Below are 451,925 nucleotides of genomic sequence, written 5' to 3'. Positions count from 1 at the left end.
ATCCTCGAGCTCGACCCGGAAGCGCGCCTCGCGCGGGTGGAACCGGGCGTCGTGCTCTCTCAGCTGCAACGGGCGGCGCTGCCGCACGGTCTCCGCTTCGGGCCCGATCCGTCGACCGCGACCCGCTGCACGATCGGGGGCATGATCGGCAACAACGCCTGCGGACCGCGGGCGCTCCACTACGGGAAGACCGCCGACAACGTGCACTCGCTCTCGTTCGTCGACGGCCGGGGGCGCGTCTTCGAGACGGGGCGGATGGAGGGGCTCCCCTCGACTCTCGAGGATCTCGTGCAGTCCGAGCTCGCGACCATCCGCACCGAGTTCGGGCGGTTCGCCCGGCAGGTCTCGGGGTACTCCCTCGAGCACCTGCTCCCCGAGAACCGTCGCGATCTCACGAAGGCGATGGTCGGTACCGAGGGCACCTGCGGTCTCTACACGGAGGCCACGGTGAAGCTCGTGGAGGCGCCCCGCGATCCGGTGCTCATCGTGCTCGGATACCCGAGCATGGTGGCCGCCGCGCGCTCGGTCGTGCACATGATCCCGCACCGCCCCATCGCGATCGAGAGCATGGATCGGCGCCTGCTCGAGTCGGTGCTGAGCCACCGCGCCGGCGTGCGCGTGCCCGAGCTGCCGCCCGGCGACGGCTGGCTGTTCGTGGAGATCGACCGTTCGACGGTCGCCGACGTCGACGCCGCGATCGCTTCGTTCCTCGACGCCTCCGGCACGTCGCACTTCAGGGTCGTCCCGTCGCGCGATGAGGCGCAGGCCATGTGGCGCATCCGAGCCGACGGCGTCGGCCTCGCCGGGCGCACGCCCGACGGCGTCCCCGCCTGGCCGGGCCTCGAGGACGCCGCGGTGCCGCCCGAGCACCTCGGGGACTATTTGACGGAGTTCGACGAGCTCTGCGCGCGCTACGGCATCGAGGGGATGCCGTTCGGCCATTTCGGCGACGGCTGCATCCACGTGCGCCTGAGCTTCCCGCTCGAGCAGAGCGGGGACGTGCTGCACGACTTCATGCACGACGCCGCCAAGCTGATCACGCGCTTCGGCGGGTCGCTGTCGGGAGAGCACGGCGACGGTCGCGCGCGCGGCGAACTGCTGCAGTACATGTACTCGCCCCGAGCGCTCACGCTGATGTCGCGCTTCAAGGACGAGTTCGACCCGCAGAACCTGCTGAACCCCGGCGTCATCATCGATCCGCTGCCGCTCACCTCCGATCTGCGCAGGCCTCAGGCGGCGCCGATCTTCGCCCAGGGCCTCGCGCTGCTCGAGGACGGGGGCGACCTCAGCCGCGCCGCGCACCGCTGCGTGGGCGTCGGCAAGTGCCGCGCCGACAACGGCGAGAACGGCGGGTTCATGTGCCCGTCGTATCAGGCCTCCCGTGACGAGAAGGACTCCACGAGGGGGCGGGCGAGGATCCTGCAGGAGGCCGCGAACGGCACGTTCGTGGGCGGGCTGACCTCACCCGAGGTCGCCGACTCCCTCGACCTCTGCCTCTCGTGCAAGGCGTGCTCGCTCGACTGCCCGGCCGGGGTCGACATGGCCGCACTGAAGTCGGAGGTGCAGCACCAGAAGTACCGGGGCCGTATCAGGCCCGTGAGCCACTACACCCTGGGATGGCTGCCCCGGTGGGCGAAGCTTTCCTCCCCGGCGGCTCCGCTCGCGAACGCCGCGCTCCGCGTGCCGGGCCTCGAGAAGCTGGTGCTCAAGCTCGGCGGCATGGACACCCGGCGCAGCATCCCGAGATTCAAGCGATCGTTCACGAGTGCGCGGAGAGCCGCCCGCGATCGGGCGGGATCGCCGAGCGGCGACGCGGTGGTGCTCTGGGCCGACTCCTTCTCGAACAACTTCTCCCCCGAGATCATGGCCGAGACTCGGAACCTGCTCGAACGGGCCGGCTACCGGGTGATCATCCCCGCTCCGGTCTGCTGCGGGCTCACCTGGATCAGCACCGGTCAGCTCGACGGCGCCAAGAAGCGGCTGACCGGCCTGCTCGACGAGCTCGCGCCCTACGCCGAGCAGGGCATCCCGATCCTCGGCCTCGAGCCCTCGTGCACCGCGGTGCTGCGGTCCGATCTGCTGGAGTTGCTGCCGGACGACCCGCGGAGCGCGGCCGTCGCCGAGCGCACGAGGACCCTCGCCGAGCTGCTGCGCCACCGCTCGGGGACGCACGTACGCATCGACCTGACGGGCACCCGGGTGCTCGTGCAGCCGCACTGCCACCAGTACTCGGTGATGGGCTTCGACACCGACGTCGAGCTCATGCGGCTGCTCGGGGCGGAGGTCGAGACGCTCCCCGGGTGCTGCGGGCTCGCGGGCAACTTCGGCATGGAGGCCGGCCACTACGAGATGTCGGTCGCGGTCGCCGAGAACGCCCTCCTGCCCGCCCTGCGCACGAAGGCCGAGACGACCGTCTTCCTCGCCGACGGCCTCTCCTGCCGCACGCAGGCCGACCAGCTCGGCGCGACAGAGGGACTGCATCTCGGACAGCTGCTCAACCGCGCGATGCGCTAGCCGCGGATCCCGCCGCGCTCGGGGCGCCGCCGCATGCCCGGGTCGGATCCTCTCGCCGCGGCCCGGAGACGACCGCGCGGCCGCGGCGGATCACCTCCGCCGCGGCCGCGCCTCGCTCGGTCCCGGGGGCTCAGACGCCGGAGCCGCCCTCGTGCACGCTGACCTGCGGCTCGACGCCCTCGGCGCCGACGACCTCCCGCCACGCCTCGACGCCCGCCTGGAAGGCGACGATGCCCGCTTCCGGAAGTGCGATCTCGATCGCTTCGAGGATCTCCTGCGCCGACAGCCCGAGGTCGAGCGCCACGCGGATGTGGGACTGGATGTGCCCCTTCGACGCCCGCATCACCGTGAGGCTCACGATGAAGATGAGCTCCTTGGTCTTGCGGTCGAGCAGCCGCTCGTCCAGGTACGCCGCCGACACCACGTGGTTCGCCGCCTGCAGCACGGGGAAGTCGTTCTTGGCCATCACCTTGTGGTAGTCGAGCACGTACCCGCGCTTCTCCGCGATGTCGTTGATGTATGCCTGCGGATCGTCCGTCATTTCCTGTTCCTTCGTCTCTGATGATGCTGCGGTCTCTGGTGGTACTGCGGTTCGGCCGGCGGAGCGCCCCGCCGGCGTGTCGGCCCGGTCACGCCGGGTCCGAGTTCTTCACCTCGACGTACCGCGCGAGCTCGGTGTGATCGAGGGGGCCTCCGGAGACGCTCTCATCGCCGAAGAGCTCGAAGGCGGCCTCGGCGCTCCGCTTGGCCTCGAGCAGGTTCGGGGCGCTGAGCCCGTACCGCTCGATGAGGGTGCTCGCGATGCCGATGTCCTTGAGCATGAGCGAGAAGTAGAAGCCGCTGTCGTAGGCGCCCGTCTCGATGTGCCGGGGGAACTTCACCTCGCTGGCCTGGCTGCGGGCCGTCGAGTGGTTGATCACGTCGAGCATCGTCGCTCGGGCGATGCCGAAGCGCTCGGCCGTGAGCAGCGCCTCGGCGGCCGACACGAGGTTGCTCGCCGAGAGGATGTTGTTGATCGCCTTCGCGGCGTGCCCGGATCCCGGGCCGCCGACGTGCACGATCGCGCTTCCCATGCGCTCGAGCAGCGGCCTCACCGCGGCGAAGGCGTCGTCTTCGGCGCCGACCATGATCGAGAGTTCGCCGGTCTCGGCCCGGGCGACGCCGCCCGACACGGGCGCGTCCACGTAGTCGATGCCGGCTGCCTTCGCGAGCGCGTGCAGCCGCTGCGTGCTCTCGGGCTCCGACGAGCTCATGTCGATGATGCGGGTGCCCGGCCGGAGCGCGCCGAGCAGGCCGGATCCGCCCTCCGAGGGCGCGCCGAGCAGCACCGACTCGACGATCGCGCTGTTCGGCAGCATGAGGATCACCGCGCCGAGGCCCTGCGGCGGGCGTCTGAGGTCGGCGACGGCCTCGGCCCCGGGCAGCTGCGCCACGCGGGCGACGGCCTCGGGGTCGGCGTCGTGCACGAGCACGGGGTGGGCGGCGGTGAGCTGCCGCACCATGGGCGCGCCCATGCGGCCGAGGCCGATGAAGAGCACCGGGCCGGTGAGAGCCGTTCCGCCAGGGGGCGTGTCGTTCATTGTCATTGCACCTTTCGTCCGCGGGTCGTCGGGCCCCGTCGCCGGAGATCACCGGGGCGGGGCGGTCGAAACCCGCCCCGCCCCGAGCCGTGTTATTCGATGGGGAGGGTGGTCAGCACCGGAGCGAGCTTCGGAGCGGGATCACCACCCTCGAACAGATCGTCGTAGTAACTGTCCGGCACCGACTCGCCACCCACCGGCTGCGCCGAGCACACACTGTTCAACGTCATCGCCGGATCGTAGTACTCATCGAAATTGTCAGCCGTGATCACCTGCGGCGGATACAGCAGCGTGTTCACCACCGGCTTCTGACCCGACAGCATCCGCAGCGCGACCTTCATCGCCTCCACGACACCCTGCCCCGCACCAGCCGACAACGAGATCGACTCCGCACCCGTCGACTCCCACTGAGCCATCGCATTGCACGGACCCTCGAACCCGGTCACCGGAACCGCGTCACGACCAGCCTGCGAGAGCGCCTCGTTCACCGGAACGTTGCACACCCCGCCATCCCACACACCCGCGATCTCACCCGGATGCGTGCTCAGATAATTCACCATCTGCGACTTGATCACCGCGGAATCCCACTCACCCGTGATCTCATCCACATTCAGACCGGCGTCCTCGAACGCCAACCGAGCCGCCAACTGCCGCGCCTCCGCCGTCGCCACACCCGGAATACCGTTGCACATCACCACGTTCCCGGAACCGCCCGACGACTCGATCTGATCCACCAGCCAATCCGCAGTCACCTTCGCAGCCGCGAACGCACCGAAATCAGAATGGATCACACTCGTGCACTCCGTACCCGACTGCATCACCACCGTCAGCACCCCGGCCGCCAACGCCTGATCGAACGCCTGGCACACCCCGATCGACGGCGGCTGCATCGCAAGAATCAGATCGCACCCCTGCTGCACCAGACTATTGACCTGATTCGCCATCAGCGTCGCATCATTATCAGCATTCGTGACCGTCATCTCACCCTCGGCAAGACCCTGCGACGCGAGATCCTCCACGAGACCCTGCGCCACCTCCAGACCCTCGATACGCCACGTGTTCCCCTGGAACGAATCCGCGTAGCAGATCTTCCACGGACCCTCCGGAGCCTCATAATCCGCATACGGATTCGGCCCCAACCGAGTACTGTTCCAGAACCCCTCGTAATACTCCTGCACCGACGCCGGAAGCGCCTCGAGCACCTCCGTATCCTGCTCCGTCGGCTCAGCATCACCCGGACGCATCTGCGTATACGCCCCGGCCCCATCACCCCCCCCCGGAGCTCCCGCGATCTCCCCACCGCCCGACGAACACGCCGCCGTGAACAGCAGCATCCCAGAGACCAGAACCGCAGCGACCCTTCCCGCCACGCTCCTGCCTCGAAGCCGATCACCCATCACAGACTCCTAATCCTCATTGATTGGTCGCTCCACACAACGCGAACGCCCTCGTTCTCAAAACCGGGGTGCCCCCAAGAGCACCGTAACACGAATACAGTCGTACCGTAATACCGTATTCCTGCCTGCTGGGATCGTCGCCTTCACTCCGACCCCTCGACTCCGGTGCATCTCGCGGCGCTTCGACACTTCCGAAGACCCTCGACACCCTTGTCGCATTCACAGGAACACCCCCCGAGGGCCGTGCGCGAGAACCGCCACGGGTCACGACCGCCAGACAACTCATCCTGGACGATCATGCCCCTCGGAGCGCCCGCGCTCGAACCCTCGACGGACACGCTAGCAGACATTGCATGCCACATGCTATCTGCAATCTGTTCGTAACCCGATCGAAACCAGTCGCCCGGACAGACGCGGATTCCGGCGGTGCGACCTCTCGTGTCCACCCTCCCGCCGCAGCGCCGCGCCCCCGCATCGGACGAGAGCGACGACCGACGAGCGGAGCACACGCTCGCGATTCCCCGCACCCCCGCCCTCAGCCCTGCGCTCGAGAGAAGAACGCGATCATGTCCTCGTCGAAGGCGACTCCGATGCCGGGCCGGCCGCTGAGGAGCACGGCGCCGTCCGCGTACCGCAGACGCGTCTCCTCCGTCACGATCCGCTCGAAGTTGTAGATATCCTTCTCCAGGATGAAATGCTCGACGGTGACGGTGTTCGGCAGCGCCGCGGCGAGCTGCGCGTGAACGTTCGCGTGCCAGTGGGGCGCCGTGGGCAGATCGAATGCGTCCGCGGCCGCGGCAACGCGCAGATACTCGGTGATGCCGCCGAGCACGCCGACGTCCAGTTGCAGGATGTCGGCGGCCCGGTTCTCGATGAGCTGCCGGAAGTCCCAGCGCGTCTGGTGGATCTCGCCGGTGGCGATCGGAGTCTTCACGCGCCGCACCAGGTCTGCGTGGCCGGCGATCTTGTCCGGTGACAGCGGTTCCTCGTACCACCAGATCTGATGGTCGCTCGCTACGCGCTCGAACTCCCGGATCGCGGCGAGCGCCTCCGGCACATCGGCGTAGGCGTTGTTGGCGTCGATCGCCAGACGGCCGCTGCCGCCGATCACCTCGAGCGCCGCGGCGATGCGCTCGGCGTCGCCCGCGACCGGCAGGGCGCCGACCTTGATCTTGTGGTCGGTGAAGCCCCGCTCGCGATTGAGCTCCATCTCCTCGCGCACGGCTCGAGCCGGTTCGGCCTCACCCGCCAGGTAGTACCCGCCCGATGCGTAGGCGGGGACCGGCGCCGTGACATCGCCGCCGAGATAGGCGGCGAGCGGCAGGCCCGCGCTCTTCGCCTTGGCGTCCCACAGCGCGATGTCGACCGCCGAGAGTGCGCGGATCAGCAGACCGCGCCGGCCGGCGAGCAGCCCCTCCTGATACACGCGGGCCCAGATGCCGGTCACGTCGTGAGCGTCGGCCCCGATGATCAGCGGCGCGATGAGATCCTCGACGACCTTGACGAAGGCCTCTCCCCCGAAGGTTCCCGAGTAGGCGTACCCGATCCCCTCGACTCCCTCGTCGGTCTCGACGTTGATCAACAGGTAGTGACGGGCCAGGATCTCCCGCGTCGAGATTCGCGTCGGCGTCTTGAGGGGCACCCCCACGTCGCGCGCTGAAACGGAAACGATCTTCACGAGAACTCCTTCGGTCGTGCTTCTCTGGGAGCGCGGGCGGGCCGAGAGCCCTGCCACGCGTCTAGATCGACACTAAAGAGCCCCAGAATATTGCACAACGCGATATTCTTGATCCTGACTATCAGTGTTATTGATAGCGAAGGGAAGCGGTGCAGTACGGCGAAAGGTCACGATGAGAGCAGACGTCGACCTCGATCTGCGATGGCTCCGATCCTTCGTCGCAGTGGCGGATCACGGGGGCTTCCAGCAGGCCGCCCTCGAGCTGCGCCTCTCGCAGCCCACCGTGAGCGGGCACCTCAAAGCCCTCGAGCGATCCGTCGGCAGGCCGCTCATCGATCGGCGCACCCGTCCGGTCGCTCTGACGCCCGCCGGAAAGGTCTTCATCAGGCACGCGCGACTCGTGCTCGGCGAGGTCGCAGCCGGCGTACGTCGGCTGCGGAACCAGAACGGAGGCCCCCACCGCGGAACAGTGGTCATCGGCACCTATCCCAGTGCCTCTGCCGGGTACCTCCCGCATCTGACGCGCTTGGCGCGCGGCCTCCACCCCGGGGTCGAGATCCGCCTCGAAGAGATGTCGGGGGGTGAGATGGAGGCCGCCGCCGAGGCCGGTCGTCTCGACGTCTTCCTGCGCCAGGCCGAACCGCCCCTGTCGCGCCGGCGCTACGGCGGCGAACTGCTGTGGCGAGAGCGGTTCCTGATCGCGATCCCCCCGGGGCACCCGTGGGCCGCAGACGTCGACCGGCCGATCGACCCCGAAGAGCTCGTGCACGAGCGCCTCATCATGACCGGGCAGTTCCAGGCCGAGAGTCTGCTCGGGCACCCGTTCTGGCGCGACCTCGGCCGATACCCGGAGGTGCCGCACCGCGTGAGGCACCCGCAGTCGCTGCTCGCACTCGTCGAGCTCGGTTCCGATCCGGGGCTCACGACCGAGCTGCCGGTCGCGCTCTTCGCGGGGGCGGGGGTCGTGTTCCGACCGATCGCCCATCCAGCGGCCGTGCGAGACGTCTACGCCAACTGGCCGCTGTCACGCTCGCTGAGCGGCCCGGCCAAATCGATCGTCGATCTCATGCTGACGCATCCGACGCCGCCGGCGCTGTCCGGCCGCGCGGTCTTCGACGGTCCGATCTCCCCCGAGTAGACGAGTTCGGCGGGCAGCCGGCGTCGCGAGACGCGCCAGCGGCTCGCAGCCGGGTGAAAACGCCGCACACGGCGGCGCATCAACGCAGCCCCGCCGCCTCCGGCAACTCGATCTCCCCCGAGTAGACGAGTTCGGCGGGTCCATTGAGCGAGACGTGCTCCCCCTCCTCGGTCGGGAACATGCGCACTGCGAGGCGACCGCCGGGAACGTCGACGCGCCAGTGGTTGGGCATGCCCTCGCCGCCCCAGTGGCGGAACGCCAGCGCGGCCGCGGCGGTGCCGGTGCCGCAGGAGAGCGTCTCGCCGACGCCGCGCTCGTGCACGCGCATCCGGATCCGGGCGACGCCGTCGACGACGAGCGGATCCTCGGGCACGACGAACTCGACGTTGGCGCCCTCCGCGGGTGCGGGATCGAGCGAGGGGGCGCGATGCAGGTCGAGGCCCTCGAGTTCGCCCGCGTGGGCGAGCGCCGTCACCACGTGGGGGTTGCCGAGGTCGAGGCCGAGGCCGGGGCGGGCGACGTCGAGGCCGTAGGCCGAGACGAGGCGCTCCTCGGCGAGGCGCCAGCGGCCGAGGTCGACGGTGTAGCCGGCGACACCGGCGAGCACGTCCTTCACACCGGCCCGGGTGCCGATGGGCAGGGTGTCGCGGCGCTCGGGGGCGACGAGACCCTCGCTGATGAGGTAATGCGCGTAGACGCGGATGCCGTTGCCGCACATCTCGGCCGGCGTGCCGTCGGCGTTCCAGTAGTCCATGAACCACTCGGCCTCGGGTTCCTCGGCGAGGGAGGCCGCGCCCTCGGGCAGGGCTCGCGAGCGCACGGCGCGGATCACGCCGTCGGCGCCGATGCCGAAGCGCCGATCGCAGAGGAAGCGGATCTGCTCGGGAGTGAGCGGGCGCTCGCCGTCGGGGTCTGTGAACAGCACGAAGTCGTTGCCCGTGCCGTGGCCCTTGGTGAACGCGAGGGTGGTCATCCGCCCAGTTTACGGGGCGGCGGCTCGTGGCGGGATCCCGGATCCGCACCGACGTTTGACGTACTACGACACACGTACTATGTTGAGCAGAGCACACCGAGCAGAGGAGACGAGATGATCAGCGGAGACGCCATCCGCGGCTACATCGACCTGATGATCCTGTCGCTGCTGCGTCGAGCCCCCTCGTACGCCTACGAGCTCGCCCGGCAGATCAGCGCCGTCACGGGCGCCGACTACACGATCAAGCAGACCACCCTCTACTCCGCCGTCAAGCGGCTCGAGAACGCGCGGCTCGTGACGTCGTACCCGGGCACGTCGCAGTCGGGCAAGCCCCGCACCTACTACCGGATCACCGAGGCGGGCGCCGGGCACCTGAGCCTCAAGGTCGCCGAGTGGCACAGCACCAAGTCGGTCGTCGACCGCTTCGTCGCGGGCCTCGACGCCCCCCTCCCCAGCATTCCCCTCGAAGGAGCCGCATCATGAACGTCATCATCGCCTACCTGGACACCATGTTCAGCGCCTATCCGCAAACGCCCCGCATGCTCGAGGCGAAGACGGAGCTGCAGACCATGATGGAGGACGCCTACGCGAGCCTCATCGCCGAGGGCCGCACCGAGAACGAGGCGGTCGGCCAGGTGATCCGCGACTTCGGCAATCTCGAGGAGGTCGCCCCGGTGCTCGGCATCGCGGCCGAGATCGCTCCGGCCGCCTCGACCGCTCCGCACACGGGCGCGGGATCGGCGGCCCCGGTCGCGGCCGCTGCTGCCTCCGCACCCGCCGCGCAGTCGCAGCACCCGCCGGTCACGATGGAGGAGGCCCGCGGTTTCGCCGAAGCCCAGCACCGCATCCGTTTCCGGGTGAGCACGGCGGTCGTGCTGTTCGTGCTCTCCCCCGCCGCGCTGATCTCGCTGCCGACCGCCGCCGATTCGGGGGCGCTGCCGATCGATCCCGGGGCGGCGACCGCCATCGGCCTGCTGGCCCTGCTCCTGCTCGTCACCGTCGGCGTGCTGCTCATCGTCAGCACCGCCCGCGATCTCGCACCCTACAAGCGGGTGAGCGACGGTCGGTTCACCCCCGACGCGGGGGTGTCGCACTGGGCCGACGAGCTCGCCCAGCAGCACGAACGGGCCCGCATCCGCGCGCTGCAGGTGGCCGTCGCCCTCTGGATCCTCTCCCCCGCCCCGCTGCTCGCCTTCGTGCTGCTCATGCAGGAGTCGCCGAACAGCGGCCTCTGGAGCGTCGGCGGCGTGGTGCTCGTGCTGGCCTTCGTGGCGGCCGGCCTCGCGATCCTGCTGCCGGCGGCCTGGGCTCACACCGTCGCCGAGCGTCTCACGGGAGGCGCCGCGGCTGCCGCCGACGACGACGGGGAGCACAACGTGATCGGCGTGATCGCCGCCTTCTACTGGCCCCTGCTCACCGCGATCTATCTGGCCTGGAGCTTCATCGGCGACGCGTGGGGCACCTCGTGGGTCGTGTGGCCGATCGGCGCGGTGCTCTTCGGCGCCATCGCGGCCGGCGGGGCCGCGCTCGAGAGCTACCGCCGCTCGCGCCGCTGAGTCGGCGAGAAGCGGCCCGCGTCGCTCCGTCTCCCGGACTCAGTACATGATGCTGAGGAAGGGCTCGCCCTCGATCCGCAGCGCCGCGTCGAGTCGCCGGGTCGCCGACGTGTCGCCCCGCAGCCGCCCGGCCTCCGCGAGGGAGCGAGCCGAGACGCCGCCGAGATAGAGCGACGACAGCTCGGCCACCCCGATCTCGATGTCGACCCCCGAGCCGTCGGCCTCGGAGGCGTGCGGCGCACCCGCCCCGCCGAGCGGGGTCGCCCGGCCCGAGCCGTCGGCCCGGGCCTCCACACGCCAGACCCCGTCGGCGAAGCCGAGCGGATCCGCGACGCGCAGCACGACGTCGAGCGGCGCTGCGAACCGGCGAGCCGCGAACACGGCGGGCAGATCGAGGATGCGCAGCCACCCGTGGTCCTCGATCGTGCGGGTCGCGGCCCGGGCGTCGTCGAGCAGCCACGGCAGCGGCTCGTCGACCGGACGGAACCCGGCCGTGACGGTGCCGACCAGGTCGTGCTGCAGCGCGAACCGCCACAGCGCTGCGCGCGCCTCGGGGGTCTCGCCGATCAGGTGCCGGATCTCGAGCCGCGATCGCGCCCAGTCGTCGTCGGACTCGGCGATGCGGTAGACCATCGCTCCGCGCAGCTCGCCCGCGGCATCGAGGTAGCGCACGCCGCGCACGCTCTCGCCGTGGGGCTCCCCCGGTTTCGCGCCCGACAGCTGCCGCCAGCGCACCGGCCAGCCCTCGATGTCGCCGATGCGGGTGCGACGGGTGCGCTCGTGGAGTCGGCCGAGCGCCTCGGCCGCCGCCTCCTGGCCGAGATAGTGCAGCGCCCCCTCGGGCTCGGCGCCCGCCCACCCCGCTCTGCGGGTGTCGACGGTCCAGCGCGACTGCCAGGTGGCGGGGCCGAAGCCGTAGCGTCCGTAGATGGTCGCCTCGGACGCGGTGAGCCCCGCGATCGGCACGCCGGCCGAGGCGGCGGCCCGCAGCTCCCCCTCGAGCATGGCGCGCGCGATCCCCCGGCGGCGGTGGGTCGGCGCGACCGTGACCTCGCTGACGGCCCACATCGGCAGCTCGCCGCCCGGCACCGTCACGGGCGCGACCCAGGATCCGACCGTCGCCACCGGCCGCTCGGCCTGCGGGCTCGCCTCGTCGTAGACGCCGATCAGACGGCGCCCCACCTGCCCGGGTCTCGACCCGGCGACCATCTGCTCGGTGGGCTCGCCCTCGATGAAGCCCCGCGCGATCGACCGGATGAAGCCGTCGAGCGCCGCCTCGTCGGACGGGTCGACCCGGCGGTAGTCGAGGCCTCCGGCCCGCAGCCGCTCGCGAGAGTTCCGGTCCAGTTCCACGGTTCGCACGTCTGGCTGAATCATGCTTCCACCCTAGGGGCTGCGGTTCCGGGTTCGATAAGTTCGACGCCGACGACGGTCAGGCGAGGCGCAGCCCGCGCAGATCCGGCCCGTCGATCCAGGTGATGCCCGGGTAGCGCTTGAACCAGCTCACCTGGCGGCGCGCGTAGCGCCGCGTGAGCGCCTGCGTCTCGGCGATCGCCTCGGCGCGGGTCACCTCGCCGCGCAGCTCGGCGAGCGCATGCGCATACCCGATGGCGCGGCTCGCGGTCCTCCCGCGTTCGAGGCCGTTCGGGATCAACCCGCGCACCTCGTCGAGCAGCCCCTCGGCCCACATCTGCTCGACACGCCGGTCGAGGCGCTCCACGAGGGCGGAGCGTTCGCAGTGCACCCCGACGATGCTGGTCTCGGCCCGCCACAGGGCGGGCTTCTCGGGCAGCGTGACGCGCGCGTCGCCGCCGAGCATGGCGACCTCGAGCGCGCGCACCACGCGGCGCGGGTTGCGGGCGTCGACCGCGGCAGCCGCGTCGGGGGCGAGCGCCCGGAGACGTGAGAGCAGCGGGCCGGTTCCGCCCTCGGCGAGTTCGGCCTCGAGCCGAGCGCGCAGCTCATCGTCCCGCGGCGGGAACGCGAAGTCGAAGACCGCGCTCGACACGTACAGCCCCGATCCTCCCACGAGGATCGCGTCGGCGCCGCGAGCGTGGATCTGCTCGATGAGGGCGCGGGCCACGGGCTGGTACCACGCGACGGCGGCCTCCTCGCTCGGCCGGAGCGCGTCGAAGAGGTGGTGCGGGATCGCCCGCCGCTCGGCGACGGGGAGCTTGGCCGTGCCGATGTCCATGCCGCGGTAGAGCTGCATCGCGTCGGCGTTGACGATCTCGGCGGGGCGACCGGTCGCGGCGAGGTGCTGGGCGAGGTCGAGCGAGAGCGCCGACTTGCCGGTGCCGGTCGCGCCGACGATCGCCCAGAGGCGGGGCCGAGCCCCGGTCTCAGCCACGGGTGCGGATCGTGGGGAGGCCGAGGCTGACCGCCCGGGGGGCTGCCCCCTCGACGGGTGCGGGCACGCCGCAGCTGTCGGACTGGCGTCGGTCCCAGGCGTCGCCGGCCCGGGTGCGACGCACGGCGTAGGTGCCGGTGAGGTCCGCGATGAGGAAGTGGGGCGCCGCGGCGGTGACCTGCACGGTGACGGTATCTCCGGGCCGGGGTTCCTCGGCCCCCTCCGGCACGGCGAAGTGGACGAGGCGGTTGTCTTCGGCGCGGCCTGAGAGGCGGCGCGTCGCCGCGTCCTTCTTGCCCTCGCCGACCGAGACGAGCACCTCGACGGTGCGTCCGATCTGCGCCTGGTTCTCTTCGAGCGAGATGCGCTCCTGCAGGGCGAGCAGTCGCTCGTAGCGCTGCTGCACGACCTCTTTCGGCACCTGCCCGTCCATGGTCGCCGCGGGAGTGCCTGGGCGGATCGAGTACTGGAAGGTGAAGGCGCTCGAGAACCGCGATTGCTCGACGACGCGCAGCGTGTCCTCGAAGTCGTCGTCGGTCTCGCCGGGGAATCCGACGATGATGTCGGTGGTGATCGCCGCGTTCGGGATGCGCTCGCGCACCGCGTCGAGGATGCCGAGGAACTTCTTGGAGCGGTACGAGCGGCGCATCGCCTTGAGTACCGTGTCGGAGCCAGACTGCAGCGGCATGTGGAGAGAGGGCATGACGTTGGGGGTCTCGGCCATCGCGGCGATCACGTCGTCGGTGAACGCGGCGGGGTGCGGGCTCGTGAAGCGCACCCGCTCGAGCCCCTCGATGTCGCCCATCGCGCGCAGCAGCTTGCTGAAGGCCTGCCGGTCGCCGAACTCGACGCCGTAGGTGTTCACGTTCTGGCCCAGCAGGGTGACCTCGATCGCGCCGTCGTCGACGAGCGCCTGCACCTCTGAGAGGATGTCGCCGGGGCGGCGGTCTTTCTCTTTGCCGCGCAGGGCGGGCACGATGCAGAAGGTGCAGGTGTTGTTGCAGCCGACCGAGATCGACACCCAGCCGCTCGACGCCGAGTCGCGCTTCGTCGGCAGCGTGGAGGGGAAGATCTCGAGCGATTCGAGGATCTCGACCTGCGCCTCGTGATTGTGCCTGGCCCGCTCGAGCAGCGTCGGCAGCGAGCCCATGTTGTGGGTGCCGAACACCACGTCGACCCAGGGAGCCTTCTCGACGATGGTGCCCTGGTCTTTCTGGGCGAGGCAGCCGCCGACGGCGATCTGCATGCCTTCGCGCTCGCGCTTCACGCCGGCGAGGTGGCCGAGGTTGCCGTAGAGGCGGTTGGCCGCGTTCTCCCGCACGGCGCAGGTGTTGATGACGACCACGTCGGCGTCTTCGGCGTCTTCGGCCGCGATGTACCCGGCCGCCTCGAGCGATCCGGAGAGTCGCTCGGAGTCGTGCACGTTCATCTGGCACCCGAGGGTGCGCACCGTGTAGCTGCGGGGGCTGCCGTCGGGGCGGAGGGCGGCGGGCGACGGGGCGATCTCGGTCGGTTCGGCGGTGGCGAGAGTCATGGGGGAATTCTACCGCCGCCGATCCGCTGCGCCGTCAGCGCGGCCGATGCCGCACGCTCGGTGGCGGGCGGGCGGCATCGGCCGCGCCCTCAGCGGAACCGCACGCCGGAGCCACCGCCTGCTCCGCCGTCGAGCGCTTCCCGGGCTGCGCGCATCGCGGGCTCTCCGGACCAGCCGCGGCGGGCGAGGAAGCCGAGCAGCCGGCGCTCGGCGGTCTGCCGGTCGAGGCCTCCGAGCTTGCGCGCCCGGTTCTGAGCGGTCTCCCGCAGCAGGGCGAACTCCTCGTCGGTGTCCAGCTGCCCGAGGGCCTCCTCGATGGCTGAGTCGGGGAGCCGCCGCTCTCGCAGCTTGATGCGGATCTGCGCCCGGCTGGCCCGCTTCGTCTCGCGCAGTTTCTCGGTGACCGCGCGGGCGAGGCCCTCGTCGTCGAGATAGTGGCTCTGCTCGAACTCGGCGATGACCGTCTCGACCTCGTGAGCGGGATGCTCGAGCCGCTGCAATTCTTCGCGCAGCTCGCCGCTCGATCGGGCTCGGCGCGCGAGCAGTCGCACCCCGTCGTCGTAGGCCGAACTGCGGTCGTCTTCATCGTCGGCAGCGGCGGTCGCCTCGGCGCCCGGCTCGGCGTCTGCCACGCACGCTGCGTCGGCCCCGGGGGCAGAAGCGGTGCCGCCATCGCGGAACGCGTCCATGCTCACGATCGACTGCAGACGCGCACGGATCTCGGCGACCGCCGACGGCTCGGCCTCGGTCGTTCGAGGATCGCCGTCGCTCGACACCCGCGAGGGGCCGGAGACGCCGGGCACCTCAGACTGCTCGGGACCGGATTCCGGACGCTCGGGCTCGCGGTACTCATGCCCGCGTTCGCGCGGCGACTCCGACTGCGGTTCGGACGGCGTCTCACCCCAGCCGGGGCCCCCGAGCCGCGAACGCAGTTCGATGGCCTCAGCCAGGTCGGCTCGGCTCGGAGACCCGCCCGCGGGCCGCTGCTCGGGCGGAGGCAGGAAACGAACGGCCACGGGCTCAGGCGCTGGCGCGCTGCTCGGGCTCGGCGAGCGGCGTCACCGCCGGGGCCTCGGGCTCAGCAGGTTCTTCGCTGCGCCCGTTGACGCCGAGCTTCGTGAGGATCTTCTCTTCGATCTCAGCCGCGACGTCGGGGTTCTGAATGAGGAAGCGGCGAGCATTCTCCATGCCCTGACCGAGCTGATCGCCGTCGTAGGTGAACCAGGCGCCGCTCTTCTTGATGAAGCCCTGCTCGACGCCGTAGTCGATGAGCGAGCCCTCGCGCGAGATGCCCACACCGTAGAGGATGTCGAACTCGGCCTGCTTGAAGGGAGGCGCCATCTTGTTCTTCACGACCTTGACGCGAGTGCGGTTGCCCACCGCGTCGGTGCCGTCTTTGAGCGTCTGAATGCGACGGATGTCGAGACGCACCGAGGCGTAGAACTTGAGCGCCTTACCGCCGGAGGTGGTCTCGGGGCTGCCGAAGAACACGCCCACCTTCTCGCGCAGCTGGTTGATGAAGATGGCGGTGGTCTTGGTGGCGTTCAGGCTGCCGGTGATCTTGCGCAGCGCCTGCGACATGAGTCGAGCCTGCAGACCGACGTGGCTGTCGCCCATCTCGCCGTCGATCTCGGCCTTCGGCACGAGCGCCGCGACGGAGTCGATGACGACGAGGTCGACCGAGCCCGAGCGGATGAGCATGTCGGCGATCTCGAGCGCCTGCTCGCCGGTGTCGGGCTGGGCCACGAGCAGCGCATCGATGTCGACGCCCAGCTTCTTCGCGTATTCGGGATCGAGCGCGTGCTCGGCGTCGATGAACGCGGCGATGCCACCCGCGCGCTGCGCATTGGCGATCGCGTGCAGGGTGAGTGTGGTCTTGCCCGACGACTCGGGGCCGTAGATCTCGATGATGCGACCCCTCGGCAGCCCGCCGATGCCGAGCGCGACGTCGAGGGCGACCGAACCGGTGGGGATCACCTCGACGGGCGCGCGCTCGACGCTTCCCATGCGCATGATCGCGCCCTTGCCGAAGTTCTTGTCGATCTGCGCGAGGGCCGCTTCGAGCGCCTTCTCACGATCCTTGGGTGCCCCCACGGGGGACTTGGGTGCTGCCATGATCTTGCTCCTTCGATGTGCGCGGCGGCGCCGCTCGACTGCTGCCTACCGACTGTCTCGACCCCGATGATGGGGCAGACAAGGCATCGATATCCGGTTGCTTCACACCCTAGGACGGACCACTGACATTCTTGGATCGAGCGGCGAGTCTGAGGATAAGTCGGCGAATCGGCTACCTGTGCACGAAGTTACCACGATTCGAACACATATTCGAAGCGCAAGGAGTCGCGTGTCGCGACCAGTTGTGATTCGCCGCCGTGTGCGGCGCTTTCGCGCCATGCGCAAACGCTGCCGCGTTTGCACGACGGACGCGCGTGTCGCGACCAGTTGCGATTCGCCGCCGCACGGCGCCCCTGCGCAGCACGACGCCGGGATCGGGATCGCGCTTCCGACCCCGGCGAACGCCCCTCAGTCGCGGGGCTCGAGCAGACCGCGGCCGTGGCGCCGCTCGAGCGGAACATCGAGGTCGACGCACAGCGCCGCCCAGACCTCGCGCGCCGGAACCCCGCGCTCGAGCGCCTCGGCCGGTGTGCCGGCGAGCGCGGCGAGCCAGTGATCCCGGATCAGCACTCCGGAGTAATCGTCGCCGAACTCGTCGGCGCAAGCGCGCCGGAACTCACTCAGCTTCACGAAGGGTTACGACACCAGCTCGGGCGCGTAGCCCGACATCAACTCGGCCGGCACCGTATCCGGAACCCGGCCGGCGAGAGGCATCGACAGCCCCTCGACCACGGCGAGCCGCTCGCTCACCTCGCCCATGATCACGGACAGCGGCGTATCCAGCGCATCGGCGACCGCGGCGAGAATCTCGCTCGAGGCCTCCTTCTGGCCGCGCTCCACCTCGCTCAGGTAGCCGAGCGCCACGCTCGCATCACCGGCGACCTGTCGCAGCGTGCGCCCCTTCTGCAGCCGGAAGTCACGCAGCACGTCGCCGATCTCTTGACGCATCAGCACCATGTGAACCCTCCTTCACTGCATGACACGGGGTCATGCTCCACAATACCCGCTCATCGACAAGCCGCCACAGCGGGGACGCCCCTCCAGTGTGGAGGGAGTCACTGGGAATAACCCCGACACTACCGCGCCTATTCCTGAAACTTTGCTGAACTTGAGTCAGTCCGACTCAAGTTCCGATGCGCCGAGCTCGCCGACGAGCAGTTCGAGAGCCGCCGCGACAGAGCCATTGCGGATCTCGCCGCGGTCCCCCGAGAGCGAGTACTCCACCGAGCGGGCCCGGTCGCCGAGGCACAGCCCCACCCACACGGTGCCGACCGGCTGGCCCGTCTGCGGGTCGGGTTCGGGACCCGCGACGCCGGTGGTCGCCAGGCCGATATCGGCGGGCTCCGGTTCCGCCCCGTCCGCGCGGGGCACTGCGCAGAGCTCACGCACGCCCCTGGCCATCTGACGCGCCACCTCGCCGTCGACGGGGCCCTTCTCTCGCAGCAGTTCGTCGTCGACTCCGAGCACGGAGTGCTTCAGTGCGGTGTCGTAGGCCACGACCCCGCCCGAGAAGACCCGCGAAGAGCCGGGCACTGACACGAGCGCGTCGGCGAGCAGCCCGCCCGTGAGCGACTCGGCGACGGCGATGCGCAGCCCCCGCGCCGCCGCGATCTCGACCACGGCCCGGGCGAGCTCGCCGCCGGCGCCGGGCGAGCCCTGGCCGATGGGCTTCACGAGCGGACCCGCTTCGCGCGCATGAAGGCGACCACGTAGTCGACGCCGCTGATGATCGTGAGCGCGACCGCCGCGGTCATGGTGATCACGTTCGCCCAGTAGGCCACGGGGGCGGCCGGTCCCAGCACCCCGGCGAGGGGCAGCAGGGCGAGTGTGATCGCGACGGCCTGCACGACCGTCTTGAGCTTGCCCATCCAGGCGGCAGCGACCACCACGTCGTGCGCGATCATGAGGCGGTGCACGGTGATGCCGATCTCGCGCACCAGCACCACGATGGTCACCCACCACGGCAGCTCGCCGAGGATCGAGAGCCCCACGAGCGCGGCACCCGTGAGCGCCTTGTCGGCGATCGGGTCGAGCAGCTTGCCGAGGTCGGTGATGAGACCGCGGGATCTCGCGAGGTGCCCGTCCCACGCGTCGGTCGCGATCGCGAGCACGAAGAACACCGCCGACGCCCAGCGCAGCGGGCCGCCCTGACCGCCGTCGGCCAGCAGCATCCAGAGGAAGAACGGCGTCGCGATGATGCGCGCCACCGTGATGATGTTCGGGGCGTTCCAATTGCTCGGCCTCGCCGGTGAATCCTGTGCGGTCATCTCTTCCTCGCGTTCGCTCGCGACCAGCGGTCCCGGCTCATTCTCGGCCCGTCAGCTGCCAGGCGTCCTCGTCGTCGTCGCCGTCGACCTCTTCGAGCGTGGCCTGGTACTTCGCCACCGGGTCGTCGTAGCGATCGTCGCCGAAACCGTCGGACTCCGTGAGCGGTTCGATCACATCGGTCGCGGCGTCGTGCTCCCCGGCATTCGCCTCGGGGCTGGCCGCGGCGGCGGGGGCCGCCTGGGGGCGCTCCGGTGCGGCTGCGGGCTGCTGGAAGGGGGCCGGAGCTGCGGGGCCTCCCTTGATGCGGGCGATCACCTCGGGCAGCTGCTCGGGCGAGACGAGCACGTCTCGCGCCTTCGAACCCTCGGAGGGACCCACGATGTCGCGCGACTCCATGAGGTCCATGAGCCGGCCGGCCTTCGCGAAGCCGACGCGCAGCTTGCGCTGCAGCATCGAGGTCGAGCCGAACTGCGAAGTGACCACGAGCTCGATAGCCGCGAGCAGCACCTCGAGGTCGTCTCCGATGTCTTCGTCGATCTCCTTCTTCTCGGCGACCTGCGCCACGTCGGGCCGGTACTCGGGCTGAGCCTGGGCCTTGACGTGGGCGACCACCTTCGCGATCTCGGGCTCCCCCACCCAGGCGCCCTGCACGCGCATCGGCGTCGACTCGCCGTTGAGCAGCAGCAGGCCGTCGCCCTGGCCGATGAGGCGCTCGGCGCCCACCTCGTCGAGGATGACGCGGGAGTCGGTGCCCGACGCCACCGCGAACGCGTAGCGGCTCGGAACATTCGACTTGATCACGCCCGTCACCACGTTCACCGACGGGCGCTGCGTCGCGAGCACCAGGTGGATGCCCGCGGCACGGGCGAGCTGGGTGATGCGCTGGATCGAATCCTCGACGTCGCGGGGCGCCACCAGCATGAGGTCTGCGAGCTCGTCGACCACCACCAGCAGGTACGGGTACGGCTTGAGCACGCGCTGGCTGCCCTCGGGCAGCACGATAGACCCGGAGCGCACGGCCTCGTTGAAGTCGTCGATGTGGCGGAAGCCGAAGCTCGCCAGATCGTCGTAGCGCATGTCCATCTCTTTCACGACCCACTGCAGCGCCTCGGCCGCCTTCTTGGGGTTCGTGATGATGGGGGTGATGAGGTGGGGCACGCCCTGGTAGACGGTGAGCTCGACGCGCTTCGGATCGACGAGCACCATGCGCACCTCGGCGGGGGTCGCCCGCATGAGGATGCTCGTGATCATCGAGTTGATGAAGCTCGACTTGCCCGAGCCGGTGGCGCCGGCCACGAGCAGGTGGGGCATCTTAGCGAGGTTCGCGACGACGAAGCCGCCCTTCACGTCTTTGCCGACGCCGATGGTCATGGGGTGCGCGCTGCGCTGAGCACGGCTCGAGCGCAGCACGTCGCCGAGGGCGACGTTCTCACGATCCTTGTTGGGGATCTCGATGCCGATCGCGCTCTTGCCCGGGATCGGAGAGAGGATGCGCACCTCGTTCGACGCCACCGCGTACGACAGGTTCTTCGACAGCGCCGTGACCTTCTCGACCTTGACACCCGGCCCGAGCTCGACCTCGTACTGGGTGACGGTCGGGCCCCGGGAGAACCCACTCACACGCGCGTCGACCTTGAACTCCTCGAACACCCGCGCGATCGCGGCCATGATCTGGTCGTTCGCCTCGGTGTGGGTCTTGGGGGCGTCGCCCGTCGCCAGCGTGCCCTGGTCGGGCAGCAGGTACTCGCGCTGCGCCGGATCGTGGGGAGGCGCGACCGCGAACGGCGCCGCGTCTGCGACCTCGGGCAGCTGTGAGGTCGGTGCGGGCTCGGCGGCCGCCGAGAAGTCGTCCCACGAATCGTCGCCCAGCCCCGACGCCCGCGTCGCGCCCGCGGCCTCCACGGCCGCCTCGGCCTGCTCGAGCTCGTCGAAGAGGCCCGCCGGGAACGGGTCGGCGGCGTCGGGGGCGAGCGCGGACTCGAAGGCGCCCTCGCTCTGCGCGTCGGGGGCGCTCGGCTCGAGCGCGGAGTCGAGCGCAGACTTGTCGTCGGCGTACTCGGGGTCTTCTTCTCGACCGGAGGCGTTGCGCCGCCACCACGGCAGCGAGCCGTCGCCCGTCTCGTTCTCGCTCTCGAGATCGAAGAGCGCCTGCTGCGACTCCTTGTCTCGGCGGCGCGACTTCGCCGGGCGCTCGTCGGTCTGGGCGTCGGCGCCCTCGGTCACACCGAACAGGAACTCGTACGCCTCGTGCAGCCGCCGCACGATGCGCCCCGGAGGCGTCTTCGTGACGATGAGCACCGAGAAGAGCAGCATCAGCGACAGCACCGGGGTCGCCACCCACACCGTCAGCGCGAGCAGAGGCGCGCCCACCATCCAGCCGAGCAGCCCGCCCGCCTCGGCGAGCGCCGGCATGCCCTGGCTCGGGATCGGCCGCCCGCCGTAGATGTGGGACAGACCGGCGACGCTCATGATCGCGATGAAGAGGCCGATCGCGATGCGGCGGTTGTCGTTGACGCTCGAGGGGTGGTTGAACAGCCACAGCGCGAAGCCGACCATGATGATCGGAAGCCCGAACGCCACCCGGCCGAAGAGGCCGCCGAACGACCATGCGTCGAGCTGCACGGCCACCGGCTGGCCGATCATGAACCACTCGACCACGGCGCCCGCGACGGCGAGCAGCATCAGCAGCAGCGGGATGCCGTCGCGTCGATCCTCGGGGGCGAGAGGCTCGAGACGGAAGGCGCGCGCCGCGCCGCCGATCGCGTGGGCGAGGCCGTTCCAGGCGCGCACGATCCCGTTCTCGCGGGGCTCGGGCTCGGCGAGCACCCGCGTCTTCGCGGTGGCACGGGACGACCCGGCGCGGGATCCCCGTGCCGTGGTCTTGCCCGATTTTTCGCGCGACGAAGTTTTGCTGGCCATGCTAAAAGGGTACGTTCGACCGCCGACATTCGCGACGTGACGCTCCGAGGTGCCCCGTTTCGCCGCCGTGGGCGGCACTGCGGGCTACGCCGACGCTCCGCGTCGTCGCAACGCCCGCTACCCCTCGCTCCGCTCCGTAGGCTGCCGCCGTGGGCGGCACTGCGGTCTACGCCGACGCTCCGCGTCGTCGCAACGCCCGCACCGCCTTCTTCACGAGCGGCAGGCCCTCGGCCCAGACCCGGTAGCCCGGCCCCGGCCGGTCCCACGACCCTGCGAGCAGGTTCTCGTGCGAGGCCCAGCCCTTCTTGAACGTGGTCACGCCGTCGTTGATGAGGCCGCCGAAGTCGTAGCGCTCGATCCCGAGCCGCTTCATCTCGCGGATCACGTGCCACTTGAGCGCGTAGTTCGCGCGCAGCCGCTGCCCGGTCTCGTCCATGCCGCCGTAGAGCTCGAAGGCGGTGCGCGCCGACTTCGCCATGAACAGGAACGCGACCGGCCGCTCCTCGACGTACGCGGCCCACACGGGCGAATCGTCGCCGAGCATCGTGAACGCGTCGTGGTAGTAGGAATCCTCGTGCAGGCCGAAGTCGGCGCGCTCGCTCGTCTGGCGGTAGACCTCGAGGCACTCGTCGAGCTGCGCGATTGTCTCGACGGGCCGGATCGACAGCGACTCCTCGCGGCCCGCCTTGCGCACGTACTGGCGGTGCTTCTTCGACATGTCGGCGAGTAGTTCGTCCTCGGAGCGCCGCAGGTCGAGGATCAGGGTTCTCGCGGGCAGCACCGGGGTCTTCGCCTCGCGCCAGCCGCCCGAGAGCGGGAAGACTTCCGCGTCCTCGTCGGGCTCGATCGACACCGCGACGGCCCGCCGGGAGCCGTGCACGTGCGCGGCGACGGCGTCGGCCACCTCGGCGGGCGCGGGCTGCGCGGCCGGGAGATCGGGATCCCCCGCCGCCGACTCGCCCCAGGCGTGCGCGAGGACGGGGCCGCGGGGGGCGTAGACGAAGCCGCCGAGCGGCCCCGGCAGGGTGCGGGTCAGCAGCTGGCAGGCGCCCACCACGTCGGCGGAGGCGCCGGATCCCGAGCGCACGAGCACGCGCTCGGCGCTCCAGCGGTGCGCCGACTTGAGTTCGCCCCAGCCCCACAGCTGCAGCGGATGCCCGCCGAGGCGCTTGACGGTCGAGTCCCAGAGCTCCCGGTCGGTGCAGGGGGTCACGGTGAGGGAGGTCACGAACGGTTCCTTCCGAGTTTGCGTGAGACGAAGCCGGTGAGTTCGGCGAGTTCGGGCGAGCGCAGCAGACGAAGCGCGACCACGTAGACGGCGGCGACGATCCCCGCCACCGCGGCGGCGAACGGGATCGCGAGCACCGCGTCGTACGCGGGCACGGCGAGCCGCAGCAGCCACGTCGCGAGCAGGCCGAGCGCCACGGCCGGAACCGCGGCGAGCACGAACTTCACGAGACTCTGCGCGATCCGGCGGCCGTCGATCGAGCCGATCTTGCGTCGCAGCAGCCACGTGGCCAGCAGCGCCTGCACGATCGTGGCGAACGACCACACCCCGGCGAACAGCATGCCGACCTTCGCGGGCGGGGCGAGCAGCAGCAGCAGCGACAGCGCGATGACGAGTCCCATCTGCACCGAGGTGAAGAGGAACGGGGTGCGCGTATCGGAGAGCGCGTAGAAGGCGCGCTGCACGATGAACAGGAAGCTGTAGGCGGCGAGGCTCACCACGTACGCCTGCAGCGCCTCCGAGAACTGATCGACCTGCAGCGGCGTCGCGCCGAAGTTGATGATGCGCGCCACGAACGGCGCCGCCGCGAACACGGCCGAAGCGGCGAGCACCATGACGAGCGCGATCTGCCGGGCCGAGGCCGAGAAGTCCGCGACGAACTCGGCCATGCGACCGGTCTGTCCCCACTCCGAGAGCCGCGTGAAGTAGGCCGTGGCGAGCGAGACCGCGATCACCGAGTGCGGCATCATGAAGATGAGCCAGACGTTCGCCATCGCGCTCGTCGAGGGGCCGGCCCCGGTGCCCGTCGCGACGATGTTGTTGGTGACGAAGCCGCCGAGCTGCATCACGGTGATGGTCGCGAGGCTCCAGCCCGCGATGCGGGCGGTGTGGCCGAGGCCCATGCCCTTCCACTTGAAGTCGGGGCGGTAGCGGATGCCGGCCTTGCGCCACGAGACGAACAGGATCAGCGCCTGCGCCGCGACGCCGAGCGTGGCGCTGCCCGCGAGCACGCCGATCGAGAGCGCGTCCCAGTCGACGACCGAGCGCAGCCCGCCGGTCGGGTCGGCCCCGAACATCAGCATGAACACGACGATGCCGGCGATCGCGATGACGTTGTTCAGCGCGGGCGCCCAGGTGAACGGCCCGAACACGCTGCGGGCGTTCAGCACCTCGCCCAGCACGGTGTAGAGGCCGTAGAACACGATCTGCGGCAGGCACCAGTAGGCGAAGGCGGTCGCGAGGGCGAGCTGCTCGGGGGGCCAGGCCATCGCGGTGAGCCGCACGATCCAGGGCGCCGCGAGCATCGCGAGCACCGTGATGCCGAACATGCCCACCGAGATGAGCGTGAGGATCTTGTTGATGTAGCCGGCGCCGCCGTCGGGGTTCTTCGCGGCCTTCACGATCTGCGGCACGAGCACGGCGTTGAGCATGCCGCCGAGCAGGATCATGTAGAGCGTGTTGGGCAGCAGGTTGCCGTTCTGGAACGCGTCGGCCGAGACCGAGCCGACCGATCCGATCGCGTAGGCGAGCAGCATCGCCTTCGCGAGCCCGAGGATGCGCGACACCATGGTGCCGGATGCCATCACCGCGCTCGCGCGCATGAGTCCCGCAGCGGCCATCAGTAGTACGGGTCCTTCCGGATCGCGAGCGAGGCGCGGCGGGCGAGACGGTCGCCGAGCGTCGCCCACAAGCGGTACGCCGCGGGCTTCAGCGGCAGGTCGAACGCCCCCGCGTAGTCGGTGATGTCCGGCGAGAAGGAGCGTTTGAACTGTCCCACGCCGTGGAGGGGGTGCTCTCGGTCGTCGGCGCGAGCCGCGGGCGGCGCACCGCAGAGGTCGTGGGCGACCGCGCCGCGCTCGTGAGCCCAGCGGATCACCTCCCACTGCAGGGCGTGCGAGGCCCCGTAGGCCGTCTTCGCGCGCACCGAGGCGCCGTCCTTGTAGGTGGTCTTCGCGCCGAGCGCCATCGCGTAGGCGCCGGCGATGAGCTGGGGGCGGCCGTCGGCGTCGTCGCGGTGGGCGAGGAACATCTGGCCGGATCCGGCGCGCTCGAACGACTGCCAGAACTCGCGGTAGTAGCGCTCGGAGCGCAGCACGAAGCGGCCCTCGGCGGTCTCCTGCAGCAGGCGGTAGAGCGCTGCGCAGTGCTCGTCGGTGGCGGACACCCGCGTCGCGACGATGCCGTCGCGCTTCGCGCGGTTGATCGAGTTGCGGGCCTTCTTGCCGAGCCCGGCGAGGAGCTGCTCCTCGGAGCGGGCGGGGTCGCCGAGGTCGACGATCACGGTCGAGGGGTTCGGCACGATGCGCACGGTGTCGCGGTAGCCGGCGGCGTGGATCGCGTCGCGGGCCGAGGGATCCAGCCGGGGCTCGATCTTCAGCAGGAACGCGCCGCGGGATCGCGCGAGCGCCGCGACGGCCGCCGCGGCCTCGAGCACGGCCTCGGTGCTCTCACCGGCGGGGCCGGCGGGCAGGTGCCACCACTCCCCCAGCAGGGGCACCCGCTTCGCGAGCACACCCACGGCGATCGGGGCCCGTCCGGGGCGCTCCACGATCACGCGGTGATCGCGGTAGCGGCCCTCTCGGCGCTTCACGTCGAGATAGGCGTCGCCCATCCAGACCTCGCCGCCCCCCGGGTTCGCAGCGATCAGCGCGTCCCAGTCGGCGCGCTCGGCGTCGCCCGCGAAGCGCGCGACCGCTCCCCCGGGGGCGGTCGCCCCCGGTGAGCCGGCCGCTCCCGAGAGGGATCCCGACACTCGCTACACCACCACCACGACGGGCACGATCATCGCCTTGCGGCGCAGCTTCGTGCCGACCCAGCGGCCGATGGTGCGGCGCGTGATCTGCTGCAGCTGGTGGTGGTCGGTCACGCCGTCCTGCATGGCCGCCTCCAGCGCGTCGGCGATCTGCGGCTTGATCTTCTCGAAGACCCGCGCCTCCTCGGCGACGCCCTTCGCGTGGATGTCGGGGCCCGACACGATGTGCGCGGTCGTGGGCTCGACCACGGTGATCACCGAGATGAAGCCCTCCTCGGCGAGCGTGCGGCGGTCCCGCAGATCGTCGTCGGTGACCCGGCCGACGCTCTTGCCGTCGACGTAGATGAACTCGGTGTCGAGCTGGCCCACCGCGCGGGCGACGCCGTCGGCGAGGTCGACGACGGTACCGTTCTCGGCGATGACGGTGCGGTTCTGCGGCACGCCCGTCTCGATCGCGAGCGCGGCGTTGGCCACCAGCATGCGGTACTCGCCGTGGATCGGCATGACGTTCTTGGGGCGCACGATGTTGTAGCAGTAGAGCAGCTCGCCCGCGGCGGCGTGACCCGACACGTGCACCTTCGCGTTGCCCTTGTGCACCACGTTGGCGCCGAGCTTGATGAGCCCGTCGATCACGCGGTAGACGGAGGTCTCGTTGCCCGGGATCAGACTGGACGCCATGATGACGGTGTCGCCGTCGCCTACCTCGACCTGGTGCTCGCGGTTGACCATGCGGCTGAGCACCGCCATCGGCTCGCCCTGCGAACCGGTCGACATGTAGACGATGCGGTGATCCGGGATGTCGCCGCTCTTCTTGAGGTCCACGAGCACGCCCTCGGGCACGTCGAGGTAGCCGAGGTCGGCCGCGATCTTCATGTTGCGCACCATCGAGCGGCCGAGCAGCACGACGCGGCGGCCGTTCGCGTGGGCGGCGTCGAGCACCTGCTGCACGCGGTGCACGTGGCTCGAGAAGCTCGCGACGACGACCTTGCCCGGCGTCTTCGCGATGACCTGCTCGATGACGGGGCCGATGTTCTTCTCGAGCGGCGTGAAGCCGGGCACGTCGGCGTTCGTCGAGTCGGTCATGAAGAGGTCGACGCCCTCCTCGCCCAGCTTCGCGAAGGCGCGGAGGTCGGTGATGCGGCCGTCGAGCGGCAGCTGATCCATCTTGAAGTCGCCCGTGCCGATCACAAGACCGGCGTCGGTGCGGATCGCGACGGCCAGGGCGTCGGGGATCGAGTGGTTGACCGCGACGAACTCGAGGTCGAAGGGGCCGTACTCGACGCGGTCGCCCTCGGCGACGACGCGGGTCTTCGGCCGGATGCGGTGCTCCTTGAGCTTCGCCTCGACGAAGGCGAGCGTGAGGCGCGAGCCCACGAGGGGGATGTCCTCGCGCAGCTTGAGCAGGTAGGGCACGCCGCCGATGTGATCCTCGTGGCCGTGCGTGAGCACGACGGCGACGATGTCGCCCAGGCGGTCCTCGATCTTGCTGATGTCGGGCAGGATCAGGTCGACGCCCGGGTGCTGCACCTCGGGGAAGAGCACGCCGCAGTCGACGATCAGCAGCTTGCCGTCGATCTCGTAGACGGTCATGTTGCGACCGACCTCGCCGAGACCGCCGAGCGGCGTGATGCGAAGGGTGCCCTTCTCGAGCTTGGGCGGGGCGTAGGGGGGGTTCGTCATGTGTTCCTTGCCTGCTCCCCGAGCCTGTCGAGGGGAGCAGCTATTGGGTTCCCCCTGCGACAGGCTCAGGGGGCCGCTTCGTTAGCGGGTGGTGCCTGCGATCTGGGGCAGGGCACCGCCGGCAGCCGCATTGCGGTCCGGCCTGAAGTTCGAGAGGTCGACGCCGGGCACGTCGGCCACGAGCGCGAGTTCGTCCTCGATGAGGGCGGCCTCCCACTCCTCCGGCCCCACGAGGGGCAGGCGCACGCGCGGGCTGCCGATGCGGCCGAGGCCGTGCAGGATGTACTTCGCCGCGACCGTGCCGGGCACGTGCGTCATCACCGCGCGCACGAGCGGCTCGAGGCGCTGGTGGGCGTCGCGGGCCGTGTGCAGGTCGCCGGCGTTGACGGCGTCGATGATGGCGCGGTAGGGCGCCGAGGCGATGTTGGCGGTCACGCCGATGAGGCCGGTCGCGCCGATCGAGAGGTGCGGCAGCACGTTGGCGTCGTCGCCCGAGAAGTACATGAGGTCGGTCTGGTTGAGCACTCGGCTCTCCTCGCTGAAGTCGCCCTTGGCGTCCTTCACGGCGAGGATGTTGGGGTGCTTCGCGAGACGCAGGATCGTCTCGTACTTGATGGGCACGCCGGTGCGGCCGGGGATGTCGTACAGGATCACCGGCAGGTCGGTCGCGTCGGCGACCATGCGGAAGTGCGTGAGCAGGCCCGCCTGGGTGGGCTTGTTGTAGTAGGGGGTGACGATCATGACGCCGTCGGCGCCGGCCTTCTCGCTGGCCTGGTAGAGCTCGATGGCGTGCGCGGTCTCGTTGGACCCGCCGCCCGTGATGATCTTCGCGCGGCCGGCGGCCACCGACTTGGCGACCTCGACGAGCTTGATCTTCTCGGGGTCGGTCAGCGTGGAGGTCTCGCCGGTGGTGCCGGTGACCACGATGCCGTCGGCACCGCTCTGAATGCAGTCGTCGATGTGCTTCTCGACGGCCGGCCAATCGACCTCGCCGTCAGCCTGGAAGGGCGTGACGAGCGCGACGAGCACCTGACCGAAGGGGTTTTGCTGGATTGCCACCGTACTAGGCTACCGGACTCTGCTGACCCGGGCCCCGCAGTCTGCGCCCCGCCCCGCCGAACCCGGCGGTTTCAGCGAGGCCGCCGGTTCCGGGGGCGCCGCCGCAGTCGGGTTCGGCGCCGCCGCTTCCGCCCGCGATCGTCGCTCTCAGCGGCGCAGCCAGCGCTCGAACCGGTAGCCGAGCCCCGTCGTCGAGACGAGGGGGCCGCCCTGCTCGGCGAGCCGCCACTCGGGCCCGATCTGAGGCGCGAACGTGTCGGCGTCGGGCACGTCGAGCTCGATCCTCGTCACCACCAGCTCGTCGGCGAACGGCATCGCGGCGCGATACAGCCGCCCGCCGCCCATGATCCATGCCGCCCTGGGCGGCCAGGCGCCCGGATCCTGGCAGCTCGTGCCGGGATCCTCGGCCAGCCGACGCAGGTGCGTCTCGTACTCGTCGCGCACGCTGCCGCGCGTGCGCTCGAGCGCCTTCTCGATCGACGGCACCGCCGCCGCGCCGCGCGCTTCGAAGCCCGCCGAGCGCGTGACGACCACGTTCTCGCGGCCGGGCAGCGGCCGGAAGCGCTCGGGCAGCGACTCCCAGGTGCGGCGACCCATGATGACGGGCGCCCCCCACGTGGTGGTCTTGAAGTGCGCGAGATCCTCGGGCAGGTGCCAGGGCATCGTGCCACCGCGGCCGATGGCGCCGCCCCGCGCCTCGGCCCAGATCATGCCGATCCCCTCGCCGACGCCCGCGGTCAGCTCGGGCCGCAGCTCATCCGCGCGCGTCACGGCTCAGACCGCCACCGGGGCCTTGATGCCGGGATGGTGCTCGTAGCCGACCACCTCGAAGTCGTCGAGAGTGTAGTCGAGGATCGAGTCGGCCTTGCGGATCTCGATGGTCGGGTACGGGAACGGATCGCGCGCCAGCTGGCGCTCGACCTGCTCGACGTGGTTGTCGTAGATGTGGCAGTCGCCGCCGGTCCACACGAACTCGCCCGGCTCGAGCCCCGTCTGCTGCGCCACCATGAGGGTGAGCAGGGCGTAACTCGCGATGTTGAAGGGCACGCCGAGGAACATGTCGGCCGAGCGCTGGTAGAGCTGGCACGAGAGCCTGCCGTCGGCCACATAGAACTGGAAGAACGCGTGGCAGGGGGCGAGCGCCATCTCGTCGATGTCGGCGACGTTCCAGGCCGACACGATGAGGCGTCGCGAGTCGGGGTTGTCGCGCAGCTGCTCGATCACCCGCGAGATCTGGTCGATGTGCTCGCCGCCCGGAGCGGGCCACGAGCGCCACTGCACGCCGTAGACGGGGCCGAGGTCGCCGTTCTCGTCGGCCCACTCGTCCCAGATGGTCACCCCGTGCTGCTTGAGGAAGTCGATGTTGCCCTCGCCGCGCAGGAACCACAGCAGTTCGACCGCCACCGACTTGAAGTGCACGCGCTTCGTGGTGATCAGCGGGAACGAATCGGCGAGGTCGAAGCGGATCTGCCGCCCGAAGAGGCTGCGGGTGCCCGTGCCGGTGCGGTCGCTCTTGGGAGTGCCGTGCTCATGCACCTCGCGCAGCAGGTCTTCGTAGGGGGTGGGGATCGCGTTCGCACTCACGGTACAGAGTCTACCGCGGCCTTCTTGCGGCGCTGCTTGTCATCGAACATGCGCAGGTCGGCTCGCGATATGAAATCCCTCGGCTTCTCGCCCGGCTGCCACTCGGAGATGCCGAACGACCAGGCGGGATCCGGGATCTCGCGACGCAGTCGCTCAGCGGTCTCGAGCGCCTGCTCCGCGTCGCTGTCGATGAGCAGCAGCGCGAACTCGTCACCCCCGAACCGCGCGAACACGTCTTCGGTGCGGATCTGCAGATCGACCTCGCGCGCGAAATCCCGAAGCGTCTGGTCGCCGACGATGTGGCCGCGGCCGTCGTTGATCGCTTTGAAATCGTCGAGATCCAGATAGACGAGTGCGAGCGGACGCTCATTGCGCTCGGCCGTCGCGACGGCCTTCGACAGCAGGGACTCGAAGCCGCGGCGGTTCCAGACGCGGCACAGCGGATCGGTGACTGCCTCGCGCTCGATCCGCTGCTTGAAGCGGCCCACCAGCTCGCCGAGGACGGCGCCGCTCACGACGAGCATCAGCAGTCCCGAGAGCGGATCCGTGCCGTACCTGAGCACCACGATCATGCAGAACAGCGCGAGCCAGCTGTAGCCGAGCAGGCGCGCGAACCAGGTCGGCAGGAACCACACCAGGAAGATGAAGTACGGGAAGAAGAAGAACCCCGACGAGAAGACGCGCAGCTCGTGCGAAGAGAGCAGCACGTTCGGCACCACCGTGATGAGCGGCAGGCACATCACCGCGCCCGCGGCCGCCTTCGAAAAGCGCTCGCCCGCGAGGAGGATGCCGAACGAGCAGCCGAAGCAGAGCGTCGCGATCAGCAGCAGATCGTAGCGCGGCCCGTCCACGAGCTTGAACACTGTGGCGTTGAGCAGCGGGAATAGGCCCCCGGCGATGTAGAACGCTGCCGCGGCCAGCGAGCGGTCCGTCTGTTTCCTCATCCCGGCCCCACCCCCTCCCCTGCGGCTCCAGTGAGCATCCTAACGAGTGGGAGTCTGCGAAACCGCCGGGTACCCCTCCGATGACGAGCGGGCGGACCGGCGCTCAGCCGATCCGCCCGCTCGTCGTCCGAGGCCCGGTGCTGACCGCGGCGCTAGCCGTCGAGACCGTCGTCGAAGAGCTGCAGCGCCGACGTGTCGTTGCTCGCATCGGCCTTCGCGAGCACGCGACCCTTGAAGAACTCGGGCGAGACGCGCGCCTGCAGCAGCATGAGCACGACGCCGAGGCCGAGCACCACCACGCCGATGATGCCGACGAGACCGATGCCGCCGATGTTGCTGCCCGATCCGAAGCCCGGGTCCATGCTGTCGATCGTGGTCTGCACGAACACGATCAGCAGCAGCACGCCGCCGATGCCCGGCAGCACGATCTTCGAGATCACGGAGCCCGCGCCCTCCTTGACCGCGGTCTTGCGGAAGTACCAGGGGCTCGCGAGCGCGGTGATGCCGTAGTAGAAGCAGACCATCATGCCGAGCGCCGTGATGGTGTCCCACAGCACGTCCTCGCTGATGAAGCGCATCACGGCGTAGAACGCGGAGGCCACGATCGACGACCAGAGCAGAGCCACGTAGGGCGACTTGTACTTGGGGTGGATGCGCTTGATCGAGGCGGGCAGGGCGCGGTAGTGCGACATGGCGAGCAGCGTGCGCGCGGGCGAGATGGCGGTCGAGTTGATCGACGCCATGGCGCTGACGAGGATCGCGAGCGAGAGCAGGATCGCGACGGGCCCCATCACCGGGTGGGCGAGCGCCGCGAACACGTTCTCGGCGATGTCGGGATTGCCGAGACCGGTGGGGCCGTCGCCGAGACCGGCGTAGGCCACGGTCGCGGCGGCGGTGCCGACGTAGAGCACCACGAGGATCACGACGAGGATCATCGCGGCCTTGCTCTCGGTCGAGAGACGACCCTTCGAGGGCTTGGTCTCCTCGCCCATGGTGAGCACCGTGTCCCAGCCCCAGTACACGAAGATCGAGACCGCGATGCCCGCGGCGAAGGCGCTGAAGCCGTCGACCTCGAGCGGGTTGAACCACGACAGCTCGGGCAGGCTGCCCTCGGTGTTGGACGGATCGGCGGCGCCGACGAACATCGCGATGATGAACCAGACGAGCACGATCATCTGGAACGCGACCGTGATGTACTGGAACACCTTGGTCGAGGTCATGCCCCGGTAGGAGATGAAGGTCGCGATGGCCATGAAGCCGAGGCAGACGAGGATGTTGATGAAGCGGTTGCCCGCGATCTCGGCGATCGAGGGGTCGCCGACGAGGATGCTGATCGATTGGAAGAGGAACTCGACCGCGATGCCCGTGAGGTTCGAGAGCACGAGCACGGTCGCGGCGATGAGGCCCCAGCCCGCCATCCAGCCGATCCACGGGCCGAAGGCGCGGGTCGCCCAGGTGAACGACGTTCCCGAGTCGGGCATCGCCGAGTTGAGGGCGCGGTAGCCGAGCGCGACGAGCAGCATCGGGATGAAGCCCATGAGGAAGATGGCGGGGGTCTGGTAGCCGACCTCGCTCGCCGCCGGGCCGACCGCCGAGGTCAGCGTGTAGGCCGGGGCGCAGGTCGAGAGTCCGATGACGAGGGCGCCGAGCACCCCCACGGTCCCCGAAGGAAGCCCCTTCTTGCTGATCCCCGTCACCGAGTCCAGGGTTCGCGTCGCCGGGTCGGCGGCCGTGAGGTCGTACTTGGCCATATCTTCTTCACCGTTGCTTTCCCACGCACCGGAGCGTGTTCGCGCATTCGGCGGCAGGATGATCGCGGGGTCATCCGGGCCCCGTCCTGCTGCCGTCCGCCGACGATTGTAGGCCCGAACTTCGGATTTCCCTAACTCTGGGCCGATGCCCCACGAATTTCGTCGCGTTCGAGCGAGATCGCTTGTCGGATCGCCCCTCTTGCGCGCCGTCGGTCACCGCAGGCGTCGTACACGATGCCGAGCCGCATCCAGGCCTGCCACGACTCGGGATCGGCCTCGGCCTCGGCGCGGTAGCGCGGGAACGCGGCGTCGGCGTCCTCCCGCACGGGCCGACCGGAGGGGTGCGTGGCGACGGGCTCCTCGGGCATGCGGCCCTCGGCCGCGAGCCGATCGGCGAGCCGGGTCGCACTGCGGCCGAACTGCAGCTCGCGCACCAGCGCCCAGACGCCGAGCAGGGGCAGGATCAGCATCGCCGCCCCCATGATCACCGGGATCGGCTCGCGCGAGGCGAGCAGCGCGACCGCGCGGATGCCGGCGAACACGAAGTAGAGCACGAGCAGCGCGCTCATGATCGCGACGCCGAGGACCGACCTCGCGCGCGCGCTCACGCGCCGTCTCCGGGCACGGCGATCCCGAGCACCCGGTCGAGCCCCACCGTGAGCCCGCGAGCGGCGTCCGCGGCCTCGAGCGCGGCGCGGATGCCGGCCCGGTAGGCCTCGTTCGAGTGGGTGTCGTGCGTGACGGTGAGCACCTCGCCGGGGCCGCCGAAGCGCACCTCCTGCTTCGCCACCACACCCGCGAGCCGCAGACTGTGCACCGGGATGCCGGCGACGAGCTGGCCCCGCGCGGGCTGCTCGGCGAACGGCGCCTCGACCTCGCGGCCGTCCCGGGCCTCAGCCATCAGCTCCGCCGTGCGCACCGCCGTGCCCGAGGGCGAATCGACCTTCTTCGGGTGGTGCGCCTCGACCACCTCGATCGCGTCGAAGTAGGGGGCCGCGATGCGCGCAAGCGTCGTGCCGAGCACCGAGCCGAGCGAGAAGTTGGGCACCACGATCGCCCCCGAACCGGGCAGGCCGGCGAGGCGATCCTCGAGCTCGGCGAGGCGATCCGCCGACCAGCCGCTCGTGCCCACGATCACGCGCTGGCCGCGCTCGAGCGCGCGAGCCACGATGGCCGGTGAGGCGTCGGGGTGGCTGACGTCGACGAGGATCCGCGCCTCAGCGCCCTCCTCGGGGCCGGAGCCGCTGTCGAGCCGTGCGACCAGCTCGAAATCGGGGTGCTCCTCGACCACCTGGCAGACGAGAGACCCCAGACGACCGGTGGCCCCCGCCACCGCAACGCTCACAGACATGGTTCTAGGCTACTCGCTCGCGGCGAGCGTCGACCGGGCGGTGTCGCCCACCGCCACGATGGTGAGCGGGCGCGCCGCGAGCTCCGCCGCGATAGCCCGGATCTCGTCGCCCGTGACCGCGGTGAAGCGCTCCAGCGAAGCGTCGAGGTCGTAGAGCTCGCCGCTGCCGAGCTCCGCGCGGGCGAGACGTCCCATCCGGGTGTCGCTGTCCTCGAGCGCGAGCGCCGACGACCCCGCGATCTGCCCGAGCGCCCGATCGCGCTCCTCCTCGGTGATGCCGCTCTCGGCCATGCGCTGCAGCTCGAGCCGGCTGAGCTCGACCACCTCGGCCGCCTTCTCGGGCGCGCACCCGGCGTACATGCCGAAGAGCCCCGCGTCGCTGTAGCTGGCGCCGAACGAGTAGGCCGTGTACGCGAGGCCGCGCTTCTCGCGGATCTCCTGGAAGAGCCGGCTCGACATGCCGCCGCCGAGCACCGAGTTCATCACCCCGAACGCGAAGCGGCGCGGGTCGTTCGCGCGCAGCCCCTCGGTGCCGATCAGCAGGTTGATCTGCTCGCTCGGGCGGGCCGTGATGCGCACGCTGGGCTCCCCGCCGCCCGCGACGCCCGCGCCTGCGAGGTCCGCGCCCGGGCCCGCCGAAGGCGACGGGGTCGCCGGCTCCACCGGTGCCCGGCGCACGGGCACCGCCGAGCGGTCGGTGTGCCAGCGCTCCTCGGGAGAAAGGTTCAGCGCCTCGAGCACGCGCTCGACCAGCCGATCGTGGTCCACGGCGCCCGCGGCGGTGATCACGAGTGTGCTCGGGTCGTACCGGTGCCGGTAGTGCAGGTCGACGTCGTCGCGCCGCGCCGCGCGGATCGTCTCCGGGAGGCCGCCGATGGGCCGGCCCAGGGGGTGCTCCCCCATCACGGCCTCGAAGAAGCGTTCATTGGCGACGTCCGCGAGGTCATCGGCGGCCATGGCGAGCTCCTCGAGGATCACTCCCCGCTCCATCTCGAACTCGTCGGCGTCGAGCACCGAGTTGGTCACCATGTCGGCCAGCACCGTCACCGCCCCGTCGAGGTCGGCGTCGCGCACCTTCGCGTAGTAGCAGGTGTACTCCTTGGCGGTGAGCGCGTTGTGCTCGGCGCCGATGCGGTCGAAGCTCGTGGCGATCGAGTAGGCGTCGCGCGTGGGCGTGCCCTTGAACAGCAGGTGCTCGAGGAAGTGCGTGGATCCGAGACTTCCCGGTGCGTCGTCGCGCTCGGCCTGCTCGTCGCGCGATCCGACCCCCACCCAGAACCCGATCGAGGCGCTGCGGGTGCTCGGCATGCGCTCGGTGAGCACGCGCAGACCGCTCGGGTGCACGGTGCGGCGCACGACGCCCCCGGCGAGATCTGTCTCGAGCTCTGGCTGATCGAGCGGCAGCAGGATGGGTTCGCGCATCCCACAACCCTATCGCCGCGCAGATGCGGAAGCGCCCGCCGCCCCCCCTGGGAGGGGTGCGACGGGCGCTTCTCGATGCGGATCGGCCGGAGTTACTCGGCTGCGGCCTCGGCCGCGGGGGCCTCCTCGGCCTGCTCCTCGAGCACGGGCTCGAGCGACAGCTTGCCGCGGTCGTCGACCTTCGTGATCTTCACGAGGATCTTCTGCCCGATCGAGAGCACGTCGTCCACGCTCTCGACGCGCTTGCCGCCGGCGAGCTTGCGCACCTCGCTGATGTGCAGCAGGCCGTCCTTGCCGGGCAGCAGCGAGACGAACGCGCCGAACGCGGCGTTCTTCACGACGGTGCCCAGGTACTGCTCGCCCACCTCGGGGTTCTGCGGGTTGGCGATCGCGTTGACCTGCGCGCGGGCGGCCTCGGCCGAGGGGCCGTCGACCGCGCCGATGTACACGGTGCCGTCGTCGTCGATCGAGATGTCGGCGCCGGTCTGATCCTGGATGCCGTTGATCGTCTTGCCCTTGGGGCCGATGAGCTCGCCGATCTTGTCGACGGGGATCTGCACCGAGATGACGCGAGGCGCGGTGGGCGCCATCTCGTCGGGGGTGTCGATCGCCTGCGAGATCACGTCGAGGATCGTGGTGCGCGCCTCCTTCGCCTGCGACAGCGCACCGGCGAGCACGTCGCTCGGGATGCCGTCGAGCTTGGTGTCGAGCTGCAGCGCGGTCACGAACTCCGAGGTGCCGGCCACCTTGAAGTCCATGTCGCCCAGCGCGTCCTCGGCGCCCAGGATGTCGGTGAGGGTCGCGTAGCGGGTCTCGCCGTCGACTTCGTCGGAGACGAGGCCCATCGCGATGCCCGCGACGGGGGCGCGCAGCGGCACGCCCGCGTTGAGCAGCGACAGCGTCGAGGCGCAGACGGAGCCCATCGAGGTCGAGCCGTTCGAGCCGAGCGCCTCGCTGACCTGGCGGATCGCGTAGGGGAACTCCTCGCGGCTCGGCAGCACCGGCACGAGCGCGCGCTCGGCCAGGAAGCCGTGGCCGATCTCGCGGCGCTTCGGGCTGCCCACGCGACCGGTCTCGCCGGTCGAGTAGGGCGGGAAGTTGTAGTGGTGCATGTAGCGCTTGCTGGTGGTGGGCGACAGCGAGTCGATCTGCTGCTCCATCTTCAGCATGTTCAGCGTGGAGACGCCCAGGATCTGGGTCTCGCCGCGCTGGAAGATCGCCGAGCCGTGCACGCGCGGGATCACCTGCACCTCGGCGTCGAGCGCGCGGATGTCGCGCAGGCCGCGGCCGTCGATGCGGGCGCCCTCGGAGAGGATGCGGCCGCGCACGATCTTCTTGGTGACCGCCTTGTAGGCGGCCGAGACCTGGCCCTCGACCTCGGCGGGCAGCTCGCCGGCCTCGATCTTGGCCGCGACGGCCTCCTTGACGCGGCTCTTCAGCGCGTCGTCGGCGTCCTGGCGCTCCTGTTTGTCGGCGACCTGGTAGATGCCGGCCAGCTCGCTCTCGGCGAGCGCCTCGACGGCGGCGTAGAGCTCATCGGTGTAGGGCAGGAACACGGGGTACTCCTGCACCTCCTTCGCCGACTGGGCGGCGAGCTGCTCCTGCGCCTTCACCAGCTGGGTGAGGAAGGGCTTGGCGGCCTCGAGACCCTGGGCGACGACGGCCTCGTCGGGCTTCGTGGCGCCGGCCTGGATCAGGTTCCAGGATCCCTCGGTGGCCTCGGCCTCGACCATCATGATGGCGACGTCCTCGCTGCCATCGGCCTTCGTGACGACGCGGCCGGCGACCATGAGGTCGAACACGGCCTCCTTCAGCTGCTCCTCGTTGGGGAACGCGACCCACTGGTCGCCGATGAGCGCGAGGCGCACACCCGCGATCGGGCCCGAGAAGGGCAGGCCCGAGATCTGGGTCGACGCCGAGGCGGCGTTGATCGCGAGCGCGTCGTAGAACTCGCCCGGCGCGATCGACAGCACGGTGACGACGATCTGCACCTCGTTGCGGAGGCCGTCGACGAACGACGGGCGCAGCGGGCGGTCGATGAGGCGGCAGACGAGGATCGCCTCGGTCGAGGGGCGGCCCTCGCGACGGAAGAACGAGCCGGGGATCTTGCCCGCGGCGTACGAGCGCTCTTCGACGTCGACGGTCAGCGGGAAGAAGTCGAAGTGATCCTTCGGGTGCTTCGACGCGCTGGTGGCCGAGAGGAGCATGGTCTCCTCGTCGAGGTATGCGGCGACGGCGCCCTGCGCCTGCTGCGCGAGGCGGCCGGCCTCGAAACGGATGGTGCGCTTGCCGAACTTGCCGTTGTCGAGCACGGCCTCGGCGAACTTGATCTCAGGACCTTCCACGGGTTCTCCATTCACTTGCGAGAGCACGCGGCGGCAGCTCGAGACGCTGCGAGCGACAGCTGCACAGGCCCGGGTGCTGATGTTCAGTAGAAGATCACCCTCGTCGCGCGGAGAGGGATCCACCACCGAAGACCAGCCCGCCGACCGACGTGCTCGGTTCTTCATTGATGGTGGGCGTGTGCCCACCCCACCAGAGTATCACCGGGGCTTCGAAAAGGCTCGGGATCGCCCGTGCGCTCTCCGAACGCGCGCGTTTCGGGGAGACCGGCGGCTTCGGCTCGGCCGGCGGCTTCGGCTCGGTCGGCGGCTTCGGCTCGCCCAGTGGCTTCAGCTCGGTCGGCGGCTTCGGCGCCGACGGAGCCGCCGCAGTCGCTGCGACAGCCGGCTCCGAGGCGTCACGCGCGCACGGATGCCGATCGCCGCCTACCGGTAGAAGCCGTCGCGCAGGTTGATCCCGTGCTCGAGCCAGGCCTTCATCGCGGCGAGCATGCCCGTCCAGCCCATGCAGTTGCCGAAGGCCCCCACCGCGCCGCCCGGTGTCGGGTGCCACGCCCGCTCCGCGATCCGCACCTCCGTGCGCGCTCCCCCGTCGACCGCGCGGAACACGAACTCCACCTCGGTGCCGCGCGGGTCGAGCGTGGCAGACGCGTCGCCGGCCCACCGCAGCAGGATGCGCGCGGGCGGTGCGGCGTCGAGGATCTCGACCGGGAACGCGCCGGGGAAGTCGGCGAAGTCCCACTGCACCGTCGCGCCGGGCTCGATGCGGCCGGCCGCGCCCCCGGTGGTGAAGTAGCGGCTCAGGATCGCGGGATCCGCCACCGCCTCGTACACCTCGGCGGGCGGTCGGGAGATGAAGCCGAACACCGTGAAATCGAGTTCGGCGAGGCCGTCGTCCGTGCTCATGCCCCGACTCTACGCCGATCCCCGGGGCGCGTCACCCGGTTTCTCGAGGCGATCCTTCGCCGGCCCAGCCCGGCTCACCTCAGCCAGCCCGCCCCGCCGTCCAAGCGCACCGATCGACGCCCAGACACCCCGACAGCCCGAACCAAGGTGCTTGAACGTCGATCGGTGCGGTTACGGCGGGCAGAGCAGATGCGGATCGGCCGAGGCCTCGAACCACGCAGAAACGCCGAGCATCGCAGAAACGCCGAGCGATATATGGCCCCCACAACGCGGAGGCCCCTGTACCTGTTCCATGGGAGTAGACACAGGGGCCTCCGCGTCGCGGGCGCCTGCTGCCGGACCGGCGCCGACCTCGGATCGCCGGCTACTGCGCGTCGACGCTGATCGTGCTGAGCGTCTCGGCGCCGATCGCGCCGCGCAGCGCGCCGATGAGCGATTCGTCGACGGGGGCGTCGACCGAGAGCACCGACAGCGCGGTGCCCTTCTTCTCGTCGCGCGCGATCTGCAGGCCGGCGATGTTCACTCCCGCCTCGCCGAGGATGCCGCCGTAGGTCGCCACGATGCCGGGACGGTCGACGTAGCTGAACACGATGAGGTGGTCGGAGAGCGGCAGCTCGAGGTCGTAGCCGTTGATGCCGACGATCTTCTCGATCTGCTTCGGGCCGGTGAGCGTGCCCGAGACCGACATCTGCGTGCCGTCGGTCAGGGAGCCGCGGATCGTGATCACGTTGCGGTAGCTCTCCGAGTCGGAGTCGACCGTGAAGCGCACCTCGACGTCGCGCTGCTCGGCGAGCAGCGGCGCGTTGACGTACGAGACGGGCTCGCTCACGATCTTCGAGAAGATGCCCTTGAGGGCCGCGAGGCGCAGGGCGTCGACCTTGTGCTCGGAGAGCTCGCCGTGCACCTCGATGTCGAGCGACGCGATCGCGCTGCCCGCGAGACCGGCGAAGACCTGGCCGAGCTTCTCGGTGAGGGGCAGGCCGGGGCGCACGTACTCGTCGATGACGCCGCCGGCGACGTTGACCGCGTCGGGCACGAGGTCGCCCGCGAGGGCGAGGCGCACCGACTTCGCGACCGAGACGCCGGCCTTCTCCTGGGCCTCCTCGGTCGAGGCGCCGAGGTGCGGCGTGACGTTCACGTTCGGCAGGCCGGTGAGCGAGGTGTCGGCCGGGGGCTCCTGCATGAAGACGTCGAGCGCCGCGCCGGCGATCTCGCCGCCTGCGAGCGCCTCGACGAGGGCGGCCTCGTCGATGAGGCCGCCGCGGGCGACGTTCACCACGTAGGCGGTCTTCTTCATGGCGCGCAGTTGCTCGGCGCCGATCATGCCGAGCGTCTCGGGCGTGCGCGGCATGTGGATGGTCAGGAAGTCGACCCGCTCGACCAGTTCGTCGAGTGTGACGAGCTGCACGCCGAGCTGCTGGGCGCGGGCCGCCGTCACGTAGGGGTCGTAGGCGACGAGCTCGACGCCGAAGCCGCGCAGGCGCTCGGCGACGAGGGCGCCGATGCGGCCGAGGCCGACGATGCCGATGGTCTTCTCGTAGAGCTCGGTGCCGGTGAACGACGACCGCTTCCACTCGCCCGCCGAGAGCGAACCGTGCGCGCGAGGCAGGTGGCGTGCGAGGCCGAGGATGTGGGCGACCGTGAGCTCCGCCGCGCTGATGATGTTGGAGGTGGGGGCGTTGACCACCATGACGCCGGCCTGCGTGGCCGCCTTGATGTCGACGTTGTCGAGGCCGACGCCCGCGCGGGCGATGACCTTGAGCTTGGGGGCCCAGCCGAGGGCCTCCGCATCGATCTGCGTGGCCGAGCGCACGAGCACCGCGTCGGCGGTGGCGAGGGCGGATCGCAGCGCGTCGCGGTCGGTGCCGTCGACGTGCACCACCTCGAAGTCGGGGCCGAGCGCGGCGATGGTGGCGGGAGACAGTTGTTCGGCGATCAGCACGACCGGCGCAGACATCAAGCGGATCCTTCGGGTCAGCGGCAGGAGATTTCCGGCCCGACACGCGGAACCGGGTCTCCATCCTATCCTGCTGCGCAAGGAGCGCCCGCGGACGTTCCTCCTCCGGCGTCATCTCGCGTCATCCTGCACTCGGCGAGGGCACTCGGCGCGGCCACTCGGCGAGGGCGCCGGGCCCTGCCGCGCGCGGATCCCGCTCACCGCCGCGCCGAAGCCACCGCGAGCACCGCAGTCGGCGCCCCGCATCCGCCCCGTGGGCGTGGCCCGCTCTACCCGAAGAAGCTCGACTGCGGCACGAGGTGCAGCACCTCGAGCTGCACGGCCGCCACGAGGCACAGCCCCGCCGCGACCACGAGCAGCCGCGGCCCCGCCGTGCGGCCACGTCCGATCAGCAGGGCGAGCGCGAGTACGAGCACCGGCAGGGCGACGCCGAAGGCGAGCCAGAACCAGCCCGCACCCGTGATGCCGAGGCCCATCGACGACGCCATCTGCGGCAGCAGCACGACGTTGCCGATCGCCGCGATGACCGTGTAGGCGTAGAGAGCGAGGAGCAGCGCACCCGCCGTCCACGCGATGATGCGCCGGGCCATCAGGCTCCTCCTCCGCTGAAGATGGGCAGGGGCAGCAGCACGACGGCGCCGATCACGATCCAGAGAGCGAGCCGCCGCATCCCCGCTCGGCGGCACAGCACGAGGGCCGAGAAGAACCACAGGATCGGCGCGAGCGGCGCTGCCCAGAAGACGACCTGCTGCAGCACGGCGCCGAGCGAGCCGCTCGATTCGGCCACTGACGCGTTCTGCCCGGCGTAGAACTGCGCCCAGCTGAGCCAGATCCACGCGTAGAGCAGGTAGAGGCCTCCGAATACGCCGAGCAGCACGAGCGCGGCGTTCGACAGCTGCTCGGTCGGGGCGGGGAGCCCGCGCTGGCCCGCCGAGTCCCCGGCGGGGTCGGTCAGATCAACCGGATCGGCCGGTCCGTCCGCGATCTCCGCGGGCCGGTCGGCGGGGTCGGGATCGGACGCCGTCTCGACGGGGTCGGCGTGCACCGTCCACCCGCTCGCGATGGAGCTCTCGCGCTCCTCGCCCTCTGCTTTCGCCATGGGTTCCACCCTAGCGACGCGAGTCTCGGAGCATGCCGAAAGCCGTTCGCCGAATCGGGGGCCGGGGTTTCTCAGCGGCGCGGGAAGCGCGAGGCGATCACGGCGACGCCGACCACCGCGGCGCCCGCGCACCAGGCCAGGGCGAACCACGGCTGCGATCCCGGATCCCCGCCCAGCAGCAGCTCCCGGCCGGTACTGGGGCCACCGCGCCCCGTCAGGCCTGGGCCGGCTCGTCGCCCTCCACGAGTTGCACGGCCAGGCCGGCGACCTCGGAATCGGGGAGTTCGATGCCTGCCCGATCGAGGCGGCACCGGATCATCTGCTCGACTTGCTCGCGCGATGCCGCGGCGCCCGCGGTGTCCCTGACCTCGACCATGATGGTGGCCACGGTCTCGACGGTCTCGGAGCCCTGGGACTCGACCCGCTCCGTCTGCTCGCCCTGCGGGGTGTCGGTGCTCATAGAGACCTCCTCGTGCTGCTCGTTACTGGCGATCGATCGAACTGGGGCCGACGCTACCATCGGGCGACCGGGTTTCGCGCGCCCTTGACACGCCGGCGCCGACTGTCGCACGGCGCCCCGGCGGGCGCCGGTCGAGTTCTCCCTTAACCCGTCTGAACCCCGCCGCAACAGCGCGAGTGGTCGAAAGGTGCGCGGGTTCTCGCGACACGGCGCGCTTTTCGACCACTCGCGAGCGCTCTGGGCCCCGCCGCCGGCCAACACCCCTCCCCGCGCGCCCGGACAGGCCCGACCCGAGCCCACGCGTCCACCGCCTCTAGGCTGGACGCATGCACCGCTTCGACCTCGACCGCATCGGCGCAGGGCTGCCCGTCGCCGCGGCGCGCGACGAGATCGAGCGGGCCGCGCTCAGCGGGGCGTGCGTCATCACAGCCCCGCCAGGCACCGGCAAGACCACCTTCGTGCCGCCGCTCGTCGCGAATCTCGCAGCGCAGCGGGGCGGGGGCAGGGTGCTGCTCACGCAGCCGCGTCGCGTCGCGGTGCGCGCGGCGGCGAGGCGCATCGCCGAACTCGACGGTGCCGACGGCGGCGAACCGCGCGATGCGAACGGCGTGAACGACACGCGCGCCACGAACGGCACCCGCGCCGAGGTCGGCGGACCGGTCGGTTTCACCGTGCGCGGCGAGCGCCGGGTGGGCCCGGATACGAGGCTGGAGGTGCTGACGCCCGGGGTGCTGCTGCGGCGCCTCGTCGCCGACCCCGAGCTGCACGGCGTCGACGCCGTGATCCTCGACGAGGTGCACGAGCGCTCCGTCGACGGCGACCTGCTGCTGGGTCTGCTCGCCGAGGTGCGCGCGCTGAGAGGCGACCTCGTGCTGATCGCCATGTCGGCGACGCTCGACGCGGCCGGTATCGCGGCGCTGCTCGGCGACGGCGCGCAAGACCCCGCACCGATCGTCGAGGTGCCCTCTCCGCTCCATCCTCTGCGCGTCGGCTACGCGCCCTTCGACGGGGCTCGGCTCGACGAGCGCGGGGTCACGCGGGCGTATCTCGCCCACCTCGCGGATGTCGCCGCGACCGCCCAGGCCGACGAGGGCTGCGACGCGCTCGTGTTCGTGCCGGGCGCACGCGAGGTCGACGAGGTGGTGCGCCTGCTGCGCGACGGCGCGGGATCCTGGGCAAGAACCAGAGCAGGCGCGGCCGGCTCGTTCGGTCGAGCGGGCGACGGACCGGGATCGCGGGGACCCGGTGCGGATCGGGGCGCGCCGCGGGATCGGCAGTCGCCTCCGCGAATCGACGTGCTGCCGCTGCACGGCAGGATCCCCGCCCGCGAGCAGGATCGCGCGGTGCGCGGCCGAGGGAGCGGCGATCCGCCCCGCATCGTGGTGAGCACCTCGCTCGCCGAGAGCTCGCTGACGGTGCCCGGGGTGCGGCTGGTCATCGATTCCGGGCTGTCGCGGGAGGTGCGCCGCGATCGCGGGCGCGACATGACGGGGCTCGTGACGGTGAGCGCTTCGCGCGCGAGCGCGGAGCAACGGGCGGGGCGCGCAGCCAGGCAGGGCCCGGGCCGCGCCGTGCGCGTCTACTCGCCGACCGACTTCGCGCGCATGCCCGCGGCCGCAGCGCCCGAGATCGCCTCCGCCGACCTCACCGATGCGGCGCTGCTGCTCGCGGCCTGGGGCACGCCCGGCGGGGCGGGTCTCGCGCTGCCCACGCCGCCGCCGACGGTCTCGATGGAGGTCGCGGTCGAGGTGCTGCGTTCGCTCGAGCTGGTGGACGGGTCGGGGCGCATCACGTCGCTCGGCGAGCGGGTCGTACGGCTCCCCGTCGGGGCTCGCGAGGCGCGGGCGCTGCTGGCAGGTGCGCAGCAGCTCGGCGACGTCGAGCTGGTGGGCGGGATCGTGGCCGCGATCTCCGACGATCATCGGGAGTCCGGCGCCGATCTCGCGAGCCTGCTGCGCGAGCTGCGTTCGGGGCGCGCCCCGGGCGCGGACCGCTGGCGCCGCGAGGCTCGCAGGCTCGCGGGGATCGCCCGCACCGAGATGGCCGGGGCGACTACCGGAGCGGCGACCCACCGCGCCGCCGCCGCTCCGGGTGCCGTCGTGGCCCTCTCGAGGCCCGAGTGGATCGCCCGCCGCACCGGCGAGCACTCCCGCAGCTACCTGTTCGCGAGCGGCACGCGCGCGGCCCTGCCCGAGGGCAGCGGCCTCATCGGCAGCGAGTGGATCGCGGTGCGCGAGGTGCAGCGCGCCTCCGGCCGCTCAGCAGACGGCACCGGCGCGGTGATCCGCCTCGCCGCCCACCTCGACGTCGACGACGCGCTCCTGCTCGGGGGTCCGCTCCTCACGAGCGACCGGGCGGCGCGCGTCGAGGCCGGCCGGGTGCGAATGCGGGAGGAGCGCAGGATCGGCGCGATCCTGCTCTCCTCGGCGCCCGTCGCGGCGACGCCCGAGGACGTCGGCCCCGCCCTCGCCGCGCATCTGCGCGAGCGCGGGCTCTCGGCGCTCGACTGGTCGGAGACGGCGAACTCCCTGCGATCCCGCCTCGCGCTGCTGCACCGGGAGTTCGGCGAACCGTGGCCCGCGATGGACGACGAGTCGCTGACGGAGCGCCTCGATGTGTGGCTCGGGCCCGATCTCGCCCGGCTGCGGCCGGATGGGTCGCTGCGCGGCATCGATACGGCCGCAGCGCTGCGGCGCCTGCTGCCGTGGCCGGAGGCGGCGCGGTTCGACGAGCTCGCGCCGGAGCGGCTGACGGTGCCGTCGGGATCGAGCGCGCGCATCGACTACCCCGATGCGACGGCGGATCCGACGGCTGCGCCCGTCGTCGCGGTGAAGCTGCAGGAGGTGTTCGGCCTCGCCGAGACTCCGAGGATCGCCCGGGGGCGCGTGCCGATCCTCTTCCACCTGCTCTCCCCCGCCCGCAGGCCGCTCGCCGTCACCGACGACCTGTCGTCGTTCTGGAACGGGCCGTACCAGCAGGTGCGCCGCGAGATGCGCGGCCGATACCCGAAGCATCCCTGGCCCGAGGACCCCTGGGCGGCCGAGGCCACGGCCCGCACCACGCGCGCGGCGAAGCGCTAGGCGGCGCGCCGTCTCGCCGGCTCGACCGGCGCGCACCCCGGCGGCCCGCTTGCCGTCTCCCCTACCGGGTACGACAGAGGGGTGCCGGGGATGTGCATCCCCGGCACCCCTCTGCTCCCCTCAGCGGGTTCGGGGAGCCTCGACGGTCAGCGCGCGGCCGAACCGTCGGTGTAGTCGTCGTCGGTCTGCTGCCATGCGAAGAGCTTGCGCAGCTCGGCGCCGGTCTTCTCGATGGGGTGCGACTCGGCCTTGGCGCGCAGCTCCTTGAACTCGGCGCCGCCGTTGTCCTGGTCCTCGATGAAGCGCTTCGCGAACGCGCCCGACTGGATGTCGGCGAGCACGGCCTGCATGTTCTCCTTGACCGAGGGGTCGATCACGCGGGGGCCCGAGACGTAGTCGCCGTACTCGGCGGTGTCGCTGACCGACCAGCGCTGCTTGGCGATGCCGCCCTCCCACATGAGGTCGACGATGAGCTTGAGCTCGTGCAGCACCTCGAAGTAGGCGATCTCGGGCTGGTAGCCGGCCTCGGTGAGCACCTCGAAGCCGTACTGCACGAGCTGCGAGGTACCGCCGCAGAGCACCGCCTGCTCGCCGAAGAGGTCCGACTCGGTCTCCTCGGTGAAGGTGGTCTTGATGACGCCGGCGCGGGTGCCGCCGATGGCCTTGGCGTACGACTTCGCGGTCTCCCACGCGGTGCCCGAGGCGTCGACCTCGACGGCGATGATGTCGGGGATGCCGCGGCCGGCCTCGAACTCGCGGCGCACGGTGTGGCCGGGAGCCTTGGGGGCGACGAGGATCACGTCGACGCCCTCGGGCGCCTCGATGTAGCCGAATCGGATGTTGAAGCCGTGCGCGAAGGCGAGCGTCTTGCCCTCGGTCAGCTTGTCCTTGATCTGCTCGTTGTAGATCGCACGCTGGTGCTGATCGGGGGCGAGGATCATGATGAGGTCGGCCCACTCGGCCGCGTCGGCGACGGTCTTGACCTCGAAGCCCGCCTCTTCGGCCTTCTGGATCGACTTCGAGCCCTCCTTGAGGGCGATGACGACCTCGACGCCCGAATCGCGCAGGTTCATCGCGTGGGCATGGCCCTGGGAGCCGTAGCCGACGACGGCCACCTTCTTGCCCTGGATGATCGACAGATCGGCGTCGGCATCGTAATACATCTCAGCCACTTGGGACTCTCCTTTGTTGTGTGGGTGTGTCAGTTCTTTCGACGGGGTCGCGCGCGAGCCCGCTAGTTCTTGAAGACGCGCTCCGTGATCGACTTCGATCCGCGCCCCATCGCGATGAGGCCGGACTGCGCGATCTCCTTGATCCCGTAGGGCTCGAGCACCTTCAGGAAGGCATCGATCTTGCCGGTGTCGCCGGTCACCTCGATGGTGAGCGCGTCGGGCACGACGTCGACGACGCGGGCGCGGAACAGGTTGACGGCCTCGAGCACGTGGGAGCGGCTCTGGTTGTCGGCTCGCACCTTGATGAGCACGTGCTCGCGCTGCACCGAGGTGGATTCGTCGAGCTCGACGATCTTGATGACGTTGACCAGCTTGTTGAGCTGCTTCGTGACCTGCTCGAGCAGGGTCTCGTCTTCATCGACCACGACCGTGATGCGCGAGAGGCCGCGCATCTCGGTGGGGCCCACCGCGAGCGATTCGATGTTGAAGCCGCGGCGGGCGAAGAGCCCGGCGACCCGGGTCAGCAGGCCCGGCTTGTCCTCCACGAGGAGGCTGAGTACGTGGCGGCTCATGGTTACTCCTCCTCCCACTCGGGGCTGTGTTCGAGGGCGTACTGGATGTCGCTGTTGGAGGTGCCCTGGCGCACCATCGGCCACACCATCGCGTCGGCGCTCACCACGAAGTCGATGACGACGGGGCGATCGTTGGTCTCGAGCGCGAGCTTGATGGCGTCGTCGATCTGGTCTTCGCGCTCCACGCGGATCGCGAGGCAGCCGTATGCGTCGCCGAGCTTCACGAAGTCGGGGATGCGCGGCGAGCCGTGCCCGGTGTTGAGCTCGGTGTTCGAGTAGCGGCCCTCGTAGATGAGGGTCTGCCACTGCCGCACCATGCCCAGCGACGAGTTGTTGATGATGGCGACCTTGATGGGGATGTCGTTCACCACGCAGGTGGCGAGCTCCTGGTTGGTCATCTGGAAGCAGCCGTCGCCGTCGATCGCCCACACGACACGATCCGGCTCGGCGACCTTGGCACCCATGGCCGCGGGGACCGCGTAGCCCATGGTGCCGGCGCCGCCCGAATTGAGCCAGGCGTTCGGGCGCTCGTACTTGATGAACTGCGCGGCCCACATCTGGTGCTGGCCCACGCCCGCGGCGTAGATGCCCTCGGGGCCGGTGAGCTCGCCGATGCGCTGGATCACCAGCTGCGGCGAGAGCAGCCCGTCGCTGGTCTCCTGGTAGCCGAGCGGGAACCGCTCCTGCAGCAGGCGCAGGCGATCCCACCAGGTCGAGATGTCGGCGAACTCGCGGCTGAGCTTGGCGGTCGAGACCGCTGCGATGAGATCGGAGATGACGTCGGCGGCGTCGCCCACGATGGGCACGTCGGCGGCGCGGATCTTACCGATCTCGGCGGGATCGATGTCGGCGTGGATCACCTTCGCCTCGGGCGCGAAGAGCGCGGCCTTGCCGGTCACGCGGTCGTCGAAGCGCGCGCCGAGGGTGATGAGCAGGTCGGCCTCCTGCAGCGCGAGCACTGCGGGGACGGTGCCGTGCATGCCGGGCATGCCGAGGTGCTGCGGGTGCGAGTCGGGGAAGACGCCGCGCGCCATGAGCGTGGTCACGACGGGGGCGCCCACCAGCTCGGCGAGCTGCAGCAGCTCCTCGGAGGCCCCTGCGCGGCCGACGCCGCCGCCCACGTAGAAGACGGGGCGCTGCGACGCCGCGATGAGCTCGGCGGCGGCCTGGATCTGCTTGCTGTTGGCCTTGGTGATGGGCCGGTAGCCGGCGAGGTCGACGCGGGGATCCCACTCGAAGTCGAGCTCGCCCTCCTGGGCGTCCTTCGTGATGTCGACGAGCACGGGGCCGGGCCGGCCGGTCGAGGCGAGGTGGTAGGCCGCCGCGATCGCTCCGGGCACGTCCTCGGCTCGCTTCACGAGGAAGGAGTGCTTGGTGATGGGCATGGTGATGCCGACGATGTCGGCCTCCTGGAACGCGTCCGAGCCCATGAGGTGCGAGAACACCTGTCCGGTGATCGCGAGCAGCGGCACGGAGTCCATGTAGGCGTCGGCGATCGCGGTGACGAGGTTGGTCGCGCCGGGCCCGGAGGTGGCGATGCAGACGCCGACCTTGCCGGTCGCGGCCGCGAAGCCCTCGGCGGCGTGGCCGCCGCCCTGCTCGTGGCGCACGAGCACGTGACGCAGGTCGCCGGCGTCCATGAGCGTGTCGTAGAGGGGCAGCACGGCGCCGCCGGGCAGGCCGAAGACGTCGGTGACGCCGAGGGCCTCAAGGCTGCGGACGACAGCCCTCGCGCCGGTCATCCGCTCGCCGCGGGGCGCCGCGGGTTTCGATGGGGGAACTGCACTCGATTCCGAGGTCATCTCTTGCTTTCCTGGTGTGAGGTGTGGGTGCGATTGGCGCGGAGGAGGAGCCGATGCTCGCGGGTGATGCTCATCGACGGGCCCGGACGCGGGATCGCCCACCTGTGTGGGCGTCCGAGTTCGAACCCGTCGACGGCATGTTCGGCGAACCGGGTCAGCCGGTGACGGCGCCCTCGGATGCCGAACGGACGAGCTTGGCGTACTTTGCCAGAACACCGCGCGTGTATCGCGGGGGAAGCGGGGCCCAGGTTGCTCGGCGGGCCTCAAGCTCGGCGGGATCTACCAGCAGATCGAGCGTTTGTGCGACGACATCGACCCGAATCAGGTCGCCGTCGCGGACCAGGGCTACCGGACCTCCGTCCGTCGCCTCCGGTGCGATGTGGCCGATGCACAGGCCGGTTGTGCCGCCCGAGAATCGTCCGTCGGTCAATAGTAGTACATCCTTGCCGAGCCCCGCGCCCTTGATGGCCGCGGTGATGGCGAGCATCTCGCGCATGCCGGGGCCGCCCTTGGGGCCCTCGTAGCGGATCACGACGACGTCGCCCTTGTCGATGCGCCCCTCGGTGAGCGCGTCCATGGCGGCGCGCTCACGGTCGAAGACGCGGGCGGGGCCCTCGAAGACCTCGGCGTCGAAGCCCGCGGTCTTCACGACGGCGCCCTCGGGTGCGAGGCTGCCCGTGAGGATCGTGAGGCCGCCGTTCTCGTGCAGCGGGTCGTCGAGCTTGCGGATCACCTTGCCGTCGAGCTCGGTGGTCACGTCGGCCAGATTCTCGGCGACCGTCTTGCCGGTCACGGTGAGCGCGTCGCCGTGCAGCAGGCCCGCGTCGAGCAGGGCCTTCATGATGACGGGCATGCCGCCGACGCGGTCGAAGTCTTCTGCGACGTACTGACCGAAGGGCTTCATGTCGGCGAGGTGCGGGGTCTTCGCCCCGATGCGGGTGAAGTCTTCGAGGGTCAGCTCGACCTCGGCCTCGCGGGCGATGGCGAGCAGGTGCAGCACCGCGTTGGTCGACCCGCCGAGCACCATGGCCACGGTGATGGCGTTCTCGAAGGCCTTGCGGGTGAGGATGTCGCGGGCGGTGATGCCCTGGCGCAGCATGTTGACGACCGCCTCGCCCGAGCGGTGGGCGAAGTAGTCGCGTCGACGGTCGGCGCTGGGCGGCGCGGCCGAACCCGGCAGGCTCATGCCGAGGGCCTCGGCGACGCAGGCCATGGTGTTGGCGGTGTACATGCCGCCGCAGGCGCCCTCGCCCGGGGCGATCGCGCACTCGACGCGCTTCAGGTCTTCTTCGCTGAGGGTGCCCGCCTTGCAGGCGCCGACGGCCTCGAAGGCGTCGATGATGGTGACCTGCTTCTCGGTGCCGTCGCTGAGCTTGACCCAGCCCGGGGCGATGGATCCGGCGTACAGGAACACCGACGCGAGATCGAGCCGGGCGGCGGCCATGAGCATGCCAGGCAGGGACTTGTCGCAGCCCGCGAGCAGCACCGAGCCGTCCATGCGCTCGGCCATGATCACGGTCTCGACCGAGTCGGTGATGACCTCGCGCGAGACGAGCGAGAAGTGCATGCCCTCGTGCCCCATCGAGATGCCGTCAGAGACCGAGATCGTGCCGAACTGCAGCGGGTAGCCGCCGCCCGCGTGCACGCCTTCTTTGGCGCCCTGAGCCAGGCGGTCGAGGCTCAGGTTGCAGGGGGTGACGTCGTTCCAGGAGCTCGCGATCGCGATCTGGGGCTTGTCCCAGTCTTCGTCGCCCATGCCGACCGCCCGGAGCATGCCTCGGGCGGCGGCCTTCTCGATCCCGTCGGTGACGTCGCGGCTTCGCGGCTTCATGTCAATCTCTGCCATGGCGACAGTCTAGCCGCCGCGGGAGGTACCGAAGCCGCATACGCGAGAGCGCCGGGAGATCTCTCGGATCTCCCGGCGCTCGATTCCTGCTGCGCGGCGCGCTCAGTTCTGCGGCCGGCGCGCTACTTGCCGATCGCGGGCAGCAGCGTGAAGGGCAGCATGAAGCCGATGAACGTCGCCGCCAGACCTCCCGCGAAGGTCCACAGCTCGACCACCTGGCCCAATTCGACGTTGAAGCCGAAGCTCATGAGCACCATTCCGCCGACCACCAGCACGATCGAGAGGATGAAGGCGATCGCGGTCACCGCGCTCACCGCTCCCTGCGAGCTCTCCTCGAACAGCGTCTCCTGCTTCGCCATGCCGGCCTCTCCTTCGCTATCGCTTCGGTCGGCCTCGCCGAGGCCGCGTGGTGCGCCCGCAGTGCGGGCTCCTGACTGCAAGATTACCCCACCCGGGGGCGCCGCGTCCGACCGCGCGGCCCCGGGCGCCTCTTCCGGTCACGCCCTTGATCCCCCTTTCTGAAACGGGCGAGGAGATCCGGGGAGTCGCTGCCCATGGCGGGCCGGCGCATGCGACTCCCGTCTACCAGAAACAGGCGGTCAGGAAAAGGGCGCGCGGCGCCGCGGAGGCCACGGAGTAGGCTGACGGCAGGTCGGGATCCCGCTCGCGGATCTCCACCCGCAACCCAAGGGAGGAATCGTGTCGATCGGCAAGTACGTCACCAATCCCGGTGTGATCGGGGCGGCCGCGGGCGCGCTCAGCACCGCTCGTCGCACCCAGTCCATGCGCAAGGACTGGCGCCGGCTGCTCGTCTGGGGCGTCTGGCTCGCGGGGTTCGCGCTCGCCGTCGCGACGGTCGCCATGCAGGAGCAGGACGAGGAGTACGACATCGAGCACGAGGCTGAGAAGCGCGAGCGGAAGCGCCGCAAGAAGCAGCGGTAGCCCCGCGCCTGCGGTACGCTGATCGCGGCGCGTCGGGAAGTCTGGTCGACACTTCTGCAAAGGTCCCCTCCGAAAGGCGCCAGATGAGCGAGCCGCTGCACTCCCCCGAAGCCCCGAGCCAGCGGGCCCGGCCCCGTCGCCTGCTGCGCCTGGTCAATCAGCGCGAGGCGGCGCGCGTCAGCAGGCTGCTGCGGGCAGAGGTGGTGGGCGGCGTCATCGTGATGGTCGCCGCGGTGGTCGGATTCGCGGCTGCGAACAGCCCGATCGCCGACGGCTACTTCGCGCTGCGGGACACCCGGATCGGCCCCGAGCCGCTGCACCTCGATCTCTCCGTCGGGCAGTGGGCGTCGGACGGGCTGCTCGCCATCTTTTTCTTCATGGTGGGGCTGGAGCTCAAACGGGAGTTCGTGGCGGGCGAGCTCAGCCGCTTCTCGACGGCGATCGTGCCGGTCGCGGCGGCGTTCGGCGGGGTCGCCGTGCCGGCCCTCATCTACGTGGCGTTCACCGCCGGCAGCCCGGCGGCCCACGGCTGGGCGATCCCGACCGCCACCGACATCGCCTTCGCGGTCGCCGTGCTCGGTCTGATCGCGCCCCGCATTCCGCCGGCTCTGCGCATGTTCCTGCTCACCCTGGCGGTGGTCGACGACCTCATCGCCATCAGCATCATCGCCGTCTTCTACACCGCGGGGGTGCAGTTGCTCCCACTGCTCGCGAGCCTCGTGCCGATCACGGTCTACGCCTTCATCGTGCGACGCTTCCCGCAGTGGTTCGCGCGATCGGGATGGGGGCCGTGGCTGATCCTGCTACCCATCGGGATCGTCGCGTGGGCTCTCTTCCACGCCTCGGGCATCCACGCCACGATCGTCGGGGTGCTGCTCGCCTTCCTCGTACCGGTCTCCGGCGCGGGCGGCACGCAGCTCGCCGAGGTCTTCGAGCGCCGCTTCCGCCCCCTCTCCACCGGGATCGCGGTGCCGGTCTTCGCATTCTTCGCGGCGGGCGTGGCGAGCGGGGGCGAGTCACGCTTCCCCTTCGACCCGATCGCGCTCGGCATCATGGTCGGTCTCGTTGCGGGCAAGCCGATCGGCATCACCCTCTCGACGTGGCTGCTCACCCGCTTCACCCGGGCCGAGCTCGACGAATCGGTGCGGTGGCGCGAACTCGTCGGCGTGGGTGCGCTCGCGGGTGTGGGCTTCACGGTGGCGCTGCTGGTGGCGGACCTGAGCTTCGCCGACGCCGCAGACGCAGACACCGCACGGCTCGCAGTGATGGCGGGCTCGGTCGTCGCGGTCGCGGTGGCGGCCGCGCTGCTCGTGCGGAGGCCCCGCTCGCGCACTCGCTGAGCAACTCGGGGTCCATCAGGCGACACGCCCGCGATCCGCGGTTCCCGGCACCCGATTTGAGCGCATAGAAAGGTCCGTGTTAGTATTTTCTCTGTTGCTCAGCGAGCAGCACGCGCCTTTAGCTCAGTTGGTAGAGCAGCTGACTCTTAATCAGCGGGTCCACGGTTCGAGCCCGTGAGGGCGCACTCGAACAGAAAAGCTCCACCTCAGGGTGGGGCTTTTCTCGTATCCGATCCCGGTTCACCGCTTGTTCACGGAAGGCGCTCGATGTCCGCTCCGCTCCCCACGCCCTCTGCCGATCTCGCCTTCGCGCTCGAACTCGCCGACCTCGCCGATTCGATCTCGCTGGCCCGGTTCCGGTCGGCCGATCTGCGCATCGACACGAAGCCGGATCGCACTCACGTCACCGACGCCGACCTGGCGGTCGAACGCGCGCTGCGCCAGCGCATCGAGGCCGACCGCCCGGGCGACGGCTTCTTCGGCGAGGAGTCCGGCCGCGAGGAGAAGGGCTCCCGCCTCTGGATCATCGACCCCATCGACGGCACCGCGAACTTCCTGCGCGGCGTGCCCAACTGGGCGACGCTCATCGCGCTCGAGGTCGACGGCGTCGTGACCACCGGCGTGGTGAGCATGCCCGCGTTCGGCTCGCGCTGGTTCGCCGAGGTCTCGGGCGGCGCGTGGCGCGAGGATCGGGGCGAGGCTCCGCGCCGCATCCGCGTGAGCGGGGTGCGCGATCTCTCCGACGCCTCCCTCAGCTTCCAGAGCATCGATCAGTGGCGCCGCGCGGGTCATCTCGACTCGCTGCTCGGCCTGCAGGAGCGCGTATGGCGGGATCGTGCCTATGGCGACTCGTGGTCGTACATGCTGCTCGCCGAGGGCCTCGTCGACATCGTCGCCGAGTTCGACGTCCAGGCGTACGACCTCGCCGCGCACGTGCCGATCGTGCGCGAGGCCGGCGGGCGCTTCACCGACATCGAGGGGTCGGAGAGCGCGTGGAACGGCAGTTCGTTGGCCACGAACGGCGCCCTGCACGATGCGGTGATCGAGACGATCGATCGCGAGCACGGAGCCGCCGGATCCCCGTCCCCCGGGGCCGCCCGATGACCGACCGCTCCCCCGATTCGACCGTCCGGCCCGCGGTCGGCCTCGCGGCGCTCGCCCTCGCGGCCGACGCGGCGCTCGTGCTGCTGTTCGCGGGTCTCGGCCGCAGCAACCACGCCCGCGAGGCGACCTTGCTCGGCCTGCTCGAGACCGCGTGGCCGTTCCTCGTCGGGCTGCTGCTGGTCTGGGGGTGGGGCCTCGTCTGGAAGCGGCCGGCGAGCCTGCTGCGCTCGGGGGTGCCGGTATGGATCGGCACGCTGGTGCTCGGCATGGGGCTGCGGCTGCTCTCGGGGCAGGGCACGGCTCCCGCGTTCGTGCTGGTCGCGGCCATCACCCTGGGCGTCTTCCTGCTCGGGTGGCGCGGGATCACCGCGCTCGTACTGCGCATCCGGCGCCGGTAGCGCCCCCGGGCGTCGCACGACTCGTCTTCCGCGCCCCGGCCGGTTGCCGATTCACGTCCCCGGGTTCCCGGTGTATCGCTTCGTGGATCGCGTGCGACGCAGAGAAGAACGAACCCCGGCGCGGGCACACGCCGGGGTTCGTTGGTTCTTGGGGGCGGGTCAGTCGGCCAGCTTGGCCAGCATCTCGGCCGCTCGGTTCGAGAAGCCCCACTCGTTGTCGTACCAGCTGGTGACCTTGACGTGCTTGCCCTGCACCTCGGTGAGCTCGGAGTCGAAGATCGATGAGTGGGCGTTGCCCACGATGTCCGATGAGACGAGGGGCTCGTCGGAGTACTCGAAGACGTGCTGAAGCGGGCCGTCGGCCGCGGCCCTGCGGTAGGCCTCGAGCACCTCTTCGCGCGTCACCTCGCGCGAGACGGCGGCGTTCAGCTCGACGATCGAGCCGACGGGCACCGGCACGCGCATCGACGTGCCCGAGAGCTTGCCGTCGAGCTGGGGCAGCACGAGGCCGATCGCCTTCGCCGCTCCGGTCGAGGTGGGCACGATGTTGAGGGCGGCGGCGCGGGCGCGGCGACGGTCCTTGTGCGGGCCGTCGATGAGGTTCTGGTCCTGCGTGTAGGCGTGGACCGTGGTCATGAAGCCCTGGGTGATGCCGGCGAGGTCGTCGAGCACCTGCGCGAGCGGCGCGAAGGCATTGGTCGTGCACGACGCGTTCGAGATGATCTGGTGCTTCTCGGGGTCGTAGAGGTCGTCGTTCACGCCGACCACGACGGTGAGATCCGCACCGGTGGCGGGGGCGCTCACGAGCACGCGCTTGGCCCCGGCCTCGATGTGCTTGCGGGCGTCTTCAGCCTTGGTGAAGCGGCCGGTCGACTCGAGCACGACGTCGACGCCGAGATCACCCCAGGGCAGCTTGGCGGGGTCGGACTCGGCGAACACCTTGATGCGGCGGTCGTCGACGATCAGTTCGCCGTCCTCGAACGAGATGTCGCGCTTCAGGCGGCCGTAGACGCTGTCCCACTCGAGCAGGTGCGCCAGCATCTCACCGTCGGTGAGGTCGTTGACCGCGACGACTTCGATGTCGCTCTGCTGTTTGAGGATTGCGCGCAGCACTCCTCGTCCGATACGTCCGAAGCCGTTGATAGCCACACGAGCGGTCATGGTTTCACTTTCTCCTTCAGCAGCGTTTCTCTCGAGCGTTTCTCTCGGATTGCCTCTCACCAGAGTGCCGCGATTTTCGCACCGCGTCCAGTGGCCTGAATGCCAGCCTTCGAACGGATCTCGCCAAGTTGGTCGGGTGTTCGCTTTCGCGCGCTCCGCGCGCGATCAGGAGGTGCGGAAGAAGGTGCGGCGGTAGTCGCTCGGCGTCGTGCCGAGCACGGCGCGGAAGTGCCGGCGAAGATTGGTCGCCGTGCCGAGGCCCACGGTCGACGAGATCTCTTCGACGGCGAGGTCGGTCTCCTCGAGCAGCTCGCGCGCGCGATCGATACGGGCGCGCATGATCCACTGCATGGGCGTGTACCCGGTCTCGTCGCGGAAGCGCCGCGAGAGGGTACGCTCCGAGACGCGCGCGTGGGCCGCGAGGCGTGGGATATCGAGGGGCTCGTGCAGGCGCCGCAGCGCCCACTCGCGGGTCTGGGTGAATCGCTCCCCGTGCGTCTCGGGCACGCTCTGCGGCACGTACTGCGCCTGCCCCCCGCTGCGATAGGGGGCCGCCACGAGCCGCCGCGCGGCGTGGTTCGCCACCGCCATGCCGGCCTCCTTGCGCAGGATGTGCAGGCAGAGATCGATTCCCGACGCGGCGCCCGCCGAGGTGAGCACCGAGCCCTCGTCCACGAAGAGCACGCGCTCGTCGACCCGCACCTCGGGGAAACGCTCGGCGAGGATCCGCGAGTAGTGCCAGTGAGTCGTGGCACGCTTGCCGTCGAGCAGCCCGGTGGCGGCGAGCGCGAACGCCCCGGTTGAGATGGCCGCGAGCCTCGCGCCCCGCGCGTGGGCGGCCCGCAGCGCCTCGGTGAGCGCGGCGGGCGGGGGTTCGCGGTCGGGGTGCCGGTAGCCGGGCACGAAGATGAGATCGGCGGTGTCGAGCGCTTCGATCCCGTGCTCGACGTGGTACGAGAGACCGTCGCCGCCCGCGATCAGGCCGGGCTGCACCCCGCAGACGTCGACCGAGTAGGGCATGCTCGCCCGTGTCGTGAACACCTGGGCGGGGATGCCGACGTCGAGGGGCTTCGCCCCCTCGAGCACCACGACCACGACCCGCTTCATGACCACTCAGCCTACTCGCGTCCCCTTCGCCGAGAGGTGGGTTTCGCATCTCCGCACCGGCGTCCTCAGGCGAAACTCGCCTTTCGCCGGGAGGGGTGCGGGCGGGTGCAGGTGCAGGTGCAGGTGCAGGTGCAGGTGCAGGTGCAGGTGCAGGTGCAGGCGGGTGCCGGCCTAGCGGGTGGCGGACTCGCCCTCCAGCCGGATGAGCTGGTCGATCGCCTCGCGCCCGATGCTCCGGCCCGGAACGGGCGTCACCGCGGCGGCGGCGCGCAGCCCGTCGATGGTGATGGCCAGCTGCCGGGCGACGAGCGCGCTGCGCTCGGGTTCGGGGTGGTGCGCGAACTCTCCCAGACGGAAGGCTGCGATGGCGATGTCGTTGCCGTCGACGTCGGCGCGGAGCGACCCCTCGCCCTGGGCGACCGCCACCACGGCGGCGAGCGGCTCATCCCACTGCGCGCCCAGGCTGAACTCCGGGTCGAGCTGCGCGAGGCGCCGGTAGACGTGCGGCATGGCCGGGTGCTCGATGAGCGTGCGCGCGATCCCGGAGATCGCGGTGATGACCGCGTCCCACCCGCTCGGCTGTTTCGCGATCTCGAGCGCGATCGTGTCGAACTGGGTCATGAGCTGCTCGTGGAGCGCGGTGAGCAGCGCGCGGAGGTCCGGGAATCGGCGGTAGAGCGTGGCGTTCCCGACCCCTGCCTCGCGGGCCACAGCGCTCATCGTCAGCTCTGCGGTGCCGCGCTCGCAGAGGCGCTCGACGGCGGCGAGGATGCGCTCTCGGCTGCGCCTCACTTCCACGCGCTCGGCGCGGCGGCGCGCGCTTCCGTCAACCATGATCCGAGTATATGGACCGCGATTGCAAAAGCGGGCAGCGAAGACTACTATCTGGACATTGTTCCCCACTTAATCTCACCCGCACCGCCGAGGAGCCCCGTTCATGTCGCTTTCCGCCCTGCTCCGCCGCTCCGCGGTCAGCGCCATCGCGCTGCTGCTCGTCGCACCCGCCGCACCCGCCCTCGCCGCTCCCGGAGACGACGCGGCCGACCTGCGCGAATGCCTCCTGACCTGCGGCTCCCCGGCGCTGATCGCGCTCGGCGACGATCTGAGCACCGGCCCCGACGCGCTCGAGGTGATGGTGCCGAGCGTGACGCTCGACCTCGCCGGCCACCGGCTCGAGGCCGCCGGGATCCGTCTCGCCCCGGGCACGGAGCTGACCATCACCGACAGCGGAACGGGCGGCACTCTGGAGAGCCGGGCCGGGGCGGCGGGCGGGCCGGGCATCCAGACGACGGGCGCCGTGCTGAGGGTCGACGGGGGTCGGGTGGTCGCGGTGGCGAGGGCGAGCGGAGACCCCTATACGGGGCCGACCGGAGCCGGCATCGGAGGGGCGTACCGCGAAGCCGGTGGAACGCTCGTCGTGACGGGCGGACAGGTGCACGCCGAAGGGGCCTATCAGAGCGCCGGCATCGGCAACGGCAGCAACCAGACCTCCGCGTCCGGGCCGATCACCGTCTCCGGCGGTGAGGTCACCGCGATTGGAGGGTACAGCGGAGCCGGGATCGGCGGCGGCAACTGGAGCTCGCCGGGTCCGGTCACCATCGCCGGAGGCCGGGTGACCGCGCAGGGCGGCGACTTCGGCGCCGCGATCGGAGGCGGCTACGACGGCGGAGCCGGAGGGCCCGTCGTCGTCTCCGGGGGCGAGCTCGTCGCCACGGGCGGGTATCAGGCCGCGGGGATCGGCAGTACGAGGTACTCGACCGAGCGCCCGGGGGCCGACGTGACCATCGGCCCCGGGGCCACGGTCACCGCGATCGGAACCGGCCGCACCGCCATCGGCGCAGACGCGAGGGACGATCTGTCGGCGGAATTCGGCAGGGTGAGGATCGACGGAGACCTCTTCCTGCCGTCCGGCTTCGTGCAGATCGCCGACAGCGACGCCCCGAACGCCGAGATGACCGTCTCGCCGACCGGGCGCATCCTCGGCGGGGCGGGCGACCCCGCAGAGGGGGCGAGGATTCAGGGCGCCGGTCAGATCGAGAACCGGGGAGCGATCGCCCTCGCGGCGGAACACGTCGACGTCGACGTGCTGGGGCGCTCCTACCGCGTCGACTTCGACGGTCAGGGCCGAGGCGGCGACGCTTCGCACCGCCTCTTCGCGGCCGACTTCGCGAGCGGCCACCGGGCCGTTCCCCCTCCCCCTGCCGGCTCGCTGTGGAATACCCGGGGCGACGGCACCGGGGCGTGGTTCGATGCGACCACCCCGGTCAGCGAGCACACGACGATCTTCGCCGCGGCCCCGGCGAGCGTCGACACGTCGGCGATCCCGACGATCGGCCGCGTCGGCGTCCCGCTGCCGCTGGCCGGGGTACGTGTGCTCGATCCCGCCGGGTCGGATCTGGGGAGCCCCGTCGCGTGGACGAGCGATGCTGCGGGAGACCTGATCGACGCGGGATCGCTCGTTCCCGCAGGGGTCGGCCCCCGCCGACTCACCGCCGCGGCGACGGTCATGGGCGTCGCGGTCGTGTCATCGGTGACCGTCGACATCGCCGCCGCCGCTCCGACCGCCCCGACGGGGCTTCGCGCCCTTCCCGGGGACGGCGAGGCGACGCTGACCTGGAGCGCACCTCCGAGCGGAGGCGAGGCCATCGTCGGCTACGTCGTCGAGCAGCGTATCGACGGGGGACCGTGGGAAGCGGAGCGCTCGATCGGCGTCGGCACCCGCACGACCCTGACCGGCCTCCGCAACGGCGGCGTCTACGAGTACCGAGTCGCGGCCGTCGACCCCGCGGGCCCCGGCGCCTTCTCGGAGACCACGGCGGCGACCCCCTATGCGTTCGAGCCGTCGTTCACGTCGGAGCGGGCCAAACTGGCCGACGGCAGCGTACTCGAGCCCGGGGCGAACATCACCGTGAGCGCCGCGAAGCTGCCGGCCGGATCACGGGTGCACGTCGCACTGCGGTCGCTGCAGGCCGGGATCGCCGACGCGACCGTGGCGCACGACGGCACGGTCGTCCTCACGGGCACGATCCCGGCCGATTCGGCCGAAGGCGTCGACTCGATCACCGCGACGCTCACCCTCCCCGACGGATCGCACGGCGGGGCCTCGACCCTCGCCCTCGCGATCCGGTCCACGAGCGGCGGCGGCGATCCGGTCGACGCCGGCGCGACCCGTGATCGGTCGCCCGGGTACGGCGCCCTCGCGGCCACCGGCGTTCCTCCGGCTCAGTACCCGTCGGCCCTCGCAGCGACACTGCTGCTGGTCGGGCTGGGAACCGCTCTGATCGTCGCGCGTCGCGGGTTCGAGAGCTGACGGCGCAGCCGACGGGCGTCTCCGGCGGCCATACCCCGCCCGACGACGCCTCTGCAAGGGGTTCCGCCCCGCACCCCTGTGCCATACGCTGCCGCCCATGAGAGAGGTCACGATCTTCGCACCGTCCCCGACCGTCACCGTCACGATCGAGGAGCACGGCGACGAGCCGGAGATCCATCTCCACGCGGGCGGTCAGGGGGTGTGGCAGGCGCGGATGCTGCGGAGGCTGGGGGTGCGCGTGAGGATGTGCTGCACGCTGACCGGAGAACTCGGGCCGGTGCTGCGGCATCTGCTCGAGGATGAGGGGTTCTCGGTCTCGAGCATCGACCGCCCGGGCAAGGCCTCGGCCTACGTGCACGATCGCCGCGGGGGCGAACGCCGCGTGATCGCCGAGACGGAGGGCGAGCCCCTCGCGCGCCACGATCTCGACGAACTCTACGGGGCGACCCTGCGCGAGGGGCTCGGCGCCGGTCTCGCGATCCTCAGCGGCCCTGCCGGTGAAGCGGCCGTACCCGTCGACACCTATCGGCGCCTGGCCTCCGATCTGCGCGCGGGAGGAGCCCGCGTCATCGTCGATCTGGCCGGCGCGCGCCTCGACGCTGCGCTCGCGGGCGGGGTCGACGTGCTGAAGGTGAGCCACGAGGAGCTGCTCGACGATGGACGCGTCGACGACGCATCCGCCGAGAGCATCCAGTCGGCCATGCTCGAACTGCGCGAGCGCGGTGCGGCCGTCGTGGTGGTGACCCGTTCGAGCGATCCCCTGCTGCTGCTCGACGACGATGGGTTCGTCGAGGTCGAGAGCCCGCGCATGGAGGCGGCCGAGACCCGGGGCGCCGGCGATTCCCTCACCGCCGGGATCGCAGCGGGGATCGCCGACGGCGAGACCGCCCGGGAGGCCGTCGTCACCGGGGCTGCGGCGGGCGCGCTCAACGTCACCCGCCATGGACTGGGCACCGGGGACGCCGCGACGATCGCGCGGCTCAGGGAGGCGGTGATCGTGCGCGCGCTCGACGTCGCGCAGGAGAGGGGCGGCGGACCGGCGCAGCGCGGGAGCGTCAGTCCGGATGAGCTCGCCGCGCTCGCAGGCCCCGGGGAGGCCGGCGAGTCCGGCACCGGCGACGGGCGGGAGGGCTCCGCATGACTCGAACACTGATCACCAACGACGACGGCATCGACGCCCCCGGCCTCGCCGCCCTCGCCCGCGCCGCGCGCGGAGCCGGCCTCGACATCGTGGTGGCGGCGCCGATACGGCAGTCGAGCGGGGCGAGCGCCTCGATCATGGCGGCGGAGGAGGATGGTCGCATCGCGATCGAGCGGCGCGAGCTTCCCGAGCTGGAGGGGACTCCCGCGTATGCCGTGAGGGGCGGGCCGGGGTTGGTCGCGCTCATCGCCGCGCGCGGGGCGTTCGGAGAACCCGCAGACCTCGTGCTCTCGGGGATCAATCACGGTGCGAACGTCGGCCGGGCCGTTCTCCACTCCGGCACGGTGGGCGCGGCGCTCACCGGCGGCCTGAACGGGGCATGGGGGGGCGGCGGTGTCGCTCGACGTCGGTCTGCACCCGACGAGGTACCACTGGGACGCCGCGGCCGACGTGGCGATGGGCGTGCTGCCCTTCTTGCTCGGCCGCCCCCGGGGCACCGTCGTCAACCTCAACGTTCCGAACGCCGTCGAGAACCGGGGCGTCGTCGAAGCGTCCCTCGCCCCGTTCGGGATCGTGCATACCACGCTGACCGAGCAGGACGACGACTACGTGCGCCTCGCCGTGGAGGATCTGCCGAACCGCCCCGAGCCGGGAAGCGACGCTGCGCTTCTCGCCGACGGCTGGGCGACCTTGAGCGGCCTCGACCCCGTCTCCCATATGCCGCTCGGATACCGACCGACCGAGCGCTGATGCATCGTTCGCGGCGCACCGTGTGCGGCTCCGGCAGCTGCGCGGGGCCACGATCAGCGCTCAGCGGCCGCCCTGCCCGGGTGCCGATTTGAACCACTCGTCGCGCCGCTCCTGCTGGTACACGTCGGGGATCCCGTCGCCGTCGAGGTCGATCCGCTCCCGCTCGAGGATCTTGCCGTATCCGCGGTTGCGGACGCCGAGCAGCACGGCGGCGAGCAGCGCTGCGCCCACGGACGCGACGAGGATCGCGACCTTGGCGTAGTCATGCTCGGGCGACCCGGCCTCGAAGCTGAGCTCTGCGACGAGCAGCGACACCGTGAACCCGATGCCCGCGAGCAGGCCGACCCCCACGATGTCGATCCACCGCAGCTCCGGATCGAGCCTGATGCGCGCGACCTTCGAGAGCGTCCAGGTCGTGAGCACGATCCCGAGCGGTTTGCCGAGCACGAGGGCGACGATGATCGCCAGAGTCACGGGGTGTGCGAACGCGCGCTGCACGCCTTCCCATCCGCCGACCGACACTCCCGCGGCGAAGAACGCGAAGATCGGCACGGCGATCCCTGCGGAGAGCGGCCGGAAGCGGTGCTCGAACTCCTCGGCGAGACCGTGCTTCTCTTGGAGCGCGTCGCCCGCGTCCGGCTTGTGGCGAACCGGAATCGTGAACCCGAGCAGTACGCCCGCGATGGTGGCGTGGATGCCCGAGGCGTGCATGAAACCCCAGGCGACGACCCCGATGGGGAGGAGGATCGCCCAGGCGGCGAATGGACGCATGCCGAAGAAGCCTCGGTACCGCTGGGCGATGAACCCGTAGACCAGGATCACCGCGAGGGCGACTCCGAGCGGGATGAGCTCGATGTGATCGGTGTAGAAGATCGCGATGATGCTGATGGCGATGAGGTCGTCGACCACGGCGAGCGTCAGCAGGAAGATGCGCAGCGCACTCGGGAGATTCGAGCCGATGATCGCGAGCACCGCCACCGCGAATGCGATGTCGGTCGCCGTAGGGATCGCCCATCCCTGGCTCAGGCCGGCCTCGCCGCGTACGAAGAGAGCGTAGAGGATGGCGGGCACCGCCACTCCTCCGGCCGCGGCCGCGATCGGAACCACGGCTGTGCCGAACCGGCGCAGGTCGCCCGCGACGAACTCGCGTTTGAGTTCGAGCCCGACGAGGAAGAAGAAGATCGCGAGCAGTCCGTCGGCGGCCCAGGCGCCAAGGCTGAGCCTCAGATGCCAGGGCTCGTAGCCGATCTCGAAGTCGCGGATCGCGAAGTAGGCGTCGGCGGCGGGCGTGTTCGCCCAGATGATCGCCGCGGCCGCGGCCGCCACGAGCAGGATGCCGCCGACGGTCTCCCGGCGCAGGAGGCCGGCGATGCGGCCGGCTTCCGCGAAGGAGCCGTAGCGGGGGAACGAGCGCGTGGCGCGCTCACTGGACTCTGTCATGGGTTCTCCGTGCGGGATGAGGTACGGAAGGCGGAGGGCCTTCCACGTGGGTCGGAGCGGTCGAGGAGCGAGGGCGGAGCTGTCGGAGCGCTCAGAGCGCGGCGAGGGTCCAGGCCTCGTGGACGTTGCTCTCCGCGACCTGCTCCCAGGTCAGGGTGAGGTCGCTCCATGCGGCCTTCGTGCAGAGCGCCTCCCAGAGGCGTTCGCGCAGGAGCGCGGGATCATCGCACCCCGTGACGTCGAGCACGAGCGTGTTGAGATATCGACCCCGATCGCGTTCGAGGTCGTTGTGCAGTTTGAGGGCGAGCCCCTCGGGGAGCCCGACGAGCATCGAGTGCGGGAAGTGTCGGGGTCGTGCGCAAGCGATGCAGACGCGGCGGATCTCCGGGTGCGCATCGAGCTCTGACTTGAGCGAGAGCACCGCCTCATGCCACGCTCGACGCGCCTGTCTGCGGGTGGTGCACTCGGTGAGGTCGCCCCCCCCAGAACAGGCCTCGGGGGCATTCGACGCCTCGGGGCGCCGGGGGCGCGTCGGCGCCGGGAAGCGGGTCGCCTCGGGTGAGATACGCAGCACTCATTCGATGCAGCCTTCCGATTTCTGGTTCGTTCGTCGATATTCGCCGACCAGACTTCCCGGCACACCTTCGCCGCTCCGCAGGGGCGGGGCGACGGCTACCCATCATACGGATCCTGCGCGTTCCGCGCAGCCCCTCGGGGAGGATCCGGGCCCGCTGTGCGCGAAAGGGTGGGGCCGAGTTCGCGATCGTGTGCGTCTTATCCCGAGAGCCCGGTGCACATCAGCGTCGGCGGCGGAGGGGGCGCGGACGAGTACCTGGTCGCACAGCGGGATCGTCCCGCACGCCGACCGGGGATCTGGCATTCCGGAACCCTTCGACCGCGAGCAGGCCGAGTGCGACCGCGAGCAGACCGTAGGTGAGCAGGTCGCTTCCGTGCAGCCGCTCGCCGAGCAGCAGCGCAACCACCACGAGAAGCACCGGCTCCAGATACCCGAGCACTCCGAATACCGGGAGCGGTAGGCGCTGCGCGGCAGCGAGGTACGCGAACATGGCCGTCGCCCCGGCGATCCCGACCCCGATCAGCGCGAACCGCTCGGTGGCACCGTCCGGAAACGGCCCGCCGAACCGCATCAGCAGGATCGCGACCGGAGCGATGACGGCGACCTCGACGCCGAACGCGGCCGGATTGTCGAGACCGTATCTGCGGCGCAACACGAAATAGGCCGGGTAGCCGAGACAGATCGCGGCCGTCACCCATGACACCTCCGGTGTCAATGCGAGTTTCAGCCCGACCGCTACGGCAGCCGCGCCGACCGCGGCCCACTGGATCCGCGTGACCTCGGCCCGCAGGAGGAGCTTGCTGCCGAGCACGATGCCGAGTGGCAGCAGCAGAAACCCGAGCGACGCGTCGAGGGCATGGCCGTGCAGCGGTGCCCAGGAGAACAGCCACAGCTGGGCTCCGACCAGCGCGCACAGCACCGGCAGCAGCAGCATCCCCCAGCGCAGGCTCCGCAGCGCTGTCCAGTAGTCGCGGAGGAGACGTCGCGCGGCCGGGTGCGCGAGCGCGAGCGCATAGCAGGCGCAGGTAATCAGGATCCTGGTGCCGAACATCACGTCGGCACCCACGTCGACAGCGCCCGAAAGGTAGAAGATCGCCGCGAATAAGACGGCCGCCGCGCCCGCAGCGGCGACGCCGCGCACGAACCCACCACTTGCTTCCGCGAAACCCAGCTGTGCTCACCCCATCGTGTTGATGATGAGGCCGATGTGCGTGAAGAAGTTGAGCGCCCCGAAGAGGAAGAACCCGAGGCCGGCGAGACCGAGGCAGATGCCGACGGTGCCAGGAGAACCCGGAGCGGCCGGCGAAGGCCGCGACCCGGCGCCGCAGCACCCGTCCGCCCCACACAAAGGCCACATCTATATGGCAGTCAATCACGGTATCGAGCCGCTGTCCAGACTGTGCTCGCGGGGCCGGCATCGGGGTCGGGGTCGGAGCCGGCATCGGATCGGCTTAAAATTGCGATATGATAAATCCATCATATTGTGGTGCGAAACGGCAGCACCGGGAGGGTGACGAATGCTGAGCGACCCGAACCGACCGCTCTACGAGGTGAAGGCCGGCCTGTTCAAGGGCCTCGCGCACCCGATCCGCATCCGCATCCTCGAGGTGCTGTCTGCAGCCCCCGAGGTCTCGGTGTCCGAACTGCTCGCCGCGACCGAGCTGGAGGCCTCGCACGTCTCGCAGCATCTGGCGGTGCTGCGCAGAAACCGTCTCGTCGTATCCGAGCGCCGCGGCAGCCTCGTCTACTACCGCCTCGCCTACCCTCAGGTCGCCGATCTACTGCGGGTGGCGCGCACGCTACTCGGCGAGATCCTCGAGACCACCCAGCGCCAGCTCGTCGAGCAGAACGGGCTCCCGGCAATACCGGAGGCGGATCCGGCCCCCGTCGGCGCCACGCGATGAGCGCGCCGATCGGGCACCTCCGCTCGGCCGCGCTCTCCCTGCTGCCGTCGCCGGACGACTACCGCGAAGCCCGCCGGTCCTGGCGCACCGACCTGCTCGCGGGCATCACCGTCGGCATCGTCGCGCTGCCGCTCGCCCTCGCGTTCGGCGTGAGCTCCGGCGCGGGCGCCGAGAGCGGGCTGGTCACCGCGATCATCGCTGGGATCGTCGCCGCGGTGTTCGGCGGCTCGAACGTGCAGGTCTCCGGGCCCACGGGGGCCATGGTCGTCGTGCTGGCGCCGATCATCGCCGCCCACGGCGCCGGGGCGCTCGCCCTCGTCTGCCTCATGGCCGGGCTCATCGTGCTCGCCGCGGGCGCACTGCGCCTCGGGCGCACGGTCTCGTACATCCCCTGGCCGGTCATCGAGGGGTTCACCCTCGGCATCGCGGTCATCATCTTCCTGCAGCAGGTGCCGACCGCCACGGGCGCCGGCGCCCCCGAGAGCACGAACGCCGCGGTCGCCGCCGCGCAGAGCCTGATGGCCGCGAGCTGGCCCGAGGTCGGCTCGTCGCTGCTGCTCGTCGCGATCGTCGTCGGTGTGATGCTCGTGTCGATGCGAGTCCACCCCCGCTTCCCGGGATCCCTGCTCGCGATCGCGATCGCCGCGATGGTCGCGGCGCTGTTCGGGCTGCCGGTCGAGACGATCGGCGCGCTGCCCGCGGGCCTGCCGGCACCGAGCCTGCCGGCGTTCGATCCCGCGACGGTCTCCGCGCTCGTCGGGCCCGCGTTCGCCGTGGCCGCGCTGGCCGCGATCGAGTCGCTGCTCTCCGCCCGCGTCGCGGCGACGATGGCCGACACCGGCCCGTACGACGCCGACCGCGAACTCGTCGGCCAGGGGCTCGCGTCGATCGCGGCCGGCCTCTTCGGCGGCATGCCCGCGACCGGCGCCATCGCCCGCACCGCCGTCGGGGTACGGGCAGGCGCGCGCACGCGCGTCGCCGCGATCACGCACGGTCTGCTGCTGCTCGTCGTCGTGCTCGTGGGGTCGGCCGTCGTATCCCGCATCCCGCTGGCGGCGCTGGCGGGTGTGCTCATGGTCACGGCGTGCCGCATGATCGCTCCGCGAACCGTGCGCACGATCCTGCGGGCGTCGCGGGCTGACGCGGTGGTGTTCTGCCTGACCGCGGTGGTGACGGTCAGCGTCGACCTCATCTACGCGGTACTCATCGGCCTGCTCGTCGCCGGGTTCTTCGCGCTGCGGCAGCTGGCCCGCACGAGCGGCGTGCACCGGGAGGAGCTGCCGGGTGCGGCGCAGCCGGGTGACGAGCGGATCGCGGTGCTGCGGCTGGAGGGGGCGCTCTTCTTCGGGGCCGCCGAGCGCACCCTGGAGCGGGTCTCGCGCCTGCAGGAGGTGGAGGTCGTCGTGCTGCGCATGTCGCAGCTGCAGCTGCTCGACGCCACCGGCGCCCAGGTCATCTCGGAGCTGATCGCCTCGCTCGAGCGCCGCGGGATCACGGTGCTGATCAAGGGCATCCGCCCCGATCAGCACGGCATCGCCGAACGGGTCGGGGTGATCTCGTCGCTGCGTCACCAGAATCACCTCTTCGAGGATCTGGAGTCGGCCGCCGCCCACGCGCGCAGCCACGTCAGCCGGGCCCGGCGCGACCGAGCCCGGTAGCGGGCGGCCGCGCCGACATTCTCACGGCGCGTGATGCGAACGCTCTGGTGGAGCCGCGGGGAATCGAACCCCGGTCCACTTCGACGATTCCGTGCCTTCTACGAGCGTAGTTCGTGAAAACGTTCTACTCGGCCCCGTTCTTTATCACGAACACCTAGAACGACAGGCCCAGCCTCAGTGAAAGTCCCGATGCGCCCTGAGACACGACGCACCAGCAAGCCCCCTAGATGACGCCAGGAAACCGGGGCGGAGGCCCACCCGACCTGACGGGCTCGGTCTCGTGCTTAGGCAGCGAGAGCGAAGTCGGTGCGCTTAGCGTTGGCACCTATGGTTTGCGAAGGGCGTTAACGAGATAACTCCGCGTCCTCGGCTCGCTTCTCACAGTCTCAAATCGACGTGTCGAAACCGATCGGCCCCGTGCGTGCGCCTGCTCGGCGCGTGCACCCGAGGGTGCGGCTTGGGGACGTTCGCATCACGCGCTGTGGAAATGTCAATCCGGGATCATCCCGGCCTTACAGAATACCACCGATGGGTCGTCAGGCCAATAGCGGCTGGAGCTCAGGAGCCCAGCACGCGCTCCCGCAGCCGCCCCGGTTCGATCCCGAGCGCCCACTCGCAGACATCGGCGACGAAGTGCACGTACGACTCGGGCTCGAAGTCGCCAACGTTGTTCGCGTAGGCGCCGAGGCCGTCGACGGCCATGAAGATGCGCACGCAGGCCTCGAGCGGATCCTCGACCCTGAACGCACCGGCATCCCGCCCCTCCTCGATGAGCGACATCAGCCGGTCGCGGTCGAGGGCCTCCTGCTCCTCGATGGCGTCGGCGAGGGCGGGCGTGAACCGGGCGAGGTGCCGGGCGTTGAGCCAGAGCCGCGAGAGGTCGACCGATTCGAACTGCACGCGGCGCACGAAGACGGCCATGCGCTCGAACGGGTCGCCCTCCCCCGACTGGAGGCGCTCGCGCTCCCCCGTCACCGCGACGAGGAACGCGGCGATCACGAGATCCTCGGCGGCGGGGAAGTAGTGGCTGATCAGGCCGGGTCGCACCCCGAGGGCGTCGGCGACCGCGCGCAGCGTGATGCGCTCCAGCCCGTCCTCGAGGGCGATCCGCGCCGCCTCGGCGATGATCTCGGCGCGCCGCTCCTCGGGCTGCTTGCGCACCCGCGACGGACCCTCGCTTGACACCATGGCCCTCATCCTATTGGATTAATGACCAATAGAGCCCATTGGCCTCATGACCAATAGCAACGCTGCTTCGTGTGTCACCTCAGCGACGATGCTCAGGGCTCCGCCGAGAGGAACCAACCACCGTGACCGCACACACCCCCTCCGATTCCCAGCAGGAATTCGTCGACGTCGCCACGCACCCCGAGACGCGCGGCATCGAGCTCGTCGGCGAGACCGAGCGCCACGGCAGGCCCCGCGACCTCTTCTCGGTCTGGGCCGCCACCATGGTGAGCGTCCTCAACTTCACCATCGGCGCGTCGTTCACGGCGGTGCTCGGCCTCGAGATCTGGCAGGCGATCCTCGTGATCCTCGTCGTCTCCCTGCTCTGGGTGTTCCCCGGCATCGTCGCGATCAGCGGCCCCGCGGCCGGCACATCGGGATCCGTGATCCAGCGCGCCATCTACGGCTTCCGCGGCAACAAGATCGTCATCGCCTTCTACGGCTGGTTCATCTCGGGCGTCTTCCTCGCCCTCAACTGGGTCGCCTCCTCGTTCATGGGCGCCGAGCTGCTCACCCGCATGGGCGTCGAGGACAAGACCGTCGGCCTCGTGATCGTCACCGTCGTCGTCTCGATCGTCACCGTGCTCGTCGCCGTCTACGGGCACGCGCTGATCCTCAAGGCCTACACGGCCCTGACCGCCGTGCTGCTGCTCATCTTCCTCGTCGTCACCGGCTTCATCCTGCCCACCGTCGACTGGAACTTCACGCAGCCCGAACCGCTCCAGGGCGTCGCCCTCTGGTCGAGCCTCACCATCGCCTTCGCGATCCCCGCCTCGAGCCCGCTCTCCTTCTCCAACAGCGCCGACATGGCCCGCTACCTCCCCCGCGACGCGAAGCCCTCGCACATCATCGCCGCCACCGCCCTCGGCGGCGCGATCCCCTGCGCATTCTTCACCATCGTGGGCGCCCTGCTCGGCAGCGTCGTCTCGGCCGACGCCCTCGAGTTCGGCATCGAGTACGCCCTGCTCGACATGCTGCCCGCATGGCTCGGCCCCGTCTTCGTGATCGGCGTCATCGTCAACACCGTCGCCCTCAACGGCATGACGACCTACACCGCCAGCATGGCGTTCCAGTCGATCGGCGTGCCGATCCGCCGCATCCCCTCGGCGATCCTCATCGGCGTGCTCGGCACGGCGTTCACGCTCTTCCTCGTGATGTCGACCAACCTGATCGACGCGATCAACCTCATGCTGCAGTTCCTGCTCATCATCTCGGCGCCCACGATGGCCGTCTACGTCGCCGACATCGTGCTGCGCGGGACTGTCTGAATAATGGTGTGTGAGGGTCCGGCCTGATCCGAAAGGAGATGGCCGTGGCTGACACGACCACTGTCGTTGTTGACGACGAGATGATTGATCCCGTGACCGGGGAGATCATCGATCAGAAAGAACTCGCAGAACGCTTGCTCGCGCAGGCGAAGGAGCAGGGCGTGAGCCTGACGGGGCCGGGCGGCCTGCTCAGCCAGCTCACGAAGAACGTCCTCGAGACCGCGCTGAATGCCGAGTTGACCGAGCACCTCGGCCACGAGCACGGCGGGACCCCAATCGGCGAGAACATGCGTAACGGGACGCGGGTCAAGACGGTGCTGACAGAGATCGGCCCCGTCGAGATCGAAGTCCCGCGAGATCGAGACGGGTCGTTCGAGCCGGTGATCGTCCCCAAGCGGAAACGCCGACTGGACGGCATCGATCAGATCGTTCTGTCCCTTTCCGCTCGGGGGTTGACGACCGGTGAGATCGCTGCGCATTTCGACGAGGTCTATGGGGCGAAGGTCTCCAAGGACACGATCAGCCGGATCACCGAGAAGGTCGCCGGGGAACTCGCCGAATGGTCGAGCAGGCCGTTGGATGCGCTCTACCCGGTGATCTTCGTCGACGCGATCGTGGTGAAGGTCCGTGACGGGCAGGTGAGGAACACCCCGTTCTATGTCGTGATGGGCGTCACCGTGAACGGGGAACGCGACATCCTCGGCATCTGGGCCGGTGACGGTCAGGAGGGTGCGAGGTTCTGGCTGCAGGTGTTCACCGAGCTGAAGAACCGGGGTGTCGAGGACGTGCTCATCGCGGTCTGCGACGGGCTGAAGGGTCTCCCGGAGGCGATCAACACCACTTGGGAGCAAACGGTCGTCCAGCAGTGCATCGTCCATCTGATCCGCAACAGCTTCCGCTACGCCGGGCGGCAACACCGCGACGCGATCGTCCGTTCCCTCAAACCCGTCTACACGGCCCCGTCGGAGCAGGCGGCGAAGGATCGGTTCGAGGAGTTCGCCGCCGAGTGGGGCGGACGGTATCCGGCGATCGTGCAGCTCTGGAAGAACAGCTGGGCGGAGTTCGTGCCGTTCCTCGAGTATGACGTCGAGATCCGGCGGGTGATCTGCACGACCAACGCGATCGAGTCAATCAACGCTCGCTATCGGCGCGCCGTGAGAGCTCGGGGGCACTTTCCCAACGAGGCCGCCGCGCTGAAATGTCTCTACCTCGTGACGCGGTCGCTTGACCCGACTGGCGGCGGAAGGGCACGCTGGGTGATGAGGTGGAAGCCCGCGCTGAACGCGTTCGCGATCACCTTCGCCGGACGGTTCGAGAAAACCACTCACGAATGAAAACCGCCGGATCCCACACACCGTTTATCGGACAGACCCTGCTGCGCCGCAATCGCTACGACGGCATCGACCTGTTCGACGAGCGTCCCGGTGCGAAGTTCTGGTACCACGGCGGTTTCAGCATCTCGGGTCTCGTCTCGGTGGTGGCGGGCGGCGTCGCGACCGCGCTCTTCCTCTCGACCGACGTGTGGACCGGGCCGCTGGGGGTGGCGATCGGCTACATCGACCTGTCGGTGCCGGTCGGCATGCTGGTCTCGATCGTGATCTACACGGTGCTCGCGAAGCGCCGCATCCGCGCCCAGGTCGAGGCGTGAGCGCGCGGCGGGCGACCGTGCAGGGATCGCCGACCGGGCCCCACCCGGGGCGCTACCCCGGGGCCGCGCCGGGTCAACCGGATCTCGACGGCTGGCAGGAGGCCCCGCAGAACCGCTGGGCCTTCTCCCACCTGGGCGAGATCCTGCCGTCCGCCACGATCCCGCGCCGCTCGCCCGCCGCCCCCGTCGAGGCCGTCGCGCGCCTCGATGCGCTCGCCTCGCAGCTCCCCGACCTGCAGCAGCGGCTCGAGCAGAGCTTCACCGACGCCTTCCTCGTGCTGCGAGGCGACCGGGTGCTGGCCGAGTACTACCGACCCGGCTTCGCCGCCGACGACCTCCACCTGCTGATGAGCGTCTCGAAGTCGCTGTGCGGCATCGTGGTCGGAGCGCTCGTCGACGGCGGCCGCCTCGACCCCTCCCGTCCGGTGACCGCCTACGTGCCCGAGCTCGCCGGGTCGGTCTACGACGGCCCCGTCGACGCCGCGGCCCCGCGGGTCACGGTGCAGCAGGTGCTCGACATGGAGGTCTCGATCGACTACAGCGAGAACTACGTCGATCCCGGCTCCGAGGTGCAGACTCACGACCGCGCGGCGGGCTGGCGGTCGCGCCGGGAGGGCGACCCCGCCGACACCTACGAGTTCCTCACGACCCTGCGCGGCGACGGCGCGGTCGGCGAGTTCCAGTACTGCTCGGCCGACACCGACGTGCTCGCGTGGATCGTCGAGCGCGTCACCGGTCTGCGCTACAGCGAGGCACTCTCGGTGCACCTGTGGTCGAAGCTCGACGCCGATCGCGACGCGACGATCACCGTCGACACCACCGGCTTCGGTTTCGCGAACGGCGGCATCTCGTGCACGGCTCGGGATCTCGCGCGCGTGGGGCGCATGATGCTCGACGGCGGCGCCGCGCCGGGCGGGCGCGTCGTATCCGAGGCCTGGGTGCGCAGCTTCATGGCGGGCGGATCGCGCGAGGCGATGACGTACGAGGGCTTCACCGGCGCGTTCCCGAACGGCAGCTACACGCGCCAGTGGTGGTGCACCGGCAACGAGCGCGGCAACGTGAGCGGCATCGGCATCCACGGGCAGAACCTGTGGCTCGACCCGCCGAGCGACTCGGTGATCGTCAAGCTGTCGTCGTGGCCGGAGCCCGACACCGACGACTGGCACGACGTGCAGAACAGCATCCTGCTCGACGTGAGCCGCGCCCTCGACGGGGCCTGACCGGCTACTCCCCGAGGCGGTTGCGGCTGCGCATGGCCCGCTCGGCCTCGCGCGTGTCCTGCCGCTCGCGCAGCGTCTGCCGCTTGTCGTACTCCTTCTTGCCCTTCGCGAGGGCGATCTCGACCTTGGCGCGGCCGTCGAGGAAGTAGAGGCGCAGCGGCACGATCGTCATGCCGCCCTCGCGGGTCTTCTGGTAGAGCTTGTCGATCTGCTGGCGGTGCAGCAGCAGCTTGCGCTTGCGGCGCGGTGCGTGGTTGGTCCACGAGCCGTTCAGGTACTCGGGGATGTACGCGGCGTCGAGCCAGGCCTCGCCGCGTTCGATGAACACGTAACCGTCGACGAGCGACGCGCGCCCCATGCGCAGCGACTTCACCTCGCTGCCGGTGAGCACCATGCCCGCCTCGTAGGTGTCGAGGATGTGGTACTCGTGCCGAGCCTTCTTGTTCGACGCGATCAGCTTCTCGCCGGTCTCCTTGGGGCTCATGTCACATCCTCTCTGCGGTTCGGGCGGGTCGGGGTCCGCGCGGCGGCGCGAGGATCCAGCTTAGCGCAGTCGCGGGTCGCGCGCTGCGCCGTCGAGCGCGAACGATGCCGCGGTGCGCGGGTCGCGCCACCGGCGCGGTCAGGGTCGCCCCGGTGGCGGGTGGCGACGCCGCCGGGGCCGCTACACCCGCAGGTACCGGGTGATCGCGATCTTCGCGGCGATCGCAGACAGCACCACACCCACGAGCACGAGCACGGGTGGCACGAGGAGCGACTGCTCGACCGTGATGTAACTCGTGAACGGCACCTCTCTCGCGAGGAAACCCTGCACGAAGAATCGCACGATCCCGACCGAGGCCGCCCCGGCCAGCACCGCGCCCACGAGCGCGGCGATGATGCCCTCCAATATGAAGGGGGTCTGGATGAAGCGGTTGGAGGCTCCGACGAGGCGCATGATCCCGATCTCCCGCCTGCGGGAGTAGGCGGAGAGCCTGATCGTGGTCGAGATGAGCAGCATCGCCGCGACGAGCATCAGGCCCGCGATCGCGATCGCGGTGTAGCTCGCCACCCCGAGGAACAGGAAGATGCGGTCGAGCAGGCTGCGCTGATCGGAGACGCTCTGCACGCCCGGGATGCCCGAGAAAGTCTCGGTGATGATATCGGACCGGGAGGGGTCCTCGAGCTTCACCCAGAAGGTCTGGTTGAGCTGCTCGGGGCGCGTGATGTCGAGGATCGGGTTGCCCTCGAACTGCTTCGTGAACTCGGCGTAGGCCTGATCGTGGTCGACGAAGAAGAAGTCGTCGATGTAGGGGCGCAGCGTGTCGGACTGCAGGGCGTTCTCGACGGCGGAGATCTCCTCCTCGCCGGCGTCGGCGCCCGAGCATGTGGCGCTCTGGTCGTAGTCCGTGCACAGGTAGATCGCCACCTGGGCGCGGTCGTACCAGAAGGTCTTCATCTGCTGGATCTGCAGCTGCATGATGATCGCGGCGCCCACGAAGGTGAGCGACACGAACGTCACGAGGATCACCGAGATGACCACCGACATGTTGCGGCGCAGGCCGTTCCAGACCTCGCCGAGCACGAGTCCCGCTCTCATCGCACCGGCCCCACATCCGTCTCGTCGTCGTCTTTCCGGCTGAGCCCGAGATGCTCGGCGAGGCTGCCGGTCTCGGACATCTGCACGGGGTCCATCGGCCGCCCCGGGTCGAGGAAGCTGGGGATGCGGCGCGCCTGCGGCCCGCCGGCGCGCACGGTGTCGTCGTCGATGTCGGAGTCGGAGTCGCCGAACGGGCGGGGCTCCTCGAACACGGAGGCCTCGCGCTGCGGCTGAGGCGCCGGGGGCGTCACCTGTCGGGGCGGGATCGGCTGCGGTGCGTCGCCGGTCGGCGCCTGCGCGGGGGGCTGCGGCGCCTGGGCAGGCGCCGCCGGAGCTTGCGCGGGGGCCGCCGGAGCCTGCGGAGCTGCGGATGACGCGCGAGCCGCGGGCGCGACGGGGCTCGAGCCCGGGAGATCGCCCGCGGAGACGTCGGGGGCGGCCTGCGCAGGAGCGGCGGGGTCGCCGCCCTCCTCGGGGGCGAGCGCCGCGCGCACGACGGCCTCGGTGGTGCGCAGCACCTGCACGCCCTCCTCCGAGAGGTCGGCGACGGGGATCGACGCGGTCTCGCCGTAGCCGCCGCCCACCTCATCGCGCACGACGACGCCCTGCGAGAGCTCGACCACGCGCTGCTGCATGATGTCGACGAAGGTGGCCTCGTGCGTCGCCATCACCACGGTGGTGCCGGAGGCGTTGATCGCGCGCAGCAGCTGCATGATGCCGAGGCTGGTCGCGGGATCCAGGTTGCCGGTGGGCTCGTCCGCGAGCAGGATCGACGGCTTGTTCACGATCGCGCGCGCGATCGCGACGCGCTGCTGCTCGCCGCCCGACAGCTCGTGCGGGAAGCGCTTGGCCTTGTTCGCGAGGCCCACCATCTCGAGCGTGTCGGGCACGGCCTCCTGGATGAAGCCGCGCGATTTGCCGATGACCTGCAGCGAGAAGGCGACGTTATCGTAGACGGTCTTGTTGGTGAGCAGGCGGAAATCTTGGAACACCGTGCCGAGATTGCGGCGGAAATAGGGCACCTTGCGCGACGAGATCTTGCTGAGATCCTGTCCGAGCACGTGGATCTTGCCCGCGCTCGGTTGGTCCTCGCGCAGGATGAGGCGCAGGCAGCTCGACTTGCCCGAACCGGACGCGCCCACGATGAAGACGAACTCGCCGCGATCGACCCGCAGGTCGATACCGTCGAGCGCGGGCTTCGCGGTGCCCCGGTACTTCTTGGTGACGTTCTCGAAGAGGATCATGACGAGACGACCCTACGCCACATGTCCTGGAACGGGGCACAGGCGCGCGGCGCTGGCGCGTTGCCTCACACTCGTCGCGTCCCGAGGGGCGGTGGCGGCCCCGGCTGAACCCATCGAAGCCGCGGATCCGTTCCCTCCGACAGGCTCGGAGAACGAGACGCCTAGTCGTTCTTCGAGAGCGACCGCCAGCGGATGCCCGCGGCGATGAACCCGTCGAGGTCACCGTCGAACACGGCGTCGGGCTGCGACGACTCGTGACCGGTGCGCAGATCCTTCACGAGTTGCTGACCGTACAGGAAGTAGGAGCGGATCTGGTCGCCCCAGCTCGCCGTGACCGATCCCGCGAGTTCCTTCTTCTTCGCGGCCTCCTGCTCCTTCTGCAGCAGCAGGAGCCGGGTCTGCAGCAGGCGCATGGCGGCCGCGCGGTTCTGGATCTGGGACTTCTCGTTCTGCATCGAGATCACGATGCCCGTCGGGATGTGCGTGATGCGCACGGCCGAGTCGGTGGTGTTCACCGACTGGCCGCCGGGGCCCGACGAGCGGAAGACGTCGACGCGGATGTCGTTCTCGGGAATGTCGACCTCGGTCGCCTCTTCGAGCAGCGGGATCACCTCGACTCCCGCGAAGCTCGTCTGGCGCTTGTCGGCTGAGCCGAACGGGCTGATGCGGGCCAGACGGTGGGTGCCGGCCTCCACCGAGAGCGTGCCGAAGGCGTAGGGCGCCTCGACCTCGAAGGTGGCCGACTTGATCCCGGCGCCCTCGGCGTACGAGGTGTCGAGCACCTTCGTCGAGTAGCCGTGCTGCTCGGCCCAGCGCAGGTACATGCGCAGCAGGATCTCGGCGAAGTCGGTGGCGTCGTCGCCGCCGGCGCCCGAGCGGATCGTGACGACCGCTGCGCGGTCGTCGTACTCCCCCGACAGCATCGTCTGCACTTCGAGGTCCTGCACGAGCTTCTCGAGGGCGGCGAGCTCGTCGGCGGCCTCCTGCGCCGAATCGGCGTCGTCGGCCTCCTGCGCGAGTTCGATCAGCACCTCGAGGTCGTCGAGCCGGTTCTCCACGCCGCGCAGCTTGCGCACCTGCGCCTGCCGGTGCGACAGCCCGCTGGTGACCTTCTGCGCGGCCGCGGGGTCGTCCCACAGGTCGGGGGCGGCGGCCTGCTGCTCCAGTTCGACGATCTCCTGCTCGAGCCGCGGCAGGTCGGTGACCGCCGCGATGTCGGCGTAGGTGGCGCGGAGTGCGCGGATGCGGGCGCTGAAGTCTAGGTCGAGCATGATCCCCTAGCTTACCCACCCGCGGGCCCGCCGAGGGGCGGTCATGGGGCGCCTCTCAGACCAGTTCGGCGCGCAGGGGCGCCGGAATCGCGGCGCCGTCGCCGTCCCGGGCTCGCCGCAGCACCTCGACGGCGCGTTCGAAGTCGACGCCGGGGGCCGCGAACGGCAGCCGGAGGAAGCGCTCGAACACGCCGGGGCTGCCGAACTGGGGGCCGGGCGGGATGCGCAGTCCGAGGCGGGCGGCCTCGCGGCTCAGCCGCGTGCTGCGCGCCTCCCCCAGGTCGGCCCAGACGCTGACGCCGCCGGTGGCCGGTGAGACCCGCCACTCCGGCAGGTGCCGGCGCAGTGCGCCGATGAGGGCCCGGTGCCCGGCGGTGATCTCGCGGGAGCGATCGGCGAGCACCTCGTCGTAGCGCTCGAGGGCCAGAGCGCCCAGCACCTGCGACCAGGTGCCGGTGCCGAGATCGCCGACCACGCGGGCGGCCTCGAGTCGTCCGATGAGGTCGGGGGCGGCGCGGATCCACCCCACGCGCAGCCCGCCCCAGACGGTCTTGCCCAGCGAGCCGACCGTGAGGATCGCGTCGCGGTGATGCGGGTGCGCGGCCGAGGCCGCGAACGGCAGCACGGGTCTCGGAGCTCCGAGCACGAGCTCCGCGGTCGTCTCGTCGACGACGAGGTGGGTGCCGTGGCCTGCGAGCTCCTCGATGAGGCGCTCGCGCAGTTCGGGCGGCATGCTGAGGCCGGTCGGGTTGTGGTGGTCCGGGATCAGGTAGGCGAGGCGGGCCGCGGTGCGGCGCGCGATCTCGACGATGCTCTCGGCGTCGTGGCCGCGGGGGCCCACGGGGATCTCGGCGACGAGACCGCCCGCAGCGGCGAGCGCCTCACGGGCGTGCGGGTAGCTGGGCGACTCGACGACGGCGCGGTCGCCGCGTCGTAGGAGAGTGCGCGCGATGAGGAAGATCGCGTGCTGGGCGCCGAGCGTCACCATGATCTGGTCGGGGTCGGTGGGCAGGCCGCGCAGCGTGTAGCGTTCGGCGATCGCGGCGCGCAGCGCAGGGTGCCCGATGGTGTCGAAGCCGTCGAGCAGGAAGGCGTCGGGGTGCTCGTCGAGCGCCTGCCTGCCGAGCTCGGGCAGCCGCGTCCAGGGGCCCGGCGAGGCGCGGGTGAGGGCGATCTCCTCGGTGGCGCCGGACTCCCAGGGCGCGCGGTCCCCGCGGCGGGTGCGCACCACGGTGCCCGATCCGCGCCGCGATTCGACGACGCCGCGCTCGCGCAGGTCTTCGTAGGCGGAGGCGACGGTGGTGCGGCTCACCCCGAGCTGCTCGGCGAGCGGGCGCTCGGCGGGCAGCACCGACGCGGGGGGGCAGGCGCCCGTCGCGCACGAGGATCCCGATGCTCTCGCTCAGTTCGCGGTAGCTGTGGCCGTCACCGCGCCATGCGCCGAGCAGCTCTTGGAGGCGGCGCGCTGTCAGGCGCTGCGTGATCATGAGGCCACTGTAGGCGAATTGGCATCTTGAACACCAGTCCAATCTGAGGTGGACTGATCCGTATGCTCCCGAGACTCCTCCGCCTCGTCCCCGGCCTCCTGCTCTACGGCGTCGCCGACGCGTTCATGATCCGCGCCGCCGTGGGCGTCGATCCCTGGACCGTCTTCGCGCAGGGCGTCTCGGTGCGCACCGGCCTGGGCATCGGCCTGCTCACCAACCTCATCGGGCTCGCGGTGCTGCTGCTCTGGATCCCGCTGCGGCAGCGGCCCGGGATCGGCACGGTGCTCAACATCCTGCTCGTCGGCCCCGGCATCGAACTCGGCCTCTGGCTGCTGCCCGCCCCGGAGTCTCTCTGGACCCGAGTCGGCTTCTTCGCCACCGGCCTCGTGCTGCTCGCGGTCGCGAGCGGCGTCTACATCGGCGCGCACCTCGGCCCCGGGCCGAGGGACGGGCTGATGACCGGGATCCATCTGCGCTTCGGCACGCCGATCTGGGTCGGCCGCACCGGCGTCGAGGTGACGGTGCTGGTCGTCGGGTGGATCCTCGGCGGCGATGCGGGCCTCGGCACACTCGCCTTCGCGCTGCTCATCGGACCGCTGTGCGGGATCACCCTGCCCCTGTTCGACCCGGTCGCGCGACGAAACCGCCGTGAGCGCGCCGCGAACCGCAGCGCTCCGTCGTCCGAGAGCCGACCCGGCCCCTCCCCGCGAGAAGCGGCCGCCTGAGGGAGGGCGTCGGGCCGGCTCCGGCCGCACGGCGCTCGCTACTCGGCGCCCTCGTTCTCGAGCACCTTGTTGTACCCGGTGACCGGCTGGTTCTCGTCGAAGGAGGCGACCGGCCGGCGGAAGCCCTTCGTGAGGAACAGCAGGTAGATGAAGCCGAGCGCGGTCCAGGTGAGCCCGCCCGCGAGCGAGTACCCCGAGAGGAAGGCCCACAGGATGCCGGTCATGATCGTGCCGATCGCCGGCATCACGATGTAGTTGAAGATGTCCTTCGGCGTCTTGCGCAGGCCTTTGCGGATCGCGAACCAGGCGATCACCGAGAGATTGACGAACGTGAACGCGATCAGGGCGCCGAAGTTGATGAAGTCGGCGATCTGCTCGAGGGTGAACGCCGCGGCGAGCAGCGAGACCGCGCCCGTCAGCACGATGTTGAACGTCGGGGTGTGCGTCTTCGGGTTGATGTACCCGAAGAAGCGCTTCGGCAGCCGTTGTTGCGGCCCATCACGAGCAGCATGCGCGACACCGAGGCGTGCGAGGCGAGGCCCGACGCGAGCGTCGCGCAGAAGCCCGCGGCGGTGAGCACGGCCATCAGCAGGCCGCCGCCCACGCCGCTGCCGATGAGCGGCAGCGTCGAGTCGTCGAGGAACTGGCGAGGGTTGTCGCCCTCGATCAGGAAGACTTCCCAGTCGGGGAATCGCAGCTGGGTGAAGTACGCGGTGACGAGGAAGATGCCGCCGCCGATGAGCACCGTGAGCAGGATGGCGCGCGGCATGATCTTCGGGTTCTTCGCCTCCTCGGCGTACATCGTCACCGCGTCGAAGCCGATGAACGAGAAGCACACCACGGTCGCCGCCGACAGCACGGCGGTCGCCTGCACATCGGAGTGGAAGAACGGGTTCATCGACGCGATGGTGCCCATCCCCTCGCCGCGGTTGAGCTGGAAGATCACCAGGAAGACGAACACCACCATCACCGCGATCGAGAACACCAGCAGCAGCATGTTGAGGTTCGAGGTGCCGCGCATCGTGAGGTAGATGAGTCCTGTCACCCCGACCACGTAGATGACCACCCACACGACGCCCGGAACGCCGGGGAACAGCGCCTCGAGGTAGCTGCGGATGATGAGGCAGTTCACGAGCGGCAGCAGCATGTAGTCGATGAGTGCGACCCAGCCGACCATGAAGCCGGCGTTCGGGTGCATCGACTCGCGCACGTAGGTGTAGGCGGAGCCGGCGCTCGGGATCGCCCCAGAGATCTTGCCGTAGCTGATGGCCGTGAACGTCATCACGACGAGGGCGACGAGGTAGCCGAGCGGCACCACGTTGTTCGACTCCTCGGCGACCATGCCGAAGGTGTCGAAGATCACCGTGGGGGTCATGTATCCGAGCCCGAGGCCGACGATGGCCCAGAGGCCGAGGCTTCGCTTGAGGGAACCGCCGCGCTGGGCCGCCGGCATCAACGTCTTCGTCATGTGCTCTCCGAGGGTTCGGGGGTCGCGCGGGCGTCGTCGTCCCGCTGCGACACGGTCTGCGGCGGGATCGCGTCCCGCCAGCCAATCATCCTGCACCCGATGCGCGCCCCGGCGCAAAAGGGCCCGGCCCCCGCCGCAGAATCTGCGGCGGGGGCCGGACCCGTCGTGGGAGACGCGGAGGTTACCGCCGCGCCAGCCGCTTCTGCTTGTTGATGTTCACCATCTGCACGATGATCACCAGCAGCAGCGCACCGACGAACACGATCGCCGCGAGCACATTCGCCTGCGCCGGCACCCCCTTGAGGGCCGACACGTAGATGAACTTCGGGAAGGTGGTCGCCGTGCCCGAGTTGAAGTTCGTGATGATGAAGTCGTCGAACGACAGCGCGAACGACAGCAGGGCCGCGCCGATGATGCCGGGCATCAGCATGGGCAGCGTGATCCGCCAGAACACCTGCGCCGGCGAGGCGTAGAGATCGCGCCCCGCCTCCTCGATCGCGGGGTTGAGGCTCGCCACACGGGCCTTCACCGCCACCACCACGTACGAGATGCAGAACATCGTGTGCGCGAGGATGATCGTGCCGATGCCCTTCTCGACCCCCACGAGCAGGAACTGCGCCGCGAGGCCCGCGCCCAGCACGACCTCGGGCGTCGCCATCGGGGTGAACAGCAGCAGGCTCACGGTCGAGCGGCCCTTGAACTTGAAGCGCACGAGTGCGATCGCGATCATGGTGCCGAGCGTGGTCGCGATGACGGTGGCCACGACGCCCACGAGGATGCTGTTGCCGAACGCCTGGCACACCTGCGGGGCGCCGCAGGGGTTCTGCCAGTTGTCGAGGGTGAAGCCGCGCCACAGGATGTTGTTGCGGCCCGCATCGTTGAACGAGAACAGGATCACGTGAGCGATCGGCAGCAGCAGGTAGATCAGCGTGATCGCAGCGACCACCGGCACGAACGCCTTGCCGAGACTGAAGTTCTTCACAGCAGGTCCTCCGCCCCGCTCTTGCGCACATAGGTGGCGACGAGCACGAGGATGATGAGCATGAGCATGATCGAGAGCGCGGCCGCCATCGGGTAGTTCTGCGTCTGCAGGAAGTTCGACTCGATCACGTTGCCGATCATGGTGGTGCCGGTGCCGCCGAGGAACTCTCGCGAGGCGTTGACGTAGTCGCCCGACATCGGGATGAAGCTGAGCAGCGTGCCCGAGACGACGCCCGGCATCGACAGCGGCAGGGTGATCTTGCGGAACGTCGTCACCGGCGAGGCGTAGAGATCGGATCCCGCCTCGAGCAGGCGCAGGTCGAGCGCCTGCAGCGACGCGAACATCGGCAGCACCATGAACGGGATGAAGTTGTAGATGAGACCGAAGATCACCGAGAAGTGCGTGCCGATGAGATCGCTCGGCAGGATCGACTTCCACGCGAGGGTGCGCAGCAGGAAGCTGATGAAGAAGGGCGCGACCACGAGGATCAGCAGCACCCCCTGCAGCATGGGCTTCGACCGCACCTTCACGCCGATCAGGTAGGCCAGCGGGTAGCTGATCAACAGACCGACGATCGTGGCGGTGAGGGCGTACGCGAAGGAGCGCAGCAGCTGGGGCCAGTACTCCTGCATCGCGGTCCAGTAGTTCGAGAACTGGGCTGCGGCGACGTACTGCCCGATGCCGCCGCTCTCGGCGGGAGCCTGGATCGACGTGAGCGCGAGCTGCACGAACGGGGCGACGAAGAAGAGCAGCATGTAGGCGATGCCCGGTGCGAGCAGCACCAGCGCCACGATGCCCTTCCGGCTCGGATTCTGCTCTACGGCTTTCGCACTGCCGGAGAACGCGGTGAATGCCATGTGCGCCCCCTACTCGGTGAGGCTCGCCTGCGTGGCGATCGCCTGCGTCGAGAAGTCGGCGGTGAGGGCGCCGGTCTCGAGGCTGTCATCGGCGAGCCCGAAGGTGTGCTCGATGTGCCAGCTGAGCCAGACCTCGTCGCCGAGGCCCGCGACGGGACCCGCCTCGACGTTCTGCGAGAACACCTCGACCGTGCCCGCGCCCGGCACCTCGACGGTGTACTCCGTGCTCACGCCGATGAACGAGACGTCGGTGATGCGGCCCGCGCCGAGCGTGTTGCGGCCGGCGAGATCCGTGGGGGCCTCGCGGTGCAGTCGCAGCTTCTCGGGTCGCACGCCGATCGTGATCGAGCCGCTGTCGCGCTCGGTGCGCGCGCGGGGCAGTGTGATGCGCGTGCCGAACAGGTCGGTGTGGATCGCGGTCTCGTTGCCGTCGACGACGTCGACCGCGAACAGGTTCGACTTGCCGAGGAAGTTCGCGACGAACACGGTGCGCGGCAGCTCGTACAGCTCTTCGGGGGCGCCCATCTGCTCGATGCGGCCCTTGTTCATCACCGCGACGGTGTCGGCCATGGTCATGGCCTCCTCCTGGTCGTGGGTGACGTGCAGGAACGTCAGGCCGACCTCCTGCTGGATCTGCTTGAGCTCCTGCTGCATCTGACGGCGCAGCTTGAGGTCGAGCGCACCGAGCGGTTCGTCGAGCAGCAGCAGCGCGGGCCGGTTCACGATGGCGCGGGCGAGCGCGACGCGCTGCTGCTGACCGCCCGAGAGCTGGGCCGGCTTGCGGTCGGCGACGTGGTCGAGCTCGACCAGCTTGAGCGCCTCGTGCGCCTTCGCCACGGGGTCGCCGACCTTGCGGCGGCGCAGCCCGAAGGCGACGTTCTCGAGGATCGTCATGTGCGGGAAGAGCGCGTACGACTGGAACACCGTGTTGACCTGCCGCTTGTGCGGCTTCAGCGACGTCATGTCCTTGCCGCCGATCAGGATCTTGCCCTGGCTCGGATCCTCGAGGCCGGCGACCATGCGCAGCGTCGTCGTCTTGCCGCAGCCCGAGGGGCCGAGCAGGGCGAAGAACGATCCGGCCGGAATCTTCAGGTCGAGGTTGTCGACCGCCGTGAAGCCGGGGTAGCGCTTCTGGATGCCGACGAGCTCGAGGTCGGCGCCCGAGGTCGCGAGTGAGTTGTCCGCCATGTCTACAGCCCCAGCGCGTTCTGGAAGGCCGTCGAGTAGCGGTTGTCTTCTTCGGCGGTGAGGCTGCGGAACGAGTGCAGGTGCTCCCAGTCGGAGTCACTCGGGAAGATGAGCGGGTTCTCGGCGTTCTCGGGGTTGATCTCCTGCATGGCCTCCTGGGTGCCCTTCACGGGCGGGATGAAGGTCACGTAGTCGGCGACCTCGGCCATGACCACCGGATCGTAGTAGTAGTCGATCATCTGCTCGACCTTCTCCTTCGCCTCGGCCGAGGTGCCGTTCGGCACGGTGAAGGAATCCGCTGCGATCATGCCGCCCGACTCGGGGATCTCGAGGGTCCACTGGTTGTCGTTCTCGGCGTTCAGCATGACGACGTCACCGGTCCAGGCCATCGCGGCGAGGGCGTCGCCCGTGATGAGGTCCTGCGTGTAGCTGTTGCCCTTGACGTTGCCGATCTGACCGCTCTGCAGCGCGTCGTCGAGCCAGGCGAGCGCCTCGTCGAACTCCTTGTCGCCCCAATCGCCGGAGGGGTCGTAGCCGAGGCCCGCGAGCACCATGCCCATGGTGTCGCGCATCTCGCTCAGCACCACGACCTTGCCCTTGAGCTCGGGCCTGAGGAAGTCGTCGAGGGTCTTGATGCCGTCGGGCACCGCCTCGGTGTTCCACACCCACCCCGAGGCCGGGAGCTGCCACGGAATCGAGAACTTGCGACCGGGATCGACGTCGAGCGCGTCCCACTGGGCGTCGACGAGGTTCGCCTTCACGTTGGGCAGATTGGCGTAGTCGAACTCCTGCACCTGCTCGGCCTGGATGAGGCGGGCGTTCATCCAGTCGGTGAAGGTGATGACGTCGTAGCCCGTGTGCTGGCCGAGCTGCAGCTGATCCTTGATCTTGCCGAAGAAGGTGTTGTTGTCGTCGATGTCCTCGATGTAGTCGACGTTGAAGCCGGCCTCGTCGACGAAGGCGTCGAGCGAGGGATACGAGCCGGTCGACTCGTCGAAGTCGAGGTAGTAGGTCCAGTTGCCCCAGACGATGCCGTCTCCGCCACCGCCTCCCCCGCCGCCGGAGCAGGCCGAGAGCCCGAGCGCACCCGCACCCGCCGCTCCGACGGCCGCGCCGCGGAGCAGCTGACGGCGGTTGAACTGGGCGCCTCGGAGCATCTGGACGATATTGCGGACGATCGGATCTTCGGGCTGACGGGCCATGAGTATCTCCCTTGGTTCTCACGGGTCGGACCGGCATCGCCGAACGGCTGCGCTGCCGGGTGTGAACATGAGAATGGCATAGAGAAGGGATCGATGCAAAGCCCACACCCCGCGATCAACCATTTCGTCACGAAACGGTTACATCGCATTGTCGTCACCGTGGTTTTCGCCACGGATCCGCGGGCCGTTCCACGCATTCCGAAGCGCCGCCCGTCACCCGGCTACCGCTCGCGGGCCGCTCGTTGATACAGTGCTGTCACTCGCACCGCGCCGGACACCGGGGTGCTCTTTTCACCCCAAGAGGTGGAGATAAGCAGAATTCATCGCCCATTTCTTCGGATTCCTTTGCTATTTCAGCTTTTCACTGCAAGAATCAGTGGCGTGAGCAGCAAACGCACTTCGCCAGCGCTCGACGCGACGTCGAAGGCGATCATCGAACAGCTTCAGCGCGATGGTCGCCGCTCGTACGCGGAGATCGGCAAGGCGGTCGGCCTCAGCGAGGCCGCCGTGCGACAGCGCGTGCAGAAGCTCACGGATGCCGGCGTCATGCAGATCGTTGCAGTGACCGACCCGATGCGACTCGGCTTCAGCCGACAAGCAATGCTCGGCATCCGCGTTTCCGGTGACACCAGGGTCGTCGCCGATCGTCTCGCCGAGATGCCGGAGATCGCTTACGTGGTACTCAGCGCGGGCTCCTTCGACATCCTCGCCGAGGTTGTCTGCGAGGACGACGACGGTCTCATCGAGCTGCTCAACGAGAAGATCCGAGAGATCGACGGAGTGGCATCGACCGAGAGCTTCGTCTACCTCCAACTCACCAAACAGAAATACGACTGGGGAACACGATAACCATGTCCTACGATCCCACTGCAGCCGTGGACGCCGCCGCGCTCCAGGCTTCGGCCCGCAATCACATGTGGCCGCACTTCACCAACCGCAAGGTGCTCAACGACGGCATTCCCGTCATCACCCGCGCCGAGGGCCACCACATCTACGACGCCGCGGGCAAGCAGTACATCGACGGTCTCGCCGGCCTGTTCGTCGTGAACGCCGGCCACGGCCGCGACCGCATCGTCGAGGCCGCCGCCAAGCAGATGAAGCAGCTCGACTTCATGCCGCTGTGGTCGTACGCGCACCCCGCCGCCGTCGAGCTGTCGGAGCGCCTCGCCTCCTACGCGCCCGGCGAGATGAACAAGGTCTTCTTCACCACCGGTGGCGGCGAGGCCGTGGAGTCGGCGTTCAAGCTCGCCAAGCACTTCTGGAAGATCCAGGGCCAGCCGATGAAGCACAAGGTCATCTCGCGCTCGGTCGCCTACCACGGCACCCCGCAGGGCGCGCTGGCCATCACCGGCATCCCCGACATGAAGAAGTTCTACGAGCCGCTGACCCCCGGTGGTCACCGCGTGCCGAACACCAACTTCTACCGCGCCGAGGAGATGGGCGCCCCGTCGAACGACCTCGAGGCGTTCGGTCAGTGGGCGGCGAACCGCATCGAGGAGGCCATCCTCTTCGAGGGCCCCGAGACCGTTGCCGCCGTGTTCCTCGAGCCGGTGCAGAACTCGGGCGGCTGCTTCCCGCCTCCCCCCGGCTACTTCAAGCGCGTGCGCGAGATCTGCGACCAGTACGACGTGCTGCTCGTCTCGGATGAGGTCATCTGCGCCTACGGCCGCATCGGCGACTTCTTCGCGTCGAAGGCGCTCGGCTACGAGCCCGACATCATCACCTCGGCCAAGGGCATCACCTCGGGCTACGTGCCCCTGGGCGCCATGATCGTCTCGGACAAGGTCTCCGAGCCCTTCAACTCGACCGAGAACACCTTCTACCACGGCTTCACCTTCGCCGGTCACCCGGCGGCGGCGGCCGCGGCGCTCGCCAACTTCGACATCTTCGAAGAAGAGGACCTCAACGGTCGCGTGCGCGAGAACAGCCCGCTGTTCCGCGCCGAGCTCGAGAAGCTGCTCGACATCGACATCGTCGGCGACGTGCGCGGCGAGGGCTACTTCTTCGGCATCGAGCTGGTGAAGGACAAGGCCACCAAGGAGACCTTCAACGAGGAGGAGTCGGATCGACTCCTGCGCGACTACCTGTCGCCCGCACTGTGGGAGGCCGGCCTCTACTGCCGCGCCGACGACCGTGGAGACCCCGTCATCCAGCTCGCTCCCCCGCTGACCATCGGTCCGGCGGAGTTCGCCGAGATCGGTGGCATCCTCCGCAGCGTGCTGAAGGACGCCTCCTCGAAGATCTGATCTCGAGCGAGCCATAGTCCGCGATCCGTCGCGGCTCCGAGCCCCCTCGCGCACCGGCAGAGCCGGCGCGCGAGGGGGCTTTCGCGTGCCGGGCGCCGACGCGAGGCAGGCGACGAACCGCGAGACATGGCCTAGGCTTCGAGCATGAGCTCCTCCGACCCGACGCCCCAGCAGCAGCAGCAGGCCCACTCGCACGGCCAGCCGCAGCAGCCACAGCCACAGCAGCAGTACGCACCGCCGACACAGGGCGTTCCGCCCCAGGGGTCACAGGCATACGCGCAGCAGCAGCCCTACGCGCAGCAGCAGCCCGACGCGCAGCAGCCGGGCTTCGCGCAGCAGCCGCCCTACGCGCAGCAGCAGTGGGCTCCGCACCCCGCGCGCCCGGCCGCGACCGGGCGGCTCAACGTGCTCGGCGTCGTCGCTCTCGCGATCCTCGCGCTCTTCGCGCTGCTGAGTTTCGTCTTGCCGCTGCTCTACCGCGAGGCCGCCCTGTCGGGGTCGTACACGTTCATCTCGGTCGGGCTGCCCCTCACCCAGGGCGTGCTCGTACTGGCCGCGATCGGGCTCGCGATCGGCGGGGTGCTGCAGCGCAGCGCGCCGCGCATGCGCTGGACCGCGGTGGGCGCTCTCGTCTCGGGCGCGCTGTCGCTGGTCTCGATGACGGGCTCCATGGTGGGCGGCTGGATCGCCTCGGCGCTGCCCTACGGCTACTGAGGCCCGGATCCGGGCCCTTCCGGCCCGACCCGTAAACGCAGAAGCGCCCCGTTCCTCCGAGGAGGGGCGGGGCGCTTCGCAGTAAGCCTGTGCAGGCGATCGCTCAGCGGCGAAGGCCCAGACGCTCGATGAGCGAACGGTAGCGCGCGATGTCGACGTTCTGCAGGTATCCCAGCAGACGACGGCGCTGGCCGACGAGCAGCAGCAGCCCACGGCGCGAGTGGTGGTCGTGCTTGTGGGTCTTGAGGTGCTCGGTCAGATCCTTGATCCGCTGCGAGAGCATGGCAACCTGCACCTCGGGGGAACCGGTGTCACCGGGCTTGGTCGCGTACTCTTCGATGATCGCCTTCTTGACTTCTGCTTCCAGTGCCATAGGGATCCCCTCTCTGTTGCTGCGCGGCGCCGTCAGCGGGATGCTGGGGCTCTCTTTATCCGCGGCCGTTCTAACGGCAACCTGTACATCTTAGCACCTTTGCTCCCCGGCCTCTTCGAAGTCGTGTTCCGGCTGACCCGCACCTGTTCGTCGCTGCTCCAGAGGCGGACATATGAACCGGCCGTTCGTATGAGATCTGCCGTCCATATGACGCGGGAGACGGGTATCGCCATATTTTCGGCAGATTCCATATCGAAAGCCGAGGCCCCGAGGGGTCGGAGGAATGTGACCGCGCCGAAACACACCCGTGATCCGGTGGTCACGCCCCGGAGATGGTCATGAAACAGCGGCGGCGCACACTGGTCACACGCACGGCTCCCGACCCGCCGGGGCCGGTACAGAGAAAGGCGGCAGCCATGGAACTCACTCCGCAAGACGTGTGGACACTCGCGAGTACCGCGCTCGTGCTCATCATGACCCCGGGCCTCGCCCTCTTCTACGGCGGCCTCGTGCGCGTGCGCTCGGTCGTCAACATGATGCTCTTCAGCGTGAGCGCGATGGGCGTCGTCGGGGTGCTGTGGATCCTCTTCGGCTACAGCATGAACTACTTCGCCGAGGGCGAGAGCGGCTTCGCCGGAAGTCCCTTCAAGGATTTCGGACTGATCGCCACCGCTCCGGCAGACTTCATCGGCGTGGGCTTCGGCGCCGTGTTCGCGATGATCACCACCGCGCTCATCTCGGGCGCGATCGCGGATCGGGTGGGGCTCGGCTCGTGGGTGCTGTTCTCGGGCGTGTGGGCGACGCTCGTCTACTTCCCGGTCGCGGCCTGGGTCTGGGGCGGGGGTTGGATCCAGAACCTCGGCGGCACGCTCGGCACTCCCGACGTGATCGATCTGGCCGGCGGCACGGTGATCCACATCAACGCGGGCGCCGCAGCGCTGGCACTGGCGCTCGTCGCGGGCAAGCGCCTCGGCTTCGGACCCGGTTCCCACAAGCCGCACAGCATCCCGCTCGTGACGATCGGCGCCGCGCTGCTGTGGTTCGGCTGGATCGGGTTCAACTCGGGCCTCGCGACCGAGACGGGCGAGGCCGGCCTGATCCTCGTCAACACCCTGGGCGCACCGGCGGCCGGCATCGTGGGCTGGATCATCGTCGACGTGCTGCGCGGCAAGAAGCCGGGTGTGATCGGCGCAGCCTCCGGCGCGGTCGGCGGCCTCGTGGCGATCACCCCTTCGGCGGCGAACCTGGCGCCGGTCTGGGCGCTGCTGCTCGGCCTCGTCGCCGGCTTCGCCTGCGCCTTCGCCATCGAGTGGAAGTACCGCCTCGGCTACGACGACTCGCTCGACGTGGTGGGCCTGCACCTGGTGGCGGGTGTGATCGGCTCGCTGTACCTCGGCTTCTTCGCCTTCGACGACGGCCTGTTCATGGGCGGCGACGCCGGGCTGCTGCTGGTGCAGACGATCTCGGTGGTCGCGGTGATGGCCTACTCGTTCGTCGTGTCGCTCATCATCGCGCTCGCGGTGAAGATGCTGACCGGGCTGCGCGTCCCCGTGGAGGTCGAGGAGGGCGGCATCGACGCCGTCGCCCATGGCGAGGAGGCGTACGCGTACGAGTCGCCCGCGGTGCGCTGACACGCCCGTCGCAGTCGGCGGTCGCGCCGCGTCGTCTCGTGCCACACGAGACGACGCGGCTGTCGTGTGTACGATCCGAGCCTCGCGGTGCAGGCACTTCCTCTCCCCTCCTGGGAGCTCCTCGGCATCGCGGCTAGGCTCGGAGCATGAGTATCGCGCAGCCCCATGATGCCCAGCAGCTCGCCAGTATCGCCTCGGAGGTCGCCTTCACGGCAGGCGAGCGCATCCTCGAGCTGCGGCGGCGCGGTGTGGCGGTGGCCGCGAGCAAGTCGAGCGAGGTCGACATCGTCACCGAGGCTGACCGCGAGTCGGAGCAGTTGGTGGTCGACGCGCTGCGGGCGGAGCGCCCCGACGACGGCGTGCTCGGCGAGGAGGGTGCGGGCATCGAGGGCACGAGCGGCGTGACGTGGGTGATCGACCCGATCGACGGCACGGTGAACTACCTCTACGATCTGCCCGTGTACACGGTGAGCATCGCGGCCACGGTGCCCGATGCGGCGGCGAGCGCCGACGGGCGCCGGGCGATCGCGGGGGCGGTCTTCAATCCGCGCACGGGTGAGCTCTTCGAGGCGTGGGAGGGCGGCGGATCGCGCCTGAACGGCTCCCCCGTCACGATCTCGGGCAAGCGGGAGCTCTCGACGGCGCTCGTGGGCACGGGCTTCGGGTACACCGCGGAGCGGCGGGCGGGGCAGGCCGCCATTCTCGCGCGCCTGCTGCCGCGGGTGCGCGACATCCGGCGCACGGGATCTGCCGCGTACGAGATCTGCAGCTTCGCCGCGGGCCGCCTCGACGCCTTCTACGAGCACGGCCTGCAGCCGTGGGACTACGCGGCGGCGCTGCTCATCGCCCGCGAGGCGGGCGCGTCGGTGATCGGCATCGATGACGCCATGCCTCCCGGCGAGCCCGGGTTCTTCGCGGCCGATCCGGAGCTGGTGCACGAGCTGCGCCGCACGCTGCTCGTGCCCTGAGGGGCGGACGCGCCGACACGCCCGGGCCTTCTCGAGAATCAGGGCCGCTCTCGCCGAGCAATGTCAACGAAGGTGACACCGACGTGGATCGGGTGTTTCCGGATGTGTGAAGATGGGGGCTGAGAGGCGTCGCGCCCGCGACGCAGTTTCCAAAGGAGGGAACATGCTCCGTCAGTCTCCGGACCCCGTCGTCCGTGATCTGGTGAACCGCGTCAGAACCGCCCAGATGAATCGTCGACAGCTGCTGCGGGGCACGTCCCTCGGCGCCGCGCTGCTCGGCGTGGGTTCCCTCGCCGCCTGCGCAGGCCCGAGCGGTCCGGGCGACGGCTCCGGCGGTACGCTGCGCTGGGCCAACTGGACCTACTACCTCGACTACGACGACGAGACGGGCGGCTGGCCCTCGCTCGACGCGTTCATGGAGCAGAGCGACATTCGCGTCGAGTACTTCGAGGACATCGACGACAACAAGACCTTCATCGCGAAGATCAAGGACCAGCTGAAGCTCGAGCAGGACACCGGCTACGACGTGATCGTGCCGTCCGACACCACCCTCGTGCGACTGCTCGAGCAGGATCAGCTCACCGAGTTCGACCGCTCGCTCATACCGAACGTCGACGCGCAGATGATCGACATGGTGCAGCACGCCTCGTTCGATCCCGAGCGCAGCTGGTCGATCCCCTACCAGGCCGGCATGACCGGTCTCGTCTACAACACGCAGCTCTACCCGAAGGGCGTGCGCGAGGTCTCGGACCTGTGGGCGCCCGAGCTCAAGGGCAAGGTGAACCTGCTGACCGAGCAGGACGACACCCTCGCGCTCATCATGCTCGAGCAGGGCGTCGACATCGAGGCCGACTGGGGCGACGACGAGTTCGATGCTGCGCTCGAGGTCGCGGCGAAGCACATCTCGAGCGGCCAGGTCGCCACCGTGAAAGGCAACTCGTACACGCAGGATCTCGAGCAGGAGACGGTCTGGGCCGGTATGGCCTGGTCGGGCGACATCGCGATCCTCAATGAGGACGCGGGCGAGGAGATCTGGAAGTTCGTGGTGCCCGACTCGGGCGCGTCGGTCTTCGTCGACTCGTTCTGCATGCCCAAGGCCACCGAAGCGTTCGACCAGGTGCACGAGCTCATCGACTACTACTACGAGCCCGAGGTGGCCGCCCGGGTCGCAGAGTACGTGCAGTACGTGACCCCGGTCGCGGGCGCGCGCGAGGCGATGGAGCAGCTGAACCCCGAGCTGGCCGAGAACCCGCTCGTCTTCCCCGACGAGGAGATGTCGAAGCGCATCTTCGATATGCGCTCGCTCACCGCCGAGGAGGACAACCGCTACTCGCAGGCCTACCAGCGCATCCTCGGCAACTGAGCCGGCACCGACGAAGCCCCCGGGACCGCGATGGCGGATCCGGGGGCTTCGTCGTGCGGGGGTCAGACGCCAAGGAACGCCTCGATCGGCCCGCGCGCGAAGAAGATCACGAAGCCGGCGGCCACCACCCACAGCAGCCAGTGGATGCTGCGGGCCCGGCCGCTGAGCGCGTGCACGAGCACCCACGCCACGAAGCCCGCACCGATGCCGTTGGCGATCGAGTAGGTCATGGGCATGACGGCGACCGTCAGGAACACGGGCAGCAGCACACGGAAGTCGGTGAGGTCGATGTTCTTGATCTGCGCCATCATCAGCGCGCCCACGATCACGAGGGCCGCGGCGGCGACCTCTGTCGGCACGATCTGGGTGAGCGGAGTGAAGAACATCGCCAGCAGGAACATGAGGCCGGTGATGACGTTCGCGAAACCGGTGCGCGCGCCCTCGCCGATACCGGCGCCCGACTCGATGAACACCGTGTTCGACGACGACGAGGTGACGCCGCCCGCGATCGCACCCACGCCCTCGACCACGAGGGCCGACTTCAGGCGGGGAAGTTGCCGTTCCGGTCGGCGAGACCGGCCTCGCGCGACAGGCCGGTCATAGTGCCCATGGCATCGAAGAAGTTGGTGAAGAGCAGGGTGAATACGAGCATCACGACCGTGACGGCGCCCACGCGCCCGAGGTCGAAGCTGACCGCGCCGATGAGGCTCAGGTCAGGCACGCCGAACGGCGCCCCGCCGAGCTCTGGCACCGTGAGGCCCCATCCGCCGGGGTTCGCGATCTCGCCGTCGGCGCCGGTGCGCGGCCCGAGCTTCGCGATGGCCTCGACGATCACCGAGATCACGGTGCCGCTGACGAGGCCGATCAGCAGGCCGCCCTTCACCTTGGCCGCCACCAGCACCCCCGTGAGCACGAGGGTGACGGCGAAGATCAGGGTGGGCACGGTGAACACCGAGCCGTCGACGCCGAGACCGACGGGCGGGGATCCCTGGCCGGTCGCGGTGACGAAGCCCGAGTTGACGAAGCCGATGAACGCGATGAAGAGGCCGATGCCGACGGTGATCGCGAGCTTCAGCTCGACCGGCACCGCGTCGAAGATCATGCGACGCAGGCCGGTGGCGGCGAGCAGCACGATGAGCGCGCCGTTGATGACCACGAGGGCCATGGCCTCGGGCCACGTGACCTGACCGACCACCGAGAAGGCGAGGAAGGCGTTGATGCCGAGGCCCGCCGCGAAGCCGAAGGGCAGGCGTGAGACGACGCCGAAGAGGATCGTCATGACGCCCGCGGTGAGCGCGGTCACGGCGCTGACGGCGGGGAACGAGAGGGTGTTGCCCTCGACGTCGACGCCGCTCGTCAGGATGATCGGGTTGAGGATGACGATGTACGCCATCGTCACGAAGGTGACGAGCCCGCCGCGGATCTCAGTGCCGAAGGTTGACCCGCGCTCGGTGATCTGGAAGAAGCGGTCGAGCGCTCCCCTCGGCCGGGCCGATGCCGCGGCCTGCTGGTTCGTCGTCTCCTGGCTCGCTTCTGCCACCGTCGCCCCGTTTCTCAAGCTGAACGTCTGCTGAACACAGCAACGCTACCATCCGGGCCGCCGGACCGCAGAGGGCTGCCGAGCCACCGAGCCGCCCGGACCGCCCGGACCGCCCGGACCGCCGAGCCACCGAGCCCGCGCGGCACCGATCGACGTTCACGCACCCCGTTTCGGGTGTTCCCGGTGCGTGAACGTCGATCGGTGCGCGGCCTGAGCCGGCCTTCCCCCCTGAGCCTGTGGAAAGTGGGCGGGAGGGCCGGCTCACGCTGAGGCGGCGGGGGTGGTCTGCTTACGGCGTCCGAAGATCGCGAAGAGCACGCCGCCGGCGATGAGGATCGCGCCCGCGACCCCGATCGCGGTCATGCCCGCACCGCCGAGCACGGGCAGCGCCCCGGCCTCGCGCATCTGGTTGGGCACGTTCGCGACCGACCCGCTGCCGGTGAGACCGGTGCCCGGATACACCGTGATCTCGGTGGGCGCAGCCGCGGCGACATACCCCGCCGGAGCCTTCGTCTCGACGACCCAGTACTTCGTGCCCGCAGCCGACGCCTTCAGCCCGTTGATCACCACGAAGCCGTGATCGGCGCCGTGATCGGCGGTGGTGAACGTCTTGCGATCGGCCCCCGCGGTCGAACCCGCACCGAACTCGAGCCCACCCGTCACCGGATCCCCCGCAGCGACCTGAGCCGCCGCAGCGTTCGCCGCGGCCTCGGTGGCGAACACCTGGAACTCCGCACCCGCAAGACGAGCATCCTCATCACCCTGCGCATGCTTGTTCACACGAGCCGTACCCCACAAAGACTCGGCACCGACGAACTTATTGATGCCGTCCATTGCCACCTCGGCCTGGTTGTCAATCTCTCCGTTCGCGGGGATCGCCTGCACTCGCGTCTCGTACACGAACTCGATGATCGAGCCCGGCCCGGCAGCATTCACCTTCGCGAGCCCGCTGTCCGAGAGTTCGGTGACCGGCGCCGGGTTGGAAGCGGACGCCAGGTCTTCGGGATACAGCACGACCGGCGTGCCACCCTTCGGTGTCACGGTCGCGCGATCCGGGAACTGCGTACCGTCGTTCGCGCTCCACACCTTGGTGTCGTCCCAGCGGGCGAGCGCTTCGACATTCGGCATCTCGTACACGCCGAAGGTGGCGACGGCATAGCCGGAGCTGTCGGGTACCCGGGTCGAAATCGTCCAGGTCACCTTGTCGCCCACCGCGTACGCGGTCGAGTCGTCGACGGTCTTCACCATGTACGGCTCGTCGCCGAGCACGTTCTTCGGGTACGCGTGCACATCGTACCGGAACACGCCCGGCTCGGTCGTGGGCATCGGCAGCGTCACGAGGAAGGGCTGCGCCGGAGCAGCGATCGAGTTCGACCCAGCACTGGTCTCGGTCACATAGAACAGGCCCACCGGCGGGGTGTCGAACACCGCGATGCCGCCGTTCGCGGTGGTGCGCACCACCCCCGCTCCCAGCGTCGCCCCCGAGGGCACGAACGGGGTCGTCCCGTCGAGGTAGGGCTGGATCAGCGCCCACCCGGCATCGGTCTCGAGGTCGACGGCGACCCCGCCGATTTCGGTCACCTCACGCACCGTGAAGGCCACCCCGTTGATCGGCAGCGACCCCGCAGGCAGACTGCCCGAAGGCACCTCGGACCCGTCACCGGCGGCCCCCGGAGTCTCCGGCATCGACAGCTTATGGATCGTGAGACTGCGCGCCTCGTCCGGATCGATATTCGCGGGCGCCGCACTCGCGGCGCTGACCGCGACCCCCATCAGCGCGGTCGCGCTGAGCGCGATGACCGCCACAGCGGCGCTCAACCGCCGCCTCGTACTCGACATGCTCTCGCGTTGTGCAACGCCGTCAACTCGCATCACAGCACTCCCGGATCGAAACGGAACAACATCAGCACCGATGCCGCGTCGCTCCCCTCAACGCACCGATCGACCTCGGGTATCACCCAAGACCTTAATGACGGATCAGACACCCAGTGCGCGAACGCATCAGAACTTCACCCCGCGCCGCCCGCTTTTCACCCGTTCCCCGTGTGGCATTCACCCGTTCCCGCCCGTCGTTCGCCTTTCACGCCTGGCATCCGCACCCCGGCCGCGCGGCATCCGCAGCCGGGCGTCGCGGCTGCCCGCACCCAACAGCACCGATCGACGCTCAAGCACCCCATCCGCGCCGATCCGGGTGCATAACCGTCGATCGGTGCGCGGGGAACGGGGAGGGAGAGGGAGAGAGGGAGAGAGGGAAGGCGCCAGCGGAGAGAGGCGAGAGCGGCGAAACCGACGGCGGCAGGCGGCAGGCGGCGAGACGAGCGGCGTCGAGACGAGCGGCATAAACGGAAGAGCCCGCCCGGACGGATCCGGGCGGGCTCGAAGACGGGTGGGTGGTCGATCAGCTGACGCCGAGCAGGTCGATGACGAAGATGAGGGTCTTACCCGAGAGCGGGTGACCGCCCGAGACGCCGTACGCCTGCGCCGGAGGCACGATGAGCTTGCGGCGGCCGCCGACCTTCATGCCGGGGATGCCGACCTGCCAGCCCTGGATGAGGGCGCGCAGCGGGAAGTTGATCGACTCGCCGCGGCTCCACGAGGAGTCGAACTCCTCGCCCGAGTCGTACTCGACGCCGAGGTAGTGCACGTCGACGGTCGAGCTCGCCTGAGCCTCGGCCCCCGAGCCCTCGACGAGATCCACGATCTGCAGCTCGGCGGGGGCGGGGCCCTCGGGGAACTCGATCTCCGGCTTGGTCATGGGTGATTCACTCATTCCTCCATTCTCGCCGATCCCACGGGCCCGCGGCGACGCGTTCGCTCTCGGGGAACCCGATCGCGACCGTGGGCGCCCCGGTCCGAGACACCACGACGGCGCCCGCAGGGCACCGCGAAGCACGCCGCGGCACGGTCGCAGCAGTGCGCTCCCCACAAAGATCGGGGCTCGACACGTGAGAGAACCGCTCGAAACACGGCACCCGAGAGGGTGTCGGCTACGCTGGAGGCGTGAGATTCGCGCACCTGGTCCTCTCCCCCGCCGGCACACCCGAGCTCGTCGTCGTCAGCGACGAACGCTTCGTCCCCGTTCAGCGCCTCGGCGCGACGCACGCGACGCTGCAGCAGCTCATCGAGGCCGGGCCGGACGAGGTGGAGCGCGTACGCGCCGCCGCCGCGGCCCTCGCCGACGACGACTGGGCGCCGCTCTCCGACGCCGTGTTCGCGCCCGCCATCATCGACGCGCCGATCGTGCTGGCCGTCGGCCTCAACTACGACGAGCACGCCAGCGAGCTGAGCCTCGACAACGATTCGGGCCCCGTGCTCTTCTCGCTATTCCCGAACTCGCTCGGAGCGCACGAGGGCGAGGTGCCGCTGCCCGCGCACATCAGCGAGGAGGTCGACTACGAGGGCGAACTCGGCGTGGTCATCGGCCGTGCCGCCAAGAACGTCTCCCCCGAAGAAGCCCTCGACTACGTCTTCGGCTACACGGTCATCAACGACATCACCGCGCGCAACGTGCAGTTCCAGGAGCCGCAGTGGTCGCGCTGCAAGTCGTTCGACGGCTTCACGCCGATCGGTCCGGTGGTCGTGACCGCCGACCAGATCCCCGACCCGCAGGCGCTGCACATCGCCACCGACGTCGACGAGCTGCGAGTGCAGGATTCGACGACGGAGTACATGATCCGCACCGTCGCGCAGCTCATCTCGTCGATCTCGCAGTCGCTGACGCTGCTGCCCGGCACGGTCATCTCGACGGGCTCCCCCGGTGGGGCGGGCCGCTCGCGCAAGCCCCCGCTCTACCTGCGCCCGGGTACCGACGTCACGGTGACGATCGAGGGCATCGGCTCCCTCACGTCGCACTGCGTGCCCGCGTAGAGCAACGCGCCAGCGTTGCTCGCGGGCACGGTGCCGCACACGGCCACATATACGAGAGGCGGGCGGCGGATCCGAGGATCCACCGCCCGCCTCTCGTCTTGTGCGGGGCGCCCCGAGATTACTCGGCCTCGGGCTCCTCGACCTCGTCGGCGGTGTCGCCGTCCTCGACCTTCTCGGGGGCTGCGGAGCGCACCGTCTGAATGACGCCGGTCTCGGGGGCGAGGCCCGCGAGCTCCTGCGGCTGCAGGATGTCGGCGAGCTGCGCCTCGTCGAGCAGGCCGCGGGAGACGACCAGTTCGGAGACCTTCTCGTTGGTCGCGAGCGCCTCCTTCGCGAGCTTCGCGGCCTCGGCGTAACCGATGACGGGGGCGAGCGCGGTGATGACGGTCACCGAGCGCGACACGGTGTCGGCGAGGCGCTCCTCGTTCGCGGTGATGCCGTCGACGCAGTTGACGCGGAGCGTCTGGCAGGCGCGCTCGAGCCAGGTGATCGACTGGAACAGGGAGTGGGCGATGATCGGCTCGAAGGCGTTGAGCTGCAGCTGGCCGGCCTCGACCGCCATCGACACGGTGACGTCGGCGCCCGCGACCGAGTAGGCGACCTGGGAGACCGCCTCGGGGATCACGGGGTTGACCTTGCCGGGCATGATCGACGAGCCGGCCTGGCGGGCCGGCAGGTTGATCTCGCCGAGACCCGCCTGGGGGCCCGAGGAGAGCAGGCGCAGGTCGTTCGAGATCTTCGAGAGTTTGAGCGCGCTGCGCTTGAGCGCGCCCGAGAAGGTGATGAACACGCCGGTGTCGCTGGTCGACTCGACGAGGTCGCCCGCGGTCTCGAGTTCGAGGTCCGTGATCTCGCGCAGGTGCTTGATCACGGTCTCCTTGTACCCCTTGGCAGCGTTGATGCCCGTGCCGATCGCGGTCGCGCCCATGTTGACCTCGCGCAGCAGCGTGACGGCCTCGGTGAGGCGCTCGATGTCCTCGCGCAGGGTGACGGCGAACGCGTTGAACTCCTGGCCGAGGGTCATCGGCACCGCGTCCTGCAGCTGGGTGCGGCCGACCTTGATGATGTGCGAGAACTCGCGGCCCTTCGCGGCGAACGAGTCGGCGAGCAGTGCGAGCTCGTCGAGCAGGCTGGTCAGCGAGAACGCGAGCGCGATCTTGATCGCGGTCGGGTAGGTGTCGTTGGTCGACTGGCTGCGGTTGGTGTGGTCGTTGGGGTTGATGAAGGCGTAGTCGCCCTTCTGGTGCCCGGCCAGTTCGAGCGCGCGGTTGGTGATGACCTCGTTCGCGTTCATGTTGGTCGAGGTGCCGGCACCGCCCTGCACGACGCCGACCACGAACTGGTCGTGCAGCATGCCGGTCTTGATCTCTTCGCAGGCGCGGTCGATGAGGGTGGCGCGCTGCTCGTCGAGGGCGCCGATCTCGAGGTTGGCCCGTGCTGCGGCCTGCTTCACGCACGCGAAGGCGCGGATGAAGTCGGGATACACCGAGATGGGGCGTCGCGCGATGGGGAAGTTCTCGTGAGCGCGAGCCGTGTGCACCCCCCAGTACGCGGAAGCCGGAATCTCGACACTGCCGAGCGAATCCGTTTCGGTGCGGGTTTGTGCTGACAAGAAGTCACTCACCGGTATCAAATCTCCATCGTCAGAGAACATGCGGCCGCGGCCGCGGGGACGACTCATAGCCTACCCGCGAATCGGCGGATTTCCGCGGCCGATCGCATTCGAGCCGCAGGATCTTCGCCCCACGACGCCCCGTCGCGGGCGCGGGCCTCATCGCGGCGGCCGCGGGGGCCGATCGGCGTCGGGTTCGGCGCCCGGATCGAGACTCGGGCCGGGGCCGCGATCCGGAGCCGGATCGGGCCGCGGGCCCGGGGCGCTATCGTCATCGGGAGCCGGATCGATCATCGGCACGATGCCCGTCGCCGGGCCCGCGGCCGAGGCGTCCTGAGGCGCCGAGTCTCCGGCCCCGATCAGCGGGTCGCCGCGGCGCAGCACCGAGATCGGTGCGGTGAGCGTCTCGGTCTGGCGGCCCGGATCGTCGTCGACGCCGGGCCGGCCCGCGTGCGTCACCCGCAGGTGCAGGCCGCGATCGCGGTGGAAGCGCAGGTCGCGCTCGGTGAACAGCCAGGCGAGGCCGATCCCGAACGCCGCGAAACCGGCGATCGCGCTGATGAACAGCGTGGATCGCGGGCCGAGGGCGTCGGCCGCGGCGCCCACGAGCGGCGCGCCGACCGGCGTTCCGCCCATGAGGATCGCCATGTAGAGCGCGAGCACGCGGCCCCGCACCGCGGGATCCGAGGTGGTCTGCACGAAGCCGTTCGCCGTGGTGAGCATCGTCGAGATCGCGAAGCCAAAGAACACGAGGGTGGCCGCGAAGGTCCAGAAGGTCGGCATGATCGCCGCGACGAGGCTCATCATGCCGATGCCGCCGACGGCGAGGATCACGACCCGCATCCGCGCCGCCGGTCGCCGGGCCGCGAGCAGCGCCCCAGAGAGCGAGCCGATCGCGAGGATCGACGACAACAGGCCGTAGTCGCCCGCGCCGCGGCCGAACTCGACCGCCATTGTCGACGAGATCACCGGGAAGTTCATGCTGAACGCGCCCACGAGGAACACCATCACGAAGATGATGAGCAGATCGTGCCGGGCCCGCACGTAGCGGAACCCCGCCGAGAGCTGCCGCCACTGGGACTCGCGCGGGCCCCGCCCCTCGCGCTCCGGCCGGGAGTCGATGAGCAGCAGCGCGCCCAGCACTGTCACGAACGATGCCGAGTTGATGAGGAAGACCCACCCCGACCCCACGGCGGCGATCAGCACGCCGGCCACCGCGGGCCCCACGAGGCGGGCCGAGTTGAACGACGCCGAGTTGAGGGCGACCGCGTTCGACAGCTGCGCCGACCCGACGAGGTCGGACACGAAGGCCTGCCGCGAGGTCGTGTCGAACGCGTTGACGATGCCGAGCGCGAGCGCGAAGCCGTAGAGGTGCCAGAGCTGCGCGGCTCCCGTGATGAGCAGCAGCCCGAGCCCCGCGGCGAGCAGCATGAGCAGCGACTGCGTGACGAGCAGCACCCGCCGTCGGTCGAAGCGATCCGCGACCGCGCCGCTGAACGGCACGAGCAGCAGCTGCGGCCCGAACTGCAGCGCCATCGTCGCGCCCACCGCCGCCGCGTTGTTGTCGGTGAGCTCGGTCAGCACCACCCAGTTCTGGGTGGTCGCCTGCATCCAGGCGCCGATGTTCGACACGAGCGCCCCCATGAACCAGATGCGGTAATTGCGCACCGACAGGGAGCGGAACATGTTCGACACGGTTGGGGGGACCTCCTCGGCTCGGTTCACTACCCTACGCCCCTCGCCGCATGCCGCGGCAAGGGCTTGACTCGGCACCGCCGACGCCCACCGCCGCGTCCGCGGCACAGCCGACCGAGGTCACGCATGCGATAGCCTCACCTGCTCGCGAACGACCTCACGCGTGACCTCGGCGACGACCGCTCCGCTAGAACTTGCCGCCCATGTCGAGGAGTCGCCGGATGCGATCCGGGATCGGCGGGTGAGTGGCGAAGAGGCGGTTCATGATGCCGGGTTTCAGCGGATCCGCGATCCAGAGGTGCGCCATGCTCGACTGCTGCCGCTGCATCGGTCGACCGTACTCGGAGAGCTTGTGCAGGGCGCTCGCGAGGGCCTCGGGGTGCCGGGTGGTGAGGGCGCCGGTGGCGTCGGCGAGGTATTCACGCTGGCGGGAGACGGCGAGCTGCACGACCGACGCGATGAGCGGCGCCACGAGCATCGCGACGAGCCCGAAGACGAGCATGACGGGGTTGCCGTTGTTGTTGTTGCCGCGCGAGAAGAACGCCATGCGCATGAACATGTCGGCGAGCATACCGATCGCCACGACGAGCCCGTAGACGATCATCGAGACGCGGATGTCGTAGTTGCGCACGTGGCCGAGCTCGTGCGCCATGACGCCCTCGAGCTCGGAGTCGGTCATGATGTCGAGCAGACCGGTGGTGGCGGCGACCATCGCGTTCTCGGGGTTGCGCCCGGTGGCGAAGGCGTTGGGGGCGGGGTCGTTCACGATGTAGACCTCGGGCATCGGGGTGCCCGTGGTGATCGAGAGGTTCTCGACGATCCGGTAGAGCCGGGGGTTATCGGTCTCGGTGATGCGCTGCGCGCCACTCATCATGATGGCCTGCCGGCCGGCCGCGAAGTATTGGAAGAGCGCGTAGCCGGCTGCGAACACGACGACGGCGATCACGATGCCCGGCGAGTTGTAGATGTAGGCCGCCAACCAGCCGAGCGCGCCGATGATGACGATGAACAGCAGGATGATGAGGACGCTGTTAATCTTGTTGCGGCGAATCGCGCTGTACACGGACCGCCCCGGTCAGAACTGGATGCGCGGCGGCTCGGAGATCGAGGCGACGTCGTCGACCTCGAAGAACTCGCGCTCGGTGAAGCCCATGCCGCGCGCGAAGAGCGTGTTGGGGAACACCTGGATCTTGGTGTTGTACTCGCGCACGCCGCCGTTGTAGAAGCGGCGGGAGGCCTGGATCTTGTTCTCGGTGTCGACGAGCTCGCCCTGCAGCTGCAGGAAGTTCTGGCTGGCCTGCAGCTGCGGGTACGCCTCGGCGACCGCGAAGATGCTCTTCAGCGCCTGCTGCATGTGGTTCTCGGCGACGGACGCCTCGGCCGGGCCCTGGGCCGAGATGGTCTCGGCGCGGGCCTTGGTGACGTCTTCGAAGACCCCCTTCTCGTGGGCGGCATACCCCTTCACCGTCTCGACGAGCGAGGGGATCAGGTCGGCGCGGCGCTTCAGCTGCACCGTGATGTCGCTCCATGCTTCGTCGACGCGCACGCGTAGCGTGACGAGGGAGTTGTACGTGATCCAGACGTAGCCGATCAGCAGTACGAGCACGCCGGCCGCGATGAGCAGGGCAATCAATCCACCAGACATGTGTGCATCCTATCCAAGAAGGCCATGAAAGCGCTGAGGATACGGGCCGGCTCGAGGCCGCGGCGGCCATCTCGTGAGACGAGGCGCTACGCGGTTCGGCGGCGGCTCAGCACGAGGGCGCCCGCTCCGGTGAGCAGCAGCGCCGCTCCCCCGACGAGCGCCGCGGCGCCGCCGGATCCGGTGCGCGCCAGCACCTCCGCCGCGCGTGCGGCGGGGGTCGTCGCCGTCGCCGGGGTGACGTCGACGGTCAGGGTCCCCCTGGTGCGCAGGCCCCGATCGTCGGCGATCGAGAACGGCGCCTCGACGGGGCCGATGAAGCCGTCGACCGCGGTGAAGGTGACGAGCCCGGTCGCGGGGTCGACCGCGAAAGTGCCCTTGCCCGGGACTGCGAGGGTGTCGACGAGCGCGCCGCCCGCGCCGACGAGCTTCACCGAGCGCCGGTCGACGGCGCCGCCGTCTCGCGCGACGACCGAGCCGGCCGGATCGAGGATGATCGACCGCGTGGCCTGCGTCGTGCCCGTCGCATTCGACGAGGTCTCATCGAAGACGGGGGCGCGCGCCACGGTGACCCCGATCGTTCCCTCGGCGACCTCACCGCGAAGGTCTGCGACCGAGTACTTCACCGCGGGAGCGGGGCCGCCGGGGAAACCCGCCGCAGAACGGAACATCACAGTACCGGGTCGCGCAGGGTCGAGCGTGTAGGTGCCGGCCGGCGTGACGAGCTCCGTCACGAGCAGCCCCTGCGCGTCGATGAGGCGCAGGGTCGTCCAATCGGGGCCGACGCCCCCGCTCCGCACGAAGTCGCCGGTGAGATCGATCGGCACGAGCTGGCCGGGCACCACCGTTTCGTCGACCGGCGTGGTGCTGGGCGTGCCCGAGACGTTCGCGGTGAGAGTCCCCTGCCCGCGCAGACCGCGGCTGTCGGCGATCGTGTAGGCGATGCTCGAGTCGCCGACGAAGCCGGCCTCGGGCACGAAGGCCACCTGCCCGGTGGCGGGATCGAGCGTGTAGGTGCCCTCGCCCGCGATGGTCACGACACCGCTCGGGCTCGGGGTGCCGCTGGCGGGGTCGATGAGCTGCACCGAGGCCGCATCGACCGCGACTCCCGCATCGGGCGAGATCGTGCCGGCGGCCGGGTCGAATGTCGCCGGGGCGCCGGGGCTCGCGGGGCGCACGAGGGCGGGCGGCACCGGTAGGCTAGCCGCCGTCAACTCGATCTCGGCGCGGCTCCTCACCGAGACCCCGCGCGCGTCCTTCACCGTGTAGGCGACGCTCGATTTCTGGCCCTGCTCGAAGCCGGCCGCCGCGGTGAAGCGCACCACGCCGTCGGCGTCGGCGGTGTAGACGCCCTCGCCCAGGATCGTCACGGTGCCGGTGGGGCTCGGCTCGCCGGTCTCGGGGGCGATGAGCTGCAGCGTGGTCCAGTCGGGTGTGCTGCCGTCGGTGCTCACGGAGTCGGTCAGGCTGATGTCGGCAAGCACGCCGGGCAGCACGATCTGCGTCACGTCCTCGGCCGTCGGGGCGCAGTTGAGGTCGTAGACGAGCGAGAAGTCGTGCGTTCTCCACCCCTTCGATCCGTTGTGGTTCAGCTCGATCGCGACCGCGAGGTCGATCTTGCCCGCCTGCACATCCGCAACGGGCACGGTGCCGGTGAGCGCGAGCGGCACCGTGCCTCCCACCGGGTAGTTGGTACCGCTCGCACCGAAGCCCTGCTCGGCGAGCGCGGTCTCCTCCGGAGTGCCGCGGCCGCTCACGAGCGCGGAGGCGCCGATGGTCCACACCCCGGGAGTGGGGCCGAGGTTCGTGAGCCGCGCCGACGCATCGATCGTCACCGTCTCGGCGCCGCAGAGGTCGCCCTGAATGGGGTTGACCGTGCCGAGGATCTGTGGGGCGAAGTCGGTCGCGTGGGCGACCCCGGACCAGCCCCACACGTTGCCCACCGGGGTGTTCCAGTCGTCGCCGTCCCAGAAGCTCTGCGGGGCGCCCAGGTCGATGGGGGCGCCGGAGCCGTCTTGCATCGTGTCGTACATGGGCGGGCCCTGGCCGAAGCCGTCGCGAGCCGCGGAGGAGTTGCCGCGGATCTTCTTCCAGCCCTCGTTCTGCCGGTGCGTGACCGTGAGCTCGCCCGTGCCGACGTTGTCGTTCGTCGCCGCCCGCGCCGCCGCGCCCACGGCGACGACGCTGCCGCCTGCAAGGAGCGCCCCGGCGAGTGCGCACGCGCCCGCCCGGCGCAGCCTCTCGCCGAGGGCTGATGTCTTCTGCTGCATATGGAGTCGCTCGCCTTTCAGGAATACCTCGATGGGGAGACCGCGTCAGTCTGAAACGACGCATGCCGATTCGAAACTGTCGCAGCGCTCGCGCCGCGCACCCCTCCCCTCGCATACCCCGTCCACGCTATTTCGGCGGCCGACGGCCTCACAGCCGGCAGGCAGGATTCACCCGTTAAATCACCCTCCTCGAGTGGGCGTAGGGGGGGTGGGCCCTTCGGCGCTGCGGGAGAGGGCGACGCTACTCCCCCAGCACACGCGTGAGGTAGGGGTTCCCGAAGAGGCGATCCGGATCGAGACGATCCCGCACCGCCGCGAACTCGTCGAACGCCGGGTAGCGGTCGCGCAGGGTGCCCGCCGTCTGGGTGTGCATCTTGCCCCAGTGGGGCCGACCTCCGTGCGAGGCCAGGATCGCCTCGGCATCGCGGAAGTAGCCGCGGTCCCGATCCCGCCAGTAGCGGTGCACGGCGATATACCCCGTCTGCCGGCCGCTCGCCGTCGAGAGCAGCAGCCCGTCGGCGGCGGCCGAGCGCACCTCGACCGGGAACGACACCCGGTACCGGCGGCGCTCGATCATCGCCCGCAGCTCGCGCATCGCCTCGGGCACGGCATCGAGCGGCAGGCCGTACTCCATCTCGTGGAAGCGCACCCGCCGGTGCGTGATGTAGACGCGGTGCGACTCGTCGGTGTAACTGCGCCGGCTCGAGAGCGTCTCGATGAGCCGGTTGACGCGCGGGATCGCCGCGGGAGCCACGCTGCCGAACGCGGTGCAGGCGCCGAACGCGAGGTTGTTCGCGAACTCCTCGTCGGCGAAGCGGGCGGCCGGCGTCAGCGGGTCTCGCTCGGCGTCGAGCGGAAGTCTCGTGTTCGTCTTGGTGCGGGCGCTGCGGGTGTGAGGAAACCAGAAGAACTCGAAGTGATCCGCCTCGCGCGTGCGCTCCACGAAGCCGTCGAGCACCTCGTCGAGCCCGGCCGGAGCCTCCTCGGCCCGCAGCAGATAGCGCGGCACGCACTGCAGCGTCACCGTCACCAGCACCCCGAGGGCCCCGAGGCCGAGCGCCACGGCGGGCAGCAGCTCGGGGTGGTGATCCTCGTCGATCACGAGGGTGTCGCCCGCGCCCGTCACGAGGGTCGCCCCGATCACGCCCGTCGCGAGACCGCCGAGTCGCACGCCCGTGCCGTGGGTGCCGGTCTGCGTGGCGCCCGTGATGGTCTGCCGATCGATGTCGCCCATATTGGCGAGGGCGAGGCCGAGCGGTGCCAGGATGGCGGGCAGCTCCCAGAGGTGCGTGCCGCCCCAGAGCGTGACCCGGCCGCGCGCCGGGTCGGCCGAGACGAGACCGCGCATGCGGCTCATGTCGATGCGGATGCCGTCGGTCGCGGCGACACCGGTGAAGCTGTGCGACGCGCCGACCGGCTTGACCGTGCGGGCCGTGTCGCGGGCGCGCTGCACCGCGAGCTCGATCTGCTCGGTGCGTCGAGGCACGATCTCGAGCTCGGGCCGCGAGTGCTCGGTGCGCGCCCAGTTGCTCCACCGCGTGTTCCAGCGGGCGTGCGGGCCCGCCGCCCGCCGATCCCGCGCGCTGCTCACAGGAAGCACCGCCCCTCTCCTCGATAGCTCGGGATCGGCGCGAGCGCCGTGCCGTCTGCGCGCACCGGCACCACCTCGGCCGTGTGCTCGAGCGGCTCGCCGGCCTTCGCGTGGCGCAGCCACACGCGGTCCCCCGCTCCCAGCCCGCGTGCCGCCGACCCGCGCACGGGCGTCTGCACCTCGCCCGCGCCCTCGCGCGGTTCGAACGCGAGGCCGGGCGGCCAGACCGGTACCGGCAGTCGGTCGGGCGCAGCGGGGCCCGATGCGATCCACCCGCCGCCCAGCAGCACCGCCCGGTCGGGAGTCGGCTTGCGCACCACGTCGAGGGCGAAGGCCATCGCGGGCGCAGGCGAGAACGAGGTGTAGTGGTCGAAGAGGTGAGGGCCGTACAGCCCGCTGCCCGCCGCCACCTCGGTGACCGCGGGCTCCGAGACGGTGCGCTCGATCGAGCCGGTGCCGCCGCCGTTCACGAACTCGAGCCGGGCCGTCTCGCTCACCGCGGCCACCGCCGCAGCACGGCGCTCGGCCAGCTCGGCGGCGCTCGCCCGCTGCACCGCCCGCAGCAGCGCGCCCTCGGCCCGGCCCGCAGCACGATCGGCGACGCCCGCGATCTGCGCCTCGTACGCCATCAGGCCCACGAGCTCGAAGCCGTCGCGCCGAACGACGGTCTCGGCGAGCGCGCGCAGTTGTTCGGGGGTGCGGATCGGCGAGCGGCGCACGCCGAGGTGCCCGAGCGCCCGCGTGCGCCACGAGGCGTCGAGGTCGAGGCACACGCGGATCCTCACGCGCTCCCCCGGCCGGATCGCCGCGTCGATCAGGTCGAGCTGATCCTCGCTGTCGATCATCACCGCGATGCGGTCCGCAGCCCGCTCGCTGCGGCCGAGGGCCGCCAGCGCGGTACGATCCGCCGTCGGATACCCCACCACCACGTCGTCGATCCGCTCGGCGAGCCACAGGGCCTCCGCCAGCGTGAATGCGAGCACGCCCCGGTACCCCGGCAGCGCGAGCACGGCGTCGAGCACGGCGCGGCATCGCACCGACTTGCTGGCGACGCGGATCGGCAACCCGCCGGCCCGCCGCAGCAGATCGTGCGCGTTGCGACTGAGCACCTCGACGCTCAGCGCCACGACGGGGGCCGGGTGATCCCGCGTCGCCTCGTCGAACGAAGCCCAGAAGCGATCCGGCCGATCCCAGGGACGCTCGACCGCGGTCGCCAGCACTTCCGCGGCAGCGAGATCGAGTGTCATATTCGCAGTGTACGACGTCTCGGGCGGGGGCGGGAAGGATGTAGAGAGCGCGTTCTCGGCGGGTCTCACGACCGGGGCGACGAGAGACGCGGTCTCAGCCCCGGGATGCGGGAGGGCGCGGTCGCAGCCGCGGGTGGGCGGGCGGTCTCAGCCACCGGCCGCAGCCTGCGGGCCGGCGCGGGGGCTCATCCGTCGCGCAGATCCCGCTCCAGCTCGGTCTGCCAGGCGGCCCGCTCGCGCGCCCGACGCCGCGCCCAGACGCGCAACTGCAGGGAGAGCGCCAGCACGACGGCGACGACGATCACGCTCACGAGCAGCACCTTGGCGAAGACCATCACCCCAGCCTACGCGCCGCGACGGCGTCCGCCCTCCGCTCCCCTCCCCGCGGGAACAGGAAACGCGGGGTGTCGAATCGCTGCCTCCGCTGAGGTGAAGCAGCGACCCGACACTCCGCGTCTCGGCGGCGGGCGTCCTGGGACTCGAAGGGGAGGCGGTCACTCCAGGTTGGCGACGGGGACGTCGCCGCTGGTGTCGCGGTCGTCTCCGTAGCCGTCATCGGTGCCGGAGCCGGTGCCCGACTCATCGGCCTCATCGTGATTCTCCGCGCGCTTGCGCTGCGCCTCTTCGCGCTGGCGAGCCTGCTTCACGGCGTCCTTCGTCTCGTCCGCCGCGTCATCGATCATCGACATGGTGCATCTCCTTCGTCTGCTCGTGGTCGTTCCGCCCCCACCGCCGCCGATCGGCGCGCGTGGGAAGATGGTGAGGTTGCCCCCATAGCCCAACCGGCAGAGGCAGCCGACTTAAAATCGGCACAGTCTGGGTTCGAATCCCAGTGGGGGCACCGACTCTTCGCCGTCTCCCTTTCCCTGCTTGGGAAGGGCTCTTCCCACCGTAGGCGACCCGGCGAGCGAGATCGCGGGCTTGACAGCACCGCAACAGCGCGGCACACTCCGCGTGGTCGTGGGCTGAGGCGCGCCCACGCGGCGCTGAACGCGGAAGCGAGTTGCCTGCCGAGGAGTCGCACCCGAGGTGCGCGAACTGCTCGCCACCCCAGCGCGGCCGGCCTCGGATCCGGCAGAGTAGAACGTATCGATGACCGCGTGCGCGCGGAGGAAGGACACGCACATGCAGCTGCAGGGAATGCTCGCGCTCATCACGGGAGGAGGCCACGGCATCGGCCGAGGCATCCTCGATCGCTTCCTCGAGGAAGGAGCGACGGTCGTCGTCGCCCAACGGCGCCCGCTCCCGGCCGACCTCGAACGGCACCCGGCCGTGCAGTCGCTGCAGGCCGATCTCACCGATGCGGCGGCGATCCCCCGCATCGTCGACGAGGCGGCGGAGCGGCTCGGCGGGCTCGACGTGCTCGTCAACAACGCGGGCATGATGTTCGAGCGATCGCCGCACGAGCTCACGGTCGCCGAGTGGGACCGGATGATGGCGTTGAACCTCCGCGCTCCGATGTTCCTCGCACAGGCCGCGATCCCCCACCTCGCACGACGAGGGGGCGGATCGATCGTCAGCATCGGCTCGGTCGAAGGCATCGGAACGAACCCGGGGCACGCGGCGTACAGCGCGTCCAAGGCGGGCCTCCACGGCCTCACCCGCGCGCTCGCGGTAGACCTCGGCGCGGAGGGCATCCGGGTGAACGCGATCGCGCCCGGCTGGATCCGCACCGACCTCGCGCAGGACTACCTCGCCGGGTTCGCCGATCCCGCCGCCGCGGTCGGCGAGATCGAGGCCCTGCACCCGCTCGGGCGGCTCGGGGCGCCGGAGGACATCGGCGACGCCGCGGTCTTCCTCGCGGGCCCGCAGTCGCGGTTCGTCACGGGCCAGACGATGGTCGTCGACGGCGGTCGCACCACGCGCCTGCCGATGCCGCAGCGATGAACTCGGCTCGCAGGCGCCGTCAGGATTCCTCTTCGATCTTGAGACCCACCCCGAGAGCGAAGAACGTGGGCGCCCACTCGCCGATGAACAGACCCCAGCGATCCGACTGCGACTTCTCGTCGCCCTTCCCCCGCGAGAACAGCCAGGTCAGGAACGAGATCCCCACCGAGATCAATCCCAGGCTGTAGGCGTGCGAACTGCGCACGCCCCACTGGCTGAGCGTCTTCATCGGGTTCCACGCGGTCGCCTCCGCGGCCTTCTTGATCTGCTTCCGTGTGCTCATTGCAGCCACCTCTCCGTTCGATGCGATGGCCCCCAGCCTGCTCGACGCGACCGACGAGCGGAACACCCTTGCAGGCGCGCCCGTCGGGTGGTACGGCAACTTTTGAGTCTATAGTCGGGGCATGAACACCAAAGAGGTCGACGGCGTCACCTACACGCTCACCCGTCGCGACGCACCCGGCCCGGACCTCGCGGCATGGTACTGGCTCGGAACCGACGGAGAGGTCCTCGAGCTCGAGGAGCCGGAGCTGCGCGCCCTGCGCGCGAGCGACGTCATCCTCGACGAGTAGCCGGCCCTTCTCCCGCCCGCATCGGCTCTGGCACCCGGGCGCACCCCTAGCCGCGCCCGCCGAGGCTTGCTAGCGTGGCAGACCACGCACGCGAGGAGGTGCCCGCATGAGCGACGGAACGGATGTCAGCCCGCCGGTGGGGCGGCAGATCGCGGTGGGCGTCGCGATGCTCGCCGCGGTCGCGCTGATCGCGTGGGGCGGATCGCAGGCCACCGCGCCGAATACCGACGGCTGGTACGCGAGCGCGCAGAAGGCGCCGTGGGATCCGCCGAACTCGGTCTTCGGGCCCGTCTGGTCGGCGCTGTACCTGCTGATCGCGCTCGCGGGCTGGCTGATCTGGCGCTCCGGCTACCGCGACGGCGGCCCGAACGCCGCGAGCGGTGTGCTGCGGCTCTTCGTCGTGCAGCTCGCGCTGAACGCGATCTGGACACCCGTGTTCTTCGCCGGCTACCCGCTGATCGGCGAGGCCGCCTGGTGGCTGGCGCTCGCGACCATCGTCGCGCTCATGGCGTCCGTGATCTGGCTCGGGATCGCGGCCGCCCCGTGGTCGAGGATCGCGTCGTGGATCATGATCCCGTACCTGCTGTGGCTGATCTTCGCCACCTCGCTCAACGTGGGGATCATCGCGCTCAACTAGCGGGCGATCCGGGACCGCGGAGATAGTAAGCCCCGCCGTTGGGCAGAACGGCGGGGCTTACGGTCTGTGGGGCTCGCGGGCGCGAGCGGGCTACGCGCTGAGGCGCTGGCGCAGCTGCGTCAGCTGGTCGCGCAGGGCGACAGGCACGCGGTCGCCGAACCGGGCGAAGAACTCCTCGGTGAGGTCGGCCTCGGCGAGCCACGAGGCGGGATCGATCGAGAAGAGCTCATCGAGGTCTTCGGCCGGCACCTCGATGCCCTCGAGGTTGAGCTCGCCGTCGGCCGGCACGGTGCCGATCGCGGTCTCGCGGCCCCGGGCTTCGCCCTCGACGCGGCGGATGATCCAGTCGATCACGCGCGAGTTGTCGCCGAAGCCGGGCCACAGGAAGCGGCCGTCGGCCCCCTTGCGGAACCAGTTGACCTGGAACACCTTCGGGGCCTTGTCGCCGAGGGTCTCGCCCATCTCGAGCCAGTGGCCCCAGTAGTCGGCCATGTTGTAGCCGCAGAAGGGCAGCATCGCGAAGGGGTCGCGGCGCAGCTCGCCCACGGTGCCCTCCTGCGCGGCCGTCTTCTCGGACGACACGGTCGCGCCGACGAAGACGCCGTGCTCCCACGACAGCGACTGCGCGACGAGCGGCACGTTGGTGGCGCGGCGCCCGCCGAAGAGGATCGCGTCGAGGGGCACGCCGTCCTGCTCGTACCAGTCGGCGGCGAGCGAGGGCGTCTGCTGGATCGGCACGGTGAAGCGCGAGTTGGGGTGCGCGGCGGGACGGTCGGCGTCGGGCGTCCAGTCGTTGCCCTGCCAGTCGGTGAGGTGAGCGGGCACCTCGTCGGTCTTGCCCTCCCACCACACATCGCCGTCGTCGGTCAGCGCGACGTTGGTGAAGATGGTGTTGCCCCAGAGGGTCTCCATCGCGACGGGGTTCGTCGACTCGCCGGTGCCGGGCGCGACGCCGAAGAAACCGGCCTCGGGGTTGATCGCGTAGAGACGGCCGTCCTTGCCAGGACGCAGCCAGGCGATGTCGTCGCCGATCGTCTCGACCTTCCAGCCCGGGATCGTGGGCTGCAGCATCGCGAGGTTCGTCTTGCCGCAGGCCGACGGGAAGGCCGCGGAGAGGTGGTAGGCCTTGCCGGTGTCGACGTTCGTGAGCTTGAGCAGCAGCATGTGCTCGGCGAGCCAGCCCTCGTTGCGACCCATCACCGAGGCGATGCGCAGCGCGAAGCACTTCTTCGAGAGCAGGGCGTTGCCGCCGTAGCCCGAGCCGTACGACCACACCTCGAGCGTCTCGGGGAAGTGGGTGATGTACTTGGTGTCGTTGCAGGGCCACGCCTCATCGGCCTGACCCTCCTCGAGGGGGGCGCCGACCGAGTGCACGGTGCGCACCCACTCGCTGCCGGGCGTGATGCCGTCGAGCGCGGCCTGCCCCATGCGGGTCATGATGCGCATGTTGAGCACGGCGTAGGGCGAGTCGGTGATCTCGATGCCGAGCTGGGTGATGGCGCCGCCGACCGGGCCCATCGAGAAGGGCACCACGTACATGGTGCGGCCGCGCATGGCGCCGTCGAAGAGCGGCATGAGCTCGGCCTTCATCTCGGCGGGGGCGACCCAGTTGTTCGTGGGGCCGGCATCCTCCTCCTTCTCGGAACAGATGAAGGTGCGGTCCTCGACCCGGGCGACGTCGGCGGGGTGCGAGCGCGCGAGGAAGCTGCCCGGACGCAGATCCTTGTTGAGCGGGATGAGGGATCCGGCCTCGACCATCTCGGAGGTGATGCGGTTCCACTCGTCCTGCGAGCCGTCGCACCAGACCACCTCGACGGGCTTCGTCAACTCGGCGACCTCGGTCACCCACTGGAGCACTTCTTCGTTCGCGGTGGTCGCATTCGCACGCACGAGGTCGGTGACGGTGCTCTCGGCCTCGATGGTCTGGGTGGCGCTCATACGTTCGTTCTCCTCGGGTTCACACACGTCGTCGGTGAAGAATCGGTGACATCTCCATTCTCAGCAGCCGATTCACCGGGCATTCACCAAATCCGGTGTAAATTTTCATGATTATTGACATATAGTCAAAGAATGGCACCGGATACGACCCCCACCCAGGGTGAATCTGAACTCGACCGTCTGCTGCTCGGCAAGCGCCTCAAGTTCTTCCGCACGCGCGCGGGCCTCACGCTCGAGCAGCTCGGCGAGCGCGTGGGCGTGGTCGCGAGCCAGCTCTCGCACATCGAGACCGGGCGCCGCGAGCCGCGGCTCGGCCTGCTGCAGAGCATTGCGCGCGAGCTCGGCATCGACCCCTCGGAGCTGCTGCGCCGCGAGCCCCCGGACCACCGCAGCGCCCTCGAGATCGAGCTCGAGCGGGCGCAGAGCACCCCCGGCTACCTGCGCCTCGGGCTCCCCCACGTGCGCACCCCGCGCACCCTCAGCGACGACGCGCTCGAGTCGCTCGTCGGCATGCACCGCGAACTCGCCCGGCGATCCCGAGCGGCCGCCGCGACCTCCGAGGAGGCCCGCCGCGCCAACACCGCCATCCGCATGCAGATGCGCGAGCGCGACAACTACATCCACGAGATCGAGCTGGTCGCCTCCGACCTCATGCGCCGCATCGGCCACACCACGGGCGCCGTCACGCACCGCACGGTCGCGATGCTGGCCGAGATGCTGGGCTTCACCCTCATCTTCGTCGACGACCTGCCCTCGAACACGCGCAGCATCACCGACCTCGAGAACGGGCGCATCTACCTGCCGCCCGCCTCCATCCCGGGCGGGCACGGCCTGCGCTCGCTCGCGCTGCAGGCCATGGCGCACCGCGTGCTCGGCCACGCCGAGCCCGCGAGCTACGCCGAGTTCCTCGAACAGCGGCTGCAGATCAACTACTTCGCCGCGGCCTGTCTGATGCCCGAGGCCCGAGCCGTCGATTTCCTGCAGCAGGCCAAGCGCAACCGCAACCTCGCGATCGAGGATCTGCGCGACGCCTTCGGCGTCACGCACGAGGCCGCCGCGCACCGCTTCACGAACCTCGCCACGCAGCACCTCGACCTGCGGGTGCACCACTACCGCGCCGACGGCGAGGGCGCCCTCGTGCGCGGCTACGAGAACGACGACCTGCCGTTCCCGAGCGACGCCTCGGGATCGATCGAGGGCGAGATGCTGTGCCACAAGTGGGGCGGCCGCACCGCGTTCCACCGCACGAACCGCACCAGCGAGTTCTACCAGTACACCGACACCCCGGCCGGCACCTACTGGTCGAGCGTGCAGACGGGCGACGCCGAGCAGGGGCCGTTCGCGATCGCCTGCGGGGTGGCCTTCGACGACGCGAAGTGGTTCCGCGGCCGGGAGACACCGGTGCGGCGGGTCTCGACGTGCCCGGACGAGGCCTGTTGCCGCACCCCCTCCCCCGACCTGCTCACCCGCTGGCAGGGCAAGGCGTGGCCGAGCGCGCGCATGCACCAGCACGTGCTCTCGCCGCTGCCGACCGGCACCTTCCCAGGCGTCGACGACACGGCGATGTACGAGTTCCTCTCGAAGCACGCGCCGGAGGCTTAGGCAGGAGACGGAGCTCTCCGCGTCTCCGGCTCCCGCGCCGGGGCCGCGCGCGTCACCCGAAGCAGGGCGCCCAGCACCGCACTCGGTCGCGGTAGGCCGTGAACTCCTCGCCGAAGCGCTGCTCGAGCTCCGCCTCCTCCGACGGTCGCACCGGCTCGTTCCAGTAGACGCCGCCGCAGACCGCGTAGCCCAGCACGAGCCACGAACTCGAGAGCAGTCCGACGCCCGCCGCCTGAGCGATCCCCGACAGGGCCATCGGGTTGCGCACCCAGCGGTACGGCCCGGCGATGACGAGCCGCACCGCCGTCGCCGACGGCAGCGGTGTGCCGTCGCCGTGCAGCGACATCGCCGCGGCTGCCGTGACGCCGAGAGCGCTCGCGAGCAGCAGCACGACCCATCCGAGCCCCTGCAACCAGGCGGGGAAGCCGACGTGCAGCCCACAGCGGACCTCGAGCAGTCGGATCCCCAGCGGCAGCACCCCGAGGAACAGCACCCAGAACCCCAGCATCTGCAGCAGGGTCGTCGCGAGCTGCCGCGCCCGCGAACCGACCCGCGCCGTGCGGGAGGCGAGCGGGCCCCGCAGCACGGTCTCGGCCGGAATGCGCCCGAACACCGCCAGCGACCACGCGACGAGGCTCCCGCAGCTCGCCGCCGCCATGAGGAGCGTACCCCAGCCGGCGAGCCCGGTCGCGGTCGCGTACCCCGCGAGCCCCGCGGTGACGAGGAGCGTCCAGGGCACCGCGATCCGCACCGCCCACCGCCGCCCGGCGGCCGCGATCCCCGACGCGATCACGAACAGCGGCACGTCCCACAGCGCCACCGCGACGGGATCGAGCTCGCCGAGGGTCGCGCGGCGCAGCCACGGCAGCGTGAAGACGCCCACCCACCAGAGCGCACCGGCGATGGCCTGCGCCGCGAAGTAGGCGCGGGCGATCCTCGGCGCCGCGGCCGAGCACGTCACCCAGAAGCCCCTGTGAGCCGAGCCCGCCGCCCGCGGCGCGCTCGCGACCGAGGTTCGGGCGGCTGCTGCTTCGGCCATGCCCCCAGTGTACGGCGAGAGCCCCGCGGCGAAACGCTGCGGGGCTCTCGGAGTGAGACGCGGGACCGGTCAGTCGGTCTTCGGCTTGGGGCGCGAGGCGAACTCCTCGAAGATCGCTCGGGGCTCCTGCACGGCCTCGATGTTGACGATGTCGCGACCCAGGAAGAAGTGCCCGACCCAGCCGCCGAACACGCGCCACTTGCGCTCCCACGTGGGGATCGCGAGGCCGTGGTAGAAGCGGTGCGCGAGCCACGCGAAGTAGCCCTTCATCGCGAAGCTGCCGCCCGAGCGGAACACGCCCGTGTTCACGCCGAGGCCGGCGACGGCGCCCATGTTCTTGTGGTTGTACTGGCGTACGCCCTCGCCGCGCAGGTCGGCGACGATGTTCTTGGCGAGCAGACGCCCCTGGCGCACGGCGTGCTGCGCGTTGGGCACGCAGAAGCCGCCGGGGCCCGGGGTCGACGAGATGTCGGGGGTCTGCGAGGTGTCGCCTGCGGTCCAGGCCCCCTCGAGGGCCTGGCCCTCTTCGGTGGTGATGCGCAGCTCGGGGCTGCCGATCACGTGGCCGCGGGGGCCGATCGGCAGGTCGGTGCCGCGCAGGAACGGGCGGGGCATGACGCCCGCGGTCCAGACGATCAGGTCGGACTCGAACTTCTCGCCGGTCGACAGCTCGATGTTGCCGTCGACCGCCGACGAGAGCTGCGTGTCGAGGTGGATGTCGACGCCGCGGCGGGTCTGATCCTTGACCACCCAGTCGGCGAGCGCCTCGGTGACCTCGGGCATGATGCGGCCCATGGCCTCGACGAGGTGGAACCTGGTCTCCTCGAAGGTGATCTCGGGGTAGCGGCGCAGCAGCGAGGTCGCGAAGGAGCGCAGCTCGGCGATCGTCTCGATGCCGGCGAAGCCGCCACCGACCACCGTGACGGTGAGCAGGCGGGCGCGCTCCGGCGAACCGGCGGGCAGCGACGCGGCGCGCTCGAAGTTGCCGACGAGGCGGTCGCGCACGGCGACGGCCTCTTCGATGGTCTTCATGCCGATGGCGTTCTCGGCGATGCCCGCGATCGGGAAGGTGCGCGAGACGGAGCCGGTGGTGACGACGATGTGGTCGTACTCGAAGTCGAAGGCCTCGCCCTCGTTCGGGGTGACCGTGGCGGTCTTGGTGGCGTGCGAGATGCCGGTCACCTTGCCCGCGATGTTGTGCGTGCGCTGCAGGTGACGGCGGCGGGCCACGACCGCGTGACGCGGCTCGATCGAGCCCGCGGCGACCTCGGGGAGGAACGGCAGGTAAGCCATGTAGGGCAGCGGATCGACGATCGTGACCTCGGCCTCGCCCGCACGGAGCAGCTTCTCCAGCTTCCATGCGGTGTAGAAGCCGGCGTAGCCACCACCAACGATCAGAATCTTCTTCGCCACGAAGCGGTCTCCTTGATGCAGTGAGCGTGTAATGCCCGAATCGCGGGCACAGAAAAACCGGGCACGTCGTGCCCGAGCTCCAATACTACAGCTTCGCCGCGGGCGCCCCGGACGCTTCGGCGGAAATCCCGCAGAAAACATCGGTATTCGTCGGACGGAGGCCGGATCGGCTGCAGTTTCTCCGGACGCTACGCGTCCATGGTGTGCCCGCCACCCCGCGCTTCGCTCCGTGGGCACGGAATGCTCAGGCGAGAACGCGCCAGCGTTATCGCGCACTCCGTGCGGGCGCCACCGCGCCCGGCTGGAGCGGCGCCGCGGGCGCAGTCGGACGCTACGCGTCCTTGGTGTGCCCGCGCCATCCACTGCGGGCGAGGGCGAGGTCCCCGATCGGGTTGACACCCGGGCCCGCCGCGAGCGCGTGACCGATGAGCGCGTGCAGGCACTTGACGCGCGTGGGCATGCCGCCCGCGCTCACACCCGACAGTTCGGGCACCTCGCCAACGCTGTCGCGATCGGCGATGTACTGCTCGTGCGCGCGGGCGTACTGCGCACGCACCTCCTCGTCTTCGGCGAGCAGTTCGTTGAACTCGTTCATCACGCCGGCGGCCTCGAGCCGCGAGGCCGCGGCGACTGCCTCCGGGTGGCACAGGTAGTAGAAGGTGGGGAACGGCGAGCCGTCGGGCAAGCGCGGCGCGGTGGCGACCACCGTGGGGCTGCCGTCGAGCGCGCGCGCCGCGATGCCCACGACGCCGCGCGCCTCGCGCCCCAGCTGCTCGCTCACCGCGGCGATGTCGGCGGAGGTGGGCTCGGTGTACGGTGGGCGGCTCATGGCTGGGGCTCCTCGGCGGTGGGTTCGGTTTCGGTGGCGGCGGGGTCGAGCGGCACGGGCTCGCTTCCCTCGAGCTCGGCGAGCGGGGCGTCGGTGGTGCCCGCCGTCAGGAAGGACGCCGCGATGCCGCGCACCCAGTCGCTCTCGATGCGCGAGAGCTCGGGGCTCGTCTCCTCGTCCGACTCGACCGGCAGCACGACGTCGTCGACCACGCCGAGCTGGGTCTCCCCCGGCATCACGTAGAAGAGCCGGTCGCGCGCCTGGGATCGCACGTAGACGGGATCCTTCCACTTCGCGCGCTCGGCGTCGATCTCGTTGACCGCCTCCTGGTGCAGTCGCACGCTCTCGCGCAGCTCGGAGATCTCGCGCCGCTGCTGCACGTACGTGGAGAGACTGGGGCTCACGATCACGGCGCCTGCGGCGACCAGCACGACGACGAGCACGGTGAAACCGCTGAAGCGGAGACTCGAGGCCCACGCCCCGAGATCCTCGACCCAGCGTTTCACCGTGCTGCCGTTCGCGTGCGCGTGATGCCGCGGTTACGCCGCGAAGCGGGGGAAGGCGCCGCGGCCAGCGTAGACCCCAGCACCGCCGAGCTCCTCCTCGATGCGCAGCAGCTGGTTGTACTTCGCGACGCGATCGGAGCGGGCGGGGGCGCCCGTCTTGATCTGGCCGCAGTTCGTGGCCACGGCGAGGTCGGCGATCGTGACGTCCTCGGTCTCGCCCGAGCGGTGCGACATCACCGCGGTGAAACCGGCGCGCTGCGCGAGCTGCACGGCGTCGAAGGTCTCGGTGAGCGTGCCGATCTGGTTCACCTTGACGAGCAGCGAGTTCGCGGCGCCCTGTTCGATGCCCTGGGCGATGCGCTCGGGGTTGGTGACGAAGAGGTCGTCGCCCACCAGCTGCACGCGGTCGCCGATCTCGGCGGTGATGTGCGCCCAGCCGTCCCAGTCGCTCTCGTCGAGCGGATCCTCGATCGAGACGAGCGGGTAGCGGTCGAGCAGATCGGCGTAGTAGGCGGTCATCTCGGCGGCGGTGCGCTGCTGCCCCTCGAAGGTGTAGACGCCGTTCTCGTAGAACTCCGACGAGGCGACGTCGAGCGCCACGGCCACGTCGCGGCCCGGCTCGAGGCCGGCGCGCTTGATGGCCTCGACGATCAGGTCGAGCGCCGCAGAGTTGTGGGGCAGGTCGGGGGCGAAGCCGCCCTCGTCGCCGAGCGCGGTGGTGAGGCCCTGCTCCTTGAGCAGCGCCTTGAGCGCGTGGTAGACCTCGACGCCCCAGCGCAGGCCCTCTGAGAAGGTCTCGGCGCCGAGCGGCACCGCCATGAACTCCTGGATGTCGACGCCGGTGTCGGCGTGCGCGCCGCCGTTGATGATGTTCATGAGCGGCACGGGCAGAGTGTTGGCCGTGGGGCCGCCCAGGTAGCGGTAGAGCGGCAGCTCGGCCGAAGCGGCGGCGGCGTGGGCGACCGCGAGGCTGATGCCGAGGATGGAGTTCGCGCCGACGCGCGACTTGTTCTCGGTGCCGTCGACCTCCTTGAGCACGGCGTCGATGATGCGCTGATCGTCGGCGGCGAAGCCCTCGATGGCGGGGGCGAGCTCGTCGAACACGGCGTCGACGGCCTTCGTCACGCCCTTGCCGAGGTAGCGATCCTTGTCGCTGTCGCGCAGCTCGTACGCCTCGAAGGCGCCGGTGGAGGCGCCCGAGGGCACCGCCGCGCGGCCCACAGAATCGTCGGTCAGGCCGACCTCGACCTCAACGGTCGGGTTGCCACGCGAATCGAGAATCTCGCGGGCGATCACCGCGTCGATAAATGCCACCATGCGCTCCTTCGGAGTTCAGTTGCCGGTATGCGGCGCGATTGTCCGCGCCGCCCCCAAGTGTAGCGGCAGGCCCGGGCCCGCTCCCCGCGAACTCGCCCCGCACGGACCCCTCAGGCGTCGACCGGGGTGTAGGCGTCGGGGCCCTGCTCGGCGGCGGCCGGGTCCATGTACAGGAACTCGAGGATGTTGCCGTCGGGGTCTTCGAGCACCCGCGAGTACATGAACCCGAGATCCTGCGCCGCCTTCGGCTCCGTGCCGCCCGCGTCGAGCCCGGCGTCGACCGTGGAGTCGACCGCCTGGCGGGAGTCGCGCGACAGCGCGATGAGCACCTGGGCGACGCTCCTCGCGTCGGCGACGGGCTTGTCGGTGAACGTCGCGAAGTAGTCGCGCGTGAGCACCAATGAAGAACACCTGCTCGTCCCAGACGACGCAGGCCGCGTTCTCGTCGGTGAAGAGCGGGTTGATCTCGCATCCGAGCGCGGTGTAGAACGCTGTGGAGCGTTCGAGGTCGTCGGAGGCGATGTTGACGAAGATCTGCGTGGTCATGACGGTTCTCGCTTTCGTCCGCACGAGCGGCGGTTCACGATCAGCGTCGCACCGCGGCCGCTCCCCGTCAACGGTCGGCGCTCGGCAGCCCCGGCGGCGGGCGCTCAGTCCGAGAGCGGTCGCAGCTCGAGCGCGTCGACGCCCGCGCCCGCGCGCACGTTCGCGAAGCTCGTGAAGCCCTCGGCCGCGATCCTCGCCAGCAGCGCCTTCATGTTCTTCTGCCGCTTCTCGAGCCGCACCCGGTGCCCGCGCGCCACGAGCTCGCGCTTGAGGGCGACGAGCTCGGCGAAGGGCACGTCGGCGTCGTAGACGAGCGCGACCGCCTCGGGCCCGCTCGACTCGGGCAAGGAGATGAGATCCACCACCCGCTCGAAGCCGATCGAGAAGCCGACCGCGGGCACGTCCTGGCCGAGGAAGCGCCCCACCATGCCGTCGTACCGGCCCCCGCCGCCGACCGAGCTGCCCGAGCCGGGGTGGGCGACCTCGAAGATCGTGCCCGTGTAGTAGCCCATGCCTCGCACGAGCGTGGGGTCGAAGCGCACGGTCACCCCGCTGGGCAGGGCGCCGTCGAGGGCCTCGCCGAGCTGGGCGAGGTTCTCGATGCCCGCTGCGGCTCCGGGGTTCTGCGCGGCGCCGGGAAGGGCGGCCTCGATCGCGGATCGCGTGAGCGCGATGCCCTCCCCCGCGAGCGCCGGCTCGACCGAGGCGAGCACGGCCCCGATCCGCTCGGCGGCGGCGGCGTCGATCTCGCGCAGCTCCTCGACGACCCCTTCGGCGCCGATCTTGTCGAGCTTGTCGACCGTGATGAGCGCGCGGTCGTGGGTGTCCGCGGGGAAGCCGCAGTGCTCGAGCAGGCCGAAGAGGACTCGCCGGTCGTTGACGCGGATCACGCAGCAGTCGAGCCCGAGCGCCGCGAGCGCCTGCGAGGTGGCGGTGACGAGTTCGATCTCGGCGAGCAGCCCCGCCTCGCCGATGATGTCGATGTCGGCCTGCACGAACTGGCGGTAGCGGCCCTTCTGCGGGCGCTCGGCGCGCCAGACCGGGGCGATCTGAATGGCGCGGAAGACGGGCGGCAGCTCTGCGCGGTGGCTCGCGTAGAAGCGGGTGAGCGGCACGGTGAGGTCGAAGCGCAGGCCGAGGTCGGCGAGCTGCTCGGCGTTGCCGGCCTCGCTCGCGGCGGCGAGCGCCTCGGGCCGGATGCCGCGCTTCAGGATCGAGAAGCTGAGCTTCTCGTTGTCGCCGCCGAGCCCGGCGTGCAGCCGCGCGTAGTCCTCGACCACCGGTGTCTCGATCTCGTCGAAGCCGTGCGAGCGGTAGACGCTCTTGATGACGCCGAGCGCGTGCTCGCGGCGCGCCTTGTCTGCGGGGAGGAAGTCGCGCATGCCGCGCGGCGGGTTCACGGGTGCTGCCATGGTCACCCATTCTTCCACGCCGGCGCATCCCGCCCGCACCGCGGGCGAACTTGTATCGGGAACGCAGCACAATTTGTGCTAGATTTGCAGCACAAAGACCGGCACTCGCGGCCGCCCGACCGCCCGACGACGGGAGCGACATGGACATCACCACCTGGTTCTTCACGGGCCTGCGCACCTTCTTCGACCTGTTCCCGGTCGAGATGGCGCTCACCCTCGGCGCCGTCCTCTTCGGCCTCTCGTGGATCCGCCCCCGCCGTATCGTCTCCCTGCCCGAGAGCGGGCGCCGCGCCGACGCGCTCGCCCGGATCGGGATCGCCGGCCCCCTCTCGGTGGTCGCCGTCGCGTCGGCGACGAGCTGGCTCGCCACCCTCGACCCCATCGGGAGGCACGGGGGCTGGTGGCAGCGCGCCGCACCGCTGCTCGCAGCCGCCGCCGTCGTGGTGGTCGCCTGGCTCGTACTGCGGCGCGAGCCGCTGCCCGCACCCGGCGAGCGCACCATATCGCCCCGGCGGCGCTGGTGGGCCTTCGCACCGCGAACGCCCCTGTGGCTGCTCGCCGGAGCCGCGGCCCTGCTGCTCGTGACGGTCGCCTGGCAGATGCTCATCGGCGTGCCGCTGCCCGACGGGGGCAACCGCTACGGCGTCGGCCCGGCCGACTCGGGCCTGCCCGAGTTCATGGTCATGCAGAACGACATGGGGTACGTCTGGGGCGCGGGCTGGCCGAACCACCTCGCCACCCTGGTCGCCCTGCTGGCGGCGGGGGCCGCGCTCGCGGCGCTGCTCAGCTCCGACGCCAACCGGCCGCTCGTCGCCCGCGCGTCGGCGCCCGAGGTGCGCGAGGAGCGCACGGCGACGGCGCGCATCCTCACCCTGCTCGCGCTCGGCGGCCTGCTGCTGACCCTGGGCGCCGTGTGGGCCCACGTGGGGTTCATCGGCCAGATCATCGTGGGGGTCTTCGAGGACAACGGGGGCGAGCCGGGCGCGCAGCGATTCTTCGTGGGCACGGGCTACCAGAGCGTCGCTCCGCTCCTGCACCTCGGCGGCTACGTCGTGCAGGGCATCGGCGCCGCGCTGCTGCTGCGTCTCGCGGTCGACACCTGGCGTGCGGCGGCGGCCCGCCGTCCCGGGGCGGGCAGTGCCGACCCGCACCCCGCGCCGGGCACCGCGGCGGCTCGGCCGGGCGCCGAGGCCGTACGATGACCTCTATGGATCCGGCACCTCCGGCGCCGCGCACGGCCGACGACATCGCCGGACTGTTCCGCGGTGCGATCCGCTCCGGTCAGCTGGGCGACGGCGAGCGTCTGCCGACCGTTCGGCAGACCGCGCGCGACTTCGAGGTGGCGCAGGCCACCGCCGCGAAGGCCTACCGCGCGCTCGAGCAGGAGGGCCTCGTCGTCACCCGCACCGCCGCCGGCACCCGGGTGGCGCCCGGCGCGTCACGCGCGGCGGGGCCGGTCGTCGAGCACGCCCGCGCACTCGCCGAGGCGGCGCAGCGCGAGGGAACCGGCTTCGACGACGCGGTCGCCGTGCTGCGGGCGGTGTGGGGCGGCAGCTGAGCCTGACCACGGGCGGGATCCCGGCCCGATCGCCGCGCGCGGACGCTCCGGATGCGGAGCACAGCCGCGTGCGCAGGGCCCGCTACTCGCCGTGGGTGACGCGCGCGGTGAAGCGGTCGACCGCGAGCCGCAGGGCACGATCCGGATCGACGCCCGCGGCGTTCGCGCGCACGACGAGGGCGAGCATGGCGTCGCCGATGCCGTTCTCGGCCATGCGCCGCTCATCCGGTCCGATCGCGGTGGCGAGCGGGTCGTCGGGGTGGCTCTCCCCCGCGCTCGGGTCGACGAGCCGGGCTCGCTTCAGGCGCTCGACCACCTTCGCCGCACGCGCGAGCGTGGGCATGCCAGCCGGGATGCCGTCGAGAGGGCCCCGCGATCCGCGCTCCTCCCCCGCCGCGTCCTCCTTCAGGCGCTCCCACTCGGCGTGCAGCTCGTCGACCGTCATCTCGCCGCGGTCGCCGAACACGTGCGGGTGCCGGGCGATCAGCTTCTCGTTGAGCGCCTCGGCCACGCCGGCCAGATCGTAGCCCTCGCCGTCGCGCTCGGCGATCGCCGCGTGGAAGAGCACCTGATAGAGCACGTCGCCCAGCTCGGAGCGCACCTCGTCGGCCGGCAGCCCGCGCTCGACGGCGTCGATGAACTCCGCGGTCTCCTCGACGAGGAAGGGGGTGAGGGTCTCGTGGGTCTGCACGCCGTGCCAGGCGCAGCCGCCCGGTCGCACCATCGTGCGCACGGTCTGCATCGCCGCGGCGAGGGCCTCGGCGTCGCGGGCGGATGCCGCTGCCGCGGCGCCGGGAGTGCTCGGCGTCGCGGCGGGTCGGTCGGCGTCTTCGTCCTGATCCATGGCTTCCACCCTACTGACGCCGACTGGCAGGCTCGTGAGGAGGCCCGGCCGGCCGCCACCCGCGGTCGTGGATCGGCCGGCTCGCCCGCACCCGCCGGATGCAGCGGCTCGGGCGCCGCTCACTGCGCGGGCGCGGCCTCCTCTTCGAGCAGCGTCGCGAGCACGCGCCCCGCCCAGGCGACGATGTCTCCCTCGTCGCCGGTGGCGCGCTGCCCCACTCCCGCCAGCGGACTGCGGGCGAGCGCCGTGCCGCCGGGCAGCGGGATCTGCAGCGTGCCCGTCGCCTCGGTGTAGCGCGAACCCGGGTACATGCGGTTCATGCGCATGCGGCGGGAGTCGAGCAGCTTGACGGGCTCGATGCGCAGCGCGGGGCCCGCCGCGACGACCTTCGAGAGACCGAGCTTCGCGGCGCGCCGGCGCAGCGCCGAGACCGCGGCGAGGCGCTGCACCTCGGCGGGCGGCTCGCCGTAGCGGTCGGTGAGTTCTTCCAGCACGAGGGCGACGTGGTCCTCGGGTGCCTGCGGATGAGACGCGGCCGAGAACTTCTGGTACGCCTCGAGGCGCAGGCGCTCGCTCTCGACGTACTCCTCGGGGATGTGCGCGTCGACGGGCAGCTCGAGCACCAGCTCGACGGGGCCCGTCGACTCCTCGCCCTTGAACGTGTTGACGGCCTCGCCGATCATGCGCAGGTAGAGGTCGAAGCCGACGCCGGCGATATGCCCCGACTGCTCGCCGCCGAGCAGGTTGCCCGCGCCGCGCAGCTCGAGGTCTTTCAGGGCGACCTGCATGCCAGAGCCCAGCTCGTTGTTGGTGGCGAGCGTCTCGAGGCGCTCGTGCGCGGTCTCGGTGAGCGGCTTGTCGGGGTCGTAGAGGAAGTAGGCGTAGGCGCGCTCGCGGCTGCGGCCCACACGTCCGCGCAGCTGGTGCAGCTGGCTGAGCCCGTACTTGTCGGCGCTGTCGATGATGATCGTGTTGGCGTTCGCGATGTCGAGCCCGGTCTCGATGATGGTGGTCGAGACGAGCACGTCGAACTTGCGCTCCCAGAAGTCTTGCACGACCTGCTCGAGCCGGTGCTCGCCGAGCTTGCCGTGCGCGACCGCGACCCGCGCCTCGGGCACGAGCTCGGAGATCTGCGCCGCGACGCGGTTGATCGACGAGACACGGTTGTGCACGAAGAACACCTGCCCCTCGCGCAACAGCTCGCGGCGGATCGCGGCCGTGATCTGCTTGTCGCTGCGGGGGCCCACGAAGGTGAGGATCGGGTGGCGGTCCTCGGGCGGGGTGGCGAGGGTCGACATCTCGCGGATGCCGGTCACGGCCATCTCGAGCGTGCGCGGGATCGGGGTGGCGCTCATCGCGAGGATGTCGACGTTGGTCTTGAGCTTCTTCAGCGCGTCCTTGTGCTCGACGCCGAAGCGCTGCTCCTCGTCGATGATGAGCAGCCCCAGGTCTTTGTAGAGCACGTTGTCGGAGAGCAGCCGGTGCGTGCCGATGACCACGTCGACGGTGCCCGCGGCGAGCCCGTCGATCGTGTCCTTCGCCTCTGCGTCGCTCTGGAAGCGGCTGAGGGCGCGCAGGCGCACCGGGAACCCGGCGAAGCGGTTCTGGAAGGTCTCGAGGTGCTGCTCGGCGAGCAGCGTCGTCGGCACGAGCATGGCGACCTGCTTGCCGTCTTGCACGGCTTTGAACGCGGCCCGCACCGCCACCTCGGTCTTGCCGAAGCCCACGTCGCCCGCGATGAGGCGATCCATCGGGATCGCGCGCTCCATGTCTCGTTTGACCTCATCGATGGTGGTGAGCTGGTCGAGCGTCTCGGCGTACGGGAACGCCTCTTCGAGCTCGTGCTGCCACGGGGTGTCGGGCGAGAACGCGTGGCCCTTCGACGCGACGCGCGCCGAGTAGAGCTTCACCAGTTCGACGGCGATGTCGCGCACCGCCTTGCGCGCCTTCTTCTTCGCGTTCGCCCAGTCGCTGCCGCCCATCTTCGAGAGCGGCGGGGCCTCGCCGCCGACGTAGCGGGAGAGCTGGTCGAGCTGATCGGTGGGCACGTACAGCTTGTCCTTGGGCATGCCGCGCTTGGTCGACGCGTACTCGAGCACCAGGTACTCGCGCAGCGCCTTCGCCGCGTCGCGCCCGATGCCGGTGGGCACGAGTCGCTGCGTCAGCTCGACGAAGCGGCCGATGCCGTGGGTCTCGTGCACCACGTAGTCGCCCGCGACGAGCTTCAGCGGGTCGACGACGTTCTTGCCGCGGCGGCGCGCCAGCTTCTGACCGCTCGCCGCCTGAGAGCCGACGGAGCGGCCGAAGAACTCGGCCTCGCTCGCGAGCAGCAGCGCGGCCTCGTCGCTCGCGAAGCCCGACCAGGCCGTGCCCGCCACGAGGTAGACCACACCGGGTTCGAGGCGCTCGGGCAGCTCGTCGACCATGCGGGCGGCCGCCCCTGCCTCGACCAGCACGTCGCGGGCGCGCTCGACGAGGCCGACGCCCTGCGCGGTGACGACCACCCGCCAGCCCTCGCGCAGTCGCTCGGAGAACAGGCGGATCGCGGCGCTCGTCGCGTCGGCTCCCGCCGCCGGTCGCGGGAAGGGGCCGCCGGCCACGTTGATGTGATCGGCCTCCGGGTGAGGACCGGCGCCGCCCTCGACCGGCTCGGTGGGCGAGGCGGGTTCATCCGTCGGATCGCCGTCGCCCGCGACGAAGGTCGAGACCGTCCACCACGGTCGGCCCCGGGAGGCGGCGCGCAGCTCGGAGACCGAGAGCATGCCGCTGTCTTCGGTGGGCACGGGCGCGTCGGCCCCCGCGGTGGCGGCGCTCCACGCGGCCTCGAGGAACTCGCGGTTGGTCTCGGCGAGGCTCACCGCGCGGCCCGCGACGCGCTCGGGCGACGCCACGACCACGGCGCCGCCCTGCGGCAGCAGCGCGGTGAGCGGCGCGACCCCGGGCACGAGCTGCGGCAGCAGGCTCTCCATGCCCTCGACGGGGATGCCCTGGCTCATCTTCTCGAGCAGCGAGGAGAGCGCGGGGAAGCGCGGCAGCAGCTGGGCCGCGCGCTCGCGCACGTCGTCGGTGAGCAGCAGCTCGCGCGCCGGCCACAGCTCGAGCTCGGGAACGGGGTCGCCCGCGCTGCGCTGGTCGGAGACCGCGAAGCGGCGGATCTGGTCGACCTCGTCGCCGAAGAAGTCGACTCGCAGCGCCTGCTCGGCGGTGGGCGGGAACACGTCGAGGATGCCGCCGCGCACCGCGAACTCGCCGCGGCGGGTGACCATGTCGACGCGGGTGTAGGCGCGCAGCACCAGCTCGCGCGCGACGAGGTCGAGCCCACGACCTGGGGACCCCGAGGCCGCCGGCTGCTCGCCGGGGCGGAGGACCAGCGGCTCTGCCTGCGCGGCGTGCGGCGACACGGGCTGCAGCGCCGCCCGCACGGAGGCCACCAGGACGAGCGGCTGCGACGCGGTGTGCTCACGCAGCAGCCGCAGGGCCGCGGCACGGCGACCGACGGTCTCGGCGCTGGGGCTCAGCCGCTCGTGCGGCAGCGTCTCCCACGCCGGGAACTCGGCGGTCACGGCCTCGGGCACGAGCGAGGCGAGGGCCGAGCGCAGCGCGTCGGCCTCGCGGCTGGTCGCCGCGATCACGAGCAGTGCGCCGTGGTCGCCCGCTTCGCGACGCCGCCGCAGCAGCCCGGCGATGAGCGGGGCTCGCAACCCCTCGGCGACCGAGAAGTCGGCGTCGGTCGCGACCGAGCCGTCGGCGGCGTCGAGCGCCCGCGCGAACGACGGCGACGCCTCGAGCAGCCGGTCGATGCCCCGCAGCGTCACTTGACGGCCCTGCCGTGGAAGCGCTGCTGCGCGGTGAGGAGGCCCTCGTCGACGAGCGCCTCGGCGGCGTCGGCAGCGTCTTCGAGCAGCACCGGGAGCGCCTGGCGCTCGTTCGAGCCGAACGGACGCAGCACGAAGTCTGCCGCGTCCTGCTGACCCGGCGGGCGACCGACGCCCACCCGCACCCGCAGGAACTCGGGGGTGCCGAGCGCCTTCGCGATGTCTCGCAGGCCGTTGTGGCCGCCGTGGCCGCCGCCCTGCTTCAGCTTGATCGAGTCGAAGGGCACGTCGAGCTCGTCGTGGATCACGATGATGCGATCGGCGGGCACGCCGTAGTACTTGGCGAGGCCCGAGACCGGGCCTCCCGATGTGTTCATGTACCCGTTCGACTTCGCGAGAACGAGTTTCGGCCCGCCCGGCCGCACCCGCCCCTCGGCGACGCGCGAACCGGTGCGGTGCGGTGAGAACCGGCCGCCGATGCGATCTGCCAGCACGTCGAGCGCCATCTGCCCGACGTTGTGCCTGGTCGCCTCGTACTTCGCCCCGGGGTTGCCGAGGCCGACGATCAGCCAGCTGTCATCGGACACGCGATCCTCTTTCCTTCGCTTCTGCCAGAACATCCGTCTCCCCTCGCTCACGATGATCGCAGAGACCACCGACATCCGCCCCGAGAGACGAAGAGCCCGCCGGGCGGCGACGCAGCGCCGACCCGACGGGCCAAGAGCCGGAGACCTACTCCGCGGCCTCCTCGGCGGCCTCGTCCTCGTCGCCCGCGGCGCCGCGCGGCACGACCACGTGCACGACCAGCTGGTCCTCGGGATCGAGCAGCGTCGCACCGGCGGGCAGGGCCACGGCGCCGGCGAGGATCTGGGCGCCCTCCTCGAGACCCTCGACGTTCACCTCGACGTTCTCGGGGATCGAGGTCGCGGGAACGCTGAGGCGCAGGGTGTTGAGCTCCTGCAGGGCGTTGGTGCCGGAGAACGACTCGCCGGTGACGTGCACGGGCACCTCGACCTCGACGGTCTCGCCCTTCTTCACGACGAGCAGGTCGATGTGCTCGATGATCTGGCGCACCGGATCCCTCTGCACGTCCTTGACGAGCACGAGCTCCTGGCGGCCGTCGATGTCGAGCTCGATGATGGCGTTGGCGTGACGCACGATGAGGCTCAGCGGGTGGGTCTCGACCGAGACGTGCACCGGGTCGGTGCCGTGGCCGTAGACGACGGCGGGGGTCTGACCCGCGGCGCGCAGCTTGCGCGCGGCGCCCTTGCCGAAGTTGTCGCGCGTGTTCGCGACGAGCTGGTTGGTCTCGCTCATGGTGTTCTCTCCTTGCGGGCTCGCGCCCAACTGAGGCGGATGGCCCGCCTGGTCGATGATGTCTCGCCGTGTGGCGCGTCAGAAGGGCCCGCAAAGAGGCTCTACCGCGTCGATCACGGGCGTCTGCGCGCCCCTCGCCGAAGTACAGCCATCGATTCTACACGATCTCCGAGCACCCGACGCCCCTACGTCACCGCGCGTTCGAGGCCGGTGTGCACCGCGAGCGACACGGCGGCGCGGTCGATCCTCGCGAGCAGCCCGCGGTCAGCGATCGCTCCGTCGGCGAAGTCGTCGGAGGTGGCGAAGACGCCCACCGGCGACACGGCGGCGTTGAGGTAGGTGAACAGGGGCCTCAGCTCGTAGTCGACCACGAGCGAGTGGCGCACGCTCCCGCCCGACGCGCCGAGGATCACCGGCCGGTTCGTGAGCGCGTAGGGGTCGACGAGATCGAAGAAGTGCTTGAAGAGCCCCGAGTACCCGCCTTTGAACACGGGCGAGACCGCCACGAGCACGTCGGCGTTCTCGACCTCCGCGATCGCAGCCCGCAGCGGCTCCGTGGGAGCGCCGAGGATCAGCGATCGGCCGATCTCCTCGGCGAGCTGCGCGATCTCGATGACGCTGATCTCGCCGTCGCGGTACTCCCGCACGGCCTCGGCGATCGCACGGCCCAGCACGGTGGTCTTCGACAGCCTGCTGAGGGTGCCGGAGACCACGACGATGCGCTCGCTCATGCCTCACCGCCCGCGACCCGCGTCCGGGCGCCGCCCGGACTTGCGCGCCGCACCCGGCGCTCGCCCGCCCTGATCGCCACCGGCAGCCGGTTCTCGGGGGTCGGCAGCGGGCAGACGAACTGGTCGCTGAACGCGCAGGGCGGCAGGAAAGCCCGGTTGAAGTCGATCTCCGTGCGACCGTCGGCATCGGGAAGCGGCACCGCGAGGAACCGGAAGCCGTAGGTCTCGTCGCCGTTGGTGGTGTCTCCGAACACGACCGACACCGCGTCGGGCCGCAGGGTGGCGGTGAGCCGGAGCGGCTGCCCGTTCAGGGAGAACGCGAGGCTTCCGGAGGTCTCGGCCGTCTTGAGGTATCCGTCGGCGAGCTCGATCTGCCGCTGCTCGGCCCCCGGCTCGAAGCGCGCGTCGACGCGCCACGACTCGTCGGGGTCGAAGGCGTCGATGCCCCGGAGCTCTCGGCGCCCCTCTCCCTCGGGGTCGAAGACCCTGATGGCGAGCGATCCGTCGCGCTCGAACCGGCGGACCACCCGCGATCCCGCCGCGAGCTCCGGGTGCCCGTCGGCCGCGAGCACCGCGTGGCTCTCGAGCGGGGTGCCGTCGGGCAGGGCGTAGTCGCCGGGCTCGAAGTCGGAGCCGACGAGGTCTCCGCCTTGCGCGCGCCACAGGCCGGGCAGCCCGGGCACGGCGCGCGGTTCGCCGTCCAGCCAGCGCGTGAGCGCGAGCGCCGCCGTGCCGTGCGGGGCGGCGGCCGCGGCGAGGCGACGGCGCTGCCACTCGCGCCACTCCCCCGCGAAGGCGGCCCGGGAGGGGCGCGGATCCTCCGCCGAACCGGGATCCGCCGCCCCGGCAGCTTCGGCCGCGCGCGCCGTCACGGCAGCACCTCGGCCCGCTCGGCGCCGACCTGCTCGGCACCGACCGGCTCGGCGCCGGCCCGCTCGCCCGCGAGCAGCTCCGCCCGCCCGCGGGCCCAGCCCTCGCGCAGCAGCGGGACGACCTCTTCGATAAGGATCCGAGCCTTCTCGGCCGTCTCCTCGACGGTGTGCAGGGTCGGGTGGATGCCGAGCACCAGCTCGTCCGAGAGCAGCACCGTGGGGTCGTCGAGCAGATCCGCGGCGAGGGTCTCGGGATCGCCCCACACGAAGTTGTCCGAGAGCAGCTGATCGGCGGGCGAGTGCTCCGGGTTGACGCGGCCGAGGAGGCCCGCGTACTCGTTCCAGTGGGCTGCGCGCACCGAGGCCTCCTCGAGGGCGCGCTGCGTGGTCTCGGCGGGGTAGGCGGTGCGCGACGTCACCACGTAGGGGGTGCGGGTCTCGCCCCACGTCTCGCGGAAGACACGACGGTACTCGAGCACCGACTCGGCCTGGCGCTGCTGGAACGCGCGCCGCTGATCCGGGTGCCGTTCGGGGCCGTTGCCGAAGCGCTCGAGGATGAATCCGTCGCCGCGGCGCGCGGCGAAGCGGATCGTGTCGAGGTTCGAGCTGCCGTGGAAGAGGCGGCCCTGCAGCGCGGTGTTGGCGGGGTAGATCGAGGCGCTGCCGCCCTCGATGCGGTTGCCCTCGAGGCCCCAGTGCAGAGTGTCGATCTTGTGCTCGAAGCTGCGGTCGCGGTCGGGCTCGTACGCCTCGAACACGTGGTAGGAGTCGCTCGGCACGCCCTTGCCGAGGCCGGCGAGCAGGCGGTGCCCCGAGAGGTGGTCAATCACCGAGAGCTCTTCGGCGACGCGCACCGCGTCGTCGAAGATGACGGGCAGCACCGCCGTGCCGATTCCGATCCGCTCGGTGTTCGTCGCGAGGGCGCCGAGGAAGGCGTAGGGGGTGGGCAGCGTGGCCCAGCCGCTGCCGAAGTGGCGCGTGGCGATCCAGGCGCTGTCGTAGCCCTGCTGCTCGAGCTGCTGCACGAGCCCGATGTTCTCGCGGTAGACCGTCGAGACGTCCTCGCTCTGGTCGAGGTGCGTGATGAAGCCGATGCGCAGGCGCTCGCCGATGTCGGTGGTGCCCGCCGGGCTCCGGGTGCCGAGGGGCGGGTGCAGCGGTTGCGTGGTCATGGTCGTGTTCTCCTGATTCGTCGTGGTCCGGCCGCTACACGCGCGCCAGTCTGCTGGTCACGTCGGGTTCGCCGATCCCGCTCGTGAAGGGTGAGAGGTCCCGTGGCACGGGGCGGTCGGGGATGCCGCGGTCGACCCAGGGCGCACTCGTGCGCGGGGAGTCCGCCTGCAGGCCCGGCAGTTCGGCGGCGAAGAGCTCGATCGACTCGAGCACGTGCTGGTGCTGCACGTGCGGCCCGTGGAACTGGATGGCCGTCTCCTCGGTACCGGAGAACTGCTCGGTCCAGGGCCAGATCTTGTCGGCGACCTCGCTCGCGGTGCCCACGGCGAACGAGAGCCGCTCGGCGATCTCGTCGAAGTCGGCGCTGTCGGGGCCGCCGCGCCAGTCGGTTCTGAGATAGATCGCGGCGTACTCGCGCAGGAACTCGACCGCTCGCTCGCGCGCGATCTCGGCGGTCGGCCCGACGAGGCCCGACCGCAGGTGCACCACCTCGCCGCCGGGCACCGCTCGACGGTACTCCTCGTTGATGCGCAGCCGCTCGGCGAGCGGGAGGGGGCGCGGGATCATCAGCCGGAAGCCGTGCTGCGAGGCGAGGGGGATCGCGTTGCTGCCGGCGGCCGTCCAGATCACGTCGCTCGCCGGGCGGCCGGGCGGGGGCGAGATCTCGACGTTCGAGAACGAGTAGTGCTCGCCCTCGAAGTCGACCACGCCGTCGTCGAAGGCCTGGCGCAGGATCTCGTGGATCTCGCGGGCGCGCTGAGCCGCGTCGCCCGGTTCGAACCCCCAGACCCTCGACAGCTCCTCGGTCGTCATGCCGGTGCCGACACCGAGGTCGAGACGCCCGCCGGAGAGCGCGTCGATGAGCGCGGCCTGTTCGGCGAGACGGATCGGGTGGTAGTACGGGGCGCACGCGATCGCCGTGCCGAAGCGGATGCGCTCGGTGACGCCGCTCAGCCGTGCGATGAGGCTGAGCGGGTCGGGGATCTCGCCGCGCGAACCGAAGTGGTGCTCGGTGAACCAGGCGCCGTGGTACCCCAGGGCGTCGCCGAGCACCACCTGCTGCTCGATCTCGCGGTAGAGCCGCGCCGGCGACTGTCCCGGCGACGTGTCGCCGTAGTAGAAGAGGTCGATGCGGGGCATGTGACCGTTCCTTTCGTTGGTGTGACGGGCCGGCGGGGCGAGGGCTCCGCCGGCCCGGATCGGGTGCGGCTACTGCTGCAGCCAGACGTCGTAGAAGGTGTCGGTGTAGCCCACGGCGTCGAACTTCCAGCCGCCGACCTCATCGGTCGTGCCGACGATCTTCTTGGGCACGTAGAGCGGCACGGCGTAGCCCTCGTCGAGGATGCGGTGCTGCACGACCTTCGCGGCGTCGATGCGCTCCTGCGGCTCGAGCGAGGAGTTGATGATGCCGTAGGCGGCGTCGATCTCGGGGTCGCTGAGCAGGCCGTAGTTGATGCCCGAGCCGCCGTTCGAGCTCGGGATCGCGATCGTCGTGAAGGGGAACACCGAGGTGCCCACGTCGGCGAAGCCGCGCGACGAGTCGGAGAGGTGGTGCTCGCCCTTCGCGAGCTCGGCGGTGTAGGCCGCGGAGTCGAACGGGGTGCGCACGACCTCGAAGCCCGCCTCCTTCAGCGACGACGCCACGGCCTCGCCGAGCTGCTGCCGCTGGTCGGTCTGCTGGTACAGGCTGTCGACGTACCACTGCAGGGTGAGCCGCTCGCCGTCCTTCACGCGGTAGCCCTCGTCGTCGACCTCGGTGTAGCCGGCCTCCTCGAGCAGCTCGATCGCGTGGTCGGGCTCGTAGCCCCAGCTGTCGACGAGGGTCTCGTCGAACGAGCCGGCGGGCGGGGTGTCGGGCAGGGTCGTGCTCCACGCTTTCTCGTAGACCCCCGCGTAGACGCCCTCGAGCAGCCCGTCGACGTCGATGGCCTCGCGGAAGGCGAGACGCACGTTCTTGTCGTCGAACGGTGCGAGGTTGGGGTTGAGCGCGATGTAGTAGGGCGTGCCGGTGTTGTCCTTCTCGAGCACGGTGAGGCCCGCGCCCTCGACCTCGGGGATGTTGAGCGGCGGCACCTGGTCGATCGCGTCGGCCTGCCCCGAGGTGAGAGCCCCGATGCGGGCCTGCGTCTCGGGCACGAACTGGACCACCACCTCGTCGAGGTAGGCGGGCCCCTCGTGCTCCCACGTCTCGGGGGCCCAGTCGTACTCGTCGTTGCGTTCGAGCACGAGCTGCGAGCCCTTCGTGTACTCCTTCACCTTGAAGGCGCCCGTGCCGATCGACAGCTCCGGCGACGCGGCGAGCTCGGCCGCGCTGTGGTTCGCGAGCACCTCGCCCGAGTAGATGGGCCAGTGCGGGGTCGAGAACGCGTGGATCAGCGCGGCGTTGGGGCGGCTGAGCCGCACCTGGAGGGTGTGCTCGTCGACCACGGTGTTCTCGGCGATCCCCGTCGAGACGGTCGCGAGGTCGGGCTCGTTCAGCGGGCGGTCGAGGTTCTGCTTCAGCACCTCCGCGTTGAAGGGCGAGCCGTCGTGGAAGGTGACGCCCTCCCTGAGCGTGAAGGTGTAGGTGAGCCCGTCGTCGCTGATCTCCCACTCGGTGGCGAGCCCCGGGCGGTAGGTGCCGTCGTCGGCCTGCGCGACGAGGGTGTCGAAGATGGAGCTGTTGATCGAGTTGGCGTTCAGGCTCGGGATGCGCTGGCCGTCCCAGACCGGTGGCTCGGTGTTGGCGAAGTAGGTGAGGGTGCCGCCCGCGACGGGGGTGCCGCGGTCGCCGCCAGGCTCGGCGGCCTGGCCGCTCGCTGAGCAGGCCGACAGCCCGAGGGCCGCGGCGAGGGCGAGGGCGGGGAGGATGAGGTGTTTCCGTTTCATGATGGGGAGATGCTTTCGTGAGGGGTGGGAGTGGTGGTGTGGGTCGGGGTCGGCGGCGAGAAGCGGAGCTTCGGGATCGCGTCGACGAGTCGTCGGGTGTAGTCGTGCTGCGGGTGCTCGAACACGGCCTGGGTGCGCCCCGCTTCGACCACCCGGCCGCGGCGCATCACGAGCACCTCGTCGGCGACGTGGCGGATCACGCCGAGGTCGTGCGAGATGAACAGCAGCGAGATGCCCGTGCTGCGCTGCAACTCGGCGAGCAGGTCGAGCACCTGCGCCTGGATCGAGACGTCGAGCGCGGAGACCGCCTCGTCGCAGACCAGCACCTCGGGATCGGTCGCGAGCGCCCGGGAGATCGCGACCCGCTGGCGCTGGCCCCCCCCCGACAGTTCGAGGGGGTTGCGCGCGAGATGCTCGGCGCCGAGATCGACGCGCTCGAGCAGCTCGACGGCGCGGTCGCGCCGCTCGCAGCGGGGCACGCCGATCGCTTCGAGCGCCTCCGAGAGGATCGAGCGCACGTCGGCGCGCGGGTCGAAGGATCCGAGGGGGTCCTGCGAGATCGACTGGATGCGGTTGCGGCGCGCCCGGCGCTCGCGCTCGGGCGCCGTCGACCAGGCGAGGCCGTCGAGCAGCACCTCCCCCGCGTCCGGCTCGGTGAACCCGAGCACGACGTCGGCGGCGGTCGACTTGCCCGATCCCGATTCTCCGACGATGCCGAGCGTGCTGCCACGGCGCAGCGCGAACGAGACGCCGTCGAGGGCCGCGGTGCGCCCCCCGCCCGGTCGCCGGTAGCGCTTGACGAGGTCGAGGGCCTGCAGCACCGGCTCGTCGTCGACCGGTGCGGATGCCTGCGCCGATGACGCCGACGACGCCGGCGACGCGCCGGGCCCGCCCGCGGCGGGGCCCGGCGCAGGGGGCGCCGAGAGCCGCCTGCCCCGGGAGCGCTGCGAGGGGATCGCTGCGAGCAGCTGCTTCGTGTACTCGGATTCGGGAGCTCCGAGCACGCGCTCGGTGCGACCCTGCTCGACCACCCTGCCGCGGTTGAGCACGAGGATCTCGTCGGCGATCTGTGAGACGACGGCGAGGTCGTGGCTCACGAGGATGAGGCCGGTGCCCTGGGCCCGCAACCCCGCGAGGAGCTCGAGCACCTGGGCCTGCACGGTCACGTCGAGCGCCGTGGTCGGCTCGTCGGCGATCAGCACTCCGGGGCCGGCCGCCACCGCGCTCGCGATGAGCGCCCGCTGGCGCAGGCCGCCCGAGAGCTCGTGCGGGTACTGCCTCGCCCGCACGGGCGCCTCCGGCACCCCCGCGCGTTCGAGCAGCTCGATCGCGCGGGAGACGCGGCCCGAGCGGCCGAGCCTGCGGTGGGCTCGCAGCGGTTCGGCGACCTGCGCCCCGACGCGGGCGAGCGGGTCGAGCGAAACGAGCGCGTCCTGCAGCACGAGGCCGACCTCGGCTCCACGCACCTCCCGCCACTCCCGCGGAGTGAGCGCGAGCAGGTCGCGGTCGCGGAGGCGGAGCGCTGCGGCCTCGACGGTGGAGCCCCGGCCGACGAGACCGAGCAGGCTGCGCACCGTCACCGACTTCCCCGATCCCGACTCGCCCACCAGCGCGACGCACTGGCCCGGATAGAGACGGAAGCCGACCCCGCTGACGGCGGTGAGCGCGCCGAAGCGCACCGAGAGGTCTTCGACATGAACGAGCGGCGTCGTCATAGTGAACTCCGTTTCGCGATGAACCGCTGCTGCGACCAGCGGCCGACGACGGTGATCGAGACCACCGTCACGGTGATGAACAGGCCCGGCCAGATCGCCGTCCAGGGGGCGATGCTGAGGTACTGCCTGGCCTCCGAGAGCATGAGCCCCCACTCGGGCGTGGGCGGCACCGCGCCGAGGCCGAGGAAGCTGAGGGACGCGCCGAAGATGATGCTGACTCCCACGCCGAGCACCGCGTGCACCAGCACGGGGCCGAGACTGTTGGGCACGACGTGGCGCAGGATCAGGCGAGCCGGGCTGAGACCCAGACCGACCCCGGCGCGCACGAAGCCCGACTCCCGGATGCGCAGCACCTCGCCGCGCACGAGTCGCGCCGATCCCGGGATGCGGCCCAGGCCGACCGCCCAGATCAGGCTCCACTCCCCCGGGCCCAGCACCGTGATGGTGACGAGCGCCACGAGCACGTCGGGGAACGCGAGCAGCACGTCGAGGAAGCGGGTGATGGCGCGATCCCACACCCCTCTCGCGTAACCCGCGAGCACCCCGAGCACGACGCCCCCGACGAGGCCGATGAGCGTCGCACCGAGGCCGAGCAGGATCGAGTACCTCGCGCCGTGCACCAGCCGCGAGAACTGGTCGCGGCCCAGCTGGTCGGTGCCGAGCCAGTGCTCGGCGCTCGGGCCGGCGAACGAGTCGCGGGGGTCGCTCGCGATGGGATCCTGACCGGTGAACAGGCCGGGCGCCAGCGCGGCCACCACCAGCAGGGCGAAGACGGCGAGCGCGAGCAGCACCCCCGGGGGCGGGAGCTCGCGGCGGCGAGCGCGGGATCCGGTCGGAGTCGGACGCAGGGCTTCGAGCGTCATCGCTCCTCCTTCAGGCGCGGATCGATCAGCGGGAGCAGCAGATCGACCACGGTGTTGATGACGATGAAGACGAGCGCGGCGAAGATCACGAACCCGAGCACGACCGGCACGTCGCGATTCTGCAGCGCCATCACGATCACCCGGCCGATGCCGGGCCTCGCGAAGAGCGTCTCGATGATCACGGTGCCGGTGAGCAGCGAGCCGAAGATGATGCTGCTCAGGGTGAGGGCCGGTACGCTCGCGTGCCGCAGCAGGTGCCTCGAGCGCAGCCCGGCCTCGCCCACCCCGCGGGCGCGGATCGTGGTGACGAACGGCTCGTGCAGCTGATGCTCCACGCGTTCGCGCAGGATCTGGGTGATGACGCCCACGAGCGGCACCGCGAGCGTGATGACGGGCAGCACGAGCGCCACCGGCGACTCGTTGCCGAAGGCCGGCACCCAGCGCAGTCCGAAGGAGAAGATCGTCATCAGCACGATCCCCAGCCAGAAGGACGGCACCGACACCGCCACGATCTCGAGCGCCTGCGCCACGAAGCGCACGGCGGGGCGCTGCCCGCTGGTCAGCAGCGCGATGGCCGCCGAGAGCACCACGGCGAGCAGCATGGCGGCCACCGTGAGCTCGACCGTCGCTCCCAGCTCGCCGAACAGCACCTCTGAGACGGGGCCCCGCGGTGGTAGCTGGTGCCGAGGTCGCCCTGCACCACGCCCAGCAGGTAGGCGAAGTACTGCACGATCACCGGCTGATCGAGCCCGTAGTGGGCGGCGATCGCCGCTCGCATCTCGGGCGTCGCGTCCTGCACGCCCGAGAGCAGCACGTCGAGCGGGTCGCCCGGGATGAGGCGCAGCGCGAGGAACGCGACGGTCGCCGCCAGCCACACGACGAGCACGAGATCGAGCACGCTGCGCAGCAGCACGCGCAACCATCTCGGGGCGGCGATGCGCGGCACCCGGGCGGTGCGCGCGGCGACGGCCGAGGCGGTCACCGCTCCCACCGCCTGCGTCCGCCGCGCTGCTCGAACTCGGCGAGCGCGGCCTCGCGCAGCTCGGCGTCGACGAGGTAGTCGGCTGCGAGCCCCGCGAGGGCGGAGGCGCCGTCGACGAGCGCGTCGAAGGCGGCCGGTTCGACCGTGCTCGCCGCGAAAGCGGCGTTGTGCGGCAGCACGTCGGGCGCGCCGCCGAGGCCGAGAGCCGGGTGGATCGCCGGGATCAGCCAGCTCACGTTGCCCATGTCGGTCGATGGGCCGCCCTGGGTGGCCCGGGCGGGTGTGAGCGGCACCGTGCGCCCCCGCTGCTCGAGGTGGCGCGCCCAGTGCTTGACGAGTGCGACGTTCTGCTTGAGCGGCAGGTAGGGCGGTTCGAAGTCGGCGTCGATCTCGACGGTCGTGCCGGTGGCGAGAGCCGCGGCCTCGAGGATGTCGATCACGCGTTCGGTGAGCACCTTGAGCGTCTCGATCTCGGTCGAGCGGATGAGGAACTCGGCCTCCGTGAGCTCGGGCACCACGTTGGCGGCCGCACCGCCGTTCGTGATGATCCCGTGGATGCGGTCGATCGGGAGGATGTGCTGCCGCAGCTGCGCGATCGACTGGTAGGCGGTGACCACGGCGTCGAGCGCGTTGAGGCCGAGATACGGGCTGAGCGCCGCGTGGCCGGCGCGGCCGCGATAGCGCACCCGGATGCGCCGCACCCCGCTCGTGCCCGAGCCGTAGACGGGAGAGACCTGGTCTCCCACGGAGGGGTGCACCATGCCGGCCGCGTCCACGTCGTCGAAGCCGCCGGCGCGGATCACGTGCTCCTTGCCGCCGCCGCCCTCCTCGGCCGGCGTGCCGATGATGCTGAGGCGGCCGCCGATGCGGGCGATCTCGGGGGCGAGACCGATGAACGCGCCCGCCGCGATGCCCGCGATGATGTTGTGCCCGCAGGCGTGCCCGATGCCGGGCAGCGCGTCGTACTCGGCCACGATGGCGAAGTGCGGCCCGTCGGTGCCGACCGTGGCCCGGAAGGCGGTGTCGAGCCCGAACGCGCCCACCTCGGCCTCGTAGCCGTGGCGCGCCAGCAGCTCGGCGATGCGGGCCACGCTGCGGTGCTCCTCGAAGCCGATCTCGGGATCGTCGTGCAGCTCGATCGCGAGTCGTTCGAGGTCGCCCCGCACGGACTCGATGCGCTGCGTCGCGCGTGCCGCGGTGTCGCGGTCCGCGCCGGCGAACGGGGTGCCTGCGACGATCTCGTCGGAGCCCGCCCGCTGCGCCGATGCTCCGTATGCCGTGTAGACCTCGAGGGGGTCGGTGCCGGTGCGGCTCATCGCTCCTCCTCCGGGAATCGGGGGTCGAAGGGCACTCCGCCCAGCACCCGCTCCACCGCCTGCGATATCTCAGCCACCAGGCAGCCGTCGAGCTCGACTCCGGCCGCGACGAGGTTCTGCACCAGGTGCCCGATCGACCTCGAGCCGGCGACGGCGAGCGAGTGGGGCTGCGTGGTGAAGATCCAGGCCAGGCTGAGTTGGTGCGGGGTGAGGTCGATGCGCTCGCCGATCGACCTGAACTCGGCGAAGAGCCGCTCCTTGTCCTCGGCGCGCAGGCCGCGGCCCACGAGCGGCCAGTAGGCGACGAACGGGATCCCGAGCTCGCGAGCCCGCGACGCCACCGCCGTGTTGCGGCGGGCGACGGGGTTGTAGAGGCTCTGCACGGCCGCGAGACCGGGCTCGACGGCGATCACCTGTTCGAGCTGCGCGGCGGTGGGCTCGCTGACGCCGATGGCGCCGACGTCGCCCCGGTCCCGCGCCTCCTGCAGGGCGCCGAGCTGATCGGCGAGCGGGTAGTCGGGGTCGATCCGGTGCAGGTAGAGCAGATCGATCCGGTCTCGCTGCAGGCGCTGCAGGCTGAGGCGGATCTGCTGCCGCAGGTAGTCGGGCAGGCCGAGCACGCCCCACGCGTCGGGGGCGGGGCGCAGCATGCCGACCTTGGTGGCGACGAGCACGTCGTCGCGGTTGCCGAGCGCCTCGCCGATCAGCTGCTCGCTGATTCCGGGGCCGAGCGCGTCGGCGGTGTCGATGTAGTCGTAGCCCGCGTCGACCGCGGCGAGGAGGAGGTTGCGGGCCGAGGCCGGATCCTGCGGGGCTCCCCAGCCGTCTCCCGCCGTGAGCCTGGCCGCACCGAACCCCACCCGGGTGACCGATGCTCCGGCGAGCCGGGTCTCCCCGGCGGCCGTCAGTGTTCGTGCCGTCATGTTCATCCTTACGCTGTGCTCGCGGCGATCCCGATTCCGATCCGGGATCCCCATCTAGAAGCTCAGCGCATGGGTCACATAAGCGGATGCACAGTAATGTTACGACGCCCCTTCATACCGCGTAGCACGGCGTCATCGAACGCAGCACGGCGTAACACTCGCCGCGGACGCACGGAAAAGCGCTATGGCGGCGCCGACCACCCGAGAGCGGACCGCCCCGCGAACGGGCGCGCCGCCGCGCCGGCCGACCGCCCCTGCGCCTCGAGGCCGGGGCGGAGCCCGTCACCCGGCCTCGGCGAGCCGCCAGTCGACGGGGTCGGCGCCCTGGCCGACCAGCGCGTCGTTCGCACGGCTGAACGGGCGCGACCCGAAGAAGCCGCGCGAGGCCGAGAGCGGCGACGGGTGCGGGCTCTCGATGCGCGGCACCGCCCCCAGCATCGGCGCGAGCGACCGGGCGTCATTGCCCCAGAGGATCGCGACGAGGGGCCCGCCGCGGGCCGCGAGCGCGCGGATCGCGTGCTCGGTGAAGGTCTCCCAGCCCTTGCCACGGTGCGACGCGGGCGCCCCCGTGCGCACCGTCAGCACTCGGTTGAGCAGCATGACGCCGTGATCAGCCCAGGACGTGAGATCGCCGTGCGCCGCCGGCGGCACGCCCAGGTCGTCGTGCAGTTCGCGGTAGATGTTCTGCAGACTGCGCGGGATCGGGCGCACATCGGGAGCGGTGGCGAAGGAGAGGCCGATGGGATGACCCGGCGTCGGATAGGGATCCTGCCCCACGATCAGCACCCGCACGTCGGCGAGCGGCCGCTGGAAGGCCGCGAGGATGCGATCGCCCGCGGGAAGCACCCGCTGCCCGGCAGCCCGCTCGGCGTTCAGGAACCTGCCGAGCTCGGCGAGACGGTCGCCCATCGGCTGGAGCGCGGCGGCCCAGTCGGCCGCGATGTGCCCGTTCTCCGCGAGCTCGTCGAGTGTCATCGCCATCGCGCTCACTCCGCCCTCGGCACCAGCGGGCCGCGGTGGGTGTGGAACACGCTCGACTGCGCGACGGGGCGCACCACGATCAGGTCCTGGTTGACGTGCGGGGGCTGCTCGAACGCGCCCACGAGCACGCGCGCGACGTCGTCGGCCTGCAGAGGGATCACGTCGGCGTAGGGTCTCGCCGCCTCCGCGGCGTCGCCGCGCAGCCGGTTGAGCGTGAACTCCTCGGTGTGCACGAGGCCCGGCGCGAGCTCCATCACCCGGATCGGCTCGCCCGCCAGTTCGAGCCGCAGCACGCCCGTGACGGCGTGCGCCGCGTACTTGGCGGCGTTGTATCCGCCGCCGCCCGGATAGGCGTCGTGCCCCGCGGTCGAGGTGAGGTTGAGGATCGAGGCCCACCCCGTCCGTCGCGCGCCCACGCGCAGCACGGGCAGCAGTGCCGCCGTGACCGAGCGCAGGCCGATCACGTTCACCTCGAACATGCGGCGCCAGTCGTCGTTCGACGCGTGCTCCACCGATTCGACGCCCAGGGCGCCTCCCGCGTTGTTCACGAGACCCGTCGCGCCGCCCGTCGCGGTCACCTCCGCCGCGAGCCGCGTCACCTGCTCCTCGTCGGTCACGTCGCAGACGACGGCGTGCGCACCGGTCTCCTCTGCGAGCGCGCGCAGCCGATCCTCGCGGCGGGCCACGGCGACGGTCTGCCAGCCGAGCTCGGCGAACCGCCGCACGGTCGCCGCACCGATCCCGGAACTCGCGCCCGTCACCACCACTCGTCTCAGCATCGCCGCTCCCTCCGCGCTCCGCCCCCATCCTATGTTCCTCCCGGATCCCGTGCCGGGACCCGCCGGAGCGGCGGCCCGAGGGCGCGCAACGTTACGCATCGTGTCTCGTTCCGTTGCCGTTCACAGGCTCGCTTCGTAGTCTCGACACCGTCGCCGTTCCGAGCGATCCCCGTCACCGCCGTACAGACCACCGCCGTACACACTCACCGAGGAGTATCCATGACCGACCAGACCTGGGGTTTCGAGACCAAGCAGATCCATGCGGGCCAGCAGCTCGACGAGACCGGCGCCCGCGCGCTGCCGATCCACCAGACCACGTCCTTCGTGTTCGAGAACACCGACCAGGCGGCGAACCGCTTCGCGCTCGCCGAGCTCGGCCCGATCTACACCCGCATCACGAACCCCACGCAGGCCGTCGCCGAGGAGCGCATCGCCGCGCTCGAGGGCGGCACCGCCGCCCTGCTGCTCGCGAGCGGTCAGGCCGCCTCGACCTTCGCGGTGCTGAACATCGCGAACGCCGGCGACCACATCGTCTCGTCGAGCTCCATCTACGGCGGCACCTACAACCTGTTCAAGTACTCGCTCGCGAAGCTCGGCATCGAAGTCACCTTCGTCGAGGACCAGGACGATCCGGCGGCGTGGCAGCGGGCCGTGCGCCCCAACACCAAGCTGTTCTTCGCCGAGTCGATCGCGAACCCCCGCTCGGCGATCCTCGACATCCGCGCCGTCTCCGACGTGGCGCACGAGAACGGTCTGCCGCTCATCATCGACAACACCGTCGCGAGCCCCTACCTCGTGCGGCCCTTCGAGCACGGCGCCGACATCGTGCTGCACTCGGCCACGAAGTTCCTGGGCGGCCACGGCACCACCCTCGGCGGCGTGATCGTCGACGGCGGCACCTTCCCCTGGTCGCAGCACACCGACCGCTTCCCGGGCCTCACCGAGCCCGACCCCTCCTACAACGGCGTCAGCTACACGGGCGCCGTGGGCGACGCGATCGCCTACATCATCAAGGCGCGCGTGCAGCTGCTGCGCGACCTCGGCTCGGCCATCGCGCCGCACAGCGCCTGGCTGCTGCTGCAGGGCATCGAGACGCTGTCGCTGCGCATCGAGCGCCACGTGCAGAACGCGCAGGAGGTCGCCGAGTGGCTCGACGGCCACGACGACGTCGCCACCGTCTACTACTCGGGGCTGCCCTCGAGCCCCTGGTACGCGCTCGCCAACGAGTACGCCCCGAAGGGCGTCGGCGCCGTGCTCTCGTTCGAGCTGAAGGGCGGCGTCGAGGCCGGCAAGGCGTTCGTGAACAGCCTCGAGCTGTTCAGCCACGTCGCCAACATCGGCGATGTGCGCAGCCTCGTGATCCACCCGGCCTCGACCACGCACTCGCAGCTCACCCCCGAGCAGCAGCTCACGGCCGGCGTCACCCCCGGCCTCGTGCGCCTGTCGGTGGGCCTCGAGAACATCGTCGACATCAAGGCCGACCTCGAGCAGGGCTTCGCCGCGGCGCGCCGCATCGTCGCCGAGGCGAACGCGCAGGCGTAGCGCGCGCGTCGCGAGCGGGGCCCGGGCTTCGGCCCGGGCCCCGCTCCGTCGTTCAGGCCGTACGGCGAGAGGTCGCCACGACCCCCGCGCTCGCGCACACGACGAGCAGGATCGCGAGCAGCTGCCGCGCGTCGAGCTGCTGGTGCAGCACAGCGAAGCCCGCGAGCGCCGCGACCGCGGGGCCGAGGCTCGACAGCACCCCGAACACGCGAGCCGTCATGCGCTTCAGCGCCAGGAACTCCAAGCCGTAGGCGATGACGCTCGTCATGAGGGCGAGGATCGCGAAGGCCCCGAGCAGGGCCGGGTCCTGCCGCACGGCCACGGCTGCATCCACGGCACCGAAGGGCACGACCACGAGCGCCGCCACCGCCACCGCCGCAACGAGGCCGTCGATGCCGCGCACGCGCGAGCTCAGGCGCGCGGAAGCCAGGATGTAGAGCGCCCAGAACGCCGCCGCGACCGCGGCGAAGAGCGCGCCGCGCAGGGTCACCGCGCCGGTGTCGTCGAGACCGAGCAGCAGGATGCCGCCCACGGCCAGCCCCACCCAGGCGGCGTCCACCGGCCGGCGGATGCCCGCCGCGGCGACCGCGAGCGGTCCCATGAGTTCGATGGTGACGGCGAGGCCGAGCGGGATCTCGTCGATCGACAGGTAGATGAACACGTTCATGCCGGCCATGCCGATCCCGAGCAGCGCCACGCCCAGCCACGTGCGCGCGCCCCACGCCCGCACCCGGGGCCGTACGATCACGACGAGGATCAGCGCGGCGAAGCCCAGCCGCAGCGCGGCGGCGCCGAGCGGGCCCACCTGGGCGAACAGCGACCCGACGAAGGCGTTGCCGAACTGCACGCTGAAGATCGCGGCGATCGCGAGCAGGCTCGACGGCATGCGGCGGGACGGGGCGGCGGTCGCCTCAGCACCCTATCGCCGGTCCCATGCTTCTTCTCTCGCTGCCATCGGTATGGGATCTGCCGAAGGTATGGCGCCAGCGCCGGAATCGGGCATGTCTTCGGCAGATCCCATATCGACGGCAGGTCACCCGCAGCCCTTCCACCCGTAACATTCGCCCGCGCTGCGCCGGGCCGGGGCAGAATGGACAGTTATGGACTGGCAGACGCCCGAGGACTCGTTCCCCACCGACTTCATCACGGACGCCCAGCTGCGGGCGCTGATGGGGCGTCCGCCGATCTCGGGGGGCTGGCGCGACGGCGATCCGGTGGGCGACCGCCGGTTCGCGAGTATCGGGGCGCTCGCCACCGAGGCGGGCGCCGAGATCCCGAACGTGCGCATCGCCTACGAGACCTTCGGCGAGCTGAACGAGCAGCGCGACAACGCGATCCTGGTGTTCCACGCGCTCACGGGCGACAGCCACCTCGTCGGGCCCGCGGGGCCCGGCCACCCGACCGACGGCTGGTGGAGCGAGATCGTCGGCCCCGGCCGCCCGCTCGACACGAGCCGCTACTGCGTCATCGCGCCCAACGTGCTGGGCGGGTGCCAGGGCTCGACCGGGCCCGGTTCGCTCGACCCGTCGGGGGGGGCGAGTGGGGCGGGCGCTTCCCCTACCTCACGATCCGGGATCAGGTGGCCGCCGCCGCCCGCTTCGCCGACGAGATCGGCATCGACCGCTTCGCCGCCGTGATCGGTGGCTCGATGGGCGGCATGCACGCGCTCGAGTGGGGCATCTCGCACCAGGAGCGCACCGAGCGGCTCGCGGTGATCGCCGCACCCCCGGTCACGACCGCGGACCAGATCGGCCTGAACCTCGTGCAGCTCGAGGCGATCCGCTCCGACCCCTTCTGCCGCGGGGGCAACTACTACGACGCCCCCGACGGGGTGGGGCCGCACCACGGGCTCGCGACGGCCCGCCGCCTCGCCCTGCTGAACTACCGCAGTCACACCGAGCTCGACGACCGCTTCGGCCGCTCCTGGCAGTCGGCGGTCAGCCCGCTCGGCGGCGGCGGACGATTCGCCGTCGAGAGCTACCTCGACTTCCACGGCAACAAGTTCACGCGCCACTTCGACGCGGGCAGCTACGTCACGCTCGTGCAGGCCATGAACTCGCACGACGTGGGCCGCGGGCGCGGCGGGGTGCGGGCGGCGCTCTCGACGCTGCAGCTGCCCACGCTCGTGCTCGGTATCCCGAGCGACCGGCTCTTCACGCTCGAGGGGCAGGACGAGATCGCCCGCCACACCCCCGGCAGCCTCGACGGGGATCGCGCCACGCGCATCGACTCTCCGTTCGGTCACGATGCGTTCCTCATCGAGTTCGAGCGGGTGGGCGAGCACCTGCGGCGTCTGCTCGAGGTGTGATCGCCCCCACCGCCCCTCGAGCCCGTCACGGACGGCGGACCCCCCTCCGCGACTTCATCAACACTTGTGCGATACGCTGGCGGCAACCACTCCGAACTTGTACTACACAATCGGCACAAGTTCGGTGAGCCTGAGAGCGGGACGCCCGTCCCTCGAACCCAGAATGAGGTGCCGATGTCGTCACGTACCGTCTCCGCCAGAGCCGCGCTCCCCGCGATCCTCGCCGCCTCGCTGCTGACGCTCGTCGCCTGCAGCGGGAGCGGCGGCGGGAAGAACGCCTCCGACGATGAAGGCCCGCTCTCCGAGTACCTCTCGTCGCTCTCCAGCGCCGAGACCGAGTCCGAGGAGTTCTACGAGCGCATCAACGCGAAGCGCGAGGAGCTCGTCGCCGAGTGCATGGCCGGCGAGGGCTTCGACTACCAGCCGAACTCCCAAAACGGCGGCATGTCGACACTGGGCGACGACGGGATCGAGTGGGGCAGCCTCGAGTTCGCCGAGCAGTACGGCTACGGCATCGTCGACTGGCCCGGCCTCGCCGAGATGGAGCAGCAGTCCGAGGAGTACGTCGACCCCAACCAGGGATACGTCGAGTCGCTCAGCGAGTCCGAGCAGCAGGCCTACTACGAGGCGCTCTCCGGCCCGCAGCCCAGCGAAGAGGACATGGCCGCTATGGAGGACGGCACCTACGAGTGGGACTGGACCCAGAGCGGCTGCTACGGTGCGGCCGACCACGAGGTGCAGGACGAGTACGGCTCGGCGATGGCCGCCTACGAGGACCCGGAGTTCGCGGAGCTCTTCGAGAGCATGAACGCGGTGTGGAGCGAACTCTACAACTACGACGACCCGGGTGCGCCGAGCCCCAACGACGACGTGGCGAAACTCGACCGCGAGTGGTCGGAGTGCATGGCCGACGCCGGCTACACCGACCTCGTGAGCCCGCAGACCGCGATGGACGGCCTCAACGAGGAGTGGAACACCCTCCAGACCCCGCCCGAGGGCACGGGCGACGACCTCGCGGGCTGGAGCGGGCCGAGCGACCGGCAGAAGTCGGAGTTCCAGCAGCGCGAGATCGAGATGGCGGTCACCGACTGGAAGTGCAAGGACGGCATCGACTACGAGCAGCAGGTGCGCACAGTGCAGTTCGACCTCGAGCAGCGCTTCGTCGACGAGCACCGGGCCGAGCTCGACGCGCTGATCGCCAAGCACGGCGCCGACCAGAAGAAGTCGTAGGCATGGCGCTGCCTGGGCGCCGGAGGCGCGCGGGCTCGGAAGGCGGGCCCGCTGACGGGGTTCGGGATCCCGAGCCCGATACCGAGGCCCCGGCGACCGCCGAGGAGCGGCGACCGGGCTGGTCGGGCACGCGGCTCGTGGCCCTGATCGCCGCGGTCGCCGTCGTGTCGCTGCTGATCGGCGTCGCGGTCATGCAGTTCATCGTGTCGCCCGCCGAGCTCGCGGCTCGCACCGCCGCCCCCGAACCCGGGCCCGTCACCGCGCCGATCGAGCAGCGGACGATCGAGAACACGATCGTCTCCCGGGGCGAGATCACCTACGCCGACGCGGTCGAGGCCTCCGTCGACACCGCCGGGGCCAGCGACCGGCCCGTGGTGACCGGCCACGTGCCGGAGGTCGGCGCCGTTCTGCAACCCGGCGGCATCGCCCTCGAACTCGCCGGCCGCCCGGTCGTGGTGCTCTCCGGCGATCTGCCGGCGTACCGCTCGCTGGCGGTGGGCATGCGCGGCCCCGACGTCGTGCAGCTGAAGGTCGCACTCGCGGGCATGGGGTACTGGGTCGGCGACACCGCCTCCGACGTCTTCGACTACGACACCGCGGTCGCGCTCGGCGTGCTCTACGAGCAGATCGGCTACGCGCCCGCCGCCGGCGGGCCCGAGGCCCAGCAGATGCTGCGCGACGCCGAGCGCGGCGTGCGCGACGCCGGCACGGGGCTCGCGCAGGCCAGAGCCGCGCTGAGCCAGGCCGTCGACGCGGGGGCGACCAACGTGATCGGCGAGCAGGCCGCGGTGAACGCCGCCTCCGATCAGCTCTCGGACGCGCAGCAGCTGCTCGCCGAGGCCCAGGAGGGCGTACTCCCCACGCTTCCGTCGAGCGAGGCGCTCTTCCTCGCCGACCTGCCCCGCCGCGTCGACGCGGTCTCGGTCAAACGGGGCGACATCCTCTCCGGGTCGCCCATGAGCGTCTCGGGCGCCACCCTCACGATCGTGGGCTCGGTGTCGCAGCAGGACGCCGAACTCATCACCGAGGGCCTCACCGCGTTCTTCCCCGCACCCGACGGCACCGAGCTGACCGCCACCGTGCAGCGCGTCACCGCACCCCAGACGCGCTCGACCGAGGGCGCGGCGGAGAACAGCGCGGATCAGAGCTCGGGCGGCGCGGCCCGCTACACCGTCGAGCTGAGCCCGGGCGAGCTCTCCCCCGAGCAGATCGAGGCGCTGCGGGGCACGAACGTGCGCCTGCGCATCCCCATCGCCTCGACCGACGGCGAGGTGCTCGCCGTGCCGATCGCCGCGCTCTCGGCCGGATCGGCGGGCGAGGAACGCGTCGAACTGCTCATCGATCCGAAGAGCGGACCCGACGCCGAGACCGAGAACATCGCCGTGCGGGCGGGGCTCGCAGCCGACGGCTACGTCGAGATCGCCTCCGACGATCCGCGCATCGAGGCGGGGGTCAAGGTCGTGGTGGGGCGATGAGCGACCTCGACGCCCTCATCGCGGGCGCACTGCCCGCCGCCCGCCCGCAACCCGCGAGCGACCGAGAGGTCGTGCGCCGCGCGCGGGCCCGCGCGCAGGCCCACCGCCGGGCCGAGCGCGCCGCGCTCTCGGACTCCGCCGCCGGCGTCGGCCCCGTCGCGGCGGTCGGCGATCCCGAGCACCCCGGCCCCATCATCGAACTCGCCGACGTCACCCGGTTCTTCCCCGGCCCGCCGCCCGTCAACGCGCTGCGCGGAATCGACCTCACCGTCGCGCGCGGCGACTATCTCGCGATCGTCGGGCCCTCGGGATCGGGCAAGTCGACCATGCTCAACACGCTCGGCCTGCTCGACCGCCCGAGCACCGGCCGGTTCCTCTTCGAGGGCGTCGACGTCTCGGAGCTCGACGACGACGAGCGGGCCGCGCTGCGCGCCCGCGCCATCGGCTTCGTGTTCCAGTCGTTCCACCTGCTGCCCACCCGCAGCGTGCTCGAGAACGTCATGCTCGCGGGCGCGTATGCGGGCCTGCCGCGCGAGCAGCGCGAGCCCCTCGCGCGCAGCGCCCTCGAACGGGTGGGGCTCTCCCACCGCGTCGACTTCTCCCCCGGCACGCTGTCCGGCGGCGAGCGCCAGCGGGTCGCCATCGCCCGCGCGGTGTGCACGTCGCCCCGGCTGCTGCTCGCCGACGAGCCCACCGGCAACCTCGATCGCGCCAACTCGCGCGCCGTCATGCGCCTCTTCGACGAGCTCGGCGCCGAGGGCCTCACGATCGTCATGATCACGCACGACGAGGCGGTCGCGGCGTCGGCGCGGCGCCGGGTGCGGATGCACGACGGCGAGCTCTCGGAGATCGCGTGAGGATCCGGCGCGAGCGCCGGCCGCGGCGCGCGATCCCGGGCATCTCCCCGCGGGATCTGATCCGCGAGTCCCTCGAGGGCGCGGGAGCGCGCCCCTCGCGGCTGCTCATCACGCTCGTGGGCACCGTGCTCGGGATCGCCTCGCTCGTCGCCACGATCGGCTTCGCGCAGACCGCGGCCGGTCAGATCGCGCAGCAGTTCGACGCGCTGGCCGCGACGCGCGTGACCATCGAGCCGGGCACGAGCAGCGGGCCCGGCGGCAAGGAGCGCGCCACCGCTCGGCTGCCCTGGGACTCGGTGGAGCGGGTGCGCGACCTCGTCGGGGTCGAGCACGCGGCGCTCTACGCGAAGGCGACGGGCTCCCCGAGCGTCGACGCCGTCGAGGTGCAGGATCCTTCCGCCGCCGCGAAGGCGCCGCCACCCGTCGTCGGCGCCTCGCCGGAGCTGCTCGACGTCGTCGAGGGCGGAATCGGCACGGGCCGCTTCTTCGACTCCGGCCACGAGCAGCGTCGCGACCGGGTGGTCGTGCTCGGGTCGGGGGCGGCCGAGCAGCTCGGCGTGAACCGGGTCACCGGGCAGCCGGCGATCTTCGTCGACGGCCGCGCCTACACGGTCATCGGCATCCTGAGCGAGGTCGGCACGCGCAGCGCGCTGCTCGACTCGGTGATCATGCCGATCGGCACGGCGCGGGCAGAGCTCGGGCTGGCCGCGGCCGAGAGCCTCGACATCCGCATCGCCGTGGGCGCGGGGTCGGTCGTCGCGCACCAGGCGCCGATCGCGCTGAACCCGAACGACCCGCAGGTCTTCAAGGTGTCGGCGCCGCCCGACGGCAGCGCGCTGCGATCGGGGGTCGAGGCCGACGTCAACGTGCTGTTCCTCGCGATCGGCGTCGTGGCGCTGCTCGGCGGCGGCATCGGGATCGCGAGCGTCACCCTGCTGTCGGTGTCGGAGCGGCGGGGCGAGATCGGCCTGCGCCGGGCGCTCGGCGCGCGCACCCGCGACATCGCCGCGCAGTTCATGCTCGAGTCGTTCACCATCGGCGTGCTGGGAGGCCTCATCGGCGTGGTCGTGGGCTCTTCGGGGTGATCGGGGTGTGCCTCGTGCAGCAGTGGACGCCCGTGCTCGCCGTGTGGGCGGCCCCGGTCGGAGTGCTGGTCGGCGCGCTCGTGGGGCTGCTCGCGGGCACCTATCCGGCGCTCAAGGCGGCGCGCATCGAGCCCGTCGACGCGCTGCGCGACGCCTAGGATCGAGCCGACCGTCGGCCAGCCGCGGCGCGCCGCCCCGGCCCCCGAGCCCCCTCCCATCGGCCTCCCACTTTCGACGCGTAGTCTCACCGGGTGTCGAACGAACGCGAGAGGAGCCAGGCCACCGTGACCACCGTGCCGTCGCGCCGATCCGCGCGCACCGTTCGTGTGGTGGCGACCGTCTCGGCGGCGCTGCCGCTCTGCCTCACCGCCTGCGCCCCGGTCTCGTCGGCTGCGCACCAGGCGATCGAGCTGCGCACCACCGCGGAGTCCGACCTGCTCGAGGTGTCGACCGAGCGCGTCTACGAGGTGACCGAGACCCGGCTGCTCACCGAGACCGGGGGCGACACCCTCTCCGCGCTGATCGGCAGCACATTGTCGACGAGCGGCTACATCGTGCTGCTCGACGGGGTGATCACCGAGGCGAGGCTCGACGTGAGCGCGGTGGGGCTGCCCGACGCGGCCTTCGAGCTCACCGAGCCGACGGCGCTGCGGGGCGACCTGAGCGAGAGCGCCACGGTCAGCGTGGTCGGCACCCTCTCGGCGCAGGGCATCGTGCGCCCCGACACGACCCTGCGCGTGACGCCCACCGAGCTCACCGACGACGCCGCCGAGTTCGACGTGCGTCTCAGCGTGCCCGACAATCCACTGCTGGCCGGCGACTGGTTCCTCGCCGACGAGCTCGCCGCGCACCTCGTCTTCGCCGCGCACTGAGCGACGCAGCTCTCGCACCCCGGAGCCCCGGGATGCCTCAGAGCCCCGGGAGCCCCGGGATGCCTCGGGCTCGCGACACCGGGCGCCCGTCGACGGGCCTCCGGGGCGAGCCCGGCCCCGAGGCCCGTGGGACGACGCCCTAGTCGAAGCGTCGGCGGCGGGTCGCGTCGTGCACCTCGCCCACGAGCTCTTCGATCACGTCCTCGAGGAAGACGACGCCGAGGTCGGCGCCGTCGCCGTCGTAGATGCGGGCGAGGTGGATGCCGCGGGCCTGCATGCGCGCGAGCACGTCCTCCAGCTCGGTGCCGGCGTGGATCGAGATCATCGCGCGGATCCGCTTGCCCGGAATCGGCTCGGCGATCCGCTCCTCCCCGAGGCGCACCAGATCCTTGATGTGCACGTAGCCCGCGAGCCCCCCGTCGGCGTCGGCGATCGGGTAGCGCGAGAAGCCGTGGCGCGCGACCGCGGCGTCGACGTCGAGCGGCGTGGCCCCGGCGGGCAGCACGACCAGCCGTTCGAGCGGCACGAGCAGATCGTCGGCCCGCTTCTCGGTGAACTCGAACGCCGCGGTGAGGGTGCCGCTGCGATCCTCGAGCAGCCCCTCGCGCGTCGACTGGCTCACGATGCTCGCGACCTCCTCGAGCGTGTAGGTGCTGTTGGTCTCGGACTTCGGCTCGACGCCGAACATGCGCAGCACGCCGTTGGCGATGGCGTTGAGGGCGGCGATGACGTGCTTCAGCACCCGCGACACCGCGACGAGCGGGGGCGCGAGCAGCAGCACAGCCTGATCGGGCAGCGAGAACGCCGCGTTCTTCGGCACCATCTCGCCGAGCACGACGTGCAGGTACGAGACGAGCAGCAGCGTGATGACGAACGCCGCGATCGAGACGGCCTCGACGGGCAGGCCCGTCCACGCGAGCGGCCCCTCGAGGAGGTGGTGGATCGCGGGTTCGGAGACGTTCAGGATCAGCAGCGAGCACACGGTGATGCCCAGCTGGCTCGTGGCGAGCATGAGCGTCGCGTGCTCCATGGCGTAGAGCGCGGTCTTCGCGCGCTTCGAGCCGGCTTCAGCTCTCGGCTCGATCTGCGAGCGGCGCGCCGAGATCACGGCGAACTCGGCGCCCACGAAGAAGGCATTGGCGGCGAGCAGCACGACCAGCCAGACGATTCCCATCCAGTCGCTCATGCGCGGTCCTCCGCTCGGTCGTCGGCGTCGGTGGCGGGCACCGGCGGGCTCGTGTAGCGCACGCGCGCGATGCGGCGACCGTCCATCCGCTCGACCCGCAACGTGCCGCCGTCGGGCAGCGACACCTCGTCGCCCGGGTCGGGGATGCGCCCGAGCTCGCGCAGCACGTAACCGGCCACGGTGTCGTAGGCGTCGTCGTCGGGGATGTCGACGCCGGTCTGGTCGCGCACCTCGTCCGGGCGCAGGTCGGCCGGGAAGGTCATCTGCTCGGCTGTGCCCACCACGCCGGCGGCGGCGCGGTCGTGCTCGTCGGCGACCTCGCCGACGATCTCCTCGACCAGATCTTCGAGGGTCACGATGCCGGCGGTGCCGCCGTACTCGTCGACGACGATGCCGAGCTGGAAGCCCGAGGAGCGCAGCTCCTCGAGCAGGTGATCGAGGTGCATGGTCTCGGGCACGCGCACCACGTCTTCCGCGAGCGCGGCCACCGGCACCTCGCCCCGCTTGCCGCGGGGCACCGCGACCGCCTGCTTGACGTGCACGACGCCGACGACGTCGTCGCGATCCTCGTCGATGACGGGGAAGCGCGAGTAGCCGCTGCGCCCGGAGAGCTCGAGCACGGCCTGGGCCGGCTCGAGCCGCTGCACGCTCTCGACCCTGAGTCTCGGCGTCATCACGTCGGCCGCGGTGAGCTCGGAGAAGCGCAGCGTGCGGTCGAGCAGCGTGGCGGTGTCGGCCTCGAGCAGTCCCGCGCTCGCGGAGTGGCGCACGAGCGATGAGAGCTCCTCGGCCGATCGCGCGCCCGACAGCTCCTCCTTGGGCTCGATGCCGATCGAGCGCAGGATGCCGTTCGCGCTGCCGTTCAGCGCCATGACCGCGGGCTTGAAGGTGGTGGTGAACGCCGCCTGGGCCGGCATCACGACCTTCGCCGTCGCGAGCGGTTTCGCGAGCGCGAAGTTCTTCGGCACGAGCTCACCGACGATCATCGAGAACACCGTCGCGAGGGCGACCGCGACGGGCGCGCTGATGGCGCGCCGCAGCCCCTCCGGCACGCCGAGCGCGCCCAGGGGGGCGTCGAGGAAGCCGCTGATCGCCGGCTCGAGCGTGTAGCCGGCGAGCAGCGTGGTGAGCGTGATGCCCAGCTGCGCGCTCGACAGGTGCGTCGAGGTGCGGGTGAGACCGCGGATCACGCGGTCGAGGCCGCGCTGCCCGCCGGCCCGGCGCCGCTCGAGGTCGTGGCGGTCGAGGGCGACGAGGGAGAACTCGGCGGCGACGAAGATGCCCGTGCCGACGGTGAGGAGAATACCGATGAGCAGCAGGAGCCAGTCGTTCACCGGCCGCTCCTCGGAGGTGCGGGGTGCCGCGCTTCAGCGCGGCCGATACTCGGGGGGGGGTCTGACGGTCTTCGAGAGTCTGCGTCCATAGCCCTACCGATCCTAGCAGTCGGGGGTGGGGGTTCTTCCTGAGAGTCATCCCCCATCGTGCTTTCGAAAGGCGTAGGCTTGTTTACCGGACACCGGCTACGGAGCCGGTCCCGGCTACGAGTTGCCACATACGACATCAACGAAGGGAAGTCGCTTTGGCGGAGCGCACGGAGACCACCGGACAGGCTGGTCCCGCAGGAGATTTCGGTGCAAACGAGTGGCTCGTCGATGAGCTGTGGAAGCAGTATCAGGTCGACAAGAACTCGGTCGACCGGTCGTGGTGGCCGGTGCTCGAGAAGTACGGCGCCGAAGCCGCACCGCCCGCAGCCGCAGCTCCTCGGCCGAAGGCCACCGCACAGCCCGCTGTGGTCTCCCCCGCATCCCCCGCCGCGCCGTCGACGGCCCCCACCTCGACGCAGCCCGCGCGCACCACCAACACGGCTCCCCGCGAGGCCCCGATCCCCGCCGACGCCCCCCGCGCCTCCGCCCGCGCCGAGGCCGCCGAGCAGCAGGAGGACACGGTCACCCCGCTGCGCGGCATGGCGCGCACGCTCTCCAAGAACATGGATCAGAGCCTCACGGTGCCGACCGCCACGAGCGTGCGCACGATCCCGGCCAAGCTGCTGATCGACAACCGCATCGTCATCAACAACCACCTGCGCCGCAGCCGAGGCGGCAAAGTCTCCTTCACGCACCTCATCGGGTGGGCGCTGATCCAGTCGCTCAAGGAGTTCCCCAGCCAGAACGTCGCCTACGCCGAGATCGACGGCAAGCCGTCGCTCGTCGCGCCCTCCCACATCGGGCTCGGCATCGCGATCGACGTGCCGAAGCCCGACGGCACCCGCTCGCTGCTCGTCCCCAGCATCAAGCGCGCCGAGACCCTCGACTTCAACGAGTACCTCGCCGCCTACGAAGACCTCGTGAAGCGCGCCCGTGACAACAAGCTCGGCGCAGCCGACTTCCAGGGCACCACGATCTCGCTCACCAACCCCGGCGGCATCGGCACCGTGCACTCGGTGCCGCGCCTCATGAGCGGTCAGGGCTCCATCATCGGCGCCGGCGCGCTCGAGTACCCGGCCGAGTTCCAGGGCGCCTCCGAAGACGTGCTCGTGCGCCTCGGCATCTCGAAGACCATCACGCTCACGAGCACGTACGACCACCGCGTCATCCAGGGCGCCGGCTCGGGCGAGTTCCTCAAGCTCGTGCACGAGCGCCTCACCGGTGGCCACGGCTTCTACGAGGAGATCTTCGCGGCCCTGCGCATCCCCTACAAGCCCGTGCAGTGGGCGACCGACATTCACGTCGACGTCTCGGGCGCGGTCGACAAGACCGCCCGCGTGCAGGAGCTCATCAACTCGTTCCGCGTGCGCGGCCACCTGATGGCCGACATCGATCCCCTCGAGTACGTGCAGCGCACCCACCCCGATCTCGAGATCGAGAACCACGGCCTCACCTTCTGGGACCTCGACCGCGAGTTCGTGACGGGCGGCATCGGCGGCAAGCGCGCCATGAAGCTGCGCGACATCCTCGGCGTGCTGCGCGACTCGTACTGCCGCAAGATCGGCATCGAGTACATGCACATCCAGGATCCGGGCCAGCGCCTGTGGCTGCGCGAGCAGCTCGAGGTGCCCTACGCGAAGCCCAGCCGCGACGAGCAGATGCGCATCCTCGAGAAGCTCAACGAGGCCGAGGCCTTCGAGACCTTCCTGCAGACCAAGTACGTCGGCCAGAAGCGCTTCAGCCTCGAGGGCGGCGAGTCGGTGATCCCGCTGCTCGACGCGATGCTCATCGACGCGGCCGAAGACGGCGTCGACAGCGTCGACATCGGCATGGCCCACCGCGGCCGCCTCAACGTGCTGTCGAACATCGCGGGCAAGACCTACGGCCAGATCTTCCGCGAGTTCGAGGGGGCCCAGTCCCAGAAGGCCGGCTCGGGCGACGTCAAGTACCACCTGGGCACGTCGGGCGTCTTCACCGCTCCGAACGGCACCCAGGTGCCGGTGCACCTCGCCGCGAACCCGTCGCACCTCGAGACCGTCGACGGCGTGCTCGAGGGCATCGTGCGCGCGAAGCAGGATCTCAAGCCGATCGGCTCGTTCACCACGCTGCCCGTGCTCGTGCACGGCGACGCGGCGATGGCCGGCCAGGGCGTCGTCTACGAGACGCTGCAGATGTCGCAGCTGCGGGCCTACCGCACGGGCGGCACGATCCACATCATCATCAACAACCAGGTGGGCTTCACCACGCTGCCCCTCGACTCCCGCTCGGGCGTCTACTCGTCCGAGATCGGCAAGGTCGTGCAGGCGCCGATCTTCCACGTGAACGGCGACGACCCCGAGTCGGTCGTGCGCGTGGCGAAGCTCGCGTACGAGTTCCGCCAGCGCTTCCACATCGACGTCATCATCGACCTCGTCTGCTACCGCCGCCGGGGCCACAACGAGGGCGACGACCCGTCGATGACCCAGCCGCTCATGACCGACCTCATCGAGGCCAAGCGCTCCACGCGCCGCCTCTACACGAGCGCGCTCGTCGGCCGCGGCGACATCACCGAGGAAGAGTACGAGAAGGCGAAGCAAGACTTCCAGGACCGGCTCGAAGTCGCGTTCCAGGAGACCCACGCGGCGCAGACGGGCTCGATCCCGATCGTCGGCGCCGGCGGCATCGGCGAGGTCGCCGAGGCCGGCGGCCCCGGGCCCGCGCCGCTCGAGACCGCGGTGGAGCGGGCCGTGGTCGAGCGCATCGGCGACGCCTTCGCGAACAAGCCCGAGGGCTTCACCGTGCACCAGAAGCTGCAGCAGCTGCTCAACAAGCGCTTCGAGATGAGCCGCGAGGGCGGCATCGACTGGGGCTTCGGCGAGCTGCTCGCGCTCGGCTCGCTGCTCATGGAGGGCACCGCGGTGCGCTTCGTGGGCCAGGACGCGCGCCGCGGCACCTTCGCGCAGCGCCACGCGGTGTTCCACGACCGCGCCAACGGCCAGGAGTGGATCCCGCTGCTCAACCTCTCCGACGAGCAGGCCCGCTTCTGGATCTACGACTCGCTGCTCTCCGAGTACGCGGCGCTCGCGTTCGAGTACGGCTACTCCCTGCAACGCGAGGACGCGCTCGTGCTGTGGGAGGCCCAGTTCGGCGACTTCGCGAACACCGCGCAGGCCGTGATCGACGAGTACATCGCGGCGGCCGAGCAGAAGTGGGGCCAGCGCTCCTCAGTGGTCATGCTGCTCCCCCACGGCTACGAGGGCCAGGGCCCCGACCACTCGTCGGCCCGCATCGAGCGCTACCTGCAGCTGTGCGCCGAGGACAACATGATCGTCGCGCGCCCCTCGACGCCGGCGAACTACTTCCACCTGCTGCGCCGCCAGGCCTACGCCCGCCCCCGCAAGCCGCTCATCGTCTTCACCCCGAAGCAGATGCTGCGCCTGCGCGGCGCGGCCTCCGCGGTCGAGGATTTCACGACGGGCACGTTCCAGCCCGTGCTCGACGATCCCGCGATCGAGAACCACCAGGCGGTGCAGCGCGTGCTGCTCGTGTCGGGCAAGGTCTACTACGACCTGCGCGTCGCGCTCGAGAAGCGGCCCGACCCGCGCATCGCCCTCGTGCGGGTGGAGCAGTTCTACCCCGTGCCGAGCGTGCAGCTGGGCCGCGTGCTCACCCAGTATCCCGGCGCCGAGCTGGTGTGGGTGCAGGACGAGCCCGAGAACCAGGGGGCGTGGCCGTTCATCTCGCTCGAGCTGTCGAAGCACCTGGCGAACGATCGCATCCGCGCCGTCACCCGCCCCGCCTCCGCGGCCCCCTCGACGGGGTCGGCGAAGGTGCACGCCGTCGAGCAGGAGCGCCTCATCGCGCGTGCGCTCCGCTTCGACGACGAGTCCTGAGCGGGGGCGCGCTTGCAGAAACCCCCGCTGGGGCAGTCCCCGCAGCACGGAGAGAGCGAGCCCGGCGGCCCGAGCGTCGGCGGGATCGCCCAGCGGATCGCCGCGGCGATCTCGATGGGCGTGCTGACCGTCGGCGAGCGCCTGCCGGTCGAGGCCGAGCTCGCCAACCAGTTCGGGGTGGCCGTGGCGACGCTGCGCAAGGCGCTCGCCGAGCTGCGCGCGCAGGGCATCGTGGAGACGAGGCGGGGCCGCAACGGCGGCACCTTCGTGGTGCAGGCGCCGTTCCCCTCGCCGCAGGAGCTGCGCTCCTCGCTGGCGCGCACGAGTCTCGTCGCCCTGCGCGACTTCTTCGACGAGCACGCCGCGATCTCGGGCATGGCCGCGCGCCTCGCCGCGGAGCGCACGCAGCCGGGGCTGCGCACGAGGCTCGCGGAGTTCGCATTCGAGGCCCGAGAGGGCCGCGGCGGCCGCGAGCGCTCGCTCGCCGATAGCCGGTTCCACTTCGAGATCGCGGTGCTCAGCCACTCCCGACGACTGCTGACGGGCGAGCAGCGGCTCCACTCCGAGCTGTCCCCGTTCCTCTGGTGCGACGCGATCTGCCGCGCCTCGGTGCAGCAGGCCTTCACCGAGCACCTCGCGATCGTGATGGCGATCGAGCAGCAGCAGGCCGACGAGGCGCAGCGTCTCGCCGTCGACCACGTCAGGGGGAACATGCAGCTGATCGTCGAGGGCAAGCTCGCGCTCGAGGGCGCGGCGGAGGATGAGCGGTGAGCGCGGCCGAGGTCGCCTCGGCGATCGAGAGCGTCGACGAGTGGCTGAACGACCGCTTCGACCACCTCCAGAAGCTGTCCGAAGATCTGATCGCGCTGCTGACCCTCGACGACTCGGGACGTCTCGATCTGGGCGAGGGGGTGCGGCGCCGGCTTCGAGCGCTCGCGGTGCGCTATCTCGCCGACAACGCCGTGGTCGACGGCTGCGGGCTCATCTTCGCGCACTCGGCGCTGAGCTTCGAGCGCGGCCACCTGGAGTGGTGGGTGCGCGAGGACGAGTCGCGATTCGCCCGCTACTCCTTCGGCGTCGTGCCGGGCGCCGACCGCTACTACGACTACGAGCACCACGAGTGGTTCATCCGCGCATTCCACGAGGGCACTCCCGCGCTCGTGGGCCCCTACATCGACTACCTCGGGGTCGAGGCGTACGTGCTCACCCTCACCGTGCCGGCGAACGTGGCGGGCGTGCGTGTGGGGGCGATCGGCAACGACATCCAGGTGGCAGACCTCGAGGCCGAGCTGCTGCCGGTGCTGCAGCGCAGCGGCATCGAGATGGCGCTGGTGGGCCGCCACGGCAATGTGCTCGTGGGCAACTCGTCGCAGCTGCTGCCCGGCGTGTTGGTGCCGGACACCCTCGAGGGCTTCGCGCGGAAGCGGCTCGGCCCGGAGGGCGCCGACGTGCAGCTGATCTACCGCACCGACGGCTAGGGCCTCATCGAGACAGCCCGTTCGTATCGAGCCGGCCTGCGATTCGCGTGAATCGCAGGCCGGCTCGATACGAATAGGCCGACTGAGCGGTCGCGCGCGCGGTGCGACGTGCTGCGGATCAGGCGGCCTCGGCCGCCGTGAGCTTCGCGATCTCCGAGAATCGATCGGCGATCGGCAGCCACACGGCGCCCAGCCGTGGCTCGGCCGCCCGCACATCGCCCACGACCGCGGCCTCCTCGAGGCCGAGCTCGTCGAGGCTCTCGCGATCCTCGTCGACCCAGTCCTGCGCCGTAGCGCCGAGCGCCTCGGGGTGGAACTGCACGCCCCACGCGGCTGCGCCGACGCGGAACGCCTGATTGCGGCACGCGGGGCTCGAGGCGAGCACCTGCGCGCCGTCGGGCAGCCGGTCGGCCTCGAGCCAGTGCCACTGCACCGCGGGCACCGAGGTCTCGGCGAGACCGCCGAAGAGCGGGTCGCCCGCCGCGGTCGAGGTGAAGTCGACGTCGTACAGGCCCACCTCGGGCCCCTGCGGCATCGTGCGCACGTGACCGCCCGTCGCGGTGGCGAGCAGCTGGGCTCCGAGGCAGATGCCCAGGGTGGGCACCCCGAGCTCGACGCCGTCGACGAGCAGCTTGCGGGTGGCGGGCAACCAGGGCGCCTTGTCGTCCTCGGTGGGCCCCATGGCGCCGCCGAGCACGATCAGTGCGTCGTAGCCGTCGAGCGACTCCGGCACGGGCGCTCCCGCGTCGGGCCCGACGGTCTCGAGCGTCAAGCCGTTCTCGGTCAGCCGATCCGACAGCTGACCCAGCCCGGCGTTCTTCTGGTGCTCGATCACCAGCACTCGTGCGCTGCTCATTCCACTTCCCCTCTGTTCTGATCTGTGTGCGCCGCCCGCGGCTCGCGGGCGGCTGTGTCAGGCGTCTCGGCCCATTCTCGCCCGCGCCCGGTCGATGAGCCAGGCGAAGAGCGCGTGCTGCCGCGCGTCCTCGCCGGCGTTGTCCTCGGGATGCCACTGGATCGCGAGGAGCGGGGCGGTCTCGTGCTCGAGCGCCTCCACCACCCCGTCGGGCGCGCGCCCCGTGACGCGCAGCCCCTCCCCCACCCGGTCGACCGCCTGGTGGTGGTACGACGACACCGGCAGGCTCGCCGCCCCGATCGCGGCGGCGAGCGCCGATCCGGGATCGATCTCGACGTCGTGCACCGAGTTGCGGTGAGGACTGTCGGCGTCCACGTCCTGCACGAGCGTGCCGCCGTGCTCGACGTTCAGGAGTTGGAAGCCGCGGCAGATCGCGAGGGTGGGCACCCCGAGCCGGATCGCCGCCGCCATCATCTCGGCTTCGAAGTCGTCTTGGGCTGCGAAGTCGGCGGGCGAGGTGGCCGCCACAGGCTCCTGGCCGTAGCGGCGCGGATCGATGTCCGATCCGCCCGGCACCAGCAGTGCGTCGAGGCCGTGCAGCCGCTCCTCGGGCGGCAGCGCGCTCTCGGCGAACAGGGTGAGCGGCTCGCCGCCGGCCCGGATCACCGATCGCAGCACGGCCGCGGCGACCGCGCTGCCGTCGAAGCGCAGGCCGTGGATCTGATTCGACCACATGCCCGTCACACCGATGCGCGGCACGCGATCGCCGCGGGGCGCCGCCATCTACGCCTCGCTCGTGAGCGGGAAGGCGAGCAGCGGCATCCACCTGCGCCACACCGCTTCGAGCGAGCCGTCGGCGACGACCTCGTCGATGGCGCGGTCGATCTCCTCGCGCAGCGCGTCGTTGCCGGGCGCGACGCCGATGCCCCAGCGGTTGCCGGTCTGCACGGTGAAGGCCTCGACGAAGTCGGGATCCTCCTGCCCGAGCGGGATCATCACGACGTCGTCGTCGACGAAGCCGTCGATCTCCCCCGAGCGGGTCGCCTCGATCATGTCGCCGAACACGTCGTCGCTGGCGCCGAAACTGACGAGCTCGACGCCGGGGAACGTCTCGGCGAGCTTCATGTTGGTCGAGCCGGCGATGGCGCCGATCTTGTAGCCGTCGAGCTGGTCGGGCGAGCGGGCGGGATCGTCGGCGCGCACGACGAGGGTCTCGTTGAACACCGCGTAGGGCCGGGTGAAGTCGACCTGCGCGGAGCGCTCGGGCGTGATGCCCTGGCCGCACCACACGGCATCGGCGTCGCCGCGGCGCACGGAAGGGATCATCTCCTCCCACGGCACCATCACCCACTCGACATCGGCGGCGCCTCCGGGGAGCCGTGACATGACGAGGGCCGCGGCCTCGGGCTCGTAGCCGCCGCGCGTGCGGCCGTCGGTGCTCTTCGAGAAGAGCGGCAGCGCCTCGGAGTCGATGCACGCGAGACGGATGGTGCGCCCTTCGGTGCTCGCCGCCGATGCGGTGCTGTCGGTGCCTGCGGTGTCTGTGCTGATGCCGGTCACGGAATCGCCTCCCAGTACTGATCGAATTCCCACTGCGTGATGATCCCGCAGTAGCGCGCCCACTCGTCGCGCTTGAGCTGCAGGAAGATGCGGGTGAGCTCCTCGGGCATCGCGCCCATGAGGTACTCGTCGGCCTCGAACGATTCGATGGCCATGCCGAGGGTGTTCGGCACTGCGCCGCCCTGCGCCGCCTCGCTCAGCCGCCCGGGGTCGCCCGGGTCGATCTGCGCCTCCAGGCCGTGCTCGATCGCGGCGAGCAGGTAGAGGTGCGAGAGGTAGGGGTTGACGCTCGCGTCGGGCAGGCGGTACTCCATGCGGCCGTTCGCGGAGATGCGGATCGCGACGCCTCGGGTGTCGAGGCCCCAGTCGGCGCCCGAGGGTGCGAACTGGCCGGCGTCCCAGTAACGCTTGTAGGAGTTGACGGTCGAGGCCATGACGAGCATCGAGCCTGGCGTGTGCAGCAGCATGCCGCCGATCGCGTGGCGGGCGGTCTGGGTCGCGTGCAGCTCCACCCGGCCGTCTTCGATCACGTTCTCGGCCGGGCCGTCGCCCGAGACGCGCCACAGGCTGAGGTTGTGGTGGCAGCCGTTGCCCATCTTGCCGTTGTAGGGCTTCGCCATGAAGCTGGCCTCGAGGCCGAGCTCGCGCGCCACCTGCTTGCAGATCTGGCGGTACGTGGTCATGCGCTCGGCCGTGAGGTCGGCTCGATCGTAGTCCCAGTTGAGCTCGATCTGACCGTCGTCCTCGTAGTCGCCCTGGATCATCGTGAAGTCGAGCGCCTGACCGTAGCTGATCACCTTCTTGTAGACGGGGCGCATCTTCTCGAGGTTCTCGACCTGGTAGGCGGGGGTCTGATCCTGCTTGCTGATGGGTTCGATGCCGGGGCCGATCCACGTCATCTCGGGTTCGAGCCCGCTGCGCAGCTCGAGGCCCGTGCGCTCCGTGAACCCGCGATGCGCGGCCTTGAAGAGCGCTCGGGTGTCGAGCGCGACGAGCCGGCCGCCGCCCTCGCCGAGGTGGGGCGGGTCGTAGGCGGTGCAGAAGATGCGGCCGACCTCGGAATCCCAGGGCAGCACCTGGAAGGTCTCGGGTTCGGGCAGCCCCCAGAACTCGTGGGCGTCGACGCCGCCGCCGATCAGCTCGCCCTCGCGACTGGTCTGCAGATCGGTGAGCGCGGTGCGGTGGAAGGCGATGCCCTTCTTCAGCATGCGCTCGTAGAGCTCTGCGGGCACCACCTTCGCCACGGTGCGGCTGCCGAGGGTGGGCAGCATGTAGTAGATGTACTTGACGCCGGTCTCGCGGATGCGGTCGCCGAGCGCCTGCACGATCTCGGGCCGCAGGTTCGCCTCCTGGTGCCGCGAGAATGCGGTGTCGTCGGCGAGGATCTCCCGCAGGACGGCGCCGAAGCGCCCTCCCGTCTTGAGGTCGGACATGTGGTTCCTTTCGTCTTTGGAAGGTCTGTCGGATGCGCTGCGGCTGCTCAGCGCACCGCGAACTCGATCGGCAGGCGAACGGGCCCGTGGTTGCCCGAGTCGGGCAGCCACTCGTCGCCGCCGGGGCAGGAGATGTCGGTGAAAGCCTGGGCGAGCAGCGGCAGTGCGACGCTCATGTCGGCGCGGGCGATGTAGTGGCCGAGGCAGTGGTGCACTCCGCCGCCGAAGGTGTGGTGCTGCTTGCGGCTCTCGGCGTTCAGGTCGATCTCGGGGTCGGGGAAGGCCTCGGGATCGGTGCCGCTCGACATCGTGAAGAGGTGCACCGTGGTGCCCTGCTCGATCTCGAGGCCGTGGAACTCGAAGTCCTCGTTCGCCTCGCGGGTCACCCAGCGGGTCGTCGGGTTGACGCGCAGCCCCTCCTCGAGGGCGGGCTTCGCGTACTTCTCGGGATCCTGCGCGAGCAGCTCCCACTGATCGGGGTTGCGCATGAAGGTCTGCAGCAGCAGGCCGATCTGGTTGCGCGTCGTGTCCATGCCGCCGAACAGCATGAGCACGAGGGCGTTGCGCAGCTCGGCGTCGCTGAGCTTGTCGCCGGCCTGGGAGAACTGCACGAGGCGCGAGACCACGTCCTCTCCCGGGTTCTCGCGGCGCTCGTCGATGAGGCGGTCCACGAAGTCGTACAGCTCCTGCACGGCCTCGTCGATGCGATCGATGTCCTCCTTGATGGTGACGCTGAGCGCGTAGCCCACGGTGTTCGCCCGCGAGGCGATGAAGGGCCAGTGCTCATGGTCGAGGCCCATCATCGCGCAGAGCGCGCGCGTGGCGAACGGCTCCGAGAAGTCTGCGACGAACTCGACCTGCTCGCCGCGGGCGTGCTTCTGCTTCATGCCGTCGATGAGCTCGTTCGCGATGGCCGCGAACTCGGGCTCGAGCTTGCGCGCGACGCCCGGCGAGAAGGCGGGGTTGAGCAGGCGGCGGATGCGGTGGTGCTCCTCGCCCTCGAGCACGAGCAGGTTCTTCGCCCACCACTCGTGGAAGATGCCCGAGTGCACGCCGTGGTGATCCGGCCACTTCGCGCTGCCCTGGTTGAGGCTCGGGTGCTTCAGCAGCTCGGTGACCTCTTTGTAGCGCAGCACGCCGTACCCGTAGTTGGTCTTCGCGTACCAGTTGCGCTCGCGCGCGTCGCGCACGGCTTCCGAGTTCATGGCGAACTCGGGCGAGGCGATGTCGAGATACGGCACGTCCCCCTGGGTGGCCTGTCCGGTCATTCGTACTCCTTCGTCGAACTCAGTCCCGCTCGATCACGCGAGCGGCCGGTGGTAAATAAGTTATCGATGAATGATTTATGGCGCAAGTCTCTCCGTGTTACGGGGATATAAATATGGGAATACCGGCAAAAAACATTCATAGTGCGCATCTTTAGCGCTACACTGGTGCCCACCGAACCGGATTGCAACGGAGCGCCGGATCGTGGCACAGTGCCACACGCCCCACTGCCGCACCGCAACGCGAAGGAGCTGCGATGTCGTCACCCACGACCCCGAAGATCGCCGTCATCGGCAGCGGCCCCTCGGGCTGCTACCTCGCGCAGTCGCTGCTGCGCGCCGTGCCGAGCTGCGAGATCACCGTCCTCGACCGCCTCGCGTCGCCGTTCGGGCTCGTGCGCTACGGCGTCGCCACCGACCACCAGCACACCAAGGCCATCACGAGGCAGTTCGACCGCCTCTTCCAGCACGAGGCCGTGCGCTTCGCCGGCGGCATCGAGGTGGGGCGCGACGTCTCCCTCGCGCAACTGCGCGAGCTGTTCGACGCCGTGGTGATCGCCACCGGCCTCACCGCCGACCGCGAACTCGGCATTCCCGGGGCCGAGCTGCCGGGCGTCATCGGCGCCGGCGCCATCACCCGCGCCCTCAACGCCCACCCCGACGAGGGAGCCCGCCTCCCCCAGCTCGGCTCCGACGTGGTGGTCATCGGCGGCGGCAACGTCGCCCTCGACGTGCTCCGGTTCCTCGTGAAGGATCGCGACGCCTACGAGGGCAGCGACATCGCCGACGAACTGCTCGACTCCTACCTCGAGGCGCCCGCGGCGCGCGTCACGCTCGTCAGCCGCTCGGCGGCCGCCGACTTCAAGGGCGACCCGCAGATGCTCAAGGAGCTCGCCGCCCTCCCCCGCGCCGCCTACGCCTCGCCCGACCCCGTCGATCCCGGGCCCGACGCCCAGCTCGACCGGGCAGCCGCCGGCCGTGTCGCCGCGATCTCCGAGATGATCGCCGCGAGCCGCCCCCGCTTCGACGGCCCCGAGGTGACGCTGCGCTTCGGGCTCACCCCGCTGCGCGTGCTCGGCGAGCACCGGGTCGAGGGCGTCGAGTTCACCGCGGGCGATCAGGTGGTGGTCGTCCCCGCCACCGCCGTCGTCACCGCCATCGGCTTCGCGGCCCGCAAGGACCACGCCCTCGCTGCGCTGACCGCGAGCGGCGCCGAGACCGGCCGCATCGAGCCCGGCCTCTACCGCACGGGCTGGGCCAAACGCGGCCCGCGCGGCGCCATCCCCGAGAACCGGGCCTGCGCGAAAGAGGTCGCCGACGAGATCGCGGCCGACCTGGCCGACGGCTCGCTCCCGGCATCGCCGTCTACACTCGGCTTCGAAGGACTCCCCGCGGAGGTGCGCGACCGTGCCATCGGCTACGAGCAGTGGCTCAGGCTCGACGAGCACGAGCGATCCGTCGCCCCCTCCGGCCGAGTCAGGCACAAGCTTCCCGATCACGACCGCATGATCGCCATCGCCCGCGGGGCGTAGGCGGCCGAGGTCACCGAACACCGAGCGCAACGCTCCATCAGAGAGGAAACCAGCTGTGAAGTTCACGGTTCTCTACGGCACCGAATCCGGCAACTCCGAGCTCATCGCCGAGGATCTCGGCGCGAAGCTGCGGGAAACCCACGACGACGTCGAGGTCTTCGACCTGCAGAACTTCGATCCCGCCGATCTCACCCCCGAGCGCTTCTACCTGGTGGTGTGCTCCACGCACGGCGAGGGCGACCTGCCGAACACGGCGATCCCGTTCGCCGAGGCGTTCGACGCCGCACTGCCCGACCTCACGGGCGTGCGCTACGCCATGTTCGGGCTCGGCGACACCTTCTACGAAGAGACGTACAGCCAGGGCAGCGAGCACATCGACCGCCGCTTCGCGCAGCAGGGCGCCGAGCGGGTCGGCGAGTACGGCCGCCACGACGCCTCGTCGTGGGACATGGGCAGCGACGTGGCGCTCGAGTGGCTGCCCGGCGTGCTCGAGGCGGCCTCCGCGACGGTGTAGCGGGCGGCGGGTCCCATCGGAGATCCGGCCTCGGTGAGAACGAACCAGGAGCGTTCGTCTCGCCGAGACCGGATCTCCGACGTGATCGCGGTCAGCCCTTCCGCGCCCGGCGCACGAGCTCGCCGAACAGCCGCGCCCGATCCTCGGCGTCGGCCTCCGGCTCCTCCGGGTGCCATTGCACGCCGAGCACCCAGCTCGCCTCCCGGTGCTGGGTCGCCTCGACGATGCCGTCGTGGGCGCGCCCCGTCGCGCGCAGCGCCGGCCCCACCTCGGCCACGGCCTGATGGTGGCCGTTGCGCACGACCGCGCGGGTGCGCCCGAGGATGCGCGCGATCTCGGAATCGGGCTCGAGGATCACCTCCTCGTCGATGAAGAGCGGCTCCCCCGGACCGCCCTTGTGCATCGGCCAGTTCTCGATGTCGGGGATGAGCGTGCCCCCGAAGGCGACGTTGAGCAGCTGCGACCCGCGGCAGATCGCGAGTGTCGGCAGATCGCGGCTCGCGGCCTCGCGGATCAGTCCGATGCAGTAGTCGTCGGCGCGGCGATCGACGCCGTACAGGTTCGCGGGAGGCGGGCCGCCGTGCCCGTAGCAGTCGAGGTCGACGTCGCCGCCCCCGAGGAACACCACCGCGTCGGCGCCGCCCAACACCTCCTCGTGCGAGGCGAGGCGCTCTCCGGCCGAGTCCACGAGCCGGGGTCTGCCTCCCGCCGCGCGCACGGCGTCGAAGGCGATCCTCGTGAACTCGTCCTGCAGCTGATGCGAGAGGGCGTCCATCCCGGGGAAGGTGAGCGACACCACCATCGGGATGAGCGGGCCATCCGGATCCTCGTCGCCCACGGCGAGGAATGGGGTCGGGTCGACTGCGAGGTCGGTCATCGGTGTCCTTTCGGGTGAGAGACGGGAGCCCCGCCGCGCCGCGACCGCCGGAGGCGGAGCAGCGCGACGGGACTCCCGTTCGCTGGTGAGGTGCGGGATCAGACCGCGGTCTTGATCGGCCCGCTCGCGTCGCCGGCGGGCGCGTCGCCCTTGGCGTAGGCCTTCGAGGCCAGCATGTAGATCCAGCCGACGGCGATCACGCCGACCGTCGTCATGATCAGCAGGTAGTCCTCGGCCCAGCCGCCGCCGGTCGGGCGCGGCCACAGGATGTTGAGCACTGCCGCGACTCCCCAGACCAGCGCGAGCACGTTGACGGGGTAGGCCCAGGCGCCGAGCCGGAACTTGCCGGCGGGGCGCCATCCCATCAGGCGGGCGCGCAGGGCGGCGAGCACGACCATCTGGAATCCGATGTAGATGCCCACGGTGCCGAAGCCGACCATCGCGGTCAGCGCGTCCTCGAGCAGCAGCGAGAGCACCACCACTGCGGCCGGGAAGAACGCCGCGGTGAGCAGCGCGTTGTTCGGCACGTGGCGCTTCTCGTTGAAGCGGGCGAGGAAGTGCGAGGCGGGCAGGAACCCGTCGCGCGCCATCGAGTAGACGAGGCGGCTCGCGGCGGCCTGCAGGCTCGTGATGCACGAGATGAAGGCGACGACTACCACGAACATGACGAGCGGGAAGACGGGGCCGAAGGCGTTGTGCAGCGCCTCGCCGATCGGGTCGGCCACATCGCCGCTCGCGACGGCTGCGAAGTCGGGCACTGCGAACACGAGCGAGAACACCAGCACATTGGCCGCGAAGCCGCCGATGTAGAGCGTCATACGCATGGCCTTCGGCACGCGGGCGCTCGGATCCTTGATCTCCTCGGCCACGTCGCCGTTGGCCTCGAAGCCGTAGTACGCGAACATGCCGATGAGCGCCGCGGCGGCGAAGGCGCCGAGGTAGCCGCCGGGCGCGTCATTGCCGATGCCCTGGTTGTCGAAGACCACCGACCAGTCCTGCTGGCGGTGGAACAGCAGCAGGTAGAGGCTGATGCCGACGGCGCCGATCATCTCGGCGATGAGGCCGACCGTGGCGGCGAGGCTCAGCACGCGCGTGCCCGAGAAGTTGAGGATGGTGGCGATCACGAGCGTGCCGAGCGCGACGAGCACGGTGCCGCCGGCGTCGAGGCTGCCGCCGAAGATCGAGGCGACGAACGGCGCGGCGCCGTACGCCACCGCCGCGAGGGTGCCGACGAGGGCGACCACGTAGATCCAGCCGTTCATCCAGGCCCACTTGCGACCCCAGAGCCGACGCGACCACGGATAGACGCCACCGGCGACGGGATAGTTCGAGACGACCTCGCCAAAGACGAGCGCCACGAGGAACTGGCCCACGAGCGCGATGACGAGCGCCCACGCCATGGGCGGCCCGGCTTGGCCGAGCGAGATCGCGAACATCGAGTAGACGCCCGCGATCGGCGACAGGTAGGTGAAGCCGAGCGAGACGTTGCCCCAGAAGCTCATCTCGCGCTTGAACGTGGTGTCGCAGGAATAGCCGAGAGACGCGAGGTGGGCCGCGTCCTCGTCGTGTTCCACGACGGGTGTGTTTTCTGACATGGTCGCAAGTACTCCCTTGTACGTCTGCCAACGATGACGTGCCCCGCCGTCCTGGCGGGTCATCACATACAAACTACATGTAGATGATTTTCAAAGGCAAGCGGAGAAGGGTAACGGAATCGATAACGAAACATCTAGGAAACAAATTCATGCACCTGTGCATGAATTTTACGAGCACATACCCCGGACGCGCCGGAGGCCGGCGCCTCTCGGCGCCGGCCTCCGGTCGAGCGATGCGGATCAGAGCATCACGTAGAACTTCTCGAGCGTCTCGGTGATCTCCCACGTCCCCTTCCAGCCGATGGGGAACGAGGCCACGTCGCCCGGGCCGAGCGCGACCGGCTCCCCGCCCTGCTCCGTGACGGTCATGCGCCCGCGCAGCACGTGGATCACCTCGCCGATCTCGGCGAAGTCCCACTCGGAAACGCCCGGATCGCAGCGCCAGAACCCGGTGTGCACGCCCTTCTCGGAGTCGGAGGTGAACTCCTCGAGCCAGGTCTGCGTGGGGCCCGTCGTCGAGGTGCCCAGCGGCGCCTGCAGTGGGCCGGCGTCGGCGATGCGCTCGAATACGTCGGTCACGGCCACGTGTTGCGTCATTGCAATCTCCATCGTTGGATGTTCGGGGAATCGGGGCGAATGCACCCGCCGGTTAAACATTACCCTCATATATGTTTTATGCGGAAGAGCGCGGGGATCGGTCTCCGGAGATCCGACGTCCCTCGCGCCAGAGCCCCCGAGTCGACGCCCCCTCTCCCCCTCCAACGCGCTTACTCCTCCCTCCGACGTCCCCTCTCTCACACGCCAAGCGCACCGATCGCGCTTCACGCACCCTGATCGGGCGAGATCCGGTGCGTGAAGCTCGATCGGTGCGCCTGCGTACCCCTGAAGGGCCGAGGCGAACCGCCCCGAGGCTCAGGCGCGGCGTCGGAGCCGGCGCGCGAGCACCAGGCCCGAGCCGAGCACGATCGCGGCGCCCGCAGCTGCGAGACCCCAGGCGGGATCCGCCGCGCCCGTGCGGCTCAGACCCTTGGCCCCCGGGTCCACGGCTGCGGCCTCCGAGCCCGCGGGCGGCGTCTGGTTCGGCACGGGTGCGGGCGACGGAGTCGGAGTCGGCGTCGGGGTCGGGGTCGGCACCGGCTCGGGGCCGGGGCCGGGGTTCGGGCCCGGAGCCGGGGCGGGCGCCGGGGCGTTCATGGTGATCACGCGCACCGCGGGTGCGGTGCCGGGGCTGAAGAGGGCCGTCGCACCGGCGGCGAAGCGCACCTGGCTGCCGGCAGGGTCGGCGGTGAGGTCGGCGAAGGATCGGGCGAGGTGCTGCCCGGCCTCCGCGCCGAGGATGAGGTTCGCACCGGCGACCTCGGCCCCGACGAGGCTCGACACCTCGAAGACGCCCGTCGGCGACACGGGCGTCTGCCCGCCGACGAGGTAGCGCGAGTCGAGCGCGAGCACGTAGCCCGCCCCGGGCTGCGCGGGGTCGACCGAGCCGTCCATGCCGCCCGCGAGCAGCATCGACCAGCCGCTCATGCGCACGGCGCCGACGGCGTGCCCGAAGTGGTCCTCCGCGGCGATGCCGTTGAGCCACCAGCCTCGCTGCGCGGTCGGGTCTCCCGCCGTGTGCACGGCGAAACCGGTCGTGGCGAGCGGGTCGGTGGCGACGTTCGCGCCGTTCGCGCCGCCGAGCACGACGACGGCGCTGCCCGAGCGCGGCGAGTCCGATTCCCCGCCGATCATGAGGTCGTCGAAGCCGTCGATGTCGCCGAGGCCGACGACCGAGGTGCCGAGCAGGTCGTAGCCGCGGGTGGGGCCGTCGATGCGGAAGCCCGGAACGGGATCCGTGCCGAGGGCGACGTCGGCGCTGAGATCGGTGAGCACCCAGACCGCACCCGTGTAGGGGCTCGTGGCGGCGGGGCCGGTGTACGAGGCGCTGCCGACGGCGAGGTCGTCACGGCCGTCGCCGTTCACATCGCCGACGCCCGCCATGGAGACGATGTCGATGCCGGTGCCCGAGATGCGCGTACCAGGCATCGTCGCGACCGCGGTGTCGGGCGCGGTGAGCACCTCGGCGTCGACGATCACGACGGGCGCCCCGATCTGGTTCACCGCGATCTCGTCGCGGCCGTCGCCGTCGATGTCGCCGACGCCGTTCGCGCGGGTGATCGCACCCGAGAGCTTGTGCACGCGCGTGCCGAGATCGGTCACGAGATCGATGTCGCCGAGCGTCGCGAAGTCTGCGTCTCCGTAGACGACGTAGGCGGCCGATCCCTGCGCGACGAGCACGAGGTCGTCGCGACCGTCACCGTTCACGTCGCCCGCGCAGCGCACGTCGACGCCGCCGTTGTACCAGCCGAGGTCGGAGGGATCCATGATCTTCACCGGGTTCAGGCTCGCGAGATCCCCGCTCGACACCCCGTCGCCCGCGCCCATCAGCACGTAGGCGCCCTCCTCGTTCGTGGCGCCGCCGCTCATCATCGTCATGTACATGCCGACGGCGAGGTCGAGCCTGCCGTCGCCGTCGACGTCGCACTTGGTCTGCGAGGCGGTGGCGCCGAGCGAGGATCCGGGCACGCCGGCGAGCGAGGCATCATCGGTGATGGTGGCGGCGAGCGCCGGCGAGGCGGTGAGGAGCACGGTCGCGGCGGCGAGCGCGACGGCGGCTCCGAGGGCCGCCGGGCGAGGAGGAAGGGGTGACAAGACGGGCCTTTCGACGAGGTGCGATGACGGGCATCGCCGGATATTACCTCGGTTAGGTTAACCTAACTTAAGCATCATCCGATGTTTCGCCCCAGTGCCCGGCGTTCGTCCCGCGCACTGTCGTCGGTTTCCCCCGCGCGCACCTCGTCGCCTCAGCCGCGCGCCCTCCGCCGCGCGACCCACGAACTCCTAGTCACCTCGCCTGCGCGCACTCCGCCTCCCGACCCACGAACTCCTCGTCACCTCGCCTGCGCGCACTCCGCCGCCTCTCCCCGCGCGCTCCCTCATCCCACCCTCACGCGCTTCGTCGCTTCCCCTCGCGCTCCCGCACCCCCCTCACCCCGCCCGACTCCTCACCCCGCTCCCAACGGCACCGATCGATCCCAGCGCACCCGAAACCCCGAGAACGCGGTGCTCGAACGTCGATCGGTGCGTGGGGCGGCAGCGGGGGCGGCTCGGGTCCGGGTCACGCTCCGTGCGGGGCCGGATCCCGATCCGTGCGGGTCCGGATCCCGATCGGTGCGGAGCCGGATCCCGATCCCAACCCGACCCCAGCCCGACCCCGACCCCGATAGACCCCCGATCCCCGACCCCGATAGACCCCGCTCCCGCTCCCGACCCCGCGCGTGCTTATTGGTCAGGCTGCCAGTAGACTGTGGTGTCGGCGGCCTGCTTGCCTGCTTTGAGGTGGCGCCGCGAGATTCAAGGAGCAGTTGAATGACGACTTGGCGCATGCCCATCGAGGGACACGAGCAGGAGCGGCTCTGGCTCGCCTGGCCCACCAGCGGCTACACCCTCGGCGACACCGAGGCCGAGGTCGAGGAGGCGCGCACCACCTGGGCCGCCGTCGCCAACGCCGCCAGCGACTTCGAGCCGGTCACCGTCGTGGTGAACCCGGGCGACGAGAAGATCGCCGCGAAGTATCTCTCGGCGCAGATCGACCGCATCACCGCCCCCCTCAACGACGCGTGGATGCGCGACATCGGGCCGAGCTTCGTGATCGGCGACGATGGCCGCCTCGGCGCCGTGAACTTCGTGTTCAACGGCTGGGGCGGGCAGCACTGGGCCCAGTGGGACAAGGATCAGCACATCGGCCGCATCGTCGCCGAGGCCGCGAACGCGGAGCTCGTGGACTCGGAGATGACCAACGAGGGCGGCGGCATCCAGGTCGACGGCACCGGCCGCGTGATCCTCACCGAGACCGTGCAGCTCGATCCGGGTCGCAACCCGGGCTGGACCAAGGAGCAGGTCGAGGCCGAGCTCGCCCGCACCATCGGCACGACGAGTGCCATGTGGCTGCCCCGTGGCCTCACCCGCGATCACGACACGTTCGGTACCCGCGGCCACTCCGACATCCTCGCCGCGTTCGCGACATCCGAGATGCTGCTCATGCACCGGCAGGACGCCGAGTCGCACCCCGACCACACCATCGCGAAGACCAACCGCGCCGTGGCCGAGCGGTACCTCGCCGAGCACTCGGCCGGCTTCGAGATCATCGACATGCCCGCCCCCGAGGCGCTGCGCGACGACGAGGGATTCGTCGACTACAGCTACATCAACCACCTCGTGCTCAACGGCGCCGTGCTCGCCTGCTCGTTCGACGACCCGGCCGACGACCGGGCGCTCGCAACGCTGCGCGAGGCCTACGCGGGTCGCGAGGTGATCGGCATCGACGCCCGCCCGCTCTTCGCGCGCGGTGGCGGCATCCACTGCATCACGCAGCAGCAGCCCAAGGTCGCGTAAGCGCTCCTCCCCGCACAGTGCAACGCCTCGGCGGCCGGAATGTTCCGGCCGCCGAGGCGTTGCACTGTGCGTACCACTCTCACCCGGAGGTCGAACCCCGCTTGTCCACGATCCTGCGCATCCTGCGGTTCACGCGCTCGCTCACGCCCTACTACCTCTCCATCATGGCGGCGGCCGCGGTCGTCACGGCCGCGGGCATCGCCGTCCCGTTCATCACGGGCGCGGCGACCGACACCGTGGTCGACGCGGTGGGCTCGGTGACGAACGGCTCCGGGATCCCGGACGGCGCGATCCGCTCCGTCGTGCTGCTGGCGCTCGCGCTGCTGGCCGCGAGCCTCGTCGAGACCGTGGCGAGCAACCTCGGCGGCTACTGGGGCGACGTGATGAGCGAGCGCATGCGCACGATCCTGTCGACCCGCTACTTCGAGCAGCTGCTCGCGCTGCCGCAGCGGTACTACGACAGCGAGCTAACGGGCACGATCGTGGCCCGGCTCAACCGCTCGATCGCCGAGATCACGGGCTTCATGAAGTCGTTCTCGAACATGTTCGTGACGATGCTCATGACCACGGTCGCGGTGCTCGCGATCAGCGCCTGGCACTACTGGCCGCTGGCGGTGCTGCTGCTGCTCGCCTACCCCGCCTATCTGTGGCTGACCGCGCTGACGAGCCGCAAGTGGCAGCGCATCGAGCGCGAGAAGAACGAGCACGTCGACGAGGCCTCGGGCCGCTTCGCCGAGGTCGTGGGGCAGATCCGCGTGGTGAAGTCGTTCGCGCGCGAGCGCAGCGAGCTCGACCGCTTCTCGGATCACTTCGGCGAGACCGTCCGCCTCACCTCCGAGCAGTCGCGCCACTGGCACTCGATGGATGCGCTGCGCCGGGGCGTGCTCAACCTGATCTTCTTCGCGCTCTACGTGATCATCTTCGTGCGCACGGTCACCGGCCATTTCACGCCGGGCGAGATGGTGATGCTGATCCAGCTCATGGCCATGGCCCGCCAGCCCGTGCAGAATCTCAGCTGGGTCGTCGACACGGCGCAGCGCGCAGCCGCGGGCTCCCGCTCCTACTTCGAGGTGATGGATCTCGATCCCGCGGCCGTGGGCGGTGCGGGATCGCTGCCCCGGAAAGCGGAGGCGGAGCGAGGGGGCGGCAGGCGAGGAGACGAGACGGATCCCGGATCTCCGCACCGTGGCGGGGCCGACGCCTCAGGCGCCTCCGGCTCTCCCGGTGCTCCGGGATCGGCTCCCGTCGTGGCGTTCCGCGACGTGAGCTTCGGCTACGACGAGCACGGCGACGTGCTCAGCGGGGTCTCCTTCGAGGTGTGGCAGGGCGAGCGGATCGCCTTCGTCGGCGAGTCCGGAGGCGGGAAGACCACGCTGATCAACCTGCTGCTGGGGCTGTACGCCGTGCGCTCGGGCACGATCGAGGTGGCGGGCGCGGGGCCGGATCTCGCGTCGCTGCGCCGAAGCATCGGCGTGGTGTTCCAGGATCCCTCGCTCTTCTCGGGCACGGTCGCCGAGAACATCGCCTACGGCAGGCCCGAAGCCACGCGCGACGAGATCGAGGCCGTGGCGCGCCGCGCCGCGGTTGACGTCTTCGCCTCGAAGCTGCCGAGCGGGTACGACACCGTGATCGGCGAGCGCGGCATGAAACTCTCGGGAGGCCAGAAGCAGCGCATCGCGGTGGCGCGGGCGATGCTGAAGGACGCACCGATCCTCGTGCTCGACGAGGCCACGTCGGCGCTCGACACGAAGTCGGAGCGGCTCGTACAGGCGGGACTCGACGACCTGATGCGGCACCGCACGAGCCTCATCATCGCGCACCGGCTCTCGACCATCGCCGAGGTGGACCGCATCATCACGCTGCGCGACGGCCGTATCGACGAGGTCGGCCCGCCCGACGAGCTGTCGCGGTCGGGCGGCATCTACGCCGAGCTGCTCGCGCTGCAGAGCTCGTCGTCGAAGGCCGATCGCAAGCGCCTCAAGCGTTTCGAGGTGATCGGTTAGGGGCGCTGTCGCGAGACGGGCCCGGGGGTCGGCCTCGATCCTCGCCCGCCCGCTCCCCTTCCCAGATGGGACTCGCGCACGGCTGTCGACCCCGATACTGTGCAGACCCGCCGACCCGCGCATCGCGCGCGCGTGGCACAATCTCCCCATGACCAGTGAAGTGCTCTCCCCCGATCTCGAAGCCGCCGTGTCCGCAGCCGCCGCGGCCGCGCCCGCGTTCGCCGCAACCGCACCCGTCGACCGCGCCCGCGCCATCGTCGCGGTCGCCGACGCCCTCGAGAGCGCGAAGACACGCCTCGTCGAGATCGCGATGCGCGAGACCGGCCTCACCGAGGCCCGCCTTAGCGGCGAGGTCGTGCGCACGGCCGTGCAGCTGCGCCTGTTCGCCGACACCCTCGTCGACGGCGGCTACCTCGACGCCCGCATCGACCCCGCAGACCCCGACTTCGCACTCGGCGTACGACCCGACGTGCGCCGCACCCACATCCCCCTCGGCCCCGTCATCAACTTCTCCGCCTCGAACTTCCCCTTCGCGTTCTCCGTGCTCGGCGGCGACTCCGCCTCGATCCTCGCGGCCGGCTGCCCCCTCATCGTGAAGGCCCACTCAGGCCACCCCGACCTCTCCGACGCGACCGCCGAGGTCGCCCGCGAAGCACTCGAGGCCGCCGGCATGCCGCAGGGCGTGTTCCACCTCATCCACGGCCGCGAAGCCGGCGTCGCAGTCCTCAAAGACTCCCGCGTCAAGGCCGGCGCCTTCACCGGCTCCATCGGGGTGGGCCGCCTGCTCGCCGACATCGCCGCCTCACGCCCCGCGCCCATCCCCTTCTACGGCGAGCTCGGCAGCGTCAACCCCGTGTTCATCACCGTCGACGCCGTCGCCGAGCGCGCCGAAGAGATCGCCCAGGGCTTCCTCACCAGCGTCTCGGGATCGGCAGGGCAGCTCTGCACCAAGCCCGGCTTCGTGTTCGTGCCCGCAGCATCCGCCCTCCCCGCCGCCATCGAGGCCGCCGCGGGCGACTTCCTCGCCGAGCACCGCCTGCTCGACCCGCGCATCGCCCGCAGCTTCGAAGAGCGCCGCAACGCGATCCTCGGCTCCCCCGGCGTGCACCCCATCGTGCCAGGCGGCATCCGCTTCGACGACGCCGGACAGGGCTGGGCCACCCCCACCGTCGTGGCCGTCGCGCTCGACGACTTCCGCCGCGCCAAGGAAGCCCTCGTCGACGAAGCCTTCGGCCCGCTCTCGATCCTGGTCGAGACCCCCGAAGGCACCGACCTCGCAGCCCTCATGCCCGAGTTCTACGAGGGCAACCTCACCGGCACCCTCCACCTCAGCACGACCGAAGCGACCGGGGAAACCGCGAACGCCGCCGAACTGCGCGCCCTCGTCGACGCGCTCAGCCGGCAAGTCGGCCGCGTACTCTTCAACGGCTGGTCCACCGGCGTCGCCGTCACACCCGCCCAGCAGCACGGCGGCCCCTGGCCCGCCACCTCCAACGACTCGAGCACCTCGGTCGGCACCGCCGCGATCACCCGCTTCCTGCGCCCAGTCGCCTACCAGAACGCACCCGCCGCGTTCCTGCCCGCCGCGCTCCGCGACGACAACCCGCTCGGCGTCCCCCAGGCCATCGCGCCCGCAGGCGAATCCCACGCCTGGGGCAACCGCTGGCGCTGACACCGCCCCAGAACGGTTGAGAGAGGAGAGTGTATGCCGCGCCATCGCGGGGCATACGCTCTCCTCTGTTCGTGCTGCGGCGCAGGGGCGGAGCGCCGAGCGGTGCGTCCGGGCGGAACACTCCGGAGGGGACGCCCGGGATCCCGACGCCGGAGCGCTCGCTGAGGATCGGCGGCGAGCAGCAGCGGCCGCCGCGCCGAAAGCGCGCTTCTGCCGTATGGTGAGAGCATGAACCGTTCGCTTCGCGTTCTCGCGCTCTCAGCCGCCGCGCTCACCGGTCTGCTCGCGTTCAGCGCCTGCTCCTCGGGCGACGCCTCCGTGGTCGGCGCCTGGGGCGCCCCCGACACCCGCGGCGAGCCGTCGCTCGTCTTCGAGCAGGACGGCAGCTACTCGGGCAACGACGGCTGCAACAACGTCGGCGGGCGATGGAGCGAAGACGGAGACTCGATCGACCTCGGCAACATGCACTCGACGCTCATGTACTGCGAGGGCGTCGACACGTGGCTCGGTCTCGCCCGATCGGCGGAGCTCTCGGGTGACACGCTCACCCTGCTCGACGAGGACGGCGGCGAGATCGGCACGCTGCAGCGCGCAGACGGCTGAGCCTCGGAGCGTCGGATCCGCACGCGGTCCTGGAGACGCCCTGTACGGTGCGCGGCGCATCCCCCCCCCCCCCCCCCCCCCCCCCCCCCCCCACGGTTTTGCGTTCCGCACGGTGCCGCGTCCGCAGCACCGCGCCGCCACCGCCCGACCACCGCCCTCTATCGAGCATCGGCCCGACTTCGTTTCACGAACGCCCCGGATAACGGGCTTCTCGGTGGGACGGAGTCGGGCCGATGCTCGGAGGTGCGGCGCTCAGTGCCAGAGCACCGCCAGCGCGACGTTCAGCAGCGACAGCCCGGCGATCGCGCCGAGCACACCGCCCGACACGCTCTCCTTCTTGCGGTTCAGCAGGATGACCACGATCATCGCGATGAGCACGAGCGTCTTCACGCCGATCTTCGCGTTGTTCGGCTGGCCCCCGAGCATGTAGATCGACGCGACCAGCAGCAGTCCGGTCGCGAAGAGCAGCGAGGCTCCGTGCAGGATGCCCGGGGTGATGCGGGCGCGGGCCTGCTTCACGGCCGGCAGCTGGGCGAGGGTGCTGCCGAACACCGCGCCGAAGCCGACGAGGTGCAGCACGACCAGGATGCCTTTGACGATTTCCATGTTCTCTCTTTCTGGGTGAGGCGGCGGGTGATCCGGAGCCCGGCCGTGGACCGGCGGTGATCGGGATCATCGCTGGTCGCGGCCCGGCTCCGGCGCCGGATCAGTGGAAGAAGTGACGTTCTCCGGTGAAGTACATGGTCACGCCCGCGGCCTGCGCCGCCTCGATGACCTCGGGATCGCGCACCGACCCGCCGGGCTGCACGACCGCGCGCGCACCGGCGTCGATGAGCACCTGCAGCCCGTCGGCGAAGGGGAAGAACGCGTCCGAGGCGGCGACCGCCCCGCGCGCCCGCTCTCCCGCCCGCTCGACCGCGAGGCGGCAGGAGTCGACTCGGTTGACCTGGCCCATGCCCACGCCGACCGAGGCTCCGCCCCGCGCGAGCAGGATCGCGTTCGACTTCACGGCGCGGCAGGCGCGCCAGGCGAACTCGAGTTCGGCGAGGGTGTCGGCGTCGGCCGGCTCGCCCGTGGCGAGCCGCCACTCGGCGGCCGGCGTGAAGCTGCGGTCGGCGTCCTGCAGCAGGAAGCCGCCCGAGACCTGGCGCAGCTCGACCGGGTTGGGGGTGAAATCGGCGGGCAGCACGAGCAGCCGCACGTTCTTCTTCTGAGTGAGGATCGCGAGGGCGTCCGGCTCGAAGGACGGTGCGACGATCACCTCGGTGAAGATGCCAGAGACGGTCTCGGCCATCTTCGCGGTGACGGGACGGTTGGCCGCGATCACACCGCCGAAGGCCGAGACGGGGTCGCACGCGTGCGCGAGCTCGTGCGCGGCGGCGATCGGGTCGGCGGCGCCCTCGGGGGCGACGGCGACGCCGCACGGGTTCGCGTGCTTGATGATCGCGACGGCGGGGCGTTCGTGGTCGAAGGCGGCCCGCAGGGCGGCGTCGGCGTCGACGTAGTTGTTGTACGACATCTCCTTGCCGTGCAGCTGCGTGGCCTGGGCGATGCCGGCGCCCTCGTTCTCCGTGAAGAGCGCGGCGCGCTGGTGGCTGTTCTCGCCGTAGCGCAGCACGGCCTCGCGCAGGCCGAACACCTCGTAGCCGACGTAGCCCTCGGTGGTCTCGAAGATGCTGTCGATCGAGCCCTCCTCGGCGGGGGCGTCGTCTGCGGGGGCGTCTCCCCACTCGCCGTCCTCCTGGTCGAGGAACCAGTTGGCCACCGCCGCGTCGTACTGCGCGGTGTGCACGAAGGCCTCGGTCGCGAGCGAGCGGCGCTGCGCGAGGGTGGTGCCGCCGGCCCGCACCGCGTCGATGACCTCGTCGTACCGGCCGGGCGAGACGACGATCGCCGCGTTGGCGTGGTTCTTCGCGGTGGCCCGCACCATGGCGGGGCCGCCGATGTCGACGTTCTCGATCACGTCGGCGGCGGGCTCGCCCGAGGCGACGGTCTGCTCGAAGGGGTAGAGGTTGACCACGACGAGTTCGAAGGGGGCGAAGCCGAGCCGCTCGAGCTGCTCGCGGTGGTCGGCGAGGCGCAGGTCGGCGAGCAGGCCCGAGTGCACGGCGGGGTGCAGGGTCTTCACGCGGCCGTCGAGCGCCTCGGCGAAGCCGGTCACCTCGGACACGTCGGTGACGGGGTGGCCCGCCTCGCGGATCGTCGCCGCGGTGGAGCCGGTCGAGACGATCTCGACGCCGGCCTCGGCGAGCGCCGCGGCGAGGTCGAGCAGTCGGGTCTTGTCGCTCACGGAGATGAGCGCGCGCGTGACCGGTACGACGTCGCGGTGCTCGTAGAGGCTGGGATCGTGGCTCTGGACTGCCATGTGGTTCCTTCGGGTCGGGGCGTGCCGCCCCCGATGCTGTCGAGGGCGGGCGTTCGGTCGAGCGGGCTCTCGGCTTCGACGGGCTCAGCCGACGAGCCCTGCGGTCTAGGGGGCGGCTCGGGCGGCCTCGGCGAGGTCGAGCTCCCCGAGAGCGATGTCGCGCACGGTCTGCACGAGCAGGGGGCGCTCGAGCTGCTTGATGCGCTCGTGCAGCTCTTCCTCGGTCTCTCCGGCGCGGATCTCGACGCGGGCCTGTCTCAGCACGGGACCGGTATCGACGCCCTCGTCGATGACGTGCACGGTGACGCCGGTCTCGGTCGCTCCGGCGGCGAGCGCGTCGCGCACGGCGTGGGCTCCGGGGTGGAGCGGCAGGAGGGCGGGATGGGTGTTGATGAGGTGCGGCGAGAACTCGCGCACGAAGCCGGCGGGGAGGATGCGCATGAGGCCAGCGCTGACGACGAGGCCCGGCTCGGGCCCCGTGCCCACGCCGTGCTCCTGGATCGCGGCGGAGAGCATCTGCCCCCACTCCTCGCGGTCGTCGTAGTCGCGCGGCCGCACGACGAAGGTGGGCACGCCGGCGGCCTCGGCGTGGGCGAGGCCGGGGGCGTCGGTGTCGGATCCGACGCAGACGATGCGGGCGGGGAACTCGGGATCCGCCGCCGCGTCGAGCAGCGCCTGCAGGTTGCTGCCGCCGCCGGAGATCAGAACCGCAAGTTTCAGCACGCCCCCAGTCTACCCGGCGCGGCAGGCGCTGCTGAGCGGAGCGGGCGGGCTCGGAGGCTGCGCGACCGCCGCCCTCGCCGGGCGCCCGTACCGAGTTTCGGATCTCTCCCCTGTTTCGGATGAGACTCCCCGGTCTCCTCCGAAACAGGGGAGAGATCCGAGGCGACGAACCGCGCGGAGGGGCGAGCTGCACGGGAGGGGCGAGGCGGAACGGGCTTCGTCAGACCCGCAGCACCTCGTCGGCGAGGCGCCACGGCTCGTGCGCGGCGTAGAGCGCGTCCTCCTGAGCGGCCCAGCGGTCCCAGTGGGGCGCGTAGCTCTCGCCGTCGCGGGCCAGGGCTCGGGATCGCCGGAGCTCATCCGGGCAGTCGAGCCAGAGGCTGCGCACGAGCGCCCCCTCCCCCGCGGCCCGCGACGCCCAGCGCCGCGCGGCAGCGAGGTTGTCGATCGTGATCGCGCCGCAGCCCTCGATCACGAGCGGCGCGCGGGGCTCGATCCGATGTGCTTCCGCGAAGGCGTCGGCGTACCAGTCGTAGCGCCGGTAGCGCCCGCGATCGAGCACGTCGGCGACGGCCAGGGATCCCTCGGCGAGGCCGTCCCACCCCGGGTAGAGATCCTCGACCCGCAGCAGCTGCGGGTCGACCCCGGTCGCGCGGAACTCGCGAACGATGCGCGCGGCGAGCGACGTCTTGCCGGATCCCGAGCGCCCGTCGATGAGCAGCACGTCGAAGCACCCGCGGAGGCTCTGCCCGGCCCCCATCAGAACAGCTCCCCCTGCCGCTGGGCGCCGCGGCCGCCCCAGCGGCCGTCGACGCGCAGTCGCTCCGCCACGAGCATGATGACGGCGGTGAGCGTGCCGAGCACCACGGCGGCCGCGAGCCCCGCCCCGTAGCTGCCGGGCGCCTGGTGCCCGATGAGCTCGCCCACCGCGACCGGCAGCGTCTGCGCGCCCGGGCGCACGAGGAACGAGGTCGCACCGAACTCGCCGAGCGAAGCGGCGAACGAGAAGCCGAGCGCGAGCCCCGCGCTGCGGCCGAGCAGCGGCAGATCGATCGTGGCGAGCACCGTGACGGGGGTCGCGCCGAGCGTCGCCGCCGCGAAGCGGATCCGCTCGTCGATGCCGCGCAGCACCGGCAGCAGGATGCGCACCACGAGCGGCAGCGCGACGAGGGCCTGCGCGACCGGGATCAGCACGGCCGAGGTGCGCAGGTCGAAGCCGAGGCCGAGGGGGCGGTGCATCGTGATGAGCAGGCCGAAGCCGAGGGTCACTGCCGATACCCCGAGGGGCAGCATCACCAGCCCGTCGAACAGGCCCTGGGCGCGCCGCAGACCGGGCGCGCGCGGCTTGCGCGAGAGCACGAGCGCGATCAGCATGCCGAGCAGCAGCGCGATCGCGGCGGCGACGGCCGCGATGCGGATCGAGAGCCCGATCGCGTGCGCGACCGGGGCGTCGAGCGGCAGCTCGGCGGGGGGCCGCACGAGTACGGCGTAGTGGGCGATGGTCCAGCCGCCGCCTCCGTCGCGCAGCGATCGGAGCACGAGGGTGAGCAGCGGCACGGCGTGCAGCAGCAGCGCGGTGAGCGAGAAGACGAAGATCGCGGGCAGATCGGCGAGGCCCGGCCGCTTCTCGCGCGGGGCGTCCTCGCGCAGCTCCACGGCCCGCTCGCCCGCCCGCCGCAGCCGCGCCGACACCACGAGCGTCGCGCCCACGATGACGAACTGCGCGAGCGAGAGCACTGCCGCCCCCCGCAGGTCGAGGAACTGCACCGTGAGGCGGTAGATCTCGGTCTCGACGTTCGAGAACTCGCGCCCGCCGAGGATCAGCACGATGCCGAACGAGGTCGAGCAGAAGAGGAAGACGAGGGCCGCCGCCGAGGCGAGGGCGGGGGCGAGGGCCGGCAGGGTGACGGTGAGCCAGGCGCGGATGCGCCCCGCTCCCATCACCCGGGCGGCCATCGCGGAGCTGTCGTCGAGCCGGGCCCAGAAGCTGCCGACGGTGCGGGCGACGACGGCGACGTTCGGGAACACGAGGGCGAGCACCAGCACCGTGAGCGTGCGGTCGAGGCCCATCCATTCGAGCGGCCCGGCCGGTCCGAAGAGTGCGCTGAAGGCGACGCCCACCACCACGGTGGGCAGCACGAACGGCACGGTCATGAGCCCGTGCAGCAGCGTGCGGCCGGGGAACTCGAGCTTGTAGAGCACGTAGGCCGCGGGCACCCCGAGCACGACGGCGAGCGCCGCGGCGAGCCCCGCCTGCAGCAGGGTCTGGCCGATGACCCGCCAGGTGCGGGGGGCGCCGAACACCTCGGGCACGGCACCGAAGTCGGGCCGGCCGTCGTCCGTGAAGCCGGTGGCGACGAGCGAGAGCACGGGCCACAGGAAGAAGACGAAGAGGAAGGCGAGCGGCAGCGCCGTCGCGAGCGTCCACCCCGCGACGGCCCACGCGCCCGTGCCGGATGCGGGGCGCCGGACCCGCTTCGCCCCGCGCGGCCCGCTCTCCGTCGTCCCGCCCGACGGAGGAGTCGCGGGCTCCCGCGACTCGCTCCGCTCGCGCGGGATGACGGGGGGCATGTCAGAGGCCGATCGTATCGCCCAGGGTCTTCAGCCAGCCCTCGCGCCCGCGCTCGATCTCGTCGGGGGCGAGGTCGTGGGTCTGATCCGCTGCGGGCTCGGGGGCGAACTTCGCCCACGCCTCGGGCATCTCGACCGAGGCGTCGACGGGGCTCATGTACATGGCGTCGGGGATCGTCTGCTGGAACTCGTGCGACACGAGGTAGTCGACGACGGCCTTCGCGCCCGCCTCGTTGGCGGCGCCCTTCAGCACACCGGCGTACTCGACCTGGCGGGTGCAGGTGTCGAGCAGCGCGCGGGTACTGCTCTCGGTGGCATCTTCGTTCACGGTGAACGCCGGCGACGACGCGTAGGAGACGACGATCGGCTTGGTGCCACCCTCGCAGCCCTGCGTGAACTGGCCGTAGTAGGCATCGCTCCAACCCTGCTCGATGCGCGCGCCGTTGTCGGTGAGGCTCTTCCAGTAGTCGGCGAAGCCGTCCTCGCCGAACGCCGCGACGGTGCCCACGAGGAAGGAGGCGCCCGTCGACGAGGCGGTCGGGTCGAGCAGCGCGGTGAGGCCCTGGTACTCGGGCTTCGCGAGATCCTCGTACGTGGCGGGCTCCGCGAGCCCCTGCTCGGCGAACCAGGCCGGATCGATGTTGATGCAGGTGGCGCCGTGGTCGACGGGCGTGAGCGCGAACCCGGCATCCGCCTGCTCGCCCTCGAGGATCGCGTACGGGATCCCGCTCTCGGGGAACTCGGCGGGGCGGTAGGCCAGGGCCACGTCGTTCTCGACGAGTCGCGAGGCGAAGATGTTGTCGACGCCGAAGAACGCGTCGGCGATGGGGGCGCCCGCGGTGAGCACGAGCTTGTTGGTGAGCTCGCCGCCGTCGCCGGCCGAGATCACCTCGACGTCGTACCCGGTCGCGGTGCTCGCGGCCTCGGCGAACTCCTCGTTCGGGAACGAGTCGTGCACGACGAGCGTGACCGTATCGGTCTCGACCGGGGCGTCGCCGGGGGCCGACCCCGAGCAGCCGGTCAGCGCGAGACCGCAGACCGCGGTGAGCGCGACGAGGGGGGCCGCTGCGCGACGGGCGCGGGCGGCGAATGTGGACGTGGCTGCAGGCGTCATTGAAGGCTTCCTTCCTCCGCTGGAATGAACCAGATCAGGTTGAACGGTCGGAGCTCGCGTGCTCCCTCTCAGCCCCGCGCGTCGGGACTCCCGTGGATTGCATCTCCAGCTTAGAGCATGCGCGCACGCTCCGAGACCACGCCTAGCGCTTGCGACGGCCCCAGCGGCGGGTCGGGCGCGGAGGCTCGGGATCGCCCGCCCCCGTCTGTCGTTCGTCCCAGGAGTAGGCGCGCAGCAGCGCCTCGGTGTCATGGGGGTCGCCGTTATCAGCGTCGTGGGCGTCGGCATCTCCGGTCTCGGCGGGGCCCGCGTCGGCGCCGTCCCCCTCGGCGGCCGGGCCGTCGACGGCGGCGCCTCCGGACGCGTCGGAGTCGTACCCCTCGGTGCCGTACGCCTCGGTGTCGAAGGCGTCGGCGTCGTACGCCTCCGTGTCGAAGGCGTCGGAGCCCGCGGCGTCGGCGAGCGCGGCGGAGCCCGCCGATCGCGTCGCGCCCTCGGGTCCGCGGGGCGCCCCCGGGTGAGGCGCGCGACCCGCCGAATCCACGAGCGCCGCGTCGGAGAGGTCGACGGTCTCGTCGTCGGAGCTCTCGCCCCCCGCCGCCCGCCCCGCGGATCGCCGGATGCCGCCGTCGAACCGGTCGAGCCCGTCGAGCACCGGCAGCCCCTCGGCAGCCCCGCGCGACCCCTCGCCGGCTCGAGGTGGCCGCACTCGCTCGTTCACGGCCTTCACGGCCTCGGGCAGCGCCGCCCTGATGCGCTGCAGGTCGATGCGGGCCGCGGAAACGCCGAGCAGCAGCCCACCGCCCAGCTCGGCGGCGGCAAGGCCGCCCGCGAGCCACGGATCGGCCCCGACCGTCTCGAGGCGCCCCGGGCCGAGCGAGCCGCTCGCGAGCCCGCACAGCGCCGCCACAGCGAGGCCCACGAGTGCTGCGGCCAGGACGGGCGTGACGAGGGCGGCGGTCCAGCTCGCGCGCCGCTGCTGCGGTCTGCGGGCGAAGAGCACCCCGACGGCGACGCCGACGAGCACCAGCGCGGCGGGGGCGAGCGCACCGAGGCCGCCCCAGCCCTGCGGGATCGCGCCGAAGAGCGGCAGGGCGGGCAGCGGCCCGAGCAGAGCTTCGAACGGGGTCGCCGAACTGCCGGCGCCCACCGAGAACCCGGCCCCTGTCACCCACGCGGCGCCCCAGATCAGCGCCACGGGCAGCAGCGCCAGCTGCACGAGGAACACGAGCGTCGAACCGAGCGGGTCGAGGTGCAGGCCCTGCGTCAGCGCGATCACGTGCGGGTAGCCCACCACGATCGCGGCCGACAGTGCGAGAGCGGCGATCCCGACGAGGGCCGCGAGCGAGGCGGCCGCGAGCCGCACGGTCTCGGCCGCGCGAGCGGGCAGCACCGCAGCCGCGCCGGAGGCGCCGATCCGCTCCACCCCGCGCTGCGCCGCACGCGTGCACGCACGCCACCAGCCGTGCTCGTCGCGCACCGCGCGCGCCGCGAACGCCGCCGTCGAGACGGCGCCGTAGCAGAGCGCCGGCACGAGCGCCGCGAGCCACAGCGGCCACACCGCGAGCGGGGCCGCCAGTGTGGCAGCCGCGAACGAGACGGCGCCGAAGCCCAGCGCACCGCCCAGCGCACCGGCGGCGCCGGAGCCGCCGCGCCCCCCGAAGCGCCAGCCGGCGCGGGCCGCGAGCGCCGCCGTGAGCACGGTGACCCCGAGCGGGGCGAGCGAGAGCACGACCGCGATCGGTTCGGGGGCGAGGCCGAGGCCCAGCGCCGTCTGCGCGTCGATCTCGAACTGCGTCGGCACCCAGTGGGCCAGCAGCCAGACGCCAGCGATCCCGGCCATCACCGCTGCCGGCTCCGCTGCGAGCCCGAACACGACCATCCACAGCAGCAGCGCGGGTACCGCGACCACCGCGAACCCGGCGAAGGCGACGGCCGCCGCCTCGATCGCGGCGACCACGGCGGTGACTATGGCTCTCATCGCCAGCAGCTTACTCCGCTTCCCGGAGGCGCCGCCGCTTCACCCGGCGTGAGGCGCGTCGCGGATGAGCCCGAGAATGCCGTCGCTCAGCCCCTGGAACTCGGGGGTGCGCTCCGAGGCGAGCGTGCGCGGGCGCGGGATCGGCACGTCGACGATGCGCCGCACCCGACCCGGGCGCGGGCTCATCACGACCACGCGGTCGCTCGTCACCACGGCCTCGTCGATGTCGTGGGTGACGAGCAGCACCGTCAGCCGATGCTGCTCCCACACCTCGAGCAGCAGTTCCTGCATGGTGCGCCGGGTCAGCGCGTCGAGCGCGCCGAACGGTTCGTCCATGAGCAGCATGTCGGGCCCGTAGCTGAGCGAGCGGGCCAGCGCCACGCGCTGCTGCATGCCACCGGACAACTGCGCCGGATAGGAGCGCTCGAACCCCTCGAGTCCAACGAGCCCCAGGAACTCACGAGCCCGATCCGCCCGGTCGCCGCGCGTCAACCCCGGTTCCCCGCGCAGCGCGAACTCCACGTTCTGCTGCACCGTCAGCCACGGCATGAGCGTCGCCTGCTGGAACACGACCCCGCGATCCCGACCCGGCCCCGCGACCTCGCGGCCGCTCACCTCGATCGTGCCCGCGCTCGGCTCTTCGAGACCCGCGACCAGCGAGAGCAGCGTCGACTTGCCGCAGCCCGACGCCCCCACGATCGAGACGAACTCGTTCTCGCCCACCTCGAGATCGACGCCCTCGAGCGCCGTCACCGCCCGGTCGCCGCTGCCGAAGCGCTTCACCAGGCCGCTGATGCGCAGCTTGGGGGCCGCTTCCCGATCCTGCCCGCTCATGCCCGGCCCTCCTGATACGCGAACATGCGGCGTCCGGCGGCGCGCATCACCTGGTCGAGCACGAGGCCGAGCAGCCCCAGCACGAACACGTAGCCGATGATGAGATCCGTCTGGAAGAAGCGCTGCGCCACCGTGATGCGGAAGCCCATGCCGCTCGACGCGGCCACCAGCTCGGCCACCACCAGCCACGTCCACGCCCAGCCGAGCGTGATCCGCAGCGCGTCCCAGATGCGCGGCATCGCCGACGGCACCACGATGCGGATCAGCAGCTGCGCCCAGCTCAGCCCGAGCGTCTCCCCCAGGCTCACGAGGTTGCGGGGCGTGCGCCGCACCGCGTCGGCCACCATCAGCACCTGCTGGAAGAAGGTGCCCATCCAGATGATGAGGAACTTCTGGCTCTCCTCGATGCCCACCCACACGATCGTGAGCGGCACGAAGGCGACCACCGGCATGTAGCGGATGAAGTCCATGAGCGGCTCGAGCGCCGCTTCGGCGCGCGCGTTCACACCCATCAGCGTGCCGATCGGCACCGCCATCAGCGTGGCGATGACGAAGCCCATCAGGATGCGGAACGAGCTGATGCCGATGTCGGCCCACAGCTCGCCGTTCGCCGCCTGCTCGGCGAGGGCCCCGAGCACCGCCCCCGGCCCGGGCAGGAACATGGGGTCGGCGAGTCCCGTCGCGCTCGCGAGCGTCCACACGACGATGAGCGCCACGAACGTGCCGACGGCGGTCGCCAGATAGGCGGGCCTGCCGAGCGTGCGGCCGATGCGGGCTCGGCGACGGGGGCGCCGCGCGGCGGAGGCTGAGTCGTTGCGGGACATGCCTGGCCGGGTTACTCTCCGAGGAAGTCGGTGCGGATCGTGCTGCCCGCGTCGACGTCGCCCGAGATGAGGCCGATGCGCTGCGCGACCTCGACGAGGGCGGGCAGCGTCTGCGCGACGTAGTCGCCGTTCAGCAGCTCGCGGTTCTCGGCGAGCGTGTAGAAGTGCACGCCGTCGAACGCGGTCTCGAGGTCGGCGGCATCCGAGCCGACGCCCGCCGCGATGACGGCGCGGGCCTCGTCGGTGTGCTCGCCGTAGAAGGCGACGGCGTCGTCCCATGCCGCGAGCACCTCGGTCACCTCGTCGGGGCGCTCCTCGAGCACGTCGTTGCGCACCACGAGCACGTCGGTGATGAGGCCGGGGTACTCGCCCGCGGTCGCGACGGTGCCGACGCCCTGCCCGGCTCCGAGGGCCTCGCTGATGTAGGGCTCGTAGGTGACGCCGGCATCCACTCGCCCGGCGAGCAGGATCGGGGCGACCTGGTCGGCCGATGACTCGACCACCTCGATGTCGTCGAAGCTCATGCCGGCCTCGTCGAGTGCCTCGGCGAGCAGGATCTCGCTCGTCGCGCCCCGCTCGAACGCGACCTTCTTGCCCGCGAGGTCGGCGACGTCGCCGATGCCCTCGCCCGCGAGGATCGCGTCGGCCTCGGTGGCCGAGTCGAGCAGCAGCACGATCGACACGTCGACGCCCTGCTCGATGAACTGCAGCGCGGCCTGCGCACCCACGTTGGCCATGTCGAGGCGGCCGGCGGCGAGCGCGGCGTTCACGTCGGCGTCGGCGTTGAAGCTCGACAGCTCCACGTCGACGCCGCGGTCGTCGAAGAAGCCTTGATCGTCGGCGACGTACCACTGGCCGTAGCTGAGCCACGGCTGGGTGCCCATGCGGATCGTCTCGCCGGCGGCGCCCTGCTGCCCGGACTCGGTCGACGCCCCGCCGGCGCATCCGGTGAGGCCGAGGGCGAGGACGGCGGTGGCTGCGGCGGTGACTGAGAACGAGCGGAGCAGACGGCTGGTCACGGGGGTCCTTTCAGGGGATGCCGTGCGACCGGGGGCCGCGGATCGGCTGACGAGACGCCGGGATCGGCGCGAGCGCGCGGCTCTGCCCGCGCAACCCCACTATTCTACGTCAGCGTTCGCGCACGGATCCGCCGCCGCTCGCGCGGCGCTCGGGGCGAGGGTCGTCGGTGGCCCCGACCCCGGCATCGAGCTGCGCGTCTCGCGCGAGCGCCGCCGCGTGCGCGCGGTTCTCGGCGCCGAGCTTGACCAGGATGCTCGAGACGTGGGTCTTGACGGTCGGCACCGAGATGCCGAGTCGGGCCGCGATGCCCGCGTTCGAGCGGCCCGCGCGCATCGCGTCGAGCACCTGCCGCTCTCGAGCCGTGAGCTGTTCGAGGCCCGGCAGCGGCGCCGGCGCGGTCGACTGCGGCGCCTGCGCGAGTGCGGCGAGCGCGCGGCGGGTCACGCGGGGGTCGAGCACGCCCTCCCCGGCGGCAACTCGTCGCACCGCGTCGACGAGCGGGGCCGCCTCGGTGGTCTTCAGCAGGAAACCCGCGGCACCCGCTCGGATGGCCGCGAGCACCAGTTCGTCCTCGTCGAAGCTCGTGAGCACCAGCACCTCGGCGCTGCCGTCGGCGACAATGCGGCGGGTGGCCTCGACGCCGTCGACGCCCGGCATGCGCAGGTCCATGAGCACGACGTCGGGGCGCAGCGCGGCCGCGTTGCGGATCGCGGCCGCTCCGTCACCGGCCTCGCCCACCACGGTCACGCCGTGGGTCTCGAGGATCATGCGGAGGCCCTCGCGGATCATGCCGTGGTCGTCGGCGAGCAGCACACTCGGAGGCGCCTGCCCGGCTCCGCCGAGCCCCGCCGCCGCAGCCCGCTCACCGCCCGCCGCGTTCACGCCGCCCCCTCCTCGGGCAGTCGCGCGCACGCCCCCTCCTGCTCGGGCAGTCGCGCGCGCACCGCCCACACGCCGGCGCCCTCCGGCCCGGCGAACAGCTCGCCGCCGAGCGCGCGCACGCGCTCCCGCAGCAGTTCGAGCCCCATGCCGCTGCCCGCGAGCGCGGGGCTGGCGAGGGCGGAGCCGCCGCGCGAGACCACGTTGACGCGCACCTCGCCCTCGCCCCTCGACAGCCGCACGTCGACATCGGCGCCCGACGAGTGGCGCACGCTGTTCGCGAGCGCCTCGCGCACCACGCTGCCCACGGCCTGATCGAGCTGCGCGGGCAGCCCGCCGCCTCCCTCGTCGTTGAGCGTCGCGGCGACCCCCGAACCGTTCGCGGCCTCGACCAGCCCGGGCAGGCCGGCCCGGCCGGGCGGCAGCTGGAAGTCGCTCTCGCCCGACCGCAGCACCTGAATCATGGTGCGCAGCGCTCCGTGGGCCTCGAGGCTCGCGTCGCGCATCGCCCGCAGGGCCCGCCGCTCCTGCGTCTCCTCGGCGTCGCCCGTCTGCAGACCGAGCGCGGCCTCGCTGCGGATCGCGATCGCGGAGATGTGCCCCGCGACCACGTCGTGCAGCTCGCGGGCCATGCGATCCCGCTCCCCCTGCACCGCGGCGGTGCGGTCGAGCGCTGCGAGCCGGGCCGTGTCGTCGGCGCGCTGCCGGTAGAGCGCGACCAGCTCCCGCGACTGCGCCACCGAGTTCGCGTACCAGTACGTCAGCCCGGCGAGCCCCACGAACTGGATGCCCACCATCACCGCTTCGCGCGGGTCGTCGGCGAGCGCGAGGGCGCTCACCACGAGCGCGAGCGTGCTCACGATCATCATCCAGAGCATGCGCCTGCGCCGGGCCGGGGCGAGCCGCACCGTGCGCGCGTGGAAGAGCTCGAGCAGCACGAGCAGCGGCACGAGCCCACCGACGGTGAGCAGGTCGGCGACGAAGACGATCGCGGCGGCGACGAGCCCCGCCAGCGGCGCGCGGCGCCTCAGCAGCACGAGCGCGCAGGCGGGCGCAGCCGTCGCCAGCCCCCACCACGGCGATACCCGGTCCGGCAGCAGCGAGAACATGCTCCACAGCCCCGACCACCCGAGTGCCGCGAGCACGATCGCGAGCAGCAGGTAGCTGCCCGCGAGCGCCGCCGGCCGATCGGCGAGCGCTCGGAACACACCGCGGGGCCGCCCCGTCTCAGTGATCATGCTCCCATCCAAGCAGCAGCCTCGGACATTCGTCTCCGACCAAAGGATGAGACCGCATCCTGCTTTCCGCCGATGCGCGCGCGGGGCGCAGCCGCGAGAGTGGCGGCATGCTCGTCACCGCCCAGCTCCCGATCCTCGCCGATGTCCCGCTGCCGCTCGCCCTCGCGCTGCTCGCCCTGCTCGACGGGCTCAGCGTCGGCACCCTGCTGATCCCGCTGTTCCTGCTCATCGCGCCGGGGCGGCCCCGGATCGCCCGCGTGCTGCTGTACCTCGGCACGATCACACTGTTCTACCTCGCGATCGGCGTGCTCTTCACGCTGGGGCTCGTCAACGTCATCGACGCGGGCCGCGATTTCCTCGGCTCGACGCTCGGCCGGGTCGTGCTGCTGGTGGGCGGGCTCGCGTTGTTCGCGAGCGGCGTCGCGATCGGGGTGTCGGACGCGCGCAAGCGGAAAGCCGCGGCGCTCTCGGACGGCAGTCCGGCGGCGCAGACGAGCGGGCGGATCCTGCGGTGGCGCGACCGTCTGCTCGCCGACGGCACGAGTCGCGCCGCGGTCGTGGGCGTCGCCCTCGCCGCGGGCCTCGCCGAGGTGGCGGGCATGCTCCCCTACCTCATCGGCATGACGATGCTGGCCGACGCCCCCATCGGCATGCCCGCCCGCTTCGCGATGCTCGCGGGCTACTGCATCGTGATGATCCTGCCCGCCCTGATCCTGCTGGCGGCGCGCGTGCTCGCCGCCCGCGCCGTCGAACGGCCGCTGCACCGCTTCACCGGGTGGATGCAGCGCACGGGCGCCGAGAACACGGCATGGATCCTCGGCATCATCGGCTTCCTGCTCGCCCGATCCGGCGCGACGCAGCTCGGGATCGACCTGCCGATCATCGGCTGAGCGTCGGGCTCGGCGCGGCCTACCAGGCGGTCGCGACCGCCCGGTGCGTCTCGAACAGCGGGATCGTGGTTCCCTCCGGGGCGCGGCCGAAACCGCACTCGGTGGCGACGCCGAAGGGTCGCGCCACGTGCTGCTGCGCGGCCGCGATGCGACGCTCGGCGCCTTCGGCGCCGTCCTCGCGGTGCACGAGGCCGAGGTAGAGCTCGGTCTGCTGCGGGATCGCGAGCCCCGCGAGCGCCGCGAAGTAGTCGGCGTCGTCGCGCTCGATCGGCACCGGCAGGTGCAGCCAGGTGAGGGGGCGTTCGGCGGCCGCGACCACGAGATTCGCGAAGCGCACGAGGTTCGCGGTGTCGCGCGGCTCGACGAAGTGCTTCTCGGCGACGTCGCCGTAGCAGAGGTGCACGCCCACCTCGACATCGCCGGGCACCCGGTCGATCTGGCGGGCGAGCCGCTCGCTCGTGCCGGCCCAGACGTCGTCGAACCACTCGTAGGGCTGCCCGGTGAAGCTCGTCTGCTGCTCGAGCATCGCGAATTCGAGGGCCGCGTCCCACTGGATCGCGAGCTCGTCGTGCGGGATCTCCACGAGGATGCGGTCGAGTTCGGCGGCGAGCGCGCGCTCGTAGACGGGCTCGAACTCGGCGCGGTCCGCCGCCCACACGAAGCTGCCGACCACCCCGAGCGGCGTGGGCAGCGACACCTGGAAGCGGGTGCCGGCCGGGATCGCGGCCTCGCTCTTCAGCCGCGAGAAGACGGCGAACGACTCGAGCGCGGCGTCGGCGTAGCCGAGCGGCGGCAGGTGGAGATCGGCGGCGCGCACACCTTCGGCGAGGCGCACCGGCCGCATATCGAGCATGCGCAGCGGGATCGGCTCGTCGCCGACGCGCTCGATGCCGTCGGTCGCGCCCAGACGGTCGGCCTGGAACACGATCCAGTGGAAGCGCTCCCCCACCTCGCCGTCCGGGATGCGCTTCAACCGGTCGCCGAGGTGCTCGGCGGCGGTGCGCATCGTGGTCTCGGCGTCGTCGAAGTTGATGCTGCCGACGAGGTGTGCTCCCTGGGGTTCGCTCATGCGGTCCAGTGTAGTGAGCGCGGGGCGCGCTTCTCACCGCGACGCCCGAGCCGGAGCACGATTCCGGCGCGCGGGCCGCGCGCCGCGTCGCCGCCTCGTAGGCTGGCCGCATGACCGCGCACGCGAACGCCCCCGGACCCGACTCCGACCGCGATCCCGAACCCGACCGCGGCCGCGTCGTCATCGGCGGCGCCGGGGGCTTCATGGGACGGTACCTCGCCGACCGCTCCCGCGGCGAGGGCCGCGAGGTCGTGACGATCGGGCGCTCCGGATCTGATCTGCACTGGGGAGACGAGCGAGGAATCGCCGCCGCCGTCGACGGCGCAGCCCTCGTGGTGGGGCTCGCGGGGAAGAGCGTGAACTGCCGATACACCCCCGCCAACCGGGCCGAGATCTTCCGCTCCCGCCTCGAGACCACCGCGGAGCTGTCGCGCGCCGTCGCCCGCGCGGCGGCGCCCCCGCCGCTGTGGGTCAACGCCGCGACCGCGACCGTCTACCGCCATGCCGAGGACCGGCCGATGACCGAACGGGACGGCGAGATCGGCGCGGGCTTCTCCGTGGACGTCGCGAAGACGTGGGAGCGCGCGCTCTTCCGCGACGAGCTGCCCGGCACGCGCAGAGTGGCGCTGCGCAGCGCCATCGTGCTCGGGCACGGCGGTGTGCTGGGTCCGCTGCGGCGCCTCGCCCGGCTCGGTCTGGGCGGCCCGCAGCACGACGGACCGTGGCCGGTGAGCCGCGCCCGCCGAGCCGCCGGCACCGCTCACGCGCGCGGCGCGGGCCGCGTCCGGCAGAGGTTCAGCTGGGTGCACATCGAGGACGTGGCGCGGGTCATCGACTTTCTCGAACGGCACCCCGAACTCGACGGCCCGATCAATGCGAGCTCCCCGCACCCCGTCGACAATCGGGAGTTCATGGCGACGGTACGACGCGTGCTCGGCGTGCGATTCGGGCCCCCGACGCCCCGCTGGGCGCTGGAGATCGGCGCGATCGGGATCCGCACGGAGACCGAGCTCGTGCTCAAGAGCCGGTGGGTGCTGCCGCAGCGACTCGCGGAGGCCGGCTTCGCGTTCGCCTACCCCGAGCTCGAGCCCGCGCTTCGCGAGGCGTTCGACCGCCCGCGGGGCTGAGGATCCGCCGGCTGCGTCTCCCGCGGGCGGATCAGTGCACCTCCATCCGCTTCCTCTTCGAAAGGCGGCTTTCGCATGCGGATCCGCGAATGCACCTGCGAAATTCGCCTCTCGGTGCCGAGCCGCGGCGACCGGCACCGACTCGCTTCGCAGTCGCCCGCAACGCACGAGGCTCCCATCCCCGACCGGATCGGGGATGGGAGCCTCGCAGATCGACGCGGTTACAGCGCGTTGAACACCTGCCGCAGCAGCTCGGCGGTCTCGGTGGGGGTCTTGCCCACCTTCACGCCGGCGGCCTCGAGAGCCTCCTTCTTCGCCTGGGCGGTACCGGCCGAGCCGGACACGATGGCGCCGGCGTGGCCCATGGTCTTGCCCTCCGGCGCGGTGAAGCCCGCGACGTAGCCGACGACCGGCTTCGTCACGTTGGCCTTGATGAACTCGGCCGCGCGCTCCTCGGCGTCGCCGCCGATCTCGCCGATCATCACGATCGCCTTCGTCTCCGGATCGGCCTCGAACGCCTCGAGAGCGTCGATGTGCGTCGTGCCGATGACGGGGTCTCCGCCGATGCCGATGGCGGTCGAGAAGCCCAGATCGCGCAGCTCGTACATCATCTGGTAGGTCAGGGTGCCCGACTTCGAGACGAGGCCGATGGGGCCCTTGCCCGTGATCGTCGCGGGCGTGATGCCGGCGAGCGCCTCGTCGGGCGTGATGATGCCGGGGCAGTTCGGGCCGATGATCCGGGTCTTGTTCCCGGTGGCCTTGGCGTGAGCCCACAGCTCGGCCGAGTCCTTGACGGGCACACCCTCGGTGATGATCACCAGCAGGCCGATGCCCGCGTCGATGGCCTCGACGGCGGCGTCCTTGGTGAAGGCCGGGGGCACGAAGGCGACCGACACGTCGGCCCCCGTCTTCTCCATGGCCTCCGCGACGGTGGCGAATACGGGCAGTTCGACGGTGGCGCCGTGCTGGTCGGTGTGCGTCACCGTGGTGCCGGCCTTGCGCGCGTTCACCCCGCCGACGATGTCGGTGCCCGACGCGAGCATGCGCGCGGTGTGCTTGGTGCCCTCGCCGCCCGTGATGCCCTGGACGATGACCTTGGAATCCTTGTTCAGGAAGATCGACATGGTGTTACTTCTTTCCTAGCGTCAGTGCAGTCTCGGAGCGGATCAGCGGGCGTTCGCCAGCTCGGCGGCCTTGTCGGCGCCCTCGTCCATGGTGGCGGCCAGCGTGACCAGCGGGTGCGCGGCGTCTTCGAGGATGCGGCGCCCCTCCTCGACGTTGTTGCCGTCGAGCCGCACGACGAGCGGCTTGTTGGCCGAGTCGCCCAGCTTCTGCAGCGCGCCCACGATGCCGTTGGCCACCGCGTCGCACGCGGTGATGCCGCCGAAGACGTTGACGAAGACCGACTTCACCTGCGGATCGCCGAGGATCACGTCGAGGCCGGCCGCCATCACCTCGGCCGAGGCGCCGCCGCCGATGTCCAGGAAGTTGGCGGGCTTCACACCGCCGTGGTTCTCACCCGCGTAGGCGACCACGTCGAGCGTCGACATCACGAGGCCCGCGCCGTTGCCGATCACGCCGACCTCGCCGTCGAGCTTCACGTAGTTGAGATCCTGGGCCTTGGCCTTCGCCTCCAGCGGATCCTCGGCCGCCTTGTCCTCGAGCGCCTCGTGCTCGGGGTGGCGGAAATCGGCGTTCGCGTCGAGCGACACCTTGCCGTCGAGCGCGATGATCTCGCCCCCACCGGTGAGCACCAGCGGGTTCACCTCGACCAGGGTGGCGTCCTCACCCGAGTACACCTCGTACAGCTTCTGGAAGACGGGAACGACCTTGCCGACGAGCTCCTCGGGGAACTTCGCGGCGCGGGCGATCTCCTCGGCCTTCGCGGCGTCGATACCGACGATCGGGTCGACCTCGATGCGCGCGAGCGCCTCCGGCTTCTCGACCGCCAGCTGCTCGATCTCCATGCCGCCCTCGACCGAGCACAGCGAGAGGTACGAGCGGTTGGCGCGATCCAGCAGCACGGAGAAGTAGAACTCCTGCTTGATATCGGCTCCGGCGGCGACCATCACGCGCTTCACCACGTGCCCCTTGATGTCGAGACCGAGGATGGACTGCGCCGCCTCGAACGCCTCGTCGGGGTTCTTGGCGACCTTCACGCCGCCGGCCTTGCCGCGACCGCCGGTCTTCACCTGAGCCTTGACCACGACCACGCCGCCGAGCTTCTCGGCCGCGGCGCGCGCCTCCTCCGGCGTATCCGCGATGACGCCGGCAAGCACCGGCACCCCGTATCGCTCGAAAAGGTCTCGTGCCTGGTACTCGTACAGATCCACGTACTGTCCTTTGCTTGGAGTCTTAGGTGTCCGAGGCAGAAAAATGTCTCGACGTCGAGATAAGTCGACCAGTCGCAGAGTCTATCACCGCGACATGGACGCATCCCGGCCCGCGGGCTCAGCGCGAGAGCCCGGCGCCGCGGCCGCGGTAGAGCTCGCCGTCGGCTCGCGCGATCGCATCGTCCAGTTCCTCGCCGGTCTGCACCGCCACCACTCCCCACGACCAGGAGAACGACGACTCCTCGTGCGCACGGTGCAGCCTCTCCTCGAGCTCCGCCGCGCCGGTTCGCGCCACGAGCGCGAACTCATCGCCCCCGAGCCGCACCACGAACCCGCCGCCACGGCCCGCGCTGCCGCGCATACCGACCATCGCCGACCACCCGCGCGCCGACTCGCGCAGGGCGGCGTCGCCGGCGGCGTGGCCCCCGGCGTCGTTCACCCGCTTGAAGTTGTCGAAGTCGACCACCGCGACCGCCAGCGGCTCCTCGGTGCGCCGGGCCCGCCGCACCGCGCGCGGGCCCGCCTCGGCGAGCCCGCGGCGGTTCAGCGCCCCCGTCAACGGATCGGTGTTCGCCTGCGCGAAGAGCTGACGCCGCACCGCGCGGGCCCCCTCGAAGCAGAACAGCATGATGATCACCGCATAGCCGATCATGATGACCGGTGACCCGATCCCGCTGCCCATCTCCGGATGCCAGATCAGCGTGCTCCACACCCTCGCCATGCTCAGCACGATGAACGTCCACGCGATGACGGTCGGATAGAACCACGCCACGTACAGCGCCACGAGCGGCAACTCGAGCAGCGCGTTGATCTCGGTATGGCTGTGGCGGGAGAACAGCATGAAGTAGCTCGACCAGGCCTCCATCCCCGCGACCACGACGAGACCGGCCCACAGCGGGTAGCGTCTGCCGAGCACGAGGGGGATCACCGTCAGCACGAGGTACACGATCAGCCAGACCACCACCATGCGCCGCTCGATGTGCGGATGCCCGATCAGCAGATCGGAGGCGAACACGACCACGAGCATCAGCGGGATCAGCGCGCTCACCGTCGAGAACGGCGTCTGCCATCGCACGAAGCGACGCAGCAGCGCCCGCGCGCGTTCCAGGTCCCCCGCCACCGCATCGGTCAGCAGCCTATCCATCGCTTCGCACCCGCCGCCCCGGCCGCGCCAGCTTCTCGCGGTACAGCCCCCGGTCCGCGCGTGCGAGCATCGAATCGGGGGTGTCTCCGATCCCCGACTGCGAGATCCCCGCCGACCACGGGTAGGGCGAAGCCCTCTTCAAGCGCTCCACGATGGCGCGGGCTCCCTCGACCTTCACGTGCGGCAGCAGCAGCGCGAACTCGTCGCCGCCGATCCGGCCGATCACGTCGCCCGTCCGCAACTCATCGCGCCACACGGCGGTCGTGTCGAACAGCGCCGCATCGCCGGCGGCATGACCCCTGCTGTCGTTGAGATGCTTGAAGTCGTCGAAGTCGATGAGCACGAGGCAGAACGGATCCCGTCGCGTCGACCTGCGCTGCAGCCGCTGCGCCACCCGGTCCACCAGCGCCTGCCGGTGGTAGGCCCCCGTCAGCGGATCGATCGTCGCGGCGTGGGCCTGCCGGCGCCACAGGTACATGCCCGCCCCGAAGCAGAAGAGCAGCGCCAGCAGGGCGTGCACGCCGACCAGGGCGCCGATGATGCCGTCGGCCCAGAGCAGCGGGTTCGTCCACATCGTCGCACCGAAGACCAGGAGGCAGACGACGATCAACGCTACCGCGAGCCGCGGCCGCACGAACCACCCCAGGTAGAACGCGACCACCGGCAGCTGCTGCACCGACGAGATGACCGACTGCGGATCATCGGGGAGGCTGAGGTAGTAGGTCTCGGCGACGATGAAGATCAGCACGCTCAGGATGCCGATCCAGCGGGGCACCTGCCTGCCGAAGGCGATCACCACGCACCCGCCCACCACGCAGAACATCAGCAGCGCCCAGGTGAGGGGCGGGTTGATCATGTCTTTGTGGAACACCACGTCGACCAGCAGCGTGAGGCCGAGCAGAAACGCCGCTGAGGCGAGGTACAGGGAGTGGGCGTCCTGCCGCCGAATGAGCGCAGCCAACCGCCCCATGGCTCCCCCTTCCCCGCGTTTCCCCTCACCGTTCGCCGCCCTGACGGTTTCTGACAGGGTACACACGCATCCTTGTGGAGCCCCCCTGACTTCACCCTGCGCTTCACCCTCTCGGCCACGGGGCTCCCAGCCTCGGCCGGTATGCTGAGGGAGCTGCAGCCAGCGGGGGTCTCTGCGCCGCAAGGCGCCAGACCTCTCCGGCGGCGGGTGATAACGGAGGTGGACGTGGAACAGGCCGAGACCCCGAGACGCGAGGGGCTGCGAGCGCGAAAGCGCCGGGCGACCGAGAACGCCATCGAGACATCGGCCGTGAAACTGGCTCTCGAGCACGGCGTCGAGCACGTGACGGTCGAGGCGATCTGCGAGATGGCCGATATCTCGCGCAGCACGTTCTTCAACTACTTCGCCGGCCGCGACTACGCGATCGTGGGGCGCGCGATCAGCATCCCCGAGGGCGACGATGCGTTCGTGGTACTCGACAGCTGCCCCGAGAACCTCACTCTCGGCATTCTGCGCCTCGTCTTCGCGGCGATCGGCCACAACAACGTCAACACCGAGGTGGCCCGCCTGCGCGCGCAGCTCATCGCCGAGCAACCCGAGGCCGGCCGCATGGCGCTCGTCACGCTGATGGAGTCCGCGCACCAGCTCACGGGCACCGCCGCGGCCTGGCTCTTCGCCCATCCCGAGCATGCCAAGCTCGACTCCCCCGTGCGGGAGGCCACACTCGCGGCCTCGCTCGCGCACGGCGTGATCAGCGCGCAGCTCGGGGAATGGATGCAGGGCGAGGGCGACATCGCCGCGGACGAGCAGGATCTCGAGCGCATGATGCAGGAGTACCGCATCCTCATCGGGTGAGGCGCGCAGTCGCCGTCACCGCTCGACGGCGCCGGCACTGGTCGACGGCGCCGACCCTCGACCCGGTTGGCCCTCGGCCCGCTGCGGGACACGGAGTCGCTGCGGGACACGGTCCCGACACGGAGCCGCCACGGGATGCACCGTATCTCGGATGACGCGTCGCCCCCCGGGCCGCCGACCGGCTCCCGGAGAACCGCGATCAGTCGACTTTGCTGATGGGCGCGAGCTTGACCAGCAGCTTGCGCTCCCCCACCGCGTCGAACACGACGTGGGCAATGCGCTTCGAACCGACGCCCGTGACGCTCGTCACGCGGCCCTCGCCGTACTCGTCGTGGCGGATGCGATCGCCCGAAGCGAGTTCGAGGTCGCCGTTGTCGCGGGCCGCGCCGCCGATCATGTTGGGGAAGCCGCCGCCCGCGGCCTGCGCCGCTTTGGCCTGCCGCTTGCGCTCGCGCCACTTCTCGAGCGCCGACTGCATGTTGCCGCTGGCGGGCTCGCTGACCGCCGCCGCTCCCGAACCGCCGCGCGATCCCGAGCTGCCGAACGACACCGACGAGTCGATGCGCCCGCGCGATCGCGGGCCGCCCGCTCCGTAGCCCGACGACGAGCCCCGGGGCGCGTTGAGCGCGCGCGACTCGGTGCCGCCGCGGCCGGTGACCTCGCCGGGAGACTGCCGCCAGTCGATGAGCCCCTCGGGGATCTCCTGCAGGAAGCGGGAGGGCATCGCGACGGAGATGTCGCCGAAGGTGGCGCGGGTCGACGCGAGCGTGAGGTACAGCTGCTCTCGGGCGCGCGTGATGCCGACGTACATGAGCCGCCGCTCCTCGCTGATGCCGCCGACCTCGTCGACCGACATCTGGTGCGGCAGCAGCCCCTCTTCGACGCCGGTGATGAACACGGCCTTGAACTCGAGGCCCTTGGCGGTGTGCATGGTCATGAGCGAGACGGTGCCGCTGGTGTCGTCGAGATCGTCGGCTGCGGCGACGAGGCTCACCTCGGTGAGGAAGGCGAGCAGGCCGGCGCCCGGCTGCTTGGCGTCGAACTCGCGGGCGACCGCGATGAGCTCTTCAAGGTTCTCGGCGCGCGCGTCGTCTTGCGGGTCGCGCTTGGCCCGGAGCTTCTCGATCATCTCGGTCTCGTCGAGGATCAGCTTGAGCACGTCGCCGACCGGCGCCGGTTGCGCCTCTTCGGCGGAGTCGTCGGTCGCGCCCCCGCCGACCGCCATGCGCGCGGCCCGGGTGAGCAGCTCGGCGAGCTGCCGCGCAGTGCCGCGCAGCTTGGGGCCGAGCGCCCCGACCTCGTCGGCGCGCAGCATCGCCTCGTGGAAGGAGATGCCCTGCGCCTCCTGGAAGTTGGCGAGGTGCGCCTCGGCCATGGGCCCGACGCCGCGCTTCGGGGCGCCCAGCAGGCGCGACCACGCGATGGGGTCGTAGGGGTTCGCGATGCTGGTCAGGTAGGCCATCGCGTCTTTGATCTCAGCGCGCTCGTAGAACTTGGTGCCGCCGAGCACGCGGTACGGAATGGCGGATCGGATCAGCAGTTCTTCAAGGGCGCGGGTCTGCGAGTTGGTGCGGTAGAACACCGCGATGTCGCCGTAGGCGGTGCCTGCACGGTGCAGATCCTCGATCTCCTCTGCAACGAAGCGGGCCTCGTCGTGCTGCGAGTAGCCGGTGAACCCGACGATCTTCGCGCCGTCGCCCTCGGCGGTCCAGAGGTTCTTCTCCTGCCGGTCGAAGTTGTTGCCGATCACGGCGTTGGCGGCCGAGAGGATGTTCTGCGTGGAGCGGTAGTTCTGCTCGAGCTTCACCACCTCGGCGCCGCGGAAGTCGCGCTCGAACTCGACGATGTTGCGGATGTCGGCCCCGCGGAAGGCGTAGATCGACTGATCGCTGTCGCCGACGACGGTGAGGCTGGCGGGCGGGATGCCGCCGCTCGCGTCGAGTTCGCGCTCTCGGGCGGGCGGCATGAGCCGGTCGACCTCCTCGGGCGCGACGGCCCGCGTGAGCTCGCGGATCAGGGAGTACTGCGCGTGGTTCGTGTCCTGGTACTCGTCGACGAGGATGTGGCGGAAGCGCCGCTGGTAGACGGCCGCCACGTCGGGGTGGGCGCGGAAGAGCTGCACCGTCTGCCCGATGAGGTCGTCGAAGTCGAAGGCGTTGGCGCGTCGCAGCTCCTGCTCGTACATCTTGAATATCTCGACGAAGAGGCGGTCGCGCGGGTCGTTCTCGTTCATGGTCGCCGCGTAGTCGTCGGCGTCGCTCAGCTCGTTCTTGAGCTTCGATATCTTCGATCCGGCGTTCGCGGGCGTGAATCCGTACGTATCGGCGTCGAGTTCTTTGATGATGCGCTTGAGCAGCGCGCGCGAGTCGGCCGAGTCGTAGATGGTGAAGCCCGACACGTAGCCGAAGCGCTCGGCCTCGCGCCGCAGGATGCGCACGCACGCGGAGTGGAACGTCGAGATCCACATGCCCTGCGCGCCGTCGCCCAGCAGCCCCTCGATGCGCTCGCGCATCTCGGCGGCCGCCTTGTTGGTGAAGGTGATGGCGAGGATCTGGCTCGGCCACGCCTCTTTGTTGCGGATGAGGTGGGCGATGCGGTGGGTGAGCACGCGGGTCTTGCCCGATCCGGCGCCCGCCACGATCAGCAGTGCCGGCCCGCGCGACACCACGGCGCGCTCCTGCGCGGGATTCAGCCCGTCGAGCAGGGGGTCGCCGCCGCCCTCGCCGGGCGCGCCGCCCGCAGAAGGACCACCGAACGGAGCACCGGGCTCCAGAAGTTCAAACTCGCTCATCGTGGGATCCAGTCTAGGCGCGACCACTGACATTCCTCTCTGCGCCCGCACCCCTCCTGCCCCTGCCCCTCACCCCGCCCTTCCCCGCTTCCACGTCGCCCTTCCCTCCTCCTGGCCAGTCCCCCCCCCCTTCTCCTTCCCTCCTTCCATCCTTCCCTCCTTCCCTCCTTCCCGCCTTCCCTCCCTTCCCCTGTCGAGATGACGCATGTGGTCAGCGGTGGGACGTGCGAGCGACCGCACGCGTCATCTCAGCGGGGGCGGACGACAGGGTGGGGATGGGGTGGACGACGTGGACGGCGATAGACCATGGGGATGGGCGGTGGGGGCGCACGGCGGTGCGGCCGACAGGCCAGAATAGAGGAATGGCAACTCCCAGCGTGCTCGTCTTCGCGACGGGCGGCACCATCGGCATGCACGAGACCGACGCGGGGCTCGCCCCCGACCCCGACTTCCCCGAGGTGCTCGAGCGGCTCGTGGCCGGCATCTGCCGCCCGCTCGGCCTCGAGGCACGCATCAACCATCTGCTCCCCGCCATCGACAGCGCGAACGCCGACGCCGAGACGGCGCCCCGCATCGCCCGCGCGATCAGCGCACGCGTGCGCACCCAGCGCCCGCGCGGCGTCGTGATCCTGCACGGCACCGACACGCTCGCCTACACCGCGTCGCGCCTCGCGTTCGAGCTGGCCGGCATCGGCAGCCCCGTAGTGGTGACGGGCAGCCAGCTCGCCCACGGCGCCCCGCACACCGATGCCCTCGACAACCTCGCGCTCGCGATTCGCGCCTCCGTGAAGGCTGCGCCGGGCGCGCCGGTCTCGGTGGCCTTCGGCGGCGCGATCCTGCCCGCCGTGCGCACGGTCAAGCACGACAGCGTCTCGCTCGCCGCCTTCCGCGCCGAGCGCTCGCTCGCCCCCGATCCCGCGGGCATCCCCTCGGCGCCTTCGGGCCTCGACTCCCCCGCCGCGCCCGCCCGTGTGCTCTCCTTCCGCTTCACGCCGGCCGTGACCGCGGCCGACCTGCGCGCGGCGCTCGGCGGCGGCCCCGACGGGCTGGTGCTGGAGTGCTACGGATCGGGCAACGCGCCGATGGCCCGGCCCGGCATGCTCGGCACGCTGCGCGAGATCTGCGGATCGCTGCCCGTCGTCGCGGTGACGCAGTGCGCGACCGGAGGGGTGGATCTCGCCCGCTACGCGGTGGGGCGCGAGCTGGCCGCCGCGGGTGCGATCGACGGGTCGGATCTCACGGTCGAGGCGGCGACGGCGAAACTCGGATTTCTGCTCGACCGCGGACACCGAGGCGCCGAGCTGCGCGGCCTCATGGAGCAGAATCTCGTCGGAGAGCTCACCCGCTGAGCCCGCAGCGCCATTGCGTGTCGGGCCGCCCGCGCCCGACCGCCCCCGCGCCCCGATCCGCCGCCGACCCGCGCCCGCGGCCCGACATCCCGCGGCCCGACATCCCGCGCACCGATCGACCCTCAGACACCCCGACCGCGCGAATCGGGGCGCTGCTGCGTCGATCGGTGCGGGTGGGTGCTCGCACCAGCGCCCGTGCTCGCGCCGCGGCTACGCCTGAGCTTCGCGGATCGCAACCCCCAGGTCGGGGTGATCGACGAAGATCCCGTCGACCCCCGAGCGCAGCAGCAGCCCGAACTCGCTCTGCCAGTCGCCCCACTCGGCGCCGCGCAGCGAGCTCTGGAAGCGCACGTTGAGGTAGCGGTTCTCGGGCCTGAGCGTCCACGTGTAGACGCGCAGCCCCCGCGCGTGCGCCCGCGCCACGAGGTCGGTCGGGCCGGTCGCGCGACCCAGCGCGTTCACCCGGATGAGGTTGCCCTTGGCCACGCTCACCCCGTCGACCCGCTCGGCGAGCAGGTCGAGCCCGGCGTCGCTGCGGTACCACGCGAAGCTGCGCGACGGCGCGCCGCCGACCGGCTCGTCGGCGGGCGACCCGAAGCGGTCGGTGAGGAACACGAGCTCGGCGCGCGCACCGGCCGCGCGCAGTCGATCCAGCACCCCCAGTTCGAACGACTCGATCACGAGCCGCTCCCCGCGCGCGTCCCATCCAGCCTCGGCGAGTTCGGCGAGCAGCAGCGGCCCCAGGTCGTAACCGATGCCCGCGAAGTAGGCGGCGTGCTTGATCTCGACCACCACGCGCAGCGGTTCGCCGCACCGCGAGCTCTCGTCGTCGACGATCGCGAGCACGTCGCGCAAGCGCAGGATCGGCTCGGAACCGTCGAACTCGCGGTTGTCGGGGCGCACGCGCTTCAGGCGCTCGGTGCAGCGCAGCGCCGACAGCTCCTGCCAGGTGAAATCCTCGGTGAACCAACCAGTGAGGCGCTTGCCGTCGATCGTCTTCGTCGTGCGACGCGAGGCGAATTCGGGGTGCCTCGCGACGTCGGTCGTGCCCGAGATCTCGTTCTCGTGGCGCACCACCAGCACGCCGTCGCGCGTGGCGACGATGTCGGGTTCGACCGCGTCGGCGCCGAGCTCGAAGGCGAGCCGGTACGACGAGGCGCTGTGCTCGGGCCGGTATCCCGGCGCCCCGCGGTGACCGATGACGAGGGGCGCGCGATGCGGGCTGTCCATGGGTTCCAGCCTATCCGCGGTGCGCGAACAGGGGCTCCGCATCGGGCAGAGTCACAGCCACCGCGAGGCGCCCTGTGGATAAGCTTGAAGCGTCCCATACGCCAGGAAAGGATTCCGACGCATGAGCAACCCGGCTCTCAGCAACAACCCGGCACTCAACGGCAAGACCCTCACCGCTGACGAGCTGCGCCGCATCTACGATCAGCCCGCCGCGCAGACGCAGCGGCCCGGCATCGACGAGCCCGTCGCAGAGGCGGGCTTCGGCGGCGAGCAGCCGCCCGTCGTCACGCCCTCCGACCGCCCGATGACGTATGAGAACACCATCTCCAAGACGGTGATGCTGTTCCTCATCGTGCTCCTCTTCGGCGCCATCGGCTGGTTCATGCCGATCCTCGCGCTGCCCGCGTCCATCGTCGGCCTCGTGCTCGGCCTCGTCAACTCGTTCAAGAAGGAGCCGAGCGTTCCCCTCATCGTGCTGTACGCGGTGTTCCAGGGCGTCTTCCTCGGCGGTATCTCCGGCATCTTCGAGGCCCAGTGGGCGGGCATCGTCTCGCAGGCCGTCATCGGCACGCTCTCGGTGTTCGGCGTGACCCTGCTGCTGTTCCGCAGCGGCAAGGTGCGCACCAGCCCGAAGATGACCAAGATCGTGCTCATCGCGATGGTCGGCTACCTCGTCTTCTCGCTCATCAACTTCGGCATGATCATGTTCGGCGCGACCGACGATCCCTGGGGCATGCGCGGTGTGACGGTGTTCGGCATCCCCCTCGGCGTGGTCATCGGCCTGCTCGCCGTCTTCCTCGCCGCCTACTCGCTGGTCATGGACTTCGAGTTGATCCAGAACGGCGTGAAGAACCGCGTGCCCGAGAAGTGGGCCTGGTCGGCGGCCTTCGGCCTCATGGTCACGCTGATCTGGCTGTACGTCGAGATCCTGCGCATCCTCGCGATCCTGCGCGGCAGCGACTGATCCTCAGCGGATCGACGAAGCCCGGGCCTCACGGCCCGGGCTTCTTCCGTCTCCGCCCCTGACGCTGCGGCGACGTCATCGCCGCGCTCAGAACCGTGGCAACAGAAAAGCCGGCTCGCGCCGGCTTTTCTCACTCCCACTCGATGGTCCCCGGAGGCTTCGAGGTGACGTCGAGTACGACGCGGTTGACCTCGGGCACCTGGTTGGTGATGCGGTTCGAGATGCGGGCGAGCACCTCGTAGGGCACGCGCGTCCAGTCGGCCGTCATGGCGTCCTCCGACGAGACGGGGCGCAGCACGATCGGGTGGCCGTAGGTGCGACCGTCGCCCTGCACCCCCACGGAGCGCACGTCGGCGAGCAGCACGACCGGGCACTGCCAGATCTCGGAGTCGAGGCCGGCGGCGGTCAGCTCCTCGCGCGCGATCGCGTCGGCGGCGCGCAGCGTCTCGAGGCGATCCCGGGTGACCTCTCCGACGATGCGGATGCCGAGGCCGGGGCCGGGGAACGGCTGACGGCCCACGATCGCCTCGGGGATGCCGAGCTCGCGGCCGATCTCGCGCACCTCGTCCTTGAACAGGGTGCGCAGCGGCTCGATCAGCTCGAAGTCGAGGTCTTCGGGCAGGCCGCCCACGTTGTGGTGCGACTTGATGTTCGCGGTGCCGGATCCGCCGCCCGACTCGACCACGTCGGGGTACAGCGTGCCCTGCACGAGGAACTTCACCTTCTCGCCCTCGGCCTTCGCCTCGGCGACGAGGTCGAGCTGCACCTGCTCGAACGCGCGGATGAACTCGCGGCCGATGATCTTGCGCTTCTCCTCGGGATCGGTGACGCCCTCGAGGTGGCCGAGGAAGACGTCGGCCGCGTCGATCGTGATGAGGTTCACGCCGGTGGAGGCGACGTAGTCGCGCTCGACCTGCTCGCGCTCGCCCTGTCGCAGCAGGCCGTGGTCGACGAAGACCGCGGTGAGCTGGTCGCCGATGGCCTTGTGCACGAGCGCGGTCGAGACGGCCGAGTCGACGCCGCCCGACAGCGCGGAGATGACGCGCGCGTCGCCCACCTGGGCGCGGATACGCTCCACCTGCTCGGCGATCACGTTGCCCGCGTTCCAGTCGGCGGGGATGCCGGCGACGTGGTGCAGGAAGTTCTCGAGGATGCGCTGGCCGTGGTCGGAGTGCTTGACCTCGGGATGCCACTGCACCCCGTACAGCTTCTTCTCGGGCGAGCCGAACGCGGCGACGGGGGTGACCGAGGTGCGCGCCAGCACGTCGAAGCCCTCGGGCGCCCGCTGCACGGCGTCGCCGTGGCTCATCCAGACGTTCTGCGTCTCGGGCTGGCCGCCGAGGATCGCGCCGCCGTCGCCGACGATACGGGCCTCGGTGGCGCCGTACTCGCGGTCGCCGGTGTTGCCGACCTCGCCGCCGAGGGCGCGGGCCATCACCTGGAAGCCGTAGCAGATGCCGAGCACGGGCACGCCGAGCTCGAAGATCGCGGGGTCGAACTGCGGGGCGCCCTCCTCGTACACGGACGACGGACCGCCCGAGAGCACGATGCCGAGCGGCTGCTTCGCCTCGACCTCGGCCGCGGTGATGCTGTGCGGCACGAGCTCGGAGTACACGCCGGCCTCGCGCACGCGGCGCGCGATCAGCTGCGCGTACTGCGCACCGAAGTCGACCACGAGAACCGGGCGGTGGTCCGTGTCAGTCTGTTCTGCCATTGCAGGCCTTTCGAGGTTGTGGAGGCCGGCTCTGCGAGGGCCACCTCCGGGGGTCAGAAGACGATTCTACTGAAGCGGGGCCGCTGCGGCCTCGGCCTCGCGAGCGTTCAGGAAGCCGGTGACCTCGCGCACGATGCGGGCCTCCAGGAAGAACGACATGAAGGGCACCACGCCGCCGAGGGCGATGAGGATGAAGCGCCAGAAGCTCCAGCGCATGGGGCTCCACAGCAGGAAGTCGGAGACCAGGTAGATCACGTAGAACCAGCCGTGGGCGATGAGGATCGCCTTGAACAGGTCGAAGCCCTGGGGGGCGAAGTCGGCCTCGACCCCCTCGGGGGCGAGCGGGTAGAAGTTGGCGAAGCCGTCGGGCGTGAAGAGGAAGAGCTGCACGTTGAAGACGTACTTCATGACCATCACGGCGCAGAGCAGCAGGAGCATCACGCCGGTGATCACCGAGGTGACCTTGTAGAAGCTCAATGCCTTGCGAATGCGCGGGTAATCGGACGGCTTGGGCTGCAGTTGCATGGGTTCCATTCTATTCTTGCGCCGCTTGGAGCAGCTTGAGTTCGTGCTCCTTCTCCCAGGCGTCGCGGGTGAGGCGGTACCAGAGAAAGAGGGCGAAGCCGGCGAACACGATCCACTCGACCCCGTAGAAGATGTTGAGCCAGTTGACGGTCTCGGGCGGCAGCGGGGCGACCGAGTCGACGGGGTCGAGGTCGGCCTCCGCGAGCAGCGGAGCGGCGGCCCCGGTGTCGTGCAGCACGAGGTAGCCCGAGTAGACGGGGCTGTCGACGCCGGTCCACACGTTCGCGAGGAAGGCCGGGATCATGGTGCGCATGACCTGCGGTTCCTCGCCCGCACCGGGCACCTGCGGCCCCTCGGGGGGCATGAAGCGCCCCTCGAGGGCGCGGCCTTCGGCGAACGCGGGATCCGCCTCGAGCGTCTCGATCGCGCGTTCGGCGTCGGCCTCGCTCGCCGCCCAGCCGATCGCGACGGCGAGGTGCGCGCCCGGTTCGGCGTCGGGGCCCTCGGTGACGAGGTGGCCGACGACCCAGGCGCCGTTCTCGCCGTCGTTGAGGCGGGGGGCGACGATGCGCGAGTCGCCGGGTACGAATGCGCCCTCGAGGCGTACGACCACTCCGGCGCCCTCGTCGGTGACGCCCATGAGCGTGTCGGAGGCCTCCGCGAGCGGGCGCGGGGTCTCGGTGTCGACCTCCTCGACCGCGGCGTTGCGCACGGCGCTGTCCATCTGCCACTGCCCGAGCCACGCGAAGACCGCGGCCACGAGCATGGCGAACACGAGGGCGAGGATCCAGCGGGGCCTGCGCATCACCTGCGCGAGGGTGGGGTCGCCCAGGTACTCGGGTCGCTTCGACCGCCCCTGCGGGGTCGGCTGCGGCGCGTCGGGCTCGGGCTGCGGCTGATCCGCAGAGCCCGACGGGTGGGGCTGGGTCGAGGACAACGGCTTCGCGGCCCCCTAGCGCTCGGCGTGCACGACACCGACGCGCTGGAACTCCTTGAGTTCCGAGTAGCCGGTCGTCGCCATCGCGCGGCGCAGCGCGCCGATCAGGTTGGCGCTGCCGTCGGCGACGTGCGCCGGGCCGTTCACGATCTCCGAGAGCGGGGCCACGGGTGCGACCCGCATGCGCCTGCCGCGCGGCAGATCCTCGTGGTGGGCCTCCTGGCCCCAGTGCCAGCCGCTGCCGGGGGCGTCGGAGGCCTTGGCGAGCGCCGAGCCGAGCATGACGGCGTCGGCGCCGCACGCCATCGCCTTGATGAGGTCGCCTGAGGTGCCGAGGCCGCCGTCGGCGATCACGTGCACGTAGCGCCCGCCCGACTCGTCGAGGTAGTCGGTGCGCGCCCCGGCGACGTCGGCGATCGCGGTCGCCATGGGTGCGCGGATGCCGAGCGTGGCGCGGGTGGTCGAGGACGCTCCCCCGCCGAAGCCGACGAGCACGCCGGCCGCGCCCGTCCGCATGAGGTGGAGGGCCGACTGGTAGGTGGCGGCGCCGCCCACGATCACGGGCACGTCGAGCTCGTAGATGAACTGCTTGAGGTTGAGGGGCTCGCGCCCCTCTTTCGCGACGTGCTCGGCCGAGACGGTGTTGCCGCGGATCACGAACAGGTCGACGCCCGCCTGCACCACGGTCTCGGTGAACTCGGCGGTGCGGTGCGGCGACAGCGCGCCGGCGACGGTCACGCCGGCCTCGCGGATCTCGCCGAGCCGGGCCGTGATGAGCTCGGGTCGGATCGGCGCCGAGTAGAGCTCGCGCATGCGGTGCACGGCGGCGACCTCGTCGTCGATGCCGGCGAGCTCGGCGAGCAGCGGCTCGGGATCCTCGTGGCGGGTCCAGAGGCCCTCGAGGTTGAGCACGCCGAGACCGCCGAGGCGGCCGAGCTCGATCGCGGTGGCGGGCGACATGACGGAGTCCATGGGCGCGCCGAGCACGGGGATGTCGAACTGGAACGCGTCGATCGACCACGCGGTCGAGACGAGCTCGGGGTCGCGGGTGCGCCGGGTCGGCACGATGCCGATCTCGTCGAAGGTGTACACGCGGCGGGCGCGCTTGCCCCGCCCGATCTCGATCTCGTTACTCACGATCAGGTCCGTTTCTCATGCGCGATCAGCGCTTGTAGTTGGGGGCTTCGACGACCATCTGCACGTCGTGCGGGTGGCTCTCCTTGAGCCCCGCCGAGGTGATGCGCACGAACTCGCCGCGCTGCTTCAGCTCCTCGATCGAGCGGGCCCCCACGTAGAACATCGACTGGCGCAGGCCGCCGATCATCTGGTGGGTCACCGCGCCCACCGGGCCGCGATAGGGCACCTGGCCCTCGATCCCCTCGGGGATCAGCTTCTCGTCGCTCGGCACGTCGGCCTGGAAGTAGCGGTCCTTCGAGTAGGAGGTGCGCTCGCCGCGCGTCTGCAGCGCGCCCAGCGACCCCATGCCGCGGTAGTTCTTGTACTGCTTGCCGCCCACGAAGACCAGGTCGCCGGGGCTCTCGTCGGTTCCGGCCAGCAGCGACCCCATCATCACCGAGGACGCGCCCGCGACGAGCGCCTTCGCGATGTCGCCCGAGTACTGCAGGCCGCCGTCGGCGATGACGGGGATGCCGGCGGGGGTCGCCGCCTTCGCCGCCTCGTACACGGCGGTCACCTGCGGCACGCCTACGCCCGCGATGACGCGCGTCGTGCAGATCGAGCCCGGCCCGACGCCCACCTTGACGGCGTCGGCGCCCGCGTCCGCGATCGCCTTCGCGCCGGCGTACGTCGCCACGTTGCCGCCGATCACGTCGACGCCCGCGAAGGCGGGGTCGCTCTTGATCTTCGCGATGATGTCGAGCACGCCCTTGCTGTCGCCGTTGGCGGTGTCGACCACCAGCACGTCGACGCCGGCGTCGATCAGTTCGCCCGCGCGCTTCCAGGCGTCGCCGAAGAAGCCCACCGCCGCGCCCACGCGCAGACGGCCGGCGTCGTCTTTCGTGGCGAGCGGATACTGCCCTTCCTTGTCGAAGTCCTTCACCGTGATGAGGCCGGTGAGGCGGCCCTCGTCGTCGACGAGCGGCAGCTTCTCGATCTTGTGCCGGCGGAAGATCGCCGCGGCGTCGTCGCGGGAGATGCCCACGGGGCCCGTGATGAGCGGCATCTTCGTCATGGCCTCGGAGACGCGCACCTGCGAGCGGTCCTTCGGATCGATGAAGCGCATGTCGCGGTTCGTGATGATGCCGAGCAGCACCCCGTTCGAGTCGACGACGGGCAGGCCCGAGACGCGGTACTCGCCGCAGAGCGCGTCGACCTCGGCCACGGTCGCGTCGACCGACGTGGTGACCGGGTTGGTGATCATGCCCGCCTCGCTGCGCTTGACCCGATCCACCATCTCGGCCTGATCCTGGATCGACAGGTTGCGGTGCAGGATGCCGAGGCCGCCGTTGCGCGCCATCGAGACCGCCATGCGGGTCTCGGTCACCGTGTCCATGGCCGCCGAGATCAGCGGGATGTTGAGGCGGATGCGACGCGTGAGCTGGGTCGAGGTGTCCGCGTCGCTCGGGATGACGTCGGTGTGCGCCGGAAGCAGCAGCACATCGTCGTAGGTCAGACCGGTGAACGCGAAGGGGTCGCGCTGTTCCATGGAACCTCTTTTGCTGTGTGTGGGGCCGGTGGGTTCAGGCGGCCGGATCGCGGCGCCTACCCCGTTCAGTCTAAGGGAATCGGCCCGGTGTTCGTCTGTGCGGTGGGCGAACGCCGGATCTGCGCGACCATGTCGGCGATGAGAATGATGAGCGCGATCCACACCGCGATGAATCCGACCCACCGGCTGACGGGCATCTCCTCGTGCATCACGAAGTAGCCGTAGAGGAAGCCGAGGATCGGGGTGAGGAACTGCAGGAACCCCATATAGGAGAGCGGCAGCCTGCGCGTGGCCTCTCCGAAGAGGATGAGGGGCACCGCCGTCATGATGCCGCTGAACATCACGAGCGCGGTGATGCCGGGGCCGAAGGAGAAGACGCCGATCCCCGAGACGCCCGCGACGATCAGCAGCTGCACGGCCGCGACGGGCAGCGATGCGAAGGTCTCGACGGTGAGGCCGGTGATGCCGTCGACCTGCTCCCCCGCGTGCTTGTGCACGGCGCCGTAGAGGCCGAACGACGTCGCGATGCCGAGCGCGATCCACGGGAAGGCGCCGTAGGCGACCGCGGCGGCCGCGACGCCCGCGGCCGCGATCCCGACCGCGATCCACTGGGGACGCGTGAGCTGCTCCTTGCGCACGATGACGCCGATGAGGATCGTGAAGAGCGGGTTGATGAAGTAGCCGAGCGAGGTCTCGAGCACGTGCCCCGTCATCACGCCGATCACGAAGAGCTGCCAGTTCGCGTAGAGCAGCAGCGCTGAGAGGGTGAACCAGCCGAGCAGTCGCGGCGAGCGCAGGATCGCCCCCACCTGGCCCCAGCGACGGGTCGCGGAGACGAGGATCACGCAGAACGTGAGGGTCGCGCCGACCCGCCAGGGCACCACCTCGAACGGCCCGACCACCGCGATGAGGCCGAAGAAGAAGGGGAAGACACCCCAGATGAGGTAGGCGCCCAGCCCGTATCCCAGTCCTGAACGAGTCATGCGCACCGGATCAGGCTACTCCCGATCCGGTGCGCGGTCTCGTCGGGGCGGGGTCCGCGCGTGGCGCCGCCCGGGTGCCGGCCCGGGGAGGAGGGAGCTCGCCGGTCTCGGACGGCGCGCCGCCCGCGGGCGCCGGCTACTCCCGCGCGAAGACCTCGCGGAACTGCTCCCCGCGGTCGAGGCGGTCGACGTCGGGCACGAGCCCGAGGCCCGGAAGGGTGGGCGCCGCTGCGAAGCCGTCGCGCACCACGACGGGCGCGAAGCCGAACTCGAACGGCTGCGGCGGGATCGGCCACTCGAAGTAGCGCGAAGTCGGGCAGGGCAGCATGGCGTGCAGATTCGCGAACTGGTTGACCGCGAACCCCCACGAGTGGAACTCGCACCGCAGGCCGAAGGCCTCCGCCAGCGCGCTGAGCTTCCGGCCCTGCGTGATGCCGCCCCAGTTCGCGACGTCTCCCCGCACGATGCTCCATCCTCTGCCGGCGATCGCGTTCGCGTTCGCGAAGAGGGTCGCATTGGTGACCTCGCCCGTGGTGATCGGGATCTCGAGCGTCGAGCTCAGCTTGCGGTACCCCTCTTCGAGGTAGTCCTCCATCGGCATCTCGAACCACTCGAAGCCGGCCGACTCGAGTGCTCGTCCGACCCGCAGCGCGTCGGTGTAGTCGTAGTGCCCGACCGCGTCGGCGAGCAGCACGGTCTCGTCGCCGACGCGCTCCCGCAACTCCTCGACGAGGCGCAGGTCGTCCCGCACCCGACCGGAGAGGTGGATCTTGAAGGCGGTCAGCCCGCGCTCGCTGCGGTAGGCGTCGATGAGCTCGACGTGCTCCTCGACGGTCGGCAGATGCGGGAGCGAACCGTACACGGGGATGCGTTCGCGGCCGCCGCCGAGCAGGCGGTAGACGGGCTGCTGGGCGAGCGTGCCGATCAGGTCCCACAGCGCGAGGTCGAGGGCGGCCGCGGCCTGAGGCGCGGCGTAGAGCTTGATCACCCCGAGGGCGCGCTTCCAGAACCCCTCCGTGTCGAAGGGGTCGCGCCCGAGCAGCATCGGGGCGTAGGTGCTGAGGATGGACTCCACCAGTTCGCGCCCGTTGCCGTAGGTCGACGTGCCGCCGGTTCCCCTCGCACCGGAGTCGGTGACGACCTCCACGAGCAGCAGTTCCTGCCCGAGGCGAAACCCCTCTCCGAGGGAGAACGACAGCCCGTCGGCGTCGATGATCCGAACGACGATCTCGCGAATCTTCATGGTGCACGTTCCGTTCCCGACCCGTTGCGGGTCATAGCTTGCGAAGGATTTCGAGTTGCGAGCGCGCGACGTCCGCGACGTTCTCGCGGGTGACCGGCTCGAGGGCGGCGCCCGTGATGCTCTGATAGAGGTCGCGAGCGGAGGGCGAGAACTCGACGGCGCCCCGGGGGGTCGATCCCGCCGATGCCGTCCAGCCGGGCGGCTCGCCGCTGCTCGGCTGCGAGCTCGCCCTCGTCCCAGTCCTCGGGCAGGGCGAGCCGCACCGAGCCCTCGGCGAGCTCGACGGGATACCCGCCGACCATCCCCAGCGGACCGGCCATGAGGCTGCGCCGCGCGGGCCCCTGCCCGAGGAGTGCTTCGAGATCCTCGACGATCGAGGTCGCCGTCCAGGTGTGGGAAGCGGCTCCGCGCGGCACGGCGGCCCCGGCTCGCCTCAGCAGTGCGCGCTGCTCGTCCGCGCCCGGCCCCTCCGGCGCTCCCCGCCAGGTGATGCTCAGCCGCCACCCCTGCGGCAGCTCGGGCTCCCGCATGAGCAGGTTCCTCACGTGCACGTAGTGCGCGCTCAGAGCGATCTCGAGGTCATCGCCGGCTGAACCGGCGCGCTCTGACAGCGCCGTGCGGAGTCCGGGCTCGAGGAGCCTGATGTTCCCCGCCCCCGCGGGGGCGAAGCCGTGCCAGCGGGCGAGCAGCGCGTTGATGGCGTCGGGGTAGGCGGCGTTCATGAACAGCGGTCGGGGTTCGCTCGCGCCGACCGCTGAGGCGACGGCCGAGGCGATCACCAGGTGCAGCGCCAGCCAGGGCCCGAAGCCGAGTTCGTTGAAACCGCGGCCCACGTCCTGCCTCCCGGCGATGGCCCACCACCGTTCGACCGGCAGCAGCGTCGCGACGTTCACGACGGCGTCCGCTCGGGAGGCCTCGATGAGCGATCGCAGGCCCTGCTCGTCGAGCGCGTCGAGAGCGATGCCCTCGACGTGGGGCGAGGGCGCGACGGCCAGCGCTCGGAGGCCCGCGACCGCCTCGTCGACGCGTTCCCGGTCGCGATCCACGAGCGTGATGCGCCAGCGGCATCCGCGGATTCTCGCCGCCGCCGCGATCTGCTGGCCGAGTCCGCCGGCCCCGATGATGATGACTGATCTGTGCATGGGCTTCTCCTAGGCGTCGACGTTGCTCGTGCTCGGCGAGTACGAGAACCGTGCGGGGGCGAACGGCATCAGGATCGGATCGGGCTCCCCCGTCATCACCTGGCGTGCGATGAGGTCGCCGACGTACGGCCCGAGCAGGAAGCCGTGCCCGGACCACCCCGCCGCGACCAGCAGGCGGTCGGCCCCATCGATCGACCCGATGATCGGCAGGCGGTCGCGGGACTCGTCGATGATCCCCGCCCAGGAGTCGACCACCCGCGGCTCGCCGAGACCCGGGAGCGAATGCCGGAAGGCTTCGAGCACGAGAGCCGCCTCCCGGTCGGATACGCCGTCGTCGACGCGGATGAGGTCCTGTCCGAGGCAGCCGAACTGCAGCTCTCCGCGCACGTTCTGCCGCAGGAAGAGCTGGGCGTCCCAGTCCTGGAAGAACTGCGCGAAGCGCGGCTCGACGGGCGCCGAGCGCAGCGTCACGACCTTGGCGCTCATGACGGGGAGCGTGAGCCCCGCCGACTCGAGGATCCGCGGTGCGGCGGCTCCCGCCGCGAGGATCAGCCAGTCCGACTCGATCGGTTCTCCACCCGCGAGCGCGAGTCTCCAGCGGCCGGCGCGCTGCTCGATGCCCGTCACCGCGGCGCCGGACCGGATCTCGACGCGGCCGTGGGAGCGCACGAGCTTCGCGACCTGCTGGGTGGCGAGCGCCGGGTCCACCTGGCCGTCCTCGGGGCTGAGCAGACCGAGTTCGACGTCGTGCCGGATCCACGGCATGAGACCGCGGATCTCCTCGCGCTCCAGGAGTCGCGTCGCGCCTCCCCCTCGACCGGCGCGGGCGTGCTTCTCCCTCAGGTCGGCGACGTGCTCGGCCGAGGATCCGACGAGCAGCACGCCCCCCTGCCGGATGCCGACGTCGACGGAGAACCGCTTCTCGAGCGCGCGCCAGTGCGCGAACGCCCGTTCCGCGAGCTCTGCCTCCGCGTCGGCGCGGCCGGCGCGCCGCAGGGCGCCCGCCGCTCGGCGGGAGCCGCGCTGCCCGAGTTCCGTCTCGCTCTCGATGAGCACCACGCGCCCCGCGAACCCGTGATCCATCAGCCCGAGGGCCGCTCCGAGCCCGGCGACGCCTCCGCCCACGATCGCCACGGTCTGCTGCTTCGTCATTCCTGCCTCATCTCTCGGATCACCGTGCGCACGCACTCCGTCATCAGCGCCACTCCGCTCTCGAGCGCGGCGGGCGAGCAGTCGAAGCGGGCGCTGTGCGCGTCCGCGAGACCACCGGTCGCCAGGAGCCCGTAGGAGCCGATCCCGCCGCCGCGCTGCGTCGCCGCCATCAGGTCGGCCGCGTCGTCGCTCGCACCGAAATCGCGTACGTCGACGACCGGGAGGCCGGCCCGCTCCGCCGACTCGCGCATGAGGGAGGTCCCGGGGCCGTCGGAGCCGCCCCCGATGCTGCGCCCGACGGTGTCGACGCGCGCGATCACGCCGCGCCTCGCGGACTCCTCCTCGACGATCCGCGTGAAGCGCTCGCGCGCGCGGACGACGGCCGCCCACTCCACCGCCCTGATCTCGCACTTCAGCTCGGCGTGCGCCGCGATGACGTTGCGCGCCTCGCCGCCGGCGAGCGCGTTGCACGAGACCGTCGCGCCGTCCCAATCGCAGCCCCGCAGCGCCGCGTAGACGTCCACCGCCGCCGCGAGGGCGTCACGCCCGAGTTCCGGGCTCTCCGCGGCGTGCGAGGCCCTGCCGGTGAGCACGACGTCGAGCTTCTCGGTCGCGAGGATGCGCCGCGTTCCGGGGACGACCGTTCCCGCGGGCAGGCCCTCGAGCGCGTCGAGGTGCAGACCGAAGAACCACCCGGCGCCTCGGAGCCAGCCCGCATCCACCAGGGCCGCAGCCCCGCGAGTGCCTTCCTCTGCGGGCTGGAAGACGATGCGGACGCCGAGTCCGAGGGGCAGCTGTCCGACCAGCCGGTCGACGCGACGCGCCACCCCGAGACCGATGGCCGCGTGCCCGTCGTGCCCGCAGGCGTGGGAGTAGCCGTCGATGCCGGAGGCGAACCCCTGCGCGACTGGCGCGTGAACCGGGTCGTCCGATTCCCGCACCGCCAACGCGTCGATGTCGAATCGGAGCACCAGCCACCCGCCCCGACTGCCGTCGCCGAACTCGCACACGACGCCGGTTCCGGCGTCGGCGAGCTCGGCGATCAGATCCGTCGGGCACCCGGCCTCGACGGCGCGACGGGCGAACTCCCGTTGCTGTTGCGGCTCCACGCCGAGACGCCGCTCGCCCAGGCCGAGCGCGCCGCCGTACACGACCCGCGCGTGCTGCAGCAGGGCGAGTTCCTCGATCAGGCGCGCGGTGGTGCGGAACTCCGCCCATCCCGGCTCGGGGTGAGCGTGCAGCTCCCGCCGGAAGCGATCAACCGATGTCGTGGCCAGCGCCCTCACCCGCCATCCTCAGCAGCCGCCGCGGGACCACTGCGGCGATCAGTCGGCTCTCGTGATCCCTCAGGAGGAACTCGGCGTCCGCGCCGGGCGCGCAGACGAGGTCGTCGCGGGCGTCGTCGTCGGACACCGGATCCTCCGAGAGGAAGCGCGCGGGGTTGCGGCAGAAGACCCGCTCCGCCAGTCGTCTCCCGAGGCGCGAGGCGGCTCGCTGGTAGCAGTCGGCCAGCATTCCGATGGGGTGGTGCTCCACCTGCAGGAGCCCGGTCTCGAGCCGATGCGACGTCGCGCCGTTCGAGTCGGACGAGACCGACACCCGATCCTCGGAGCGGAGCACGGGGAGCAGCGCTTCGAGGGCCTCCTCGGCGGCGTACGACCCCGCGAAAGTGTCGGGGCGGATCGCCGCCGTCATGTCGACGTGGCAGCCGAGTTCGTGCAGCTCTCGCGCCCCTCCGATGTGCGCTCGGCTCCAGTTGAGGTGGGTCACGACGACGAGCCGGCGCAGCTGTCGAGGCAGCAGCGTCAGCAGCTCGATCGCCGCATCGGCGTGCCGCATGTCGGTGCCGAGGTGCACCATGAACCGCGGCACCCGCCCGAAGTCCCTCGCGAGCGCCACCTCCCGCACGATCTCCTCGCGGAGCTCGGCAGGGGTCGCCGTCGGCGAATCGTCGTCCAGGGCGATCTTCCTGCCGATCACCCCCGCCACCAGGGCGACGTCCAGCGAGTGGTCGCCGAGCACCGAGGCGGGCAGCGGCCCGAGACCGCCGGTGAACATCGCGGCGGCCACGCCCCCCTGCTCGATCGCGGCGACGCTCCGCAGCATCTGCTGGCCGGCGCCCTCCCAGGCCTCGCGGCCGATGCATCCGAGAGCGCGCGTCACCCCGGCGCGCAGCAGGTCGTCCGCGCTCAGCGGCTGCGGCCGGGAGACCGGTCCGAACGCTCCCCCGCCGCCGCTGAGGTGGCAGTGCAGGTCGATGAGCCCGGGCGACACCCGGGCTCCCGAGGCGTCGAAGAGGAGATCGGAGGGGGCTCTGGGGCTCGCCTCTGCCACCTCGACGATCCGGCCTCTGCGGATCACGATGTCGACGAGGCCTTCGTCGTCGCGTCGCCTCACGCCGGCGACGGTGCCCGAGATCGTGGGCGCGGTCGGTGTTCGCATCGCTGTGCGCCCTCCCTCAGACGTGACTGCTCAAGAGCTCGGGCCCGTTCGCGGTGACGGCCACCGGCACGCCGTACCCCATGTGCCGGGCGCCGTCCAGGGTGGGCGCCCCGGCGAAGAGGAAGAACGTCATGCCCGGCTGCAGCTCGTACTCCTGGCTGCGCTTGATCCTGAGCCCCTCGAGCCAGGTGGGCGCGAAGCCGATCCCGGTGCCGTACCCCACGTGGCGCCCGACGCGGCCGCTGCCGGCGCGCACCAGCCGGTCGTGGATCGATCCCGCGACCTCTGCGGCGTTCCTGCCGGGGACCAGCTCTTCGACGCCGGCGAGCACGGTGTCCCGAATCGCGCGATACTGGTCGAGGTACGCCCGAGGCGCACCCTCCATGAAGTAGGTCTGGAACGCGACCGCGTGATACCGCTCCTTCGCGGCTCCGAGCTCGACCGTGACGATGTCCGCCTCCGGCACGGGCAGCGGCTTCGCCGAGAGGTGGGTCTGAGCCAGGGTGCGGCTCCCCGCCGAGATGCACGGGGGCACGGAGGCGGGATCGCACCCCTCGGCCAGCAGCGCGGCGAGCACGGCGCTGCTCAGCTCGGTCTCCAGCACCCCCGGGGCGATCCTCTCCTCCACCGCGAGGTAGGCGCGGTCCAGGGCGCGACCCGCCGCGCGCATGAGATCGAGCTCTCCGTCGTCCTTGACCTCCCTGAGGGCGAGCACCACTTCGTCGCCGCTCTCCAGCGAGATGCCGCACGACTCCGCATGCAGGTAGAGCTCGCGCACGTAGTCGCCGCGCAGCGCGTGCGAGGCGAGTTCGACGTCGATCCGGTCCGCGCCGGACTCCCGCGCCCAGCGCATGAGGGTCGCCGTCGGCGATTCCCGATCGTCGTCGAGCCAGACGCGCACCTCGTCGATGCCCACTCCTCGCGCCATGAGCTCTCGGTCGGGCGCCCTGCAGATGCCCTGCACCGGCTCGGACTCGGACGTCGGCACCCACACCGCTTGGAAGACCCAGTACCCGAGCTGGTCGTATCCGAAGAGGTAGAACATCGAGGCCTGATCGAAGATCAGGAGCCCGCCGCTTCCGCGTCGGCGGAGCGACTCGCGCACTCTCGCGAGTCGCGCGCGGTAGGTCGCCTCGTCGAACGGGTACGGGAGGCCGAGATCCTGCCGGGCGTGCGCATTGATCGTGCGCCTCGTCGCAGTCCCGGGCTGCGTGCCGTCGTGTCCGTTCATGGTTCAGACCCCCCGATCCCGCGGCCCGCGTACTGCCGCTGGTCGTCGACGAGAGCTGTCTGCGCTGGCGGGCGTCCCACGAGAGGAGCCGCTCTGCGATGCCGATGGTGGCGAACAGCAGCCCGGCGAGCACCACCAGGATGATGAGCACGGCGAAGAGGGCCGTGGTGTCGAGCGTCGCGTTGTAGTAGACCAGCAGGTAGCCGAGACCGCGGTCGGACGCCATCCACTCGCCCACGATCGCACCGATCACCGAGTTCGTCATCGCGAGCTTCAGACCGGCGAACAGGTACGGGATCGACGACGGGATCTTGACCGTGCGGTAGATCTGGCCCTGAGAGGCGTTCACGGATCTCCCCAGCGTCACCAGGCCGCGATCGGCGGATTCGAGGCCCGCCACGACATTGATCAGCACGGGGAACAGCGCGAGGAGCGCCACGATGATCACCTTGGGCGTCAGTCCGATGCCGAACCAGACGATCAGCAGCGGCGCGATCGCGATCTTCGGAGTCGTCTGCAGCGCGAGGATGATGGGGTACAGCGTGTTCCGCAGCACCTGCGAGACGTCGAGCAGCACCGCGAGCGCCACGCCGATCAGCGATCCGATGAAGAACCCGACGAGGATCGGGATCAGGGTGTCGAGGATGTGCGGCAGGTAGATGCCGAAGCGCTCCCCGAGGTTCTGCGTGATCTCGATCGGCGAGGGAAGGATGAACTTCGGGATCGAGAACCACTGGGTCGACAGCTCCCAGAAGACGAGCAGCAGCAGGATGAGCAGGACGGGAGAGAGCACCCCCTGCAGGAAGGTCTTCGATTTAAGCATCGGTGCGCTCCTCGGTCTCTGCTCGCATCAGTTCGCCGTGCAGCACGGATTGGAAGTCGGAGGTCTCGTGGGTCTGGCGGCCGAACGGCTCTCTCGGCCTCACGAGGGGGTTGACGTAGTCGGCCTGGATCCGCCCCGGCCTCGCCGACATCACCACGATGCGGTCGGAGAGATAGGCGGCCTCGTCGATCGCGTGCGTGACGAAGACGATGGTCTTCTTCGTCTCCTCCCAGATCCGGAGCAGTTCGACCTGCATCTTCTCCCGCGTGATGGCGTCGAGCGCCCCGAAGGGCTCGTCCATCAGCAGCACCATCGGGTCGAGGATCATCGCCCGGCAGAGGGAGACCCGCTGCCGCATACCGCCCGAGAGCTCGTGCGGATACGAGTTGAGAAACGCCCCGATCCCCACGAAGTCGGCGATCTCCTGGATCTCCGACTGGCGGGGCCGCTGCCCCGCCAGCTCGGAGAGATAGGCGATGTTCGCGCCGACCGTTCGCCACGGCAGCAGTCGGGCCTCCTGGAACACGTTGCCGATCTTGCGCTGCTTCCGCACCTCCTGCACGGTCTGCCCCGCGATCGTGACCGACCCCGACGTGGGCTCCAGCAGAGCCCCGATCGTGGAGAGGAGGGTGCTCTTCCCGCACCCCGATGGGCCGATGAGGCTCACGAACTCTCCCTCCTCGATGTCCAGGTCGATGTGCGAGAGCGCGTGCACGGACTTCGTCTTCGTTTGATACGTCAGACTCAGATCCTTGATCGCGATGTAGGTCATGAGGGGGTCACCACAGCTTTCCGTGTCGTTTCGAGGTCTCTCGGTCGCGCAGCCCGCTCAGTCGAGCGGCTGCGGCTTCCAGGCGTCCTCGGGCAGGTAGTCGTTCGTGTAGATCTCGCTCACCGAGACCTCGGATCCGAGCACCTCGCCCGCGAGCAGACTGTCCGCGAGGGCCTGCCAGGCGGTGTCGTCCATCCATCCCCAGCCGTGCTCGTCGGTGCGGTCGCTGTACATCAGCTCGTGCGACGCCTCCAGGGTCTTCAGCAGGAACGCCGCGTCCGTCTCCGGGCGCTGCTTCACGTAGATGTCGACGACGGCGTCGAGGTCCTCTGCGGCGGTCTCGTACCCGCGCATCGTGGCCTCGAGGAAGCGCGAGACGGCGTCGGCGTGATCGGCCAGGTACGCGTCGTTCGCGAAGATCGAGTGGCCGAGGATCGGCTGCTCCTCCGTGCTGAAGGAGAGGAATAGGGGGTCGACGCCCTCGTCGGCGAACTGGATCACGTGGTGGTTGTTCTGACCGGTGCAGGCGTCGGCCGCCCCGGAGAGCACCACCGTGCACTTGGCCTGCGGGTCCACGAACGAGAGCGCGAGATCGCTCTCCGAGTCGAGGCCCGCCTCGGCGAGCTTCGATCGGAGCATCGCCTGCTCGGGGCTCGCCGCGGCCGTCGAGACGGTCTTGCCCTCGAGGTCCTCGAACGACTCGATGCCGCTGGCGGCCGGCGCGATGACACCGGAGGAGGTGCGCTGCAGGTGGTTGGCGACCACCGTGAACTCGAGGCCCGAGTCCACTCCGCTCAGGATCGTGTCCGGGCCGGCGAGGCCGAGGTCGCTCTCGCCCGCCGCGACGGCCTGCACGGTAGCCGTGGAGCCCGAGAGGAACTGGAGCTCGACGTCGAGGCCCGCCTCCTCGTAGTATCCGAGCTCATCGGCCACGACGATCCCGTCCCATTCCGCCACGGGGTAGGTCCAGTGGAGCGCGAGCCGCAGCTTCGTCGGCTGCTCGCTCTCGGAGTCCGGGGCGGGCGAGCCGCCGCCGGAACAGGCGACGGTGGCTGCGATCAGGACGCCGGCGAACACGGCCCCCACTGCGCGGATGGTTTTCATGGTTTCTCCTCATCATCGAGTTTTGGCTACCAAATCCGTATTGTGTATACAGTAAAGCATAAATGGATCGCAAATGTTACACTTTTATTAAGAAGCCCGAACGGGCTGGAGCGATAGGAGAACAGTGAGCAGGACACGCAGCGGGACCACCGACGAAGACGCACTCGAAGCGGTCCGCGATCTCCTGACCACCGGTCAGCTGCGCCCCGGACAGGCCATCCGGCAGGTCGAGCTGGCGGAGCGCCTCGGCGTGAGTCGCGTGCCCGTCAGAGAGGCGCTCAAGACCCTCGAAGCCGTCGGGCTGCTGCAGCACACCGCGAACCGCAGCTACATCGTGTCCAAGCTGAGCTTTCGCGAGATCGAGGAGATCTACCGGCTCCGGGAGATCCTCGAATCCGACGCCATCCGCCAGACCCTCGCGCAGGGCGCCTCCCGGCAGCTCATCTGGAAGATGGAGCAGGCGCACGAGCGAGAGCTCGCCGCTCCCGGCGGCGACATCATCCTGAGCACCAAGCTGAACCGCGAGTTCCACTTCCCCCTCTTCGACGGCGCGACCGCCGCGCAAGTGCGACTGATCAGACAGCTCTGGGACTGCACCGACCCCTACCGCATCCTCTACTACGAGAACCACGGGCACCTCGAGAGCGCGCTGGCCGAGCACACCGAGATCCTGGAGGCGGTGAAGACCGGCGACGCCGAGCTCGTCATCGCGCTCTCCGACAGCCACCGCCAGCGCGGCATCAATCAGCTCGCCCCGATCGTCGAGTAGCGGCCGGCGGGCCGGGCCGCTCCTCGGCGCACGCGAGAAGCGCCGCCTCTGCGAGCCGCTTCCGATCCACCTTGTTCGCCGCGGCGAGCGGGAACGCGTCGAGCGGCCAGATGCGACGCGGGTGCGCGAACGGCTCGAGCCTGCCCAGCACGTGCTGCTGCAGGGCGCGCTCGTCGAATTCGAAACCCGGGCTGACCAGCACGAACGCGACCGGCTTCCGCCCCTTCAACGCGTCCGGCACGGGCAGCACGACCGCGGAGAGGACCGCGGGATGCGCCTCCAGCGCCTCCTCGACCGCCTGCGGGTAGACGGTCTCGCCGCCGCACTTGAAGACGTCGTCCTCGCGCCCCGCGAACCAGAAGAACCCCTGGTCGTCCACCTCGAACAGATCGCCCGTGTGATGGAACCCGTCGGACGTGACGGGAGGCACGAGATCCGGGCGATTCCGATAGCGCATCATCATCGACGGACTGCGCACCTCCAGGACCCCTCTGCCGCTCGTCGGCTCGCCGTCGGAGTCGACCAGGCGGATCCGGGGCACCCGCCGCGCGGCGCCGACCGACCCGAGGGGCGTCGGAAGGCCGTCCGGGTGGGGGCCGAACACCCCGGGCCCCGACTCCGTGGTGCCGTAGGAGGTCGTCACCGACGCTCCGGGGAACCAGCTCTCGATCTCGGCGAGCATCTCGTGGGAGGAGGGCGCAGAGCCCATCGTCACGCGCGCGACGCTCGACAGATCCAGCTCCCCGAGGAGATCGTGCTCCCTGCCCAGCATCGCGAACATCGGCGGCACACCCGTGAGATCGGTGACGCGGTGGCGCTCCACGGCGCCGAGGAAGGCTCGCGACTCGAATCTCGGCATGACGACCAGGGTTCCCCGCTGCGAGACGCAGGACAGGGCGAACATGAGCGCCGCGATGTGATTGAGCGGAGCCGCCACGAGCATCCGCGTCTCGGGCCGGGCGACGGCGGGCGCGACGGTCTCGACGATCCACCTCAGCGTGCGATTGCCGAGTTCGACACCCTTGGGCTGCCCCGTCGAGCCCGACGTGTAGAGGATGAGGCCCAGCTCGTCGTCCGGGCGCCGCACCGCCTCGCCCCCCGCACCGCCGCTCCCCCGCTCTTCGGCGTCGCCTGGCTCCAGCAGCGGCAGCGCCGAGACGCCCCACTCCGAGAGCGATGCGATGCGCGGTCGGTCGGCGAGCACCGTGTGCAGGTCGGCGTCGGCGACGATGAACTCCACGCCGGGCCGAGGCAGCTTCACGCTGATCGGCACGGGCACCGCCCCCGCGTGCACGACCGCGGCGAAGGCGGCGATCCAGGCGATGCCGTTATCGGCGAAGATGCCGATCGCGCGGCCCGGCCTCAACTCCGCCGAGTACTCCGAGAGCATCCGGTCCCGCAGCAGAGCCAGTCGGCGCAGCGTGCAGCGGTGCTCGCCGGTCTCCGACATCTCGATGACCTCCGCCTCCGCCGAGTCGGGGATGAGCAGCCGCTCCCACGCAGTCGATTCGTTCCCGGTTCCCATCTCTCGCCTCTCCTCGTCCCGCTTCACCGCGCGATCGCGAAGGTCGCGAACGCGCCGCTCGCCATCGCGACGAGCACTCCGTCCTCTCGGAGCACTCGCGCCTCCGCCACCGTCAGCGTCCTGCCCTTCCGCACGAGCGAACCCGTCGCCGTCAGCGGTTCCTCCCGAGTCGGCGCGAGGAACCGCACGTTCAGGTCGACGGTCGGGGCGGCCGCGCCGAACGCCGCCATCACGGCGCACTCCGCGGCGAGGTCGAGCAGCGCGGCGATGACGCCTCCGTGCGTGTGACCGCCGTCTCCGCCGTTGCCCCAGCTCGGCACCCACTCCGCTCTGAGACGCACCGATCCGTCCGGGTCGATCCCCGTGAGCCGGGCCGGGAGCCACGCCTGGAACGGAGCATCGTCGATCACGTCCGAGATCCGTTCGAGGATCTCCGCCTCGTTCTCGGCCCCGCTCATCGGTCTTCGTCGCCCCAGGGATCGATCAGGATCTTCCCGATCACCTCGCGATCGCGGATCCGCCGGAGTCCCTCGACCGTCTGGCTCAGCGGCAGCACGTCGCTGATGCAGGGCTCGAGGCGCCCCTCCGACACGTCGGCCAGCAGCGCGACGATGTCCTCCGGACCGTATCCGTTCGAACCGATCACCTGAAGCTCGTAGGTCCAGATGTACCGCAGGTCCTCCTCGGGGGCGTATCCGGCGGTGGCTCCGCACGTCAGGATCCTGCCTCCGAGCGCGGTCGACTTCAGCGTCGGGCGCCACGTGTCTCCGCCGGTGAAGTTGATGACGACGTTCATGCCGGTGCGGTCGTCGAAGCGGCTCGGCTTGCCGTGGTGCTCCACCACCCACGCGAAGATGTCCTCTTCGCGGTAGTTCAGCACTTCGTCGGCCCCGAGCTCCAAGAGCGCCCGGCCCTTCTCCTCGCTTCCGACGGCGGCGACCACGTGCGCGCCGAGGCGCTTCGCGAGCTGCACGCAAGCGACGCCCACCCCGCCGGATGCGCCGAGCACCAGCACGCGGTCCCCGCGCGGATCGCCCCTTTGCCGATCACCATGCGGTGCGCGGTGCCGTAGGCGACGGGCAGCGCCGCCGCGAGGTGCTCGCTCACGTCGTCGGGAAGCCTGATCAGCAGGCGGGCGTCGACCTCCACGTACTGCTGGAGGCCGCCATCGTACACCTCTCCGATCAGGCCCAGCTCCGGCAGAGAGGCGAGCCAGGGCATCACGACGACGCGGTCTCCGACCGCCCACTCGGCGGCGACGCCCTCGCCGACCTCGACGATGCGGCCCGCCACGTCGATACCGGGCACGACGGGCATCGGTATGGTGATGCCCGGCATCCCGCGGACGGTGAAGATGTCGTGGTAGTTCAGCGACGACGCGCCGACGCGCAGCACCACCCTCCCGGGCCCGGCTGCGGGTCTCGCTCGGTCATCACGGATCTGCAGAACATCGATATCCCCGTGCTCGGGCAGGACGACAGCGCGCATTCAAGACTCTCCTTCGAGTGGCAACACCCGAAGAATACATCACTTTGAGAAAAATAAATACTGATACTTAAAACTGAATACTCTTTACCTCGACCGCGGGAGACCCTCCGGCTCGGGCGAGGCTCCTCGCATACGCATACAACGAGGCCGGGCCCCGATCCATGAAGGATCGGGGCCCGGCCTCGTGCGGGAGGGAGCGCTCAGCGCTCGACCACCGCGAGGATGTCGCGCGCCGAGAGCACGAGGTAGTCGTCGCCGCCGACCTTCACCTCGGTGCCGCCGAACTTCGAGTAGATCACCACGTCGCCGACGCTCACGTCGAGCGGAATGCGGGTGCCGCTGTCGGCGACGCGACCGGGACCCACGGCCACGACCTCGCCCTCCTGCGGCTTCTCCTTGGCGCTATCCGGAATCACCAGACCGGACGCGGTGGTCTGCTCTGCCTCGACCTGCTTGATGACGATACGATCCTCGAGCGGCTTGATGGCTACCGACACGGTTGACCTCTTTCCAATGTCTGAAGGTTCTCTCGCGCCCGCCCCATGCGAGCGCGCCTAAGCAGAGTTTAGAACCCCCGTTGGCACTCTCGCAAGGGGAGTGCCAACGCGGCGCCGTCGGATCGCCCAAAGCGAACGGGATCCGTCACCCGACGACACGCACTCGCCCACGCCAGCCTATCGCCGCCTAGAATCGAAGTGACAGCCGATGCGCATCACGGCGGATCGGCGCCCCAACCGCTCGAGGAGCAGTCATGACCACCCCACACCCTCCCCAGCAGCCCGGAACGCCCCACGCCGCATATCCGCAGAACCCACAGGGAGCGCCCGCGGCCCCTCAGTTCCAGCAGCCGGTCCAGCAGCCCGCCGCATATCGGCCCCAGGCCTCCACGGCCACCACGCTCGGCGCCACCAACACCTACGCCGTGCTCGCGATCATCTTCGGCTTCCTCGTGCCCATCGCCGGCATCGTGTTCGGCCACATGGGCCTCAACCAGATCAAGCGCAACGGCGATCCCGGTCGCGGTCTCGCCCTCACCGGCCTGATCGTGGGCTACGCCTACTTCGCGTTCATCGCGATCTTCATCGTCGTCTACATCGGGTTCATCGCCATGATGATCGCGGCCACGGGCAGCGCCTTCTCGGGATCCGACTACTACTACTGAGCCGCCGCCTCGGCCGCGGTACACCGCCCAACGAAAGGAACACGCAGTGTCCCAGAACCAGCCGCCCGCGGGCGACGCCTCCCAGCCCCAGCAGAACGCCTCAGCCGCCCCCGGCGACCCGGGCCAGCAGCCGCAGTACGCCGCCCCGCAGCAGCCCCAGTACGCGCCGCCGCCGCAGCCGGGCTACCCGCAGGCTCAGCAGCCCTACGCCGCTCAGCAGGCCTACGCGCAGCAGGCCCCCCTACCAGCAGGCGTACGCCGCCGCGCCGCCCACCAACACCCTGGCGATCATCGCACTCATCAGCTCGTTCTTCATCTCGCTGGCGGGCGTCATCTGCGGCCACATCGCGCTGAAGCAGATCGAGCGCACCGGCGAGAGCGGCCGCGGCCTCGCGCTCGCCGGCCTCATCATCGGATACGTGGGTCTCGCGATCGGCGCGATCGTCGTGCTCTTCTACGTGATCCTCATCATCGGTCTGGCCTCCTCCTCGAGCTACTGACGATGGCGGCAGCCGCGCCGACCCCGAGCATCGCAGCCCCCGGCTGGCAGGAGCTCGTCACCCCGGCGGGTGGCGAGCTCCTCGCTCGTATCACCGGCGAACTGCAGCACGGCCGCGCACTCGACCGGATCGCGCGCGACCTGCGCTCCGAGGGCGCCGATCCCGCGCTGCTCGCCGCCGCGCTCACCCAGACCGATCTGCGCTCGCGCGCGGCGGCCAAGTTCGGCGAGAGCGCCTCGCACATGCTCTTCACGCGGGCGGCCCTCGAGCAGGCCACCCGATCGCGTGCGGCGGAGCTGCACGCAGCGCGGTTCCGAGCGGCCGGCTGCCGCTCGGTCGCCGACCTCGGATGCGGCATCGGCGCGGAATCCCTGGCCTTTCTCGAGGCGGGTCTCGACGTGCATCCGGTCGAGCTCGATCCCCTCACCGCCGCCTTCGCGCAGCACAACCTCGCCCTCGCGGCGAAGCGGCTGGGAGCGGCGGCTCCCGCGGTGCGCCTCGGCGACGCCGAGTCGATCGGTCCGGGCGACGCCGAAGCCGTGTTCCTCGATCCCGCCCGCCGCACCGCCGGCCACACCGGCACGCGCAGGCTCGCCTCGCCCGACGACTACTCCCCCTCGCTGAGCTTCGCGTTCGGCCTCGCGCGCGAGCGGCCCACCGGAGTGAAGCTCGGCCCCGGCCTCGACCGCGAACTGATCCCCGACGACGCCGAAGCCCAGTGGGTGTCGCTCGACGGGCAGCTCGTCGAGACCGGGCTCTGGTTCGGTGCGCTCGCCCGGCCCGGCGTGCGCCGGGCCGCGCTCGTGCTGCGAGGCGCCCAGGAGGCCGCAGAGCTCACCGGCGCGCACGACTCCGCCGATGCCGACGTGCGCCCGCTCGGCGAGTACCTCTACGAACCCGACGGCGCCGTGATCCGCGCCCGCCTCATCGGCTCGCTCGCCGATCGGCTCCACGCCGGCATGATGTCGGCCGGGATCGCCTATCTCACGGCCGACCGGCTCGTGGAGACGCCGTTCGCGAGCGCGTTCCGCGTCGTCGAGACCCTGAGCTCGCGCGAGAAGGATCTGCGCCGGGCCCTCGCCGCTCGCGACATCGGCGCGCTCGAGATCAAGAAGCGGGGTGCGGACGTCGACCCCGCGGCGCTGCGGCGCCGACTGAAGCTGCGCGGGTCGCGCAGCGCCACGCTGTTTCTCACACGCGACGCGCAGGGCCGGCACGTGGCGCTGCTCGCCGAGCGCTGCTGAGCCCGGCCCTGCCCGGCCGAGCGCCTGTGCGCGGCCCCAGTGCGAGCAGCGCGCCGCCGCCACACACGCCGAGCGGGGCGGGTCCGGAATGATCCCGGACCCGCCCCGCTCGTGCGGCGCGCGAGCCGCTCAGTAGTTCACGTCGGAGCAGGAGACGGTCTGCCCGGCGATCTCGACGAACTCGGCGCCGTTCATGCACTGCTGCACGGCATCCACCCCCGCGCCCAACGCCCAGACGACGGTGATCGTGACGATGATGCCGATGACGAGGCCGATCGCGCCGGTGACGAGACCGGTGATGGAGAACGCCTTCGGCTGCTTCTTCATCAGCGCGACGATGCTCAGCACCAGGCCGACGAGCGCGAGGATCGCGCCGAGGAACGGCACGAAGCTCAGCACGAGGCCGGCGATGCCGAGCGCCATGCCGGTGATGGCCAGGGCCTTCTTGGGCTGAGCCGGAGCGGCGCCGTACGCCGGCGCTGCGGGCTGCTCCGACGGAACCGCCGGCGGAACCGGCGGGACGGGGTTCGAGGCGGGCTGGCCGCCGGGCTGCGTGTCAGACATGTTGCTCCTTCGATCAAGCTCGACGGGGCGCTCCCCCGATCGCTCTTCCACCATAATGTCGAGCGGGCGGCGACCGCGACCCCGAATCGGTGCGTCACCGAATTCATCGGATGATCAGCGGACCTGGATCTCCGTCACGGGCAGGGTCGAATCTGCTCCGAACCCGAGCCCCGAGGGCTCGTGCCCGGCCGCCACCAGCTGCGCTCCGATGGAGGCGATCATGGCGCCGTTGTCGGTGCAGAGCGAGAGCGGGGGCACGCGCAGCTCGACCCCGGCCGCCTCGCAGCGCTCGCGCGCGAGTTCCCGCACTCGCGCGTTCGCGACCACTCCCCCGCCAAGCAGCAGGCGCGGCACCGCGAGGTCTCGGCATGCGGCGAGCGCCTTCGTGATCAGCACGTCGGCGACGGCCTCGCGGAAGCTGGCCGCGACGTCGGCGACCGGCAGCGGTTCGCCGCTCTGCTCGTGCTTCTCGACCCATCGTGCCACCGAGGTCTTGAGGCCAGAGAACGAGAAGTCGTAGCGGTGCCGCTCGAGATCCTTCGGCAGGGTGAGCCCGCGCGGGAAGCGGATCGCGTTCGGGTCGCCGTCGGCGGCCACGCGGTCGATCTGCGGCCCCCCGGGATAGGGCAGGCCGAGCAGGCGCGCCACCTTGTCGAAGGCCTCGCCCGCCGCGTCGTCGATCGTCTCGCCCAGCATCTCGACGTCGCTCACGAGGTCGCGCACGAGCAGCAGCGAGGTGTGGCCGCCCGAGACGAGCAGCGCCACCGTGGGCAGTTCGAGCTCGCCCACGGCGCCCACGGCCTCCCGCAGGCCTTCGCCCTGCAACAGGTCGGCGCCGACGTGCCCGACGAGATGGTTCACGGCGTAGAGCGGCTTGCCCAGACCGACGGCCAGCGCCTTGGCCGCCGCGACCCCCACCATGAGCGCGCCCGCGAGCCCGGGGCCGCAGGTGACGGCCACCGCGTCGAGCTCGTCGAGCGTCACCCCGGCCTCGTCGAGCGCCCGCTCGATCGTGGGGGTCATCGCCTCGAGGTGGGCGCGCGCCGCGACCTCGGGAACGACCCCGCCGAAGCGGGAGTGCTCGTCCATGGAGGAGGCGATGGCGTTGGCGAGCAGCCTGCGGCCGCGCACGATGCCCACGCCCGTCTCGTCGCAGCTCGTCTCGATGCCGAGCACGAGCGGCCCGCCGCGCGTCTCGTCGGCGGCGCCGAGCGGCTCGGTGGCGTTCATGGACGACTCCTCATCTCGAGCTTCATGATCACGGCGTCCACCCCGTCGGGCTGGTAGTAGCGGGGGCGCACGCCGAGCTGCTCGAACGCGAGCGAGCGGTAGAGCCCCTGGGCGACGGGGTTGTCGGCCCGCACCTCGAGGAAGACCTCGCGCACTCCCGCCCGTTCGGCCTCGTCGAGCAGCGCCTCCATGAGCCGGCGACCGTGTCCGCCGCCTCGGGCCTCGGGGGCGACCGCGATCGTCTGCACATCGCCCTCGGCGCCCACCATCAGCAGACCCGCGTATCCGCGCACAGCGTCGTCGCCGTCGACCAGCACGACGTAGTGCCGGTGGTCTGCGGCGAGTTCTTCCCGCATCATCTCGCGGCTCCAGGCGTCGGATCCGAACACCGCGCTCTCGATGGCCCAGATCGCGTCGAGGTCGGCCGCGGTCGCCCCGCGCAGACTCAGTTCGACCGCGGGCGGCGGTGGCGTAGGGGGCGACGAAGCGGGAACCGCGGCGCAGGGCGTCTCGGCTCCGCTCTGCGGGCCGCTGGGGCGGTTCACGCCGACACCCGCTTCGGAGCCCCCGGCTGCTTCACGTCGGGCGCGCGCAGATACACGGCGCGATCCGACTCGAAGTCGCGGCCCGCGGCGAGCCGCCTCGCAGCCAGGCGCACGAGCGTCGCGGTGGGGATGCGCTCGGGCCACACCTCGTTCGGCACCGCCTCGTAGTCGGCGCGGGCGACGAGCCCGGGGCCCGCCGAGCGCACGGGGATGCCCGCCCAGTCGAGATCCGAGAACTCGGTCACGAAGAGTTCGCGCCGCCGGGCGTCCTGCACGACCCTGACGCCGCTCGCCGCGCCCTCGAACGCGTCGAGGGCCACCGCCTCGTGCCCCTGCAGGGGCAGCAGCGGGGCACGGCGCGCGACCGCGAAGGCGTGCGCGGCCGCGATGCCCACCCGCAGGCCGGTGAACGGCCCCGGCCCGATGCCGGCCACCACGCCGGTCATCGCCGCGGGCGAGATGCCGCTCAGGCGGAACGCCTCGGCCAGCAGACCGCCGATCGCCTCGGCGTGGCCCCGGGGGTCATCGCTCGAGATCTCGACCACGCGCCCGCTCGCGCCGAGGGCCACACTCGTGCCGATCGCCGTGTCGATCGCCAGCAGCACCCGGTCGCCCAGCTCGGGCGCCTCCACCTCGCGGCTGCGCAGGCCGGTTGCCGCCGTCATCGCTGCTTCGCCCGTCATCGCGCCCCCTCGGCCGCTTCGCCCGGCGCCTCCGCTGCAGCGTCGCTCGGCGCGGCCGCAGCGACCCAGAGGGCCCCGAGCGGATCGCCGGCATCGACCGACCAGCGCGGGCCGTACCCCGTGACGGTGACGGTTCGCGCCTCGACGGGGGTCTGCGACCAGTCGGGCTCGGCGATCCACGCGGCCGGTTCGTCGAGATCGGCGGCGTGAGCATCGGGGCCGCCGCCGGGAGCCCCACCATCTGGGACGCCGGCGCCACCGCCGAGTGGCCGCTCGATCACCGCCTCGATCCAGGAGTCGCGTGCGGCGACCACACCGGCGCCCCACTCGGCCACCACGACCGAGCCTTCGAAGTCGAGGTCGAGGTCGTCGAGCTCCTCGGCGCCGCCGCCGTGCTCGCTGAGCGCGCCGAGGCGGTAGGCGTCGACGTGCACGAGCGGCGCGCCCCCCACGAGGGAGGGGTGCGTGCGCGCCAGCACGAAGGTGGGGCTCTGCACCGGCCCGCGCACGCCGAGCCCCTCGCCGATTCCGCGGGTGAGGGTGGTCTTGCCGGCTCCCAGCGGGCCGGTGAGCAGCACCAGGTCGCCGGCGCGCAGCACCCGTCCGAGCTGCACGCCGAGCCGGTGCATCGCGTCGGGATCCTCGATCCGAGCCCGCACGACCCGCTCCTCGCCGCTCACGCCTCGCTCCCGTCGGCGGCCACCCGCAGCACGCGCGGCCCGATGCCGGATACGATCTCGTAGTTGATGGTGCGCATGAGGCCCGCCCAGATCTCGACGGGCGGATGCCCCAGCTCGGGATCGCCGAACAGCACCACCGGCTCGCCCAGACCGACGCGCCCGGCGAGCGGCCCCACGTCGACGATGAACTGGTCCATGCCGATGCGCCCCACGATGGGCCGGGGCTCTCCTGCCACCGTGACCCACGCACCGGCGCCGTTGAGGGCGCGCGGCATGCCGTCGGCGTAGCCCATCGGCACGAGGGCGAGTGTGGTGGCGGTCTCGCAGACGTGGTTGAAGCCGTACGAGACTCCTGTGCCCGCGGGCACGCCGCGCAGCGCGACGATCTCCGAGCGCAGCGTCATCGCAGGCACCAGACCGAGCTGTGCTGAGGTCTTGTCGGCGAAGGGGCTCAGCCCGTAGGCCGCGATGCCCACGCGCACGGCGTTGTAGCGCAGGTGGGGCGACGAGAGCGTCGCAGCGCTGGCCGCCAGGTGCTGCAGCTCGGGGTCGATTCCGGCCTCGCGCAGCATCGCGATCGCCTCGTCGAAGCGGGCCGCCTGCGCCCGGTCGTTCTCGTCGCCGGCGTTGGCGAGGTGGCTGAAGATGCCCCGCACCCTCACCAGCCCCTCTCGCGAGAGTTCGGCGGCGCGGGTGAAGAGCGTGCGCCACTCGTCGGGGGCCGCGCCGTTGCGACTGAGCCCGGTGTCGATCTTCAGCTGAGCCGTCGCGCCGCGGCCCACGCGCCGCGCGGCGTCGGCGAGGGCTTCGAGCTGCTGCACGTGGCTGACGCCGATCTCGATACCGGCGGCCACCGCGTCGGCGAAGTCGACCCGCACGCCGTGCAGCCAGCAGAGGATCGGCGCCTCGATGCCGGCCTCGCGCAGCGCGAGCGCCTCCTCGAGGTCGGCGGTCGCGATCATCGCCGCTCCGCCGGCCAGCGCGGCCTCGGCGACGATGCTCGCACCGTGGCCGTAGCCGTCGGCCTTCACCACCACGATCACCGCGCCGCCGGTGAGGTCGCGCACGTGGGCGACGTTCTGCCGGATCGCGGGCAGCGAGATCTCCGCGACGCGCATCGACCCTGTTCTCATGACGTCTCCGATCCCTGTTCCGCCGCCGGAAGGCCCGGCTGCGGCGATGATGCGAGCGTACTCCGAGCCTCCGGCATCGCGGCGCCCCGGGCGCTCGCGGGGCCCTCCGATGCCGCTGCCGCCCCTGCCGACTCGACGATCACGAAGGCCGTCGCGACGCCGGCGTCGTGCGTCATCGACAGGTGCGCGCGATCCGCCCCCCGCTCCGCGAGCGCGGCCGCCAGCGCGGGCGTCGGCGCGAACGACGGCGCTCGATCCTCGTCGCGCACCACCTCGAGATCGTGCCAGCCGAGCCGCCCCGACCCGCCGAGGGCCTTGATGAGCGCCTCCTTCGCCGCGAAGCGGGCGGCGAGCGAGGCGAGGGGCAGATCCCGCTCACCGGGCGCGAACAGCCGCGCTCGCAGCGTCGGGGTGCGTTCGAGCTGACGCCCGAACCGCGAGATGTCGACGGTGTCGACGCCGATCCCCCGAATCATGCAGCCCCTGGTCTCCGACGGTTCCGACTTGCTTCGTGCGGTCGAGCGACGGGTCTACTCGACCGTCACCGACTTCGCGAGGTTGCGAGGCTGGTCGACGTCCAGGCCCTTCACCGTCGAGAGCTCCAGCGCGAACCACTGCAGCGGCACGACCTGCAGCAGCGGTTCGAAGAACGCGTCTGCGAGCGGCAGGCGGATCACGTCGTCGGCGAACGGCAGCACCGCGGTGTCGCCCTTCTCGACCACCGCGATCACCCGCGCGCCGCGCGCCCGGATCTCCTGGATGTTCGACACGACCTTCGAGTGCATGAGCGGCGAGGTGCGCGGGCTCGGCACGAGCACGAACACCGGCTGCCCGTGGTCGATGAGCGCGATCGGGCCGTGCTTCAGCTCGCCCGCGGCGAAGCCCTCGGCGTGGATGTATGCGATCTCCTTGAGCTTCAGCGCGCCCTCGAGCGCGACCGGGAAGCCCACGTGGCGGCCGAGGAACAGCACGGAGCGCGTGTCGGCCATCCAGTGCGCCAGCTGCGCGATCTGCTCGTGAGTGTCGACCGCCTCGCGCACCTTGGCGGGCAGCTCTTCGAACTGCGCCACGGCCTGCGCCGAGACCTCGTCCGAGAGGGTGCCGCGCACGCGGCCCAGGTGCAGGCCGATGAGATACAGCGCCGTGATCTGGGCGATGAAGGCCTTGGTCGAGGCGACGGCGACCTCGGGGCCGGCGTGCGTGTACACGGCCGCGTCGGACTCGCGCGGGATGGTGGCGCTCTGCGTGTTGCACACCGAGACGGTGGTCACGCCGCGCTCGATCGCATACTTCACGGCCATGAGGGTGTCCATCGTCTCGCCCGACTGGCTCACCGAGATGACCATCGTGCGATCCGAGAGCACGGGATCGCGGTAGCGGAACTCGTGGCTCAGCTGCACCTCGACGGGGATGCGGGCCCACTGCTCGATCGCGTAGGCCGCGACCTGGCCGGCGTACGAGGCCGTGCCGCATGCGATGATGATGATGCGCTCGATGCCGCGCAGGCGCTCGTCGCCCAGCTCGGTGAGCTCGGGGATCTCGACGCCGGTCTCGGAGATGCGGCCGCGCACGGTGTTCTCGACCGCGTCGGGCTGCTCGTTGATCTCCTTCGCCATGAACGACGACCAGCCGCCCTTGTCGGCGGCCTCGGCGTCCCACTGCACCTCGTACTCCGAGAACTCGACCGGGTTGCCGGCGAAGTCGGTGATGCGCACCTCTTCGGGGGTGATGATCGCGATGTTGTCCTCGTCGACCGCGACGGCGCGCCGGGTCGAGGAGACGAAGGCCGCGACATCGGAGCCGAGGAAGTTCTCGCCCTCGCCGATGCCGACCACGAGCGGCGAGTGGTGACGCGCGGCGACCACCTTGCCGGGCTCGTCGCGGTGCATGGCGAGCAGGGTGAAGGTGCCGCTGAGTCGCGCGACCACTGTGCGGAAGGCGGTCTCGAGGTCGCCATGGCGCGCCACCTCGCGGCCGACGAGCGCGGCGACGACCTCGGTGTCGGTCTCGCTGATCAGCTCGAGGCCGTCGGCCTCGAGCTCGGAGCGCAGCTCAGCGAAGTTCTCGACGATGCCGTTGTGGATGAGCGCGAGCTTGCCGCCGTCGCCCAGGTGGGGGTGGGCGTTCGCGTCGGTCGGGCCGCCGTGGGTCGCCCAGCGGGTGTGTCCGATGCCCGTGCCGGCCGCCTGCACGGGATTGACCTCGAGCAGCTCTTCGAGGCGCGCCAGCTTGCCGGAGCGCTTGCGGACGGCGATCTCGCCGCCCTCATCGATCACCGCGATGCCCGCGGAGTCGTAGCCGCGGTACTCGAGACGCCGCAGACCAGTGATGAGCGCCTCAACCGTATCGTTGGGGCCGACATATCCGACGATTCCACACATGAGCCCAAGTTTAGTGGCACGATGGATGAACAATGGCCGAGTACAGCACCCCCGACCCTGCGCGTGTCGAAGAAGCCCCGCGGGAACCCGCAGATGTGAGCACCGACACCCAGGCGCTCATGCGCCCCGAGTTCACGTCGCCGTTCACCGAGATCGACCGCGCCGAGTGGGCACGGCTGGCCGGCGAGACGCCGATGCCGCTCACGGAGGAGGAGGTCGACTCCTTCCGCGGTCTCGGCGAGCCGCTCGACCTCGCCGAGGTGTCCGAGGTGTATCGGCCGCTGAGCCGGCTCATCAACCAGTACGCGATCGCGACCCGCGAGATGCACCAGCGCACCCGCGGTTTCCTGCAGCGCAACGGCGAGCGCCAGAGCCCCTTCGTGATCGGCATCGCGGGCTCCGTGGCGGTCGGCAAGTCGACGGTGGCCCGCATCCTGCGGGATCTGCTGGCGCGCTGGCCCGAGACCCCGAGCGTGCAGCTCGTCACCACCGACGGCTTCCTCTACCCCACCCGCGAGCTCGAGCGCCGCGGCATCGTGCACCGCAAGGGCTTTCCCGAGTCGTACGACCGGCGCGCGCTGCTGCGCTTCGTCTCGCAGGTGAAGGCCGGCGTCGAAGAGGTGCGCGCGCCCGTCTACAGCCACCTCGTGTACGATATCGTGCCCGACGAGTTCACGATCGTGCGGCAGCCCGACATCCTCATCGTCGAGGGCCTCAACGTGCTGCAGCCCGCTTCGATGCAGCACCCGCTCGCGGTGAGCGACCTCTTCGACTTCTCGGTCTACGTCGATGCCCGGGTCTCCGACATCCAGCGCTGGTACCGCAATCGCTTCCTGCACCTGCGCGAGAGCGCCTTCTCGAACCCCCGCTCGCACTTCCGCCGCTTCGCCACCCTGAACGACGAGGCCGCGAGCGCGATCGCCGACGAGTTCTGGAACAACATCAACGAGCCGAACCTGGTCGAGAACATCCGGCCGACGCGGGCGCGCGCCACGCTGGTGCTGCGCAAGGAGTCGGATCACCGCGTGCAGAAGGTGCTGCTGCGCAAGCTGTAGGGATCCGGCCTTCCGTCCTCCGCCCTTCACCTCCCCGCGTCCTCCCCAGCACTTCCCGGCCCTCACATCCTCATTTCCCTTCGATATGGGATCTGCCGTCGACATGCCGCTATCGGCCGGATTCTCCATATCCACGGCAGATCCCATATCCACAGCAGCCCGCCCTTAGGCCATGCTCTGCGCCCCGTCGATCGACTCTCGGATGATGTCGGCGTGCCCGGCGTGCTGCGCGGTCTCCGCGACGATGTGCAGCAGCGCACGGCGGATCGACCACGCCACGTCGGTGTTCCAGGGCGCCTTCGGCAGCTCGTATGCCGTGTCGAGGGACGGCTCGGATCGCACGAGCCCGTCGACCTCGCTGGCGACCTCCTCGTAGGCGGCGAGCACGCCCTCCAGCGTCTCGCCTGGCTGCAACTGGAACTCCCTCTCGCGCTCGGCGAAGTCCTCAACGGTCCACTCGGAGAACGGCTTCTGGCCCTGCGTCATCGCTTCCGCTCCGCCGTGGATGAACCGGGCCCAGCCCTGCTCGACCGCCGACACGTGCTTGATGAGGCCCCCGATCGAGAGCGTGCTCGCCGTGGGCTGCAGGGCGGCCTGCTCGGTGGTGAGGCCGCGGGAGGTGTGCCGCAGGAAGAAGCGCGCGTGGGCGAGGCTCGCGAGCAGGTCGGCGCGCTCGCCGTGGAGCGGCGCGGGAGACGTGTCGGTGCTGTGCATAGTCTGGTCCTTTCGACGGGGTGTATCACCTACGCTAGAAGCAATAGCGGTCAGTTTCTGTCCCTGATAGGAGTGCACATGGCAGGCACCGGATCTCGGGCGCTGAGTCTGCTCGCACTGCTGCAGGAGCGGGGCTTCTGGGCCGGTGCGGATCTCGCCTCCCGCCTCGGAGTCTCGCTGCGCACCCTGCGTCGGGACGTCGACCGCCTCAGAGAGCTGGGCTATCCGGTGCGCGCCGACCCCGGCGTGGGCGGCGGCTACCGGCTCGATCCCGGCGCTTCGCTGCCGCCGCTGATGCTCGACGACGCCGAAGCCGTGGCCGTGGTCGTCGGTCTCCTGCTCTCTTCGCAGTCTCCGATCGCCGACACCGCCGAGACCTCGGCCCGGGCGCTCGCGAAGGTGGTGCCCGTGCTGCCGGCCCGCCTGCACGGCCGTGTCGAGGCGCTGCGCGCGGCGACGGTCAGCGCCGAGTCGCCGTGGTCGAGCACCATCGACCCGGGCACGCTGGTCGCGGTGGCGCGCGCGTGCCGAGACGACGAGCGCATCGTCTTCGGCTACACTTCCGCCGAGGGCGCAGAGACGTCTCGCCGGGTCGAGCCGCACCGCCTCGTCATGCTCGCCCGGCGCTGGTACCTCGTGGGCTACGACCTGGGCCGCGGCGACTGGCGCAGCTTCCGTCTCGACCGCATGAGCGAGGTGGCCGGCACGGGTGAGCGCTTCAGGCAGCGCCGACTGCCGGGGGATGCGGATCCCGCGGCCTTCGTGCGAGCCGGCGTGCACGGGCGATCCGAGGTGACCGTCGTCGCGGAACTGGATCGGCCGGCCGTCGAAGTGCGCCCACACGTCGGCCGGTGGGCGACGGTGATGGCCCTCGGGGATCGCTGCCGGATCGAGGTGGAGGCCTCGTCGTTCGACTGGGCGGTCTTCGTGGTGGGCCTCTCCGGGGCGCGGGTGATCTCGACCGAGCCGCCGGAGTTCGCCGCCCTGCTGCGCGACTGGGCGGGTCGCCTCGCCGGGTGATCCGCCCCTCGACCGACGGTACGGCACCTGCCGTCGATCTGGGATCCGCCGAAGATATGCCGCCCCCGCCCGGATTCTCCATATTCACGGCAGATCCCATATCGCCGGTCGCAGTCCGATCCGGTCACGCCAGGTGCAGGCCCTGGGCGACGGCTTCCATGACGAGCGTCTGCACCTCGGGCCAGCGGAACATCACCTGTTCGTATCCGACGCGGAGCACCGAGTAGCCGCGCAGCCGCAGCACGGCATCGTGGCTGATGTCGCTCGTGCGCTGCCGGCCCGCGTGATGGGAGCCGTCGATCTGCAGCACCAGCCGTTCGCCGATGAGGAAGTCGACGCGGTGCCCGTACAACCAGGGCTGCCAGACGATCCTCAGCCGGAGCCAGCGCAGCCGCAGCCGTACGTACGATTCGAGCCCGGAGTCCGCGAAGGGGGTGGTCTGCGCGAGCACCGTCCGCGCGGTGCCGTCGAGCGGCAGCCGTTCCAGCGCGGCGCGGTCCACGAGGTTGCGGTTCAATGCCGAGTCCCAGGCCGCTACGGCGTCCTCGCGCGGCTGGCAGTGCGCGATGATGCCGAGCACGTTCTCGACGCGATCCACGAGAGTGAAGGGGTCACGCGGGATCAGCGGCTTCCCGTAGTGCAACCTGGCTCCATCGGGCCTGACCTCGGCCCCCGGTCGCGGCACGGCGAAGTGCCCCGGATCCGCCTCTCGCACCCAGATCCCGAGCCGGCGGGCCTGGGTGAGGCAGCTGAGCATCAGCCCGGAGCGAGCGGCGAAGACCAGAGCGGGATCGGCTTGGGGCGAGGCCACCCAGCCGCGCCTGATCCTCAGCAGGCGACCGGCCGACACGGCGCAGGCCACACGATGCTTGCTCACCCCGCTCTCGAGGAGGGTGCGGGTGCGCATGACGCCATCGTGGGAGGCGAGGATCTCTCGAAGCATGGCCTCAGCCTGGACGATGCTCACCCACCGAAGGTCCGGAACCACGAATCTGTGGAGAACCGGCCTCACCGGGGGTGAAACTGCCGCCTGTGAGCGAGGTGCGCAGATATGGAAACTGCCGTGGATATGGAGTTTCCGAAGGAAACCACCATATCCACGGCAGATCTCATACCGCAGACCAGCCGGCAAGGCCAGCCGCTCAGACCGCCAGGCGATCCTTCACGATGGCCGCCAGGTCGTCGGCCAGGCGCTGCGCCTGATCCTCGTGCTCGGCCTCGACCATCACACGCACCACGGGCTCGGTGCCGGAGGGGCGCAGCAGCACCCGCCCCTTGCCGCCCAGCGCGATCTCGGCCTGGTGCACGGCCTGCTGCAGCAGTTCGTCGCCGGCGACGCCCGAGCGGTCGACGCCGCGCACGTTCACGAGCACCTGGGGGTACACCGTCATGCACCGCGCGAGCTCGGCGAGTGGCTTGCCGCTGCGCACCACCTCGGCTGCGAGGTGCAGGCCGGTGAGGATGCCGTCTCCGGTGGTCGCGTAGTCGCTCATGATGACGTGGCCCGACTGCTCGCCTCCCAGCGAGTAGCCGTGCTCGTTGATGGCCTCGAGCACGTAGCGGTCGCCCACGCCGGTCTCGACCACGTCGATGCCGTTGTCGGCCATCGCGAGCTTCAGGCCGAGGTTCGACATCACGGTGGCGACCAGCGTGTTGCGCTCGAGTCTGCCGCGGCCCGACATGGAGAGCGCGAGGATCGCCATGATCTTGTCGCCGTCGACGACCTCTCCCGAGCCGTCCACGGCGAGGCAGCGGTCGGCGTCGCCGTCGTGGGCGATGCCGAGGTCGGCCCCGTGCTCGCGCACGGCCGCGATGAGCGGTTCGAGGTGCGTGGATCCCACGCCGTCGTTGATGTTGAAGCCGTCGGGATCGTTGCCGATCACCGTGACCTTCGCGCCGGCGTCGGTGAAGACGTCGGGCGAGATGCCGGCGGCCGCGCCGTGCGCGCAGTCGAGCACGACGTGCAGGCCCTTCAGTCGCACGCCCTCCAGCGTGCCGAGCAGGTGCACGAGGTAGCGGTCCTCGGCGTCGGCGAAGCGGCGGATGCGTCCCACCTCACGGCCGGTGACCGCGATCGCGGGCCCGCCCATGGCGGCCTGGATCTCGTCTTCGATGTCGTCGGCGAGCTTGCGGCCCCCCTCGGCGAAGAACTTGATGCCGTTGTCGGGGGCCGGGTTGTGCGAGGCCGAGACCATCACCCCGAAGTCGGCGCCCGTGTCGGCCACGAGGTAGGCGGCGGCGGGGGTCGGGATCACGCCGGCGTCGAGCACGTCGACGCCGGCCGCGGCGAGGCCGGCGGAGACGGCGGCGGCGATGAACTCACCGGAGACGCGCGGATCGCGCGCGACGACGGCGACAGCGCGACGGCTCTCGCCCCGGGCTGAACGCCCGAGAACGAGAGCCGCTGCGTGAGCGAGGTTCATGGCCAGCTCGGCGGTCACATCGACCCCGGCCAGACCACGAACCCCGTCGGTGCCAAAGAGGCGTCCCATGCGAGGGTGCTCCCGGCTTAGCGCTTCGAGTACTGAGGCGCCTTGCGGGCCTTCTTGAGGCCGGCCTTCTTGCGCTCCTTGATGCGGGCGTCGCGGCTCAGGAAGCCGGCCTTCTTGAGCGTCGGGCGGTTGTGCTCGGCGTCGATCTCGTTCAGCGCGCGGGCGATCGCGAGACGCAGGGCGCCGGCCTGGCCGGAGGGCCCGCCGCCGACGATGCGGGCGATCACGTCGTACGAGCCACCGAGCTCGAGCACGGTGAAGGGGTCGGTGATGAGCTGCTGGTGCAGCTTGTTCGGGAAGTACTCGTCGAGCTCACGGCCGTTGACGGTCATCTTGCCCGAGCCGGGCACGAGGCGCACGCGGGCGATGGCCTGCTTGCGGCGGCCCACGGCGGCACCGGGAACGGTGAGCGCGGGGCGGGGGGTCGAGGCGGTGGCCTGCGAGGCGGGCGTCTCGGTGGTGTAGCTCTCGGGGGCCACGGTCTGCTCTTCAGTCACTGTGCAGTCTCTCTCTGAATGTCTCGTCGGCGCCGCGGTTACTGCGCGACCTGGCCGAAGGTGTAGGGGGTGGGCTGCTGCGCCGCGTGCGGGTGCTCTGCGCCCGCGTAGACCTTCAGCTTGCGGAACTGGTCGGCGCCGAGGGAGTTCTTCGGCAGCATGCCGCGGATGGCCTTCTCGACGGCGCGCTCGGGGTTCTTCTCGAGCAGCTCGGTGTAGCTGATCGAACGCAGACCGCCCGGGTAGCCCGAGTGGCGGTAGGCCTTCTTCTTGGCCGCCTTGTTGGCGGTCAGGACGACCTTGTCGGCGTTGATGATGACGACGTAGTCGCCCATGTCCATGTGGGGGGCGAACGTCGGCTTGTGCTTGCCGCGGAGCAGGGCTGCGGCGTGCGAGGCGAGGCGGCCGAGCACCACATCGGTGGCGTCGATGACGAGCCAGTCGTGCTTCTGCTCAGCGGCCTTCGGCGAATACGTGCGAGTCACTATCGTGCTGCTTTCTGTCGAATTGGAGGTGTTCGTGGATCCCGCTCCGTTGCCCGGTCCCCTGCGGGTGCGCGAGCGTTGGAGGGCTCAACAAATCGGGTGCTTGCGCACCAAAGATCTACTTTAGCACAGCTTGGCCGATGGGCCGAGGGGCCGCGGTTCGGGATCCGGGACTGCGGGATCCGAGGGCGCTCGGCCCGAGCACTCCGGCGAGCACCGGCCGCGGCTCAGCGCCGCCGCCGATCCGGACCGCACGCCGCCGCCGGCGCCGATCCCGCGTTCCGGTCCGGTACCGCCTCAGCCCGCGTCGAGCGGATCCCGACGCGCCCGCGTCTGCTCGGCGCGCAGCGCGAGTTCGTCGTCGGCGGGATAGGCGATCTCCTCGAGCGAGAGCCCGTGTGCGGGCATCACGGTGAAGCGGCTCGACCGCTCGCGGGCGTCGCGCAGCGCCAGGAGCTCGTCCTCGCCGATCCGCCCGCTGCCCACGGCGACGATCGCGCCTACGAGCGCGCGCACCATCGAGTGGCAGAAGGCGTCGGCCTCGATGCGGGCGGCGTAGGCGGCGTCCTCGGTCTCGCGCCACTCGAAGCAGAGCAGGTCGCGCACGGCGGTGGCTCCCTCGCGGGCCTTGCAGAAGGTGGTGAAGTCGTTGAGACCGAGCAGCTCATCGCTGGCGCGCTGCATCGCGGCGAGGTCGAGGGGCTTCGGCACCTCGGCGGTGAACCGCGCGGTCAGGGGATCTCGGCGCATTCCCTCACCCCGCAACCGGTATTCGTAGCGTCGGCGCAGCGCCGAGAAGCGGGCGTCGAACGCGGCGGGCACGATCCTGGCCGAGTGGATCGCGATGTCGGGGGCGCCGCGCTGCAGCACGCCGTTCAGCTTGCGCGCGCGGGTGGCCGACTCGGCGGCGGCGTCGCGCCGCGCATCGGGTCCGCGGCGCGCGCTCCACTTGGCGAGCTGCTCGTGCGTGACGTCGAGGTGCGCGACCTGACCGCGGGCGTGCACGCCGGCGTCGGTGCGACCGCCGACCGTGAGCCGCACTCGAGCACCGGCGCCGGTGCGCAGCAGCACGGCGATCGCCTCCTCGAGCTCGCCCTGCACGGTGCGCAGCCCCGGCTGCGCCGCCCACCCCGAGAACTCGGTGCCGTCGTAGGCGAGGTCGAGGCGCACCCTGGTGAGGGCCGCACGGGGTTCGGGATCGATGGTCACGCCTCGATCCTGCCAGACGCCCATCCGGGCCCCGTTCAGGCCGGGCCGACGGCCGACGGCTGATCCGCCCGCCCCGACCCGCCCGCTCGGCCCTGAGCCGCCCCGGTCCGGGCCGGTCCGCTCGGCCGAAGCCACGGGTTCGCTCCCGGGCCCGCCGCGTAGAATGGTCGGATGCGCGCGCACCCGCGCCGCCGAAGGACCCCCATGCCCCAGCCTCAGACCAGACCCGCCCCGCGAACCGTCCGATTCGGCGGTCTCGACGGGCTGCGTGCCATCGCTGTCGGCCTGGTGCTCTGCTACCACCTCTTCCCGCCCCTGCTGCCGGGCGGTTTCCTCGGCGTCGACGTGTTCTTCGTGATGAGCGGCTTTCTCATCACCTCGCTGCTGCTGCGCGAGTACGAGCTCGGCGGGCGCATCCGTCTCGGCGCGTTCTGGCGCCGACGCGCCCGCAGGCTGCTGCCGGCCCTCGGTCTCGTGCTGCTCGTGAGCACCGCGCTCGCGCTGCCGGTCGGCGGCGATCTGCTGGTCGGGATCGGGCAGCAGATCGCGGGCGCCGCGTTCTTCGTGAGCAACTGGGTCTTCATCGCGAACGGAGCGGACTACTTCGCGCGGGACACCCCGGAGCTCTTCCGCAACATGTGGTCGCTCGCCATCGAGGAGCAGTTCTACATCGTGCTGCCGCTCGTCGTACTGCTGCTCGTCAGGCTGCGCTCGCGCCCGTCCCGCGCGATCCCGCTCGCCGCCCTCGGTCTCGCATCCGCGGCGCTGATGTTCGAGCTGTCGCGGGCCGGCGTCGATCCGACCCGCATCTACTTCGGCTCCGATAGTCACACCTTCGGCCTGCTGCTGGGAGCCGCGATGGCCGCCGTGCTGCACCGGCCCGAGGCCTCAGAGGTGCTGAATCCGGGCCCGCTGCGCCAGCTCGCCGCGGCCGCGGCGGCGCTCGCCGGGCTGGCCGTGCTCGGTTGGCTGGCCGCGACGCTCTCCGAGGGCAGCCCCGCCAGCTTCCAGTGGGGCTTCCAGCTCGCGACGGCGGCTGCGCTGCTCGTCGTGTGGGCGGTGACCCGGCCGGGGGCGTGGATCGGCCGTGCGCTCGATGCGCCCCCGCTGCGGTGGGTGGGCGAGCGCTCCTACGGCATCTACCTGTGGCACTGGCCGCTGCTGCTCATCTGCGCGGGCGCCCTGGGGCCCGACCTCGAGTGGCTCGTGGCTCCGCTCGCCCTGGCCGCGACCGTCCTCGCGGCCGCACTCTCCTACCGCTTCGTGGAGCAGCCCGTGCGCCGCTTCGGGCTGCGCCGATCGCTGCGCATGCTCGTGCGCGTGGGCGATCACACGCCTCGACGGCGGTTCGTCGCGATCGGTTTGGCGGCCGTGGTGGCCGTGGCCGCACCCGCGGCGGTCGTCGCGATCGTGACGGCGCCGCAGCAGAGCTCCGCAGCCGAGGCGATCGCGCGCGGCCAGGAGGCTCTCGAGCACAGCCGCGCCGCGCAGCAGGCCGACGAGGGGCGCAGCGGCCGAGGCGAGCGCTCGGAGGGCGCCTCGGAAACCGGGAAGACCGAGAACCCGGCTCCGGGGAAGGGCTCGGGCGGCGGGGCGAAGGAGCAGTCCGCGGAGCCGGCGCCCCTCTCGCCCGACGGCCGCGACCTCGTCGCCGTGGGAGACTCGGTGATGCTCGCGAGCCTGCCCGAGCTCGAGGCCGCCTACCCGGGCATCTCGATCGACGCGGCCGTGTCGCGGGGCATGGGAACGGGTGCCGAGATCGTCACCGGCCTCTCGTCGCAGGGCTCGCTGCGCGGCGTGCTCGTCGTCGGGCTCGGCACGAACGGCCCCGTGCAGGCCGAAGACCTCGACACGATCCGCGCGAGCGCCGGCACGAGGCCCGTCGTGCTGGTCAACGCGCACGCCGATCGCGACTGGATCCCCGGCGTCAACCAGCTGCTCACCGACTACGCCGCGGCGCATCGCGGAGTCGTGGTCGCCGACTGGACGGGTTCCGTCACCGGCGTGCCCGACGCGCTCGCGGGCGACGACATCCACCCGAACCCGAGCGGCGGCGAGATCTACGCGGGCTCCGTGCAGCGCGCGCTCGAAGAGCTGCAGAGCCCCGGCGAGGGCATCGGCTTCGGGCTCCCCCGCCGCTGAGGGCTCTTCCCGTCCCGCAGACAGCGAAGCGCCCCGCGATCCTCAGCGGATCGCGGGGCGCTTCAGCAGTGCGAGCGCGAGTGCCTTACTCGGCCTTCTCCTCGGCGGGAGCCTCGGTCTCGGCGGTCTCCTCGGCGGGGGCCTCCTCGACGACCTCGGTCTCCTCGGCGGGGGTCTCGACGACCTCCTCGGCCTTCGGCTGCTCGGCCGCGGCCTTCTTCGCCTTGGGCTTCGGGCTGACGGGCTCGAGCACGAGCTCGATCACCGCGAGGGGAGCGTTGTCGCCCTTGCGGAAACCGGTCTTGACGATGCGGGTGTAGCCGCCCTCGCGGTTCTCGACGAGCGGAGCGATCTCGGTGAAGAGCTCGTGCACGACGCTCTTGTCGAGGATCTGACGCATCACGCGACGGCGGGCGTGCAGGTCACCGCGCTTGGCGAAGGTCACGAGGCGCTCGGCCACGGGCTGCAGGCGCTTGGCCTTGGTCTCCGTGGTCTGGATGCGCTTGTGCTCGAAGAGCTGCGCAGCCATCTGGTTCAGCATGAGGCGCTCGTGTGCGGGGCCGCCTCCGAGGCGGGGGCCCTTGTTGGGCTTGGGCATTGTTTACTCCAGTAAGTATGCGATCAGGCGAGCAGTGCCGGATCGTTAGTTGTTGTCGTCTTCGTAGCTGTAGAACTGCGCACCGTCGAAGCCGGGCACGCCGTCCTTCAGCGAGAGGCCCATCTCGGTGAGCTTGTCGCGCACCTCGAAAACGGACTTCTGGCCGAAGTTGCGGATGTTCATCAGCTGCGCCTCGGAGAGCGCAACGAGCTCGCTCACCGTGTTGATGCCCTCGCGCTTCAGGCAGTTGTAGCTGCGCACCGAGAAGTCCAGATCCTCGATCGGGATCGAGAGCTCGCCCTCGGCGACGACCTCGACCGGCGCGGGGCCGATCTCGACGCCCTCGGCCGCGGTGTTGAGCTCGCGGGCCAGACCGAAGAGCTCGACCAGCGTGGAGCCGGCCGACGCGATCGCGTCGCGGGGGCTGATGGCGGGCTTGGTCTCGACGTCGACGACGAGGCGATCGAAGTCGGTGCGCTCACCGGCGCGCGTGGCCTCCACGCGGTAGGTGACCTTGAGCACCGGCGAGTAGATCGAGTCGACCGGGATCCGGCCGACCTCGGCGTCCTCGTTGCGGTTCTGAGCGGCCGACACGTAGCCGCGGCCGCGCTCGATGGTGAGCTCGAGCTCGAACTGCGCGGTGTCGCTGAGGGTCGCGATCACGAGCTCGGGGTTGTGCACCTCGACGCCCGCGGGAGCGGAGATGTCGGCGGCGGTCACCTCGCCCGCACCCGTCTTGCGCAGGTAGGCGGTGATCGGCTCGTCGTGCTCACTCGAGACGACGAGATCCTTGATGTTGAGGATGATCTCGGTGACGTCCTCGGTCACGCCGGGGATCGTCGTGAACTCGTGGGCGACGCCCTCGAAGCGCACGCTGGTGACCGCGGCGCCCGGGATCGAGGAGAGCAGGGTGCGGCGCAGCGAGTTGCCGAGCGTGTAGCCGAAGCCGGGCTCGAGCGGCTCGATGGCGAAGCGCGAACGGTACTCGGAGATCGATTCTTCAGTCAGAGTGGGTCGCTGTGCAATGAGCACGGTGTGTGGTCCTTTCGCTGGAGTCCGCTATATGACTCATGCGTGATGTTGAAAGGAGCCCAGGTCAACGGGGGTGCGTCCTGGGCCGTCGCCCCGAAGGGCGACAGTCGCGCCGCGCGAACGCGGCGCGACTATAGGCTCAGACGCGACGACGCTTCGGCGGCCGGCAGCCGTTGTGCGTCTGCGGCGTGACGTCGGTGATCGACCCGACCTCGAGGCCGGCGGCCTGAAGCGAGCGGATCGCGGTCTCGCGGCCCGAGCCCGGACCCTTCACGAAGACGTCGACCCTCTTCATGCCGTGCTCCTGCGCCTTGCGCGCGGCCGACTCCGCGGCGAGCTGCGCGGCGAACGGGGTCGACTTGCGCGAGCCCTTGAAGCCCACGCCGCCCGAGGAGGCCCAGCTGATCACGGCACCGGTGGTGTCGGTGATCGAGACGATCGTGTTGTTGAACGTCGACTTGATGTGGGCCTGGCCCACGACGACGTTCTTCTTGTCCTTGCGACGCGGCTTACGAGCCGCGGTCTTGGGTGCAGCCATTGAGTGTTCTCCTGAAAAGCTCTGTGTGTTCGGTCAGTGAACCGGCGGTTACTTCTTCTTGCCGGCGACGGTGCGCTTCGGGCCCTTGCGGGTGCGAGCGTTCGTCTTGGTGCGCTGACCGTGCACGGGCAGGCCCTTGCGATGACGGAGACCCTGGTAGCTGCCGATCTCGACCTTGCGGCGGATGTCGGCGGCGACCTCGCGGCGGAGGTCGCCCTCGACCTTGAAGTTGCCTTCGATGTAGTCGCGGAGCGCGACGAGCTGGTCGTCGGTGAGGTCCTTGACGCGGATGTTGCCGTCGATGCCGGTGTCGGCGAGGGTCTTCAGCGCGCTGGTGCGGCCGACGCCGTAGATGTAGGTGAGTGCGATCTCGACGCGCTTATCGCGCGGGATGTCGACTCCTGCGAGACGTGCCATGTTGGCTCTCCTTGCGGATCGTGGAGGTTTGGTGCGCATCGGGGGTTCGGGCCTCCGCCCCGAGGTGTCCCCCGCGCCTCTCCCGGCTCGGTGCCGGGTCGGTGCGGGTTCTTCGATGCGCTGGATCAGTTGTTGAGTTGTGTTGCTGTCGTTCCGCGACCCTGGAGCGGCTGCCGAATCCGGATCGGATCCCGCGGCTCGCCCCGCTCGCGCGGAATGACGATCTGCTTAGCCCTGACGCTGCTTGTGGCGCGGGTTGCTCTTGCAGATCACCATGACGCGGCCGTGACGACGAATGACCTTGCAGTGATCGCAGATCGGCTTGACGCTGGGCTTGACCTTCATGATGTTTCCTTAATGGTTCGCTGTCCTCGTACTCGCGGGGCGCCGCGAGCCGTTACTTTCCAGCGACCTACTTGTAGCGGTAGACGATGCGGCCGCGGGTCAGATCGTAGGGCGTCAGCTCCACGATCACGCGATCCTCGGGGAGAATGCGGATGTAGTGCTGGCGCATCTTTCCCGAGATGTGGGCGAGTACCTTGTGTCCATTGGTCAGCTCGACGCGGAACATCGCGTTCGGCAGAGCCTCGACAACCTGTCCCTCGATCTCGATGACGCCGTCTTTCTTCGCCATAGCCTCACTATCGCTTGCGTAGGTGTGTGCTGGTCTTGCGAATGCCCCTCGTCCGTCTCGCGGGCCCGAGCCGTGACGGCAACCGGGAACGCAAAAACAGGCGCAAAGCACCAAAGATCAAGCGTACCCGGGCGTGGCGCATTTGTAAACCCGGGGTTTACGACACGCCGGGCGGGTTACGGGATGGGGACGGGCGTGATCCCGAGGGGTACGAGGCCGCTGGCACCGCCGTCCTCGGCGGTCAGCACCCAGATGCCCCGGTCGTGCACGGCCACGGTGTGCTCCCACTGGGCGCTCATCGATCCGTCGGCCATGGTCACGGTCCAGTCGTCGTCCTCGACGACGGTGTCGATGCCGCCCGCCGAGATGATGGGCTCGATCGCCACGACGAGCCCCGGCTTCACCTCGGGGCCGCGCCGTTTCACGGGAACGTTGAAGACCGGTGGATCCTCGTGCATGCTGCGGCCGATGCCGTGGCCGATATAGTCCTCGAGCACGCCGAAGTCGCTGTGCGAGCGCACGTAGCCGGAGACCGCCTCGCCCACCTCGTTGAGGTGGGCGGCCGACGCGAGCCGGGCGATGCCGCGCCACATGGCGGCCTCGGTGACCTCGCTGAGCTTCTCGAGAGCGGCGGTGTGCTCGGGGCGGGCGGGATCCGGGATCACCGCGGTGATCGCGGCGTCGCCGTTCCAGCCCTGCACGACCGCGCCGGCGTCGAGCGCGACGATATCGCCGGGCTCGAGGGGGCGGTCGGTGGGGATGCCGTGCACGACGTGCTCGTTGACGTTGGCGCAGATGGTGTGGCGGTAGCCGGGCTCGAGCATGAAGTTGGGGGCTCCCCCGCGCGAGCGGATCGCGTCCTCCGCGATCGCGTCGAGCTCGAGCGGGGTGATCCCCGCGCGCACCGCGTCGCGCATGGCCGCGAGGGCGGCGCCGGTCGCGAGGCCCGGCACGACCATCAAGCGCAGCTGGGCCGGCGACTTGTAGATGGAGCGGCGCAGGATCCCCCGACGGGCCACGGTTTAGCTCTCCACCGGTGCGGCGAGCTTCGACTCGAGGCCCTCGGCGATGCGGGCCGCGACCTCCTCGACGGTGCCGAGCCCGTCGACGGTGACGAGGATGCCTCGCTCGGAGAACAGTTCGATGAGCGGGGCCGTCTGCTGCGCGTAGACCTGCTGACGGTGACGGATCACGTCTTCGGTGTCATCGGCGCGGCCCTCGATCTCGGCGCGCTTGAGCAGGCGGGCGACCACGGCGTCGACGTCGGCCTCGAGCAGCACGACCGCGTCGAGCGACGAGCCCTCGAGCATGCCGTCGAGAGCGTGCACCTGGTCGACGGTGCGGGGGTAGCCGTCGAGCAGGAAGCCCGCCGCCGCATCGGGCTGCGCGAGGCGATCCTGCACGATCTCGTTGGTGAGCGAGTCGGGCACGAGCTCGCCCTTCTCGATGATCGCCTGCACGCGCTTGCCGAGCTCGGTGCCGCCCTTGATGTTGGCTCGGAAGATGTCGCCCGTCGAGATGGCGGGCACGCCGTAGCGCTCCGCGATCGCGGCGGCCTGGGTGCCCTTGCCGGCTCCGGGGGGGCCGATGATGAGCAGGCGGGTGGTCTGGGTGTCGGTCACTTGAGGAGCCCTTCGTAGTGGCGCTGCTGCAGCTGGGCGTCGATCTGCTTGACGGTCTCGAGGCCGACACCCACGATGATGAGGATCGAAGCGCCGCCGAACGGGAAGTTCTGGTTGGCTCCGAAGAATGCGAGCGCGATGAGCGGGATCAGCGCGATGACGCCCAGGTAGAGCGAGCCGGCGCTGGTGATGCGGGTGAGCACGTAGTTGAGGTACTCGGCGGTGGGTCGGCCGGCGCGGATGCCGGGGATGAACCCGCCGTACTGCTTCATGTTGTCGGCGACCTCTTCGGGGTTGAACGTGATCTGCACGTAGAAGAAGGTGAAGCCGATGGTGAGCAGGAAGAAGACGAGCATGTAGATCGGCTGGTCGCCGTAGACCAGGTTGTTCTGGATCCACACGACCCAGGCCTTCGGCTCCTCGCCGATCTGGGGCTGGTTGAACTGGGTGAGCAGCATCGGCAGGTACAGGATCGCGGAGGCGAAGATGACCGGGATCACGCCCGCCATGTTGACCTTGATCGGGATGTAGGTGCTGCTGCCCCCGTGGGTGCGGCGGCCCACGACCCGCTTGGCGTACTGTACCGGGATGCGGCGCTGCGACTGTTCGACGAACACCACGGCCGCCACGACGACGAGGCCGACGGCGAGCACCAGGAAGAACACTTCCCAACCCTTCGACTCCTTGATCATCCACATGGCGCTCGGGAAGGTCGCGGCGATCGAGGTGAAGATGAGCAGCGACATGCCGTTGCCGATGCCGCGCTCGGTGATGAGCTCGCCGAACCACATGATGAGGCCGGTGCCGGCGGTCATCGTGATGATCATGATGAGGATCGCCCACCACTCCTGCGAGACGAGGTTCTGGCAGGCCTGGTTGGAGACGGCGCCGAAGAGCTGGCCGGAGCGCGCGACCGTGATGAGGGTCGTCGACTGCAGCACGGCGAGCGCGATGGTGAGGTAGCGCATGTACTGGGTGAGCTTGGCCTGGCCGGCCTGGCCCTCCTTATGCAGCGCCTCGAAGTGCGGGATCACCACGCGCAGCAGCTGCGTGATGATGGAGGCCGTGATGTAGGGCATGATGCCCAGCGCGAAGATCGACAGCTGCAGCAGCGCGCCGCCGCTGAACAGGTTGATCATGTCGTAGAGGCCGGAGGTGCTGTTCGCGTTCGCCGCCAGGCAGGCCTGGACGTTGTTGAAGTCGACGAACGGTGCCGGGATGAATGAACCGAGTCGGAACAGCGACACGATCGCGAGCGTGAAGACGATCTTCCGTCGCAGATCGGGAGTCCGAAAGATCCGTCCGATGGCGCTGAACAAAATCTGCCTCCTGGGAACGTCGTGAGGGCCTTCGCCTGACGACGAGAACCGATTGCACCAGCCTACATGTCGGTTGGGGCGTGAAAAACGGGGACCCGCCGAGCGGGATCCCTCAAAAGATAAAGCGGGGGTGGGCGGAGCAGCACGTGTGCCGACTCCGCCGCGCCCCCGCTACCCGAGTCATACCCGAGTGTTCGAGTCCTGACGGACCCTTACTTGATCTCTCCGCCGGCGGCGACGATCTTCTGCTCTGCCGAGCCGGAGACCTTGTCGACCGAGACGGTGAGCTTCACCTGCAGGTCGCCGTCGCCCAGCACCTTGACGGGCTGGTTCTTGCGCACGGCGCCCTTGGCGACGAGATCGTCGACGGTCACGTCGCCACCCTGCGGGTAGAGCTCTGCGAGCTTGGCGACGTTGACCACCTGGTACTCGGTGCGGAACGGGTTCTTGAACCCGCGCAGCTTCGGGGTGCGCATGTGCAGCGGCATCTGCCCGCCCTCGAAGCCGGCCTTCACCTGGTAGCGAGCCTTGGTGCCCTTGGTACCGCGGCCTGCCGTCTTGCCCTTCGACCCCTCGCCGCGACCCACGCGGGTCTTGGCCTTCTTGGAGCCGGGAGCCGGACGGAGGTGGTGCGCCTTGAGCACCTGCTCGCGCTCCTCGTTGTTCTCGCTCATGCGTCGATCTCCTCAACCTCTACAAGGTGAGCGACAGCGCGCACGTAGCCGCGGTTCGCCTGGGTGTCCTCACGAACGACCGACTGGCCGATCTTCTTGAGGCCGAGGCTGCGCAGGGTGTTGCGCTGGTTCTGCTTCTCACTGATAACGGACTTCGTCTGCGTAATCTTCAGGCTCTTCGCCATTACGCACCTGCCTTTGCCTTCGCGGCAGCGTCGGCCGCGGCCTTCGCCTCGGCGCGCACGATGCGGGCCGGGGCGACGCGGTCGAAGTCGAGACCGCGGCGGGCTGCGACGGAGCGGGGCTCCTCGAGCTGCTGCAGCGCCTCGACGGTCGCGTGCACGATGTTCAGGGTGTTCGACGAGCCGAGCGACTTGCTCAGCACATCGTGGATGCCGGCGCACTCGAGCACGGCGCGAACCGGGCCACCGGCGATGACACCGGTACCGGCAGCGGCCGGGCGCAGCAGCACGACACCGGCAGCGGCCTCGCCCTGCACGGGGTGCGGGATGGTGCTGCCGACGCGGGGCACGCGGAAGAAGTTCTTCTTGGCCTCCTCGACACCCTTGGAGATGGCGAGGGGCACCTCCTTCGCCTTGCCGTAGCCGACGCCGACGGTGCCGTTGCCATCGCCCACCACGACGAGCGCGGTGAAGCTGAAGCGACGGCCGCCCTTGACGACCTTCGAGACGCGGTTGATGGTGACGACGCGCTCGAGGAACTGGCTCTCGTTGCGGTCGCGTCCGCCGCGCTCGCCACGGGTCCCGCGATCACGGCTGCCGCGACGCTGCTCGCGGGGCTCGTTGCGGTGATCCTGAGCCGGGGCCTCGGCGGCCTGAGTCTCAGCAGACACTTCCTGCTCCTTCGTTTCGTTGCTCACAGCGCCAGCCCCCCTTCGCGAGCGCCATCGGCGATCGCGGCGACACGGCCTGCGTACTTGCTGCCGCCGCGGTCGAAGACGACAGCCTCGACACCGGCGTTCTTGGCGCGTTCGGCGACGAGTTCGCCGACCTTGCGCGCCTTGGCGGTCTTGTCACCGTCGAACGAGCGCAGATCGGCCTCCATCGTCGAAGCCGAAGCGACGGTGACGCCCTTCGAGTCGTCGACGATCTGGACGAAGATATGGCGCGCCGAACGGTTCACGACGAGGCGGGGACGCGCCTCGGTGCCGACGATCTTCTTGCGCAGGCGGGTGTGGCGGCGGATACGAGCAGCCGTACGACCCTTAGCCCGAGATACTGAAGCGGCCATGGGTTACTTACCAGCCTTTCCTGCCTTGCGGCGGACGTTCTCGCCCGCGTAGCGAATGCCCTTGCCCTTGTAGGGCTCCGGCTTCTTCAGCTTGCGGATGTTGGCGGCGGCCTCGCCGACCGCCTGCTTCGAGATGCCGCTCACGGTGATCTTCGTGTTGCCCTCGACTGCGAGCGAGATGCCCTCGGGAGCATCGACGTTGACCGGGTGCGAGAAGCCGAGGGCGAGCTCGAGGCCCGTGCCCTTCTGCTGCACGCGGTAGCCCGTGCCCACGACCTCGAGCTGCTTGGAGTAGCCCTCGGTGACACCGATGATGTTGTTGTTGATGAGCGTGCGGGTGAGACCGTGCAGCGCTCGGGAGTCGCGCTCGTCGTCGGGACGGGTGACCAGAACCTGGCCGTCCTCGAGAGCGACGCGGATCGGCTCGGCGACGACGAGCGACAGCTCGCCCTTCGAACCCTTGACCGTGACCTTCTGGCCCTCGATCTTGACGTCTACACCACCGGGAACGGTGATGGGAAGCTTACCAATACGTGACATGACGGCTTACCACACGTAAGCGAGGACTTCCCCGCCGACGCCCTTCTGCTCGGCCTCGCGGTCGGTGAGGAGCCCCGAGGAGGTGGACAGGATCGCGATGCCGAGGCCGCCGAGCACGCTCGGGATCTCGGCGGAGCGCGCGTATACCCGGAGGCCGGGCTTGGAGACGCGCTTGATGCCCTCGATGGAGCGCTCGCGGTTCGGGCCGTACTTCAGCGACATGGTGAGGGTGGTGCCGACGCGAGCCGCCTCCACCTTCCAGTCCTTGATGTAGCCCTCGCGCTTGAGGATCTCAGCGATCCGCTCCTTCAGCTTCGAGCCGGGGAGCGAAACGTCGTCATGATGCGCAGAGTTGGCGTTGCGCAGCCGGGTCAGCATGTCTGCTACCGGATCAGTCATCGTCATGAGTGACTCTTCTTTCTCGCCTGGTATCACACACCGTTACACGGGGTGCGACCTGGGTGACACACGGATCGGGTGCCCGGGAAACTCCCGGACACCCTCTCCGCTTGGACTATTCAGTTATTCCGACTTGAAGGGGAAGCCGAGCGCCTTGAGCAGCGCGCGACCCTCGTCGTCGGACTTCGCGGTGGTGACGACGGTGATGTCGAAACCACGCACCCGATCAATCTTATCCTGATCGATCTCGTGGAACACACTCTGCTCGGTCAATCCGAAGGTGTAGTTGCCGTTTCCGTCGAACTGCTTGGGCGAAAGGCCGCGGAAATCGCGGATTCGCGGCAGTGCGAGGCTGATCAGGCGATCGAGGAACTCCCACGCGCGATCACCGCGGAGGGTGACGTGCGCGCCGATGGCCTGGCCCTCGCGCAGCTTGAACTGCGCGATCGACTTGCGGGCCTTGGTCACCATGGGCTTCTGGCCGGTGATCTTGGTGAGGTCGGCGATGGCGCCCTCGATCACCTTGCTGTCGCGAGCCGCGTCGCCGACACCGGTGTTCACGACCACCTTGACGATGCCCGGAACCTGCATGATGTTGGCGTAGTCGAACTCCTCGCGCAGCTGCGGAACGATGTCGCTCCGGTACTTCTGCTTGAGACGGGGCTGAACCTTGGTCTCAGTCATTTAGAGGTCCTTCCCAGACTGCTTGGCGTAGCGCACGCGAACGGTCTTCTTCTTGCCGTCCTTCTCGACCTCCTCGACGCGGAACCCGACGCGAGTCGGCTTCTTCGTCTCGGGATCGACGATGGCGACGTTGGAGACGTGGATCGGGGCCTCGACGGTCTCGATGCCGCCCTCGCGGGTGCCTCGATCCGACTGGCCGACGCGCACGTGCTTCGTGACGTAGTTCACGCCCTCGACGACCACGCGGTCGCTTTCGGCGAGCACCTCGATGACGCGCCCCTGCTTGCCCTTGTAGCCGCCGCGATCCTGCGACGGGCCCGAGATGACCTCGACGAGGTCACCCTTCTTGATCTTTGCGCCCATAGGACTAGATCACCTCCGGTGCGAGCGAGACGATCTTCATGAACCGCTTGTCGCGCAGCTCACGGCCGACCGGCCCGAAGATACGGGTGCCGCGGGGCTCCCCGTCGGCCTTGAGGATGACGGCTGCGTTCTCGTCGAAGCTGATGTACGAGCCATCGGCACGACGGGTCGACTTGCGAGCGCGGACGACGACGGCCTTGACCACGTCGCCCTTCTTCACGTTGCCGCCGGGGATCGCGTCCTTGACGGTCGCGACGATCGTGTCGCCGAGACCGGCGTAACGACGCTTCGAGCCCCCGAGCACACGGATGGTGAGCAACTCCTTGGCGCCGGTGTTATCGGCGACCTTGAGTCGGGATTCCTGCTGAATCACTTGTTACTCCTTCAGTCAGTAAGCGCGAGGCTTACTTCGCCTTCTCGAGGATCTCGACCAGACGCCAGCGCTTGGTGGCGCTCAGCGGACGGGTCTCGTGGATGAGCACGAGATCGCCGATGCCGGCGGTGTTCTGCTCGTCGTGGGCCTTGACCTTCGACGAACGGCGCATGACCTTGCCGTACAGCGGGTGCTTCACGCGGTCCTCGACCTCGACGACGATGGTCTTGTCCATCTTGTCGCTGACGACGTAGCCGCGGCGAGCCTTACGGTAGCCGCGCTGTTCCTTCTCGACCTCAGCCATTCTTAGGCCTCCTTCGTCTCAGCGGCGGCGTCCGCCTGCTCGGTCTTCTTGCTGCTCTTCTTCGCCTTCGCGGGAGCAGGGGCGGCCGCCGGGGTGACCCGGAGGCCGAGCTCGCGCTCGCGCAGCACGGTGTAGATGCGAGCGATGTCGCGCTTCACCTGGCGTACGCGGCCGTGGCTCTCCAGCTGGCCGGTGGCCGACTGGAAACGAAGGTTGAAGAGCTCGGCCTTGGCCTTCTTGAGCTCCTCGGCCAGACGCTCGTCCTCGAAGCTATCGAGTTCGGTGATGGCCAGTTCTTTGGTACCGATCGCCATTACGCGTCGCCCTCCTCGCGCTTGATAATACGGGCCTTGAGCGGCAGCTTGTGGATCGCGCGGGTCAGCGCCTCACGAGCGAGCTGCTCGTCGACGCCGGCGACCTCGAAGAGCACGCGGCCCGGCTTGACGTTGGCCACCCACCACTCCGGCGAGCCCTTACCGGAGCCCATGCGGGTTTCCGCGGGCTTCTTGGTGAGGGGACGGTCGGGGTAGATGTTGATCCACACCTTGCCGCCGCGCTTGATGTGACGGGTCATCGCGATACGAGCGGACTCGATCTGACGGTTGGTCACGTACGCGGGGGTGAGGGCCTGGATACCGAACTCGCCGAAGGCGACCGTGTTGCCGCCCTTCGACTGACCGCTGCGGCTGGGGTGGTGCTGCTTGCGGTACTTGACTCGACGGGGAATCAGCATGCTTACTTCTCCGCTCCTGCTGCAGCGGGTGCAGCCTCGGCCTGAGCGCCACGGGGCGCACGGCGACGATCGCCGCGGTCGCGCGACGGCTTCTGGGCCGCCTGCTCGCGAGCGAGTTCCTTGTTGGTGAGATCGCCCTTGTAGATCCAGACCTTCACGCCGATGCGGCCGAAGGTGGTCTTCGCCTCGTAGAAGCCGTAGTCGATGTTCGCGCGCAGCGTGTGCAGCGGCACACGACCCTCGCGGTAGAACTCCGAACGGCTCATCTCGGCGCCGCCGAGGCGGCCGGAGACCTGGATGCGGATGCCCTTGGCGCCCGCGCGCTGAGCGCCCTGCAGGCCCTTGCGCATCGCGCGGCGGAAGGCCACGCGTGCGGCGAGCTGCTCGGCGATGCCCTGCGCGACGAGCTGGGCGTCGGCCTCGGGGTTCTTGACCTCGAGGATGTTGAGCTGGATCTGCTTGCCGGTGAGCTTCTCGAGGGCGGCGCGGATGCGCTCGGCCTCGGCGCCGCGGCGGCCGATGACGATGCCGGGACGCGCCGAGTGGATGTCCACGCGGACGCGGTCGCGGGTGCGCTCGATCTCGACGCGCGAGACGCCGGCGCGATCGAGCTGCTTCGTCAGGTGCTGGCGGATCTTGATGTCCTCGGCCAGGTAGTCGGCGTAGCGCTGACCCTTCTTGGTCGAGTCCGAGAACCAGCGCGACACGTGGTCGGTGGTGACCCCGAGGCGGAAGCCGTAGGGATGAATCTTCTGGCCCATACCGTTAGGCTCCCTTCTTCGCGGCCGCGAGCTCGTCGGCGGTCTGCAGAATGACCGTGATGTGGCTCGTGCGCTTGTTGATGCGGAATGCGCGACCCTGTGCGCGGGGGCGGAAGCGCTTGAGCGTCGCGCCCTCGTCGACGAAGGCGCGAGCCACGACGAGCTCGTCCTCGTTGAAACGCAGGTTCTCGTTATCGGCCTTGACGCGCGCGTTCGCGATCGCCGAGGCGACGAGCTTGAACACGGGCTCTGCGGCGGCCTGCGGGGCGAACTTCAGGATGGCCAGGGCCTCCTGGGCGTTCTTACCGCGGATCAGGTCAACAACGCGACGGGCCTTCTGGGGGGTGATGCGGATATGACGCACGCGTGCGATCGACTCCACCATTTCTCTTCCTCCTTCACGTCACCGCTTAGCGGCGACGGCCCTTCTTGTCGTCCTTCACGTGACCACGGAAGGTGCGGGTGGGCGCGAACTCGCCCAGCTTGTGACCCACCATGGTTTCGGTGACGAACACCGGGATGTGCTTGCGACCGTCGTGCACCGCGATCGTGTGGCCGAGCATGGCCGGGATGATCATCGAGCGGCGCGACCAGGTCTTGATCACGTTCTTGGTGCCGGCTTCGTTCTGGGCAACCACCTTGTGCAGCAGGTGGTTGTCGACGAAGGGGCCCTTCTTGAGACTACGAGGCATCTTCTACTCTCTCCTACCTGCCGTTTAGCGCTTCTTGCCGGTCGGACGGCGACGCACGATGAGCTTGTCGCTTTCCTTGTTCGGGTGGCGCGTGCGGCCTTCCTTCTGACCCCAGGGGCTGACCGGGTGGCGACCGCCCGAGGTGCGGCCTTCGCCACCACCGTGCGGGTGATCCACCGGGTTCATGACGACACCGCGCACGGTCGGGCGGACGCCCTTCCAGCGCATGCGGCCGGCCTTGCCCCAGTTGATGTTCGACTGCTCGGCGTTGCCCACCTCGCCGACGGTTGCGCGGCAGCGCACGTCGACGTTGCGGATCTCGCCCGAGGGCAGACGCAGCTGGGCGTAGGGGCCGTCCTTGGCGACGAGGCGAACCGACGCGCCGGCGGAACGAGCGAGCTTCGCTCCCCCGCCCGGCTTCAGCTCGATCGCGTGGATGACCGTACCGGTGGGGATGTTCTTCAGCGGCAGGTTGTTGCCGGGCTTGATATCGGCACCGGCGCCCGACTCGATGATGTCGCCCTGCTTCAGCTTGTTCGGGGCGATGATGTAACGCTTCGTGCCGTCCTCGAAGTGCAGCAGCGCGATGCGCGCCGTGCGGTTCGGGTCGTACTCGATGTGCGCGACCTTGGCGTTCACGCCGTCCTTGTCATTGCGACGGAAGTCGATGACGCGGTACTGGCGCTTGTGGCCACCGCCGATGTGGCGGGTGGTGATGCGGCCCTGGTTGTTGCGGCCGCCCGTCTTGGGGAGCGGGCGGAGCAGCGACTTCTCAGGGGTCGAGCGCGTGATCTCGGCGAAATCAGCGACGCTCGAGCCACGACGACCCGGGGTCGTCGGCTTGTACTTGCGAATAGCCATGTTGTGTTCCTCTTCGCCCCTTCTACAGCGCAGCCGTGAAGATGTCGATGGAGCCCGACTTCAGCGTGACGATGGCGCGCTTGGTGTCCTTGCGCTTGCCCATGCCAAACTTCGTGCGGCGGGTCTTGCCCTTGCGGTTGAGGGTGCGGATCTTCTCGACCTTCACGCCGAAGACCTGCTCGATGGCGAGCTTGATCTCAGTCTTGTTCGCGGTCGGCTGCACCTCGAAGGTGTACTGGCCGTTCGCGTCGATGAGGTTGTAGCTCTTCTCCGAGACGATCGGGCGGATGATGACGTCGTGTGCGGACTTGTTCAGGCTCACTTCGTGTCCTCCTTGGCGGCTCGGCCGGCGACGAACGCGTCGAAGGCAGCCTTGGTGAAGACGAGATCGTCGCTGACGACCACGTCGTAGGCGTTGAGCTGATCCTGGTACAGCACGTGGACGTGCTGCAGGTTGCGAACGCTGAGCACGGTGTTCTCGTCCTCGCGGACGACGACCACGAGCACGCGCTTGCCCGGCGCGACCGACGCGAGGAACTCGCGAGCCGACTTGGTGCTGGGCTTGTCGCCGATGCCGAACGACTCGACGATGTGCAGACGGCTCGCGCGGGCGCGATCCGAGAGCAGACCGGTGAGCGCGGCAGCGATCATCTTCTTGGGGGTGCGCTGCGAGTAGTCGCGCGGCACGGGGCCGTGCACGATGCCGCCGCCGCGGTGCTGCGGCATGCGGACCGAACCCTGGCGGGCGCGGCCGGTGCCCTTCTGCTTGAACGGCTTGACACCCGAACCGGAGCGCTCGCCGCGGTTCTTGGTCTTGTGCGTACCCTGACGCGCAGCTGCGAGCTGAGCGGTGACCACCTGGTGGATCAGCGGGACGTTGGTCTCGGCGCCGAAGATGGCCTCGGGAAGGTCGACCGAGCCGGCCTTCTTACCCTTGGCGTCGAGCACCTCGAGCTTGGTAGCGGTAGCCATGAACTACGCCCCCTTCACTGCGTTGCGAACGAAAACGAGACGACCGCGAGCGCCGGGAACCGCACCCTTGACCAGGATGAGACCCTTCTCGGCGTCGATCGCCTGCACGGTGAGGTTCTGCACGGTGACGCGCTCGCCACCCATGCGACCGGCCATGCGCTGGCCCTTGAAGACGCGACCGGGGGTCGCGGCGCCGCCGATGGAGCCGGGCTTGCGGTGGTTGCGGTGAGCACCGTGCGAAGCCGAGACGCCCTTGAAGTTGTGGCGCTTCATGGTGCCGGCGAAGCCCTTGCCCTTCGAGGTGCCCACGACGTCGATCTGCTGACCGGCCTCGAAGGTGGCGTCGACGGTGAGCTCCTGGCCGAGGGCGTACTCGGCCGCGTCGGCCGTGCGCACCTCGGTGAGGTGACGGCGGGGCGTGACGCCCGCCTTCTCGAAGTGACCGGCCGAAGGCTTGTTCACCTTGCGGGGATCGATCTGACCCGCGGCGATCTGCACGGCGCTGTAGCCGTCGACCTCGGGGGTGCGGATCTGGGTGACCACGTTGGGGGCCACCTCGATGACGGTCACGGGAACGACGTTGCCGTTCTCATCCCAGACCTGCGTCATACCGAGCTTGGTGCCCAGAAGACCCTTCACGTTGCGTGCTACTGACATGTTCGGATCCCCCCTTAGAGCTTGATCTCGATGTTGACGTCGGCAGGCAGATCGAGACGCATGAGCGAATCGACGGCCTTCGGGGTGGGATCGACGATGTCGATCAGGCGCTTGTGCGTGCGCTTCTCGAAGTGCTCGCGGCTGTCCTTGTACTTGTGAGGCGAACGGATCACGGCGATCACGTTCTTCTCCGTGGGGAGCGGCACGGGGCCGATCACGGTCGCACCCGCGCGGGTCACCGTGTCGACGATCTTACGTGCGGAGCTGTCGATGACCTCGTGGTCATACGACTTCAGTCGAATGCGGATCTTCTGTCCCGCCATGTGACTCTCTACTTTCTACTTGCGTCGTACCGCATGCCCCTGAGCGTGTCGAAGGGCCGGCGGCATTGGACGTCTTGCGTACCAGCGCCCTGGCACACGCACTCCGATGAGCGCGCCGTGCTGGGTCTCTGTTCACCTGTCAAGAACCGCGCCTGCGACGTGCGCAGGGACGGCCCCGCACACATGAAGCGACCGGGCTTTCGCCGAGCCGCTTCGATGCACGGGTGGTGTTCGCTACCCGCGGCCTAACCCGAACCGTCTCGCTCCCCGATCATGTCGGAGTGCCGAAGCGGCGGTTATGCACTGCCTGGCAGTGATCCGCACCGAGGCGCGGAGTACTGAACCTGTCTATTCTCGCACGGGGAAGTTGGTTGATGCAACCCGGGCGTGTCGCGGTTCGGGATCGCGCGCTCGCTAGGCGGGGACCCCCGGCGCGTCCTCGCTTCGCTCAGCCGCGCCAACCCCGATGCGCTCGCTCTCCGCGATCCCTCACCGCCTGAGAACGGCTCCCCGATACGCGCAGAACTCCAGTCTCCTCACCGCCCTTCAGGGAGAGGCCGATGGACCGCGGCTACGGCTGTGTGCGCGCGGGCAGCACTCGCGGCAGCAGCGAGTAGCAGACCACCACGGCGAGCCCCGCGACGAGCAGCGCGAGCGTGCCCCAGAGCCCGGTGAAGAGCGAACCGATGCCGAGCAGCGAGGCGACCGCCGTGCACCCGGCGGTGATCGCCGAGGCCTGCACGTGCGTGTAGCCGAGCTGCTGGATGCGCTGGTAGACGTGCTCCTTGTGGGGTTCGTCCCACCGCTTGCCGGCGCGCACCCGCTTCACCAGCGTCGCGCCGACGTCACCGAAGTAGATCACCATCGGCCCGATGGTGGCCAGGAACGGTATCCCTGCGACGAGGGCGGCGAAGCTCGTCACCGCGACCGAACCGCCGAGCAGGTAACTGCCGACGTCGCCCAGGAAGGCGCCCGGCTTCGTGAGGTTCCAGGGCAGGAACCCGCCGAAACCCGCTGCGAGCACGAGACCGACGACCAGCAGCCACCCGTGACCGGTGAGGTATCCGACAACCGCGAACGTGAGACCCGCGATGACCCCGTGGAAGCCGCTGATGCCGTTGAGCCCGTCCATGAAGTTCGCGACGTTGATGTAGCTCGAGATGAACAGCACCGCGTAGACGGCGAGCAGCAGCAGCCCCCACAGCGGCAGGTCGGTCTCCAGCCATCCGCTCACCCACTGCAGGAAGACGGGGCTCACGAGCCCCGACGAGCCGCCGAAGAGCTGGGGCTGCCAGAGCAGCGATGCGGCCACGCCCGAAGCGATGAGCAGCAGGCAGAGGCTGCGCACCCTGACGCTCAACCCGCGCAGGTCCTCGGCCAGGCCGAGCAGACCGGCCGCGATCGAGCCGGCGACCACGGTGATCGTGTTGGTCGAGACGTACGGGTAACCGAGCAGCGGGTAGACGAGCGCCGCGAGGATCCCGCCGGCCGCCATCGCGATGAGCACGGCGAGCCCGAGCCCGCGCAGCACGGGGCGCTCGTGCGAGGATCGCTCGTTGGGCACGTCCATGATGCCGAGCTTCATGAGCAGCGGCTTTACCGCGAACGGCAGCAGCAGGCTGAGCGCGAGCGTCAGCGCCCCGATCCCGAGCACCGTACCGAGGCCCGTCACTGCACCCGCTCCTCGGCGGCTTCGGTGAGGTCGAGGCGGGCGATCCAGCCTTCGTGATCGAGCACGTCGGGCGAGATCGTGTCGACGTGGGCGTGGGCGATCTTGGGGTGGAACGGGCGCTCGTCGCCCTCGCCGCGGCCCACGAGCTCTTCGTGCAGCTTCTCGCCGTGGCGCAGACCGGTGTAGACGATCTCGATGTCTTTGCCGGACTGCGCGATCATGCGACGTGCGACGTCGACGATGCGCACGGGGTCGCCCATGTCGAGGATCAGCACCTCGCCGGGTCGCCCGATGCCGCCGGCCTGCACGACGAGCTGGCAGGCCTCGGGGATCGTCATGAAGAAGCGGGTGACGTCGGGGTGGGTGACGGTGAGCGGGCCTCCGGCCTCGATGAGCTTGCGGAAGGTGGGCAGCATGGACCCGCGGCTGCCGATCACGTTGCCGAAGCGCACGGAGAGGTAGCGCTGCCCCGTCTGCTCGGCCATCCAGGCGGTCAGCTTCTCGGCGACCCGCTTCGAGTGGCCGAGCACGCTCGTGGGGTTCGCGGCCTTGTCGGTGGAGATGTTGACGAACGTGCCGACGCCGGCGCTGCGGGCGGCGCGCAGCACGTTGAGCGTGCCGATCACGTTGGTCTTCCAGGCCTCATCGGGGTACTGCTCGAGCATCGGCAGGTGCTTGAGCGCCGCCGCGTGGAACACGACCTCGGGGCGCTGCTCCGAGAAGATGCGCTGCAGCGTGGCCTCGTCGCGGATGTCGGCGAGCACCACGTCGTTGGTGTCGAGCAGCCCGTGCCCGCTGATCGAGAGCTGCGTCTCCTGCAGGGCGGTCTCGTCGCGGTCGAGCATGATGAGCTCGCTCGGCGCGAATCTCGCGAGCTGGCGGCAGAGCTCGGAGCCGATGGATCCGCCCGCGCCCGTCACGAGCACGCGCCGGTCCTGCAGGTACTCGGCGATCGACTCGGTCTCGAGCCGCACGGGGTGGCGCCCGATGAGGTCCTCGATCGAGAGTTCGCGCACATCCGAGATCGCCGAGGCGTTCTGCAGGATCTGCTCGAGCGGAGGCAGCACCATGGCGGTGACGCCGGCGCGGTCGGCCGCCTGATCGACGCGCCGCATCATCGTCGCATCGGCGTCGCCGATGCAGACGATGAGTCGGGTGGCGCGGGTCTGGCGCACGATGTCGGCGAGGTCGCTGAAACCGCCGAGCACGCGCACGCCGCGCACCTCCTGGTGCCGCTTGGCGGGGTCGTCGTCGATGAACCCGACCGGCAGCACCGCACCCTTGGCGTCGGTGAGCAGACGCTTGGCGGTCTGCACGCCCAGGTACCCCGCGCCGTAGAGCAGGGTCCGCTCGGCCTCGGCGCCGGGCTTCAACTGCCGCTCGTTGTAGAGCCGCAGCACGTATCTGGCGACGCCCATGAGGCTGAACGTGATGGGGGCGGCGATGATCATGGTGCTGCGCGGGATGCCGTTGCCGTAGCCGACGAGGAACGCGAAGACCCAGGCCACGACCATGACGGCGATCACGTCGAGCACGATCGCCCGAACCTCGTCGAAGCTGCCGACCTCGTAGCGGCTGCGGTACAGCCAGAACGCCCAGCCGCCCAATAGCTGCAACAGCACGGTGACGCCGATCACCGCGAGCGTCCAGCCCCAGTGAATGCGGTTCAGGTTGAAGTCGAAGCGCAGCACGAGCGCCGCGAGAATGCCCACCGCCCAGGAGGCGGCGTCGAGCAGGAACAGGAGCCCGTACTGCCTGGTGAAGTGGGCGACGCGCTCACCGAGGGTCTGCGGCACTCGTACTCCATTCGCTCTGCTGAAACGACCCGAGAAAGAACCTCAGGAACACCTTCGAGGATACCGCGCGCCGCGCGCTCCCCAGCCGACCCGGCCGGGTGCGCCGCGGATCCTGCGCGGCTCCGACGCACGAGAGCCCGCGCCTCGCACCGCTCCATTTCGGTGCGGTGCGAGGCGCGGGCTCTGCTCGGGTGCCGGGAGGCGGTGGGGTCTCAGCACCCGAGCCGGGGCTGCAGGGGGTGAAGACTAGCCCCGGGCCTGGGTCCGGTCAGACCGGGATCGGCGGCGGGGCCGCGAAGCTCCTGCCGCCCGGCGGCCCGAGCGACGCGACGCCGCTCGCGTCACCGCCGTATTCCCACTCGTCCGACCAGAAGACGAACTTGAACTTCTTCTCGTTGATGGTGTGGTCCCACTCCTTGGTGAAGAGTTTGAGCTTGACCTTCACCGCGTAGCCGAGTTCGGCGAACACCTCGGCCGAGAGCACCCACTTGTTCTTCGCCACGCTGTATTTGATCTCTCCGGCTATGCCGGCGCGTATCGAGATGTCGAGCTGGGGGCCGGCCACACCGTAGAGCGCGGTGTTGGGGGCGAACACCGGGCCGACGGCCAGCTCGCCCTCGAACTCCGCGTTGATGTCGGCGATCGGGCTGAACCCGAGCGGCAGGCTCGACGACTTGGTCGGCTTGTTGAGCGATTCCCACCCCTTCTCGGGTGTGTACTGCGTTCCGACCGTGTCGGTGCGGGAGAATCCGATCTTCGCGGTGGCGGTCGCCTTCAGCTCGAGGGTGGCCTTCATGACGAGCTCGATCGTGTTCTGCAGCACGATCGGCACGGGACCCGCCATGATCGTGGTGATCGGCAGGTTGATCGACATCACCCGCTGCGACAGCGTCAGCGCTCCCTCGAATTTGATGAAGAGCGATATCGCGGCCTGCGCCTTGAGCGTGTTCGACACCTCGATGGCGAACTTGGTGACGGTGATGCCGGTGGGGATCACCCGCCACTTCCAGGTGATCTCGGTCTCGAGGGTGAATTTGAGCGACGGCAGAGCCTGCGCGGCGAGCGAGATGCCGACACCGCCCTTGACGCTGCCCTCCTTCGCCCATTGCTTCACCTCGTTCGCCACCTCGGCCTCGGGGTCGGCCGAGGACGCACCGACATCGGTGATGCCCCAGCTCTTGTCCCTCTTCACCAGCTTGGTGTTGACCTTGATGCCGAACGCGGTCGAGAGCTCTGCGCTGACCGCCGGTCGAATGCCGCCGGGCGCACCGTTCTTCAGCACGGCCGACCTGATGTCGGGCTGGCCCGCGGTCGCTCCGACCATCTCGATCGGCGTCGGGGGGCACGGGATCGCCGAGGTGTCGGTGCCGGTCGGGTCGCACTCGTCGGGGAAGGGATCGAGGTCGACGTCGTCGCCGGTCACGATCTCGGCGGTCTCGTAGCCGACATCACCCGGCAGCCGCTCCGCTTCGACCTCGACGGGGGCTCCGTTCTCTTCGAGACTCGCCTGGAAGTTGGACTCGTCGAGTTCGCTCTCGCCGAGGTTGTCGTAGTCTTCGTCCTCGTCGATGTCGACCTGCAGGAAAACGTCTTCGATCTTCGCCATGACGGTGCGCACGCGCCACTCGTCGCCGACGCGGTCGAACGACTCGACCTCTGCGAAGAGGCCGCTCGGCGTGGCCTCGGTGGCTCCGGAGATCAGCGTGTCTCCCGGCTTGACGGTGCGGCTCGCCGAGACGTAGACCGTGTCGGGCTCCTCTGCGACAACGCGGCCGTCGAAGACGCCCGGAGTCTCGTTCAGCACGTGGATCTCGGGGTCGATGACCGTGTCGTCCTCGGTGAAGCGGTGCACATCCAGGCTGACGTCGGCGCGCTTCGAGTTGTCGCCGCGGTCGAAGGCCTCGACCGAGTAGGCGAAGGTGCCGCTCTGCGGCGCCGAGAGGTCGGCCTCCCAGCGCAGCACGCCCGCTTCCTCCCACACGTCGGCGTAGCCGAGGATCCCGTCGACGGCGTCGACGGAGATCTCCACGCGGTCGAGGCTCGGGGCGACGCCCTCGCTCGTGATCGTGCCGCCGAGGGTGAAGTAGCCGTCCTCGGAGAGATCGACGCCCTCACCCTGCTGATGCGTGTCGATCGAGATCTCGAAGTTCTTCGTGGCCTGTCGCTGCTCCTCGCCGAGAATGTCGCCGACCGGCAGCCACGACAGCTGCGCCTCGCCTCGCCGCAGCGTGTAGCCGTCGCCGTCGTCGTCGCTGCCGGTCGAGGCCGGCACGATCACGAGCTGCGGCGCGGCGCCGCGCGCGGGATCGACCACGGCGCCGCGCGCCCGGCCGCTGTAGGCGGGCCCGAACTCGAAGAAGCTGCGCTCCGTGGATGTCGTGGGCGCGAGGGCCACCAGACCGATCGAGTAGGCCGCGTCGGAGTTCCGGGTGAGGGTCGCGAAGTCGTCGCGCCGTTCGGTGACCTTGTCGGTGAAGGTCTCGTCGAGGCTCGAGGTGGGCACGAAGCTGCCCGGCAGGCTCAGCTGGGTGCCCTGGTCGGGTGCGTCGGCCATCCAACCGATCACGTGCAGGCTGAGGTGCCCGGTCGCCCCAGCGAGGCTCGCGGGCACTCCCCCGTCGGCGTCCGGCGAGAGCACGGTGGTGAAGGTGCTGACGCCGGCGGGCAGCGACACACGCTGGGTGCCGATGTCGAGCGTTCCCGCCCCGTCGAGCTCCGCGGTGATCGTGACGTAGGCGCCGCGCACGCGCTCAGTCGGCACGCCTCCCTGGCCGGTCAGGCCGACGTGGATCGGCTCCGATCCGATTCCCGTTCCGGCGAGGCCGCTGCGGGTGTCGGCGCGGAGCACCGGCTCGGGGAGGGCGATCGTCGATCCCGGCTGCGCCTGCGAACCGTTGAACGCCGCGAGCGCCTCGACGCGCACCTGCACCGGCGCGTTCGCCCAGAGCTGGGCGCGGCCCTCGGCGTCGATCGGCACGAGCACGGTGGTCGACGCCGACACGCCAGCCGGCGTGCGCAGCGATGCGACACCGCCCGCCTGGAACACGACCGTGTCCTGCGCGGGAGAGAACACCGAGACCCGCAGCAGCGCCGAACCGTAGCCCAGCGCCGACTCGCCGAGCGCGACGAGAGACCCCGGCTCGGTGCCGAGCACCGCACCGATCCCGACCTCGGAGTCGACTTCGGGCAGACGATCACGGTCGTTCACCCGGTACCCGATCTCGCCGGAGACCGGTGTCGGATCGAAGTCCTCGGGCGCGATCGGTTCGGCGTTCGCCGCCGTCGCCGACCCGAGCACCAGCAGGAACGCGGTCGCCGAGGCGATCGCGAGACGCATCATGTTCCTCATCGTGCCGCCCCCTCTCGCGAGGCGCGGGTGCGGCGAAGCACGTAGACGGTGCCGCCGGCGATCACGAGCAGCGCGCCCGCGACGATGAGCCACGTCGGCTCGTCACCGCCCGTGCGCGCCATGTTCTTCTTCGCTCCGCGGTTCTGATCGCCGTCGGGATCTTCGGCATCGGGCCCGGCGGGCTGCGGCTGTTCGCCGTCGCTCTCGGGCCCCTTCGGGATCGCGATGCGCATGTTCACGCCCTGCAGCACGAGCCCGTTCGCGTCGAGCACGGTGAGCGCCAGGTCGGGCCTGGCCGCCGGCGCCCCGACCCCGGGAAGGATGGTCAGCGTCACCTGGCCCTGAGTCGCGGCGAACTCGCCGTGCAGGCCGAATGTGGTCGCCGTCATCGGCACGTCGAGCGTCGATCCGCCGATCTGGGCGCGCACGGACACCGCGTTCGCCGCCAGACCGCTCTGCTCCAGTTCGACCCAGACCCGCGCCGTGCCGGCGGGCAGCGTGAACTGGCCGAGCCCCTCCGGCTCGGCGGCGTGCGCCGCAGCACCGCTGCCGAGCAGCAACGCCACGAGCAGGCTTCCTATCGCCCCAAGGCGCAATCGTCCTCGCATCCCCATCTGCTTCCCCTTTTCCGGGCCCCGCGAGCGCAGGCTTCGTCCACTCGACAATATGGAACACCGCGGAAGAGGAGAAACGGAGTAGGCGGAAATGCCTACGGCGCTGCGACTCGGCCGGGATCGTGTGCTGCCGGGGCAACCGCAACGGGGGCATCCGAGGCCGCAGAACCGGAACCGCGCAGAGCCCCCCCGCAAACGAGAAGAACCCCCGGGATCTCTCCCGGGGGTTCTTCGTCAGCTCGCTGGCGAGACTTACTCGACGACCTTGGTCACCGTGCCGGCGCCGACGGTGCGGCCACCCTCACGGATCGCGAAGCCGAGGCCCTCCTCCATGGCGATCGGCTGGATCAGCTCGACCGACATGTCGGTGGTGTCGCCGGGCATGACCATCGGCTTGTCCTCGGGCAGGGTGATGACGCCGGTCACGTCAGTCGTACGGAAGTAGAACTGCGGACGGTAGTTCGTCTCGAACGGGTTGTGGCGGCCGCCCTCTTCCTTCTTGAGGATGTAGGCGGTGCCCTCGAACTTGGTGTGCGGGGTGATCGAACCGGGTGCGACCACGACCTGGCCGCGCTCCACGTCCTCGCGCTTGGTGCCGCGGAGGAGGAGGCCACAGTTCTCGCCGGCCCACGCCTCGTCGAGCTGCTTGTGGAACATCTCGATGCCGGTGACGGTGGTCTTCTGCGTCGGGCGCAGACCCACGATCTCGACCTCGGAGTTGATCTTCAGCGTACCGCGCTCGGCGCGGCCGGTGACGACGGTGCCGCGGCCGGTGATGGTGAAGACGTCCTCGACGGGCATGAGGAACGGCTTGTCCTTGTCACGCACCGGATCGGGGATGCTGCTGTCGACGGCCTCCATGAGCTCGAGGATCGAGTTGACCCACTTCTCCTCGCCCTGGAGCGCCTGGTAGCCCGAGACGCGCACGACGGGAGCGTTGTCGCCGTCGAAGCCGTTCTTGGTGAGCTCCTCGCGGACCTCCATCTCGACGAGCTCGAGGATCTCCTCGTCGTCGACCTGGTCGCACTTGTTGAGGGCGACGAGCAGGTAGGGGACGCCGACCTGCTTGGCGAGAAGGATGTGCTCCTTCGACTGAGCCATCAGGCCGTCGGTCGCCGCGACCACGAGGATCGCGCCGTCCATCTGAGCGGCGCCGGTGATCATGTTCTTGATGTAGTCGGCGTGACCCGGGGCATCAACGTGAGCGTAGTGGCGCTTCTCGGTCTCGTACTCGACGTGCGAGATGTTGATGGTGATGCCGCGCTGGCGCTCCTCGGGAGCCGAGTCGATCGTGTCGAAGTCGCGCTGCACGTTGACGTCAGACGGGAACTTGTCAGCGAGGGTCTTCGAGATCGCCGCGGTAAGGGTGGTCTTACCGTGGTCGACGTGACCGATCGTTCCGATGTTTACGTGCGGCTTGGTCCGCTCGAACTTGGCCTTCGCCACTATGGTCCTCCTCAGGACATCGTTGCACCCGCTTCCCCCCCGACGGTTTCGAGGGCGCGCGGGCGCGGGGTGTGTGTACCTATGTTACAAGCTCTGGCCTGCGATCGCGACCTGAGCAGTGATTTGGGCTACTGCCCCGTAGGCGGGTTCCCGGCCGGAGCCGGAGCGGGAGAAGCCCCGTCTCCGACGCCGAGCGGGAACCGCCCGATCAGCGGAGCAGTTACTCGCCCTTAGCCTTCTGAACGATCTCATCGGCCACGGCCTTCGGCACCTCAGCGTAGGAGTCGAAGGTCATCGAGAACACCGCGCGACCGCTGGTCTTCGACCGCAGGTCGCCGATGTACCCGAACATCTCGGAGAGCGGGACGAGGGCGCGCACGACCTTGACGCCGCTCGCGTCCTCCATGGACTGGATCTGCCCACGACGGGAGTTCAGGTCGCCGATCACGTCGCCCATGTACTCCTCGGGAGTGCGCACCTCGACCGCCATGAGCGGCTCGAGGATGACGGGCTGAGCGAGACGCGCGGCCTCCTTGAAGGCCATCGAGCCGGCGATCTTGAACGCCATCTCCGAGGAGTCGACGTCGTGGTACTGGCCGTCGAGCAGGGTCGCCTTGACGTTGACGACGGGGAAGCCGGCGAGGATGCCGTACTGCATGGCGTCCTGGATACCGGCGTCCACCGACGGGATGTACTCGCGGGGAACGCGACCGCCGGTCACCTTGTCCTCGAACTCGTAGGTCTTCTCGCTGCCCTCTTCGACCTCGAGCGGCGCGAGCGCGATCTGCACCTTCGCGAACTGACCGGAACCACCGGTCTGCTTCTTGTGGGTGTAGTCGTACTTGTCGACCGCGCGGCGGATCGTCTCGCGGTAGGCGACCTGGGGCTTGCCCACGTTGGCCTCGACCTTGAACTCGCGCTTCATGCGATCGACGAGGATGTCGAGGTGCAGCTCGCCCATGCCGGCGATGACGGTCTGACCGGTCTCGGCGTTGAGGCTCACGCGGAACGTGGGATCCTCTTCGGCGAGCTTCTGGATCGCGACGCCGAGCTTCTCCTGGTCGCCCTTCGTCTTCGGCTCGATGGCCACCTCGATCACGGGCTCGGGGAAGGTCATCGACTCGAGCACGACCTGGTTGTTCGGGTCGCTCAGGGTGTCACCGGTGGTGGTGTCCTTGAGGCCGATCACGGCGTAGATGTTGCCCGCAGTCAGCTCGTCGACCGGGTTCTCCTTGTTGGCGTGCATCTGGAAGATCTTGCCGATGCGCTCCTTCTTGCCCTTGGTCGAGTTGACGACCTGGGCGCCCGACTCGGCCTTGCCCGAGTACACGCGCACGTAGGTGAGGCGACCGAAGAACGGGTGCACGGCGATCTTGAACGCGAGCGCCGAGAACGGCTGGTCGGCCGACGGCTTGCGCTCGATGACGACCGACTCGTCGCGGGGGTCGTGCGCCTCGATGGCGCCGACGTCGAGCGGGTTCGGCAGGAAGTCGACGACCGCGTCGAGCATCGGCTGGATGCCGCGGTTCTTGAACGCCGAGCCGCAGTAGACGGGGTAGATCTCGTTGTTCACGACGAGCTTGCGGATGCCGGCCTTGAGCTCGTCGATGGTGAGCTCCTCGCCGCCGAAGAACTTCTCGAGCAGCGCGTCATCGGTCTCGGCGACGGTCTCGACGAGCTGCGCGCGGTACTCCTCGGCCTTGGCCTGGAGGTCGGCGGGGATCTCGCGGGTTTCGTAGTTCGCTCCCATGGTGACGTCGCCCTTGGCGTCGCCCTCCCACACGAACGCCTGCATCGAGAGCAGGTCGACGACGCCGGTGAAGTCCGACTCGGAACCGATGGGCAGCTGCATCACGAGCGGCTTGGCGCCGAGGCGGCTGACGATGGTGTCGACCGTGAAGTAGAAGTCGGCGCCCATCTTGTCCATCTTGTTGACGAAGCAGATGCGGGGCACGCCGTACTTGTCGGCCTGGCGCCACACGGTCTCGGACTGGGGCTCGACGCCCTCCTTGCCGTCGAACACCGCGACGGCGCCGTCGAGCACGCGGAGTGAGCGCTCCACCTCGACGGTGAAGTCGACGTGGCCCGGGGTGTCGATGATGTTGATCTGGTTCTTGTTCCAGAAGCAGGTCACCGCGGCACTGGTGATGGTGATGCCGCGCTCCTTCTCCTGCTCCATCCAGTCGGTCGTCGCGCCGCCGTCGTGGGTCTCGCCCAGCTTGTGGTTGACACCCGTGTAGAACAGGATGCGCTCGGTCGTAGTGGTCTTGCCGGCATCGATGTGGGCCATGATGCCGATGTTGCGGACCTTGCTCAGGTCGGTGAGCACGTCTTGTGCCACAGGGGTCTCCTCCGAATAGGGGGTGAAAAATGTGTGCGGATCGGTGGTGCCGATCGTTCATCGAGCTTGTCGAGATGACGGGTCCGCCATCTCGACAAGCTCGATGCGCGGATGACTACCAGCGGTAGTGAGCGAACGCGCGGTTCGACTCGGCCATCTTGTGAGTGTCCTCGCGGCGCTTCACCGCGGCGCCGAGGCCGTTGGACGCGTCGAGGATCTCGTTGGTGAGGCGATCGGTCATCGAGTTCTCACGACGAGCCTTCGCGTAGCTGGTGAGCCAGCGCAGCGCGAGCGTGTTCGCGCGGTGCGGCTTCACCTCGACGGGCACCTGGTAGGTGCTGCCGCCGACGCGGCGCGAGCGGACCTCGAGCGTGGGACGCACGTTGTCGAGCGCCTTCTTGAGCACGGTCACGGCGTCCTGGCCGGACTTCTCCGCGACGTTCTCGAGAGCACCGTAGACGATGCGCTCGGCGAGACCCTTCTTGCCGTCCAGCAGGATCTTGTTGACGAGCTGGCTGACGACGGGCGAGCCGTAGACGGGATCGGCGACGACGGGGCGCTTGGGAGCGGGACCTTTACGGGGCATTACTTCACCTTCTTCGCACCGTAGCGGCTGCGGGCCTGCTGACGGTCCTTGACCGCCTGCGTGTCGAGCGCGCCGCGCACGATCTTGTAACGGACACCGGGGAGGTCCTTGACACGACCACCGCGCACGAGCACCAGCGAGTGCTCCTGCAGGTTGTGGCCCTCGCCCGGAATGTAGGCGGTGACCTCGGTGCCGTTGCGGAGCTTCACACGAGCGACCTTGCGCATCGCCGAGTTCGGCTTCTTGGGCGTGGTGGTGTAGACACGGGTGCAGACCCCGGCCTGCTGCGGGTTCGCCTTCAGGGCGGGCGCCTTGGTCTTGGAGACCTTCGGCGTACGGCCCTTGCGAACCAGCTGCTGAATAGTAGGCACTGATTCTCCTCATTCGTCCTGCACGGTGACAGGAATGCTTCTATGGCCAAGCATGTACGGCTGCTTGCGCGGCCGCTGAGCTGCTGTCGTCGGCGACGCGCGAACGCGCCTCGACGACCGAGTGCAGCTATGCCGTGGGGGTGTCAGCTCTGTTGAGCGAGGGACCCTGCTCGGTGATACTCCCCCGCTCGCATCGCCGTGTGCACGACGAAACCACCGGTGGAGGGCACCAACATGCAACTGTACGCCCTGCATCCGCGCAGCGCAAGGGCGCGGCGCTACTGCGGAGGCTCGAGGTGCTGGGAGAGCTCGTCGAGCATGGCCTGGATCTGCGGTTCGACGAAGCGGTGGATCGCGGCCTCGATGCGAGTGCGATGCGCCACGAGCGCGAAGCAGACCTCGCGCCCCGTCGCCTCGGCCTGCGCGTCGGCGAGTTCGATCTCGCGGCGCAGGCGCTGCTTCTCCTCCTGGCTCAGCGGCGGCCGCGGGAGCGGCGGTGCGGGGCGGCTCTCCTCGGCGAGGCCGGCGAGGGTGAAGAGGAACGGCTGCTCGGTGTCATCGGGATCGGGATCGGGATCCAGCCCCTCGTACTCGGGGGCGAGACCCTCGGTGGGGTCGTAGCCGCCCGCGCTCCACAGCTCCTCCCCCGCCAGCTCGCCGTGCAGCGCGGGGAGCTGCTCGGCGGTGAACTCGTCGACGCGCCGGTCGATGATGCGCTGCATGCGCGAGACGAGCGCGTGGGTCACCTGGTGGGGAACATCGCTCGTGAGGCCGGCCGCCGCGAGCAGCGGCGATCCCGTGCACCTGCGGCACAGCCGCGCCCGAGCCCGATGCGTGCCCGGCGACCAGCTCGGCACCCAGCGCAGCCACGCGTCGACCGCCGCGTTCACCCGTTCGTCGATCGCGCCCGCCACGATCACTCGTCCTCTCCGGCACGCTCCCAAGGCCACTTCGGAACGGGTCGATCCGTGTAGACGCGACGCGCGAGCACCGCCCAGAACAGCAGTGACGCCACGGCCCAGATGAGCGGCAGCGCAGCCGCGAACGGGCTCACCCAGGTCTCGTCGACCGAGAGCCCCGCGAGCACACCCCCGAGGCACCACAGCAGGTACACGCCGCCCGCGACGGCGACGATGACGCCCCACGCCGGGCCGCGGCGGCCCCGCAGCAGCACGAGGGCCTGCTGCCACAGCGCAGCGGCGAGCATCGCGAGCCCCAGGAACAGCAGCAGCGGCGAGGCCCAGCGGGGCACGCCGTCGCTCGACACGGGCTCCCGCTGCATGGCGAGCGAGAGCAGCCCCCAGATCGCGATGAGCAGCGCTGCCGCGACGATCACGGCGGCCAGTGCCAGGCCCGCGACGTAGCCGCGCGTCACCCCGCGACGGGAGCCGTCGGTCACGACTGCTTCGCCCGCTTCCGCGGCTTCTCGGGCTTCGAGACGGCGATCGGCTGCTCGGGCTTCGAGTGCTTCTCCTGCACCTCGGCGAGGGCCGCCTCGTACTCGGCGAGGGCCACCGCGTTCCGCTGCTTCATGCGGCGGCCGCGACCGCCGATCCACGCGCCGAACCAGATCGCGGCCTCGCGCGCCGCGAGGCCCGCGACGATGGCGGGGATGGTGAGGCCGAAGCGCTCGGCGATGGCGACCGGGGCGATGTTCAGCAGCGCGCGGAAGCCCGCCTCGTCGACGAGCAGGCCCGCGGTCGCCGCCATCCAGACGACGAGGCCCACGAGGAAGCTGCCGAGTACGTACGCCCACCAGCCGGCGCGCCCCACGATCAGCACCAGCACCGCGAGGCCCACGAAGAACGCGCCCGCGGCTGCCGCGGTGCTCCACGAGACGAGCTCGGCGGTGAGGCCGTCGACAAACTGCGACGGGGCGAGGGTCGGCGCGAGCCAGAGGGCGATCACGCCCGCGTAGAGCACCACGAAGCCGACGGTCGCGAGCAGCGCGATGAGCACGCCGGCGCCGCGGTTGCCTCGGATCTCGGGGGGCATCGGCGTCTGCATGTAGAGTGCTGCCATCGGGTGGTCGGGGCTGATGCGGATCTCGCCGTCGCGCTCGGGCGACAGCTGCGCGTCCGCGGCGGCCGACGGAAGATCGTCGAGCGCCGGGAGCACCGCGAAATCGGTGGCCTCGGCCGCGGGCCGCGAACCGGACTGCAGGTCGAGGTCGAGCTGCGTGTCGACCTCGGACGCCTCCTGCCGGCGCGCCTGCTCGGCGGCCGTCGCATCGTCGGCGAGAGCATCATCCGCTGCGGGATCCGCCACCACCGTCTCCTCGACCACGACGAGCTCGCGCTTCGCCTCGCCCTCGTCGGCGTCGGAGGTCGCGCCCTTCGAACGCTCGACGGCCGCCAGCACCTCGGTCTGGCTCGCCTCGGTCTCCTCCACGGGCGCCCCCGGATTCGCCGACGTCTCGGGAGCCTCTGCTGCTCTCGATGCGGGGGTCTCGCGGTCGTCGCTCATCGCTGCACCTCTCGTCGTGGGCGCTCGTTGCCGAGCACATACTCTGGCCGCCACAATACAAGCCGCCGGCGACAATGCCGGGATCACGCGCGCAGGAAACACGAAAAAGGGCGCCCGCACCGAAGTGCGCGCGCCCTTCGCCAGGCCCTCGGATCCCGCGCATCGCGCGCGGGATCCGAGGCCCGAGCCCTAGCTGTAGTTGCCCGGGTTGAACTCGTCAGCGGTGAAGCTGTCGAAGTCCACGAACGACAGGTCGTTCTCATCGAAGGTGCCCTCGGTGGCGAACAGGCGGTTCGGGTACCGCTCCGCCTTCGCCTCCTCGGTGGCCTCGACCTCGACGTCGCGGTAGGTGCTCAGGCCGGTGCCGGCCGGGATGAGCTTACCGATGATGACGTTCTCCTTGAGGCCGATCAGCGGATCCTTCGATCCCTCCATCGCCGCCTGCGTGAGCACCCGGGTGGTCTCCTGGAAGGAGGCCGCCGACAGCCACGACTCGGTCGCGAGCGAGGCCTTGGTGATGCCCATGACCTCGGGGCGGGCGGTCGCGGCGCGCTTGCCCTCGAGCAGCGCCTCGCGGTTGATGCGCTGGTAGCGCGAGCGGTCCACGAGCTCACCGGGCAGCAGCTCGGTCTCACCGTGATCCACCACGGTCACCTTGCGCAGCATCTGGCGCACGATCACCTCGATGTGCTTGTCGTGGATCGGCACGCCCTGCGAGCGGTAGACGCCCTGCACGCCCTCAACGAGGTACTTCTGCACCGCGCGCTCGCCCGGGATGTGCTTGCCCTCCTCGGTCGAGCCGACCTGCAGGATGTCCTTCGGGTCGAGCGTGCCCGCGAGGAACGGCTGGCCGAGCTCGACGTGGTCGCCGTCCTCGACGAGCAGCGTGGCGCGCTTCAGCACCGGGTACTGCTTCTCCTCGGTGCCGTCGTCCGGCGTGAGGAGGATCGAGCGGCCCTTCGGGGTGTCCTCGATCGTGATGCGGCCCGCGGCCTCGGCGATCGGCGAGGCGCCCTTGGGGGTGCGCGCCTCGAAGAGCTCCTGCACGCGGGGCAGACCCTGGGTGATGTCGTCGGCCGAGGCCGACCCACCCGTGTGGAAGGTGCGCATCGTCAGCTGCGTGCCGGGCTCGCCGATCGACTGGGCGGCGATGATGCCGACCGCCTCGCCGATGTCGACGCGCTGGCCGGTCGCGAGCGAACGGCCGTAGCAGGTGGCGCAGACGCCCACGGCCGAGGCGCAGGTGAGCACGGAGCGCACCTTGATCTCGGTCACGCCGGCGGCGACCAGCTGGTCGATGAGCACATCGCCCACGTCGTCGCCCGCGCTCGCGACGACGGCGCCCTCGGGCGAAACGGCGTCGGTGGCGAGGGTGCGCGCGTAGACCGAGTTCTCGACGTTCTCGTCGCGCACGAGCACGCCGTTCGCGTCGGCCGCGGCGATCGGCAGGTCGAGGCCGCGACGGGTGCCGCAGTCCTCTTCACGGATGATCACGTCCTGCGACACATCCACCAGACGACGGGTCAGGTAGCCCGAGTCGGCGGTGCGCAGAGCGGTATCGGCGAGGCCCTTGCGGGCACCGTGGGTGGCGATGAAGTACTCCGCCACCGATAGGCCCTCGCGGTACGAGTTGATGATCGGACGGGGGATGATCTCGCCCTTCGGGTTCGACACCAGACCGCGCATACCCGCGATGTTGCGGATCTGCAGCCAGTTACCGCGGGCGCCAGACGACACCATGCGGAAGATGGTGTTGTCCTCGGGGAACGACTCGCGCATCGAGGCCGCGACCTCGTCGGTCGCCTCGGTCCAGATGTCGGTCAGCGCCTTGCGACGATCGCCGTCGCTGATCATGCCGCGATCGTAGTCGCGCTGCACCTTGGCGGCGCGCTTCTCGTGCTCGGCGATGATCTCGCCCTTGTTCGCGGGAGTCACGATGTCCGAGAGCGACACGGTCACGCCCGAGCGCGAGGCCCAGTAGAAACCGGCGTCCTTGACCCGGTCGAGGGTCGCGGCGACCTCCACCTTCGGGTAGCGCTCGGCGAGGTCGTTGACCAGGCCCGACAGGCTGCCCTTGTCGGCGACGCGCTCGAAGTAGGGGTAGTCGGACGGCAGCGCCTCGTTGAAGATCGCGCGGCCGAGAGAGGTCTCGACCAGCACAGGCTTCTCGTTGGTGACGCCGTTCGCATCGGTGTAGCCGGTGAGACGGATCTTCACCTGCGCGCCGAGGTCGAGGGTGCCCTCGTCCATCGCCAGGATCGCCTCGGCGATCGAGCCGAACGCGCGGCCGGTGCCGACCGCGTCCTGCTTGACCGTGGTGAGGTGGTGCAGGCCGATGATCATGTCCTGCGAGGGCAGGGTCACCGGGCGGCCGTCCGACGGCTTCAGGATGTTGTTCGAGGCGAGCATGAGCACGCGGGCCTCGGCCTGGGCCTCGACCGACAGCGGCAGGTGCACGGCCATCTGGTCGCCGTCGAAGTCGGCGTTGAAGGCGGCGCAGACGAGCGGGTGCAGCTGGATCGCCTTGCCCTCGACGAGCTGCGGCTCGAACGCCTGGATGCCGAGGCGGTGCAGGGTCGGTGCGCGGTTGAGCAGCACGGGGCGCTCGCGGATGATCTCCTCGAGCACGTCCCACACCTCGGAGCGGGAGCGCTCGACCATGCGCTTCGCGGCCTTCACGTTCTGCGCGTGCGACAGATCCATGAGGCGCTTGATCACGAACGGCTTGAACAGCTCGAGCGCCATCTGCTTGGGCAGACCGCACTGGTGCAGCTTGAGCTGCGGGCCGACCACGATGACCGAACGGCCCGAGTAGTCGACGCGCTTGCCGAGCAGGTTCTGACGGAAGCGGCCCTGCTTGCCCTTGAGCATGTCGCTGAGCGACTTCAGGGCTCGGTTGCCGGTGCCCGTGACGGGGCGGCCGCGGCGGCCGTTGTCGAACAGCGCGTCGACGGCCTCCTGCAGCATGCGCTTCTCGTTGTTCACGATGATCTCGGGGGCGCCGAGATCGAGCAGGCGGCGCAGACGGTTGTTGCGGTTGATCACACGACGGTAGAGGTCGTTGAGGTCCGAGGTCGCGAAGCGACCGCCGTCGAGCTGCACCATCGGGCGCAGCTCCGGCGGGATCACCGGCACGACGTCGAGCACCATCGCAGCCGGGCTCGCACCCGTCTGCAGGAAGGCGCTGACGACCTTCAGGCGCTTGATGGCGCGGATCTTCTTCTGGCCCTTGCCCTCGGCGATCTGCAGGTGCAGCGTCTCGGCCTCGGCCTCGAGATCGAAGCCCTCGAGGCGCTTCTTGATCGCCTCGGCGCCCATGTACGCCTCGAAGTAGTCGCCGTAGCGGTCCATGAGATCGGCGAACACCGCATCCTCGGGCTTCAGGTCGCCCACCTTGAGGTTGCGGAAGTCCTCCCACACGCGCTGCAGCCGAGCGATGTCGTCGTCGAAGCCCTTGCGGATGGCCGACATCTCCTTCTCGGCCGAGGCCTCGGCGCGGCGGCGCTGATCGGCCTTCGCACCCTCGGCCTCGAGCGCGGCGAGATCCGACTCGGCCTGCTGCTGGCGCTGCGCGATCGCGATGTCGCGCTGATCCTCGAGCGCCTTCAGCTCGAGACGCAGCTCGGCCTCGAGCTCGGCGAGATCCTCGTGGCGGCCCTCCTCATCGATGTCGATGATCATGTACGCGGCGAAGTAGATGACCTTCTCGAGGTCCTTCGGCGCCATGTCGAGCAGGTAGCCCAGGCGCGACGGGACGCCCTTGAAGTACCAGATGTGCGTGACGGGCGCGGCCAGCTCGATGTGGCCCATGCGCTCGCGGCGCACGCTCGACTTCGTCACCTCGACGCCGCAGCGCTCGCAGACGATGCCCTTGTAGCGCACGCGCTTGTACTTGCCGCACGCGCACTCCCAGTCGCGGCTGGGACCGAAGATCTGCTCGCCGAAGAGACCGTCCTTCTCGGGCTTCAGCGTGCGGTAGTTGATGGTCTCCGGCTTCTTGACCTCGCCGAACGACCAGCTGCGGATGTCGTCGGCGGTGGCCAGACGGATCTGCAGCTCATTGAAACTCGTACCCTCGAGCAAAATGTTCTCCTTGGGATGGAAACTGTAAGTCTGTGGCCCCCGTCATCCCGAGCAGTCGCGGCTTACGCGGCGGCTGCTCGGGATCCCGCGACTGCGAGCGGGAGGACGGGGTGGGGTCGGCTCAGATCTCGTCGACCGACGAGGTCTCGAAGCGGCTGGACAGGTTGATGCCGAGCTCCTCCGCGGTGCGGTGGGCCTCATCGTCGTTGTCGCGCAGGTTGACGGCGTTGCCGTCGGCGCCCAGCACCTCGACGTTCAGGCAGAGCGACTGCATCTCCTTCATGAGCACTCGGAACGACTCGGGCACGCCCGGCTCCGGGATGTTCTCGCCGCGAACGATCGCCTCGTACACCTTGACGCGGCCGAGGATGTCGTCGGACTTGACCGTGAGCAGCTCCTGCAGCGCGTAGGCCGCGCCGTACGCCTCGAGGGCCCAGACCTCCATCTCACCGAAGCGCTGGCCGCCGAACTGGGCCTTACCGCCGAGCGGCTGCTGGGTGATCATCGAGTAGGGGCCGGTCGAGCGCGCGTGGATCTTGTCGTCGACCAGGTGGTGCAGCTTGAGGATGTACATGTAGCCGACCGAGATCGGGTACGGGTAGGGCTCGCCCGAGCGGCCGTCGAAGAGACGGGTCTTGCCGCTGGAGTCGATGAGCCGCTCGCCGTCGCGCGTGGGCAGCGTCGAGTCGAGCAGCCCCGCGATCTCGGCCTCGGACGCGCCGTCGAACACGGGGGTGGCGACCTTCGTGTTCGGGGCGGCCTCGAGTGCCTCCTTCGAGAGCTTCGCAGCCCACTCGGGGTTGCCGTCGACCTTCCAGCCCTGCTTGGCGATCCACCCGAGGTGGATCTCGAGCACCTGGCCGAAGTTCATGCGGCCGGGGATGCCGAGCGGGTTCAGGATCACGTCGACCGGCGTGCCGTCGGCGAGGAACGGCATGTCCTCGACCGGCAGGATCTTCGAGATGACGCCCTTGTTGCCGTGGCGGCCGGCGAGCTTGTCGCCCTCGGTGATCTTGCGCTTCTGGGCGATGTACACGACCACGCGCTGGTTGACGCCCGAGCCCAGCTCGTCGTCGTTGTCGTTCTCGGCGTCGAACACCTTGACGGCGGTGACCGTGCCCGAGACGCCGTGCGGCACCTTGAGCGACGTGTCGCGCACCTCGCGGCTCTTCTCGTTGAAGATCGCGCGGAGCAGGCGCTCCTCGGCGCTCAGCTCGGTCTCGCCCTTCGGCGTGACCTTGCCGACGAGGATGTCGCCCTGCTTGACCTCGGCGCCGATGCGGATGATGCCGCGCTCGTCGAGATCCTTCAGCGCCTCCATGCTGGCGTTGGGGAGGTCGCGGGTGATCTCCTCCTTGCCGAGCTTGGTGTCGCGGGCGTCGATGTCGTACTCCTCGATGTGGATCGAGGAGAGGGTGTCGTCCTTCACCAGGTTCTGGCTGAGGATGATCGCGTCCTCGAAGTTGTGGCCCTCCCACGACATGAACGCGACGAGCAGGTTGCGGCCGAGCGCGAGCTCGCCGTTCTCGGTGGCGGGGCCGTCGGCGATGACCTCGCCGGCCTCGATGCGCTCGCCGGCCTTCACGATGACGCGGTGGTTGTAGTTCGTGCCCTGGTTCGAGCGATCGAACTTGCGCATGAAGTAGCTGCGGGTGCCGCCCTCGTCCTCCTGGATGGTGACGAAGTCGGCCGAGACCTCGGCGATCACGCCGGACTTCTGCGCGGTGATCACGTCACCGGCGTCGATCGCGGCGTAACCCTCCATACCGGTGCCGACGACGGGCGACTCGCTGCGCACGAGCGGCACGGCCTGGCGCTGCATGTTGGCGCCCATGAGCGCGCGGTTCGCGTCGTCGTGCTCGAGGAACGGGATGAGCGAGGTCGCCACCGACACCATCTGGCGCGGCGAGACGTCCATGTACTGCACGCGGTCGGAATCGACCAGCACCACCTCGGAGCCGCGGGGGCGCGCGAGCACCTGCTTCTCGGCGAACTTGCCGTCCTTGGTGAGCGGGGCGCCGGCCTGCGCGATGAGGTACTCGTCCTCTTCGTGGGCGGTGAGGTAGTCGACCTGATCGGTGACCTTGCCGTCGACGATGCGGCGGTAGGGGGTCTCGATGAAGCCGAAGGCGTTGATGCGCGCGAAGGTCGCGAGCGCGCCGATCAGGCCGATGTTCGGGCCCTCAGGGGTTTCGATGGGGCACATGCGGCCGTAGTGCGACGGGTGCACGTCTCGCACCTCGACGCCCGCGCGATCGCGCGACAGGCCGCCGGGGCCGAGCGCCGAGAGGCGGCGCTTGTTGGTCAGGCCCGCGAGCGGGTTGTTCTGATCCATGAACTGCGACAGCTGCGAGGTGCCGAAGAACTCCTTGATCGCCGCGAGCACGGGGCGCGTGTTGATCAGGGTGTTCGGGGTGATCGCCTCGATGTCCTGCGTGGTCATGCGCTCGCGCACGACGCGCTCCATGCGGCTGAGGCCGGTGCGCACCTGGTTCTGGATGAGCTCGCCCACGGCGCGGATGCGACGGTTGCCGAAGTGGTCGATGTCGTCGGTGTCGAGACGCAGGTCGATCGGCTGGCCGTCGCGAACGCCGGGGAGCGTCTCGGTGCCCGCGTGCAGGCCGACGAGGTACTTGATGGTCGCGACGATGTCCTCGAGCGACAGCACCGAGTCGGTGATGGGCGCGTCGAGGCCGAGCTTGCGGTTGATCTTGTAGCGGCCGACCTTGGCGAGGTCGTAGCGCTTCGGGTTGAAGTAGCTGTTGTCGAGCAGGGCCTTGGCCGCCTCGATCGCCACCTGCTCGCCCGGACGCTGCTTGCGGTAGATGTCCTTGAGGGCCTCCTCCTGGGTGAGGATGCCGTCCTTCTCGAGGGTGAGCGCGATCGACTCGTAGCCGGCGAACTCCTCGAGGATCTCCTCGCTGGTCATGCCGAGCGCCTTGAGGAACACGGTGACCGACTGCTTGCGCTTGCGGTCGATGCGCACGCCGACCTGGTCGCGCTTGTCGACCTCGAACTCGAGCCACGCGCCGCGGCTCGGGATCACGCGGGCGGTGAAGACGTCCTTATCGCTGGTCTTCTCCTGCGCCCGCTCGAAGTACACGCCGGGGCTGCGCACGAGCTGCGAGACGATGACGCGCTCGGTGCCGTTGATGATGAATGTGCCCTTGTCGGTCATGATGGGGAAATCGCCCATGTAGACCGTCTGGCTCTTCAGCACCTGGGTCTCGGTGTTGTAGAAGGCCGCCTCGACGTACAGCGGGGCGGCGTAGGTCTTGCCGCGCTCCTTGCACTCCTCGATGGTGAACTTCTGCTCGTCGAGGATCGGGTTCTCGAACGACAGCTGCATGGTGCCGGCGTTGTCCTCGATCGGAGAGATCTCGTCGAAGATCTCCTCGAGACCGCTCTTCAGCGCGATGTCGTCGCGCCCCTCGGCCTGAGCCTCGGTGACGCGCTCCTTCCACGCGTCGTTGCCGACGAGCCAGTCGAAGCTCTCGAGCTGCAGTGCCAGCAGGTTGGGCACCGACAGCGTGTCGGAAATCTTGGCGAAGGAGAGCCGCGAGTGGTTGCGACCGTTCTTCAGTTGGGTGGTTGACGATGCGTTGCGCGCAGCAGCCAAGGAAACTACCTCCGTGGGCCCCGTCGGGCCGGTTGACCTGGTCTTGCGAGAGATGCATCGGATCACGCGGGCGAGGCTCATCTGCGCTTTCGCGCCAGCTCCCGGGGCCTACCGCTATATGAAGGCATACTGGTGTCCGTAGTGCAACTATCGACTGTAACACCATTGTTACCGACTGTCTACTGCGCCGGACGTCGTTCGCAAGGATCGCGGGGCGCTCCCAGCATATTCCCCGGCGGCCCGATCCGCCCAATCGACTGCGGGCCGATCCGTCGCGTCCCGCACCGCTGTTCAGCGAAGCACCGATCGACGCTCACGCACCTCGCCGACCCGTCATCGGGTGCGTGAACGTCGATCGGTGCTGAGCGAGCGCGGGGAGTAACCCCGCGAGGTCGTTCGCAGGAGGCCTCGCGGGGTCGTTCGCAGGAGGCCGGGCTACCGTAGAGCGCATGTCGATCCCTCCGCGCACCGCCTCGCTCGCGCGCACCGCGACCCCGTGGGCGGTCGCGGGCCTCGTGCTGATCGCGGCGCTGGGCGCCTACCTGCGGCTCGTGCATTCGGGACCGTTCGGCGTCGACGAGTGGTGGCACGGCGTCGCCGGTGCGACCCGGGGATCCGCGCCGCACGCGGTCGCGGTGTTCATGGCCGAGGCGGGCAGCGGGATCGGCGCCGCGGCGTGCACGGCGATCGCCGCGGCGCTGCTGCTCGCGCTGCGACGGCCCCGCGACGCGGCCTCCGTCGCGACCGCGATGGTAATCGGCATCGCCGCCTCGGAGACCCTGAAGGCGCTCGTCATGCGACCCCGGCCCTGGGACCCGCTCTTCCACGCCGCCGGCAGCTCGTACCCGTCCGGGCACTCGATGGGCGCCGCCGCCCTCGCCGTCTCGCTCGCGCTCGTCGCGGCGGAGTCGGACCGGCTCTCGCGCTCCGCGAGCGGGTGGGCGTGGGCGCTCGCAGCGGGCTGGGTCGTCGTGATGATGTGGAGCCGCACCGCCCTGCACGTGCACTGGCTCAGCGACACCCTCGCCGGGGCGCTGCTCGGCGTCTGCGCCGCGGTGCTCTCGCGCCGGCTCTGGGAGCGCTCGGCGAAACCGGGATCGGCCCCGCCGCCTAGGCTGGACGCATGAGCGAGACCATCATCTTCGGAGCCGACTGGTGCGGCGACTGCCGGCGCGCCAAGCTGATCTTCGAGCGCGCGGGAGCCCCCTACCGCTACGTCGATCTCGTGCAGGATCCCGCAGCCGTCGACGTGGCCCGCGACATCAGCGGCCGCACCAACATCCCCGTGATCGTCTACCCCGACCGCAGCCACCAGGTCGGGCCGTCGAACGCCGACATGCTGCGCAAGATCTCCGAGCTCGGGCTCGGCGCGACGCAGGCGGAGGGCGCGGCGCGGCTCGACCCGCCGCACGATTCGGCGGAGACCGCCCCGTGATCCTGCCCGAACCGATCGTGCTGAGCTCGGGCCTCACGGCCGAGTTCGAGGAGGACCGCTGGGTGCCGGGCGCGATCCAGCTGCTCGTCGACGGCACTCCGCAGTCCCATGTCGACCTGCGCGACCCCTCCCAGCTCTTCTTCGAGTACGTGCGCCGCATCGGCCACGTGATCGACCTGTTCCGGCCCGAGGGCGCCCCGATCTCAGCGCTGCACCTGGGCGGCGGCGCCTTCACCCTGCCCCGGTACGTCGAGGCGACACGGCCCGGCAGCCGCCAGCAGATCATCGAGCTCGAGGGCGCCCTCGTCGATCTCGTGCGGGAGGCCGCTCCCCTACCCCGTCGCGCCAGCATCCGCGTGCGACGCGGCGACGCCCGAGAGGTGCTCGGCAAGCTGCCCGAGGGCATGCGCGGAGCCATGGATCTGGTGGTCGTCGACATCTTCGCGGGAGACCGCACGCCCGCGCACGTGTCGAGCACCGAGTTCTACGAGCTCATCCGCCCGCTCCTCGCGCCCGCGGGCGTGGTGGTGGTGAACGTGACCGACGGCTCCGGGCAGGCGTTCACACGCGGCCAGACCGCCACGCTCGCATCCCTCTTCCCCACGGTGGCCGCGATCGCCGAACCGCAGGTGCTGAAGGGCCGGCGCTTCGGCAACGTCGTGCTGCTGGCCTCCGGCGAGACCGACGGCTCCCCCTCGCCCGACGCCCGCGCCGACGACCTCGACTGGCTGCCCCGCCTGCTCGCGAGCGGCCCACACCCCGCCCGCATGCTCGCCGGGCGCGAACTCGACGAGTGGCTGCGCGGCGCGAGGCCCGTGTTCGACGCCGACGCCGCCCCCAGCCCCGAGCCGCCGCCCGAGGTGTTCGGTCGTGGCTGAGCTGGGACGCGTGCGGGTGTGGGCCGACGCCCTGATCCGCATGCATCTCGAACCGCGCTTCGGCGCGGGCTCGTGGAGCTTCGACTTCGACCGCGCGAAGCGGCGTGCGGGCCTCTGCAACTACACCGAGCGCCGTATCACCGTGTCGCGCTACCTCGCGGAGAAGTTCGACGACGACGAGATCCACCAGGTGCTGCTGCACGAGGTCGCCCACGCGATGGCGGGGTCCGAGGCGGGTCACGGCGCCGCGTGGAAGCGCGTCGCGGCCGAGATCGGCTACGTCGGCGGGCGCACCCACGACGGCGAGATCGCGCACGAGCGCGCACCGTGGGTGGGTTCGTGCCCGGCCGGGCACGAGCACTACCGCTTCCGCAGACCGACCCGCGTCACCTCGTGCGGCAGGTGCGCCCGCGGGTTCTCCCGCGCGCACGTGATCGCGTGGAGGCAGCGCGCCTGACCCGGCGGATCGGCGGATCGCTTCCCGTGTGCCTCCCCGTCAGCAGCCGGCGGCGGCGAGCGCGTCGCGCAGCAGCCGCCCGCGTCCGTCCGGCAGTTCGTCGAGCGTGTCCGGCGAGAGGGCCTCGTCGGGAGACATCCAGCTCACCTCGAGCGCGTCCTGGCGGGGGTTGCAGGTGCCCGTGACCGGCACCACGTAGACCAGCGAGACCGCGTGCTGGCGCTCGTCGACGTAGGGCGAGATGCCGGGCATCGGGAAGTACTCGGCGACCTGCACCGGCACCAGGGCGGTGGGCATCTGGGGGAAGGCCATCGGGCCGAGGTCGTTCTCGAGGTGACGGAAGAGGGCCTCGCGCAGCGTCTCGCCGAAGCGCACGCGGCCCGACACCAGCGATCGCGTGATGCCCCCCTCGGGGGTGCTGCGCAGCAGCAGCCCCACCTCGATGATCTTGCCGAGCCCGTCGAGCCGCACCGGCACCGCCTCGACGTACACCACCGGCAGGCGACCCCGCACGAAGCGCAGCTCGTCGTCGCTCAGCCAGCCGGGGTTGCCGGCCGGGGCGGGGCGATCCTCGGGGCCCTCGGGCTCGGGAAGCTCTGCCGTGTCGATGCTCATGCTGCCATTCTTGCACCGCCGCGCCGGCCGCGTCTGCCCCTTCCCGTCGGCTCGCCGGTCTCCCGCGTCGCCCTCCCGGGCGGGCGCCGGCGACCCCGAGTCGAAACGGCCGGGCGAAAGCGCGGCACTCGTTAGGGTGGGGGTATGAACGCGACGACTGCGCCGACGACAGCTCAGACGGAGACGCCCTCTGCGATCCGCCGCATCGCCCTCGTGCAGGTGGCGAGCCCCGACGCCGAGAGCCCGGCCGAACGCATCGAGCGCGTCGAGCAGCTGCTGCGCCAGCACGAGGGAGTCGACCTGTTCGTGCTGCCCGAGCTGTGGAGCGCCGGCTACTTCGCCTTCGACCGCTACGACGAACGCGCCGAGACCCTCGACGGGCCGACCGTCGAGATGGGCCGGCGCGTCGCCCGCGACCTCGGTGCCGCCGTGCACCTGGGCAGCATCGTCGAGCGCGGCGCCGACGGCGCGCTGCACAACACGGCCGTGCTCATCGACGCCCGCGGCCGCATCGCCCAGACCTACCGCAAGATCCACGTGTTCGGCTACCAGTCGCTCGAGTCGCAGCTGCTGCGGCCCGGCGGCTCGCTGAGCGTGGTGCCCGGCCCGCTCGGCGAGACCGCGAGCACCACCTGCTACGACTTGCGCTTCCCGGGCCTCTGGCAGGAGCTCAGCGCTCGCGGCGCCGAGACCGTCGTGGTGCCCGCCGCGTGGCCCGCCGCCCGCCGCGAGCACTGGCGACTGCTGACGCAGGCGCGAGCGGTCGAGCATCAGGTGTGGGTGCTGGCCTGCAACGCCTGCGGCACTCAGGGCGAGGGCGCGGGCGCGGTGGCGCTCGGCGGCTTCAGCCGCGTCGTCGACCCCTCCGGTCGCGTCGTGGCCGAGTGCGGCGACGGCGAGGAGGTGCTCGTCGTCGAGGTCGACGCCTCACGGGTCGCCGAGGTGCGCGCCGAGTTCCCGGTCATCGCCGACCGGTTGAGCGGCGAGGCGTACACCACGCTCTCGGCCGATCCCGGAGCCGAGGCGCGGGGCTGATCCCCCGCCGACCCTCGGCTGCGGCGCCCGCTCGACCGGGTCGGCGAGCGCCGCTACTCGGGCAGGATCGTCACCTCAGCCCCGAGGATCGCGGCCGAGTCGGCCGCCTGCTGCTCGGCGGTCACCCCGAAGCGCGCGGCCTGCAGCAGCTCGCCCGACGCGGCGAGCGGCGTGATCGACAGCCCGTGCCGCGCCATGAGGTCGCCCGCCGCCTCCTGCTCGGGCGTCCACTCGTAGTGCATGTAGGTGAGGATCGCCGTCGGGTTCTCCACCCGCACCGCGCCCGCTTCGTCGCGCACGAGGTCGAAGCCGGCGATCACCCCCGTGCGCTGCGCGAGTTCGAGCTGCGTGCTGAGCATGTTGCCGATCGAGTACCAGACGAGCGTGCGCCCGCCGTCGGCGCGCGGAAGCCAGGTCACCGGCTGCAGCACGTGCGGCCCGGTGCCGACGATCACGTCGGCCCCGAGGTCTGCGACCCGCTGCGCGAACGCCGTCTGGGCGCCGTTCACCTCGTGGGAGTCCTCGGTGCCCCAGTGCGCCGACACGATCACCACGTCGGCCTGATCCCGAGCCTGCGCCATGAGGTCGGCGACGAGCGCGTCGTCGCCCATCAGGTTGAGCGAGACGCCGTCGATCGGCGCGTTGGAGTACTCGGCGAACGAGACGAGCGCGATCCGCACCCCGTCCTGCTCGAAGACCTGCACGGCTCGCTGCTCCTCGGGGCTGCGGTTGGCGCCGCTAAGTGCGGCGGGGGCGAGCCCGTCCCACGCCGCGCGGGTGGCGGCGATGCCCGCCGCACCCTTGTCGGCGGCGTGGTTGTTGGCGAGGTTCACGAGGTCGCAGCCGACCGCGCCGTGCAGGTCCCGGGCGAACTCGGTCGGCGCGTTGAAGACCGGATAGCCGCTGATGCCGAACTCGGCCCCCGCACTCGGCACCTCCTGATTGCAGAAGGTCGCGTCGGCGGCGTCGAGCTGCGGCCGGATGCCCGCGAAGAACTGCCCGTAGTCCCAGCCCCCGTCGGGCAGCTGGGCGTTGGCGTTGACGGAGTCGTGCGGCAGCATGTCGCCCATCGCGATGACGTGCAGGGGCCGGGCCGGCTGCTCGGGTTCGGCGGGCGGCTCCTCGGCGGGGGCGGGCTCGGGGGCCGGGGTCTCGGCGGTGGGCTCGGGATCCTCCCCGCCGCCCAGCCACAGCGCCGCAGCGGTGCCGCCGCCGAGCAGCACGAGCGCGGCGACGACGATCGTGATGGTGAGCCTGGCCCTGCGCGACAGCCCGGTCCGCGCCCGCTTCTCCTGCGTCATGCCCTCCACCCTATGCGGTGCGGCAGGCCCTCCCTCCCCACCCACGCGAGAGGCGGATCTTGCAGCCCAGCACCCCAAGAAGCATGCGAAATCCGCCTCTCGCCGAGTATGCGGGCGGCACGGGCCACGGACGTCGAGGCTCGCGACCGCGGCACCGCATAGGCTGGTCGCATGTCGGTCAGGATCCCGCGCCCCGCACTCGCCGCGCTGCTGGTAGGCGCCCTCGCGCTGCCCCTCGTGGCCTGCGCGCCCGAACCCGAATCCGCCGCCGAGGCCTCGGCGGCCCCCTCCCCCGAGCCCGCCCCTGCCCCCGCCCCCGCCGAGGAGCCGCCCGCCGAAGCCGAGTTCGACCGGGCCGCCCACTCCGTCGACGATCCCATGTCGATCTGGGTGGTCAGCAACAAGCTGCGCCCCCTCTCGCCCGCCGACTTCGCACCCGCCGACCTCGTGATGCCCGAGGGGGTCGAGAACGAGTTCTCGCAGCCGCTGCGCGAGCCCGCCGCGCGAGCCGTCGAGGCGCTCGTCGCCGCGGCCGCGGCCGACGGGCACGCGGTGCGCATCATCAGCGCCTACCGCGACTACGCCACGCAGGTGGCCCTGTACGACGGCTACACGGCGCGCGACGGGCAGGCCGCCGCCGACACGTACTCGGCCCGCCCCGGCCACTCCGAGCACCAGACGGGCCTCGCGGTCGACTTCGACGACCACGGCGCCTGCTACCTGGCCGCCTGCTTCGGCGAGACGCCCGCGGGGCTGTGGCTCGCCGAGCACGCCGCCGACCACGGCTTCGTGGTGCGCTACCCCGAGGGCAAGCAGGAGGTGACGGGCTTCATGCCCGAGCCCTGGCACTTCCGCTACGTGGGCCCCGAGCTGGCGCAGCAGATGCGCGCCACCGGCACGACGACGCTCGAGGAGTTCTTCGGGCTGCCCGCCGCGCCCGGCTACGCGCAGTAGGCCCACCGGCGTTAGGCTCGACGGGTGACCGCTGCAGCAGAGACCCTCCTCATCCGCGTGAGCGCCGTCGTGATGCGCGACGAGTCCGGCCGCGTGCTCAACGTGCGCAAGCGGGGCACCGGCTCGCTCATGCTGCCGGGCGGCAAGCACGAGGCGGGCGAGGATCCTCGCGACACCGCCGTGCGGGAGTTCGAGGAGGAGCTCGGGATCGCGCTCGACCGGGATCGGCTGCGCGAGCTGGGCGTGTTCCGGGCCGTGGCGGCGAACGAGCCCGGCCACACCGTCGAAGCCTCGGTGTTCGAGCACCCGCTCGTCACGGCGGCCGCCACGGCGGAGCCCCGGGCCGAGATCGAGCACCTCGAGTGGGTGCATCCGTCGGCCGAGCGCGCCGATATGGCGCCCCTCAACACCGACTTCGTGTTTCCGGCGCTGCTCGCGGGCTGAGCGCCCGCGCTCCCTGAGCACGTCGCAGGCAACCGCCGCCCCCTTCGGCAGGCTCGGGGAACGGGGCGCGCCCTGCCCCTTCGACGGGCTCGGGGAGCGGATACGGCCGCCCCGTCGAGGAGAACCGCGCTCCTCGACGACCTCGGGGCGGGTCCGTCAGAGCGCGTCGCCCCTCGGCACGTCGAGGCCGAGCAGCGCGTTCTCGACGACCTCCATGAGGGCCGGGTGGATCCAGTACTGGCCGCGCGCCGCCGTGTGCGCGTCGACACCGAAGCTCATGGCCATCACGACGACCTGGATCAGGTTGGAGGCCTGATACCCCATCGCGTGCGCCCCGAGGATGCGCCCGTCGCGGCGGTCGGCGACCACCTTGAACACGCCCGTGCCGTCTTCCATCGCCCAGCCGTAGGCGGTGTCGCCGTAGCGCTGCACCTTCGCGGTGACGTGCTCGGCCCCGATCGACTCGGCCGCCTCGGCTTCGGTGAGTCCGACCTGGGCGAGCTCGGGGTCGCTGAACACGGCCGCGGGCACGGCCTCGTGCCGGGATCGCCGCAGCTCGTTCGGGTGCTCGAGGTTGTGCGCGACCACCCGCGCCTCGTGGTTCGCGACGTGCTTGAGCTGGAACGGCGAGCACACGTCGCCGAGCGCGTAGACGCCCTCGACGGGCTCGCCGCCCGAGAGCACCCGCTGGTACTCGTCGACCGCGATCCGCCCGTCGTCGTGCAGGTCGAGGCCCGCCTGGGCGGCGCCCACCAGGTCGGAGTTGGGCCGGCGCCCGGTCGCCACGAGCACGATGTCGGCGCGGATCGCCTCGGTGCCCGTCTCACCCGAGCGCCCGACCTCGGCGACGAGCCCGCTCGCGCCGCCCGCGAGCGCGGCGTCGACGCGGATGGCGCGCACGGAGCACTCGAGCCGCACGTCCCAGCGACGGCCCGCCTCGGCGGTGAAGCACCCCGCGATCTCGTCGTCGAGGCGGCGCAGCAGACGGTCTCCGCGCACGACCTGCACGACCTGCGAGCCGAGGCCCGAGAAGATGGCGGCGAACTCGCACGCGATGTAGCCGCCGCCGATCACGACCACGCGCGCGGGCAGCTCGTCGACGCGCATCACCGTGTCGGAGGTGTGCACGCCCGGCAGGTCGATGCCGGGGATGTCGGGCATCACGGGCCGCGAGCCGGCGGCGATCACCAGCTGCCCGGCCTCGACGCGCGCGACCGCGTCGCGGGCGTCCGCATCGGAGCCCGTCTCGCCCGCGCCCCGCTCGGACGCGTCCCGCTCGGACGCGGCTCGGGCGTCCGGGCCACCCGGCCCGTCGACGACGAGCGCCCGCGGCCCGTCGAGGCGCACCCGCCGGGAGATCAGTTCGACGTGGTCGAGCTCCTCGGCGCGATACCGCTCTCCGGCCTCGGAGATCGCGTCGATGCGCGAGAAGATGCGGTCGCGGATCGCGCGCCAGTCGACCGACTCGGTGCGCATCTCGACGCCGAGCCGTGCGGCCTCCTCGGGGGTGCGCGCGAGCGCGGCGGGCCGCACGTACATCTTGGTGGGGATGCAGCCCACGTTGAGGCAGGTGCCGCCGAAGACGCCCTGCTCGGCGATCGCGACCCGCTTGTCGTCCCAGAAGGGGGTGACGAGCGAGTTGCCCGATCCCGAGCCGATGATCGCGAGGTCGACGCTGATGGTGCTCATGGAACGTATCCTCTCAGAACCCGCGGGCGGATCGAGCGGCGCCCCCACCGGACCAAGCGGAATCGGCCCGACTTCGTCCCATGAACGACACTGAATTCTCCGGTTCTCATGGGACGAAGTCGGGCGGATTCGCGGACCCGCCGCGCCGCCCGTCTCAGACGAGGCCCTTCTCGGCGAGCCAGTCGCCTGCGATACGGTCGGCGGCCAGCTCGTCGTTCACGCTGCGACCGTTCATCGCCACGAGGTCGTCGGCGGTGAGCGCGGCGCTGACCTCGTCGATGATCTGCTCGGCGCCCTCGTCGACGCGGTCGCTCGCGAGCGGCACGACGTGGGAGGCGAGGAAGAGGCCCTTCGTGTCCTCGAGGGCGACGAGGTCGTTCTCGGCGACGGTCGGGTCGGCGGTGTAGATGATGGCGAGCTGGATCGAGCCGTCGCGCAGCGCCTTCACCGTGAGGGGGCCTCCGCCGTCCTCGATGGGCGTGAACCCGACACCCTCGACGCCGTAGACCTCGGCGAGGCCGTCCGGGCCGTAGGGGCGGCTCTCGGCTTCGGAGTTGGCTCCGAGTGTGAGCGGCTCGTCCACGCCGGCCAGGTCGTCGACCTGGGCGAGGTCCCACTGCTCGGCGAACTCGCGGGTGACGGTGTACGAGTCCTGGTCGGTGGCGGGCGACTGCTCGAGCACGCGCAGCCCGTCGAGGGCGGCCTGCTCGAGCGCGGCGTAGACGTCGTCGCTCAGGCGCGCCTCGGTGTCGGGCTCCCAGTACTGCAGCAGGTTGCCCGTGTACTCGGGGAACAGGTCGATGGTGCCGGCCTCGAGTTCGGGCAGGTAGACCTCGCGCTGCCCGATGCGGTACTGGCGGTCGACCTCGTACCCGCCGGCCTCGAGCGCCTGCGCGTAGAGCTCGGCGATGATCTCGTTGGAGTAGTAGTCCTGCGAGCCGATCACGATGGCGTCGCCGGCGGTGGGTTCGGCGCCGGGCTCGGCGAGCGGGTCGCCGCCTCCTCCGCAGGCGGTGAGCAGCGCCGCCGAGAGCGCGAGCGCGCCGGCGGCGATCGCGGTGCGGCGCCAGGTGCGGCGGCCGAGCGGCCGGGCGGGGGTGTGGGGCTGAGGGCGAGCGGTCATGATCGGGCTTCCTCTCGGTGAATGGTTGAGGTGGCTGGGGTCGGAGCGGCGGGTTCGCCGTCGGCGGTTCGGGATCGCTGGGCGCGGGATCGCGGGGCGCGGGATCCGGGGCGCCCGAAGCGGGCCGTCGCGACCCGCTGGCAGGCGGCGAGCAGCAGTTCGAGCAGCAGCGTGATCACGACGACGAGCAGCGCGCCGGCGAGCATCTGGGCGTAGTCCCTCGATTTGAGGCCGGCGAAGAGGTAGCGGCCGAGGCCGATGTCGGCGGTGTACGCGGCGAGCGTGGCGGTGGACACGACCTGCAGCGTGGCGGCCCGGATGCCGCCGACCATGACGGGCAGCGAGAGCGGCAGCTCGACGCGCAGGATCACCTGCGCCGGGCTGAAGCCGACGGCCTTCGCGGCGGCGGGCACGGCGGCGTCGATCGCCTGCACGCCCGCGTAGGCGCCGGCGAGCAGCGAGGGGACGGCGAGCACGACGAGCGCGAGCAGCGGGGCCGTGAGGCCGATGCCGAACGCGAGCCCGAAGAGGGTGAGCAGACCGAGGGTGGGGAGGGCGCGCGCGGCTCCCGTGAGGCCGCCGACGAGGCCGGATCCGCGCCGCGTGTGCCCGATGAGCACCCCCGCGGGCAGGGCGACCGCCGCGGCGATGACGAGGGCGAGAGCGGTCACGCCGAGGTGCTGCAGGGCGCGGTTCGGGATGCCGCCCGCCCCGCTCCAGTGCGCGGGGTCGACGAGCCAGGCGAGCGCCTCGCCGAACAGCCCGAGCGCCGCGGGCGTCACGATCGCACCCTTCGCGTCCACGGCGCGAGCGCGCGCCCGATCCCGAGCACTGCCGCGTCGAGCAGCAGCGCGAGCACCGCGGTCGTGATGACACCGGTCCACACCTCGGCGGCGATGCCGCGCTGGAAGCCGTCGGTGAGCAGCGTGCCGAGGCCCGGCACACCGATCAGCGCCCCGAGGGTGACGAGGCTGATCGTCGACACCGTGACCACGCGCACGCCCGAGACGAGCACGGGCACCGCGAGCGGCAGGTCGACACGCCAGAAGAGACCGCGCGGCGAGTAGCCGGTGGCCACGGCGGCGTCGCGCAGCTGCGGGTCGACCGCGGTGAAGGCGTCGCAGGCGGTGCGCACGAGCAGCGCGACGCCGTAGACCGTGAGCGCGGCGACCATCGTCTGCCACGAGCGCAGGGGCGTGCCGGTGACGGCCGGGATGATGATGAGCAGCGGCAGCGCCGGGATCGCGTACGCGAGCGTCGCGACCGAGAGCAGGGGCCCGCCGATGCGGGGCCGCCGGAACGCGAGGCGCCCGATGGGCACGGCCACGAGCACGCTGACGAGGATCGCGGGCAGGCTCAGCAGCAGATGGTCGAGCGCGAGCCCGGCCACCGGCTGCCAGTTGGCGAGCAGCCAGCTCACCCGCCCAGCACCCCCACCGGCCTGCCGTCCTCGTCGACGGCGACGCTCCTGCCGCCGACCTCGACCGGGCGCAGGCGGCGCTCGGCGCGGTCGGCGCCGACGAAGTCGCGCACGAAGTCGCTCGCGGGATCGGCGAGGATCTCGGCGGGCGCACCCCGCTGGGCGATGCGCCCGCCGCTCTCGAGCACCACGACCTCGTCGCCGAGCAGGAACGCCTCGTCGACGTCGTGGGTGACGAACACGATCGTCTTGCCGAGCTCGGCCTGCAGCTCCAGCAGCTCGCGCTGCAGCTCGCGGCGCACGATCGGGTCGACCGCGCCGAAGGGCTCGTCCATGAGCAGGATGTTCGGGTCGGCCGCGAGCGCCCGCGCCACCCCGACGCGCTGCTGCTGGCCTCCGGAGAGCTGCGCCGGGTAGCGGTCGCCGAGCGCGGGATCGAGGCCGACGCGCTCCAGCAGCCCGGCCGCCGAGGTGCGCGCCTCGCGCCGCGAGACGCCGGAGAGGATCGGCACGGTCGCGACGTTGTCGCGCACGGTGCGGTGCGGCAGCAGGCCGCCGTGCTGCATCACGTAGCCGATGGAGCGGCGCAGCTCGACCGGGTCGCGCTCGCGCACGTCGTCGCCGTCGATGAGCACGCGCCCCGCCGTCGGATCGACCATGCGGTTGACCATGCGCAGCAGGGTGGTCTTGCCCGAGCCCGACGAGCCCACCAGCACGACGGTGCGGTGGGAGGGCACGACGCACGAGAAGTCGTGCACCGCCGTGGCGCCGCCCGGGTAGACCTTGGACACGTGCTCGAACTCGATCACGTCGACACCTCCCTGAGGTCGGGTGCACGGTGGCTGCGTTCACCCCACCCTAACGGTCGCCCCCGCGCGACGCGCGGGGGCTTGCCAGCCGCGGCTGCCCCGGTGTATGCGGCGGGCACGGCGCTCACCCGAGCGCGAAGACGCCGTTCGCCCAGGCGATCCCGAGCCACACGAGACCGGTGATCACCGCGGGCAGCAGCGTGACCAGCCACCGGCCGGTCTTCAGCCTCGCACCCGATCGGTCGACGAAGGCGGCGTCGTCGCTGCGGTCGTCGCGGTAGCGGGCCGACTGCCGCGCCGTCGTGCCGCCGAGCGTCGCGGCGAGCCGCTGCGCGAAGTCGAGCACGCGTGCGTCGGCCATGTCGAACGGCTCGCGCGCGACGACGAACATCCAGTCGTCGATGATCTCGATGTCGAAGCCGGGCGCCTCGTCGATCATCAGTGCCATGACGTCGGGCGTGATGACGTAGAGGGCGTCCGTCTCGTACTCGCGGGGGCAGTACAGGCGGAACCAGCGGTCGAAGTCGCCCTCAAGCGACAGGCGCTGGTCTGCCGAGAACTGCGGCACGTACGCCCTCGGCCGGCCGCGCTGGGCGGCTTCGAGGTACATGTGCGGCAGTCTGCGATCGAGCCCGATGCCCACGAATCCGACTTCGCGGCGGCCGGATGCCCGCTCGGCGGTCTCGAAGGAGTAGTTGCCGACCTCGATGTAGCGCGGCTCGTGCAGGTGCGCGGCGTTCTCGACCCACGCGCGGGATCCCGTGCGGAAGAGCGTGGCCGGGTAGGCCCGCGGATCCCACTCGACGTTGTAGTGCCAGCCGCGGGAGATCGCGAGCTCGGCTGCCGCGCGACGGCGGCGCCACTTGCGGGCCAGAACCCAGACGCTGTACCCGATGGAGGCGAAGAAGAACACGGCGCCGACGATCGCGAGCAGGCTCACCCAGAACTGCTCGCGCCGCTCCGCGGCGGTCTCGGCCTGGTCGAGGGTGGTGAGCATGAACACGGCGATCGCCGCGAACACCCCGCCGAGCGTGCCGAGCACGAGCGAGAGCGGCAGGATGCGCTCGCGCTCGCTGATGCGCGGTACACTCGCCCGAGCGCGGCGCCGGAAGGCCTTCGTCGATTCGATCCCGGTCATGCGTCGAGCCTAGGGGATGTCTCGCGCACCCTCGCCGGATAGGGTCGAGGGGTGAGTTCGTCGATCGTCGCGGCCGCGCGGCCCGGCCCAGTGTTCTTCATCGGTCGCGCCGTGCTGCGACCGCTGCTGCGCCTGCGCTTCCGACCCCGCGTCTCGGGTCGCGCGCACGTGCCCGCGGCTGGCCCCGTGCTGCTCGCCAGCAACCACCTCTCGGGGCTCGACACGATCCTCATCCCGTCGTTCTCGCCGCGCAAGGTGCAGTTCCTCGCGAAGGCGTCGCTCTTCGAGTCGCGCATCGGGGGCTGGTTCTTCCGGCAGATCGGCGCGATCCCCGTGCACCGCGAGGCCTCGTCGGCCGCGCAGAGCGCGCTCGACGCGGGCCGCGAGGTGCTCGCAGCGGGCAACGTGTTCGCGGTGTTCCCCGAGGGCAGCCGCTCCCGCGACGGCCGGCTCTACCGCGGCCGGGCGGGCGCGGCGTGGCTCGCGCTCGAGACGGGGGCGGCCGTGGTGCCCGTGGGGCTTGTCGGCACGAACCGCGCGCTGCGCAACCCCGAGACCGGCAGGCCCGACCGCGTCGAGGTGCGCTTCGGGGCCCCGGTCCCGCTCGACGACCTCGCGGGGCTGCCCGCCGGGCGGGCGAGGCGGGAGGCGACCGAGCGCATCATGGCGGCGATCCACGCGCTCACCGGCCAGCAGCTCGCCGACGACCACGCGTCGGGCGGACGCGGCGCCTGACGTCGGCGCAGTCCTCCCCTGGTCGTGAAGCGGCGGGTCAGCCGGGGTCCGCGGCCTCGAGCTCAGACGGGGCGGGGCGCGCCCTGCGGTTTCGGTCGAGGCGGTCGAGGCTCCACTCGTAGCGCTCCAGCCAGACGAACGCGTGCACCCAGGTCTCGACGAGGCGCACCCCGGGGTGGGCGCGGATCATGCGCACGATGTCGGTGTAATCGGCGAGCGAGCGCGCCGCGATCGTCGCGATGAGGCCGTAGCGGCCGAGGGTGCGCGCCGCGAACTCGATGGTCGGGATGCCGAGCAGCAGCTCTTCGGCCGAGGCCGCAGCATTCGGATCGCCCCCGAGCACGATGCCCACTCCCGAGAGCACCGAGCTCGTCGCGCTGCGGCGGCTGCGCACCGCGCCGATCCGCATGACGCCCGATCCGAGCAGTCGCAGCACGCGCGCGGCACGCCGAGGCGGACCGGCCGGTGCGGCGCGCGAGCTCCCCGAACGTGAGCCTGCCGTCGAGCTGGAGCTCGGCGATGAGCGCGATGTCGAAGTCGTCGAAGGCGAGGTCGGTCATCTCGGGGTCCTCGCCGAGCCGCAGCCGGCGCAGCACGCGGTCGTAGAGCGAGAACTGCATGTCGAGCACGCCGTCGATCGCCTGAATCTCGCGCAGGGAGCGGGCGACGTCGTCGCGGTCGGCCGCCCAGACCTCGACGACCGCCTGCGTCTGACCGCTGATCTCGGACAGGAAGACGACGTTGGTGAGCTCGCGGATGCGCTCGAATACGGGCGGGGTCGGCCCGCTGATGCGCAGCTGCAGGTTCGCCTGGACGGGAAGCCCGACGACCCGCGGATGCACCGCCGCGAGGATGCGGATCTCGCCCGACGCCAGCAGGTCGTGCACGCGCTGCGCGACGACGGTGCGGTGCACCCCGAGCTGCTCGGCGAGCGCGGAGAACTGCGCTCGCCCGTCGAGCTGCAGGGCTCGGATCAGGTCTTCATCGAACTCGTCCACGCTCCGATCCTGCCAGATCACCGCGGCTGATTCCAGCAGATCATCACCGACATCGGGCTCATCTGAGCTTCTCCACGAGAAAATGGCGACCTTGATCGACATATCATCCGCTCTTGCGATTTCAACGATTTTTCTGCTGTCGCGGCCGTTCGAAAGTGCGTACTCTCGTAGCGATTCGAGACGAAGGAGTTCACCGTGCGCAAGCTCGCGTTCACCCAGGCCCCGACCCCCGCCGCACCGAAGATCGTCACGGCCGAGCGCATCGACGCGCTCGACGAGGCCGGCAGCACCCCCGAGGCGTTCCTCGTGATCGGCGACCGCTTCGCGCACGTCGGCTCCGTCGACGAGTGCCGCGCTGCCGCCGCCGAGGTGAGCGCGCTCGCACCCGAACTCGTCGACCTCGGCGACACGACGGTCGTGCCCGGCTTCATCGACGCCCACGCGCACCCCCTCATGCTCGGCCAGATGATGAGCTGGGTCGACTGCGGGCCCGACCAGGCCGGATCGATCCCCGAGATCGTCGCACTGCTGCGCGACGCAGCGCAGACGCTGCCCCCCGGCCGCCCGATCCGCGGCTACGGCTACGAGCAGCGCAACCTCGCCGAGCGCCGCCACCCCACCCGCTTCGAGCTCGACGAGGTCGCCACCGACCGCGAGGTCTACCTGATGAACGCGTCGGGCCACGGCGGCGTCGTCAACAGCTACACCTTCGAGCTGCACGGCGTGACGCGCGACACCCCCAACCCGAAGGGCGGCGAGTTCTTCCGCGACGCCGACGGCGAGCTCACGGGCGAGCTCTCCGACGCCGCCTGCAACGTGCTCACCGGCCTCGAGGGCGTGAAGATCGGCCACCACGGCCCCAACTTCCATCTCGCCGACGAGCCCGAGGAGCACAAGCGCCAGCTCGCCGCGGCCCAGCAGAACTTCCTCGAAGGCGGTGTCACGACGATCGGCGACGCCCAGGTCAGCCGACGCGAGTTCGACATGTACCTGCGGCTCGCCGAGTCCGGCGACCTCAAGGTGCGCGTGAGCATGTACCTGCTCTCGCACCTGCTCGACGAGGCCATCGAGATGGGCCTGCACGGCCAGTTCGGCAACGAGCACCTCAGCTTCGCCGGCATCAAGTTCTACTCCGACGGCACGCTCGGCGGCTGGACCGCCTACTTCCCCGACGGCTACGTGGGCGACCCGTGCCGCACCGGCCAGCTGTACCACGAGCCCGCCGACTACGCCGAGCTCATCAGGAAGGCGCACCGGGTCGGCCTGCAGACCGCCACGCACTCCCAGTCGCCGACCGCGCTCGAAATGGTGATCGGGGCGATCGAGGCGGCGCTCGAGGATCGCCCCGATCCCGACGCCCGCCACCGCATCGAGCACTGCGGCCTGCCCACCCCCGAGCAGATCGCCCGCATGGCGAAGGCCGGAATCCACCCGGTCAACCAGCCGCAGCACCACTACAACTGGGGCGAGGGCGTCGAGCAGGCCGTCGGCACCCCCGGCGAGCGCTTCAACCCCCTCGGCGAGTTCGAGCGCGCTGGGGTGCCGGTCACCATCTCGTCCGACGCCCCCGTCGCCGACCCCCGCCCGATGGAGGCCGTGCAGGCCGCCGTCTCCCGCATCACCCGACGCGGCACGCAGCTCGGCCCCGACGACCTCGCCGTCTCGCTCGACACGGCGCTGCGCGCCCACACCATCTCGGCGGCCCGCGCCCTGGGCCGCGAGGAGGAGCTCGGCAGCATCGAGGCCGGCAAGCGCGCCGACTTCGCCGTGCTCGACCGCGATCCGCACGCGACCCCCGTCTCGGAGCTCGCCCGGGTCGGCGTGACCGAGACCTGGGTCGGCGGCGAGCGCGTCTTCGCCCGCTGATCCTCCCCGGGGCGGGTGCGACCGCATCCGCCCCTCCCTTCCCCGCCAACCCCGCATCCACCCCCTGTCGGCATCCAGCAAAGGAGCTCACATGTCCACATCGACGGCCGCCGCGCCGAACTCCCACAGGCGCGCGCTGAGAGGCGGCATGGCCGCCCTCGTCGGCACCTCGATCGAGTGGTACGACTTCTACGTCTACGCGACCGCGGCGGCGATCATCTTCCCGCACGTGTTCTTCCCCGAAGCCGACCCGGCGCTCGCGACACTCGCCTCCTTCGGCACCTACGCCGTGGCCTTCTTCATGCGGCCGATCGGCGGCATCATCTTCGGTCACGTCGGCGACAAGCTCGGCCGCAAGCCCGCCCTCACCATCACCCTGATCCTCATGGGCGTCGCCACGACCCTCGTCGGCGTGCTGCCCGGCTACGCGACCATCGGCATCTGGGGCCCGATCCTGCTCATCCTGTGCCGCATGGCCCAGGGCCTCGCCGTCGGCGGCGAGTGGGGCGGCGCGAGCCTCATGGCCGTCGAGAGCGCACCCGCCAAGTGGAAGACGTTCTACGGCGGCTTCACGCAGGTGGGCAACCCCCTCGGCGCCATGATGGCCACCGGCGCGTTCTGGGCCCTCTCTGCGCTGGGCGAGGACGCCCTGCTGAGCTGGGGGTGGCGCGTGCCGTTCCTCTTCAGCATCGTGCTCATCGGCGTCGGCTTCTGGGTGCGCTACCGCGTCGAGGAGACCCCCGTGTTCGAGGCGAAGATCGAGGGGCAGGAGCAGTCGACGCCGCTGCTGTTCGCGCTCAAGAACAACTGGCTGCCGATCCTGCTCGGCTTCTGCATCATCGCGATGTCGTCGGGCGGCTACGTGATCGCCACGACCTTCGTGCAGAACTACGCCGACACCCCCGAGATCGGCCTCGACCCGTCCATCATCCTCGGCGCCATGACGATCGCCTCGCTCGTCGAGCTCATCGTGACGCTGCCGATCGCCGCGCTCGGCGACAAGATCGGGCCGAAGGCCGTCATGTACCTCGGCATTATCCCGTCGTGCCTCGTCATCATCCCGCTGGTGATGTCGATCCAGGCGAAGAACGTGGCGCTGATCTGGCTGTTCGTCATCCTGATCCGCGTCACGCTGAGCGGCGCCTGGGCGCCCCTCTCGACCCTCATGGCGCAGATGTTCCGCCCCCAGTCGCGCTACACCTCGATGTCGCTCTCCTACGGCATCGGCGCCGCGGTCTGGGGCGGCCTCTCACCCGCGATCGCCTCCACCCTGCTCATCGTGACCGACGGCAACTTCTGGTCGGTCGTCGGGTTCTTCGGCGTGCTCGCGCTCGCGGCGTTCATCGGCGTGCGCTTCGCACCGCAGCACTCCGACGCGGCCCCGGTCACCGGCTCCTTCACGCCGCGTCTCGACACCACCGCGATCGACACGCGGGACCCCGAGACCCGCTGACCGCGGCTCCCCCCGGGGCTCCCCCACCCGCACCACCCGCCTCACCCCGGCCGAGAGGTGGATTTCGCCGCAGCATCTGACGATCCCGCGGCAGAATCCGCCTCTCGGCGCACACCACGAACTCGAGGAGCAGCATGGAAACCACACCCAAGCGCACGACCGGCTGGGTCGTCATGGAAACCCTCCGCGGCTACGGCGTCGACACCGTCTTCGGCATCCCCGGCACCCACAACCTCGAGCTCTACCGACCCCTCGGCGCGCTCGGGATCCGCCCCGTCACGACCCGCCACGAGCAGGGCGCGGGCTACGGTTCCGACGGCTGGTCGCTGCAGACGGGTCTGCCGGGCGTCGTGATCACGACGAGCGGGCCGGGCCTGCTCAACGCGCTCTCGGCGGCGGGCACCGCCTACTGCGAGTCGCGCCCCATGATCATCGTCTCACCCGGCCCGGCTCTCGGCGCCGAGTTCGCCGATGTCGGCACCCTGCACGAGACCAAGGACCAGCTCGGCGCCGCCTCGGCGATCGTCGAGTGGGGCCGGCGCGTGACCTCCGCCGAGCAGGCCGTCGCGGCCGTCCACGACGCGTTCGAGCTGTTCGCCACGACGAGGCCGCGCCCCGTCTACCTCGAGATCCCCCTCGACGTGCTCGAGCGCGAGACCGAGCTGCCGGCGACGGCGACGGCGCCGCGGCCGCTCCCAGACCCGGCCCGGCCCGCCGCCGGGGACGTCGCCTCGGCCGCCGCACTGCTCGCCCGGGCCGAGCGCCCGGCGATCCTCGCGGGCGGCGGATCGCGCGGGGCAGCTGCGCAGCTGCGCGCTCTCGCCGAGCGGATCGCCGCCCCCGTGGTCACGACCCTCAACGCGAAGGGCGTGCTCGACGAGCACCACCCGCTCGCGGCCGGCTCGAACCTGCGGCTCGCCGCGGGGAGGCGGATCGCGCAGGAGGCCGACGTGCTGCTCGTCGTCGGTTCGAAGCTCGGCGAGGCCGAGCTGTGGGTGCCCCGACTCGAGGCCGGGGGCACCGTGATCCGCGTCGATCTGCTCGAATCGCAGATCGACAAGAACCAGCGCGCCGACCTGGGGATCGTGGGCGACGCCGCGACCGCGCTCACCGCGATCCTCGAGGCGCTGCCCGAGACCGAGGCCGACGCCGGTCGCGGCGACCGGGCCGCCGACCGGGTGCGCGAGAGCCTCGAGGCCGCCCGGGCCGAGTCGAGCGAGCTGTCGGCGCCCAACGCCGCGCTCGCCGAACGCATCGCCGCGGCCCTGCCGCAGCACGCGATCGTGGCGACCGACTCGTCGCAGATCGCCTACTGGGGGCTGCTCAACGCCCTGCGGGTGTCGCAGCCGAACTCGACGCCCTACATGGCCACCTACGCCACGCTCGGCTACGGCCTGCCCGCCGCCCTCGGCTCGCGCATCGCGGCCCCGCACCGCCCGGCGTTCGTGGTGACCGGCGACGGCGCGCTGATGTTCTCGATGAACGAGTTCATCACCGTGGTCGAGCAGGGCGAAGACGTCACCGTGATCGTGGTCGACAACGGCGGCTACGCCGAGATCAAGCAGAACGAGGCCGACGCGGGCATCGCGCCGGTGGGCGTCGACCTCGCCCAGCCCGACTGGGTCGCCGTCGCCGACGCGTTCGGCGGCCGCGGCCGCCGCGCCGGCGGCCCGCGAGAGCTGGCGCAGGCCGTCGAGGCGGCCGTTCGCGAGGGCGGCCTGCAGCTGATCCACATCGATCAGGCCGCGTTCGATCTCTCCGAGGAGGCCGCCTCGTGAGCGCCGACGGCGGGCGGCCGATCGCCGTCTACACCGACGTCGACGACACCGACCCCTCGGCCGGCATCCGCCTGCTCGAAGAGCACGGCTTCGAGGTGCGGGTGCTCGGCACCCGCGATCCCGCCGAGATCATCGCGGGCACGCAGGGCGCGGTCGCGCTGCTGCCGGGCTACGCCGCCGTCACCCGCGAGATCGTCGAGGCGCTGCCGTCGCTCAGGATCGTGTCGCTCATGTCGATGGGATTCGACTACGTCGATGTCGAGGCCGCGAGCGAGCGAGGCGTGTGGGTGACGAACGTGCCCGGCGCCGCGACCAAGGAGGTCGCGACCCACGCCCTCGCGATCCTGCTCAGCAGCGTGCGCCAGCTCCCGTTCTACACGGCCTCCGCGAACCCGGCCGACTGGAACGACCGGGCCCCCGCCGCGCCTCCCCGCCTCAGCGAGACCACGCTCGGCGTCATCGGCCTCGGCAAGATCGGACGCGAGCTCGTGCGGCTCGCGGCGCCCCTCTTCGGCTCGGTCGTCGGCTACGACCCGATGCTGCCGGACACCCCAGAGGTGCGCGCAGAGTTCGACGCGCTCGGAGTGCGGCGCGCGGGCCTCGAGGAGGTGCGCGCATCGTCGGACGTGCTCTCCCTCCACCTGCCGCTCACCCCGCAGACGGAGCGCATGGTCGACGCCGACTTCCTCGCGGCGATGCCGCGAGGATCCGTGCTCGTGAACGTGTCGCGGGGCGGGCTCATCGATCCCGACGCGGTCGCCGCGGCGCTCGACTCGGGGCGGCTCTCGGGGGCGGCGCTCGACGTGCTCGATCAGGAGCCGCCCGAGCCGGGTCATCCGCTGCTCGGCCGCGACGACGTGGTGCTCACCCCGCACATCGCCTACTTCTCGGCGCGCACCGAGATCGAGTACGTGAGAATCCAGGCGCAGAACGCCGTCTCGCTGCTCGAGGCGGGTGCGCCCGACTCGCCGGTCAACCGCCCGGCCTAGGCTGCGTCCCGCCTCGCTCCTCGACGGAGCGTCTGGCGACGGCCGGCGGCCATGGTCGCCGCCGACCGTCGCCGCCGGGGGTGCCGGTCTCCTCGGGCGCTCCCGGAGCCGCGCTGGCTCAGCCCGCGACGGATCAGCCCGCCGCGGCCCAGCCCGTCGCAGCTCAGCCAGTCGCAGCTCAGCCCGTCTCGGCTCCGGCGAGCGGCGACTCGTACGCCGGCTGACCCGGGCAGCTCGTCAGCACGCGCCGCATCGCATCGCTCTCGGCAGCCGTCACCCACAGCCCGTACGAGGCTTTCACCGAGATCTGCCGGGCGACGTATTCGCAGCGGATGCCCCGCTCGGGCGGCAGCCAGGTCGCCGCATCGCCGTCGCCCTTGCTCGAGTTCGCCGCGCCGTCGACCGCCAGCAGGTTGAGCGGATCGTTGGCGAACACGACCCGCTGCTCTCGCGTGAGCGCCTGCGCGCCTTCTGCCAGGCGTCGGAGAGCGCGACGACGTGGTCGATCTGCACGGCCTGGGAGGTGCGCTCGCCGCGCACGAAGTCGATGCGCGCCCCGGTGTACGGGTCGAGCAGCACCCCCGACAGCACTGTGCACGGGCCGTCGAGTCGGGCATCGGCGAGGTCGCGCTGCAGCGTGTCGTTGCGGGCGTCGCAGCCGTTGCGGTCGGGATCCTGCCACCCGCTCCCGAATCCCGTCCTGCGGTCGTAGCCGGTCTTCGGCGCGCGCCCCTTGACGGGGAGCGCGTCGAGCGTCTCGGCGGCGGTGCGCTCCGCGGCGGGCGCGGGCGCGGGAACGGGCGCACCGGCCGATCCGGGATCCGCGGCCGACGGCCCGGGATCGCCCGCGGGCGGATCAACCGCCGCCTCGCCCGCGGCAGGATCGCCGCTCGCCCCCTCGTCGGCCTGCCGCGACGAGCCCGTGCCCGGAGCCGCGCCGCTCCCCTCGGGGGCGTCCACGCCCTGCATCGCGAGCGCGCCCGCGAGGGCGAGCGCGCACACCGCCAGCGCCGCCAGCGCGAGCGATCGCCCGCCCCTCCGGGATCCCGCCCCGCCTGCGCGGCGACCCGCGCCGCTCAGCCCTCGCCCCCGAGAGTGCCCGTGAGGCGCGCGTGGAAGTCGCTCGTGCGCGCGTTCATGCCGACCAGCTCGACCCGCTTGCCCAGTCGCTCGTACTTCGTCACGACCGCGTCGAGCGCGGCCACCGTCGAGGCGTCCCAGACGTGGGCGCCCGACATGTCGATCACCACGCGCTCGGGATCGCGCCGGTACTCGAACTGCGTGGTGAGGTCGTTGCTCGACGCGAAGAACAGCTCGCCCGAGACGCGGTAGCCGGCCACCTCGGCGTCGCCCTCCCCCGTCACCTCGCGGTCGACCCGCGCGAAGTGCGCGACCCGCCGCACGAACAGCACCGACGCGACGAGCACGCCCCCGATCACGCCGATCGCGAGGTTGTGGGTGGCCACCACGAGCGCGACGGTGGACAGCATCACGAAGGTCTCGCTCTTCGGCATGCGCCGCAGGGTCGAGGGCGCCACGCTGTGCCAGTCGAAGGCCTCGATGGAGACCATGATCATCACGGCGACGAGAGCGGCCATCGGGATCATCGCGACGAGATCGCCGAGCACGACCACGAGGATCAGCAGAAAGACGCCGGCGAGAAAGGTCGAGATGCGGGTGCGCGCGCCCGACGCTTTCACGTTGATCATCGTCTGACCGATCACCGCGCAGCCGCCCATGCCGCCGAAGAGGCCGGAGAGCAGGTTGGCGACGCCCTGCGCCCAGCCCTCGCGCGTCTTGTCGGAGTGGGTGTCGGTGATCTCGTCGACGAGCTTCGCGGTCATGAGCGATTCCATGAGGCCGACGAGCGCCATCGCGAAGGCGTAGGGCGCGATGGCGGCGAGCGTGCCCCACTCGATCGGAACGCTCGGGATCACCAGCTCGGGCAGGCTGCGGGGCAGCTCGCCCTGGTCGCCGACCGTGGGCACGTTGATGGCGCAGACCACCACCACGATCGTCACGATGATCACGGAGACGAGCGGCGCCGGCACGGCCTGCGTGATCCGGGGCATGAGCAGCAGGATCAGGATGCCGCCCGCCACCAGGGGGTACACAGCCCAGGGCACGCCGATCAGCTGGGGCAGCTGCGCGATGAACACGAGGATCGCGAGCGAGTTCACGAAGCCGACCATCACGCTGCGCGGGATGAACCGCATGAGCTTCGCCACGCCGAGCACGGCGAGCAGGATCTGGATCAGCCCTGCGAGCAGCACCGTCGCGATGAGGTATTCGGGCCCGTGCTCGCGCACCACGGGCGCAACGACGAGCGCCACGGCGCCGGTGGCGGCCGTGATCATCGCGGGCCGGCCGCCGAGGAAGGCGATGCTCGTCGCCATGATGAACGAGGAGAGCAGCCCCATGCGCGGATCCACGCCCGCGATCACCGAGAACGCGATGGCTTCGGGGATCAGGGCGAGCGCGACGACGATCCCGGCGAGCACCTCCCGCGTGAGCAGTCGAGGGCTGCGCAGCGCCGTGAGCACCGAGGGGTCGGGACGGTATCGGGCGCGCTCGGCGGCGTCCGTCTGGGGTGCGGTCAATTCGATTCCTTCGGGCGGATCGGGTGCGGGCGGCGCGGGCCGGCGACAAGGGCGGGTCTCGCAAGTCCTTGCGGTTGCGAGACACGCCCTAGCAGCCTAGCGACCTCGCCGGAGCGCGGGAGGATCAGCCGGTCGACGAGTAGACTGATCTACCTAGTTAGTCTCGAGAGGACCGCATGAGCTCCGCACCCGAACCCCCCGTCGGCCCGCGCCGGCCGGCACGCGCCCGCCTGCTCGAGGCCGCCGCGCGACTCTTCTACGCCGACGGCATCACCGCGACCGGCATCGACACGATCACCGCCGAGGCGGGCGTCGCGAAGCAGAGCCTCTACAACAACTTCTCGTCGAAGCAGGATCTGACCCGGGCCTACCTCGGCGCGAGGCACGACGAGTGGCTCGGCCTCTACCGCGCGCGCCTCGCGCACGCGCGGACGCCGGGCGAGCGGGTGCTCGCCGTCTTCGACGCCTACCTCGACCACGCCCGAGCCGCGTACCATCGCGGCTTCCGCGGCTGCGGACTGCTGAACGCCGCCGCCGAGCTGCCCGTCGGCAACCCCGCCCGCGACGAGGTGCGGCGCCACAAGGAGGAGGTCGAGTCGATCCTCGCCCAGCATCTGCACGCCGCCGGCGCGCCCGACCCGGCCGGCACCGCGGAGCACCTCTCGTTCCTGCTCGAGGGGGCGATGAGCCGGGCAGGACTCGAGGGCGGCCCGGAGCGACTGCTGCGCGCCCGCGGCATCGCGACATCGCTGTTGGGCGCCCGGTGACCCCCGCCGGCGCCCGGAGCACCGCCCGCGGGCGCAGACTCGCTGGCATCGCCGCGATCACCGCGACCTCGCTGCTCTGGGGCACCACGGGTACGGCCGCGACCTTCGCGCCCCAGGCCGGACCGCTCGCCATCGGCGCGGCCGCGCTCGGCGTCGGCGGCCTGCTGCAGGCGGCCGTCGCGGTCCCCGCGCTGCGCGCCGCACGCGGCCGACTCCGCGACCGGCGCGGGCTCGTGGCCACGGGGGCGATCGCGGTCGCCGTCTACCCGCTGGCCTTCTACAGCTCGATGCACCTCGCGGGGGTGGCGATCGGGTCGGTCGTGTCGCTCGCCTCGGCGCCCCTCGCCTCGGGCCTGCTCGAACGGGTGGTGGAGCGCCGGCCCCTGAGCGGCTGGTGGGCGCTCGCCGCCGCGCTCGGGATCTCGGGCGCGGCGCTGCTGTGCCTGTCGAAGCTCGGGCAGCCGGCGTCGACCGCCTCATCGACCGTCACGGGCGTGCTGCTGGGCCTCATCGCGGGGGCGGCCTACGCCGCCTACTCATGGGTCGCGCACCGCCTCATCGCGAGCGGTGTGAGCAGGGCCGCCTCGATGGGGGCCGTGTTCGGGTGCGGCGGGGCGCTGCTGCTGCCCGTGCTGGCGTTCACCGGGGCGCCGCTGCTCGCCTCTCCCCAGGCCGCGCTCGTGGCGGCCTACATGGCGCTCGTGCCGATGTTCCTCGGCTATCTGCTGTTCGGCTACGGCCTCGCCCGAGTGCCGCCGAGCACGGCGACGACGGTGACGCTGACCGAGCCGGCCGTCGCCGCGATCCTGGCGGTCGCGATCGTGGGCGAGCGACTCACCGCGCTCGGCTGGATCGGCCTCGCGGTCATCGGCGCCGTGCTGATCCTGCTCGCCCTCGCGCCCGCGAACGAGGTGATCGCGCCGCAGCCGCGCCGCTGACCCGTGCCGCTCAGCGCTGCGGGTGCCGTGACTCGGGGCCCGTGCGCTGGCTCAGCAGGTGCTCGAGCACTCCCCCGAGCACGTCGAGCCCGTCCGCCACGCCGCCGGGCGAACCCGGCAGCGTGATGACGAAGGTGCCGCCCGCGAACCCGGCCACGCCGCGCGTGATGAGCGCCAGCGGCGAGGAGGCGAGGCCCCGTCGGCGGATTTCCTCGATCAGCCCGGGCACCCGCGTATCGAGCAGCGGGTCGACCGCCTCGGGCGTGCGGTCCGTGCGCGAGACCCCGGTGCCGCCGGTGACGATGACGACCGCGCACCCGGCGGCGACGGCGTCTCGCACGGCCGTCGCGACGGGCCGGCCGTCGGGCACGACGGCCGGCGCCTCGGTCTCGAAGCCGCGCGACCGCAACCACTCGGCGATCACCGGGCCGGTGCGGTCGACCGAGCGACCGGCCGCAGAGCTCGTCGACGCGACCACCACGACGGCACGGCCCGGCGGCCGCACGCTCACGAGGCCTCCCAGTCGCCGCTCTTGCCGCCGGATTTGGCGAGCACCCGGGTGCCGGTGATCTCGGCGCGCTTGTGCACCGCCTTGATCATGTCGTACAGGGTGAGGGCGGCCACGCTCGCCGCCGTCAGCGCCTCCATCTCGACGCCCGTGACGCCGCGCGTGCTCACCTCGGCCAGCACGCGCACCCGGTCTCCCTCGGCCTCGAAGTCGACGGAGACGCGGCTGATGGGCAGCGGGTGGCAGAGCGGGATCAACTCCCACGTGCGCTTCGCCGCCATGATGCCGGCCACGCGGGCGGTGCCGAGCGCCTCGCCCTTCGGCAACCGCCCCTCCATGAGCTGCTGCACGACCCCGGGGAGGGTCACGAGCACCGCCTCGGCGCGCGCGGTGCGCTTGGTGACGGCCTTGTCGCTCACGTCGACCATGTGGGCGCTGCCGTCCTCGCGCAGGTGGGTGAGCCGCGGGTCGGCGGGGTCGGGAGCGGGGCGGGCTTCAGTCATGGATCCTCCAGACGACGACGGGGGCGTTCTCGGCGAGGAAGCCGATTCCGAGCGGGATCTCCGCGATCACCTCGGCGGTGGCGAGGCCCCGCAGCAGGTGGGAGCTGGGGCCGCTGAGCACGACCCTGCCATCGGGCGCGATCGTGCCGCGGCGCAGCTGCAGCTTGCCCTCCGGCGACTCCGCGTCGTGGGCGAGCGGGCGCTGTTCGCGCGGGCGCTCCGCCGGGAGCCCGGCGTGCTCCCGCAGCGTGGGCAGCAGGAAGAGCTCGGCCGAGAGCATCGCGCTCACCGGGTTGCCGGGGAAGCAGAGCGCGGGCAGCCGCGGGCCGGCGGAAGCCGCATCGGCCCCGCCCGAGGCGTCGAGGGCGAGCATCCCGAGCCCCTGCGGCCCTCCCGGCTGCATGGCGACCTTCACGAACCGGGCCCCGAGCGGTGCGAGGGCTTCGCGCACCACTTCGAACGCGCCCGCGCTGATGCCGCCCGACGTCACGAGCAGATCGGCCCACCGCTCGTGCGCTCGCAGTGCGGCCCGCAGCGCGCCGGGGCTGTCGTCGCAGCGCACCACCCGCACCTCGGCGGCGGCGGATCGCAGCGCGGCGGCGAGCATGGGCGTGTTCGCGTCGTGGATCCGGCCGGGGGCGAGGCCTCCGGGCCCTGCCTGCGGTGTGATCTCGTCACCGGTCGAGCAGAGCAGCACCCTCGGGCGGGGCGCGACCGGCACCTCGGCGATCCCGGCGGCCGCGAGCGCGCCGATGCGGGCGGGGGCGAGCCGCACGCCGGCGGGCAGGATCTCGGCGCCCGCGCCGAGATCGGAGCCGGCGCGGCGCACGAACTCCCCCGTCGCCACCGGCGCCGCGAACGCCACCGCCCCCTGCGGCGCCCCCCGGCCGGCCCGTGCGAGCGGCGGGAACTGCGGCGGCAGCGCGCGCTCGACGGGCACGACCGCGTCGGCGCCGGCCGGGATCGGCGCCCCGGTCATCACCGGAGAGGCGGTCCCCGGGGCATGCGCGACGGGGGCGTCGCCCGCGGCGGTCGCGATCCCGATCTGCAGCTCGACCGGCGCGCCCGGGGCGGCTCCGGCGAGGTCGACGGCGCACACCGCGTACCCGTCCATCTGCGAGTTGTCGAACGGCGGCAGGGGCATGTCCGAGACGAGCGCTCCCCCCGTCATCCGCCCGAGCAGCTCGGGATCGTCGAGCGCGACCGTCTCGGGCGCTCGGGCGCCCGCGCGCTGCAGCGCCTGCCGCAGCACGATGCGACAGGCGGCCGCGTGCTCGTCGGCGGTGCGCGCAGCCGCGCCCTCGACCCCCATCCCGTCGGAGCCGTGCCCCGGCTGCGATTCGGTCATCGTGCCGCCCGTCATCCGCCGGCGAACGGCGGCAGCACGTCGACCACGGATCCGCCGATCTCGCCGCCGTCGCGCCGCACCGTGCCGTCGACGAGGAAGGAGCCGCTGCGCAGCACCCGCCGCATCGGCGCGCCGTGGCGCTGCTCGAGCTCGGCTCGAAGCGCGTCGATCGTCGCCGCGCCGATCGGCTGCCATTCCTCCTGGTCGGCGCCCGCGGCCTCGGCCGCCGCGGCGAAGTACCGAACCGTGATGCCCGTCATGCTCTCCATCGTAGCCCGCGCCCGCCCCGCCCCCCAGATCTACAATGGCCCCATGACCCCCGCCGACCACGACCGCCCGGCTCCGCTCGTCGAACCGGGCGGTCCGCTCCCCGAGGAGCGGCTGCGCCGCGCACAGCGCCAGCTCCCGCTGCCCGGCTTCGGCGCGCCCGCTCAGGCCCGTCTGCACGCCGCCCGCGTGCTGGTCATCGGGGCGGGCGGTCTCGGCAGCGCGAGCGTGCCCTACCTCGCCGGGGCGGGGGTGGGCGTCATCGGGGTCGTCGACGACGACGAGGTCGAGCTCTCGAACCTGCACCGGCAGATCGCGCACGGCACCGCCGACCTCGGCCGCCCGAAGACCGAGTCCCTCGCCGACGCGGTCGGCAGACTCGACCCCGGCGTGCGGGTCGAGCAGCACCGCATCCGACTCGACTCCTCGAACGCGATCGAGCTGTTCGAGCGCTACGACCTGATCATCGACGGCAGCGACAACTTCGCCACCCGGTATCTCGCGAACGACGCCGCCGAGCTCACGGGCCGGCCGCTGGTCTGGGGGGCGATCCTGCAGTACCACGGGCAGGTCGGTGTGGCCTGGCACCGCCACGGGCCCGGCTACCGCGACCTCTTCCCCGCTCCCCCGCCACCCGAGGAGGTGCTGAGCTGCGGCACCGGCGGCGTGCTCCCCGGCCTCTGCGGCACGATCGGCTCCCTGCTCGCGACGGAGGCGTTGAAGCTCATCACCGGGCTGGGGGAGCCGCTCATCGGGCGGGTGCTGCTCTACGACGCGCTCGCGTCCCGGTTCCGCGAACTGCCCTACGGGCGGGATCCGCAGGCCGCCCCCGTCTCGGCGCTCGTCGACTACGAGCTCTTCTGCGCCGGGTCGGAGCCGCTGCCCGCCTCGGTCTCGGCCGAGGCCCTCGCCGCGGAGCTGAGCGGGGGCTCCCCGCCGCGGCTGGTCGACGTGCGCACGCCCGGCGAGCACGCCGCGCGCCGCATCGCGGGGTCGGCCGGGCTGCCTCTGGACGCGCTCGAGGGCTCGGAGGCGGCGCTCCCGTGGCATCCGGCGGAGGAGCCCGTCACGGTCTACTGCGAGCGGGATCCGCGCTCGATCCGCGCCGCCCGGGTACTCGCGAGCCGGGGCGTCGAGGCCCGCTACCTGCGCGGCGGGGTGGTCGCGCTCGCGGCGGTCGCACCCCAACTGCTGGAGGGCGGCGATGTCTGACCCGCTCGCCGGCATCACCGACCGACCCATCGACGAGGCGGCGGTGCGCGCGGCCGTCGAGGCGGCCGAGTGCGGCGCGGTGGTCGTCTTCCACGGCGTGGTGCGGGATCACGACGCCGGCGAGCGAGTGCGCTCGCTCGACTACAGCTCCCATCCCGACGCCCCGCGCATTCTCGCGGCGATCCTCGCCGAGGAGCAGCACGGTTCGGGTGTGCGGCTCGCCGCCGTGCACCGCGTGGGCGCGCTCGGCATCGGCGACGCGGCCCTCGTCGCCGCCGCGGCCTCGCCCCACCGGCGGGAATCGTTCGAAGCGATCGAGCGGCTCGTCGAGCGCATCAAGCGCGAGGTGCCCATCTGGAAGCGTCAGCACTACGCCGACGGCGTCTCCGACTGGGTCGGCCTCTAGGGTCTGTCTCGCCCGACGGGGAAGTTGCCGGCCGACCGGCGATCTCGCGGGCCGGTCCCCCGACGCCTCCGAGGCGCGGTCAGTCGCCCCTCCGCGGCCGCGATCAGGGTCGCCGCGACGGCGTCGACGTCGCTCTCGGTGGTCGCGCGGCCCAGCGAGAGGCGCAGCGCGCCGAGCGCGAGATCGGGGTCGAGCCCCATCTCGAGGAGGGTTTGCGCCGGGGTGTGCACCCCCGAGTGGCACGCGCTGCCCGTGGAGGCGCCGACCCCCGACGCGCGCTCCAGCACCTCGCCGCCGACGCGGCCCGGCATGGCGACCATGAGCGTGTTCGGCAGGCAGCCGTCGACGGGGCTGATCCGCACCAGCTGCGGCAGCCCCGCGACGAGCCGGTCCCACAGCAGCTCGCGCAGGCGGAGTTGGCGCGCCGACTCGTCGGCGAGCAGCTCTCCCGCGAGCTCGGCCGCCGCGCCGAGAGCCACGATCCCTGCCACGTTCTCGGTGCCCGGGCGGAGTCCTCGCTCCTGCCCCGCGCCGACCAGCACGGGCGCGATCTTCGTGCCGCGCCGCACGTAGAGGGCGCCGACACCCCTTTGGCGCGTAGAGCTTGTGGCCGGCGATGCTCAGCAGGTCGACTCCGAGCGCGTCGACCGAGACCGGTATCTTGCCCACGGCCTGCGCGGCGTCGGCGTGCACGACGCCGCCCGCCGCGCGCACCCGTTCGGCGACCTCGGCCACGGGTTGGATCGTGCCGACCTCGTTCTGCGCGAGGATCAGGGTGCCGAGCCCGAGCGGCGCCCCGGGCACGGCGCGCGGATCGACCCGGCCGTCGGCGTCGACGGAGAGCCGGTGCACCGCCCATCCCTCGCGCTCCAGCACGGCGATCGGCTGCGCCGTGGCCGGGTGCTCGACCACCGAGGTCAGCGCCGCACGCTGCTCGGCGAGCTGCGCCGCGCCCCTGATCGCGAGGTTGTTCGCCTCGGTGCCGCCCGACGTGAAGGTGATCTCGTCGGGGTGCGCGTCGATCAGCGCGGCGAGCTGCTCGCGGGCCGTGTCGACGGCGCCGCGCGCAGCGAGGCCCTGCGGGTTGGAGCTCGAGGGATTGCCGAAGCGCTCGGTGAGGTACGGGAGCATCGCGTCGACCGCCCGCGCCGCGATCGGGGTGGTGCCGTTGTGATCGAGATAGACCTGCTGCGACATACCCGCAGTGTAGCGGGGCGAAGCGAACTCGCAACGCAGCGGTCTGAGGCGTATTCATCGGCGGTCTCCCTATCCGCAGGGCAGCGGAGAACCACCGGCGAGTCCTGAGGAGAAACTGCTGGTGAGCGAGGTCCGGCTCCCGCGCCCGACGGACGGCCGGCAGTCCCGTTCAGCCGCCGATGTACGACATCTCGATGCGCGCGGGAGCGGCGGCGGGCGCGGCGCGGCCGCGCAGTTCGGAGTAGCGGTCGGCGCGCCGCGACCACACGCCCCCGAGCGCTCGCGCCACGTCGTCGTCGGACGCGCCGGAGCGCAGCACCGCGCGCAGGTCGAAGCCGCTGGAGGCGAACAGGCACGTGAAGAGCTGACCCTCGGCCGAGATGCGGGCGCGCGAGCAGTCGCCGCAGAAGGCGCCGGTCACACTCGAGATCACCCCGATCTCTCCGGCGCCGTCGCGATACCTCCACCGCTTCGCAGTCTCCCCCGCAGCGGCGGGGGAGACCGGCTCGAGCGGGTGCGCCTCGTCGATGCGGCGCACCACCTCGGCCGAGGGCACCACGTCGTCGAGGCGCCAGCCGTTCGAGGCTCCCACGTCCATGTACTCGATGAAGCGCAGCGGATGACCGGTGCCGCGGAACCGCTCGGCGAGCGGCAGGATCTCGTCGTCGTTCACCCCCCGTTTGAGCACGGTGTTGATCTTCACCGGAGCGAGCCCCGCCGCGTCGGCTGCGGCGATGCCCTCGAGCACCCGCTGCACGGGGAAGCGCACGTCGTTCACGGCGCGGAACCGCTCGTCGTCGAGCGAGTCGAGCGAGACGGTGACGCGCCGCAGGCCCGCGGCCCGCAGCGCCTCCGCCTTCACGGGCAGCGCCGACCCGTTGGTGGTGAGCGCCAGGTCGAGGGGCTGCCCGTCGGGGGTGCGGATCGCGGCGAGCGCGGCGACGAGATCCTCGATGCCGCGCCGCAGCAGCGGTTCGCCGCCCGTGAGGCGCAGTTTGACGACGCCGAGGGAGGCGCCGATCCTGGCCACCCGCTCGATCTCCTCGAAGCTGAGGATCTCGGAACGGTCGAGGAACTGGTAGTCGCGGCCGAAGATCTCCTTCGGCATGCAGTAGACACAGCGGAAGTTGCAGCGGTCGGTCACCGAGATGCGCAGATCGCGCAGGGGCCTGCCCCGGGCGTCCGAGAGCCCGATCGAGGGAAGCCGGCGCGCTCCCACGCCGCCCGATCCCCGCTCTTCCGGTCGCATCGCAGTCCTCACTCCGATCCTCACCCTAGCACCGGCGCCCGTGCGCCGAGGCGGGAGAAGGAGCGAGCGGGCCGAGCGCGGACGAGCGGCGGCGGGCGCGACGCCGAGGATCGAGCGGCGGGCCCGCCGCCTCAACCGGGCGGGAGCGGCACCGCGAAGGTCACGTCGGCCGCCCGCAGTTCGAGGCGCACCCGGGAACCGGGGGCGATCTCGGGATCGAGCGCGCGGCTCACCGGCACCTCGGCGACGAACTCGGGCCACTCCGCGAACGCGAGGCGCACGCCCGTGCGGCTCGCGGAGAGCGCCGAGACGGTGCCGGCCCAGACGGTGCTCGACCCATCCGAGTCGCCGCGGTCGCCGGGCATCGGTGCCTCACCGGCCCGCCGCCCGTGCGAGCTCACCCGCACCGCGGTCGGGTCGAAGCTCGCGACCGCGGTGAGGCCCGGTCGCGGCAGGGGCCCGGATCCGCGGATCCGGTCGACGGGTGCTCCCTCGAGTCGCAGCGAACCGCCCGTCGAGGCGACCCCGGCCACCAGCACCCTGCCCGCGAACTCGGCCGCGAAGCCGGTCGCCGGGGCCGAGAGCACCTCCGCGACCGCGCCGCTCTGCGCGATCCGCCCGCCCTCGAGCACCAGCACGCGGTCGGCGAGCGCGATGAGATCCACCGGGTCGTGGGTGACGAGCAGCGCGGGCACCCCGAGCCTGCGGATCTCGTCGGCGACGAGACGGCGCAGATCCTGGGCGCTCGAGACGTCGAGCGCCGCGAAGGGCTCGTCGAGCAGCAGCGCCCCCGGATCGGCGGCGAGCGTGCGCGCGATCGCCACGCGCTGCTGCTGCCCGCCCGAGAGTTCGTCCTCGCGGGCGGAGCCTCGGCCTGCAAGGCCCACCCGCTCGAGCCAGTCGTGCGCGACGCGCACGGCTCGCGTGCGCGGCACCCGCTGAGAGCGCGGCCCGAAGGCGATGTTGGCGGCGGCGTCGAGGTGCGGGAAGAGCCGGGCCCGCTGATCGAGGTGGCCCACGCGCCTCGCGGATCTCGGCAGGAGCGTCGTCGGCGATCCCGGCTCCCGGCGGCTCAGCGTTCGCCCGCCCAGCTCGACGCGGCCGGCGCTCAGCGGCAGGGTGCCCGCGACCGCCCCGAGCAGCGTCGACTTGCCCGCACCGTTCGGGCCGATCACCGCGACGATCTCGCCCGGGGAGACCTCGAACCGGGCGTCGAGGCGGAAGTCGCCGCGCGCCACCTCGATCCGGCATCGCAGTGCACCCGCGATCCCGCGGCCCGAGCCGCCGCTCACAGCGCGGCTCCCGAGCCTCGGGAGCGCATGCAGACGAGCGTCACGATCGCGACGAGCACGAGCAGCAGGGAGAGGGTGAGCGCCGCATCCTGCGTGACCCCGGCGCCGTTGAACGCGGTGTAGATCGCGAGGGGCATCGTGCGGGTGGTGCCGGGCGCGTTGCCCGCGAAGAGCGCGGTCGCCCCGAACTCGCCGAGGGCTCTCGTGAAGCAGAGGATGCCGCCGGCGGTGAGGCTGGGCGCGAGCAGGGGCAGCGTCACCCGCCTGAGCACGGTCCAGGGCCGGGCGCCGAGGCTCTCGGCCACCCGCTCGTACGCGCTCCCCTGACCCCGCAGCGCGCCCTCCACCGCGATCACCAGGAACGGCAGTGCGACGAAGGTCTGCGCGATGACCACGGCGGCCGTGGTGAACGGGATGCGGATCCCGAGCCCGAAGAGCCAGTCGCCGAGCAGGCCCCCGCGCCCCAGCAGGCTCAGCAGCGCGAGGCCGCCGACGAGCGGCGGCAGCACGAGCGGCAGCGTGACGCAGGCGCGCAGCGCGGCGGCGACGGCGCCCTCGGTGCGGGCGATGACGAGCGCGAGCGGCACCCCGAGCGCGAAGCAGAGCATCGTCGCCATCGTCGCGGTGCCGAGCGACAGCCCCAGCGCGCTGAGGGTGCCCGGGGCCGAGAGTGTCTCGGGCACCGCCCGCCAGTCCACGCGCAGCAGCAGCGCAGCGAGGGGAAGCAGCAGGGTGGCCGCGCCGATCGCGGCCGGCACCAGCACCCCCGCGGGCAGCCGCACACGCCGCGCGTCCCGGTCCGCCGCGGAGCGCGGGGCCGGGCGCCGCGCAGCCCGATCGGTCACGGCTCAGCGCGCGGGGCCGAAGCCCAGGTCTGCGAGGAGCTGCTGCACGCGGTCGGTGAGCAGGAACTCGGAGAAGGCGGCAGCCGCTTCGGGGGCGTCGGATCCCTCGATCGGCACCGCCAGGTAGTCGCCGGCGGCGTCCGAGGCGTCCTGGATCTCGATGCCGTCGACTTCGCCCTGACGTGGTGACGTCAGCGGTCGATTTGATGAATCGCTGCGCGATTCATCCTGAAAATCGCCCGCGCGCAGGATGTCGGAGAGGTAGACGAGCCCGGCGTCGGCCTCGCCCTCGCGCACCTTGGTGAGCACCGCCGTCACGTTCTGCTCCTCGCTCGCCGGCGCGAGCTCGACCCCGTCGCGCTCGAGCAGCGCGCGCGACGCATTGCCGCAGGGCACCTCCGCCGCGCAGATCACGGTGACCGGGGCGCCGGCGCCCGCTCGGGCCAGGTCGGCGAGCGTCTCGATGCCCAGCGGGTTGCCCGGCGCCACGGCGATCGCGAGCTCGCTCGCGGCGAAGGCCGTGGGCTCGCCGTCGTTCCGCGCCTCTGAGGTGATCTTCTCCATGTTCGGCGCGTCGGCCGACGCGAACACGTCGACCGGGGCGCCGCTCAGGATCTGCGTGGCGAGCACCGAGGAGCCGTCGTACGAGAACTCGATCGACACGTCGGGGTGCTCGTCGACGAACCAGTCGCCGATCTGTTCGAAGGCGGGCTCGAGCGAGGCTGCGGCGTAGACGGTGAGGTCGCCGCCGATCTGCGATGCGGGCGCCGGGTCGGGAGTGCTCGCGGGCCCCGACGGCTGGCCCGAGCCGCAGCCCGCGAGCGCGGCGGCGAGGCCCGCGGCGAGTGCGAGCGCGCCGATGCGGGTCGCGTCTCTGAGCGTCTTGGGATTCATGCCGCATCCTTCCGAGGGGTCTCGATGATCACGTTGGTGGCCTTCACGATCGCCGTGGCGCGCGAACCGACCTCGAGGCCGAGCTCGTCGACGGCCTCCCGAGTCATGATCGACACGAGGCGGTGCGGCCCGCACTGCGCCTCGACGACGGCGACCACGCCGTCGGCGTCGACCCGCGTCACGATGCCGGTGAAACTGTTTCGGGCGCTGCGCAGCACCGGGCCGTCGTCGCCGGTGACCGGTGCGAGCTGCTTCGCCCGCCCTGCGAGCGAGGCGCCCTCGATCACCTGCACTCCGGCCTCGTCGACGCTCGCCTCGAGCAGCCCCTGCGTCACCCAGCGGCGGATCGTGTCATCGCTGACGCCGATCAGACGCGCTGCCTCCCGGATCCGATAGTGCGACATGCCCCGATCCTACATCCGCACTTCCGCAGGCGCGGATTCCGAGCCCGGTTCGCGCACGCGGCAGCGGGCGGAAATCGCCCGCAGAACCGTACACGAGGCTGCCTCTCGCGCCGCCGCTACCGCACCACGATCCGGTTCACCCCGTCGATACGCCGCGTCCACCCTCGCGCATCGAGGTGCTCGAGCAGCGGGATCGCGACCCGACGCGTGGTATCGAGCGCGCGCCTCGCCCCGCTCGTGGTGAAGGGCTGCTCGAGCGACGCGAGCCGGCGCATCGCCTCGGCGGGGGCGGTGGGCAGCAGCACGATCCCGTCGCGCAGCCGCAGCAGCCGACCGGCGCGCTCCGCCGTGGCCAGCTCGCGTGCGCCGAGCCGCAGCCGCGAGAGGTCGTCGGCCTCGGGCGCCGCGAACGGGTGCTCGCGCAGCCGTCGCTCGAGCTGCGCCACCCCGGCCTCCGCCGCACCGAGGTCCACGCCCGTGCCGGGCGGTCTGAGCACCCCCGACCGCGATTCGAGCCCCGCCCGGCGCACCGCGAGCGGCAGCAGCGAAGCGTGCGGCAGCGGCGGATCGGCGCGCAGCAGCGCGTCGGCGGCGGCGCCCTCCGCGAGGCCGGGCGTCAGCGGATCCGCGCGCAGCTTCTCGGCCACCGCCTCGCGCAGCAGGCTCGCCCAGCGGTCGAGCGTGGGCGGATGCACCCACCAGGCGCCCGCGCGACCGACCGCCGAGAGCCCCTCCGGCACCGCCTCGAGCCCCGTCAGACCGAGTCGGCGCAGCTGCTCGACCGGCATCGCGCCGCGTCGCTCCACCTCGGCGAGGGCGTCCCCCGTGTCGGGGCGCGCGGCGAGCACGGCGGCCCGGCGGGCGCCGTCGCCCCGCCGCGTGAGCGCGGGCGGATCCGCGTCGAGCACCAGCGCCCCCGCGAACACGAAGCGGCTGCCGGGGCTGCGCAGCACGAGTCGGTCTCCGAGCTGCAGCGGCAGCGGCCGCTGCAGAGCGAGCCTCGCGTGATCGTCGCCGAACGGCCGCAGGCGAACGGGCACCGCCGCGGTGCCGATGTGCGCCACGAGCTGCTGCGGCGCATCGGCGAAGCCGGCCCCCGTGGTGCGCCGCACGTCGACCGCGTCGACGATCGGCCACGCGTCCGGCGTGACGAGGGCGTCTCCGCGGTGCGCGGCGTCGGCGGCGACGTCGCGCAGGTTCACGGCGACCCGCGCGTGGGGCGTCACCGCGGTCGCCGCCTCGTTCCGGCTGTGCAGCCCCCGCACGGCCGTCGGGTGCGCTCCCCCGTCGCCGATCAGCTGCAGGCGGTCCTCCTGGTGCAGCGTGCCCGCCGTCAGGCTGCCCGTCACCACGGTGCCCGCCCCCCTGATGGTGAAGGAGCGGTCGACCCAGAGCCGCACACGGGCCTCGGCATCGGGCTCGGGCACGGCCGCGAGCACGTCGTCGAGCCGCTCCACGACCTCGCCGAGACCGGTGCTCGGCGCCGCGCCACCCGACTCGTCGAAGCCGGCGGGCAGCGCCGAGACCACCACCGGTGCGCGCTCGAGCGGGGTGCCCGCCAGCGCGATCCGGGTCTGCTCGATCGTCTCGGCGACCCGGTCCGGCGCGCGATCCGCGCGCGTGATCACCACGAGGCCGTGCTCGATGCCGAGCGCCGCCACCGCGTCGCGATGATCCGACGACTGCGCCTGCCAGCCCTTGTCCGCCGCGACCACGAAGCACACCACGGGGGCGGGGCCGACACCCGCGAGCATGTTCGCGAGGAACCGCTCGTGGCCGGGCACGTCGACGAAGGCGACCTCGCGGCCGGAGGGCAGCCGCGTCCACGCGAAGCCGAGGTCGATCGTCAGGCCGCGCCGCCGCTCCTCGGCGAGCCGGTCCGGCTCCATCCCGGTGAGGGCGCGCACGAGGGTCGACTTGCCGTGATCGACGTGGCCGGCGGTGGCGACGACGTACATGTCAGCGGGACCCGAGCCCCCGCGGCGCGGAGCGCGGGGCGGCGCCCGCGTCGCCCAGCGCCTCGATCAGGCACTCCAGCAGCAGTTCGTCGTCCGACTCGGGAATGCAGCGCAGATCGACCAGGCAGCGCCCCCGGTGCACGCGGGCGACCACGGCGACGGCACCGGCCCGCAGGCGGGGCGCCATCGCCTCGGGCAGCTCGATCGCCCACCCCGGCAGCGGCACCCCGGGCGCTCCCCCGCCGCCCACGCGCCCCTCGTGGGGCACGACCTCGCAGGGCCCCTGCACCGCTGCGGCCAGGCGGGCGGCGAGCCCCTCGGTGCGCTCGCGCAGACGGGCGGGGTCGGCGTGCAGCGCCGCCTGCACAGGCGTCTCGGGGCCGCGCAGGGTCGCCTCGATCGCCGCGAGGGTGAGCTTGTCGCTGCGCACGGCGCGCGCGAGGGGATGCTTCGCGAGGCGCCGGATCGTCTCGGCCCGCCCCACCAGCAGCCCCGCCTGCGGGCCGCCGAGCAGTTTGTCGCCGCTCGCGATCACCACGTCGGCTCCGGCGCGCAGGGCGCCCGCGAGGTCGGGCTCGTCGGGCAGCAGCGCGTCGGGTCGCAGCAGGCCGCTGCCGAGGTCGACGACGAGCGGCAGCCCGTATGCGTCGGCGAGTCGGCGCAGCGCCGCCACGTCGACTCCGGAGGTGAACCCCTGCACGCGGAAGTTGCTCGGGTGGATCTTCAGCAGGCAGCCGGTCGCGGCGCCGATCGCGGCTTCGTAGTCGGAGAGGTGCGTGCGATTGGTGGTGCCGACCTCGCGCAGCCGGGCACCCGTGGTGACCAGCAGGTCGGGCAGCCGGAACCCGGCGCCGATCTCCACGAGCTCGCCCCGGCTCACGATCATCTCGCTCGGGATCGCGCGATCCCGTTCCGACGCCCGGGCGCAGACCGCGGTGACGGCGAGCAGCAGCGCTGCCGCGCCGTTGTTCACGATCAACGCGTCCTCGGCCTCGGGACAGGCCTGCAGCAGCGCCTCGCGCGCGCCCGCGCCCCGGGCGCTGCGCCTGCCGCTCACGAGATCCATCTCGACGTCGACGTAGCCGGCGGCGGCCCCGATCGCCTGCCTGGCGCCCTCCGACAGGGGCGCGCGGCCGAGGTTCGTGTGCACGATCACGCCGGTCGCGTTGAGCACGGGCACGAGTGACGCGGGCCGCTCGGCGCGCAGCGCGTCGACGACCGCCTGCTCGACCTCCTCGATCGGCACCCGGCCCTCGCGGGCCGCCCGCTGCCGCTCCTCGACGATGCGGCGGATCGCGGCGTCGCCGATCCGCTCCCGCGCCTCGCGCACCGCGGGGTGCGCCAGCAGCCGGTCGGTGCGGGGAATGCGCCTGCGATGATCCTCGTCGCTCATCGCGCCCCCTCGCCCGCTCGATATTCCCCGGTCGGCATATTGGCGGGGGCGGACGGGAATCGAACCCGCCAGCCCGAGATGCTCGGACTCACCGGTTTTGAAGACCGGGGGCCCACCAGGAACCCTGACGCCTCCACCGACGAGCCTACACTCCCGCGAAAGCGATGCGCGGGGTAGTCTCGGGGCATGGCTACCGAGCTGGATCCCGCACGACTCACCTCCTACGCGCACGGCGGCGGCTGCGCCTGCAAGATCCCGCCGGGCGAGCTGGAAGACGCCGTGCGGGGGCTCGTCGGCCAGACCGCGCCCCAGGTGCTCGTGGGGCTCGACGACGGCGACGACGCGGCGGCGGTGCTCGTGCGCGACGACCTCGCGGTGCTCTCGACCGCCGACTTCTTCACCCCCGTGGTCGACGACGCCTACGACTGGGGCCGCATCGCCGCCGCCAACGCGCTCTCGGACATCTACGCGATGGGCGGCACCCCCATCACGGCGATCAACCTCGTGGGCTGGCCGCGCGAGGTGCTGCCCATGGAACTGCTCACCGAGGTGCTGCGGGGCGGGCTCGACGTCGCCGCCGAGGCCGGCTGCCCCGTCACCGGCGGCCACTCGATCGACGACCCCGAGCCCAAGTACGGCATGGCGGTCACCGGTGTGGTCGATCCCGCGCGGCTCATGCGCAACGACGCGGCCGAGCCCGGCCTGCCGCTCACCCTCACCAAGCCCATCGGCGTCGGCGTGCTGAACAACCGGCACAAGCGCACCGGCGAGGTGTTCGAGCACGCGATCGCGCAGATGGTGCAGCTCAACCGAGACGCCTCGATCGCCGCCGTCGCCGCGGGTGCTCGCGCCGCCACCGACGTGACCGGCTTCGGCCTGCTGGGGCACCTCTACAAGATGTGCCGCGCCTCGGGCGTCGGCGCCGTGCTCGACTCGGGCGCGGTGCCGCTCATCGAGGCGGCTCGGGAATCGCTCGACGAGGGGTTCATCCCCGGTGGATCGCGCCGCAACCTCGACTGGGTGCGGCCCCACCTCGACATCGAGCGCCCCCTCTCCGAGGAGGAGCTGGTGCTGCTCGCCGACGCACAGACCTCGGGCGGGCTGCTGGTCGTGGGCGAGGTGCCGGGTTACCCGGTGATCGGCGAGACCGTCGCGGGAGCCGGCATCACCATCCGGTGACGGAGCCGCGGCCGAGCGGGCCCGCCGCCCCTAGGAGCACGCCACGCAGCGCTCGCGGAACGGCCGCGCCTCGAGCTGCCCCTCGGGGATCGGCCGCCCGCATGCCGGGCAGATCCCGTACTCGCCCGCCTCGAAGCGCCGCACGGCGGCGTCGGCCGCCCGGGCGTCCTCGCGCGCCGAGGCGAGCAGGCCGGCGAGCATCGACCACTGCGAGGAGAGCGTCACCCCCTCCGGATCGTGCTCGTCGTCATCCGACTCGCTGCGGCGAGCGCGGGTCAGCGCGTCGAGCTCGGCCTCGAGCCGGGCCGCGCGGGCATCGGTCTGCGCGCGCAGCTCGACGAGCCCCGCTCGCACCGCTTCGTCTCGCGTCACCGCTTCCCCCCTCGTCCCCGCTACTCGGCCGTGGTGATCGAGTCGTCGACGATCCCCGCGCGGCGGCGCGCCTCGAGCCGGCGCTTCTGCGGTTCGATGACGTATCGGGGATCCTTCGTGGAGTGGAGGCCGGCCTCGAGCACCGCGAAGCGGGTGAGCGCCGAGGCCGCGAGCAGCGCGACCCCCGAGACGACCGCGACCGTGCGGCTGCGCCCCGCGAAGACCGCGCCGACCCCGCCGACCGCGGCGAGACGCTTGCTCCACCGGTGCATCGCACCCGCGCTCCCGCGGTGCAGCGGCTCGGCGGCCACCGGATCCATGCGCCGCTCCATGAGCTCCGACGCGGCGAGCTCGGCCGCCGACCCGGCCACCGCCAGCACCCTCGCCGGCTTCGCATCGGCCACGGGCGTCGTCACCATGCCGAGGCCACCGGCGGCGAGGCTCGCCGAACTCACGAAGACGAACGAGAGATCCTCCTTCGCCGCGTTCCACGTGGGGTTCGCCGTGTTCGAGAGCAGCACGCCGGTGTAGGCGGCGAGCGGCGCCGCGAACACCGCGGAGACCACTCCCGCCGGCTGCTCGGCCAGATCGAGCAGTCGGCGCAGCGGCCCGAGCGGCAGCCGGCGCTTCGTCATGCGGTCGAACTCGGCGGCGGCCGCGACGCCGGCTCCGGCGCTGAACGCGCCGAGGATCCACGAGCCGACGCTCATCGGCGAGGTCACCTTGAGCGTGCGGAACATGTTGAGGAATCGCTCGGGCCTGCCCAGGTCGACGATGAGCGACACGGCGCCCGCGCCGGCCGCGGCGATCGCCGCGAGACGGCTGTTGCGGCGCAGCTTCGCGTTGCCGCTGAACTGCGCGCCCGCGGCCAGCAGCGACGACCCGCCCGCGACGCCGCCGAGAAACAGGTAGATGCCGATCGGCGCCTCCCACGGCGGCGGCTTCACGATGGGCCGGTCGTAGTAGGTGGCGAACTCGACCTCGGGCACCATGGCCATCTCGCGCGAGCCGTCGGTCGCCCCGGCGCCCCTGCCACCGCGGCGCTTGCGCCTGCCCCCGGACCGGCGCGGCTTCTCGGGGGGCCGGTAGCTGTCGAACTCCGAGAGGGTCACGAACGATCACCTTTCCACGCGGCGCGGTTCATCGACGCCCTCCGGTGAGGAACGCGAGCGCGACCGCGCCGATCATGCCGAGCGCGGCGAGACCGGCGCGCTTGTACATGCGGGGCAGATCCTTCGTCGCGACCTGCGGGTCCGGGGGCAGCCCGTACACCTCGGGCTCGTCGAGCAGCAGGAAGATCGACCCCGTGCCGCCCACGCCGTCGCGCTCGTTCGCGCCGTAGAGCCGCGCCTCGGTGAGGCCCTGCTTGTGCAGTTCGCGCACGCGGGCCCGAGCGATCTTCGCGAGCTCCTCGCGACTGCCGAACTTGATCGACGTGGTGGGGCAGGCCTGCGCGCAGGCGGGCGTCTGATCATCGGTGAGGCGGTCGTAGCAGAGCGTGCACTTCTGAGCAACGCCCGCGTTGCGGGTGGGCGCCTGCTCGCCGGGCACGAAGTCGCGGTTCGTCTTGGGCACGGCGATCCCGTCGCTGCGCCGCTCGATCACGCCGAAAGGGCACCCGGCCACGCAGGTGCCGCAGCCGTTGCAGATATCCTCCTGCACCACGACCGTGCCGAACTCGGTGCGGAAGAGCGCGCCCGTGGGGCAGACGTCGAGGCAGCCGGCGTTGGTGCAGTGCTTGCACACGTCCGACGACATGAGCCACCGGAAGTCGGGGGTGTCGGGCGGGGCGGTGTCGGCGCCCGACAGGTCTGCGGAGCCGTCGGCCCCTGCGCCGGTCGCGGGGCGCACCGTGGGCATTCCGAGGCTCACGAGCCGGCGCCCGCTCTCGCGCGCCTCCTCGATCCGCTCCTGCCCCTGCTCGATGAACGCGACGTGGCGCCAGGTGTCGGCGCCGAGCCCCTCGGAGTTGTCGTACGACGAGTCGGAGAGCTGCCAGTCGGAGTCGGCGGGGTTGCGGTTCCACTCCTTGCAGGCGACCTCGCAGGCCTTGCAGCCGATGCAGATGGAGGTGTCCGTGAAGAAGCCCTTGCGGGGGTGCACGTGCTCGTGGTGGGCGGCGTGCTCGGACTCCGTGAGCCTGCTCATCTCTGCGCCTCCTCGTCGTCGTCGTGCTGCGCCGGCGCCGCGCCCGGCGCATCGCCGGGATCCCCCGGGTGATCGTGCGACGAGTCCGGCCGGCGCTCGGTTCCAGGGTACCCGCGTCCCGCGTCGGAGGCGTCGGAGACCCCGGAGACGTCGGACGCCCGCATGCCCGTGTCGATCGTCACCCCGGCGCGCCGCCGGTACCGCTCGACGAGCTCGAGCAGCGCCTCGCCGCGGGGCCGCCGCCCCGGGAGGATCGCACAGGATCCGGCCTTCGACTCCTGGATCAGCACGTTCGGGTCCATGACCACCCCCAGCAGATCGTTCGCGGCGTCGCCGCTCACCACGGCATCGCCCCCCCCCCCCCACGCCCCAGTGGTAGGGCAGGCCGATCTGATGCACCGTGCGCCCGCCGGCCCGCAGCGGCTTCACCCGGTCGGTCACGAGCACCTTCGCCTCGATCGCCGAGCGAGCCGAGATGATCGTCGCCCAGCCGTAGGGCTCGAGGCCGCACTCCTCGGCGAGTTCGGGCGACACCTCGCAGAACATCTCGGGCTGCAGTTCGGCGAGGTAGGGCAGCCACCGGCTCATCCCGCCCGCGGTGTGGTGCTCGGTGAGCCGGTACGTGGTGAACATGTAGGGGTAGACGCCCGCACCGGGCTCGTCGTCGCTCGGGGCGCTGAGGTTGTCCTGGCGGGCCATCGTCACGCGCGCGGGCGAGCGCTGCTGGCCGTAGAGGGGGTTGGCGACCGGGGACTCCTGCGGCTCGTAGTGCGCGGGCAGCGGGCCGTCGACGAGCCCCTTCGGCGCGTACAGCCAGCCCTTGCCGTCCGACTGCATGATGAACGCGTCGGTGCCCGAGAGCGCATCGGCTCCCCCGGCTCCGGGCAGCGGCCGCGCGTCGGGCGAGAGCGTCGCCGGGAAGTCGGGCACGTCGTCGCCGGTCCAGCGGCCCCGCTGCTCGTCCCACCAGACGTACTTCTTGCGCTCGCTCCAGGGGCGCCCATCGGGATCCGCCGACGCCCGGTTGTAGAGCAGCCGCCGGTTGGCGGGCCAGACCCACCCCCAGTCGGGGTTGACCGCGTCCTGCTGCTCCTTCGCCGGGCGCAGCGCGGCATGGTTGACGCCGTCGGCGTAGACACCCGTGTAGATCCAGCAACCGCCCTCGGTCGAGCCGTCGGCGCGCATCTCGGTGTAGGAGGAGAGCGGCCGGCCGGCCCGCTCACCGGTGAGGTGCCGGCCGTTGATCTCCGCGAGCACGGCCTCGGGATCGGGGTTGCCGTGCTCGTCGAGCGGGTACTTCCAGGTGAGGTCGAGCAGTGGCCGGTCGCGCGGATCGGTCGATTCGGCGAGCCGCTCGCGGATCCGGATCCCCAGCTCGTAGAAGAAGTCGAGCTCGCTCTGCGCCTGCCCGGGCGGCTGCACCGCCTGATGCCGCCACTGCACCATGCGCTGCGTCTGCGTGAAGGTGCCCGACTTCTCGACGTGGTTCGCCGCGGGCATGAAGAACACCTCGGTCGCGATGTCCTCGGTGCGCAGCTCGCCCGACTCGATCTCGGGGCCGTCCTTCCACCAGGTCGCCGACTCGATCATCGCGAAGTCGCGCACCACGAGCCACTTGAGGTGAGACATGCCCAGCCGCTGCATGCGGCCGTGCGCCGATCCCACCGCCGGGTTCTGCCCGAAGACGAAGTAGCCGTCGACCTCGTCCTCGAGCATCCTCGCCACGGTCTGGTAGGTGCCGTGCGGGCCGGTGAGGCGCGGCAGGTAGTCGTAGGCCCAGTCGTTCTCCTCGCGGGCGGCGTCGCCCCACCACGCCTTGAGCAGGTTGATCGTGTAGGCGTCGGCGTTCGCCCAGTAGCCCTTCTGATCGGGGGACGCGATGCCGTCGAGGTAGTCCTGCAGCGTCTCGGCCGACGCGGTCGGCATCGGCAGGTAGCCGGGCAGCAGGTTGAAGAGCGTGGGGATGTCGGTGGAGCCCTGGATGCTCGCGTGCCCGCGCAGCGCCATGATCCCGCCGCCCGGTCGCCCGATGTTGCCGAGCAGCAGCTGCAGGATCGCCGCGGTGCGGATGAACTGGGCTCCCATGGTGTGCTGGGTCCACCCCACCGCGTATGCGAAGCAGGTGGTGCGGTCGCGGCCGGAGTTCTCGGTGATGGAGCGCGCGAGGTAGGCGAAGTCCTGCTCGGAGATGCCGCACGCCTCGCGCACCATCTCGGGGGTGTAGCGCGCGTAGTGGCGCTTCAGGATCTGGAACACGGTGTGCGGATGCTGCAGCGTCTCGTCGGTGAGGAAGCGGTCGCCGACCGACGGCCCGCCGTCGCCGAACTGGTCGCCCATGCCGGGCGCCTCCTGCAGGTCGTCCTCGCCCTCGTCGGAGCTCTGCTGCCGCCCGGTGCGCTGGTAGGCCCAGCTCGACGGGTCGTAGGTGCCGGTCTCGGCGTCGTACCCCGAGAACAGCCCGTCGAGATCCTCCGTGTCGCGGAAACTCCTCGCCGACGATCGTCGCCGCGTTCGTGTACGCGAGCACGTACTCCCTGAACCAGAGGTCGTTCTCGATCACGTGGTTGATGAGCGCGCCGAGCAGCACGATGTCGGAGCCGGCCCGGATGGGCACGTGCTTGTCGGCCACCGCGGAGGTGCGCGTGAAGCGGGGATCGACGTGGATGATCTTCGCGCCGCGCGCCTTCGCCTCGGAGACCCACTGGAACCCGACGGGGTGGCACTCGGCCATGTTCGATCCCTGGATCACGATGCAATCCGCATTGGCCATGTCCTGCAGCGGTTGCGTGGCACCGCCTCGGCCGAACGAGGCTCCCAGACTGGGAACCGTGGCGGAGTGTCAGATGCGGGCCTGGTTCTCGATCTGGATCGCGCCCGCCGCGGTGAACAGCTTCTTGATGAGGTAGTTCTCCTCGTTGTCGAGCGTCGCGCCGCCGAGCGCCGCGATGCCCATGGTGCGGCGCACCGGGCGGCCGTGCTCGTCGTGATCCTGCCACCACTTCTTGCGGGCCTCGAGGAAGCGCTCGGCGATCATGTCGATCGCGGTGCTGAGCGAGAGCTTCTGCCACTCGGCGGCGTAGGGGGCTCGGTAGAGGATCTCGGTCTGCCGCGACGCCGAGTTGACGAGCTGCTCGCTCGCCGAGCCCTTGGGGCACAGCCTGCCTCGCGAGATGGGCGAATCGGGATCGCCCTCGATCTGCACCACCCGCTCGTCCTTGACGAACACTTTCTGCCCGCAGCCCACGGCGCAGTAGGGGCAGACGCTCTGCACGACGCGGTCGGCCGAGCTGGTGCGGGGCACGATCTCGCGCGTCTTGCGCGACACGACCGAGTCGCCCCGCCCGAACCGGTCGGGCGAGGAGAACTGCCGGAAGACCGGCCACTCCAGTGGGCTGAACCTCGCCATGCCCCCACCCTAGCCGATGGCAGAGGGGCCATCCAGGGCGAGGCGATCCTCCCGGCTGTAGACCACCATGGACGGCCCGCGCAGGAAGCCCACGAGGGTGAGACCGGCCTCGCTCGCGAGCTCCGCGGCGAGCGACGAGGGCGCCGAGACCGCCGCGAGCATCGGGATCCCGGCCATGAGCGCCTTCTGCGCGAGTTCGAAGCTCGCGCGGCCCGAGACCATGAGCACGCAGCCCCGGGCGGGGAGACGGTCATTCAGCAGCGCCCAGCCGATCACCTTGTCGACGGCGTTGTGCCGGCCCACGTCCTCGCGCAGCACCAGCATCTCGCCGGTGCCGCCGTCGAACAGCGCGGCCGCGTGCAGGCCGCCGGTGCGCTCGAACACGGCCTGACCGGCCCGCAGCGCGTCGGGGAAGCCGGCGAGCGTCGCCGGGTCGATGCGCAGCGGATCCTCGTCCACGGTGTAGCGGGAGACCGTCGCGACGGCGTCGATGCTCGCCTTGCCGCACACGCCGCACGAGCTGGTCGTGTAGAAGTTGCGCTCGATGCTCGGATCGGGCGGCGCGACGCCGGGGGCGAGAGCGACGTCGAGCACGTTGTAGGTGTTGGTGCTGACGCCGTCATCACCGGTGGTCACCGCCCCGTCGCAGTAGCGCGCCGTCGCGAACTCGTCGGCGGAGTGGACCACCCCCTCCGAGACCAGGAACCCCGCCGCGAGCTCGACGTCGCTGCCCGGTGTGCGCATCGTCACGGTGAGCGCCTTGCCGCCGACCCGGATCTCGAGCGGCTCCTCGGCCGCGAGGAAGTCGGCGCGGCGGCGCGGCGGCTCCCCCACGGTGATGCGGGTGACCCGGCGGCGTGCTGCGATGCGTGACATGCCTCCATTGAACCTCACCGAGCCGCAGACGCGCCCGTGTTTCGGATCTCGCCGATGCTTCGGAGCGGATCGCGGGGCGCGGTCCGAGGAATGGGCGACGTCCGAGGCATCGACGACGGACGGGGAGGGCCGCCGGATGGCGGGTAGGATCGCCCCATGCGCATGTCGGCTGCGGAGTGGCGGGGCTGGATCCTCGACCGCATCGGGCGCCTCGACGCGGCGCCGCTCCCCCTCGAGCTCGCCCACGGCCGCACGCTCGCCGAGCAGGTGCGCTCCGCCCACGATCTGCCGCTCTGGCACAGCTCGGCGATGGACGGCTACGCGCTGCGCGCCGCCGACACCGCGCACGCGACGGCCGATCGCCCCGTCGAGCTGGTCGTCTCGGGCGAGGTGCTCGCGGGCGGCTCCGCCGATCCGGCCATCGCCCCCGGCACCGCCGTGCGCATCATGACGGGGGCCCGGTCCCCTCGGCGGCCGACGCCGTCGTGCCGGTCGAGCTCACCGCGGCACCGGGGCGCGAGGATCCCGCCGCCGACCCCTGGGGTCGCGCCGCGGTGCGGATCGCGACGCCCGTGGCACCGGGCGCGAACATCCGCCGCCGCGGCGAGGACGTTCGCGCCGGATCCCTCCTCGCCCGCAGCGGCGACCCGCTCACCGCCGCTCGAGTCTCGGCGCTCGCCGCCGCGGGCGTCGCCGAGGTGCGCGCCAGCGAGCTGCCGCGGGTCGCGGTGCTCGTGACGGGGGCCGAGCTGCGCCCCCCGGGCGCTCCGCTCGCCCGGGGCCAGATCGTCGAGTCGAACTCGCTGCTCATCGCCGGGCTGCTGCGCGAGAGCGGCATCGAGCCGGCGGCGGTGCGGCGCTGCACCGACGACGTCGCGGCCGTGCGCGCGCAGCTCGACGAACTCGGGCGCAGCTGCGACGCGATCATCACCACCGGCGGGGTCGGGCCCGGCAGCCACGACGTCGTGCGCCTCGCCGTGCAGGCGGAGCCGGAGGTGCGCGCCGCACGCGTCGCGGTGCGCCCCGGTCAGCCGCAGTGCGCGGGCCGCCTCGCCTCGGGCGCCTGGCTGTTCGCGCTGCCCGGCAACCCCGTGAGCGCGGCGACGAGCTTCGAGCTGTTCGTGCGCCCGGCCCTGCTCGCCTGCCAGGGGCGCGCCGATCCGATGCGCCCGCTCGTGCCCGCGGTCGCGGGCGTCGGCTGGCGCGGCGCGAGGGGCCGCCTGCAGCTCATGCCCGTCACGATCGACGATGCGGACGCCGACGGAGCGGGCGACGGCTCGGGCATCCTCGGCGGGCGCCGGCGTCTGGTCTGCCGCCCCGCGGTGAACCCGCGCGGGGTCTCGCACGCGGTCGGCGGGCACGGCGCCGTACAGGCCTACGCGGTGGCGGGCGAGGACCGCGGCGACGTCGCCGAGGGAGAACCGGTCGAACTGCTCCTGGTGGGGCTGGCATGAGCAGCCTCCGGCTCGACGCGATCGTGCTCGCCGGCGGCCGGGGCCGACGTCTGGGCGGCGCCGACAAGGCCTCGATCAGGCTGCGCGACGAACGGCTGATCGACCGCACGATCGGGGCCGCGCGGCGCATCGGAGTCGAGCGGATCGTCGTCGTCGGCCCCCGCGGCGCGACCGACGCAGACGCCGTCTCGGTGCGCGAGGATCCCCCGTTCTCGGGCCCCCTCGCGGCGCTCTCCGCCGGCCTCGCCGCGCTCGAGAGCGGCTCGGCCGAGGCCGGTGATCGCGCGGAGTGGGTGCTGCTGCTGGCGTGCGACCTCGAACACCCGGGGGCGGTCTGCGACGCGCTCGCCTCGGCCCTCGCCCGGACCCGAAACGACGACCGACTGCGCGACGGCGTGCTGCTCGAAGATCCGGGCGGACGATCGCAGTGACTGGCCGGCGTCTACCGGAGGTCCGCACTGCGCGACGGCCTCGACGCCGCGGGCGGCGAGCTCGCAGACCGCCCACTGCGGCTCACCTTCTCGCGCGCCGAGCTGATCCGGTGCCCCGCCACCGCCGAGGTCACCGCCGACATCGACACCCCCGAAGACCTCGAACGCGCCCGGCGCTCGGGGCGCACCCCCGAGAAGGAGCGATCATGAGCGAGTCCCGCCACCTGCCCCCCGAAGCGCTCGACGCCTGGCTCGCGGCGGCCGCCGCGAAGCTCGACCTCGATCCCGGAGCCGTCGACATCGCCACCGTGCTGAACGTCGCCCGCGACGTCGCCCACGAGGTCGCGCGCCCGGCCGCCCCGCTCAGCACCCTCCTGCTCGGCATCGCCGTGGGACGCGCCGCAGCGGAGGGTGCAGACGCCGCGACGGCCCTCTCCGAGCGCGCGGCGGCGATCACCGCGCTCGCCGAGAGCTGGCACGAGAGCTGAGCCGCGGTCGGCGCGCTACCCGCGCTGGCCGGCCGTGAGCACCGCGATGGCCTCGGCCCTCGAATCGGCGCCGAGCTGACGCAGGATGCGCGAGACGTGGAACTTGACAGTGTTCTCGCTGATCCGCAGCTCATCGGCGATGGCCCGGTTGCGATGCCCCGCCACCATGAGCGCCGCCACCTGCACCTCCCGCGGGCGCATACCCGCCATCGCGGACGAGGCCGGATGGGTGCGTGGCGGGTCGAGCGGCAGCACCACGTCGATCCTCGTGCCCCAGCCGGGGGTGGTGTCGACCCCGACCGTGCCGTTCAGCGACCAGATCCGCTCCCGGATCCGCCCCAGCAGCGTCTTCGCCGCGGCGGATGATCCGGGCCCGTCGTCCTGCATCCGGATGAGCAGGTTCGTGCCGTCGCAGTCCCAGTGGATGCGGATGTGCCCCACCTCCTCGCCCTCGACGAGGGTGAGCACCGCGCGATACACCACGGCGCGGGCGCCGAGCGACACCTCGCCCGGCAGCGGCCGGCCGTCGACCGGCGGATCCACGAACTGCAGCTGCACCGGGGAGTAGCGCGAGACCGGCCGCAGGTCCTCCTTCAGACGGTCGAAGGAGATCGTCACCGACTCCTCCGTGAGCGTGCGCACCTGATCGACCGCGCCCGACAGCCTCGTGAGCGCGTCGACCGCGCGGCCCACGGCCTCGTCGCGCGCCTGCGCGTCGCTCAGCCGCTTCGAGCGCAGCGCCACGAGCACCGACTCCACCGCTGCGGCGTACTCGTCCTCGAGCTCGGTCAGCGCCTTCAGCCGAGTGCCCGCGATCGCGCGGGCGTGCTGCAGGTAGTCGGGCTTCGCCTCGTCGGCGCGCTCCTGCACGTGCAGCGCCACGATGTCCCACAGGGCGAGCAGGGTGCCCGCCTGCTCTCCGGCTCCCGAGCCCGGCTCGGCGATCACCAGCAGCGCGCCGTTGCGCGAGAGCAGCTCCAGCGTCGGGTGCGCTGCACCGTCGATCGCCAGCACCCCGCTGCGAATCCCGTCGGAGGCCTCGAGGCGCTTGCGCAGCCGGTCGAGCTCGAGGCCGCGCACGCCGCGCACGAACGCCGGATCGCCGGTGCCCTGCACCCGGCCGCCGCCCACATCGGCCGCGAGCATCACGAGCGCCGAGTGCGGCACGAGCGGAGAGATCAGCTCGGAGAGGGCGGGGATCATCAACCCCAGCGGCGAGGCGAGCACGTTCGAGAGCCCCTGCAGCAAGGGCTCGGAGGAGGCACCGTTACCCATGACCCGAGCATAGCCCGAAGACCTACCCGAAGGTATGGCTCCCCTCATCCTCACGGGCAGTTGAGAGGAGCACCGAGCGGGGAGAGGCTGGGGGCAGGTCACCGTCGACCTCCTACAGAAAGGACGCTGATGTCTGGAAACAAAGCTGTTGCGTACAAGGGCCCAGGAGTCGTCGAGGTCATCGACACCGAATATCCGGAGTTCGAGCTGAAGGACGGTCCGGGCGTCAACCCCGCGAACGTCGGGCGCAAGGTGCCGCACGGAGCGATCCTGCGCACCGTCGCCACGAACATCTGCGGCTCCGACCAGCACATGGTGCGCGGTCGCACCACCGCCCCCGAGGGGCTCGTGCTCGGCCACGAGATCACGGGCGAGGTCGTCGAGGTCGGCCCCGACGTCGAGTTCATCAAGGTCGGCGACCTCGTCTCCGTACCGTTCAACATCGCCTGCGGCCGCTGCCGCAACTGCAAGGAGGGCAAGACCGGCATCTGCCTGAACGTCAACCCGGACCGGCCGGGCAGCGCCTACGGCTACGTCGACATGGGCGGCTGGGTCGGCGGGCAGGCCGAGTACGTGCTCGTGCCCTACGCCGACTGGAACCTGCTGAAGTTCCCCGACCGCGACCAGGCGCTCGAGAAGATCCTCGACCTCACGATGCTCTCCGACATCTTCCCCACCGGATTCCACGGAGCCTACTCGGCGGGAGTGAAGCCCGGCTCCACCGTCTACGTGGCGGGCGCCGGACCGGTCGGCATCGCCGCCGCGGTCGGCGCGCAGCTGCTGGGCGCGGGAGTGGTCATCGTCGGCGACCTCAACGAGGACCGCCTCGCACAGGCGCGCTCGATCGGGTGCGAGACCGTCGACGTGTCGGAGGGCGACCCCCGCGACCAGATCGAGCAGATCCTCGGGGTGCCCGAGGTGGAGTGCGGCGTCGACGCCGTCGGCTTCGAGGCCCGCGGCCACGGCTCGGACGCGAGCCACGAGGCGCCCGCGACGGTGCTCAACTCGCTGATGGACATCACCGAGGCGGGCGGCGCCCTGGGCATCCCGGGCCTCTACGTCACCGGCGACCCGGGCGGCGTCGACGAGGCGGCCAAGGTGGGCTCGCTGTCGATCCGCCTCGGCCTCGGCTGGGCGAAGTCGCTGTCGTTCACCACGGGCCAGTGCCCCGTGATGAAGTACAACCGCCAGCTCATGCAGGCGATCCTGCACGACAAGGTGCAGATCGCGAAGGCGGTCAACGCGACGCCGATCTCGCTGGAGGACGCCCCGCGCGGCTACGCCGAGTTCGACCAGGGCGCGGCGAAGAAGTACGTGCTCAACCCGAACGGCTACATCAAGTCGTAGCCGCCCCGCTGTGCGGACCGAGTCCCGATCCGCCGCTTCCCCCCCCGGGCGAGGCGGCGGATCGGGACTCGGCGTGCGCGGGGTCGGGCTAGGGCGCCGGCTCCGGCGCCGGCTCGCCCGCGACGACGGCCCGCAGGAAGTCGACGGCCGCCGCGACGGCGGGGTTCGGCTTCCGCCCCGAGCGGAAGCGCAGCGAGATGCGCCGCACCCCGAGGCCCGGCAGCTCGTGCACCTCGACGCCAGGCAGCGCCTGCTCGCGCAGCGCGAGCTGCGGCAGCAGCGTCACCCCCTCGCCCGCGGCCACGAGCGCGAGCGCCGTCTGATGGTTGCCGTAGCGGTGCGGCGCCGTGCTCGAGTGCGGCAGGGACCGCCGCACCCGACGCACCGCGTGCGAGGCGCCCGCGCCGAGATCGACCTCGAGCCACGGCATCCGCAGGTTCTCGAGCTCCACGACCCCCATCGCCGCCTGCGTACCCGACGGGGCGACCAGCACCCACGGGTCGTCGAGCAAAGCGGCCTCGCGCACGCCCGGGCCGGGCGGGGTCGGCGCGACCGACTCGTCGAACTCCACCGCCACGAGCTCCAGCTCGGCGGCGCGAAGCCCCCGCAGCAGCTCCGCCTGCTCGCCCTCGACCAGCAGCAGGTCGACGCCCGACAGCTCGCCGCGCCACTGGGGCAGCGCGGGAGCGAGGAGGCCGCCGATGAAGCTCTGGAACGCGCCGAAGCGCACCCGACCGCTCGGCAGCTCGCTCGCGGCGCCCACCCGCCTAGCCGCCTCGTTGACCTCGCGCTCCACGTTCTCGGCGAGCTCGATCAGCTCGCGTCCCGCCGCCGTCGGCACGATGCCGCGCGGGCTGCGCTCCACGAGCGGCACCCCCACCTCGGCCTCGAGCCGCGCCAGCTGCTGGGACACCGCGGACGGCGTCAGCTTCAGCGCCTCGGCCGCCGCGAGCACCCCGCCGCTGCGCGAGATCTGCAGGAAGTACGGCAGCCGCGCGACGTTGATCCTCATATTCACTCATTCTAAACTCCCGGTTCTCAATAATTCGATTGTGCTGAACCGACCGGCGTCCGCAGAATTGTTGCATCCGGCGTCGGCGCGCCCCCTCGGAGACCCGCGGGACACGCGCCCCGAGGCGCCGCCCGTACCCGCTTCGATCGCTCGAGGAGCACCGTTGGAAGACCTCGTCGGAGCCGCCCTGGGGTGGCTCGGCACCGCCGGCACCTTCTCGGCGTACCTGATGATCTGGCGCGGCTGGGTATCGCCCGACGCGATCCGCTACGCGACGCTCAACGCCGTCGGCGGCCTGCTCGCGGCGGGCGGCGCACTCGTCTACGGGGCCTGGCCGGCCGTCGCGTCGAACCTCGTGTGGGGCGTCATCGGCTTCCACGGGCTGGCGTGCGCGCTGCGGAGCCGGTTGGCGAAGCTCGGCACCGCCCTCCCGGCGGTGCCGGACGAGGCCGCGGAGATCCTGCCGCCTCCGCGGCCCGTGCCCCACTCGGGCGGCTGGACGCCGAGCGTGACGGACGCGCTCGCGATCAGCCTGCCCTGGCTCGACCCGGCTCGCGGGGCGCAGCCCGAGGACCCCTCGGCCTTCGACACCATCCCGATCAGCCTGCCGTGGTTGCGCGCGGAAGCGGCGAGCACCGCAGATCCGTCGGAGGCGGCGAGCGCTGATGGTGCGGCGAATTCGTACGATCCCGCCCGAGACCCGCGCACCGCGAGCCCTGCGGCGCTGTAGCCTGCGCGACGGCCTCCCGCGTGGGAGAATGGTCCGATGCACGTTCGCGATCGAGCGGATCGGAGATGACCTCCGCAGCGCCTGAGACGATCTGGGATCGAGCGCGGCTCGGCATCACGCTCGGTTCGGTCGCGCTCATCTTCCTGGCGGCCCTCGAAGCACTGGCGGTCACGACGGTGATGCCCGTCGTCAGCGTCGACCTGAACGGGCAGGCCCTCTTCGCCGTCGCCTTCTCCGGCACGCTGGCCACCGGAGTGATCGGCATGGTCGCCGCCGGTGCATGGAGCGATCGCAGCGGCCCCCGGGCGCCGCTGTGCGCGGCAGTGACGCTGTTCACCGCGGGGCTGATCGTCTCGGGTACCGCCCCCGAGATGTACACGTTCATCGTCGGGCGCCTGATCCAGGGTCTGGGGGTGGGCGGCCAGACGGTGTCTCTCTACGTCGTGATCGCGCGGGTGTACCCGCGCGAGCTGCACGGCAGGATCTTCGCGGCGTTCGCGGCGGCCTGGGTGCTGCCGTCGATGGTCGGTCCGTTCCTCGCGGGCGCCGTGGCGCAGTATCTGCACTGGCGGTGGGCGTTCCTCGGCGTCGCGGTGCTCACGGCGGCGGCGTTCCTCATCGTCATGGCTCAGTTGCGGAGCGCGTCGCTGGACCCGGCGGAGGGAGCGGAGCCCCCGGGTTCGAGCGGGATCTCCGAGCCGCCGGGCGGCGGCACGATCGGAGTGCGGCTGCTGCTGGCCACGGTCGTCGCAGTCTCCGCGGTCGGGGCGGGCTTCGCCGCCGAGGCGCCCCCGGCGGTCGGCTGGCCGATCGCGCTGGGGTGCGTCGCCGTCGTCGGCTTCGCGATCAAACCGTTGATGCCGAGGGGTACCCTGCGCGGACGCGTCGGTCTGCCGAGCGCGATTCTCATGCGGGGGCTCGTGGCCGGCGGCTTCCTCGCCGCCGAGACGTATGTGCCGAAACTCCTCATGGACCGCTTCGCCTTCAGCCCGATGATCGCCGGCCTCGCCCTCACCGCCGCGGCGCTCGCGTGGTCGCTCGCCTCCTTCGCGCAGGGCCGGTACGGCGACCGGCTCGGCAGTCGGCGGATCGTGGTGATCGGCACCTCGCTGCTGCTCGCGGGAGTGCTCGCGCTGCTCGCGGTGTCGCTCGCCGATCGGCTGCCCTCGCTCGTCGTCATCGCGTGGGGCGTCGCGGGCGGCGGCATGGGCCTGATCTATCCGAGGCTGACGGTGCTCACCCTGGCGTACTCGACGAGCGCGAACGAGGGCTTCAACTCGTCCGCGCTGTCGATCTCGGATTCGACGGGCTCGGCTCTCACCATCGCGGTGGCGGGCCTGGCGTTCCTCACCTTTCCGCTCGCCGGATCCGGGTTCCCAGCCGTGTTCTGCCTCGCCGCGGCGGTGCTCGCGCTCTCCGTGATCCCGGGCCTCCGGATGGGCGACGGCGCGCGCTGATCGGCGCGCGTCGACAGAGCCGCACCCGCGCCGCACCCCCACCCGGGTGCTGTAGGCTCGGCGCGAACAGCGCCCGGCCGGGCGCCCGATCCTCCGAGAGGGGCCGATGCCCGCAGTCGCAGACGTCATCATCCTGCTGTTGCTCGTCATCGGGCTCACGGCGGGGTTCCGGGCCGGGCTGTTCTCGACGCTCGGGGCCGCCTGCGGGCTGCTCGCAGGTGCTGCGGCGACGCCCTGGGTGCTGCCGCTCATCGCGCGCGAACTGCCCGAGACGGGCTGGCGCAGCGCGGCCGTGATCGCGGCCGCGGCGGGGCTGCTCGCGCTCGGCGGCTGCATCGGAGCCGCCGTCGGGGCCCTCATCAGGAGCGGGGCGGATCGGATTCGCCTGCGCCCCCTGGAGCGACTGCTCGGCGGCGCGCTCGGTCTCATCGCGGCCGTCACCTCGGTCTCGCTGATCGGGTCGGCCGTGGCCGCGTCCGGCATCCCCGGGGTGTCGTCGACGGTCGCCTCGTCGTCGTTGCTGCGCTACCTCGACCGGGTCACCCCGGAGCCGCTCGTGGAGGCGATGGCCAGGCTGCACTCGGCACTGCTCGGCGACACCGTGCTGCCCGCCATCGACGGCCTCATCGACGAGAACCTCGTGCTCGCCTCGCCCGACCTCTCGCGCGTCGACACCGACGATCCGGCGCTCGCCGCGGCGGGAGCCTCGGTGGCGCGCATCTCGGGCATCGCGCACGGCTGCGGCACGATGCCGACGGGCAGCGGCTTCGTGGTGGCCGAGGATCGCATCGTCACGAACGCCCACGTTGTCGCCGGCATCGACACGCCCCTCGTCGAACTGCCGGGGCAGCCCGCCCGCGACGGCCGCGTCGTCTACTTCGACCCCGTCGACGACCTCGCGATCGTCGCGGCCGACGTCGACGCCGCGCCGCTGCCGCTCGACGACGCGCTCGCACCGGGCGGCGTCGGCGCGGTGCAGGGCTACCCGCACGGCGGGCCGTTCCGCACGGTGGCGGCGGGGGTGCTCGCGACGGGCAGCACGACCGTGCCCGACATCTACGGGTCGGGCGGAGCCCAGCGCTTCGTGCACACGCTCGACGCCGTGGTGCAGCCCGGCAACTCGGGCGGCCCGCTGCTCACCGAGGCGGGCGCCGTCGCCGGAGTGGTGTTCGCGCGAGACGCCGTGCGGCCGGGCGTCGGCTACGCGATGACCCTCGCCGAACTGCTGCCGGTGCTCGCGACGCTCGACGCATCGGCCGAGCCCGCGGCGGTGCCCTCCGGCCGCTGCGTCGGGTAGGCCGGGCAGGGGCTCGCCCCACCTCTGCCGCACATGACCCTCTCATCGGAGAAGCCAGATCAGCCCCGGGCGAGAACCCCAGCAACGAAAAAACGGGCCCGATCGGTGACTTCTCACCGATCGGACCCGCCTCTCGTGTGGTGGATCTGAGGGGAATCGAACCCCTGACCTTCTCATTGCGAACGCTATCAGGCCCATCACCGTCGATTACAGTGCAGTGCGGTGCACCACCGCGCACCGCCTGGACCCGCATCAACACGCCAATCTCGGGGGTCCAGGGTCACCGCGTGGGGCAGCGCACTACCGCCTATTACAGTCCCCCTCTGCCCCACGTTTGCCCCACGCGCGCGGTAGTCTCGGATCATGTTGCTCGCCACAATCCGCCAGGTCGAATCGGTCGCCATCGAGGTGAAGGGAGAAGGGATCCCCGAGGTGCAGGAGCAGCTCGAGAAGAACCGCCCAGAAGGGTTCGTGCTCGTGCAGGCCCCGGTCACCATGAAGAAGGGCGAGACCGCCATCACCGCGCTCGGCACCTACGCGCGGCGCGACGCAACGCGAGAGGTCGAGGGATCGAGCTACGCCGAGCTGCGGGCCGCGGCGCCCGCGGGGTGGCAGATGCTCAGCGTGCGTCGGGTCTGATGTCGGGGGTCGCGGCTACTCTCGCCCGCATGGGAGGAATGCCGTGGAGCCCGATGATGACGCTGACGCGCGTCAGCGATGAAGAGGCGTGGATGTACGACGGGGCGATCCGGGTCGCGATCATCCGCCGGGTGCGAATCGGGCGCCCGTCCGCGCTGCTCTGGCGCTCGGTGACCGGCGACGAGGATCCCGACGTACGCGCCCTCGTCGGGTACTTCCCGAGCGTGCAGATGGCTGCCGCGGTGACGTGGCGATCCTGGGATCAGCGACACAAACCCGTCGAGGGGCGCAGCCTGTCGTGATCGGATCGACCCCCGCCGCGTAACATCATGTTGCACAATTGTGCCACATGATGTTACACTAGAGACGTCGGGGAGATACCCCGACAGAGAGGGAGGGAAACATGGAGATCATCGGGTTCTTCACCGCACTGGTCAACCTCATCACCGCCCTCATCCTCTGGCAGACCGCGAAGCGCAACCGGCGCAACCGCGACTGACAGAGAAGGGCCCCGAGTAGCCGTTAGATACTCGGGGCCCTACCCCTCCATCCTACGTCCACCAGGAGCCCCTCATGCAGACCCTCACCCTCACCCTCATCATCTCCATCGCCGCCGCGGTGATTGCTGTGGCCGCGCTCATCTACGCGATCCGAGGCCGACGATGACCAACCACGCCCGCGCCCTCACAGCCGCCGCCGACCGCCTCGAGCAGGCCCACGCCGCCCGCGACGCCGCGATCCTCGACGCCCACGCCGCCAAGATCCCCCAGACAGCGATCGCCGCGGCCGTGCGCCTCTCCCGCATGCAGGTGAGCCGCATCATCGCGGCGGCGAGCGCTGCCGCGGATCAGGAGTCGCGCTCGGAGTAGCCCATCGCCCTCGTGGGGCGCGAGGGGGTGTCCGCGGGCGGCGCGGCGGCGTAGCCTGTGCGCATGTGCAACAGCTACGGACTTGGCGGCTACCTCCACGACGGGGAGGAACCGCGCAATCCGCTCCGCCCACTGGACCAGCGCGAGTCCGAGCGCGCGATCGCGGAGTGGGCACAGGGCCGCGACGGCAGGGCCGCGATCACCGGATCGAAGGCCCGCAACCTGAACCCCATCATCCGCGCGGCCGAGGACGGTGATCGTGAGCTCGTGTTCGGGTGGTGGTGGCTCTGGCTTGACGGCAGCGGGCCGGTGAAGTTCTCCGCGTTCAACTCTCGCGACGACCGGCTGTTGCGCTCGTGGAAGAAGCCGTTCCAGCGCCGCGCGCTGCTGCCGGCGAGCTGGTACGTCGAGAAGAAAGGGCGCTTCGCGCTGCCAGACGGCGAGCAGTTCGGGATCGCCGCGGTCACCTCCACCGTCACCACCGACGACGGTGAACTCACAACGTACTCGATGGTCACCCGCGACGCCCCCACCGGCAGCGAAGCGGCCGAGTACTGGCCGCGGATGCCGCTCGTTCTCCCACGCGACGAGCACGGCGACTGGCTTGATCCCGAGCAGCCCGGCGACGCTGCGCTGGTAGCGAAGGTGCAGCGCGCGTCAGAGGGGATCTCGCACGAGCTCACAACGGCCCCATTGGCAAGATGCCATCGCTCTTTTGGATAGTGGCGGATGTAGGCGCAGATCCGCGCTGACTGAGACTGGGCTAATGTGCCTGGAGTTGTGACATTGGGTTGGACAATTTGAACTAGCATTAGTAGTGTGACCCAATGGAGACAACGCATCGCGCATACGCTGATAGTCACCCTTGGTTAACATTTAAGTTCGACAATCGCGATCTTCCGCCGCTAATTTGGGCCCAACTTGGCGAGTGCTACTCCAAGTCAATGCACCTCATCGGCACGCCTCTCATGCCAGGCACAGCAGATCATCTATCAGTAATTTATCTGCGCCGTGGGGCCCTTGCCTCGGCACAGATCGAGGGAAACACTCTTACCCAAGAAGAAGTCGACAAGCTGCTCGAACGAGGCAAGACGCAGCCGCCGTCGCGCGAGTACTTGGAGCAGGAAGTTCTCAATGTCATGGCAGCTCTAGAATCAGTGAGAGAGACTGCTGCTTCGGTCGACGGCGATTTCCGCTTAACTCCAGAGTGGATCAAGAGTATCCACGCCATGCTCATGGCCGACATGGAACTTGAAGACCATGTAGTCCCGGGTGAATTTCGCGACGTGAACGTAGGGGTAGGGCTCTATAGAGGTGCGCCCACAGAAGATGTCGAGTTCCTTATGCAGAAGCTCTGTGACTGGCTTAACGCCATTCTCGATGACGCCGCTAAGCAGGAGCAGCCAGAGAACCGATTCTATTTTGTGTTCCTTGCCGCAGTTCTTGCGCATCTCTATGTCGCTTGGATCCACCCGTTCGGAGACGGCAATGGTAGGACCTCGCGGCTTATTGAGTGCGCTATTCTCGCTACCTCCGGATTGGTGCCGTGGGTGAGCGCAAACGTGCTTTCAGACTGAATTGGCCTGGTTTGAGTTCCGACCGGTTTTCCTGTCAACCTGTCGGTGACAGAAGTTCCTCGGCCTCAGTATAGTAGGCCTGCTCGACCTCGATCGGGGTACGCATATCGAGCTCCCCGTGAAGGCGCTCATGGTTCCACCACCACACGTATTCGAGGGTCGCGAGTTCGACCTGCTCAACCGTCCGCCAGGGGCCCTGCTGTCGGATCAGTTCGGTCTTGTAGAGGTTGTTGACCGCCTCAGCCATGGCATTGTCAAAACTGTCGCCGACCGTCCCGGTCGAGGGCACTGCTCCGAGTTCCGCAATGCGATCCGTATAGACCATGGCGGTGTAATTCGACCCGTGATCGGCGTGATGGATCAGGCCATCGAGCCTGCCGCCCGATTGCCACGCAGCCATATCGAGTGCCTGCATCGGCAGAACCTCAGATTTCAGCGTCGCAGCGACATTCCAGCCCACGATTCTGCGCGAGTACACGTCAGTGACGAACGCGACATAGGCGAACCCAGACCAGGTGGCGACGTAGGTCACGTCGCACACCCAGAGCTTGCGCGGCCCGTCAGCGGCGAATCTCCGGTTGACGAGATCGGCAGGCAGTGCCGCCGTTTTGTTAGGGCGTGTGGTGAACACGCGCTTTGATTTCCGTACCCCGCGCACGCCGGCGAGCCGCATCAGACGCTCGGTCTGGTCGCGGCCGATCTTCCACCCCTCACGCTTCAGCAGGGCATGCATCTTCCGGCGCCCGTACACGCCATAGTGCTTCGCGTGGAGCCGCCGGATCTCAGGGAGGAGCAACTCGTCGCGCAGCTGCCTGGCTGAGGCCGACCGGGCTTTCGCGGCCCGGTATCCGCGGGAGGTGAGGAACCCACGAACTGCCGCACGCAGCGTACGACAGAGGAACTCGACCCCGAAACGATCACGGTACTCGTCGATGAATCTGATCATTTCGTTCGTGGCCGGTCGAGTTCCTTCGCGAAAAACACGCTCGCGGCTTTGAGTACCTCGTTGGCCTTACGGAGCTCGCTCACCTCGCGGCGTAACCGCCGGTTCTCCTGGGCCATATCGATCGAGGTGCCAGGCTTCGCGCCGGTATCGATGTCGTAGCGGCGCTGCCACACGCGCAGCGTCTCCGGGCTCACTCCGAGGAGCCCACCGACGTGTCGGCAGGCCGCGGTCAGCGACTCGTGCTCGGGACGGGCTTCGGCGAGCATCCGAAGTGCGCGCTGGCGAAGTTCAGGGTCATATTTGCTTGGCATCGTAGTTCCATCCTTGTATAAAGATCGGAACTCAAACCAGGCCAATTCACGAGGGCCTCAACCAGCTGGCCCACGATCGGCACGACCGCTTCGAACGCGGTCACGATCAGCGGGAGCACGCGGGACGCGATCTCCATGATGATCGGCGCGAGCTTCGACACGAGGTCGGCGATCAGTGGCGCGAGTGCGCTCACCAGTTGCGAGATGACCGGGATCAGTCCGCCGATCAGCTGACCCACCAGCGGCACCACGGCCGACAGCAGCTCAGCGAACACCGGCGCGAGCTGGGACACCAGCATCGCGATCAGCGGCGCGAAGCGGCCGACCAGCTCGGCCGCGATCGGGACGAGCATCGCGAACAGCTCACCGAACTTGCCAATCAGCTCCGCAAACACGGGACCGAGGAGCGCGATCTGCGCGCCGATCTCCCCGAACGCTGCACCGAGCTCGGCAAGCGCGGGCATCAGCGACGTGGAGAAGGTCTCCGCGACGGGAGCGAAGGCCTCCATGATGCGGGTGCCCGCGTCGGCGAACACGGGAAGGAGCGGAGCGAACGCGCCCAGCAGCTGCCCACCCGCGTCCACGAGGGTCGCGAACAGCGGAGCGAGGAACTCGACCGCGCCCGAGAACACCCCGCCGAGCACGTCACCGAGCACGCCGAGCGTCGACGCGATCGCCGGGCCGATCCGGGAGAACACGCCCCCGACCGTCTCCACGATGCGAGACAGCACCGGACCGAGGGTCTCCATGATCCCGCCGAACGTCGACGCGATCTGCTGCCCAATCCCGGACAGCACCTCCCCCACCGGCCGCAGCGCCTCCATGAACGAATCCCAGAGCCGCCGACCAGTCTCGGTCTGCGTGAAGAAGTACGTCAGCCCAGCCGCCACGGCGGCGAGCGCTGAGGCGATCCACATGACCGGATGGGCATTCATGGAGTTACCGAGTCCGACGAACCCCTTCTTTGCTAGAGCAGTTGCGCTCCCGAGGGCGGCCTGAGCAGCTGCTCCGACCTTGGCTGCGCGGGCTTGCTTCTCGGTCATGTTCGAGAGATCGAGCGCGGCACCGGATGCCAGGCCCATCTTCTGCGTCCAGCCGCCCACGGCGCTGGCGGCGAGTTCTGCGCCGTCCCAGACGCGTCCGATGCCGCTCGTGAGTCCGCCGACGATCTTCAGGCCCGGGCCGAGCGCCACCAGGCCGATGCCGATATTGGTGAGCGCGCGCTGCTGGCCGCCGTCGAGGTCGTTCCATGCCTGGATGAGGCCACGGATCCGGTCGAGGAACGTCGAGACCGCGCCCCCGAGCACGGTGCCCAGCTGGGTCGCGAACTCCTTCGTCTCGGGAGCCTTCAGCACGGCGAGGAACTCCTCGAGCGCGGCCTTCGCCTGCGGGAACGCACCACTGAGCACCTGCTCGCCGAAGCGGCCGATGTTCGAGAGCACGTTCTTGTAGATGCCCTCCCACGACTTCGCGTAGGAGGCGGCGGCCGCACCCGCCTTGTTGTCGAGCGCAGCGTTCAGCATGTCGATGCTGATCTCGCCGTTCTGCGCCATCGCCTTGATCTCTTCGCCCGTGCGGCCGTAGGTGTCGGCCAGGGCGGAGATGATCGGGATGCTGTTCTGCTGCATCTGCGAGAGCAGCCCGTAGGACGCTCGACCGTCGATGTAGGCCTGGTTGATCAGCAGGCCCGCATGCGACGCCTCCACACCGTAGGCGGCCGAGGTGTTCGCGATGCGCTTCAGGTGCTGCTCGAGGCTGGTCAGCGGCACCGTTGCGGCGAGCGCGGACACCGCGAGGGATGCGCCGTCCGCCATAGAGAGCGCGGTGTTGGTGACACCCGCGTCGACCTGCGCCATGACGGTGTCGACCTGATATCCGAGTCCTTCGAACTGGGCCTTCGCGCGGTCGATGCCGAGCAGGCGGCGGAAGCCGAGCGCGCCGACGAGGCCGCCGACTGCGGAGCCGGCGATCAGGGCGGGCTTGGTGACCTTCGACGTGAGCGAGTCGCCCACGGAGGTGATCTTCTGGCCGGCGGTTTGCCACGAGGAGCCGATCTCCTGCATGCGCGCGGCGACTTCGGGGTAGTAGACCGCGGCGCGCGCGGCCCGGTCGTTCTCAGCCGACAGTGCGGCCTCGTACTCCTTCGAGGCTCGGGTCGCGTTCCGCTTCGCCTCGGTCGCTTTCAGGTCCGCCTCGGCGACTGCGCGGCTCGCGGCGGCCCTCTCCACCTGGGCGGCGTTGAGCGCGGCCTCGGCGGCTTCGAGCTGCCCGGTCGAGGCCTTCCCGCTCTGGCGCAGCTGGTGCAGCTTCTCCTCGGCGAGGACGACCTTCGCCTGTGCGTTGCCGGCCCCGGCGCGGGCCTTCACGAGCGCGTGCTCGGCGCTCGAGAGCGCCTTCGTCGCGGCCGTCTGGGTGTCGAGTGCCTTCGCGGTGGCGTTCGCGAACTGCTCGGCGACGCGCGACTTGATCGACTTCCCCATCGAGGTGGAGATCTTGCGCCCCATCTCCTCGCCGATCTTCGTAACGTTCAGACCGCCCACCGCGGTGTCGATCGACTTCTGCAGGCCCGGCCACTTCGTCTGCAGCGTGACGTAGGCGCTCGCGACCTCGATCATTGGACCAGCCATCTCGGACCTCCCGGGGAATGTAGGCTCAGGGCATGACGGCACTTCGCGCAGATGGATTCGGTGGGCAGATCGAGGTCGACGGAACAACCGTGAAGATCCACCGGGCGGGGTGGCGCTCGATTGGCGAGCCGCGACAGTTCGACTTGGCTGATGTGAGCCGGATCGATTTCAGACCTGCGTCCAGCATCGCCAACGGATACCTCCGGTTCTCCGTGCCAGGCGAGGAGACCGAGAAGCCTCTCGATGATCCGAACCACGTTCGGTTCACGAGAAAGGAGTCGTCGGTGTTCGCCTCGCTGCACGCAGAACTCGATGCGCGCCTTCAGGAGCGCGGCGAGCTCGACCCGGGGCGTGAGTCGGCGATGCGAGAGGCAGCGGCGCAGAAAACCGCGGCTGATGAAGCGCGGAGTGCGGTCCAGCACCGGGCCACCGTGGAGAAGTATCAGAGGAAGCTCGCCGTGGCGCAGTACGACGGACACCTGGTGCGCAAAGGGCACTACAGCAATCTCGGCGCGCTCGGCATCGGCGTGAAGCGCTCGATCGCCGGCGCGACCGCAGAGTTCGAGTCCGGGGCCGAGAAGACCAGGCCCACGCTCACCCGCATCGGAGCGGGCGCCCTGCTGGCCGGCCCCGTGGGCGCGGTCGCAGGCGGGATGTTCAAGAAGGACCGCACCAAGGGATACGTGACCATCGTCTTCGCCGATGGTGCCACGGTCATCATCGACGGGCCAGCGAAGGACGAGAAGAAGATGCGCGAGTTCGCGGCGCGCATCAATCAGATCGCGCAGCTCGAGAAGCGCTGGGCCGCCGAGCCGGCCACCGCGGACGATCCGCAGCTCTAGCGGATCACGGCGGCGAGTGCGCGGAGCAGCTCGTTGGTTTCGGCGTCGCGGCGGGCGGTGGCGGCGTCGGCGGTTTGGACGTGGCCGCGGGCGACGTATCGGTGGGGGTTGCTGACGTACTCGTAGTTCCCGTCAGCAACCCCCGCCATCTCTTCGCCGACCTCATCGACCAGGCTCTGGCAGGCCTGGTTACTCATGATGGTGTTTACGGAGCGGAGGTTGATCCGCGCGCGGTTCTTCGGCATCAGAGGTCTCCCCACGTCGCGCCGGCGGCCTTCGCCTCCTGGAACGCTTTGTCCTGTTCCCAGAACGTGGCCGCGTGCGAGGCGGCGTCGGCGGCGCGTCGTTCGCGGTCGCGCACGCCCTCGGGGGGCTTGCGCGGTTTCACCTTGTGCTGCTGCTTCCGTTCGGTGTTGGCGAGCGTGAGCACGTAGGTCTGTTCCCAGATCGCTTCGACTTCGGGAAGGACGGCGAGCCAGCCCCCGTAGTACTCCCCGACTGCGCCGCCGCGTGGCAGGTGCGCCGCGCAGGCGGCAAGGCGGGTGAGAGCGTCGGGGCCACCGTCGAGGTCTTGGAGAGAGACGCCGGGGAAGAACCTCGCGAGGTCTGCTTCGAGCCTGTCTGGGCAGTCTCGAAGCAGACCGGCGAGGGTTAGGAGTTTTTTGTGCCGGCGGCCTCGTGGGCGGCGTCCACGAACTTGCCGAGCTGCTCCATGTCGGACCAGCCGTCTTCGTCTTCGATCGCCTTCAGGAGGCGCTCGAGATCTTCGGCGCTGGTCATGCGGATGATCGCGGGTTCGAGGTCGCCCTTGCGGACGGAGAGGAAGACGCGGGAGTCCTTGGGGGCGCGGGCGTCCATCGTGAACGTCTCGCCGGCGAACTCGAAGGTGACCTTCTCGTGGTCGGCGGGCTTGTGGTCCTGCGGCTTGATCGGGGACCGCTCACGGGTGGACTGCGCGGGCGGTTCCGGCGTGGTCTCGGGGGTGTTGCGGCGTGCGAGCTCGGCTTCGAGTTCCTCGCGGCTCATCTGGGTGTTCTCGGCCATGTGTGGCTCCATTTCTGGGGTTGGTGATGGTGGTGTGGCTCAGGGAAGATGGGCGACGCGGGGAGCCACCACCCGCGCCGCCCGGTCTGGTTAGGCGGCAGCTTCGATGAACGCGGGCGCGTTCGTGAGGAAGTAGCTGTCGCCGATGATCTCCGCGGTGAAGCCGTAGGCGGCCGGGTCCGAAGAGTTGTTCGAGAGGGACTCGCGCTCGGTGATCTGGATCAGCTCGAGGCACACGAACTTCGTGATGTCGCCGTCATCGAGGCGCACCACGGCGGTACGCTCCACGAGGCCGATCGACTCGGGCAGGTCGACGCGTGCGACCTGGCTGCCCTCGGCACCCACGAGGGTGGGCTTGCCGTGGTCCCAGTACAGCTCCGACACCCCGGGCTTGTCCTCGAGGCAGGTGAACTTCAGGGTCTTCTCCGTCGAGGTGATCGCCACGCGCACGGTCGCGCCGCCCTGCATGGCCTTGATCTTGTTCGAGTCGGTGGAGACCTCGAACTCGATGCCGTCCTCGTGGAGCCAGCCCATGTGCTCGAAGTCGCCGATCGGGTCGGTCAGCCCCGTGGGCAGCGTCGCACCCTTCGGGGCGAGGTAGATCGCGGTCGCGCGACCGCCGTTGATACGGATGTTGCTGTTGTTAGTCGACATTCGGTGCCTCCTTCGTGCCGGCCTTTGCCGGGGTCTTCGGTGGCTCGGTCTTGGGGTTCTTCCCGCGCGCCGAGGGCTCAGCCTTCGACTCCGCGGGCAGTTCGCGCGCCTTGCCGCGCAGGATGAGGTCGCGAGCCACACCGGGCTCCACCTCGACGGTCTGCCCGCCCTTGTGGACCTTCCCCGCAGGGTCGGTCCACCGATTTGCGATCACAACCTTCGTCACGATCGCCTCCTCTCAGATAGGAAGACCCCCTACGGTGAGGGGGTCAGCGTCTTTCCGCGCACGTGGATCTCGTGCGTGAACTGATATCGGTCGATCTGCGTCTCGGGGTCCGGCCGGTACACCGGCACCGACACTTCGCGGATGCCGTAGACCGGGAGCCCGCCGAGCACCCGGCAGGCCCGCATGAGCGCCCGGATCCGCTCGGCGTAGCGGGCGGCGAGCGCTTCGCTCTCGTCCCAGCACAGGAACGTGAGCATCGGCCGCTGCGACACGAGGCCGGCGGTGCCACCCACGGTCTGCAGTTGCGTGAACTTCGCCGGGCGCGGGTTCGGCACCTTCCCCACGACGGGGTCGGCCTGCACGCCCATGAGGTAGTCGCGCACCACGATCTTGATCGGGTCGAACTCGATGACTTCGCCCATCACCCCTCCACGAGCTTGAGGTTCACGGTGTCGCCGAAGGTGCGCCCGGTGCGGCGGTGCTTCCACCTCGCGGGCCACCCCTCCACCTCGTAGGTGCCGCCGTCGATCTCGCACCGGTCCCGCGGCTTGAACGGGCACCCGTACGGGAGGTACAGCGTCGGCGTCGTGATCACCCGGTCATGCCCGGGCGTGGGCGGTTCGATGGAGCCACCCGGGCTGAACTCGTATATCCCGACAGACTCGGGCGGCCCCCACGACTCCACCGGGTCGCCCAGCTCGTCGGTGCCGTCCGCGAGGTACGGCAGCCGGTCCACGTAGTCGGTGATCCGTCTACGCATCGCGGCCCGCCAGCATGTTGATCGACCCGGCGCGCTGCCGGCCGACGCCCAGCGCGCGCTTCTCCTGCCCCGTGAGGTAGTAGTCGCCGTGCGGGTTGATCGGCTTCAGCGTGTCCTGGAACGGACCCGCCCCGGTCTGCGCGGACTCAAACCCTTCGAGCTCTTCAAGCTCGGGGTCGAGGTCCGCGCGCATCGCACGCCGCACGACCTTGCAGACGATGCGCCGCCTGGTCGACGGCGACGCTCGCAACGCGGACGGGGCGACGTCGAGGATGAACTGCGACGCATCCGCCAGATGCACCTTCGCGAGCTCATCCGCGCCGGCCGGAAACCCCGGCCACCGCACCTTCAGTTCCGCCACCGTGGCGAACGGTTCGATCTCCGCCTGTTCTGTGTCGGGCATCGGGCACCCCCTCTCGGGAACAGCGAAGGGGCCAGAGTCTCCCCTGGCCCCTTCGGGCAGCGGTTACTCGGCGGCGAGCGCCTCGGCGATCCGGGTGCGGATCTTGTCGAGGTTCTGCAGCTTGCCGAGGTCGATGCCTTCCGTCTCGGCGAAGGCGCGAAGCTGGGCCTCGTCCATCGCATCGAGATCGGGATCGTCATCGCCTTCGGGGTCGATGGCGGGGTCGTCCTCGGGGTCGTCGTCACCTTCGGGGTCGTCGCTCTCGGGGTCGTCGTCCAGGTCGGGCTCGGGGTCCACGTCGTCGCCGGGTTCGATGCCGAGGTGCTCGTAGCGGTGGAGCTTCTCGATGAGGTCGGGATCGGTGACCTCGGCGATGCCCGCGCGGAACTTCACGCTGGCGTCGCCGACGTGAAAGCGCAGCTCGGGGTGCTTGGTGGAGAGGAATCGCATGATCAGGCCTCCACCACGAGCTTGCCGTGCTTGCGCTCGTTGCCGTAGTTCAGGCCGATCTCGCCGTAGACCTGCACCTTGTCCGACGCGCCGGTCTTCGCGAGCTTCTCCGCGAAGAAGTGGCCCTTGCCGGGCACCTCGAGGAACGCGGGCTTGCAGTCCTCGAGCGACGCGACGGCGAGCGTGTCGGCCGGCATCCACCGGTCGAGCATGATGTTGCACTTGCCGAAGTCCGTCTCGAAGGTCTGCAGGTTCACGCCGCCGACCGAGCGGGACGTCTCCTGGTAGCCCTTGTCCTTGATGAAGATCTTCGTGAGCTGCCGCTTCAGCGACGCGTTCACGATGACCGTGCGGGTCTCGCCCTCCTGCAGGCCGCCGTTGTCCCAGGCGTCCTGCATCAGGTCGAGCACGGCGGACTCGGTGAGCTGGCCGCCGGTGACGACCGCGGCGTTCGTCTGGATCGCCTGCAGCAGGCCGCGCGTGCGACGCGGTGCGGTGTTGTCGGCAGGGCGGGCGTAGGTGCCCGAGATGAACGTCTTCTCGATGTCGCGGGCGATCTGCTTGAACACCTGCTGCAGCTGCCAGGCGAGCTCGTCAGCGGGGATCGTGGTGTTGCCGATGGTGACGGCTGTCGCGCCGGCACCGCGCTGCTTGGTCGCGCCCTGCTTCGTGTAGGAGACGCCGGTGGCCTCCTGGTGGATCTCGAGCACGTTCGACGCGTTGTAGCGCACGCGCTCCTCCGACTCGGGCGCGTCGGCACCCTCGAGGCGCTGGCGGTCGTCCTCGGCGTCGCGCAGGTCGTACCCCTGCCACTCGAAGAGCGTCGCCCCCACCGACTCGCCGCCGGTGAGGCCGCCGATGGCGGAGAGGAACGGGGTGTCCTCGGGGGAAGCGTTGAAGAGCTCCCCGACGTAGTTGGGCAGGTTGTAGGTCGTGCCCAGACCGGTGATTCCAGTCACAGTGACTGTCCTTTCGTCGTTAGCTTGCGGCCCCCAGCTGCATCGCCTTCAGGGCGGCGACGAGCTGGTGGTTGCCGGCCGCCTCGGCGGCGGCGATCTGTTCGGGGAGCGACACGTTGCCCGGGTTCCGCGGCTGGTTCCCGATCGTAGGGACCGGCTTCAGCGGTTCGGGCTCCTTCGCGAAGGCCGGCTTGAGGAGTTCGGCGTGCGCCTGCAGTTCCTCGAGCGTGGACCCGCGCAGCACTCCAGCGGGGACGCCGGTCGCCTCGGCGACCTCCTTCGCCCACGCCGCCTGCTGCTTCTCAGCCTTGAACGCGGCGTTCTCGGCCTGCAGCGCGGCGAGCTGGTCGGCCTGCTTCTGCTCGGTAGTCTTCTGGGCCTCCTCGACCTGCGCGAGCTTCTCGGCGGCGGCTTTGTTCTCCTTCGCCCGCTGCTCCCACTGGCGCGAATGCGCGAGGGTCTCCTCGTACTTGGCCTTGTAGTCGACCTCGGCGTCGCCGTTCGGCTCGGCCGGGGTGGCCGCCGCGCCGCCGTTCGGCTGTGCGGTGGTCTGCGCCACGGGGGTCGTGGTGTCGCTCATGGTGTCTCCCTGTTCAGGTAGCCCGTCGCCGTGCGGCTCGGGGCGGGTGGATATGGGGTCTCCCGCCGTGCGGCAGGCAGCGTCGGAGCCCGGAGATTCCGGGCATGAAAAAACCCCGCACCAGATGGGTACGGGGTTAGTAGGGGGGGGCCAGGCTAGGCGGCTTCGAGGGCCTCGCCGAGCGATTCGCCATGCTCTTCGGCGTAGGCCTCGGCGATCCCGAGCAGCGCGTCGACGTCACGGTCGAAGTAGAGCGCTTCAACGTAGTCGGTCTCGTCGTCGCGCAGGTACGGCAGAATGAAGGCGCGCAGCCGGGCGGCTACTTCCTGTTCTGCCATGATCTCCATGCCTCCATGATAGGACTCGACGGCGATGGCGGGAAGGCCGTGAGCACGCCGTCGAGGTCCCCGCGATGCTTCACGCCGACGATGTACAGCTGCCCGTCGATGACCTTGTGCAGGTTCTCGACGCCCTCGAACTTCGGGTTCGGGTGCGGCAGGCGCGCGTCCGGGTGCGCGGCGGTCTCCCGGATGACCTTGGCGATGTCGTAGGGGGTGAACGTCTCGGGGAACGTGTCGATCGCGCCGCCGCCATTCAGGTGCCGCTTGAGGATGTGCCCCCAGTTTCGAGGCGTGAGCGGGCGGACCGTGGCCGGCCAGCCCTGATCGATCGACCGCAGGATCGAGGGCACGCTCGCGCCGTCCGTGTACCGGTCCGGGTGCATGTCCCGGAGGCGCTGCAGGATGTTCCCCTCGGAGAGGGCGAGGCCGTCAGCCTCGACTTCGGCGCGCGCCGCGCTGTACCGGTCGTACATCTCGGCGACGCGGGCGTCGTGTGCGGCGCGTTCGGCGGCGTTCATCGCGAACTCGGGCACCTGCTGGCAGTCGCATTCGTCGTGGTAGCGGTGGATGGAGCCGGCGAGTTCGGCGCTGCCGTACACGAACCCGCGGGAGGCGAGCATCTCGCAGAATGCGCAGGTGCGCGCCCCGGATGGGACGCGCGCGAACGCGACGCCGCTGCGGGTGGCGCTGCGCTGGACGGTGCCTCGGCTCGCGTTCTTCACGTGCCGCTGCAGCGACTTCTCGAGCTTCCGCCACGTGTCGACGGGGTCGCCGTGGTAGAGGTCGTCGGCCGCCCATCGAACGGCCTCTACGAGCGCGTCGCTCTCCACCTCGGCGAGCACCGCCGCCCCCGGTTTCCCAGTCGCGGCGAGCACCGTCTCCTCATACCAGTCGGCCGCAGCGGCCGCGGCGAGATCTCCGTACCGTTCGCCGAGGGCCGGCACGAACGTGAGCAGCGCGTCGCGCAGCTCCTCGGCAGGGAGGTTGCCGTACAGGCCCCAGAACTTCGTGAGCTGGTCCTTCGCCATGCGCGCGGCCGACTGCTGGGAGCGGCTGAGCTTGCCGATAGCGCTCATGCCGCCCCCGATCGGTCATTTCTCTTCGAGGTCGTTCGCCTCGTCCTGCGGCATGCGCAGCGACACCGGTACCGCGCCGGTCATCTTGATGCCGGCGAGCCCGACCTTCTCGGCGACCTCCGTGGGGTCCGCGCCGGCGCGCACGCCGACGCCGAGAGCGTCGAGCTGGGCCTTCACGATCTGCGCATCCCGCAGGGCCGCCTCACCGGCAACCTCCTCACCCTCTGCGAGGGCACCGTCAGCGGTGAGGCGGTCGAGCACGGTACCGGCGGCCATGCGCCGCTTCTCGGCGACGGCCTGCCGGATGCGGGCTTCGGACATACCGATCATCCGCATCCCGGTCTCGGTGCCCTGCAGCTCGGCCGCGGTGACTTGCTTCATGCCAGCATCCGCAAGAGCCGCGTCGGAGGCATGATCCGGGCGTCGCCACAGCAGTTCGAGGTCGGCGATCTCGCGGGGTGGCTCGGTGAGCCGGTCCCGGATCATGATCGCGTTCTCGAAGGTGCGGCGCTTCGCGTGACCGTAGACGGTGTGCTGCTGCTTGACCATGAACATGATGTCCTCGCGTGCAACGTTCTTCGCATCCGCAGACTCGGGGTTGTCCTGCGCGATGCCGAGCGACCCGAGCGGCACGCCGGTATGGCCGGAGAACTCCGAGGCGAGCTGCCGGAGCGTCGCGATGTGCGGCTCCGGCGACTCCGCACTGATCTTCTCGATCTTCGGGAGCTCACCCTCCTCGTTCACCCCGAGCGTGTTCATGCGGGACATGTAGTACGACCAGAGCGGGATCGTGCGGCCCTGCTCGTCCGTGAACGCGGACTCGTCAGCGCCGAGCAGGAACAGCTTCAGCGCGCTGAACGCCTCCGAGTGCACGTCGAGGCGGGAGCCGGCGCGGACCACACGGTCCACGATCGACATGACCCGCCGGTCGACGCGCGCCCGCCCGAAGGGGCGGTCGAGGTCCGGGGCGAGCGGCATCAGCTCGAGACCGCAGCGCCCCAGGGGGTTCTTGATGCGGTCGGCGAGGATCCACCCGCCGGCCATCTTCCGGCACACGAGCGTCTCGAACGGGGTGAGGAGCATAATCTCGGTTGGGGCTCCCAACACGTCGACTGCGCCGACGAGGAGGCCCGCCGACAGCTCCCGCAGGCGCGCGTTCCACAGGCCCGTTGCCCACATCGCCGAGTGGTGCATGATCAGCACCTCGGGCTCGCCCGACAGGACGTCGCCTGGGGTGACTGACTGGAACGCGCAGGAGTACGTCATCGACGCACGCACACCCTGCGGGAACTCCACCGCGTACCGGTTGCGGTACAGGAGGTGGCGCAGGTCGAACGGGTCGGGGTTGCCGTCCTCGTCCAGCATGCCCTCCCAGATCGTGCGGTTCGCGGGCTCGGTGACCGCTTTCTCCGCCCACCCGCTGACCACGTTCAGGTCATCGAGCAGCTCGGGCGGGATCGAAATCCGCAGGTCCTTCAGCTTGTTCTTCCCGTCGAGGTATATGAGGCGCTCGATGTTGCGGGGCAGCTTCGCCGCCCACTGCTGCCATGCCTGATCGAGGATGTTCTGAGTGGTGTGGTCGAGGCCATACACCTGCGGCGGAGCCGGGAGGTACATCACCATGTCACATCACCATCCCAGTGGATCGTCGGCCAGGTCGGCGCCTGGTCGTCTTCGCACCCCAGTAGGCGAGAGTCGCCGCGTCGAGGGTGACGACGGTCTTGCCCTCTTCGGCTTCCCACCCGAACCCGCCGGCGGTGCCGATCTTGCGCTTGGCCGCGCCGAGCACCTGCTCATCGAAGTCCTTGTCGCCGGGGTGTTGGAGGCCGCCGGTGACGACGGCTTGCTCGAGCATCGAGTGCGCGGCGATCACCTGATCGAGCGAGGGGCGCAGCAGCTGCTTCTTGTTCCGCAGCCCGGCCTCTCGGAGCGCGTTCACGAGGAAGCCGGCGTGCGCCTTCCCGTCGATCACGATGACCGCGGTCACCGGCGCATCCTCCACAAGTTGGTCGATGAGCCACTGCGTGCCCTCGCCCATGTTGCGCTGCTCGATCGGTTCGATGAACACCGGGCCGGTGCGCGGCTTCCATGCGGCGGCGAGGCCGACGCCGGAGCCGTCCGTGGTGAACTTCACCCCGTACGTCATAACCGCGTCCTCGGGCTTGCGGGCCTTGAGCACGCTCCACGACGACTTCGAGAACGCCTTCGCCTTGCCGCCGCGGGGAGACCACTGCCCGAGACGTTCACGGCAGAACCCTTCCGGGCTCATCGCGAGCAGCTCGTCCTGCACGGTGGTGATGCGCAAACGCACCCCGAGCGCGGGGTTCGTCTCATACGCGAGTTCCCGCCACCGCTTGATCGCCTCTTCGGGGCGCATGTCGTCCGGGATTGACCACTCGTCCCAGCAGATGCGATCCGCCTTCGGGGTGAGGGCGTCCTTGCGGATGCGCTCGAACACCTCGCCCGGCGAGTTCGGGCCGGGCGGGGTGCCGAGGAAGATGATCTGCGGATCCCCCGAGGGGGCGGCTGCGATAGTCGGTAGCAGCGCCTCGAGCTGCTCGTCGGTCATCTCCTGCGCCTCGTCGCAGAACAGGTCGTCCACGGTGTAGCCGCGGCCAGATCCGCGCGAGCGCGCCACGAACTCACACGACGCGCCCCCGTTGCAGTCGCACCGGTCACCGCGCTCGCACTCGCGCGCGTGCAGCACGATGGCCTCTTGGCCGTTCGTGCGGCGGATCTCCTTCACGAGTTCGGCGAGCTCGGGGTACTTGCGAGGGTTCTCGAAGAAGCTGATGAGGCGCAGGAACGCCTTCCGGGCGGTCTTCACCTCGTGGGCGGTGTGCAGGAGCTTGCGGCCCTGGATCGCCATCTTGTGCAGCTGCACGACCTCGACGTTGCCGTTCTTGCCGTTCTGGCGCGGCACGGCGAGACCGCAGCGGCCGGCGGCGAGCTTGCCGTCCTTGCCGCGGGCGAGCCACCCGAAGGTGACCGCGCCCTGCCACTCGTCAGCGGTGAGGCCGTAACCGCCGGAGAGGAAGACGGCATCCTCGCCGTCTTCGAAGTCGATCGCGCCCTTGGGGCGGACCCGGATCCTAGGTTCCTGCAGCCCGCGCAGCGCGCTTCCTCGCGAGTTCATCGAGCACCGAACTCCTCTTCTGGCCGCCCTGCTGCTCCGCCGACTTCCCGAGCCCGAGGGACACGAGAATCTGCCGCAGCGTGTTGGCCTGCTGCCGGGCCTCGCCCAGCACGTTGTCGAAGTGCACGTGCACCTGGATGTGGCGCTCTTCGTCCTCATCGAAGATCTCACCGACGCGGAACCGCATCAGCTTGAGCACGCCCTTCCCGGCGATGATCTGGTCGAGCTCATCGAGCCGATCGATGATGCGACCCGCCTCCATCGCGAGCGCCTCCCGTGACAGCTCCGCACCCGCGGGCGAGAGCGCCGCAGAGAGCTTCTGACCGCGGCTGGGCGCACCCTCCTGAGAGGGCCGGCGCAGGGGCTTCCTGGCAGTCATCAGAGCCTCCGTCTCGGATCATTCCGACCTCGGGGGGATATATCGCTATGCCTCTGGGTGCGCTGGGGCGGCGGGGTGGGGGTCACTCCCCCACCCCGCTCGCCGGTGGTCGGCCCCCGCAGCCCGTTCCCGGGTCGGTGGGTCAGGTCGCACGGCCGAATCGGATGGTCGGCACGGTCTGTTTCGTGCGGCGCTGACGATTGGTGGTCTTGTCGCCGACCGACTGGTTACACCGGCGGCACAGCACTGCGCCGTTGTCGCGTGTTTCTCGTCCTCCGAGCGCATGGGGCACGATGTGATCGGGTTCGGCACTGTTGGGCCGTCTGCTGACGACGTAGTCGAGCCACACGTTGCAGCGTCGTCCCGCGTGATGCGTGCAGTTCGCTTTGCATGGGCAGTGCGTGATGCCTTGCTGCTGTGCAGCGTGGAGCGTGCGCGTGCGCCACGCCTTGTACTTCGCGGTACCTGTGCGCGAGGTCGCCATGACCACCTCCACGAGGACAGGGCCGGGGCTGAGCGTGTGCGCCCCGGGTGCGCAGCACCTACCCCCGTGCCCGGCATGCGGGTGGGTGCTGCGTCAGCCGGATGCTGACGGGCGCTAAGCGAGACCGTGTACTGGCGGGAGGACGGTCGACCCGGGTCGGCCGGTGCAGGGTCAGGTGTGCCCCGTGCTGAGCCCGCGCACCCCGATGCATGGCCGTGCCCCCGGGGTCAGCTGACGAGCACCCCGATGCGAGGACGGCCCCCCGGGTTGCTGGCGAAGCACGGCATGATCGTTTCCATGAAGCGCGTGTCCTGCAGGTAGCGGTGATCATCGACCACGACGAGGTCGAGACGGCGGCCGCGTAGACGGTCAACGCCGCGTCGCGACAACAGGTGCACGCGCCCACCGTTCTTGAACTCGATCCGTTCGGCACCGTTGGCCTTGAACCAGCGATGGATATCGGCTTGCCCGGCCGCGCTGATCGCGTCACCGATCGCGTTGGATTGCTCCTGTCGGCCCGAGATCACTGCGACCTGGCGGCCGTGAGCGGCGAAGATCGCGAGGGTGCTGCCGTCGATCATGAAGCGCTCTCCGACTTGACCGTGGCGAAGTTGAACGCGTACTGGTACCGGAGACAGCGTCGCGGCTCCTCCTCGAGGATGAGCTCGGCGACGCTCACGAACCGGATCGCTGCGTACCCCGCCTCGCGCGCCTCGCGCAGTGCGCTGAGCGCGGCGGCCTCGAACAGCTTCTCGTCGCGCTCAGGCTTACGGACCCGGGCGATGCGATCCACCGCGACGAGTACCGTCGCCGGCGTGTTCCGGTCACGATGGAGATCCTGCGGGGTGGGCTCGATCAGCATGGTCACTCCCTCTGGAAGCCGAGTCGGATGTCGGGGATGCGACGCTCGCTGTCGTCGCGGATCTCGTGGGGCATGGTCTCCACGAGCGTGTCGTTCCCGGGCGGCGGCGTCTCATCGTCGCTCTGGTCGCGGCCGTCGATCCACTTCGCACCGAGCCGGTAGATGACGACGAGCGCGACGGTCGCGACGAACGCCCAGTCGCTCACTTCACGCTCCCGAGGCACGGCGACTCGCAGGGCTCACCCTCGCGGCCAGCGTTGTACCCGTACGGCAGGCCCGAGTCCTCTGGGTCGCAGCGGCTCTTGCCGCGATAGTTGCCGGCCTCGTGAATCGGCCAGGTTTCGCCACTGATCGGCTGTCCGCAGTGCTTGCAAACCACGATGGCCTCCTTGGAGAGTGTTCCCGCGCTCGCGCCCGTGCGACGAGGTGATGCACCGAAGCGCCGAGAGAGTGAGTAGCGGCGCGGCGCGGGAAGATCCTGCAGGAACGGCGAAAGCCCCGGGAGCTGTTGCTCTACCGGGGCTTTCGACACTTCTCCTGCGTGAGGCTAGGTTAACACCATCCGCGCGCCGACAGCAAGAACCCTCGCCGAAGCCCTACCCCTTCCCGTTCCCGGCGGCGAGCGCGACGACGAGCTCTGCATAGTCGACACGCTCGCCGGCGCTCTCAGCGAGTTCGATCAGCTCGTCTCGGGTCGCCCACAGCTTCCCGCAGCAGTGGCACTCAGCGACGAGCGCACGCCCCGGCCGCACCGGGATGCGCAGGGCGGCTTGCCGGGTCATCACTTCCACTTCACGGCCGCCACGCTTCTCCACCGTGGTCTCTTCGTGGTAGCGCTCGCCGCAGTCGGGGCACGGGAACGTGAGCTCCTTCTCGTGAGGCGGATCGAGCAGGTTCTCGATGCGGTAGACCATCACCCCGAACATGCCGGTGCGCGGGTCGTCCGGGTCCAGGCGGTCGCCGGCAACCTCGGCGCGGAGGATTCCGGCGAGACGCACGATCGCGTCGGCGAGGTCGCCTCGGTGGTCACGCCGGTAGTGGTCGAGCCACGCGCGTGTCGTGCCGTCGATCTCCTCATACAGGTCGAAGGCCTTGGTGTTCAGCACCGAGCCGCCGGCTGCGCCACGTGCTCCTCCGTACCCGACTGAGGAGTAGCGGGCGCGGCGCAGCTGCTCGAGCAGCGGATCCGCGACCACCACCCGCCCCTCGATCATCTCGGTGTGCGTCGACGTCAGACGCTCCACGTCACGGTCAGTCACTGGTCCTCCCTCGAGTGGTCAGGTTCGGTTCGTTGCAGCACCCGCCGCCGCATGGCTTCCCACGCGGGCGTCCGGTAGTGGGTTAGTTGCCCGGCGAGTACTGACGCCTGCCAGGGCTCGATGGGGAGGCCGCTTCGCCGGGTCGACTCGGCGTCGAGCAGGTCGAAATCGCGGTTGATGCGGTCCATGTAGAAGTCGCGCACGGCGCTACTCCACGCGATCGGATCATGCCGATACCGGCGCTCGATCAGATCGAGCTGGTAGCGGTCGCTCAGCACGTAGTCGCGGACGCGCTGCTGCTCAGCCAGCACAGCGCGCACCATGCCGGCAGCGAAGGCCTGAAACCCTGCCGCGACATGCTCGACCGCCTCAGCTACTCCACGCCCGAACTCAGCGAGCGCCGAGATCGCGGCGTCGAACGAGACCATCACCTGCGCCTGCTCGCGCCGGCGGCGAGCGCCGCGCACCTTCATGCGAGGGAAGAACTCGGGGCGGCGAGGCAGCTGGCCGCGGCTCATCGGGCACCATCCCAGTCGCAGTCCACAGACGATCCGCCCACGGCGACGCAGGTCACGACCCGCCCATCGGGAAGATCCACCTCGATATGGTTCACGGTCGATCCGGACGCGTAGCCCGAGTTCGCGCACCCAGCAAGCAGGAGCGCGATCGGCAACGCGAGGCCGAGCAGCAGCCCGGTGACGAACGAGAGCGTGGCCCGCTTCCGTGGCGTGCGCTCCACCGGGCGCTGACGGGCTGCACGAGCCTCCGCACGACGATCCCGGCGGCTCATCGTGCACCCCCAGGAGACGGGACGATGAAGCCCGCCCGCTCGTAATAGCGGTACTCCTCCACCGACTCCCGAATATCCGGCAAAGCACGATGCTCCTCACGCTTCACCGGGGCCCCCGCGAACACCTCCGGGGCGCGGCGGCGGGCGAGCTCCTTCACCGTCGACACATCAATATCGCGGTAGTGGAACTGCTGCGCCAAGAACGGCATGTGCGCCTCGATGAAGCCCCGGTCGAACTTCACGTTGCTGCCCAGCATCGGGGCACACAGCGCGTCGTACTCGTCCAAGAACTCGATCGCGTCATCCTCCACATGCGCAATCCCCTCACCCGGGCGAGACGAACGCGCCTCATGCACCTCCGCCACCAGACCCGAAGCGCGATGCATCTCCAACACCACCGGCGACATCCGCAACCGCGTCATCATCCCGTGCAACGACTGCGGCACCACCGACGAGAACCGACCCAACTCATTCAGATCGTTATCCAGCACCACCATCGCGATCTCGAGGATCAGATCACCGGACTTCTCCAAGCCCGTCGTCTCGAGGTCGCACCCCACGATGCGATCCTCGTTCACCCTCATCGTCGTCTTCGTCATCAGTTCTTCCTCTCAGTCGGCGCATCCGGGCGGGCGAGCTTCGCGAGCGCCGCCGCCGTCTCGTCCGTGACGTGGGTCGTGATGCGGGCGCCACGGCGAGCACGCCGACGCTGCCGCACCCGCTTCACCCGCTCCACCTCCTGCGCACGCTCCGCCGCCGCACGCAGCCGCGCAGCCACCTCGGCAGGGTTCGGGATCTTCTCGGTCACCGGTTCGTTCCTTCCTCGGAATGGCCCTTCGTTCGGTGCATGGTGCAGAGCCCGCAACACGGTGCGAACTTCTGGGTGAAGCAGGCCGGGCCGGTGCAATGCGTAGTGCAGTAGCTCGGTTCGCCGTCCCGTGGCGGTCGGCACTCTCTGGTGGGCACGATCATCACCGTGCGCCGCTTCGCCGTCGTCAGAGGCGACCCGACGACGGTCGCGCCAGGAATGTCCGAAGCAATCGCCTCAGCCGCTGCTCGCAGAGGGAACGGACCCCGCCTGCCCCTGAACTCGTAGGGTCCGTCAGGCACGGTGACGGTGAACTCGAGTAGTTGGCCGTACTCGTCCCGGTGCGGGTGTCGGCGAGCGAGGTCGGATAGATACTCGGTTCGGGTGCCGGGCCTGCCGCCCGCCTCGATGTCGGCCTCAGCGATGGACGCGATCCGATTCGTCGTCATCGGCTCGTTCCTTCCTCGGCGGCGAGCGCCTGGCCGCTGTCGATCAGGCCGTAGGCGGCGAGCGCGGTGCGCATCGCGTCGATCCAGCGCCCTTGCGAGGAGTGAGATTCTCGGGCCCACTCGCCAGCGCTGAAGAACGATTCGTAGAACGCTCGTGCGGCGCGCTCGGTTCGCTGCTCGACATCCGCGAGCGATATCGGCGAGGCCATGTACCCGCAGCTGCACGACTCCATCAGATAGTGCTCATCGGCGACCGGGCACTCGTCATTCGGCTTCGGCTGAGCGGGGCCGGCTGGCGAGAGATCGGGGTACGGGACCGTGAGGCTCACCCCGTTGCCGATCTTGATCGAGGCGCGCAGACCCTGCCGGGATGGCACGACATGCTCGAGTTCGCCCTCGATGCGGGCGGTTACCCGCGTTCCTGCTTCGAACATCAGGGCCTCGCTTTCGGTGATGCGGCATCCGCCGCGGTGGTCGTTGGTGGGTTGGGGAAGTCGTCTTCGGTGAGGCCGATGCGTTGCAGCACGTCGACCACGGATGCGGGGAAGGTCCGGGGGAACACGTGGCGCCTCACTTCTGGTTCGCGACCATGAGGTAGCGGTAGCCGTCGCCGGCCGTGAACATCACCGGGCCGGGGCGCGGCGACGACGGCTCGTGCGTGAACCACGCCTGCACTTCGGTGGCTCGGCACGCCGAGAGGCCGTCGAGCACGAGTTGCGGGCGGAGCCTCACCTGCAGATCCAGGTCGCCATCGAACGCGACCTCGAAGCCGTCCTCGATACTCGACGCATCCCCCGTGCCCGTGAGAGAGCACTCCGACTCCGAGAACGTGAACTGCAACGCATCCTCCGGTGCGAGCGCCAACGCGCCCCGCGAAGTCGCTGCAGACATCGCGTCAACATCGATCAGCGCGGTCGAGCGAGCGCGCTGCGGGAACAGGCCCGCGACCGGCGGGAAGTTGCCCGCGAGCGTCTGCGACATCAGACGGCCCCGCTCCCCCTCGAACACCACCGCACCCGACGACGTGAGCGCGAGCGAAACCTCCTCCGACGATCCGAGGGACTTCGCCGCCTCACGCATCACCGACGCCGGCACAGCCACCGTCGCGCTGCCAGTGGTGGCGCACTCCACGGCGAACATCGCGACCCGGTAGCGATCCGTCGCCGACAACGTCACCCCTCCCTCGGACACCGCGAGGTGCACGCCGATGATGACGGGCCGCTCCGGTGCGGACTTCGCAGCCGCCAACGCGACCCGGCCCACCGCATCCTCGAATCGGGCGCCGGACATCGAGAACAGGGGCTCCGCATCGAACGTTGGCTGCGGGCACTCGCCCACCGGCATCAGCGGCAGGGACGCGCGCACCGAACCGCATCGGATCAGCAACTCGCGCTCACCCGCCTCGAACACGACCGGCTTCGCCGGCAGCTTGCCCACGATCCGTAGCAGCGTCGCAGCGTGCACCACCGCAGCCCCCTCGGCGGAGATATCCGCGTCGATCGTGGTCTCGGCGGCGGCCTCGTAGTCGTAAACAGTGAGCGTCAGACGACCCGACGCGGCGGTCAGCAGCACGCCGGCGAGCACCGGCTGCAGGGGGCAGGCGGGAGACATCGCGGCCACGAACGAGAGCGCGGCGGCCAGGTCGGCACGGTCGATCGAGATCTTCACTTCGAGCCACCCTTCGCGGCCTGCTCCCAGATCGGAGGACCGAACACGCTGCGCAGGAACGCCTCACTGCGGGGAGGCTCGGGCGGGTAACAGGACTGGCGGCGGGACTGTCTGAATAATGGTGTGTGAGGGTCCGGCCTGATCCGAAAGGAGATGGCCGTGGCTGACACGACCACTGTCGTTGTTGACGACGAGATGATTGATCCCGTGACCGGGGAGATCATCGATCAGAAAGAACTCGCAGAACGCTTGCTCGCGCAGGCGAAGGAGCAGGGCGTGAGCCTGACGGGGCCGGGCGGCCTGCTCAGCCAGCTCACGAAGAACGTCCTCGAGACCGCGCTGAATGCCGAGTTGACCGAGCACCTCGGCCACGAGCACGGCGGGACCCCAATCGGCGAGAACATGCGTAACGGGACGCGGGTCAAGACGGTGCTGACAGAGATCGGCCCCGTCGAGATCGAAGTCCCGCGAGATCGAGACGGGTCGTTCGAGCCGGTGATCGTCCCCAAGCGGAAACGCCGACTGGACGGCATCGATCAGATCGTTCTGTCCCTTTCCGCTCGGGGGTTGACGACCGGTGAGATCGCTGCGCATTTCGACGAGGTCTATGGGGCGAAGGTCTCCAAGGACACGATCAGCCGGATCACCGAGAAGGTCGCCGGGGAACTCGCCGAATGGTCGAGCAGGCCGTTGGATGCGCTCTACCCGGTGATCTTCGTCGACGCGATCGTGGTGAAGGTCCGTGACGGGCAGGTGAGGAACACCCCGTTCTATGTCGTGATGGGCGTCACCGTGAACGGGGAACGCGACATCCTCGGCATCTGGGCCGGTGACGGTCAGGAGGGTGCGAGGTTCTGGCTGCAGGTGTTCACCGAGCTGAAGAACCGGGGTGTCGAGGACGTGCTCATCGCGGTCTGCGACGGGCTGAAGGGTCTCCCGGAGGCGATCAACACCACTTGGGAGCAAACGGTCGTCCAGCAGTGCATCGTCCATCTGATCCGCAACAGCTTCCGCTACGCCGGGCGGCAACACCGCGACGCGATCGTCCGTTCCCTCAAACCCGTCTACACGGCCCCGTCGGAGCAGGCGGCGAAGGATCGGTTCGAGGAGTTCGCCGCCGAGTGGGGCGGACGGTATCCGGCGATCGTGCAGCTCTGGAAGAACAGCTGGGCGGAGTTCGTGCCGTTCCTCGAGTATGACGTCGAGATCCGGCGGGTGATCTGCACGACCAACGCGATCGAGTCAATCAACGCTCGCTATCGGCGCGCCGTGAGAGCTCGGGGGCACTTTCCCAACGAGGCCGCCGCGCTGAAATGTCTCTACCTCGTGACGCGGTCGCTTGACCCGACTGGCGGCGGAAGGGCACGCTGGGTGATGAGGTGGAAGCCCGCGCTGAACGCGTTCGCGATCACCTTCGCCGGACGGTTCGAGAAAACCACTCACGAATGAAAACCGCCGGATCCCACACACCGTTTATCGGACAGACCCGCAGATCGTAGAAGAACGCGCGCTTGAAGTTCGGCGAGGCAATCACGGTGCCCGACGCGACCGCCTCACGCACCATCGACCGCGCGCGGTGCGCGTCGGCCTCGTGCAGTGCCGCGGATCCGCGCGCACGGTCGCGATCGGCGAGCGCCTCGTCACGGTCGTCGAGCGCGGCCTGCAGACGTTCCTGCAGCTGCTCGATCTCCTCGGCGAGGGCCTGCGCCTCGGCGCGGTCGGGCCACGACGGGCGGGCGACCCGGCGCGCGAGGATCGAGTTGATGTGCCGCTCGAGCGAGACGTGCTCGCGGTCGGCCTCGTCCTGCAGCGCGGTGCGCGTCTCAGTCGAGAGGGTCAAGGTCAAGGTGTTCACGATGGGGCTCCCGTCGTCGTGGTGGTCAGGTGTGCTCGATGCGGCCGTCGTCGGTGAGGTACTCCTCGGGCTCGGGGGCGGCCTCGAATCGGGGGCCGGGCGGCGCGGCGGCCGGCGTCGACAGTGCGGCGTATTTCGACGCGGTCTGCCAGATCTCGAACGCCATGCGGGTCGTGCGGCACGGGCCGCAGGGTTCCTCGGTCCCCCACGGTTGATGCTGTGAGCAGAACGGGGACGGGGGTCGCGGTGCATCGGAGTCTGGGGTTCGTGAAGGGGTGCCGTCGCCCGCGCCCGCTCGCTCGCTCGCGCTCTCGCGCTCCCACGTGCCCTCCCCCGCGCACGCGCTCGCCCGCGCTCTCGCCTCTACCGTGAAGGTCTCCTGAGACGTTCGTGAAGGCTTCATGAAGCCTTCCGGCGGCGGGAACGCCGAGCCGCGCGGGTCGGGGTGCTGCACCGCGGGCCACACCCGGATCTGCAGCAGACTCCGCCCCCGATCGTCCACGTACAGGCGCAGCCAGTGCACCGCGCTGAGCTGGCCGAGATGCTCGGCGAGCAGCTGCTCGGTCATCTGCTCGTCGTGCTCGTAGATCTCCGCGAGCATCCGGCGCAACCGCACTTCGGCGCGCCCCCAGTCGTCCACGTACAGGCGCAGGCCCGCCGCCGTCACCCGCACCTGGGCCGGCAAAGACCCGATCTGCGGATCGGTGAAGTCGGATGGTGGCAGCCACCGCTGCCGAGCGATCTGCATGAACTGCCACTCCTCTGAAGAACATCTGCTGCGCGGCCAGGTACTCGGCTTCGGACTCGACCCGGAACGCCTCACGGAACCCCCGCCCGCCGGGGAGTAGCCGCGCGCCCTCCGCCTCGGTCGAGAACGCGGGCAGGAAGCGGGCGCGCAGCTCGGCGAGCACGTCGACCTCGACGTCGGCGACGACGTCGCGCACCATGACCGGGGCGGCCGCATCGAGCGGGATCAGCCCGTCGAGTTTCGCCGTCACCATCGACCACACCCGATCCGGGAGGCCCGTGCGGTTCTCGGGGCGGCGGCGTCGGGTGCGCTGCGTGCGCCCGATCTTCAGCACGCCCAGCTGGGGCCACCAGACCAGATACACCGTCCACAGGCCCGAGCCGACATAGACCCGGCTATTCATCACGACCACCTCGCGAGGTACCGGTCGACCCGGCGCGAGAGGTCCACGAGCCAGTGGAAGGCGCGCAGGATGCGATGACGAGGATGAGCATGACGAGCAGCCCCGGCACGACCGACAGGCCCTGAACGATCGGGCTCGTCCACCACAAAGGTGTGAAGGCCGTGAGCGCCGCGGCGACCGCGAGCAGGCACAGGATCCGCCACGCGTGATCGGTCCAATCCATGACGGCTCACCTCACACCGATCGGATCCACGCAGTCGGCCGACCGCTCGTGAATGGTGAAGCGGGCGCCGGGCGCACGGTGCGCGTCGCACACCACCAGGCGCACCGGCAGGAAGGGGGCAGCGGGCGCGGGGCGCTCGACGCGGCGCGGGTGCGAGCACGCGGCCGAGATCGCGTGCGGCTCCTGGCGCACACCGCGCGGCGTGCAGACCTCGGACTCGCACGTCACGAGCGTGCCGGGGGCGATGGTGCGGGGCGGGATAGGCATGATGACTCCTGAAAATGGGTGTGCAGTAGCAGGGCCAGGGCCGCGGTCGGCGCCGGCAAGTGGTCGGGAGGCCGGGGTTAGCCGGTGAGCTCCGGGAGGGGTTCGGCGGCTCGGATCCGGTCGCGGAGCCTGCGAAGGCCCTTCGCGGTCACGCGGATCTGCGGGGTGTCCTGCACGAGCTCGGAGGTGTTCGGGTGGTAGTGGGCCTGGATCTTGTGCGCGAGGTCGCCGCCGTCGACGGCCCACTGGTAGGCCTGCCACCGGCCCGCCGAGCGGTAGATCCACCCGAACTCGTGCAGCGTCTTGAAGAGGCGCTGCTGCCCGGTGTCGATGCCGGCGCGCGCGAGGATCTTCGCGGCGTCCGCCACGGAGTAGTCGCCCTTCGCGGACGCGAGCTCGTCCCAGGCCTCGGCCTTGGGGCGCGCGACGTCGAGCTCGGCGAGCGCCGCGGTAGCGGCCTCGAGCACGAGGCGCATGCCCTGCGGCGTCGTCGGGTCCACCTGCGCGGCGCCATAGCTGCCCGTGCGGCGGATCGCGGGGAGCACTTCCTCGAACACCCACCGCTCGAACTTCACCGCGTCCGGGAGGCGGCTCGACACGATCATCCGCATCACGTCCGACTCCGGGATCACTCGCAGCTGCTGCACGCCGCCCGCGGTGCGAAGGGGGTGGTGATTCGCCACCCCCTTGCAGTGCTGCCGCACCGCGCTCGTCGCATCCGCGTAGCCGAGCACCGCGGCGACATCACGGGCCACGAACCAGGGCTGCCCGTCGATCGACACCACGCGCACGGGCACGCTCCCGTAGTTGAAGAACTCGACGGCGCTCACGATCCCGCTCCTGCCGAGTAGGTCTTGAGCAACCAGGACACCAGGTCGCGGCAGAAGTACCGGACCATATTCGCCTCGGCCGGCGCCGAGAACGGTGGCCCCACGCATTCGCCTTTCGGCCAGGTCTTCCGCCAACGCGCGAGCGTCGGAACCGAGATCTCGGTCGCCTCGCTCAGCGTGCGCGGTGACATCACCGGCGGCAGCTCTGCGACGAGTTCGCGCACCCACTCGGGCAGCTCACTCAGATCGTCCACGCGCACCGGCGTCGGCGCGCGGTGGTCGGCCAGCTCGATGACGGCGCTCATCGTGCCACCGCCTCGGCGGCGAGCGTTGCCAGCGCAGTAGGCTGGTTGAACTTGACCGCGACAGAGAGGTTCCCAACATGGCCGTTCAGCTCCACTACGACGGTTCGGTCTTCGATCTCGACTCGAACCGTGGCGACGCTTTCTGGGTGAAGTACATCGACGACACTGTTCAGGCCGTCAACGATGGCGGAGTGCCGCTCCCCCTTGGCATCAACCTCAACGATGGGCGCGGAGCCAACCTCTGGCTTTTCCCCGGCACCCCAATCGGAATCGTGGCCGCCCCCGAGCTTCTGTTCCCCGCTGACACCTAGGTTATGGATGCGGCGCACCGTTGCGCACGGACCGCAAGCCCCGATCGTGCCGACAGGGTGAATCTCGCAGAACGCTGCAGCTCCGGGCCGTGCGTCCCCTCCACGGGCGCACGGCTTCGTCATTCCAGCGGCGCTCATCGTGCCACCGCCTCGGCGGCGAGCGCAGTGGCCTTCGCATCCCGGCTCAGTTCAGCGCGACGAATCAGAGTAGATACGGTGAGACCGAGCCAAGAAGCGACTGCAGCTAGTTCTTGAGTGTTGAAGTTGGGTGAGCCGTTGAGGCGGCTTCCCGCGGTGTGCTCCGTGACACCGATGACCTTTGCCAGCTCGCGACGCGATCGCTTCTGGCGCGCCATCTCGACTCGGATCTCCTCGGCAATGAGCCGGGCGAGCTCTTCGCCATGTGCTGAGTGATTCATCATGCACCCCATATTGGATGACTTGTCATGCGGTGTCAACATCATCATGCATATTGACAAAAAATCATGCAGGCGCGAGACTGGGCACGTGACCGAGAACACCGATCGATCCCGCCGCTTCGCTGATGCGCTCATCTCCGAGATCAAAGCCGAGATGGGGCGGCGCGACCTGTCGTCCCGAGGACTCGGCCGCCTCATCGACAAGTCCTCCCAGTACATGTCGACCCGTCTCGACGGAGGCAACCCGCGCACGGGCGAGCGCGTCCCACTTGGCGTGGGAGATCTCGCCGCGATCGCTGACGCGCTGGGCCTCTCGCTAACCGACCTCGTTGAACGAGCCGAGCGGGCCGCCAGCGCTCCCCTTGCCGCCCCGGTCTCGCTCGCCGATCGCCGGGCGAATGTCAGTGGCACCAGCGAAGATGAGCCGGACATCCCCGAGAACGTCCTCGAGGAGTGGGCAGGCCGCTACGCCGCTCACCCCGACGACGGCGAGCCCGAGGACCACACCCCCTAGACCCGACAGCACCGCGGGCCAGGAGAGGCACAGGCGCCCCTCCGCGGTTCAGTGCACCCAATTCCCGGAAGGAGCCGCATGCAACCCCTCACCTACGACCCCGCATACGATCCCGTCGAGCACCTCGACCGCATGAAGATCCGCCTCGTCGTGCACTCCATTGGCCTACCTGCGATCTGGGTGCCCGAACGCAACATGGTCGTCCGCGACCGCGGCCTCCGCGCCGACCTCATCCGCCCCGTGCTCGGCCACGAGTGCGTGCACGTCGAGAACGGCGACCCCGGCGGCCACCACCCCCGCCACGAGGTCCGCTCCAACCTCCACTCCGCCCTCCGCCTCATCGACCCCGCCGAGTGGGCCAAGCTCACCGCCTCCCACAGCGACTACGACCGCATCTGCCTCGAACTCGGCATCACCCGATCCCAGTTCCTCGCCTACCACGATCACGAACGACGCAGCGCCGCGTCACGCCGGCGGCTCGAGCGTTACGGCGACGCCATCTACCTCGAGCCCCGCATGGGCGTCGGCCAGTGGGCCGCGCGCATCTCGGCCTGAATACTTAAGACCCCCGGTGCGCAGAGTTTGCCGACCAACGCACCGAGGGCCCGAGCACCGATCCACCAGAAAGGCGAACCGATGACCCCTACGATATCCGAGCGCACCCGAGACCAGGTGATGCGCTGATGGCGAGAGCCTGGATCGTCGACCTGTGGGTGAAGGATGCCACCGTGACGCTGCCGGATGGCAGCACGGTGAAGCTCAGCCCCACTCGTGAGCAGATGCGCTCCATCAAGAGCCTGCCCGAGCATTTCCGTACGGCGAAATGGCTGAAGGGGAAGCGGTGGCGGGTCGCCTGGAACGAGGACACGGACAATGGCCCCGTCCAGCGCGCGAAGCTCTTCGCCGGCAAGCAGGAGGCCGAAGAGTTCGCCGCCGAGATGGAAGACGACATCAGGATGGGGCGCTACATCGACCCCCGTCAGCGCGAGCGCCCCTTCAGCGAGGTCGCGGAGAAGTGGCTCAGTTCGAAGGCCAGCATCAAAGACTCATCTTGGCGGCGATACCGGCGCGAGCTCGACAACTACGTGCTGCCGAAGTGGGGGAAGGCCCGGCTGGGGTCCATCACCCGCGAGCAGATCGACGCCTGGGTGCAGGAGCTGCGCGAGGGCCGGGCCCCCCACGAGTTCTCCACCAACAAGCACGTCGCGAAGAAGAAGCGGAAGCCGGGCAAGATGGCGCCCTCGTACGTGCAGCACGTCGTCGGGCGCACCTTCGGCGGCACGCTCCGCTACGCGGTGCGGGAGGGGTGGATCGGCCGCGATCCCCTCCGGCACGTCGAGCTCCCCCGGATCGAGCCTTCAACCGAGGACCATCTACCGTCGCTCACCTACGAGGAGGTCGAAGACGTCGCCGACGAGGCGATGGCGGTGACCGGGCGTCGCGACGACAAGGCGCTCGCGCTCACGCTCTGCTACTGCGGGTTGCGCATCGGGGAGGCGACAGCGCTGAAGGTGAAAGACGTCGACCTGGCGGGGCTGCAGCTCCGCGTACTGCGGACCTGGACCGTCGACAAGGAAGGCGTGCGGGTGCTCGGCACCCCGAAGACGTGGGAGAAACGATGGGTGCCAGTCCCCCAGTTCCTCGCAGATGAGCTGAAGCTTCTGATGCAGGGTCGCGAGCCCGAGGACTATCTCTTCCGATCTTCGAGGGGCGGCGCAATCAACGACCGCAACTGGTACAACCGCGTGTGGCTGAAGGTTCGAGATGCGCTCGGGATCGCGGGCAAGATGAGCGTGCACGACCTGCGGCACGTTGCTGCGACCCTTGCCATTGCGGCGGGAGCCGATGTGAAGCTCGTGCAGCAGATGCTCGGGCACAAGGACGCCACCGAGACGCTGAACACCTACGCGCATCTGTGGCCGTCGAAGGTATCCGAGGTGACGAAGCTCATGGCGGATCGCCGAAAACGAGCGCTCGAGGAGCGCGGTGACGCTGACGCCGAGCAGGCCGCGTGAAGCGCCATCGTGTCTGCGACGTGTCTATCGGCTCCTGCCGCAGATCCGGGCAACAAAAAAGGCCCCGACTTCCGCATGATTCTGCGGTAGTCGGGGCCTTGCTGTCGGGATGACAGGATTTGAACCTGCGACCCCGTCGTCCCGAACGACGTGCGCTACCAAGCTGCGCCACATCCCGATTGCGTTTTCACGCGAGCTTTACTCTAGCGTGTTTCGGCGTCGGGCGAAAATCGACGCGACCCGTGACGCGCCCGCGCAAGCCGGTACCCCGGCGCGATACCGGGCCGGGCCGATGTCTCACTCACTCATTCGCTATCGCGGCGGGCGCGTCTTCACCGCCGACGACGCGCAGGCCTGGGTCGAGTCGCTGCTGGTGCACGACGGGAGGATCTCCGCACCGGCCTGCGTATGGGGCGCAACGCGAAGCGTACGGGCGGCGGGGCCCCGAGCCGGCTTCGCGGTTCTCGAAGTCGACCCGGTCGCCGACAGGCCCGGGGCTCGGTCATCGGAGCGCGCGAAGCGCGCTCATCCCAGAGCCCGGCGCACCTCGCCCACGATCGCCTCGGATCCGAACCCGAGCGCCCGCATCCCCGCCACGTACGCCGACACCAGTTCGGCCGCCTGCGCCTGCACTGCGTCGTCGGCGGGCGCGACCGGGGCCACGATCGTGCCGTTGCGCCCCCGCGTGATGAGGTATCCCTCGGTCTCGAGCTCACGGTAGGCGCGCGCCACGGTGTTCGGCGCGAGCTCGAGATCCGCCGCGAGCCGCCGCACCGGCGGCAGCTTGGAGCCCTCGGGCAGCCGCCGGGTCATGATCCGGTCGATCAGCTGCCGTCGCAGCTGCTCGAACGACGGGCGCGGATCCGCGGGATCGATGCTCAACTCGCTCACGCCGGCTCCTCCGATTCGGGCGACACGACGGTGATCCGGATCACGAGGTCCACGCTCGTCCCCTTCGTCGCGCCGTCATCCACACGGTAGTGACGCGACCGGGCGACGTCAATCCCGAGCCCGCGCCGCCACACCACCCCCGGACATGCGCGAGGGCCGCCTCCCTCCCCGGATCGGGGAACGGGCGGCGGCCCTCATACGCGAGCCGCGGCGGCTACTTCTGATTCTTGAGGCGCGACGCCGCACGAGCGCGCAGCGAGGCCTCGAGCTCGACCTTGCGGATGCGCACGTTCTCGGGCGTTACCTCGACGCACTCGTCCTCGCGCGCGAACTCGAGGCACTCCTCGAGCGTGAGCCGGCGCGGCGGGGTCATCGACTCGAACGTGTCGGCCGTGGAGGAGCGCATGTTGGTGAGCTTCTTCTCCTTGGTGATGTTCACGTCCATGTCTTCGGAGCGCGAGTTCTCACCGATGACCATGCCCTCGTAGACCTCTTCGGTCGGCTGCACGAAGAAGCTCATGCGCTCCTGCAGGTTGATGATCGAGAACGGCGTCGCCACGCCCGCGCGGTCGGCCACGATCGAGCCGTTGTTGCGGGTGGTGATCACACCGGCCCACTCGTCGTAGCCGTGGGCGATCGCGTTCGCGATGCCGGTGCCACGGGTGATGGTCATGAACTCCGAGCGGAACCCGATGAGGCCGCGCGACGGCACGATGAACTCCATGCGCACCCAGCCGGTGCCGTTGTTCACCATGTTCTCCATGCGGCCCTTGCGCGCCGCGAGCAGCTGCGTGATGGCGCCGAGGTGCTCCTCGGGGGTGTCGATCGTGAGGTGCTCGTAGGGCTCGTGCTTCTTGCCGTCGATCTCGCGCGTGACCACCTGCGGCTTGCCGACGGTGAGCTCGAAGCCCTCGCGGCGCATGTTCTCGACGAGGATCGCGAGCGCGAGCTCGCCGCGTCCCTGCACCTCCCAGGCGTCGGGGCGTCCCGTGTCGACGACGCGCAGCGACACGTTGCCGATGAGCTCGCGGTCGAGGCGGTCCTTGATCATGCGGGCGGTGAGCTTGTGGCCCTTGACCTTGCCGACGAGCGGCGACGTGTTGGCGCCGATGGTCATCGAGATGGCGGGCTCGTCGACCGTGATGGTCGGCAGCGGACGCACGTCCTCGGCGTCGGCGATGGTCTCGCCGATCGTGATGTCCTCGATACCGGCGATCGCGACGATGTCGCCGGGGCCGGCCTTCTCGGCCGGGAAACGGGTGAGCGCCTTGGTGAGCATGAGCTCGGTGATGCGCACGTTCTGCACGGAGCCGTCGTGCTTCACCCAGGCGACGGTCTCGCCCTTCTTGATCCAGCCGTGGTGCACGCGCAGCAGCGCGATGCGGCCGAGGAACGGCGAGGAGTCGAGGTTCGTGACGTGGGCCTGCAGCGGGTGCTCGTCGTCGTACTGCGGGGCGGGCACGCGCTCGAGGATCGTCTCGAAGAGCGGCTCGAGGTCGGGGTTGTCGGGCAGCGAGCCGTCGGCGGGGCGGCTGTGGCTCGCCGCGCCGGCGCGGCCCGAGAGGTAAACGGTCGGCACGTCGAGCACGGCGTCGACGTCGATGTCGGGGTGGTCCTCGGAGAGGTCGGATGCGAGGCCGAGCAGCAGATCCTGCGCCTCGCCCTCGACCTCCTCGATGCGCGCATCGGGGCGGTCGGTCTTGTTCACCGCGAGGATCACGGGCAGGTGGGCCTCGAGCGCCTTGCGCAGCACGAAGCGGGTCTGCGGCAGCGGGCCCTCGGAGGCGTCGACGAGCAGCACGACGCCGTCGACCATCGACAGGGCGCGCTCGACCTCGCCGCCGAAGTCGGCGTGTCCGGGGGTGTCGACCACGTTGATGACGATGGGGCCGTTCTTCGCGTGGGCGCCCTCGTAGGTGATCGCCGTGTTCTTGGCGAGAATGGTGATGCCCTTCTCGCGCTCGAGGTCGTTGGAGTCCATGACCCGGTCGTCGACCTCGGCGTGGGCGTCGAAGGAGTTGGTCTGACGCAGCATGGCGTCGACGAGGGTGGTCTTGCCGTGGTCGACGTGTGCGACGATGGCGACGTTGCGGAGGTCTTCGCGGGTGGCGAGAGCCATAGAGGTGTGGTCCTAACGAGACGAGCTGAGCGTCGGCACGGCAGGAGGCCGGGTGGGGCGCGATTCGCGGGGTCACCGATATAAAGCCGACGTATTATTTTATCTGATCGCAGGCGGTTGCAGAACACCTAGATCGTATATGATCGACAAGATGACCGCTCGCGACCGACTCACCCCCGGGCTGCTCGCGGTGCTGTCGTTCCTGGCCGCGGTCGGCCCCTTCGCCACCGACATGTATCTCGCGTCGTTCACATCGATCGCGGCGAGTCTCGGCGCCGCCCCCTCGTCGGTGCAGCTCACCCTCACCGCGTTCCTGCTCGGCATGGGTCTCGGGCAGCTGCTGCTCGGCCCGCTCTCGGACCAGTGCGGGCGCCGCCCGGTGCTCGTCATCGCTCTCGCGGTCTTCGCCGCCTCGAGCGTCGCGATGGTGTTCTCGCCGAACATCGCCGTCTTCGTGGCGCTGCGCGGCCTGCAGGGCGTCTCGGGTGCGGCCGGCGTGGTCGTCTCGCGCGCCATCGCCGTCGACCTCGCGAAAGGCGCCGACGCGATCCGCGCCATCAGCCTCATCGCGATGTTCGTCGGCCTCGGCCCGCTCCTCGCGCCCCCGATCGGCGGCGCGATCCTCACGGTCGGCGACTGGCGCGCGGTGCTCGCATCGCTCGCCGCCATCGCCACCGCGATGTTCGCGCTCGCGCTGATCCTCGTGCCCGAGTCGCTGCCGCGCGAGAAGCGCGCCGCCTCCGGCGTGCGCACCGCCGTGCACCACTTCGGCATGCTGCTCGGCAACCCGCGCTTCCTGCTGCTCACCTGCGTCTTCGGTCTGGGCTTCGGCAGCATGATGGCCTACATCTCGGCGTCGCCCTTCGTGGGGCAGACCATGCTCGGCATGCCCCCGTTCCTCTACTCGCTCGCCTTCGCTGCGGGTGCGCTCGCGATGATCCTCGCGAACATGACGAACGCTCGTCTCGCCGGCAAGGTGCCGGCCGCGCGCATGCTGCTCATCGGCAGCACGCTCTCGCTCGCAGCGGGAGTCACCCTCACCTCCTCGGCGGCCACCGGGACGATGACGCCGCCCCTCTTCATCGTGTGCGCCTTCGCCCTGACCGGTGGCACGGGGCTCATCATGTCGAACGCGAGTGCGCTCGCCCTCGGCCTCGCCGACGCGGCCCGGGGCGCCGGGTCCGCGCTGCTCGGAGCGAGCCAGTTCGCCGTGGGCGGCCTCGCGTCCCCGCTCGTCGGCGCGTGGGGCGAGCACACCGCGCTGCCGATGGCGGTGTTCGTGCTGGCGGCGTCGATCCTCGGCTTCTTCGGCATGCTCGTCTACCGCCGCGGCGCCTGAGCGGCCCGCCGCGCGCCGGGTACGACGAAGGGGCGGATCGGCCCCGGCCGACCCGCCCCTCGCTCCGCGGAACCCGAACTCAGCTGACGCCGAGCTCGATGTGCGCGCCCGGGATCGCGGCGAGCAGGTTCTTCGTGTACTCCTGCTGCGGGTTCTCGAAGACCTCCTCGGTCGTCGCCTGCTCGACGATGCGCCCCTGCTGCATCACGCACACGCGGTCGGCGATGAGCCGCACCACCGCGAGATCGTGCGTGATGAACAGGTAGGTGAGCCCCAGCTCCTGCTGCAGCTCGGCGAGCAGGTCGAGGATCTGCGCCTGCACCAGCACGTCGAGCGCCGAGACCGCCTCGTCGAGCACGAGCACGTCGGGCTTGAGAGCGAGGCCGCGCGCGACCGCGACGCGCTGCCGCTGTCCGCCCGAGAGCTCGTTCGGGTAGCGCGTTGCGAGCTCGCGCGGCAGCGCCACCTGGTCGAGCAGTTCGAGCATGCGCGCCCGCCGGCTCTCGGCGTCGCCCACGCCGTGGATCTTCAGCGGCTCCATGATCGTGTTGCCGATGTTGTGCAGGGGATCGAGGGAGCCGTACGGATCCTGGAAGACCGGCTGCAGGGTGCGGCGCAGATCGAACAGCCTGCGCCCCGAGATGCCCGCGACGTTCTGGCCGTCGATCCGGATCTCTCCGGAGCTCGGCTTCTCGAGCTGCAGCACCATCTTCGCGATCGTCGACTTGCCCGATCCCGACTCCCCCACGAGCGCCAGGGTCTCGCCGCGGTTCACGGTGAACGAGGCGTCGGACACGGCGTGGAAGTCTTCGAAGCCGAAACTGCCCTTGCGGATCTTGTAGACCTTGCCGAGCCCCTGCACCTCGATCATCGGCTCGCCGTGCTTGACGGTCGGCTTCTCCTCTTCGGCGAGCGCCGCGAGGTCGAACGACTCGGTGGGCGCCGGCGGCAGGTCGGCGTCGGAGCCGATGCGTCGCGACGCGAGGCTCGGGGCCGCCGACACGAGGCGCTTCGTGTACGGGTGCTGAGGCCGCTGCAGGATCTCGCGGCTCGGGCCCGACTCGACGATATTGCCCTTGTACATGACGATCAGCTTCTCGGCGCGCTCGGCGGCGAGACCCAGGTCGTGCGTGATGAACACCACGGCCGTGCCGAGCTGCTCGGTCATCGAGGCGAGATGGTCGAGCACCACGCGCTGCACGGTCACGTCGAGCGCCGAGGTCGGCTCGTCGGCGATCAGCAGCTGCGGGTTGGCCGAGAGGCCGATGCCGATGAGCGCGCGCTGCTTCATACCGCCCGAGAACTGGTGGGGGTACTGCTTCATGCGCTGCTCGGCGTTCTGCAGGCCGGCCTGCTCGAGCACCTCGATGGCGCGCTGCTTGACCTCTTTGCGCCCCTTGGCGAGCCCGTTGGCGCGGATCGCCTCCTCGACCTGGAACCCGACCGACCAGACGGGGTTGAGGTTCGACATCGGATCCTGGGGCACGAGACCGATCTCGCGGCCGCGGATGGTCTCCATCTCGCGTCGGCCGATGCCCACGAGCTCGCGCCCGTTCCACGTCACGGAGCCGCCCGTGGTGCGGCCGGTGCCCGGGAGCAGGTTGATGACGGCGTGCATCGTGGTCGATTTGCCCGACCCCGACTCGCCGACGATCGCGACGGTCTCGCCCGGGTAGACGTCGAAGGAGATGCCGTGCAGCACCTCGTTCGGCTGCTTCTTCGTGCCGAATGCGACCTGCAGGTCGCGCACGCTCAGCAGCGGCTGCCGGGGCTGCGCGCTCTGGTGGCTGGCTGCGCTCATCGACGGGCCCTCGCCTTCGGGTCAAGCGCGTCGCGCACGACCTCGCCGAGCAGGATGAACCCCAGCACGGTGACCGTGAGCGCGAGCGACGGGTAGATGAGGGGCATCGGATCGGTGCGCAGCGAGAGCTGCGCAGCGCTGATGTCGTTGCCCCAGCTGATGAACTGCCCGGGAGGCAGGCCGACGCCGAGGAACGACAGCGTCGCCTCGGCCACGATGGCCGACGACAGCGAGAGCGTGGTGACCACGATCGCGGGAGCGAGCGCGTTCGGCAGCACGTGGCGCACGAGCGTCGCGAAGCGCGAGAGGCCGAGCGACTCGGCCGCCATCACGAAGTCGGCGTTCTTCACGCGCAGGATCTCGCTGCGCACGATGCGCGCCGTGATGGGCCACGAGAACCCGCCGATCGCGAAGGCGATCACGAGCGGGTTGCGGTAGTCGGCCATCACGCTCATCACCACGACGGCGGCGAGGATGTAGGGGATCGAGAAGAAGATGTCGCCGACGCGCGAGAGCACGGTGTCGACCATTCCGCCGAAGAACCCGGCGAGCGCTCCCATCACGGTGCCGACCACGAAGGTGATCGCGATCACGATGAGGCCCACCGACACCGAGGTCGATGCTCCGTAGATGATGCGCGCGTAGACGTCGTAGCCCTGCTTGGTGAAGCCGAGCGGGTGACCGGCGGCGGGCGCGCCGTTCGAGTTGGCGAGCGAGCTCGCACGCGGATCCACCGGGGTGAACATGCCGGGGAAGAGCGAGACGAGCGCGACCACCAGGATGATCACGACCGAGATCCAGAACATGGGTCGGCGGCGCATGTCGCGCCAGGCGTCGAGCCACAGGTTCGACTTCTTCTCCTTGATGCGCACGGCGTCGACGGGCACTACGGGGGTCTCGTCGACGGGAGCCACGAAGTGCTCGATCGGCGGGCGCGCGGCGCGCGCGGGCTGGGGCGACTGGTTCTGCGGCTCAGGCATAGCGGATCCTCGGATCGAGCGCGGCGTAGAGCAGGTCGACGACCAGGTTCACGCCGAGGTAGATGAGCACCATCACGGTGACGAACGAGACCACGGTCGCGTTCTCGCCCTTCAGGATGGCGTTGAAGAGCACGTTGCCGACGCCGGGCACGTTGAAGATGCCCTCGGTGACGGTCGCGCCGACCATCAGCGTGCCGAAGTCGGTGGCCGTGTTGGTGATCGTCGGGATGAGCGAGTTGCGCAGCACGTGCACGGGAACCACGCGGTTGCGGCTGAGGCCCTTCGCGTACGCGGTGCGCACGAAGTCCTGGTTGAGGGTGTCGATCACCGACGACCGGGTGAGGCGCATGCTGGTGGCGTACAGGCTGACGCCGAGCACGATCGCCGGCAGCAGCAGATCCTGCACCGGCGCGCCGGCGCCCACGGTGGGGCTGAACCAGCCGAGCTTCAGGCCGAGGCCGAACTGCGCGATGAAGGCGATCACGAAGATCGGAATGCTCATGAAGAGCAGGCCGATGATCAGGTTGATGTTGTCGAACATCTTGCCCTTGCGCAGGCCCGAGAAGAGGCCGATGACCACGGCGAGCACGAGCTCGATGACGATCGCCATCGCGGCGAGCTTGATGGTGACCGGGAACGTGCGGGCGAGGATCTGCGAGACCGGCTCCCCCGAGAAGCTGATGCCGAAGTCGCCGATGAAGATGCCCTTGAGGTAGAGCAGGTACTGCACGAAGAACGGCTGGTCGAGGTTGTACTGCTCGCGCACGCGCTCGAGCACGGCCTCGCTCGGCTGTTTGTCGCCGAACATCGCCGCGACCGGGTCGCCCGGCATCGCGAAGACCATGAAGTAGATCAGGAAGGTGGTTCCCAGCAGTACCGGGATCACCTGCAGCAGTCGGAAGAGGATGTATCTCAGCATGAACTGGCTCCTCCCCGCTCAGAGTGGGTTGACATGTTGCGTATTCTCTCGCAATTGTGTTGAAACGCGAAGCCGGGCACGACGGCGTGCCCGCTTCGAAGAGCTGTGGGCGCCCCGGCGGTCGGCGCCGAGACGAGACGAGGGCCCCGGGCCTGCAGCCCGGGGCCCTCGCCGAGAGGTTAGTTCTTGGTGATCTCGTTGAAGATCGGCACCGAGTTCCAGCCGAAGACGACGTTGTCGACGCCCTCGCTGTAACCGCCGGTGGTGCCCTGGTACCACAGCGGGATCGAGGGCATGTCCTCGAGCAGGATCTCCTGCGCCTCGTTCAGCTTCTCGTTGCGCTCCTCGTGGCTCGCGGCGTTGATCGCCTCATCGAGCTTCGCGTCGAACGCGGGGTTCGCGTAGAAGCCGTGGTTCGAGCTGGCGCCGGTGTAGTAGAGGGGCTGCATGTAGTTGTACGCACCCGGGTAGTCGCCCTGCCAGCCGGCACGGAACGGACCGCCCACCACGTCGGCCTCGCGGTCGTCGAGGAATGCCGCGAAGGTCGGGTAGAGCTTCGGCGCGGCCGAGATGCCCAGGTTGGTCGCCCACTGGTTGGCCACAGCTTCGATCCACACCTGGTGCGGGCCGTCCGAGTTGGTCGCGACCTCGACGGTGCCCTCGAAGGGGCTGATGGCGTCGGCCTCGGCCCACAGCTTCTTGGCCTCGTCGAGGTTGAACTCGAGCTTCTCCTTGCCGGCGAGGTCGTCGGCGAAGCCGTCGACCACGGGCGAGGTGAAGTCGACCGCGGGCAGGTTGGTGCCCTCGAAGATCACGTCGATGATCTCTTCGCGATCGACGGCCATCGAGAGCGCGGCGCGGCGCAGCTTGCCCTCTTCGTCCATGCCGAAGTGCGGCAGGCTGGTCGAGATGGCGAGGGTGGTGGTCAGCGCGCCGGCCTGGTTGATGGCGCGGTCGCCCAGCTCGTCCTCGAACACCGCGAACGAGGTGTCGGGGATCTGGTCGAGCACGTCGAGGTTGCCGGCGAGCAGGTCGGTGTAGGCGGCGTCGAGCGAGGCGTAGACCTTGAAATCGATGCCCTCGTTGCTCACCTCGCGGGGGCCCACGTAGGTGTCGTTCTTGACGAGGCTGATCGACTCGTCGTGCTTCCAGGCGCCCTCGCCGTCGAGCTTGTAGAGGCCGTTGCCGATCGGGTTCTGGCCGAACGCCTCCATGTCCTCGAAGGCGACGTCGGGCAGCGGGTAGTAGGCCGAGTAGCCCAGGCGGTCCGGGAAGTCGGGGGTCGCCTCGATGGTGAAGGTGTGGTCGTCGATCACCTTGAGACCCTCGAGCGCCTCGACCGGCTCGGTCTCGCTGAAGCCCTTGATCGCGCTGAAGAAGTACTGGTTGCCCATGGCGTTGTCGATGTTCGCGGCGTAGTTCCACGCGTCGACGAAGTTGTGGGCGAGCACGGGGGTGCCGTCCGAGAAGACGGCGTCGTCGCGCAGGTTCACGGTCCAGGTGATGTTGTCGTCGGACTCGATCGACTCGGCGACGCCCATCTGCGTCACGCCGTCGGCGTCGTAGTAGACGAGGCCCTCCCAGAGCGCGTCGACGACTTTGCCGCCGCCGACCTCGGTCGTGTCGGCGGGGATCAGGCCCTTCTGGGGCTCGGTGTTGTTGACGGTGATGATGCCTGCGCCGGCATCGCCGCCGCCGTTCGATCCGCCGCCGGACGCGCAGCCGGACAGCGCGAGCGCGCCCGCTGCCGCCAGTGCGACGAACCCGAAGCCAATCTTTGATCGCTTCACGAGGTTTCCTCCTTGAAAAGTTCCATCCCGGTCGGTGCACGCCGACGTGCGTTCCACCCCGGGAGTGAATTCGAAATAACCACCCCAGCCTAACGAGCGGCGGATGGGAGGCCGCGCAAAACGGGGTCCGTAACGGCATCGTGATGGAGGTCTGTAGGAGTCCGAGAAAGTTCGCGCTCGGGCCCCGGGCTGCACTGTGCGAAGTCTCCATCTTCCCGGAATGGACGGCGTTCGAACCCCGTCCAGCGTGCCTGTGGAATCGCCGCGGCGGGCCCGCAGGTGCGTCGCGCCGCGCGACCTCATACGCTGGTGCGGTGACGGATCATTCTTCGCCCGCGCGGCTGCGCTGGGAACTCGGCATCGTGCTCGCGCTCTCGTTCGGCGCATCCGGCGTCTACGCGGTGGTGACGATCATCGAGCGGCTGACGCGTGAGGCGGCGCTGTCGCCTCAGACCGCGACGATCAACCGGCCGCTCGCCGAGAGCCCGGTCTTCGACCTGGTCTACCAGCTGCTCGCCTTCGTGTTTGGGCTCGCGCCCGTCGCGCTCGTGATCTTCCTGCTGTGGCGCGATCGCCGGCCGCACCTCGCGGGGCTCGGCCTCGGCAGACCGGCGCCGGGGCTCACCGAGCGTCGCCCCTCGCCGCTGTCGAAGCGCTCGAACGGATCCCGGGGCGGGTGGTGGCTGCGCGAGACCGGCCAAGGCTTCGCGCTGGCCGCGCTCATCGGCGTGCCGGGCCTCGGGTTCTACCTGTTCGCGAAGGGGATCGGGATCAACACGACCGTCGTGCCCACCGCGCTCGACGCGTTCTGGTGGACCGTTCCCGTGCTCGTGCTGCAGGCGCTCAGGGCGGCGCTCAGCGAGGAGCTGATCGTCGTGGCCTATTTCTTCGACCGGATGCGCCGGCTCGGGGTCGGCCCCGTGGCGACGGTCGTCTCGAGCGCGCTGCTGCGCGGCAGCTACCACCTCTACCAGGGCTTCGGCGGCTTCATCGGCAACGTCGTGATGGGCCTCGTCTTCGGCTGGGCGTACCAGCGGTGGGGTCGATCCCTCCCCCTCGTCGTCGCGCACTGGCTGCTCGACATCGTGAGCTTCGCGGGCTATCCCCTGGCCGTCGCGCTCTGGCCCGCTCTGTTCGCCGCCTGACGATCGCACGCCGGGACCGTCGCGGCGCCGGGCCGTTGACGGGCTTCGGGCGGGGACGAGCGCGGGTGACTGGCTCAGCGGATGGTCTTCACCCAGGCGTCGACGAGCCCCCAGACCTCGTCGTAGAGTTCGGGAGCCTCAGCGCACCGCTCCGCGGGCTTGAGCACTTCATAGCCGGCGCCGGTCTTGGTGGCACCCCAGCCCTGGCGCATCGCAGCGCACGACTCGGGGAAGGAGTTCAGCAGGTCCGAGGTGAGCACGAGGTTGGTGCCGTCGGGAATGTTGAAGCTGATGGATCCGAAGCGCTGCGAGATCTGCGAGGTCGCATCCCATGGTCCGATCGCCATGTCGTAGGTGGCTCCGACATCGACGGCGGGCGGGCCCTCGGGCTGCTCGGCATCCGAGTCGTCGTCATCATCATCCGCGGGCGTGGTCGGCGAGGTGGTCGTGGGAGCCTGCGTGGTCGGCTGGGCCGTCGGCTGCGGCGCCTGCTCGGAACCCCGCGCGAGGTTCAGGATCACGATCGACGCGATGATGGCCAGCACCGCGACGATGCCGACGACGATCCAGGGCTTCGCCTGCGCCGAGCGATCGCGGGGGTGGGCGTCGACACCGGCCGGAGGCGTGCGCTTGCCGGCGGGCAGCTGCGAGGTGCGCACCCGCTCGGCCTGCTCGTACGCCAGGCGATCGCGCGCGGGCACGGGCGCCGGTGCGGGCTCGGGGGCGTCGCCGCTCGACGGCCCGAACAGCTCCTTGAATGGGTCTCTACTCACGAGACCAGCCTAACCACAACAAGCGGTCGTCCCGTAACCGGCGAGGCCGATTCAAAGCCCGGGCGCAGCGGGGCGGCCCCGCAGTGGGGCGCTAGGCCAGCCGGGATGCGAGGGCCGCGATGTGCGGGGTGTCGGTGCCGCAGCAGCCGCCGAAGATGCTCGCGTTGGGGGCGAGCTCTCGCAGGCCGGCCTCGAGCTCGGCGAACGACTCGGGTCCGTCGCCGGGGCCCTCGTCGCCGTCGTGAGCGGCATTGAGGCGAAACCCGATCAGGCGGGAGAGCTCGGGGCTCGCGCCGCACACCTCGAGACCCTCGGCTACGGCCGTGGGGTGCGCGCAGTTCACGAGGAAGCCGATCGCACCGGCCTCGGTCTGCGCGTCGACGGCGGCGATGGCCTCGGCGAGAGTGCTGCCGTCGGCCAGCAACCCGTCCTCGCCGACCACGAACGACACCGCCACGGGGATGCGCGCACTCTGCGCCGCGCGCACCACTCCGATGCCTTCGGCGGCGTCGAGTGTCGTCACGGCCGTCACTCGGTCGGCGCCGGCCTCGGCCAGGGCGTTCACCTGCGGGGCGTGATAGGCCTCGGCCTCGGCGGCCGTCATGCGACGGCCCTCGATGTAGTGATCGTCGAACCGCGGGCCGACGCAGCCGTTCACGACGGCCTCGATCGAGTCGCCGCACTCGTCTTCGACGAGCTCTCGCAGCAGCGCCACGGCGTCGGCGTTCACGGCGTCGAGCGCCTGCTGATCGTAGCCGAGGCGCTCGCCCCAGTCGGTGTTGGATCGCCAAGTGGGGGTGTCGAGCACGATGGGGCGACCGTGCTCGACCGCCAGGCGCAGGAACGGGCGATAGTACTCGCGCAGCGCCTCCCGCCCCTCGACCGAGTCGAGCAGTGTGAACGCCGCGAACTCAGGCAGTCGCTGCCCCAGCCGCTCGGTCAGCGCCGTCTCGATGCCGCCGTCGGCCAGACCCAGCCTGGTCGCGGATGCTCCCGTCGTACCCGTACTCGTCATGCTCGTACTCCTCACGAGGCCGCTGCGAACGGCCCTCCCCGGTAGTCCCCGCTCCCAGTGTTGCACATGCCCGCGGCGGGGCCGCACTCATCCGTCGCGTCTCTCCAACTCGCGGCGGATCGCCTCCCTGCGGGCATCGAACCCCCGCACCCGCGCGAGGTGCCGATCCATCACACCCGACTCCCGCAGCGCGATCGTGCCGGGGTCGCCTCGTTCGATGCCCGCCCGCCAGCGCTGAGCGATGAGATCCATGCGCGCGTCGACCGCGTCGAGCAGTCGCTCCGCCCCGATCCTGCCGTACGCGTCGGCGGCGAGCGCGATCCTGCGCGCCGCATCGGCGACCGGGATCTCGCGCAGCAGGGGCACCCCCGACCAGCAGAGGAAGGCGAGGTCGTCGATGGGGCGGCCGGGTCCGGCCCGGTCCCAGTCGATCATGCCGGCGAAGTCGCCGTCGGCCACCACCCAGTTGTAGAGGCCGGGGTCGTTGTGGCAGATCAGCTCGTCGTCGCGCAGATCCTGCTCGCCCTGACGCCACTCCACGGCGCCCGGGCGGAAGTCGCGCACCGCGTCGTGGAAGCGCCGCAGCCAGGCGGCCGCCTCGGCGAGCGCCCGGTCGCTCGCCTGCTGCGTCTCGGGGTCCAGCGTCGCGCCCGGCAGGTAGTCGAGCACCTCGAGCCCGTCGGGGTCGATGCCGTGCACGCGGGGGATGCCGTCGAGCCCGCGCTCGTGCAGGTGCGCGAGCAGCGCGTGCACCGCGGGGGTCCAGGGGCCCGTGGGGCGGTGCACCCGGATCTCGCCGTTCGGGGCGCGCCTGCGCCATACTCCGCCGGAACCGCCTGGCAGGTGCTCGCTCTCCACGTCTCGACCCTACCGCGGCGCCGGCACGCGCGCCGCGCTCGGCTCGCGCGGCTCGCGTTCGGAGCCCGTCGGCAGGTCGGACCGCGCACGACGGCCGAGCCGCGCCGCGATGCGCCGGCGCGACAGCGTGCAGTCGACCGGGTGCCCGCGGGTCGACCGTTACGCCCGGTGCACCCGGTCGGCGAGGCGGCTCAGGTCGATCGGGGCCGTGTGCAGCGGCGGCTCGCCGTGCACCTGCACGTGCAGCCGCTCCATACGGGTGTCGAGCTCGGCTGCGGTGTCGGCCGCGTGCTTGAGCTCCGCGAGCAGGGCGTCGGGCACCTGCCGCGCGTACTTGTAGTAGATCTTGTGCTCGAGGCTCGCCCAGAAGTCCATGGCGATGGTGCGGAACTGCACCTCGACCGGCACGTCCACCCGGCCGCTCGACAGGTAGACCGGCACCGAGATGATCGTGTGCAGGCTCTTGTAGCCGTTCGGCTTCGGCTGCTCGATGAAATCCTCGACTTCGAGCACCGTGATGTCGTCCTGCTGCGTGAGCAGGTCGAAGAGCCGGTAGACGTCGCGGATGAAGGCGCAGGTGACGCGCACGCCCGCGATGTCGTGGATCTCGCGGCGGATCTCGTCGAAGTCGGTGCCCAGGCCGCGGCGCTGCAGCTTGTCGACGAGGCTGTCGACAGACTTCACCGGCTCGAGACGTGCTCGATCGGGTTGTACTCGTGCATGTGCAGGAACTCCTCGCGCAGGATCGCGAGCTTCGTCTCGATCTCCTGCATGGCGAAGCGGTACTCGAGCAGGAAGCGCTGCATCTGATCGCCGAGGGTGCGCAGGGCACTGGCGGAGATGGTGATCTCGTCGTTCGCACCGTCGCCTTCCGCACCCGTGTCGAAACTGTCCCCCGCGGCTGTGCTCATGGTGCCAGGCTAGCGGGCCGACGTCAGAGCGCCCTGAGACTCTCGCTCGGGGGGACGGGCGCGCAGCGTGGCAAGGCCCTTCCGCGCGCCCGTGATCCCACCTACACTGCCGGGCATGAGCACCTCCATCCGCACCACCCGCCACGTGTACGCCCTCGACTGCCCCGACGCCGCAGCCCTCGCGCAGTTCTACGCGCGCCTGCTCGGCTGGCGCACGAGCTCCTCGGAAGACGACCCGGGATGGGTCGACGTGATTCCGCGGGAGGGCGAGAGCACCGGCTTCGCGATCGCCTGCCAGCGGGTGCCCGATCACCGGGCGCCCGACTGGCCGGACGGCCCGATCCCGCAGCAGGCCCACCTCGACCTCTACGTCGACTCGATCGCCGAGGCCGACCCCGTAGCGGAGGCGGCGGGCGCCACCCGCCACCCCGTGCAGCCGAGCGAGGACGGCACCTTCGCGGTGTTCCTCGATCCAGCCGGCCACCCGTTCTGCCTCTGCGAGAACTGAGCGGCGACCGCCCGCTCCGGCGCAGCGGGGCGCCGCGCGGCGGCGCGCGGCACCGTCACTCTCCGCGGTTCACCCTGAGCAGCACGCCGGAGGTCTCGCCGCCCGGCACGGCTGCGAAACCGAGATCCATGTATCATCCCTCCGGCTCGGCCTGCTCGTCCCGGGCATCCCGCTCGTCGGGTTCTGCCCGCTCGTCCCGCGCGATCCTCTGGTGCAGGAAGAGGTCGCGCAGCAGGCAGATCTCCGAGAGGTGGTGGATGAGCTCACGATTGATGTGCAGCACGAGACCCGCCATCGACCACTCCGCGTAGGGGCCCTCGGCGTCTCCGCAGGGGCGCCCGAGCCCCTCCTCGCCGAGCGACTCCACGCCGGCCTGCCAGCGGGCGAGCTCTTCCTCGAGCTGCCGCAGCGCACCCTCGGCCGTGTCGGCGTACTCGTAGGTGAAGTAGTCGACGGGCTCGCGGCCGAAGTGGGACGCGTTGCGCATCGCGAGGATCCCGACGATCGCGTGCCCCAGCCGCCAGGCGATCGTGGTGAAGGGTGCGGGATCCGGCTCGGGCATGGCGAACTCGATCACCATGGATCCGGATCCTCCCTGCACCGGCGCGCGGCTCTCCTCGCGCGGGCGCACGCTCCAGCAGTCGGGCACGGGCTCCCAGAAGTACTCGTCGTCGGCGAGCCCCGAGAGGCGCGCTCTGACCTGGTGTGCCCAGTGCCAGTCGATCTGCTCGCGCAGCAGCCCGTTCCAGGTCTCCTGCCGTACGGTCTGCGGGTTCATGGCGCCTCCTCGATCCGGTCCCTCCATGATGACCCCGTCCGCGCGTGCCCGCACCCCCCCTTGCAGAGCCGCGCAGGCCTCAGTCGCGGTCGGGATCGCTCAGCAGGAACGTGCGCAGGGCCGTGATGACCTCGTCGGGCTTCTCGGAGTGCACCCAGTGCCCGGCGCCGCGCACGGTCATGCGCACCGTGCGCGGGAACAGCGCCCGCATCACCGGTGCGTCCTCGTCCGAGATGTAGTCGGAGCGCTCGCCCCCGATCCACAGCACCGGGCCCGTGAACCGGTGCCCCACGAGGTCGGGGAACCCCATCACCGCGGACAGCTGCTCGCGCAGCAGCCGCAGGTTCGGCTCCCACTCGAAGCCGTGGTCGCCGCGGCGCAGGTTCTGCAGCAGGAAGCCGCGCACCCCGTACTCGGGGATCGCCGCCCGCAGGGCCGCATCGGCGTCCGTGCGGCGCTCGACCGCGGCGAGGTCGACCGCGGCGAGCGCGTCGAGCAGGTGGCGGAACTCCCCGCGCGACGATCCCGAGGCGATGGGTGCGATGTCGATCACCACGAGCCGGCGCACCAGCTCGGGGTGGCGCAGCGCGAGCACCATCGCCACCTTGCCGCCCATCGAGTGCCCCACCACGTCGACGCGGGCGTCGTCCGCCGCTGGGCCGCCGGATCCCGCGCCGCGGCCGTTCCCGAGCGGGGCCCTCTCAGCTGCATCCGCGCCGCCCTCCGCCGCGAACGCCCGCAGATGCTCCGCGACGAGGTCGGCGATCTCGACGTAGTCGAAGGTGTCGGTCCACGCCGACCGGCCGTGGTTCGGCAGGTCGACCAGCAGGCTGCGCGCCTCCGGTTCGAGGCCGGCGGCGATCCGCATCAGGTTCTTGCCGCGACCGAAGAGGCCGTGCAGGAACACCACGCGGCGGCGCGGCTCGGTCGCGGCATCGCCGACGACGACGGAGTGCACGCGGGGTCGAGTCTCGGCAGTCACCCCTCCACGCTACCGCGCCGTGTCAGGCGCGCTCGCAGGAGAACGCCCACATCACGCCGAAGCGGTCGAACACCTGGCCGTACCAGTCGCCCCAGGGAGCCTGTTCGAACGGCATGCCCGTCGCTCCGCCGCCGTCGATGAGCTTCTGGATCAGCCCCTGCGCCTCATCGGGCGTGTCGGTCGTGTAGAGCAGCGAGTAGGCGGTGCCGCGCACCGGGTAGTCGGTGCCGTCGTCCATCGAGTCGCCGCCCGCGATCACCCCCGCACCGCGGGGCAGCACGAGCGTCGAGTGGGCCACCGCTCGCGGGTCGGGCGTGAACGGCATGCCCTCCATCGGGGGCATGTCGCCGTATCTCAGGATCTCCAGCTCACCGCCGAAGACCTCGTGCCAGTGCTCCATGGCCTCGCCGGTCGTGCCCGGCAGTGCGATATACGTTGCGAGTGAGTGCGGCATGACATGCTCCTTCGGCGTCGGTTGCCCGTCCTCCCAGTATGCGCGCGACCGGCGAGATGCAGAACCCCCGATGCGCCACGTATCTCACGGGCGCTCGGGGCGAGTCGGGATCGTGGATCCAAGTGACGGCTGCATCCCGATACGGATCGCAGCGACGGGTTCCGCACCCGGAGATGCTCAGTTCGCGCGCTTGACGACGCTCGACTTGAGCTGCAGCTTGCCGAAACCGGGCACGCGGGCGTCGATGTCGTGATCTCCGACGCCGTCGGAGATGAGCCGGATCCCGCTCACCTTCGTGCCGGCCTTGATGGTGCCTCCGCCGCCGCCCGACACCTTGACGCTCTTCACGAGGGTCACGGAGTCGCCGTCGGAGAGCACGTTGCCGACGGCGTCGCGCACGGACCGCGATCCCTCGCCGGCGTCCGTTCCTCCCTCGGCTGCCTCGGCTGCGGCCCACTCGTGGCCGCACATCGGGCACACGAGCAGCGCCCCGGACTCGTAGGCGTACTCACTCGCGCACTCGGGGCACGGGGGCAGGCCGGGCTGCTCGTTCTCGCTCATGGGGCTCCATTCTCGCAGGTCGTCCCCGATGATACTGGCGGGCGGGATCGGGCGGGCCTCCCGGGCTCGACCCTCGTCGGGGCCGGTCGGGCCGGCGCCCTGCCGCTCGCACCGCGAGCGGATCCGATGCGGAGTCCCGGCGCTCGCCGCACAGGCTTACGCCCCGTCGTGCTCGGCGCGGAAGACGTGCACGAGCGCGTTCGCGTGGCCGTGCCCCATCCCCTGCTCCTTGAGGAACGCGACCTGCTCCATGTGCTTCTCGCCCGCGTGAGGGCGCAAGAGCTCGATCCACTCGTCGATCGACCTGCCGTACTTCGCCTCGATCGACGGGAAGTACGACTTCGGCCCCTTCGTCGCATCAGCCATCTGGCGCTCCTTTCGCTCCGGCTCCACACTAGGAGTATGCAGAGCGACGCACCAGACCCCGAATCGACGGCGACCGCGGCCCGCGCGGATGCGAGCCGGCCCGCAGCTGCCGCGAGGGCCGAGGGCGACTTCGGCGCGGCCGCCAGGTGGGCGGGCTCCCTCGTGGCGGGTCTCGGCGATCCCGACTGGTCGGCGCCCGGTCTCGGCGACTGGGATCTGCGGGCCCTCGTCGGGCACACCAGCCGCGCGCTCCTCACGGTGGAGCAGTACCTCGGCAGGCCCGCGCAGCGCGAGGAGATCTCGGGCCCCGCCGAATACTTCAGACGCACCCGCGACATGCCCGGCGCCGATCCGGCCGACGTGCACGCCCGCGGAGTGGCCGCGGGCGAAGCGCTCGGCGCGGATCCGGCGGCCGCGTTCTCGAAGATCGCCGATCGGGTGCTCGAGCTCGTACGGGGCGCCGGGGATCCGATGATCACGTGCATCGTGGGCGGGATCCGGCTCAGCGACTATCTGCCCACGCGCACCTTCGAGCTGGTGGTGCACGGCGTCGACATCGCGCGGGCGGCGGGGGTCGATCCGGCCCCTCCGCTGCCCGCGCTCCGGAGCTCGGCGGTACTCGCCGCCGAACTCGCGGTGGACAACGGCGATGGAGCGCGGATCCTGGAGGCGCTGACCGGGCGGGGAGCACTCGAACGCGGCTTCACGGTGCTCGGGTAGGGACGGTACGCGGGTTGCGGCGGCCGACTGCGGGGTGCGGGCCCTCAGGATTCTGGGTCGTCGTGGAACGGGCGCAGCTCCTGGTCGCAGTGGCAGCCGGCGGCGAGCTTCGCGGCCCACTCCTCCGCGGCCTCCCGCGTCGGCAGGTCGAGCACGCAGAAGCCGCCGTCGAGCAGGCGGGTCTCGCGGTAGAGATCCGTGGAGACCGCACCGTCGGCTGCGATCCTCACGGGGGCGACGGTGTCATCGAGCCCGCCGCCGAAGACGTAGACTCCGGCCGCCTTCGCCTCGCGGATGACCTCGCGCGAGGTGCGCTCGATCTCGGCCCACAGCTGCTCGTCTCGCACCCAGTCGAGTGCCGAGCTCGGAAACGAGATCAGGTAGTGGCTCACACTTCGAAGCTATCCGAAACCAGCCGGAAAGCCTACGACCAATTCCGGCCGCGCACGAGGATCACTCCTCTGCCATGCCGTCCACGATGAAGTGGAGGTTCGAGTCGCTCAGCTCGAGCACGTGCTCCCCCGGCGTGAAGGTGTCGAGGGAGTCGAGGAAACTCCGGATCTCACGGTTGTCCTGCTCATCGTCCACCTCGACCACCACTTCCTCGACGTCAGAGTTCACAGGGACGTACACGTACACGTATCCGCCGCGCTCGTCCATCCGCATGTTCGTGGTGTACTCCGTCCCGCCCACGGTGACGGGCTCCCCGCCACCCGCCGGCCGATTCCACGACAGCAGCGCCGCGAGCACGAGTACCACCACGGCAGCCACTGCGGTGGCGATCCACGCGGCCCTGCGTCTCGAGCGGGTCGGCCTCGAAGCCTCGGCTCGCGCCTGCCGGGCATCGTCAGAGGGTTCCCGAGATTCCCCGCGGGGCTCGGGGGAGCCCCCGGGTTCCCCCGCCTCCGCGTGCTTGCCGCGCCCCGTCACTGCGTTCTCCTCCATCACGGCTCCTGACGCGCATTCTTGCGCTGACGTCTCGCCCCGACGAACACGACGACCGCTCCGAGTGCGACGACGAGTGCGGCGTAGACAACATTGAGGCGGGCTCCTGTCAGCGCCAGATCGGCGTCGGCCGGCACCAGCGCGAACGGGAAGCTCAGCGTGAGATCGTCGCGGGTCTCGGACAGCTCGACGTTGCCCTCGACATCGAGCTCGGAGATCTGCGCGGTGAGCGATGTCGCGAGCTGCTCGTGCAGCGCGGCCGTGCGGCTGCCATCGCTCAGCCGGTATCCCTGCGGCACCTCGACCGTGGTGCGGTACTCTCTCGGCTGCAGGTAGCGCTCGGACTCCACGTCGTAGGTCGTCGGCTCCACCTCGAACTCGTAGTGCCCGCGCTCATCGGTGATCCGGGTCGAATAGCCGTGGGCGTCTTCGACGATCGTCCACTCGCCCTCAGCCCTCTCCCAGAGCGTCACCTGCCGGCCCTCGAGGAACGGCTCGCCGGCCTGGCGATCCCCGTCCTCGTTGCTGTCTTCCCAGATGTCGCCGCCGATCACGCCCAGGTGGTCGTAGACCTTGAGGCCGATGTCCATCCGCAGGTCATCGCGAACGCTCGTGATGTCCACCATGGCGCCGTCGTGATCGGCGACGGAGAACACGCGGGTGACGCCGGTGTACGGCGTGCCGAACTCGGGTGCGGCCGGGCGCACATCGCTGTCGATGGCGGGGTCGTCGCCCACGTTGAGCGGCGACCACACGTGATAGCCCTCGCGCTCGGTGGTCACCCGGTACTCGCGCGGCGCCAGGAATCCGGGCGCGTTCTCATCGTAGTGAGTGGGGCTCACCTCGAAGGCGTACCCGCCGTCGGCGGCCGTCACCGCCCGTCCGCGGCCTACGAGGTCGTCCACCTGCGCCCACTCCCCATCGACGAGCTCCCACAGCAGCACGGTACGATCCGCGATCCCGGGCTCTCCGGCGTCCTGCAGACCGTTGAGATCGACGTCGTCCCAGATCCGTCCACCGATGGTGACCGAGGCGTCGAACACCGCGAAGCCGGCGTCCGCCGTGAGTACATCGCGGGCCGAGTTCAGATCCACGCCGTCGACGCCGGAGTCGATCAGGGTCATCGCGTCCGACAGCACGAAGCTGTGCGGCTTGGCGATGGCGATCCCGTCGACATCGGCGGCGGCCTGGTAGAAGAACACGTTGTCGACCTCGACGAGCCGCATGTTGGCCGGCGCCTCGATGAGCACCCGGTACTCCTCGGCGGAGCGGTAGTGGGCCGAGTCCTTGTCGAGGTCGGCGACCTCGACCGAGAACCGATACTCACCGCGCGCGTCGGTGATGGTCGACGATCCGTCGGGCCCCTCGTAGGCCTCCCAGAGACCCGTGTCCCTGTTCAGCTTGAAGATCCGCACGTTGAGGCCGCCGATCCCTGGTTCGTCGGCGGACTGAACCCCGTTGCGGTCCCGGTCGTCGTAGACGGTGTCGCCGATCACTCGAACCGTGTCGTGCGTGATCACACCGCCGTCGATGTGGTCAACGGCGCCGGCGGTGTCGTACAGGGCATAACCGCTCCCGTCGACGTCCACGAGCGAGAATTCCTCGGAGACCGCCGTGTGTCGGGAATCCGCTATGCCGTGGTCGTACAGAGCCCCGCCCGCGGTGATCAGATTCACGAACCGCGAGTCGGTCGCGCCGCTGCCGGAGCCGATGGGCGACAGGGTCTGCCGCGAGCTCAGGTTGAACTCGACGACGTAGACGTGAGGCGTATTGAACCCGACGCTCACGGGATCGTGGTCGGCGACGTCGGCGGTGAACTCGTACGCGCCATCCACGCCGGTGCGCGTTTCTGCGACGTAGATCAGCTCGCCGTCCACGAGGCGGTTCAGCACCACGCGGATTCCGTCCATGCCGGGCTCTCCCGGATCCTGCATGCCATCGCCGTCGACGTCGTTCCAAATGCGATCACCGATTTTGGCCTGCGTCTTGAGGTTGACGACGCCGAGGTCCACATCCCTGGCCGGGATCCCCTCGAACGTCTCGATCGGGAGGAGCTGCTCCTGCAGCTCCCCGAGTACGCGAACGTCGGAGACCGCGGAGTTGTAGAGGCCCCTCGTCTCATGCACGAAGTCGTTATCCTCGGACTCGTCGTCGCCGACGTGCAACCCGGTGACCTGCTGCCAGAGCGGAACCTGGCTCACCCTCACCCGGTACTCGTATGGGACGCGCTGCTCCGAGTCGATGATGTGCAGGTTCTCGAACGCGTAGGACGCCACACCGGCCTGCGTCATGGGGGCATCCGACGCCTGCGCGTAGGCGGGTTCGATCATGCGCCCATCCGCATCCTGCCTGACCTCGACCCAGTTCCCGCCGAAGAGCACCTCCAGAGCGGCCGTGTAGATCTCATCGGCCTCGGCGGCATCGTTCTTGACGCCGTCGCCGTCGGAGTCGATGAAGACCTCACCCGAGAGGGTCGACCGCGCGTGCGGCACGAGCCCGAGGTCCACCGTGTTGTCGTCGAGCCCGGAGATGACCCTCGTAGCGTCATCGAGGTCCGCGATGCTGACGAGGTACTCGCCGACCACGGCCGTCTCGTGCATGGTTCCGTTCTTGAAGAAGTCGGAATCGGACTCGGCGGGATCGGATCCGGCGTTCGACTGCCGGTGCGGAAGCGCGAAGGTGTACCCGGTGACCAGTTCGTCGACGACCACCTGATACGCGGTGTCGACAGGCCGGCCGTCCTCGAAGACGGTGCTGGGCACCCTCATGAAGTAGTAGTACCCGTCTGCGTTCGAGACCGCGGTGTCGCTGAAAGCAGTGCGCGTCCACTCGCCGCCGTCGCGGACGTACTGCTCGAGACGGAGCGTCTGCCCTTCGACGCCGGGCTCGCCCTCGTCCTGGATGCCGTCGCGGTCGAGATCGTTCCACACGCGATTGCCGATGACGCCGTAGGTCGATTTCTCGTAGAAGCCGATGCTCACCGACTCGCGGTCGGCGAAGCCCGTTCCGAAGAGACCTTCGAGGTCGAAATGGAGCGTGTTCGTTCTGACGGTCTTCGAGCCCTTCTCGGTCGACCCGTCGTTGTCGTTCGCCTCGGCGAAAGGGTCGACGTGGTGCACGAACGGAGACACCACCCACTCGGTGCTGAAGCCGTCGTGCTGATCGGTCACCTGCACGTAATACTGGCGGTCGATCGGCAGGAGGTCGAACGCGTACTTGCCCTGCTCATCGGTGACCGCCACCAGGGGGTCGCCGTCGGCGTCGACGGCGGTCTCGCCGTTCATGCGCTTCAGGTAGACGTGATAGCCCTCGATGCCGGTTTCGGTGGCGCCGGCCTGGTATCCGTCGAGCGTGGCGATGTCTTCCTTGAAGATGGTGCCTCCGACGCGCACCTTCTGCGCCACCCCGAAGTCGAAGCTCATGCGTTCTTCGTCGGTGGTGTCGACATCGACACGAGCAGCGTCGGTGATCGTCACCAGCGCTTCATCGTCGACCTCCGCCGGGATGTCGAGCTGCTCTCCAGGAGCGTACACCCGCACTCTGGAGTTCTTGAAGACCTCCTCGGTGGTCGCAGAGAACCGATCGTACGCTCTCGGGAACTCGAGCATCACGCGATACTCCCCCGGCTGGATGTTCGAGAAGGTGTAGTAGCCGTCGTTGCCGTGGTAGTCGGTCTCGGTGACGGTGACGAGCGGGCCCTCCGAACGAATCGGCTGTTGGAAGACCTCGTCCAGCACCGACTCGCCGGTGTCCTCGTCCACGATCTCCCAGTGGTCCGAGACCCGATGGATCGGGTTGCCCAGGGCATCGACGTTGTATCCGCTCGGCGTGAGCAGGGTTGCGCGAACGCCGTTGATGCCGGGGTCGTCGATCTGCCCGTCGAAGTTCAGATCCTTCGTCGGATCGAGCAGCGTCCGCCCGTTCGCGTCGGCGAAGGGGTCGCCCTCGTCCTGCAGCCCGTTGTAATTGACGTCGTTCCAGACGTAGTTGCCGATGTAGGCGTGATCCCGCTTCTCCATCGCGTAGGCGCCGGCGGTGTTCGACTCCTGGGGGATGAAGCGGCTCACGCGCTGGGTGGCGACGAACGAGTTCCAGAGCGCCGCGTCCCGCTTCTTCTCGGGCTCGTCGAACTGCTCGAGGAAGGTCGGCGCGTTGAGCGGGGCCTTCATGTCGTACGTGAACTTGAGTTTGCTCTGTCCGGGAAGGACCTCGGCGCCGTTGTTGAAGAGCACGAGAACGGTCCTGGCCTTCTTCAGCAGCTCAGGGTCGTCCTTGATCTCGTCCAGCGTGACGAAGTGGCCGTCCCTCACCGCCGACGGCTGGCCGGGCAGCCCCAGCGAGTCGAAGAACGACTCGCTCGCGGCTTCCGCGTGAGGCACCATGGGGGCTTCGACGATCTCGCCGCCCTGCTTGGTCAGCGGTCCGACGTAGACCGTGTACTCGCTGGGCAGGTATGTCTTCTTCTCCGCGCCGTCGCGCTCGAGCTTCATGCCGTCGGGCTTGAGCCACGCGGAGTAGCGCGATCCGCGCGGGATGGTCGAGTTGCTGATCGATGTGTCGTCGGCGAACGGGAGCACGTCGTAGATGATCGGGTAGGGGTAGGGCCGGTCTCCGACCTCCTTCGAGTTGTCGACTGAGACCTCGAACGAGAAGTCGCCGCCCTGGCGCACGGGGGTCATCTCCGGCGCGACGGTTCCCGCGCGGTTCAGGTCGGAGAAGGCGACCTTGCGCTTGCCGAAGTTGTCGTAGGTCTCGTACTGGAACAGCGTCTTCTCCGAGAACACGAGGCGGTCGACCAGCAGCTGGTTCTTGTTGAAGTCGTTGTAGTCGGTCGAGTAACCCAGACGGTTCGCCGAGTTCTGCTGCGAGTTGAGCGGGTACAGCAGCCCGGTGCTGTTGGTGATCACCGCACGCGATTTCAGATCCTCCGCATCGGCCCCGGGCGAGTAGGCGTCGACCGAGCCGATGTGAATTGGCCTGGTTTGAGTTCCGATCTTTATACAAGGATGGAACTACGATGCCAAGCAAATATGACCCTGAACTTCGCCAGCGCGCACTTCGGATGCTCGCCGAAGCCCGTCCCGAGCACGAGTCGCTGACCGCGGCCTGCCGACACGTCGGTGGGCTCCTCGGAGTGAGCCCGGAGACGCTGCGCGTGTGGCAGCGCCGCTACGACATCGATACCGGCGCGAAGCCTGGCACCTCGATCGATATGGCCCAGGAGAACCGGCGGTTACGCCGCGAGGTGAGCGAGCTCCGTAAGGCCAACGAGGTACTCAAAGCCGCGAGCGTGTTTTTCGCGAAGGAACTCGACCGGCCACGAACGAAATGATCAGATTCATCGACGAGTACCGTGATCGTTTCGGGGTCGAGTTCCTCTGTCGTACGCTGCGTGCGGCAGTTCGTGGGTTCCTCACCTCCCGCGGATACCGGGCCGCGAAAGCCCGGTCGGCCTCAGCCAGGCAGCTGCGCGACGAGTTGCTCCTCCCTGAGATCCGGCGGCTCCACGCGAAGCACTATGGCGTGTACGGGCGCCGGAAGATGCATGCCCTGCTGAAGCGTGAGGGGTGGAAGATCGGCCGCGACCAGACCGAGCGTCTGATGCGGCTCGCCGGCGTGCGCGGGGTACGGAAATCAAAGCGCGTGTTCACCACACGCCCTAACAAAACGGCGGCACTGCCTGCCGATCTCGTCAACCGGAGATTCGCCGCTGACGGGCCGCGCAAGCTCTGGGTGTGCGACGTGACCTACGTCGCCACCTGGTCTGGGTTCGCCTATGTCGCGTTCGTCACTGACGTGTACTCGCGCAGAATCGTGGGCTGGAATGTCGCTGCGACGCTGAAATCTGAGGTTCTGCCGATGCAGGCACTCGATATGGCTGCGTGGCAATCGGGCGGCAGGCTCGATGGCCTGATCCATCACGCCGATCACGGGTCGAATTACACCGCCATGGTCTATACGGATCGCATTGCGGAACTCGGAGCAGTGCCCTCGACCGGGACGGTCGGCGACAGTTTTGACAATGCCATGGCTGAGGCGGTCAACAACCTCTACAAGACCGAACTGATCCGACAGCAGGGCCCCTGGCGGACGGTTGAGCAGGTCGAACTCGCGACCCTCGAATACGTGTGGTGGTGGAACCATGAGCGCCTTCACGGGGAGCTCGATATGCGTACCCCGATCGAGGTCGAGCAGGCCTACTATACTGAGGCCGAGGAACTTCTGTCACCGACAGGTTGACAGGAAAACCGGTCGGAACTCAAACCAGGCCAATTCATATCGGGGCGAGCCGTGTTGATCCGCCAGAATCCCGAGCCCTCCTGGGTGTTGTTCACCCACTCGCTGCCCGGCACCGACTTCCAAAGCACCTCCTCGCCGTCGACCACGCGGTACACGTCGACGGTGTCGATGTAGGGCTGCAGCGCCTCGCGGATCTTGAGGTAGTACAGGTCGAAGTGCTCGTAGGGCAGATCGGCCTCGACGGTCACCCGCTGATCGTTGTTGTCGTACGCTGCGGTCGGGCGAGTCACCGTCGAGGTAAAGCCGCCCAGCGACTTGTAGCCCTGGTCAAGGGTGTAATCCGCGGTACCGTACCAGGTTCCGCAAGACCAGCAGCGATAGATGTCGACGGAGTAGTCGTTGCCGACGCCGAGACCCTTGTTGACCTGATTGACGCCCTCGACCTGCACCTCCGTCTTGGTCTCGCGAACGATGATCTGGTTGTTCTTCGTCGCGGTCTTGCTGTTCTCGTACGGAGGCTCCTGAGTGCCGGAGAAAGTGGCGCGCACCGTCTGGGACGAGCCGATCTCGATGTCGGCGCTGTACTCGACGATCGCGATCGTCTGCAGCCCGTCGAGACGGAGGTTCTCACCCGAGACGATGATCTTGGCGACGTTTTCGAGAGTCACCTCGTCAGAGGTGACCTCTGACGAGGTGAACTCCTGCTCGTCGCCCGAACGGTCGACGAAGGTCACCTTCGGGTCGGTGATGCTGTCGAGCAGCGCTTCCTGCAGGGAGATGCTGCGGAACTCGAGCGAGCCCGACTTCGTCGGCGCGAGCGTGTCGATGACGTACTCCGACGAGGGCGAGTTCACTCCTCGGGTGTCGAGCTGGTACTCGACCCCGAACGTCGATTCGTAACCGACGTGGGTGGTCGTCTGCGTCTTGCGGGAACCGTACACGCCGATGACGTCGACCGCGGGAACGAGCTCGTTCGGCAGCTGGATGTCGATGGTTCCGGTCGCCGTGCGGGTGGTGTCCCTGTCGTACGGCTTCGGCTGGTAGGTGCGGATCTCACCCGTGACGGTGTGCAGCTTGTCGAGCCCGTGGCCGATCTGCGCCGAGACGGAGACGAAGTTGGCCGAGCCGCTCGAGGCGAACTCGTCGGAGTCGATGATGACCTTGGCCGCCCGTTCGGGAAGCGCGACGTTGAAGTCTCCGGTACCCGCGTACGCGCTGAGGTCGATCTCTTCGATGTCGCCGTCCATGGTCTCGTAAGAGACCCGGAGGTTCTGGGCATGCTCGAACAGGGCCGCCCGAAGTATCAGTTCGGCGTTCTTGACCCTCTCCGCGTCGGTGTTCAGCACGAGAGTGGTGGTCGAGTTCTCGGCGACCGTGTCGTTCACACCGAAGAGGAAGTCGATGAGGCTCGCGGTCTCGTACGGCACCGTGGCGCGGGCGCCCTTGCCGTCGATGCTCACCTGGATGCTCGGGATGACCTCCTCGGGGTAGATCACGTTGAAGCTCGTGTCGACCGCGGTCTGATGCTCGACCTCGGTGTAGGTGGTGTTCTGCCCGAAGTCGTCGTTGCTCGCGATCTTCTCGATGTAGGTGACCGTCGCCTGGGAGGCCATCTCGCCCACCCGGTAGGGTTCGCCGAAGACCTTGATGCTCAGGGGAAGCGTCGACCCCGGTTCCACGCGGTCGACGAGGCTCAGCGAGAGGGTGCGATCCCAGTCGAGCTCCCGCAGCTCCGAGACGTCGAACGTGAGCGTCACGAGCCCCGTGTCCTCGTCTTGCTCGCGGAGGATCGGCGAAATGGTCCTGGTGACCGCCTCCGCCGTCTCCTCATCGATGTAGGAGTATGTGATCTCCGCGTTCTCGAATGACTCCGCGGCAATCTGATCGAACTCGTAGGTGACCCGGTCGAGCGCGAAGTCCTCGTCGACCTGATAAGCGAGAACGGGGTCGAACACGGGCGCGTTGGAGTCGCTGCGGAGATCCGTGATCTCGTTGTACGTCTCGTACCCGTACACGACATCGTTCTGGCGCGTGGTGTGCGTGAAGGCGAAGTCGTAGGCGGGCAGCACGATCTCGCGCTCGACCACGCGGGTCTTCGCCCAGTTGGCGGTCTTCGCGAAGAGCACGTTCGTGATCGCCGCCACCTTGAAGTTCGTCGGCGGGTTGGGGAACCCCTGACGGCTCAGCGGCAGCGAGATGAGGAACTTGCGTTCGGTCGCACCCGCTACGCCGTCGGGGGTGAGCTCCTGCTTGGCGGCGCCGTGCTGGCGATCGATCGTGACCAGGCCAGTGCCCGAATAGGTGTACGGGATCTCGTCGGTGAGCTCGCTCTCGCCGTCCCAGTCGGTCACGTCGTAGATGAGGATGCCACCCTGGCCCGGCACCCCGACGAACTGTCCCGAGATGTAGTTGAGGTCGTCGTTGACCGCGGGCGGCCCGTCTTCGTTGTAGACCCAACGGTTGATGTCGAACGGGATGATGCCGTTGACGTTGCTGGCGGTGGAGTCGATGTCGAACGTGGCCGAGTAACCGTCGATGTTCGAGGCGACGTTCTCCGAGGTGTTGGTGATGGAGTAGACGTAGTCGATGTACTGGTAGCGATCCCAGATGGGCACGAGATCCGGGCCACCTCCCGGCACGTACGACTGGATGTCGGTCTCCCACGTCAGATCGGAGGAGATGACCGAGACACGTGACTCGTCGTCGAGCTCGTACGGGGTGCTCCACGACGATCCCTCGACGCGGTTGAACATCTCGTACGATACGAAGCCGTTGAGCTCGAAGCTCGTGCCCTCCGGCACTCCCCCCGTACGGCCCGTCCGTCCCGTCGTTGTAGGTCGTGAGGTAGAGGTCGAATGCGGGGTTCGCTCCGGCGCCCAGGCTGCCGTCGTACTCCATGATGACCGGCCCGCCCCTGACCGTCGTGTCCGAGACCACATGCCATCCGCCGCCTGCGACCACTCGGCCTTGGATGCCGAGCTCGCTCGGCGCCCGATCCCGGCCCAGCACCCGATACTCGCCATCCACGTACTCGAGCGACGGCAGGAAGATCTTGACCTGTACTCCCACGGCTTCACCCGAGGCGTAGTCGGGCACCAGGCGGTAGCTCACCCGCGTCTCCGTACCCGAGGAGAGCACGACCGCCTTCGGGTTGAGATACCCCGGGTCTCCCTGCGCGACCGTCCCGTTGAGCGTGATCGCCGGCATGTCTGCGGCGACCGCCGCGGAGATCGACGTCACACCCCCGACCACATCGGTGAACGCCAACAACAAGGCGAGCGCAGCAGTGATCACTCCTGAGACGATCTTCTTCAACGCTTGTTCCCCCGGCAGCACAGTACTAGTTCAAGAAGGGGTGGTTGAGATGAAAACGATCATGCCCGATCGTGGGTCCCCTGTTCCCATCCTACGAGAACTTCAACCGCACTGCGCACCTGGAGCCTCTCGACCCAGACTGACGACGCTCCTGGCATCGCACGCTGGTCGTTCCCTGCGCTGCGCGCCGCATTGTGCGACTGACTCGAGTTCACCCATGCACGACAAGAAGAATCATGACAGCGCGCTTCAATCGCACGATCCACGCTTCGACAGACCGCGCGGAGAGGTGCCGATTCTCTCGCGACCTGCTCGAAGCCGACGAAGTTCCTCGTTGGCCACCCCTCGAGTCGATCGCCCGTCCCGATCTGTAAGTCGGCAGGGCCCGAACCGAGCTGAACGAGGGCGACGCACCGGCTTTTCGGAAGCGGAAGCGGGAGCCAAGCTGCTTCTACCGGCGGGATTGGCGGCTCAAGCGAAGCGGCGCTACACGTTGAAACGCCACTCGCAGACGTCTCCGTCCTGCATGATGTAGTCCTTGCCCTCCATGCGCGCCTTGCCCTTCGCGCGGGCCTCGGCCACCGAGCCGGCCTCGACGAGATCCTCGAACGAGATGATCTCGCCCTTGATGAAGCCCTTCTCGAAGTCGGTGTGGATCGCACCCGCGGCCTGCGGGGCGGTCGCGCCCTTCTTGATCGTCCAGGCGCGCGCCTCCTTGGGACCCGCCGTGAGGTAGGTCTGCAGGCCGAGGGTGTCGAAGCCGACGCGGGCGAGCTGATCCAGCCCGCTCTCCTCCTGGCCGATCGAGGCCAGCAGCTCCGCGGCGTCCTCGGCATCGAGCTCGGTGAGCTCGCTCTCGATCTTCGCGTCGAGGAAGATCGCCTTCGCGGGCGCCACGAGCGCGGCGAGCTCGTCGAGGCGCGCGCGATCCTGCAGCACGCCCTCGTCGACGTTGAAGACGTAGAGGAACGGCTTCGCGGTGAGCAGGCCGAGCTCCCTGATCGGCTCGAGGTCGAGGCCGGCGTGCGACAGCACCCTGCCCTCGTCGAGGGCGGCTCGGGCGTCCTTCGCGGTCTCGACCACCGAGGCGTCGATCTTGCGGTTCTTGAGCTCCTTCTCGAGGCGCACGAGCGCCTTGTCGAGCGTCTGCATGTCGGCGATGATCAGCTCGGTGTTGATCGTCTCCATGTCGCTCGCGGGATCGACGGCGCCGTCGACGTGCACCACGTCGGGGTCGCTGAAGCCGCGCACCACCTGCGCGATCGCATCGGCCTCACGGATGTTCGCGAGGAACTGGTTGCCGAGTCCCTCGCCCTCGCTCGCGCCGCGCACGATGCCGGCGATGTCGACGAAGCTGACGGGGGCGGGCAGGATCCGCTCGCTGCCGAAGATCTCGGCGAGCTTGTCGAGGCGCGCGTCGGGCAGGTTCACCACACCCACGTTGGGCTCGATGGTCGCGAACGGGTAGTTCGCGGCGAGCGCGTCGTTCTGGGTGAGAGCGTTGAAGAGGGTGGACTTGCCCACGTTGGGCAGGCCGACGATTCCGATTGTAAGAGCCACGAGGGTCCAGTCTACGCGACCCCCGGGGCGCCCCGGGGCTGGCCGCCCTGGCGGGCGCTCACGGGATCCTCTACGGGGCCCGGGGGATATTTTCCGCGCCCGTGCTTCGGATCTCACCCGCGTTTCGGAGCGGATGACGGGATCTCGTCCGAGACACGCGTGAGATCCGAGGGTCTGTGCGACAGAATGCATCGCGGCAGAGCCCGAGCAGGAGCCCAAGCACGGAGTGACAAGCCGGGCAGCCCGCCGAGCGTCGAGCCGCCCCGGGCCTCAGCTCATGCCGTCGAGGTCGACGACCTCGAACTCGAGCAGCTCCGCCCCGGTCGCCACCGGCTTGCGCGGCTGCTCCCCATCGGTTCGCGCGTGCGCGTCGGCGTTGCCGCGCGAGTCGCGCCACGCCTCGAAATGCTGCTCCGTCTCCCAGCGGGTGACGACGAAGTACCGCTCGTCGCCCTGCACCGGGCGCAGCAGTTCGAAGCCCTGGAATCCGGGCGAGGAGTCGACCGCGTGCTTGCGGGCGGCGAATCGCGCCTCGAGTTCGGGCCCCTTCCCCTCCGGAACTGAGATGGCGTTGATCTTGACGACGGACATGTGACCACCGGCCTTTCGCGCTGCGGTTCGATGCGTAGGAAGCGATCTCCACCGTACCGCGCACCGGCGCGGGCCGCGGCAGGCAGTCGCCCGCCGACCCGCGCCACCGCAGGGGGCGCCCCTGACATCCGGGGCCTGGGCTGCTACGGTGGTGCGCATGGGAACACTGTGCAGCGCGCTCGGTCAGCGCGCCTTCTTCCGGGATCGTCGCGCCTGACGGCGCGATCCCGAACCGCTGCCCCGCACCCCGTCCGCGCGTGAGCCTCTGAACGCACGCCCGCCACGGATCGGGCAGCTCGACGCGCCGACCTCCGAGCCCATCGCGCCCGGATCGCCGCTGCTGCAGCACGCCTCCGGGCGCTCCGCACCTCTCTCGGATGGAGCGCCTCATGCACGCGCACCCGCACTCAGAACACCTCGCCGACGCACGGTCGCGCTACGGCGGCCGGCACGAGCTCGGCCAGAACTTCCTGCACCACCGGCCCACGATCGAGCAGATCGCCGAACTCGCGCGCGATACCGCGGGCCCGATCCTCGAGATCGGACCCGGTGACGGCGCGCTGACCGCCGACCTCGCCAGCCTCGGGCGCCCACTGACGCTCGTGGAGCTCGACGAGCACCGCGTGCGCCGCCTCAGACGGCGCTTTCCGGGCGCGACGGTGGTGCACGCCGACGCCCTGCGCACGGCCTTCGACGCGCCGGTCGTCGTCGGCAACCTCCCCTTCCACCTCACCACGCCGCTGCTGCGCAAGCTGCTGCGGTCGCCGCACTGGGAGCGGGCGATCCTCATCACCCAGTGGGAGGTCGCCCGCAAGCGCGCTGGCGTGGGCGGCGGCACCCTCCTCACCGGGCAGTCGGCGCCGTGGTTCGACTTCCGGCTGCGGTGCCGGGTGCCGGCAAGGGCGTTCCGTCCGGTGCCCGGCGTCGACGGCGGGCTGCTCGACATCTCGCGGCGCGGTTCGCCCCTGGTGCCGCTCTCGGAGCGCGCCGCCTACGAGCGCTTCGTGCGGCGCGTCTTCACCGCCCGCGGGCGGGGGATCGGTCAGAACCTGCAGCGAGGGCTCGGGATCAGCCGCACCGCGACCGCCGCTGCGCTGCGGCGCGCATCCATCTCGGCGGCGGCGCTGCCGCGTGATCTCACGCCTCCGCAGTGGGCGAGCCTGTGGCGGAGCACAGGACCGGGGCGCGGGTGACCCCAGCACAGCACGGGAGCGGATCCGGCTCTCGCCCGGCCATTCCCTGCTCCGATCCTCAGCCCTCGGGCAAGAGGCGATTGAACGCGGCCGCGCACGACGCCCGGGCCTGCTCTGGAGTGAGATGTCCGGCGGCGCTCAGCGTGCCGAGGCCGTGCACCAGGCCCCAGACGGCGTTGGCGTCCGCTTCGGTGCTCAGGCCCGCCCCTGCGGCGGCTGCGAAGAGGGCCGTCTCGAGCGCGTCGACGAGCGGAGCCATCGTCTCGGTGGGCGCACCGGGGATGCACACTGTCGGGTCGTAGACGGCGTCGAAGGCGTGGGGGTGCTCGACCGCGAAATCGATGTAGGCCGCTCCTCCGGCCCGCAGGGCGGCAGCGGGCGTCGGAGCGCTCTCGGCGGCCGTTCGAACTCGGGCGAGCAATTCTCGCATGCTGCGCTCGGCGAGCGCCTTCAGCAGCCCGCGCCGGTCGGTGAAGTGGTGGTAGGGCGCGTTGTGGCTGACGTTCGCGGCGCGGGCCACCTCTCGCAGGCTGATCTCGTGGGCGGGTCGAGTGTCGAGCAGTTGCATCGCGGCGTCTTCGAGCGCCCGAGCGAGGCTGCCGTGGTGGTACCCGTCGCGAGAACTTGACATGCGCAACATCATCCCCTAACTTGACAGTGCCCAGATTAATTGACGCTGTCAAGATTGGATCTCCCGTGTTCTCCACCCTCGTCATCGACGGACATCCCGATCCGGACTCGCTCACCGCGGCCATCGCGCGCGGTTACGCGGAAGCTCACGGGAACGCGCGGTTGCTCACCCTGCGCGACCTCAGCTTCGACCCGCATATGCGCTTCGGCTACCGCAAGCGCATGGAGATCGAACCCGATCTGCAGGACGCCCGCGATGCCCTGCACCTCGCAAGGCGCATCGTGGTGGTCAGCCCGATGTGGTGGGGGTCGGTCCCGGCTGTCCTCAAAGGCTTCTTCGACCGCGCGCTGCTGCCGAAGCAGGAGTACGTGTATCCCGCCCGGGGGCTCCCCCGAGGCCTCCTGCGCGGCCGCAGCGGTCGCCTCTTCCTGCTCGCCGACACGCCGGCCATCGCGCTGCCGTTCACCGGCACTCACGCGGTGGCGCAGGTGACCCGTCACACGCTGACATTCTGCGGGGTGCGGCCCTTCCGCGTGCACCGCCTGCTCGGCGTGAGGTACCGCAGCCCGGCGCGCATCGAGCGCTGGATCGCCCGAGCGGCGAAGACGGGAGCTTCGGATCGACGCCGCGATGACGCGGCACGTCGTCTCGCAACGCACCCCGCCCTGGACCGGGCGCCCAGCGCGCCGGCGCACTCCCCGGTACCCGAACGCCGGTGAGTCGGAGAGCCGGTGCGAGATGCCGTCCGCGCGAGAATGTCAGAGGCGTGTGACACCCTAGATGCGTGCCCGTCGACTTCACCGCCATCGATTTCGAGACCGCCAACAGCCACCCCTCCTCGGCCTGCGCGGTCGGCATGGTGCGCGTGCGCGACGGGCGCGTGGTCGATCGCGTCGAGTGGCTGATCCGCCCGCCCGAGGCGCACGCGGCGTTCCTGCCCTTCAACGTCAAGATCCACGGCATCACCGCCGAGATGGTGACGGCCGCTCGCGACTGGGCCGGCCAGCTGACCGAGCTGCGCGACTTCATCGGCGACGACGTGGCGGTGGCCCACAACGCCAGCTTCGACATGGGCGTGATCCGGGCGGCCTGCGCCGAGACCATCACTCCGACCCCGCGCCTGCGCTACCTCTGCAGCGTGCAGGTCTCGCGCAAGACCTACGAGATCCCGTCGCACCGTCTGCCGCTCGCGGCCGAGGCCGCCGGGTTCGGCGAGTTCGCGCACCACGACGCCCTCGCCGACGCCGAGGCCTGCGCCGCGATCATCTCGGATGCCGCGCGACGGCACGAGGTCGGCGACGTGTCGGCGCTCGCCAAGAAGACGGGGCTGCGCATCCAGCAGCTCAAGGCGATCCCCCTCAAGCTGTAGCGCCGGGCGCTCCGCAGCGAGAATGTCAGTGGTACCTGAGACGATGTGCGCATGACCACCCTCACCCTTCTCCTGATCGTCGTCGCGGCCCTCGTGTTCGGGGTGGCCGGGTTCATCGCCGGGCATCGAGTCGCGGCCTCCGGCGCCGCCCGGCGTATCGCCGAGGCCGAGATGCGGGCCGAGCGCGAACGCACGCTGGCGGTGCAGCAGGCGAGACTCGACGCCGAGGCCGGGGCGCGCCTGCTGCGCGAGGAGCTCGCCGCCGCCGAGACGCGGGTGCAGGGGCTCGAGGATCGCCTGCGCGACGCGCACCTCAACGCCCAGCAGCGCTCCGAGATCGACCGCGAAGAGCAGCGCGTGCTGCAGCAGCTCGCACCGCTGCGAGACTCGCTGGGCAAGCTCGAGCGCACCGTCGCGACGATCGAGCAGCAGCGAGCCTCCCAGCACGGCGAGCTCGCCGAGCAGCTGCGCGAAGCGGCCCGCGCCGAAGAGAAGCTGCGGGGCACCGCCGAAAGCCTGGCCGCGGCTCTGCGCTCGAACAACACGCGCGGGCTCTGGGGCGAGACCCAGCTGCGCCGCCTCATCGAAGCCGCGGGTATGGTCGAGCACGTCGACTTCGAGGTACAGCAGCACCTCCCGTCAGAGAACGGAGCCGCTCGGCCCGACGTGGTCGTACGCCTACCCGGCGGCAAGAGCATCGCGATCGACGCCAAGGTGCCGTTCGACGCCTACCTCGAAGCGCAGCACGTCGACGACGAGTCACGCCGCTCCGCGCTGCTGAACCGGCACGCGAAGGCCCTGCGCGATCACATCGTCGCGCTGAGCAACCGCGGCTACTGGACCGCACTCGCCGACTCCCCCGAGCTCGTGGTCGCATTCGTGCCCAGCGAGTCGCTGCTGTCGAGCGCCCTCGACACCGATCCGCTGCTGCTCGAGTACGCCTTCGAGCGGCGCGTCGCCCTCGCCTCTCCGGTGAGTCTGTGGGCCATCCTCAAGTCGGTCGCCCACAGCTGGCGCCAGGAGTCGCTCACCACCGAGGCGCGCACGCTGTTCGACCTCAGCCGGCAGCTCCACACCCGCCTCGGGCGCACCGCGTCGCACCTCGACAAGCTCGGCCGCACACTGTCGCGCGGTGTGCAAGACTACAACGCCTACATCGGTTCGCTCGAGCGCCAGGTGCTGCCCACCGCCCGCAAGATCGGCGCACTCAACGGAGAGAAGATCGGCACCGAACCGGCGCAGCTCGAAGACGCGGTGCGCCCGCTCATCGCGCCCGAGCTCCGCCCCGCGGGCGACTCCGACGCAGACGGCGAAGGGGCCGCGCCCGGCGCACCGGCAACAGCCGAAAGAGTCTCGGCCGAGGGACGACCCGCGACAGACGGAGAACTCGCACGCGACGAAACACCCGCGGCCGACGGAGGACCCGCTGCAAACAGTGCATTCTGGGCCGAGCGCGAGCCTCGCCAGCCAGCGGCAGACGACGAAGGCCCAGGCGAGAACGCCTGAGCCTTCGAAGACCGCGACCGGGCCGGAGTCAGCTCCAGCGGTCGGGATCCATGTCGCTGATGACGTGACGGATCGTTCCCGAGTGCGAGCGCATCACGATGCTCTCCGCGCGCACGAACGGGCCGCGGCGCTGCACGCCGTCGACGAAGTCGGCCGAGGTGATGCCCGTCGCCACGAAGTAGCAGTTGTCGCTCGCCACCAGGTCGTTCGCCTCGAGCACACGATCGAGGTCGTGACCGGCGTCGAGCGCCTTCTGGCGCTCCTCGTCGTCCTTCGGCCAGAGACGACCCTGGATCACGCCGCCCAGCGCCTTCACCGCGCAGGCCGTGATGATGCCCTCGGGCGTGCCGCCGATGCCCACGCACATGTCGATGCGGGAGTCCCAGCGCGCGGCGTTGACGCCGCCCGCGACATCGCCGTCCATGATGAGTCGTGTGCCGGCGCCCGCATCGCGGATGTCGGCGATGAGCTGCTCGTGACGCGGGCGATCGAGCACCGCCACGCGGATGTCGGAGACGTCGACTCCCTTCGCTCGAGCCAGCGCGCGCACGTTCTCACCGATGGGGCGGCGGATGTCGACCACACCGACGCCCGCGGGGCCGCAGACGAGCTTGTCCATGTAGAACACCGCCGAGGGGTCGTACATGCTGCCCCGATCGGCGACCGCGATCACCGAGAGCGCGCCCGGGCGGCCCTCGGCGGTGAGTCGAGTGCCGTCGATCGGATCGACGGCCACGTCGCACTCGGCGCCCTCGCCGTTGCCGACCTGCTCACCGTTGTACAGCCACGGGGCGTCGTCCTTCTCGCCCTCGCCGATCACCACGGCGCCGTTCATGTTCACCGTCGACAGGAAGCGCCGCATCGCGTCGACCGCGGCACCGTCGGCGGCGTTCTTGTCGCCGCGCCCGATCCACGGAGTGGCCCGCATCGCAGCGGCCTCGGTGGCTCGCACGAGTTCCATTGCGAGGTTGCGATCGGGCTGCCATTCGCCCAGCGAAACAGGTTCAGTCATACCCACACCCTACCGCGTAGACTGGTTTCTCGGAGCGGCACCGGGCCGATCCTTCACGACGCCAAGGAGCACAGATGCCAGTTGCAACTCCGGAACAGTACGCAGCCATGCTCGACGCCGCGAAGACCGGCGGCTTCGCCTTCCCCGCGGTCAACGTGTCGAGCTCGCAGACCCTCAACGCGGCACTGCAGGGCTTCGCCGAGGCCGGATCCGACGGCATCATCCAGGTCAGCTTCGGCGGCGCCGACTACTTCGCCGGCCACACCGTGAAGAACCGCGCGGGCGGCGCGATCGCCTTCGCCAAGTACGCCGAAGAGGTCGCCAAGGCCTACGACGTCACCGTCGCCCTCCACACCGACCACTGCCCCCAGCAGCACCTCGAAAGCTTCGTGCTGCCGCTCGTCGCGGCCAGCGAAGAGCGCGTCGCGCAGGGCGGACTCCCCTTCTTCCAGTCGCACATGTGGGACGGCTCGGCGATCCCGCTGAACGAGAACCTTGACATCGCGAAGCAGCTGCTCCCCCGCCTCGCGGCGATCGGGGTGATCCTCGAGGTCGAGATCGGCGTCGTCGGCGGCGAAGAAGACGGCATCAGCCACGAGATCAACGACCAGCTCTACACGACCATCGACGACGCGGTCGCCACGGTCGAGGCCCTCGGCCTCGGCGAGCAGGGCCGCTACCTGACGGCGCTCACCTTCGGCAACGTGCACGGCGTCTACAAGCCGGGAGGCGTCAAGCTGCGCCCCGAGCTGCTGGCCGAGATCCAGTCGGGCCTGCAGCACAAGTACGGCTCCGGTGAGAAGCCGCTCGACCTGGTCTTCCACGGCGGATCGGGATCCTCGTCCGACGAGATCGCCGAGGCCGTGCGCAACGGGGTCATCAAGATGAACATCGACACCGACACCCAGTACGCGTTCACCCGGCCCGTGGTCGACTTCATGCTGAAGAACTATGAGGGCGTGCTCAAGATCGACGGCGAGGTCGGCAACAAGAAGCAGTACGACCCGCGCGCGTGGGGCAAGGCCGCCGAGAGCGGGATGGCCTCCCGCATCGTGCTCGCCGCCGAGCAGCTCGGCTCGGCGGGCAAGTCGGTGAGCGCGTAGTGGCGGATCCGCGCGACGAACGCCCCACCCCGGCCTACGGCGAGTACGCTCCCGAGGGCTGGGAGTGGAAGCCCGAGGGCGCCGAGCCCGCTCGGGCCGAGGTCCCGGATCAGGGCTCCGTCTCCGGGGTGCCCCACAACCTCGGCGTGAGCCAGAGCCCCGCGGCCCCGCCACAGGCGGCGCCCGCCGCGAAGCCCGAGGCGCAGAGCGGAAACGGCGATCCCGCGCCCTACCGAGCCGACGCTCCGCCCGCTCAGCGACAGCAGCCGCCGCGCTTCGCCGCACCCCGTGCGCCGCAGGCGAAGCCCCGCCGCACGGGCGACATCGCGGTGACGATCGCGCTGCTCGCGATCGGGGCCTTCGGGGCGCTCTACACCGCGCTCGTGCTGTTCTCGCTGCCCCCGACGCTCTCCCTCGTGGGCGACGCCCTCGAGATCGCCGATTTCACTCCGCCATCGTGGATCGGCACGTTCAGCACGGTCAGCGCGCTCTCCATGTTCGCGCTCTACGCGGTCGCGCTCGTGTTCTCGATTCAGCGGATGCGCGGCGGCAAGCTCGCCTTCTGGGTGCCGCTGTCGGCCGGGGCGCTGGCGATGATCCTCACGTTCGTGCTCACCCTCATCGCGATGATGAGCGTGCCCGAGCTCATGCAGGCGGCCGACGACCCCTCGGCGATGCAGAAGCTCCTCGACTACATGAACTCCATGCAGCCGTAGGGCGCGACTGCTGAACAGCTCGGCGACCGCTTCCTCGCAGAGGGCAGACCGCGGTCGCCGGGCGGCCCGACCTCAGAGATTCGCACCGCCGATCGGTGCGCCTCAGCGCACCCGACCGCCGAGGGCGCGCTCATCGCGGTTGCCCGAGGCGTCCTGGCGCAGCTCCTTCGGCAGCGAGAAGACCAGATCCTCTTCGGCGGTGACGGTCGCCTCGACGTCGGCGTATCCGGCGTCGGCGAGGTCGTCGAGCAGTTCCTGCACGAGCACCTCGGGCACGGAGGCGCCGCTCGTCACGCCCACGGTGCGCACGCCGTCGAGCCACTCCTGCTTGACCTCGCTCGCGAAGTCGACGCGGTACGCCGCCTTCGCGCCGTACTCCAGCGCCACCTCGACGAGGCGCACGGAGTTCGACGAGTTCGAGGATCCGACGACGATCACGAGGTCGGCCTGCGGGGCGATCTTCTTGATCGCGACCTGGCGGTTCTGGGTGGCGTAGCAGATGTCGTCGCTGGGCGGATCCTGCAGCTTCGGGAACTTCTCGCGCAGCCGGCGCACGGTCTCCATGGTCTCGTCGACCGAGAGGGTCGTCTGCGAGAGCCACACGAGCTGGTCGGGGTCTTTCACCTCGAGGGTGTCGACGCCTTCGGGCGAGTTGACGATGGTGATGTGGTCGGGCGCCTCGCCGCTCGTGCCCTCGACCTCTTCGTGGCCGGTGTGGCCGATGAGCAGGATCTCCTTGTCCTGCTTCGCGAAGCGCACGGCTTCTCGGTGCACCTTGGTGACGAGCGGGCAGGTGGCGTCGATCGCGTGCAGCCCGCGCTCTTCAGCGGCGTTCACCACCGCGGGCGAGACGCCGTGGGCGGAGAACACGACGTTGGCGCCCTCGGGCACCTCGTCGACCTCGTCGACGAAGATGGCGCCCATCTTCTCGAGGGTCTTCACGACGTGCACGTTGTGCACGATCTGCTTGCGCACGTAGACGGGTGCGCCGTAGCGGTCGAGCGCCTTCTCGACGGCGACGACCGCGCGGTCGACGCCGGCGCAGTAGCCGCGGGGGGCCGCGAGCAGCACCTTCTTCTCCCCTTCGACCGGCCGGTTCTTCAGCCGCCCGACCTCTCGCCGCAGCCGCGGCATCGCAAGGCTCACGACCGGTGCGCCGATGGTGCGCGGATCCCGGACCTGCGGGGCTGGGGCGGTCTGCTGGGCGGTGTCACTCATGCTGCCGATTCTACCGGCCGTTCCTGGTGCGAAGCCGGGTCGCGCTCGCGGGCGCCGCGGGCGCGGCCTCGGGCACTGTACCGGCGGCTCTCGAGTGGTCGAAAAGGGCTCCGGTTCGCGCCGATCCGCGCACATTTCGACCACTCGCGGCACACGGCGGGCACTCGCGGCACACGGCGGGCACTCGCGGCACACGGCGGGCACTCGCGGCACACGGCGGGCACTCGCGGCACGCCGCGGCACGCGCGGCCCGGCCCGGCCCCGCACGCGCGCCGCGCACCGCGCCCCCACGAACGCGACGCCCTATGCTGGGCGGCATGGCCGAAGCAGGATCGAACGCCCCCGCCACCCGCGACGCCCCCTGGCCCGTGGGCCTGATGAGCGAGAAGATCGCGGCGTGGATCGACCGGCTCGGGCAGGTGTGGATCGAGGGCGAGATCACGCAGTGGCAGCTGCGCGGCGGCCACGTCTACGGCAAGCTCAAGGATCTCGGCCAGGACGCGACGGTGAGCTTCACGGTGTGGCGTTCGGTGGCGCAGCGGCTCACGAGCGACTTCGCGCAGGGCGACCGCGTGGTCGCGCTCGTGAAGCCGAACTTCTGGGTGAAGGGCGGAAGCCTCACGGTGCAGGTCTTCGAGCTCTCGCACGTGGGGCTCGGCGAGCTGCTCGAGCGCTTGGAGCGGCTGCGCCGTCAGCTGCAGGCCGAGGGGCTGTTCGACGCGGGTCGCAAGCGCGCCCTGCCCTTCCTGCCCGGCCTGATCGGGCTGGTGACGGGCCGGGATTCCGACGCCGAGAAGGATGTGATCCGCAACGCGACGCTGCGCTGGCCGGGCGTGCGCTTCAAGATCCACTACGCGGCCGTGCAGGGCGACCGCGCGGCGGGCGAGGTGGCGGCGGGCATCGAGGCGCTGGATCGGGATCCGGAGGTCGAGGTGATCGTCGTCGCGCGCGGCGGAGGCGACTTCCAGAACCTGCTGCCGTTCAGCGACGAGCGCGTGGTGCGCGCGGCGGCGAGCGCGGGCACGCCGCTCGTGAGCGCGATCGGGCACGAGGCGGATCGCCCGCTGCTCGACGACGTGGCCGACCTGCGCGCGTCGACCCCCACCGACGCGGCGAAGCGCGTGGTGCCGGATGTGGGCGAGGAGCTCGCGGGCCTCGATCAGGCGCGGGCGCGCATGAGCGCACGGCTGGGGCAGCTGCTCGCGCACGAGACGGATCGTGTGACGCAGTTGCGCGGTCGCCCGGTGCTGGCGCAGCCGGAGCGCATCGTCGACGAGCGGGCCGAGGAGCTGGTGCGCTGGGTGGCGCGGGGCACGGAGCTCGCGGATCGGGCGATCGAGGATCGCGCCCGCTCGCTCGTCGAGACGCGCGCCTGCCTCGGGGCGCTCTCGCCGCAGGCGACGCTGCAGCGCGGGTACGCCATCGCGCAGCTCATGGGGCCGGACGGGGCGCCTGATGAGGTGCTGCGCGATCCGGTCGATGCCCCGGAGGGGACCCGGATCCGGCTGTCGCTGTCGGGGGGCCGCCTCGACGCGAGCTCCGCCGGCTCGCCGGCGGAGTCCTGAGCGGGGGCCGGCGGGCCGCGGTTGTCAGCGGCGGAAGGTAAGCTGGGCGGCATGGCAGAAACGGCAAGCCAGGATCCCGCCGCGCTCAGCTACGAACAGGCGCGCGACGAACTCGTCCAGGTGGTCACGAGGCTCGAGCAGGGCGGCATCACGCTCGAGGAGTCCCTGCAGCTCTGGGAGCGCGGCGAGGCGTTGGCCGCGCGGTGCGAGGAGTGGCTGCTGGGCGCGAGGCAGCGCCTCGAGGCCGCCAGGCAGGGCGCGCCCGCCGGCTCCGATTCCGGAGCGGACGCGTAGCGCATGGCGAAGAAGCAGAAACCGCCCGTCGTCGTCGCCGAGCTCGGCCGCCCCGAGACCGCAGCCGAGACCGCGGCGCGCAAGGCCAACGACAGCCGCCTCTACCGTCAGCGCAAGACCGTCAACAACCTGGTCTTCTCGCTGCTCGTGAGTCTCGGTCTCATGGTCGTGATCGTGCTCATGGCCCCGGGACTCGTCGGCGGCAAGAGCGCGTTCGAGGATCACTCGGTCGACGTCGCGTCGCTGGCGGTCGAGGCCGCACCGAGCGCCGGCCGCACCCTCGCCGCTCCCGCGGCCCCCGAGAGCTGGAAGGCGAAGAGCGCCGGCCTGCGTCAGCGCGACGGCGTCACCTCCTGGCAGATCGACTACACCACCGTCGACGAGACCACCGGGCACGAGGCCTACGCGGCCGTCGTGCAGGCCTTCACCGCCGACGGCGCCCCCGTCGAGGAGAAGTGGGTCTCGCAGGCGCTCGAGCAGCAGTCCCCCACGGGCGCCGAGCAGCTCGGCGGCATCGACTGGATCGTCTACGAGCACCCCGACCGCAACCCCGATTCGAGCAACATGCTGTTCGGCCTGCAGGGCGAGTGGCAGGGCGACACGATCCTCGTCTACGGCACCGACTCCCCGGCGACCCTCCGCCTGCTGGCGGCTGAGGTCGCCGATTCCCTCAACACCCCGAAGGAGCAGTGATGACCGCCCCCCGCGTCACCCCGCAGCAGGCCTGGGACACGTTCGCCGCGGGCAACGAGCGCTTCGTGTCCGGCGCCTCGGCGCACCCCAACCAGGACGTCGAGCGCCGCACGGAGCTCGTGAACCAGCAGACCCCCGACGTCGCGCTCTTCGGCTGCGCCGACTCGCGAATGGCCGCCGAGATCATCTTCGACTGCGGCCTTGGCGACCTGTTCATCGCCCGCAACATGGGCCACGTCGTCGCCGAGTCGATCACCGCATCGATGGAGTACGCCGTCACCGAGCTCGGGTCCGCGCTCATCGTCGTGCTCGCGCACGACTCCTGCGGGGCGGTCGCCGCCGCGATCGACCAGTCGAGCCGCGAGCCCTCCGGCGTCACGGTCTCGGTGCGCAACACGCTGGCGCCGATCCAGCCCTCCGTGCAGCAGCTCTGGCTGCGCGACCACTCCGACACCCCCTACGCCGACGCGAGCAGGATCGACGCGAACGCCGTGGGGCGCCTGCACCTCGCGGCGACCGTGAACGAGCTGCTGCGCACTTCGCGCACGATCAGCGACGCGGTCGACGCGGGCAGGCTCGCGATCGTCGGCTGCCAGTACCGGCTCACCGAGGGGCGCGCCGTGCCCTACACGGTGGTCGGCCCGGTCGAGCTGGAGCTCGCCCCGATCGACTGATCTCCGTCAGAACCCGGCCCCCGAGCCCGTCGAGGGGGCCGCTGCCGCGCTCAGTCCCCCCGCGACAGGCTCGGGGGGGGACGCCCCACCAGTAAAGGAAGCAGAAGCACAGTGACCGAAATCGAGTACCGCATCGAGCACGACACCATGGGTGAGGTGCGCGTCCCCAAGAACGCTCTCTACGCCGCTCAGACGCAGCGCGCCGTCGAGAACTTCCCCATCTCGGGCAAGGGCCTCGAGCCGGCCCAGATCGTGGCCCTGGCCCGCATCAAGCGCGCCGCTGCGATCGCCAACAAGGAGCTCGGCATCCTCGACGCCGGCATCGCCGACGCCATCGTCGCCGCGGCCGACGAGATCATCGGCGGCGAGCACCACGACCAGTTCCCGGTCGACACCTACCAGACCGGCTCGGGCACGTCGTCGAACATGAACATGAACGAGGTGCTCGCGACCCTCGCCACGAAGCACCTCGGCGCTCCCGTGCACCCGAACGACCACGTCAACGCGTCGCAGTCGTCGAACGACGTCTTCCCCACCTCGGTGCACATCGCCGTCACCGGGGCGCTCATCGAGCAGCTGAAGCCCGCGCTCGAGCACCTCGCCGAGGCGTTCGAGCAGAAGGCCGAGCTGTGGAAGTCGGCCGTGAAGTCGGGCCGCACCCACCTCATGGACGCCACCCCCGTCACGCTCGGCCAGGAGTTCGGCGGCTTCGCCGCCCAAATCCGCTACGGCATCGAGCGCGTCGAGGCGGCCCTCCCCCGCGTCGCCGAGGTGCCCCAGGGCGGCACCGCGGTCGGCACCGGCATCAACACCCCCCTCGGCTTCCCCGAGAAGGTCATCGCCGAGATCGCGGCCTCGAGCGGCCTGCCGATCACCGAGGCCCGCAACCATTTCGAGGCGCAGGCCAACCGCGACGGCCTCGTCGAGGCCTCGGGCGCGCTGCGCACCATCGCCGTGTCGCTGACGAAGATCAACAACGACATCCGCTGGATGGGTTCGGGCCCCAACACGGGCCTCGCCGAGCTGCACATCCCCGACTTGCAGCCCGGCTCCTCGATCATGCCCGGCAAGGTCAACCCCGTCGTGCCCGAGGCCGTGCTCATGGTGTGCGCGCGCGTCATCGGCAACGATGCGACGATCGCCTGGGCAGGCGCGTCGGGCTCGTTCGAGCTCAACGTGCAGATCCCCGTCATGGGCACCGCGCTGCTCGAGTCGATCCGACTGCTCGCGAACGCCTCGATCGTGCTCGCCGACAAGACGGTCAAGGGCCTCGAGGCGAACCTCGAGCGCGCAGCGGCGCTCGCCGGCATGAGCCCGTCGACCGTCACCCCGCTCAACCGCCTGATCGGCTACGAGGCGGCCGCGAAGATCGCGAAGCACTCGGTCGCCAAGGGCATCACCGTGCGCGAGGCCGTGGTCGACCTCGGCTACGTCGAGCGCGGCGAGGTCTCGGAGGCCGACCTCGACAAGGCCCTCGACCTGCTCTCGATGACGCACCCGGGCGTCGCCAAGTAGCGCAGCGCTCACGCGCCGGGGGTTCGGGATCGGGTGATCCCGAACCCCCTCGTGTTTCTGGACCGCTCTGCCAGCCCCGCCCGGGAATCGGGTCAGGGACGGTCGCTACGCTGGAGGGATGATGCTGGCCCGATCCCCCGCACTCGGAGCGAAAGCCCTCGCGCTGTCGGCCGCGGCGACCATCGCGCAGCTGGTGAAGTGGCAGCGGCTCTACACCTGGGCGAACCGCCCGCTCATGCGGCTCGCCGAGATGCAGCCGGTGACCGCCGCCTGGTGGCGCGAGCGCCGCAAGCAGCCGGGCGACTTCCTCTACCTCGCGCTCGGCGATTCCACGGCGCAGGGCATCGGTGCGAGCACCCCGGGGCGCAGCTACGTGGGGCAGCTCGCCGATCGCATCGAGGCCTGTCTCGGCGAGCCGATCGCGGTCACGAACCTCGGGGTCTCGGGGGCGCCGTCGAACCTGTGCGCGCGCGACCAGCTGCCCCGCGCCGCGAAAGTGCTCGCGCGGCGCAGCCCCGATCTCGTGACGCTCGACATCGGGGCGAACGACATCGCGCAGTGGGATCCGCTGGCGTTCCACCGCAACATCTCGACCATCATCGACGCGCTGCCCTCGCACACCATCGTGGGCGAAGTGCCCTGCTTCCATCTGCCCTGGAACGATCGCCGGGTGCGCGAGGCGAACCGGATCCTGCGCACCGTCGCGCAGGATCGGGGGCTCTCGGTGGTGCCGATCTACGAGGCGACGCGGGCCCGCGGCGTGCGGGGCATCCTCACGGAGTTCGCCGAGGACGCCTTCCACCCGAACGATCGGGGCTACGAGGTCTGGGCCGACGCGTTCTGGCCCGTGGTGCGGGCTCGGCTCGACGAGCTCGCGCGGCAGCGCCCGAGCTGAGCACCCGCGCGGCCGAGCCCCTCCCCGATGATCGGGGAGGGGCTCGGCTGCGGTCCTCGGCTCGCCTCAGGGGGTGTCGAGCAGCTCCGTCACGAGCGCCGCGATCTCGCTGCGCTCGGAACGCGTGAGGGTCACATGCCCGAAGAGGGGGTGGCCCTTGAGCTTCTCGATCACGGCCGCGATGCCGTCGTAGCGGCCCACCCGCAGGTTGTCGCGCTGCGCGACGTCGTGGGTGAGCACCACCCGCGAGTTCTGGCCGATGCACGAGAGCATCGTGAGCAGCACGCCCCGCTCGAGCGACTGCGCCTCGTCGACGATCACGAAGGCGTCGTGCAGCGAGCGGCCGCGGATGTGGGTGAGCGGCAGCACCTCGATGAGGTCGCGCGCGATCACCTCGTCGAGCACGTTCTCCGAGACGATCGAGCCGAGTGTGTCGAACACGGCCTGCGCCCACGGCCCCATCTTCTCCTCGCGGTCGCCCGGCAGGTAGCCGAGCTCTTGACCGCCCACCGCGTACAGCGGCCGGAACACCATGATCTTGCGGTGCTGCCGCCGCTCGAGCACCGCTTCGAGCCCTGCGGCGAGCGCGAGCGCCGACTTGCCGGTGCCGGCGCTGCCGCCGAGCGAGACGATGCCGAAGTTCGGGTCGAGCAGCAGGTCGATGGCGAGGCGCTGCTCGGCGCTGCGGCCCGTCACGCCGAACACCTCGCGGTCGCCGCGCACCAGCCGCAGCGATCCCGGGCCGTCCACGCGGCCGAGGGCGGATCCGCGAGGCGAGGTGACGATCAGCCCGGTGCCGCGCGGCAGGCCCTCGACCTCGGCCACGCCCCCGAGACCGTCCTCGTCCCAGAGCTCCCGCATCCGCTCCTCGTCGAGGTCGATCGAGGCGGTGCCGCTGTAGGCGTCGTCGTGGGCCTGCTCGGCCCGGTACTCCTCGGACCCGAGTCCGATCGCGGCGGCCTTGAGCCGCATCGGCAGATCCTTCGACACGACCGTGACGTCGAGGCCCTCCCCCGCGAGGTTCTGCGCGACGGCGAGGATCCGCGTGTCGTTGTCGCCGAGCCGCATGCCGCTCGGCAGTGTCTCGATGCTCGAGTGGTTGAGCTCGACTCGCACCGTGCCGCCCGCGTCGCCGACGGGCACCGGGAAGTCGAGGCGCAGGTGCTTCTCGCGCAACTCGTCGAGGATGCGCAGGGCGCGGCGCGCGAAGTAGCCGAGCTCGGGGTCGTGGCGCTTCTTCTCGAGCTCGATGACCACCACCACGGGAAGCACGACGGAGTGCTCGGCGAAGCGGAAGAGCGCCGACGGATCGCTGAGCAGCACCGACGTGTCGATCACGTAGGTGCGCTGCGCCTGCTGCGCGACGTCGAGGCTCTCGTGCGCGCCGGGCGCCTGCGTCGACGGGGCGGGAGTTGCGGGGTGCTGGGTTTCGGCCACGATGGCTCCTCTGCTCCGGGGCGGTTGCCCCGTTTCAGCGAGGTTGGCACTCCGAGCGGTGCCGGCGGGCCTCCCTCGGTCGGGCGCCCTGCCCGACAGTTCACACGGTACGCCGCTCGTGGCGCGACGGCGGAAGTGACACGCGCTCTCTCCTGTGAACGTCTTGTAACCGACTCGTGAACCCGGAAGGCGATCGGGAGCGGTATTCTGTACTGCAGTCATCCGCGATATCCAATAGGGGGCACCGCTTGCGCACGATCGACTGGGTCGACGGAGCCATCGAACTGATCGACCAGACCCTGCTGCCGCACCGCATCGAGGCGCTGCGGGTCACCGAGCTCCCCGAGCTCATCGACGACATCCAGCGGCTCGCGGTGCGCGGCGCCCCGGCGCTCGGCGTCGCGGGTGCGATGGGCACCGCGCTCATCGCGGCGAGCGTCGCCGAGGCGGGGGGCGACACCGAGCTGGATCGCGACGAGGTGCGCCGTCAGGCGAAGCTGCTGCGCGAGGCGCGGCCCACCGCGGTCAACCTCTCCTGGGGCGTGGATCGCGCCCTCACGAGGCTCGACGCGGGCGCGGAGGCGATCCTCGATGAGGCGCTCGCGATCCGCGACGAGGACATCGCGGCCTGCGTCTCGATGGGCCTGCGCGGCGCGGATCTGACGCGCGAGCTCACGGGCAAGGATCGCGTGCGCGTCATGACCATCTGCAACACGGGCAGCCTCGCCACGGTGGAGCGCGGCACCGCACTCGGCGTGATCCAGACGCTGCTCGAGCAGGGATCCCTCGAGGAGGCGTTCCCGCTCGAGACCCGTCCGCTGCTGCAGGGCGCCCGCCTCACCGCGTGGGAGCTGCAGCGCATGGAGGCCCCCTTCCGACTCCTCATCGACTCGGCCGGCCCCTTCCTGCTCTCGCGCGGCATCGCCGACGCGGTGTTCATCGGCGCCGACCGCATCGCCGCGAACGGCGACACCGCCAACAAGATCGGCTCGTTCTCGCTCGCGCTCGCCGCGCAGCACGCGGGTGTGCCGTTCATCGTGGTCGCCCCAGAGTCGACGGTCGACATGTCGACCGCGAGCGGCGCCGACATCGAGATCGAGGATCGCGGCGCGGCAGAGGTCGCCGGCTTCGGCGGGACCCGCACCGCACCCGAGGGGGTCGGCGCGGTCAACCCCGCCTTCGACGTCACCCCGCACGAGCTCATCACGGCCATCGTGACCGAGCGGCGCGTGATCCTGCCCGGCCGCGGCGAGACCCTCGCCGGGGTGCCGCTCGACGATCTGCGCGCCTAAGCTTCTACCGCTGTCCCCGTTCCACTCGAAAGGATCATCCATGTTCTTCACCAAGCGTCGCGCCCGCGCGGCCCTGATCGCGGGCGCCGCTTCGGCCGCGCTCCTGCTCACCTCCTGCTCCGGCGGCGGTGGCGACAACGGCGGCTCCGAGGCGGGCGCCGAGGGGCCCTCGTTCATCTACATCACGAGCGACCCCATCGGTCAGAACGAGTTCCTCAAGTCGGGCAAGGTCGGCATCGACCGCGTGGCCGAGCAGTTCGAGGGCAGCGCCAAGACCTTCGAGTCGAAGGACGACGCTCAGCGCCGCTCGAACCTCGAGGCCGCGATCGCCGAGGCCCCCGAGGTCATCGTAATGCTCGGCTTCCAGTTCGGCGACGTGGCCGTCGAGCTCGCCGAGCAGAACCCGCAGCAGAAGTTCGTGCTCATCGACACCTTCGTCGAGGGCGCCCCCGAGAACCTCTACCAGGCCACCTTCCGCGAGCAGGAGCCGTCCTACCTGCTCGGCGTCGAGGCCGGCCTGCTGACGGAGGCCGACAAGGTCGGCTCGGTCATCTCGCTCGACATCCCGCTGCTCGCGAAGTACTCCGAGGGCTTCGCCGAGGGTGCGAAGAGCGTCAACCCCGAGGTCGACACCGTCGCCCCGCAGGTCATCGGCGGCGACAACCCGTTCGCCGACACCGCGCGCGCGAAGGAGCAGGCGATCGCGTTCGCCGGCACCGGAGTCGACCAGGTCTTCGCCGTCGGCGCCGCCGCGAACGGCGGCATCATGGAGGCCGCCGCCGAGAAGGGCTTCTCGGCCTACGGCGTCGACGCCAACCAGTGCCCGATGGCGCCCGGCTTCGTGGTCGACGGCACCATCAAGGCCGTCGACAAGGTGGTCGAGACCGTGGTCGGCGAGATCATGGACGGCAAGAGCTCGACCGAGGCGACCACCTCGTTCGGCCTCGCGGAGGAGGGCATGACGATCGTCAGCCTCACCGAGGACGCCGCCGACTCGCAGTGCACCGTGATGGACCACCCCGAGGTGCTCGAGCAGGTCGAGCAGACCCGCGACGACATCGTGAGCGGCAAGATCGAGGTCAAGGACCCCACCGCGTAACGACCGCTCCGACAACGCCGCCCAGGCTGCGCAGGCCCGGGCGGCGTTGTCGGTGGTGTCGCATACACTCAGAACACTCGCACGGCACACGAACGAAGGAGCGATGATGGTCGCCGAGGTCTCGATGCGCGGCATCACCAAGCGCTTCCCCGGCGTGCTCGCCGACGACAACGTCGACTTCGAGGTCGAGACGGGCGAGATCCACGCCCTCATGGGCGAGAACGGCGCGGGCAAGTCGATCCTGATGTCGATGCTCGCCGGCGTCTACCAGCCCGACGAGGGCGAGATCTTCATCCGCGGCGAGCGCCGCACGCTCTCCTCGCCCCTCGACGCGATCGACGCCGGCATCGGCATGGTCTTCCAGTCGTTCAAGCTCTTCCCCTCGCTCACCATCGCCGAGAACGTGGTGTTCCGCGCCGAGCCCACGAAGCGGGGGCTCATCGATCGTCAGGCCGCCGGCCGCCAGGTCGCCGAGATCGCCGAGCGCTACGGCCTCTCGATCGATCCGGGCGCCCGCGTCGACTCGGTGCCCGTCGGCGTGCTGCAGCGCGTCGAGATCGTGAAGGCGCTGTACCGCGAGGCGCGCGTGCTCATCCTCGACGAGCCCACCGCCGTGCTCACCCCGCAGGAGACCGAGCGCCTCTTCGACGTGCTGCGCGCCCTCAAAGCCGACGGCCGCACGATCATCATCATCACCCACAAGCTGAACGAGGCCATGGCGATCTCCGACCGGGTCACCGTGCTGCGCGACGGCCGCAACGTCGCCCAGCTGGTCACCGCCGAGAGCTCGCCCGCCGAGATCACCCGGCACATGACGGGCCGCGACGTCGACCTCAGCACCCCTCCTCCCGCTCAGCGGCCCGGCGAGGTCGTGCTCGACGTGCGTGGCCTCACCGTTCCCGGCACGGGCGAGCGCAACGCCGTCTCGCAGGCCGAGCTGTTCGTGCGCGCGGGCGAGATCGTCGGCATCGCGGGCGTCGCCGGCAACGGGCAGGTCGAGCTGGCCGAGGCGATCATCGGCATGCGCCAGGTCGGTGCCGGCACCGTCTCGGTGTCCGGCTCAGACCTCAGCCGCGCCACCATCGCCGAGCGCCGCGACGGGGGCATCGCCTACATCCCCGAGGATCGCCACGCGGTCGGCAGCGCCGGCACCGCCGACGCGATCGACAACCTCGCCCTCGGTCACCACCGCCGAGCGCCGATCCTGCAGCGCGGCCTGCTCTCACGCTCGGCCATGCTCGAGCACGCCAAACGCCTGATCCAGCGCTTCGGCGTGAAGATCGCGGGGCCCACCACACCCGTCGGCACCCTGTCGGGCGGCAACCTGCAGAAGGTGGTCGTCGCCCGCGAGCTCGACTACCGCTCGCCCCTGCTCATCGCCGAGCAGCCCACCCGCGGCGTCGACATCGGCGCCATCGAGGCGATCCACCGCGAGCTCTGCAAGTACCGCGACAACGGAGGCGCGCTGCTGCTCATCTCGGCCGAGCTCAGCGAGATCATGTCGCTGTCGTCGCGCATCCTGGTGATGTTCGAGGGGCGCATCGTCGCCGAGGTTCCGAAGTCCGAGGCGAATGACGCGCTGCTCGGTCTCTACATGGCCGGCCACGAACCCGAGGAGCGGCATCGCCCCGGCGCGTTCGCCGCGACGCTCGCCGGTTCGACCGCGTCGCAGAACAACGGGAAGGGAGCCGCACTGTGAGCGCTCTGCAGAGAGTCGGGCGCTGGCTCGCGGGGCCGATCCCGGTCTCGATCGTGCTGGCCTTCCTCATCGGCGCCTGCTTCATGCTGATCGCGGGCGTCGACCCGCTCAGCGGGTACGCCGCGATGCTGCAGGGGTCGTTCGGCACCGGCGCCGGCCTCGCGAACACGCTGCAGCGCGCCGTGCCGATCATCGGCATCGGCATCGCCATCGCCATCGCCTTCCGCGCCGGCGTGCTGAACCTCGGCACCGAGGGGCAGGCCGGTCTCGGCGCACTCGCGGGCGGCATCGTCGCGATCTACGTTCCCGGCCCGGCCTTCCTCGTGCTGCTGCTCGCCCTCGTCACCGCGGTGGTCGTCGGCGCCGCCTGGGGGCTCATCGCCGCGGTGCTGCAGAACCTGCTCGGCGTGCCGATCCTGCTCTCCACGCTGCTGCTCAACTACCCCGCGCGCTACTTCTCATCGTGGCTCATCCGCTTCCGGCTCGACGAGTCGAGCTCCGACCTCGTGGCGAGCGACCAGGTGCGGCCCGAGGTGCAGCTGTCGATGATCGTGCCGCGCGACTCGGGCCTCGCCGAGACGCTGCGCGGCAGCCTCGGCGCCACGAATCCCGTCACGGCCGTGCTCACCGGCGTCAACTGGTCGCTCATCGTGCTGATCCTCGTGGTCATCGCGACGATCTTCATGAACCGCCGCACCCGCTACGGCTTCGAGTCGGGTCTCAGCGGTCAGAACGCCGAGTTCGTGCGCTACGGCGGCGTGAAGCCCGGGCCGCTCGTGCTGCGCACGATGGCGCTCTCGGGCGGCCTCGCCGGCCTTTTCGGCCTCATGCTCGTGATCGGGGCGCCCAACACGCGCCTCATCGAGGGCTACTTCGTGCAGACCAACTACGCGTGGACGGCCCTGCTCGTCACCCTGCTCGCCCTCTACCGCCCGGTCGGCATCGTGATCGCGGGCACCTTCTTCGCCGCCATCATGGTCGGCAGCGACGCGATGGGCCGCGAGCTCGGCCTGTCGCCCCAGATCGCGGCCGTGATCCAGGCGCTCGTCATCATCCTGCTCGCGTTCCGCGTCGCGCTGCCCCGGTTCCGCCGCAGGCGGGCGGGCGGAGAGGGCGCCGCGGCTCCCCCGCCGCTGCCGACGCCGGGCGAACCGCAGCCCGCTCTCACCGGAGCAGCCGTTCCCGAGGCGCCCGACACCGCCGCCGAGAAGGAGTCCGAGTGATGAACTTCCTCGACCTGTTCGACCAGGATCTCGTCTCCTCGGTGCTGCGCTCGCTCATCCCGATCCTGCTCGCGGCCCTCGGAGGCATGCTCGCCGAGCGCGTCGGCATCTTCAACATCGGCCTCGAGGGCATGATCCTCGTCGGCGCGTTCTGCGGCGTCGCGGCCTCGTTCTTCGCGCACAACTGGATCGTCGGCGTGATCGTCGCGATGATCGCCGGCGCGCTGTTCTCGCTGATCCTCGGCTACGGGTCGGTCTACCGCAAGGGCGACCCCATCGTGCTCGCGATCGCGATGAACATCCTGGCGGTGGGCATGACGAGCTTCCTGCTCGTCGCGATCTTCAACGTGCAGGGCGTGTTCCAGGATCCCGGCATCGACGGCATCCCGGTGTGGCGCATCCCGGTGCTCGCCGACATCCCCGTGCTCGGCGCGCTGTTCTCGCTCACGCCGCTCGGCTATCTCGCGCTGCTGCTCGTGCCCGCCCTGTGGGTCATGCTGTTCCGCACACCGCTCGGCCTGCGTCTGCGCGGCGTCGGCGAGCGGCCCCTCGCGGCGGCCACCATGGGTGTCAACCCGCAGCGCTACCAGTTGGGTGCGGTCATCGCCTCAGGCGCCCTCGCGGGCCTCGGCGGCGCGCAACTGGCTCTCGGCAACGTGGTGCAGTTCACGGAGAACATGTCGGCGGGTCGCGGCTGGATCGCCGTCGTCGCGGTGATGCTCGCGCGGGCCCACCCGGTGGGCGTGCTCGGCGCCGCCCTGCTGTTCGGCTTCGCCGACGCCATCGGGTTCCGCCTGCAGTCGTTCGGCCTGCCGCAGCAGCTCACCGACGCGGGACCCTACGTCGTGACCCTGCTCGTGCTCGTCCTCATGAGCAAGCGCTTCCGCAAGACACGGGAAGCGGCGCTGGCGTGAGCGAGTCGGCGGGCGGCAGCGCGACCGAGCAGGCCGGTGCGCAGCCGGGCGACCTCGCGGGGCTCCCGGTCGAGGCCGCGCGCTGGGTGCGGCACCTCGGCCTCGAGCCGCTCGAGCACGAGGGCGGGCTCTTCCGCCGCACGCACCTCGACGAGCACTCGAGCGCCATCTACTACCTGCTCGCAGACCCCGACTTCTCGGCGCTGCACGCCCTCGACTCGGTCGAGGTCTACCACTGGTACGCGGGCTCCCCGCTCCGCCTGCTGCTGCTGCATCCCGACGGCCGCGCAGAGGAGCGGCTGCTCGGCCCCGACCCCGACGCCGGGCAGCTGCCCCAGCTCGTCGTGCCGCCGGGCGTGATGCAGGGATCCTCACCCCTCGGCCCATGGTCGCTCATCGGCACGACCATGGCCCCGCCGTTCGAATGGCAGGGTTTCGAGCTCGGCGATCGCGATCTGCTGCAGCGCCGCCACCCCGATGCGGCCGAGCGCATCGCAGAGCTCACCCGCGCAGTTTCCGATACTTCTTCGGGGTCGGCGCACTAAGGTAGTCGTATGACCGACGCGAGAATCGTCCGAACCAGGGCCGCGCTGAATCGCGCCATCATCGACCTCGCGACCGAGAAAGCCGTTCCCAGCATCACCGTCTCCGAGCTCGCAGCCGAGGCCGGCATCAACCGCGTCACCTTCTACAAGCACTTCACCACCCCCGCCGAGGCGCTCGGCGCCGCTCTCTCCCTCGACCTCGATCAGGCCCGCACCCGGTTCGTCGACGGCTTCGCTTCGAACGGCGCAGACCCGGTCGAGTTCCTCCGGGCCAGCGTGAGCGAGGTGCTCGACCACATCGACCGCCACCGCAACCTCTACGAGCTGTCCATCGACTCCCCGCAAGACGGCACGGTGCCGAACCTGCTGGCCGACCACTTCACCGAGACCCTCGAGCAGTACCTCGAGAGCCGTTCCCGGCTGCAGCCGCCGCTGCCCGACGTGGATCGCAGCATCGTCGCCAGGTTCTTCGCCCACGGCCTCGTCGGCGCGATCAAGGCATGGTTGCTGAGCGGCTCCTCCGACCACGACGAGGTGCTGCGCTCGGTCGTCGCCCTCTCACCCGAGTGGTGGTTCCCCGAGCACTGAGCGCCGCCCGCCGCGCAGCGCGGCTCGCGTCCTGGCACCCGCGAGGGGGCTCCGACGCGCGACGCTCATCACCTGCGCGGCGCGAGCTCCGGTTCACGCTTCAGCTGCCCCGTGAGCGCGAGCACCGCGATGATGACGGCGAACACGATCCAGCCCGCCACTCCCGCGACGCTCGCGAGCGCGGTGTCGAACGTCTCCAGCTGGCCCGCGGCCATGAACCACACGATCATCCCGCCGGTGCCGTTGAATGCGCCGTGCCCGATCGCCGCCGGCCACACCGAGCCCGATCGCAGGCGCAGCCACCCGAAGACCACGCCCGAGATCGTGCAGTTGAGCGTCATCAGGGCGACACCGCGCCAGTCGAACAGGCCGTAGTTGTGCCCGAGCAGGGTGAGCGGTGCGTGCCACAGCCCCCAGATCGCTCCGCTCAGCAGCAGCGAGGGCCACAGGCCCAGCGGTCGCAGCGCGGGCAGCAGCCAGCCGCGCCACCCCAGCTCCTCGCCGAAGCCGACGATCGAGTTGGGGATCACCGCGAGGATCGGGAACAGCGCGAGGTTGATGGCGATGAGCAGGCCGGGCTGCGGCATGATCCCCGGGTCCACTCCCTCGGGCAGCGCGGCGGTGTTCGCCTCGACGAAACCCGAGAAGTGCACGAGGTCGAGCTGCACCCACCCGCACAGCACGGCCACCGCGGTCGCCAGAGCGAAGACCGCGAGGGGGGGGGCGAAGAGGGCGAGCAGCATCATGCCGACCACCCGCTTGGCGGGTCGCAGGGGCCACATGCCGAGGAACCGCAGGCGCTCCCCCCGAGGGGTGCGCGTCGCGAACATCGTCACGACCGCCGCGATCGCCGGGGTGAACATCATCGCCGAGGCCGTGATGGGGAACACCAGCTGCGCCGCCGAGCTCTCGAGGTCCATGAGCCAGAGCGGCAGCGCCACGAGCCAGGCCAGGCCGAAGGCCAGTGCGACGAAGAGGGCGACCGGCCCCCACGGCACGCGGGCGAGCCGGTCGGGGCGGCCCGGGCTCGCCGTTGCGGGGCCGCCGATGCTCGCGACGGGACCGGCCTCGGGCCCCGCCCCGCCCGTCTCGCCGGGATGGGCGGCGCTCGCGGCGCCGATCGTCGCGCCCTCGCCCGGCTCGGCCGCCTCATTCATCGCGTCGTTCATGACCGCCTCTCCTCCGTGGTGTCGTCTGTGTCGTGCGTGTCGTCCGCGGGTGCATCGCCGCCCGGTTCTTCGCCGTTGCGCCGCACCGCTGCGGTGAGCAGCGCGGCCGCGGTGGCGGCGTCGTCGACTGTCAGCGCGAAGAGACGGCCGTCCCGTCGCGTCACCACGAGGCCCTCACCGGTGCGCATGACGATGCCGACGCCCCGCCCCGGTATCCAGCGGGTGCCCCACCCGCCCCACTCCGCGAAGGGAGCGATCTCGCGCACCTCGACCCGTGCGATATCCCCGATCGGTGCGCGGAAGGCGGGCCACCCGAGCAGGGAACGGGCCTCGATCCCGTCGCGGTCCGCTCTCACCCGGAACCAGAGGTGGGTCGTGAGCAGCACGACCACCAGCAGCAGGGCGCCGAGCATGATCCAGAGCGCGATACCGACACCCTCGGCGAGCCACACCGAGAGGGTTCCCGCGGCCATCGCGGCGATCGTTCCGAACATCGCCCACCCGAACACCCGCGTGGGTCTCACCTCTCCCGTCCAGACCGCTCGCTCCGTCTTCCCCAGCTCGAGCCTCGGCGGCTCATCGCCGGGCGGGGCGTCGACGCGCACTCTCGGCTGCACGAAGAACGCGAGCACCCCGAGCGCGATCCCCGCCCCGAAGCTGAGACCGGGGGCCGCCCCCGGACCTGGCGCGTCTCTCGCGTCCGAGAGGTCGAGCTGCAGGTGCGCGGTGAGCACGGCCATCACCATGATCGAGGTGACGATGGTCAGCGACGCGGCGGCCATGATGCGGTTCATCACCGACCAGACCGCCTGCGTCGACTGTCCCGCGCCGAGTAGCCCGATGAGCCCGAAGAGCACCGCCATGCCGCCCCCGAGGCCGAGGTAGGTCAGCAGATTCGCGGTCTGGCTGCTGAACCCGTCCGGTTCATCGCCCGACCAGTGCCTGGCGACAGGATCCGGCAGCCGCCCCGACCACGCGAGCAGCACCGCCATCGCGGCGACGACGACCACGAGGGGCAGGATCAACCCCACCCACAGCGCCGCGCGCTTCGCGCGGCGCAACTCGCTTCGCTGCTGAGGTGTCAGCAGTGCGAGCTCGGGCGCCTCGGCGCCGCTGAAGGGTTCGTCTGCCGCTCCGCCGACCTCGTCGGCGCCGACCGCGCGCAGGTGCCGTTCGCTCATGCCGCGGCCTCGCGCGGCGCGATGCCGAGCGGCGGTTGCGGATCGGCCGGCGTCTCGGCGACGAGCGCTGCGAGCAGAGCGGTGCCGACGCCCAACTGCGCGGCGCGGTCGACGAGCGCCCGCACCTCCCCCTGCAACTCCGCGAGCCTCGCGGCTGCGGGCGTCACCACGGCACCGCGCCGCCGCTTGAGATCGATCAGCCCCTCGTCGCGCAGCTGCTGATAGGCGCGCAGCACCGTGTGCACGTTGATGCCGAGCCCGGTCGCGACCTCGCGGGCGGGCGGCAGGGAGCCACCGGGGCCGATGCGCCCGCTCGCCACGTCGGCGCGCACGGAGTCGGCGATCTGGGCGTAGATGGGGCGCTCGCTCGCCTCGTCGATGCGGATCAACATGACAATAACTCTATATCAAATAGAACTATTGGCGGCGGCACCCGCCGGCGCTGGCGTCGCTTGCTGACCGCTGAGATCTTGCCCGGGCCCTCTCCTGATTCGACGCCGGCCCCTGGCGCCTCAGAAGGCGGCGATGCCGGTCAGCTCGCGGCCGATCACCAGCTGGTGCACCTCGTCGGTGCCCTCGTAGGTGCGCACCGACTCCAGGTTGGCCATGTGGCGCATCACGGGGAAGTCGCTCGTGATGCCGTCTCCGCCGAGGATGGCGCGCGCGGTGCCGGCGATCTTGATCGCCTCGCGCACGTTGTTGAGCTTGCCCACCGAGATCTGGCCGTACGTCAGGTTGCCGGCGTCCTTCAGGCGGCCGAGGTGCAGCGCGAGCAGCAGCCCCTTCTCGTACTCGACGAACATGTCGGCGAGCTTCGCCTGGATGATCTGCTTGCCCCCGATCGGGGTGCCGAACACCTCGCGCTCCTGCGAGCGCGTCACGGCCGCCTCCAGGCAGGAGCGGGCGGCGCCCATGACGCCCCAGGCGATGCCGTAGCGCGCCTCGTTGAGGCACTTGAACGGCGACGAGAGGCCCTTCGAGCCCGGCAGGATCGCGTCGGCGGGCAGCCGCACGTCGGTCAGCTCGATCTCGGTCTGCAGCGAGGCCCGCATGGAGAGCTTGTTCTCGATGGCGGTCGCCGTGAAGCCGGGGGTGTCGGTCGGCACGACGAAGCCGCGCACGATGCCCTCCTCGTCCTTCGCCCAGATCACGCCGACCTGGGCGATGGTGGCGAGCCCGATCCAGCGCTTCTTGCCGTTGAGCACCCACTCGTCGCCCTCGCGACGGGCGGTGGTGAGCATGGTGTTGGGGTCGGATCCGCCCTGGGGCTCGGTGAGCCCGAAGAAGCCGACGGCCTCGCCGCGGCCCATGGCGGGCAGCCACTGCTGCTTCTGCTCCTCCGAGCCGAACTTGTAGATGGCGCCCATCGCGAGCGAGCCCTGCACCGACAGCGCGGTGCGGAAGCCGGAGTCGACCGCCTCGAACTCCATCGCCACGAGGCCGTAGGCCACCGACGACGCGCCCTTGAGGCCGTAGCCGTTCATGTACATGCCGAAGGCGCCGAACTCGCCCACCTCGGGCAGCAGCTCGACGGGTAGGCGGCGGTCTTCGAAGGCCTGGTCGATGATGGGGCGGATGCGCGTCTGAGCGAACTCGCGGGCGCGCAGCTGCCAGTCGCGCTCTTCTTCGGTGACGAAGTCGGAGACGTTGAACAGCTGGTCGATGGTGGTGGTCATGGTGGGTCCTTTGCTCAGGGGGAGGATTCGGGATCGGGCCTAGCGCGGCAGCCAGTCGGCGCTCTGGTGCTCGCCCACTGCGGGCGGCGGGGTCTCGTAGCGGGCGGGGGTGTCGGAGAGCTGGATCGGCGTGGCGACGGAGCGCAGCACGTGCTGCTCGCCGTCAGGGCCGGTCGCGACGGTCTCGGCGACGGGGTCGAGGCCGAGCGAGTCGGCGAGTTCGAGCGCCTGGGCGATGCTGTTCACGCGCCCGGCCGGGATGTTCGCGGCGGTGAAGGCCTCGATCCACTCGGCGGCGGGGCGGGTGCGCAGGGGCGCCTCGAGCGCGGTTCGCAGCTCGGCGCGGTGCGCGACCCGCTCGGGGTTGCTCGCGTAGCGCGGGTCGGCGGCGAGCTCGGGGACGCCGAGCACGTCGCAGAGGCGGGCGAACTGACCGTCGGTGCCGACCGCGAGGGCGATGGCCTGGTCGGCGGCGTCGAGGGTCTCGTAGGGCGAGATCGAGGGGTGGGCGTTGCCCATGCGCCCGGGTGAGACGCCGGTCTCGAGGGTCGATGAGGCCTGGTTGGCGAGAGCCGAGAGCAGCGAGCCGAGCAGGGTGACCTTGACGTGCTGGCCGCGGCCGGTGCCCGGATGGTCGGCCGCGCCGTCGCGGGCGCGCAGGGCGGCCTGGATGCCGATGACCGAGTTGAGGCCGGTGAGGATGTCGACGAGCGCGACGCCCACCTTGGTGGGCTCGCCGCCGGTCTCGTCGCTCTGGCCGGTGATGCTCATGAGCCCGCCGACGGCCTGCACGAGCAGGTCGTAACCCGGCAGGTCGCGCCCGGCCGCGTCTCCGAAGCCCGAGATCGAGCAGTAGACCACTCCGGGGTTCTCGGCTGAGACGGCATCGTAGCCGAGGCCGAACTTCTCCATGGTGCCGGGTTTGAAGTTCTCGATGACCACGTCGGCCGTGCGGGCGAGCTCGGTGGCGCGGGCGATGCCCTCGGGATCGCGCAGGTCGCACACCACCGAGCGCTTGCCGCGGTTGACGCCCGCGAAGTAGGTGCTCTGCCCGACGGCGTTGACGGGGGGCCGCCACTGTCGGGTGCCGTCGCCCTCGGGGCTCTCGATCTTGATGACGTCGGCGCCGAGGTCGGCGAGGATCATGGTCGCGTGCGGGCCGGCGAGCACGCGGGAGAAGTCTGCGACGCGGATCCCGGCGAGGGCTCCGCGGGGGCCGCCCTCGGCCGCGGACCCCTGCGGTGCAGCGGCTGCGCCGGCGGGGTCTCCGCTCTGGATCGGTTCGGTGCGCGTATCGTCGTTCACATCGCCAGTCTATGGATCGGAGCCCCGGGGCTCGCCGCATCCTTGCATAGCCTTCGCGCTCTCCCTTGTGCAAGAATCGCCCCATGGCGACCCTCTCCCAGCTGCTCGCGATGCCCGACCTGGGCCTGCGGCTCATCCAGGCGGGCCCCGGCGATCCCGAGATCAGCTGGAGCTCCATCACCGAGCTGCTCGACCTCAGCAGCTATCTCGAGGGCGGCGAGATCATCATGACCACGGGGCTCGCGCTGGCGCCCGACGATCCCCGCTGGCGCGACTTCGTGGCGAGCCTCAGCCGGGCGCAGGTCGCGGCGATCGGCTTCGGCATCGGCGTCAATCACGACCGCGTGCCGCAGCCTCTCATCGCTGCGGCGAGCATGTACCGCGTCGCACTCTTCGAGATCCCCCTCCCCGTGCCCTTCATCGCCGTGAGCAAGGCCATCGCCGCGCTCATCCGGGCCGACGAGCTGCGCGCCGCTCGCGGAGCGCTGCAGGCTCAGCAGCGGCTGCTCGACGGCGCCAGGGGCGGCCAGCGCCCCGCCGAGGTGCTCGCGAGCGTCGCGCAGGCCACCGGCAGACAGCTCGCACTCGTCGCCTCCGACGGCGCGGTGCTCGCGGCGACCGCCGGATTCGCCGCGGCGAACGAATCCGGGGGCACCGAGCACATCGCGCTCGACCGGGAGTCGTCGCTGCGACTCGCGGTCGCCGGGGACTCGCCCCTCACCCCGGAGGGGCACGCCGTCATCGCAGCCGGCTCGATGGTGCTGAGCCTGAGCCTGCGCGGCGACAGCGCCGAGGAGACCCGCGAGCGCGAGCGCTGGGAGCGGCTCACGTCGACGCTGCTCGAGGGTACCGGGTCGCCGTCGTCCGTCGCGATCCTCGCACCCTCGCTCGAGCTGCCGTCGCGCGTGCGCGCGATCGCGGTGCAGGGACGAGCCGAAGACGTCGCCGCCTGGCGCCGGCGGCCCCGCAGCGGCCTCGACCGGCTCATCAGCCCCGCCGCCGGGCACACCGGCGCACCCGGGCTCGCGCTCGCCTGGCAGCTCTGCACCGACTCCGAGATCGCCCTCGAGCAGTCCCTCGCCGTCGCGGCGAGCCACGACCTCGACGCGGTCGTCGGCCGCCCCGCGCGCCTCGGCGAGATCCCGCTGAGCCGCCGATCCGCCGCCGCCCGCCTGCGCGCGCTCTCCACCACCGCCCCCCTCTACACGGCGCCGCGGGTGCCGCAGACGCTGTGGGCCGATCGCGACACGCCGCTGCTCGAGGCGTTGCTGGGCATGGGCGGCGCGGGTCCGGCAGCGCTCCCCTCAGCGGAGGCCTCCGGGCTGCCAGCCGGCGCGATCGATCCTCGGCGCGTGCTGAGCGTGCGCGTACTCGGCCCGCTCTCGCTCCACGATCCGCAGCTCGGCGAGGCCGACCGCGGGCTGCTGCGCGAGACGCTGCGCGCCGTCTTCGAGGCCGACGGTCAGCGGGGGCCGGCGGCCGCGGCGCTCGGCATCCATCGCAACACGCTGCGCGATCGCCTCGCACGCATCGAGCGCCTCACGGCGCGCTCACTCGCCGACGCCGACGACCGCGCCGAGCTGTGGCTGGCGCTTCGGCTCGAGAACATGGAGGGGTAACCTCACAGGGCCGCTTCGGCCTCCGGCCCGCCCGCCGCCTCGTGGGGCTCGTGGAGCGCGTGCAGCGCGCCTCGGACATCGCCGTGCAGGAAGTCGTCGACGAGCTCGTCGACGGCGACGGCTTCGTCGGTGCCCTGCGGGATCTCCACCCGAATGCCGGTCTCAGAAACCCTTTTCTTGTCCATGCCTCACGATAACCCCATTTCATCCGGTTCTGCAGCACCGTTCACCGAATCGTGAGAAGCCGCGCCGCGCTGCATCGCGCGCACCGACCCCGGCGCCCCGGGCAGCGGGGCCCCTCACCCTCCGGCGTCGTCGTCCCCCAGCACCGGGTCGAGCACTCGCCCGGCGGCCCACCGAAGGGAGTCGACGACGTCGAGCACCTCGGCGCGGCTCTCTCCCTTGGCCATCAGAATGGTGAGCTGCCTCCCGTCCCGCTCACCGAGCCCGTAGGCCCGTATGCCCGGGTGCCGATAGCTGATGAGACTGAGCCGCGGCACCACCGAGACCCCCATGTCACGAGCGACCAGCTCCTGCACCACCATGTAGTCGTCGGTGGCGTGCCTGATGTCCGGGGCGACCCCCTCCCGTTCCGCGATCCGCAGGAAATGCTGGCGGCAGCTCGGGCATCCGGCCACCCACTTGTCGCGGGAGTGCGCGGCAAGACGACGAGAAGCGTGCGCGGCACCAGAGCCTCGCCGCTGCGACACGATGAGCTGAAGCGGATCCCAGCCGGCCGACAGCGCATCGAACTCGCCGTATCGGTCGATCGGCTCCTCCTCGTCGTACCGGAACACGAGCGCGATGTCCGCCGCCCCGCGCCGGAGCAGCTCGGGCACCGCGCACGGCTCCTGCTGCTCGAGTTCGAGCGATACCTCTCCACTGCCCGGACGAGCGCTGAGCTCGGACATCGCGGGCGCGACGATGCTCGTGCACGCTGAGGGGAACGCGACGACGCGAACGGTGCGCGTACCGCCGTCGATGAGATCCTCGACCTCGCGCGCGGCCCGCGCGAGGTGCCCGTCGATGATCTCGGCGTGGTGCAGCAGCCGCTTCCCCGCCTCGGTCAGCTGGATCCCCTTCACCGTGCGGATGACCAGCGCGACCCGCAGGCTCTCCTCGAGCCGGCTCACCTGCCCGCTGAGGGCGGGCTGGGTCCAGCCGAGAGCCCGCGCAGCACCCGCGAACGACCCGTGCTCGGCCACCGCACGGAAGGACATCAACGCTCGGGGATCGATCTCCGAGCTCATGCGGACCCCCGGTGCGCGCTGCGGGCCGACCGGTCCCGAGCCGAGACGATCCCCTCCATGTCACACGCCGTCCTCGAGAAGCGCGAGGTGCGCGACCACCTCCGCGGGCGCCGGGTTCACCAGCGCGGAGCCGTCCGAGAAGAGCAGCGTGGGGATGAGCCAGTCGCCTCCGTTGGCCTCGATCGCGATGCGTTCCGCCTCCGGATCCTCCTCGATGAGCACCTCTCGGAACGGCACCCCCGTGCGCGAGAGTGCGGCCTTCAGCCTGGAGCAGTGGCCGCACCACACCGCTGAGAACACCGTCACGGCCCCGACTTCAGGCAGGTACGGGGCGACCCGCGTCCGCTCCACGTGCTCCGCTCCCGCCTCGCTCCGCTCCACGGTTGTCAGCCTACCCCGTGCAATCCGGCGGCTCCATGGCCGGGCCCGTCCGCCTCCGCCGCCCGCGCCGCCTCCGCGGCCCCGATGAGACGTTCCATCGCGGCGCGCACACGGGGACGCGGAAGCGCCGCATTGAACCGCACGAATCCTGCTCCGGCGCTGCCGCAGTCCGCTCCGTCCGTCACGCGGATCCGGGTGGCGTCGTACACGGCGCGAGCGGCCGAGACGTCGTCGCGCAGCAATCCGCTGTCTCGCAGGTCGAGCCAGAGCAGGTAGGTGGCCTCGGGTGCGATCACCCTGATGCCGGTCCGTTCTGCGGACGCGTGCAGCGCGGCCACCGCCTCCCGCAGCGTCTCGCGCAGATCCTCGACGATCTCGTCGAGCCACGCGCGTCCCCCGGCATAGGCGGCCTCGGTGGCGATCACGCCGAGCACCGAGGTGGCGTGCTCGTGCCAGTGCGCCACGCGCCGCCAGTGCCGCAGATGATCGGGATTCGTGAACACGAGCTGGCCGCACTTGGTGCCCGGGATGTTGAACGCCTTCGACGCCGAGGTCGCCGTGATCGTGTGCGCGGCGGCGCGATGCGAGCGAGCCGCGTAGACGACGTGGGGCCGCTCCCCGAGCACGAGGGGGGCGTGTATCTCGTCGGCGAACACGAGCCCGTCGAACTCGGCGACGATGCACTCGATCTCGCGCAGGTCCTCCTCCGCAGCGACTTTGCCGATCGGATTGTGAGGATTGCAGAGCACGAGAAGTCGGGCTCCGCCGGCGAACGCCGCGCGGATCCCGGCGAAGTCGTATCGCCAGTGCGCGCCGTCCTCGATCATCGGCACTTCGATCGCGGGGCGGTTGATGCTCTGCGGCACCGAGAGGAACGGCATGTATCCCGGCGTGGGCACGATGACGGGCACGCCCTCGGGAACGAAGTGGGTGAGGATCGCGCGGAACCCGGTGACCAGGTCCGGAACGGGGCGGATCGTCTCGGCCGCCGGGCGCCACCCGTACGAGGCGGCGAGCCAATCGCCCACCGCGCCCTGCATCCGCAGGATCTCCTCGTCGCCCAGGTACCCCACGGGGCCCAGTTCGAGTGCGGTTCGGAGCGCAGCCGTGACGGCCGGCGGATGCTCGAACTCCATCTCAGCGAGCGAGCGGCCGATATCCCCGAGGATCGTCTCCTCATGCTGGTCCGCCGTGAACGGCATGCGCTCTCCGTTCCCTTCCGAGTGTGCACCGCGCGGCGCTCAGCCGCGGTGTCCAGCTCATCGTATGCGGCGCGGGAACGTCGCAGCTGTTCGATTCGGCTGGGGTGCTCTGCGTTTTCATTGGGGGGCGATGAGAGCAGAAGCGCCCCTGTCCAATGCGGTCTCCGGAGCCGGCGCCGCGCCGGGATCCCTTCCCTCGCGCGAGGACCCCGGGCTCCGGCCGGGATCCCCGGCGCCGATCATGGGGATCGCCGCTGCAGCACTCCGTAACAGAGCCGTTCTTCCCCGCCCCGGCTGTACTACGCTTGCGGCAACGGCCGCGGCTCGAGCAGCGGTCCTGAGACGGCTCTCTGCGACGCCCGCTCCGCCGCGCGCCGAGCTGCAGGCCGTCACCGCAGAACACGCGAAGGAGCGACCCATGCAGATCACCACTCCCCGGTTCCGGAAGAAGCTCCTGCTGGGCGCCGCAGCCGCACTCGCCGCCTCGCTCGCACTCGTCGGCTGCGCCGGCGGCGATGCACAGCCCTCGGAGTCCCCCGATGTCACGCTCGTCGATACCGGCGAGGAGATCGACCAGGTCACCGTGGCCTTCCCCGGCTCACTCGCGAATCTCTACATCGGCCAGGAGAGCGGCATCCTCAACTACAACCTCGCTGCGACGGTTCAGGAGGGTCTCGTCGGGCAGGACGCCGACGGTCAGATCGTGCCTGCGCTCGCCGAGACCTGGGAGACCCCCGACGAGCTCACCTACGTCTTCACCCTCCGCGAGGACGCCAAGTTCCAGAACGGCGACCCCGTCACTCCGGCGGACGTCATCTTCAGCATCGAGCGCGCCCAGGACGCGGAAGCCTCACCCGGCATCTCGTTCTACCTCGCGAACATCGACTCCGTTCAGCAGACCGGCGACAACGAGATCACGATCAGCACGCAGACGCCGGACGCGACTTTCCTGGTGAACCTGTCGAACGCGGGGCCCTGGTCGTCACGCAGCAGGCCTTCTGGGAGCAGCACGAGGGCAGCATCGGCACGAGCAGTTCCCTGCTCATGGGCACCGGCCCCTACCGGGTGACCGAGTTCCAGCCCGACTCCCACGTGCTGCTCGAGCGCGTGGACACGTGGTGGGGCGGCATCCCCAAGGCGAAGTCGATCCGTGTCAACTTCATCCCTGACGCCAGCACCCGCCTGGCCGCGGCGCAGGGAGGCGACATCGACATCGCGTTCAACGTGCCGATCAACCAGGCCGACGAGTGGCTCAAGCTCGACGACATGCGCGTCGAGTCGATGAACGACCTCTCCTACCTCGGTCTGCTGTTCGATCAGAATGTGGAGCCCTTCGACGACATCGACGTGCGCACCGCGATCGCGCAGAGCATCGACCGAGACGTCATCGCCGAGAAGCTGTTGCGCGGCTACGGCGAGCCGGCCTCCGCGATCATGACCCCCGAGTCGCTCGTCGCGGCCTACGACGGCGACGCGGCGCGGGAGGCCCTCGCGAGCATCCCGCAGCACGAGTTCGATCTCGAAGCCGCGAAGAAGCTCATCTCGGGAACCGAGGCCGAGGGCCTCGAGACCGAGCTCACCTACCCGAACACCGGCCCCCAGATCGGCATCGCCGCACAGGCGATCGCCGAGAATCTCGGGGAGATCGGGATCGACGTCTCGGTGCGAGAAGTACCGATCGAGGAGTGGCTCGCGACGATCGGGGACGGGGAGCACGGCCTCGGATTCATGTGGTACTTCTCGACCACCGGCGACCCGGCCGAGGTGAACAGCTATCTCGTCGGCCCCGCCAACCCGAACGGTTTCGACAGCGACGAGGCCGCGACTCTCATCTCCGAGGCCAACGCGCTCACCGACCCCGTCGAACGTGCCGAGAAGCTGCTCGAACTCGAGACGCTGAACGCGGAGGAGGTCGTCAACGCCCCGATCTGGTGGGGCAAGTCGGTGACGGCCTTCTCCAATGAGATCGGCGTGCGCGACTACAGCCCCTTCACCTTCACCGGTGTCTGGGGGGCGCAGCTCTTCGCAGCCGAAGCCGAGTAGACGAGGACAGAGGGGTTCGGGGCGCCTCGCCGCCCCGGAGTCGGAAAGGTGGTGTTGTGACCGATCGGATCAGACGGCGGCGCAGGCCGGGCGAGCGCCTCGCCGGCATGCTGGCCCTCAGGATCGCGAGCGTGCTCGTCATCCTCCTCGTGATCTCGTTCCTGACCTTCGCACTGCTCTATCTCGCGCCTGGCGACATCGTGAAGAATCTGCTCGGCAACCGCCCGGTCTCCCCGGAGACGGTGGCGACGATCAGCGCTCAGTACCGGCTCGACGATCCGTTCATCACCCGCTACCTCGACTGGCTGCTCTCGGCCGTGCGCGGCGACTTCGGCACGTCGATACGCCTGCAGCAGCCGGTCCTCGAGGTCATCGCGAGCCGCATCGAGGTGACCGGCCTCCTCATCGGTCTCTCGTTCCTGTTCGCCCTCGTCACCGCGATCCCCCTCGGCATCCTCAGCGCTGCCCGCAGCGGTACCGCTCTCGACCGTGCGGCGAGCGCGGCCTCCCTGCTCGGGCTCTCGGCGCCCAGCTTCGCGCTCGCGATCCTCGCGATCACGCTGTTCGCGATCCTCGTGCCCGTCTTCCCCGCATACGGCCCCGGCACCGGCGGCCTCGATCGGCTCTGGCACCTCATCCTGCCGTCCGCGGTGCTGGCGATGGGGATCGGCGCGATCCTCATGCGGATGACCCGCGCAGCGGTGCTGCGCGAACTCGAGAGCGACGCCGTGGTCTTCGCGAGGTCCCGCGGCATCTCCGAGAACCGGATCCGCCGAATCGCGCTCCGCAGCGCCCTCATCCCGATCGTGACGAGCGCGGGCCTCATCCTCACGTTCATCATCGGCGGCACCATCATCGTGGAGACGGTGTTCGCGCTGCCGGGCATCGGGCAACTGCTCCAGCAGGCCGTGCTGTTCAAGGACTTCCCCGTGGTGCAGGCCATCACCCTGCTCGTCGCAGCCGCGATCGCGGTGATCACGATCCTCGTCGACCTGAGCTACCTGCTGCTCGATCCGCGCGTTCGCACTCGGGAGCTGACATCATGAGCATGCGCACCCCGCAGATCTCCCTCACCGACAGTGTGCGCTCGACGCCGCGACGCCCCCGTAGCTGGAGCACGATCCTCTCCGCCGTCCTGCTGATGCTCGCCGCCGCCACGGCCGCGATCTCTCCACTGCTGACCGGACCCGCCTCGAAGCAGAGCATCCTCGACGCGCTGCTCCCGCCCGGCTCTCCGGGGCACTTCCTCGGCACCGACGAGCTCGGCCGCGACGTGCTGCTCCTCACGCTCGCCGGCACGGGGTCGGCGCTGGCCGGCCCGCTCGTCATCGCCACGGGATCGATGGTCGCGGCGATCCTCATCGGCACGCTCGCCGGGTACCTCCGCGGCCCGATCGACTGGACGACGGGGCGCCTCGTCGACATCCTGCTCTCGCTGCCGGTCATGCTGGTCGCCCTCGTGGTCGCGGGAATCTTCGGCGCCGGCTACTGGGTGACCGTCGCGATGCTCATCGCGCTCTTCGCACCCTCCGATATCCGCATCATCCGAGCCGGCGTGATCGAGCAGGCGCCGCGCCCCTATGTCGAGGCGGCCCAGATGCTGTCGCTCTCGCCGGCGCGCATCATGTACCGTCACATCGTGCCGAACATCTGGCCCCTCATCATGACCAATTTCATGCTCAACCTCGCCATCGCGCTCGTGACGCTCTCGTCCCTGTCGTTCCTGGGCATCGGGGTCGCGCCCGGCACCGCGGACTGGGGCAGGCAGATCACCGACGGGCGCGGGATCGTCGGAGACAATCCCGCGATGATGGTCGCCCCCGCGATCCTCATCGTGGCGGTCGCGATGGCGATCAACGTGCTCGGGGACCACCTCGGGGACCGCCTGCGCGAACGGGGGATCCAGTGAACGGGGCTGCGGGCTCGGGCGTGCGCGTCTCAGAGCTGGAGGTGGCGAGCTCCACCCGGCGAATCGTGGCGCCACTCGATCTGCAGGTCGCGCCGGGCGAGACGCTCGCCATCATCGGCGAATCGGGATCGGGCAAGTCGCTGACGGCGCGTGCCATCACGGGCCTGCTGCCGCGCGGGATCAGGGCGACGGGGCGGGTCGCCATAGACGGTTTCGACTACGACGTCGCCGCGGCGTCCGCCGACACCTGGCGGCAGGTGCGCGGGCGTCGAGCGGTCCTACTGCTGCAGGATCCCTTCACGAGTCTCAGCCCAGTGATGCGGTGCGGGCAGCAGATCGCCCTGACCGTCGAAGCTCGGCTGAGGGCTGAAGGAGCCGCCCCCGATCGCGAGCGTCTGCGCGCGGAGGTCGAGCGGCGGCTCGCCGAGGTGCAGCTGCCGTCGCGCGTCGCCCGTCAGTACCCCTCGGAGCTCTCCGGCGGGATGCGGCAGCGCGTCGCCGTAGCGGCAGCACTCGCGGCCGAACCCGAGCTGCTCATCGCCGACGAACCGACCACGGCGCTCGACGCGAGCACGCAGGGGGAGGTCCTCGATCTGCTGCGCTCCCTGCAGGAGACCCGCAGCATGAGCCTGATCCTCATCAGCCACGACCTCGGGGTGGTCGAGGGTCGCGCCGACGGGATTCTGGTCATGCGCGACGGCGAGGTCGTCGAGCGCGGCGAGATCGAGCGGGTGATCCGCGATCCGCAGCACGAGTACACGCGCGCCCTGATCGCTGCCAATCCCTCCCTCGGCGATGCGGCCCCGCCCCGATCGCTCTCCGCGGCGCCGGTGCTCACCGCGACCGGCATCTCGAAGTACTTCGGCGCGACATCGGCGCTGACGAACGCCGACATCGACGTCGCGCCCGGCGAGGTCCTCGCGATCGTGGGCGAATCGGGTTCGGGCAAGTCGACGCTCGCGCGCTCCATCGCGGGCCTCGAGATTCCCGACAGCGGCGAGGTGACACTGCGCGGCAGGCCGCTTCCTCCGGGGCGCCGAGGCCGGCGCCCCGACGAGATCCAGATCGTGTTCCAGGATCCGTACTCCACGCTCAACCCCTCGTTCACGATCGGGCAGACGCTCGAGGAGGCCGTCCGCGCTGGATCCAGGCGCGACCGCACCGCGGCCGAGCTGCTCGAGCTCGTCGAGCTCGAACCCGGCTTCGCGACCCGGCGCCCCTCGCAGCTGTCGGGCGGCCAGCGGCAACGCGTCGCCATCGCGCGGGCCCTCGCCCCGAACCCCGAGGTGCTGATCTGCGACGAGAGCGTGTCCGCCCTCGACGTCTCGGTGCAAGCCCAGATCCTCGCCCTCCTCACCCGGCTGCGCGACGAGCTCGGGCTCGCGATCCTCTTCATCACTCACGATTTCGGCGTGGTGGGACGCATCGCCGACCGCGTCGTCGTGATGCGCGGCGGTGAGATCGTCGAGCGCGGCGCCACCGAGCGGGTGCTGCGGGATCCGCAGCACGATTACACCCGCATGCTCGTGGCGGCGGCCCGTCACGACAGCATGCGTGCACCCGACGATCCCCGGCACCCGGAAGGACTGCGATGAACGCCGACGACCACACCAGCCACTCGATCGAGACCCGCATCGGCGCCGAGCTCCCCTCGTCGCTGCGCGCGGGGCTCCCTCAGGCCAGGCTCGCTCTGTGGGAGGTCGAGCGCGAACTCTGGGCGCCCCGCACACTCCTCTGGACGGATGCCGACGGCAGCGTGCTCGGCGCCGCGCTCACCGCCGGGCGCCCGTTCACCGCCTACCGCAAGATCGTCGATGTCGTGGCCGCCTCGGAGCAGGTGTGGCGCGAGCTCGTGGACGCCGCGCGCTTCGATGCACCGCCCGTCGGCGAGACGCGACCGCAACCGGTTGTCGTGCACTTCGAGGAGCAGCGCGCTCTCGCGCCGCTCACGGACGGCCAGCGCGAGACGCTCTCCGCGCTGGGATTCACCGCGGCGCCGAAGCCCGTCCCGTCGGTGCCCAGCACGCGCACGGGAGACGCCGCGGAGGTGGTCGCCTGGTCGCACTGGCTCGGCGAGCGCCCCTCGCGCCTCGCCCCCTACTACGGGCAGACCACAGAGGTCACGTGCGGAGCGGTCTCGTCGCTCATGGCCCTCGAATCGCGCGGACGCAACGGTTTCAGCCCGAGCGATCTCTCGGCGAACCGCACCGCGGAGATCTCCTTCTGGCGCCGCATCACGAATCTCCCGGCCTGCGAGCCGGTCGGTCTGGCCGTTGAGACGGCCGAGACCGGGGTGCTCCCCGAGCTGCCACGAGTCGTGCTCAGCACGACGGAACCGGTGCTGCTCGAAGAATTCGAGAACGACGCCGACCGAGTGCTGCGCATCGACCTGCAGCACCAGGCGCTGCGTCGAGCCGAGGAGCTGGGGCTGCCGATCGAGCGCCGCTGGATCGAGGTCGAGGAGATCGCCCGGCTCGTGCGCGACGGCGCGCAGGTGCTCCTGCTCATCGATCTCACCGAGCTCATCGCCGACCCCACGCCCCACTGGGTGCTGGCCGCCGACATCGTCCACGACAGCGACGACAACGACGTGATCATCCTCTCGGATCCCTGGATCCACTATCCGAACGGAGAGACCTGGGTCGACACCTACGCGCTGCCGCTCCCGCTGCCCTCCGTGGACCGGGTGACCCGCTGGGGTGCTCCGGCGTACCGGGGCGTCGTGGTCCTCCCCGCTTGAGCCGCCCGCGCCGCCCGCGCCGAAGCGGCCGTCCCTAGTAGAGCAGGAACTGCGCCGTGCCCGCGCCCTGCGCGCCCGCCGCGGCGACGCTCAGGTGGTAGGAGGCGCCTCCGGCCGCGACGGGGTCCCGTGTGATCTCGCAGGTCTCGGGGCTGGATCGCGTGCGGTCCCACGCCACGGACTCGGTCTCGAGCGGGGCGCCGGGGTCGAGGATCACCGCGAGGTGCTCGGGGTTCTGCTGGCAGTCGATCGAGCGCCACACCTGGTCGTCGCCGCTCGTCACGGCGAACTCCATGCCCGCGGTGCCGAGGTCGGCGGAGCAGGCCTCCTGACCGGTGTTCTCGACCGTCAGCGCGAACTGCGGCAGCTCGCCCTCGGCGTAGTCGGTCTTGTCGGTGATCGGTGCGACCTGCAGCTGCGCGGGATTGCACGCCGGCACGTCATCGTCGGCGTCGTCGGCCTCGGCCGCCGCCAGGTCGCTCGGAACCTCGACCTCTCGGGCGTCCTGCGCGCTGCCGCTCGAGCCCGGCTTCACGAACACGAGCACGACGACGGCGATGACGGCCAGCAGACCCGCGAGCACGAGGATGCGACGCCGGATGTAGACCTTCCGGTCCTTCGGACCCACCGGGTTGCGCAGCGTCGACATAGCGTCAGCGTAACCGCGAAACGGCGTCAGAGCCGCTTCAGCATGCGCGTGTTGCCCAGTGTGTTGGGTTTCACGCGCGCGAGATCGAGGAACTCGGCCACGCCCTCGTCGCTCGAGCGCAGCAGCTCGGCGTAGACATCGGCCGCGACCAGCTCGGCGTTCTCGCTCACCTCTTCGAAGCCGTGCCGCCCGAAGAAGGCGGTCTCGAACGTCAGGCAGAACAGCTGGGCGAGGCCGAGTTCGCGGGCGCGCAGTTCGAGCCTCGAGCAGCCGGTGGCCGACGCCGCGCCCGAGCCAGTCTTCGGACACCCCGAGCGTGCGCACCTCGCCGAGCCGCTCCCACATCACGTGCACCGCGCCGTAGCCGATGACCCGGTCCGCGTCATCGGTCGCCACCAGGAACTCGGGCACGGCGGCGTACAGGTCGACCAGGTCCTTGCCCAGCAGGATTCGTCGCACCACGAGCGGCTCCATCAGCGCGACGATGCGCGGCACGTCATCGGTGCGCGCGCTGCGGATGCGGATCTCTGCGGGCTCGGTCATCCCACCAGCTTAGAGGGAGCGCCCCCTCGCGACGGCACACCTCACGGTGCGAATGCCGCGACGCCCCGCCCCGGAACGCGTGAAGGGCCCGCTGCGGAGGCAGCGGGCCCTTCACGGGTGCGACGAGAGGACTACTCGGCGGTGCCGGGCGTCGCGGCTGTCGAAGCCACCGCCGCGGCCGACGACGCCGACGCGTCTCCGTGCGCCTTCTCGGAGTTGCGGTCGGTCTCGAACGTGAACTCGCCGTCTTCGAAGCCGACCTTCACGAGGTCGCCGGCCAGCAGCTCCGCACCGAGGATGCGCTCGGAGAGGCGGTCCTCGATCTCTCGCTGCATCGCGCGGCGCAGCGGCCGCGCGCCGAGTGTCGGGTCGTAGCCGATCTCGGCGAGGCGCTCTCGGGCCGCCGGGGCGACCTCGATGTGCATGTCGCGGTCGAGCAGGCGATCCTTCAGCTGCTTCACGAAGAGGTCGACGATCTGCAGCAGCTCGGCCTTGGTGAGCTGCGGGAACACGATCGTGTCGTCGACGCGGTTCAGGAACTCGGGCTTGAAGTGCTTCTTCAGCTCCTCGTTGACCTTGCCCTTCATCATGTCGTAGCCGACCGACGTGTCGCCCTCGATCTGGAAGCCGACCGGGCCGCCCGCGATCGCGCTCGACCCCAGGTTGGTCGTCATGATGATGACCGTGTTCTTGAAGTCGATGACCCGGCCCTGGCCGTCGGTGAGGCGACCCTCCTCGAGGATCTGCAGCAGCGAGTTGAAGATGTCGGGGTGGGCCTTCTCGATCTCGTCGAAGAGCACGACCGAGAACGGCCGGCGGCGCACCTTCTCGGTGAGCTGGCCGCCCTCCTCGAAGCCGACGAAGCCGGGAGGGGCGCCGAACAGGCGCGACACGGTGTGCTTCTCGCCGTACTCCGACATGTCGAGCGAGATCAGCGCGTCCTCGTCGTCGAACAGGAACTCGGCGAGCGCCTTGGCGAGCTCGGTCTTGCCGACGCCGGTGGGGCCGGCGAAGATGAACGAGCCCGAGGGGCGCTTCGGATCCTTGAGACCCGCGCGCTGGCGGCGGATCGTCTTCGCGAGCGCCGAGATGGCCTCGTTCTGACCGATGACGCGCTGGTGGAGGGCCTCCTCCATGAAGCGCAGCCGGGAGGTCTCCTCCTCGGTGAGCTTGAACACGGGGATGCCGGTGGCCTGCGCGAGCACCTCGGCGATCAGGCCCTCGTCGACCTCGGCCTGGGTGGCCACGTCGCCCGAGCGCCACTGCTTCTCGAGCCGCAGCCGCTCGGCGATGAGCTTCTTCTCCTCGTCGCGCTTGTTCGCGGCGGCCTCGAAGTCCTGCGCCTCGATCGCCTGCTCCTTGTCGGCGCGCACGACCGCGATCTTCTCGTCGAACTCGCGCAGCTCCGGCGGGCTCGACAGGATCGAGAGGCGCAGGCGGGCCCCCGCCTCGTCGATCAGGTCGATCGCCTTGTCCGGCAGGTAGCGATCCTGCACGTAGCGGTCGGCGAGGTTCACCGCGGCGACGATCGCGCCGTCGGTGATCGACACCTTGTGGTGCGCCTCGTAGCGGTCGCGCAGGCCCTTCAGGATGTTGATCGAGTGCGGCAGCGAGGGCTCGTTCACCATGATCGACTGGAAGCGGCGCTCGAGCGCCGCGTCCTTCTCGAAGTGCTTGCGGAACTCGTCGAGCGTGGTCGCGCCGACCGTCTGCAGCTCGCCGCGGGCCAGCATCGGCTTGAGGATGTTGGCCGCGTCGATCGCGCCCTCGGCGGCGCCGGCGCCCACGAGGGTGTGGATCTCGTCGATGAAGATGATGATGTCGCCGCGGTTGCGGATCTCCTTGGTGACCTTCTTCAGGCGCTCCTCGAAGTCGCCGCGGTACCGGCTACCCGCGATCATCGACCCCAGGTCGAGCATGTAGACCTGCTTGTCCTTCAGCGTCTCGGGCACCTCGCCCTTGACGATCGCCTGCGCGAGGCCCTCGACGACGGCGGTCTTGCCGACGCCGGGCTCGCCGATCAGCACGGGGTTGTTCTTCGAGCGGCGCGAGAGGATCTGCATGACCCGCTCGACCTCCTTCTCGCGGCCGATCACCGGATCGAGCTTGCCCTCGCGGGCGGCCTGGGTGAGGTTGCGGCCGAACTGGTCGAGCACCTGCGAACCCTTGGCATCGCTCTGCTGCTCGGGTGCGCCCACGGTCGCGCTCTCCTTGCCGGCCTGGTAGCCGGAGAGCAGCTGGATCACGGTCTGGCGCACGCGGTTGAGATCGGCGCCGAGCTTCACGAGCACCTGGGCGGCGAGCCCCTCGCCCTCGCGGATGAGGCCGAGCAGGATGTGCTCCGTGCCGATGTAGTTGTGGCCGAGCTGCAGCGCCTCGCGCAGGCTCAGCTCGAGCACCTTCTTGGCCCGCGGCGTGAAGGGGATGTGCCCCTGTGGCGGCTGCTGGCCGGTGCCGATGATGTCGGTCACCTGCGCGCGCACGGCGTCGAGCGAGATCTCGAGCTGCTCGAGCGCTTTGGCTGCGACGCCCTCCCCCTCGTGGATGAGACCGAGCAGGATGTGCTCCGTGCCGATGTAGTTGTGGTTGAGCATCTTCGCCTCTTCCTGGGCGAGCACAACCACCCGGCGGGCGCGATCGGTGAATCTCTCGAACATCAATAACCTCCTGGGCTCGGGGTCGCGTCGTCGGTGCGCTCCCGGCCGATGCATCCAGGCTACGCGGTGATGAGGGTCTGCGGTGCCCTGTTCGATCTGGGCGTAATAGGCCGTGGACGGGCCCCGTCCGAGGGCGCATCGGCTTGACAGATCGAGCGCCACCGCCCAAACTTATCGAAAAGCGATAATATCGACTATCGATAAAGGAGAGATCATGTCCACCCCCGCACCCGCCCCCGGTCCGTCCCGCGGCGACCGCGCCGGCCTCTGGGCCTTCGTCGGCGCCGGCGCCGCGATCACCGTCGCCACCGCGGTGTTCGCCGTCATGCGGATCGTCGAGCTGCTGAGCCCGGATCCCACCCCGGTCGAGGTGCGCTTCACGGGTCTGCCGGTCGAGGTGCCGGCCGGTTCCGGCGCGCTTCCCGCCGAGCTCGAGGCGGCCACGATCCGCGTCACCGACATGCCCGTCGCGTCGCTCGCGGCGGGCGTCGCCGCGCCGGTGATCACCGCGCTCGTCACGGCCACCGTCTCGGCCTGCCTGATCGCGCTGGCGATCTCGGTGCTGCGCGGCACCATCTTCAGCAGGCGCAACACGAGGCTCGTCAGCGTCGCCGGGATCGTCGGCCTGGTCGGCTACGCGGCCTCCGAGCTCTGCCGCACGATGCTCGCGAACGGCGCCCTGGCCTGGGCCACCGATCGGCAGGTCGACAACATCGTGTTCGGCGTCGCACCGGCCCCCTACGTTCTGGCAGCGTTCGTGATCGCGCTCGTGAGCACGGTCTTCGTGGTGGGCGAGCGCCTGCAGCGCGAGACCGAGGGGCTCGTATGAGCCCCGCCGAAGCCGGCGAGACGCACGCGATCCACTGCCGGCTCGACGAACTCCTGGCCGCGCGGGGCATGACCCTCACCGAGCTCAGCGAGCGGGTGGGGGTCAGCCTCGTCAATCTCTCGGTGCTCAAGAACGATCGGGCTCGCGCGATCCGCTTCTCGACTCTCACCGCCATCTGCCGCGCGCTCGACTGCGAGGTCGGCGAGCTGCTCGTGATCGGCGGAGCCGCGCGGGCCTGAGCCCCGCCCCATCCGGCCCGCGGGCGGCGCGGGCTCCCGTCCGGCGGCGCTTCACCCGGCCGACACCTGGGTGCACTACCCTGTGCGCATGTCGTCGCACCCTGGACCGCCCGCCGTCGAGACCGGCGCGAGCTCGACGCTCGCGCGCATCAGGGCCTACGCCCCCTCGCTCGGGCCGAGCGAGGGAGCGGTCGCGAGGGCCGTGCTCGACCGTGCGTCCGAGGTGCCGCAGTGGTCGACGCAGCAGCTCGCGACGGCATCCGGCACCTCGGCGGCGACCGTGATCCGCGCCTGCCAGCGGCTCGGGTTCACGGGGTTCCAGCATCTGCGTCTCGAGTTGGCGCGCGAGGGCGCCCCCGCCGACGCGGCCTCGGGCGACGGCGTCAGCCGCGTGTTCGAGAGCGCCCGCGAGGCCCTGCTGCTCGGCCGGAACGCGGTCGACCGGGAGGCGCTCGCCGCGGCCGCCGCCCTCGTCGCCGCAGCGGGGCGCGTGTTCTTCACCGCCAACGGCTTCTCGGCGCCGCCGCTGCAGGACGCGGCCATGCGCTTCGCGACCATCGGCCGCGCAGTCGAGGCGCCGATCGACATCCTCGCCCAGCAGTTCGCGGCGCACACCCTGGGCCCGGGCGACGTCTGCCTGGCACTCAGCCACTCCGGCGCGAACACCCACACGCTCGCGACCTGCCGGGCGGCGAAGCAGCGCGGCGCGACCGTGATCGCGCTGTGCAGCTACACCCGCGCCCCGATCCCCGAGCTCGCCGACGCGGTGGTCTCGACGGGAGCGGTGGGGCCCCAGCACTCCGTCGACCCCTTCTTCGTGCGCCTCAACCACTCCGTGCTGCTGCACGCGCTGCTCACGGCGGTCGCCGACCGCCTCGACGGCGCGGCGGCCACCGACTCGCAGGCGATGCGCTCGGTCGTCGCCCGAGCCCTCGCCGACACGGGCGAGTAGCCGCGGGGCCCACCCCGCCGCCGCTCACCCGCTTCGCCGACTCTTCGCGCGGGGTTCCCCCACCGTTCACCCTCCGGCCACCCGACGCCTCGATAGTGGTGATGTAACGCGTTCCAGAGATTCTGGAACGAGGCGGAACACCCGCCGCATCACCCGAGGAGCCCCGTGTTCGAATTCCCGCTCGACGGCAGCTACAACGCTCGCGGCATCGGCGACGAGACCGCTCCCTGGCTCGTGCGATCCGCCACTCTCGACGATCTCTCGACCGAAGGCGAACGCGCGCTGCGCGAGCGCGGCGTCGACCTCGTGATCGACCTGCGCGAGGCCTCGGAGCATCGCGCCCGCCGACACTCCCTCGCCGTGCGCTCGCTCCCCCTCTACGGCGAGCGCCCTCCGGCGAGCGGCACTCTCGAAACGATCTACCGAGGCCTGATCCGCGACCGGGCGCCGCAACTCACCGCCGCGGTGATCGCGATCGCCGAGCACCCCGGCACCGCGATCGTGCACTGCACGGCGGGCAAGGATCGCACCGGCCTCGTCGTCGCACTCGCCAGGCTCGCGGCCGGCGAACCGCGCGACGACGTGATCGACGACTACAGCCGATCCGGGATCTCGGTGCGTCCCGCCCGCCGGGCGCTCGTCGCCGAGCAGCTCGACGCGCTCGGCCTCACGGCCGGATCCCGCGCCGACGCGGAGCGGCTGCACCTCGACAGCCCCGCCGAAGCCCTCGCGGCCGCCCTCGATCTCGTCGAACGGCAGGGCGGCGCGAGCGCCTACCTGGTGCGCCACGGCGCCCGCTTCGAGCACCTCACCGCGCTGGGGCGCCGGGCGTCGGAGGCAGCGGCGGCCAGGGCCCTCCCGACCGCCTCGGCCCTCCCCACCGCCTCGGCGCGGTTCGCGGCCGATCCGGAGCCCGCGCGATGAGCTCGGCGACCGGGCGCTTCACCGTGCTGCACATCAGCGACGTGCACGCCACCGAGGAAGGGCTGCTCTACGGCACCGTCGACGGCGTCGGCCGGCTCGAGCGCGTGGGCGAGTACGCGCACTCGGTGGGCATGACGCCCGAGGCGGTCGTCGTCACCGGTGATCTCGTGCAGCGCGGCCACCCCGGCGCGTACCGGTCGGTGTCCCGGGCCTGCGCCCGACTGGCCGAGATCGTGGGCGCCCCCGTCTTCACCGTGCTCGGCAACCACGACGACCCGGTCGCCGCCGCCGCGCTCCCCGGTCACGGCGAACGCCACTACGGCGTCGAGCACGTCGAGGGCTACCGCATCGTGCGCCTCGACTCGAGCACGGGCTCGCTCGGCCCGGCACAGCTGGCCTGGCTCGCCGACGCGCTGCGCGAGCCGCACGAAGCCGGCAGCATCATCGCGCTGCACCACGCTCCGGTCGAGTCGCCGCTCCCCTCACTCAGCAAGCAGGGCCTCGCAGACGCGCCCGAGCTGCTGAGCGTGCTCGAGGGATCCGACACCCGCGCGATCCTCGCCGGCCACTTCCACCACTCGCTCGCCGCCTCGCTCGGCGGCATCCCCGTGTTCGTGGGCCCCTCGCTCGCCTACCACCAGGTGATGGACGCCGGGCCGGACACCGTCGCGGGCCACGACGCCCCCATGTTCTCGCTCGTGCAGTTCACAGCCCACGGCGTGAGCGCCGCGGCGATCGGCCTCCAGTCGCCGCAACCCATCTTCTCCCGACCCCTCACCCACCGCTCAGCACCCCCAGAGAAAGCAGATC

At 70.5% G+C, this 451,925-nt stretch carries 429 protein-coding genes, 4 tRNA genes, 1 other RNA gene, 13 pseudogenes and 1 riboswitch (2 of these 448 running past the window's edge); of the genes and pseudogenes, 136 read left to right on the top strand and 311 right to left on the bottom strand.

Features of this window, described 5'->3' with window-relative positions:
• Positions 1–2,514 carry the 3' portion of an FAD-binding and (Fe-S)-binding domain-containing protein gene (locus tag Leucomu_RS05290; protein WP_128386561.1) on the top strand. It extends 282 nt beyond the left edge of the window, so only the last 2,514 of its 2,796 coding nucleotides appear in the window; its start codon lies off the left edge, out of view; its stop codon occupies positions 2,512–2,514.
• A 130-nt stretch (positions 2,515–2,644) separates the two neighbouring features.
• On the opposite strand, the gene Leucomu_RS05285 is transcribed toward Leucomu_RS05290, so the two are convergent.
• The 4 genes from Leucomu_RS05285 to Leucomu_RS05270 all read right to left on the bottom strand — a co-directional run bounded on the left by Leucomu_RS05285 (position 2,645) and on the right by Leucomu_RS05270 (position 7,169).
• Positions 2,645–3,055, bottom strand: coding sequence for a carboxymuconolactone decarboxylase family protein (locus tag Leucomu_RS05285; protein WP_017884734.1), 411 nt, complete (start codon positions 3,053–3,055; stop codon positions 2,645–2,647).
• Positions 3,056–3,143: 88 nt separating this feature from the next.
• A complete protein-coding gene (locus Leucomu_RS05280; protein ID WP_164884513.1) occupies positions 3,144–4,094 on the bottom strand; it encodes an NAD(P)-dependent oxidoreductase in 951 nt (316 codons plus the stop codon).
• Between the two features lie 92 nt (positions 4,095–4,186).
• Positions 4,187–5,428, bottom strand: a complete 1,242-nt coding sequence (locus tag Leucomu_RS05275) for a substrate-binding domain-containing protein (RefSeq protein WP_164884512.1) — start codon at positions 5,426–5,428, stop codon at positions 4,187–4,189.
• A gap of 598 nt (positions 5,429–6,026) precedes the next feature.
• Complete coding sequence (locus Leucomu_RS05270) at positions 6,027–7,169, bottom strand: mandelate racemase/muconate lactonizing enzyme family protein (RefSeq protein ID WP_128386558.1); 1,143 nt, start codon at positions 7,167–7,169, stop codon at positions 6,027–6,029.
• A 172-nt stretch (positions 7,170–7,341) separates the two neighbouring features.
• On the opposite strand from Leucomu_RS05270, the gene Leucomu_RS05265 reads away from it, so the two are divergent.
• Entirely contained in the window at positions 7,342–8,307 is a 966-nt protein-coding gene (locus Leucomu_RS05265) for a LysR family transcriptional regulator (RefSeq protein WP_128386557.1), read from the top strand.
• Between the two features lie 79 nt (positions 8,308–8,386).
• Here the strand turns inward: Leucomu_RS05265 and dapF are convergent, their stop codons facing one another.
• The gene (gene dapF / locus Leucomu_RS05260) at positions 8,387–9,280 is read right to left on the bottom strand and encodes a diaminopimelate epimerase (protein ID WP_128386556.1); all 894 of its coding nucleotides are present in this window, start codon (positions 9,278–9,280) and stop codon (positions 8,387–8,389) included.
• Positions 9,281–9,394: 114 nt separating this feature from the next.
• On the opposite strand from dapF, the gene Leucomu_RS05255 reads away from it, so the two are divergent.
• Together Leucomu_RS05255 and Leucomu_RS05250 are read left to right on the top strand one after the other, a co-directional pair.
• The gene (locus Leucomu_RS05255) at positions 9,395–9,763 is read left to right on the top strand and encodes a PadR family transcriptional regulator (protein WP_128386555.1); all 369 of its coding nucleotides are present in this window, start codon (positions 9,395–9,397) and stop codon (positions 9,761–9,763) included.
• Positions 9,760–10,836: a permease prefix domain 1-containing protein gene (locus Leucomu_RS05250; RefSeq protein ID WP_128386554.1), complete on the top strand. Its 1,077-nt coding sequence runs from the start codon at positions 9,760–9,762 to the stop codon at positions 10,834–10,836. The genes Leucomu_RS05255 and Leucomu_RS05250 overlap by 4 nt, the downstream gene beginning before the upstream one ends.
• A gap of 39 nt (positions 10,837–10,875) precedes the next feature.
• Here the strand turns inward: Leucomu_RS05250 and Leucomu_RS05245 are convergent, their stop codons facing one another.
• From Leucomu_RS05245 to Leucomu_RS15150, 28 genes are all read right to left on the bottom strand, one after another.
• Entirely contained in the window at positions 10,876–12,213 is a 1,338-nt protein-coding gene (locus tag Leucomu_RS05245) for a GNAT family N-acetyltransferase (RefSeq protein ID WP_128386553.1), read from the bottom strand.
• Between the two features lie 55 nt (positions 12,214–12,268).
• A complete protein-coding gene (gene miaA / locus Leucomu_RS05240; RefSeq protein ID WP_128386552.1) occupies positions 12,269–13,186 on the bottom strand; it encodes a tRNA (adenosine(37)-N6)-dimethylallyltransferase MiaA in 918 nt (305 codons plus the stop codon).
• Entirely contained in the window at positions 13,179–14,720 is a 1,542-nt protein-coding gene (gene miaB, locus Leucomu_RS05235; protein WP_128386551.1) for a tRNA (N6-isopentenyl adenosine(37)-C2)-methylthiotransferase MiaB, read from the bottom strand. The genes miaA and miaB overlap by 8 nt, the downstream gene beginning before the upstream one ends.
• A gap of 89 nt (positions 14,721–14,809) precedes the next feature.
• Entirely contained in the window at positions 14,810–15,736 is a 927-nt protein-coding gene (locus tag Leucomu_RS05230; protein ID WP_128386550.1) for a regulatory protein RecX, read from the bottom strand.
• 4 nt (positions 15,737–15,740) lie between these two features.
• Positions 15,741–16,814, bottom strand: a complete 1,074-nt coding sequence (recA, locus tag Leucomu_RS05225) for a recombinase RecA (protein ID WP_017882695.1) — start codon at positions 16,812–16,814, stop codon at positions 15,741–15,743.
• A gap of 429 nt (positions 16,815–17,243) precedes the next feature.
• Positions 17,244–17,465 carry a DUF3046 domain-containing protein gene (locus Leucomu_RS05220; RefSeq protein ID WP_128386549.1) on the bottom strand — a complete coding sequence of 74 codons (222 nt, stop codon included), beginning with the start codon at positions 17,463–17,465 and terminating at the stop codon, positions 17,244–17,246.
• A 6-nt stretch (positions 17,466–17,471) separates the two neighbouring features.
• Positions 17,472–17,792, bottom strand: a complete 321-nt coding sequence (locus Leucomu_RS05215) for a helix-turn-helix domain-containing protein (protein WP_017882693.1) — start codon at positions 17,790–17,792, stop codon at positions 17,472–17,474.
• Positions 17,793–17,948: 156 nt separating this feature from the next.
• Positions 17,949–18,509 (bottom strand): CinA family protein, encoded by a 561-nt coding sequence (locus Leucomu_RS05210; RefSeq protein WP_128386548.1) that lies wholly within the window; start codon positions 18,507–18,509, stop codon positions 17,949–17,951.
• Positions 18,506–19,102 carry a CDP-diacylglycerol--glycerol-3-phosphate 3-phosphatidyltransferase gene (gene pgsA, locus Leucomu_RS05205; RefSeq protein ID WP_128386547.1) on the bottom strand — a complete coding sequence of 199 codons (597 nt, stop codon included), beginning with the start codon at positions 19,100–19,102 and terminating at the stop codon, positions 18,506–18,508. The genes Leucomu_RS05210 and pgsA overlap by 4 nt, the downstream gene beginning before the upstream one ends.
• A gap of 37 nt (positions 19,103–19,139) precedes the next feature.
• Positions 19,140–22,022, bottom strand: a complete 2,883-nt coding sequence (locus Leucomu_RS05200) for an FtsK/SpoIIIE family DNA translocase (RefSeq protein WP_128386546.1) — start codon at positions 22,020–22,022, stop codon at positions 19,140–19,142.
• Between the two features lie 166 nt (positions 22,023–22,188).
• Entirely contained in the window at positions 22,189–23,250 is a 1,062-nt protein-coding gene (locus Leucomu_RS05195; protein WP_128386545.1) for a lipid II:glycine glycyltransferase FemX, read from the bottom strand.
• Positions 23,247–24,869: a murein biosynthesis integral membrane protein MurJ gene (gene murJ / locus Leucomu_RS05190; protein ID WP_128386544.1), complete on the bottom strand. Its 1,623-nt coding sequence runs from the start codon at positions 24,867–24,869 to the stop codon at positions 23,247–23,249. Before murJ ends, Leucomu_RS05195 begins: the two co-directional genes overlap by 4 nt.
• The gene (locus Leucomu_RS05185; protein ID WP_128386543.1) at positions 24,869–26,002 is read right to left on the bottom strand and encodes a lipid II:glycine glycyltransferase FemX; all 1,134 of its coding nucleotides are present in this window, start codon (positions 26,000–26,002) and stop codon (positions 24,869–24,871) included. Before Leucomu_RS05185 ends, murJ begins: the two co-directional genes overlap by 1 nt.
• A gap of 3 nt (positions 26,003–26,005) precedes the next feature.
• Positions 26,006–27,682: a ribonuclease J gene (locus tag Leucomu_RS05180; protein ID WP_128386542.1), complete on the bottom strand. Its 1,677-nt coding sequence runs from the start codon at positions 27,680–27,682 to the stop codon at positions 26,006–26,008.
• Positions 27,683–27,763: 81 nt separating this feature from the next.
• Positions 27,764–28,741: a 4-hydroxy-tetrahydrodipicolinate synthase gene (gene dapA, locus Leucomu_RS05175; RefSeq protein ID WP_128386541.1), complete on the bottom strand. Its 978-nt coding sequence runs from the start codon at positions 28,739–28,741 to the stop codon at positions 27,764–27,766.
• A 147-nt stretch (positions 28,742–28,888) separates the two neighbouring features.
• Positions 28,889–29,512: a dihydrofolate reductase gene (locus Leucomu_RS05170; RefSeq protein ID WP_323368304.1), complete on the bottom strand. Its 624-nt coding sequence runs from the start codon at positions 29,510–29,512 to the stop codon at positions 28,889–28,891.
• A 3-nt stretch (positions 29,513–29,515) separates the two neighbouring features.
• Entirely contained in the window at positions 29,516–30,325 is an 810-nt protein-coding gene (locus Leucomu_RS05165) for a thymidylate synthase (protein ID WP_017882683.1), read from the bottom strand.
• Positions 30,322–31,269, bottom strand: a complete 948-nt coding sequence (locus Leucomu_RS05160; RefSeq protein WP_128386540.1) for a GGDEF domain-containing protein — start codon at positions 31,267–31,269, stop codon at positions 30,322–30,324. Before Leucomu_RS05160 ends, Leucomu_RS05165 begins: the two co-directional genes overlap by 4 nt.
• Before the next feature lie 152 nt (positions 31,270–31,421).
• Entirely contained in the window at positions 31,422–33,020 is a 1,599-nt protein-coding gene (locus tag Leucomu_RS05155; protein ID WP_128386539.1) for an APC family permease, read from the bottom strand.
• Between the two features lie 131 nt (positions 33,021–33,151).
• Positions 33,152–33,628, bottom strand: a complete 477-nt coding sequence (locus Leucomu_RS05150; RefSeq protein ID WP_017882680.1) for a hypothetical protein — start codon at positions 33,626–33,628, stop codon at positions 33,152–33,154.
• On the bottom strand, positions 33,625–34,371 hold the full coding sequence (gene dapB, locus Leucomu_RS05145; RefSeq protein WP_128386538.1) for a 4-hydroxy-tetrahydrodipicolinate reductase: 747 nt from the start codon (positions 34,369–34,371) through the stop codon (positions 33,625–33,627). Before dapB ends, Leucomu_RS05150 begins: the two co-directional genes overlap by 4 nt.
• Positions 34,372–34,380: 9 nt before the next feature.
• Positions 34,381–35,793, bottom strand: coding sequence for a M16 family metallopeptidase (locus Leucomu_RS05140; RefSeq protein WP_128386537.1), 1,413 nt, complete (start codon positions 35,791–35,793; stop codon positions 34,381–34,383).
• Between the two features lie 92 nt (positions 35,794–35,885).
• Positions 35,886–38,138: a polyribonucleotide nucleotidyltransferase gene (locus Leucomu_RS05135; protein ID WP_017882677.1), complete on the bottom strand. Its 2,253-nt coding sequence runs from the start codon at positions 38,136–38,138 to the stop codon at positions 35,886–35,888.
• A 423-nt stretch (positions 38,139–38,561) separates the two neighbouring features.
• A complete protein-coding gene (locus Leucomu_RS05125; protein ID WP_128386536.1) occupies positions 38,562–39,041 on the bottom strand; it encodes an SRPBCC domain-containing protein in 480 nt (159 codons plus the stop codon).
• A gap of 364 nt (positions 39,042–39,405) precedes the next feature.
• Complete coding sequence (gene serA, locus Leucomu_RS05120) at positions 39,406–40,998, bottom strand: phosphoglycerate dehydrogenase (protein ID WP_128386535.1); 1,593 nt, start codon at positions 40,996–40,998, stop codon at positions 39,406–39,408.
• 269 nt (positions 40,999–41,267) lie between these two features.
• Positions 41,268–41,588, bottom strand: coding sequence for a hypothetical protein (locus Leucomu_RS05115; RefSeq protein ID WP_128386534.1), 321 nt, complete (start codon positions 41,586–41,588; stop codon positions 41,268–41,270).
• Positions 41,588–42,097, bottom strand: coding sequence for a hypothetical protein (locus Leucomu_RS05110; RefSeq protein WP_128386533.1), 510 nt, complete (start codon positions 42,095–42,097; stop codon positions 41,588–41,590). Before Leucomu_RS05110 ends, Leucomu_RS05115 begins: the two co-directional genes overlap by 1 nt.
• A 214-nt stretch (positions 42,098–42,311) precedes the next feature.
• Entirely contained in the window at positions 42,312–42,557 is a 246-nt protein-coding gene (locus tag Leucomu_RS15150) for a hypothetical protein (RefSeq protein ID WP_164884511.1), read from the bottom strand.
• Between the two features lie 326 nt (positions 42,558–42,883).
• On the opposite strand from Leucomu_RS15150, the gene Leucomu_RS05100 reads away from it, so the two are divergent.
• The gene (locus Leucomu_RS05100) at positions 42,884–45,637 is read left to right on the top strand and encodes an ATP-dependent RNA helicase (protein WP_128386532.1); all 2,754 of its coding nucleotides are present in this window, start codon (positions 42,884–42,886) and stop codon (positions 45,635–45,637) included.
• A gap of 146 nt (positions 45,638–45,783) precedes the next feature.
• On the opposite strand, the gene ilvC is transcribed toward Leucomu_RS05100, so the two are convergent.
• The 5 genes from ilvC to Leucomu_RS05075 all read right to left on the bottom strand — a co-directional run bounded on the left by ilvC (position 45,784) and on the right by Leucomu_RS05075 (position 51,388).
• Positions 45,784–46,800: a ketol-acid reductoisomerase gene (ilvC, locus tag Leucomu_RS05095; RefSeq protein WP_407656655.1), complete on the bottom strand. Its 1,017-nt coding sequence runs from the start codon at positions 46,798–46,800 to the stop codon at positions 45,784–45,786.
• A gap of 71 nt (positions 46,801–46,871) precedes the next feature.
• Positions 46,872–47,381: an acetolactate synthase small subunit gene (gene ilvN, locus Leucomu_RS05090; protein ID WP_017885123.1), complete on the bottom strand. Its 510-nt coding sequence runs from the start codon at positions 47,379–47,381 to the stop codon at positions 46,872–46,874.
• Between the two features lie 2 nt (positions 47,382–47,383).
• Positions 47,384–49,183 (bottom strand): acetolactate synthase large subunit, encoded by a 1,800-nt coding sequence (locus tag Leucomu_RS05085; RefSeq protein WP_041205862.1) that lies wholly within the window; start codon positions 49,181–49,183, stop codon positions 47,384–47,386.
• 154 nt (positions 49,184–49,337) lie between these two features.
• On the bottom strand, positions 49,338–51,029 hold the full coding sequence (ilvD, locus tag Leucomu_RS05080) for a dihydroxy-acid dehydratase (RefSeq protein ID WP_128386530.1): 1,692 nt from the start codon (positions 51,027–51,029) through the stop codon (positions 49,338–49,340).
• Between the two features lie 122 nt (positions 51,030–51,151).
• Entirely contained in the window at positions 51,152–51,388 is a 237-nt protein-coding gene (locus tag Leucomu_RS05075) for a hypothetical protein (protein ID WP_017885126.1), read from the bottom strand.
• A gap of 340 nt (positions 51,389–51,728) precedes the next feature.
• Between Leucomu_RS05075 and Leucomu_RS05070 the strand changes: the two genes are divergently transcribed.
• The 5 genes from Leucomu_RS05070 (at position 51,729) to Leucomu_RS05050 (ending at position 54,813) form a co-directional block, all read left to right on the top strand.
• Positions 51,729–51,971 carry a hypothetical protein gene (locus tag Leucomu_RS05070; protein ID WP_017885127.1) on the top strand — a complete coding sequence of 81 codons (243 nt, stop codon included), beginning with the start codon at positions 51,729–51,731 and terminating at the stop codon, positions 51,969–51,971.
• Positions 51,972–52,054: 83 nt separating this feature from the next.
• Complete coding sequence (gene nhaA / locus Leucomu_RS05065) at positions 52,055–53,311, top strand: Na+/H+ antiporter NhaA (RefSeq protein ID WP_128386529.1); 1,257 nt, start codon at positions 52,055–52,057, stop codon at positions 53,309–53,311.
• Between the two features lie 112 nt (positions 53,312–53,423).
• A tRNA-Lys gene (locus tag Leucomu_RS05060) sits at positions 53,424–53,496 on the top strand.
• A gap of 82 nt (positions 53,497–53,578) precedes the next feature.
• Entirely contained in the window at positions 53,579–54,415 is an 837-nt protein-coding gene (locus Leucomu_RS05055; protein WP_017885129.1) for an inositol monophosphatase family protein, read from the top strand.
• Positions 54,412–54,813, top strand: a complete 402-nt coding sequence (locus Leucomu_RS05050) for a DUF3054 domain-containing protein (protein WP_017885130.1) — start codon at positions 54,412–54,414, stop codon at positions 54,811–54,813. Before Leucomu_RS05055 ends, Leucomu_RS05050 begins: the two co-directional genes overlap by 4 nt.
• Positions 54,814–54,972: 159 nt before the next feature.
• Here Leucomu_RS05050 and gap read toward each other — a convergent pair whose 3' ends face one another.
• The 3 genes from gap to Leucomu_RS05035 all read right to left on the bottom strand — a co-directional run bounded on the left by gap (position 54,973) and on the right by Leucomu_RS05035 (position 57,915).
• On the bottom strand, positions 54,973–55,974 hold the full coding sequence (gap, locus tag Leucomu_RS05045; protein WP_031290289.1) for a type I glyceraldehyde-3-phosphate dehydrogenase: 1,002 nt from the start codon (positions 55,972–55,974) through the stop codon (positions 54,973–54,975).
• A 165-nt stretch (positions 55,975–56,139) separates the two neighbouring features.
• The gene (locus tag Leucomu_RS05040) at positions 56,140–57,081 is read right to left on the bottom strand and encodes a GlxA family transcriptional regulator (RefSeq protein ID WP_017885132.1); all 942 of its coding nucleotides are present in this window, start codon (positions 57,079–57,081) and stop codon (positions 56,140–56,142) included.
• A 171-nt stretch (positions 57,082–57,252) separates the two neighbouring features.
• Positions 57,253–57,915 (bottom strand): TetR/AcrR family transcriptional regulator, encoded by a 663-nt coding sequence (locus Leucomu_RS05035; protein ID WP_081611698.1) that lies wholly within the window; start codon positions 57,913–57,915, stop codon positions 57,253–57,255.
• Positions 57,916–58,018: 103 nt separating this feature from the next.
• On the opposite strand from Leucomu_RS05035, the gene Leucomu_RS05030 reads away from it, so the two are divergent.
• The 4 genes and pseudogenes from Leucomu_RS05030 (at position 58,019) to Leucomu_RS15450 (ending at position 62,282) form a co-directional block, all read left to right on the top strand.
• Positions 58,019–60,391: a fibronectin type III domain-containing protein gene (locus Leucomu_RS05030; RefSeq protein ID WP_128386528.1), complete on the top strand. Its 2,373-nt coding sequence runs from the start codon at positions 58,019–58,021 to the stop codon at positions 60,389–60,391.
• A gap of 97 nt (positions 60,392–60,488) precedes the next feature.
• The gene (locus Leucomu_RS05025; protein WP_128386527.1) at positions 60,489–61,532 is read left to right on the top strand and encodes a PfkB family carbohydrate kinase; all 1,044 of its coding nucleotides are present in this window, start codon (positions 60,489–60,491) and stop codon (positions 61,530–61,532) included.
• Positions 61,529–61,849 (top strand): annotated as a pseudogene (locus tag Leucomu_RS15455) (5'/3'-nucleotidase SurE); the annotation flags it as partial. The gene Leucomu_RS05025 and the pseudogene Leucomu_RS15455, both read left to right, overlap by 4 nt.
• A 76-nt stretch (positions 61,850–61,925) precedes the next feature.
• The gene (locus tag Leucomu_RS15450; RefSeq protein WP_228407398.1) at positions 61,926–62,282 is read left to right on the top strand and encodes a hypothetical protein; all 357 of its coding nucleotides are present in this window, start codon (positions 61,926–61,928) and stop codon (positions 62,280–62,282) included.
• 60 nt (positions 62,283–62,342) lie between these two features.
• Here Leucomu_RS15450 and nhaA (Leucomu_RS05015) read toward each other — a convergent pair whose 3' ends face one another.
• The 4 genes from nhaA (Leucomu_RS05015) to Leucomu_RS15145 form a co-directional block, all read right to left on the bottom strand.
• Entirely contained in the window at positions 62,343–63,722 is a 1,380-nt protein-coding gene (gene nhaA, locus Leucomu_RS05015; protein ID WP_128386526.1) for a Na+/H+ antiporter NhaA, read from the bottom strand.
• A 91-nt stretch (positions 63,723–63,813) separates the two neighbouring features.
• Positions 63,814–64,053 carry a hypothetical protein gene (locus Leucomu_RS05010; RefSeq protein WP_128386525.1) on the bottom strand — a complete coding sequence of 80 codons (240 nt, stop codon included), beginning with the start codon at positions 64,051–64,053 and terminating at the stop codon, positions 63,814–63,816.
• A gap of 466 nt (positions 64,054–64,519) precedes the next feature.
• Positions 64,520–65,440 carry an EamA family transporter gene (locus tag Leucomu_RS05005; protein WP_128386524.1) on the bottom strand — a complete coding sequence of 307 codons (921 nt, stop codon included), beginning with the start codon at positions 65,438–65,440 and terminating at the stop codon, positions 64,520–64,522.
• Between the two features lie 36 nt (positions 65,441–65,476).
• Entirely contained in the window at positions 65,477–65,647 is a 171-nt protein-coding gene (locus tag Leucomu_RS15145; RefSeq protein WP_164884472.1) for a hypothetical protein, read from the bottom strand.
• Between the two features lie 169 nt (positions 65,648–65,816).
• Here Leucomu_RS15145 and Leucomu_RS05000 point away from each other — a divergent pair, with 169 nt between their 5' ends.
• Together Leucomu_RS05000 and Leucomu_RS04995 are read left to right on the top strand one after the other, a co-directional pair.
• The gene (locus tag Leucomu_RS05000) at positions 65,817–66,203 is read left to right on the top strand and encodes an ArsR/SmtB family transcription factor (RefSeq protein WP_017885141.1); all 387 of its coding nucleotides are present in this window, start codon (positions 65,817–65,819) and stop codon (positions 66,201–66,203) included.
• Positions 66,200–67,861 (top strand): SulP family inorganic anion transporter, encoded by a 1,662-nt coding sequence (locus Leucomu_RS04995; RefSeq protein ID WP_128386523.1) that lies wholly within the window; start codon positions 66,200–66,202, stop codon positions 67,859–67,861. The genes Leucomu_RS05000 and Leucomu_RS04995 overlap by 4 nt, the downstream gene beginning before the upstream one ends.
• Before the next feature lie 45 nt (positions 67,862–67,906).
• Here Leucomu_RS04995 and ssrA read toward each other — a convergent pair.
• Positions 67,907–68,278, bottom strand: a transfer-messenger RNA (tmRNA) gene (ssrA, locus tag Leucomu_RS04990).
• Between the two features lie 141 nt (positions 68,279–68,419).
• Positions 68,420–69,049: a TetR/AcrR family transcriptional regulator gene (locus tag Leucomu_RS04985; protein WP_017885143.1), complete on the bottom strand. Its 630-nt coding sequence runs from the start codon at positions 69,047–69,049 to the stop codon at positions 68,420–68,422.
• A gap of 122 nt (positions 69,050–69,171) precedes the next feature.
• Between Leucomu_RS04985 and Leucomu_RS04980 the strand changes: the two genes are divergently transcribed.
• The 4 genes from Leucomu_RS04980 (at position 69,172) to Leucomu_RS04965 (ending at position 73,224) form a co-directional block, all read left to right on the top strand.
• Positions 69,172–70,356, top strand: coding sequence for a purine-cytosine permease family protein (locus Leucomu_RS04980; protein ID WP_323368302.1), 1,185 nt, complete (start codon positions 69,172–69,174; stop codon positions 70,354–70,356).
• Between the two features lie 80 nt (positions 70,357–70,436).
• Complete coding sequence (locus Leucomu_RS04975; RefSeq protein ID WP_228407350.1) at positions 70,437–71,690, top strand: IS256 family transposase; 1,254 nt, start codon at positions 70,437–70,439, stop codon at positions 71,688–71,690.
• Complete coding sequence (locus tag Leucomu_RS04970) at positions 71,687–72,004, top strand: hypothetical protein (protein ID WP_194294569.1); 318 nt, start codon at positions 71,687–71,689, stop codon at positions 72,002–72,004. The genes Leucomu_RS04975 and Leucomu_RS04970 overlap by 4 nt, the downstream gene beginning before the upstream one ends.
• Positions 72,005–72,021: 17 nt before the next feature.
• Positions 72,022–73,224 carry a serine hydrolase domain-containing protein gene (locus Leucomu_RS04965; RefSeq protein ID WP_194294581.1) on the top strand — a complete coding sequence of 401 codons (1,203 nt, stop codon included), beginning with the start codon at positions 72,022–72,024 and terminating at the stop codon, positions 73,222–73,224.
• A 4-nt stretch (positions 73,225–73,228) separates the two neighbouring features.
• On the opposite strand, the gene smpB is transcribed toward Leucomu_RS04965, so the two are convergent.
• The 5 genes from smpB to yczR form a co-directional block, all read right to left on the bottom strand.
• Positions 73,229–73,708 (bottom strand): SsrA-binding protein SmpB, encoded by a 480-nt coding sequence (gene smpB / locus Leucomu_RS04960; RefSeq protein ID WP_017885146.1) that lies wholly within the window; start codon positions 73,706–73,708, stop codon positions 73,229–73,231.
• A gap of 180 nt (positions 73,709–73,888) precedes the next feature.
• Positions 73,889–74,803 carry a permease-like cell division protein FtsX gene (gene ftsX / locus Leucomu_RS04955; RefSeq protein WP_017885147.1) on the bottom strand — a complete coding sequence of 305 codons (915 nt, stop codon included), beginning with the start codon at positions 74,801–74,803 and terminating at the stop codon, positions 73,889–73,891.
• Positions 74,800–76,047, bottom strand: coding sequence for a cell division ATP-binding protein FtsE (gene ftsE, locus Leucomu_RS04950; protein ID WP_017885148.1), 1,248 nt, complete (start codon positions 76,045–76,047; stop codon positions 74,800–74,802). The genes ftsX and ftsE overlap by 4 nt, the downstream gene beginning before the upstream one ends.
• Positions 76,048–76,208: 161 nt before the next feature.
• A complete protein-coding gene (gene prfB / locus Leucomu_RS04945; protein WP_128386521.1) occupies positions 76,209–77,318 on the bottom strand; it encodes a peptide chain release factor 2 in 1,110 nt (369 codons plus the stop codon).
• A gap of 55 nt (positions 77,319–77,373) precedes the next feature.
• Entirely contained in the window at positions 77,374–78,669 is a 1,296-nt protein-coding gene (gene yczR, locus Leucomu_RS04940) for a MocR-like transcription factor YczR (RefSeq protein ID WP_228407291.1), read from the bottom strand.
• 198 nt (positions 78,670–78,867) lie between these two features.
• Between yczR and yczE the strand changes: the two genes are divergently transcribed.
• Entirely contained in the window at positions 78,868–79,530 is a 663-nt protein-coding gene (yczE, locus tag Leucomu_RS04935) for a membrane protein YczE (RefSeq protein ID WP_128386520.1), read from the top strand.
• 38 nt (positions 79,531–79,568) lie between these two features.
• Here yczE and Leucomu_RS04930 read toward each other — a convergent pair.
• The 5 genes and pseudogenes from Leucomu_RS04930 to Leucomu_RS04910 form a co-directional block, all read right to left on the bottom strand.
• Positions 79,569–80,998, bottom strand: a pseudogene (locus Leucomu_RS04930) (APC family permease).
• 181 nt (positions 80,999–81,179) lie between these two features.
• On the bottom strand, positions 81,180–81,980 hold the full coding sequence (locus Leucomu_RS04925; RefSeq protein ID WP_128386519.1) for an ABC transporter permease: 801 nt from the start codon (positions 81,978–81,980) through the stop codon (positions 81,180–81,182).
• A complete protein-coding gene (locus Leucomu_RS04920; protein WP_128386518.1) occupies positions 81,977–82,837 on the bottom strand; it encodes an ABC transporter permease in 861 nt (286 codons plus the stop codon). Before Leucomu_RS04920 ends, Leucomu_RS04925 begins: the two co-directional genes overlap by 4 nt.
• Before the next feature lie 9 nt (positions 82,838–82,846).
• Positions 82,847–84,025, bottom strand: coding sequence for an ABC transporter ATP-binding protein (locus Leucomu_RS04915; RefSeq protein WP_128386517.1), 1,179 nt, complete (start codon positions 84,023–84,025; stop codon positions 82,847–82,849).
• A 2-nt stretch (positions 84,026–84,027) separates the two neighbouring features.
• Complete coding sequence (locus Leucomu_RS04910) at positions 84,028–85,227, bottom strand: ABC transporter substrate-binding protein (protein WP_128386516.1); 1,200 nt, start codon at positions 85,225–85,227, stop codon at positions 84,028–84,030.
• Between the two features lie 381 nt (positions 85,228–85,608).
• Between Leucomu_RS04910 and Leucomu_RS04905 the strand changes: the two genes are divergently transcribed.
• From Leucomu_RS04905 to Leucomu_RS04895, 3 genes are all read left to right on the top strand, one after another.
• Complete coding sequence (locus Leucomu_RS04905) at positions 85,609–86,076, top strand: Lrp/AsnC family transcriptional regulator (protein WP_128386515.1); 468 nt, start codon at positions 85,609–85,611, stop codon at positions 86,074–86,076.
• Positions 86,077–86,078: 2 nt separating this feature from the next.
• Entirely contained in the window at positions 86,079–87,473 is a 1,395-nt protein-coding gene (locus tag Leucomu_RS04900; RefSeq protein ID WP_017885158.1) for an aspartate aminotransferase family protein, read from the top strand.
• 144 nt (positions 87,474–87,617) lie between these two features.
• Entirely contained in the window at positions 87,618–88,187 is a 570-nt protein-coding gene (locus Leucomu_RS04895) for a hypothetical protein (RefSeq protein WP_128386514.1), read from the top strand.
• Between the two features lie 103 nt (positions 88,188–88,290).
• On the opposite strand, the gene rpsO is transcribed toward Leucomu_RS04895, so the two are convergent.
• Positions 88,291–88,560 carry a 30S ribosomal protein S15 gene (gene rpsO, locus Leucomu_RS04890; protein ID WP_017885160.1) on the bottom strand — a complete coding sequence of 90 codons (270 nt, stop codon included), beginning with the start codon at positions 88,558–88,560 and terminating at the stop codon, positions 88,291–88,293.
• Positions 88,561–88,976: 416 nt separating this feature from the next.
• Here rpsO and Leucomu_RS04885 point away from each other — a divergent pair, with 416 nt between their 5' ends.
• The 3 genes from Leucomu_RS04885 to Leucomu_RS04875 all read left to right on the top strand — a co-directional run bounded on the left by Leucomu_RS04885 (position 88,977) and on the right by Leucomu_RS04875 (position 92,522).
• Positions 88,977–90,191: an ammonium transporter gene (locus Leucomu_RS04885; protein WP_017885161.1), complete on the top strand. Its 1,215-nt coding sequence runs from the start codon at positions 88,977–88,979 to the stop codon at positions 90,189–90,191.
• Positions 90,192–90,337: 146 nt separating this feature from the next.
• Positions 90,338–91,159 carry an inositol monophosphatase family protein gene (locus Leucomu_RS04880; protein WP_128386513.1) on the top strand — a complete coding sequence of 274 codons (822 nt, stop codon included), beginning with the start codon at positions 90,338–90,340 and terminating at the stop codon, positions 91,157–91,159.
• A gap of 163 nt (positions 91,160–91,322) precedes the next feature.
• Positions 91,323–92,522, top strand: a complete 1,200-nt coding sequence (locus tag Leucomu_RS04875) for an ABC transporter substrate-binding protein (RefSeq protein ID WP_128386512.1) — start codon at positions 91,323–91,325, stop codon at positions 92,520–92,522.
• Between the two features lie 62 nt (positions 92,523–92,584).
• Here Leucomu_RS04875 and Leucomu_RS04870 read toward each other — a convergent pair.
• The 3 genes and pseudogenes from Leucomu_RS04870 to Leucomu_RS04855 all read right to left on the bottom strand — a co-directional run bounded on the left by Leucomu_RS04870 (position 92,585) and on the right by Leucomu_RS04855 (position 96,832).
• Positions 92,585–94,062 (bottom strand): annotated as a pseudogene (locus Leucomu_RS04870) (NCS2 family permease).
• A 261-nt stretch (positions 94,063–94,323) separates the two neighbouring features.
• The gene (locus tag Leucomu_RS04865; RefSeq protein ID WP_128386511.1) at positions 94,324–95,880 is read right to left on the bottom strand and encodes a SpaH/EbpB family LPXTG-anchored major pilin; all 1,557 of its coding nucleotides are present in this window, start codon (positions 95,878–95,880) and stop codon (positions 94,324–94,326) included.
• 580 nt (positions 95,881–96,460) lie between these two features.
• On the bottom strand, positions 96,461–96,832 hold the full coding sequence (locus Leucomu_RS04855) for an FKBP-type peptidyl-prolyl cis-trans isomerase (protein WP_031290296.1): 372 nt from the start codon (positions 96,830–96,832) through the stop codon (positions 96,461–96,463).
• A gap of 230 nt (positions 96,833–97,062) precedes the next feature.
• On the opposite strand from Leucomu_RS04855, the gene Leucomu_RS04850 reads away from it, so the two are divergent.
• A complete protein-coding gene (locus tag Leucomu_RS04850) occupies positions 97,063–97,929 on the top strand; it encodes a fumarylacetoacetate hydrolase family protein (protein ID WP_128386510.1) in 867 nt (288 codons plus the stop codon).
• Positions 97,930–98,047: 118 nt separating this feature from the next.
• On the opposite strand, the gene Leucomu_RS04845 is transcribed toward Leucomu_RS04850, so the two are convergent.
• The 9 genes from Leucomu_RS04845 to Leucomu_RS04810 form a co-directional block, all read right to left on the bottom strand.
• A complete protein-coding gene (locus tag Leucomu_RS04845) occupies positions 98,048–99,583 on the bottom strand; it encodes an aspartate ammonia-lyase (protein ID WP_128387780.1) in 1,536 nt (511 codons plus the stop codon).
• Between the two features lie 117 nt (positions 99,584–99,700).
• Entirely contained in the window at positions 99,701–101,227 is a 1,527-nt protein-coding gene (locus Leucomu_RS04840; protein WP_128387779.1) for an MFS transporter, read from the bottom strand.
• Between the two features lie 196 nt (positions 101,228–101,423).
• Entirely contained in the window at positions 101,424–102,299 is an 876-nt protein-coding gene (locus tag Leucomu_RS04835) for a M48 family metallopeptidase (RefSeq protein ID WP_128386509.1), read from the bottom strand.
• Positions 102,300–102,311: 12 nt separating this feature from the next.
• Positions 102,312–102,881, bottom strand: a complete 570-nt coding sequence (locus Leucomu_RS04830; protein ID WP_031290298.1) for a LemA family protein — start codon at positions 102,879–102,881, stop codon at positions 102,312–102,314.
• 86 nt (positions 102,882–102,967) lie between these two features.
• A complete protein-coding gene (locus Leucomu_RS04825; protein ID WP_128386508.1) occupies positions 102,968–105,148 on the bottom strand; it encodes an Ig-like domain-containing protein in 2,181 nt (726 codons plus the stop codon).
• 241 nt (positions 105,149–105,389) lie between these two features.
• Positions 105,390–106,739: a D-arabinono-1,4-lactone oxidase gene (locus tag Leucomu_RS04820; protein WP_017885172.1), complete on the bottom strand. Its 1,350-nt coding sequence runs from the start codon at positions 106,737–106,739 to the stop codon at positions 105,390–105,392.
• Positions 106,736–107,986 carry an alanine racemase gene (locus tag Leucomu_RS04815; protein ID WP_128386507.1) on the bottom strand — a complete coding sequence of 417 codons (1,251 nt, stop codon included), beginning with the start codon at positions 107,984–107,986 and terminating at the stop codon, positions 106,736–106,738. Before Leucomu_RS04815 ends, Leucomu_RS04820 begins: the two co-directional genes overlap by 4 nt.
• 185 nt (positions 107,987–108,171) lie before the next feature.
• Positions 108,172–108,321, bottom strand: coding sequence for a hypothetical protein (locus Leucomu_RS15140; RefSeq protein WP_017885174.1), 150 nt, complete (start codon positions 108,319–108,321; stop codon positions 108,172–108,174).
• A gap of 159 nt (positions 108,322–108,480) precedes the next feature.
• Positions 108,481–108,675: a hypothetical protein gene (locus tag Leucomu_RS04810; RefSeq protein ID WP_017885175.1), complete on the bottom strand. Its 195-nt coding sequence runs from the start codon at positions 108,673–108,675 to the stop codon at positions 108,481–108,483.
• Positions 108,676–108,753: 78 nt separating this feature from the next.
• Here Leucomu_RS04810 and Leucomu_RS04805 point away from each other — a divergent pair.
• Together Leucomu_RS04805 and Leucomu_RS04800 are read left to right on the top strand one after the other, a co-directional pair.
• Positions 108,754–108,827 (top strand) — tRNA-Leu (locus Leucomu_RS04805).
• A 284-nt stretch (positions 108,828–109,111) separates the two neighbouring features.
• A complete protein-coding gene (locus Leucomu_RS04800) occupies positions 109,112–109,873 on the top strand; it encodes an SDR family NAD(P)-dependent oxidoreductase (RefSeq protein ID WP_128386506.1) in 762 nt (253 codons plus the stop codon).
• Between the two features lie 19 nt (positions 109,874–109,892).
• On the opposite strand, the gene Leucomu_RS04795 is transcribed toward Leucomu_RS04800, so the two are convergent.
• Complete coding sequence (locus Leucomu_RS04795) at positions 109,893–110,156, bottom strand: hypothetical protein (protein ID WP_017885177.1); 264 nt, start codon at positions 110,154–110,156, stop codon at positions 109,893–109,895.
• A 121-nt stretch (positions 110,157–110,277) separates the two neighbouring features.
• Between Leucomu_RS04795 and Leucomu_RS15135 the strand changes: the two genes are divergently transcribed.
• The gene (locus Leucomu_RS15135; RefSeq protein ID WP_017885178.1) at positions 110,278–110,445 is read left to right on the top strand and encodes a hypothetical protein; all 168 of its coding nucleotides are present in this window, start codon (positions 110,278–110,280) and stop codon (positions 110,443–110,445) included.
• A 106-nt stretch (positions 110,446–110,551) separates the two neighbouring features.
• Complete coding sequence (locus Leucomu_RS04790; RefSeq protein ID WP_017885179.1) at positions 110,552–111,082, top strand: TspO/MBR family protein; 531 nt, start codon at positions 110,552–110,554, stop codon at positions 111,080–111,082.
• 90 nt (positions 111,083–111,172) lie between these two features.
• On the opposite strand, the gene Leucomu_RS04785 is transcribed toward Leucomu_RS04790, so the two are convergent.
• On the bottom strand, positions 111,173–113,020 hold the full coding sequence (locus Leucomu_RS04785) for a phosphoenolpyruvate carboxykinase (GTP) (protein WP_017885180.1): 1,848 nt from the start codon (positions 113,018–113,020) through the stop codon (positions 111,173–111,175).
• Positions 113,021–113,152: 132 nt separating this feature from the next.
• Here Leucomu_RS04785 and Leucomu_RS04780 point away from each other — a divergent pair, with 132 nt between their 5' ends.
• A complete protein-coding gene (locus tag Leucomu_RS04780) occupies positions 113,153–114,622 on the top strand; it encodes a helix-turn-helix domain-containing protein (RefSeq protein ID WP_017885181.1) in 1,470 nt (489 codons plus the stop codon).
• 52 nt (positions 114,623–114,674) lie between these two features.
• Here the strand turns inward: Leucomu_RS04780 and Leucomu_RS04775 are convergent, their stop codons facing one another.
• The 7 genes and pseudogenes from Leucomu_RS04775 to hisS all read right to left on the bottom strand — a co-directional run bounded on the left by Leucomu_RS04775 (position 114,675) and on the right by hisS (position 121,684).
• Positions 114,675–115,661: a methyltransferase family protein gene (locus Leucomu_RS04775; protein ID WP_128386505.1), complete on the bottom strand. Its 987-nt coding sequence runs from the start codon at positions 115,659–115,661 to the stop codon at positions 114,675–114,677.
• Positions 115,662–115,730: 69 nt separating this feature from the next.
• Positions 115,731–117,074, bottom strand: coding sequence for an NAD(P)/FAD-dependent oxidoreductase (locus tag Leucomu_RS04770; RefSeq protein ID WP_017885183.1), 1,344 nt, complete (start codon positions 117,072–117,074; stop codon positions 115,731–115,733).
• A gap of 331 nt (positions 117,075–117,405) precedes the next feature.
• On the bottom strand, positions 117,406–117,903 hold the full coding sequence (locus Leucomu_RS04765) for a DUF501 domain-containing protein (RefSeq protein ID WP_017885184.1): 498 nt from the start codon (positions 117,901–117,903) through the stop codon (positions 117,406–117,408).
• Positions 117,900–118,409: a septum formation initiator family protein gene (locus Leucomu_RS04760; protein ID WP_128386504.1), complete on the bottom strand. Its 510-nt coding sequence runs from the start codon at positions 118,407–118,409 to the stop codon at positions 117,900–117,902. The genes Leucomu_RS04765 and Leucomu_RS04760 overlap by 4 nt, the downstream gene beginning before the upstream one ends.
• A 33-nt stretch (positions 118,410–118,442) precedes the next feature.
• Positions 118,443–119,723: a phosphopyruvate hydratase gene (gene eno / locus Leucomu_RS04755; RefSeq protein WP_194294580.1), complete on the bottom strand. Its 1,281-nt coding sequence runs from the start codon at positions 119,721–119,723 to the stop codon at positions 118,443–118,445.
• 113 nt (positions 119,724–119,836) lie between these two features.
• A pseudogene (locus Leucomu_RS04750) lies at positions 119,837–120,272 on the bottom strand (VOC family protein).
• A 104-nt stretch (positions 120,273–120,376) separates the two neighbouring features.
• Positions 120,377–121,684 carry a histidine--tRNA ligase gene (gene hisS, locus Leucomu_RS04745; protein ID WP_128386502.1) on the bottom strand — a complete coding sequence of 436 codons (1,308 nt, stop codon included), beginning with the start codon at positions 121,682–121,684 and terminating at the stop codon, positions 120,377–120,379.
• Positions 121,685–121,824: 140 nt separating this feature from the next.
• Here hisS and Leucomu_RS15130 point away from each other — a divergent pair, with 140 nt between their 5' ends.
• Positions 121,825–122,886, top strand: a complete 1,062-nt coding sequence (locus Leucomu_RS15130; RefSeq protein ID WP_164884510.1) for a hypothetical protein — start codon at positions 121,825–121,827, stop codon at positions 122,884–122,886.
• A gap of 5 nt (positions 122,887–122,891) precedes the next feature.
• The gene (locus Leucomu_RS04735; RefSeq protein WP_017885190.1) at positions 122,892–123,242 is read left to right on the top strand and encodes a GntR family transcriptional regulator; all 351 of its coding nucleotides are present in this window, start codon (positions 122,892–122,894) and stop codon (positions 123,240–123,242) included.
• Between the two features lie 82 nt (positions 123,243–123,324).
• On the opposite strand, the gene Leucomu_RS04730 is transcribed toward Leucomu_RS04735, so the two are convergent.
• From Leucomu_RS04730 to Leucomu_RS04655, 17 genes are all read right to left on the bottom strand, one after another.
• Positions 123,325–124,086, bottom strand: a complete 762-nt coding sequence (locus tag Leucomu_RS04730; protein WP_017885191.1) for a MazG nucleotide pyrophosphohydrolase domain-containing protein — start codon at positions 124,084–124,086, stop codon at positions 123,325–123,327.
• Between the two features lie 119 nt (positions 124,087–124,205).
• The gene (gene mfd / locus Leucomu_RS04725; protein ID WP_128386501.1) at positions 124,206–127,901 is read right to left on the bottom strand and encodes a transcription-repair coupling factor; all 3,696 of its coding nucleotides are present in this window, start codon (positions 127,899–127,901) and stop codon (positions 124,206–124,208) included.
• Positions 127,898–128,488, bottom strand: a complete 591-nt coding sequence (pth, locus tag Leucomu_RS04720; protein WP_017885193.1) for an aminoacyl-tRNA hydrolase — start codon at positions 128,486–128,488, stop codon at positions 127,898–127,900. Before pth ends, mfd begins: the two co-directional genes overlap by 4 nt.
• 145 nt (positions 128,489–128,633) lie before the next feature.
• Entirely contained in the window at positions 128,634–129,218 is a 585-nt protein-coding gene (locus Leucomu_RS04715; protein WP_017885194.1) for a 50S ribosomal protein L25/general stress protein Ctc, read from the bottom strand.
• Positions 129,219–129,403: 185 nt separating this feature from the next.
• Positions 129,404–129,949 carry a CE1759 family FMN reductase gene (locus Leucomu_RS04710; protein WP_128386500.1) on the bottom strand — a complete coding sequence of 182 codons (546 nt, stop codon included), beginning with the start codon at positions 129,947–129,949 and terminating at the stop codon, positions 129,404–129,406.
• Positions 129,946–130,821, bottom strand: a complete 876-nt coding sequence (locus tag Leucomu_RS04705; RefSeq protein ID WP_164884509.1) for a DUF1684 domain-containing protein — start codon at positions 130,819–130,821, stop codon at positions 129,946–129,948. Before Leucomu_RS04705 ends, Leucomu_RS04710 begins: the two co-directional genes overlap by 4 nt.
• Complete coding sequence (locus Leucomu_RS04700) at positions 130,818–131,993, bottom strand: LLM class flavin-dependent oxidoreductase (RefSeq protein WP_128386498.1); 1,176 nt, start codon at positions 131,991–131,993, stop codon at positions 130,818–130,820. The genes Leucomu_RS04705 and Leucomu_RS04700 overlap by 4 nt, the downstream gene beginning before the upstream one ends.
• Before the next feature lie 34 nt (positions 131,994–132,027).
• On the bottom strand, positions 132,028–133,134 hold the full coding sequence (locus Leucomu_RS04695; RefSeq protein WP_128386497.1) for an LLM class flavin-dependent oxidoreductase: 1,107 nt from the start codon (positions 133,132–133,134) through the stop codon (positions 132,028–132,030).
• Positions 133,135–133,203: 69 nt separating this feature from the next.
• Positions 133,204–134,862 (bottom strand): ABC transporter substrate-binding protein, encoded by a 1,659-nt coding sequence (locus Leucomu_RS04690; RefSeq protein ID WP_128386496.1) that lies wholly within the window; start codon positions 134,860–134,862, stop codon positions 133,204–133,206.
• Complete coding sequence (locus Leucomu_RS04685; RefSeq protein ID WP_128386495.1) at positions 134,859–136,577, bottom strand: dipeptide ABC transporter ATP-binding protein; 1,719 nt, start codon at positions 136,575–136,577, stop codon at positions 134,859–134,861. The genes Leucomu_RS04690 and Leucomu_RS04685 overlap by 4 nt, the downstream gene beginning before the upstream one ends.
• Positions 136,574–137,440 (bottom strand): ABC transporter permease, encoded by an 867-nt coding sequence (locus tag Leucomu_RS04680; protein ID WP_128386494.1) that lies wholly within the window; start codon positions 137,438–137,440, stop codon positions 136,574–136,576. Before Leucomu_RS04680 ends, Leucomu_RS04685 begins: the two co-directional genes overlap by 4 nt.
• A complete protein-coding gene (locus tag Leucomu_RS04675) occupies positions 137,437–138,090 on the bottom strand; it encodes an ABC transporter permease (protein WP_228407285.1) in 654 nt (217 codons plus the stop codon). Before Leucomu_RS04675 ends, Leucomu_RS04680 begins: the two co-directional genes overlap by 4 nt.
• Positions 138,000–138,422, bottom strand: a complete 423-nt coding sequence (locus Leucomu_RS15445) for an ABC transporter permease family protein (RefSeq protein WP_228407284.1) — start codon at positions 138,420–138,422, stop codon at positions 138,000–138,002. Before Leucomu_RS15445 ends, Leucomu_RS04675 begins: the two co-directional genes overlap by 91 nt.
• Complete coding sequence (locus Leucomu_RS04670) at positions 138,419–139,738, bottom strand: amidohydrolase (RefSeq protein WP_017885204.1); 1,320 nt, start codon at positions 139,736–139,738, stop codon at positions 138,419–138,421. The genes Leucomu_RS15445 and Leucomu_RS04670 overlap by 4 nt, the downstream gene beginning before the upstream one ends.
• Positions 139,735–140,661 carry an aldo/keto reductase gene (locus tag Leucomu_RS04665; protein ID WP_164884508.1) on the bottom strand — a complete coding sequence of 309 codons (927 nt, stop codon included), beginning with the start codon at positions 140,659–140,661 and terminating at the stop codon, positions 139,735–139,737. The genes Leucomu_RS04670 and Leucomu_RS04665 overlap by 4 nt, the downstream gene beginning before the upstream one ends.
• Positions 140,662–140,943: 282 nt before the next feature.
• Positions 140,944–141,642: a uracil-DNA glycosylase gene (locus Leucomu_RS04660; protein ID WP_017885206.1), complete on the bottom strand. Its 699-nt coding sequence runs from the start codon at positions 141,640–141,642 to the stop codon at positions 140,944–140,946.
• A 5-nt stretch (positions 141,643–141,647) separates the two neighbouring features.
• Positions 141,648–142,421 (bottom strand): SDR family oxidoreductase, encoded by a 774-nt coding sequence (locus Leucomu_RS04655; protein ID WP_031290316.1) that lies wholly within the window; start codon positions 142,419–142,421, stop codon positions 141,648–141,650.
• Between the two features lie 219 nt (positions 142,422–142,640).
• On the opposite strand from Leucomu_RS04655, the gene Leucomu_RS04650 reads away from it, so the two are divergent.
• Entirely contained in the window at positions 142,641–143,963 is a 1,323-nt protein-coding gene (locus Leucomu_RS04650; RefSeq protein WP_017885208.1) for a bifunctional o-acetylhomoserine/o-acetylserine sulfhydrylase, read from the top strand.
• Positions 143,964–144,015: 52 nt separating this feature from the next.
• On the opposite strand, the gene Leucomu_RS04645 is transcribed toward Leucomu_RS04650, so the two are convergent.
• Positions 144,016–144,849 (bottom strand): EamA family transporter, encoded by an 834-nt coding sequence (locus tag Leucomu_RS04645; RefSeq protein ID WP_128386492.1) that lies wholly within the window; start codon positions 144,847–144,849, stop codon positions 144,016–144,018.
• Positions 144,850–145,063: 214 nt separating this feature from the next.
• Here Leucomu_RS04645 and metX point away from each other — a divergent pair.
• The 7 genes and pseudogenes from metX to Leucomu_RS04615 all read left to right on the top strand — a co-directional run bounded on the left by metX (position 145,064) and on the right by Leucomu_RS04615 (position 151,790).
• A pseudogene (gene metX, locus Leucomu_RS04640) lies at positions 145,064–146,271 on the top strand (homoserine O-acetyltransferase MetX).
• A 174-nt stretch (positions 146,272–146,445) separates the two neighbouring features.
• Positions 146,446–147,501 (top strand): hypothetical protein, encoded by a 1,056-nt coding sequence (locus tag Leucomu_RS04635; RefSeq protein ID WP_128386491.1) that lies wholly within the window; start codon positions 146,446–146,448, stop codon positions 147,499–147,501.
• Between the two features lie 2 nt (positions 147,502–147,503).
• Positions 147,504–148,976 (top strand): RND family efflux transporter, encoded by a 1,473-nt coding sequence (locus Leucomu_RS04630; protein WP_228407282.1) that lies wholly within the window; start codon positions 147,504–147,506, stop codon positions 148,974–148,976.
• A complete protein-coding gene (locus Leucomu_RS04625) occupies positions 148,973–149,833 on the top strand; it encodes an ABC transporter ATP-binding protein (RefSeq protein WP_128386490.1) in 861 nt (286 codons plus the stop codon). The genes Leucomu_RS04630 and Leucomu_RS04625 overlap by 4 nt, the downstream gene beginning before the upstream one ends.
• A complete protein-coding gene (locus Leucomu_RS04620; RefSeq protein ID WP_228407280.1) occupies positions 149,830–150,918 on the top strand; it encodes an ABC transporter permease in 1,089 nt (362 codons plus the stop codon). Before Leucomu_RS04625 ends, Leucomu_RS04620 begins: the two co-directional genes overlap by 4 nt.
• A 14-nt stretch (positions 150,919–150,932) precedes the next feature.
• Positions 150,933–151,076 carry an ABC transporter permease gene (locus Leucomu_RS15440; RefSeq protein ID WP_228407278.1) on the top strand — a complete coding sequence of 48 codons (144 nt, stop codon included), beginning with the start codon at positions 150,933–150,935 and terminating at the stop codon, positions 151,074–151,076.
• A gap of 93 nt (positions 151,077–151,169) precedes the next feature.
• Positions 151,170–151,790, top strand: coding sequence for a hypothetical protein (locus Leucomu_RS04615; protein ID WP_017885215.1), 621 nt, complete (start codon positions 151,170–151,172; stop codon positions 151,788–151,790).
• 139 nt (positions 151,791–151,929) lie between these two features.
• Here Leucomu_RS04615 and Leucomu_RS04610 read toward each other — a convergent pair whose 3' ends face one another.
• Together Leucomu_RS04610 and Leucomu_RS04605 are read right to left on the bottom strand one after the other, a co-directional pair.
• The gene (locus Leucomu_RS04610; RefSeq protein ID WP_031290320.1) at positions 151,930–152,976 is read right to left on the bottom strand and encodes a hemolysin family protein; all 1,047 of its coding nucleotides are present in this window, start codon (positions 152,974–152,976) and stop codon (positions 151,930–151,932) included.
• A complete protein-coding gene (locus Leucomu_RS04605; RefSeq protein ID WP_017885217.1) occupies positions 152,973–154,310 on the bottom strand; it encodes a hemolysin family protein in 1,338 nt (445 codons plus the stop codon). Before Leucomu_RS04605 ends, Leucomu_RS04610 begins: the two co-directional genes overlap by 4 nt.
• Positions 154,311–154,555: 245 nt before the next feature.
• Between Leucomu_RS04605 and Leucomu_RS04600 the strand changes: the two genes are divergently transcribed.
• The 3 genes from Leucomu_RS04600 to Leucomu_RS04590 are packed head-to-tail and all read left to right on the top strand — an operon-like array spanning position 154,556 to position 159,750.
• Positions 154,556–158,272 (top strand): multifunctional oxoglutarate decarboxylase/oxoglutarate dehydrogenase thiamine pyrophosphate-binding subunit/dihydrolipoyllysine-residue succinyltransferase subunit, encoded by a 3,717-nt coding sequence (locus Leucomu_RS04600; RefSeq protein WP_017885218.1) that lies wholly within the window; start codon positions 154,556–154,558, stop codon positions 158,270–158,272.
• A 12-nt stretch (positions 158,273–158,284) separates the two neighbouring features.
• Entirely contained in the window at positions 158,285–159,043 is a 759-nt protein-coding gene (locus Leucomu_RS04595; RefSeq protein ID WP_017885219.1) for a FadR/GntR family transcriptional regulator, read from the top strand.
• The gene (locus Leucomu_RS04590) at positions 159,040–159,750 is read left to right on the top strand and encodes a cache domain-containing protein (protein WP_128386489.1); all 711 of its coding nucleotides are present in this window, start codon (positions 159,040–159,042) and stop codon (positions 159,748–159,750) included. The genes Leucomu_RS04595 and Leucomu_RS04590 overlap by 4 nt, the downstream gene beginning before the upstream one ends.
• Positions 159,751–159,868: 118 nt before the next feature.
• Here Leucomu_RS04590 and Leucomu_RS04585 read toward each other — a convergent pair whose 3' ends face one another.
• The 5 genes from Leucomu_RS04585 to Leucomu_RS04565 are packed head-to-tail and all read right to left on the bottom strand — an operon-like array spanning position 159,869 to position 164,867.
• Positions 159,869–160,606 carry a type 1 glutamine amidotransferase gene (locus Leucomu_RS04585; protein ID WP_228407276.1) on the bottom strand — a complete coding sequence of 246 codons (738 nt, stop codon included), beginning with the start codon at positions 160,604–160,606 and terminating at the stop codon, positions 159,869–159,871.
• A 57-nt stretch (positions 160,607–160,663) separates the two neighbouring features.
• Positions 160,664–161,389 carry a gamma-glutamyl-gamma-aminobutyrate hydrolase family protein gene (locus tag Leucomu_RS04580; RefSeq protein WP_017885222.1) on the bottom strand — a complete coding sequence of 242 codons (726 nt, stop codon included), beginning with the start codon at positions 161,387–161,389 and terminating at the stop codon, positions 160,664–160,666.
• On the bottom strand, positions 161,390–162,166 hold the full coding sequence (locus Leucomu_RS04575; RefSeq protein WP_017885223.1) for a substrate-binding periplasmic protein: 777 nt from the start codon (positions 162,164–162,166) through the stop codon (positions 161,390–161,392).
• Positions 162,163–163,599, bottom strand: a complete 1,437-nt coding sequence (locus Leucomu_RS04570; RefSeq protein ID WP_128386488.1) for a glutamine synthetase family protein — start codon at positions 163,597–163,599, stop codon at positions 162,163–162,165. Before Leucomu_RS04570 ends, Leucomu_RS04575 begins: the two co-directional genes overlap by 4 nt.
• A 47-nt stretch (positions 163,600–163,646) precedes the next feature.
• Complete coding sequence (locus tag Leucomu_RS04565; RefSeq protein WP_017885225.1) at positions 163,647–164,867, bottom strand: cytochrome P450; 1,221 nt, start codon at positions 164,865–164,867, stop codon at positions 163,647–163,649.
• A gap of 254 nt (positions 164,868–165,121) precedes the next feature.
• Here Leucomu_RS04565 and Leucomu_RS04560 point away from each other — a divergent pair, with 254 nt between their 5' ends.
• Positions 165,122–166,396 carry an FAD-dependent oxidoreductase gene (locus Leucomu_RS04560; protein WP_128386487.1) on the top strand — a complete coding sequence of 425 codons (1,275 nt, stop codon included), beginning with the start codon at positions 165,122–165,124 and terminating at the stop codon, positions 166,394–166,396.
• A gap of 55 nt (positions 166,397–166,451) precedes the next feature.
• Entirely contained in the window at positions 166,452–166,910 is a 459-nt protein-coding gene (locus tag Leucomu_RS04555; protein WP_017885227.1) for a flavodoxin domain-containing protein, read from the top strand.
• Positions 166,911–167,001: 91 nt separating this feature from the next.
• On the opposite strand, the gene Leucomu_RS04550 is transcribed toward Leucomu_RS04555, so the two are convergent.
• From Leucomu_RS04550 to Leucomu_RS04535, 4 genes are all read right to left on the bottom strand, one after another.
• Positions 167,002–167,787: a gamma-glutamyl-gamma-aminobutyrate hydrolase family protein gene (locus tag Leucomu_RS04550; protein WP_017885228.1), complete on the bottom strand. Its 786-nt coding sequence runs from the start codon at positions 167,785–167,787 to the stop codon at positions 167,002–167,004.
• A gap of 98 nt (positions 167,788–167,885) precedes the next feature.
• Positions 167,886–169,382 (bottom strand): APC family permease, encoded by a 1,497-nt coding sequence (locus Leucomu_RS04545; protein WP_128386486.1) that lies wholly within the window; start codon positions 169,380–169,382, stop codon positions 167,886–167,888.
• 240 nt (positions 169,383–169,622) lie between these two features.
• The gene (locus Leucomu_RS04540) at positions 169,623–169,979 is read right to left on the bottom strand and encodes a cupin domain-containing protein (RefSeq protein WP_017885230.1); all 357 of its coding nucleotides are present in this window, start codon (positions 169,977–169,979) and stop codon (positions 169,623–169,625) included.
• Between the two features lie 315 nt (positions 169,980–170,294).
• Positions 170,295–172,073 carry an FG-GAP and VCBS repeat-containing protein gene (locus Leucomu_RS04535; RefSeq protein WP_128386485.1) on the bottom strand — a complete coding sequence of 593 codons (1,779 nt, stop codon included), beginning with the start codon at positions 172,071–172,073 and terminating at the stop codon, positions 170,295–170,297.
• 717 nt (positions 172,074–172,790) lie between these two features.
• On the opposite strand from Leucomu_RS04535, the gene Leucomu_RS04530 reads away from it, so the two are divergent.
• The 4 genes from Leucomu_RS04530 (at position 172,791) to Leucomu_RS04515 (ending at position 178,094) form a co-directional block, all read left to right on the top strand.
• Positions 172,791–173,816 carry an agmatine deiminase family protein gene (locus Leucomu_RS04530; RefSeq protein ID WP_128386484.1) on the top strand — a complete coding sequence of 342 codons (1,026 nt, stop codon included), beginning with the start codon at positions 172,791–172,793 and terminating at the stop codon, positions 173,814–173,816.
• A 101-nt stretch (positions 173,817–173,917) separates the two neighbouring features.
• Positions 173,918–175,819: an ABC transporter ATP-binding protein gene (locus Leucomu_RS04525; protein WP_128386483.1), complete on the top strand. Its 1,902-nt coding sequence runs from the start codon at positions 173,918–173,920 to the stop codon at positions 175,817–175,819.
• Between the two features lie 148 nt (positions 175,820–175,967).
• Positions 175,968–177,491: an aldehyde dehydrogenase (NADP(+)) gene (locus Leucomu_RS04520; RefSeq protein WP_128386482.1), complete on the top strand. Its 1,524-nt coding sequence runs from the start codon at positions 175,968–175,970 to the stop codon at positions 177,489–177,491.
• 228 nt (positions 177,492–177,719) lie between these two features.
• Positions 177,720–178,094: an META domain-containing protein gene (locus Leucomu_RS04515; protein WP_128386481.1), complete on the top strand. Its 375-nt coding sequence runs from the start codon at positions 177,720–177,722 to the stop codon at positions 178,092–178,094.
• Positions 178,095–178,346: 252 nt separating this feature from the next.
• On the opposite strand, the gene Leucomu_RS04510 is transcribed toward Leucomu_RS04515, so the two are convergent.
• The 12 genes from Leucomu_RS04510 to Leucomu_RS04455 form a co-directional block, all read right to left on the bottom strand.
• A complete protein-coding gene (locus Leucomu_RS04510; protein WP_128386480.1) occupies positions 178,347–178,700 on the bottom strand; it encodes a hypothetical protein in 354 nt (117 codons plus the stop codon).
• 100 nt (positions 178,701–178,800) lie between these two features.
• Entirely contained in the window at positions 178,801–180,459 is a 1,659-nt protein-coding gene (purH, locus tag Leucomu_RS04505) for a bifunctional phosphoribosylaminoimidazolecarboxamide formyltransferase/IMP cyclohydrolase (protein ID WP_128386479.1), read from the bottom strand.
• Positions 180,460–180,564: 105 nt separating this feature from the next.
• Entirely contained in the window at positions 180,565–181,182 is a 618-nt protein-coding gene (gene purN / locus Leucomu_RS04500) for a phosphoribosylglycinamide formyltransferase (protein ID WP_128386478.1), read from the bottom strand.
• 220 nt (positions 181,183–181,402) lie between these two features.
• The gene (locus Leucomu_RS04495) at positions 181,403–181,942 is read right to left on the bottom strand and encodes a nucleoside/nucleotide kinase family protein (RefSeq protein WP_017885239.1); all 540 of its coding nucleotides are present in this window, start codon (positions 181,940–181,942) and stop codon (positions 181,403–181,405) included.
• Positions 181,942–183,753: an ABC transporter permease gene (locus tag Leucomu_RS04490; RefSeq protein WP_228407274.1), complete on the bottom strand. Its 1,812-nt coding sequence runs from the start codon at positions 183,751–183,753 to the stop codon at positions 181,942–181,944. The genes Leucomu_RS04495 and Leucomu_RS04490 overlap by 1 nt, the downstream gene beginning before the upstream one ends.
• A 1-nt stretch (position 183,754) precedes the next feature.
• Positions 183,755–184,867, bottom strand: coding sequence for a thiamine ABC transporter substrate-binding protein (locus tag Leucomu_RS04485; RefSeq protein WP_128386477.1), 1,113 nt, complete (start codon positions 184,865–184,867; stop codon positions 183,755–183,757).
• Positions 184,862–184,971: riboswitch (TPP riboswitch) on the bottom strand. Its footprint overlaps the gene before it by 6 nt.
• Before the next feature lie 38 nt (positions 184,972–185,009).
• Positions 185,010–186,848, bottom strand: coding sequence for a cell division protein PerM (locus Leucomu_RS04480; RefSeq protein ID WP_128386476.1), 1,839 nt, complete (start codon positions 186,846–186,848; stop codon positions 185,010–185,012).
• Between the two features lie 39 nt (positions 186,849–186,887).
• A complete protein-coding gene (locus tag Leucomu_RS04475) occupies positions 186,888–187,682 on the bottom strand; it encodes an ABC transporter ATP-binding protein (RefSeq protein WP_128386475.1) in 795 nt (264 codons plus the stop codon).
• The gene (locus Leucomu_RS04470) at positions 187,679–188,506 is read right to left on the bottom strand and encodes an ABC transporter permease (RefSeq protein WP_128386474.1); all 828 of its coding nucleotides are present in this window, start codon (positions 188,504–188,506) and stop codon (positions 187,679–187,681) included. Before Leucomu_RS04470 ends, Leucomu_RS04475 begins: the two co-directional genes overlap by 4 nt.
• Positions 188,507–188,517: 11 nt before the next feature.
• On the bottom strand, positions 188,518–189,525 hold the full coding sequence (locus Leucomu_RS04465) for an aliphatic sulfonate ABC transporter substrate-binding protein (RefSeq protein ID WP_128386473.1): 1,008 nt from the start codon (positions 189,523–189,525) through the stop codon (positions 188,518–188,520).
• A 109-nt stretch (positions 189,526–189,634) separates the two neighbouring features.
• Positions 189,635–190,315 carry a response regulator gene (locus Leucomu_RS04460; protein WP_267128467.1) on the bottom strand — a complete coding sequence of 227 codons (681 nt, stop codon included), beginning with the start codon at positions 190,313–190,315 and terminating at the stop codon, positions 189,635–189,637.
• Between the two features lie 89 nt (positions 190,316–190,404).
• A complete protein-coding gene (locus tag Leucomu_RS04455; protein ID WP_128386471.1) occupies positions 190,405–191,643 on the bottom strand; it encodes a sensor histidine kinase in 1,239 nt (412 codons plus the stop codon).
• A 107-nt stretch (positions 191,644–191,750) separates the two neighbouring features.
• Between Leucomu_RS04455 and Leucomu_RS04450 the strand changes: the two genes are divergently transcribed.
• Entirely contained in the window at positions 191,751–192,533 is a 783-nt protein-coding gene (locus Leucomu_RS04450) for a GAP family protein (protein WP_128386470.1), read from the top strand.
• A gap of 19 nt (positions 192,534–192,552) precedes the next feature.
• Here the strand turns inward: Leucomu_RS04450 and Leucomu_RS04445 are convergent, their stop codons facing one another.
• The gene (locus tag Leucomu_RS04445) at positions 192,553–193,602 is read right to left on the bottom strand and encodes a hypothetical protein (protein WP_128386469.1); all 1,050 of its coding nucleotides are present in this window, start codon (positions 193,600–193,602) and stop codon (positions 192,553–192,555) included.
• A 110-nt stretch (positions 193,603–193,712) separates the two neighbouring features.
• Here Leucomu_RS04445 and Leucomu_RS04440 point away from each other — a divergent pair, with 110 nt between their 5' ends.
• The gene (locus tag Leucomu_RS04440; protein ID WP_128386468.1) at positions 193,713–194,729 is read left to right on the top strand and encodes an epimerase; all 1,017 of its coding nucleotides are present in this window, start codon (positions 193,713–193,715) and stop codon (positions 194,727–194,729) included.
• Between the two features lie 221 nt (positions 194,730–194,950).
• On the opposite strand, the gene sucD is transcribed toward Leucomu_RS04440, so the two are convergent.
• From sucD to Leucomu_RS04420, 4 genes are all read right to left on the bottom strand, one after another.
• Complete coding sequence (gene sucD / locus Leucomu_RS04435) at positions 194,951–195,853, bottom strand: succinate--CoA ligase subunit alpha (protein WP_017885251.1); 903 nt, start codon at positions 195,851–195,853, stop codon at positions 194,951–194,953.
• Between the two features lie 42 nt (positions 195,854–195,895).
• Positions 195,896–197,062 carry an ADP-forming succinate--CoA ligase subunit beta gene (sucC, locus tag Leucomu_RS04430; protein ID WP_017885252.1) on the bottom strand — a complete coding sequence of 389 codons (1,167 nt, stop codon included), beginning with the start codon at positions 197,060–197,062 and terminating at the stop codon, positions 195,896–195,898.
• 118 nt (positions 197,063–197,180) lie between these two features.
• Positions 197,181–198,182 (bottom strand): GGDEF domain-containing protein, encoded by a 1,002-nt coding sequence (locus Leucomu_RS04425; protein ID WP_228407272.1) that lies wholly within the window; start codon positions 198,180–198,182, stop codon positions 197,181–197,183.
• Between the two features lie 16 nt (positions 198,183–198,198).
• The gene (locus tag Leucomu_RS04420; RefSeq protein WP_228407270.1) at positions 198,199–199,176 is read right to left on the bottom strand and encodes a GGDEF domain-containing protein; all 978 of its coding nucleotides are present in this window, start codon (positions 199,174–199,176) and stop codon (positions 198,199–198,201) included.
• Positions 199,177–199,485: 309 nt separating this feature from the next.
• Between Leucomu_RS04420 and Leucomu_RS04415 the strand changes: the two genes are divergently transcribed.
• Positions 199,486–200,031, top strand: a complete 546-nt coding sequence (locus Leucomu_RS04415; RefSeq protein WP_238560357.1) for a TetR/AcrR family transcriptional regulator — start codon at positions 199,486–199,488, stop codon at positions 200,029–200,031.
• A 199-nt stretch (positions 200,032–200,230) separates the two neighbouring features.
• On the opposite strand, the gene Leucomu_RS04410 is transcribed toward Leucomu_RS04415, so the two are convergent.
• A complete protein-coding gene (locus Leucomu_RS04410; RefSeq protein WP_017885256.1) occupies positions 200,231–202,822 on the bottom strand; it encodes an ATP-dependent helicase in 2,592 nt (863 codons plus the stop codon).
• A gap of 362 nt (positions 202,823–203,184) precedes the next feature.
• Here Leucomu_RS04410 and Leucomu_RS04405 point away from each other — a divergent pair, with 362 nt between their 5' ends.
• Complete coding sequence (locus tag Leucomu_RS04405; protein ID WP_228407268.1) at positions 203,185–204,171, top strand: asparaginase domain-containing protein; 987 nt, start codon at positions 203,185–203,187, stop codon at positions 204,169–204,171.
• Between the two features lie 210 nt (positions 204,172–204,381).
• Here the strand turns inward: Leucomu_RS04405 and Leucomu_RS04400 are convergent, their stop codons facing one another.
• Positions 204,382–205,401: a glycerophosphodiester phosphodiesterase family protein gene (locus Leucomu_RS04400; protein ID WP_128386466.1), complete on the bottom strand. Its 1,020-nt coding sequence runs from the start codon at positions 205,399–205,401 to the stop codon at positions 204,382–204,384.
• A 121-nt stretch (positions 205,402–205,522) separates the two neighbouring features.
• Between Leucomu_RS04400 and Leucomu_RS04395 the strand changes: the two genes are divergently transcribed.
• Complete coding sequence (locus tag Leucomu_RS04395) at positions 205,523–206,365, top strand: Bax inhibitor-1/YccA family protein (RefSeq protein WP_128386465.1); 843 nt, start codon at positions 205,523–205,525, stop codon at positions 206,363–206,365.
• Between the two features lie 130 nt (positions 206,366–206,495).
• Here Leucomu_RS04395 and guaA read toward each other — a convergent pair whose 3' ends face one another.
• From guaA to Leucomu_RS04320, 15 genes and pseudogenes are all read right to left on the bottom strand, one after another.
• Positions 206,496–208,079 (bottom strand): glutamine-hydrolyzing GMP synthase, encoded by a 1,584-nt coding sequence (guaA, locus tag Leucomu_RS04390; protein WP_128386464.1) that lies wholly within the window; start codon positions 208,077–208,079, stop codon positions 206,496–206,498.
• A 66-nt stretch (positions 208,080–208,145) separates the two neighbouring features.
• Positions 208,146–208,604, bottom strand: a complete 459-nt coding sequence (locus Leucomu_RS04385) for a DUF3817 domain-containing protein (RefSeq protein WP_017885261.1) — start codon at positions 208,602–208,604, stop codon at positions 208,146–208,148.
• 10 nt (positions 208,605–208,614) lie between these two features.
• A complete protein-coding gene (locus Leucomu_RS04380; protein WP_128386463.1) occupies positions 208,615–209,541 on the bottom strand; it encodes an SURF1 family protein in 927 nt (308 codons plus the stop codon).
• Between the two features lie 15 nt (positions 209,542–209,556).
• A complete protein-coding gene (locus Leucomu_RS04375) occupies positions 209,557–210,678 on the bottom strand; it encodes a GuaB3 family IMP dehydrogenase-related protein (protein WP_128386462.1) in 1,122 nt (373 codons plus the stop codon).
• Positions 210,679–210,703: 25 nt separating this feature from the next.
• Positions 210,704–212,206 carry an IMP dehydrogenase gene (gene guaB / locus Leucomu_RS04370; RefSeq protein ID WP_128386461.1) on the bottom strand — a complete coding sequence of 501 codons (1,503 nt, stop codon included), beginning with the start codon at positions 212,204–212,206 and terminating at the stop codon, positions 210,704–210,706.
• Positions 212,207–212,271: 65 nt separating this feature from the next.
• Positions 212,272–213,189: an EamA family transporter RarD gene (rarD, locus tag Leucomu_RS04365; RefSeq protein WP_041205910.1), complete on the bottom strand. Its 918-nt coding sequence runs from the start codon at positions 213,187–213,189 to the stop codon at positions 212,272–212,274.
• Between the two features lie 136 nt (positions 213,190–213,325).
• A complete protein-coding gene (locus Leucomu_RS04360) occupies positions 213,326–214,432 on the bottom strand; it encodes a mandelate racemase/muconate lactonizing enzyme family protein (protein ID WP_017885266.1) in 1,107 nt (368 codons plus the stop codon).
• Complete coding sequence (locus tag Leucomu_RS04355) at positions 214,429–215,574, bottom strand: saccharopine dehydrogenase NADP-binding domain-containing protein (RefSeq protein WP_128386460.1); 1,146 nt, start codon at positions 215,572–215,574, stop codon at positions 214,429–214,431. The genes Leucomu_RS04360 and Leucomu_RS04355 overlap by 4 nt, the downstream gene beginning before the upstream one ends.
• A 9-nt stretch (positions 215,575–215,583) precedes the next feature.
• Positions 215,584–216,726, bottom strand: coding sequence for an NAD(P)/FAD-dependent oxidoreductase (locus Leucomu_RS04350; protein ID WP_128386459.1), 1,143 nt, complete (start codon positions 216,724–216,726; stop codon positions 215,584–215,586).
• Positions 216,723–218,012 (bottom strand): amidohydrolase, encoded by a 1,290-nt coding sequence (locus Leucomu_RS04345; RefSeq protein WP_017885269.1) that lies wholly within the window; start codon positions 218,010–218,012, stop codon positions 216,723–216,725. Before Leucomu_RS04345 ends, Leucomu_RS04350 begins: the two co-directional genes overlap by 4 nt.
• Complete coding sequence (locus Leucomu_RS04340; RefSeq protein WP_128386458.1) at positions 217,984–219,168, bottom strand: amidohydrolase family protein; 1,185 nt, start codon at positions 219,166–219,168, stop codon at positions 217,984–217,986. Before Leucomu_RS04340 ends, Leucomu_RS04345 begins: the two co-directional genes overlap by 29 nt.
• A gap of 16 nt (positions 219,169–219,184) precedes the next feature.
• A complete protein-coding gene (locus Leucomu_RS04335; RefSeq protein ID WP_017885271.1) occupies positions 219,185–220,399 on the bottom strand; it encodes a M24 family metallopeptidase in 1,215 nt (404 codons plus the stop codon).
• 172 nt (positions 220,400–220,571) lie between these two features.
• Positions 220,572–221,222 (bottom strand): annotated as a pseudogene (locus Leucomu_RS15910) (ABC transporter permease); the annotation flags it as partial.
• Positions 221,215–221,994 (bottom strand): ABC transporter ATP-binding protein, encoded by a 780-nt coding sequence (locus Leucomu_RS04325; protein ID WP_128386457.1) that lies wholly within the window; start codon positions 221,992–221,994, stop codon positions 221,215–221,217. The pseudogene Leucomu_RS15910 and the gene Leucomu_RS04325, both read right to left, overlap by 8 nt.
• 57 nt (positions 221,995–222,051) lie before the next feature.
• On the bottom strand, positions 222,052–223,098 hold the full coding sequence (locus tag Leucomu_RS04320; protein WP_128386456.1) for an ABC transporter substrate-binding protein: 1,047 nt from the start codon (positions 223,096–223,098) through the stop codon (positions 222,052–222,054).
• 124 nt (positions 223,099–223,222) lie between these two features.
• Between Leucomu_RS04320 and Leucomu_RS04315 the strand changes: the two genes are divergently transcribed.
• Positions 223,223–223,867, top strand: a complete 645-nt coding sequence (locus Leucomu_RS04315; RefSeq protein WP_128386455.1) for a GntR family transcriptional regulator — start codon at positions 223,223–223,225, stop codon at positions 223,865–223,867.
• Here Leucomu_RS04315 and Leucomu_RS04310 read toward each other — a convergent pair.
• The 5 genes from Leucomu_RS04310 to groES all read right to left on the bottom strand — a co-directional run bounded on the left by Leucomu_RS04310 (position 223,839) and on the right by groES (position 227,377).
• The gene (locus Leucomu_RS04310; protein ID WP_128386454.1) at positions 223,839–225,392 is read right to left on the bottom strand and encodes a class I adenylate-forming enzyme family protein; all 1,554 of its coding nucleotides are present in this window, start codon (positions 225,390–225,392) and stop codon (positions 223,839–223,841) included. The genes Leucomu_RS04315 and Leucomu_RS04310 overlap by 29 nt on opposite strands.
• 23 nt (positions 225,393–225,415) lie before the next feature.
• A complete protein-coding gene (locus Leucomu_RS04305; protein ID WP_128386453.1) occupies positions 225,416–225,850 on the bottom strand; it encodes a PaaI family thioesterase in 435 nt (144 codons plus the stop codon).
• A complete protein-coding gene (locus Leucomu_RS15430) occupies positions 225,847–226,335 on the bottom strand; it encodes a zinc-binding dehydrogenase (RefSeq protein WP_267128446.1) in 489 nt (162 codons plus the stop codon). The genes Leucomu_RS04305 and Leucomu_RS15430 overlap by 4 nt, the downstream gene beginning before the upstream one ends.
• Positions 226,266–226,880 carry a quinone oxidoreductase family protein gene (locus tag Leucomu_RS15425; RefSeq protein ID WP_228407262.1) on the bottom strand — a complete coding sequence of 205 codons (615 nt, stop codon included), beginning with the start codon at positions 226,878–226,880 and terminating at the stop codon, positions 226,266–226,268. The genes Leucomu_RS15430 and Leucomu_RS15425 overlap by 70 nt, the downstream gene beginning before the upstream one ends.
• 200 nt (positions 226,881–227,080) lie before the next feature.
• Positions 227,081–227,377 (bottom strand): co-chaperone GroES, encoded by a 297-nt coding sequence (gene groES, locus Leucomu_RS04295; protein ID WP_017885279.1) that lies wholly within the window; start codon positions 227,375–227,377, stop codon positions 227,081–227,083.
• Between the two features lie 254 nt (positions 227,378–227,631).
• On the opposite strand from groES, the gene Leucomu_RS04290 reads away from it, so the two are divergent.
• The 3 genes from Leucomu_RS04290 to Leucomu_RS04280 are packed head-to-tail and all read left to right on the top strand — an operon-like array spanning position 227,632 to position 229,786.
• Complete coding sequence (locus tag Leucomu_RS04290; protein WP_128386452.1) at positions 227,632–228,042, top strand: DUF4190 domain-containing protein; 411 nt, start codon at positions 227,632–227,634, stop codon at positions 228,040–228,042.
• Positions 228,024–228,542, top strand: a complete 519-nt coding sequence (locus Leucomu_RS15420) for a DUF4190 domain-containing protein (RefSeq protein ID WP_228407368.1) — start codon at positions 228,024–228,026, stop codon at positions 228,540–228,542. The genes Leucomu_RS04290 and Leucomu_RS15420 overlap by 19 nt, the downstream gene beginning before the upstream one ends.
• Positions 228,543–228,544: 2 nt before the next feature.
• Positions 228,545–229,786, top strand: a complete 1,242-nt coding sequence (locus Leucomu_RS04280; RefSeq protein ID WP_164884507.1) for a class I SAM-dependent methyltransferase — start codon at positions 228,545–228,547, stop codon at positions 229,784–229,786.
• A 129-nt stretch (positions 229,787–229,915) separates the two neighbouring features.
• Here the strand turns inward: Leucomu_RS04280 and Leucomu_RS04275 are convergent, their stop codons facing one another.
• The 8 genes and pseudogenes from Leucomu_RS04275 to glmS all read right to left on the bottom strand — a co-directional run bounded on the left by Leucomu_RS04275 (position 229,916) and on the right by glmS (position 237,002).
• A complete protein-coding gene (locus Leucomu_RS04275; RefSeq protein ID WP_128386451.1) occupies positions 229,916–230,350 on the bottom strand; it encodes a hypothetical protein in 435 nt (144 codons plus the stop codon).
• A 114-nt stretch (positions 230,351–230,464) separates the two neighbouring features.
• Positions 230,465–231,580, bottom strand: a complete 1,116-nt coding sequence (gene tsaD / locus Leucomu_RS04270) for a tRNA (adenosine(37)-N6)-threonylcarbamoyltransferase complex transferase subunit TsaD (RefSeq protein WP_128386450.1) — start codon at positions 231,578–231,580, stop codon at positions 230,465–230,467.
• Positions 231,577–232,125 (bottom strand): ribosomal protein S18-alanine N-acetyltransferase, encoded by a 549-nt coding sequence (rimI, locus tag Leucomu_RS04265; protein ID WP_017885285.1) that lies wholly within the window; start codon positions 232,123–232,125, stop codon positions 231,577–231,579. The genes tsaD and rimI overlap by 4 nt, the downstream gene beginning before the upstream one ends.
• Complete coding sequence (gene tsaB, locus Leucomu_RS04260; protein WP_128386449.1) at positions 232,122–232,808, bottom strand: tRNA (adenosine(37)-N6)-threonylcarbamoyltransferase complex dimerization subunit type 1 TsaB; 687 nt, start codon at positions 232,806–232,808, stop codon at positions 232,122–232,124. Before tsaB ends, rimI begins: the two co-directional genes overlap by 4 nt.
• Positions 232,805–233,488 carry a tRNA (adenosine(37)-N6)-threonylcarbamoyltransferase complex ATPase subunit type 1 TsaE gene (gene tsaE, locus Leucomu_RS04255; protein ID WP_017885287.1) on the bottom strand — a complete coding sequence of 228 codons (684 nt, stop codon included), beginning with the start codon at positions 233,486–233,488 and terminating at the stop codon, positions 232,805–232,807. Before tsaE ends, tsaB begins: the two co-directional genes overlap by 4 nt.
• Positions 233,485–234,606 carry an alanine racemase gene (gene alr / locus Leucomu_RS04250; protein WP_017885288.1) on the bottom strand — a complete coding sequence of 374 codons (1,122 nt, stop codon included), beginning with the start codon at positions 234,604–234,606 and terminating at the stop codon, positions 233,485–233,487. Before alr ends, tsaE begins: the two co-directional genes overlap by 4 nt.
• A gap of 140 nt (positions 234,607–234,746) precedes the next feature.
• Positions 234,747–235,097, bottom strand: a pseudogene (locus Leucomu_RS04245) (holo-ACP synthase); the annotation flags it as partial.
• A gap of 54 nt (positions 235,098–235,151) precedes the next feature.
• On the bottom strand, positions 235,152–237,002 hold the full coding sequence (glmS, locus tag Leucomu_RS04240) for a glutamine--fructose-6-phosphate transaminase (isomerizing) (RefSeq protein ID WP_128386447.1): 1,851 nt from the start codon (positions 237,000–237,002) through the stop codon (positions 235,152–235,154).
• Positions 237,003–237,034: 32 nt separating this feature from the next.
• Between glmS and coaA the strand changes: the two genes are divergently transcribed.
• The gene (gene coaA / locus Leucomu_RS04235) at positions 237,035–238,057 is read left to right on the top strand and encodes a type I pantothenate kinase (RefSeq protein WP_017885291.1); all 1,023 of its coding nucleotides are present in this window, start codon (positions 237,035–237,037) and stop codon (positions 238,055–238,057) included.
• Between the two features lie 165 nt (positions 238,058–238,222).
• On the opposite strand, the gene Leucomu_RS04230 is transcribed toward coaA, so the two are convergent.
• Positions 238,223–238,771 carry a DinB family protein gene (locus Leucomu_RS04230; RefSeq protein WP_128386446.1) on the bottom strand — a complete coding sequence of 183 codons (549 nt, stop codon included), beginning with the start codon at positions 238,769–238,771 and terminating at the stop codon, positions 238,223–238,225.
• 78 nt (positions 238,772–238,849) lie between these two features.
• Here Leucomu_RS04230 and Leucomu_RS04225 point away from each other — a divergent pair, with 78 nt between their 5' ends.
• Positions 238,850–239,791, top strand: coding sequence for a helix-turn-helix transcriptional regulator (locus tag Leucomu_RS04225; protein WP_017885293.1), 942 nt, complete (start codon positions 238,850–238,852; stop codon positions 239,789–239,791).
• Positions 239,792–239,915: 124 nt separating this feature from the next.
• On the opposite strand, the gene Leucomu_RS04220 is transcribed toward Leucomu_RS04225, so the two are convergent.
• The 5 genes from Leucomu_RS04220 to truA all read right to left on the bottom strand — a co-directional run bounded on the left by Leucomu_RS04220 (position 239,916) and on the right by truA (position 244,474).
• Complete coding sequence (locus tag Leucomu_RS04220; protein ID WP_228407260.1) at positions 239,916–240,758, bottom strand: type IV toxin-antitoxin system AbiEi family antitoxin domain-containing protein; 843 nt, start codon at positions 240,756–240,758, stop codon at positions 239,916–239,918.
• A 175-nt stretch (positions 240,759–240,933) separates the two neighbouring features.
• Complete coding sequence (glmM, locus tag Leucomu_RS04215) at positions 240,934–242,283, bottom strand: phosphoglucosamine mutase (RefSeq protein WP_031290369.1); 1,350 nt, start codon at positions 242,281–242,283, stop codon at positions 240,934–240,936.
• 17 nt (positions 242,284–242,300) lie between these two features.
• Complete coding sequence (gene rpsI / locus Leucomu_RS04210; protein ID WP_017885295.1) at positions 242,301–242,780, bottom strand: 30S ribosomal protein S9; 480 nt, start codon at positions 242,778–242,780, stop codon at positions 242,301–242,303.
• 38 nt (positions 242,781–242,818) lie between these two features.
• A complete protein-coding gene (rplM, locus tag Leucomu_RS04205; RefSeq protein WP_017885296.1) occupies positions 242,819–243,265 on the bottom strand; it encodes a 50S ribosomal protein L13 in 447 nt (148 codons plus the stop codon).
• Positions 243,266–243,562: 297 nt separating this feature from the next.
• Positions 243,563–244,474: a tRNA pseudouridine(38-40) synthase TruA gene (truA, locus tag Leucomu_RS04200; protein WP_017885297.1), complete on the bottom strand. Its 912-nt coding sequence runs from the start codon at positions 244,472–244,474 to the stop codon at positions 243,563–243,565.
• Between the two features lie 204 nt (positions 244,475–244,678).
• Here truA and Leucomu_RS04195 point away from each other — a divergent pair, with 204 nt between their 5' ends.
• On the top strand, positions 244,679–246,616 hold the full coding sequence (locus tag Leucomu_RS04195) for an acyltransferase family protein (RefSeq protein ID WP_128386444.1): 1,938 nt from the start codon (positions 244,679–244,681) through the stop codon (positions 246,614–246,616).
• A gap of 85 nt (positions 246,617–246,701) precedes the next feature.
• Here Leucomu_RS04195 and rplQ read toward each other — a convergent pair whose 3' ends face one another.
• From rplQ to rpoB, 42 genes are all read right to left on the bottom strand, one after another.
• The gene (gene rplQ / locus Leucomu_RS04190) at positions 246,702–247,214 is read right to left on the bottom strand and encodes a 50S ribosomal protein L17 (RefSeq protein WP_017885299.1); all 513 of its coding nucleotides are present in this window, start codon (positions 247,212–247,214) and stop codon (positions 246,702–246,704) included.
• Between the two features lie 45 nt (positions 247,215–247,259).
• Positions 247,260–248,246 (bottom strand): DNA-directed RNA polymerase subunit alpha, encoded by a 987-nt coding sequence (locus tag Leucomu_RS04185; RefSeq protein ID WP_128386443.1) that lies wholly within the window; start codon positions 248,244–248,246, stop codon positions 247,260–247,262.
• Between the two features lie 139 nt (positions 248,247–248,385).
• Positions 248,386–248,784 (bottom strand): 30S ribosomal protein S11, encoded by a 399-nt coding sequence (gene rpsK, locus Leucomu_RS04180; protein ID WP_128386442.1) that lies wholly within the window; start codon positions 248,782–248,784, stop codon positions 248,386–248,388.
• Positions 248,785–248,832: 48 nt separating this feature from the next.
• Positions 248,833–249,201 (bottom strand): 30S ribosomal protein S13, encoded by a 369-nt coding sequence (rpsM, locus tag Leucomu_RS04175; RefSeq protein WP_017885302.1) that lies wholly within the window; start codon positions 249,199–249,201, stop codon positions 248,833–248,835.
• 228 nt (positions 249,202–249,429) lie between these two features.
• A complete protein-coding gene (rpmJ, locus tag Leucomu_RS04170) occupies positions 249,430–249,546 on the bottom strand; it encodes a 50S ribosomal protein L36 (protein WP_017885303.1) in 117 nt (38 codons plus the stop codon).
• 67 nt (positions 249,547–249,613) lie between these two features.
• Complete coding sequence (gene infA / locus Leucomu_RS04165; RefSeq protein WP_017885304.1) at positions 249,614–249,835, bottom strand: translation initiation factor IF-1; 222 nt, start codon at positions 249,833–249,835, stop codon at positions 249,614–249,616.
• Positions 249,836–250,011: 176 nt separating this feature from the next.
• Positions 250,012–250,854, bottom strand: coding sequence for a type I methionyl aminopeptidase (map, locus tag Leucomu_RS04160; protein WP_128386441.1), 843 nt, complete (start codon positions 250,852–250,854; stop codon positions 250,012–250,014).
• A gap of 3 nt (positions 250,855–250,857) precedes the next feature.
• Positions 250,858–251,457: an adenylate kinase gene (locus tag Leucomu_RS04155; protein ID WP_017885306.1), complete on the bottom strand. Its 600-nt coding sequence runs from the start codon at positions 251,455–251,457 to the stop codon at positions 250,858–250,860.
• Complete coding sequence (secY, locus tag Leucomu_RS04150; RefSeq protein ID WP_128386440.1) at positions 251,454–252,776, bottom strand: preprotein translocase subunit SecY; 1,323 nt, start codon at positions 252,774–252,776, stop codon at positions 251,454–251,456. Before secY ends, Leucomu_RS04155 begins: the two co-directional genes overlap by 4 nt.
• Before the next feature lie 212 nt (positions 252,777–252,988).
• Entirely contained in the window at positions 252,989–253,450 is a 462-nt protein-coding gene (gene rplO / locus Leucomu_RS04145; protein ID WP_017885308.1) for a 50S ribosomal protein L15, read from the bottom strand.
• Positions 253,447–253,635 (bottom strand): 50S ribosomal protein L30, encoded by a 189-nt coding sequence (rpmD, locus tag Leucomu_RS04140; protein WP_017885309.1) that lies wholly within the window; start codon positions 253,633–253,635, stop codon positions 253,447–253,449. The genes rplO and rpmD overlap by 4 nt, the downstream gene beginning before the upstream one ends.
• Complete coding sequence (gene rpsE / locus Leucomu_RS04135) at positions 253,635–254,303, bottom strand: 30S ribosomal protein S5 (protein WP_228407258.1); 669 nt, start codon at positions 254,301–254,303, stop codon at positions 253,635–253,637. The genes rpmD and rpsE overlap by 1 nt, the downstream gene beginning before the upstream one ends.
• Positions 254,304–254,326: 23 nt before the next feature.
• Entirely contained in the window at positions 254,327–254,701 is a 375-nt protein-coding gene (gene rplR, locus Leucomu_RS04130) for a 50S ribosomal protein L18 (RefSeq protein WP_017885311.1), read from the bottom strand.
• Positions 254,702–254,704: 3 nt separating this feature from the next.
• Positions 254,705–255,241, bottom strand: coding sequence for a 50S ribosomal protein L6 (gene rplF / locus Leucomu_RS04125; protein ID WP_017885312.1), 537 nt, complete (start codon positions 255,239–255,241; stop codon positions 254,705–254,707).
• 6 nt (positions 255,242–255,247) lie between these two features.
• On the bottom strand, positions 255,248–255,646 hold the full coding sequence (gene rpsH / locus Leucomu_RS04120) for a 30S ribosomal protein S8 (RefSeq protein ID WP_017885313.1): 399 nt from the start codon (positions 255,644–255,646) through the stop codon (positions 255,248–255,250).
• Positions 255,647–255,763: 117 nt separating this feature from the next.
• Positions 255,764–256,324, bottom strand: coding sequence for a 50S ribosomal protein L5 (gene rplE, locus Leucomu_RS04115; protein ID WP_128386439.1), 561 nt, complete (start codon positions 256,322–256,324; stop codon positions 255,764–255,766).
• Positions 256,325–256,687, bottom strand: a complete 363-nt coding sequence (gene rplX / locus Leucomu_RS04110) for a 50S ribosomal protein L24 (RefSeq protein WP_017885316.1) — start codon at positions 256,685–256,687, stop codon at positions 256,325–256,327.
• A gap of 4 nt (positions 256,688–256,691) precedes the next feature.
• Positions 256,692–257,060: a 50S ribosomal protein L14 gene (gene rplN, locus Leucomu_RS04105; protein WP_017885317.1), complete on the bottom strand. Its 369-nt coding sequence runs from the start codon at positions 257,058–257,060 to the stop codon at positions 256,692–256,694.
• Positions 257,061–257,091: 31 nt separating this feature from the next.
• Positions 257,092–257,364, bottom strand: coding sequence for a 30S ribosomal protein S17 (rpsQ, locus tag Leucomu_RS04100; RefSeq protein ID WP_017885318.1), 273 nt, complete (start codon positions 257,362–257,364; stop codon positions 257,092–257,094).
• Positions 257,365–257,366: 2 nt separating this feature from the next.
• Positions 257,367–257,678, bottom strand: coding sequence for a 50S ribosomal protein L29 (rpmC, locus tag Leucomu_RS04095; protein ID WP_017885319.1), 312 nt, complete (start codon positions 257,676–257,678; stop codon positions 257,367–257,369).
• Entirely contained in the window at positions 257,678–258,097 is a 420-nt protein-coding gene (gene rplP / locus Leucomu_RS04090; RefSeq protein ID WP_017885320.1) for a 50S ribosomal protein L16, read from the bottom strand. Before rplP ends, rpmC begins: the two co-directional genes overlap by 1 nt.
• A 2-nt stretch (positions 258,098–258,099) precedes the next feature.
• Entirely contained in the window at positions 258,100–258,858 is a 759-nt protein-coding gene (gene rpsC / locus Leucomu_RS04085; protein ID WP_128386438.1) for a 30S ribosomal protein S3, read from the bottom strand.
• Positions 258,859–258,862: 4 nt separating this feature from the next.
• Entirely contained in the window at positions 258,863–259,243 is a 381-nt protein-coding gene (rplV, locus tag Leucomu_RS04080) for a 50S ribosomal protein L22 (RefSeq protein WP_017885322.1), read from the bottom strand.
• A gap of 25 nt (positions 259,244–259,268) precedes the next feature.
• Entirely contained in the window at positions 259,269–259,550 is a 282-nt protein-coding gene (gene rpsS / locus Leucomu_RS04075) for a 30S ribosomal protein S19 (RefSeq protein ID WP_017885323.1), read from the bottom strand.
• A 24-nt stretch (positions 259,551–259,574) separates the two neighbouring features.
• Entirely contained in the window at positions 259,575–260,411 is an 837-nt protein-coding gene (gene rplB / locus Leucomu_RS04070) for a 50S ribosomal protein L2 (RefSeq protein ID WP_017885324.1), read from the bottom strand.
• A gap of 22 nt (positions 260,412–260,433) precedes the next feature.
• A complete protein-coding gene (gene rplW, locus Leucomu_RS04065; protein ID WP_017885325.1) occupies positions 260,434–260,733 on the bottom strand; it encodes a 50S ribosomal protein L23 in 300 nt (99 codons plus the stop codon).
• A complete protein-coding gene (gene rplD, locus Leucomu_RS04060; protein WP_017885326.1) occupies positions 260,730–261,383 on the bottom strand; it encodes a 50S ribosomal protein L4 in 654 nt (217 codons plus the stop codon). The genes rplW and rplD overlap by 4 nt, the downstream gene beginning before the upstream one ends.
• A 3-nt stretch (positions 261,384–261,386) precedes the next feature.
• Entirely contained in the window at positions 261,387–262,040 is a 654-nt protein-coding gene (gene rplC / locus Leucomu_RS04055; protein ID WP_017885327.1) for a 50S ribosomal protein L3, read from the bottom strand.
• Between the two features lie 14 nt (positions 262,041–262,054).
• Positions 262,055–262,363: a 30S ribosomal protein S10 gene (gene rpsJ / locus Leucomu_RS04050; RefSeq protein ID WP_010156393.1), complete on the bottom strand. Its 309-nt coding sequence runs from the start codon at positions 262,361–262,363 to the stop codon at positions 262,055–262,057.
• Positions 262,364–262,934: 571 nt separating this feature from the next.
• A complete protein-coding gene (locus Leucomu_RS04045) occupies positions 262,935–264,035 on the bottom strand; it encodes an MraY family glycosyltransferase (protein ID WP_017885328.1) in 1,101 nt (366 codons plus the stop codon).
• The gene (locus Leucomu_RS04040; RefSeq protein WP_128386437.1) at positions 264,032–265,831 is read right to left on the bottom strand and encodes a polysaccharide biosynthesis protein; all 1,800 of its coding nucleotides are present in this window, start codon (positions 265,829–265,831) and stop codon (positions 264,032–264,034) included. Before Leucomu_RS04040 ends, Leucomu_RS04045 begins: the two co-directional genes overlap by 4 nt.
• 268 nt (positions 265,832–266,099) lie before the next feature.
• A complete protein-coding gene (locus Leucomu_RS04035; RefSeq protein ID WP_128386436.1) occupies positions 266,100–269,180 on the bottom strand; it encodes a hypothetical protein in 3,081 nt (1,026 codons plus the stop codon).
• A complete protein-coding gene (locus Leucomu_RS04030; RefSeq protein ID WP_164884506.1) occupies positions 269,177–269,746 on the bottom strand; it encodes an LPXTG cell wall anchor domain-containing protein in 570 nt (189 codons plus the stop codon). The genes Leucomu_RS04035 and Leucomu_RS04030 overlap by 4 nt, the downstream gene beginning before the upstream one ends.
• Before the next feature lie 300 nt (positions 269,747–270,046).
• Positions 270,047–271,240 (bottom strand): elongation factor Tu, encoded by a 1,194-nt coding sequence (gene tuf / locus Leucomu_RS04025; protein WP_017885332.1) that lies wholly within the window; start codon positions 271,238–271,240, stop codon positions 270,047–270,049.
• Positions 271,241–271,460: 220 nt separating this feature from the next.
• Positions 271,461–273,581, bottom strand: coding sequence for an elongation factor G (gene fusA, locus Leucomu_RS04020; protein WP_017885333.1), 2,121 nt, complete (start codon positions 273,579–273,581; stop codon positions 271,461–271,463).
• A 115-nt stretch (positions 273,582–273,696) separates the two neighbouring features.
• Entirely contained in the window at positions 273,697–274,167 is a 471-nt protein-coding gene (gene rpsG, locus Leucomu_RS04015; protein WP_017885334.1) for a 30S ribosomal protein S7, read from the bottom strand.
• The gene (gene rpsL / locus Leucomu_RS04010; RefSeq protein ID WP_017885335.1) at positions 274,167–274,538 is read right to left on the bottom strand and encodes a 30S ribosomal protein S12; all 372 of its coding nucleotides are present in this window, start codon (positions 274,536–274,538) and stop codon (positions 274,167–274,169) included. Before rpsL ends, rpsG begins: the two co-directional genes overlap by 1 nt.
• A 278-nt stretch (positions 274,539–274,816) precedes the next feature.
• Positions 274,817–275,452, bottom strand: coding sequence for a spermidine/putrescine ABC transporter substrate-binding protein (locus Leucomu_RS04005; protein ID WP_128386434.1), 636 nt, complete (start codon positions 275,450–275,452; stop codon positions 274,817–274,819).
• Positions 275,453–275,454: 2 nt separating this feature from the next.
• The gene (locus tag Leucomu_RS04000) at positions 275,455–275,937 is read right to left on the bottom strand and encodes a hypothetical protein (protein WP_128386433.1); all 483 of its coding nucleotides are present in this window, start codon (positions 275,935–275,937) and stop codon (positions 275,455–275,457) included.
• Positions 275,934–277,004 (bottom strand): hypothetical protein, encoded by a 1,071-nt coding sequence (locus tag Leucomu_RS03995; protein ID WP_128386432.1) that lies wholly within the window; start codon positions 277,002–277,004, stop codon positions 275,934–275,936. Before Leucomu_RS03995 ends, Leucomu_RS04000 begins: the two co-directional genes overlap by 4 nt.
• A 189-nt stretch (positions 277,005–277,193) precedes the next feature.
• The gene (locus tag Leucomu_RS03990) at positions 277,194–281,087 is read right to left on the bottom strand and encodes a DNA-directed RNA polymerase subunit beta' (RefSeq protein WP_017885339.1); all 3,894 of its coding nucleotides are present in this window, start codon (positions 281,085–281,087) and stop codon (positions 277,194–277,196) included.
• Between the two features lie 121 nt (positions 281,088–281,208).
• Positions 281,209–284,706 carry a DNA-directed RNA polymerase subunit beta gene (gene rpoB / locus Leucomu_RS03985; protein WP_128386431.1) on the bottom strand — a complete coding sequence of 1,166 codons (3,498 nt, stop codon included), beginning with the start codon at positions 284,704–284,706 and terminating at the stop codon, positions 281,209–281,211.
• A 449-nt stretch (positions 284,707–285,155) separates the two neighbouring features.
• Between rpoB and Leucomu_RS03980 the strand changes: the two genes are divergently transcribed.
• Genes Leucomu_RS03980 through Leucomu_RS03965 form a run of 4 tightly spaced genes read left to right on the top strand, consistent with a single transcriptional unit; the run spans position 285,156 to position 287,476 of the window.
• Positions 285,156–285,833, top strand: a complete 678-nt coding sequence (locus Leucomu_RS03980; RefSeq protein WP_128386430.1) for a phosphatase PAP2 family protein — start codon at positions 285,156–285,158, stop codon at positions 285,831–285,833.
• Positions 285,830–286,141, top strand: coding sequence for a glutaredoxin domain-containing protein (locus tag Leucomu_RS03975; RefSeq protein ID WP_128386429.1), 312 nt, complete (start codon positions 285,830–285,832; stop codon positions 286,139–286,141). Before Leucomu_RS03980 ends, Leucomu_RS03975 begins: the two co-directional genes overlap by 4 nt.
• Positions 286,138–287,019 carry a spermidine synthase gene (locus tag Leucomu_RS03970; protein ID WP_128386428.1) on the top strand — a complete coding sequence of 294 codons (882 nt, stop codon included), beginning with the start codon at positions 286,138–286,140 and terminating at the stop codon, positions 287,017–287,019. Before Leucomu_RS03975 ends, Leucomu_RS03970 begins: the two co-directional genes overlap by 4 nt.
• Entirely contained in the window at positions 287,012–287,476 is a 465-nt protein-coding gene (locus tag Leucomu_RS03965) for a SprT-like domain-containing protein (protein ID WP_017885344.1), read from the top strand. Before Leucomu_RS03970 ends, Leucomu_RS03965 begins: the two co-directional genes overlap by 8 nt.
• A 39-nt stretch (positions 287,477–287,515) precedes the next feature.
• Here Leucomu_RS03965 and Leucomu_RS03960 read toward each other — a convergent pair whose 3' ends face one another.
• On the bottom strand, positions 287,516–288,091 hold the full coding sequence (locus Leucomu_RS03960) for a DUF4916 domain-containing protein (protein ID WP_128386427.1): 576 nt from the start codon (positions 288,089–288,091) through the stop codon (positions 287,516–287,518).
• Between the two features lie 144 nt (positions 288,092–288,235).
• On the opposite strand from Leucomu_RS03960, the gene Leucomu_RS03955 reads away from it, so the two are divergent.
• Entirely contained in the window at positions 288,236–289,126 is an 891-nt protein-coding gene (locus tag Leucomu_RS03955; RefSeq protein ID WP_128386426.1) for a carbon-nitrogen family hydrolase, read from the top strand.
• Positions 289,127–289,179: 53 nt separating this feature from the next.
• On the opposite strand, the gene Leucomu_RS03950 is transcribed toward Leucomu_RS03955, so the two are convergent.
• The gene (locus Leucomu_RS03950; RefSeq protein ID WP_128386425.1) at positions 289,180–290,427 is read right to left on the bottom strand and encodes a CapA family protein; all 1,248 of its coding nucleotides are present in this window, start codon (positions 290,425–290,427) and stop codon (positions 289,180–289,182) included.
• 171 nt (positions 290,428–290,598) lie between these two features.
• On the opposite strand from Leucomu_RS03950, the gene Leucomu_RS03945 reads away from it, so the two are divergent.
• Both Leucomu_RS03945 and Leucomu_RS03940 read left to right on the top strand, forming a co-directional pair.
• Positions 290,599–291,381, top strand: coding sequence for a M15 family metallopeptidase (locus tag Leucomu_RS03945; protein ID WP_128386424.1), 783 nt, complete (start codon positions 290,599–290,601; stop codon positions 291,379–291,381).
• A 24-nt stretch (positions 291,382–291,405) separates the two neighbouring features.
• Complete coding sequence (locus Leucomu_RS03940; protein WP_128386423.1) at positions 291,406–291,825, top strand: NUDIX hydrolase; 420 nt, start codon at positions 291,406–291,408, stop codon at positions 291,823–291,825.
• Positions 291,826–291,981: 156 nt separating this feature from the next.
• Here Leucomu_RS03940 and Leucomu_RS03935 read toward each other — a convergent pair whose 3' ends face one another.
• The 6 genes from Leucomu_RS03935 to Leucomu_RS03910 all read right to left on the bottom strand — a co-directional run bounded on the left by Leucomu_RS03935 (position 291,982) and on the right by Leucomu_RS03910 (position 298,004).
• Positions 291,982–293,514, bottom strand: coding sequence for a mycothione reductase (locus Leucomu_RS03935; protein ID WP_128386422.1), 1,533 nt, complete (start codon positions 293,512–293,514; stop codon positions 291,982–291,984).
• A gap of 154 nt (positions 293,515–293,668) precedes the next feature.
• Positions 293,669–294,637, bottom strand: a complete 969-nt coding sequence (locus tag Leucomu_RS03930; protein WP_128386421.1) for an ABC transporter substrate-binding protein — start codon at positions 294,635–294,637, stop codon at positions 293,669–293,671.
• Entirely contained in the window at positions 294,634–295,419 is a 786-nt protein-coding gene (locus tag Leucomu_RS03925; protein WP_128386420.1) for an ABC transporter permease, read from the bottom strand. Before Leucomu_RS03925 ends, Leucomu_RS03930 begins: the two co-directional genes overlap by 4 nt.
• Positions 295,416–296,057 carry an ABC transporter permease gene (locus Leucomu_RS03920; protein WP_128386419.1) on the bottom strand — a complete coding sequence of 214 codons (642 nt, stop codon included), beginning with the start codon at positions 296,055–296,057 and terminating at the stop codon, positions 295,416–295,418. The genes Leucomu_RS03925 and Leucomu_RS03920 overlap by 4 nt, the downstream gene beginning before the upstream one ends.
• A complete protein-coding gene (locus tag Leucomu_RS03915; protein ID WP_128386418.1) occupies positions 296,054–296,866 on the bottom strand; it encodes an ABC transporter ATP-binding protein in 813 nt (270 codons plus the stop codon). Before Leucomu_RS03915 ends, Leucomu_RS03920 begins: the two co-directional genes overlap by 4 nt.
• A 124-nt stretch (positions 296,867–296,990) precedes the next feature.
• Positions 296,991–298,004: a hypothetical protein gene (locus Leucomu_RS03910; protein ID WP_128386417.1), complete on the bottom strand. Its 1,014-nt coding sequence runs from the start codon at positions 298,002–298,004 to the stop codon at positions 296,991–296,993.
• A 51-nt stretch (positions 298,005–298,055) separates the two neighbouring features.
• Here Leucomu_RS03910 and Leucomu_RS03905 point away from each other — a divergent pair, with 51 nt between their 5' ends.
• Entirely contained in the window at positions 298,056–298,739 is a 684-nt protein-coding gene (locus Leucomu_RS03905) for a lysophospholipid acyltransferase family protein (RefSeq protein ID WP_017885356.1), read from the top strand.
• A 37-nt stretch (positions 298,740–298,776) separates the two neighbouring features.
• Here Leucomu_RS03905 and Leucomu_RS03900 read toward each other — a convergent pair whose 3' ends face one another.
• Together Leucomu_RS03900 and Leucomu_RS15905 are read right to left on the bottom strand one after the other, a co-directional pair.
• On the bottom strand, positions 298,777–299,103 hold the full coding sequence (locus Leucomu_RS03900; RefSeq protein ID WP_164884505.1) for an Lrp/AsnC ligand binding domain-containing protein: 327 nt from the start codon (positions 299,101–299,103) through the stop codon (positions 298,777–298,779).
• Between the two features lie 121 nt (positions 299,104–299,224).
• A pseudogene (locus Leucomu_RS15905) lies at positions 299,225–299,839 on the bottom strand (Lrp/AsnC family transcriptional regulator); the annotation flags it as partial.
• 93 nt (positions 299,840–299,932) lie between these two features.
• On the opposite strand from Leucomu_RS15905, the gene Leucomu_RS03885 reads away from it, so the two are divergent.
• From Leucomu_RS03885 to Leucomu_RS03870, 4 genes are all read left to right on the top strand, one after another.
• Positions 299,933–301,603: an amidohydrolase gene (locus tag Leucomu_RS03885; RefSeq protein WP_128386415.1), complete on the top strand. Its 1,671-nt coding sequence runs from the start codon at positions 299,933–299,935 to the stop codon at positions 301,601–301,603.
• 91 nt (positions 301,604–301,694) lie between these two features.
• Positions 301,695–303,056 (top strand): MFS transporter, encoded by a 1,362-nt coding sequence (locus Leucomu_RS03880; RefSeq protein ID WP_128386414.1) that lies wholly within the window; start codon positions 301,695–301,697, stop codon positions 303,054–303,056.
• Between the two features lie 134 nt (positions 303,057–303,190).
• Complete coding sequence (locus tag Leucomu_RS03875; RefSeq protein WP_128386413.1) at positions 303,191–304,834, top strand: thiamine pyrophosphate-dependent enzyme; 1,644 nt, start codon at positions 303,191–303,193, stop codon at positions 304,832–304,834.
• Complete coding sequence (locus Leucomu_RS03870; protein ID WP_128386412.1) at positions 304,831–305,823, top strand: C-terminal binding protein; 993 nt, start codon at positions 304,831–304,833, stop codon at positions 305,821–305,823. The genes Leucomu_RS03875 and Leucomu_RS03870 overlap by 4 nt, the downstream gene beginning before the upstream one ends.
• A 178-nt stretch (positions 305,824–306,001) precedes the next feature.
• Here the strand turns inward: Leucomu_RS03870 and Leucomu_RS15810 are convergent, their stop codons facing one another.
• The 3 genes from Leucomu_RS15810 to Leucomu_RS03860 form a co-directional block, all read right to left on the bottom strand.
• Positions 306,002–306,232, bottom strand: a complete 231-nt coding sequence (locus Leucomu_RS15810) for a GmrSD restriction endonuclease domain-containing protein (RefSeq protein ID WP_323368318.1) — start codon at positions 306,230–306,232, stop codon at positions 306,002–306,004.
• Complete coding sequence (locus Leucomu_RS03865; RefSeq protein ID WP_323368324.1) at positions 306,121–306,825, bottom strand: hypothetical protein; 705 nt, start codon at positions 306,823–306,825, stop codon at positions 306,121–306,123. The genes Leucomu_RS15810 and Leucomu_RS03865 overlap by 112 nt, the downstream gene beginning before the upstream one ends.
• Positions 306,826–306,899: 74 nt before the next feature.
• Complete coding sequence (locus tag Leucomu_RS03860) at positions 306,900–308,423, bottom strand: SulP family inorganic anion transporter (protein ID WP_128386411.1); 1,524 nt, start codon at positions 308,421–308,423, stop codon at positions 306,900–306,902.
• A 176-nt stretch (positions 308,424–308,599) separates the two neighbouring features.
• On the opposite strand from Leucomu_RS03860, the gene Leucomu_RS03855 reads away from it, so the two are divergent.
• Together Leucomu_RS03855 and Leucomu_RS03850 are read left to right on the top strand one after the other, a co-directional pair.
• Entirely contained in the window at positions 308,600–309,190 is a 591-nt protein-coding gene (locus Leucomu_RS03855) for a TetR/AcrR family transcriptional regulator (protein WP_017885367.1), read from the top strand.
• The gene (locus Leucomu_RS03850) at positions 309,187–310,128 is read left to right on the top strand and encodes a DMT family transporter (RefSeq protein WP_017885368.1); all 942 of its coding nucleotides are present in this window, start codon (positions 309,187–309,189) and stop codon (positions 310,126–310,128) included. Before Leucomu_RS03855 ends, Leucomu_RS03850 begins: the two co-directional genes overlap by 4 nt.
• 10 nt (positions 310,129–310,138) lie before the next feature.
• Here Leucomu_RS03850 and Leucomu_RS03845 read toward each other — a convergent pair whose 3' ends face one another.
• From Leucomu_RS03845 to Leucomu_RS03830, 4 genes are read right to left on the bottom strand one after another with little or no spacing between them, the layout of a single operon-like run.
• Complete coding sequence (locus tag Leucomu_RS03845) at positions 310,139–310,639, bottom strand: MogA/MoaB family molybdenum cofactor biosynthesis protein (protein WP_017885369.1); 501 nt, start codon at positions 310,637–310,639, stop codon at positions 310,139–310,141.
• Positions 310,636–311,139 carry a cyclic pyranopterin monophosphate synthase MoaC gene (moaC, locus tag Leucomu_RS03840; RefSeq protein WP_017885370.1) on the bottom strand — a complete coding sequence of 168 codons (504 nt, stop codon included), beginning with the start codon at positions 311,137–311,139 and terminating at the stop codon, positions 310,636–310,638. Before moaC ends, Leucomu_RS03845 begins: the two co-directional genes overlap by 4 nt.
• Complete coding sequence (locus Leucomu_RS03835) at positions 311,132–312,487, bottom strand: molybdopterin molybdotransferase MoeA (protein ID WP_164884504.1); 1,356 nt, start codon at positions 312,485–312,487, stop codon at positions 311,132–311,134. Before Leucomu_RS03835 ends, moaC begins: the two co-directional genes overlap by 8 nt.
• Before the next feature lie 11 nt (positions 312,488–312,498).
• Positions 312,499–312,747, bottom strand: coding sequence for a MoaD/ThiS family protein (locus tag Leucomu_RS03830; RefSeq protein ID WP_017885372.1), 249 nt, complete (start codon positions 312,745–312,747; stop codon positions 312,499–312,501).
• Positions 312,748–312,799: 52 nt separating this feature from the next.
• Between Leucomu_RS03830 and Leucomu_RS03825 the strand changes: the two genes are divergently transcribed.
• Together Leucomu_RS03825 and Leucomu_RS03820 are read left to right on the top strand one after the other, a co-directional pair.
• Positions 312,800–313,966, top strand: coding sequence for a ThiF family adenylyltransferase (locus Leucomu_RS03825; RefSeq protein ID WP_228407254.1), 1,167 nt, complete (start codon positions 312,800–312,802; stop codon positions 313,964–313,966).
• Positions 313,959–314,372, top strand: a complete 414-nt coding sequence (locus Leucomu_RS03820; RefSeq protein ID WP_128386408.1) for a molybdenum cofactor biosynthesis protein MoaE — start codon at positions 313,959–313,961, stop codon at positions 314,370–314,372. The genes Leucomu_RS03825 and Leucomu_RS03820 overlap by 8 nt, the downstream gene beginning before the upstream one ends.
• Here the strand turns inward: Leucomu_RS03820 and Leucomu_RS15685 are convergent.
• From Leucomu_RS15685 to Leucomu_RS03775, 10 genes and pseudogenes are all read right to left on the bottom strand, one after another.
• On the bottom strand, positions 314,369–314,941 hold the full coding sequence (locus tag Leucomu_RS15685) for an aminotransferase class V-fold PLP-dependent enzyme (protein ID WP_267128444.1): 573 nt from the start codon (positions 314,939–314,941) through the stop codon (positions 314,369–314,371). The two genes, Leucomu_RS03820 and Leucomu_RS15685, sit on opposite strands and share 4 nt — an antisense overlap.
• Positions 314,942–315,023: 82 nt before the next feature.
• Positions 315,024–315,503 (bottom strand): annotated as a pseudogene (locus Leucomu_RS15680) (aminotransferase class V-fold PLP-dependent enzyme); the annotation flags it as partial.
• A gap of 235 nt (positions 315,504–315,738) precedes the next feature.
• Positions 315,739–316,788, bottom strand: coding sequence for a GTP 3',8-cyclase MoaA (moaA, locus tag Leucomu_RS03810; RefSeq protein ID WP_323368301.1), 1,050 nt, complete (start codon positions 316,786–316,788; stop codon positions 315,739–315,741).
• A 161-nt stretch (positions 316,789–316,949) separates the two neighbouring features.
• Complete coding sequence (locus Leucomu_RS03805; protein WP_128386407.1) at positions 316,950–318,110, bottom strand: sulfate/molybdate ABC transporter ATP-binding protein; 1,161 nt, start codon at positions 318,108–318,110, stop codon at positions 316,950–316,952.
• Positions 318,107–318,892 (bottom strand): ABC transporter permease, encoded by a 786-nt coding sequence (locus Leucomu_RS03800; protein WP_128386406.1) that lies wholly within the window; start codon positions 318,890–318,892, stop codon positions 318,107–318,109. Before Leucomu_RS03800 ends, Leucomu_RS03805 begins: the two co-directional genes overlap by 4 nt.
• A gap of 66 nt (positions 318,893–318,958) precedes the next feature.
• The gene (gene modA / locus Leucomu_RS03795) at positions 318,959–319,849 is read right to left on the bottom strand and encodes a molybdate ABC transporter substrate-binding protein (RefSeq protein WP_128386405.1); all 891 of its coding nucleotides are present in this window, start codon (positions 319,847–319,849) and stop codon (positions 318,959–318,961) included.
• The gene (locus Leucomu_RS03790) at positions 319,846–320,253 is read right to left on the bottom strand and encodes a TOBE domain-containing protein (protein ID WP_128386404.1); all 408 of its coding nucleotides are present in this window, start codon (positions 320,251–320,253) and stop codon (positions 319,846–319,848) included. The genes modA and Leucomu_RS03790 overlap by 4 nt, the downstream gene beginning before the upstream one ends.
• Positions 320,254–320,369: 116 nt before the next feature.
• On the bottom strand, positions 320,370–322,211 hold the full coding sequence (gene selB / locus Leucomu_RS03785) for a selenocysteine-specific translation elongation factor (protein ID WP_128386403.1): 1,842 nt from the start codon (positions 322,209–322,211) through the stop codon (positions 320,370–320,372).
• A gap of 1 nt (position 322,212) precedes the next feature.
• Positions 322,213–323,604 carry an L-seryl-tRNA(Sec) selenium transferase gene (gene selA, locus Leucomu_RS03780; protein WP_128386402.1) on the bottom strand — a complete coding sequence of 464 codons (1,392 nt, stop codon included), beginning with the start codon at positions 323,602–323,604 and terminating at the stop codon, positions 322,213–322,215.
• Between the two features lie 40 nt (positions 323,605–323,644).
• Positions 323,645–323,739: transfer RNA gene (locus Leucomu_RS03775), tRNA-Sec, on the bottom strand.
• Positions 323,740–323,790: 51 nt separating this feature from the next.
• Here Leucomu_RS03775 and selD point away from each other — a divergent pair.
• On the top strand, positions 323,791–324,783 hold the full coding sequence (gene selD / locus Leucomu_RS03770) for a selenide, water dikinase SelD (RefSeq protein WP_017885383.1): 993 nt from the start codon (positions 323,791–323,793) through the stop codon (positions 324,781–324,783).
• Positions 324,784–324,813: 30 nt separating this feature from the next.
• On the opposite strand, the gene Leucomu_RS03765 is transcribed toward selD, so the two are convergent.
• From Leucomu_RS03765 to fdhD, 5 genes and pseudogenes are all read right to left on the bottom strand, one after another.
• A complete protein-coding gene (locus Leucomu_RS03765; protein WP_017885384.1) occupies positions 324,814–325,155 on the bottom strand; it encodes a TraR/DksA family transcriptional regulator in 342 nt (113 codons plus the stop codon).
• A gap of 20 nt (positions 325,156–325,175) precedes the next feature.
• The gene (gene nrfD, locus Leucomu_RS03760) at positions 325,176–326,267 is read right to left on the bottom strand and encodes an NrfD/PsrC family molybdoenzyme membrane anchor subunit (RefSeq protein ID WP_017885385.1); all 1,092 of its coding nucleotides are present in this window, start codon (positions 326,265–326,267) and stop codon (positions 325,176–325,178) included.
• 28 nt (positions 326,268–326,295) lie between these two features.
• The gene (locus Leucomu_RS03755) at positions 326,296–327,303 is read right to left on the bottom strand and encodes a 4Fe-4S dicluster domain-containing protein (protein WP_128386401.1); all 1,008 of its coding nucleotides are present in this window, start codon (positions 327,301–327,303) and stop codon (positions 326,296–326,298) included.
• Positions 327,304–327,497: 194 nt separating this feature from the next.
• A pseudogene (gene fdh / locus Leucomu_RS03750) lies at positions 327,498–330,709 on the bottom strand (formate dehydrogenase); the annotation flags it as partial.
• A gap of 9 nt (positions 330,710–330,718) precedes the next feature.
• Entirely contained in the window at positions 330,719–331,585 is an 867-nt protein-coding gene (gene fdhD, locus Leucomu_RS03740) for a formate dehydrogenase accessory sulfurtransferase FdhD (protein ID WP_128386400.1), read from the bottom strand.
• 156 nt (positions 331,586–331,741) lie between these two features.
• On the opposite strand from fdhD, the pseudogene Leucomu_RS15900 reads away from it, so the two are divergent.
• The 4 genes and pseudogenes from Leucomu_RS15900 to Leucomu_RS03725 all read left to right on the top strand — a co-directional run.
• Positions 331,742–332,214: pseudogene (locus Leucomu_RS15900) on the top strand (gephyrin-like molybdotransferase Glp); the annotation flags it as partial.
• 69 nt (positions 332,215–332,283) lie between these two features.
• Entirely contained in the window at positions 332,284–333,039 is a 756-nt protein-coding gene (locus tag Leucomu_RS15405) for a molybdopterin-binding protein (RefSeq protein WP_228407367.1), read from the top strand.
• Positions 333,036–333,470 carry an NTP transferase domain-containing protein gene (locus Leucomu_RS03730; protein ID WP_128386399.1) on the top strand — a complete coding sequence of 145 codons (435 nt, stop codon included), beginning with the start codon at positions 333,036–333,038 and terminating at the stop codon, positions 333,468–333,470. The genes Leucomu_RS15405 and Leucomu_RS03730 overlap by 4 nt, the downstream gene beginning before the upstream one ends.
• A 206-nt stretch (positions 333,471–333,676) precedes the next feature.
• A complete protein-coding gene (locus Leucomu_RS03725) occupies positions 333,677–333,958 on the top strand; it encodes a DUF6457 domain-containing protein (protein ID WP_128386398.1) in 282 nt (93 codons plus the stop codon).
• A 15-nt stretch (positions 333,959–333,973) separates the two neighbouring features.
• On the opposite strand, the gene Leucomu_RS03720 is transcribed toward Leucomu_RS03725, so the two are convergent.
• Complete coding sequence (locus Leucomu_RS03720) at positions 333,974–335,233, bottom strand: LuxR C-terminal-related transcriptional regulator (RefSeq protein WP_228407250.1); 1,260 nt, start codon at positions 335,231–335,233, stop codon at positions 333,974–333,976.
• Between the two features lie 129 nt (positions 335,234–335,362).
• Between Leucomu_RS03720 and fdhA the strand changes: the two genes are divergently transcribed.
• Positions 335,363–336,580: a formaldehyde dehydrogenase, glutathione-independent gene (fdhA, locus tag Leucomu_RS03715; protein ID WP_128386397.1), complete on the top strand. Its 1,218-nt coding sequence runs from the start codon at positions 335,363–335,365 to the stop codon at positions 336,578–336,580.
• Positions 336,581–336,668: 88 nt separating this feature from the next.
• On the opposite strand, the gene Leucomu_RS03710 is transcribed toward fdhA, so the two are convergent.
• On the bottom strand, positions 336,669–337,592 hold the full coding sequence (locus Leucomu_RS03710; protein ID WP_128386396.1) for a LysR family transcriptional regulator: 924 nt from the start codon (positions 337,590–337,592) through the stop codon (positions 336,669–336,671).
• 163 nt (positions 337,593–337,755) lie between these two features.
• Here Leucomu_RS03710 and Leucomu_RS03705 point away from each other — a divergent pair, with 163 nt between their 5' ends.
• The 8 genes from Leucomu_RS03705 (at position 337,756) to Leucomu_RS03670 (ending at position 344,161) form a co-directional block, all read left to right on the top strand.
• On the top strand, positions 337,756–338,322 hold the full coding sequence (locus tag Leucomu_RS03705) for a hypothetical protein (protein ID WP_128386395.1): 567 nt from the start codon (positions 337,756–337,758) through the stop codon (positions 338,320–338,322).
• A 65-nt stretch (positions 338,323–338,387) separates the two neighbouring features.
• Positions 338,388–339,779, top strand: coding sequence for an MFS transporter (locus Leucomu_RS03700; RefSeq protein WP_128386394.1), 1,392 nt, complete (start codon positions 338,388–338,390; stop codon positions 339,777–339,779).
• 106 nt (positions 339,780–339,885) lie between these two features.
• Positions 339,886–341,076: a MarP family serine protease gene (locus tag Leucomu_RS03695; protein ID WP_128386393.1), complete on the top strand. Its 1,191-nt coding sequence runs from the start codon at positions 339,886–339,888 to the stop codon at positions 341,074–341,076.
• A gap of 363 nt (positions 341,077–341,439) precedes the next feature.
• Positions 341,440–341,715, top strand: a complete 276-nt coding sequence (locus Leucomu_RS03690) for a hypothetical protein (protein ID WP_128386392.1) — start codon at positions 341,440–341,442, stop codon at positions 341,713–341,715.
• A 56-nt stretch (positions 341,716–341,771) separates the two neighbouring features.
• Positions 341,772–342,017 carry a hypothetical protein gene (locus tag Leucomu_RS03685; RefSeq protein WP_128386391.1) on the top strand — a complete coding sequence of 82 codons (246 nt, stop codon included), beginning with the start codon at positions 341,772–341,774 and terminating at the stop codon, positions 342,015–342,017.
• A 360-nt stretch (positions 342,018–342,377) separates the two neighbouring features.
• On the top strand, positions 342,378–342,584 hold the full coding sequence (locus Leucomu_RS03680; RefSeq protein WP_128386390.1) for a hypothetical protein: 207 nt from the start codon (positions 342,378–342,380) through the stop codon (positions 342,582–342,584).
• Positions 342,585–342,647: 63 nt separating this feature from the next.
• Positions 342,648–343,307 (top strand): SOS response-associated peptidase family protein, encoded by a 660-nt coding sequence (locus Leucomu_RS03675; protein WP_128386389.1) that lies wholly within the window; start codon positions 342,648–342,650, stop codon positions 343,305–343,307.
• A 104-nt stretch (positions 343,308–343,411) separates the two neighbouring features.
• On the top strand, positions 343,412–344,161 hold the full coding sequence (locus Leucomu_RS03670) for a Fic family protein (RefSeq protein ID WP_128386388.1): 750 nt from the start codon (positions 343,412–343,414) through the stop codon (positions 344,159–344,161).
• Between the two features lie 34 nt (positions 344,162–344,195).
• On the opposite strand, the gene Leucomu_RS03665 is transcribed toward Leucomu_RS03670, so the two are convergent.
• Together Leucomu_RS03665 and Leucomu_RS03660 are read right to left on the bottom strand one after the other, a co-directional pair.
• Positions 344,196–345,418, bottom strand: a protein-coding gene (locus tag Leucomu_RS03665; protein ID WP_128387751.1) for an IS3 family transposase whose coding sequence is annotated in 2 segments (ribosomal slippage) — positions 344,196–345,133 and positions 345,133–345,418 — 1,224 coding nt in all. Because the reading frame shifts where the segments join, the coding sequence is not laid out codon by codon here.
• Entirely contained in the window at positions 345,337–348,045 is a 2,709-nt protein-coding gene (locus tag Leucomu_RS03660) for a tape measure protein (protein ID WP_128386387.1), read from the bottom strand. The genes Leucomu_RS03665 and Leucomu_RS03660 overlap by 82 nt, the downstream gene beginning before the upstream one ends.
• A gap of 32 nt (positions 348,046–348,077) precedes the next feature.
• Here Leucomu_RS03660 and Leucomu_RS03655 point away from each other — a divergent pair, with 32 nt between their 5' ends.
• Positions 348,078–348,887 (top strand): DUF4429 domain-containing protein, encoded by an 810-nt coding sequence (locus Leucomu_RS03655; RefSeq protein WP_128386386.1) that lies wholly within the window; start codon positions 348,078–348,080, stop codon positions 348,885–348,887.
• On the opposite strand, the gene Leucomu_RS03650 is transcribed toward Leucomu_RS03655, so the two are convergent.
• From Leucomu_RS03650 to dnaN, 27 genes are all read right to left on the bottom strand, one after another.
• Positions 348,884–349,132, bottom strand: a complete 249-nt coding sequence (locus Leucomu_RS03650) for a hypothetical protein (protein ID WP_128386385.1) — start codon at positions 349,130–349,132, stop codon at positions 348,884–348,886. The two genes, Leucomu_RS03655 and Leucomu_RS03650, sit on opposite strands and share 4 nt — an antisense overlap.
• Entirely contained in the window at positions 349,132–349,317 is a 186-nt protein-coding gene (locus Leucomu_RS03645) for a hypothetical protein (protein WP_128386384.1), read from the bottom strand. Before Leucomu_RS03645 ends, Leucomu_RS03650 begins: the two co-directional genes overlap by 1 nt.
• 221 nt (positions 349,318–349,538) lie before the next feature.
• The gene (locus Leucomu_RS03640) at positions 349,539–349,931 is read right to left on the bottom strand and encodes a hypothetical protein (protein WP_128386383.1); all 393 of its coding nucleotides are present in this window, start codon (positions 349,929–349,931) and stop codon (positions 349,539–349,541) included.
• Positions 349,932–350,021: 90 nt separating this feature from the next.
• Positions 350,022–350,585 (bottom strand): phage tail tube protein, encoded by a 564-nt coding sequence (locus Leucomu_RS03635; protein WP_128386382.1) that lies wholly within the window; start codon positions 350,583–350,585, stop codon positions 350,022–350,024.
• Entirely contained in the window at positions 350,575–350,811 is a 237-nt protein-coding gene (locus Leucomu_RS03630) for a hypothetical protein (RefSeq protein WP_128386381.1), read from the bottom strand. Before Leucomu_RS03630 ends, Leucomu_RS03635 begins: the two co-directional genes overlap by 11 nt.
• A gap of 29 nt (positions 350,812–350,840) precedes the next feature.
• Complete coding sequence (locus Leucomu_RS03625) at positions 350,841–351,233, bottom strand: hypothetical protein (protein ID WP_128386380.1); 393 nt, start codon at positions 351,231–351,233, stop codon at positions 350,841–350,843.
• On the bottom strand, positions 351,233–351,571 hold the full coding sequence (locus Leucomu_RS03620) for a hypothetical protein (protein ID WP_128386379.1): 339 nt from the start codon (positions 351,569–351,571) through the stop codon (positions 351,233–351,235). Before Leucomu_RS03620 ends, Leucomu_RS03625 begins: the two co-directional genes overlap by 1 nt.
• Positions 351,564–351,974, bottom strand: a complete 411-nt coding sequence (locus Leucomu_RS03615; RefSeq protein ID WP_128386378.1) for a hypothetical protein — start codon at positions 351,972–351,974, stop codon at positions 351,564–351,566. The genes Leucomu_RS03620 and Leucomu_RS03615 overlap by 8 nt, the downstream gene beginning before the upstream one ends.
• A 63-nt stretch (positions 351,975–352,037) precedes the next feature.
• On the bottom strand, positions 352,038–352,424 hold the full coding sequence (locus Leucomu_RS03610) for a hypothetical protein (RefSeq protein WP_128386377.1): 387 nt from the start codon (positions 352,422–352,424) through the stop codon (positions 352,038–352,040).
• A gap of 2 nt (positions 352,425–352,426) precedes the next feature.
• The gene (locus Leucomu_RS03605) at positions 352,427–353,383 is read right to left on the bottom strand and encodes an SU10 major capsid protein (RefSeq protein WP_128386376.1); all 957 of its coding nucleotides are present in this window, start codon (positions 353,381–353,383) and stop codon (positions 352,427–352,429) included.
• A 19-nt stretch (positions 353,384–353,402) separates the two neighbouring features.
• Positions 353,403–353,963 carry a helicase gene (locus tag Leucomu_RS03600; protein WP_128386375.1) on the bottom strand — a complete coding sequence of 187 codons (561 nt, stop codon included), beginning with the start codon at positions 353,961–353,963 and terminating at the stop codon, positions 353,403–353,405.
• Positions 353,964–354,118: 155 nt separating this feature from the next.
• Positions 354,119–354,301 (bottom strand): hypothetical protein, encoded by a 183-nt coding sequence (locus Leucomu_RS03595; RefSeq protein ID WP_128386374.1) that lies wholly within the window; start codon positions 354,299–354,301, stop codon positions 354,119–354,121.
• A complete protein-coding gene (locus tag Leucomu_RS03590; RefSeq protein ID WP_128386373.1) occupies positions 354,283–355,380 on the bottom strand; it encodes a VG15 protein in 1,098 nt (365 codons plus the stop codon). Before Leucomu_RS03590 ends, Leucomu_RS03595 begins: the two co-directional genes overlap by 19 nt.
• A gap of 15 nt (positions 355,381–355,395) precedes the next feature.
• Positions 355,396–357,003, bottom strand: coding sequence for a phage portal protein (locus Leucomu_RS03585; RefSeq protein WP_128386372.1), 1,608 nt, complete (start codon positions 357,001–357,003; stop codon positions 355,396–355,398).
• 1 nt (position 357,004) lies between these two features.
• Entirely contained in the window at positions 357,005–358,516 is a 1,512-nt protein-coding gene (locus Leucomu_RS03580) for a hypothetical protein (protein WP_128386371.1), read from the bottom strand.
• Positions 358,473–358,895 carry a hypothetical protein gene (locus tag Leucomu_RS03575; protein ID WP_128386370.1) on the bottom strand — a complete coding sequence of 141 codons (423 nt, stop codon included), beginning with the start codon at positions 358,893–358,895 and terminating at the stop codon, positions 358,473–358,475. The genes Leucomu_RS03580 and Leucomu_RS03575 overlap by 44 nt, the downstream gene beginning before the upstream one ends.
• A 142-nt stretch (positions 358,896–359,037) precedes the next feature.
• On the bottom strand, positions 359,038–359,379 hold the full coding sequence (locus Leucomu_RS03570; protein WP_128386369.1) for an HNH endonuclease: 342 nt from the start codon (positions 359,377–359,379) through the stop codon (positions 359,038–359,040).
• Between the two features lie 227 nt (positions 359,380–359,606).
• Positions 359,607–359,960, bottom strand: coding sequence for a hypothetical protein (locus Leucomu_RS03565; RefSeq protein ID WP_128386368.1), 354 nt, complete (start codon positions 359,958–359,960; stop codon positions 359,607–359,609).
• Positions 359,957–360,241 (bottom strand): hypothetical protein, encoded by a 285-nt coding sequence (locus tag Leucomu_RS03560; protein WP_128386367.1) that lies wholly within the window; start codon positions 360,239–360,241, stop codon positions 359,957–359,959. Before Leucomu_RS03560 ends, Leucomu_RS03565 begins: the two co-directional genes overlap by 4 nt.
• 2 nt (positions 360,242–360,243) lie before the next feature.
• Entirely contained in the window at positions 360,244–360,447 is a 204-nt protein-coding gene (locus Leucomu_RS03555) for a hypothetical protein (protein ID WP_128386366.1), read from the bottom strand.
• Positions 360,448–360,837: 390 nt separating this feature from the next.
• Complete coding sequence (locus Leucomu_RS03550) at positions 360,838–361,500, bottom strand: DUF7341 domain-containing protein (RefSeq protein ID WP_128386365.1); 663 nt, start codon at positions 361,498–361,500, stop codon at positions 360,838–360,840.
• Positions 361,497–361,973, bottom strand: a complete 477-nt coding sequence (locus Leucomu_RS03545; RefSeq protein WP_128386364.1) for a hypothetical protein — start codon at positions 361,971–361,973, stop codon at positions 361,497–361,499. Before Leucomu_RS03545 ends, Leucomu_RS03550 begins: the two co-directional genes overlap by 4 nt.
• A gap of 41 nt (positions 361,974–362,014) precedes the next feature.
• Entirely contained in the window at positions 362,015–362,290 is a 276-nt protein-coding gene (locus tag Leucomu_RS03540) for a hypothetical protein (RefSeq protein ID WP_128386363.1), read from the bottom strand.
• Entirely contained in the window at positions 362,287–362,889 is a 603-nt protein-coding gene (gene orn, locus Leucomu_RS03535; RefSeq protein WP_128386362.1) for an oligoribonuclease, read from the bottom strand. Before orn ends, Leucomu_RS03540 begins: the two co-directional genes overlap by 4 nt.
• A complete protein-coding gene (locus Leucomu_RS03530; RefSeq protein ID WP_128386361.1) occupies positions 362,889–363,098 on the bottom strand; it encodes a hypothetical protein in 210 nt (69 codons plus the stop codon). Before Leucomu_RS03530 ends, orn begins: the two co-directional genes overlap by 1 nt.
• Positions 363,099–363,543: 445 nt before the next feature.
• Positions 363,544–363,981, bottom strand: a complete 438-nt coding sequence (locus Leucomu_RS03525) for a hypothetical protein (RefSeq protein ID WP_128386360.1) — start codon at positions 363,979–363,981, stop codon at positions 363,544–363,546.
• Positions 363,982–364,117: 136 nt separating this feature from the next.
• Complete coding sequence (gene dnaN, locus Leucomu_RS03520) at positions 364,118–365,215, bottom strand: DNA polymerase III subunit beta (protein ID WP_164884503.1); 1,098 nt, start codon at positions 365,213–365,215, stop codon at positions 364,118–364,120.
• Between the two features lie 195 nt (positions 365,216–365,410).
• On the opposite strand from dnaN, the gene Leucomu_RS03515 reads away from it, so the two are divergent.
• Positions 365,411–366,664, top strand: coding sequence for an IS256 family transposase (locus tag Leucomu_RS03515; RefSeq protein WP_228407350.1), 1,254 nt, complete (start codon positions 365,411–365,413; stop codon positions 366,662–366,664).
• On the opposite strand, the gene Leucomu_RS03510 is transcribed toward Leucomu_RS03515, so the two are convergent.
• The 6 genes from Leucomu_RS03510 to Leucomu_RS03485 all read right to left on the bottom strand — a co-directional run bounded on the left by Leucomu_RS03510 (position 366,624) and on the right by Leucomu_RS03485 (position 369,846).
• Positions 366,624–367,055, bottom strand: a complete 432-nt coding sequence (locus Leucomu_RS03510) for a hypothetical protein (protein WP_228407248.1) — start codon at positions 367,053–367,055, stop codon at positions 366,624–366,626. The two genes, Leucomu_RS03515 and Leucomu_RS03510, sit on opposite strands and share 41 nt — an antisense overlap.
• A gap of 40 nt (positions 367,056–367,095) precedes the next feature.
• The gene (locus tag Leucomu_RS03505; protein WP_128386357.1) at positions 367,096–367,818 is read right to left on the bottom strand and encodes a hypothetical protein; all 723 of its coding nucleotides are present in this window, start codon (positions 367,816–367,818) and stop codon (positions 367,096–367,098) included.
• A gap of 395 nt (positions 367,819–368,213) precedes the next feature.
• Positions 368,214–368,444: a hypothetical protein gene (locus Leucomu_RS03500; protein ID WP_017883493.1), complete on the bottom strand. Its 231-nt coding sequence runs from the start codon at positions 368,442–368,444 to the stop codon at positions 368,214–368,216.
• A gap of 6 nt (positions 368,445–368,450) precedes the next feature.
• Positions 368,451–368,711 carry a hypothetical protein gene (locus Leucomu_RS03495; RefSeq protein ID WP_128386356.1) on the bottom strand — a complete coding sequence of 87 codons (261 nt, stop codon included), beginning with the start codon at positions 368,709–368,711 and terminating at the stop codon, positions 368,451–368,453.
• A gap of 77 nt (positions 368,712–368,788) precedes the next feature.
• Positions 368,789–369,541, bottom strand: a complete 753-nt coding sequence (locus Leucomu_RS03490) for a phage antirepressor (protein ID WP_228407246.1) — start codon at positions 369,539–369,541, stop codon at positions 368,789–368,791.
• Entirely contained in the window at positions 369,538–369,846 is a 309-nt protein-coding gene (locus Leucomu_RS03485; RefSeq protein WP_128386354.1) for a hypothetical protein, read from the bottom strand. Before Leucomu_RS03485 ends, Leucomu_RS03490 begins: the two co-directional genes overlap by 4 nt.
• A gap of 77 nt (positions 369,847–369,923) precedes the next feature.
• On the opposite strand from Leucomu_RS03485, the gene Leucomu_RS03480 reads away from it, so the two are divergent.
• A complete protein-coding gene (locus Leucomu_RS03480; protein WP_128386353.1) occupies positions 369,924–370,157 on the top strand; it encodes a hypothetical protein in 234 nt (77 codons plus the stop codon).
• Positions 370,158–370,291: 134 nt separating this feature from the next.
• On the opposite strand, the gene Leucomu_RS03475 is transcribed toward Leucomu_RS03480, so the two are convergent.
• Positions 370,292–370,576, bottom strand: a complete 285-nt coding sequence (locus Leucomu_RS03475; RefSeq protein ID WP_128386352.1) for a helix-turn-helix domain-containing protein — start codon at positions 370,574–370,576, stop codon at positions 370,292–370,294.
• Positions 370,577–370,664: 88 nt separating this feature from the next.
• On the opposite strand from Leucomu_RS03475, the gene Leucomu_RS03470 reads away from it, so the two are divergent.
• From Leucomu_RS03470 to Leucomu_RS03460, 3 genes are all read left to right on the top strand, one after another.
• A complete protein-coding gene (locus tag Leucomu_RS03470; RefSeq protein ID WP_128386351.1) occupies positions 370,665–371,090 on the top strand; it encodes a hypothetical protein in 426 nt (141 codons plus the stop codon).
• Positions 371,091–371,168: 78 nt separating this feature from the next.
• Positions 371,169–371,645: a hypothetical protein gene (locus Leucomu_RS03465; protein ID WP_128386350.1), complete on the top strand. Its 477-nt coding sequence runs from the start codon at positions 371,169–371,171 to the stop codon at positions 371,643–371,645.
• Positions 371,646–371,773: 128 nt separating this feature from the next.
• On the top strand, positions 371,774–373,105 hold the full coding sequence (locus tag Leucomu_RS03460; protein WP_128386349.1) for a tyrosine-type recombinase/integrase: 1,332 nt from the start codon (positions 371,774–371,776) through the stop codon (positions 373,103–373,105).
• Positions 373,106–373,209: 104 nt separating this feature from the next.
• Here the strand turns inward: Leucomu_RS03460 and Leucomu_RS03455 are convergent.
• From Leucomu_RS03455 to typA, 3 genes are all read right to left on the bottom strand, one after another.
• Positions 373,210–373,283 (bottom strand) — tRNA-Pro (locus Leucomu_RS03455).
• Between the two features lie 347 nt (positions 373,284–373,630).
• Entirely contained in the window at positions 373,631–373,996 is a 366-nt protein-coding gene (locus Leucomu_RS03450) for a GntR family transcriptional regulator (protein WP_128386348.1), read from the bottom strand.
• Between the two features lie 214 nt (positions 373,997–374,210).
• Complete coding sequence (typA, locus tag Leucomu_RS03445) at positions 374,211–376,115, bottom strand: translational GTPase TypA (protein ID WP_017883002.1); 1,905 nt, start codon at positions 376,113–376,115, stop codon at positions 374,211–374,213.
• A gap of 151 nt (positions 376,116–376,266) precedes the next feature.
• Between typA and Leucomu_RS03440 the strand changes: the two genes are divergently transcribed.
• Entirely contained in the window at positions 376,267–377,454 is a 1,188-nt protein-coding gene (locus Leucomu_RS03440) for a multidrug effflux MFS transporter (RefSeq protein WP_228407244.1), read from the top strand.
• A gap of 79 nt (positions 377,455–377,533) precedes the next feature.
• On the opposite strand, the gene Leucomu_RS03435 is transcribed toward Leucomu_RS03440, so the two are convergent.
• The 4 genes from Leucomu_RS03435 to Leucomu_RS03420 all read right to left on the bottom strand — a co-directional run bounded on the left by Leucomu_RS03435 (position 377,534) and on the right by Leucomu_RS03420 (position 382,944).
• Complete coding sequence (locus Leucomu_RS03435; protein ID WP_128386346.1) at positions 377,534–379,255, bottom strand: dipeptide ABC transporter ATP-binding protein; 1,722 nt, start codon at positions 379,253–379,255, stop codon at positions 377,534–377,536.
• The gene (locus Leucomu_RS03430; protein WP_128386345.1) at positions 379,252–380,235 is read right to left on the bottom strand and encodes an ABC transporter permease; all 984 of its coding nucleotides are present in this window, start codon (positions 380,233–380,235) and stop codon (positions 379,252–379,254) included. The genes Leucomu_RS03435 and Leucomu_RS03430 overlap by 4 nt, the downstream gene beginning before the upstream one ends.
• On the bottom strand, positions 380,228–381,154 hold the full coding sequence (locus tag Leucomu_RS03425; protein WP_128386344.1) for an ABC transporter permease: 927 nt from the start codon (positions 381,152–381,154) through the stop codon (positions 380,228–380,230). Before Leucomu_RS03425 ends, Leucomu_RS03430 begins: the two co-directional genes overlap by 8 nt.
• A 179-nt stretch (positions 381,155–381,333) precedes the next feature.
• On the bottom strand, positions 381,334–382,944 hold the full coding sequence (locus tag Leucomu_RS03420; RefSeq protein ID WP_128386343.1) for a peptide ABC transporter substrate-binding protein: 1,611 nt from the start codon (positions 382,942–382,944) through the stop codon (positions 381,334–381,336).
• Positions 382,945–383,258: 314 nt separating this feature from the next.
• Here Leucomu_RS03420 and Leucomu_RS03415 point away from each other — a divergent pair, with 314 nt between their 5' ends.
• A complete protein-coding gene (locus tag Leucomu_RS03415; RefSeq protein WP_128386342.1) occupies positions 383,259–384,089 on the top strand; it encodes a CPBP family intramembrane glutamic endopeptidase in 831 nt (276 codons plus the stop codon).
• Positions 384,090–384,163: 74 nt separating this feature from the next.
• Here the strand turns inward: Leucomu_RS03415 and Leucomu_RS03410 are convergent, their stop codons facing one another.
• The 4 genes and pseudogenes from Leucomu_RS03410 to Leucomu_RS03395 all read right to left on the bottom strand — a co-directional run bounded on the left by Leucomu_RS03410 (position 384,164) and on the right by Leucomu_RS03395 (position 387,646).
• A complete protein-coding gene (locus tag Leucomu_RS03410; protein WP_128386341.1) occupies positions 384,164–384,862 on the bottom strand; it encodes a hypothetical protein in 699 nt (232 codons plus the stop codon).
• A 91-nt stretch (positions 384,863–384,953) separates the two neighbouring features.
• Positions 384,954–385,877 (bottom strand): homocysteine S-methyltransferase family protein, encoded by a 924-nt coding sequence (locus Leucomu_RS03405; RefSeq protein ID WP_128386340.1) that lies wholly within the window; start codon positions 385,875–385,877, stop codon positions 384,954–384,956.
• An 87-nt stretch (positions 385,878–385,964) separates the two neighbouring features.
• The gene (locus tag Leucomu_RS03400; RefSeq protein ID WP_128386339.1) at positions 385,965–386,735 is read right to left on the bottom strand and encodes a phosphotransferase; all 771 of its coding nucleotides are present in this window, start codon (positions 386,733–386,735) and stop codon (positions 385,965–385,967) included.
• Positions 386,736–386,894: 159 nt separating this feature from the next.
• Positions 386,895–387,646 (bottom strand): annotated as a pseudogene (locus Leucomu_RS03395) (GTP pyrophosphokinase).
• 115 nt (positions 387,647–387,761) lie between these two features.
• On the opposite strand from Leucomu_RS03395, the gene Leucomu_RS03390 reads away from it, so the two are divergent.
• Complete coding sequence (locus Leucomu_RS03390) at positions 387,762–388,154, top strand: VOC family protein (RefSeq protein WP_128386338.1); 393 nt, start codon at positions 387,762–387,764, stop codon at positions 388,152–388,154.
• Positions 388,155–388,287: 133 nt separating this feature from the next.
• On the opposite strand, the gene Leucomu_RS03385 is transcribed toward Leucomu_RS03390, so the two are convergent.
• From Leucomu_RS03385 to Leucomu_RS03365, 5 genes are all read right to left on the bottom strand, one after another.
• Complete coding sequence (locus Leucomu_RS03385; RefSeq protein WP_128386337.1) at positions 388,288–388,932, bottom strand: DinB family protein; 645 nt, start codon at positions 388,930–388,932, stop codon at positions 388,288–388,290.
• Between the two features lie 79 nt (positions 388,933–389,011).
• Positions 389,012–389,914: an alpha/beta fold hydrolase gene (locus Leucomu_RS03380; protein ID WP_202950816.1), complete on the bottom strand. Its 903-nt coding sequence runs from the start codon at positions 389,912–389,914 to the stop codon at positions 389,012–389,014.
• Positions 389,915–389,936: 22 nt separating this feature from the next.
• Complete coding sequence (locus Leucomu_RS03375) at positions 389,937–390,368, bottom strand: VOC family protein (protein ID WP_017882988.1); 432 nt, start codon at positions 390,366–390,368, stop codon at positions 389,937–389,939.
• 177 nt (positions 390,369–390,545) lie between these two features.
• Complete coding sequence (locus Leucomu_RS03370) at positions 390,546–390,929, bottom strand: zinc ribbon domain-containing protein YjdM (protein WP_017882987.1); 384 nt, start codon at positions 390,927–390,929, stop codon at positions 390,546–390,548.
• Between the two features lie 156 nt (positions 390,930–391,085).
• Positions 391,086–391,295 (bottom strand): DUF4287 domain-containing protein, encoded by a 210-nt coding sequence (locus tag Leucomu_RS03365; protein ID WP_017882986.1) that lies wholly within the window; start codon positions 391,293–391,295, stop codon positions 391,086–391,088.
• Between the two features lie 36 nt (positions 391,296–391,331).
• On the opposite strand from Leucomu_RS03365, the gene Leucomu_RS03360 reads away from it, so the two are divergent.
• Entirely contained in the window at positions 391,332–392,015 is a 684-nt protein-coding gene (locus Leucomu_RS03360; protein WP_017882985.1) for a maleylpyruvate isomerase N-terminal domain-containing protein, read from the top strand.
• A 44-nt stretch (positions 392,016–392,059) separates the two neighbouring features.
• Here Leucomu_RS03360 and Leucomu_RS03355 read toward each other — a convergent pair whose 3' ends face one another.
• From Leucomu_RS03355 to Leucomu_RS03345, 3 genes are all read right to left on the bottom strand, one after another.
• A complete protein-coding gene (locus tag Leucomu_RS03355) occupies positions 392,060–392,407 on the bottom strand; it encodes a YciI family protein (RefSeq protein WP_017882984.1) in 348 nt (115 codons plus the stop codon).
• Positions 392,408–392,468: 61 nt separating this feature from the next.
• Entirely contained in the window at positions 392,469–392,786 is a 318-nt protein-coding gene (locus Leucomu_RS03350) for a hypothetical protein (RefSeq protein WP_128386336.1), read from the bottom strand.
• Between the two features lie 173 nt (positions 392,787–392,959).
• The gene (locus tag Leucomu_RS03345; protein ID WP_228407242.1) at positions 392,960–397,867 is read right to left on the bottom strand and encodes an SdrD B-like domain-containing protein; all 4,908 of its coding nucleotides are present in this window, start codon (positions 397,865–397,867) and stop codon (positions 392,960–392,962) included.
• A 110-nt stretch (positions 397,868–397,977) separates the two neighbouring features.
• Here Leucomu_RS03345 and Leucomu_RS03340 point away from each other — a divergent pair.
• Positions 397,978–399,200, top strand: a protein-coding gene (locus Leucomu_RS03340; RefSeq protein WP_128387751.1) for an IS3 family transposase whose coding sequence is annotated in 2 segments (ribosomal slippage) — positions 397,978–398,263 and positions 398,263–399,200 — 1,224 coding nt in all. Because the reading frame shifts where the segments join, the coding sequence is not laid out codon by codon here.
• Here the strand turns inward: Leucomu_RS03340 and Leucomu_RS03335 are convergent.
• The 3 genes from Leucomu_RS03335 to Leucomu_RS03325 form a co-directional block, all read right to left on the bottom strand.
• Positions 399,161–402,001, bottom strand: a complete 2,841-nt coding sequence (locus tag Leucomu_RS03335) for a hypothetical protein (protein ID WP_194294568.1) — start codon at positions 401,999–402,001, stop codon at positions 399,161–399,163. The two genes, Leucomu_RS03340 and Leucomu_RS03335, sit on opposite strands and share 40 nt — an antisense overlap.
• Before the next feature lie 1,000 nt (positions 402,002–403,001).
• Positions 403,002–404,075, bottom strand: coding sequence for a redox-regulated ATPase YchF (gene ychF / locus Leucomu_RS03330; protein WP_128386335.1), 1,074 nt, complete (start codon positions 404,073–404,075; stop codon positions 403,002–403,004).
• A gap of 270 nt (positions 404,076–404,345) precedes the next feature.
• Entirely contained in the window at positions 404,346–404,666 is a 321-nt protein-coding gene (locus Leucomu_RS03325) for an antibiotic biosynthesis monooxygenase family protein (protein ID WP_017882981.1), read from the bottom strand.
• Positions 404,667–405,055: 389 nt separating this feature from the next.
• On the opposite strand from Leucomu_RS03325, the gene erm reads away from it, so the two are divergent.
• A complete protein-coding gene (gene erm / locus Leucomu_RS03320) occupies positions 405,056–405,859 on the top strand; it encodes a 23S ribosomal RNA methyltransferase Erm (protein WP_128386334.1) in 804 nt (267 codons plus the stop codon).
• 58 nt (positions 405,860–405,917) lie between these two features.
• Here erm and Leucomu_RS03315 read toward each other — a convergent pair whose 3' ends face one another.
• Positions 405,918–406,490 (bottom strand): TetR/AcrR family transcriptional regulator, encoded by a 573-nt coding sequence (locus Leucomu_RS03315; protein WP_017882979.1) that lies wholly within the window; start codon positions 406,488–406,490, stop codon positions 405,918–405,920.
• 65 nt (positions 406,491–406,555) lie between these two features.
• On the opposite strand from Leucomu_RS03315, the gene Leucomu_RS03310 reads away from it, so the two are divergent.
• The 3 genes from Leucomu_RS03310 to rmuC all read left to right on the top strand — a co-directional run bounded on the left by Leucomu_RS03310 (position 406,556) and on the right by rmuC (position 409,365).
• Complete coding sequence (locus Leucomu_RS03310) at positions 406,556–407,209, top strand: NAD(P)H-dependent oxidoreductase (protein ID WP_017882978.1); 654 nt, start codon at positions 406,556–406,558, stop codon at positions 407,207–407,209.
• Positions 407,210–407,274: 65 nt separating this feature from the next.
• The gene (locus tag Leucomu_RS03305; RefSeq protein ID WP_017882977.1) at positions 407,275–407,859 is read left to right on the top strand and encodes a 3'-5' exonuclease; all 585 of its coding nucleotides are present in this window, start codon (positions 407,275–407,277) and stop codon (positions 407,857–407,859) included.
• 51 nt (positions 407,860–407,910) lie between these two features.
• On the top strand, positions 407,911–409,365 hold the full coding sequence (rmuC, locus tag Leucomu_RS03300; protein ID WP_017882976.1) for a DNA recombination protein RmuC: 1,455 nt from the start codon (positions 407,911–407,913) through the stop codon (positions 409,363–409,365).
• 28 nt (positions 409,366–409,393) lie between these two features.
• Here the strand turns inward: rmuC and glpX are convergent, their stop codons facing one another.
• On the bottom strand, positions 409,394–410,377 hold the full coding sequence (glpX, locus tag Leucomu_RS03295) for a class II fructose-bisphosphatase (RefSeq protein WP_128386333.1): 984 nt from the start codon (positions 410,375–410,377) through the stop codon (positions 409,394–409,396).
• A 74-nt stretch (positions 410,378–410,451) separates the two neighbouring features.
• Here glpX and fbaA point away from each other — a divergent pair, with 74 nt between their 5' ends.
• The gene (gene fbaA, locus Leucomu_RS03290; RefSeq protein ID WP_128386332.1) at positions 410,452–411,480 is read left to right on the top strand and encodes a class II fructose-bisphosphate aldolase; all 1,029 of its coding nucleotides are present in this window, start codon (positions 410,452–410,454) and stop codon (positions 411,478–411,480) included.
• Positions 411,480–412,196 carry a DUF6264 family protein gene (locus tag Leucomu_RS03285; protein WP_031289621.1) on the top strand — a complete coding sequence of 239 codons (717 nt, stop codon included), beginning with the start codon at positions 411,480–411,482 and terminating at the stop codon, positions 412,194–412,196. The genes fbaA and Leucomu_RS03285 overlap by 1 nt, the downstream gene beginning before the upstream one ends.
• 102 nt (positions 412,197–412,298) lie before the next feature.
• On the opposite strand, the gene Leucomu_RS03280 is transcribed toward Leucomu_RS03285, so the two are convergent.
• Positions 412,299–413,330, bottom strand: coding sequence for a 4-hydroxy-3-methylbut-2-enyl diphosphate reductase (locus Leucomu_RS03280; RefSeq protein WP_128387762.1), 1,032 nt, complete (start codon positions 413,328–413,330; stop codon positions 412,299–412,301).
• 401 nt (positions 413,331–413,731) lie between these two features.
• Here Leucomu_RS03280 and xseA point away from each other — a divergent pair, with 401 nt between their 5' ends.
• From xseA to Leucomu_RS03250, 6 genes are all read left to right on the top strand, one after another.
• A complete protein-coding gene (gene xseA, locus Leucomu_RS03275) occupies positions 413,732–414,979 on the top strand; it encodes an exodeoxyribonuclease VII large subunit (RefSeq protein WP_041204993.1) in 1,248 nt (415 codons plus the stop codon).
• A 51-nt stretch (positions 414,980–415,030) separates the two neighbouring features.
• Complete coding sequence (locus tag Leucomu_RS03270; RefSeq protein ID WP_017882971.1) at positions 415,031–415,273, top strand: exodeoxyribonuclease VII small subunit; 243 nt, start codon at positions 415,031–415,033, stop codon at positions 415,271–415,273.
• A gap of 3 nt (positions 415,274–415,276) precedes the next feature.
• On the top strand, positions 415,277–415,966 hold the full coding sequence (locus tag Leucomu_RS03265) for a DUF4245 family protein (protein ID WP_128386331.1): 690 nt from the start codon (positions 415,277–415,279) through the stop codon (positions 415,964–415,966).
• A complete protein-coding gene (locus tag Leucomu_RS03260; RefSeq protein WP_017882969.1) occupies positions 415,966–416,640 on the top strand; it encodes a carbonic anhydrase in 675 nt (224 codons plus the stop codon). The genes Leucomu_RS03265 and Leucomu_RS03260 overlap by 1 nt, the downstream gene beginning before the upstream one ends.
• Before the next feature lie 111 nt (positions 416,641–416,751).
• Positions 416,752–418,155 (top strand): class II fumarate hydratase, encoded by a 1,404-nt coding sequence (locus tag Leucomu_RS03255; RefSeq protein WP_128386330.1) that lies wholly within the window; start codon positions 416,752–416,754, stop codon positions 418,153–418,155.
• Positions 418,156–418,273: 118 nt separating this feature from the next.
• The gene (locus tag Leucomu_RS03250) at positions 418,274–419,050 is read left to right on the top strand and encodes an SGNH/GDSL hydrolase family protein (protein WP_128386329.1); all 777 of its coding nucleotides are present in this window, start codon (positions 418,274–418,276) and stop codon (positions 419,048–419,050) included.
• Between the two features lie 66 nt (positions 419,051–419,116).
• Here the strand turns inward: Leucomu_RS03250 and Leucomu_RS03245 are convergent, their stop codons facing one another.
• Positions 419,117–420,487 carry a PhoH family protein gene (locus Leucomu_RS03245; RefSeq protein ID WP_194294567.1) on the bottom strand — a complete coding sequence of 457 codons (1,371 nt, stop codon included), beginning with the start codon at positions 420,485–420,487 and terminating at the stop codon, positions 419,117–419,119.
• A gap of 248 nt (positions 420,488–420,735) precedes the next feature.
• Between Leucomu_RS03245 and mtnA the strand changes: the two genes are divergently transcribed.
• From mtnA to Leucomu_RS03210, 7 genes are all read left to right on the top strand, one after another.
• Positions 420,736–421,779: an S-methyl-5-thioribose-1-phosphate isomerase gene (gene mtnA / locus Leucomu_RS03240; protein WP_128386328.1), complete on the top strand. Its 1,044-nt coding sequence runs from the start codon at positions 420,736–420,738 to the stop codon at positions 421,777–421,779.
• Between the two features lie 40 nt (positions 421,780–421,819).
• Entirely contained in the window at positions 421,820–422,878 is a 1,059-nt protein-coding gene (locus tag Leucomu_RS03235; protein WP_017882964.1) for a BMP family ABC transporter substrate-binding protein, read from the top strand.
• A 106-nt stretch (positions 422,879–422,984) separates the two neighbouring features.
• The gene (locus Leucomu_RS03230; protein ID WP_128386327.1) at positions 422,985–424,577 is read left to right on the top strand and encodes an ABC transporter ATP-binding protein; all 1,593 of its coding nucleotides are present in this window, start codon (positions 422,985–422,987) and stop codon (positions 424,575–424,577) included.
• Positions 424,574–425,800 (top strand): ABC transporter permease, encoded by a 1,227-nt coding sequence (locus Leucomu_RS03225; protein ID WP_128386326.1) that lies wholly within the window; start codon positions 424,574–424,576, stop codon positions 425,798–425,800. Before Leucomu_RS03230 ends, Leucomu_RS03225 begins: the two co-directional genes overlap by 4 nt.
• Complete coding sequence (locus tag Leucomu_RS03220; RefSeq protein WP_128386325.1) at positions 425,800–426,714, top strand: ABC transporter permease; 915 nt, start codon at positions 425,800–425,802, stop codon at positions 426,712–426,714. Before Leucomu_RS03225 ends, Leucomu_RS03220 begins: the two co-directional genes overlap by 1 nt.
• Positions 426,711–427,259, top strand: a complete 549-nt coding sequence (locus Leucomu_RS03215) for a cupin domain-containing protein (RefSeq protein WP_128386324.1) — start codon at positions 426,711–426,713, stop codon at positions 427,257–427,259. Before Leucomu_RS03220 ends, Leucomu_RS03215 begins: the two co-directional genes overlap by 4 nt.
• 9 nt (positions 427,260–427,268) lie before the next feature.
• On the top strand, positions 427,269–427,847 hold the full coding sequence (locus tag Leucomu_RS03210) for a TetR/AcrR family transcriptional regulator (RefSeq protein WP_128386323.1): 579 nt from the start codon (positions 427,269–427,271) through the stop codon (positions 427,845–427,847).
• Positions 427,848–427,915: 68 nt separating this feature from the next.
• On the opposite strand, the gene Leucomu_RS03205 is transcribed toward Leucomu_RS03210, so the two are convergent.
• From Leucomu_RS03205 to Leucomu_RS03185, 5 genes are all read right to left on the bottom strand, one after another.
• The gene (locus Leucomu_RS03205) at positions 427,916–429,016 is read right to left on the bottom strand and encodes a CPBP family intramembrane glutamic endopeptidase (RefSeq protein ID WP_128386322.1); all 1,101 of its coding nucleotides are present in this window, start codon (positions 429,014–429,016) and stop codon (positions 427,916–427,918) included.
• The gene (locus tag Leucomu_RS03200) at positions 429,013–430,197 is read right to left on the bottom strand and encodes a hypothetical protein (protein ID WP_128386321.1); all 1,185 of its coding nucleotides are present in this window, start codon (positions 430,195–430,197) and stop codon (positions 429,013–429,015) included. Before Leucomu_RS03200 ends, Leucomu_RS03205 begins: the two co-directional genes overlap by 4 nt.
• On the bottom strand, positions 430,194–430,589 hold the full coding sequence (locus Leucomu_RS03195) for a GntR family transcriptional regulator (protein ID WP_128386320.1): 396 nt from the start codon (positions 430,587–430,589) through the stop codon (positions 430,194–430,196). The genes Leucomu_RS03200 and Leucomu_RS03195 overlap by 4 nt, the downstream gene beginning before the upstream one ends.
• Positions 430,590–430,709: 120 nt before the next feature.
• The gene (locus Leucomu_RS03190) at positions 430,710–431,873 is read right to left on the bottom strand and encodes an acyl-CoA dehydrogenase family protein (RefSeq protein ID WP_017882955.1); all 1,164 of its coding nucleotides are present in this window, start codon (positions 431,871–431,873) and stop codon (positions 430,710–430,712) included.
• A 39-nt stretch (positions 431,874–431,912) separates the two neighbouring features.
• Positions 431,913–433,178, bottom strand: coding sequence for a CaiB/BaiF CoA transferase family protein (locus tag Leucomu_RS03185; RefSeq protein WP_128386319.1), 1,266 nt, complete (start codon positions 433,176–433,178; stop codon positions 431,913–431,915).
• An 83-nt stretch (positions 433,179–433,261) separates the two neighbouring features.
• Between Leucomu_RS03185 and Leucomu_RS03180 the strand changes: the two genes are divergently transcribed.
• The gene (locus tag Leucomu_RS03180; RefSeq protein WP_128386318.1) at positions 433,262–434,797 is read left to right on the top strand and encodes a PucR family transcriptional regulator; all 1,536 of its coding nucleotides are present in this window, start codon (positions 433,262–433,264) and stop codon (positions 434,795–434,797) included.
• 2 nt (positions 434,798–434,799) lie between these two features.
• On the opposite strand, the gene Leucomu_RS03175 is transcribed toward Leucomu_RS03180, so the two are convergent.
• The 4 genes from Leucomu_RS03175 to Leucomu_RS03160 all read right to left on the bottom strand — a co-directional run bounded on the left by Leucomu_RS03175 (position 434,800) and on the right by Leucomu_RS03160 (position 437,630).
• Positions 434,800–434,982, bottom strand: coding sequence for a hypothetical protein (locus Leucomu_RS03175; RefSeq protein ID WP_128386317.1), 183 nt, complete (start codon positions 434,980–434,982; stop codon positions 434,800–434,802).
• Positions 434,983–435,096: 114 nt separating this feature from the next.
• The gene (locus tag Leucomu_RS03170) at positions 435,097–436,017 is read right to left on the bottom strand and encodes a LysR family transcriptional regulator (RefSeq protein ID WP_164884502.1); all 921 of its coding nucleotides are present in this window, start codon (positions 436,015–436,017) and stop codon (positions 435,097–435,099) included.
• A gap of 90 nt (positions 436,018–436,107) precedes the next feature.
• The gene (locus Leucomu_RS03165; RefSeq protein ID WP_128386315.1) at positions 436,108–436,428 is read right to left on the bottom strand and encodes a glutaredoxin domain-containing protein; all 321 of its coding nucleotides are present in this window, start codon (positions 436,426–436,428) and stop codon (positions 436,108–436,110) included.
• A gap of 5 nt (positions 436,429–436,433) precedes the next feature.
• A complete protein-coding gene (locus tag Leucomu_RS03160; RefSeq protein ID WP_128386314.1) occupies positions 436,434–437,630 on the bottom strand; it encodes a MalY/PatB family protein in 1,197 nt (398 codons plus the stop codon).
• A 418-nt stretch (positions 437,631–438,048) separates the two neighbouring features.
• Here Leucomu_RS03160 and Leucomu_RS15675 point away from each other — a divergent pair, with 418 nt between their 5' ends.
• The 6 genes from Leucomu_RS15675 to Leucomu_RS03135 are packed head-to-tail and all read left to right on the top strand — an operon-like array spanning position 438,049 to position 444,322.
• Positions 438,049–438,699, top strand: a complete 651-nt coding sequence (locus tag Leucomu_RS15675) for an ABC transporter substrate-binding protein (protein ID WP_267128441.1) — start codon at positions 438,049–438,051, stop codon at positions 438,697–438,699.
• Positions 438,675–439,673 (top strand): ABC transporter substrate-binding protein, encoded by a 999-nt coding sequence (locus Leucomu_RS15670; RefSeq protein ID WP_267128440.1) that lies wholly within the window; start codon positions 438,675–438,677, stop codon positions 439,671–439,673. The genes Leucomu_RS15675 and Leucomu_RS15670 overlap by 25 nt, the downstream gene beginning before the upstream one ends.
• Positions 439,674–439,729: 56 nt before the next feature.
• Positions 439,730–440,719 (top strand): ABC transporter permease, encoded by a 990-nt coding sequence (locus Leucomu_RS03150; RefSeq protein WP_128386313.1) that lies wholly within the window; start codon positions 439,730–439,732, stop codon positions 440,717–440,719.
• Positions 440,716–441,582, top strand: coding sequence for an ABC transporter permease (locus Leucomu_RS03145; protein ID WP_128386312.1), 867 nt, complete (start codon positions 440,716–440,718; stop codon positions 441,580–441,582). The genes Leucomu_RS03150 and Leucomu_RS03145 overlap by 4 nt, the downstream gene beginning before the upstream one ends.
• Positions 441,579–443,177 carry an ATP-binding cassette domain-containing protein gene (locus Leucomu_RS03140; protein WP_128386311.1) on the top strand — a complete coding sequence of 533 codons (1,599 nt, stop codon included), beginning with the start codon at positions 441,579–441,581 and terminating at the stop codon, positions 443,175–443,177. Before Leucomu_RS03145 ends, Leucomu_RS03140 begins: the two co-directional genes overlap by 4 nt.
• Positions 443,174–444,322 carry a peptidase C39 family protein gene (locus tag Leucomu_RS03135; protein ID WP_128386310.1) on the top strand — a complete coding sequence of 383 codons (1,149 nt, stop codon included), beginning with the start codon at positions 443,174–443,176 and terminating at the stop codon, positions 444,320–444,322. The genes Leucomu_RS03140 and Leucomu_RS03135 overlap by 4 nt, the downstream gene beginning before the upstream one ends.
• Positions 444,323–444,356: 34 nt before the next feature.
• Here the strand turns inward: Leucomu_RS03135 and Leucomu_RS03130 are convergent, their stop codons facing one another.
• From Leucomu_RS03130 to Leucomu_RS03120, 3 genes and pseudogenes are all read right to left on the bottom strand, one after another.
• A complete protein-coding gene (locus Leucomu_RS03130; protein WP_128386309.1) occupies positions 444,357–444,971 on the bottom strand; it encodes a hypothetical protein in 615 nt (204 codons plus the stop codon).
• A 26-nt stretch (positions 444,972–444,997) separates the two neighbouring features.
• Positions 444,998–445,514, bottom strand: a pseudogene (locus Leucomu_RS03125) (amino-acid N-acetyltransferase).
• 131 nt (positions 445,515–445,645) lie between these two features.
• Positions 445,646–448,171 carry an ATP-dependent Clp protease ATP-binding subunit gene (locus tag Leucomu_RS03120; protein WP_128386308.1) on the bottom strand — a complete coding sequence of 842 codons (2,526 nt, stop codon included), beginning with the start codon at positions 448,169–448,171 and terminating at the stop codon, positions 445,646–445,648.
• Between the two features lie 214 nt (positions 448,172–448,385).
• On the opposite strand from Leucomu_RS03120, the gene Leucomu_RS03115 reads away from it, so the two are divergent.
• From Leucomu_RS03115 to Leucomu_RS03095, 5 genes are all read left to right on the top strand, one after another.
• Positions 448,386–449,000 carry a DUF2975 domain-containing protein gene (locus Leucomu_RS03115; protein ID WP_128386307.1) on the top strand — a complete coding sequence of 205 codons (615 nt, stop codon included), beginning with the start codon at positions 448,386–448,388 and terminating at the stop codon, positions 448,998–449,000.
• Positions 448,997–449,239 (top strand): helix-turn-helix domain-containing protein, encoded by a 243-nt coding sequence (locus Leucomu_RS03110; protein ID WP_128386306.1) that lies wholly within the window; start codon positions 448,997–448,999, stop codon positions 449,237–449,239. Before Leucomu_RS03115 ends, Leucomu_RS03110 begins: the two co-directional genes overlap by 4 nt.
• An 88-nt stretch (positions 449,240–449,327) precedes the next feature.
• Complete coding sequence (locus Leucomu_RS03105) at positions 449,328–450,191, top strand: MurR/RpiR family transcriptional regulator (protein WP_228407239.1); 864 nt, start codon at positions 449,328–449,330, stop codon at positions 450,189–450,191.
• Between the two features lie 165 nt (positions 450,192–450,356).
• Positions 450,357–451,115, top strand: coding sequence for a tyrosine-protein phosphatase (locus Leucomu_RS03100; protein ID WP_128386304.1), 759 nt, complete (start codon positions 450,357–450,359; stop codon positions 451,113–451,115).
• On the top strand, positions 451,112–451,925 hold the 5' portion of the coding sequence (locus tag Leucomu_RS03095) for a metallophosphoesterase (protein WP_128386303.1). 11 nt of this gene lie beyond the right edge of the window; only the first 814 of its 825 coding nucleotides appear in the window; its start codon is at positions 451,112–451,114; its stop codon lies beyond the right edge, outside the window. The genes Leucomu_RS03100 and Leucomu_RS03095 overlap by 4 nt, the downstream gene beginning before the upstream one ends.

The sequence above is a fragment of the Leucobacter muris genome (assembly GCF_004028235.1).
Taxonomy (GTDB): Bacteria; Actinomycetota; Actinomycetes; order Actinomycetales; family Microbacteriaceae; genus Leucobacter; species Leucobacter muris.
Note: the sequence above shows the minus strand (reverse complement) of the source record. Positions and strands in the feature narration are given on the sequence as shown.

What these genes read in the sequence shown, in the direction of transcription:
- Leucomu_RS05285 (WP_017884734.1), bottom strand. Translation starts at nt 3,055, where the DNA reads ATGACGGACGATCCGCAGGCATACATCAACGACATCGCGGAGAAGCGC.
- Leucomu_RS05280 (WP_164884513.1), bottom strand. Translation starts at nt 4,094, where the DNA reads ATGAACGACACGCCCCCTGGCGGAACGGCTCTCACCGGCCCGGTGCTC.
- Leucomu_RS05275 (WP_164884512.1), bottom strand. Translation starts at nt 5,428, where the DNA reads ATGCTGCTGTTCACGGCGGCGTGTTCGTCGGGCGGTGGGGAGATCGCG.
- Leucomu_RS05265 (WP_128386557.1), top strand. Translation starts at nt 7,342, where the DNA reads ATGAGAGCAGACGTCGACCTCGATCTGCGATGGCTCCGATCCTTCGTC.
- dapF (WP_128386556.1), bottom strand. Translation starts at nt 9,280, where the DNA reads ATGACCACCCTCGCGTTCACCAAGGGCCACGGCACGGGCAACGACTTC.
- Leucomu_RS05255 (WP_128386555.1), top strand. Translation starts at nt 9,395, where the DNA reads ATGATCAGCGGAGACGCCATCCGCGGCTACATCGACCTGATGATCCTG.
- Leucomu_RS05250 (WP_128386554.1), top strand. Translation starts at nt 9,760, where the DNA reads ATGAACGTCATCATCGCCTACCTGGACACCATGTTCAGCGCCTATCCG.
- Leucomu_RS05245 (WP_128386553.1), bottom strand. Translation starts at nt 12,213, where the DNA reads ATGATTCAGCCAGACGTGCGAACCGTGGAACTGGACCGGAACTCTCGC.
- miaB (WP_128386551.1), bottom strand. Translation starts at nt 14,720, where the DNA reads ATGACTCTCGCCACCGCCGAACCGACCGAGATCGCCCCGTCGCCCGCC.
- Leucomu_RS05215 (WP_017882693.1), bottom strand. Translation starts at nt 17,792, where the DNA reads ATGGTGCTGATGCGTCAAGAGATCGGCGACGTGCTGCGTGACTTCCGG.
- pgsA (WP_128386547.1), bottom strand. Translation starts at nt 19,102, where the DNA reads ATGACCGCACAGGATTCACCGGCGAGGCCGAGCAATTGGAACGCCCCG.
- Leucomu_RS05200 (WP_128386546.1), bottom strand. Translation starts at nt 22,022, where the DNA reads ATGGCCAGCAAAACTTCGTCGCGCGAAAAATCGGGCAAGACCACGGCA.
- murJ (WP_128386544.1), bottom strand. Translation starts at nt 24,869, where the DNA reads ATGGCCGCTGCGGGACTCATGCGCGCGAGCGCGGTGATGGCATCCGGC.
- Leucomu_RS05180 (WP_128386542.1), bottom strand. Translation starts at nt 27,682, where the DNA reads ATGACGAACCCCCCCTACGCCCCGCCCAAGCTCGAGAAGGGCACCCTT.
- Leucomu_RS05160 (WP_128386540.1), bottom strand. Translation starts at nt 31,269, where the DNA reads ATGAGGAAACAGACGGACCGCTCGCTGGCCGCGGCAGCGTTCTACATC.
- Leucomu_RS05155 (WP_128386539.1), bottom strand. Translation starts at nt 33,020, where the DNA reads ATGGCCAAGTACGACCTCACGGCCGCCGACCCGGCGACGCGAACCCTG.
- dapB (WP_128386538.1), bottom strand. Translation starts at nt 34,371, where the DNA reads ATGTCTGTGAGCGTTGCGGTGGCGGGGGCCACCGGTCGTCTGGGGTCT.
- Leucomu_RS05140 (WP_128386537.1), bottom strand. Translation starts at nt 35,793, where the DNA reads ATGCGCGAACCCATCCTGCTGCCGCTCGATCAGCCAGAGCTCGAGACA.
- Leucomu_RS05125 (WP_128386536.1), bottom strand. Translation starts at nt 39,041, where the DNA reads ATGAGCACGGACGACGGCCTCGCCGAACTCGATTTCACGGTGTTCGGC.
- serA (WP_128386535.1), bottom strand. Translation starts at nt 40,998, where the DNA reads ATGTCTGCGCCGGTCGTGCTGATCGCCGAACAACTGTCTCCCGCCACC.
- Leucomu_RS05115 (WP_128386534.1), bottom strand. Translation starts at nt 41,588, where the DNA reads ATGGCCCGGCGCATCATCGCGTGGACGGCGGGTGCGCTGCTCCTCGCT.
- Leucomu_RS05110 (WP_128386533.1), bottom strand. Translation starts at nt 42,097, where the DNA reads ATGGCGAAAGCAGAGGGCGAGGAGCGCGAGAGCTCCATCGCGAGCGGG.
- Leucomu_RS15150 (WP_164884511.1), bottom strand. Translation starts at nt 42,557, where the DNA reads ATGAGCACCGACACCCCGCAGGGCGAGCAGACGGAGCGGGTCGAGTCC.
- Leucomu_RS05100 (WP_128386532.1), top strand. Translation starts at nt 42,884, where the DNA reads ATGCACCGCTTCGACCTCGACCGCATCGGCGCAGGGCTGCCCGTCGCC.
- ilvC (WP_407656655.1), bottom strand. Translation starts at nt 46,800, where the DNA reads ATGTATTACGATGCCGACGCCGATCTGTCGATCATCCAGGGCAAGAAG.
- ilvN (WP_017885123.1), bottom strand. Translation starts at nt 47,381, where the DNA reads ATGAGCCGCCACGTACTCAGCCTCCTCGTGGAGGACAAGCCGGGCCTG.
- Leucomu_RS05085 (WP_041205862.1), bottom strand. Translation starts at nt 49,183, where the DNA reads ATGACCTCGGAATCGAGTGCAGTTCCCCCATCGAAACCCGCGGCGCCC.
- ilvD (WP_128386530.1), bottom strand. Translation starts at nt 51,029, where the DNA reads ATGGCAGAGATTGACATGAAGCCGCGAAGCCGCGACGTCACCGACGGG.
- Leucomu_RS05075 (WP_017885126.1), bottom strand. Translation starts at nt 51,388, where the DNA reads ATGGCGAAGCAGGAGACGCTGTTCGAGGAGAGCTCGCAGGGAGCGGTG.
- nhaA (WP_128386529.1), top strand. Translation starts at nt 52,055, where the DNA reads ATGAGCGAGCCGCTGCACTCCCCCGAAGCCCCGAGCCAGCGGGCCCGG.
- Leucomu_RS05055 (WP_017885129.1), top strand. Translation starts at nt 53,579, where the DNA reads ATGTCCGCTCCGCTCCCCACGCCCTCTGCCGATCTCGCCTTCGCGCTC.
- Leucomu_RS05050 (WP_017885130.1), top strand. Translation starts at nt 54,412, where the DNA reads ATGACCGACCGCTCCCCCGATTCGACCGTCCGGCCCGCGGTCGGCCTC.
- gap (WP_031290289.1), bottom strand. Translation starts at nt 55,974, where the DNA reads ATGACCGCTCGTGTGGCTATCAACGGCTTCGGACGTATCGGACGAGGA.
- Leucomu_RS05040 (WP_017885132.1), bottom strand. Translation starts at nt 57,081, where the DNA reads ATGAAGCGGGTCGTGGTCGTGGTGCTCGAGGGGGCGAAGCCCCTCGAC.
- Leucomu_RS05035 (WP_081611698.1), bottom strand. Translation starts at nt 57,915, where the DNA reads ATGGTTGACGGAAGCGCGCGCCGCCGCGCCGAGCGCGTGGAAGTGAGG.
- Leucomu_RS05030 (WP_128386528.1), top strand. Translation starts at nt 58,019, where the DNA reads ATGTCGCTTTCCGCCCTGCTCCGCCGCTCCGCGGTCAGCGCCATCGCG.
- Leucomu_RS05025 (WP_128386527.1), top strand. Translation starts at nt 60,489, where the DNA reads ATGAGAGAGGTCACGATCTTCGCACCGTCCCCGACCGTCACCGTCACG.
- nhaA (WP_128386526.1), bottom strand. Translation starts at nt 63,722, where the DNA reads ATGACAGAGTCCAGTGAGCGCGCCACGCGCTCGTTCCCCCGCTACGGC.
- Leucomu_RS05010 (WP_128386525.1), bottom strand. Translation starts at nt 64,053, where the DNA reads ATGCTCGTCGGGCTCCCCGAGGGGCTCGCCCTCAAACTGCACAACGAC.
- Leucomu_RS05000 (WP_017885141.1), top strand. Translation starts at nt 65,817, where the DNA reads ATGCTGAGCGACCCGAACCGACCGCTCTACGAGGTGAAGGCCGGCCTG.
- Leucomu_RS04995 (WP_128386523.1), top strand. Translation starts at nt 66,200, where the DNA reads ATGAGCGCGCCGATCGGGCACCTCCGCTCGGCCGCGCTCTCCCTGCTG.
- Leucomu_RS04985 (WP_017885143.1), bottom strand. Translation starts at nt 69,049, where the DNA reads ATGGTGTCAAGCGAGGGTCCGTCGCGGGTGCGCAAGCAGCCCGAGGAG.
- Leucomu_RS04975 (WP_228407350.1), top strand. Translation starts at nt 70,437, where the DNA reads ATGATTGATCCCGTGACCGGGGAGATCATCGATCAGAAAGAACTCGCA.
- Leucomu_RS04970 (WP_194294569.1), top strand. Translation starts at nt 71,687, where the DNA reads ATGAAAACCGCCGGATCCCACACACCGTTTATCGGACAGACCCTGCTG.
- smpB (WP_017885146.1), bottom strand. Translation starts at nt 73,708, where the DNA reads ATGAGCCCCAAGGAGACCGGCGAGAAGCTGATCGCGTCGAACAAGAAG.
- ftsX (WP_017885147.1), bottom strand. Translation starts at nt 74,803, where the DNA reads ATGAGAGCGGGACTCGTGCTCGGCGAGGTCTGGAACGGCCTGCGCCGC.
- ftsE (WP_017885148.1), bottom strand. Translation starts at nt 76,047, where the DNA reads ATGATCCTCTTCGAGAACGTCACCAAGAAGTACCGGGGCACCGCGAAG.
- prfB (WP_128386521.1), bottom strand. Translation starts at nt 77,318, where the DNA reads ATGCTCGACCTAGACTTCAGCGCCCGCATCCGCGCACTCCGCGCCACC.
- yczE (WP_128386520.1), top strand. Translation starts at nt 78,868, where the DNA reads ATGCTCCCGAGACTCCTCCGCCTCGTCCCCGGCCTCCTGCTCTACGGC.
- Leucomu_RS04920 (WP_128386518.1), bottom strand. Translation starts at nt 82,837, where the DNA reads ATGGCATTCACCGCGTTCTCCGGCAGTGCGAAAGCCGTAGAGCAGAAT.
- Leucomu_RS04915 (WP_128386517.1), bottom strand. Translation starts at nt 84,025, where the DNA reads ATGGCGGACAACTCACTCGCGACCTCGGGCGCCGACCTCGAGCTCGTC.
- Leucomu_RS04910 (WP_128386516.1), bottom strand. Translation starts at nt 85,227, where the DNA reads ATGGCCCGTCAGCCCGAAGATCCGATCGTCCGCAATATCGTCCAGATG.
- Leucomu_RS04900 (WP_017885158.1), top strand. Translation starts at nt 86,079, where the DNA reads ATGTCCTACGATCCCACTGCAGCCGTGGACGCCGCCGCGCTCCAGGCT.
- Leucomu_RS04895 (WP_128386514.1), top strand. Translation starts at nt 87,618, where the DNA reads ATGAGCTCCTCCGACCCGACGCCCCAGCAGCAGCAGCAGGCCCACTCG.
- rpsO (WP_017885160.1), bottom strand. Translation starts at nt 88,560, where the DNA reads ATGGCACTGGAAGCAGAAGTCAAGAAGGCGATCATCGAAGAGTACGCG.
- Leucomu_RS04885 (WP_017885161.1), top strand. Translation starts at nt 88,977, where the DNA reads ATGGAACTCACTCCGCAAGACGTGTGGACACTCGCGAGTACCGCGCTC.
- Leucomu_RS04880 (WP_128386513.1), top strand. Translation starts at nt 90,338, where the DNA reads ATGAGTATCGCGCAGCCCCATGATGCCCAGCAGCTCGCCAGTATCGCC.
- Leucomu_RS04875 (WP_128386512.1), top strand. Translation starts at nt 91,323, where the DNA reads ATGCTCCGTCAGTCTCCGGACCCCGTCGTCCGTGATCTGGTGAACCGC.
- Leucomu_RS04855 (WP_031290296.1), bottom strand. Translation starts at nt 96,832, where the DNA reads ATGAGTGAATCACCCATGACCAAGCCGGAGATCGAGTTCCCCGAGGGC.
- Leucomu_RS04845 (WP_128387780.1), bottom strand. Translation starts at nt 99,583, where the DNA reads ATGTTCTCTGACGATGGAGATTTGATACCGGTGAGTGACTTCTTGTCA.
- Leucomu_RS04840 (WP_128387779.1), bottom strand. Translation starts at nt 101,227, where the DNA reads ATGTTCCGCTCCCTGTCGGTGCGCAATTACCGCATCTGGTTCATGGGG.
- Leucomu_RS04830 (WP_031290298.1), bottom strand. Translation starts at nt 102,881, where the DNA reads ATGTCTGGTGGATTGATTGCCCTGCTCATCGCGGCCGGCGTGCTCGTA.
- Leucomu_RS04825 (WP_128386508.1), bottom strand. Translation starts at nt 105,148, where the DNA reads ATGCAGCAGAAGACATCAGCCCTCGGCGAGAGGCTGCGCCGGGCGGGC.
- Leucomu_RS04815 (WP_128386507.1), bottom strand. Translation starts at nt 107,986, where the DNA reads ATGACACTCGATCTCGCTGCCGCGGAAGTGCTGGCGACCGCGGTCGAG.
- Leucomu_RS15140 (WP_017885174.1), bottom strand. Translation starts at nt 108,321, where the DNA reads ATGGTCTTCGCCAAGGTGCTGCTCGTGAGCGTGATCGTCGTCGCCGTC.
- Leucomu_RS04810 (WP_017885175.1), bottom strand. Translation starts at nt 108,675, where the DNA reads ATGTCGATGATCGATGACGCGGCGGACGAGACGAAGGACGCCGTGAAG.
- Leucomu_RS04800 (WP_128386506.1), top strand. Translation starts at nt 109,112, where the DNA reads ATGCAGCTGCAGGGAATGCTCGCGCTCATCACGGGAGGAGGCCACGGC.
- Leucomu_RS04795 (WP_017885177.1), bottom strand. Translation starts at nt 110,156, where the DNA reads ATGAGCACACGGAAGCAGATCAAGAAGGCCGCGGAGGCGACCGCGTGG.
- Leucomu_RS15135 (WP_017885178.1), top strand. Translation starts at nt 110,278, where the DNA reads ATGAACACCAAAGAGGTCGACGGCGTCACCTACACGCTCACCCGTCGC.
- Leucomu_RS04790 (WP_017885179.1), top strand. Translation starts at nt 110,552, where the DNA reads ATGAGCGACGGAACGGATGTCAGCCCGCCGGTGGGGCGGCAGATCGCG.
- Leucomu_RS04785 (WP_017885180.1), bottom strand. Translation starts at nt 113,020, where the DNA reads ATGAGCGCCACCCAGACCATCGAGGCCGAGAGCACCGTCACCGACCTC.
- Leucomu_RS04780 (WP_017885181.1), top strand. Translation starts at nt 113,153, where the DNA reads ATGGCACCGGATACGACCCCCACCCAGGGTGAATCTGAACTCGACCGT.
- Leucomu_RS04775 (WP_128386505.1), bottom strand. Translation starts at nt 115,661, where the DNA reads ATGGCCGAAGCAGCAGCCGCCCGAACCTCGGTCGCGAGCGCGCCGCGG.
- Leucomu_RS04765 (WP_017885184.1), bottom strand. Translation starts at nt 117,903, where the DNA reads ATGAGCCGCCCACCGTACACCGAGCCCACCTCCGCCGACATCGCCGCG.
- hisS (WP_128386502.1), bottom strand. Translation starts at nt 121,684, where the DNA reads ATGGCAGCACCCGTGAACCCGCCGCGCGGCATGCGCGACTTCCTCCCC.
- Leucomu_RS15130 (WP_164884510.1), top strand. Translation starts at nt 121,825, where the DNA reads ATGGACATCACCACCTGGTTCTTCACGGGCCTGCGCACCTTCTTCGAC.
- Leucomu_RS04735 (WP_017885190.1), top strand. Translation starts at nt 122,892, where the DNA reads ATGGATCCGGCACCTCCGGCGCCGCGCACGGCCGACGACATCGCCGGA.
- Leucomu_RS04730 (WP_017885191.1), bottom strand. Translation starts at nt 124,086, where the DNA reads ATGGATCAGGACGAAGACGCCGACCGACCCGCCGCGACGCCGAGCACT.
- Leucomu_RS04715 (WP_017885194.1), bottom strand. Translation starts at nt 129,218, where the DNA reads ATGAGCGAGACCAACCAGCTCGTCGCGAACACGCGCGACAACTTCGGC.
- Leucomu_RS04710 (WP_128386500.1), bottom strand. Translation starts at nt 129,949, where the DNA reads ATGAGCGAGCGCATCGTCGTGGTCTCCGGCACCCTCAGCAGGCTGTCG.
- Leucomu_RS04700 (WP_128386498.1), bottom strand. Translation starts at nt 131,993, where the DNA reads ATGACCACGCAACCGCTGCACCCGCCCCTCGGCACCCGGAGCCCGGCG.
- Leucomu_RS04695 (WP_128386497.1), bottom strand. Translation starts at nt 133,134, where the DNA reads ATGCCCCGCATCGACCTCTTCTACTACGGCGACACGTCGCCGGGACAG.
- Leucomu_RS04690 (WP_128386496.1), bottom strand. Translation starts at nt 134,862, where the DNA reads ATGAAACGGAAACACCTCATCCTCCCCGCCCTCGCCCTCGCCGCGGCC.
- Leucomu_RS04685 (WP_128386495.1), bottom strand. Translation starts at nt 136,577, where the DNA reads ATGACGACGCCGCTCGTTCATGTCGAAGACCTCTCGGTGCGCTTCGGC.
- Leucomu_RS04680 (WP_128386494.1), bottom strand. Translation starts at nt 137,440, where the DNA reads ATGACGCTCGAAGCCCTGCGTCCGACTCCGACCGGATCCCGCGCTCGC.
- Leucomu_RS04670 (WP_017885204.1), bottom strand. Translation starts at nt 139,738, where the DNA reads ATGAGCCGCACCGGCACCGACCCCCTCGAGGTCTACACGGCATACGGA.
- Leucomu_RS04665 (WP_164884508.1), bottom strand. Translation starts at nt 140,661, where the DNA reads ATGACGGCACGAACACTGACGGCCGCCGGGGAGACCCGGCTCGCCGGA.
- Leucomu_RS04660 (WP_017885206.1), bottom strand. Translation starts at nt 141,642, where the DNA reads ATGGCGATGACACTCGACGAGCTCGCGGAGAACGGGCACATCGCGGCC.
- Leucomu_RS04655 (WP_031290316.1), bottom strand. Translation starts at nt 142,421, where the DNA reads ATGCTGAGACGAGTGGTGGTGACGGGCGCGAGTTCCGGGATCGGTGCG.
- Leucomu_RS04650 (WP_017885208.1), top strand. Translation starts at nt 142,641, where the DNA reads ATGACCGACCAGACCTGGGGTTTCGAGACCAAGCAGATCCATGCGGGC.
- Leucomu_RS04645 (WP_128386492.1), bottom strand. Translation starts at nt 144,849, where the DNA reads ATGCCGTCGAGCCTGCTCGCGATCGCCGCGATCTTCAGCGTGCAGTTC.
- Leucomu_RS04635 (WP_128386491.1), top strand. Translation starts at nt 146,446, where the DNA reads ATGTCGTCACGTACCGTCTCCGCCAGAGCCGCGCTCCCCGCGATCCTC.
- Leucomu_RS04630 (WP_228407282.1), top strand. Translation starts at nt 147,504, where the DNA reads ATGGCGCTGCCTGGGCGCCGGAGGCGCGCGGGCTCGGAAGGCGGGCCC.
- Leucomu_RS04625 (WP_128386490.1), top strand. Translation starts at nt 148,973, where the DNA reads ATGAGCGACCTCGACGCCCTCATCGCGGGCGCACTGCCCGCCGCCCGC.
- Leucomu_RS04610 (WP_031290320.1), bottom strand. Translation starts at nt 152,976, where the DNA reads ATGAGCGACTGGATGGGAATCGTCTGGCTGGTCGTGCTGCTCGCCGCC.
- Leucomu_RS04585 (WP_228407276.1), bottom strand. Translation starts at nt 160,606, where the DNA reads ATGAGCAGCGCACGAGTGCTGGTGATCGAGCACCAGAAGAACGCCGGG.
- Leucomu_RS04580 (WP_017885222.1), bottom strand. Translation starts at nt 161,389, where the DNA reads ATGGCGGCGCCCCGCGGCGATCGCGTGCCGCGCATCGGTGTGACGGGC.
- Leucomu_RS04570 (WP_128386488.1), bottom strand. Translation starts at nt 163,599, where the DNA reads ATGTCCGACCTCAAGACGGGAGGGCGCTTCGGCGCCGTCCTGCGGGAG.
- Leucomu_RS04565 (WP_017885225.1), bottom strand. Translation starts at nt 164,867, where the DNA reads ATGACCGGACAGGCCACCCAGGGGGACGTGCCGTATCTCGACATCGCC.
- Leucomu_RS04560 (WP_128386487.1), top strand. Translation starts at nt 165,122, where the DNA reads ATGTCGTCACCCACGACCCCGAAGATCGCCGTCATCGGCAGCGGCCCC.
- Leucomu_RS04550 (WP_017885228.1), bottom strand. Translation starts at nt 167,787, where the DNA reads ATGACCGACCTCGCAGTCGACCCGACCCCATTCCTCGCCGTGGGCGAC.
- Leucomu_RS04545 (WP_128386486.1), bottom strand. Translation starts at nt 169,382, where the DNA reads ATGTCAGAAAACACACCCGTCGTGGAACACGACGAGGACGCGGCCCAC.
- Leucomu_RS04540 (WP_017885230.1), bottom strand. Translation starts at nt 169,979, where the DNA reads ATGACGCAACACGTGGCCGTGACCGACGTATTCGAGCGCATCGCCGAC.
- Leucomu_RS04530 (WP_128386484.1), top strand. Translation starts at nt 172,791, where the DNA reads ATGACGACTTGGCGCATGCCCATCGAGGGACACGAGCAGGAGCGGCTC.
- Leucomu_RS04520 (WP_128386482.1), top strand. Translation starts at nt 175,968, where the DNA reads ATGACCAGTGAAGTGCTCTCCCCCGATCTCGAAGCCGCCGTGTCCGCA.
- Leucomu_RS04515 (WP_128386481.1), top strand. Translation starts at nt 177,720, where the DNA reads ATGAACCGTTCGCTTCGCGTTCTCGCGCTCTCAGCCGCCGCGCTCACC.
- Leucomu_RS04510 (WP_128386480.1), bottom strand. Translation starts at nt 178,700, where the DNA reads ATGGAAATCGTCAAAGGCATCCTGGTCGTGCTGCACCTCGTCGGCTTC.
- purH (WP_128386479.1), bottom strand. Translation starts at nt 180,459, where the DNA reads ATGGCAGTCCAGAGCCACGATCCCAGCCTCTACGAGCACCGCGACGTC.
- Leucomu_RS04495 (WP_017885239.1), bottom strand. Translation starts at nt 181,942, where the DNA reads ATGGGGGCCGGGCAGAGCCTCCGCGGGTGCTTCGACGTGCTGCTCATC.
- Leucomu_RS04490 (WP_228407274.1), bottom strand. Translation starts at nt 183,753, where the DNA reads ATGCCCCCCGTCATCCCGCGCGAGCGGAGCGAGTCGCGGGAGCCCGCG.
- Leucomu_RS04485 (WP_128386477.1), bottom strand. Translation starts at nt 184,867, where the DNA reads ATGACGCCTGCAGCCACGTCCACATTCGCCGCCCGCGCCCGTCGCGCA.
- Leucomu_RS04480 (WP_128386476.1), bottom strand. Translation starts at nt 186,848, where the DNA reads ATGAGAGCCATAGTCACCGCCGTGGTCGCCGCGATCGAGGCGGCGGCC.
- Leucomu_RS04475 (WP_128386475.1), bottom strand. Translation starts at nt 187,682, where the DNA reads ATGAGCGGGCAGGATCGGGAAGCGGCCCCCAAGCTGCGCATCAGCGGC.
- Leucomu_RS04470 (WP_128386474.1), bottom strand. Translation starts at nt 188,506, where the DNA reads ATGTCCCGCAACGACTCAGCCTCCGCCGCGCGGCGCCCCCGTCGCCGA.
- Leucomu_RS04460 (WP_267128467.1), bottom strand. Translation starts at nt 190,315, where the DNA reads ATGATCCGCGAGGGCCTCCGCATGATCCTCGAGACCCACGGCGTGACC.
- Leucomu_RS04455 (WP_128386471.1), bottom strand. Translation starts at nt 191,643, where the DNA reads ATGATCACTGAGACGGGGCGGCCCCGCGGTGTGTTCCGAGCGCTCGCC.
- Leucomu_RS04450 (WP_128386470.1), top strand. Translation starts at nt 191,751, where the DNA reads ATGCTCGTCACCGCCCAGCTCCCGATCCTCGCCGATGTCCCGCTGCCG.
- Leucomu_RS04445 (WP_128386469.1), bottom strand. Translation starts at nt 193,602, where the DNA reads ATGAGCGAACCCCAGGGAGCACACCTCGTCGGCAGCATCAACTTCGAC.
- Leucomu_RS04440 (WP_128386468.1), top strand. Translation starts at nt 193,713, where the DNA reads ATGACCGCGCACGCGAACGCCCCCGGACCCGACTCCGACCGCGATCCC.
- sucD (WP_017885251.1), bottom strand. Translation starts at nt 195,853, where the DNA reads ATGTCGATCTTCCTGAACAAGGATTCCAAGGTCATCGTCCAGGGCATC.
- Leucomu_RS04420 (WP_228407270.1), bottom strand. Translation starts at nt 199,176, where the DNA reads ATGGGGCGGTTGGCTGCGCTCATTCGGCGGCAGGACGCCCACTCCCTG.
- Leucomu_RS04410 (WP_017885256.1), bottom strand. Translation starts at nt 202,822, where the DNA reads ATGAGCGAGTTTGAACTTCTGGAGCCCGGTGCTCCGTTCGGTGGTCCT.
- Leucomu_RS04405 (WP_228407268.1), top strand. Translation starts at nt 203,185, where the DNA reads ATGGCAACTCCCAGCGTGCTCGTCTTCGCGACGGGCGGCACCATCGGC.
- Leucomu_RS04400 (WP_128386466.1), bottom strand. Translation starts at nt 205,401, where the DNA reads ATGGACAGCCCGCATCGCGCGCCCCTCGTCATCGGTCACCGCGGGGCG.
- Leucomu_RS04395 (WP_128386465.1), top strand. Translation starts at nt 205,523, where the DNA reads ATGAGCAACCCGGCTCTCAGCAACAACCCGGCACTCAACGGCAAGACC.
- guaA (WP_128386464.1), bottom strand. Translation starts at nt 208,079, where the DNA reads ATGGCAGAACAGACTGACACGGACCACCGCCCGGTTCTCGTGGTCGAC.
- Leucomu_RS04385 (WP_017885261.1), bottom strand. Translation starts at nt 208,604, where the DNA reads ATGCAACTGCAGCCCAAGCCGTCCGATTACCCGCGCATTCGCAAGGCA.
- guaB (WP_128386461.1), bottom strand. Translation starts at nt 212,206, where the DNA reads ATGGAACAGCGCGACCCCTTCGCGTTCACCGGTCTGACCTACGACGAT.
- rarD (WP_041205910.1), bottom strand. Translation starts at nt 213,189, where the DNA reads ATGACTCGTTCAGGACTGGGATACGGGCTGGGCGCCTACCTCATCTGG.
- Leucomu_RS04360 (WP_017885266.1), bottom strand. Translation starts at nt 214,432, where the DNA reads ATGAAGATTCGCGAGATCGTCGTTCGGATCATCGACGCCGACGGGCTG.
- Leucomu_RS04355 (WP_128386460.1), bottom strand. Translation starts at nt 215,574, where the DNA reads ATGCACAGATCAGTCATCATCATCGGGGCCGGCGGACTCGGCCAGCAG.
- Leucomu_RS04350 (WP_128386459.1), bottom strand. Translation starts at nt 216,726, where the DNA reads ATGACGAAGCAGCAGACCGTGGCGATCGTGGGCGGAGGCGTCGCCGGG.
- Leucomu_RS04340 (WP_128386458.1), bottom strand. Translation starts at nt 219,168, where the DNA reads ATGCGAACACCGACCGCGCCCACGATCTCGGGCACCGTCGCCGGCGTG.
- Leucomu_RS04335 (WP_017885271.1), bottom strand. Translation starts at nt 220,399, where the DNA reads ATGAACGGACACGACGGCACGCAGCCCGGGACTGCGACGAGGCGCACG.
- Leucomu_RS04325 (WP_128386457.1), bottom strand. Translation starts at nt 221,994, where the DNA reads ATGACCTACATCGCGATCAAGGATCTGAGTCTGACGTATCAAACGAAG.
- Leucomu_RS04320 (WP_128386456.1), bottom strand. Translation starts at nt 223,098, where the DNA reads ATGAAAACCATCCGCGCAGTGGGGGCCGTGTTCGCCGGCGTCCTGATC.
- Leucomu_RS04310 (WP_128386454.1), bottom strand. Translation starts at nt 225,392, where the DNA reads ATGGGAACCGGGAACGAATCGACTGCGTGGGAGCGGCTGCTCATCCCC.
- Leucomu_RS04305 (WP_128386453.1), bottom strand. Translation starts at nt 225,850, where the DNA reads ATGAGCGGGGCCGAGAACGAGGCGGAGATCCTCGAACGGATCTCGGAC.
- Leucomu_RS15425 (WP_228407262.1), bottom strand. Translation starts at nt 226,880, where the DNA reads ATGCGCGCTGTCGTCCTGCCCGAGCACGGGGATATCGATGTTCTGCAG.
- Leucomu_RS04290 (WP_128386452.1), top strand. Translation starts at nt 227,632, where the DNA reads ATGACCACCCCACACCCTCCCCAGCAGCCCGGAACGCCCCACGCCGCA.
- Leucomu_RS04280 (WP_164884507.1), top strand. Translation starts at nt 228,545, where the DNA reads ATGGCGGCAGCCGCGCCGACCCCGAGCATCGCAGCCCCCGGCTGGCAG.
- Leucomu_RS04275 (WP_128386451.1), bottom strand. Translation starts at nt 230,350, where the DNA reads ATGTCTGACACGCAGCCCGGCGGCCAGCCCGCCTCGAACCCCGTCCCG.
- tsaD (WP_128386450.1), bottom strand. Translation starts at nt 231,580, where the DNA reads ATGAACGCCACCGAGCCGCTCGGCGCCGCCGACGAGACGCGCGGCGGG.
- tsaB (WP_128386449.1), bottom strand. Translation starts at nt 232,808, where the DNA reads ATGACGGGCGAAGCAGCGATGACGGCGGCAACCGGCCTGCGCAGCCGC.
- alr (WP_017885288.1), bottom strand. Translation starts at nt 234,606, where the DNA reads ATGCGCGTCGCGGAGATCTCGCTGCCCGCGATCCGGCAGAACGTCGCC.
- glmS (WP_128386447.1), bottom strand. Translation starts at nt 237,002, where the DNA reads ATGTGTGGAATCGTCGGATATGTCGGCCCCAACGATACGGTTGAGGCG.
- coaA (WP_017885291.1), top strand. Translation starts at nt 237,035, where the DNA reads ATGGCCGAGTACAGCACCCCCGACCCTGCGCGTGTCGAAGAAGCCCCG.
- Leucomu_RS04230 (WP_128386446.1), bottom strand. Translation starts at nt 238,771, where the DNA reads ATGCACAGCACCGACACGTCTCCCGCGCCGCTCCACGGCGAGCGCGCC.
- Leucomu_RS04225 (WP_017885293.1), top strand. Translation starts at nt 238,850, where the DNA reads ATGGCAGGCACCGGATCTCGGGCGCTGAGTCTGCTCGCACTGCTGCAG.
- glmM (WP_031290369.1), bottom strand. Translation starts at nt 242,283, where the DNA reads ATGGGACGCCTCTTTGGCACCGACGGGGTTCGTGGTCTGGCCGGGGTC.
- Leucomu_RS04195 (WP_128386444.1), top strand. Translation starts at nt 244,679, where the DNA reads ATGCCCCAGCCTCAGACCAGACCCGCCCCGCGAACCGTCCGATTCGGC.
- rplQ (WP_017885299.1), bottom strand. Translation starts at nt 247,214, where the DNA reads ATGCCCAAGCCCAACAAGGGCCCCCGCCTCGGAGGCGGCCCCGCACAC.
- rpsK (WP_128386442.1), bottom strand. Translation starts at nt 248,784, where the DNA reads ATGGCTGCACCCAAGACCGCGGCTCGTAAGCCGCGTCGCAAGGACAAG.
- rpsM (WP_017885302.1), bottom strand. Translation starts at nt 249,201, where the DNA reads ATGGCACGTCTCGCAGGAGTCGACATCCCGCGCGATAAGCGCGTCGAG.
- rpmJ (WP_017885303.1), bottom strand. Translation starts at nt 249,546, where the DNA reads ATGAAGGTCAAGCCCAGCGTCAAGCCGATCTGCGATCACTGCAAGGTC.
- infA (WP_017885304.1), bottom strand. Translation starts at nt 249,835, where the DNA reads ATGGCGAAGAAAGACGGCGTCATCGAGATCGAGGGACAGGTTGTCGAG.
- rplO (WP_017885308.1), bottom strand. Translation starts at nt 253,450, where the DNA reads ATGAGCGAGAACAACGAGGAGCGCGAGCAGGTGCTCAAGGCGCACCAC.
- rpmD (WP_017885309.1), bottom strand. Translation starts at nt 253,635, where the DNA reads ATGGCGAAGAGCCTGAAGATTACGCAGACGAAGTCCGTTATCAGTGAG.
- rplR (WP_017885311.1), bottom strand. Translation starts at nt 254,701, where the DNA reads ATGGCCGCTTCAGTATCTCGGGCTAAGGGTCGTACGGCTGCTCGTATC.
- rplF (WP_017885312.1), bottom strand. Translation starts at nt 255,241, where the DNA reads ATGTCACGTATTGGTAAGCTTCCCATCACCGTTCCCGGTGGTGTAGAC.
- rpsH (WP_017885313.1), bottom strand. Translation starts at nt 255,646, where the DNA reads ATGACGATGACTGATCCGGTAGCAGACATGCTGACCCGGCTGCGCAAC.
- rplE (WP_128386439.1), bottom strand. Translation starts at nt 256,324, where the DNA reads ATGACTGAGACCAAGGTTCAGCCCCGTCTCAAGCAGAAGTACCGGAGC.
- rplX (WP_017885316.1), bottom strand. Translation starts at nt 256,687, where the DNA reads ATGGGCGCAAAGATCAAGAAGGGTGACCTCGTCGAGGTCATCTCGGGC.
- rpsQ (WP_017885318.1), bottom strand. Translation starts at nt 257,364, where the DNA reads ATGGCTGAGGTCGAGAAGGAACAGCGCGGCTACCGTAAGGCTCGCCGC.
- rpmC (WP_017885319.1), bottom strand. Translation starts at nt 257,678, where the DNA reads ATGGCGATCGGTACCAAAGAACTGGCCATCACCGAACTCGATAGCTTC.
- rplP (WP_017885320.1), bottom strand. Translation starts at nt 258,097, where the DNA reads ATGCTGATTCCCCGTCGAGTCAAGTACCGCAAGCAGCACCACCCCAGC.
- rpsC (WP_128386438.1), bottom strand. Translation starts at nt 258,858, where the DNA reads ATGGGCCAGAAGATTCATCCCTACGGCTTCCGCCTCGGGGTCACCACC.
- rplV (WP_017885322.1), bottom strand. Translation starts at nt 259,243, where the DNA reads ATGGTGGAGTCGATCGCACGCGTGCGTCATATCCGCATCACCCCCCAG.
- rpsS (WP_017885323.1), bottom strand. Translation starts at nt 259,550, where the DNA reads ATGCCTCGTAGTCTCAAGAAGGGCCCCTTCGTCGACAACCACCTGCTG.
- rplB (WP_017885324.1), bottom strand. Translation starts at nt 260,411, where the DNA reads ATGGCTATTCGCAAGTACAAGCCGACGACCCCGGGTCGTCGTGGCTCG.
- rplD (WP_017885326.1), bottom strand. Translation starts at nt 261,383, where the DNA reads ATGGCTACCGCTACCAAGCTCGAGGTGCTCGACGCCAAGGGTAAGAAG.
- rplC (WP_017885327.1), bottom strand. Translation starts at nt 262,040, where the DNA reads ATGTCAGTAGCACGCAACGTGAAGGGTCTTCTGGGCACCAAGCTCGGT.
- rpsJ (WP_010156393.1), bottom strand. Translation starts at nt 262,363, where the DNA reads ATGGCGGGACAGAAGATCCGCATTCGACTGAAGTCGTATGACCACGAG.
- Leucomu_RS04035 (WP_128386436.1), bottom strand. Translation starts at nt 269,180, where the DNA reads ATGAGGAACATGATGCGTCTCGCGATCGCCTCGGCGACCGCGTTCCTG.
- rpsG (WP_017885334.1), bottom strand. Translation starts at nt 274,167, where the DNA reads ATGCCCCGTAAAGGTCCCGCTCCCAAGCGCCCCGTCGTCGCCGATCCC.
- Leucomu_RS03995 (WP_128386432.1), bottom strand. Translation starts at nt 277,004, where the DNA reads ATGAGCGACGACCGCGAGACCCCCGCATCGAGAGCAGCAGAGGCTCCC.
- Leucomu_RS03980 (WP_128386430.1), top strand. Translation starts at nt 285,156, where the DNA reads ATGTCGATCCCTCCGCGCACCGCCTCGCTCGCGCGCACCGCGACCCCG.
- Leucomu_RS03975 (WP_128386429.1), top strand. Translation starts at nt 285,830, where the DNA reads ATGAGCGAGACCATCATCTTCGGAGCCGACTGGTGCGGCGACTGCCGG.
- Leucomu_RS03960 (WP_128386427.1), bottom strand. Translation starts at nt 288,091, where the DNA reads ATGAGCATCGACACGGCAGAGCTTCCCGAGCCCGAGGGCCCCGAGGAT.
- Leucomu_RS03955 (WP_128386426.1), top strand. Translation starts at nt 288,236, where the DNA reads ATGAACGCGACGACTGCGCCGACGACAGCTCAGACGGAGACGCCCTCT.
- Leucomu_RS03950 (WP_128386425.1), bottom strand. Translation starts at nt 290,427, where the DNA reads ATGACGCAGGAGAAGCGGGCGCGGACCGGGCTGTCGCGCAGGGCCAGG.
- Leucomu_RS03945 (WP_128386424.1), top strand. Translation starts at nt 290,599, where the DNA reads ATGTCGGTCAGGATCCCGCGCCCCGCACTCGCCGCGCTGCTGGTAGGC.
- Leucomu_RS03935 (WP_128386422.1), bottom strand. Translation starts at nt 293,514, where the DNA reads ATGAGCACCATCAGCGTCGACCTCGCGATCATCGGCTCGGGATCGGGC.
- Leucomu_RS03930 (WP_128386421.1), bottom strand. Translation starts at nt 294,637, where the DNA reads ATGACCGCTCGCCCTCAGCCCCACACCCCCGCCCGGCCGCTCGGCCGC.
- Leucomu_RS03910 (WP_128386417.1), bottom strand. Translation starts at nt 298,004, where the DNA reads ATGACCGGGATCGAATCGACGAAGGCCTTCCGGCGCCGCGCTCGGGCG.
- Leucomu_RS03880 (WP_128386414.1), top strand. Translation starts at nt 301,695, where the DNA reads ATGTCCACATCGACGGCCGCCGCGCCGAACTCCCACAGGCGCGCGCTG.
- Leucomu_RS03875 (WP_128386413.1), top strand. Translation starts at nt 303,191, where the DNA reads ATGGAAACCACACCCAAGCGCACGACCGGCTGGGTCGTCATGGAAACC.
- Leucomu_RS03855 (WP_017885367.1), top strand. Translation starts at nt 308,600, where the DNA reads ATGAGCTCCGCACCCGAACCCCCCGTCGGCCCGCGCCGGCCGGCACGC.
- moaC (WP_017885370.1), bottom strand. Translation starts at nt 311,139, where the DNA reads ATGACTGAAGCCCGCCCCGCTCCCGACCCCGCCGACCCGCGGCTCACC.
- Leucomu_RS03835 (WP_164884504.1), bottom strand. Translation starts at nt 312,487, where the DNA reads ATGACCGAATCGCAGCCGGGGCACGGCTCCGACGGGATGGGGGTCGAG.
- Leucomu_RS03830 (WP_017885372.1), bottom strand. Translation starts at nt 312,747, where the DNA reads ATGACGGGCATCACGGTTCGGTACTTCGCCGCGGCGGCCGAGGCCGCG.
- Leucomu_RS03825 (WP_228407254.1), top strand. Translation starts at nt 312,800, where the DNA reads ATGACCCCCGCCGACCACGACCGCCCGGCTCCGCTCGTCGAACCGGGC.
- Leucomu_RS03820 (WP_128386408.1), top strand. Translation starts at nt 313,959, where the DNA reads ATGTCTGACCCGCTCGCCGGCATCACCGACCGACCCATCGACGAGGCG.
- modA (WP_128386405.1), bottom strand. Translation starts at nt 319,849, where the DNA reads ATGAATCCCAAGACGCTCAGAGACGCGACCCGCATCGGCGCGCTCGCA.
- Leucomu_RS03790 (WP_128386404.1), bottom strand. Translation starts at nt 320,253, where the DNA reads ATGTCGCACTATCGGATCCGGGAGGCAGCGCGTCTGATCGGCGTCAGC.
- selB (WP_128386403.1), bottom strand. Translation starts at nt 322,211, where the DNA reads ATGTACGTCGTCGCCACCGCCGGCCACGTCGATCACGGCAAGTCGACC.
- selA (WP_128386402.1), bottom strand. Translation starts at nt 323,604, where the DNA reads ATGAGCGACGAGGATCATCGCAGGCGCATTCCCCGCACCGACCGGCTG.
- selD (WP_017885383.1), top strand. Translation starts at nt 323,791, where the DNA reads ATGGCTACCGAGCTGGATCCCGCACGACTCACCTCCTACGCGCACGGC.
- Leucomu_RS03755 (WP_128386401.1), bottom strand. Translation starts at nt 327,303, where the DNA reads ATGAGCAGGCTCACGGAGTCCGAGCACGCCGCCCACCACGAGCACGTG.
- fdhD (WP_128386400.1), bottom strand. Translation starts at nt 331,585, where the DNA reads ATGTCACGCATCGCAGCACGCCGCCGGGTCACCCGCATCACCGTGGGG.
- Leucomu_RS03730 (WP_128386399.1), top strand. Translation starts at nt 333,036, where the DNA reads ATGAGCAGCCTCCGGCTCGACGCGATCGTGCTCGCCGGCGGCCGGGGC.
- Leucomu_RS03725 (WP_128386398.1), top strand. Translation starts at nt 333,677, where the DNA reads ATGAGCGAGTCCCGCCACCTGCCCCCCGAAGCGCTCGACGCCTGGCTC.
- Leucomu_RS03720 (WP_228407250.1), bottom strand. Translation starts at nt 335,233, where the DNA reads ATGGGTAACGGTGCCTCCTCCGAGCCCTTGCTGCAGGGGCTCTCGAAC.
- fdhA (WP_128386397.1), top strand. Translation starts at nt 335,363, where the DNA reads ATGTCTGGAAACAAAGCTGTTGCGTACAAGGGCCCAGGAGTCGTCGAG.
- Leucomu_RS03710 (WP_128386396.1), bottom strand. Translation starts at nt 337,592, where the DNA reads ATGAGGATCAACGTCGCGCGGCTGCCGTACTTCCTGCAGATCTCGCGC.
- Leucomu_RS03700 (WP_128386394.1), top strand. Translation starts at nt 338,388, where the DNA reads ATGACCTCCGCAGCGCCTGAGACGATCTGGGATCGAGCGCGGCTCGGC.
- Leucomu_RS03695 (WP_128386393.1), top strand. Translation starts at nt 339,886, where the DNA reads ATGCCCGCAGTCGCAGACGTCATCATCCTGCTGTTGCTCGTCATCGGG.
- Leucomu_RS03690 (WP_128386392.1), top strand. Translation starts at nt 341,440, where the DNA reads ATGTTGCTCGCCACAATCCGCCAGGTCGAATCGGTCGCCATCGAGGTG.
- Leucomu_RS03685 (WP_128386391.1), top strand. Translation starts at nt 341,772, where the DNA reads ATGACGCTGACGCGCGTCAGCGATGAAGAGGCGTGGATGTACGACGGG.
- Leucomu_RS03680 (WP_128386390.1), top strand. Translation starts at nt 342,378, where the DNA reads ATGACCAACCACGCCCGCGCCCTCACAGCCGCCGCCGACCGCCTCGAG.
- Leucomu_RS03675 (WP_128386389.1), top strand. Translation starts at nt 342,648, where the DNA reads ATGTGCAACAGCTACGGACTTGGCGGCTACCTCCACGACGGGGAGGAA.
- Leucomu_RS03670 (WP_128386388.1), top strand. Translation starts at nt 343,412, where the DNA reads ATGGAGACAACGCATCGCGCATACGCTGATAGTCACCCTTGGTTAACA.
- Leucomu_RS03660 (WP_128386387.1), bottom strand. Translation starts at nt 348,045, where the DNA reads ATGGCTGGTCCAATGATCGAGGTCGCGAGCGCCTACGTCACGCTGCAG.
- Leucomu_RS03655 (WP_128386386.1), top strand. Translation starts at nt 348,078, where the DNA reads ATGACGGCACTTCGCGCAGATGGATTCGGTGGGCAGATCGAGGTCGAC.
- Leucomu_RS03650 (WP_128386385.1), bottom strand. Translation starts at nt 349,132, where the DNA reads ATGCCGAAGAACCGCGCGCGGATCAACCTCCGCTCCGTAAACACCATC.
- Leucomu_RS03640 (WP_128386383.1), bottom strand. Translation starts at nt 349,931, where the DNA reads ATGGCCGAGAACACCCAGATGAGCCGCGAGGAACTCGAAGCCGAGCTC.
- Leucomu_RS03635 (WP_128386382.1), bottom strand. Translation starts at nt 350,585, where the DNA reads ATGTCGACTAACAACAGCAACATCCGTATCAACGGCGGTCGCGCGACC.
- Leucomu_RS03625 (WP_128386380.1), bottom strand. Translation starts at nt 351,233, where the DNA reads ATGGGCGAAGTCATCGAGTTCGACCCGATCAAGATCGTGGTGCGCGAC.
- Leucomu_RS03620 (WP_128386379.1), bottom strand. Translation starts at nt 351,571, where the DNA reads ATGCGTAGACGGATCACCGACTACGTGGACCGGCTGCCGTACCTCGCG.
- Leucomu_RS03615 (WP_128386378.1), bottom strand. Translation starts at nt 351,974, where the DNA reads ATGCCCGACACAGAACAGGCGGAGATCGAACCGTTCGCCACGGTGGCG.
- Leucomu_RS03610 (WP_128386377.1), bottom strand. Translation starts at nt 352,424, where the DNA reads ATGCGATTCCTCTCCACCAAGCACCCCGAGCTGCGCTTTCACGTCGGC.
- Leucomu_RS03600 (WP_128386375.1), bottom strand. Translation starts at nt 353,963, where the DNA reads ATGAGCGACACCACGACCCCCGTGGCGCAGACCACCGCACAGCCGAAC.
- Leucomu_RS03595 (WP_128386374.1), bottom strand. Translation starts at nt 354,301, where the DNA reads ATGGCAGAACAGGAAGTAGCCGCCCGGCTGCGCGCCTTCATTCTGCCG.
- Leucomu_RS03590 (WP_128386373.1), bottom strand. Translation starts at nt 355,380, where the DNA reads ATGAGCGCTATCGGCAAGCTCAGCCGCTCCCAGCAGTCGGCCGCGCGC.
- Leucomu_RS03585 (WP_128386372.1), bottom strand. Translation starts at nt 357,003, where the DNA reads ATGGTGATGTACCTCCCGGCTCCGCCGCAGGTGTATGGCCTCGACCAC.
- Leucomu_RS03580 (WP_128386371.1), bottom strand. Translation starts at nt 358,516, where the DNA reads ATGAACTCGCGAGGAAGCGCGCTGCGCGGGCTGCAGGAACCTAGGATC.
- Leucomu_RS03575 (WP_128386370.1), bottom strand. Translation starts at nt 358,895, where the DNA reads ATGACTGCCAGGAAGCCCCTGCGCCGGCCCTCTCAGGAGGGTGCGCCC.
- Leucomu_RS03570 (WP_128386369.1), bottom strand. Translation starts at nt 359,379, where the DNA reads ATGGCGACCTCGCGCACAGGTACCGCGAAGTACAAGGCGTGGCGCACG.
- Leucomu_RS03565 (WP_128386368.1), bottom strand. Translation starts at nt 359,960, where the DNA reads ATGATCGACGGCAGCACCCTCGCGATCTTCGCCGCTCACGGCCGCCAG.
- Leucomu_RS03560 (WP_128386367.1), bottom strand. Translation starts at nt 360,241, where the DNA reads ATGCTGATCGAGCCCACCCCGCAGGATCTCCATCGTGACCGGAACACG.
- Leucomu_RS03545 (WP_128386364.1), bottom strand. Translation starts at nt 361,973, where the DNA reads ATGAAGGTGCGCGGCGCTCGCCGCCGGCGCGAGCAGGCGCAGGTGATG.
- Leucomu_RS03540 (WP_128386363.1), bottom strand. Translation starts at nt 362,290, where the DNA reads ATGAGCCGCCGGGATCGTCGTGCGGAGGCTCGTGCAGCCCGTCAGCGC.
- orn (WP_128386362.1), bottom strand. Translation starts at nt 362,889, where the DNA reads ATGACGAAGACGACGATGAGGGTGAACGAGGATCGCATCGTGGGGTGC.
- Leucomu_RS03525 (WP_128386360.1), bottom strand. Translation starts at nt 363,981, where the DNA reads ATGTTCGAAGCAGGAACGCGGGTAACCGCCCGCATCGAGGGCGAACTC.
- Leucomu_RS03515 (WP_228407350.1), top strand. Translation starts at nt 365,411, where the DNA reads ATGATTGATCCCGTGACCGGGGAGATCATCGATCAGAAAGAACTCGCA.
- Leucomu_RS03505 (WP_128386357.1), bottom strand. Translation starts at nt 367,818, where the DNA reads ATGCAGATCGCTCGGCAGCGGTGGCTGCCACCATCCGACTTCACCGAT.
- Leucomu_RS03500 (WP_017883493.1), bottom strand. Translation starts at nt 368,444, where the DNA reads ATGGATTGGACCGATCACGCGTGGCGGATCCTGTGCCTGCTCGCGGTC.
- Leucomu_RS03495 (WP_128386356.1), bottom strand. Translation starts at nt 368,711, where the DNA reads ATGCCTATCCCGCCCCGCACCATCGCCCCCGGCACGCTCGTGACGTGC.
- Leucomu_RS03485 (WP_128386354.1), bottom strand. Translation starts at nt 369,846, where the DNA reads ATGAGCGCCGTCATCGAGCTGGCCGACCACCGCGCGCCGACGCCGGTG.
- Leucomu_RS03480 (WP_128386353.1), top strand. Translation starts at nt 369,924, where the DNA reads ATGGCCGTTCAGCTCCACTACGACGGTTCGGTCTTCGATCTCGACTCG.
- Leucomu_RS03475 (WP_128386352.1), bottom strand. Translation starts at nt 370,576, where the DNA reads ATGAATCACTCAGCACATGGCGAAGAGCTCGCCCGGCTCATTGCCGAG.
- Leucomu_RS03465 (WP_128386350.1), top strand. Translation starts at nt 371,169, where the DNA reads ATGCAACCCCTCACCTACGACCCCGCATACGATCCCGTCGAGCACCTC.
- Leucomu_RS03460 (WP_128386349.1), top strand. Translation starts at nt 371,774, where the DNA reads ATGGCGAGAGCCTGGATCGTCGACCTGTGGGTGAAGGATGCCACCGTG.
- typA (WP_017883002.1), bottom strand. Translation starts at nt 376,115, where the DNA reads ATGGCTCTCGCCACCCGCGAAGACCTCCGCAACGTCGCCATCGTCGCA.
- Leucomu_RS03440 (WP_228407244.1), top strand. Translation starts at nt 376,267, where the DNA reads ATGACCGCTCGCGACCGACTCACCCCCGGGCTGCTCGCGGTGCTGTCG.
- Leucomu_RS03435 (WP_128386346.1), bottom strand. Translation starts at nt 379,255, where the DNA reads ATGAGCGCAGCCAGCCACCAGAGCGCGCAGCCCCGGCAGCCGCTGCTG.
- Leucomu_RS03430 (WP_128386345.1), bottom strand. Translation starts at nt 380,235, where the DNA reads ATGCCTGAGCCGCAGAACCAGTCGCCCCAGCCCGCGCGCGCCGCGCGC.
- Leucomu_RS03425 (WP_128386344.1), bottom strand. Translation starts at nt 381,154, where the DNA reads ATGCTGAGATACATCCTCTTCCGACTGCTGCAGGTGATCCCGGTACTG.
- Leucomu_RS03405 (WP_128386340.1), bottom strand. Translation starts at nt 385,877, where the DNA reads ATGACGAGTACGGGTACGACGGGAGCATCCGCGACCAGGCTGGGTCTG.
- Leucomu_RS03390 (WP_128386338.1), top strand. Translation starts at nt 387,762, where the DNA reads ATGAGCACCTCCATCCGCACCACCCGCCACGTGTACGCCCTCGACTGC.
- Leucomu_RS03385 (WP_128386337.1), bottom strand. Translation starts at nt 388,932, where the DNA reads ATGAACCCGCAGACCGTACGGCAGGAGACCTGGAACGGGCTGCTGCGC.
- Leucomu_RS03375 (WP_017882988.1), bottom strand. Translation starts at nt 390,368, where the DNA reads ATGCCGCACTCACTCGCAACGTATATCGCACTGCCGGGCACGACCGGC.
- Leucomu_RS03370 (WP_017882987.1), bottom strand. Translation starts at nt 390,929, where the DNA reads ATGAGCGAGAACGAGCAGCCCGGCCTGCCCCCGTGCCCCGAGTGCGCG.
- Leucomu_RS03365 (WP_017882986.1), bottom strand. Translation starts at nt 391,295, where the DNA reads ATGGCTGATGCGACGAAGGGGCCGAAGTCGTACTTCCCGTCGATCGAG.
- Leucomu_RS03360 (WP_017882985.1), top strand. Translation starts at nt 391,332, where the DNA reads ATGCAGAGCGACGCACCAGACCCCGAATCGACGGCGACCGCGGCCCGC.
- Leucomu_RS03325 (WP_017882981.1), bottom strand. Translation starts at nt 404,666, where the DNA reads ATGTCCGTCGTCAAGATCAACGCCATCTCAGTTCCGGAGGGGAAGGGG.
- erm (WP_128386334.1), top strand. Translation starts at nt 405,056, where the DNA reads ATGCACGCGCACCCGCACTCAGAACACCTCGCCGACGCACGGTCGCGC.
- Leucomu_RS03315 (WP_017882979.1), bottom strand. Translation starts at nt 406,490, where the DNA reads ATGTCAAGTTCTCGCGACGGGTACCACCACGGCAGCCTCGCTCGGGCG.
- rmuC (WP_017882976.1), top strand. Translation starts at nt 407,911, where the DNA reads ATGACCACCCTCACCCTTCTCCTGATCGTCGTCGCGGCCCTCGTGTTC.
- glpX (WP_128386333.1), bottom strand. Translation starts at nt 410,377, where the DNA reads ATGACTGAACCTGTTTCGCTGGGCGAATGGCAGCCCGATCGCAACCTC.
- fbaA (WP_128386332.1), top strand. Translation starts at nt 410,452, where the DNA reads ATGCCAGTTGCAACTCCGGAACAGTACGCAGCCATGCTCGACGCCGCG.
- Leucomu_RS03280 (WP_128387762.1), bottom strand. Translation starts at nt 413,330, where the DNA reads ATGCCGCGGCTGCGGCGAGAGGTCGGGCGGCTGAAGAACCGGCCGGTC.
- xseA (WP_041204993.1), top strand. Translation starts at nt 413,732, where the DNA reads ATGGCCGAAGCAGGATCGAACGCCCCCGCCACCCGCGACGCCCCCTGG.
- Leucomu_RS03270 (WP_017882971.1), top strand. Translation starts at nt 415,031, where the DNA reads ATGGCAGAAACGGCAAGCCAGGATCCCGCCGCGCTCAGCTACGAACAG.
- Leucomu_RS03265 (WP_128386331.1), top strand. Translation starts at nt 415,277, where the DNA reads ATGGCGAAGAAGCAGAAACCGCCCGTCGTCGTCGCCGAGCTCGGCCGC.
- Leucomu_RS03260 (WP_017882969.1), top strand. Translation starts at nt 415,966, where the DNA reads ATGACCGCCCCCCGCGTCACCCCGCAGCAGGCCTGGGACACGTTCGCC.
- Leucomu_RS03250 (WP_128386329.1), top strand. Translation starts at nt 418,274, where the DNA reads ATGATGCTGGCCCGATCCCCCGCACTCGGAGCGAAAGCCCTCGCGCTG.
- Leucomu_RS03235 (WP_017882964.1), top strand. Translation starts at nt 421,820, where the DNA reads ATGTTCTTCACCAAGCGTCGCGCCCGCGCGGCCCTGATCGCGGGCGCC.
- Leucomu_RS03230 (WP_128386327.1), top strand. Translation starts at nt 422,985, where the DNA reads ATGGTCGCCGAGGTCTCGATGCGCGGCATCACCAAGCGCTTCCCCGGC.
- Leucomu_RS03220 (WP_128386325.1), top strand. Translation starts at nt 425,800, where the DNA reads ATGAACTTCCTCGACCTGTTCGACCAGGATCTCGTCTCCTCGGTGCTG.
- Leucomu_RS03210 (WP_128386323.1), top strand. Translation starts at nt 427,269, where the DNA reads ATGACCGACGCGAGAATCGTCCGAACCAGGGCCGCGCTGAATCGCGCC.
- Leucomu_RS03205 (WP_128386322.1), bottom strand. Translation starts at nt 429,016, where the DNA reads ATGAACGACGCGATGAATGAGGCGGCCGAGCCGGGCGAGGGCGCGACG.
- Leucomu_RS03200 (WP_128386321.1), bottom strand. Translation starts at nt 430,197, where the DNA reads ATGAGCGAACGGCACCTGCGCGCGGTCGGCGCCGACGAGGTCGGCGGA.
- Leucomu_RS03195 (WP_128386320.1), bottom strand. Translation starts at nt 430,589, where the DNA reads ATGTTGATCCGCATCGACGAGGCGAGCGAGCGCCCCATCTACGCCCAG.
- Leucomu_RS03190 (WP_017882955.1), bottom strand. Translation starts at nt 431,873, where the DNA reads ATGACCACCACCATCGACCAGCTGTTCAACGTCTCCGACTTCGTCACC.
- Leucomu_RS03180 (WP_128386318.1), top strand. Translation starts at nt 433,262, where the DNA reads ATGGCGACCCTCTCCCAGCTGCTCGCGATGCCCGACCTGGGCCTGCGG.
- Leucomu_RS03175 (WP_128386317.1), bottom strand. Translation starts at nt 434,982, where the DNA reads ATGGACAAGAAAAGGGTTTCTGAGACCGGCATTCGGGTGGAGATCCCG.
- Leucomu_RS03170 (WP_164884502.1), bottom strand. Translation starts at nt 436,017, where the DNA reads ATGTCCTTCCGTGCGGTGGCCGAGCACGGGTCGTTCGCGGGTGCTGCG.
- Leucomu_RS03160 (WP_128386314.1), bottom strand. Translation starts at nt 437,630, where the DNA reads ATGCCGTTCACGGCGGACCAGCATGAGGAGACGATCCTCGGGGATATC.
- Leucomu_RS15675 (WP_267128441.1), top strand. Translation starts at nt 438,049, where the DNA reads ATGCAGATCACCACTCCCCGGTTCCGGAAGAAGCTCCTGCTGGGCGCC.
- Leucomu_RS15670 (WP_267128440.1), top strand. Translation starts at nt 438,675, where the DNA reads ATGGGCACCGGCCCCTACCGGGTGACCGAGTTCCAGCCCGACTCCCAC.
- Leucomu_RS03145 (WP_128386312.1), top strand. Translation starts at nt 440,716, where the DNA reads ATGAGCATGCGCACCCCGCAGATCTCCCTCACCGACAGTGTGCGCTCG.
- Leucomu_RS03135 (WP_128386310.1), top strand. Translation starts at nt 443,174, where the DNA reads ATGAACGCCGACGACCACACCAGCCACTCGATCGAGACCCGCATCGGC.
- Leucomu_RS03130 (WP_128386309.1), bottom strand. Translation starts at nt 444,971, where the DNA reads ATGTCGACGCTGCGCAACCCGGTGGGTCCGAAGGACCGGAAGGTCTAC.
- Leucomu_RS03120 (WP_128386308.1), bottom strand. Translation starts at nt 448,171, where the DNA reads ATGTTCGAGAGATTCACCGATCGCGCCCGCCGGGTGGTTGTGCTCGCC.
- Leucomu_RS03115 (WP_128386307.1), top strand. Translation starts at nt 448,386, where the DNA reads ATGTCCACCCCCGCACCCGCCCCCGGTCCGTCCCGCGGCGACCGCGCC.
- Leucomu_RS03110 (WP_128386306.1), top strand. Translation starts at nt 448,997, where the DNA reads ATGAGCCCCGCCGAAGCCGGCGAGACGCACGCGATCCACTGCCGGCTC.
- Leucomu_RS03105 (WP_228407239.1), top strand. Translation starts at nt 449,328, where the DNA reads ATGTCGTCGCACCCTGGACCGCCCGCCGTCGAGACCGGCGCGAGCTCG.